The organism is Arthrobacter sp. 35W (assembly GCF_000482545.1).
In the GTDB taxonomy this organism is placed as follows: Bacteria; Actinomycetota; Actinomycetes; order Actinomycetales; family Micrococcaceae; genus Specibacter.
In genome coordinates this window covers 2,280,734-2,708,006 of record NZ_KI519454.1, presented here as the reverse complement: position 1 = coordinate 2,708,006, position 427,273 = coordinate 2,280,734, and the positions used below count along the sequence as shown (strand labels likewise).

Sequence of the window (427,273 nt, the reverse complement as noted above, 5' to 3'; positions counted from 1 at the left end):
TTCATCGGCCGTGGCACCGGTCAGGGCATACCCGACCGGCAGCCCGTGAACGGTGGCGACCAGATGTAGCCGCAGCCCCCAGAACCAGCGCGAGTGCGAGGCGCAGTACCCGTACTCGGCCCACCCCGCCAGCTCCGAGCGGCGGACCGTGTCCTTGGACCGGCCGCATTCGACCGGGGTCGAATCAACCACCCACACGTCATCGCAGCAGATGTCATTGCGCTCCCCGAGAACACCGATGAGCCAGTTCATGGCCGGGGCCAGCCGGCGCAGGCGCTTGTTGTACCCGGACTGGCCCGGCAGATACGGGAACATCGGGTGCAGGGACGCATGCGCGTACCGCAGCCACCTCGCCTCGGAGGTGAACCCCAGCAGGGCCTGCATCAGCGCCAGGGTCATGAGTTCGGCATCGGTGATCTTCGGGCTGATGCCGATCCTGGGCCTGTAGGGCATCCGTTCGGGATGGGCCTTCAACAGGTCATCGGCGTCGGCATAGAATGCCGTTGCAAGGGTGTCCAGGTCGGCGTCCACGTGAGCCTCCAAGTTCGACGTTGGGTAGATAACGCCGATTCTGGGCACCCCTGCACCACGGGTCAATGCATGCCGCTGCGCCGGGATCCCTTGGAATTACTCATCTAGCCGACCCGCCCAACTGAGTGACAGTTATCGCACGTTTTCGGCCCGAAAATGTGCGATAACTGTCACTCAGTTGGGCGGGGGATGACCACTTTGGTGGGGACGCCGTCGTCGTCGATGGAAATCTTGATGCCCTTCAACCCGTCCCCGGGGCTGGGGATGGGGGCGCGCGCCCGGCTCTGCTGTTCGATCTCCTCGCGGGCCGTCGCTGCAGCGGGATTGATGAGGGCCTCCATGCCGGTGATGGCTCCTGCCATGGCCCCCATGCCCTCGCGTCCGCCCGGCTTGTCCAGGCTGCGCTGCAGCAGGAAAACCGCGACGGCGCCGCCGGCCAGGATGCCGGCGATGCTGAGCACTGTCCACAGCCATTCCATGATGGAAGTCTAGCGACGGCGGAAATATCCCGGCAGGGGGAGCGGTTGGCGTTAATGACGGCCGCCACCGCGGCCCGGGAATTCTGCGTCGAAAGGCTCCACCCATGACTCTGCCGCTCTCCATCCTTGATCTGGCCCACGTGGGCGACGGCGGCCCGGCCGAAAGCTTCCGGGCGAGCGTGGAGCTGGCCCAGCATGCGGAGAAGTGGGGCTACAAGCGCATTTGGTTTGCCGAGCACCACAACATGCCCTCGATCGCCTCCTCGGCCACGAGCGTGCTGATCGCCCACGTGGCGGCCCACACCGAGACCATCCGCCTCGGCGCCGGCGGCATCATGCTGCCCAACCATTCGCCGCTGCAGATTGCCGAGCAGTTCGGCACCCTGGAGACGCTGCACCCGGGGCGCATCGACCTGGGCCTGGGACGGGCCCCGGGCAGCGACCAGAACACACTGCGCGCCCTGCGCCGGGACCCGATGGCGGCGGACACCTTCCCGCAGGATGTCCAGGAACTGCAGGCCTACTTTGCGGGCAGCACCCGCATCGCCGGCGTCAACGCCTACCCGGGCAAGGACACCAACGTGCCGCTGTACATCCTCGGCTCCTCGCTCTTCGGTGCCCGCCTGGCCGCGGCCCTGGGCCTGCCGTACTCCTTCGCCAGCCACTTCGCCCCGCAGGCGCTGGAGGATGCCGTGCGCATCTACCGCCGCGACTTCCAGCCCTCCGCGCAGCTGGCCGAGCCCTACGTCATCGCCGGCGTGAACGTGATTGCGGCCGACACGGACGAGGAGGCGCAGGCGCTCTTCCTGACCGCCAAGCGCCGCCGGATTGCGGCCCTGATTGCCGGTGGCCGCACGTTGACGGATGACGAGGCGGACCTGCTGCTGGACTCCGCGGCCGGCCAGCAGGTGCTGAACATGGTGCGCTACTCCGCCATCGGCACGCCGGACACCGTGCGCAGCTACCTTGCGGACTTTGCCGAAACGGCGCAGGCCGACGAGCTGATTGTGGCCTCGCAGGTCACCGACCGCACCGCGTGGCTGCGCAGCTTTGAGCTGCTCGCCGGGGCCATGGACCTGGCGGGCGCCGCGGCCTAGGCCGTCCGGGCTCCGGGTGCGTCCTGGAGCCCGGCCGCCACCTAGACCGGGAGGTGGTGGCGGTCGGAGCGGGACACCGTCACGGCGCTGAGCAGCACACCCAGAGCGACGCCCAGCAGGGTGTCCGCGACGCGGCTGAGGGCGGCGTCGGGCCCCAGCGGCGAGCCAATCCCCGTCATCAGCAGGGCCATGGGGGTCACCGCGATGGTGCACAGGATGTAGCTGCGGACCACCAGAAGTTCGGCCAGGATCTGGAAGAGGACCACCAGGGCCACCGTGGGCCAGAAGTCCAGGTGCAGCAGGATCAGCCCGGCAGCCAGCAACCCGCCCAGCACATTGCCGACCAGCCGCTGGATGCTGCGCTGGACGGTGGTGGCATGGTTGAGCCCCTGCATGGCTGCGATGGCACCCATCGAGGCCCACAGCGGATGGTCCAGACCGGCGGACGTGGCGGCCCAGCCGGCCAGCGCGGCAGCGCAGGCAATCCGGATCCCCTGGTGGACGACGGCGCGCTGGCGCAGGCCGGCCACCCCCGCGGCCAGGAAGCCGCCCGGGGCTGCAGGTGCGCCGCCGTCGTTTGAACGCTTCGCCGCAGCCGGCCTTCTTCCCAGTCGTGCAGCCAGCGCCGGCGACATGGCCACCAGCCAGCCGGTGGCGGCGCCGACCGCCACCGCTGCCGCGGCGAAGGCAAATTGCGCCGGATGGGTGGATCCGTAGCCCACACCGGCGGAGGCGGCAAAGACCAGAATGACGGCACCCGGGCCGGTGATGGCAAAGCCTGTGAGAGCCACTGCGCCGGCGCCGGCCAAGACGGCCAACACTGCAACTTGGCCCGCGGGCGGGAAGCCGGCCGCTCCCAACGCCGCCCCGATGAGGGTGGATGCCGTGAGCGCCGTGCCCACCAGACCCAACTGCCGCGCCAGCCTGGGGAAGGGTTGGTTCCTGCCAAAGGCGGAGGTTAATGCCCCCAGCGAGGCCAGGGCGGCGAGCTGGTGCTGCCCGGCCAATCCGCCCACCACCAGCATCAACGCTGCGGCCAGGCCCACCCGCAGCGCGACGCCCATGCCGCCGGCGGCCGGCCGCACACCGAAGGCGGACCGCCAGGCGGAGCCCGAGACGGCGTGGGAGAGCGCGTGGAACTGGTGGGTGCGGCGGGGCGCGGAGATGGTGGAGGTGGGCATGCTCCAAGACTACAATTTATTTCACTAGTAAAATAGATGTAAACGATGTGAGTGCAGTCTCTAGGATGGATCCATGAATGGTTCTCCAGCATCCGACGGCGACTTTGTGGACCGGGCACGCCGCGACTGGGCTTTGGTGTTCCCCGATGTGGATGTCTCACCCATTGAGGTGGTTGGGCGGATCTCACGGCTCGGGGCCCAAATCTTTGCCCGGGTGGAGCGCGACCTGGCGCCCGCAGGGGTCTCGCGCGCCGAGTTTGATGTGCTGTGCTCGCTGGCCCGCAGCGACAGGCCCCTGCGGGCCAGCGAGGTCACCGCCGCCACGATGCTCAGCGGCGCCTCCACCACCAAGCAGGCCGACAGGCTGGTCAAGGTGGGGTTGGTGGAGCGGCTGCCCTGGGAGCGCGACGGCCGCGTGGTGCTCCTGCAGCTCACCGATGGCGGCCGCGCCCTGGTGGAGCGCGAGTTTCCCCGTTTTCTGGCCCGCGACCAGGAATTGCTGGCGGGGCTGGACGAGGACGAGCGCGCCCTGGCGGCGAAACTGCTGCGCAAAATCTCGGCCCGGCTGGAGCCTTAATACCGCGTTGAGGCGTGAGCTGGTGACGTTTTGCTGGCGTCTAAACGTCACCAGCCCACGCCTCAACGGAGGCTAGGCCCGGGCCCGCCACCACTGCACGGTGGCCAGCGCCGCCTCGGTCAGGGTTGTCGGGGCCAGATCCAGCAGCTGCTGGCTGCGCGCCGAGTCCATCACAAACGGCCGCTCGAATTGGTAGAGCGTCTCGCCCAGTTCGCGGATGCCGGGGGAGAAGATGCCCGCCGCCCGCACAAACCAGGCGGGGATGGCGCCGATCTTCGGTGGTGCTACGCCCGCCGCAGTAGCGAAGGCTCCGGCGAGCTGCGCCTGGGTGACGGCCGGTCCGGTGGGGGCATGCAGCACGCTGTTCCACAGCTCCGGCATGGCCGCAGCCTTGATCATGGCCGCGGCCAGATCTGAGATGTAGGTGAAGGAATGCGGTGTCGAGGTGCTGGCGACCACGGAGATGCGCTTGCCCGCGAGGACGGCCGGAACCATCCGTTCGCCGGCATGGGCGTTGAGCACCTGGGGCCCGAAGAAATCCGAGGCCACGACGCTGATGGTGGGTGTGGCATGGGCCGCCCGCGCCGCCAGCATCTGCGTGCGGACGCCCCGCTTGCCGCCGGCGGCATCGCGCGGGCCATCCTCGAGCATGGGCGATTCCGGCCGGCTGTAGGAGTAGAGGCTTTCCGGAAAGACGACGACGGCGCCCGCGGCACCTGCCGCGTCCAGCACTGCGGCCTCGGCCTTCGGAAGCTCGCGCTGCCATGTGGCGGCGGAGTACGAGGAGCCGTGGATGCAGTGGAATACGGCGTCCGCGCCCTCGAGGAGGGGAGTGAGGTCCTGCGCACCCGAGGCGTCCGCCCGCACGCGCTCGATCAGCCCATGCTCCGGGCCGCTGCCGGAACGGGTCAGCACGCGGACCCGGTGCCCGGCCTCGGCCAGTTGGGTGGCAACCGTCCATCCGACAGGGCCTGCGCCGGTGACGATCTTCAGCTGTGCCATGGTGCCCTCGCTTGGTGGGATTGAAATGTGAGCGGCGCTCTCGTTTAACAATCACTCCCCACTTCCGACTTGTCAAGAGCAGTGCTCTCAAAAGTTGACTGTGCTCTCAAGTGGCGGCAGAGTGGGGGGCATGGCACAGACACCACGCGAACGGGCCCGGCTGCGGACGATGGAGGACATCACGCGGATTGGCCGCGAGCATCTGGCGCTCCATGGCGCGGCGGGGCTGTCGCTGCGGGCCGTGGCGCGCGATCTGGGCGTGGTGTCCAGTGCGGTCTACCGCTATGTGGGCAGCCGCGATGAGCTGCTGACCCTGCTGGTGGTGGACGGCTACAACGCGCTGGGCGACGCCGTCGATGCGGCGCTGGCGGAGGTTCCGGAGCAGGACTACGGCGCCAAGTTCCGCGCGCTGGGCCGGGCCGTGCGCGTGTGGGGGCTGGCCGAGCCGGCCCGCTACGGACTGCTTTTTGGCAGCCCCGTGCCGGGCTACAACGCCCCCGCCGAGCAGACCACGGCGCCGGGAACCCGCGTGGTCGGCAGACTGGTTGAGATCATCGACGGCGCATTTGGCGCAGCTGTGCTGGAACCGGTTCAGGCCGGTTCCCGGTCCACCGGATCCCTGATGGAGGACCTGTCCGCCATCAAGGCGCAACTTGGCCTGGCCGTGCCGGAGGCGCTGCTGGCCCGCGGAGTGCTGGTCTGGGCGGCGCTGTTCGGCGCCGTGAACTTCGAGGTCTTCGGCCAGTATGGTGCCGCCACCTTCGGCGACCCGGCGGCCCTGTTCGAATGCCATCTGGATGCCCTGGCCGGGCTGGTCGGCCTGCCCGGGTCCGGCTGAACCGCGTCTCGACGAGCTCGACCACCTGGGCAGGCTCGACCGCCGACCTACTCCTGGATTGGCAGGTGGGTCAGCAGTTCGCGGGCCGCGGCGGTGGGGTCTGCGGCGTCGGTGATGGCCCGGACCACGACGATGCGCTCGGCGCCGGCAGCCACCACGGAGTCCACATTGCCCAGATCGATGCCGCCGATGGCGAACCACGGCTTGTCCGTCGCCAGCGAGGCGGCGTACTCAACCATTTCCAGCCCGACGGCGGCCCGCCCCGGCTTGGTGGGTGTGGCCCAGAGCGGGCCGACGCAGAAGTAGTCGGTGTCGGGATGGGCGGCCGCCGCGGCCGCCTGCTCCGGGGTGTGGCTGGAGAGGCCGATGGCCACCGGGGTGCCCAGCAGGGTGCGGGCGGAGGCCACGGGGAGATCCTGCTGCCCGATGTGGAACACCGGTGCGCCGGACAACGAGGCCAGATCGCCGCGGTCGTTCACGGACCAGAGTTTGCCGTGTTCCTCGGCCACGGAACGCAGCACGCCCAGCAGTTCCAGCTCCTCACCGGCGGTGGTGTGCTTGTCCCGCAGCTGGATGATGTCCACGCCGCCGTCGTAGGCACGGTGCAGGAATTCGGCAAAGTCGCCGCGCTCGGTGCGGGCGTCGGTGCACAGGTAGAGGCGGGCGGCCGCAAGGGCCGCTGTCCGGGATGTGGGCACGGAAACAGCAGGATTGGTCATGTCTCATAGACTAGTTCAGTACCGCGGGAGCCAGGACAGCTGGCTGAGAGGGCGCCACCTGCTGGGTCTTGGCACAAGACACGGCGCGCGCCGACCGAACAGTCCTGCGCCAATGACGGCGTGGACGCGAACCTGATCCGGCCAATACCGGCGTAGGGAAGGAATGAGCATGACGCCTGCAGTGCCCCCACCCATCACCACGGACGTGGCCATCATCGGCGGCGGAATCGTGGGTCTGGGGATTGCCTGGGAGGCCCAGCGTGCCGGCCATTCAGTGACGCTCATCGACCCGAGCCCCGCCCAGGGCGCCACGTTTGCCGCCGCCGGCATGCTGGCCCCGGTCAGTGAACTGCACTACCAGGAGGAAGACCTTCTGGAGCTGACCCTCGCCTCGGCCGAGCTGTGGCCTGGCTTCGTGGCACCGCTGGTGGCCGCAGGCCACGCGGACACCGGCTTCCGGTCAACCCCCACGCTGGTGCTCGGTGCCGATCCGGCCGACAGGACGGCGTTGTCCGATCTGGCCCGCGTGCAGCTGGCCCATGGGCTGGGCGTGGAACAGCTGGGCATCCGCGAGGCGCGCACGATGGAGCCGATGGTTGGCCCGCAACTTTCCTGCGCCTTCCGGATCGCCGCCGACCACCAGGTGGATCCGCGCGGCGTGGCCACGGCCATCCGGGTGCAGCTGAACATCGTCGCCGCCGAGAACGGGCGGCTGCGCGAGGAGCAGACCTCGCTGCGGCGCACTGCCGTCGACCTCCTTCACGAGGAGCTGGACAACCCCTCCTCCCGGGTCACAGGTGTGCTGCTGGAGGACGGCCGCGAGGTCCACGCCCGGGAGGTCATTGTGGCCAACGGCCTGGGTGCCTCCTCGCTGGCCGGACTGCCGGAGGGGCTTGAGCTGCCGCTGCGCCCGGTCTATGGCGACATCCTGCGGCTGCGGGTGCCTGAGCACCTGCGGCCCCTGCTCACGGCCACCGTGCGCGGCCTGGTCCGCGGCGTGCCGGTCTACATCGTGCCGCGCAATGACGGCACGGTGGTCATCGGCGCCACCTCCCGGGAGGACGGCTCGGCCGGGGTGTCCGCCGGGGGAGTGTACCAATTGCTGCGCGACGCCCAGGTGCTGGTGCCCGCCGTCGCCGAGCTTGAACTGTTGGAGACCACTGCCCGCGCCCGCCCGGGGACGCCTGACAATGCGCCGCTGCTGGGCCGCGTCGCCGGCCGCGATGGCAGGGACATCCCCGGCCTGATCATCGCCACCGGCTTCTACCGGCACGGCGTCCTGCTGACCGCAGTGGCCGCGCAGGTGTGCCGCCAGCTTATCGACGGCGTCACGGACCTGGCCTGGGAGCGCTTCCGCCCGGACAGATTCTCCCCCCTCATCACCCCCAACCCGTGGGGCACGGCAACGCCGCCCGCACAAAAGGCTGCACAGCAGATCGCCCCGCAGACTGCCCAGCAGGCAGCCCCGCAGACTGCACAGCCTGCGGCACAAAATCGAAAGGCAGACGCATCATGAGCACGTTCACCCTCAATGGAGCGGCACATCCGCTGGCGGAACCGCGCACGGTGGCCGAGCTCGTTTCGGACGTCACGGGGCGCCGGATCGGTGCCAACGGCGTGCCGGAAGACGGCGGCCGGCTGGGTGTAGCGGTGGCCCGCAACGCCGACATCGTTCCGCGGAGCCAATGGAATGCCACGATCGTTGCCGCCGGCGACGACGTCGAAATCGTCACAGCGGTGCAGGGAGGCTGAGCAGCATGGACGCTCTTATGAAAACGGCAGCAGAAGAAACCAATCTCGTGGATCCGTTGGTGATCGACGGCGTGGCCCTGGGCTCGCGGCTGATCATGGGCACCGGAGGCGCGCCGAGTCTGGATGGGCTGGGCGCCGCCCTCCAAGCCTCCGGCACGGAACTGACCACCGTGGCGATGCGCCGCTACAGCACCGGATCGGGATCGGGTGCGGCGGGCGGGGGCACTAGCCTCTTTGAGCTGCTGGTGGAGCACGGCATCCGCGTGCTGCCCAATACGGCCGGCTGCTTCACGGCCCGCGAGGCCGTGATGACGGCGGAGCTGGCCCGCGAGGCGCTGGAGACGGACTGGGTGAAGCTGGAGGTGATCGCCGATGAGCACACGCTGCTGCCCGACGCCCTGGAACTCGCCGATGCCACCGAGCAGTTGGTCAACCGCGGCTTCAAGGTCTTCGCCTACACCAATGACGATCCGGTGCTCGCGCTGCGGCTGGAGCAGCTCGGCGCCGTCGCCGTCATGCCCCTGGGCGCGCCCATCGGCACCGGCCTGGGCATTTTGAACCCGCACAACATTGAACTGATCGTCTCCCGCGCCGGGGTTCCCGTGGTGCTTGACGCCGGCATCGGCACCGCCTCGGATGCGGCATTGGCCATGGAACTTGGCTGCGACGCCGTCCTGCTCGCCACGGCCGTGACCCGGGCCCAGGATCCGGTGCGGATGGCGCAGGCCTTCAAACATGCGGTGCTCGGTGGCAGACTGGCAGCACAGGCCGGCCGCATCCCCAAGCGCAGGCACGCACTGGCGTCCTCCGCCATGGAGGGCCGCCCGGACCTGTAGAGCCGGCAGTTGGACACCACACGGAGGCATCATGGGCGCCAAGGATGTATGGACCAGGGAAGCAATCGACGTCGAACTTGAGTCGCTGCCCCAGTGGCGGTACCGCCAAGGTGCCCTGACAGCGGCCCTGAAGGCGCCGTCGTCGCGCGCGGCCCTGGATCTGATGGCCCGCATCGGCGATCTGGCCGAGGCCGTCAACCACCACCCGGACGTGGACTGGCGCTACAACATGCTGTTCGTGACGCTGATTTCCCACGATGTGGGCGGCGAGGTGACCAGCAGGGACATCGCCCTGGCCAAGCAGATCTCGGCCGTGGCCCATGAACTGGGGGCCGTGGCGAAGCCTGCGCTGAACCGCAGCTACGAGATCGCCATCGACACCGACGACCCCTCTGCCGTGTCCGAGACGTGGCGGGTGGCGCTGGGCTACAAGGTGGGCCGCTATGGCGATCTGGTGGACCCCTATGGACGCGGCCCGGGGCTGTGGTTCCAAAAGACGTCCACCCCGAATCCGAACCGGATGCACGTGGATGTGCACGTGAGCATGACGGATGTGGGGGAGGCGCTCGACGCCGTGGCAGCCACCGAAGGCTCGTCACTGGACCACACGTTTGCACCGCGCTGGGTGGTGGTCACCGACGCCCAGGGGAACCGCGTGTGCCTGTGCACGGAAGAAGGGCACGGCCCGGACCTGTAGGTCCAGTCCGCGCCCTTCACCTGTGCATGTGTGGGCCCACGCCCGCCGGGTTCCCTGGCCGAGCTTGCGAGGCTAGGGGGCGGGTGGGGACTAGCGGATGCGCAGGATGGCGTTGCGCTCGGCAATGTCCAGAGCCGTGCGGCTGCGGCCCAGCACTGCGGAGAGTGTGAAGGCCGCGGCACCGCCCACCAGCAGCGACGCGATCCACGGCACCCACGCCAGGCCGGGCGTGTAGCCCAGCCCCACGGCCACCGTGATGATCCAGGTAATCAGTGCCGCCACCACGCCGACGGCGGCAGGCAGCAGGGCGCCATAGCTGAGGTGCCGTTTGTCCGTTGCCCAGGCAATGGCGCCGAGGGCACCGGCAATCAGGGCAATGACAATCAGATCAACCACACGGAACTCCTTGGTGTTTGGTGACTGGACAGAGTCTAGGGGACTGCTAGAGGGCGCCGAAGCCGACCTTGCGGGCCTCTTCGCCGCCCAGTTCAACGTAGCCAACGGCGTCGCCGGGGACAATCACGATACGGCCCTTGTCATCGGAGAGGCGCAGCTCCTCGCCCGTGGCGATGGCCTTGGAGACAGCCGCGGCCACTTCCTCCGCGGTCTGCGCAGAGTCGATCACAATCTCGCGGCCAATGTTCTGAATGCCGATCTTGATTTCCAACGCGGTGTCTCCTTGGTAAACGTCTGAGTGCATGGGCGGGACAGTGCCCCACCATCATGTTTAGTCTATGACTCCTTGGGGAAGCGAGAGATTCCGCGCCAAGCTAAACGGTAGACCAGCTCGCTGGCCACCTCCAGGTCAAGATCCCCATTGGTTTCGAGCCAGTAGCGGGCGCTGATCTGGGCCATGCCGGCCAGGGCCCGGCCCAGCAGGCGGGCCTCCACCTGGGCCAGCTTGGTGTCCTCGGCAATGACCTTGGCGATGGCATCGGCGTAGCCGGCATTGAACTTCTCCAGCCGGGAGGCGACGTCGGGATCGTTCACCAGATCCGATTCAAAGACCAGCCGGTGCGCCTGGTCGTCGGCGGCAATGAACTGGAAATAGACGCGCATCGTGGCCTGGACGCGCAGCTTGTTGTCCGTCGTGGAGCCCAGCGCGTCGAGCAGCTGCGCGGTCAGGGCCGCAAGGTGGCTGTCCAGCAGGGCCAGATAGAGCTCGCGCTTGCTGGGGAAGTGTTGGTAGAGCACCGGCTTGCTGACCTTGGCGGCCTCGGCAATCTCGTCCATGGCGGCACCGTGGTAGCCATTGGCGGCAAACACCTCGAGGGCCGCGGCAAGCAGCTGGCTTCGGCGTTCATCGCGCGGCAGCCTGCCCATGGTGGCCCGTCGAGCCGCCTTTTCGGAATCCTGGGTCATGGTGGTGCCTTTCTTCGGGCAACCCCAATGGATCGGCGGGCCGCGCGTACTTAGTCTACCCGGCAGTAATATGCCCGTTGGCATAGATTTGACATATGGTCCCAATATTGCGCGCCCCGGCCGCTGCCTCCGCCCCCACCCTCCCGCCGCTGGTGGAGCCCGGCGCCGAGCTCAGCCGTGAAGAGGTGGAACGTTATTCGCGCCATCTGATCATTCCGCAGATCGGCATCGACGGCCAGCGGCGGCTGAAGAACGCGCGCGTGCTGGTCATCGGGGCCGGTGGATTGGGCTCGCCCGCACTGCTCTACCTGGCCGCGGCCGGTGTGGGGACGCTGGGCATTGTGGACGACGACGTCGTCGACCTGAGCAATCTGCAGCGCCAGGTGGTCCACTCGGTGGCGGACATCGGACGGTCCAAGCTGGAATCCGCCCGCGACTCGATTGCTGCGCTGAATCCGCACGTCAACGTGGTGCTGCATCCTGTGCGGCTGGATGCCGGCAATGCCATGGGGATCTTCGCGGACTACGACCTGATCCTCGATGGGGCGGACAATTTCGCCACGCGCTACCTGGTGAACGACGCCGCGGCGCTCCAGGGCAAGCCGTATGTCTGGGGATCCATCCTGCGCTTCGACGGACAGGTGAGTGTTTTCTGGGAGAAGCACGGCCCCACGTACCGGGACCTGTATCCCGAGCCGCCGGCCGCGGGCACGGTGCCCTCCTGCGCCGAGGGCGGGGTCTTCGGGATGCTCTGCGCCGCCGTCGGATCCATGATGGTCATCGAAGCCGTCAAACTCATCACAGGTGTGGGGCAGACACTGCTGGGGAGGCTGTCGATCTTCGATGCCCTGGCCTCCAGCTGGCGGGAGATCCGCATCTCCAAGGACCCCGCCGCCGAGCCCATCACGGACTTGGTGGACTACGAAATCTTCTGCGGACTGCCGCCGGCCGGTCTATCCGCTCCGGGCGCCGGGGCTGCCACCTCGGCGGTGGGCAGGGCCCAGGAGATCACCGCCGTCGAACTTTCCGGCAGACTGGCGGCCCGGGACGCCGGAAGCGAAAACTTTGAACTGATCGATGTGCGCGAGCCGGGGGAGTACGCCATCGTCTCCATCCCGGGGGCCCGCCTGGTGCCGTTGGCGGGCATCCAGACCGGCAGCGCGCTGGCCACGCTGCCGCGCGATGTACCCCTGGTGCTGCACTGCAAGGCGGGCACCCGCTCGGCCCAGGCACTGGCGAGCCTGAAAGCGGCCGGCTACAACGACGTCGTGCATCTGCGCGGCGGCATCCTGTCCTGGGTGCGCGATGTGGAGCCGGAAAAGCCCGTCTACTAGGACCACTGACAGACGCCGTTCCAGGGGAGTACATTGCCGATTGGGTGTGCTTATTCCGAGCAGACCGGCAGGCATGGGGGCAGGTGGAAGGCGCAGGGGCATGGATGAGTACATCAGGACGCCGCAGCAACCGCTCGGATCGGGGTTTGGCCACGGCAGCACCGCCGCCGAAGTGCTGGCGGGCGTAGACCTGCACGGGAAGACGGCCATCGTCACGGGCGGCTACTCGGGGCTGGGCCTGGAGACGGTCCGGGCCCTCGTTGGAACCGGAGCCCATGTGGTGGTTCCGGCACGCCGGGTGGACCATGCCCGCGCGGTGCTGCATGGCATGGGCCTGCGCGAACCGGTGGTGGAGGTCGCTCCGCTGGATCTGGGCGACCAGCAAAGCGTCAGCGACTTTGCCACCTGGTATCTGCATTCGGGCCGCAGGCTGGACATCCTGATCAACAACGCCGCCATCATGGCCAGTCCGGAAATGCGGGTGGGGCCCGGGTGGGAGGCCCAATTCGCCACCAACCATCTGGGCCACTTCACGCTGGCCAATCTGCTCTGGCCGGCACTGGCCTCCGACGGCGGTGCGCGGGTGGTGTCGCTGTCCTCCACCGGGCACAAGATCACAGGCATCCACTTTGACGACCTTGGCCTTGACGATGGCTATGAAAAGTGGCGGGCCTATGGGCAGGCCAAGACGGCCAATGCGCTCTTTGCCGTCGAACTGGACAGGCTCGGTGCCGCGCATGGGGTGCGGGCCTTTGCCGTGCACCCCGGCGGAATCATGACGGAATTGCAGCGGCATCTGTCCCACGAGGAGATGGTGGCCGCCGGCTGGATGGATGAGGCGGGAAACCTTCGGGAGGGTTTCAAGACGCCTCCGCAGGGTGCCGCCACATCGTGCTGGGCCGCCACGTCCCGGCTGTTGGAAGGCAAGGGCGGCGTGTACTGCGAGGACTGCGACATCGCCGCACCCACCGATCCGGACTCGCCGCTGGCCCGCTTCATGGGCGTTGACCCCCACGCCGTCGACCCGGCCTCCGCCCACCGCCTCTGGGAGGTCTCGGCCACCATGACAGGAGTCAACGCCTTCGCTGGGTGATGCGCCCCGGCGGTGATTGAGCGGCCGGCGACGCACTACCCCTTTGACGACGCAGGACTGGACGCGTCCTGGAAGGGGAACTGCGTCATGAGTGCAGTTGTGCATCCCGAATGGGCATTGGGGCGCCAGAAGCTAGGCGGTGTGCTCCACGGGGCAGTCGGTGGCTGCGGGTGTGGGGGCTTCGGGGGTGGCTGCCACGGGTGCGTCCACGGTGATGCCGAAGAGGGCTTCAAGGCCGGCCAGGTAGGCGTCGCCGTCGCCGGCTGCGGCCAGTTCGCGGGCACGCACCGTGGGGGTGTGCAGCAGCGACTTCACCATGCGGCGCATGGCAAACTCCATCTCCTCGGCGGCGGCCGTGCAGCCGTGCTGGGAACGGACGCGCTCCAGCTCGGCCTCCAGCACGCCCATGGTGTGCCGGCGCAGGGCCACGATGGCGGCATCCATGGCCCTCGAGGACTGGGCCTTGGCAAAGTTGTGTGCCGCCGCCTCGACGATGTGGCTGGCGGCCGCGAGCGAGCTGGCCTGTTCCGCCGGGGCGGCCAGGCGCACGGATTCCAGCGTCAGCAGGTCCACATTGTCCAGATCGGCGACGGCGGGATCGAAGTCGTGCGTCAGGGCCAGGTCCAAAATGACGAGGTTTCCGGGCGAGGAGCTGCGCAGCCGTTCGATGTCTGCCGCCTCCACGCGGTTGTCGGAGCCGCTGCAGCCAATGAGGACATCGGCCTGGGCGATGGCGTCCGCCAGGGAGGCTTCATCCAGGGCCGTGCCGCTGCGGCTGGCCACGAAGGCCTCGGCGCGGCCCGAGGAGGAGAAGACGGAGATGTCGGTGCAGCCGCGCTCGGAGAGCTTGGCCATGGTGGCTCCGGCGTAGGCGCCGGTGCCGAAGATGACAGCCTTGGTGCCGGCGTAGCTGCCGGCGTGGGGCAGCTGGCTGCTGCCGGTGATTTCGGCTGCGAGGTCCAGTGCCACGGAGACGATGGAGAGTCCGCGGCTGCCGAGCGCCGTTTGCGCGCCGACATCCTTGGCGGTCTTGGAGGCGGCCTGGAACAGGCGGACCAGTGCCGGGCTGGCGCTGGCGTCCTGCTGGGCTCCGCTGAGGGCGCGGCGCACCTGGCCGGCAATTTCGCGCTCACCCACGACGGCGGAATCCAGGCCCGAGCTGACGGCAAACAGGTGGGAGGTGACGGCATTGCCGCTGCGGGTTTCAAAGGCTGTGGAGACGGTGTGCTCGGCCAGACCGCTGTGTTCGCTGATGGCGGTGACGATGGCGGACCGGGCGGCTTCGACGTCGTCCTCGCTGCGGGCCTCGGCGTAGATCTCATACCGGTTGCAGGTGGCGAGCGCGATGGCGCCAACGATTTCGGGGGTGCCGTTGACCACGTGGACAGGGACCTCGGAGGCGCCGGCGCTTAGGCGGGCTACGGTTTCGAGGTCGATATCGGCGTGCGAGGCAACGAGAGAAAAGAGAACCACAACGTGTTCATAGTAGCCTCCACAGGCCGGGTTTACACACACGTTGTCCCAAACCGTCACCAAAACGGGAGGTGATCCTGACGACACAGGGCACCCTCCGCGGCCCGTGGAGCAGGGCAGAACGCCCAGATTCTGTAGGTATGGTGGTCTCATGACTTCCAGCCCGCTCCCGACTTTGAGCCCCGCGCACCCCCTGATGGACGGCCGCACTGCCAATTCCCCGTTGATCACGGCCTACCGCGGCGGCAAGCCCAGCCGCCGTCCCGTGTGGTTCATGCGCCAGGCCGGGCGCTCCCTGCCGGAGTACCGCGAACTGCGCAAGGGCATTGCCATGCTGGACTCCTGCCTGAAGCCGGAGCTGGCCGCGGAGATCACCCTCCAGCCCGTGCGCCGCCACGACGTCGACGCCGGCATCTTCTTCTCCGACATCGTCATCCCGCTCAAGCTGGCCGGCGTGGGCGTGGACATCGTCCCCGGCGTTGGTCCGGTGCTGGAGAAGCCGATCCGCACGGCCGCCGACGTCGCAGCGCTGCCGACGCTCACGGAGGAGGCCCTGGAGCCCATCCGCGAGGCCGTCCGCCTGACGGTTGCCGAGCTGGGCTCCAAGCCGCTGATCGGCTTTGCCGGTGCACCCTTCACGCTGGCCGCCTACATGGTTGAGGGCAAGCCCTCCCGCGACCACCTCGGCCCGCGCACGATGATGCATGCGGACCCCGAAGCCTGGCAGGCCCTGGCGGCCTGGGCAGCGGACGCCTCGGGCATGTTCCTGCGCGCCCAGCTTGAAGCCGGCGCCAGTGCCGGCCAGCTCTTCGACTCCTGGGCCGGCTCGCTGGGTCTGGCCGACTACACCAGGCACGTGGCGCCGTCGTCGGCCCGCGCCCTGGACCACGTCCGCGGCCTCGGCGCGCCGCTGGTGCACTTCGGCACCGGAACGTCGGAACTCCTGGGCGCCATGTACGGCGTCGGCGTGGACGTGATGGGCGTGGACTACCGCCTGCCGCTGGATGAGGCCAACCGCCGCCTCGGCGGCACCGTGCCGCTGCAGGGCAACATCGACCCGGCCCTGCTCGAGGCCCCGTGGGCGGTGCTGGAGGCGCACGTCCGCGAGGTCATCGCTGCCGGTTCCGCCGCCCCCGGCCACGTCCTGAACCTGGGCCACGGCGTGCCGCCGGACACCGACCCCACCGTGCTGACCCGCGTGGTGGAGCTCATCCACTCGATCGAGCCGTAGCCACACCCTTTCCACGCAGCCACTCCTTACCCAAGCAACGGGGATCCCCATGAACGAGCGCAGCAGCCGCCACCACAAGCCCACCCCCGCCCCGACCGCCGTGGTGGTGGGCGGGGGCATCTCCGGCCTGGTTGCCGCACGCGACCTGGCCGCCGCCGGGCACCAGGTAGTGGTGCTGGAGGCTGGACGCTCCTTCGGCGGCTGCGTCGGTGTGCATGAGGTGGACGGCCTGTCCCTGGACAGCGGCGCTGAATCCTTCGCCACGCGCAGCACGGCCGTGGCCGATCTGGCCACGGAGCTGGGGCTTGCGGAGCGGATCACCGCTCCGGACCCCGCCGGCGCCTGGGTGCACCTGCCCTCCGGCGCCATCCCCCTGCCGCGCACCGGGGTGCTGGGCATCCCGGCGGACCCGTGGGCCCCGGAGGTCCGGGAGGCACTGGGCTTTGCCGGCTCGCTGCGGGCGAGCATGGATGCCCGGATGCCGGCCAGCGTGGGCACCACGGCCGAGGTGTGCAGCGTGGCCGAGCTGGTGCGCGCCCGGATGGGTGCCAAGGTGCTCGATCGGCTGGTCGCCCCCGTGGTGGGCGGCGTGCACTCGGCCGACCCGGAACTTTTGGATGTGGACATGGTGGCCCCCGGGCTGCGCGCCGGCATCCGCACCCACGGCTCGCTGGCTGCCGCCGTGGCCGCCCAGCGCGCCGCCGCACCGGCCGGTTCCGCCGTGGGCGGGCTCGTCGGCGGCATGTACACGCTGGTTGACGCCCTGGCGGCGCAGCTGCGCGAGGCCGGCGTTGAACTCCATGTGGGCCACGCCGTCACAGGCATCACCAGGACCGACGCCGGCTGGACGGTCGCCGCGGGCGACTGGACGGCCACCGTGGACCTGCTGGTGGTGGCCACGGACGGTCCCTCCGCCGTCGGGCTGCTGGCCCCGGCGGTTCCCGCGCTGGCCGATTTCGCACCCGCTGCCGGGCCCGATGTGCGGCTGGTGACGCTGGTGGTGGACCTGCCCGAGCTGGACCACGCCCCGCGCGGCACCGGGATCCTGGTGGCGCCGCAGACCCCCGGGATCCGGGCCAAGGCGCTCACCCACGCCACCGCCAAATGGCGCTGGCTGGCGGACGAGGCCGGCCCCGGCACCCATGTGCTCCGGCTGTCCTACGGCCGCTCCGAGGGCCAGATCGCCGCGGATGCGGTGCGTGCCGAGCCGCTCCCGGCCGAGACCGATGCCGAGCTGGTGGCCGCGGCTCTGGCGGATGCCACGGCCCTGCTGGGCGTCCCCGTCACGGCGGCCGATGTGACGGGCTCCGACGTCGTGCGCTGGCGCGGCGCCCTGCCGTTTGCCGCCGTCGGGCACCGCGCCCGGATGGCGCAGCTGCGTGCACTGGCGGCGGAGCAGCCCGGCCTGCTGCTGCTGGGCGGCTGGCTGGCCGGCAACGGACTGGCCGCCGTCGTCGCCGACGCCCGCGCCCAGGTGATGGCCGCCGTCGGCGCCAAGGTGTGATCTTCGCTACATAGGCGGGGTTTCTACGCGGCGTAGAGGCCGCCGGTTTCAAGATTCCGGCGGCCAGGGTGCACACTTGAAACCATGAGCCACACTTCTGCGGAATCTGTCACCAAAACTTCCCCGGCAGCCTCATCCGGCGACGCCACCGAGGTTCCCTACACTCTCTGGACCGTCTTCAAGCGCTCCGGCCTCCCCGTCGCCGGCAACGGCCTCAGCGTGGCCGGGTTTGAAGAACTGGTGGAGTCCTTCGCGGACACCAACGTCACGCTGCGCGGAGCCTACGATGTCTCAGCCATGCGTGCCGACGCCGACATCATGGTCTGGCTGACCGGCCCCACCGCCGAGGGCCTGCAGCAGGGCGTCCGCGACATCCGCCGCAGCGACCTCTTCGCCAACACCACCATTGCCTGGTCCGCCATGGGCCTGCACCGCGAGGCCGAGTTCGCCAAGAGCCACATCCCCGCCTACATGCGCGACACCGAGCCCAAGGGCTGGGTCTGCGTCTACCCGTTCGTCCGCTCCTACGAGTGGTACATCCTGCCCGCCGAGGAGCGTGGCAAGATGCTGCGCGACCACGGCATGCTGGGCCGCGAATTCCCGCAGGTGCTCTCCAACACCGTCTCCTCCTTCGCCCTGGGCGACTGGGAATGGATCCTGGGCCTGGAGGCCGACGACGTCGCCGATCTGGTCGATCTGATGCGCCACCTGCGCGCCACCGACGCCCGCATGCATGTCCGCGAGGAAATCCCCTTCTACACGGGCCGCCGCGTCACGGCCGCCGAGGTTGCCGAGGTTCTGCGTTGAGCCCCGCCACCCCCGCAATTTCCACCGAGTTGAATGCTGACACCGGGGCCGGCCGGATGGCCCCCGCCGAGTACGACGCCGTTCTGCTCGCCTCCTTCGGCGGACCGGAGGGCCAGGATGATGTCATCCCGTTCCTGCGCAACGTCACCCGTGGCCGCGGCATCCCCGATGAGCGCCTCGAAGAGGTCAGCCACCACTACCGCGCCAATGGCGGCATCAGCCCCATCAACGCCCAGAACCGCGCCCTCAAGGCCGCCCTCGAGGCCGAACTTGCCGCCCGCGGCATCGAGCTGCCGGTGCTGTGGGGCAACCGCAACTGGGATCCGTACATCCCCGAGACCCTGCAGAACGCCTACGACGCCGGCCACCGCCGCCTGCTGATGGTCACCACCAGCGCGTACTCCTGCTACTCCAGCTGCCGCCAGTACCGCGAGGACATTGGCATGGCCCTGACCGAAACCGGTCTGGATGGCAAGCTGGCCGTGGACAAGGTCCGCCAGTACTTCGACCACCCCGGATTCGTGGAGCCCTTCATTGAGGGCACCGCCGCCGGACTGGCCACGGTCAAGGCCGAACTGGCCGCCGCCGGCACCCCCGGTGCACCGGTGCACGTTCTGTTCGCCACGCATTCCATCCCCACCCGGGATGCCGAGGCTGCGGGGCGCTCCGCGGACGAGCCGCGCGAATTCGCCGAGCAGTCGGCCTATGTCGCCCAGCACCTGGCCGCGGCGGATGCCATCATCAAGGCCGTGGCACCGGAGGCCGATTGGTCGCTGGTCTACCAGTCGCGCTCCGGAGCCCCGCATGTGCCGTGGCTTGAACCAGACATCAACGACGCCATGGCCGAGCTGGCCGAGGCTGGGACCAAGGGCGTCGTCGTCGTACCGCTGGGCTTTGTCAGCGACCACATGGAGGTCGTCTGGGATCTGGACACCGAGGCGAAGGAAACGGCCGCCGAGCTTGGCCTGGCCTTTGACCGCGTGCCCACCCCGGGAACGCACCAGAAGTTTGTCACAGGACTGGTGGATCTGATCTGTGAACGGACCGCACGGAACACCATCGTGGACCGCCCCGCCATGACCAAGCTGGGCCCCTGGTACGACGTGTGCCGCCCCGGCTGCTGCGCCAATTTCCGCGGCGAGAAGCCCACCATTGCCGGCGCCGACACCACCGTGGGCAGCGCCCACGAGCCCAAGCCTGCCCAGAACGGAACGGTGGCCTGAGCCATGCAGAGTGTGAAAGTTGGCACCCGGGGCTCCAAGCTGGCCCTGACCCAGACCCAGCAGACGGCGGACAAGCTCTCCGCCGTGGGCGGCTTTGGCATCGAGCTGGTGGAAATCAAGACCGAGGGGGACATCCTCACCGGCCCGCTGTCCCAGATGGGCGGCACCGGGGTGTTCGCCACGGCGCTGCGCCAGGCCGTGCTGGACGAGCGCGTGGACATTGCCGTGCACTCGCTCAAGGACCTTCCCACCGCTGCTGCACCGGGACTGTCCATCGCGGCCATCCCGGCCCGCGAGGACGCCCGCGACGCGCTCTGCGCCCGCGACGGACTCTCCTTCGCGGACCTGCCGGCCGGATCGAGAGTGGGCACCGGTTCGCCGCGCCGCGCCGCGCAGCTGCTGGCCGCCCGCCCGGACCTGGTGATGGTGGACATCCGCGGCAACGTGGAGACCCGCCTGGCGCGCGTCGCCGGCCTGCCGGGCAACGCTGCGGCCGAGGTGGTTGCCGGCAAGACCGGGGACCTCGACGCCGTCGTGCTGGCCGCCGCCGGATTGGCCCGGATCGGCCGCTCGGGCGCCGTGAGCGAGTTTTTCGAGTCCTCCGTGATGCTGCCGGCCCCCGGGCAGGGTGCGCTGGCCGTGGAATGCCGCAGTCAGGACGCACCGAACAGCCTGCTGGGCGGCACACCCGGTGTGCTGGCCCAGGCACTGGCCGCGCTGGACGACGTCGACACGCGCCTGGCCGTGACGGCCGAGCGTGCGCTGTTGGCCCGCCTTGAAGCCGGCTGCAGCGCTCCCGTGGGTACGCTGGCCTACCGCAAGGGCAGCATGCTGTACCTGGAGTCCGTGGTCTGCTCGCTGGACGGCACCCAGACGCTGCGCAAGAAGAAGGCCACCGACGGGCTGACCGAAGTGGGGGCGACCCTGCTGGGCATCGACCTGGCCGAGGAACTCCTGGCCGACGGTGCCGGCGATCTGGCGGATTTGGCCGGCAGCGGCAAATGAGTATCGGCCCTGATGCGCCTCTGACCGGACTCCGGGTGGCGATTACGCGCAGCAGGGACCGGGCGGGGGCTTTGGCGGATGCCTTGGCCGCCGCCGGGGCCGAGCCGGTGCTGGTGCCGCTGATCGACTTCGAAACGGCGCCCGACGCCGGGGCCCTGGACGCCGCGCTGGCGCGTCTGGCTGCGGGGGAGTACCAGTGGCTGGTGGTCAGCTCCATCACCACCGTGCGCGCGCTGAAGCAGTGGTGCGCAGGGCATTCCACCACCCTGGCGGAACTGGTTCCCGCAGCCACCAAGGTCGCCACCATTGGTCCGTCTTCGCGGCGGATTCTGGAGGCCGAGGGCCTGGCCGTGGAGCTGGCACCCGTTGACGTGCAGTCGGCGGATGGGCTGGTGGCCCTGTGGCCCGCCGGCTCCGGACGCGTCCTGCTGCCGCACTCCAACCTCGCCGAGCCGGGTCTGGAATCAGGCATCGCCTCGGCGGGCTTCGATGTCGACGCCGTGGACGCCTACGTGACGGTGGACTATCCGGCTGCGGAGGGCCGCCGGCTGACGGCGGTGCTGGCTCCCAGCGCTGCCTGGACTGTGCAGCCGCAGAACGCGCCCCAGAGCGCCTCATCCGATCCGGCGGAGCATATCCTGATCACCCCGGCCGAAGCGGCAGCCGAGGTCCGCAGCGGCGCCATCAACGCCGTCGTCGCCGCGTCGTCCAGCGCGGCACAGCGGATCCACGCCCTGCTGGCCCCCTTGCCGGCCAGCTGCCAGCTCATTGTGATTGGCCAGCCCACCCGGGCCGAGTCGGTGCGGCTGGGCATGCACGTTGCCGAAACCGCCACGCACCCCACCCCGGCCGGCATCGTGGACGCCCTGGTCCGCGCCCGCCGCAACCCGTAGATCCACCTGGAATTCCCGAACCACCAAGGAGCCTCAGTGACCTTTCCCCACCACCGCCCCCGCCGCCTGCGCAGCACACCCGCGCTGCGCCGCCTGGTGGCCGAGCACCGTGTGAACGCCGCGGAGCTGATCCTCCCCATGTTCATCCGCGAGGACCTGACGGAGCCCAAGCCGATCACCTCGATGCCCGGCGTCGTCCAGCACACCAGCGAATCGCTGGTCGCGGCGGCCCTCGAGGCCCGCGATCTGGGCCTGGGCGGCATCATGCTCTTCGGCATCCCGGCCGTGCGCGACGCCGTCGGCTCCGCCTCGCTGGACCCCAACGGCGTGCTGAACAAGGCCATCCGCGACGTCCGGGCCGCCGTCGGCGACGATCTGGTGGTGATGAGCGATGTCTGCCTGGACGAGTTCACCGACCACGGGCACTGCGGTGTGCTGGCCGCCGACGGCTCCGTGGACAACGATGCCACGCTGGCCGTCTACGCCGAGATGGCCGTGGCCCAGGCCGAGGCCGGCGCCCACGTGCTCGGGCCCTCGGGCATGATGGACGGCCAGATCGCCGTGATCCGCCAGGCCCTGGACGCCGCCGGATTCCAGGACGTTGCGGTGCTGGCCTACGCCGCCAAGTACGCCTCCGCCTTCTACGGACCCTTCCGCGAGGCCGTGGACTCGCAGTTGAAGGGGGACCGCCGCACCTACCAGATGGATGCCGCCAACCGCCGCGAGGCGATGCTGGAGGTGGAGCTGGACCTCGAAGAGGGTGCCGACATGGTGATGGTGAAGCCGGCCATGAGCTACCTGGACGTGCTGGCCGACGTCGCCGCCATGTCGCCGGTGCCGGTGGCCGCCTACCAGATCTCCGGCGAGTACGCGATGATCGAGGCCGCCGCTGCGAACGGCTGGATCGACCGCCGCAAGGCCATCGAGGAGTCAGTGCTGGGCATCAAGCGCGCCGGCGCCAACATGATCCTCACCTACTGGGCGGCCGAGCTGGCCGGCTGGCTCCGCAACCCCTAACCCCTTTCCAAAATCGCGCCTGATCGTAAGAATCGCGCCGGATTACCACCCGCGATTCTTACGAAGGGGCGCGATTTTCGCAGCAATGATTTGAAAGAATGGACCTATGACCAGCTCCGAAGAACTTTTTGACCGCGCCAAGTCCCTGATGCCCGGCGGGGTGAACTCGCCCGTGCGCGCCTTTGGCTCCGTCGGCGGAACCCCGCGCTTCATGGTCAATGCCAAGGGCGCCTACCTGACCGATTCCGAGGGCAAGGACTACGCGGACCTGGTCTGCTCCTGGGGCCCCGCCCTGCTGGGCCACGCCCACCCGGACGTGCTGGCCGCCGTGCACGCCGCCGTCGACCACGGACTGAGCTTCGGCGCCTCCACCCCGGCCGAGGGCGACCTCGCCGCCCTGGTCCAGGCCCGTATCCCCGCCGTCGAGCGTCTGCGCATGGTCTCCACCGGCACCGAGGCGACCATGACGGCGGTGCGCCTGGCCCGCGGCTTCACCGGCCGCAACCTGATCATCAAGTTCGCCGGCTGCTACCACGGCCACCTGGACGGCCTGCTGGCCTCCGCAGGCTCCGGCCTGGCCACGCTGGCGCTGCCCGGCTCCGCCGGCGTCACCGCCGCCACCGCCGCCGAGACGCTCGTGCTGCCGTACAACGACCTCTCCGCCGTTGAGGCCGCCTTCTCCCAGCACGGGGACAACATCGCTGCGGTCATCACAGAGGCCGCCCCCGCCAACATGGGCGTTGTCACCCCGGGGGAGGGCTTCAACGCCGGCCTGTCCCGGATCACCACCGAGCACGGCGCGCTGCTGATCTTCGACGAGGTGCTCACCGGCTTCCGCGTGGGCCCGGCCGGCTACTGGGGCCTCACAGGCGCCCACGAGGGCTGGACCCCGGACCTGTTCACCTTTGGCAAGGTCATCGGCGGCGGACTGCCGACGGCGGCCCTGGGCGGCCGCCGCGACGTGATGGACTACCTGGCTCCGCTGGGCCCGGTCTACCAGGCCGGCACGCTGTCCGGAAACCCGGTGGCCATGGCCGCCGGTGTGGCCACGCTGACTGCCGCCACGGCCGAGGTCTACGCCACGGTGGATGCCCGCTCGCTGCAGCTCTCCGCCGCCCTGGCCGAGGCCCTGGACGCGGCAGGGGTGGACCACTCCATCCAGCGTGCGGGGAACCTGTTCTCCGTAGCGTTCGGCACCTCCGCCAAGGGCGTGCACAACTACGCGGATGCCCTGGCCCAGGAGTCCTTCCGCTACGCGCCGTTCTTCCACTCCATGCTGGACTCCGGCGTGTACCTGCCGCCGAGCGTCTTCGAGGCCTGGTTCCTCTCCGCCGCCCACGACGACGCCGCAATGGACCGCATCATCGGTGCCCTGCCCGCCGCCGCCAAGGCCGCCGCGGAGGCGACTGCGTAGCGTTGATGCACTGATGGAAACGGCGTCCCCGGTGGTTCATTCCACCGGGGACGCCGTTCCCCTTTCATGACGCGTCCACGGTTGCGTCATGAAAGGGAATCGGCGTCCTGGCTGCCGCAGCCAAACGTTAAACGCAAAGGACGACGGCGCAACGTGGGTTGCGCCGTCGTCCTTTGGGATGGGTCTACGGCTGCGGCAGGGCAGCATTTTCCGTAGGCGACGTCAAGGGGCACGTGGCCGCTTGCGGCCTGGTGCCACAGTCGCCGGGAAATTGCCGAACCTGCCGCCCGCCTGCCGCCCGATGCGGCTAGAGAACGTCCGAGAGGAAGTTCTGCAGACGTTCGGTCTTGGGAGCACCGAAGATCTGGTCCGGGTGTCCGCTTTCGACCACGACACCGCCGTCCATGAAGGTGACCGTGTCGGAGACGTTGCGGCTGAAGCCCATCTCGTGGGTCACCACCACCATGGTCATGCCGCCCTTGGCCAGATCGGTCATGAGGGCCAGGATGCCCTTGACCAGTTCAGGATCCAGTGCGGACGTGGCCTCGTCGAAGAACATGACCTCGGGCTTCATGGCCAGCGCGCGGGCGATGGCCACACGCTGCATCTGGCCACCGGAGAGGTTGGCCGGACGGGCGTCCGCCTTGTGCTTGAGCCCCACCAGATCCAGCTGCGCCAGGGCCTCGGCATTTGCCTGGTCCTTGGGCATCTTGCGGATCTTGCGCAGTGCCAGTGAAACGTTGTCCAGCACTGTCTTGTGCGGGAACAGGTTGAATTGCTGGAACACCATGCCGATGCGGCGGCGCAGCTCATCCGGATTGTCGTTCAGGACCGAGCGGCCGTCGAGCAGAATGTCGCCCTGCTCGGGCTCGATCAGCCGGTTCATCACGCGCAGCAGCGTCGACTTGCCGGAGCCCGAGGGGCCGATCACGGAGGCCGTGGTGCCCTGGGGGACGTGCAGGTCGATGCCGCGGAGGACGTGGTTGGACCCGAAGGAGAGGTGGATGTTCTTAGCGGTCAGGGTACCCGACGAAAATTCGCTCATGCCTTGGCGCCCTTTCCGATAATTGCTGCCGCCTCGTCCGGCTCAACCTTTTGCGTCTTGCCTTCACGCATGCGCTTGTCCATGTAGTTCACGACGTGCGTCAGCGGCACCGTCATCAGCAGGTACAGGACGCCGGCGGCGACCAGGGGCGAAAGGTTGCCGGAGTTGGCAGCCGCGTCGTTGCCGATGCGGAAGATCTCGCGCTGGCTGGTCAGCAGGCCGAGCATGTAGATCAGGGACGAGTCCTTGATCAAGTGGATCAGCTGGTTGACCAGTGCGGGCAGCACACGGCGGATGCCCTGGGGGATGACCACCAGGACCATGGCGGAGCTGTAGCTGAAGCCCAGAGCACGTGATGCTTCGAGCTGTCCCTTTTCCACACTCTGAATTCCGGACCGGAAGATTTCACCAATGTACGCCGTGGCCATCAAGGTCAAGGCCAGAATGCCCAGCGGGTACGGGTTGGTGCTGCCGGTCATGATGCGGAACACCGGGCCCATGCCAATGCCAATGACCAGGATGACCAGGATGGCCGGCAGGCCGCGGAGGACGTCCGTGTACACACGGGCGATCCAGCGGGCAACCCGGTTCCGGGAAATTCCCATCACGGCAAGGAGAAGGCCGAAAATGCAGCCCAGGATGCCCGATGAGACGGCAAGGATCAGCGTATTGGGCAGGCCGACCGTGAGGAGGTGGGGAACAACCTCTCCCATGGCCTTCCAGTCGAAGAATGTTTTAAGGAACTGCTCGAATGCATCCATGCGTCGGCCTTACGGTACCTTGACGGCCTTCGAGCCCGGCGACCACGTTGCGGGGGTCTCGCGGGTCGGGTACCACTCCTTGGTCAGCTTGGACCAGGTGCCATCGGCAATGACTGCGTCCAGGCCGGAGTTCAGGGCATCGACGAGTGCCTTGTTGTTCGAGTTCACGGCGTAGGCGGTGAAGTTCTGCGTGTTGACCACGGACTCGGCGATGACGGTGCCGTCGCCTTCCTTGACCTGGCCGGTTGCCTGCTGGGACGGAGCGACCCAGGCGTCGACCTGGCCGTTCTTCACGTTGGAGTATGCCGTGTTGTAGTCCGGGAAGCGGACGGCTTCCAGCTTCAGGGTGTTGGTGACGTAGTCATCCTGGACGGTGCCCTGGACGACGGCGATGCGGGTGTCCTTGGTCAGGTCCTTGAAACCCTTGACGGTTCCATCGGTCTTCGCCACAACGGCCATGTAGCCGAAGTCGTAGCCGTTGGTGAAGCCGACGTTCTCCCGGCGCTTGTCCGTGGTGGAGATCGAGGAGGATCCGACGTCGAACTGCTTGTTCTGGACCTGGGCCAGCAGAGCCGAGAAATCGGTGGACTTGAACTCCACCTTCAGGCCCAGCTTGTCGCCGATGGCGCGCAGCAGCTCGTTGTCGTAGCCCGTGAACTTGCCATCCTTGTCGATGAAGATGTTCGGCGGGGCGTCGGAGAGGGTGCCAACGGTGATGGTGCCCGGGACGATCAGGCCAAGTGCGGCCTTGTCGATCTTGTCCAGCGGGACGACATCTTTGGTGGTGTAGCGGTCCAGCGAGACCTGGTCGCTGCCGGCCAGGGCGTCGGTGGTGGTCGTGGAGCTGCTGTCAGCGCCGGTGCTGCCGCATGCGGCCAGGGAGAAGGCGAGGGCAACGGCCACGGGGGCCGCTGCGAGCCACTTCAGGGCTTTGTTTTTCATCAAACAATCACTTTCATAAAGGTCCCCGGTCCATGGTTTCCATGTGTGGGGTTCACGAGGCAGGGAGGCCTGAGCCAAGACGCGCGGCATTACCAGAACTCGACCTGTCGAACTAAATTATGTCATCCCGCCCGAATGGCCGTTTGGGATGAATCATTAACGTCAAAGACGCTGATTTGATGAAGAATGTGCAGCAAAATTGGCGCCCCGGCCCGGTTGCGCAGGTGAACATCGGTTTGCAGCGGAATGATCGGCGGCACCCCGGAGTGTCTGCGGCAGGCTAAAAGAATGTGACTTGGCTCTCATTCATTTGAATAAGTCGTCCGCCGGGCCCATTTTGGGGCCCGGCGCAGCGGTTGAACCCTAGGGCAGAACGGGCCAGTCGCCCTCGATCACGGCCTCCGGCTTGGTCCGGCGCAGGTAGCTTTGGAAGTCCGCGGCCTGGGCCTTGGCCCAGCCGATCTGCTGGTGGTGCAGGGTGGCGGCATCCACGGCAAGGACCGGGTACTTCGAGGCCAGCGCCTCGGCCAGGCGGATGGTGGCCAGGGCATCGGCCGCGGAGGTGTGGGCATCCTCCAGGGCGACGCCGTACTCCTGGCACAGGGCGCCGAGCGTGCGGCTGCCGCGGCGGTACTTGTCCACCTGCTTGTTGCAGATGTAGGGATCGATGACCAGCGAGGCATCCACGGCCGGGACGCCGTGGCGGGCGGACTCGGCGGACAGCACGGTGAAGTCGTAGCTGGCGTTGTAGGCAATGACGGGAATGCCCTGGGCAAAGAGATCCGCCAGGACGGCGCCGATCTCGGCCAGCACCCGGGCCACGGGAAGTCCATGCTCGACGGCGTGGGCCGTGCTGACGCCGTGGATGGCCGTCACTTCGGCCGGGATCTCGACGCCGGGGTTGGCAAGCCATTCGTGCTCGTCGGTGGTGCGGCCATCGCCGTCGACCACCACGATGGACGCCGTCACCAGCCGTGCCTGGCGGGGATCCCGCCCGGTGGTTTCGACGTCGAATGCTGCCCGTGCCCCTGTATTCCAATTGCTCATCCCATCACGGTACCGGCAGGGGCGGACATCGTGCGTGCGCTCAGTACTGTTGTACCCATGCGCACGGCCTATATTGATGCGGTTTTGTCCGTGGCGGACCTGATCCCCGCCGGGCATGTTCTGTCCTACGGGGACATTGCTGTGCTCTTGGAATCCGGCGGCCCGCGCCAGGTGGGCTCGGTGATGTCGCACTATGGCAGCGCCGTTGCGTGGTGGCGGGTGATCCGGGCCGGCGGCCAGCCGCCGGCGGGGCACGACGAGCGGGCGCTGGCCAGCTACCGGCTGGAGGGCACGCCGCTGCGTGGCAAGACCACGGGGGCGGATGCCTCCTGGCGCGTGGACATGCGCACGGCGCGGTGGAATCCCGCCGAGGAGGATTTCGCGGCCCTGGACGCGGTGGCCGATGCCATGCGGGCCGCCCTCGCCGCGGAGCCCGGCGAAACCGGTGCGGACGGCGCCGCAATGTCGGTCCCGCATGATGAAGTGGACTCATGAGTTCTGCACCCACGCTGGCCCTGTCCGCGCCGGCCGCCGTCGTTCTGCATGCGCCGGACCTCTCTGCGGACCAGCGCGCCGTCGTCGGACTGGCTCCGGGCAGCGGCCCGGCCCTCATTTGGGGCGCCCCGGGGACGGGCAAGTCCACCGTTCTTGTCGAGGCTGCCGTCAAGAGGATTGAGCACGACGGCGTGGACCCGGCCGGCGTGCTGCTGCTGGGTCCGTCCCGCCTTGCGGCCGCCCGGCTCCGCGACGCGCTCAGTGCCCGGCTGAACCGGTCGCTGAGCATCTCCCCGGCCCGCACCTGGGCCTCCTATGCCTTTGACGTGCTGCGCCGGGCCAAGGTGGAGGGCAGGCTGCCGCACGTTGAGCGGGCGCCGCGGCTGCTCAGCGGTCCGGAGCAGGATCTCATCATCAAGGAATTGCTGGACGGGCACCGGCTCGGGCTCGGCAAGGCGCCGGCCTGGCCCGCGGACCTGCACGATGCCCTGGGCACCCGCGGCTTCCGGCAGGAGGTGCGCCAGCTCTTCGACCGCGTGATCGAATACGGCCTGGACCCGGCGGAGCTGGCCCGGCTGGGCGTCGAGAACGCACGCCCGGACTGGGTGGCCGCGGCCTCGCTCTACGGCGAATACCGGGACGTGGTGGACTGGGGCAAATCCGGCTCCTTCGACCCGGCAGGCATCATCACCGCCGTCACCACCCTCTTCAGCCAGGACCCCGAATACCTGGCCTTGGAACGGGAGCGGCTGCAGCTGATCCTGGTGGATGACATCCAGGAGGCCAACCAGGCCGTCCACGACCTCCTGTCCCTGCTGGGGCGCGGCAAGGACGTGCTCGCCACCGCCAGCCCGGACACCGTGGTCCAGGGCTTCCGCGGCGCGCGCCCGGACCTGGCCGGCACGGTCCGGGACCACCTGGCCGATCCCGCCACCGGCACCACGGTGGGGGAGTTCGTGCTGCGGACCTCGCACCGGATGGATCCCGAACTGGCCGCGAGCTGGGGCGCCGTGGCGGCCAAGATCTCCCAGACCCGCGGCGGCCACAAGGCCCGCCAGCTGGTGTGGGAACCGGCGCCCAGCGCCTCGACCGCGGCAGTCGGAACGGATCCGGGAACGGTCGACGACGGCTCCCGGCCCGGCGGACCGGCCGCTGGCCTGGTGCCGGAGCAGGCAGAGCCGGACATGGCATCCGTGCCCGAAGGTGGCACCACGGCGGACGGTTCCGAGCCGGCGGGGCCGGTGCATCCCCACCCGCCCAAGGAGCCGACCGTCACCGTGCACCTGGTGGCCTCCGAGGTCCACGAGCTGCGCCTGGTGGCCGAGCGGATCCTGGACCTGCAGCATTGGCAGGGCTACGAACTGGGCCAGATCGCCGTCATCGTGCGCACGGGTGGGCATCTGGCCGCCCTGCAGCGCTACCTCAGCGGCCAGGGCATTCCGGTCAAGGTCCCGGTGGCGGAGAACCCCGTCCGCGATGAAGCGGCCGTGCGCCCGCTGCTTGACGCTTTCAAGGTGTCCCTGGACCCTTCACTGCTCGATGCGGAGATGGCGGTGTCCCTGCTGACCTCGCGGCTGGGCCGCTCCACCACCATCCACCTGCGCCGGCTCCGGCAGGCGCTGCGGCGGGCCGAGCTGGGCTCCGGCGGCGGACGCGAAAGCGATTCCCTGCTGGTCGACGCCCTGCTGGACCCCGCCAACCTGGCCCACTTGGGCTGGGAGGCCTCCAACGCCGCCCGCCTCGCGGCCATGCTGGCGGCCGGGCGCACCGCCGTCGCCGAGCCCGGCGCCAATGCCGAAACGGTGCTGTGGGCGCTGTGGAGCACGGCGGACTGCTCCGACACCTGGGCCGCGCAGGCCATCAAGGGCGGCCCCGCCGGCATCCGCGCGGACCGCGATCTGGATGCCATCATGGCGCTGTTCCAGACAGCCGAACGCTATGTGGACCAGCTCCCGGGCTCCAGCCCGCAGCAATTCCTGGAGTACCTGCTCAGCCAGGACCTCCCGATGGATACACTGGCCGCCCGGGCCCAGCGCAGCGACGCCGTGGAGATCCTGACCCCGGCCAGCGCCGCGGGCCGCGAGTGGCCCGTCGTCATCGTTGCCGGGCTGCAGGAGGGCGTGTGGCCCAACACCCGGCTGCGTGGGGAGCTGCTGGGCAGCCAATTGCTGGTGGATGTGGCCGAGCGCGGTGCCGCGGCGGCACGCCAGGTGGATGCCGCCGCCCGGCTGCGGGAGATCCGCTATGACGAGCTGCGCAGCTTCGCGGCGGCGATTTCGCGCGCCACGGAACGGCTCATCTGCACCGCCGCCTCCAGCCATGAGCTGCAGCCCTCGCAGTTCCTGGACCTGGTCTCGCCGTGGATCCCGTCCAACGGGCAGGAGAACCGCCCGGTGGAACAGGTCTCCCGCCCGATGACCCTGCGGTCGCTGGTGCCGGAGCTGCGCCAGGAGTCCGAGGCCAATGCGGACCCCGAGGCCGCACGCGTGCTGGCGGTGCTGGCGGCCGAGGGGATCCCCGGCGCCCATCCGGACTCCTGGTGGGGCGTGGCGCCATTGAGCAGCACGGACCCACTGGCAGCTGAGGGTGAGGCCGTCAACGTCTCGCCGTCCAAGGTGGAGGCGGTGCATAAGTCGCCGCTGAACTGGTTCATCAAGGCCGCGGGCGGCGAGGAGGCCACCGACTTTGCCCGGAGCCTGGGCACATTGATCCACGCCATCGCCCAGGATCTCCCCGAAGCGGCCGGGCATGAGTATCTGGAAGAACTGGCCCGGCGCTGGCCGCAGTTGGGCATGCCCGACACCTGGGAATCCCGGGCTGACTTTGCCCGGGCACAGGAGATGGTGCGCAAGATGGCCCTCTACGTGCTGGACATGCGCGCGCACGGGCGCTCGCTGCTGGCCGTCGAGGCGGATTTCAGCGTGGATCTGCCCGGGGGCAGCCACATTGCCCGGTTGAAGGGGCAGGTGGACCGCCTGGAATTGGACAGCCACGGAAACCTGGTGGTCATCGACCTGAAGACCGGCCGGAACAAGCCAGCCGCCAAGGAATTGGAACAGCACCCGCAGTTGGGCGCCTACCAGGCCGCCGTGAATGCGGGGGCCTTTACGGGGATCGACGGCGCCCCCGCCGGCGCGGTGTCGGGCGGCGCTGCGCTGGCGCCGCTGGGGGATTCGACCAAGGGCATGAAGACCCAGGACCAGGCCCCGCTGCAGGACGACGACGATTGGGCGCTGAAGCTGGTGCACGAGGCCGCGGAGCTCATGGCCGGCGCCGAGTTCGAGGCCCGCCACGATGCGGGGGCCTCGGGCTTTGGCGGCGGCTGCGCCGTGCCGGAAATCTGCCCACTGTGCACCGAAGGAAAGCAGGTCACCGAATGAGACAGGCCACCACCGATGCGCTCGACGGCGGCGCCGTCGCCGTCGGCGATTCCGGGACCGCGCCTGCCGGGGAGCGGCCTGTCCTCTCGCCGTACGACCTCGCCACGCTTTTGAACCAGCTGCCGCCCACCGAGGAACAGGCGGCCATCATCTCCTCGCCGCTGGAACCGCTGCTGGTGATTGCCGGCGCCGGGTCCGGAAAGACCACCACCATGGCAGACCGGGTGGTGTGGCTGGTGGCCAACGGCCTGGTGCTGCCGGAAGAGATCCTCGGCGTGACCTTCACCCGCAAGGCTGCCGGTGAATTGGCGGCGCGCATCAGGCGGCAGCTGGCCAAGCTGGCCGCGCTGGCCAAGACCGGTGCGGTGGAGCTGGCCCCGGCTGCCGCGGCCCAGGACGCCCTCGAGCCGAAGGTGTCCACCTACCACTCCTACGCCAGCGGCATTGTCACCGACTACGGGCTGCGGCTGGGCGTGGAGCGGGACGCCGTCGTGCTGGGCTCGGCCGAGGCCTGGCAGCTGGCCAGCACCGTCGTCCAAGGCTACGAGGGGGACCACGAGCACTTCACGGCCGCGAAATCCTCCCTGGTCAAGGGCGTCATGGCGATGGCGGGGGAGTGCGCCGAGCATCTGCAGGACCCCACAGCCGTGCACGCCATGGTGGATTCCCTGGCCGAGACGCTGGTGGGCATGCCGTATGTGGAGGGCACCACCAAGGCGCCCACCGCTGCCGCGCAGAAGCTGGCCAACGTCTTCCGCACGCGCGGCTCCGTGGCGGCCATGGTGGAGCGCTACGCCACGGCCAAGCGCAACCGCAATGCCCTGGACTTTGGCGACCTGGTGGCGCTCGCCGCCCGCATCGCCGATGAGGTTCCCCAGGCCGCGGCGCTGGAGCGGCAGCGCTACAAGGTGGTGCTGCTGGACGAATTCCAGGACACGTCCCACGCCCAGCTGGCGCTGTTTTCCAAGCTGTTTGGCGACGGCCACCCCGTCACGGCCGTGGGGGATCCGCACCAGTCGATCTACGGCTTCAGGGGCGCCTCCGCCGGGCAGCTGTTCCGCTTCCCGGAGATCTTCCTCAAGGCCGGCGGCGGCTACGCCTCCACGGCGCAGTTGACCATTGCCTGGCGCAATTCGGCGCGGATCCTGCGCACCGCCAATGTCATGTCCGGGCAGCTCAATGCCGCGGCGGCGCTGCGTGCCGCCGAGCGGCGCGAGGCCGGGCCCCGGATCACCGTCTCGCCGCTGGCCCAGCGGCCGCAGGCGCCCGACGGCGAGGTGGTGCTGGCGCGCTACGCCACGGTGGAGGATGAATGCGCCGCCGTGGCCGAGGACGTCCTTGCCCGCAAGAGGTTTGGCGTTGATTTGGTGGGCGGGGACCTGACGACGGTGGCGGTGCTCTGCCGCCGCCGTGCCCAGTTCGAGCCCCTGGCCGTGGCCTTCGAGGCGCGCGGCATCCCCTACGAGATCGTGGGCCTGGGCGGCCTGATGGCCACTCCGGAGATCGTGGACCTCGTGGCCACGCTGCGGGTGCTTGCGGATCCCGGCCGCTCCGATGCCCTGATGCGGCTGCTGACCGGCGCGCGTTGGCGGATCGGCCCCGCGGACCTCATGGCCTTTGCCGAGTGGTCGCGGCACCTGGCCAAGCGGCGGGCCTATGCCGTCCGCGACCGGGTGGTCTTCGACCCGCAGGCCGACGACGCCGATGGTGCCGATGGCGGCACGCCCGTTGAACAGGACATGGTGGACGGCTCCAGCCTGGTGGAGGCCCTGGACTACCTCAGCCCCGACCACTGGCCCGCCTCGCTGTCCCGCACGCTGACGCCGGTGGCCAGGAAGCGGCTCATTGCCCTGCGCGATGAACTGCGCATGCTCCGCGGGTTCGTCGGCGACGATCTCACCAACCTCCTGGGCGAGGTGGAGCGGACCATGCTGCTGGACATCGAGCTGGCCGCCAAACCGCACTTCACGATCCACCAGGCCCGCCGCAACCTCGACGCCTTCCAGGACGCCGCGGCCGGCTTCATGCAGGCCGCCGAGCGGGTTGACCTGCTGGCCTTCCTGGGCTGGCTGGAGACGGCCGAGGCCCAGGAGGGCGGCCTGGCCATGACTGCGCCGGAGCCCAATCCGGATGCCGTGCAATTGCTGACTGTCCACGCCTCCAAGGGGCTGGAGTGGGATGTTGTCTATGTGCCCGGCCTGAACCAGGGAGCGTTTCCGAGCGCGGCGGCGGACCGCTGGTCCACGGGGGCCGGCCAGCTGCCCTGGCCGCTGCGCGGGGACCGGGCCGATCTGCCGGCCTGGGACCTCAGCGGTGATGACCAGAAGAGCTGGGTGGACAGCGAGAAGCTCTTCGCGGAGGACGTCAAGGCCCACGCGGAAGAGGAGGAGCGCCGGCTGGCCTATGTGGCCTACACGCGCGCCAAGGATGCACTGCTGTGCTCCACCACCATTTGGAGTCCGGGCCGGGCCTCTTTCACCGAGGTTTCGCCGTTCCTGGCCTCCTTGCTGCCGCTGGCTTCGGAACCCGATGCTCCGGTCCGGATTGCCCAGTGGCTTGAGGACCCGGCGGAGGATGAGAAGAACCCGCTGAGCCTGGCGAACCAAAGCGCCCGCTGGCCCTACGATCCACTGGAGGGGCCGGAGATTGTGGGGCGCACCGCCGGGGCGCGGCATGCCGGCCGCCGTGCCAATGCGGACCGCTCCGCCGCCGCCGTGTTGGATGAACTGGCCGGGCTGGCGGACACCCCCGCTCCGGGATCGCAGACGTCGGCCGCGGACCACCATGACGCCGGTCTTGCCAAAGCCAATCCGAAGTGGGGCGCCGAGACGGCGTTGCTGCTCGCCCAGACGCGGCTGGACACCAGCACGGTGTCCGTTGAGCTGCCGCCGCACATCTCGGCCTCGATGCTGGTGGCCCTGCGGGACGATCCGGAGGCCGTGACCAAGAACCTGCGCCGGCCCGTGCCCCGCAAGCCCGGCATGGCGGCCCGCAAGGGCACCGCCTTCCACGCCTGGGTGGAGGAATACTTCGGCACCACCGGCCAGCTGGACCTGGATGAGCTGCCCGGGGCCGATGCCTACGTGGACGAGGCCTACGGACTGGAGCAACTGCGCGAGACGTTCAAGGCCTCGGCCTGGGCGGACCGGACCCCGGCGGCGCTGGAGGTTCCGGTGGAGACCCGGGTGGCCGACGTCGTCGTCCGCGGCCGGATCGATGCCGTCTTCCGCGACGACGACGGCGGCTGGGACCTGATCGACTGGAAGACGGGCGCTCCGCCCAGCAAGGCGCAGCTTGACGTCCGCGCCGTCCAGCTGGCCGTGTACCGGCTGGCCTGGGCGCGGTTGAAGGACGTGCCCCTGGACAGCGTCCGCGCCGCGTTCTACTTCGTCGGCCAGGACGCCCTCATCCGCCCCCACGACCTCGCCGGCGAAGCCGAACTCGAAGCCATCGTCACCGGCGCCTACAAGATCTAAGGGCCCGTCCCACCGGGTTTCGCTCCCCACCCGCTCCCAACGCTCGCAAGCTCGCGTCGGGGCCCTCGCGGGCGTGGCCCCAGGCTCAACCAGCAGCCGCGGTGCCTACTTGTGCAGGGGGATGACCGTCAGGGCTGTGGTGTCGAGGTTCTCGGGGCTGCCGGCCGGGGCCTTGGCAACGGGAGGATCCGACGGGGCCGGCTCCTCTGCTGCGGGCTCGGCAGAGTCCACGGCAGGCGTGCTGACCTCCGCCACCGGTGTGCTGCCGGCCGCGGGTGCCGGATTCGCTGGGGCGGCAGGCGCACGCTCCCCGGATGCGGATCCGGCCGCCTCGCCGTCGTCGGTCATCGACACGGGTGTCACGGCGGCGGAATGCGGCGGTGCCACCACGGGCGGCTCGGTGGCGATGGGCTGTCCGCCGTAGGTGGCGATGTCCGCCTCCAAGGCGCGCAGCATGGTTTCGGCCTCGGCCACCATGCCGGCGTTGTCGGCGGCCACGCCCTTGACCAGCCACTGGGCCAGGGCAAACTCGGCGCTCAGCGCGGCGCGGCGGAGCAGGTGCCGGTCCGGGGCGTCCTTGCGGGCGGCCGAGTAGGCCTCCTGCACGGCGTCCACAAAGGCATGGTCGTTCACGGCGACCAGCCAGGCGAAATCATCGGCAGGATCGCCCACGCGCAGATCGGTCCAGCCGATCACGGCCATGACCCGGCTGCCTTCGAGCAGGATGTTGTCCTCGTGCAGATCGCCGTGGACCACCGACGGGCTGAAGCGCCACAGGGCCACATCCTCCAGGGCGTGCTCCCAGCGGCGCAGCAGCGCGGCCGGGATCTTGCCGGTGGTGGCGGCCTGGTCCAGTTCATTGAGCTTGCGCTGGCGGAATTCGTTGGCCGTGTAGCTCGGCAGATCGGCATTGCTGACCAGGGCGGGCGGAAGGTCGTGGATGGCGGCCATCGCGCTGCCCAGTTCACGGGCGACGGCGGCGCCGCCGGCAGCCAGCGTCTCCACCGAGCGGGAGTGCCCGGCGAGATGGGAATAGACGAAGGTGGAGAGGGCGCCCTGGCGCACGGTCCCGGCCACGGTGGGCATCAGGAAGGGCAGTTCGGCGCGCACGGCGGGGGAGAAGGCGCGCAGCACGGCGAGCTCGGTTTCCAGACGCGTGCTGGCTTCGGCATGTTTGGGGGAGCGGACGCGCCAGCGCCGGCCCTCGGAATCATGCAACAGGGCCGATTCGAAGTCGGCGGCGTCGTCGGGCTCGGCGGCGCACGCCGTCAGGTTCAGTCCGGGAACAGCGGCACTGGCCACGGCGGCCAATTCGATAGGCGTCATTCTTCTCACCTTTCAACCGTAGGGCCGATGCCTAGGAACGCCGAGAGGCGGGGCGGCGAGTCGAAAGATGGGTTGCCAACAACACAACTGTGACGCACCCGATTGGAGGCCGCCGAGTGTGAATTGTCGGCGCAACTGCGTACGGTAGAAGCATGATTGACGCCCCCTTGCTGCCCTGGCCCGACGCCGTCCTGGAGCGGGCCACGGAGCGCCGGGCCGCCGCCGGATTCATGCCCGATCTTCTGGCCGGTGCACGCTACCTCGCCATGCTGCTCAGCGGCGGCAAAACACTGGTGAAGGATGGCCGGATCCTGTTCCTGGACCCCGCCGTGCTCCCTGCCGGCGACGAGGCCGGGCGCGGCACCGTCTTCCTGGGCTCCACCACCGATGCCGTGGCACCGATGGGCCCGGATATTGACCTGGTCCTGGTCCACGGCGTGGACGAGGCCGATGCCGCCGCCCTGGCCGAGTCCGAAGGGGCCGTACTGCTGGGCTACCGCGAGGCCGTGGCCACGCTGGATGCCGCCCATGCCGCCATCTTCATCGAGGCCAGCGCCATCGCGAACTGGCACCGGGGCCACACCCACTGCCCGCGCTGCGGCGCCGAAACGGTGCCCGAATCCGGCGGCTGGGTGCGCCGCTGCAGCAACGACGGCACCGAACACTTCCCCCGGACCGATCCGGCCATCATCGTGGCAGTGGTCGGCGCGGACGACCGCATTCTGCTGGGCGGCGGCACCAATTGGGAATCCAACCGCTACTCCACGCTGGCCGGTTTTGTTGAGCCCGGCGAATCGCTGGAGCAGGCAGTGGTCCGCGAAATCGCCGAGGAGGTGGGCGTGCGTCTGCATTCCCCCCGCTACCTGGGCTCGCAGTCCTGGCCGTTCCCGGCGTCGTTGATGCTGGGCTTCATCGCCTACACGGACGACGACGTCGCCACGCCCGACGGCGTCGAGGTCACCCGGGCGCGCTGGTTCAGCCGCGCCGAGCTGGCGGAGGCGGTGAGCAGCGGCGAGGTGGTCATCTCCGCCCGGCTGTCCATTGCCCGGTCCCTGATTGAACATTGGTACGGCGGCCGCATCGAGGATGCCCCCGCCTCAAACACCGCCAAGGAGGCCGTCGGTGGTTGAGCCGTCAAGGATCGGGGCGGCACCACTGAACCCGCCGCCCATGGACGAGCGCACCCTGGAGGAGCGCATCCTGGCCGGGCTGGACGAGGAACAGCGCGCCGTGGCGACCACCCTCAACGGGCCGCTCTGCGTGCTGGCCGGTGCCGGCACCGGCAAGACCCGTGCCATCACCCACCGCATTGCCTATGGCGTGCACAGCGGTGTGTACAACCCTTCGCGGCTGCTGGCCGTAACGTTCACCGCCCGGGCGGCGGCCGAGATGCGCACCCGCCTGCGCGACCTCGGCGTCGGCAGTGTCCAGGCCCGGACCTTCCACGCGGCGGCGCTGCGCCAGCTGCAGTACTTTTGGCCGCACGCCGTCGGCGGGCAGCTGCCGGGCCTGCTGGACCACAAGGCCGCGACCATCGCCGAGGCCGCCCGCCGGCTGCGGCTGCCCAGCGACCGCGCCTCCATCCGCGACCTCGCGGCGGAGATTGAGTGGGCCAAGGTGTCCATGCTGACGCCGGAGACGTATCTGGTGAAGGCCACGGACCGTGGCGAGCCGGGCGGCCTGGACCGCACCGCCGTCGCCCGTCTGTTCCAGTCCTATGAGGACGTCAAGACGGATCGGAACCTCATCGACTTTGAGGATGTCCTGCTGATCAACGTTGGCATTCTGCAGGAGGATCCGCGCGTGGCGGCCACCGTCCGGGACCAGTACCGCCACTTTGTGGTGGACGAGTACCAGGATGTCTCCCCGCTGCAGCAGCGGATGCTCGATTTGTGGCTGGGCGGCCGCGACGATCTGTGCGTGGTGGGCGATGCCAGCCAGACCATCTACTCCTTCACCGGCGCCACGCCGCGCCACCTGCTCGACTTCCCGGCCCGCTACCCGCAGGCCCAGGTGGTCAAGCTGATCCGCGACTACCGCTCCACGCCCCAGGTGGTGGGTCTGGCCAATTCGCTGCTGGCCGCCCGGCGCTCCGGCGATCTGGAGGCGGACGCCCTCTGGTCGCCGCCGCTGAACCTGGTGGCCCAGCGGCCCACCGGCCCTGCCCCCGAATTCCTGGAATGCAGCGACGACGAGGCCGAGGCCGCCGCTGTGGCCGCACGGATCAAGGCGCTGATCAACGCCGGCACGCTGGCCAGCGAGATTGCCGTGCTGTTCCGCACCAATGGCCAGTCGGAGGCCTATGAGCAGGCCCTGGCCTCCGCGGGCATCGGCTACCAGCTGCGCGGCGGTGAGCGATTCTTCGCCCGCAAGGAGGTCCGCGATGCGATCCTGCAGCTGCGCGCCGCCTCCCGTGCCGCCGAGGACGAGCCCGTGGGCCAGATGGTCCGCGACGTGCTGGGCAACCTGGGCTACCAGGACGAGGCGCCCAAGACCGGTGGCGCCGTGCGTGAACGCTGGGAGTCGCTGGCCGCGCTGGTGGCGTTGGCGGATGAACTCGTGGCCACCCGCGGCGGCGGTGAGGCCGGGTTCACGTTGGTGGACTTTGTTTCGGAGCTGCAGGAGCGGGCCACCGCCCAGCATGCGCCCACGGTCCAGGGCGTCACGCTGGCGTCGCTGCACTCCGCCAAGGGCTTGGAATGGGATGCGGTGTTCCTGGTCGGCATGAGCGAGGGGCTGATGCCGATCTCGTTCGCCGACACGCCCGCCTCAGTGGACGAGGAAAGGCGCCTGCTCTACGTGGGCATCACCCGTGCGCGCGAATTCCTGAACCTGTCCTGGTCCACGGCCCGCACCCCGGGCGGACGCGCCAACCGCAAGCCCTCGCGCTTCCTGGATGGGCTGCGCCCCAATTCCACCGCCAGCGTCCACGGGCCCGGCGATTCGGTGCGCAAGCAGCGCAAGACCACAGCGCCGACCACCTGCCGGGTGTGTGGGAAGATGCTCAGCTCCGGTGCGGAACGCAAGATGGGCCGCTGCGCCGACTGCCCGGCCGGCTACGACGAGGCACTCTTCGAGGCGCTGCGCCAGTGGCGGCTCGAGGCGGCCAAGGCGGCGGAGGTTCCGGCCTATGTGGTCTTCACCGATGCCACGCTGGTGGCCATCGCCGAGGCCGGGCCGGAGTCGCTGGACGATCTGGCCAAGCTGCCCGGTGTGGGACCGGCCAAGCTGGAGCGCTACGGCGAGGCGGTATTGGAGATCATGGCCAGCGCCTGACGCTGGAACTGGCATCCGCAGCCCGGGTGCGCGGTGTATTCCGTGCGGGACCAGGCGGCATCCGAGGCCCGCAGGGTGAGCACCGCCGAGAGGGCGGCCGGTGCATGGACCCCGTCCAGAAACACCAGCGCCGCCCGTGCCGCGGCGCCGGCCAGCGACAGGGCAGAAGGAGCGTCTTCGCCCGGTTCCTCGCCGCCGGCCAGGGAGGCGCAGACGCCCAGCCACTGCGGGTCGGCATCGGCCCGGTGCCGTTCCACGCATTCGGCGCAGGCCCCCACACCGGGCAGCACCAGCGGCCCCACCGTGCCGTCCTGCTCTCTGTGCAGCACCAGCAGATGCGGCTGGTCCCGGCGCATGAGCGCGGCCGATGTTGCCGCGTCCACCGTGTCGTGGCCGCAGTGCACCACCAGATCCAGCAGGTGGAAGTCCTCGCTGGCCGCGGAGCCGGCATGCACGATGTGCGGCTGGCAGGCGGGGTCCAGACTGAGCAGGGCCCGCCGCACGGCCGCACTGCGGGGCATGCCGATGTCCGCCATCCGGTAGCCGCCCGGCCCCACATCGGCCAGCCGCACCACGGCGTCGTCCTGCAGCAGCATGGTCCCCACCCCCGCCGCCACCAGTGCCTGGGCCAGTGCCGCGCCCGTCCGCCCGAGCCCGTTGATGCGCACGACGGCGTGTTCCCGGCGGCCCAGCAGGGTGTCCGCCGGGCGGTGGTGCAGGGCCGCGAGCCGCCGTTCCTCGGGGCGGAGCCGCTCGGACCGGATCCCGGTGGATCCTTCGCCGGCCTCCGTGGGAAAGAGGACGGGCTCCAGCGCCGCCAGCAGCTCCACGGCGCGGGCCTCGCCAATGCCCGCCCGCGCCGCCTCCTGGCGGGGGTCCGGTGCACCCCTGCCGGTGGCGAGCATGGCGATGAAGGCCTCCTCTCGCTCGTCCAGGCCCTCCACCACCAGGCCGCCCGGTCCCACGCCGATCTGGAGTGAACCCGCGCCGCGGTGGGCGATGCGCAGTCCGGGGTTGATGTGGGCCATGGCCGCCGCCTTCCGCCATGCGGTCGGGACGGGTTCGCGGCCGCGGGTTCTTCGATGGTGGCACGGCGGGAAATGGGTTGTGGCGTTATCCACAGAATGAATTTCCATGACGGGGGTACGGTGGGCGGGGCGGTAACGTCGAACCATGACGAAAGCCAAATCCGGACCCTCGGATCCAGCCCCCGCCTCCGGTGCCGTGCCGCTGCGGACCGCGTCCGGCGCGCCCGTGGTGGTGCGCCGCTCGGCCCGGCGCAAGCGGACGGTGTCGGCGAATTGGGAGGGTGGAACCGCCGTGGTGGCCATCCCCGCGCATTTCACCGCCGCGCAGGAGCTCCACTGGGTGGAGCGCATGCTGGCCAAGCTGGAGGCCCGGACGGTCCGCCAGGCCGGGCCGGGGCGGACGGCGCCCGGTGATGACGCCCTGATGGCGCGCGCGGCGGCCCTGTCCCAGCGCTATCTGGGCGGACGCGCGACGCCGCTGTCGGTGCGGTGGGTGTCCAACCAGCGCTCACGCTGGGGCTCCTGCACCCCGTCCCGACGGACGATCCGGCTCTCCAACCAGCTCCAGGGCATGCCGGAGTGGGTGGTGGACTACGTGATCCTGCACGAGCTGGCGCATCTGCTGGTCCCCTCGCACAGCCCGGCCTTCTGGGCGGAACTGGCAGGCTGTCCGCGGCAGGAGGAGGCAAAGGCCTTCCTGAACGGCGTCAGCTACGCCACCTCCCGCGGGCTCGATGCCGGAGCCAACGCCGGCACGGGAATGGACGACGACGTCGAGGAGTAGCGTGCGCCGGCTCCCGGTGAATTCCTTCTGGGACGCAGAATGCCGTTGGGGACGCAGTATCTACTGCGTCCCCAACGGCATTCTGCATCCCCGCTGCACCGAGGCGCTTGGGGGAGTGGTCCGTCTAGGCCTTGGGGGAGTCCCCGCCGTCGGATCCGGAGCCGTCCGCACCGGACTCATCCGGGCCGGGGCCGCCGTCGCCGGTGCTGTCTGCCTCGGTGCCGGAGGCGTCCGGAGCGTCGAACTCGCCGGCCAGCAGCTTCTCCAGCGCCGCGTCCACCTCGGAGTCGGAGGCCTCCAGCAGGGTGCGCCGGCCGGCAAAGCCTGCCGGGTCGTCCAGATCCTCGGTGGTGGGCAGCAGGTCGGGGTGCTTCCAGATGGCGTCGCGGCCGGCGATGCCGCGGGCCTCCTTCAGCGAGGCCCATAGGGCTGCGGCCTCACGGAGCCGGCGCGGGCGCAGATCCAGGCCCACCAGAGCACCGAAGGCGTGCTCGGCCGGGCCTCCCGTGGCACGGCGCCGGCGGATGGTCTCGCGCAAGGCAGCGGCGGAGGGCAGATTGGCGGCGGCTTCGAAGGTGAGTTCATCGACCCAGCCCTCCACCAGCGCCAAGGCGGTTTCCAGCTTGGCCAGGGCAGCTTCCTGTTCGGGGGTGCGTGCCGGCATGAAGACGCCCTCGGACAATGCGGCCTGCAGAGCCTCGGGGTTGCTCGGATCCAGATCGCGGGCCAGGTTTTCGATCCGGGACATATCGATGTGGATGCCGCGGGCATAGGACTCGATGGCGCCGAGCAGGTGGCCGCGCAGCCAGGGGACCTGGACGAAGAGGCGTGCGTGGGCGGCCTCGCGCAGGGCCAGGAACAGCCGCACCTCCTGCTCGGGGATGTCCAGCCCCTCGCCGAAGGCTTTGACGTTGGCCGGCAGCAGCGCCATCTGCAGGTCCGCCAAGGGGACGCCGATGTCGGTGGAGCCGAGGACCTCCTTGGCGAGGGCGCCGACGGCGGCACCGAGTTGCATGCCAAAGAGGGCACCGCCCATATTGGCCAGCATCGAGGAGGCTCCGCCCATCATGGACTTCATTTCCTCGGGCATCTGTTCGCCCATGGCGTTGGAGAGGGCGAAGGCGATGGAGTTGGCCACCGGCTCGGTCAGCCGCTTCCAGGTGCCCAGAGTCTCTTCGACCCATTCGGCGCGGGACCAGGCCTGGCCGATGATGCCCGTGCTGGGGAGGTCTGTGACGGGGTCCAGCCACAATTCGGCCAGCCGCAGCGCCTCATCGACCTCCCGGGACTGGGTGGGCGTAACGGAGGGATCGTTCCCGGCCGCTGCCTGCCGGGCATGGTCGTGCGCCAGATCCCAGTTGACGGCTCCGTCGCTGGAGGAGTTCATCATGGACTGCACCTGGGCAAAGATCGCCTGCAGGGCGTTGGGGTCGTCCGGCAGGCCGGCAGCCTTGGCCAGCGCCGCCGGGTCGAAGCCCTCCATGCCCTGGCCACCCATCAAATTCGCCAGCATCTCTGACAGCGGATCCTTGGGCGTATCGTCGTCGTCTCTGTTGGCTGGGTTCTGGGTCATCACTGGCCGATCGTTGGGAGGACTTGGCTATGCAAATCACGTTACCGCCGCCGCCAACGCATTGTCGCCCTCTCGGCGGCGTCGTTCGCTACAGGCAAAGCCCGCGGATTCACAGCCAGCTCGCGGGGAGAACTTGTAGGCTGGGCACCGGGACACATGAGCTGTGCCCCGTGTTGCAGCGCCGGCTGGCGCATGAGAGGACAGTTCTTTTGAGCGAGGAAACGCCCGCAGGGCCAGTGGTTCCCACGGCCGCCGCACGGCCGCGGGATGGCCGCTTTTCCACCATGGCCGTCTCAGGCGTCCTGGCCGCCGTGCTGGGTGCCGCGGCGCTGCTGATGCCCGTGCCCTATGTGGTGGAGTCCCCGGGCCCCACCTTCAACACCCTGGGCAAGGAAAACGGCACGCCGATCATCCAGATCTCCGGCGCGGACACCTACCCCGTCACCGGCAGCCTGGACATGGTCACCGTCCGCCAGGGCGGGGGTCTTCCGGGCAACTCGATCAACATCCTTGAGGCGCTCCAGGGCTGGGCGGATCCGGACAAGGCGGTCTTCCCGGCCGAATTGATCTACCCGCCCGGCACCACGGCCCAGGACGCCAACACCGCCGGAGCCGCGGCCATGACCTCCTCGCAGGACACCTCCACCGCGGCCGCGCTGAACCAGCTGGGCATCAAGTACACCACCGAGCTCACCGTGGCACAGATCCCGGCCGGCTCCGCGTCCGAGGGCAAACTCAAGGTGGGGGATGTAGTGCTGGCCGTCGACGGCGCCCCGGTGACGGATCTGTCCGTCATCCAGCAGGCGCTCGCGGACGGAGCCGGCAAGCCCGTGGCCGTGCGCGTCAAACGCGGCGGCGCCGAGCAGGACGTCTCGGTGGCACCCACGCTGGGGGACAATGGCAAATATCTGCTCGGGATTTCCCTCCAAACCGTCCCCACCTTCCCCTTTGAGGTGAAGTTTGGACTGCAGAACATCACCGGGCCGAGCGCCGGAATGATGTTCGCCCTGGCCATCATCGACACCCTCACTCCCTCCGACATCACCGGCGGCAAGCACTTCGCGGGCACCGGCACCATCGATCCGCAGGGCAATGTGGGCGCCATCGGCGGCATCGCGCAGAAGATGATCGGCGCCCGCAACAGCGGAGCCACGGTGTTCCTGGCCCCCGGTGCCAACTGCAACGACGTCGTTGGCCACGTGCCCGACGGGCTGCAGGTGGTCAAGGTGGACACCCTGACCGAGGCCTATGACGCGGTGAAGCTGATCGGCTCCGGGGCGGACGGCTCCACCCTTCCCACCTGCACGGCCGGCTGAGAGGATCAGCCATGGTCCAACGGTGCCGGGGTTCATCCACTTCATGGCGGAACTTAGCCACGGGCTCGTTCGTGGCTCCTAGTGAGGCGTGCTGTGGCATGCTTCGACCATCACACGCAACAGCACCACACCTTTGAGTTGAGGATCTAAGTGACTTCCCGTCCCGAGCCCCCGCACCGACCAATGCCCATCAGGCGCCGCCGCGGCGCATTGCTGCCCACCTTGATAGTGGTGGCGCTGCTGGTCATTGGCTTTGTCTTCTTCGCCAACGTCTACACGGATGTCCTCTGGTACAACCAGCTGGGCTTCCTGGACGTGTTCTGGCGGGAAAACGTGGCCAAGGGGTTGACCTTCCTGGCCGGCTTCCTGGTCATGGCGGCCGCCGTCTACGCCTCGCTGAAGGTGGCCTACCGCGCCCGCCCGGTCTACGCTCCGGACAGCGAGATTGCCGACAACCTCAACCGCTACCAGGCGCAGCTTGAGCCCGTCCGCAAGCTCGTCATGATCGGTGTTCCGGCCGTCTTCGGCCTCTTTGCCGGGACCGCCGCCGCAGCGCAGTGGCAGAAGGTGCTGCTGTTCTTCTTCCAGGAACCCTTCGGGCAGACCGATCCGCAGTTCAACCTGGACATCAGCTTCTACACGAACACGCTGCCGTTCCTGGGCTTCGCGGCGGGGCTGCTGATCAGCGCCGTCGTCGTTTCCTTCATTGCCGCGGTGCTGACCCACTACCTCTACGGGGCCATCCGCGTCAGCGAGCGGGGGCTGTACACGTCCCGCCCTGCGCAGATCCATCTGGCCGTGCTGGGTGCAGTCTTCCTGGTGCTGCTGGCCGCGAACTTCTGGCTTGACCGCTACTCGACGCTGCAGGACAGCTCCGGCTACCGCGCCGGCGCCATGTTCACCGACGTCAACGCCGTCATCCCCACCAAGGCCATCCTGGCCGTCGCCGCAGCCATTGTGGCTGTCATGTTCATCGTGGCCGCCGTGGTGGGCCGCTGGCGCCTGCCGATCATCGGCACCGCGATGCTGGTCATCACCTCCATCCTGGCTGGCGGCATCTACCCTTGGGCCGTCCAGCAGTTCCAGGTGGTGCCCTCCGAGGCCAACCTGGAATCGCAGTTCATCCAGCGCAACATCGACATGACGCGCAACGCCTACGGGCTCTCCGACATTGATGTCATCCCATACAGCGCGACGACGACGGCGACTGCCGGCGCGCTGCGCAAGGACGCCGAGACGGCGGCCAACATCCGCCTGCTGGATCCGAACCTGATCTCCTCCACCTTCGCCAACCTGGAACAGTACCGCCCGTACTACAAGTTCCCGGCCACGCTGAATGTTGACAGGTACACGATCGACGGCAAGGTCCAGGACACTGTCATCGCAGTCCGCGAGCTGAACCCGGATGGCATCAACCCCGGCCAGCAGACCTGGTACAACAAGCACCTGGTCTACACGCACGGCTATGGCGTGGTGGCTGCCTACGGCAACACGGCCACTGTGGACGGCAAGCCCGTCTTCATGCAGTCCGGTGTTCCCTCCAACGGCGTGCTGGGCACCGATTCCAGCTACCAGCCGCGCATCTACTTCGGCCAGTTCACCTCGGACTACTCCATCGTCGGCGCCCCGGAGGGTGCCAACCACGTGGAGCTGGACCGTCCGCAGAGCTCCGGCGGCGACGACACCAAGACCACCTTCTCCGGCAATGCCGGGCCGAGCGTGGGCAACTGGTTCAACCGCCTCCTGTACGCGCTGAAGTTCCAGTCCTCGGACCTGTTGCTGACCGACGGTGTGAACGAGAAGTCGCAGATCCTCTACGACCGCACGCCGGAGGAGCGCGTTGCCAAGGTGGCGCCGTACCTGACCATCGACGGCAACCCGTACCCGACGCTCGTGGACGGCCGCGTGAAGTGGATCGTGGACGGCTACACCACCAGTGCGAGCTACCCGTATTCGCAGCCGCAGCAGCTGGACTCCGCCACGACCGACTCGCTGACGCAGAAGAGCGGCACCGGCGCCCTGCCCAACAGCTCGGTGAACTACATCCGCAACTCGGTCAAGGCCACGGTGGATGCCTACGACGGCTCCGTGACCCTGTACGCCTGGGATGACACCGATCCGCTGCTAAAGGCCTGGCAGAAGGCCTTCCCGGCCACCATCAAGCCGTACTCGGAAATGTCCGGGGACGTCATGAGCCACGTGCGCTACCCGGAGGACCTGTTCAAGGTCCAGCGCGAGCTGCTGGGACGCTACCACGTGGACAACGCCGGCGACTTCTACAAGAACAACGACGCGTGGAGCGTGCCGGACGATCCCACCACCTCCACCACCGGTGTGAAGCAGCCCCCGTACTACCTCTCGCTGCAGATGCCCGGCCAGGACAAGACCTCGTTCTCGCTGACGTCCTCGTTCATTCCGCAGGCGGTGCCCGGCACCGAGCCGCGCAACGTGATGTACGGGTTCCTCGCCGCCAGCGCCGACGCTGGCAATGTCAAGGGCGTGAAGGACCCCGGCTACGGCAAGCTGAGGCTGTTGGCGCTGCCACCGGAGACGCAGGTCCCCGGTCCGGCGCAGGTGCAGAACACCTTCATTTCCGATCCGACGGTGTCCCAGCAGCTGAACGTGCTGAAGCTGGGCCAGTCCTCGGTGATCAACGGCAACCTGCTCACGCTGCCCGTGGGCGGGGGTCTGCTGTACGTCCAGCCGGTCTACGTGAAGTCCACCGGCGCGGCCTCCTATCCCACGCTGCAGCGTGTGCTGGTGGCCTTCGGTGACAAGATCGGCTACGCCGCGACCCTGAATGAGGCACTCGACCAGCTCTTCGGTGGCAACTCCGGCGCGCAGGCTGGGGACTCCAGCAAGGACGGAACGAACCCCGGCACCGGTGGGACGGGCGGCACCGGGGGAACCGGCGGCACGGGAGGCACCACCGATCCGGGCGCGCAGGCCCAGCTGGCGCAGGCCCTCCAGGACGCCAACCAGGCCATCAAGGACGGCCAGGCCGCGCTGGCCAAGGGTGACTTCGCCGCCTACGGCGCAGCGCAGACGAAGCTGAACGCGGCCATCGAGGCCGCTCTGGCCGCCGAGGCCAAGCTGGGGGCGGCCACGCCGACCGCGACCGCAACGCCGTCGGCCCCCGCCACCCCGTAGCCCAACTAGGTGACAGTTGCCGCACAAAAACTTCGGTTTTTTGTGCGGCAACTGTCACCTAGATGGGGGGAGACGGAGCTCACAGGCTGCGGATTTGGCCCGAAGGTGAACGCCGGGTAAAGTAGAGAACACGCCGCGGGGTGGAGCAGTTCGGTAGCTCGCTGGGCTCATAACCCAGAGGTCACAGGTTCAAATCCTGTCCCCGCAACCACGTAGAAGAAGGACCCGACCGGGAAACCGGGAGGGTCCTTTTTTCATGCCCAAACCCTGTCCCGCCTCTGCAAAGAATCCAGCGGTGACTGCCGTTGTTCTGCCGCCGAATCCGGCAAAAGATTCTCCGCCGACGGGCAATTCGGCCCCATGATGGGAAAATGCTGCACTAAACACCCCCTTGTCGGCAGGAATCTTGTTCTGGGCAAAGGCGGAAGCATGCGGCCTCGATAACGGCAATGGTGCTCCCATTGCTGCAATGAATGCAGCAATGGCCGGCGGCCGAATCTGGGGCGGTGGGGCGCAGAACCACCCTGGATGTAGGACGTTGTCCTTGTCGCTGCGGGCTGTTTTTGTGCATAGGATGATCCCACGGAGCGCCATTAGCGGCGCTGCATTACGGCCCGGCGGCGGTTATTGCTTTCGAGTCCACCGGGCATCACACGCATATTATTGAGGGGTATTGCCGTGAATTTCTGGGAAACACTGTGGTCGATTGTTGTCTTCTTCCTTTTCCTTTCCTATCTGATTCTGCTGTTCCAAATCATTGGGGATCTGTTCCGCGACCACACGCAGAAGGGGTGGGTCAAGGCCATCTGGATCTTCTTCCTGCTGGTGGCACCCATCATCACCGCGCTGGTCTACCTGATCGTCCGCGGCGGGGGCATGGCCCAGCGGGCTGCCGAGGCTGCCAAGGCCGCGCAGCGCGATGCTGAAACCTACATCCGCGAGGTGGCCCGGCCGCTGAGCCCGGCGGAGCAGATCAGCGCCGCGAAGAACCTGCTGGACGAGGGAACCATCACCGCGGAGGAGTACGCCACGCTGAAAGCCAAGGCGCTGGCCTAGCACCAACGCCGGATGGGCCGGGAGGGGCGCCATGGGCAGCACTACGCAGGACGACGGCACCGGGGGACACCCGGTGCCGGAGGAAGAACACCGCGGGACACAATCCAGCGCCACGTTGTTCCGCTCCTGACTGGTGCTCCCACGGCGCCCTTTGCCGCATCTGCTGCCATACGAGCCGCGCACCGAACAAACTTCGTCCCCGCCGGCTTCACGCCGGCACCGCCACCATCGTCGTGTTTCTGAACGAATCTGGTGCCGATGTTCCATGGGCACAGCTCGACATTGCCGGGACAATGAAAACGGACACCGATGATTCCAGGCGCTCCAAGGGTGCCACGGGCTGCGGTGCCCCGCTGCTGGCCGGATTGGCCTCGGGTTTCTGACCCATCGGCTGACCCGCCGGGCCCTGCATCGAGTCTGAACCCACCACAAGGAGTGCACGACATGGCATTTGGCAGAAGAAGAAACCGCCCGTCCCTGCTGGGCACGGCCGCCCGCACCGCCGTCGTCGCCGGAACAGCAACGGCGGCCAGCAACGCCGTCAACGCCCGCGCCGCCGAGCAGCAGGCTGCAGCGGCACAGGCGGCAGCAACGCAGGCGGCCGCCGCGCCGGCAGTCCCCGCTGCGGCGCCCCTCCCCACGGCGGCACCCACCGAGGACATTCTGGCCAGGCTGGAGCGGTTGGCCGCGCTGTACGAGAATGGCGCGTTGACCGAGGCGGAATTTGCCCAGTTGAAGTCCACCATCATCAACAACTAGTGCCGCAGGGGGCCTCCGCCGCTCTAGCATTCAACGCGGAAGCCGAAACACCCTTCAGCCCTGCCCAAGAGAAGCGGTCTCCGACATAGACATCGACACAGCGGCCCTGCTGCTCCTGGCCGCGCACGCGCTGCTGGGAACCACGGCCATCATCGTCATTTCCGCCAACAGGCGTCCATCAACGGCGATCGCCTGGCTGCTGGCGATCGTCTTCATCCCCTATCTGGGGGCGCTGGTGTTCTTCCTGCTGGGCAACAACCGCCTGCCCCGGCATCGTCGCGAGAAACAGCGCCGGGTCAACGAGCTCATTCTGGCGCGGACCCGCGGGCTGGACCAGCGCAGCCATTCAGAGGACTGGCCGTCCTGGCTCGCGTCGGCGGTGCGGCTGAACACGACTCTCGGCGCCCTGCCCATGGTCGGTGGCAACGCCGTCGAGCTGCTGCCCCACTACCAAGGCTCCCTTGACGCCATGGTGCGGGGGATCGACGCCGCGGAGCACACCGTGAATGTGGAGTTCTACATCTTCGTCCACGACTGGACCACCGCACCGTTCTTTGACGCGCTGGCCCGGGCGCAGGCCCGCGGCGTGGTGGTCCGGGTCCTCTTCGACCACCTGGCCAGCGTGATGAATCCGGGCCGGAAGGAAACCCTGGCCGCCCTGGAGTCTGCGGGCGTGCAGTGGCACCCGATGCTGCCGCTACGGCCGTGGCACGGACAGTGGCAGCGCCCGGACCTGCGCAACCACCGCAAGCTGCTCACCGTGGACGGCCGGGTGGGCTTCACCGGATCGCAGAACCTGGTCGATTCCAGCTACAACAAGCCCAAGAACATCAAGCGCGGCCTGCACTGGCATGAGCTGATGATCCGCCTCGAGGGGCCCGCCGTGCGCGAGCTGGACGCCGTCTTTGTCACGGACTGGTTCAGCGAAACCGAGGAGCTGCTGCCCCTGGACACGAGCGATGTGGTGCTGGGTTCCATCGATTCGCACCTGGATGTCCAGATCCTGCCCAGCGGGCCGAGCTTTGAGAACGACAACAACCTCAAGCTCTTCACCTCATTGATCCACAAGGCGGAGCGCCGCGTCAGCATCACCAGCCCGTACTTTGTGCCGGAGGAATCCACCCTGCTGGCCATCATCATTGCCGCCGGCCGCGGGTTGGAGGTGGAGCTGTTTGTCTCCGAGATCGGCGACCAGGCCATGGTCTACCACGCGCAGCGTTCCTACTATGAGGCGCTGCTGCGGGCCGGGGTGAAGATCCACCTCTACAAGGCGCCCGCTGTGCTCCATTCGAAGCATTTCACCATCGACGACGACGTCGCGGTGGTGGGGTCGAGCAATATGGACATCCGCTCCTTCTCACTCAACATGGAGGTCTCGGCGTTGATCCACGGCGGGGGCTTCGTCACGGCCCTGCGCGGGATCGAGGACGGCTACCGGGCCAACAGCATCGAGTTGGAACTTCAGGATTGGCTTCAGCGGCCGCTCGGGCAGCAGATCAGCGACAACCTCGCCCGGCTCACATCCTCCCTGCAATAAGCTCCTACGTGGTGTGCGCGTCGGCGGCAGCGCCGGGCGCCGTTCGGTGGCTTGCCCGGGCCGCGCCGGCGAGCCAACAGGCGACCGCCGTGGCCAGCCCCGCCGCGAAGGCCAGCCAAATGAGGTTTCCCAGAGGCGCCAGCACGGCGTCCAGGACGGCTTCGGCCGCCCCGGCCGAGATGGGGCCGTCGGCCGCCAGGTAGGCGCCACGGGCCAATCCGACAACCAGGTACAGGGCGGCCAGGGCCGCGGCCAGGGCGAGCCCCAGCGCCATCCCGGCCTGCCGCCGTCGTCCGCGCGGAGCCAGAACGACGGCGCCAACCGCCGCTGCGGCCCAGAGCCACGGCAGCACAGCCGCCAGCGAGTCCACCAGCCCCACGACGCTGCGGACCTGCCCCAGCGCCGGGAGCCGGGCCACCGTGATGGTCCGCTCCAGAACAGGGATGCGCTGGGCCAGGGCCGCATCGCGGCCCATCAGGTTTTCCTTGACCGCGGCAATGAGCGGTCCGGTGGAGATGTCCACGGTCCCGGCCCGGTCAACATCCACCGCGCCGCCCGGCGTCATGGCCTGGACAAAGAGGCCGTGCCCGGCCCGGTTGGCGGCCGCCCAGAGCCCGGCAAAGCGGTCCGATGACACCACCGACGACACAGTGGATTCCACCAGCCGTTCGGCGCGGTCGGCCAGCAGCGGCGCCAGGATGCCCGCCAACGGTGCCAGCCGGGAGTCCTCGCCGATCACTGCGGCCACGCTCTGCGCGGAGAGGGCCTGGACGTCGACGGCGTCGAGGATCTGCCGGGTGAGCTGCGTGGAGATTTCCTGCTGGATGGCGGGGTCCGAGGCCAGCGGGGCCGCGACGGCTGTATAGGCCTCGGTGTCGGAGGCCAGGGAGTGGACGTAGGAGGCGCAGAGGGTGCCCACGGCCAGCAGCGCGGCGAGAATGGCCAGTCCGACGGCGCCGGCCCAGCGGGCGCGGGTGCTCATGGGCCGTCCGGGGAGCCGGGTCCGATCGGGATGCCGGCCTTGGCCGCCCTGCGCCGGGCCTTGGACCGGCTGTAGTCCGCCTTTTCCATCTCCCTGGCCTGGCGGACGTCGCCGAGCACCGGTTGGAGCCAGTGGGACGACGGGAAGGCGTCCACCAGGAAGGCCCGCACCAGCAGGGTCAACGGGATGGCCAGCAGCGAGCCCAGGATGCCCAGCACGGTGGTCCAGAAGACCACGGACAGAAAGGTCAACGTCATGTTGAGGTTGACGGAGTTGCCCACAAAGCGCGGCTGCAGGATGGATTGGATGGCCGTGTTGATGACGCTGTAGAAGACCAGGACGACGATCAGTGCGGGCCAGCCGCCGGCCAGCAGCGCCATGACGGCAGCGGGGACCATGCTGATCCAGTAGCCGATGAACGGGATGAAGCCCGTGACAAAGGACAGCAGGGCCCACAGGAAGGCCCCGGGCACGCCGACAATCGTCAGCAGGATGCCATTCAGCACGGCCACGATGAAGCCGAAGACGCACGTCATGCCCATGAACCCACGCGTGAGCCGGGCAAATTGGCCCAGCGCGTCAACCAGATGCGGACGGTTCCGGCCGACCACCGAGAGGATCCGGGGGAAGTACATGGCGTCGATGCCCATGAAGTACAGCAGCAGGAGCAACAGCAGCAGCCCGGAGCCGATGTTCAGCACGCCGCCCACCACGGTGTAGGCGGCGCCGATGAGGGCATTGAAGTCCAGGGCCTGGACCACGAGTGCGATCTGGTCGGAGCCGACGCCCAGGGACAGCATCATCTGCCTCACGTCGGCGCGCAGTGCTGTGAGCTGTGGTTCGAACTGCGGGACCAGGGCGACGAACTGGACCAGCGAGACCCAGATGGCGGCGACGAGGCCCACCAGGATGCCGTAGATGGTCAGCACCAGAAGGGCCGTGGCGGCAACCGGGGGGATGCCCCTGCGCTGCAGCTTTGCCTTCAGCGGATGGACGCAGATGGTCAGCACCAGCGCCAGAAAGAGCGGGCCGATGATGCCCGAGAGCCTGTTGACGCCGAAAAGGACAATGATGGCCGCGGCCAGCGGCACCAGAAGTCCTCCCGCGCCGCCGCGGAACAGTGGCGGCGAAGCTGGTTGGCTGCCACCTGTTGGCTGGCCTGGATTGATTGTGCCCATGATGCCCCTCGATCCGGTCCCCACAGACGGCTCTAATGCTCCGATCCTACCCACCGGAGGCCTCGAATAGGTTCTGGGGACGAAGACATGTAGTGTTGGGGATGCGACGCGGGGTGGAGCAGTTCGGTAGCTCGCTGGGCTCATAACCCAGAGGTCACAGGTTCAAATCCTGTCCCCGCAACCACTGACAGTGCGTCACACAGCAGGCCCCGACCGGGAAACCGGACGGGGCCTGTGGTGTTTAATGCCCGGTGCAGGCCGGGGCCGACATCCGGGCCTACACCGGGAAGATCGCCACCTCGGCGGCCTTGACCACCAGGAAGACCTCCACGCCGGGCGCCAGCGCAAGATCGGCAGCCGCGGCGGGCGTGATGAACGCGGAGAGGTCCCCGGCCCGGACCCGGATCTGGTCGCCGTGCGGCTCAAGCTCCGTCACCACGCCGGCAAAGGTGTTGCGGGGGCTGCCATGCGGAGCCGCCAGGAACACGGAAACGGACGACGGCGGGAACACGGCCGCGCCCGGACCCGCCGGAACGCCGTCGGCGCCTTCAAACCGACCCGCCACCAGCTGTCCGCCGGCGGTGGACAGGCCGTCCGGCCCCAGCGTCCCGTGCAGCAGGTTGAGCCCGGCAAGCCCCGCGGCGAAGCGGCTGCGCGGGCGGGCCAGGACCTCCCGGGTGGGGCCGGCCTCGGCCACCCTGCCGCCGTCGAGCACCACCACGGCGTCGGAGAGCATCAGCGCATCCAGCACGCTGTGGGTGACGATGATGGCGCGGCGTCCGGCAAGGACACGGGTCAGCAGCCGGCGCAGCAGGGCCGCGGCGTGGACGTCCAGGGCGGACAATGGCTCATCCAGCAGCAGCAGCTCCGGATTGGCCGCCAGGGCGCGGGCTATCGCCACGCGCTGGGCCTGGCCGCCGGAGAGCTCCCCGGGGCGCCGTCCGGCCAACGCCGAAGCCTCCACCTCGGCAAGCCAGTGTCTGGCGGTCTCCCGTGCATGCCGCCGCGATGCCCCCGCCGCCAGCGGGCCGAACGCCACATTGTCCAGCACACTCAGGTGGGGGAAGAGCCGGGGCTCCTGGGCGAGCAGCACCGTGCCGCGCAGATGCGGAGGCACCCAGGTGCCGGCCGCGGCGTCGAACAACACCGTGCCGCCCAGCTGCGAGCTGCCTGCCTCGGGGCGGAGCAGTCCGGCGATCGCCGCGAGCAGGGTGGACTTCCCGGCGCCGTTGGCACCCAGCACGGCCACGGTCTGGCCCGGTGCCAGGGCCAGGGATACGTCAAAACCGCGGGCTGCCACCGTGGCCTCGAAGGTGAAGGTCATGGCCGGGCGCCTTCCGGTGCGGGTTCCCTGGGCGCGGCCGTTTCGCCGGGCGGACGGCGGTAGGTGGACGCCACCACGATGACGGCCACGGCCACCAGCACCAGCGAGAGTGCGACGGCGGCATCGGGGTCGGTTTCCCGCTGCAGATAGATCTCCAACGGCAGGGTGCGGGTGGTGCCCTGCAGGCTGCCCGCGAAGGTCAGCGTGGCGCCGAATTCGCCCAGGCTGCGGGCGAAGGCCAGCACCGCCCCGGAGGCCAGCCCGGGCAGCACCAGGGGGATCGTCACCCGGCGCAGCACGGTGGAGGGGCGGGCGCCGAGCGTGGCCGCCACCGCCTCGTAGCTGGTTCCCGCGGTGCGCAGGGTCCCCTCCAGGCTGAGCACCAGGAAGGGGAGCGCCACAAAGGTCTGGGCCAGCACGACGGCGGTGGTGGAGAACGCGATCTGGATGCCGGCCACCGTGAGCACCTGGCCCAGCAGCCCTTGGCGGCCGAAGGTGTACAGCAGCGCGATGCCGCCCACCACCGGAGGGAGGACCAGGGGCAGCAGCACGAGGGCGCGCAGCAGCCGTTGGCCGGCAAAGCGCCCCCGCGCCAGCACCAGGGCCAGCGGAACACCCAGCAGGATGCACAGCACGGTGCTGGCCGCGGAGGTGCGCAGGCTCAGGCCCAGTGCGGCGAGCGAGGACTCCGAGGTGACCAGGGCGCCGAAGCGCGGCCAATCGACCCGCAGGGCCATGGCCAGCAGCGGCAGCAGGATGAACGCGGCACCGATCGCCGCGGGCACCACAATCCACGCCGGGACGGCGGTGTACGCGGCCGGACGGCTACGGTGCGCCAAAGCCCGCATCACTAAGGACCTTCCGGCCGGCGTCGCCGGACACCAGCGCTGTGAAGGCGGCGGCCAGTTCCTTGTTCTTGCTGGCGGCCACGGTGGCGATCGGGTAGGTGGTGACGGCCTTGTCGGCGGCATCGAAGGGGATGCCCGTGACCTTGCCCGCTGCACCCTTGACGTCCGTGACATAGACCAGGCCGGCGTCGGCCTCGCCGGAGACCACCTTGCCCAGCACATCCGTCACGGAGGATTCCTCGCTGACAGGGGTGATGGACACGCCGGCGGCCTTCTCCGCCGTCACTGCGGCGGCGCCGCAGGGCACCTGGGGTGCGCACACGACCACCTTCACGCCGTCGCGCGCCAGATCGGACAATCCGGCGATGTTCGCCGGGTTCGACGGCGGCACCGCGATGGTGAGCCGGTTGGACGCAAAGTTGACGGCCGCCCCGTCCAGCAGCGAGGCATCGGCCAGCTTGGCCATGTTCTTCGTATCCGCGGAGGCAAAGACATCCGCCGGAGCGCCGGCGGTGATCTGCGTGACCAGATCCGAGGAGCCCGCAAAACTCAGCTGGATCTTGGTGCCGGGGTGCTGCGCCTCGAATTCCTTGGCCAGCTCGGTGAACGTGGCCTTCAGCGAAGCGGCGGCGAACACCGTCAGGGTGCCGGACAGGGCGGGTGTCGAGGCGCTCGTGCTGGCCGCTGCCGTCGTCGTAGAGCCCGCCGACGGCGTGCCTGCGCCGCAGCCGGCCAGCGCGCCGGCCGCCAGTACAGCGGTTGCCAGAAGGGTGGTTGTCTTCGTGATCATGCTTGGCTCCCTGTGGGTCCGGTTTCAACAATGACTGTGGTGGCCTTGACCACGGCGGTGGCCACGGATCCGGGTTCCAGACCCAGCTCGCGGACGGCCTCGCTGCTCATCAGCGAGACCACGCGGAAGGGGCCGCACTGCATCTCGACCTGCGCCATCACGGTATCGGCCTTGATGGCAGTGACCAGTCCGGTGAACCTGTTGCGGGCCGAGCTGCGGCCGCCGGTCGGATCCTCCGGAGTGCTGGCGAGGCGCCTGGCCTGGGTGGCAAGGTCCAGCCCGTCCACCACCAGGCGGCCGGAGGAGTCCTTGGACCCGGCAAGGGTCCCGGCCTCGATCCAGCGGCGGATGGTGTCGTCGCTGACGCCCAGGAGATTGGCGGCTTCGGAAACGCGGATAAGTGGCATGAGGCACAATCTACCCGCATCTGCGGATTAAATGCGTAGATTACGCCGGACTCACGGCCCGCAGCCCGGCCCAACTAGGTGACAGTTATCGCACGTTCTCGGGCCTGGAACGTGACATAGCTGTCACCTAGTTGGGTCAGGGGAGGAGGGTGAAGGGGATGGAGACGATTCTGTCGTCGCCCGGGGTGGGGGTGCCGCGGCCGTCGGTGTTGTTGGTCAGCAGCCAGAGCGTCCCGTCCGGGGCCGCCCATGCATCGCGGAGCCGGCCGTACTGCCCGGCGAGCACGGCATGCGGATCCGAGGCGCCGCCGCCATCCAGCGGCACCACCCAGAGGCGCTCGCCGCGCAGGGCCGCCATGTACAGGGTGTTTCCGACGACGGCGATGCCGCTGGGGCTGGCATCGGCGGTGGGCCAGACGAGCACCGGGTCGGTGAACTCCGCACCGCCGCCCATGCCCTCCACTACCGGCCACCCGTAGTTGGCGCCGGGGGTGATGACGTTGAGTTCGTCCCAGGCGTTCTGCCCAAACTCCGCCGCCCAGAGCCGGCCCGCCCCATCCCAGGCAAGCCCCTGCGGGTTGCGGTGCCCGAGGGAGTAGACAGGGCTGCCGGGGAACGGGTTGTCCGCCGGGATGCGGCCTTCGGGGGTGAGCCGGAGGATCTTGCCGTTCAACGAGCCCCGGTCCTGCGCCGATGCACGGTTCCCGGCGTCGCCGCTGGTGGCGTAGAGGTTGCCGTCCGGGCCAAAGGCGATGCGTCCGCCATTGTGGTTGCCGGCCTTGGCGATGCCGGTCAAGATCTCCTCGGGCGTCCCGAGTGAATAGGAGCCGGGACCGCCGGCCACCGGCATCCGCACAATCCTGTTGTCAGCGGCGGAGGTGAAGTAGGCATAGAGGAACAGGCAGCCGTCGGTTCCTGATGTTCCACAGCCGTTGTTGACCGCCAGCCCCAGCAGCCCGCCCTCGCCGCCGGGGTCCACACCGGGAACGGTGGCCGCCACGCGCGTTCCGCCGGAGGGCAGCAGCTCCAGGATCCGGGCGCTGTCGCGCTCGCTGACGAGCACCGTCCCATCGGGCAGGGCGGCCATGGACCAGGGCGCGTCGAGGTCCGTGGTGATGTCGACGGCGGTGGTCCTCGTTGGGATTCCCGCCGGGGGCGTAGCCGTTGAGGCCGTTGACGGCGACGGCGGCGGCGGGGTGCTGGGCGCGGGCCCGGGGCCGGGCGTGCAGGCGGCCAGCAGCAGTGCGGCCCCTGCCGCAGCCAGCCACCTCCTCGGATCGCGGGTCCGTGCGGCCATCATGGTGCGAGCCTATGCCCGGCGGCCGGCGCCGTCCACGGCCCGGGAGAGTACGCGGGCGGGGCGGGGGCCGCCGGATCACTAAACTGGAGCCATGACTGCAACACTCGTGGCCAAGGACCTTGCGGGCGGCCACGCCCACCGCACCCTCTTTTCCAATCTGAGCTTCACCGTGGCCCCCGGCGACGTCGTTGGCGTCGTCGGCGCGAACGGCGCCGGCAAGTCCACGCTGCTGCGCCTGCTGGCCGGCGTCGACAAGCCGCAAGCCGGCACCGTCTCCACCGCCCCGCAGGATGCCTTCATCGGGTGGCTGCCGCAGGAGCACGAGCGCGTTGCGGGGGAAACGCTGGGCGGCTACATCGCCCGGCGCACCGGCTGCACCGCCGCGACGGAGGCAATGGAGGCTGCCGCCGAGGCGCTGGCGGACGGCACCACCGAGTCCGCCGACATCTACGGCACGGCGCTGGACCACTGGCTGGCCTGCGGTGCCGCGGATCTGGAGGAGCGCATCCCCGCCACCCTGGCCGAACTGGGCCTGGAGCTGGACGCCGACGCCGAGATGACGGGCCTCTCCGGCGGCCAGGTGGCGCGCGCGGCATTGGCGGCGCTGTTGCTGAGCCGCTTCGACATCGTCCTGCTGGATGAGCCCACCAATGATCTGGATCTGGCCGGACTGGACCGGTTGGAGCAGTTTGTCCAGGGCCTGCGCGGCGGCGTCGTGCTGGTCTCCCACGACCGCGAGTTCCTGGCGCGCTGCGTGACCACCATCGTGGAGCTGGATCTGGCCCAGAACCAGGTGGCCGTGTACGACGGCGGCTATGACGCCTTCCTGGCCGAGCGCGCCGTCGCCCGCCGGCATGCCCGCGAGGCCTACGACGAGTTCGCCGACAAGAAGGCGGATCTGGTGTCCCGGGCCCGGACGCAGCGCGAGTGGAGCTCCCAGGGCGTGCGCAATGCGATGAAGAAGAACCCGGACAACGACAAGATCCGGCGCCGGGCCAGCAGCGAGTCCTCCGAGAAGCAGGCCCAGAAGGTGCGCCAGATGGAATCGCGGATTGCCCGGCTGGATGAGGTGGTGGAGCCGCGCAAGGAGTGGGCGCTGCAGTTCAGCATTGGCGCCGCCCCGCGCTCCAGCTCCGTGGTGGCCACCCTGAATGCGGCCACGGCCCGGCGCGGGGAGTTCACCCTCGGCCCGGTGTCCCTGCAGGTCAATGCCGGTGAGCGGATCGGCATCACCGGCCCCAACGGCGCCGGCAAGACCACGCTGCTGCGCCTGCTGCTGGGCCGGGACCTGCCCGACGACGGCGGCTGCGCCCTTGGTGCCAACGTTGCGGTGGGGGAGATCGACCAGGCCCGCGGCCAGCTGGCACCGGACAAGCCGCTGGGCGATGCCTTTGAGGACTGTGTTCCGGAAATGGCCAGCGCCGAGGTGCGCACCCTGCTGGCCAAGTTTGGGCTGAAGGCGGACCAGGTCAACAGCACCGTTGCCGCCCTGTCGCCGGGGGAGCGGACCCGTGCGGGGCTGGCCCTGCTGCAGGCCCGCGGGGTGAACCTGCTGGTGCTCGATGAGCCCACCAACCACCTGGACCTGCCGGCCATCGAGCAGCTTGAGGAGGCGCTGGAAAGCTACGACGGCGCGCTGCTGCTGGTCACGCACGACCGCCGCCTGCTGGAGAACGTCCGCCTGGACGCCCGCTGGCGCGTGGAGGACGGCACCGTCTCGGTCCTTTAACGCAGGTTGAGGTGTGAGGTGATGCCCTTTAGAGCGTCTCTAAAGGGCATCACCTCACACCTCAACGAGGTTTAAAGGCTAGAGGATGTCGAAGTCCGCCTCGTTGACCTTGGGGGTGCCGGCACCGGCCGAGGGTCCCGTCGAGATCGCGGCCGGGGCCGGAGTGCTGCCGGCCTTCAGTGCAGCCAGCCGGGCCTCCACCTCGGTCTGCTCGCCCAGATCCTCCAGGCTGTTGAACTGGGCGTCGAGGCTGGAGGCTGCCAGCTCGTTCTGGCCGCGGACCTTGGCCTCTTCGCGGCGGATCTTCTCCTCGAAACGGCTGACCTCGCTGGTGGGGTCCAGGATGTCGATGCTCTTGATGGCGTCGTGGACCTGGGACTGGGCCTCGGCCGTCTTGGAGCGGGCAATGAGTTCATTGCGCTTGGCGGAAAGCTCGCCCAGCTTGCCCTTCATCTGGTTCAGACCCTGCTTGAGCTTCTCCACCACATCGGTCTGGGCGGCAATGTTCGGCTCGGCGGTCTTGGCCTCGTTCTCCGAGGTGATCTGGCGCTGCAGGGCCACCTTGGCCAGGTTGTCGAACTTGGTGGCGTCGGCGGCATTGCCCGCGGCACGGAATTCATCGGCCTTGCGGCTGGCTGCCAGGGCCTTGTTGCCCCAGTCGGAAGCAGTCTTGACGTCCTGGTTGTAGTCGTCCTCGAGCATCCGCAGATTGCCGATGGTCTGGGCCACGGCCGACTCAGCCTCGGCAATGTTGTTGGTGTAGTCCCGGACCATCTGGTCAAGCATCTTCTGCGGGTCCTCGGCCTGATCCAGCAGCGCATTGATGTTGGCCTTGGCCAACTGTGCAATACGGCCGAAGATGGACTGCTTTGCCATGGTTCTACCTTTCGTTCAACTGCATGATGGGTACCGCCCAACCTGTCCCGCCCCAAGCTGGGAGCGCCGGCTGGTACTTCTGTGGGTAGCTTGCCAAACATCGCCTGACTTGGCTAGCAATGGGCCTCGTGTCGGACCGGTGCTGCGGGGCTAGAAGTTGCCGCCGTCGCCGCCGAATCCGCCGCCTCCTCCGCCGCCGCCAAAGCCGCCGCCGCCGTCGCTCCAGCCGCCGAAGCCGCCACCGCCCCAGCTGCTGTTGTGGCCACCGCCGCCGGAGAGCATGCCGCCGAGGATGCCGCCCAGTACGGCGCCGCCGAAGCCGCCGCCCAGACCGCCGCCGCCACCGCCGCGGCCGCCGAAGCCGCCGCTTCCACCGCCGAAACCGGAGACATCATTTTGTGCGTACTGGGCCGCCTGCTGGGCCAGGGCGTTGGCCTGCTGCGCGTAGGCCAGCGCCGAGACCGGGTCCGAGGAGGCGATGGAGAGGGCATAGTCCAGATTGCGCTGGGCCTCGGCGATGCGGGTGCGCGCCTCGGAGCCGACGCCGCCGCGGCGGGCCGCGATGAAATCTGAGGTGGCCGAAATCTGCGCCTGGGCCGTCGACAGCGCCTGGGAGAGGGCGGCCTGCGCCCGGGCCGCCTGCTGCTGCTGGTCGCGGATGCCGCTGAGCATCTCATCCAGCGCACCGTGGGCGCGCTCCACCTGGTCCAGCGTGGCAATGGGATCCAGCTTGCCGCCGGCGATGGCCGCGTTGGCCTGGTCCAGGATGGCCTGGGCGGAGGCGACGGTCGGGGCGAACTTCTCGTAGCCTGCCGTGGCGGCGAGGGACTTGGCCTGGGCCAGATCGCCCGTCGTATCGGCGACGGCGGCCCGCAGGTTTCCGTTGGCCTCGTCCAGATCGTGGGCCACCTTGGCGATGGCGTCCAGCAGCAGGTTGGCCTGGTACAGGCTTTCCTCGGCGGCGCGCACCGCGACGGCGGCCTGGGGTGTGTCCTGGGCTCCGATCCGGTCCTGGGCCTGGGCCGAGGCGGTGCGGACAAACTCCAGCCGCTCCGTGGCCTGGGTGATGTTGTCCGAGATGGGGGCCAGTGCGCTGTCGGCATAGCGGCCCGAGAGCGTGGTCAGAGTGGTCTGGGCGTCCGCCACGCGGGTGGCTGCCGCGGCGGCACCGTCGGCGACGGCGGCCAGGGCCTGCGGAGCATTCTTCTCCAACTCCCGCAGGGAATCGAAGTTGCTCTTCTCATGCGCCAGCGCTTCGTTGGCCGCCTCGGAGCGCCTGATGATTTCGCCGTACCAGGCCCGCTGCTCTTCGATGGTGTCGGGGATGGCGTCGTCGAGCTGCTGCTGGAGCTTGAAGGATTCGTTCAGATGCCCCTTGGCCTCTTCCAGCGCCTTTTGGAACGGCTTCACGGCCTCGTCACCGTAGGAGGCCTGGGCAAAGCCGATCTCCTGTTCGGAGGACTTGATGGCGTCGTCGGCGGCAATCAACAGGGATCCCGCGCGGGTGCGCAGCTCCGGGATGCTGACGCCGGCCAGCGGATCCAGCTTCTCCCCGCCGGGGCCGAAGCCGGCCTCGGTGTCGGCCTGCGCCTTCCTCCGGCGCCGGCTGCGCATCACCAGCACGGTGCCGACGCCTCCAGCGACGACGGCGCCGCCGATGCCCAGGGCCACCAGTCCGCCGGTGGCGTCGGGAACCGTTCCGGTGCCGCCTCCTGCGGCATCGCCGATGGCCGCGGCGCCGTCAATGGCAGCCTGGGCCCAGTTGCTCTGCGCAAGCTGGGGCTTGATCGCGTTCTGGGAGATGTTGTTGCCTTGCGCAGCGGTCAGGGCGCTCCCACCCTGGAAGCTGTACTGGCGGTCCTTGGTGGCCACGGCCAGCAGGGCCTCGGTCCGGCCCATGTTCTTGGACGCCACCACTGCCTTGGCCCAGACATCGCGGTCCATGCCGTCGAAGGAGTCCACGTAGACCACAAACAGGGTGAACCCATGGTCCTTGCTGAGCTTGGCAATGGCGTCCTTCACGTCCTGGGTTTTGGAGCCCAGCGCGTTGGCTTTGTCCACCACGTAGGTTCCTGCGGGGATGGTCACCGGAGGCTCCGCATTCGCTGCGGCAGCGGGCAGCAGGGCCAGCAGGGCGATTCCCGCCACCGCCAGCAGACGGGGGAACAGTGAGAACTTGGACCGCATGGAGTACCCTTCATTGGTCGATTCGCGTGCTCTGATTCTAGGGTTGTGCACCACAAGCGTCCATGAGCAACACTCTGCCGCCAGCGAAAGGTTGGTGGCGGAGGGGCGTTCACAGCAACCTTCCAGTGAACGTTCGTAAATGTCCCAGTGACAGCCCCCATCATGGATGTAAGAGCAAGAGCGATGACAAGGCACAGAGGAAGGAAGACCAATGACGGCGAACAACCACCCCGGCGCTGGCGACTACGAGCAGGAACCCCGTGAGAACGACACTGCCCGGCTGAACCAGAGCGACGCCGCAGGGTATGCAGCGCCCGAGGCTTCCGGGCAGGCCGCCGCGGCTACGGCCGAGGCCGGCGGGATGGTCTCCAACGAGACCGTCGCCAACCCCACCGTCGCCAACCCCACGGTCTCCAACGAAACGGTGTCCAACCCGACCGAGCCGATCGCAGCGCCCACCAACTCGACGCTGCCGCTGCACGAGTGGTGGAACCAGCGCCACGAGGCCGCTGCTGCCGGCACCACGCCCGAGGTTCCCACCCCGCCGTCGTACGTCCCCACCACTGCCCAGCCGCAGGTCGACACCACTGCCGCCGCACAGCAGCCGGTGGAGGAGTCCATCAGCGCCTCCGCGCCGTTCGCCGCACCGGTGACGACGCCGGTGGCCCAGCAGGAGCCGGCCGCGCCCCGGCCGCAGTACGGCCAGTACGCGCCGCAGCAGCCGGGGCACCCCTATCAGGGACAAGACGCCCAGTACGCCCAGTCCGGGCACGGCGCCCACGCCGCCCCGGCGCAGGAGCAGCAGCACACGGCCGCCTACCCCTACCAGGGCGCCCTGCCGGCGGCCGTGAACGCACCCAGCAAGAAGCGGATCGGCACTGGAGCACTCATTGCCACAGTGCTCGCCGCGGCCCTGGTGGGCGGTGGCGTGGGCGGTGGAGCCATGTACCTGCTCGATGGCCAGCGCACCTCCGCATCCTCAGCCCAGCAGCCCCTGAGCTCCCCAGTGATCGTGAACAACAAGGACTCCGTCAACGCCGTGACGGCGGCGGCCGCCAAGGCCTCGCCCAGCGTCGTGACCATCTCCGCCTCCTCCGGCAACTCCGGCGGCACGGGATCGGGCATCATCCTGGACACGGACGGCCACATCCTCACCAACACCCACGTGGTGACGCTCGACGGCGCCGCCGCCAATGCGGCCATCGAGGTCCAGTTGGCCAATGGCAAGGTCTACAAGGGAACCATCGTGGGCACCGACCCGCTCTCGGACCTGGCCGTCGTGAAGATCGATGCGCCTGACCTGGTCCCCGCCACCCTGGGGGACTCCTCCAAGACCAACGTCGGTGACACTGTGCTGGCCATCGGCGCCCCGCTGGGTCTGAGCGGGACCGTCACAGATGGCATTGTCTCGACTGCGAACCGCACCATCCAGGTGGCCTCCTCGGCCGTGCCGGACTCCGGCACCGACTCCGGCAGCAACGGCGACCAGGGCGGCAATGGCTTCAACTTTGCCCCGCCGAACGGCTCCAACGGCTCCTCGAACGCCGCCAAGGGCACCGTCAACCTGAATGTGATCCAGACCGATGCCGCGATCAACCCTGGCAACTCCGGCGGTGCACTGGTGAACCTGAATGGTGAAGTCATCGGCGTCAACGTGGCGATCGCCTCCGCCGGGTCCTCGTCCTCCACGGACCAGTCGGGCAACATCGGCGTCGGCTTCTCCATTCCGATCGACACCGCCAAGCGGATTGCCCAGGAAGTGATCGCCAACGGCAAGGCCACCCACGGCCAGCTGGGCGTCAGCGTCCAGGCCGCCGCGGCCAACGGCAATTCCAACGCCTTCTCCAACGGCGCCGTGCTGGCCACCGTTGACTCCGGCACCCCGGCTGCAGCCGCGGGGCTGAAGAAGGGCGACATCATCACCGGTCTCGCGAACCGCACCATCGCCGACGCCTCCGAGCTCACGGCGGCCGTCCGCGAGCAGGCCGGCGGCGCCACGGTGAAGGTGACGTTCATCCGCGACGGCAAGACCCAGACCGTCGACGTCACGCTGGGCTCGGCCACGAGCTGATCAAACATCCCGGGCATGGGCGCCCAGCATGAGATGCCGCAGGGGCGGCCCCGGAAATGGGGCCGCCCCTGCGGCATTGGTGGGCGTCGGCGGGACGCCGTTCAGCTCCGGTGCCCGGCGGCGAGCACCCGGACCAGCACCGGCGTCGTCGCCCTCAGCCCGGTCCACACCAGCCCGATGCCGCCGGCCAGCACCGCGGCAATCGTGGCCAGGGACAGCGGCGAGACGACCAGGGCGATGCCCGTCAGCGGGAAGACGACGACGGCGCCCACCACGGCCGAGCCGATGGACACCGTCCGCACGGGGGACATCACCGCCCGGCGGCGGGCGGCGTCCATGGCGGCCACGGGCATGCCGAGGCGGTCCAGGCTGGTGTAGAGGCCAGCCCGGTCCAGCACGGCCGCGGCCTGGTTGACCCCGGCCGAGCACGCGACCATCAGGAAGGACGCCACCACCGTGATGACGACGCCGGTGCGGATGTCGGCCACCAGCACGTCATCTGTGCCGGAGGACGCGGCACTGTCCATCAGGGCCAGCCCGGTGCCGGCCACCACCGCGACAAAGCTGGCCATGGCGAGTCCGCTGACCTGCCGCCAGGCCTCCTTGGGGGATTCCAGCACCGTGCGGGCCGCCAACAGGCGCTCCGGCGTGGCGGCACGGCGCAGATTTCGGCCGGCCACGGCCTTGAGGGCGAACGGCCCCAGCAGGTTGAGCACCGCGAGTCCGGCGGCAAAGGCCCCGGCGGCGACGGCGGCAATGGCCAGGAAGGAGCCGAGGGAGCCGAGCAGGCTCAGTGCCAGGACGATGCCCAGCACTGCGGCAGTGCCGAGGGCCAGCCGGAGCCAATGGGCGCCGGCCGGCTGCTGCCGGGTCCGCACGCCCAGTGGGGTCAGCACCACCCGCCGCAATCCGGCGGCGGCGCTGGCCGCGGCCAACAGGGCGACGCCGGCCACCGTGGCGAACACGGCAAGGGGGCTGAGCCAGAGGGCATCCAGTCCCAGCACAGCACCGCGGAAATGCAGCAGCGCCACGGCGGGGACGGCAGCGGCGTAGAGCACCACTCCGGCGACGGCGCCGGCCGCGGCCAGCAGCGTGGATTCAAGCACGGCCAGTGCGCCCACCTGGCCGGGCGTTGCCCCGAGCAGGCGCAGTGTGGAGAGCCGTTCGTCGCGGCGGCGGGCCGACAGCCGGGCCGCGGAACTTCCCAGGGTGGCCAGCGGGACAAGCATCAGCGCCAGCGCCAGGGAGGCAAGAACCTGGTAGAGGCCGGTGGATCCGTCCTCGGCCGGGGGAGCGGTGTAGAAGGTCATGGCGCCGGCCAGGACCACAAGCACCAGCGCCGTGACCAGGGCAAAGGCGGCCACCGGCAGAGCCACCAGGGCGGTGCTGCCGGCTCCCGGGCGCCACAGCAGGCGCAGGAGCCGCAGCGGGACGGGAATACGGGTCATCGCGCGCCGCCCATCGGATCCCACGCCGGCTGCAGCACTGCCCGCTGGACAAAACGCTGCTCCGGCTGCTGTGCCGCCGCCGGAGGAGGGGCGGCCGGCACGGCCGGAACCGACGTGGTCAGGGTGCGGGGCTCCCACGAGCCCGCGTTCAGCAGGGCGCCGTCGTGCAGGTGGATGGTGCGCCCGCAGCGGGCTGCCACACTCTCATCGTGGGTGACCAGCACCAGGGTGCGGCCCCGGCCACTGGTTGCGCCCAGCAATGCCGTCATGACCTCGGCGGATGTCTGCGAATCCAGGGCTCCGGTGGGCTCATCGGCAAACACCACGCTGGCCCCGCCCACCTGTGCCCGGGCGATCGCCACCCGCTGGGCCTGCCCGCCGGAGAGCTCGCCAATGCGGCGGTGCTCCATCCCCGCCAGCCCCAGAGCGGCCAGCCACTGGGCCGCCACCGGCTCCGCCGCCTTGCGCGGGGTGCCTTTGATCATCAGCGCCAGCGCCACATTCTCCACGGCGGTGAGCTCGGGAACCAGCAGTCCGGCCTGGAAGACAAAGCCAAATTCCCCGCGCCGCAGCCGGGACCGCGCACCCTCGCCCAGCGAGCCCACCTCCACCGGACCCGAGGGCCCCGCATAGGTGACGGTGCCGGCGTCGGGCCGGATGATCCCGGCCAGAATGTGCAGCAGGGTGGTCTTGCCCGAACCCGAGGCCCCCATGATGGCCACCGAGTCGCCGGGGGCAATGTCCAGGTCCACCCCGGCCAGGGCGGTGCTGGGGCCGTAGCTCTTGGACAGGTTGCGGGCGCGCAGAATCGGGATTGTCATGGTTCCAGCCTGCCCGGCGGCCCGGCACCCAGGCATCGGGCCGGGGCAGGAGATTGCCCGGGTCGGCTCATCCCGCAGGTGGAGATCCAGCCAGGGCCTGTAACGCGGCGACAAACGGGCTGGGTGCCCACGGCCCCAAGCTACTAAGCTCGAGGGGTATGCGCTCAAGAACCACGCAGGACGAAGGGCAACAGTGGAAAACACGGCACTGAACATCGCGGTACTGGTCAAATATGTACCGGACGCGCAGTTCGACCGGCACCTCACGGGAGCCGGCAATACCTTGGAGCGGGCGGAATCCATCCTCTCCGAACTGGATGAGTACGCCATCGAGGCTGCCCTGGCACTGTCCGAGGCCCGCGGCGGGGAAGCGGCCGGCAACAAGGTCACGGCCATCACCATGGGACCGGCCTCCGCCGTCGCCGCCGTGAAGAAGGCTCTGCAGATCGGCGCCACCGAGGGCGTGCACCTCAGCGATGAGGCGCTCGCCGGCTCCGACGCCGCCGCCACCTCCCTGGCCCTCGCCGCCGTCGTCCGCCACCTGGGTGGCGTCGATCTGGTGCTGACAGGCATGGCCTCCACCGACGGCGAAACCTCCCTGGTGCCCGCCCAGCTGGCCGCCCGCCTGGGCCTGCCGCAGATCACCTTCGCCTCCTCGCTGGAGGTGGATTCCAGCGGCGAGGCACATGTGGCCACCGCCCGGCGCGACGGCGACATCTACGCCGAGACCATCCAGGCCACGCTGCCGGCCGTCGTCTCCGTGACGGACCAGGCCAACTCGCCGCGCTACCCCAATTTCAAGGGCATCATGGCCGCGAAGAAGAAGACAGTCACGGCGCTGACCCTGGCCGAGATCGGCGTCGAGCCCGCCAGTGTGGGCCACGAGGGCTCGCTGACGGTGGTCAAGGCCGCCGAGGCCCGTGAACACCGCCCGGCCGGAACCATCATCACGGACAGCGGCGACGCCGGAATCCAGCTGGTGGATTTCCTCGCCGCCCAGAAGCTCCTCTAAGCGAAGAAGGCCTGAGTATGAGTGCAGTAGTAGTTTTCATCGACCAGACCGAGGTCTCCACCAGCCCCGGCCATCCGGTGCTGTCCAAGAGCAGCCAGGAGCTGTTGACCCTGGCCCGGCTTGCAGGCGAGCCCGTGGCAGCCGTTGCCGGCGAGGCCAGCGATGAGCTGGCAGCCGCCCTGGGCGGGGCCGGCGTGTCCCGCGTCTTCGCCTCCAGCCAGGACGAGCTGACCGGGTACCTCGTGGCCCCCAAGGCGGATTTCGTGGCGCAGGTTGCCACCGCCGCAGGCGCCGCGGCCGTGCTGGTGGGCAACAACTTTGAGGGCAAGGAAATCGCCGCCCGCGTGGGGATTGCCCTGAATGCCGGTGTCATCTCCGACGCCGTTGGCCTCACCGTGGCCGATGGGGCGATCACCGTGCAGAAGTCCGTGCTGGCCGGCTCCTACACCGTGGAGGCCTCCGCCACCTCGGCCGTGTCCGTCATTTCGGTGAAGTCCAACAGCGTGGACGCCGAGCCTGCCGCCGTTCCGGCCACAGCCGCCGTCGAGCAGTTCACCGCCGAGTTCGCCCCGGCGAGCCTGGGGGCCAAGATCATCGAGCGCACGCCCAAGCCCGCCAGCGGACGCCCGGACCTCTCCGACGCCCGCATCGTGGTGGCCGGCGGCCGCGGCGTTGACGGCAACTTCGGCCCTGTGGAGGAGCTGGCGGACGTGCTGGGGGCCGCCATCGGCGCCTCCCGCGCCGCCACGGATGCCGGCTGGATCGAGCATTCGGCGCAGGTGGGGCAGACCGGCAAGACTGTCGCCCCGCAGCTGTACATCTCCGTCGGCATCTCGGGAGCCATCCAGCAGAAGGCCGGCATGCAGACGTCCAAGGTGATTGTCGCCGTGAACAAGGATGCCGAGTCCCCGGTGTTCGAGATCGCCGACTTCGGCATCGTGGGCGACCTCTTCGACGTGCTGCCCCAGGCCACGGCCGAGATCAAGCGCCGCCGCGGCTAGCCGCACCGTCCGGGGACACGGTTCCCCGTTCATGACGCAATCGTGGACGCGTCCTGGGCGGGAAACCGTGTCCCCGTTGGAGTTGTGGCTCTGAGGGCCTGCCAGCCAGTGTCCGCCTACGTGAGGTTTTCCGCGGCGTAGACCTTCATCGCGTCGAGCATGTAGCCCACCGGCACCCCGGCGTCCTCATAGTTGGCCGCGAAGCGGGGATCATCGCGGTACATCTCGCCCAAGCCCACATAGGCCGCGGCCGTTGGCGTCCAGTGGAAGCAGATCCACCGGTAGTGGCGCCCGACGGCGGCCTGGACGGCGCCGTCGCCGGCTGGCAGCCCCGCTTGGTGGCACCGGGCCAGCTCGGCATTGACCGCCGCCGATTCATCCTTCATGGCCTGCTTCTGCCCGGGAGTGAGGGCGTTGTACTTGGCATTGCTGCGCGACACCGCCTCCTTGCCCCAGCGCGAGATGGCCTCTTCCTCGTACGGGTTCTCGTCGAAGCCCGTGAACAGCTCGTTGGCACTCATCGTTTCTCCTTGGATCAGGGCGTTGATGGTTGCTTCCACCGTCGCGGCCATGGCGGACATGCGCCCGCTCTCGGCCAGCAGCCACTCGCGGTGGACGGCCAGAGCGGCCACGGCATCGCGCTGGCCGGCCAGGACCTCGCCGATCCGTCCCAGCGGCAGGCCCAGTTCGCGCAGCAGCAGGATCCGCTGCAGCCGTTCCAGCTCGGCGCGCCCGTAGAAGCGGTAGCCATTGGCCGCCGTCCCGGCCGGGGGCAGCAGGCCGATCTGGTCATAGTGGCGCAGCGTCCGCGAGGTCACCTTGGCCATGTGGGCGACGTCGGCAATGCTCCACCGCTCCGCCGTCCCGGCCATGGGAAGCCCCTTCCATCAACTGTGTCAGGTCCGGTGTTCCGGACCTGTTTCCCACCGTAGAAGTTGACGCTGCGTCAAGGTCAAGTGCTGCCGCTGAAAAGATTCCTAGGGGCGGCGGCCGGTGCCGATCAGGGCGTCCGAGTTCATCTGGACCTGCGGGCCCACGGAGCGGACAAAATGCTTCCGCACCCGGGCGATGGCCTCCGGGTCGCGCGGCAGCAGGGTGCGCCAGCCGCTGCCCATCACCAGCGACCAGGCCATCTCATCATCCACCGTGAGCGTCTGCGGGCGCGGGGCCACCTCGACGTCGACGAGCCCGCGGGCTTCCAGCCACTCCTTCATTGCCGTGGCGGAGGAGATCTTGTCCATATTCTGGTTGGGCTCCGGGACGACGCCGGCCAGCCGGGGGCGCTCGGTGATGGCGGCCTCCAGGATGCGCCCGGCGAAGGGTTCCAGTGCGCCCTGGACCCAGGTGCTGGCGACCAGCCGGCCGCCGGGGCGCAGCATGCTCACCAGATGCTCCACGCCGGCCTCCATGGGGGAGAGGAAGAACATCGAGTAGGAGCACAGCACCGCGTCAAAGGTGCGGTGGCCGCGCCAGCGGGTCACATCCGCCTCTGTGAGGGTGGTGTTCAGGATTCCGTGCTCGGCCAGTTTGGCCGCGGCAAGCCGCAGCAGGCCGGTGGAGAGGTCCACCCCGTCCACGGTGCCGGTGGGGCCGACGGCGGTGGCGGCCGGGAGTGTGGCAGCTCCCGTGCCGCAGCAGGCGTCGAGCACCTTCTCGCCGGGCTGCAGGGCTGCGGCCTCGACGACGGCGGCGCCCATGGGGTCCCAGAGCGCCTCGGACCACGTTTCAAACTGCAGAGCACCGTCGGTGAAGGCCAGGCCGGGATCGCGTGCGGACATTGAGTTGCCTCCAGGGGTGGTGCGGACGGTGGAACGAGCGGTGGGCTAGAGCTGGGCGCCGGCGAAGCCGTGCTGGCGCCAGGCCTCGTAGACGGCGATCGACGCCGCGTTGGCCAGGTTGAGCGAGCGCAGCGAGGGCAGCATCGGCAGCCGGACGCGGGAGCTCACATGGGGATCGTTCTTGACGGACTCCGGGAGCCCCACGGATTCGGGGCCGAACAGCAGGACATCCCCGGGCTGGTAGGCGATGTCCGTGTAGGAGGCCTCGCCGTCGGAGGTGAAGGCGTAGACATTCTCCGGGGCCAGCGCCTCCCAGGCCGCCTCGAGCGTCGGGTGCACATGCAGCACGGCGAGGTCGTGGTAGTCCAGACCGGCGCGGCGCAGCTTGGAATCCTCCAGCTGGAAGCCCAGCGGCTCCACCAGGTGCAGCTCGGCACCGGTGATCGCCGCCAGGCGGATGGCGTTGCCGGTATTGCCGGGGATCTCGGGGGTGTAGAAAAGTATGCGGAACACCTGACCATCTTAGGCACGCGCCGCCGCAGGCAGCGGACCGGTCCGAACGGTGGGCACCCTCAGGCGCACGGCCGCAGGGCTAGTGCATGCCGCCCAGCAGCCTGGAGAGCACTTCGAGGTCCACCACATTGGGCGCCGGCCCGGCGGCCAGGAAGTGCCGCACCTCCCGCACCAGCCGGGCTCCGTTGGCCACATGGACCAGATCGGAGCCATCGGGCTCGCTGCCCCGGGCGTAGTCGATGACGGGCTGGTACAGGTTGGCGTCCGGGCTGTGGACGGCGATCCAGCCCGTCACATTGCATTCGGGGAAGAGCTCCTGCATCTTCCGCACGGCCGGCAGCATCCGCGGCGGCTCAATCACCTTGCTGCCGTGGACCAGTGTGCTGCCATTCCAGCGGTAGGCGCCCTCGGGCAGCATCATGGAACCCACCAGCACCAGCCGGTAGCCCACCAGCAGCGCGTGGTCGATGTAGCCGTTGTCCGCGGGGGAGACCAGCCCGTTCACCAGCCGGGCGGAGGGGATCTGGGCCAGCACCTGCTGCATCAGCAGCTGGATGGTCCTCGCCTCGCGGGCCAGCCGCGCCTGGGCGCCGAAGAGCCCGCGCTTGCGCGGCGCACCGTGCACGGGCTGGGCCGCACGCGCCGGGGCGATCAGCGGCACCGCGCCGTCGGGCAGGCTCTCATAGGCGGGGACGTAGACGGCAGGGTCCGACGCCGAGACCTTGGCCTCGCGCGGCCGGGCGTCGGTGCGGAAGGTGGCCGAGGGGCCCGGCGTTGCGGACCCGGGCCGGCTCCAGCCACCCTGGCGGGCCGACGCGCCGGCGGAGCCACGCCGGTTGGTGCCGTAGGACCTGTCGTAGGCGGCCCGGCGGAGGGGATCGATAAGGGTCTCGTAGGCCTCGTTGACCTGGCGGAAGTGGGCGGGATCGCCGCCGTGGTCCGGGTGGGATTTGCGCGCGGCCTTGCGGTAGGCCGCCTTGATTTCCTGCGCCGTGGCACCGGCCTCGATGCCCAGCACCTGGTAGTGCGTCGGCAGGGAACCGTTCACGGACGCACCTTCCATTGTCTTCTGCGGGGCATGGTCCATCCTAACGGCGCAGCCCCTGACATAATTGCGTACCGATGACTACACCCACGGCGACCGGGCCTTCCGGAGCAGGGCTGCGCATTGCCGTGGCCATCAACCCCCGCGCGGCCTTTGGCGCCTCCACCCACGCCGGTGAGACGGTGGTGGCGCGGCTGCGCGCCGCCGGGCACCAGGTGGCGGTGCTGCGGCGCGGCAGCTACGCCAAGCTGGCCGCCGCCGTGGAGACTGAGCTGGCGGCGGGCGCCCAGGCGGTGGTGGTGGTGGGCGGCGACGGCATGGTCCACCTCGGGGTAAATGCCGTGGCCGGGTCGGATGTCCCGCTGGGCATCATCCCGGCGGGCACAGGCAATGACACGGCCCGCGGACTGGGCATCTCCCTGAAGGGCATCGACGCGGCGGTGGACCAGTTCCTCGCCGCCACGGCCGCCGGGCCGCGCACCATCGACCTCGGCCTGCTGGAACGTGCCGGCGCGGAAACCGCCGGACCCGGCGGCGCCGGGGGATCGGCGCTGCCGTCCAGGATCTGGTTTGCCGGTGCGCTCTCCGCCGGCTTCGATGCGCTGGTGAACGAGCGCGCCAACCGCTGGCGCTTCCCGCGGGGCAAGGCCCGCTACAACCTGGCCATCCTGCGGGAGTTGGCCACGCTCAAACCCCTCCACTACCGCCTGGTGGTGGACGGCGTGCCGGAGGAACTGGACGCCGTGCTGATCTCCATTTCCAACGGCATCTCCATCGGCGGCGGCATGAAGATCACTCCCGACGCCCGCTACGATGACGGCATGCTTGACCTCTTCATCGTCTCGCCGCTGTCCAGGCTGACGTTCCTGGCGATCTTCCCGCGCGTCTTTGCCGGGCGCCACACCACGCATCCGGCGGTGCAGATCCGCCGGGTGCGTTCGGTGTCCATCGACGCCGACGCCGTGGTGGGCTACGCCGACGGTGAGCGGGTGGGGCCGCTGCCGGCCACGGTCACGGCGGCGCCCGGCGCGCTGAAGGTCTGGTGCTAGGCGTGCGCCGGCGCCTGGCCGCGGGCGGCGTGGTTGCGGTGGCTGCCCTGGCGTTGGCGGGGTGCACCATTTCGCTGCCCGCCCAGCAGGAGGTTCCGCCCACTGCCGCGGCACCCACCAGCTTCGCCGCTCCGGCCACCACGGCGGGACACGATGCCGCCGCCGTGGCCGCTGCTGACATGACCTTTGCCGCCGGGGCAACGTTGTCGCCCGGCGAGCCCCTCGCCTTTGCCGACTCCCTGGCCACGGCATCCTACGGCTCCGATGCCGCGGCACCCGAGTGGACGGCCGCGCCCAGTCCGGCCGCCGGATCGCAGAAGTACACCAATGCCGCCGGCTGCACGCTGGTGCATTGGACCACCGTCAACCAGGGGCCGCTGGCCACGTCCGGGGACGACCGCGCGGCCACGACGGAGCTGTTCCGGTACCTGATGCCGTCGGTGGTGGAATCCTCGCTCAAGCCCGCCGCCTGGTCGTGGAACAAGGAACCCGGCAAGGGCGGGCCGTCGATCGATTTCCTGTCCTACCGCAGCCGGGACGCCGCCTCCGGCTCGGCGGTGGCGGCCTGGGGCCGGATGGTGTCCGCCGCGGACATGGGTCTGTTCATTTCCCTGGCCTGCCCCACGGAGGCCGCGCTGGATCTGGCCACGGCCTCCGCGTCGGCCCGGCTGTCGGTGGTTCCGCCCAGCCGCTGACGGCTCCACGCGCAACACAACGAACAACTCCTCCAAGGTCGTAGACATCGGATGTTACGCATGCCAAACTGGCAGGGCGCCGCGCCGCTGATTGATATTTCCAGGCGCCTTGCGTTGCAAACAACCGACCAATGTTGCTCAGGAGTTGTTCATGACCGTCGCCCACCCCAACCGCCGCCAGATCCTCAAGCTTGGCGGTGCACTGGCCCTCACGCCTCTCGCCACCCAATTCCTCGCCTCCGCGGCCTCCGCGGCACCTGGACTCCGCCCCGCCGTCGGACTGGCTCCGCATCCGGCCCTGTCCGCCGACGCCCTCTGGTACCAGCTGCCCGCCACCGATTGGCAGTCCGGCGCCCTTCCCGTCGGCAATGGCAGGCTCGGGGCCATGTTCTTTGGCGATCCCTCCCGGGACAGGATCCAGTTCAATGAGCAGAGCCTGTGGGGCGGCGTCAACAACTACGACAACGCTCTGGCCGGCCAGCCGGACGGTGCCTACGACACATCCGTGACGGGCTTCGGCTCCTACCGGAACTTTGGCGACGTGGTGGTCACCTTTGCCGAGCAGCCCGCCGTCACCTCCCCGGGTGGTCCGTACAAGATCTGGGGTGCGGAGGGTGTGGACGCCTCCGTCGACAACAACTCCGCCACCAAGTGGTGCATCGACGGACCGCCGTCGACGGTCACGTGGCAGGTGAAGCTGCCAGCCGCCGTCGCGGTGTCCAAGTACACGCTGACCAGCGCCAACGATGTACCGGCCCGCGACCCCCAGCAGTGGACGCTGTCGGGATCCCAGAACGGGGAAAGCTGGACGGCGATCGACAGCCGCACGCTGCCGGCGCCCTTCGAGGCCCGGCGCCAGGCCAAGGACTTCACCGCCGCCAACCAGACCGCCTACCTGTTCTACAAGTTTGATTTCACGCCCAAGGCCGGTGTCAGCCACTTCCAGGTCTCCGAGATCGCCCTGGACGGGGTCCGGATGGGCGGCCAGTCCGCGCTGTACCTTTCCTCCCCGTCCGGCCAGGCCGACGGCGAGGGTGCGGGTGCGGACATCACGCGCACCGTGGACGGTTCCGCGGCGACGGCGTGGGTCGCACCCAATCTGGGATCCGGAGTTCTCTGGCAGGCGGATCTGGGCAAGGCCGTGGCCCTGACCTCCTACGCGCTGACCTCCGCCGCGGACAACGCCGGCGAGGATCCGACGTCGTGGGTGCTGGAAGGCTCCAGCGACCGGCGCACCTGGACCACCCTGGACACCAAGTCCCCGGGGGCGCCCTTCGCCACCCGCGGCCAGACCGTCACGACCACCCTGGCCGGTGCGGCCGCCTACAGCTCCTACCGGCTCACACTGCGCGGCGCTGCCAATGCCGCCCGCCTGCGCATCGCCGAGGTGGCGCTGCTGGGTTCCGGCTTCGATTCCCGCACGGCCAACGCCGTCGCCGAATACCGGCGGGCCCTTGACCCGACGGTGGGCATCCACGTCACCCAATTCGGCACCGCCGGCAACCGCGTCCTGCGCGAGGCGTTCGCCAGCCGGACCGCCGACGTTGTTGTGCTGCGCTACGAGACGGACCGCCCCGGCGGACTCACCGGTTCCATTGCCCTGGCATCCGGCCAGGACGGCGCCACCACGAGCGCCGATGCCTCGGCCAAGTCCCTGGGCTTCTCGAGCATGATGGCCAACCAGCTCAAGCACGCGGCCACCCTGCGCATCGTCGACACGGACGGAACGGTGTCCGCCGAGGGGGCGGGCCTGCGCATTGCCGGGGCCTCGGCCATGACGCTCATCCTCGACGCCCGCACCAACTACAAGCTCGACGCCGCGGCCGGCTGGCGCGGGGCGGACCCGGAGCCGGGCATCGCCGCAGCCATCGCCGCGGCAGCCAAACTGCCCTACGCCAAGCTGCGCGCCGACCACCAGGCGGAGCTGTCCCCGCTCATGTCCCGCGTGTCGGTCGATTGGGGCACGACGCCGGACGCCGTTGCCAAGGTGCCCACCGACGTCCGCCTGGCCGCCTACGGCGCCGGGCAGGACGATCCCAGCCTGGAACAGACCATGTTCACCTATGGGCGCTACCTGCTGCTGGGTTCCTCGCGCCCCGGCGGCCTGCCGGCCAATCTGCAGGGCCTGTGGAACGACAGCAACTCACCGGCATGGGCCTCTGACTACCACACCAACATCAACATCCAGATGAACTACTGGGGCGCCGAAACCACCAACCTCGCCGAAAGCCACGAGCCCCTGGTCGAGTTCATCAAGCAGGTGGCGATCCCCAGCCGGGTGGCCACCCGCAACGCCTTCGGCCAGAACACCCGCGGCTGGACGGCGCGGACCAGCCAGAGCATCTTCGGCGGCAACTCCTGGGAGTGGAACACCGTGGCCAGCGCCTGGTATGGGCAGCATGTCTACGAGCACTGGGCCTTCAGCCAAGACGGGAAATTCCTGCGGGAGACGGCGCTGCCGCTGCTGAAGGAGATCTGCCAGTTCTGGGAGGACCGCCTCATTGAGGACGCCGACGGCCGTCTGGTGGCCCCGGACGGCTGGTCGCCGGAACACGGCCCCCGCGAGAACGGCGTCATGTACGACCAGCAGATCATCTGGGACCTGTTCCAGAACTACATTGACTGCGAGGAGGCGGCCAAGGCCGACGCCGGCTACCAGGCGCGGGTGAAGGAGCTGCAGTCCAAGCTGGCGCCGAACAAGATCGGCAGCTGGGGCCAGCTGCAGGAATGGCAGACCGACCGGGACAGCCCCACGGACATCCACCGGCACACCTCGCACCTGTTTGCCGTCTACCCCGGACGCCAGATCAATGCTGCCGAGTCCCCGGAGCTGGCAGCGGCGGCCCTGGTCTCGCTGAAGGCCCGCTGCGGCGAGCGGGAGGGCGTGCCGTTCTCCGAAGGGACAGTGTCCGGTGACAGCCGGCGTTCCTGGACGTGGCCGTGGCGCGCGGCCCTGTTCGCGCGTCTGGGCGATGCGGAGCGTGCACGGTTCATGGTGCGTGGGCTGCTGCGCTTCAACACGCTGCCGAACCTGTTCTGCAACCATCCGCCGTTCCAGATGGACGGCAACTTCGGCATCACCGGCGCCGTGGCGGAAATGCTGATCCAGAGCCACACTGGCACGATCGTGCTGCTGCCCGCCCTGCCGGCGGGCTGGAAGGACGGCTCCTTCACCGGGCTGCGCGCCCGCGGCGGCTACCAGCTCGACTGCACCTGGAAGGACGGCAAGGTGACGGAAGTGACTGTCATCGGCGACAAGTCGCCCAACCAGGGCAACATCACCGTCCGGATGAACGGCAAGGACTACAAGGTCAAGCCCACCAAGCCCGGGCACAAGGAAAAGCCCTTCTCCCCGAGCTAGGGTTTCGGCCCGCAGGGCCCAGACGCAGAACGGCCGGTTCCGCCACATTGTGTGGCGGAACCGGCCGTTGTGCTTTTCGGTGCTGCCGTTTCAGTGCTCCGTTCAGCGTTTCGAGCGCAGGTAGCGCAGGAACAGCATGGAACCGCTGCGCAGCACATGTGCCAGCTCCATGGAGGCCAGGTCCGCCGCCGCCGGGCCGGCCGTGATCCGACCCGCCCCGGCCCCGGCCAGTGCCGGGGAGAGCGTCAGGCAGAGCTCGTCCACGCGCCCGGCGGCGGTGAAGCTGCCCAGTACATGCGGTCCGCCCTCGGAATGGATGCGCAGCAGGCCGCGCTCCGCCAGAACGGCGACGACGGCGTTGATGTCCAGGTCTGCATCCCCGGCGTCGACGACGTCGGCCACGGCGGACAGCGCCGCACGACGTGCGGCAGGAGCCGACGCCGTCGTGATGATGATCGGGCGCACGGGAGCCAGCGTGAAGAATTCGCCGGCCGGATCGAGGTCAAGGCTGCCGGAGACGACGGCGACGGCCGGGTGCGCGCTTTTGCCATTCTCCCGGCGCCACTGCTGGCCCGCGGCATTCAGCAGTTCGCCAGCGTAGCCCTCGGCGCGGATGGTCTGCGCACCCACCAGCACCACGTCGGCATGGCGGCGCAGCAGGGAGAAGATGCGCTGGTCCGCGGCATTGCCCAGCCCGCCCGAGCGCCCGTCCACCGTGGCGGCGCCGTCGAGGCTGGCGACGAAGTTGAAGCTGACCCAGGGCGTGCCGGGATCAACGCCGGCCGGCGCGGAATACCACTCCAGCAGCTGCGCATCGCCGGCTGCGGACGGATCAAGCACCGGGCCGGGGGCGGGGAACAGCCGCTCGATGGGGGCGCCCGTCACCGCTTGACCGGCTCGTTCACATCGCCCATATTGTGCTTCAGGTACGCCGGCGCCCGCCAGCCCAGGGTGGCCTCGGTGAAGCGGACGGCCGAGTGCGAGGCCGCCACATTGTGCATCCGCACGATCCGGGCTCCGCCGAGGATGCAGATCACCGCAGCCGCCAGCGATCCCTCCAGCCTGTCCACCTTGTCCTGGTTCAGCGTCTCGCCGATGAAGTCCTTGTTCGACACCGCCGCGAGGGCCGGGAAGCCCAGGGCAGCAATCTCATTGAAACGGCGCGTAATCTCCAGCGTGTGCAGTGTGTTCTTGTTCAGGTCGTGCCCTGGGTCGATGATGATCTTCTCGCCCGGAACGCCCAGCGAAAGTGCCAGCTCCGTCTTGCGGCGCAGGAAGTCCGCCACCTCCGCCACGACGTCGCCGTACTGCGGCCGGGGGTAGATGGTGCGCGGCTTGGCGAGCGAGTGGGTGATCACCAGGTGGGCCCCGCTGGAGGCCACCACCTCGGCCAGCTCGGGGTTGGCCAGGCCGGTGGTGTCGTTGATGACATGGGCGCCGGCGGCGATGCTGCGCGCGGCCACCTCGGGCAGAAAGGTGTCCACGGAGATGATGACGTCGCTGGCGGCCGCCACGGCCGCGATCACGGGGACCACGCGGTCCGCCTCCTCCTCGGCACTCAGCGCCGGACCCGGCGAAAACGGTACACCGCCGATGTCGATCCAGTCGGCGCCGTCGTCCACGGCCTTCAGCGACGCCGCCACGGCGGCATCCAGGGCAAAGGTGGCCCCGCCGTCGTAGAAGGAATCCGGAGTGCGGTTGATGATCGCCATCAGGGCCACCTGGCGGCTGAAATCCAGGGTCCGGGCGCCGAAATGGTGCACCGGATGCGCCAGCGGCGGTTCGTAGAAGGGGGAGGCCGTGCCGGGGCGGAAGGAGCTGGGGTCCTGGAGAATAGTCATCCCCTCCATCAAATCTCCTCCAGCGCCACAGCGGGGTCAGCGAGACGCCGCGTGTCGACGGTGCGCCCGGAATGGATGAGGTCCTTGATAGCGTCCTGCACGTCCCAGACGTTGACGTTCATGCCTGCCACCACCTTGCCGCCGCGCAGCCAGAAGGCGATGAACTCGTTGCTGTCCAGGCTGCCGCGGACCACCAGTTCGGCATCCTGGGCCAGCGCGCCGTAGCCGGAGTACTCCATGCCCAGATCGAATTGGTCGGTGTAGAAGTACGGGATGTCGTTGAGTACGGCGTTGTGGCCCAGCATGGACCGCGCCGCGACCTTGCCGCCGGCGATGGCGTTGGCCCAGTGCTCGCTGCGCGCGTGGGCTCCGGTGGCGGGGTGCAGCGCATTGGCGACATCGCCGGCGGCAAAGATGTCCGGCGCCGAGGTGGCCAGATGGGCGTTGACCTCGATGCCGTTGTTCAGGGTGAGGCCGGCGGCCTGGGCCAGGGCCGTATTGGGGACGACGCCGACGGCGACCACCACCAGATCCGCGGGGATCTCTTCGCCGGTGCTGGTGGTTACGCTGCCCACTTTCCCACCCGCGGTGCCGGTGGTGCCGGAGGCGGCGTTGATCGATGCGGCGGAGGCCGGCAGTCGGAACTGCACGCCGGCGGCCAGGTGGCGGTTCTGGAAGACCCTGCCCAGCTCCGGGCCGATGGCGGCGCTGAGCGGGACATCCTCCAGTCCCAGCAGCGTCACCTCGTTGCCCAGCTCCCGTGCCGTCGCTGCAATCTCCATGCCGATCCAGCCCGAGCCGATGAGCACCAGCGAGTGTCCGCCCTCGGAGAGCAGGGCCTTGAGGCGCTCGCTGTCACTCTTGGTGCGGAAGTAGTGCACACCCTCAAGATCGAGCCCGGGGATGGGGATCACCCGAGGGCTGGCGCCGGTGGCCAGCAGCAGTTTGGCGTAGTGCAGCGTGCGGCCGCTGGCCAGGGCCACCGTATGCGCCGCGGGATCGATGGCCGTGGCCGGATCCGCCGTCACCAGCTCCACGCTGTTCTCTTCGTACCACTGCGCCGGGTAGGGGTAGAGCGCGTCCTCGCCCTCCTTGCCGGCCAGGAAGCCCTTGGACAGGGGCGGGCGCTGGTAGGGGAGCTCGGCCTCCTGGGTGACGATGGTGATGGCCCCGGCAAAGCCGTCCACCCGCAGGGATGCCGCGGCCGTGGCACCGGCCAGCCCGCCCCCAATGATCACCATCGAGTGGTCAACGTGCACTGCATCTGCTGCTGCATTCATGGCGCTGCTCTTTTCTGCGGTGTTGATCGGTGCTGCGGTGTTGAACGGTGCTCTCTTGATTCTCCGCCGGAGTGCACCCAGTGTGAACGGCCGGAGGTCGAATGGCAGGTGGTCGTCAGGGGAACTCGCGGCGGAGCGGCCCGTCAGGTTCCAGCAGGCCGGTGAAGACGGCGGTGCGGGTGAGGGTGCCTGCGGACTGGACGCCGCGCAGTGACATGCACATGTGCTCCGCCTCCAGCACCACGCCAACCCCGCGTGGCGCCAGCGTCTCCTCCAGCCAGTCGGCCACCTGCTGGGTCAGCCGCTCCTGCACCTGCAGATCGCGGGCAAAGAGCTCCAGGCCGCGGGCCAGCTTGGACAGACCGACCAGGCGCTCGCCGGGCAGGTAGCCGATGTGGGCGATGCCGCGGAAGGGGAGCAGATGGTGCTGGCACAGGGAGTTGAAGGGGATGTCCTTCACGAGCACCAGGCCCTGGTAGCCCTCCTCGTTGGGGAAGGTGGTCCAGGACGTGGGCCGCGGCGTGAGCATCTCGGCAAAGGCATCGGCCACGCGGCGCGGAGTGTCGGCCAGATGGGCATCGCTGGTGTCCCGGCCCAGCGCCGTGAGGAAGTCCGAAATTGCCGCCCGGGCTGCCGGGAGGTCGATCCCTGGCCGCTCCGCCGGGCGTCCGTCGTCGTCGAACTCCTGGGCAAATTCCGCCAGTACGCCGCCGTCGTCGGACAGATGGCCCAGCTGTGTGCTGTGGATGGTCATCGCACTCCCTTTCTAAAGCTTGTATTTCTGACTTTAGAAGTGCAGACTCAAATGGTCAAGACATTGTGTCGCCGCATTGAGTCCACCGCCCCGAGGCGGCGAGAGCAGGAAGGAGCCCGCATGGCGCACGCGCATGAAGCAGACAGGCTGGCATCGGTGGCCGCCCTGGGCGATCCGGTGCGCCGTGCCCTGTTCACGCTGGTGCGTGCCAGCGGGGAGCCGCTCAGCCGGGAGGACTGCGCCGTCGCGCTGGATCTGCCGCGCAGCACGGCGCTGGCCCAGCTGGACCGGCTGGTGGAATCCGGCCTGCTCTCCGTGGAGTACCGCAAGCTGGGGCCGCGCACCGGCCCCGGGTCCGGCCGGCCGGCCAAGCTGTACAAGGCCGCAGTCACCGAGGTCTCCGCTTCCGTGCCCGAGCGCCACTACGACCTCGCCGCGGCCCTGCTGGCCCGGGCCGTGGAGCGCTCCATGGCCACGGGGGCCCCGGTGGCCGAGTCGCTGGGGGAGGTGGCGTACTTCGAGGGCGTGGAGCGCGGCGAGCGCGAGGGCAGCATGGAAGCCGTGCTGGATGCCACCGGCTATGCGCCGCAGGACGACGGCGACGGCGGCTTTGTGCTGGCCAACTGCCCCTTCCACCGTTTGGCCCGCGAACACACCGAGGTGGTCTGCTCGCTCAACGGCGCCCTGCTCACCGGCGCGCTCGCCGGCTGCGCCGATCCAGGCCTGAGGGTGGTCCCCGACCCCGATGGCCCCTACTGCTGCGCCCGCATCCAACGCACCTGACGCCCGGACGCCATGGGCACCTGCGACGCACCACCCCTCCAGGGACGCGTCCACGACCGCGTCTTCAGAGGGAAACTGCGTCGCCGGCAGGGGACGCGCCCGCCGCGCCGGGTTCGGGGCCCGCAGCCGCCGTCGGGGCCCTGGGAAACGGTGCCGTAGAATTGAGGGGTGCCCGTGTACCTAGACCACGCGGCGACCACGCCGCTTTCGGCCCCGGCCCTCGCCGCACTCACCCAAGAACTCAGCCGCAGTGCAAACCCCTCGTCACTGCACGGCTCCGGCCGTCGTGCCCGGGCCACGGTGGAGCAGTCCCGTGAGGTGATTGCCGCTGCAGCCGGCGCCCATTCCTCCGAGGTCATCTTCACCTCCGGCGGCACCGAGGCGGACAATCTGGCCGTCAAGGGCCTGTTCTGGCAGCGCCGCGACGCCGATCCCCGCCGCATCCGCATCCTGGCCGGCAGCACCGAACACGCCGCCGTCCAGGACACCGTTGAGTGGCTCGCCAAGCATGAGGGCGCCGAGGTTGTCTGGCTGCCGGTTGATGCCGAGGGGCGGATCCGGTTGGACGCGCTGGCCGCAGAGCTCGACGACGGTGGCGCGGACACCGTTGCGCTCATCACGGTGATGTGGGCCAACAACGAGGTCGGCACCATCGCGCCCATTGCCGGCGTCGTCGCCCTGGCCCAGCCGCACGGCATCCCCGTCCACTCCGATGCCGTGCAGGCCTTCGGCTCGGTGCCGGTGGATTTCAAGGCCTCCGGACTGTCCGCCATGAGCGTCAGCGCGCACAAGATCGGCGGCCCCGTGGGGATTGGCGCCCTGTTCCTGGGCCGCGACGTGAAGCTGGTGCCCGTGCTGCACGGCGGCGGCCAGGAGCGCAATGTCCGCTCCGGCACCTTGGACATGCCCTCCATCGCCGCCTTCGCCGCGGCCGCCCAGGATGCCGCTGCCCACCTGGCCGAGGAATCGCTGAGGATCTCAACCCTGCGCGACACTTTGATTGCCGGCGTCCACCAGGCCGTCCCCGAGGCGGTGCTCCGCGGCGTGGACCCCGGACAAAACCCGGCACATCGGCTGCCCGGCAACGCGCACTTCACCTTCCCGGGCTGCGAGGGGGATTCCCTGCTGTTCCTGCTGGACATGGCAGGCATCGAATCCTCCACAGGCTCCGCCTGCACCGCCGGTGTGCCCCGCCCCTCCCATGTGCTGTTGGCCATGGGGCTGGACGAGGACACCGCCCGCGGAGCGCAGCGCTTCACGCTCGGGCATACTTCCACGCCCGGCGACGTTGAGAAGTTTGTGGCCGCGCTGCCGGCTGCCCACGCCATGGCCAAACAGGCAGGCATGGCAGCCCACGTATCCACCATCCAGACAGCAAGCACCCGGGGCTGACCAAGCCGCTGGTCGAGCCGGCCGCTGGTCGAACCACAGTTATCGAAAGGCAAGTAATGCGAGTTTTGGCCGCCATGAGCGGGGGAGTGGACTCCGCCGTTGCCGCAGCGCGGGCCGTGGAGGCCGGGCACGACGTCGTCGGCGTCCACCTCGCGCTGTCCCGGATGCCGGGGACCCTGCGCACCGGCAGCCGCGGCTGCTGCACCATCGAGGACTCCAACGATGCGTGGCGGGCCTGTGAAAAGCTCGGCATTCCGTACTACGTCTGGGACTTCTCCGAGCGGTTCAAGGAGGATGTGGTCCAGGACTTCATCGACGAATACGCCGCCGGCCGCACCCCCAACCCCTGCATGCGCTGCAACGAACGCATCAAGTTCGCCGCGCTGCTGGAGAAGGCGCTGGCCCTGGGCTTCGACGCCGTCTGCACCGGCCACTACGCCAAGGTCACCACCGACGCCGAGGGCAACCCCGAGTTGCACCGCGCCGCCGACTGGGCCAAGGACCAGAGCTATGTGCTGGGTGTGCTGACCCACGAGCAGCTCAAGCACTCCATGTTCCCGCTGGCCGACACCCCCTCCAAGGCCGAGGTCCGCGCCGAGGCCGAGCGCCGCGGCCTGTCCGTGGCCAAGAAGCCGGACAGCCACGACATCTGCTTCATCTCCGACGGCGACACGGCCGGCTGGCTGGCCGAGAAGATCGAGATGACCACCGGTGACATCGTGGACGAGACTGGTGCCACGGTGGGCGAGCACAGCGGCGCCAACCAGTTCACCGTGGGCCAGCGCCGCGGCCTGAAGCTGGGCACCCCGGCCGCCGACGGCAAGCCGCGCTTCGTGCTGGAGATCCGCCCGAAGGAAAACAAGGTGGTGGTGGGGCCGCACGCCCTGCTGGCCATCGATGAGCTCCGCGGCATCAAGGTGTCCTGGGCCGGACTGCCGATCGAGGAGATCGCCACGGGTGCCGAATTCGACTGCTACGCCCAGGTCCGCGCGCACGGCGATCCCGTGCCCGCCCGTGCCTTTGTGGAGCAGGTTGCCGGCGACGACGGCGTGTCCCGGGCCCGTCTGACGGTCACCCTGGTGGAACCGCTGCGCGGCGTCGCCCCGGGCCAGACGGTGGTGCTCTACCAGAGCAGCCGAGTGCTGGGCCAGGCCACCATCGACTCGGCACGTTCGCTGGCGCGGCCGGAACTGTAGCACTCCACGGTGCCCGTTGTCAGTGGTTTCGAGGTTGCTACGGAGGCTGTGTGTCACACGGCCATGGGGGTCTCCGCTCTGGCGTAGACTGCCGTCATCGCTGTAGAGAGCCAGAGAAGGACGTGCCGCATGAGCCCCCAAACGGGTCCTAATCCACTGATCCTGCTTGACCGCGCATTGGAGCAGTGTGCCGATGTCATCGCCTCCATTGGCGCCAACCAGGCCCATCTGCCCACCCCGTGCCATGGCTGGGATGTGCAGACGCTTCTGCACCATCTGGTGGTCCAGGACCTGCACAATTTCACCGTGGCAGCCCGCGGGGAGAAGGTGGACTGGCAGGGCTCGGCCACGGTGGTCGGGGCCGACTGGTCCCACCGGTTCCGGGACAGCGCAGCGGTGCTCAAGCGCACCTGGGCCTCGGCTGATTTGAACCGCCTGATCGCCCTGCCCGGCGGCGGCGAGGCTCCGCTGCGCAGCCGTGCGAGCCAGCAGATTGCCGAGTTCACCGTCCACGCCTGGGACCTGGCGCAGGCCACAGGCCAGCGCGTCCAGCTGGATCCCGCCCTGGCGGAGCACTCGCTGCTCTGGAGCCAGCGCATGCTCCGGCCCGAGTTCCGCGGCCGCGACAAGACCTTTGGCATCGAGGTCCCGGTGCCCGAGGACGCCCCCGTCTACGACCGGCTCGTCGGATGGTTCGGCCGCGACCCGCACTGGACCCCGGCCTCCGCACACTAGCCCAACTGGGTGACAGTTATCGCACGTTCCGAGGCTCGGAACGTGCGATAACTGTCACCCAGTTGGGGTCCAAACATTAGGCTATGACCCATGAGCACTGATGCCCGCAAGAACGTCCTGGTCCTGACCCATGTGCCGTGGGAGGGCCCCGGCCTGATCGCCGCCGCGCTGGCCGAAGCGGGGGTGGGCCTTGATGAACGCAGCATCGTCCACCAGCACAATCCCCACCTTCCGGACGTCTCGGACATCGCGGGCCTGGTGCTGATGGGCGGGCCGATGAACGCCGCGGACATCGCGGGCCATCCGGGACTTGCCCATGAGGCCGCCCTGGTGCGCGCCGCCGTCGAACAATCCATCCCGGTGCTGGGCATCTGCCTGGGGCATCAGATCATCGCGCATGCGCTCGGCGCCCCGCTTGAAGCCAATGCCACCCACGAAGTGGGGCTGGGGCCCATTGACGCCGCCCCAGGCGGGGTGCTGGCGGGGCTGGACGCCGACGTCGTCCATTGGCACAGCGACAACGCCGGACTGCCCCAGGGCGCCACCCTGCTGGCCAGCACGCCGGGCTGCCCCAACCAGGCGTTCACCGTGGGAAGTGCCATGGGGCTGCAGTTCCACCTGGAGCTGGATGCCGCCCTGCTCGATGCATGGCTGCAGGAGGGCGGGATGGCCGAGGAGCTGCCGCCCGGGCTCGATGCGGACTCGTTGATGGAGCAGTTCAAGGCCACGGAAGCCGAACGATCGGCGGCTGCAATGGCGATCTTTGCCCCATTCGCTCGGGCCGCGGCGGCCAACGCAATATAAACATCTGGTCTCAACTTTGGGTGATCGGCCAAAACGGCCGGGGTCTCTGATAGAAACAGAGGCATCACGCATGTGTTTCAGGTCACAGGGCGCGCGATCCATGCGCCCCGTGCCGGGCACATGTCATTCGCCGACAGAAAGTTTGCAGATGGCTAAGAACAAGATGGGCCTGCGCTACATGGTTGCCTTCGCGGGAGTCTCCGCGATTGCCTTGACAGCGTGCACAGGCCCCAGTGGTGGGGGCACAGGCACGACGTCGGGAGGCGCCAGCGGCGCTCCGATCACCTTTGGCACCACGGACAAGGTCACCTTCCTTGATCCGGCCGGTTCCTATGACAATGGTTCCTTCATGGTGATGAACCAGATCTACCCCTTCGTGCTTAATTCCAAGCCAGGCAGCGCAGATCCGATGCCGGACATCGCCGAGTCGGCGTCGTTCACCTCGCCCACGGAGTACACCGTCAAGCTCAAGCCCGGCCTCAAGTGGGCCAACGGCACGGATCTGGACTCCAAGGACGTCAAGTTCAGCTTCGACCGCCAGATCAAGATCAACGACGCCAATGGACCGGCCACGCTGCTGGGCAACCTGGCCAGCGTTGCGGCCCCGGACGCCACCACCGTGGTGTTCACGCTGAAGGCCGGCAACGACCAGACCTTCCCGCAGGTGCTCACCAGCCCCGCCGGGCCGATTGTGGACGACTCGGTCTTCCCGGCCGACAAGGTGCTCGACGACGACGCGATCATCGCCGGCAAGTCCTTCGGCGGCCAGTACACCATCGAGTCCTATAAGAAGAACGAGCTCATCTCCTTCAAGGAGAACCCGGAGTACAAGGGTCTGCTCGGCAAGCCGGCCACCGCCAACGTGACGGTGAAGTACTACGCCGATTCCAACAACCTCAAGCTGGACGTGCAGAAGGGCGACATCGACGTCGCTTCCCGCTCCCTGACGGCGACCGACATCGACAGCCTCAAGGGCGACAGCAAGGTCAAGGTCGACATCGGCCCCGGCGGCGAGCTGCGCTACATCGTCTTCAACTTCGACACCATGCCCTTCGGTGCCAAGACCCCCGAGGCCGATCCGGCCAAGTCGCTGGCCGTGCGCCAGGCGATGGCCGATTCCGTGGACCGTGCCGCGATCGCGGAGCAGGTCTACAAGGGCACCTACCTGCCGGCCTACTCCTTCGTTCCGCAGGGCTTCACCGGCGCCACCGAACCGCTGAAGACCATGTACGGCGACGGCACCGGCAAGCCCAGCGTGGAGAAGGCCAAGGCCGCCCTGGCCGCGGCCGGCGTTGCCACCCCCGTGGTGCTGAACCTGCAGTACAACCCGGACCACTACGGCAAGTCCTCGGGCGATGAGTACGCAGCGGTGAAGGACCAGTTGGAAAAGACGGGGCTGTTCACCGTCAACCTGCAGTCCACGGAGTGGGTCACATACGCCAAGGACCGCACCACGGATGCCTACCCGATGTACCAGCTCGGCTGGTTCCCGGACTACTCCGACGCCGACAACTACCTGACGCCGTTCTTCTCCGCGAACAACTTCCTGAAGAACCACTACGACAACCCTGCGGTGCAGAAGATGATCGAAGACCAGGTGACCACCACGGATCCCGCGGCGCGCACCAAGCTCATCGAGGACATCCAGGCCGCCGTCGCCAAGGACCTCTCCACGCTGCCGCTGCTCCAGGGTGCCCAGGTGGCCGTGTCCGGCGCCGACGTCAAGGGCGTGAAGGACACGCTCGATGCGTCCTTCAAGTTCCGTCTGGGCGTGCTGTCCAAATAGGAACACCACACATTGGCTGAGGGAGGAGGCGGGGCGTCCAACAGGACCCCCGCCTCCGCCCGCACCCCGTGCCACCGGTCCGCGGACCGAGCCGGCACCGCAACGAACTTCTGCGCACCACATCCCGTTCAACGAAGAACAGAGCAGCAATGACAACGCTTATTGAGGCGCCGCCGGAAGACGGCGAACTCCTTCCCCTTAAGAAGAGCAAGTCCGGTGGGGGGCTGGGCAAGTACCTTCTGATCAGATTCCTGCTGATCTTTCCCACCATCTTCATCCTGGTCACCCTGGTGTTTTTCCTGATGCGGATCACCGGCGATCCCATCACGGCGGCCCTGGGTGACAGGCTTCCGCCGGACCAATTGGCCCAGCGCATCCACGAGGCCGGATACGACCGCCCCGTGCTGGTCCAGTACTTCGAATACCTGGGCCAGATCGCCACCGGCAACTTTGGCCGCACCATCTCCGACAATCTGCTGGTCACCGACATGCTGGCCACCTACGGCGCCGCCACCCTGGAGCTGGCCATCAACGCCCTCGTCGTGGCCCTGGTGGTCGGCATCCCGCTGGGCATGCTCGCCGCCTACAAGCGCGACAAGTGGCCCGACGCCGTGCTGCGCGTGGTGGCCATCCTCTTCTACGCGACACCGGTGTTCTTTGCCGGTCTCCTGCTGAAGCTGGTCTTTTCCGTCGGGCTGGGCTGGCTCCCCGTGGCCGGGCGGGCCAAGACCGCCAACGAGATAGCCCTGAACCAGCTGGCCTCGCCGACTGGCATCTACTGGCTGGATGCCCTGCGCAGCGGCAACATGGCCGCGCTGGGTGACGTCGCCCAGCACGCCGTGCTCCCGGCCATCGCACTGGGACTGCTCACCGGCGGCGTGTTCCTGCGGCTGGTCCGCACCAACGTCATCGGCACGCTGAACAAGGACTATGTGGAGGCGGGCCGCTCGCGCGGCGTCTCCGAGTACCGTCTGGTCACCAAGCACGCCTACAAGCCGGCCCTGATTCCGATCATCACCGTGATGGGCCTGCAGATCGCGCTGCTGCTCGGCGGCGCCGTCCTGACCGAAACGACCTTTGAGTGGAAGGGGCTGGGCTTCCAACTGGCCCACTACCTCACGGCCCGCGACTTTGTGGCGGTCCAGGGCATCGTCGCCCTGCTGGCCGTGATCGTGGCGCTGACCAACTTCATCGTGGACGTCGTTGCCGCGCTCATCGACCCGAGGGTGAGGTACTAGCCATGGCGCGCAAGGACCAACCGCTGATCCGCCGGCTGCCTGTCATCTCCCACCTGAACAAGAGCGTCGGGCTGCAGCGCGGCATGCTGGTCGCCGGCATCGTCATCACCGCGCTCTTCCTGATCACCGCGCTGTTCGCTCCGCTGATCGCCCCCTACGGATACAGCCAGCGCTTCCCGGTCAGCCAGGAACCGCCGTCGGGCGCCCACATCTGGGGCACGACGGCGGGCGGCTACGACGTCTTCTCCCGCACCATCTGGGGCGCCCAGACGGCCGTCTACGTCATCGTCGTCGCCGTGCTGCTGTCCATCTTCATCGGCGTGGCGCTGGGCCTGGTGTCCGGCTACCTCGGCGGCTGGCTGGACAGGATCCTGGTGGTGGTGGCCGACGCGATCTACGCCTTCCCCACCCTGCTGCTGGCGATCGTCATGTCCATTGCCATCAGCCGGGGCCAGTCGAGCATGTGGGGCGGCATCTTCTCCGCTGCCATCTCCATCACCGTGGTGTTCATTCCGCAGTACTTCCGGGTGATCCGCGCCGAGACCATCAGGTTGAAGGCGGAACCGTTTGTGGAGTCCGCCATGGTGGTGGGTGCCTCCTCGGTGCGCATCATGGCCCGGCACATCTACAAGAACGCCACCCGGACGCTGCCGCTGATCTTCACGCTGAACGCCTCCGAGGCCATCCTGACCCTGGCGGCCCTGGGCTTCCTGGGCTTCGGCATCGAGCCGTCCTCGGCCGCCGAATGGGGCTACGACCTCAACCACGCCCAGACCGATGCGACGGCGGGCATCTGGTGGACGGGTGTCTTCCCGGGCGCCGCCATCGTTCTCACCGTGCTGGGGCTGACCCTGCTGGGCGAGAGCATGAACGACCTCAACGACCCCCGGCTGCGCGGCCGCCGCCGCGCCGGGAAGGCTCCGCGCACCGCACCGACGGCCCCGGCCCCGCTGCCCGCAGACGCAGCACTGACAAAGGAAGTGGCATCATGAGCCGCCATGCAGCAGCCCCCGCCGATCCCACGGGAGAGCGGCCGGTGCTCAGCATTGAGCATCTGAAGGTCACCTTTGCCACCGACACCGGGGACGTCAAGGCCGTCGACGACGTCTCCTTCGCCGTCGCCCCCGGAGAGATCCTCGCCATTGTGGGCGAATCCGGCTCCGGCAAAACGGTGACAGCCAAGACCATCCTGGGGCTGCTGCCGGAGACGGCCATCAGCTCCGGAGCGGTGCTGATCAGCGGCAACAACGTCATCTCGGTGACGCCCGCCCACCTGCGCCAGATCCGCGGGCTTGAGGTCGCCATGGTGTTCCAGGAACCGTCGACGGCGCTGAACCCCGTGTTCACCGTGGGCTGGCAGATCGCCGAGGGGCTGCGCGCCCACGGAAATGTGTCCAAGAAGGAAGCCCGCACCCGCGCCATCGAGGCGTTGGGCAAGGTGGGCATTCCGGAACCGGAGAAGCGGGTGGACTACTACCCGCACCAGTTCTCCGGCGGGCAGAAGCAGCGCGTGGTGATTGCCGCCGCACTGGCGCTGAACCCCGGGCTGATCGTGGCCGACGAGCCCACCACCGCCCTGGACGTGACTGTCCAGGCGGAAATCCTCGAGCTCCTGCGCGAGCTCCGCGACGTCTACGGCACCTCCATTGTGCTGATCACGCACAATATGGGCGTGGTGGCGGACCTGGCTGACCGCGTGGTGGTCATGTACCAGGGCGACGTGGTGGAGGAGGCAACCTCCGAGGTGCTCTTCGACTCGCCGCAGGAGGCCTACACGCGCAAGCTGCTGGCCGCTGTGCCGCACCTGGGCCGCAATTCAGCCTCCGAGGGGTTCACGGAACGGGCGCACCAGGACACCGACGTGCTGGTCCGTGCGGAGCATCTGGTGATCGAGTACCCCGGCCGGCTGGGCACCCCCGCCTTCCGCGCCGTCGACGACGTCTCCTTCACCATTTCCGCCGGCGAGGTGTTTGGCCTGGTGGGGGAGTCAGGCTCCGGCAAGACCACCATCGGCCGCGCCATCGCCGGGTTGAACAAGACCACCGGTGGCTCGCTGAAGGTGCTGGGCTACGAGATGCTCAACTTCAAGGAGCGCTCCTTCCGGCCGCTGCGCAAGGACATCGGTTTCGTCTTCCAGGACCCGGCGGCCTCGTTCAATCCCCAGCTGACCATCGGCGAGTGCGTGGCCGAGCCCATCCTGATCCATGAGGACCGCACGGCGGCCGAGGTCACCAAGCGCGTGGAGGAGCTGCTGGAGGCGGTGCAGCTGCCGCGTTCCTATGCGGACAGATATCCGCATGAGCTCTCCGGCGGACAGCGCCAGCGCGCCTCGCTGGCCCGCGGCCTGGCGCTGAATCCGAAGCTGCTCATCGCTGACGAACCCACCTCGGCCCTGGACGTGTCGGTGCAGGCCAAGGTGCTGGAGCTGTTCAAGGAGATCCAGGCGGAGTTTGGCTTTGCCGCCCTTTTCATCAGCCACGATCTCGCCGTCGTCGACATGCTCAGCCACTGGGTGGGCGTGCTCTTCAAGGGCAAGCTGGTGGAGGAGGGGATCAGCTCGGTGGTGATGGGCAGTCCGCAGCACGACTACACCAAGCGGCTGATCGCCTCGCTGCCCGTGCCCGATCCCCGGGAGCAGGCCCTGCGCCGCGAGGCCAACCGGGCGCTGCTCTTCGGCTGACCCACCCGCACCTTCCGCGAACACGCAGTTGGGGACAATGTTTCCGCTTGGGACCGTCCCCAACTGAGTGTCCGTGGTTGGTTAAAAGGGTTGGTCAAAAGGGGTGCCTACTCGGTGGTGATCTTGATGTTGAACATGGCCGTCTTGGTGGAGCCCATCAGGCGCAGCCACAGCGGCAGGTACATCTCCATGGCGCGGGCGGCCTCCAGCGCACCCAGATCGCGGATGTGCCCTTCGGCCCAGCCCAGCTGGGACAGCAGGGTGCGCACCACGGCCTTGGCGCCGTCGTCGTTCCCGGCCAGGAAGACGTCGTGGTCCCCGCCGGCCACCGACGCCGGGGCCACCATCACCGGGGCGGCGACGGTGTTCAGCGACTTCACCACCAGGGCTTCGGGGAAGGTGCGCTGGATGGATTCGGCCAGGCTGTCGGTGTTCACCACCGCCAACGACGGCGGGAACCCGGCGGAAAAGTCCAGGGCGTTGGCCACATCCAGCAGCACCTTCGCCGCCAGATTCTCCCGGCCGGCAGCCTCCAGGGCCAGCAGCGAGTGCATGCCCGCCGTGGCATTGACCACCAGCTCCGCCCCGGCCGCGGCCCCGGCAAAGGAATCCGCCCGCGCGGTCCCTCCGGTGGCGGCGGCCCATGCCGCAGCGGATTCGTTGCCGGCGTCCCGGGACCCCATGGCCACCTCGTGGCCCGCCGCGGCGAAGGCCGACCCGAGGGTCTGCCCCACCGTTCCGGTGCCCAATACTGCAATCTTCATCGCGTGCTCCCTTGCTTGGCGGTCCCTCCACTACACGTGAGGGGGAATGCTGTGTCAATGGGTGGAACCGGTTGCTGGCGGCCGCGGCGGACAGCCTAAACTGGGAGCATGACTGAACCGACCGCCAGCCACCTGCCCGAGAACGATTTCGACCCCGCCGCCAGCTCGCTCGCCGGCCAGGTTGATCCCGCTGTCATGGCCGAGTTGCTGTCCGTGCGCTCCAGCATCGACAACATCGACGCCACGCTGGTGTACCTGCTGGCCGAGCGCTTCAAGGCCACCCAGCGCGTGGGCGTGCTGAAGGCCAAGCACCAGCTGCCGGCCGGGGACCCGGGCCGCGAGGCCGCCCAGATCGGCCGGCTCCGTGCCCTGGCCGAGTCGGCCCACCTGGACCCCGCCTTCGCGGAGAAGTTCCTGAATTTCATCATCAGCGAGGTCATCCGCCACCACCAGGCGATCTCGGAGAGCCACAGCGCCGCACTCAACGGCAGGGCCGCGAACAATGGCCAGGCCGCGAACAATGGCAAAGCCGCTGGGAACGGCACCGCGCCCGACGGCGGCCTGCCGTCCTAGTGGGCGCCGCCGAGAACACCCGCCCCACCGAGGTCACGGCCACGGCCCTGGGGCAGTGGCCCGGGACGGACGCCGTCGAGGCGGCCCGGATCACCCGCGGCGAGCTGGGCGATCCGCACCTGCCGTATCTGGTGCAGCTGCCGGAGCGCGGTGTAGGCTCCGACGACGTCGGCCGCACCGCCGCCCTGCTGGTTGAGCTTCCGGTGGATGTGCAGCCCTTTGGCTGGCGTCTGGTGGACAGGCCCGGCGCGGACCACCGCCGGGCCGTTTCCGCCTTGTCTTCCGATATCAACGTGCTGGCCGATGTGGCAGGTGCCGAGGAACGCCCCGCCCCGGCGATAAAGGTCCAGATCTGCGGGCCGTGGACCATGGCCGCCTCGCTGCACCTGCACTACGGCGAGCGGGTCCTGCTGGATTACGGGGCCCGCCGGGACATCGGCGAGTCGCTGGCCGCCGGACTGGGGGCGCACCTTGAACGGGTGGCTGCCGCCGTGCCCGGAGCCGCCATCACCGTGCAGATCGATGAGCCGGAAATTGCCCGCGTGCTGGCCGGCGCCATCCCCACCTCCAGCGGCTACCGCACCCTGCGCGCCATCGACGGCACCGAGGCCGTTGCCGGCTGGGAGACCATCGTGCGGGCAGCACGCAGCGCCGGTGCCGCCGACGTCGTCTTCAACCTGCCCGGGGCCGGCAAACCCGTGGCGCTGGCGCTGCGGGCGGCGGCCGACGGCGTCGCGCTTCCCCTGGCCCAGCTCGGCACCTCGGATTGGGAACAGCTCGCCGAGGCCATCGAGGGTGGGAAGAGCCTGTGGGCCGGCCTGCTGTCGGTGGACAACCCGGCGGCCACCCTGCCCCAGGTCTCGCGCCTGGTGGAGTCAGTCATGCGGCCCTGGCATGGGCTCGGCCTGGAGCCGAAGCAGCTGGCGGCCCTGCGCCTGGTCCCGGGCGGCAGCCTCGCCACCCATTCGCCCGACGGGGCCCGCGCCGTCCTCACCAAGCTGACCGACACCGCCCGCGCCCTCAACGACGTCATGGCCTCCTGACCCGTCCCAACTGAGTGACAGTTGTGACACGTTCCGGGCCCGAAAGTGTGCGATAAGTGTCACTCAGTTGGGACGCTAGAGGCGGCCGGCGGCCTTGAGCCGGATGTAGGCGTCGGCCAGCTGCGGCGGCAATTGGTGCGGATCGGCGTCGACCACTTCGGCACCGAGCTGCCGCAGCGCCGAGGCCACGGCACCGCGTTCCAGCAGGGCGTGCTCCGCTGCGGCCGCGCGGTAGGTTTCCACCACCGTTGAAACGCCGGCACGCATCTCCTCCAAGGCCGGGTCCCGCACCGAGGCGACGACGACGACGTGGCTGCCCACCAGCGCCGACACCAGGGGGATCAGTCCCTCCTCCGCGGATCCGGCATCCAGGGAGGTCAGCAGCACCACCAGGGCGCGGTGCGAGGACAGCGAACGGACCACGCCGGGGACAGCCGCGTAGTCCAGTTCAATCAATTGCGGCTGCAGGGGCGCCATCGAGCGCACCAGCGAGGAGAGCAGATTGCCCTTCGCCGCGGAGCTGACCCGGGCCCGCACCCGCCTGTCGAAGGCGGCGAAGTCCACCCGGTCCCCGCCGCGGTCCGCCAGCGCCGCCAGCAGCAGAGCGGCCTCGATGCCGGTGTCCAGCCGCGGCTCGTCCTCGATGCGCGCCGCCGAGGTCCGCGAGGTGTCCAGCACAATGACCACGCGCCTGTCGCGCTCCGGCCGCCAGGTCCGCACCACCACATCGCGGCGCCGCGCCGTCGCCCGCCAGTCGATGGAGCGGACGTCGTCCCCCTGCACATAGTCGCGCAGCGAATCGAACTCCGTGCCGGCACCGCGGATCTGCACGGCCGCCTTGCCGTCCAGTTCGCGCAGCAGCCGCAGCTTGCCGGGCAGATGCCGCTTGGAATTGAAGGGCGGCAGCACCCGCAGCACCCCCGGGAGCGGGAGGGTGGCCTGGCGCGCGGCGAGCCCCAGCGGCCCAAAGGAGCGGATGGTGGCATGCGGGCTGGCCACCTCGCCGCGCCGGATGGGGCGCAGGGCCACGATCAGCCGCCGCCGCTCATGGGCGCCAATGGTGGTCCGCTGGCGCGGATTCCGGGCCCCGGCCGAGGGCTGCCAGCCGTCGCGGACCAGGGCCCGCAGCGTCCGGTTGGAGGTGTTGGTGAGCAGCAGTTCGGCGTCGGTGTCCTGGCCCAGGCGCACGCCCTCGGGCACGATGCGCTGCAGTGCCACGGCGCGCGGGGAGGCGGCCAGAACCAGATCCAGGGTGCAGGAGGCCACCAGCAGGGCCACCCACAGCAGTACGGTGCCCGGCGACGGGAACGCAAGAATCGGCACCAGCCCCGCCAGGGCGAGCAGCACCAGCCGTCCTGTGACAGCCATGGCTCAGCGGGGGACTGGCACGGTGGCCATGATGGAGGACAGCACGTCATCCACCTGCACACCATCCATCTGCGCCTCCGGCCGCAGGCCAACGCGGTGCCGCAGGGCCGGCAGGACCAGCGCCTTCACATCGTCGGGAGTGACAAAGCTGCGTCCGGACAGCCAGGCCCAGGCGCGGGCCGTGTTCAGCAGGGCCGTGGCCCCGCGCGGAGAGACACCCAGCTGGAACGACGGCGCCGCCCGGGTGGCGCGGACCAGATCGACGATGTAGGCCATCACCTCGGGCGAGACGGCCAGCTGTCCGACGGCGGTGCGCGCCAGGGCCAGCTCCGCGGCTCCGGCGACGGGCCGGACGCCGGCCGCGGCCAGATCCTTCGGGTCGAAGCCCAGGCTGTGGCGGCGGACCACCTCGATCTCATCCTCACGCCCGGGCAGCGGCATGGTCAGCTTCAGCAGGAAGCGGTCCAGCTGGGCCTCCGGCAGCGGGTAGGTGCCCTCGTATTCCACCGGGTTCTGCGTGGCGGCCACCATGAACGGTGCCGGCAGGCGGCGCGAAACGCCGTCGACGGACACCTGGTGCTCCTCCATGGCCTCCAGCAGCGAGGCCTGGGTCTTCGGCGGGGTCCTGTTGATCTCATCGGCCAGCAGGATGTTGGTGAAGACCGGGCCCTCGCGGAAGCGGAATTCGGAGCTGTGGGCGTCGTAGATGAGCGAACCCGTGACGTCGCCGGGCATCAGGTCCGGGGTGAACTGGACCCGCTTGGTGTCCAGGGACAGGGAGGTGGACAGAGCGCGCACCAGCAGCGTCTTGGCCACGCCGGGCACCCCTTCCAGCAGCACGTGGCCCCGCGCCAGCAGGGCGATGAGCATCCCCGTCACGGTGGCATCCTGGCCGACAACGGCCTTGGCCACCTCGGCGCGCACGGCCAGCAGGGCGGCGCGGGCCGGATCGGCGGCCGGGGCAGGCACCGGTGCCGTTGCCGGTGCGTCGGTGGCCTGGGGGTAGTGTCCGTTCATCGTCCGGTGGCTTCTTTCTCTAGGGCTTCGAGGTCGCGGACCCAGCTGAGCAGGGCCTTTTCGGTGCTGGGTCTGAAGGTGAGGATCTCGTGCACCCGGGCGGGTGGCAGTGGGCTGTGGGCGGCGACGGCGGCGGCCACCTCGGCACCGGAGCTGCGGGCGTCCAGCCGCAGCTGGGCGGCGATCCGGAGCAGGGCACCGGAGCGCAGATTGTCCGCGGCCCGCTCGACGGCACCGGCACGCTGGTAGAGCCGGGCCCGGCCGGCCACGGTTTCGGCGGACTTCACCAGCACCGGAAGCGGCTCGGGAACGAGCGGCCCATCCCGGCGTCCACGCCAGAACATGGCCAGGGCCGCCACCAGCATCAGCCAGATCCCGGCGGGCAGCACCCAGCCGGGGGTCAGCGAGGCCAGCGTGGGCGGGGCATCGGGGATGGGCAGGTCCTTCAGCGACGGCGTGTACCACAGGAGCACCTCACGGGAGCCAAGGGTGCGCAGCACCAGCGCGGCATTCCCCGCCGTCGCGGCCTGCTCGTTGCTCAGCATCGCCGGGTTGCCCAGCACCACCACCGAGCCGTCCGCCGTTGTCGCGTACAGGCCCGCCTGCTGCGCGCCGGCGCCGGTGGCCGGATCCGTAAAGCAGGCGATGGGACCGCGGTAGAGCAGCGCCTCAAAGGAGGATCCGCCGCTGCTGGTGATGCTTTCGGCGGTGGCCGCATCGATCTGGGTGCACTGGGCGTCCACCGTGGACTGCCCGAACCCCGCCAGCCCGGCCGGGGTGATGTCCGGTGCCAAGGCCTTCAGTGACAACGGTCCCGGGGCCAGCGCCACCACCTTGGTGCCGGCGGCAGCCAGCCGGGCCAGCTGCCCGGGGGAAAGCAGGGTCGAGGGGTCGTGCAGCAGCACGGTGGTGTTCTCCGCCCCGGCGGACTCCAGAGCCTCAAGGGTGGCCTCGAGCGAGTCCGTGGCACGGACGTCCACACCATGGTGCCCCAGCACCTTGGCCACGGCCATGCCGCCGGCCGGGGCTGGGTTGTCCACGGCCAGCGTGCCCTGGCTCCGGGAACCGGCGAGGGAGAGGACAAAAAGGACAACAAGAACGACGGCGACGGCGCCGCCCACCAGCAGCCAGAAGCGGTGGGCCCGCAGCCACCGGCGCAGCTGGACGCCCGCGGGCTCGGGGGCGTTGAAGTAGACGGGCCCGGGGTCCGGGGCGGGCGTTTCCGGCGTCGTCGCAAGGGGGGCGCTCACCGCGGCACCGCCAGCGTGGAATCCTGGCCAGTGGCACCCGGGTGGCTGGCCGCCGTGGTGCCCTGCAGCCGCCCGTCCAGCCCGGCCAGCCACTGCCAATCGCTTCCGGCCACGGGGACGGAGCCATAGCGGACCATGTTGAAAAGCTCCGATGCCGAGTCCAGCTCGCCGGCCAGGGCAGGGAAGGAGACCCCGATCTGCGCGGCGGCCTCGTGCGCCGTCCGCCCCGGCTGCGGGTCGACAACCGTCCGCTCTTCGGCCGCCCGGACGATGGCCCTGAACTGCTCGGCAATGGCGGTGGAGATGTCCCCGCGCGCCGCGGCGGCCTCGGCCAATGCGCGGTGCCCGCGGGCATCCATCACCGTGGCCGCAGCGAAGACGTCCTCCTTCGCCGCCGTGCGGCGGTTCAGCCGGGGCCGAATGACCAGGACGGCGGCGACGATGACGACCGCGGCCAGAGAGGCAATCAGGATGAGCCCAAGGTTGGCATCCAGCGATGTAAACGAATTCAACAGATCAGTGATGAAATCCCTGATGGCCTGCAGGACCAGTTCGCCAAGACCTGGTTTGGCCTCCTGGTAGATCTGCTGCGCCAATTCCCGGGCCATCTCCGCCCGGGCCTCATCGGCATCTGGCAGGACGGGGACGTCGAAAGCCACTGTCGCCAGGGCCGCCACGGCGGGCAACGGCATCAGAGCGTCGGGGCCGGGCCGGGGAAGGGGCCCCCCGCAGCGCCGGGGGACACAGGCTGCCCCGAGGCGCCCGGGATGCCGGGGGTGTCCGGGCCCGTGGTCTCCATCTCGCGCATCAGCACCACATCGAAGCCCTCCTTGCGCATCCGCAGGTCAACGTAGATCAGGGCCAGCACGCCGGACTGGAAGGCGAGGGTGACGGCACCGATCAGGGTGGAGACGATCATCGAGATGCCCTGGGAGACCACCAGCTGCATGACGGCGTCGGCTTCGGTGGGATTGGGTGTGATCATCGCGGAAACAATGCCGGTGATGAACCCGACCGGAGTGGAGATCACGCCGGCAATGATGCCGGCAATCAGGGCCGCTACAAAATAGGTGCCGAAGGTGCGCCACCAATGGCCGGTGGTCAGCCGCCAGGAGCGGGCCAGTGCGGGGAACACACCGAGGTTCTCCACGATGACGGCTGCCGGCGCCAGCATGATCTTGGTGCCGAGCCAGACAAACAGGGCAAGCACGGCCAATGCCACGAGCACCGCCAGCACGGCCCCGCCGGGGCCCACAGCCGACACCATCAGCACTGCCACAGCGGCGACGACGGCGGTGGCCACCAACACGGCGCCGGTGGTGAGCAGCCCCACCAGGACCAGGGTGCCAATGCGGTGCCGAGCCATGGACCACATGGATTTGAAGCCGGTGTGCCGGTTCAGGATCGCCCGCAGGACGGGAACCACCAGGGCACCCTGGAGCACCATCTGGGCCATGGACCCCAACAACACTGTGACCAGCAGACCGCCGCCGAGGCCGACCACCATGGAACCGAGGGCATCCCTGGACGTGGTTCCGGCCATTAGCGAGGCCAGCGCCCCACCCGAAAGGAACACGGTGAGCAGGATGGCCGAGAGCAGGGCCGAGGCGGCCTGGACCAGCAGCGCCGAGCCGAACATCGCCTTGCCGTTGCGCCGCGCAGCCTGGAAGGCGCCGTCGAGCACTTCGCCGAGCCCCAGGGGCCGCAGCGGGATGACGCCCGGTTTGGGCGGTGCCACGTAGTGGCCGGGGCCGTTGGCGCCATTGGCCTGCCCGGGCACCGGGTAGCCAGTGGAAGGGGGGCCGTACTGGCCCCATTGCGGGGCCTGGCCCCACGCAGGCTGCTGCCCCCACTGCTGCTGGGCGGGCGGGGCGGCCGGCGGAACGTACTGGCCGTAGGGCGGCAGGACCGGCGGCAGGACCGGCGGCTGGACCGGTGGCTGCGTGGGCTGGCCCCACTGCTGCGGCGGGGCGTACTGCCCCCACTGCGGGGCGTACTGCCCCCACTGCGGGGCGGGCTGCGGTGCGGAGGCTGGGGGAGTTCCGGGGGCCTGCGGCACGGCGCCCCCGGGCACGGGTGGGGCCCCGGAAGCGCTGCGGCCCTCGGCCGGCTCTTCGAGAGGCGGTCCGGGTTGCTGTGTCATTTCTTCTCCCCAACGAAAGTCCCGGCAGCCGCGTCCAGCGTCTGCCACCGCGGTGCCAGCGGCTATGGTAGATCTACAAAATCACCCTAGCCGGTTCTTCCGGGCGCCACCATGAAGCGGCCCCGGGCATGGCGCGGGGGTGTTGGTGCATCGGATACGGACATTGCCGTGGGGATAGGCGAATATATAACTATGAAGGCACGCATTCTGGTCGTGGATGACGACGAAGCTTTGGCGGAGATGATTGGCATTGTCCTGCGCAATGACGGTTTTGACCCGGTATTCTGCCCCGATGGGGCGCAGGCCCTGGAAATCTTCCGGCAGAGCAAGCCGGATCTGGTGCTGCTGGATCTGATGCTGCCCGGATTGGACGGCATCGAGGTCTGCCGCCAGATCCGCGCCGAATCGGACACGCCCATTGTCATGCTGACCGCCAAGTCCGACACGTCCGACGTCGTCCGCGGGCTTGAGTCCGGTGCCGACGATTATGTGGCCAAGCCGTTCAAGCCGGCCGAGCTGGTGGCGCGCGTCCGCGCCCGGCTGCGTCCGGGCGACACCAAGGCACCGGAGACGCTCAGCATCGCCGACGTCACCATTGACGTGGCGGGCCACGCCGTGCGCCGGGCAGGGGAGCGCATTTCCCTCACGCCGCTCGAATTCGATCTGCTGGTGGCCCTGGCCCGCAAGCCGTGGCAGGTGTTCACCCGTGAACTGCTGCTGGAGCAGGTGTGGGGCTACCGCCATGCCGCGGACACCCGCCTGGTCAATGTCCATGTCCAGCGGCTGCGCTCCAAGATTGAGCGCGACCCCGAGGCGCCGGAAGTGGTGTTGACGGTTCGTGGTGTCGGCTACAAAGCAGGGTCATAGCCCCACGCCGGCCAGCCTGGCCGCCACTGCGGTGGCCGCGGCCCGCTGGCTGCTGGGCCGTGTACGCACCCTGTCGCTGCGTGTCCTTGCGGCCCTGCGGCGGCGGTGGCGCACCTCGCTGCAGTTCCGCACGGTCCTGGTGACCCTGGTGATTTCCTTCATCGCCGTCGTCGGCGTCGGCGCGTTCCTGTCCAACCAGATCGCCAACGGCCTGTTCCAGGAGCGGCTGCAGCAGTCCAAGCAGGAGTCCGCCCGCGGCGCCACCCAGGTGCAGGAGAGCTTCAACAACGCCCAGCTCTCCGACCTCCCGAGCGTTTCGACCTATGTCCGGGACACGCTGAAGCTGCTGGAGGTTGGCGGCTCCGACGACAACCGCAAGTACGTAATGGTGAAGATCCCGGGCCAGACGAACTCGCTGGCCGTGACCTCCTCGGATTCCGGCGGCATCACCAGCGCCATCATTCCCGATGCGCTGCGCAAGGCGGTCCAGAACAACGCCACCGGCCAGCTCTGGCAGTCCATCGGGCTGCCCAGCGGACCCTCCGCCGTCCATCCGGCCATCGTCATGGGCAGCCAGGTCTCCCTGCTGGGCACCAACTATGAGCTGTATCTGATCTACGATCTGCAGTCGGCCCAGAACACGCTGAACTACATCCAGTCCGTCATGTGGCTGGTGGGGGCCATGCTGCTGGTGCTCATCGGCGGCATCGTTTGGTACGTGACGCGGACCGTCGTCGCGCCAGTGCGCCAGGCGGCGGAGGTCTCCGAACAGCTGGCCGACGGCGAGCTCCAGGAGCGGATGGCCGTGCGGGGCGAGGACGAGATGGCCCGCCTGGCCGTCTCCTTCAACCGGATGGCCACCTCGCTGCAGGACCAGATCACCGCCCTGGGCACGTTGTCCCAAATGCAGCAGCGCTTTGTTTCGGATGTGTCGCACGAACTGCGCACGCCCCTGACCACCGTCCGGATGGCAGCCGAGGTGCTCTTCGACGCGCGCGATTCCTTCGACCCCATCAACAAGCGCTCGGCCGAACTGCTGTACCACCAGGTGGAGCGTTTCCAATCGCTGCTGGCGGATTTGTTGGAGATCTCCCGCTTTGACGCCGGCGCGGCCGTGCTGGATCTGGAATCGGCGGAGATGTTCTCCATCATCCACAACGTCATCGAGGGCGCGTCCCCGGTGGCGGACGCCACGGGTTCGGAACTGAGCGTCGTCTCCGGCCTTCCGGGCGGCTGCATCGCCGACGTCGACCCGCGCCGGATCGATCGGATCCTGCGGAATCTGGTGCTGAACGCCCTCGAGCACGGCGAGGGGCGGCCCGTGAAGGTGTTTGTCTCCGCCGACCGCCACGCCGTGGCCATCGCCGTGCGCGACTACGGCATCGGCATGTCCGAGGCCGCCATTGGCCGCGTGTTTGACAGGTTCTGGCGTGCCGATCCGGCGCGCGCCCGCACCACCGGCGGCAGCGGGCTGGGGCTCTCCATTGCCATGGAGGACACCCGGCTGCACGGCGGCTGGCTCGAGGCCTGGGGCCGCGAGGGCGAGGGCTCCTGCTTCCGGCTCACCCTGCCGCGGCACCGTGGCATGGTGCTGGCCCATTCGCCCATGCATCTTCCGCCCGACGGCGGCAGTGCAACAGCCGGCGCCGTGGCGCTGCACACGGCCCCCGTCACCACGGCGACGGGCTCCATCCGGGTGGTTGGAGCCCTGGGCACCATGGAACCGGCGCCGGGATCGGAGCCGCCCCTGGTGGACCACGGCGGCAAGGGGAGCGGATCATGAGTTCCACAGTGACTGCAGTGGCAAGGAACAGCCCGGCGGCGGGAGCCGCCGGGACCCCCTGGTGGCGCGCGGCCCGGGCCCTGCGGGCGGTGGCCGTGGCCGCCGTCGTGCTGCTGGCCACGGCCGGCTGCGCCACCATCCCCACCAGCGGACCCGTGGGCAAGAGCGATCCACTGCCCGTGCGCAACAACCCCGTCAACATCGACTTCCAGCAGCAGCCCCCGGTGCCCGGCGCGGGCCCCGAGGCCATAATCGAGGGGTTCGTCGCCGCCGGTACGGGTGTCGGCGACGACTTCCAGGTGGCCCGGCAATTCCTGGCTCCTGCGCTGGCCGGCACCTGGAAGGCGGACAGGCGCACGCTCGTCTACAACGACAACTTCAAGGTGGCCAAGAGCGCGGCCGCCGGTGAGTACACGGTGGACTTTGCCGTGGCCTCGGTGGTGGACGCCTCCGGAATCCTGGCCGCCGCGGCGGCGGGCGCCGTGGAAACCGTCCGGTTCACCCTGGGCCAGGTGGATGGCCAGTGGCGCATCACCTCCGTGCCCGACGGCGTCATGCTGCAGGCGGCCAACTTTGCCACCATCTACAGCCCCTACACCCTGTACTTCTACGATCCCGGCTTCACCTTTGGCGTCCCCGATGTCCGCTGGCTGGCCGGGCGGGCGTCCACCACTGCAACGTCCATCGTGCGGGCCATGCTGGACGGGCCGGCGCCGTACCTCAAGGGCGCCGTGGCGAGCGCCTTCCCCGACGGCATCCGGCTGGCCCGAGACTCGGTGCCGGTCAACAACGGCGTGGCGCAGGTGGACCTCACAGCGGAACCGTTGCTGGCCGCCTCGGTGGCCGCCCGCCAGCAGATGCAGGCCCAGCTGCTGGTGACCCTGCAGCGGAACCTGAACACCGTCACCTCCGTCACGCTGCGGGCCGATGCCCGCGACATCGACCTCGGTCCGGGCGGCAGCGGTGCTCCCGCCCTGGTCATCAACGACCCGGTGTCCACCACGCAGGTGGCTGTGGCCAAGGACGAGCTCGTCGCCTATGACGGCGGGCGGGTGTCGCCCATCGAGGGCCTGGGCTCGCTGGCCAAGTACCAGCCCAGCTTCCCGGCGGTGTCCTACGACCAGCATGCCTATGCCTTCCTCACCGGGGACCGCGGCCAGGTCTACGCCGTTGCGCCCGGCCAGCCGGAATACGCCGGAGCGGGCGGTGTGAATCTGACCCCGCCGTCGTATTCTCCGCTGGGCTGGGTGTGGACGGCGTCCGGGGATGGCAGCGGTCGTGTGCAGGCCTTCAAGCCCGCGGCGGGCCCCGATGGGCTCCGGGTCCCCACGGTGCAGCTGCGGGTGCAATGGCTGCTGGGCCGCACTGTCACGGCGCTGCGGATTTCCCGCGACGGCAGCCGGGTCCTGGTGGTCTCGGAGCTGAACGGCGTCAGCACCGTGCAGATCTCCGGCATCCTGCGCACCGGGGAGGTCCCCAAGGAGCTCACCACGCCCATCACGCTGCCCAGCACCGTGAATCCCAACCTCGGCGCCTGGGTCAGCGAGACCTCGGTGGTGGTCGGGCGCACTGCGGCCTCCGGGCCCGCGGCTCTGGAGGTCCTTGACCTGAAATCCAGTGCCACGCTGCTGGCGCCGCTGGACGGTGTCCAATGGCTCAGTGCCGGCTCGGGGGTGCTGGAGATCCACGCCCAAACGGCCCATGAGGTGTTTGTCCGCGTGGGCAATGCGTGGGGCATGCAATCCAAGGACGTCGGCCAGGCCTCGTTCTCCGGCTGATCGGTCTCTGACGGGCCCGCCGGGTCTCTGACGGGCCGCCGGGTCCTGGACGGGCCCGCCGGGTCCTGGACGGGCTCTGACGGGTCCTGCACCGGTGGTGCAGGCCGCCGGATCGTCCACCGCGGGCACCACCCAGCCCGCGGATGCCGGGCGCCGTGCCCAGACTGGGGCATGGAGAACACGCCCCGCGCGGGCCACCGGGCCGGCGCACGCCCGCTGTGGCTGCGCGCCTGGCTGTGGCTGGAGGCCGCCGGGGCCGAGGCCGTGGAACTGGTGTTTCCGTGCGAATGCCTGGGCTGTTCGCTGCCCGGCACCGCGCTGTGCCCCGGCTGCGCCCGCGACCTCAGGGCGGCATGGGCCCATCCCTTTGCCGCCGAGCACGGCGCCCCCGCGCTGGTGCAGCACGACGGCGCTGTGCTGCTGCCGGCCGTGGCAGGAGGCCACTACCGCGGCGTCCTGGCCAGAACCATTCTTGAGTTCAAGAACCACGGCAGCACCGAGATCGCCGGCCGGCTGGCCACCGGCCTCGGGCGGGCCGTCGAAGCCGCCGTCGGTGCCGCCGTCGACGGCAGCGCGGCAGGATCTGGACGCCGCAGTGGGCATGGCGACGCCGGGATCCTGCTGGTCCCCGTGCCTACCTCGGGGGCGGGGTTCCACCGCCGCGGCTTCGACCCGGTGGCCGAGCTGCTGCGGGTGCTGCGCCGCCGCCGGGCCCTCCCCGCAGGCGCCAGGGTGGTTCCCGCCGTCGTGCTGCGGGCCAGGGCGCCGTGGCACCGGCGCAGCCAGAAGGGGCTGGGGGCGGCCGCCCGGCGGAGCAATGTGCGCCACAGCATGCGTGTGCGGCGACACGCCGACGTGGCCGGGAGGCTGGTGTGGGTCGTCGACGACGTCCTGACCACCGGATCAACGGTGGCGGAGGCCGCCCGGGCCCTGCGCGCCGCGGGTGCAGTGGTCGCCGGCGCCGTCGTCCTGGCCGCCGCGGTGCGGCCCGGAGGAGACCCCTTTGGGGTGTCCGGCGCAGACTCGGGGAAAAAATAAATGGCCAAAAGATGAATAACTGGGGTGGTTGAACTAACGTGAGTGAACGGGTACCTCATAGAGGTTAACCACCCGTCGACAGCGCGGCACCAGCGTGAAGTCTGTTGCCGGCAGTCGTGTCACCGGAGTCATTTGGAGGGCACCATGGAGTTCATGATCAGCGGTCGCAACGTGACTGTATCGGACCGATTCCGCGAGTACGCAGGCGAGAAGATGTCCAAGATCGAGCAGCTCGGAGACAAGGTCCAGCGGATCGATGCGAAGGTCTCCCGACAGCCCAACTCTCGCGCCGCGGACGCCCAGCTCACCGTTGAGCTGACGGTTTCGGGACGGGGTCCCGTGATCAGGGCCGAGGCTACGGCCCCGGACAAGTTTGCCGCCTTCGACGTCGCCTACGGCAAGCTGCTGGAGAGGCTGCGCAGGGCCAAGGACCGCCGCAAGGTCCACCACGGACGCCACACACCACAGGCAGTGAGTACCGCCACCGGCGCCCTCACGCCGGTCAGCACCTCCGCTCCGATCTACGAGCAGGAGCTTGAGGGCGGCGCATCCGCACTCGCCGAGGCGCGGTCTCCCTATGAGATCGAAAACGACATCCCGGCCGGTGACTCTCCGGTGCTGATCCGCCGGAAGGTCTTCCCCGCAGCCTCGCTGTCCCTGGACGACGCCGTGGACAACATGGAACTCGTCGGCCACGATTTCTACCTGTTCATCGATGAATCGACGGGGGAGCCCTCGGTGGTCTACCGCCGGCGCGGATGGACCTACGGCGTCATCACCCTTGACGCCGACTGCAAGGATGAGGCCTCCGTTCCGGAGCAGGTGCTGGCCTACCGTTCCCCGGACGAGCCGGCCACCGTCTAACCATAGGAACCAACCACTAGGAGCAATTGCATGGGCGCCGCGCTGAGCCTGCCACAGGCCCGCCGGATCGCTCTGGCAGCACAGGGATTGTCCAAGGTGCGGCCCACGGGACCCGTCGATGCACGGGCCGTGGGCCGCACCTTTGCCCGTCTCCAGCTGGTCCAGATCGATTCCGTCAACGTGCTGGCGCGCAGCCACTATCTGCCGTTCTTCTCCCGGCTGGGTGGCTACGACCGCAGCATTCTGGAGCGTCTGTCGGCGCGCAGCCCGCGGAAGATGATGGAGTACTGGGCACACGAGGCCAGCTTCATCCGGCCGGAGCACTTTGCCGACCTGCGGCTGTGGCAGAACCGCACCTGGGTCGGCGCCTCCGCCATGGAACCGGCGCTGAAGGAGTCGCTGGCCGCCAGCATTCTGGACGTGCTCGACGGCGGTCCGCCGCGGACTGCCCGCCAGCTCACCGACGCCGTCGGGCACCAGGAAACCGGCGCCAAGGACCAATGGGGCTGGAACTGGAACGCCGTCAAGCGTGTCCTGGAGGACCTCTTCGAGCAGGGTGTGGTGTCGGCCGCCTCCAGAAGCGAGCAATTCGAGCGCCGCTACACCCTCACCGGGCGGGTGCTGCCGCCGGCGCTGCGGGCAGGCGAGGATCCGCTGGATGCAGGCCTGCAGGCCCCGGACGGCGCGGCGGCTCGTGAGGCCGGGCGGGGGGCCGCAATGCGCCGGTTGATCGAGGCCTCGGCACGGGCCCACGGCATCGGGACGGTGCGCTGCCTGGCGGACTACTTCCGCCTGCCCGTGCGCGCCGCCGCAACCGCCGTGGCCGAATTGGTGGATCAGCAGGTGCTGCTTCCCGTGGAGGTCCGCGGCTGGGACGGCCCCCACTATCTGCACCAGGCGGCGGCCATGCCCCGCAAGGCCGCCGGACGGGCGCTGCTGAGCCCCTTTGATTCCATGGTGTTCGAGCGCCGCCGCCTGGAGCGGTTGTTCGGCTTCCACTACCGGATCGAGATCTACACGCCGGAACCCAAGCGCCGCTTTGGCTACTATGTGCTGCCCTTCCTGCTGGGCGAGGACATGGTGGCCCGCGTGGACCTCAAGGCGGACCGTGCCGCCAAGGTGCTGCGGGTCAGGGGCGCCTACGCCGAGCCCGGCGCACCGGCGTCGACCGCTGCGGAATTGGCCGCCGAACTGGCCGAGATGGCGCTGTGGCTGGACCTCGACGCCGTCGTCGTCGATGACCGGGGCGACCTTGCGGCAGCCCTGCAGCGTGAGTCCGCCGCCATGGGTGCGGGCCGTTGATAGGAAGGAAATCCGGCGGCTGTTCCACACGGCTGTTCCATACATTGGGGTCCCAGTTATCTCACGTAGACTAAGCACGCCAGTTGAGGCAACCACAGATTGGGAGCTAGATCCGTGCCATCACTTCTTGAACGAGTCCTCCGTACCGGTGACCGCAAGACCTTGAAGCGTCTGAACGTCTACGCCGATGCCATCGATTCGCTGGAGGAGAGCTTCAAAACCTTCACGGATGCCGATCTGAAGGCCGAAACCGACAGGCTCAAGGCCCGCCATGCCGACGGCGAAACCCTGGAAGAGCTGCTGCCGGAGGCTTTTGCCACCGTCCGCGAAGCATCTGCACGAACCCTGGGCATGCGCCACTTCCGCGTCCAGCTCATGGGCGGCGCCGCCCTGCACCTGGGCAACATCGCCGAAATGAAAACCGGTGAAGGCAAGACGCTTGTCGCCACCGCGCCGGCCTACCTGAACGCGCTCACCGGCGGCGGCGTGCACGTTGTCACGGTGAACGACTACCTTGCCGAGTACCAGTCGGATCTGATGGGGCGCGTCTACCGCTTCCTGGGTCTGACCAGCGGCTGCATCCTCTCCAACCAGGATCCCACCGTGCGCCGCGAGCAGTACGCCGCGGACATCACCTACGGCACCAACAACGAATTCGGCTTCGACTACCTGCGGGACAACATGGCCTGGAGCCGGGACGAGCTCGTCCAGCGCGGCCACAACTTCGCCATCGTCGATGAGGTGGACTCCATCCTCATCGATGAGGCCCGCACGCCGCTGATCATCTCCGGCCCGGCCTCCGGCGACGCCAACCGCTGGTACGGCGAATTCGCCAAGGTGGTCCTGCGGCTTGACCCCGAGACCGACTACGAGGTGGACGAGAAGAAACGCACCGTCGGTGTGCTGGAGCCTGGCATCGAAAAGGTCGAGGACTACCTCGGCATCACCAATCTGTACGAGTCCGCCAACACCCCGCTGATCGGCTTCCTGAACAATGCCATCAAGGCCAAGGAACTCTTCAAGCGCGACAAGGACTACGTCATCCTCGACGGCGAGGTCCTCATTGTTGACGAGCACACCGGCCGCATCCTGGCCGGCCGCCGCTACAACGAGGGCATGCACCAGGCCATCGAAGCCAAGGAAGGGGTGGAAATCAAGGCGGAGAACCAGACGCTGGCCACCGTGACCTTGCAGAACTACTTCCGCCTCTACGGCAAGCTCGCCGGCATGACCGGCACGGCCGAGACCGAGGCCGCCGAGTTCATGGGCACCTACTCCCTGGGCGTGGTGCCGATCCCCACGAACAAGCCGATGCAGCGCGTGGACCAGTCGGACCTGGTCTACAAGAACGAAATCGTGAAGTTCGCCGCCGTGGTGGAGGACATCGCCGCCCGCCACGAAACCGGGCAGCCGGTGCTGGTGGGAACCACCAGCGTGGAGAAGAGCGAATACCTCTCCAAGCAGCTGGCAAAGAAGGGCATCAAGCACGAGGTTCTGAACGCCAAGAACCACGCCCGCGAGGCCGCCATTGTGGCCCAGGCCGGGCGCAGGGGCGCCGTCACGGTGGCCACCAACATGGCCGGCCGAGGCACCGACATCATGCTCGGCGGCAACGCCGAGTTCAACGCCGTCACCGCCCTGGCCGCCCGCGGCCTGGATCCGGAGGAGACCCCGGAGGAGTACGAGGCCGCCTGGGCCGAGGCCTTCAGCGACGCCAAGGAGGCCGTCAAGGCCGAGCACGACGCCGTGCTGGACGCCGGCGGCCTCTACGTGCTGGGCACCGAGCGCCACGAATCCCGCCGCATCGACAACCAGCTGCGTGGACGCTCCGGCCGCCAGGGGGACCCGGGCGAGTCCCGTTTCTACCTCTCGCTCACGGACGATCTCATGCGCCTGTTCAACTCCGGTGCCGCAGAACGCCTGATGTCCCGCTCGGTCATGCCCGACGACGTCGCTCTGGAATCCAAGCTTGTTTCCAAGGCCATCGCCTCCGCGCAGGGCCAGGTGGAGGGCCGCAACGCCGAGCAGCGCAAGAACGTCCTCAAGTACGACGATGTCCTCAACCGCCAGCGCGAGGCCATCTACGGCGACCGCCGCCACATCCTCGAGGGTGACGATCTGCACGAAAAGGTGCAGTACTTCCTCGAGGACACCATCAACGAGACCATCGAGGCCGCCACGGCCGAGGGCCACTCCGAGGACTGGGACTACGCGGTGCTGTGGAGCAATCTGCGCACGCTCTTCCCGGTCTCGGTGACCATCGAGGAAATCGCCGCCGAGGTGGGCGGCATCGACCGCGTCACCCCGGAAATCCTCAAGACCGAGCTGCTGTCCGACGCGCGGCTGGCCTACCAGGCCCGCGAGGAGTCGCTGGGATCTGACACCATGCGCGAGCTCGAACGCCGCGTTGTCCTCTCGGTGATTGGCCGCAAGTGGCAGGAACACCTCTACGAGATGGACTACCTCAAGGAGGGCATCGGGCTGCGGGCCATGGCCCAGCGCGACCCCCTGGTGGAGTACCAGCGCGAGGGCTTTGAGCTGTTCCAGGCCATGATGGGTGGCATCCGCGAGGAGAGCGTCGGCTTCCTGTTCAACCTCGAGGTCCAGGTGGAGCAGCCCGCTGCGGCAGCCGTCGGCCTCGTGGCCGAGCAGCCCGAGGCCCTGCTGGCCCGGGTGGCCGGCTCCGGCGCGGACGCCGAGCCCGCCCCCGCCGTCCACTTCACGGCCCCCGGTTTGGAGGCTCCGGAAAAGCCGGCCCAGCTGCAGTTCACGGCTCCGGATGCCTCCGGCGCCGCCGAGACGCATGTGGAACGACGCAGCTCGGCCGATGGCCTGCCGCCGTCGGCCCGCCGCACCACCTCCAACAAGAACAAGAAGAAGCGCCGGTAGCACCCGGCCCCGGACGCCCGGACGTGCCTGCGGCCCCACCAGCAATGGTGGGGCCGCAGGTGTTTAAGGCTGGGCTCAGCCGATCTCCAAAGCCGTCACCTTCCAGGCGCCCTTGAACTGTTCCAGCCGCATGGCCACGGCCCGGGCCCGGTGGTGCTCGGCGATGACCAGCGAGGATTCATAGACGCCCGGTGCCACCGGGCAGCAGTGCACGCTGCGGACCAGAGGATTGTGGTGCAGGACTGTGACGTTGTTGTGGGCGGCAGCGGCGTCGGCGGCGCGCTGCGCTGCCTGGACCAGGGTGGCCCGCACCAGCAGGGCATCAAAGGAGCGCGCATCGAGCCACCGGGCCAGCTGCTGGATCGGGCGGGTGCCGGCCAAGACCTCCACCGAGGCCTGGCCGATCTTTTTGGCCATCTCCCTCACCAGCACCGCCTCGGCCCGTGCCGGATCGAGGACGACGGCGGCCACTGAGGAGTACTGTGCGCCGGGGGCCGCTGTGGCGGGGCGGAGCCGCTGGGGCAGCGGGAGGACGGGAGCGAGCCCGCCGCCGTCGGCCACTGGCGCGGGACGGGTCCGGATGGGGGTGGCCGCGGCCGCGGGGGCTGTGGAAGCATTCATCTTCTTCTCCTTCGGTGGGGCGGATCGGTGCGGGTTCGGATGAGGTTTGCGGGGTCTGCGCTGTGCAGCTGGTTGGCTCGCTGGAGCCCCGGTGTCCGGCGCGGCCCGCTCAGCGCGGCGCGGCCAGCACCTGGCCGGGAAGAATGTGGTTGGGATCCTCGCCGATGACGTCCCGGTTGGCCTGGTGCCACTGTGGCCAGGCCCGGGCGATCTCGGCATCGCTGGCGAGGGGGCCAAGATGCCGGGCGGCGATGGTCCACAGCGAATCCCCTGCTGTCACCACCACCGTGGCGCCGGATCCTGGGCGGGCACCGGTGCTGCCATCGGAGCCGTCCGCCGGGCCGGCCGTGGAGCCGTTGCCGGGTTCCGTCTGGAGGTTGGACCGGCTGGGCTCCGATGCCAGCTGCCCCGGCGAGGCCACGGGCGCCCGCGGCCGCCACAGCGGGTCGACCGGTTCGACGGTCTGGGACGGCAGGTGCCCGGACCCCGGCCCCACCCACGGCGCCGACAAGGGAGCCGTCAGCGGTGCCGCGCCGGGAGCGGCCTGGGCCAGCGGTGCGCCCAGCAGGGATGCCCCCAGGACGGCGGCCGCCAAACGCCGCATGAAGGCGGGGCTGCAGCGGCCAACCGTTGTGGCGAGACGGCGGTGCCCGAGCCTGGCCAATAGTGCCGACGCCAGCGCTGCCAGCGCGCCGGCCACCCACCACAGCAGTGCGGCGGCCCCGGCCACAGCGGCGATCAGGCCGAGGGCGTCGTCCAGACCGAGGGACGAGGCCCCGGCCCCGCGGGCCAACCAGCGTGCCAGCAAGGTGAAGCCGGCCCACGATAGGGCGCCGGCGAGGATGAGCAGCGTTGCGGCCATTGCGGCATCGGCGGAGGTCTGTCGTTCCATCTCGGCTCCTTGGACTGTCAACGGTGCCGGGCGCTCGATGGCTCTGGAGCTTTTGGCATCGTTTAGCATCGTTTGATGGTAATTGATGATTTCTGAATCAGTTTGACCCCGCTTGAAGGCATTGTCCAGAGGCGGCGGGGTGCTGTGGAGGATGGGTTCTGGCCGCTGGCAGCGGAGAGGCTGCTCCGGCGGGGACCGTGGGGTGCCGCCAGGTTCCTTGACCGGCGCGTTGGTGACACCTACTGTGTGCCCATGCGATGGGACGCACTGTTTGGGGACATGGACAGCCAGCTGGCCGCAGCGGCCGCTCTGGATCTGGAAGCCGAAGTGGGCGAGCTGGTGCGCGCCGAATTTGCGCTGCTGGGCATGGCGGACCTGCTGCGCGGCGCAGTGGGGGCAGACATCGGCCTCACCCTGCGTGGCGGCAGCCACTGGCGCGGCACCGTCTCCGGCGCGGCGGACGACTGGGTGCTGTTGTCCTGCAACCTCAGGTCCGTGCTGGTTCCCCTTGCCGCCGTCGTGGCGGTTGATGGCGAGCTCCACCGCGCGGCAAAGCGGCCCGGCACCGTCCGCCACAGTCTTGCGTCAGTGCTGCGGGAGTTGGCCCGCAACCGTGTCGTGGCCACCGTGGCGCTGGACACGGTGGCGGACGATGGGCCGGGGCGGATCCGGCGCGGCGTGGTGGACTCGGTGGGGGCCGACTACCTGGTCCTGGCCCAAACGCTGGACGGGCCCGGGCGGCGGCACGGCAATTTCGCCGGGCACACCACCATCGCGCTTCGGGCGGTGGTGAGCCTCAGCTCGGAGTTCTGGAGTTCCGAATAGGAGCCGCCGGCGGGCGCCGGCACGTTCCTAGCGCTCGGTGCTGTGTCCCGCCGGGGTGGCCGCATCCTGGGGTGCGTCCTCCGCGCCGGGGCCGGCCTGCCCGCCCTCAAGGAGCCGGGCCGTGGCGGCGTAGCGGCGGTTGATGTATTCCTCGAACTTGGATTCCTCCACGCGCCACTGCCCGCGGCCGCCGATTTGGATGGCCTCCAACTCCCGGCTGCGGACCAGGGCATAGCTGGCCGCAGCGGAAATCTGCAGCTGTTCGGCAACATCGGCAAGGGTCAGGAAACGTGGCATGGTGCCATTCTCCCACCTTTGCCCACGTTTGACCCCGTTATGCACAATCCAACCGTCGAGCCATGCCGGGGCATGGCCGGATTGTCCACAATTTGGGTTCAATTCCCCGGCTCCTCTTTTCAAACCGCCGTGCCGTGTCTGAGACTGGGGTTCGCGGACGCACAAGGAGGCGGCCGCACTGAGCTGACTCCGGGGGAGGACCCATGAGCCTTGGTGCAGAGACGGCCGCCGCGCGGTTGAAGAAGCCATCATGGAAGGATCCCCGGCTGCTGGTGGGGATCCTTTTGGTGGCCGCTTCCGTTGCCTCGGTGGTGGCCCTGGTCGGCGGATCGGACAAGACCACCGAGGTCTATGCCGCACGCGACGGATTGAACGTGGGCCAACCGTTGACCGAAGCCGCGCTGGTGAAGGTCAAGGTCCGGCTGGGGGATCTGGAGGGATCATACTTCAGCGCGGACGAGGAACTGCCGGACCACCAGGTGGCCGTGCGGCTGGTGCCGGCCGGTGAACTCGTGTCCCGCTCGAGCGTGGGCCGCGTCGATGCCCTGGACCGCAAACCCGCAGCACTGTCCATCGATGAGGCACTGCCCAAGGAAGTGGTGGTTGGCTCCCGGGTGGACGTCTGGGTGGCCTTGCCCGATGCCAAGAATGGCTACGCGGAACCGCAGTTGATGCTCCCCGGTGTCGAGGTTGCCCAGCTGGCCCCCGGCTCCACGGCCCTCGGGGCGACCAAATCCACCCAATTGCATGTGCTCGTCTCACAGGCCCAGATGCCCAAGCTCATCGGCGCCCTGGCCAACAAGGCGAAGGTGGCAGTGGTCTGGAACCCGGCGGGTGCGCCGTGAGCAGCGTCGCGGTGGTCACGGTGGGCGATGGGCCCTCCGGCCTGGTCGAAGGATTGGAACGGCTGCATGGCCCGGTGACGGTGGTGCGGCGCTGCGCGGCCCTCTCCGAACTGCTGGCAGCCTGCCAGAGCGGTTTGGCCAGGGCCGCTGTCATCGCCGCCGATACCCAGGAGCTCACAGCCACCCTTGTCGACCGGCTCGCCGCCGTCGGTGTGGCAGTGGTGGCTCTTGCCCAGGAGCCTGGGGAGGTCGCGCGCCTGAGTGGCCTTGGCGTGGTGGTCGCCAGTCCGGCGGCTCCCGCGGAGGTTCTGGCTGCACGGATCTGTGCCGCGGCTGCGGCCGGGGTCCATGCCAGTCCCGGCGGCTATGCCCACGGTCCGGCGCCTTTGCCGGCGCAGGCCCCGGTGGGCGCCGTCGGCCATCCGGGCCCGGCCGACGGCGGGCGGGCGGCCGCGCTGGCGTTGGCCCAGGACCCCGCCGAGGACGGCCATCGGGCCGCGGCGGAGGGCTCCGGGCCCACGGTGGTGGCCGTCTGGGGCCCGACGGGAGCGCCGGGGCGCACCACAGTGGCCATGAACATGGCGGCGGAGCTTGCCGCATCGGGGCGGAGCGTGGTGCTTGTCGACGCCGACAGCTACGGCGCCAGCGTGGCGGCCAGTTTGGGATTGCTGGATGAATCCGCCTCGCTGGCGCATGCCTGCCGGCTGGCCGATGCCGGCTCGCTCACCGCGGCAACGCTGGAAAAGGTGGCCCAGCGGGTGGTCTTCGCCGGCGGCAGCCTCCGGCTGCTCAGCGGCCTGACGCGGGCGGACCGCTGGCCCGAACTCCGGCCGGCCGCCGTCGAGCGCGTCCTTGCCGTCTGCCGGGAGATTGCCCAGGTGACGGTGGTGGACTGCGGGTTCTCGCTGGAGAACGATGAGGAGCTCAGCTACGACACCCTGGTGCCGCGCCGCAACGGCGCCACACTGGCAGTGCTGGCTGCCGCGGACACCATCTTTGCCGTAGGCGCGGCCGATGCCGTGGGGATTCCGCGCCTGATCCGCGCGGTGGGCGATCTGGCGGCCGCCGGCACCACTGCCCAGACGGTGGTGCTGCTGAACAAGGTGCGGCGCTCGGCCTTCGGCGGCCAGGGGGAGCGGTCGCTGGTGGCGGCATGGGAGCGGTTTGGGCCGGAGCAGACCATTGGACATTTTCTGCCCTGGGATGGGGATGTTCTGGACAAGGCACTGCTTTCCGGGAGGCTGCTCATTGAAGCGGCACCCGATTCGGCACTGCGCAAATCGATTGCCGGCGTCGTTTGTGCACCCGTCCAGCGTTCGCGCCGAACCGCTGTGTCAAAGACCACAGCAAAGGCCAAGAATAAGGGCTAGGCTCGTTGATGGGACCGCAATGAGGCGGTCTTTTTTCATTTATGACGGAGGCGTTTGTACATGTCGTCAGGTTCCAACACTGTTGACTCCCCCCTGGCTCCCACAGCTATGGAGCAATTCATAGCCGACTACTACGAGCATCTGGCCGCCGAGGATGCCGCGGTCTACAGCCCGGAGGTCCTGGACGGCCGGGCCGCTGCCCACCTTGAACTGGCCGGCGACCGCGCGGCAGGTCTTGCCAAGGTCGAGATCCTCAATGAAGAGGACTGCTCCGTGGTGTACATTGCCACCGACGACATGCCCTTTCTGGTTGACTCCGTCAACGCCGAACTGGTCCGCCAGAATGCGGCCATCCACCTGGTCATCCACCCCATGTTCGTGGTGACCCGCAACCGTGAAACCCACCAGCTGGTCAAGGTCTCCCGAGTCCCCGCCCACGTTGGCATCGCCAGCGGCGACACGGCCGCCATGCCCTCGATCTCCCATCTGGTCGCCACGGGGGACAACGCCACCTACCTGGAGTCCTGGATCGCCGTCGAGATCGACCGCGTCGGCGACGATGCCGGTGCGGCGCTGGTCGAGGGGCTCTGCAAGATCCTCGGCGATGTCCGTGCCGCCGTCGAAGACTGGCCTGCCATGCGGGAGAAGGCGCTGAGCCGCGCCGAACTGCTGGGCAATGTACTCTCCGGCGAAACCATCACCAACCTGCGCGAGGCCGAAGACCTGCTGCACTGGATGGACGCCGGCAACTTCACCTTCCTGGGCTACCGCGAATACGATCTGGTCCGCGAAAACGGCGAGGACGTGCTGGTCAACCGCGAGGGCAGCGGGCTTGGCCTGCTGCGCGACGGCGCCAACCACGCCCAGATCCAGCACCTGACGACGCCCGGGCGGCTCAAGGCGCGCGAGAAGAGCGCCCTGGTCATCACCAAGGCCAACTCCCGCTCCACCGTCCACCGCGCCGCCTACCTGGACTATGTGGGCATCAAGTCCTTCGACGCCGCCGGCAATGTCAACGGTGAGCAGCGCTTCATTGGTCTGTTCGCCTCGGCCGTCTACACCGGCTCCGTCCGCAACATCCCCGTCGTGCGCGAAAAGATCGACGCCGTGCTGCGCCACTTCGGGTTCCCGCCGGACTCGCACTCCGGCAAGGACCTCTTTGCCGTGCTGGAGACCTACCCGCGCGACGAGCTGTTCCAGATCGACGTGCAGGATTTGATCGACACCGCAGACGGCATTCTGCGCCTGCAGGAGCGCCGCCGCACGCGCCTGTTCCTGCGCCCGGATGTGTATGGCCGGTTCATGTCCGCCCTCGTCTTCATCCCCCGAGACCGCTACACCACCGCCGTCCGCCACCGCATCGAGGAGGAGCTGACCCGCACCTTCGCGGCCGTGTCGATCGACTTCGAAGCCAGGATGAGCGAATCCGCGCTGGCCCGCCTCTTCTTCCGCATCCGGCTGCCCAAGGGCTCCGATGCGACAGCGGTGAGTGCAGCCGAGCTGGAGGAGCGCCTGGTCATGGCCGCACGCTCCTGGCCCGAGGGCATCGCCCAGGTCCTGCGCGCGGACCACAGCATGGAGCAGGCGGACAAGCTGGCGGCCAAGTGGGCCGAGGCATTCCCGCCCAGCTACCGGGTGATCTTCGAGGTCGAGGAGGCGCTGGAGGACATCCACCGCTTTGAGGACTTCGACGCCGCGTACAAGGCCGCCGTCGCTGTGGACGCCACCGCCGGCATCACCCGCTGCGCTCCGGGCATGCACGTCTACATCCCCGCCGCCGACGGCTCCGAAAGCGCCCCCACGGGCGAAGGCCAGGATGCGCGGGTAAAGCTCTACATGGCGCACCCGAAGAGCCTGAGCCAGATCCTGCCCTTCTTCCACAACTTGGGCATCGAGGTGCTGGACGAGCGCCCCTTCGAGATTGAAACCGCCGACAAGCGCGACTTCTTCCTCTATGACTTGGGTCTGAAGTACCCGGCCGGCGTGGACCCGATCGCCACGGCACCGCTGCTGACGGCCGCCTTTGGCGCAGCCATCACCGGCGCCAGCGAGTCGGATGCCTTTGACCGCCTGGTGCTGCGGGAGGGGATGCAGTGGCGCCAGATCGTCATCCTGCGCTCCTACGCCAAGTACCTGCGCCAGATGGGGAACACCAACTCCTACGGCTTCGTCTCGGACACCCTGCTGGCAAACGCCGACGTCACCCGCGCCCTCGTGGAGCTCTTCGAAGCCCGCTTCGACCCGGCGCTTGATGGGGAGACCCGCGCTGTGCGGACGGCCGATGTCCGGGCCCGCCTGGCGGCCGGACTCGAGCAGGTCCCCACCCTCGATGCGGACCGCGTGCTGCGCACCCTCGTCAACCTGGTCGAGGCGTCGCTGCGCACCAACTTCTTCCAGTTCAAGGACTACCTGTCCGTCAAGCTGAGTCCGGCGGACATCGAGGGGCTGCCCTTCCCGCGCCCGATGTTCGAGATCTGGGTCTACTCGCCGCGCGTCGAGGGCGTGCACCTGCGCTTCGGCAAGGTGGCCCGCGGCGGTCTGCGCTGGTCCGACCGCCGAGAGGACTTCCGCACTGAAATTCTGGGCCTGGTCAAGGCGCAGACGGTGAAGAACGCCGTCATCGTCCCGACCGGCGCCAAGGGTGGCTTCTTCGCCAAGAAGCTGCCGAACCCGGCCGTGGACCGCGCGGCCTGGATGGCCGAGGGCATCGAGAGCTACAAGACCTTCATCCGCGGCCTGCTGGACATCACGGACAACCTGGTCACCTCGGCCGAGGGCGAGCTGCTGGTGCCGCCGGCCGCCGTCGTCCGCCACGACGACGACGATTCCTACCTGGTGGTGGCCGCCGACAAGGGCACCGCGTCCTTCTCGGACATCGCCAACTCCATCTCCGCCGAATACGGCTTCTGGCTCGGCGACGCCTTTGCCTCCGGCGGCTCGGTGGGCTACGACCACAAGGCCATGGGCATCACCGCCCGCGGCGCCTGGGAGTCGGTCAAGCGCCACTTCAGCGAGTTCGACGTCGACACCCAGACCGAGGAATTCACCGCTGTCGGCGTGGGAGACATGTCCGGCGATGTCTTCGGCAACGGCATGCTGCTTTCCGAGCACGTGCGCCTGGTGGCGGCCTTCGACCACCGCGACATCTTCCTGGACCCCAACCCGGATGCGGCAGTCTCCTTCGCCGAGCGCCACCGGCTCTTTGAGCTGCCGCGTTCGTCCTGGCAGGACTACGACGCCTCGCTGATCAGTGCAGGCGGCGGCGTCTTCCCGCGCTCCGTGAAGTCCATCCCGATCACCGAACCCGTCCGCGCGGCCCTGGGGCTCCCCGAGGGCACCGTGAAGCTGAGCCCGCCGGAACTGCTGCGGGCCATCCTGCTGGCCCCGGCCGATCTGCTCTACAACGGCGGCATCGGCACCTACATCAAGGCCAGCACCGAAACGAACGCCGAGGTGGGCGACAAGGCCAACGATGGCATCCGCGTGGACGGCCGCGATCTGCGTGTCAAGGTGGTGGGCGAGGGCGGAAACCTGGGCATGACCCAGCGCGGCCGCATCGAGGCAGCCCTGCATGGCGTCATCCTCAACACCGACGCCATCGACAACTCCGCCGGCGTGGACTGTTCCGACCACGAGGTCAACATCAAGATCTTCGTGGACCGCATGGTGGCCGCCGGCAAGCTTGACCCGGCCGAACGGGCACAGTTCCTCGGCGACATGACCGAGGAAGTGGGCGCCCTGGTGCTGGCGGACAATGTGGAGCAGAACATCCTGCTGCTCAACGACCGCCAGCGCGTGGTGGAGTGGAGCCCCAGCTACGAGCGGTTCATGGACTGGCTGGAGGTCCGAGCCGATCTCAAGCGCGATCTGGAGGCATTGCCCACCACCGACACGCTGCATGCGCGCCTGCTCAGCGGCCAGGGCCTCACCTCCCCGGAACTGTCGGTGCTGGCGGCCTACGCCAAGATCGAACTGGCCAATGCCCTGCGCGATTCGGACCTGGCCGACGATCCGTGGTTTGCGGACACCCTGCGCAAGTACTTCCCGGCCCAGCTGGCCCAGCGCTTCGACGCCGAACTGGACACCCACCCGCTGCGCCGGGAGATCATCGCCACGGTGGTCGCCAATGACATGATCAACCTCGGCGGCATCACGTTCGCCTTCCGTGCCATGGAGGAGTCCTCGGCCACCGAGGCCGTCATCGCCCGGGCATTCGTGGCCCTGCGGGAGATCTTCGACCTGGACTCCATGTCCGAGGCCCTGTCGGCCCTGCCGCCGTCGTTCCCGACCGAGCACTGGTGCACCATCGCCCTGGACATGCGCCGGCTGCTGGACCGCGCGGTCCGCTGGCTGGTGACCCAGGGTACGGGGCAGCGCAGCATTGCCGAGGTCGTCGCCCAGTTCAAGCCCGTGGTCGCCAGCATGGGCGAGCACGTGGGTGGGCTCCTGCAGGGCGAGGACCTGGTGCGCGTCCAGGCGCTGCGGGCCAAGGCGGAGCAGTGGGAGGTTCCCGAGGAGCTGGGCGGCCGCTGGGCCGAACTCTTCGAGACCTTCGCCCTGCTGGATGTTGCCAAGACCGCGTCCCTCATCAACGAACCCGTCGGTGAAGTGGCAAGCGTCTACTACGCCCTGTACGCCCGCTACGGCGTCGACAACCTGCTCGAGCGCATCACGGCCCTGCCGCGCAACGACCGCTGGCAGTCGCTGGCCCGCGCGGCCCTGCGCGACGACCTCTATGCCACGGTTGCCGACATGACGGCCAGCGTGCTGGCGAACACCGAGGCCGGCGGCAGTGCCGCGGAGCGGATCGAGGCCTGGGAGTCGCAGAACGCCGAGCAGCTCGAACGGGCCCGGACGATGTTCGAAGAGGTCAACAACCTCGAAGAGGACGACATGGCGTCGTTGTCGGTAGCATTGAGGCTTCTGCGGTCCATCGTGCGCCGCTAAGCAGTGCAGATGCCCGCCCCGCTGAGGCGGGGCGGGCATCTGCCGGCCCAACAGGAGATATACGTGGCGATCTTTACCGACCCCATCCGGGACAGCGCCGAGCTGGGCCCGGGCGATGCCGAGTGGCTCCACCTTTTGGTGGGGGACTGGCAGATGGTGGCGGACCTGTCCTTCGCCGACCTGGCCCTCTGGTTCCCGCACCCGGAGACGGGGTACGTGGCGCTGGCCCATGTGCGTCCCTCCACCAGCCACACGCTGTTCCACGCCGACTTTGTCGGCGAGGGCATCCGCAGCGACCTGGCTCCGCTGGTGACCAGGGCCTGGAAGTCGCAGGCGATTGAACGCTCCAGCGAAACCAACATCTGGAATGTCGACATGGCCATGCGGGTGGAGGCCATCCCGATGGTCCGCAACGGCCGCACCCTGGCCGTCGTCACCAGCCACATGGACCTCTCCAGCTCACGGATGCCCTCGCGGCTCGAGCTGACCTACCGCCAGTGCGCCCACGATCTGCTGAAGATGGGCACGCTGGGGCTGTGGCCCGACTTTGCCTCGCCCACCGGCTCGCGCCGCGGCGCCCCACGCGTGGGCGATGGGCTGCTGCGCCTGGATGCCGAGGGCATCGTCCAGTACGCCAGCCCGAATGGCGTCTCCGCATTCCGCCGCCTCGGCGATGTCGAATCCCTTGAGGGACGCTCGCTGGCCGAGGTCACCACGGCCCTGCTCAAGGACCGCCGCATGGTGGATGAATCGCTGCCGCTGGTGGTCACCGGACGGATGCCGTGGCGCACCGAAATAGAATCCCGCGGTGTCAGCCTGTCCCTGCGGGCCATTCCACTGCGCGACGCCTCCGAGCGCTTCGGCTCCCTGGTGCTGTGCCGCGATGTCTCCGAGCTGCGCCGCCGCGAGCAGGAACTGGTCACCAAGGACGCCACCATCCGCGAAATCCACCACCGGGTGAAGAACAACCTGCAGACTGTGGCGGCCCTGCTGCGCATGCAGTCCCGCCGCATGACCAGCGACGAGGGGAAGCAGGGGCTGGAACAGGCGATGCGCCGCGTCTCCACCATCGCCCTAGTGCACGAGACACTGTCCCAGGGACTGGCGCAGAGCGTGGACTTTGACGAACTCATCGACCGGCAGTTCCGCCTTTCGGCGGAGGTCGCCTCGCCCTCGCAGCGCGTGCACACCGAGCGCACCGGCGTCTTCGGTGAGCTCCCCAGCGACTTTGCCACACCCCTGGCCCTGGTCATCAACGAGCTGGTGACCAACGCCGTCGAACACGGCCTCCAGGACCGCGAGGGGACGGTGTGGCTGCGGGCAGACCGCAGCGTGAGCGAGACCGGTGTGGAGGTGTTGACGGTGTCGATCTCCGACGACGGCGTGGGCCTTCCCGAGGGGCCCCACGCCGAGGGCCTGGGCCTGCAGATTGTGCGGACCCTTGTCACCAGCGAACTGGGCGGAACCCTGGCCTGGTCGCCGCGGCCCGGCGGCGGAACCACTGTGGAGATGGAAATGGCCCTGGTGAGCCGGGGCTCCTGATCTGCCGCGCTTAAATACAGTAGGCCGCGGCGGCACCGGAATTCCGGTGCCGCCGCGGCCTTTTGCTGTGGTGTGCCTAGCTGGCGCGGCGGGCGCGGGCGGCGCGGCGCTTCATGGCGCGGCGCTCGTCTTCGCTGAGGCCGCCCCAGACACCGGCGTCCTGGCCGGACTCGAGAGCCCAGGCGAGGCAGGTGTCGACAACCTGGCAGCGGCGGCAAACGCTCTTGGCTTCCTCGATTTGCAGCAGGGCCGGGCCGGTGTTTCCCACAGGGAAAAAGAGCTCCGGGTCTTTATCGAGGCAGGCCGCGCGACTACGCCAGTCCATGCTGATCACTCACTCCTTTAGAAATGCGAGTCCGTGGCCTTGTGAAAAAATTCACTTGCCGACTCATAAGAAAGGGGCCTTCGATCGGCCCCTGGGTCACTCCGTTAAGCGTGTCATGTTAACTCGGCGTAAACAAGGGGTATTAGCCGTCAGATTGGCCATTTTGGCTGAGCTATGCGTCACATTGACGCAGCGCCCCATGGATGTCTCCCGACTATGTCCGGTAGGGTGCCCTTGTGTCAATACCCCACAATCCCTCCTCCGCCGCGCCCGGCCCCATGGGCTCCACGCCGCCCTCCGGCACCCGACCGTGGGGTGTCGTGGTGGTCGCCCTGGTGGTGGCCCTTGAGGCGCTGGCCCTGGCTGCCGCGGCCATCTGGTTCATCGTGGGGATCCTGACCTCCACGCCGGCGTCGCTGCCCAGTGCCATTTTCATGATCGTCCTGCTGGCCGGCCTTGCCGCGGGCCTCGGCGCTGTGGCGGTGAATCATTTCCGTGGATACCGTTGGACGCGTTCTGCTGCATTTGTTTGGCAATTGCTGATGCTGACAATTGCCATTCCGACGCTATTGTCGGACCAAATTCTTCTGGGAATTGTCCTGCTCGTTCCGCCGCTGGCCGTTCTGGTGCTGCTGTTCACGCCCAAGGCCGTCGCCTTCACTCTGAGGACCGGTGGCGAGCCTCCTGTTCTCTAGCTGCTGAGGCGTCCGCTGCGCTGGAGTGGACCCCGGCGGCGGCCGCCGCCGGGGTGGGGGACTGGTACCAGTGCGCGGTGCCCGCTTCCACCAGGACGGCCCTGCCCGGCGGCTCCCCACCGAGGGTGTCCAGCCTGGCCCCGAACAACTCGCCGTCCTGCGGCCTCGAGGGGGCCAGAACGATGCCTCGTGCGGGCGTACGCAGGCCCGGCAGCGGCAGTGACATGATCCGCGAAATGTTGGGCGCCAGCGTGGCCACTACCATGGCGCCGGCATCGAGCTCCCGCTGCACGGCCTGCAGAAGCACCGGCGGACACCTGTCCAGATCGTCCGCCAGTACGACGGCGGGCCGCGGGCCGGACGCGCCGCCGGCACGATCCGCATCCAGTGGAACGGCTGGGGGTTGGAGCCGGGAGAAGTGCATATCCGGATTGAGCTGTTCCAGTGCCTCCAAGACGCTGCTCTTACCCGACCCCGGGGCACCCAGCACGGGCAATACGGTTCCAGGCTCCAGGGCCACGCGGATGGGGTCGCCGCCGTCGCCGCCCAGCCCCAGCAGCAACCTTTGCCGGGGCGGAAGTCCCTCCTTGCCGCCGCAAGCATCGAGAACCTCTGCGACGCCGACGACGCCGGGCAGCGCCGCGATCCGCAACGGCAGCTCCACAACGGCCCCCTCCTGCAGGCCGTCCTGCCCCGCCGGGCATGGGCCGGCGGTCCGCGTCCGGTGCACCAGCTGGGCGGCCAAGCCGGTGGATTCCCCTGCTCCGTGGCGGACGGCCAGGGGACCAAAGAGCGCGGCTCGCCCGGGGACCGGTTCCATCTCGGGCAGCCTGGGCCACATGGACATCGATTCCACACTGGCACCGGCGGGAAAGTACAGCCGATGGAGGATGGCGCCGAAGAACCTGGCCGAGTGGAGTTCGCGTCCACCGCTGGCCAGCACCACCACCCGCAGGGCCCGGCCCGGGGCGCACAACTCGCCAATGAGGTCCTCGCACCAGGGCCACGGACTGCCCCGCAGCGCCGCCGCCCATCGACCCCAGGCGGAGATGCACAGGACCAGTGTCTGTCCACCGGCCGCCGCTGTGGACTGCTCGGGCTCCACCGGAGGCCGGATGGTCGGCGGAGGCGCAGTGGCGGTGTCGTTGAGCCGCTGGAGGAGCCGTGCGGCAGCCCTCAGTTCACCGGGGCCAAGGTGCGCCCCCACCCGGGGGTGTCCGCGCAGAGCGGACAGCGAGCCGTCTCCATCGAGGCAGTAGAGGACCGCCCCGCCCGGAAGCCCCGCCACCGCCTGCGCCGTGGCGGCCAGCGCGGAGGCGCAGCCGCTTCCCGCCTGGCCCAAAAGCGCCAGATGCGAATCCACGCCCGGTGCCCAGCCCAACAGGTCCACCCGCTGCCGGGAGGGTGCGTCCAGCAGACCCAGGACCGCCGCGGGCCCGGGGCCGGCATGGACGCCGACGCCTGTGGCCAGGCCATCGCCGCCGCCTGCCACGGCTGCCGCCAGGGCGACGGCCAGTGACTGCGCATCCAGACGCTGCGGGAGTTCGGGGGCCACCACGGGCGCGGGCGGCCGGTGCCGGGCCAACCTCTGGGCGGCTGCAAGCAGCGCCGCCACCGCATCGACGTCGGATGCTGCGGACGCCGGACCCGGCCCGCGTGCCGGTCCAGCGAGCAGGGCGGCGGCAGCCTCGGACACCATTACCTGGGCCGCATGCTCCGGCGGGGGCACCGAGAGGGCAGCCGTCTGGAACTCCACCGGAGCCTCGCCGGAGCGCCGGAGAAAGGCCCGCCCTGGCAGGGCTGCTGAAACGGCCGCCGCTGCTGGGCCGTCGATCACATCCTGCGAATCATAGGTGGACTGCACCCGCAGACAGATGGCGGTGGAGACATTCGCCCGGATGTCCGCCGACACGGCACCCTGGGGCCGCTGGGTGGCCATCACCAGATGGATGCCCAGCGAGCGGCCGACTGCGGCGATGCGCATGAGTTCCTTCATGGCGTCGGGGAACTGGTCCACCAGAACCCTGAACTCGTCGATGATGACCACCAGATGGGCCAGTGGGGCAGTGGCAGGGCCGCCGCCGGCCGTGCGTCGGTACACATCCACGTCGGCGGCGCCTGCGCGGGCCAGCGTGGCCTCCCGCCGTCGGATCTCGGCGCGGAGCGAGGCGAGGGTCCGGCCCATCCCGGCCCCGGCCATGTCCGTGACCAGCGAGGAGGCATGCGGGAAACCGCAGAGCGGGCCCAACGCTGCGCCGCCCTTGAAATCGAGAAAGAGGAACGACAGGTCCGCCGGAGAATGGGCCAGGGCCAGGCCGGCCGCGAGTGTCCGCAGCAGTTCCGACTTTCCGGAGCCCGTGGTCCCGGCCACCAGCAGATGCGGTCCGTCAGCCCCGAGGTCCACCGTTTCGGCACCGGCAGCCGAGCGTCCAAGGGGAACCGGAGCCAATGGGCCATCGGAGGTTTCATGCCAACGTCGGACAACGGCCTCGGGGGTGGCGTTGGCGGGTTCGGGTAGTACACAGAAGTCCGGCACCCCGGTCCGGCCGCGTGCCGCGCCGGTGCCAATGGGTCCACCGGCACCTCCAGCCTGCCGCGCGTAGCGGTCAAAGACCTCTGCTCCCACCAAATCCGGGGCAAACTGCGCACCGGCCCAGGCGCCGCGCAGCAGGCCGCCGCTGAAGGAGAGCGCCACTGCCGCCGGGGCGCCGGCTGCTGCCGGCCCGGTTGGCAGGGCGCGGATGACGGCGGGGCCTGCACCCGAACGGGCCATGGCCTGCAGAACAGGGTCGAACTCCGCCTGCGGACCGGCCACCACGACGACGGCGGGCGGACAGCCGGCCACCTCTGCGGCGAGGCCGGCCGCCGAGGCCGTGGTCCGCAGGCAGCCCAGGAACCGGGCGGACAAGAGCAGCGGATCCGGGCTTCCGCAGAGCACCGTGGGGACGCCCTCCGCGGCCAGCTGCATGAGGACAAACCGCAGCATCCCCGCAACGGCGGGGCCCGGTCCGTGGATGTCCATCCCCTCGAGTGGCACGCTGCACACCAGTGGCATCCCGTCGAGGCTGGGCGCCGTGAAGCCGGGATCGGGCGGCTCGAGGGCAATGTTGGCCGGCAGCAGGCAGCTTCCCAGCCGAAGGCGGACGGGGCCGGTGCGGGCCGCGGTGCGGACACCAGCCCCGTCCACATTGGAGCCAAGTGCGAGCTCTGCCGCGGACCGCCACCTCCGCAGGCGCCGTGCCGCGTCGCGCCGCGCGGCGTCCGCCAGTTCTGCGCGGTGCCGCTGCCGCTGCCGCCGGCCCGCAGCCAGGGGAACGAGGGCGGTTGCAGCACCCATGCCGGCGAAGGCCAGGAACATCCACTGCCTCGTCAGCACGGCCAGCGCCAGCCCCACCCCCAGCGGCAGGGCCGCCATGGCCGCCGCCGTCCACTGGGTGCGGGCGTTCGATCCCGGATGGCGGAGGACCAGCGGAGCGTCGTCGTCGGGCCCGGCGGCCAGGGCTGCCTGCCCGGGGACCACGAGGCGGCAGCCGGATCCGCCCAGCTTCAGCTCCTGCCCAGTGTCGATCCGCAGGCGTGTGGCCCAGGCACCGTCCACGCTGAAGCCTGCCTGTGCGGTGGTGGCGGTGAGCACGATGCCCGCCGGTTCCACGGCCAGGGTGGCATGGTGGCGCGCAAGCTGGGGATCGGCAAGTGGAATGTCAACGGATCCCCGCCCGATGCTGTACGTCCCGCGCTTCAGCGGCGCACACCGGCCCGCATCGGGCCCTGTGTGCACCGCGAGCACCAGGGACGGCCCAGGTTCCGGCGGCGGAGCGCCGCCGGCCACCACCACCGCCCCATTCGTGAGCGGCGCCGTGCCGGCGGCCAAGTCGTCCAAGGGAAGCCCAGCGATGGTAAACACCGTGACGTCCGCCACGGCATCGACAGTGGAGCGGAGCGCCACCGCGAGCTGCGCCCCGGAGGCGCCGTCGGGCAGTTCAACACTGAGTTCGACGGCGTCGAACCAGGAAACTTCAGGTGCTGCCACCAGTGTCAGTTCCCATCGCATCCGCCGCTTCCTCCCTTTGTGGTGGTGCCAGCGTAGGAGCCAGGATGGTGCGCCGGGGGCCGGGCGGGCTTTGCTGTGCGTTGCCCGTGAATCCCACCCAGGTGTGGAGGGACGGAGCGCCTGAAGCGCATGTATTCCAGGCGTTCCGGGCCTCTGGAGGTGGGCGGCATCATGGCACACCGGGGAAGTTGTTCCATAACAGTCGGGTAACCTAGGAGCGTAGATGTTGGCACCGCTGTGCCCATTCGCCACCACACAGGAGAGTTTGTGAACGCTGACCTCGTCGTCGTCGGTTCGGGTTTCTTTGGCCTGACCATTGCAGAACGTGCCGCCACCGAGCTGGGATTGAAGGTAGCGGTTCTTGACCGCCGCCACCACATTGGTGGCAACGCCTACAGTGAGGCAGAAGCGCAGACCGGAATCGAGGTGCACCGTTATGGAGCGCACCTCTTCCACACCTCAAACGAGCGTGTCTGGGAGTACGTCAACCGCTTCACGCAGTTCACCAACTACCAGCACAAGGTGTACACCTCCCACAATGGCGAGGTGTACCAGATGCCCATCAACCTGGGCACGATCAACCAGTTCTTCCGTTCCTCGATGGGCCCCGCCGAGGCACGTGCGCTCATCCAGGAGCAGGCCGGCGAGCTCGCAGGCACCGACCCGCAGAACCTGAACGACAAGGGCATCCAGCTCATTGGCCGCCCGCTGTACGAGGCATTCATCAAGCACTACACCGGCAAGCAGTGGCAGACCGATCCCAAGGATCTGCCGGCCGAGATCATCTCGCGCCTGCCCGTGCGCTACAACTACGACAACCGCTACTTCAACGACACCTACGAGGGTCTGCCGGTCGACGGCTACACCGCGTGGATTGAGCGGATGGCGGACAACCCCAACATCGAGGTCGTGCTCAACACGGACTTCTTCGACGACGGCGAATTCGGCCGCTCCTCCGTGCAGGGGCAGGTTCCCGTCATCTACACAGGCCCGGTGGACCGCTACTTCGACTACGCCGAGGGCGACCTCTCCTGGCGCACCATCGACCTGGAGCAGGAAGTGCTTCCGATCGAGGACTTCCAGGGCTGCGCAGTCATGAACTACCCGGATGAGGAGCAGAAGTACACCCGCATCCACGAGTTCCGCCACTTCCACCCGGAGCGCGACTACACCAAGGACGCCACGGTCATCATGCGCGAGTTCTCGCGCTTCGCCGAGAAGGGCGACGAGCCGTACTACCCGGTCAACACCTCCGATGACCGCTCCAAGCTGCTCGCGTACCGCGACCTGGCCAAGGGTGAGAAGTCGGTGCTGTTCGGTGGACGCCTGGGCACCTACAAGTACCTCGACATGCACATGGCCATTGGCTCGGCCCTGAACATGTACGACAACAAGATCAAGCCGCACTTCACCGGTGGCGCAAAGCTGGAAAGCGGAGGAGTGGACGCGTGAGCGTAGCGGAGGCCGCTGCCGACTGGGCCGTCATTCAGCGGGTGGTCCTGCCCACGGGGTCCCAGGTGGACACCCTGCCGCTGTACGTTGACGCCGGGTCTGCCAGCGGCATCCGCCTGCGCGAGAACGATGAACTCGCGCGTTCCCCGAAGCTGCCCGAAGACAAGCTTCAAATGTTCAGCTCCGGTGGGCCAACGGTGCATTTTGATGACATCGACTCCCGCCGTTCCATGACGGTGCGCGCCGGCGAGCAGGTTTCGTTCGGCACGTACTTCAATGCGTTCCCGGCCAGCTACTGGCGCCGCTGGACCGACGTCCGGTCCATCCGGCTTGAGGTCACCACCCGCGGCGACGGCACCGTCATGGTGAACAAGTCCAATGCGCGCGGCTCCCTCCAGCGGGTGGAGAGCGTGCACGTCGAGGGTTCGGCGACGACGGTCTTCGACCTGACGTTGGCGCCGTTCGGCGACGGCGGCTGGTACTGGTTCGACCTCGCGGCCGGCCACGACGGGCTGGTGCTTGAAAGCGCGCAGTGGACCACTGCGGAGGCTCCCCGGAGCCACGGCCAGGTGACCCTTGAAATCACCACCATGAACAAACCGGACTTCTGCCTCAACAACGCACGGATCCTCGCTGCGAACCCGGAGGCCTTGGAGAACGTCAAAGAGATCCTGATCGTCGACCAGGGCACCCAAAAGGTCCGGGACGAAGACGGCTTTGCCGACGTCAGTGCCGCCCTGGGTTCCAAGCTGCGCATCATCGACCAGGGCAATCTGGGCGGTTCCGGCGGCTTTGCCCGCGGCATGTACGAAGCCGTGCAGAACGGCAGCGACTATGCGCTGCTGCTGGACGACGACGTCGTGGTTGAGCCCGAGAGCATCCTGCGGATGCTCGCGTTTGCCGACCGCTGCAAGAACCCGACCATCGTCGGCGGCCACATGTTCGACCTGCACAACCGCAGCGTGCTGCACACCTTCGGCGAGGTGGTGGACCCGTACCGCATCGTGCCGTCCACGCCGCATGCGGACATGGAAATGCGCCACGATTTCAGCATCGCCAACCTGCGACAGACCTCCTGGCTGCACCGCCGCGTGGATGTCGACTACAACGGCTGGTGGATGTGCATGATCCCCACCGCCGTAATCCGTGAGATCGGCCTGTCGCTGCCGCTGTTCATCAAGTGGGACGACGCCGAGTACGGCCTGCGCGCCCGCGAGGCCGGCTTCGCGACGGTGTCCCTGCCCGGAGCGGCTGTGTGGCACGTCTCCTGGTTGGACAAGGACGACATGGTGGGGTGGCAGTCCTACTACCACGAGCGCAACCGCCTGATCACGACATTGATCCACAGCCCCTACCCCAAGGGTGGAAGGGTTCTGCGTGAATCGGTGCAGGCCGACGTCAAGCACCTTGTATCGATGCAGTATTTCACCGAGCATGGCCGGCTTGAGGCGCTGAAGGACATCTTCAAGGGTCCCGAGCAGTTGCACGCCACCTTGGCCACGAAGCTGCCCGAAATCAATGCGCTTCGGGCCCAGTATGCCGACGCGCAGTTGAAGGAAAACGTCGACGACTTCCCGGCACCGAAGATCGGCCGCGGCCCGATGGGTGGAACCCCCATCGGCCTGCCCCGCAAGAAGGATCTGGTGTCCTGGGGCGTCAAGACTGTGGCCCGCCAGCTCGTTTCCTCCCCGGACCCGTCATCGGCGGAACGTCCGCAGACCGTGCTGGCACACCGGGACAGCCGCTGGTTCCGCCTGGCCCACTTCGACTCCGTCGTGGTGACCAATGCCGAAGGAACCGGCATGTCCTGGTACCGCAGGGACCCCAAACTGCTGAGGTCCATGCTGGCCGAGTCCGCCCGGCTGCACCTGCGCCTGGCACGCGAGTGGGACGAACTGGGGGAGCGCTACCGCGCCTCCGTGGCCGAGATCACGTCGATGGACGCCTGGAAGAAGACCTTCGAGCAGCATTCCCCGGATGGTCTCTAAATGGCGGCCGTCAACAATGATCTGGCCACGCCTGGCAGCGGGCGGGGGCTGCTGGATGTCTATTCCAACCGCTTCCTGCTGAAGCTGCTGGTCCGCAAGGAAATCAAGGTCCGCTACAGGGGATCGGTGCTGGGGCTGCTCTGGTCCTACGTCAAGCCCCTGATGCAGTTCCTGATCTACTTCGTGGCGCTGGGCATCTTCCTGAATCTTCAGAAGGCAACGCCCAATTACGCCATCTACCTGTTCTCGGGCATCGTACTGGTCAACTTCTTCACGGAAACCCTTGGCAATGCCACCCGGTCGATTGTGGACAACAGGGATCTGATCCGCAAGATCTACCTGCCACGCGAGCTGTTCCCCGTCTCCACCGTCTGGGTGTCGGCGGCGCATTTCCTGCCGCAGGTCCTCATTCTTGTGGGGGCCGGCCTGCTGGTCGGGTGGACGCCGTCGGTCCTCCAATTGCTCGCAGCATTGGCTGCCTTCATCATCGTCGCCATCCTCGGCACGGGGCTGGGGCTGCTATTCGGTGCCATCAACGTCTACTTCCGGGACTCGGAAAACATCGTCGACATGATCCTGATGGTCGTCACCTGGGCGTCTCCGGTGCTGTACCTGTGGACGATGGCCCGCGATGCCTTGGGAGGGTGGTTTGTGCTCTACCAGGCCAACCCGATGACAGTGGCGGTGGAGATCTTCCACTGGGCCTTCTGGTACCCAACGTTGAAGGCGGACCAACTGGGCATGGCCGAGATGCCGCCCAACCTGGTCGGCCTGTGGCTGCCCGTCTCGCTGCTCGTATCCCTGGCAGTCCTGTTCGCCGGCCAGCTGGTCTTCCGCCGTCTGGCCGTCCACTTTGCCCAGGAGCTTTAGCATGACCGCCTCCACTACAGTCGCCGACAACGTTGCCATCACCTGCCGCAATCTCCGCAAGATTTTTGTGCTGCGCCACACGCGGTCCATGAAGGAGTCCATTGTCTGGCTCCTCAAGGGCCGCAAGGGGGATTTGTCCAAGAAATTCGATGCGCTCAAGGATGTTTCCCTGGACGTGGTCCAGGGTGAGACGGTTGCCCTGCTCGGTTTGAACGGATCGGGCAAGTCGACGCTGCTGAAACTGATCTCGGGCGTGCTCCAGCCAGACGGCGGAACGGTCCAGACCCGCGGCCGCGTCGCAGGCCTGATTGAGGTGGGGGCCGGCTTCCACCACGATCTCAGCGGCCGCGACAACGTCTACTTGAACGGTGCCATTCTCGGGATGACCGAGAAGCAGATCGACACCATGTTCGACTCCATCGTCGAGTTCTCCGAAATTGGGGAGTTCATCGACACCGAGGTGAAGTTCTATTCCTCGGGCATGTATTTGAAACTGGCGTTTTCCATTGCGGTGCACACCGATCCCGAGGTGTTCCTGATCGATGAGATTCTTGCCGTTGGCGACGAGCCGTTCCAGCGCAAGTGCATCGTCAAGATCAAGGAGCTTGCCGCCGCTGGCAAAACGCTGTTTGTCGTCAGCCATGACCTGGATCTGGTGTCGACTGTCTGTGAACGCGGCGTCCTGCTCGAACACGGCAAAGTGGTGATGGACGGCGAGGTGCACAGCGTGGTCAAGGAATTGCGACGCCGGTCTGCCGAAGTCGTCTGACGCCGCCTTCGGGCTGCTGAACGCAAATAGAGGAGTTGAGTGACGTGCAGTGGCTAAGCACTGTACCGGCCATGGCGTGCGCCCTGGCGGTTCTGCTGGTGCCGGGCCTTGGGCTGGCCTGGTTCCTGCGCATGAGGGGTTTCGCCGTGGTGGCGGCCGCTCCCGTGCTGTCGGTGGCACTGATTGCCGTCGCAGCGACCATTGCACCCTTCCTGTCGATTCCTTGGTCGCTGCTGCCCGTGGCCGCCCTGACGGTGCTGGCATGCCTGGCTGCCCACTTCGCGGGAGTTGCCGCAAGCCGGACCACCCCGGGGTTTGTGCAGCCCCGGGCGATGGACAGGCGGTTTGCCGCCGCTGCGGCAGGTGTCCTGCTGGCCGCGGCCCTCATTGGTTCCCGCCTGCTCTACGCCTTTGGATCGATGGAGAACATCTCCCAGACGTACGACAACATCTTCCATCTGAACGCCATCCGCTACATCCTTGACACCGGGCAGGCATCCTCGTTCACAGTGGGCGGGTTGACAGGCATACCGTTCTATCCGGCCGGCTGGCACGCCGTGGTGTCCCTGACGGCTCAGCTTTCGGGAGCGGGGATCCCGGTTGCCGTCAACGCCACCAACCTCGTCATCGGTGCCGTGGTGTGGCCCTTGGGCAGCATTCTGCTCTGCCAGCAGGTGCTGGGCCAATCCCGCCTGGCCGCCGTGCTGGCCGGTGTCGTCTCTGCGGCCTTTGGCGCGTTCCCGCTGATGATGGTGGACTTCGGGGTCCTCTACCCCAATCTCCTGTCGATTTCGCTGCTGCCCGCCGCCCTGGCTCTGGGCATCCAGGTTTTGGGGCTTTCGGTGGTCCCGGACATGCCACCGCTGCTGAGGTGGCTGGCATTGGTCATCGCGCTCCCGGCCGTGGCACTGGCGCACCCCAGCACGTTGATGGCCTTCTTTGCGATCATGACGCCGGCCGTGCTGTTTGTTTTTGCCGCAGCGTGGCGTCGCTGGCGCCGGGACTGGCCTGCGGCGCGCCGTCGTGCACTGGTTTCCTCGGGTGGCCTGCTGGCTGGGATCCTCCTGCTTGGCGCCGTATGGCAGGCCGTCCGGCCGGAGGAAGGTGCAGCGTTTTGGCCGCCCATCCATTCTCCGCTGGGGTCGTTGTGGGAGCTGCTCACCAACTCCCTCATGAACCGTCCGCCGGCAGTGCTGCTTTCCGTTTTGGTGGTGGCCGGCGTTCTTGCGCTGTTGAGGCAGCGCCGGTTCTGGTGGGTGTTGGGGATGTTCGCAGTGGTGTGCCTGCTGTTCCTGGTGGTCTCCTCGTTCCGGCCGGGCCGGATCCGGGACTTCATCACGGCGATCTGGTACAACGACAGCTATCGGCTCGCTGCCCTTGTCCCGTCGGTGGCCGTCCTGGTGGCCACCGTTGGAGCCGTGTGGGCAGTCCGCTGGATTGCCGCCCGCATCGGGCAGCTGCGGCCCCGGACGGCTGGCCCGGGAGCGGCAGGCCTGGCTGGAAAAGCCCCGTGGAAGCCGGCGGCGGTTGCCTCGGTGGCTGCAGTGGTTGTGGTGTTGGTCCTGACCCAATTCGGCAATGTCCAGTACGCGACCCAGAGCGCCCACCGGAACTATGAACTCCGTGCGGATTCGCCGCTGCTGACCAGCGATGAAATGGCGGTGCTCAGGGATGTTGAGACCCTGGTGCCCCGGGACGCCGTCATCGCCTCCAGCGCCTGGAATGGGAGCGCGCTGGCCTACGCCATTGCCGGCAGGCGGACCATCCAGCCCCACGTCCTGAGCAGCAATTTCACGCTGAACGACAAGATCGTCCTGGACAGCCTGCGTGACTCGGCGACGAACCCGCTCGTCTGCCCGGCAGTCAGGGAACTGCACGTCGCCTACGTGCTGGACTTCGGCCATCAGGAAGTCAACGATGGTTCACACCCGGCGCCGGGGCTGGACAACCTGGCCGATTCCGGTGTGGCCACGCTGCTCTCCCGGCACGGCGACGCGCAACTCTTCAGGTTCACGGGCTGCCAATAGCTGCTGCGAACATGGCCATGTCGGCCGGGATTGCCCAACTGGGTAGAATGGGAAAGGTTTGCTGACGGCTTTTGGCGTGTCCGCCTTCGCTACCGGACGTCCGATGGATTTGGCACGTCGAGACAAAACATCGAACGAGAACGGAAGAGCAACGATGACTGAGAGCGGGCTTCCCGGCAAAAGGATGACCGGGCGGCGCCAGTTTCTGGCGGGTCTGGCAGTCCTTCCCTTCGGTCTGGCCGGGTGCAGCGTTGCCGGGGCTGGCGGCCCGACGCCGACCGTTTCGGCCGATCCCGGTGCCTTCCCCGCCACCATCCGCCACGCCTTTGGCGAGACAACCATTGCCAAGCAGCCCGTGCGCGTTGCCACGCTGGGCCTCGGTGCCAACGACAGCTGCCTTGCTTTGGGCGTGGTTCCTGTGGCCATGCCGCTTTCCAAAGCCAAGCCCAACGGATCAACTCCGTGGTTCGACCTGGCCCTGCTGGGCTTCGGCGTCGATGTGCCGATGCTTCTGGACGAAGACAAGGAGCTGCCTGTCGCAGCACTGGCGGATCTTGGTCCCGATGTGATCCTCGCCGTCAACTCCCGCCTGACGCGGGAGGAATACGAGCAGCTGTCCAAGATTGCACCCGTGGTGGCCTATCCAGCCGCGCCGCTGGACACCGACTGGCGCACCTCGCTGGACATGGTGGCACAGGCCCTTGGCCGTTCCGCAAAGGCCGCGGAAGTCCGCAAGGCCACGGAGGCCAGCATCACCGATCAATTGGGGAACTACCCGGACCTCAAGGGATCCAGCTTTGTGTTCGCCAAGGTCCGCTCCGCGCTTGGCGCCGCCTTTGAAGTGTTCGGGACCGAGTCCAACCCCGTGCGGATTCTGAAGGAATTCGGTGTCGCGGCAGCACCATCGATGGACCTCGTCCAGTCACAGGGCACGGCGCTGCACCCCGGCGGCACCGGTCCGCAGACCTACGAGTGGCCCCGCGGCCGGGCTCCGGAGTTGGCTGCCGATCTGGCGGTGTTCTCCATCGTCCACGAGGAGCGGGCCGGCGTCCTTGGCAGCGGAATCCTCAACGAGGTCCCGCCGTTCAAGAACAACAACTTCGTCCTCGTCGACTCCGCGGACAACGGGTTGGCCCTGGAGACTGCCTCGCCTCTCTCCGTCCAATGGGTGGCCAAGAACCTGCTCCCGCAGGTGGCGCAGGCCGCCTACGGTGCGAAGAATCCGAAATAGGCTTCCGCAGCCGCTGCGAAATGATGCGGGTCCGCTGATGCATTGCACACCAATGCCGACGCCGGGCCTCAATGACCATCAGTTGAGGAGACTGTGTGACTAATCTAGTCGCTGCCGAGACGCCCGTCCGGCGCCGCGATGCACCCCAAGAGGGTCCGCGCAAGGACATCCAGGCCCTGCGGGCCATCGCCGTTGGACTTGTGGTGCTGAACCACTTGTGGCCATTGCGCCTGCCGGGAGGCTATGTCGGCGTTGACGTCTTCTTCGTCATCTCGGGATTCCTGATCTCCAAACACCTGCTGGGTGAACTCGAGCGCACCGGCCGCATCAAGCTGGCGACCTTCTATGCACGCCGGATCAAGCGGCTGCTTCCGGCAGCCATGCTGGTGGCAGTGGTGTCGCTTGCCGCTGCCTGGATCCTGCTCCCGTTCTCCCGATGGCAGGCCATTGCCCAGGAAACGATGGCCTCGGTCTTCTATGTGGAGAATTGGCTGCTGGCCGCCAAATCGGTGGACTACTCGGCGCACAATGACGCTGCCTCCACCGTCCAGCACTACTGGTCATTGTCGGTGGAGGAACAGTTTTATCTGGTCTGGCCGCTGCTGCTGCTGGTTCTGTTTGTCCTGCCCTCCAAGTGGCGCCTTCGCCGCCGGTCGTTCATGGTGCTGGGCATCTCCATTGTCAGCGTCGCTGCATTCCTGTTCTGCATCTGGATCACGTTCGCGCACCGGAGCGAGGCGTACTTTGTAACCCCCGCGCGGGTGTGGGAGTTTGGCGCGGGGGCTCTGTTGGCCGTGGCGGGAGTGCGCTGGTTCCCCGGGTTCAGCACCGCTGTCCAGCGGTCCACAGCTGGCGCCGCCCAGTGGCTTGGCTATGGACTCATCGCGTACTCGGCCTTTACCTACAACGAGCAGACCTACTTCCCCGGCTTCGCCGCAGTGGTTCCGGTCCTGGGAACGCTGCTGGTCATTGCCTCCGGCCCCCGCGGCCCGCTCTTCTCGCCCAACACGCTGTTGGCCGTACGCCCCGTGCAGTTCCTGGGCGACGTTTCCTATTCGCTGTACCTGTGGCACTGGCCCCTGATCATTCTGGCCCCCGCCGTTCTCTCGCGCGTCCCGAACTCCCTGGACAAGGTGGCCATCCTGGTCCTGGCCATCGTGTTGGCCTACTTGTCCAAAAAGTTTGTCGAGGATCCGGGCCGCTCCAAGCTCTTCAAGGGTGCCCGGCCCAGGACGACATTCATCGCCATGGTCGTGTCCATGGGGCTCGTGGCAGCGCTCGGCGGCGGCATGCTGGTGGGCCTTGGCCAGGCCCAGCAGGCCGAGGCGGTCAAGATCCAGAACATGTCGGGGCAGCCCTGCTACGGCGCGCGCAGCATGGATCTGGCCAACAATTGCCAGAGCCCCTTTGGCGCACCGGAGGTGGCAAACGTTGGTGCCGACGAGGCGCCGTGGTTCGACGCACCCGAGTGCCAACCGGCGGCTGTTCCGATCGAGGCCAAGGGGCAGAAGCTGCTGACGAGCTGTGACTTCACCGGAGGCAGCGCCCCTGCGGCAACTGTGTGGCTGGTGGGGGACTCCCACGCGGAACAGTGGAAAACCGCTGTCTACGAAATGGCCAAGGCCAACAAGTGGGCGTTGAACGAGTCCCTGCTGGGCGGCTGCCCGTTCATGGGTGCCAAGCGGACGGCGTTCATGGGAACGCCCACACTGGACCCCGCCACCCAGGAGAAGTGCATTGACTGGGGAAGCCAGGTCACTGCACGCATCACGGCAGAGAAGCCGGACATGGTGTTCGTATCCTCATTTGGTGCCGGCGAGACGATCGATGACGGGACAGGCCGCCCGCAGAGCGAGCAGTACTTTGACGGTGCCAGCCGGGCCATGGCCGCCTGGACCGCCGCTGGAACAGATGTCTTCGTGTTCCGCGACTCGCCGCTGACACTGCACCACAGCAGCCCGGACTGCGTGGCGTTGAACCCGGCAGAGCCGCTGAACTGCGCCAACAACCGGGCCGAGGCACTCCAACCGGACCCCATTGCGGAGGCCGCCGTGCGGATGAACAACCCCAAGGTCCATGTGCTGGACTTTTCCGACCAGTTCTGTGATGAGCAGAAGTGCTACGCCGTCATTGGTGGGCTGCATGTCTATTTCGACACCGACCACGCATCACGGAGCTACATCAATTCGATGGTTCCGGTGATCACCCAGCGGTTTGAGGCCGCCAGGCGCTAGACGCGCCGGCCGTCAAGGCTGGGGGATGCGAAAAGACCTGCGGGTTGGGTGGGGCCAAACGACCTCCACCCAACCCGCAGGTCTTTTCGCATCGGCGAAGTCCTAGGAGCGCACCGGCTGCTGCCCAAACCCTGCGGATGGCGGGGGAGAGGCAGTTTCGGCTGCCTCGACAGCCTTGACCCTGCGCATGGCGGCGGAGACGGTCAGGGAGGCGAGCAGGATGAAGAACGGTATGTACATGTAGAGGTACCGCGACCGGGCTTCAAAGAGCAGCAGGAAGACCACCAGGGCCAGCAGCGTCAGCCGGACAACGGATGCCGCCGCACCGAACAGGCGTCTGTCCCGCAGCAGGAAAGGTGCCGCCACCAGGAGCAGCACCACCAGCCAGAAGGCCTGCCAGAACGAGCGCAGGAACTGGAAATCCGAGCCGGTGAAGTCGAAGTACTGCTGCAGGGAAACGCTGAGCGGATCTTTGGCTTCCAAATCGACAGGCTTCCGCGCCATCCCCTCGCCCCAGGCGAAGAACGAACCGTCGCCAAGGAATGACTTTCCCTTGTCGAAAAGGAAGTTGACGTAGCCCCACGGACCCATCTCACCCACACGCTCGGCATAGACGTCGATCCCATTTTGGAATCGTTCGGAGGGGTCCTCGATGGCCTTGGTTTCAATCACATCGTCGACATTGAACCCGCCGAGTCCCTGCGCCCCCATTTTCAGGAAGTGCGTGGCGGGGAATTCCTTGTCGTTGTCCTTCAGATTGAACGTCAACGCACCGGAGTTCGTCTCGGCGGTTTTGATGGCGGTGCTGCCGGCGAAGAAGGCTGCCAATGCCACCACCGTGGACAGGGCCGCAAAGGCGATGGGCCTGAAACCGTCGCGCTTGATGCTCTTGGTCAGGAAATTGACGGCGACGGCGGCAATCAGGACAAAGATGACGGTGGGTTTTACGAAGAATCCGACCACCGCCACCAGCCCCATGGCTGCCCAAAGGGCCAGCACCGCGGCGGGGCGGGTGGAACTGCGCGCCAGCAGGAACAGGTACACCAGCAGGATCGGAAAGATCATGCCCAGGGTGTCCGAATAGGGAACCGAAATCCAGGGGCTGATGCCAATGAAGACCGCGCAGGGAATCATGGCAAAGACCGCCACGGCATAGCCGGCCATGCGCCGGGCGACAAGGAACGTCAGGAGCACGGAGACAGTCATGACCACGGCGTTGGCAACGATCGCACTGAGGTACAGATCGGGAACCTGCAGTGCATGCATGACGGTGAGGTACTCCTTCAGGACCAAAGCCAGCATGATGTTGTTCGGGTACATGGAGTAGTAGTCTTCGTCCAACGTGCTGGCTTCACCCGTTGCCAGTGCCGCCGCGCTCTTGAAGATCATTCCAGCGTCCCAGTCGGTGACGAACTGCACCGAATGGCCAATGGCCGTTTGCACTGTCGCCAAGGCCACCATCAGGGCCCCGCCGATGCTCCATCGCAGCGCCCCGGGCAATCCCTGCAGCCACCGGCCGATGAATCCACTGGCCCGGTGGAACGTTGGAATCAGCAGGCAGATGGCAAGGGCCGACAGGGAAACGGCGAGCACGTTGTAGGCCCAGATCAGATCGATCGGCGAAAACAGAATGCCGACAAGGAATATGCCGATGATGGCGCAAAAGGCCAGTTGCGGAACACGCAGGAGCCATGATCCGCCAATGCGTTCGGTCAGCTCAAAGGATTTGATGCTGAACAGGCTCCGGTAGAAGCGGCGGATGTTTTTGGCATCCCAGACCAAGGTGCCAGCTGCAACCGTGGCAAGCAGTTGGAAGGCGCGGTTGGGAACCAGCCAGGGCGAGATGAAAAAGGCGAGCACGGCAACGGCGAACGTCACAAGGACCTGGCGGCGGTGGGTGCGCAACCCCGCCGCCATGGAAGGAAGGAACACCCTAGCCAACGCGGGCAGCCTTTTTCCCGCTGAAGACCCACACCCGCATAAGGAAAAACGTGCAGACCGCTACGGCGGCGATGGCGCCGAATTGGACGGGGATCTGCGGCAGGCCGTTGACATCGACCAGGAACCAGAGCAGGAAGTAGTTCAGGGAGTAGCCAACCACGTTGACACCGAGGAACCGGACCACTGCCGGGCCAATGCTGCCCTTGTGGGCGAACGTCCACTGCCTGTTGCCAAAGAAGCTGATGCCCATGCCCACGACGTAGGAAACAGTCATGGCCGGCAGTGCTCCGGCGCCGAGCAGTGACAGCAGGATGAAGATGCCGTAGCCGACGGCGTTGTTGGCCAGGCCGACCAGGATGAACTTCGCGGCCGGACCGGCCAGAAGGGTGCCAAGGGCGCCGCGTGCCAGGCCGGCGCTCATCGGAGCACATCCGAGACGGGCCGGCTGGAATAGACGGCGCGGACACCGTAGAGCGGCCGGTTTTGGACCTGGGTGTAGATCCGGCCAACGTAGCCGCCCAAAATGCCGAGCATCATGAGCTGGAGCCCGCCCATGAACAGCACCGAAATCACGATGAATGTCCACCCCTCGATCACGGCGGAGGGGACAAAGAGCTTCATGAACAGCGCATAGAGCACGCCCACGACGCTCAGGGCTGCCGCAGCAAAGCCAACCCGGGAGATCACTGTCAGGGGGAATGTTGAGAAGCCCAGGATGCCATCGGCGGCCAGTTTCATCATCTTGCGCAATGGATAGCCAGTGGAGCCTGCGAAGCGTTCGTCCCTGTCGAATTCGACGGCCACCTGGCTGAAGCCGACATAGGAGACCATGCCGCGGATGAACCTGTCGTGCTCACGGAACTTGTTGACTTCATCGACCACACGGCGGTCCAGCAGCCTGAAGTCGCCAGTGTTCGGGGGGATGTCGATTTCCGACACGCGTTGGAGCACTTTGTAGAACGCCGCGGCCGTTAGCTTTTTGAACGGCGTGTCCTTGCGGGTGCGGCGCTGGGCATAGACGACGTCGTGCCCGGCCTCCCACTGCTCGATGAGCTCAAGGGCGACGGCCGGGGGATCCTGGAGGTCGCTGTCCATGACGATCACGGCCTCGCCGGTGGCGGCGTCCAGTCCAGCGGTCACTGCCAACTGGTGGCCGTAGTTGCGTGCGAAGTCGATGATGGTGACCCGGCTGTCGGACTGCTGCAGGGCCCGCAGCAGCTCGAGCGAGTTGTCCGTGCTGCCGTCGTTGACGAACAAGAGCTCCACCGCATAGGGCAGGCCCCCGATGGTGTCGCAGACGCGTTCGTAGAGGTGCGGGATGTTTTCCGACTCATTGAAAATCGGGAAGATGAAGGAAATGCTGCTTCCGCGCATCTGGGTGCCGCCTGGCTGGCTGTCGTCGGTGGCGTGCTCTAGTCGCATGCACTCACCCGGTAGAGCTTGACGTCGCCAATGGTCTTGACGAGTTCCATGCCCGGGGCCGTACCGTCGGTGAGGGACCGGAGGCCGGTGAAGGGGGTGTCGCCGGGGACAACTTCGAAGTCGCCGAAGTCCAACGCCCAGTAGGCGTTGAGGTCGCGGATGATGGGGCAGACCTTGCTGTTGTAGGCGGCTTCATCCCAGTGGTCCAGAAGGTACTGCTCCTCGGGGGTCCTGTCGCCGAAGATGTGCGGGGCCAGGGTCTGGCGGTCCGACACTGCGTAGACCAGGGAGCCACCCGTGCGCGGGTTGGCCACGACGACGTCGCTGGCGGGGACCAGTTCGGGCACGGCGGCCAGCATCGCCGTCTCATCCGTGGTCAGCAGGTAGGAATTGCTGCTCGTGACGAAGATCGTGTTCAACCGCTGCTGGACGTTGGAGAGCGTGCCACCCTGGGCGGCGAGTCCTAGCACCAGGATCACCGCAATGGCTGCAGCAATGCCCGTGGACTGGGGAAGCCTGGCCGCGATGGGGCGGACGACGGGGGCCAGTGCCTTGGGATTTCCGCGGCCGCTGGCGACGACAAAGTCGCAGAGCGCCCGGATCCTGAAGATCAGCCACTCGCCACCCATGACGGCAACCGGCAGCGTCACGGTGGGCAGCAGAGCGGCCAGCCGGAAGCTGTCGTTGTACCAGACACCCGTCCAAAAGGTCCGGAAATCACCCAGGGCCCAGGACGAGACGATCACGTAGAGCGCGGCACCCACCAGGTACATGCCCAGCACCCACCAGAACTGGCGCAGACGCCTGGCGATGACATACAAACCAATCACTGTGCACAGCAGCATGACCCAGGCCGCCGTTGTGCCCATGGGGGCGCTGGCGAGGACTTCGCCGAGGGCGCGGGCATTGGACTGGAACGGCGTCCAGGGCGCCGCGGCAAGGCTGGGGCGCAGCACCGTCCAAATGACGGTGCCGACAATGAAATACACCACAGTGAACCCCAGCCACATGAGAACGGTCCGGCCGGATTCCGTTCCCTTGCGGAAGCTCTGCCAGCTGCGGATGAGCCTGGCCACCACGAGGGGGGCGCTGAAACCCACCAGTGCGACAACGGTGCTGGGGTGGGCCAGGGCCAGGCCCGGGCCGACGGCGGCCAAGGCAAGCAGCGGAGGCCAGAACGACGTCGGCTTGTTGCGGGACAGGCCCAAAAGTTCGATGACGAGACCCAGCGCGGCGGGAAGCAGCGCAATGGCGGCATGGTTCGGGTACAGGACGCCGAAGGCCACCATGAGGTACGGGAAGGCGCTGAAACCGGCGGAGAGGACGCCCGTCAGCAGGATCGCCACGGGGCGGTTTCCCACGATGCGGGTGGTCAGGAAGATGCAGGACAGCGGCCAGATGAGGGCGCCGATCACCACGGTGCCGATGTTGACGGCCTCCATGACTGTTGATCCGCCGGCCATGTAGACCAGGGCCATGAGGTCGTGCATGGCTGCCGGGTAGAAGCCGGCCGAGGCCTCCGTCAGATTGCCCAGACGGAGTGAGGACCCCATCTGGTGGTCGGCGATGAAACGTACAGCGTTGAGGTGGTAGACGTTGTCAAAGGTTTGGGACAGATTGTCAGGGTGGGCGAAGCCCCTCAAATACCTGTAGGTAATGACCAATGCGGGGAAGGCCACGGCGGCAATGACCACGAACGGGCCCGCCCAGCGGCGATGCGAGGCGAGGGGAAGACGGCCATTGGCGCCGAGGACCCCGTAGCCAGCGCCGGCGGTGCCCTTTCCTGCGCGGCGCACCAGCAGCGTCCGCAGCCCAAAGGCCACTGCAGCCAGCACGGCGCTGGCGGCGAAATACGTTCCGGGGTTGTACGGCACGCCGGCAAGGCCGAAGACGATGGCCAGCACTGCTGCAACGGTGAAGGAAACGGGTGCGGCAAGCGAAACGAGGTTCAGCCGGCGCACGCCTGCTGCTGCCAAGATGGCTATGCCTGGGGCAAAGAAGACCAGTAGCGTCAATAAGAACGTGGGGCCTGTTTGCAACCAGGTCATTAAGAAATCTCCTCAGAATACCAACTCAACCCTCCAAGTATGCCTTGTTTTCCTTGGGGCAATGGCATATTGGGGCACGCCGGGGGCAGCCTGTGGGGGACCTCATTCTTGGTATAGTGGAGCATCATGGGCAACTCTACGACTTCAGACGTCCTCATCATCATGCCTGCATGGAACGAGGCGGAGGCCATCGGGGACACCATCCGAGAAGTACGCCGAACCGTTTCCCACGATGTCCTCGTGGTGGATGACGGTTCCAAGGACGACACCGCCAAGGTAGCGCAGGCGGCTGGTGCCACGGTGCTCCGGCTGCCCTTCAACCTCGGTGTTGGTGGTGCCATGCGCACCGGTTTCAAGTACGCCATCCGCCACGGCTACAAGGCAGCCATCCAGGTTGATTCGGACGGCCAGCACGATCCCCTCGACATTGACCGGGTCCTGGCCGGGCTTGAAAACGCTGACATTTCCATCGGTGCCCGCTTCGCCGGTCGCGGCAACTACGATGCCAAGGGACCGCGCCGCTGGGCCATGTCCGTCTTGGCCAAGGTCATTTCCTGGGTTGCCCACACGGAACTGACGGATGTCACCAGCGGATTCCGGGCCGCCAACCAGCGCGCCCTGCACCAGTACATCGACCACTTTCCCGCCGAGTACCTTGGCGACACCATCGACTCGCTGGTCGTTGCGATCAAGTCGGGCTGCCGTGTAACGCAGGTTCCGGTGGAGATGAAGGTGCGCCAGGCGGGAACCCCGAGCACGAGCCCCCTTAAATCCACCATCTACCTTGCGCGGTCAGGGCTTGTCCTGTGCTTTGCACTTGCACGACGGCGCACACCGCCGGTGAATAGAACCCATGCGCCCGAACTCGGTGCCATGGCCGGCGAAAGCGGTATCGAATCATGAGCGTAGCCTCAACATTGGTGTTTGCCATTGTCATGGTCCTCGCCGTCCTCCAGATGCTCCGGCGCGGGAAGCTGCGCGAGAAGTACACGGTCCTCTGGCTTGTGGTCGGTGGACTCACCATCATCCTGGGCCTTTTCCCGCACTTGCTGGACTGGTCTGCCGCCCTCGTGGGCGTCCGTGTTCCCTCAAACCTGCTGTTCGCGCTGGCCATCGTGCTCCTTGTCGGCGTCGGCCTGCATGTTTCGCGCGAACTGACCATCCTCGAGGATGAAACCCGGATTCTGGCGGAGGAGGTTTCCATCCTGCGTTCAGGCCTGGAAGCCGTCCAGGCCAGGCAAAATGCTGCCGAGGCCGCATTCAAAAACGTTGACGACGAGGCCGTACGGCCTACCAACAAGGGAAGAAATTAATGACCATTGATGTAATGCTGCCGTACTACGGTGACGTAGCCATGATGAAGGCGGCCGTCGACTCGATCCTCACCCAGGAGGACCGCGACTTCCGTCTGACCATCGTCGACGACGGATACCCGGATGAGACGCTGCCGGCGTACTTCAAGTCCCTGACGGACAACGATGACCGCGTGCGCTACCTGCGCAACGAGAAGAACCTCGGCGCCAATGGCAACTACCGCAAGTGCCTGGGCCTGTTGGAGCACGACTACACCGTGATCATGGGTGCAGACGACATCATGCTGCCGAACTACATCGCCACCATCCGCAAGGCCTTCCTGAACCCCGAGGTGGACATCGTCCAGCCCGGCGTCGAGGTCATCGACGAGACCGGCGTTGTCTATGAACCGCTGGGTGACAAGGTCAAGGCCTACCTGCGCCGCCGCGCCGTCGGCGATGCTGCAGACGCTGTGATTGCGGGCGAGCCGATTGCCAAGAGTCTGATCACCGGCGACTGGCTGTACTTCCCCTCCGTGGCCTGGCGTTCCTCCGCCATCACCAAGCACAGCTTCCGCCAGCAGTACGATGTGGTCCAGGACCTGGCCCTAGCCATGGACATCATCATGGACGGTGGCAAGATGATGGTTTCCGACACCGTCTGCTTCCAGTACCGCCGCCACCGCGAATCCGATTCTTCGGTGCGGGCCTTGGACGGACGCCGCTTCGCCGAGGAGCGCGCCTTCTTCGATGAGTGCGTGCGCGACTTCCGCAAGCTGGGCTGGAACAGCGCAGCCAATGCGGCACAGGCCCACTTCTCCTCACGCCTGCACGCCCTGACCCTGGCCCCCAAGGTCATTCAGAAGCGGATGTGGCCGGGGCTGAAGAAGCTGGTCACCCACGCCGTCAAGCCCTAGCTGGCGGTGGTGAAGGACGACGCCGCGGCGAAGCCTGCCATTGCCGGATCCCGTTCAGCACTGCTCTACCTTGTAGGATCCCTCCTGCAGGGGCTGGGGCTGCTGCTCATCCAGCCGTTCGCCGTCCGTGTGCTGGACGGCACGCAATGGGGGCTGGTGTCCACGGCCGTCGTCACCATCCAGGTGGTGGTGGTCCTGCTCTCGGCAGGGCTGCCGCTGGCCATCACCCAGCGCTGGTTTGCCCCCGGCAACGGCCGGGACCGGTCGTTGGGAATGTACGGATTCATGGCGATCGCCTGTCTGGCCATTGGGCTGGCAGCGGCCGCTGTCGTGGCGTTCGCCACGGGTGCGGGCGGCACTGGCATTGCCTGGACCACCGTCCTGGCCATGGTCTGCATCGGCCTTCTGGGGCCGGTGCTCGGCTGCCAGGCAGTGCTTCGGGCCCAGGACCGGCCCATGGCCTTTGTGTTGCTGAGCATTGGATCCTCCGTCCTCGCGAACCTTGCCGGACTTGTGGCGATTGCTGTGGGAACCCCCACGGCTGCCAACTACCTGGGGGCATACACTGCTGCGGTGCTGGCCACGGCCCTGCTGGCCGTTGTCCTGGTCAGGCCCCGCGCGCCCTGGACCGTGAAGGGCGTCGTCGGCGAATCGGGGCGGATTGCCCTTCCTCTGCTGCCGCACACCGGTGCCCTGATGCTGCTGACCCAGGGCGCAGTCCTGCTGCTGGCTGCCGTCTCGGGGCCGGCAACCGCCGGCCAGTATGGGGCGGTGCTGATCTTTGCGACAGGACCGTTGACGGTGCTCAACGCCTTGAACAACTCCTGGTCCACACGGATCATGTCGGTGGGCAGGGACGAACTCGGACCCACGCTGCGCGCCGTGCTGGTGGAAGCGGCACTCAGCGCCGCCGCCGTCGGAATGCTCGCCTCTGCGGCAGCGTCGGTGGGCAGCGCAGTGCTGACGACGGATCCCACCCTGCTGGCACCGGTGGCGCAGGTGCTGCCCTTGATGTCAGTGGGCTATGCGGCCTTCCTGATCGCCGGCAATGTGGTCTATGTGCTCCACCGAACCACCATGATGGCCTACCTGACCCCTGCAGCGCTTCTGCTCTCCAGCGGGGCGGCGCTGGTCCCGGCGTTGGCGGGGGATCTGTTGGCCGTCGCGGCTGCGCATGCTGCAGGATTCACGGTTCTGGGCCTTGCCTATTGGCTGGCGGTCCGCGCGGCGACGCCGGGTGCCTGGCCCATGAAGGTCTTCGTGCTGGCCTTTGCCGCCCATGCGGCGCTGATTGTGGTGCTCTTGCTGGTGCCGGTCTCCCTGGCCACCGGTCTGGTCGAGGCCGGTGTGGTCGGTGCTGGTGCGGCAGCAGCGGCGTTGCTCGTGGTCAAGCGCCGGCGGATTGTGGAGCCGAGCCCGGCGAACTAGCCGGACATGCGAAAGGGGGCTGGAGACTCGTACGAGTCTCCAGCCCCCTTTCGCATGTCCGGCGTCTTGGCTAGCTGATCCACACTCCGCGGCTGGCATCCCAATTGAGCTTTCCGCCTTGGAAGGGCTGGCTGCACGTGGTTTGGCCGGTATTGCAGCTCTGCGGTCCCGTCGGATAGCCTAGGGAGCCGTTCTCAAATCCCCGTGCCTGCCAGGCCGAGCGGATCTGGCCGTTCAGGCTGAGCTGCGCTCCAGTGGCCGGGGACCAGATGATGGCACCTCCGGAGAAGTTCTGGTAGCAGCCGCCGCCCTTGAGGCCACAGACCACATCGGTGGTGGGGTACGCCAGCGGACCCGTTTCAAAGGCGCTTCGCTGCCACGCATCGCGAATGGCACCTGCGGGGCTCGATTGTGCCCCGGTGGCCGGGGACCAGATGATGGCGCCGCGTTGGTAGTTCTGGTAGCAGCCGCCGCCCTTGAGGCCGCAAACGACTCCCGTCGTTGGGTAGCCGTGGGTTCCACCTTGGAAACCCATGCGCTGCCACGCGTCGCGGATCGGCCCGTTGAGGCTGACCTGCCCGCCAGTGGCAGGTGTCCAGATGAGGTACCCGTTTTGGAACGATTGGTAGCAACCGCCGTCCTGCATGCCGCAGACAGGTGTGCCGGTCGGATAGGCCAGCGGCCCCGTTGCGCCTCCGGAAGCCAGCCACCCAGCGTTTATCCCACCGGTGACGTAGAGGGCGCCAACGGCGGCCGTCCAGGCAACTGTTCCGCCCTGGAACAGTTGGTAGCAGGACTGGTTGGTTGGCGTGCAAACCTGGGACCCTGTGGGGTAGCCCAGCGACCCGTTCTGGTACCCGGCGTCGCCCCATGCGGCCCGCAGTGGTCCGTTGAGGCTTGCCTGCGCACCGGTGGCGGGGGAGTAGAGCACGGCCCCGCCTTCAAAGGCCTGGTAGCAGCCGCCATTGGGTAAACCGCAGACGATTGAGCCCGTGGGGTAGCCCAGGCTCCCGGACTCAAACTGGGCCGCGCCCCAGGCCGTGCGGATGGGCCCGAACGGGCTCAACTGGGCACCGGTTGAGGGGGACCAGATGATGGCGCCGCCTTCATAGAGCTGGTAGCAGCCGTCCTTGGCAAGACCACAGGTTTCTGACCCGACAGGGTAGCCCATCGGCCCGTTCTCGGCTCCGGAATTGCGGTAGGCGGTGCGGATTTCACCTGCACGGCTGACTTGGGCGCCGCTGCCGGGGGACGAGAAGATCTCCCCGCCCAGATACGCCTGGAAGCATCCGCTCTTGGCGAGGCCGCAGAGGATTCCACTGCTTGGGTAGGAGAGCGCTCCGTTCTCAAATCCCTGGCCACCCCAAGCGTCGCGGATGGCGCCATAGGGGCTGACCTGGGCACCCGACGCCGGGCTCCACACGATGGCGCCGTTGGTGAACATCCTGAAGCACCCATTGTTGGCCAGTCCACAATTCACCTGGCCCTGGCCGGTTCCGATGGATGGATTGGCGGCCGCAGCGGCCTGGATCGCGGCCGCCTGGACCGAGAGGGCCCCGCCGGCAAAGGTCTTCAACTGATCCATTCCACCGTTGAAAACGTTGGAGTCGCCGACGAACGGCCCCGTGCTGCTGAACTGCCAAAAGGTGTACTGCGGCCAATTGCCAGGCATCCACACATCATTTGCAGCAGCACCATATGCGGCGATCCACAACGGATTGGCCTGGCTGAAGATGCTGCTCTTTCCCAGGCAGTCCTGCCAGAAGTAGTAGGCCGTGTAGATGACGGCATCCCGGCCGGTGAGGGCCTTGTAGGTGATGGTGAAGTCTTTGGTCCACGCCACCAGCTGGCTCGGCGTCATGCCGAAGCAGGTCCCGCTGCTGTCGCTGCCGTTGGCTTCCAAATCGAGAACGCCGGGAAGGGTCATGCCGTCAGCGGACCACCCGCCACCGCTGTCAACGAGGACAGCGGCCTGGTTCGCGCCGCTGGAGAGGTTGGGCCGGGCGAAGTGGTACGCACCGCGGAGCATGCCGACTCCGGCGGCTCCGTTGTACTGCTGGGCAAAGTAGTCATTGAGCGTCCACGGGCCTTCGGAGGCCTTGACGTAGGCAAACCGGGCACCACCGTTCCAGGCGGCCCGCCAATCCACGTTCTGCTGCCATCCGCTCACGTCCATGCCTGCCGGCATTCCCTCGGTTCCGGCCGGTTGCCCAGAAGCCTTGGGGGCGGCTTCGGACAGCGTCTGGCTTTGCGGTGCGGCGCCAAGCGCGGAGGGCGCAATGGCGCGGGGGGTGTTCTTGCCGGCAGCGCCCATGACAGCGCCCGCTCCGGTCGGCTTCGCCACCACTTCGCCATTGGGCAGCGTCACAGCAAGTTCAGCCGCGGCGGCCTCCGGTTGGGGCGGCGCGGGGGTTTCGGCCGAGGCGGCCATTGGTGCGAGCAGTGCAGCCAGCATGGCGAGGGCAGCTGCTGCCCCCGTGGCGAATCGAAGCCTGTGCTGTGTCCCTCTGGGTGGAAGCTGGGGCATAGTGGACCCTTTTCTGCGGTGTAGTGGTGTCCTGGCGCGGAGTGGATGCCGATTCTGCGCTGTTGCGGGTGTGCTGGACTGGCCGGCTGGCGGCATGTTTTGGGATGGGTAGACCGTCACACCATAACATTTGCGTTGAAAATGAGCTCAAAGTGGCTCCTGTGATTTTTGGGACTGCTGATGCAGCCCGCCAACGCGACTTCGCCCGCCGCAACCACGTTGCGGCGGGCGAAGTGGTGACGGGTGGTGGTTACTTGTAGCTGATCACCGTCCCGGTCGCAGCCGTCCACGTGATCCGACCACCCACGTAGTCCTGGTAGGTCACCCCACCCACGACATACTCATTGCTGATCGGATACCCCAGCCGGCCGTTCTCATACCCCTGGGAAGCCCACGCAGCACGGATCCCGCCCCGGGAGATCTGCGCCCCCGTCGCAGCCGACCAAATGACCGCCCCGCCCTGGTAGTTCTGGTACGTCCCGCCATTGACCAGACCCGTGACAATGTCCGTCGTCGGATACCGCAGCGCACCACCCTCATACCCCTGCGCAGCCCACGCCGTCCGGATCACACCCATCGACAGATGCGCCCCCGTGGCCGGCGACCACAGGATCGCCCCGTTCTGGAAGTTCTGGTACGCCCCACCGTTGACCAGACCCCCCACCTGGTCGCTCGTCGGGTAGCCCAACACACCATCCTGGAACCCGTACTGGCCCCACTTGTCACGCACCGCCCCATAGGAGACATGCGCGCCCGTCGTCGAGGAGGAAATCATCGCCCCGTTTTGGAACGTCTGGTAGTAGCCGCCCCCGACAAGACCGCCCACCGTGTCGCTGGTGGGATAGCCGAAGTAGCCGCGCTCATACCCATACGCAGCCCACAACGCCCGGATGTCGCCCATGGAGGTATGCGCCCCCGTGGACGGCGACCACAGAATCGCCCCATTCGTATACAACTGGTAGCAGCCGCCATTGACCAGCCCACACACCACCGGACCCGTCGCCGAACCAACCGCCGGCACCGCCGCAGCCTTCGCCGCAATCGCCCCCGCCGCAGCCGGCAGGGAAGTGCTGTCGTAGAGTTCGTAGTCGTCAGTGACCAGGGTGCCCACTGATTGCAGGTTCAGCCCGACGGAAATCGCATTTGCACCGGCAGGCACCGGCGGCGAGGTCCAGTAGGTCTGCGCCCAGTTGGCCGATGCAACAATCGTGGGGCTGGCGGTCCAGAACACCCAGGTACCCAGTCCCGTCCTGTAGTACAGCTCAAACTGCGTAGTCGTCGTGGACTTGTACCAGGCCGACATTTGGTAGGTCTTGCCCGGCGTGGCGCTGGGAGCACATTCGCCCAGATCCAAGGTGGGCAGCAGCTTGGCGTCACCACTGGTGTAGGCCGACATGACCAGCTGTTCGGCAACAGCGCCCGTGTGTCCAGGCGTGACGCTGCTGAAGACGTGGGTGTTGGTGCCGAACGTTCCAGCCGCCCAGCACTGCGGCAGTCCTGACGCGGCAGGGCCCGCCGTTTCCAAACCAGGATTCTTCAGCAGATTGCCAACTGTCACAGGAGGCGGAGCTGCAGGACCGGCAACGGTGGGCTTCACTGTCCCGCCGATGACCTGGTCCACCGTCTTGACCACAATCCGGCCGGCCGTTTGCTCGGCGGCCAGGAAATCAATGAGGCCATTGAAGTTGGCAGTGGTGATGTTCAGTGGATCGGAAGGAAAGTTGATGTGGTGGAAGGTGTACTGGATCCAGCCACCCGGCGCCGTTGCAGCAGCCGTTTCGGCCTTGGTGACCAAATCGGTGAGGTTCGTCGGGGTCCAGGTGCTATCCACCTCGTCCGGGGCCGCTGTGAGGAATGGGTCCGCCGGAGGCAGCGTCTCTGCTACCGGGAATCCTGCTGATCCCGGAATCTGGCTGGCGATGTCCCCAAGGCCGCGGGCGCTGTTGTAGCCGCAGTCCGCCACAGTCTGTTCGACAGCGGGCGTCAACGATGCGAACGGGTACGCGAAGCTCGTGATGCGGAAACCCATGTTGGTCAGATTCACGCGGTCATTGCAAACCTGGCGCTTGACCTCGTCGGCGCCCATCTGGGCCAGATCGGGGTGGGTGACGGTGTGACCAGCGATCTCATTCCCCGCCGTCTGAAGAGCCAAGGCCTGGGCTGTCGTCATATACGCGTCGGCATTGAGATAGCCGGACGGAACGAAGAACGTGCCCATCAGGCCCTTCGAATTCATATACTGCGCCGCTGCGACTTGGTCGACGTTGGCGTCATCGAACGTCAATGTCACTGTTACTGGAAGCGCTGCATGCGCTGGAGGGGCCAGAACGGCCGCGTTGAAGAGCGTGGCCAGCAGCAGAGCCGCCGCGCCCATGGCTGAGCCGGTGGCCCAATGAGATCGTTGATTTTGAAAGGGGTGGCCCCGCCCTAGGCGGGAGGCCACGGTCCACCTGTTTCGCATCGCAAGTCCGTTCGTCGCGCCCGCGGCCTGACTGGTGATGTGGGTGGAGTCCCTTCCTGCGCATTCCCCGTTGCGCGGATATCGAGTTACCAGTGCTGGTCGTTGGCATTCCTGTGTCGGCAACAAGCAGTGGTTGGGAAGGGTCCGTTGACCTTTGGATTGTCAACGTCCGCTTCCCAACTACTGCCAGTGAACGCGATGCTACGGCCCGCCCTAGGGGGTGTCAACAGATCCAACCCGCTGGCCGGATCTCGGTATCGGACCGTGTCCTACCGGAAGGTGACGGCAGCGCCGGACGCTGCGGTCCAGGTGATGCGCCCACCCTCGAAGTCCTGTGCCGTCGCACCCGCGCCGGCCGCGTATTCATTCGTGGTGGGATAGCCGAGCCGTCCGTCCTGGTACCCGTTCTCACCCCACGCCTGGCGGATGCCGCCGACGGAGACATGGCCTCCAGTGGCCGGGGACCAGACGATGGCCCCGCGCTGGTACATCTGGTAGACGCCGCCGCGGACCATGCCGCCGACCTCATCGGTGGTCGGGTATCCCAGGAAGCCATCCTGGTAGCCCTGCGCGGCCCACGCATCGCGGATGCCTCCCACTGAAACATGCGGCCCGGTTGCAGGGGACGACACGATGGCGCCGCGCTGGAACATTTGGTAGGACCCGGAATTGGCCAGACCGCCGATTTCGTCGGTGGTGGGGTAGCCGAAGGCTCCATTTTCGAAGCCATAACTGGCCCACAGCTGGCGGATGGCACCGGTTGACGTGCGCGCTCCCGAGGAAGGAGACCAGATGATGGCTCCGGTGGGGTACAGCTGGTAGCAGCCGCCGTTGGCGATGCCGCATACAACAGGTCCCAGCGGCGAGCCAATTCCTGGCGTCTGCGCTGCCTTGGCTGCAATGGCCGCGGCGCCCTGGGCAGATGGGAGAGGTGGCCGGGTGGCCGGGTATCCGGCGAGGTTGGAAACCACCAGATGCCAGCCCTTGTACGGCTCGGTTGTTGGCACCACGAATCCGATGCCGACGTCGCTGGCCTTGGGGTTGAGGATTGCCGCCCGGTGGGCGGGGGAGTTCATCCACCAATCGACAATGTTTTGCGCTGTGAAATTGAACCCAATGATCTCGCCATACCAGTCAAACCCCCGCGGAAGAAGGCTCCCCCCGGCGTCCGGGCGGTGGATGGTGCCGAAGTCCCAGTCCGGATTTCGAGTGGCCACACCCAACTGGTCGGCCCAGTCCTGGGAGACATCGGCGATCTTTTGGTTCCAGACCAGGTCTGGAAGTCCTGCGGCCCGGCGCTGGACATTCATCAGGTCGAACACCTGGCGCGCGTAGCTGTCGATGTCCTTGGACTGCGGCTCCATCCGGCTCTGGGCCATCGGCCCCGTCGCGGAGCCAACGAATCCAGCCGGGGGCACCTCGGGGATCAGCACCGAGCCAACCGGGGCCAGCGACGGCGTGGCGAACGGCGACGGTGCCACAGGCTGGGGGGCCACCTGCGACGGCGGCGGCGGACTGGTTGCCATGCTGCCATCAGTTGCTTGGGGCGAGGCGCTGGCGGTGCTGGACGCAGCATCCGGGAGGGCTGTTGCGCAGGCCGCGCCCATCAGGGAGAAGACGGTGGTGGCAGCGAGCACAGACGTGAGGGCCGCACGGATGGGCATAGTCGATTTCGACGGAAGTGTTTTTGGCTTCACGTTGGTGTATTTCCTTGGATAGAGACCGCACTGGCCAGCGCGTACCAATGGGGGGATGAGCCCCAGAACCGTGGCTCGCTGAAAGTTCCCTTGCATCCTACGCGAAGGGGGTGTCCAGACAAGGTTGGCGCGGCAGCGCAAACGGGCGGCCGGGGCGGACAATGGATCATGACGCAGCACCCTCCACCCGGATCGACAGCCCTTGCGGACTATCTGCACGCCCAGGCCGGCGAGCTGCGCCATTGCGCGCATTTGATGGCGGTTCAGGCAACGGAGGCCGTCCATGACATGCGCTCCACTGTCCGGCGGCTGCGCTCCGTCCTTGCCATGGTCCAGCACCTGCACCAGATGGACGTGGAGGAGGCCGCCCAGCTCCAGCTCCAGCTGCGCCGTCTGACCCGGCTGCTTGCTGAAGCGCGGGAAACCCAGGTCCTTCGGGCCCGCGTTGAGGAACTGTCCCAGGCCCACCCGGAATTGTGCGCCACGTTGTCCGTCTTGTCCCGGCAGGAGGTGCTCGCCGTCGCCCTGACCCGGGCCGCCGTCGAAGATGGCCGCTGCATGGCACTGGCTGCAGACATCGATTCCGCGGCATCTGCCATGGCGCCGGTGGCCCGCCCCCACCAGCGAGAGCAGTTGGCCGCACAGTGGAAGCGGCTGGGCAAGCTGCAGGCTGCCGCAGACCGCGTGCATTCTGAGGCGGTCGATTCCGCCCTCCACGCTGTCCGCAAGCAAGCCAGGCTCTTCCGCTATGCTGCGGAGGCCGCTTCGCCGGACCTTGGCAGGTTGTGGCTCGACCGGGGGGCAGCGGCGCGCCAGATCCAAGAGGTGCTGGGCGAGCACCAGGACGCCGTCTTGGCTGGACAGTTTTTCCGGGGTCTGGACGAGGCCCTTCTGCCGGCGGAGACCGCAGCCTTGCTGGGCACCGTCGAGGAGGCACGCCGTCGGAACGCACAGGAGAGGTTCAGCCGGCTGTGGCTGCGGCTCCAGCCAGCGCGCAAGAATCCTAGAAAGCATTAGAGGTGGGATCGCCAAAACCAAGTAGTGCGCACTACGAATTGGGGTGGCCGCGGCGGGAATTGAGTGCTCTCCACTCGTGACGTGATGCTGGGTGCGGCCTACCCTCCGAAATGGACCGCGTTGCCGTCAACCGGCGGCGGCGCCGGAACATGTCGAGACGAACGGGGCGATCGATGGGCGTCAGGGAGAAATTGCCAGGAACAGGGCCGCGGCATCGGGCGGCGCGCCCGCCGGACAACAGGTCCGGGAACAGACCCTGGCGGGCGTGGTGCACTGCGGCCTCCGTTCTGGCGCTGCTGGGAGCAGCCATCGTTGGCATCAGCGTCCCGGCCGCCACCGCCGCCCCCAAGACCATCGTCAGCCTCACCTTTGATGACGGAAACGACAACCAAATGGCTGCGGAGCAGGTCCTCAAGGCCCATGGTTTGGTAGGGACGTTCTTCATCACTACCAGCTGGATTGGCCAGCCATCGTGGTTGACCCGTGACCAGCTGAACACCATAGCCGCGGACGGCAATGAAATTGGCGGACACACCGTCACACATCCTTACTTGACCATGATCAGCGGCACTGCAGCCAAGGCGGAGATCTGTGATGGTCGCGCAACCCTGCAGAGTTGGGGTTTCAACCCCACCAACTTCGCCTACCCCTTTGCCGACGAAAACGCGTCGGTCCAAAACCTCGTCAAGGGTTGTGGGTATTCCAGCGCTCGCAGCTTGGGCGACATCAAATCACCGGCCAGCTGCGCCAACTGCCCCGTGGCGGAGACGCTTCCCCCGGGGAATCCATACGCCACCTTTGCCCCCGACGAGGTCGACAGCACTTGGACCCTGGCCACATTGCAGGGGCTGGTAACCAGCGCGGAGACAACCGGCGGCTGGCTCCAACTGACGTTCCACCACATTGCCGTTGGCACAGATCCGACGCTGACCATCAGTCCCACGATCTTTGGGCAGTTTATTGCGTGGTTGGCAGCGCGGACGGCAAATGGGACGACGTCGGTTCAGACGGTTGCCCAGGCGCTGGGGCAGAGCATCACGCCGACTCCAACGCCGACTCCAACGCCGACTCCAACCCCGACTCCGACCCCGACTCCGACGCCGACTCCAACCCCGACCCCGACCCCGACGCCCAGCCCCTCCCCGAACCCCGATCCGGGTCCTGCGGCGGGGGCGATTGCGGCGAAGGCTGCGGCGGTGCCGGCGGTTGGTTCGGCGACGGGTCCGGTGGTGTGTGGGCTGGTCAATGGCGGCTGCTACCAGTTGTATACGAATGGGGCGATTCTGTGGTCGCCGTCCACGGGGGCGCATACCTCCATGGGCGACATCCGGGCGTTGTGGGCTGCGTATGGGTATGAGCGCGGCTACTTCGGCTATCCCACCAGCGACACGGTGGGCGGTCTTGTCGGGGGCGGCTACTACCAGACGTTCCAAAACGGGGCGATGATTTCCTCCTCGACGACGGGCGCGCATGTCTCCTATGGGGCGGTGCGTGACAAGTGGGGCCAGTACGGGTTCCAGGATGGTGTGTTGGGCTACCCGACGAGCGACCAGGTGGGGGGTCTGGTCAACGGTGGGGCGTACCAGAACTTCCAGAACGGGGCGATCCTGTGGTCGCCGGCCACGGGGGCGCATCTGTCGATGGGTGTGATCCGGACGGCGTGGGCTGCGCAGGGGTATGAGGGTGGTGCGCTGCGGTATCCGACGACGGACATTGTCACGGGTCTGGTCAATGGCGGGACGTACCAGAACTACCAGGGCGGGGCGGTCATTTGGTCGGCTGCGACGGGGGCGCAGATCTCCCGGGGCGGGATCCGTGCTGCGTGGGCTTCCCAGGGGTATGAGAACGGCCGGCTGGGGTATCCGATCAGCAATGAGTATGTCGTGGGTGGGGTGACCTACCAGGACTACGTGGGTGGTCGGATCACGTGGACGGCTGCGACCGGGACGGTGATCAGCTACAAGTAACCACCACCTTCGAATCCTTTCCCGCCGTGGTGCGACTGCGGCGGGAAAAGCCATGCCCTGACGGCCCTGGGCGGTGCAATTGGGCGTTTTCCACAATTTCTCCGGACCCTCTTGATGCACGCCAAATGCAGCCCTTAGGCTCTCACCCAAAGCCCCGCCGAGGGGCCGGCGTCGAACCGACCAGACGACTGGGGGAGCCATGGAAGCACTGAGCCTGGTCGAAGACGAAGTCCGCGAGCTCATCCGGCGCCGGGGTCTGGACCCGCTGCAGCAGGTGCAGGAGGTCCGGCAGCTGGTGGACGCGGCCGTCACCGACTACGACGAGCGGGCCATGCTGGGCGCCGTGCCGCCTCTGGGCCCGACGGATGCCGCCCGCCGGAGCGTGTTTGACGCCGTCGCCGGCTTTGGTGCGCTGCAACCGCTGCTGGATGATCCTGCCATCGAAGAGATTTGGATCAATTCCCCCACGGAGGTCTACGTGGCCCGGCACGGGGAATCCGAACTCACTGCCCTGGCGTTCACCGACCAGCAGGTCCGTGATCTGGTGGAGCGGATGCTGAAGAGTTCCGGGCGGCGCCTGGACTTGAGCAGCCCCTTCGTGGATGCCGCATTGCCGGACGGATCCCGCCTCCACGTGGTGATCCCCGATGTCACACGCAGGCATTGGGCCGTGAACATCCGCAAATTCACGCTGAAGGCGAGCCGGCTGGACCATCTGGTGGAACTCGGTTCGCTGACCAGCGATGCTGCCAGGTTTCTCGGCGCCGCCGTCAGCAGTGGCCTGAACATTCTGGTTTCCGGCGCAACGCAGGCGGGCAAGACGACGATGCTCAACTGCCTGGGCGCCAGCATCGGATCCCGCGAACGGGTGGTCACGGTGGAGGAGATTTTCGAGCTCGCCCTGCCCCTGCGCGATGTCGTGGGGTTGCAATGCCGCCAGCCGAACCTTGAGGGCGAGGGGGAGATCCCGCTGCGCCGGCTGGTCAAGGAGGCCCTGCGCATGCGGCCGGACCGCCTCATTGTGGGCGAGGTCCGGGAGGCCGAAAGCCTGGACATGCTGATTGCGCTTAATAGTGGGCTTCCAGGGATGGGAAGCATCCACGCGAACTCCGCCCATGACGCCGTCGTCAAGATCTGCACACTGCCGCTGCTGGCCGGGACGAACATCAGCTCCTCCTTTGTGGTGCCCACTGTGGCCTCCTGCATCGACCTGGTGGTGCACTGCACCCGCCACGCGACGGGGCAGCGGCAGGTGGTGGAGATCCTCTCGCTGGGACGGCGGGTGGAGAACGGTGTGATCGAGTCCAGCATGGTCTTTGCCCTGGTGGAGGGGCGGCTGGCCGTCTCGGCATCCGCGATGCCCTCGCCGGAGAAGTTCGCCGCCGCCGGCTATGACGTGGCGGCCCTGCTGGGGGCACGCTGATGGCCGCCGCCGTCGGGCTGATGGGCGGGATGGGGCTGTTCCTCATCTGGTGGTCCTGCTGGCCCCGCACAGCGCAGGCGCGCCTGCACGCGCGGCCGGACCGGATCCAGGAACTGCTGCTGCGCGCCGGTGTGGAGAAGGTCAGCTCGAGTGGATTCCTTGCCAGCTGCCTGGCCGTGGGGGCGTTCACCGTCCTGGCGTTCTTTGCCATCACGCGTTCGCTGCCCATTGCCCTGTGCTTTGGCCTGTTCAGCGCCTACCTGCCGCTTGCCGCCGCGCGCTGGCGGGCCCGGCGGCGGAGCGCCCTGCTGCGTGAATTGTGGCCGGATGTGGTGGACCACCTCAGATCGGCCATCCGCGCCGGGCTGTCCCTGCCCGAGGGGTTGATCCAGCTGGGTGAGAAGGGTCCACCGGAACTGCGGAGCGTCTTCGCGGACTTTGGTGCCGACTACCGCTCCAGCGGGCAGTTTGACGCCTCGCTGGAGCGGCTCAAGGACCGTCTGGCGGATCCCGTGGCGGACAGGATTGTGGAGGCGCTGCGCCTCACCCGTGAGGTGGGCGGGTCAGATCTCGGCCGTCTGCTGGGAACGTTGAGCGAGTTTCTCCGCGACAACGCCCGCACCCGCAGTGAACTTGAGGCGCGGCAGTCGTGGACGGTCAATGCCGCCAAACTGGCCATTGCTTCACCCTGGCTGGTCCTGATGCTGCTGGCCACCCGTCCGGAGGCCATCGGGGCCTACAACTCGGCGGCGGGCTGGGTGGTGCTCATTGGCGGGCTGGTGGTCTCTGTCATCTGCTACCGGGTGATGCTGCGGATCGGGGCGCTGCCGGCGGACGAAAGGGTCCTGCGGTGAGCGGCGAATTGTTTGCCGCCGTCACAGCCGGGCTGGTCCTTGGCGCGGGGCTGTGGCTGGTGCTGGTGCGGCTGCCGTTCATGCGGCGTCCGACCTTTGCCGAGCGCATCGAGCCACAACTGCGCTCGGTGGCGCCGCAGTCCCGGCTTCTGGCGGAATCCGACGGGCCGACGGTCCTGTTTGGACCCCTCGAACGGCTGCTGCGGGCCATCCTGGCGGACGCGGCGGGCCAGCTGGGCAGATTCAACATTGGCACGACGGCGTTGACCCTGCGGCTTCAGCAGGCGGGACGGCGCCAGACGGCGTTGGAGTTCCGTGCCACGCAGCTGCTCTGGGCCGCCGGCGGCTTCGCCGTTGCCACGGTGGCCGTGTTGATGGCCGCTGCCGTGGGGCGGCTCAACGTCCCGCTGGCGGTCACCGGCGTCATCGGGTTGTCGGTGGGCGGCTACCTTTTCAAGGACTATCTGCTCAGCGCCGCCATCCGCCGCCGCCATGGGCGGATGCTCGCCGAGTTCCCCTCGCTGGCTGAACTCATGGCGTTGGCCGTCAGCGCGGGGGAGAGCGCCACGGGCGCCTTGGAGCGGGTCTGCCGGTCCTCGCGCGGGGATCTGTCGACCGAATTTGGCATGGTGCTGGCCCAGATGCGCTCAGGCACGCCGCTCATTGAGGCGCTGGAGCAGTTCTCGCACCGCAACCGGGTTCCGGCACTGATGCGCTTTGTGGACGGGATCAGCGTGGCCGTCCAGCGCGGAACGCCCTTGGCCGATGTTCTGCGGGCGCAGGCCCAGGACGTGCGGGACATGGCCAAACGCGAGCTGATGGAATCCGCCGGCAAGAAGGAAATCGGCATGATGGTGCCGCTGGTCTTTGGCATCCTGCCGCTGACAGTCGTCTTTGCCGTCTTTCCGGGGTTCGCGGCACTGTCGCTGGGGTTTTGAGATGGCACACGGATGGACGAACACGACATGCAGTCAGGGACAGGAACAATCAAGCAAAGGGGAAGGCAATGGAGGATTTCACGAAACCGACGGCGGAGCAGGGCCGGACGACGCCGGGCGATGCCGGGGCGAGGACGCTGCGGCCGTTCAGCGTGCCGCTGGTGCTCGGCACCATGGCCATCCTGATGGCGTTGGCCCAAGGCGGCAGGTCGTTGTGGGACAGAGCCGCGGGCAGGAACGACGACGGCGGCGAACGGGGCGACGTACCCGGGTGGGTAATGATCACTTTGATGTCCGCCGTCTTGGTGGCCGGATTGCTCGCCATCGCCGGGCCGGCATTGGAGGGACTCTTCAACCAGGCCATCAGCCAGGTCACCGCCAAACCGTAGCCGCGGCAGATGAGGCCGGCTCGGCGGTGGTGGACTTTGTTCTGGTCTCGGCGCTGTTGACGGTGCTCTTCCTGGCCGTGGTCCAGCTGGCCCTGGTGCTGCACGTCCGCAATACGGTGGTGGATGCCGCATCCTCCGGTGCCCGCTACGGGACGCTGGCGGACCGGAACTCCGGCGACGCCCAGGAACGGACGGCGATGCTGATCACCAACGCCTTGGGCCCGGGCTATGCGCGGGAGGTGTCAACGGCCGTGGAGATGATCGACGGCGTGCAGGTTCTGACGGTGACGGTGCAGTCGGCGCTGCCGGTGGTCGGGCTGCTGGGACCGGCCCAAACGATGACTGTGAGCGGCCATGCGGCGCTTGCTCCGTAGCCTGCGGAAGCGGCTCGCGGCCGATGGACAGGACGGTGCAGCCGAGCAGGGGAGCGCCGTGCTGGAATTTGTGTTCCTGGCCGTGCTGCTGATGATCCCTGTCGTGTACTTGGTGCTCACACTGGGCCAGCTCCAGGGCGGCGCCTACGCGGTGGTGGGCGCGGCGGACCAGGCTGCCAAGGTTTTTGCTGCCGAAGCCGATCCGGCCCGGGGGCGGGCGGCGGCCGAGGTCGCCGTGGCGCTGGCCCTTCGGGACCATGGATTCTCCCTGGACGATGCCCGGCTGGACATCGCCTGCTCGGCGGCGGGGTGTCTGGCGCCGGGGTCCACAGTGACGGCGACAGTCACGCTCAGGGTTCCACTGCCCGGAGTGCCCTCCCTGCCCGGTGCATCCCTGGACGCTGCCACGGTGGATTCCGTGGCCAGCCAGGTGGTCGGCAGGTTCCGGTGAGAATCCCAGAGCAAGAACCGGGGGAGGAGGAATCCGGGCAGCTGATGATCCTGCTCATCGGCTATGTGCTGCTCGCCCTGCTGCTGGCCACGGTGGTCGCGGCGGCGTCGAGCATCTACATCGAACACAAGAAACTGCTCTCGGCCGCAGACGGTGCCGCCGTGGCGGCGGCCGACAGCTTCACGCTGTCCGGCGTCGTCGGCGGCGACGGTCCTCCGGCCGCGCAGCTGTCCCAGGCCAGGATCAACGGTGCCGTGGCGGCCTACCTGCAGCTCAACAATTCCTACGAGCGCTTTGCCGCCCTCTCGGTGGACCCGGCCACCGGCAGCCCGGACGGGCACACGGCGGTGGTGACGTTGACCGCCGTCGTCCGCCCCGTTTTCATCAACTTTCTGGTGCCGGACGGCATCCCCATCACGGCCACCGGCACCGCGCGCTCGCAGCTGACACGTTGAGGGCCGGGCCGGTGGAGGGGGAGCGCGTGGCGTAGGCTAGATCATCATGGCTGAGATCGATTTTCCCGCAGAAATCAAGGCGCTGCGCGCCACCTACATCTCCATTGAGCGTGTGTCCGAGGTGGACAAGCTCAAGGAGGACATCGAGGACCTCTCCGACCAGGCCGGCGCCCCCAACCTCTGGGACGACCCCGCCGCCGCCCAGAAGGTGACGAGCCGGCTCAGCCATGCCCAGTCCAAGCTGGAGAAGCTGGAAAACCTTCTGGCCCGGATCGACGACCTCGAGGTGCTGGTGGAACTGGCCCAGGACGAGGGGGATGCCGATTCCCTGGCCGAGGCGGCCAAGGAGCTTCCGGCGCTGCAGAAGTCCCTGCAGGATCTGGAAATCACGACCCTGCTCTCGGGTGAGTACGACGAGCGCGAGGCCGTGATCACCATCCGTGCGGGTGCCGGTGGCGTGGATGCGGCGGACTTTGCCGAGATGCTGCTGCGCATGTACCTGCGCTGGGCCGAACGCCATGGCTACCCGACGGCGGTGCTGGACACCTCCTACGCCGAAGAGGCGGGGCTGAAGTCCGCCACCTTCGAGGTCAAGGCACCCTACGCCTTTGGCACGCTCAGCGTCGAGGCGGGCACCCACCGCCTGGTGCGGATCAGCCCCTTCGACAACCAGGGCCGCCGCCAGACGTCCTTCGCGGCAGTGGAGGTCATCCCGCTCATCGAGCAGACGGACAGCATCGAGGTCCCGGACAACGAGATCCGCGTGGACGTTTTCCGTTCCTCGGGCCCCGGCGGCCAGTCCGTGAACACCACCGACTCCGCCGTCCGTCTCACGCACATCCCCACCGGCACGGTGGTGTCGATGCAGAACGAGAAGTCGCAGCTGCAAAACCGCGCCGCTGCCATGCGTGTGCTCCAGTCCCGCCTGCTGCTGCTGAAAAAGGCAGAGGAGAACGCGGAAAAGAAGGCGCTGGCCGGCGATGTGAAGGCCTCCTGGGGCGACCAGATGCGCTCCTATGTCCTCAATCCGTACCAGATGGTCAAGGACCTGCGCACCCTGCACGAGGTGGGCAGCACTGCCGCCGTGCTGGATGGCGAGATTGACGACTTCATCGACGCGGGAATCCGCTGGCGCGCCGACAACCGCAACGCCGCCGCCGCGCAGTAGAACCGGCTGCCGCCGTCGGACACCATGGAGCCCTGAGCCCGTGGCGGCCGGCGGCGCCGAGCATATCCACAGCCTTTTATCTTCGGACACGCCTGCCGCATGCCCCGGATTGGCGGCACCGGATGTCTATAGTCGAGAAGCCGGTGGTTTCTTCCCCCCACCATGCCCGAGCACCGGCGTGCCAGCACCGTTCGCTGGAAGGGCGTCAGAAGAGTCATGATTCGTTTCGATAGTGTCACCAAGGTCTACGACAGGAAAACCCGCCCCGCGCTGGATTCCGTGTCTCTGGAAATCGACCGCGGCGAGTTCGTCTTCCTCGTCGGCTCCTCCGGTTCGGGCAAATCCACCTTCCTGCGCCTGGTGCTCAAGGAAGAACTTGCCACCCGTGGGGCCGTCTACGTGGCCGGGCAGAACGTCGCCAACATTTCCAGCTGGCGCGTGCCCAAGCTCCGCCGCGGCATCGGTGTGGTGTTCCAGGATTTCCGCCTGCTGCCCAACAAGACTGTGTTCGGCAACGTCGCCTTTGCCATGCAGGTGATCGGCAGGAGCCGCGGCATCATCAACGACCGCGTGCCCGAGGTGCTTAAGACGGTGGGTCTGGAAGGCAAGGAAAACCGCCTTCCCCATGAACTTTCCGGTGGTGAGCAGCAGCGTGTGGCCATCGCCCGCGCCGTCGTGAACAACCCCGGCATCCTGCTGGCCGATGAGCCGACGGGAAACCTTGACCCCACCACATCGCTGGGCATCATGAAGGTGCTGGACAAGATCAACCAGAACGGCACCACGGTGGTCATGGCCACGCACGATGACGACATCGTCAATGAGATGCGCAAGCGCGTGATCGAGCTGCGCAACGGTGTGATTCTGCGTGATGAAGCGAAGGCCCTGTACACCTCCATGCTGCCGGTGGTCCGCGCCAACGGCGACGACGGCGTGCCCACCGCCACCGGACGGATGCGTGCCGTTTCCGGTGAACGCGCCGACGCGCTGGCCAAGGAGGCCGGACTGTGAGACTGGCCTTCATCCTGGGCGAAATCGGCTCGGGCCTTCGCCGCAACCTGTCCATGGTCACCTCGGTGATCCTGGTGACGTTCGTTTCCCTGTTCTTTGTCGGCGCCGCGGGCATGATGCAGATGCAGATCAGCCAGATGAAGGGCTACTGGTACGACAAGGTCCAGGTGGCTGTCTTCCTCTGTGGCGACAACAATTCCCCAGCTGCGAGCTGCGCTTCCGGACCTGTGACGGCTGAGCAGCAGGCCACCATCACCACGATGCTGGAGTCCCCTGCCGTCAAGCCGTACATCGAATCCTGGACCTACGAGTCCCAGGAGGATGCGATGACGCACTTCCGCGAACAGTTCAAGAACTCACCCATTGTCGACGCCGTTTCGAGCGACCAACTGCCCTCATCTTTCCGCGTGAGCCTTGTCGACCCGGAAAAGTACAGGATCATTGCAGAAACTTTTTCGGCCGTCCCCGGTGTTGATTCGGTGATCGACCAACGTCAGCTGCTGGAGCCGATGTTCGAGATTATGAACAACGCCTCGGCGGTGGCATTGGTCCTGGCCGGTCTGATGATCATCTGTGCCATCCTGCTCATTGCCACCACCATCCGGCTCTCGGCCTTCAGCCGGCGCCGGGAGACAGGCATCATGCGTCTGGTGGGTGCCTCCAAGACAGTGATCCAACTGCCCTTCGTACTCGAGGGCGTGATCGCGGCGGTCATTGGTGCCGCGCTGGCGTCCGTGGCAGTCTGGGCTGTGGCCCAGTTCTTCATCGTGGGGTATCTGGCCGAGAGGTTCAGGGACGTAGCTTTCATCTCAGTAAGCCAGGCGCTGGTGCTGGTGCCGATATTGATTGTCTTGGGAATTGTGCTCGCCGGCATATCGTCGGCGATGACGCTGCGGAAATACCTGAAGGTTTAGCGGACCATGGGTCTGGGGAACGAGGAGACAACAGTGGGGACACAACCGAAGCGGATGGCGCGAGGCGGGGCAGTGCTGCGCCGCCGGTTGCTGGGAGCCGCAAGCGGTGCCGTCCTGGCGGCCCTGGTGGCCGGTTCGCTGCTGGCCTCCGGACCTGCCCGGGCCGATGATCTGGACGACAAGGCTGCGGCCCTGCAGGAGCAGGCCAACCAGGTCCAGTCCTCCTTGGAATTCGTTGACTCCTCGCTGGCCAAGGCCGCCGCCGATCTGACCCTGTTCCAGGGCCAGCTGCCCGGGGCCCAGCAGGCCCTCGCCGATGCGCAGACGCGGGTCGGCGCCGCCGCGGCCGAGGCCGAAGCCCTGGCCGCCCGGGTGGACCTCGCCCAGCAGAACAAGGACAAGATCACCGCTGCGATCGAGGCCGACAAGAAGAAGGCCGCCGATGCCAAGAAGGTGATTGGGCAGATCGCCGCCCAGACCTACAAGTCCGGTGGAGTGCCCACCAATCTGGGCCTGCTGCTGGGTTCCAGCGGCGGCTCGGACCTGGCCCGCACGATGGACATGGCGGATTCCGCCATGCGCAGCCAGAAGGCGACGCTGGACAAGCTGTCGGCCCAGAATGCGACCAACATCAACTCCCAGGCCCGCCTGGCCGCCGTCGAGGCGGAGATCGCGGACCTGAAGGCCAAGGCCGACGCCGCACTGGCTGCGGAGCAGGCCGCCCGCGACGAGGCCGCGGCCAAGAAGGCCGCCGTTGACAAGCTCATTGCCGACGCCGCAGCCCTGAACGCGGAGCTGACCGCCCGCAAGCCGGAGATCGAGGCCAAGCTGGCCGCCGTCGAGTCGGAGCGCAACAACGTGGCCGGCCAAATCGCCGAGCGCCAGCGGCAGGAGCGCGAGGCGGCCGAGAAGGCGGCCCGCGAGGCAGCCGCTGCCGCCGGCAATGGCAGCAACTACGTTCCGCCCGCCCCAGGGAATCCATCGGCCTTCGGCCTGCGCCACCCCTTCGCGGCAAACATCCCCATCACCTCCGGCTTCGGCTGGCGCGCCGTGCCCGAGGGCACCATGGACTTCAACGGCACCGGCTACTACCTGCACAGCGGCATCGATTTCGGTGCACCGTGTGGAACCCCCATCTATGCCCCGGCCGACGGCACAGTCGTGCTCGCCGGGCAGACCAACGTCGTCACCGGCGGTGGCAATGTCCTGTGGATCAGCCACGGCGTGGTGCAGGGCAACGCCCTGATGACCGTCTACTACCACAACAGCTCGGTGATCGTCTCTGCCGGACAGCGTGTGCAGAGCGGCCAGCTGGTGGGCTACTCCGGCAACACCGGCAACTCCACCGGCTGCCACGCCCACTTTGAAACCTGGCTCAACGGCAGCCCCGTTGACCCTCTGACCGTGTTGGGCGGCTAGCAGGCAGCGCTTGCTAGACTGTCCCTTTGCATCCATCTGCGTAAAGGAGTTCGACCGTGCCTAAGGAAAGTGGCCTGAAGGTAGTGGCCACCAATCGGAAGGCCCGGCACGACTACCACATCATGGACACCTATGAGGCCGGTCTGGTCCTCATGGGCACCGAGGTGAAATCGCTGCGCGAGGGCCGGGCGTCCCTGGTGGACGGTTTTGCCACCTTCTACAACGATGAGTTGTACTTGGAAGCTGCCTACATCCCCGAGTACCTCAACGGCAGCTGGACCAACCACACTGCGCGCCGCCGCCGCAAGCTGCTGCTGCACCGTGAAGAGCTGGAAAAGATTGCGCACAAGACGCGTGAATCCGGCTTCACGATCGTGCCACTGCAGCTGTACTTCCTCAACGGCCGCGCCAAGGTCGAAATCGCCATCGCCAAGGGCAAGAAGGACTACGACAAGCGCCAGACGCTGCGGGAAAAGCAGGACAACCGCGAGGCGCTGCGCGACATGCGAGAGAAAAACCGGGGCTGATGCCACCGCTGGGAGTGTTCTTTTCGGTGTGGAGCCTGGACCCGTGGGCCCTGGCACTCGTTCTTGCCGCTGGAACACTGTATGGCGTCGGGCTGGCCAAATCCGCCCGTGCGGGCACCACCTGGCCGCTCTGGCGCGTGCTGGCCTTCTATATTCTGGGCCTGGGCAGCTACGCCTGGGTCAGCTTCGGCTTCCTGGGCACCTACTCCGCCGAGCTGCGCTGGGCCTTCTCCATCCGGCTGGCACTGCTGCTCTTTGTGGTGCCGATGCTCATGGCCCTTGGACTTCCGCTGGGTGTGGCCAGGGCAGCCACCACCCATGCCTCCCTGCGGGCCCGGCTGTCCCGGCTGGCCACCTGGCCACTAAAATTCTTCGGCAACAGCACCGTGGCGCCCGTCATTGGGCTGGTCGCGTTCTCCGTTCTGCTGACTCCTTTGGCAGGCATTGCGCGGCTTGATCCCGTGGTTGAGGCGCTGCTGGGCGTCTGCATACCACTGCTGGGTCTGCTGCTGGTGCTGCCGGTGACGGAGGCCGGGACGCGGACCACCACGTCCCTGCTGATGCTGCAGTTCGTTTTCGCGTTCATTGAGTTGTTGGCCGATGCCATCCCCGGTGTTGCCCTTCGGCTGAACACCGCCATCCTTGACCACGCGGCCGCACCCACGTCACAGGTGCCGCCGTGGTTCCCCAACCCGTTGCGCGACCAGCAATTGGCCGGGGACTGGCTGTGGTTCATTTGCGAGGCCGCGGACCTGCCCATCATGATCTTGCTCTTTGTCCAGTTTTCCCGCACCGACAAGGGGGAGCGCAAGGTGCTTGACGCCATGAGCGATGAAGAGATGGATGCGCTCAATGCCGTCCACCTGCGGAACAGGGGATAGGGGCAACCCATGGTGAAGGCAACGCGTCGATGGTGGATCGCCGCTGCGGCGGTGGCCGTGCTCCTGCTCGTCGTGGTGCTGGGCGTCAACGGCTCCCTCTTCCAAGGGGGGTCTGCCGCCTCGGGATCCCCGTCCAGTGACCCCACGGCGTCCTCCGACCCGCCGAGCACAAGTGAGCCGACGACGCCGCCGCCCCCACCGCCGTCGGCCGCCCAGACGGCTCTGGCCAGGTTGTCCCTGGAACAGCGGGTGGGCCAGTTGTTCATGGTGAGCTCGCCCGTGGCCGGTCCGGACGCCAACACCTCTGCCGCGCTGGCGGATCTGAGCGTGGGCAATGTGTTCATGAAGGGCCGCACCGTCGACGGCGCCGCAGCCATGGCGGCGGTGGTGGCGGGGCTTCGCGGCCAGGTAGAGAGCGCGGTGCCCGGGGTGGCGCCCTTTGTGGCCACCGACCAGGAGGGCGGTCTGGTGCAGATCATGAAGGGGCCCGGATTCTCCATCATCCCCGCCGCGATCGAGCAGGGCGCCTTGGATCCGGCGCAGCTGCGCGCCGATGCCCAGCAGTGGGGGAGCGAGCTCGCCTCCGCCGGCATCAACGTCAATCTGGCGCCGGTGATGGACACAGTGCCCAGTGCGGCCTTTGCCCCCAGCAACGCACCCATCGGCTACTTTGGCCGGGAATACGGCTACACGCCCGAGGTTGTTGCCAGCCACGGCACGGCCTTTACGCTGGGCATGCAGGCTGCGGGCGTCCAGGCCACCGTCAAGCACTTCCCGGGGCTGGGCCGGGTGGAGGCCAACACGGACGTGTCCAGCGGCGTCACCGATGCCGTGACGGTCCGCAATGATCCCTACATCGCCCCGTTCCGCACAGCCGTGGACGCCGGCGCTGGCTGGCTGATGGTCTCCAATGCCAGCTATCCGGCGATCGACCCCACGGCCATGGCGCCCTTCTCGGCCACGATCGTGACGGACATGGTCCGCGGCGACCTCGGCTTCAAGGGGGTCATCGTCACGGACGACATCTGCGATGCCGTCCAGTTGTCGGTGGTGCCGCTGGCCGAGCGGGCCGCGGGATTCATCGCCGCCGGCGGGACCATGGCCCTGTGCACCAACCAATCGATGGTTGCCGCCATGTACCAGGGGGTGCTGGACCGTGCGGCGGCGGACCCCGCCTTTGCCGCGCTCGTGGACAAGGCTGCCTTGCTGGTGCTCGAGGCCAAGGACGCCAGGGGGCTCCTGGCCCGCTGACCGCGGCCCGCCGGGCGCACAGTTGGACGAGCCTTAAACACCAAGGGCCCCCTCATGATGAGGGGGCCCTTCGCTATGTGGAGATGGGGGGAATTGAACCCCCGTCCGATGTTGTGTTGCCAGGGCTTCTCCGGGCGCAGTTTGCGGCGGTTTTTCTCAGCCCCAACTATCTTGCAAACGAGTAGTTGCCAGGCTCAGTTACATAAGAGTCCCCTCAACCCCTGCAACGAGGGTTAAGAGCAGTGGCCTTCTAAATGACGCCAGGAACCGGGTCGAAGGCGTACCCGGGCTGACGGACTGTCTTACTGCTTAGGCAGCGAGAGCGAAGTCAGTGCGCTTAGAATCGGCACTTATTGGTTTACAGAGAGCGTTTACGAGATAACCCTGTATCCTCGGCCCGCTTCACCTGTCGCGACTAACATCGTCGAAACCGATCATCCCCATATGGTGTTGTCAATCCCACCTGCAGCAAACCGCACTGCCTGTGGACTATTAAGTCTAGCGCACCCGGTCCCGCTTTTGTTCCCGGTGCTGGAATCCATGCCCCGTTCCGGCGCCATGCGGGGCGCGGTGGAGTTGTCCTCCCGCTTCAAATGCCGATAATCTCCGAAAAGAATCCCCACCACACAGGAGGCACGCCGCCATGGCTGCACAGAAGAAGTCTGCACCGAAGAAGCCGGCCAAGGGCCAGGGCGCTCCCGGCGCGAACGGCACTCCCGGCGGAACCAGTGTTGGTGCCGTCCGGGCCAGGAACGCGCTGGCCGAGCTGACGCCCGCCTTCGTTGACTGGTTTGCCGCCAGTGGCGGTACGGCCGCTGTGGCAGTGGAGGTGTTTTCCGAGATCGAGGCGGTGGTGGGCGCCCACTTCCAAGCCGCCGCCGAGGCGCAGGAGACAGCATTCGGCCCGGAGTTCACCCAGGCCGTGGAGGCATTGATCGAGGCCGAGCCGGACGATGAGCTGGCAGCCGACATCCTCGACGCCGCACGCTTCTATGTCCAGTTCCTGGAAGAGTCCGGCCGCTGGACGGGCACCGGTGGACAGCTTGCCGAGGTACGGGAGGGACTCTACATGGCCGCCGATGCTCCACTGGGCGGTCTGGACTTCTTCGTCCCCGAGCTGAGCATCGAGGAGGAGCTGGCCGGCTGGGCAGCCACGCCGTTGATCCGCAGCGCCACCTCGATCCTCACCTGGTTGGGGGAGGGGCAGCCCGTTGAGGCCGGGGAAGCGCCGCTGCCGCGCGAACTTGACGGCTTTCTGGCTGCGGCAGCGAACCCGCACGCCCAGGCCATCTGGTTGGCATTGATGGACATGGAGCTGGTGTTGGTCAACGACGGTGTCGCGACGCCATCCGAGGAGGTGCCGGCCTTCTTGTCCGGCGCGCCCGAAGACCAGGTGGTGGAACACCGCGGCGTGGGGTCCATGGTGATGGCCGAGCTCGTGGAGGAATCGGCCTCCGAGGTGGGGGACCGTGAGATGGCCCAGACCATCGCCGTCGGCGTTCTGTCGCTGGCCACCGGAATCCAGCCGCTCACTGTCGAGCAGGTTTATGCGCAGCAGGAGGCCGGGGACGACGTCGATGAAGAGGTGGGGCGGTTTGTCACCGAGCGGCTTGACGCCTTGGCCGAACTTGGTCTGGTGACCCTGGACGGGCACGTGGTGGTCGAGCCCTTTGCCCGCCATGCGCTGTCCGAGGCCTTCGGCGGCGGGCTGTACTAGAGCCGGCCGGGCTGCGGGTGCATAGACGCCAACCGAAAGAACAATAGTTCTGGACAAATTAATTGTTCGGTGGCATGCTGGACCCATGTTGGACATTGCCGTGATTGAGGACCCCCAGGCCGCAGAGGCATCGCTGGACCCCATCAGGGCTGCGCTGCTGGCCGAATTGCGGGTTCCGGCGTCGGCCGCCGCATTGGCGGCGCGCGTCGGGCTGCCCCGGCAGAAGGTGAACTACCATCTCAAGTCGCTGGAGCGCCACGGCCTCGTGGAACTGGTCCAGGAGCGGCGCAAGGGCAACGTCACGGAGCGGGTCATGGCCGCCGTTGCCCAGTCCTTTGTCATCTCCCCGGCCGCTTCGCCACTGGTGGCGCCGGATCCGGAGCTGTCCCGGGATGCGCTCTCGGCCCGCTGGATGCTGGCCCTGGCCGCACGCCTGGTCCGCGATGTGGGCGCCCTGGTCAGGGGTGCGGCGGCGGCCAAGAAGCCGCTCGCCACCTTTGCCATTGATGGCGAGGTCACCTTTGCCACGGCCGCCGACAGGGCTGCCTTTGCCCGGGAACTGGGGCTGGCCGTGGCCGCCCTCGCTACCAAGTACGACGGCGGCTCCGTCCCGGGCGGGCGCCGGCACCGGATCGTCGTCGCGCTGCATCCAACCATCACCGCGCAGGCACCCGCCGCCGGCTCGATCGCAGCCTCCACCGCCGGGGCGCAGGCCGGCCGCAACCAAGGAGAATAAGCATGGGCAGGGAATTTGAGATTGTCGCCGAAACCGAGATCGACGGCACTCCGCAGCAGGTCTTTGACGCGGCCACGGCCGGGACGTCGGGCTGGTTGTGGCCCATGGAGATGGAACCAGGCCTCGGCGGCGCCGGTCCGTTTGGCAGTGTCGTCACCGCCTGGGAGCCGCCCCACCACTACGCAAACCATGTTGACGGCGAGAACGGGTTCTTCAACCACCTGGACTACCTGATCGAGGAGCGCGCGGGCGGCAGGTCTTGGCTGCGCTATGTGCACAGTGGCGTGATCTTCGACGATTGGGACAACCAGTACGACGGCGCCCGCAGGCACACCGAGTTCTACCAGCACACGCTGGGGGAGTACGTGAAGCATTTTTCCGGGCGGCAGGCAGCGTTCGCCGATGTCCAGGGTCCCGCCGCGTCGGGTTCGCCGGAGGCGTTTGAGACGCTGCGCAGCTCGCTGGGCGTGGACGGGGCTGTGCAGGGTGGCGCCGTGCGGGCGCTGGGTCCCGATGGTGCTGCGCTTGAAGCGGTTCTGGATTTCTCGAACGAGAACTTCATTGGACTGCGCACGGTCGATGCCATGTACCGGTTCTTTGGCCGCAATGCCTTTGGTTCGGTGGTCGGGATGACCATCCACTTGTTCGCCGACGGTGCCGACGCGGCCACCGAAGGTGCACGGTGGCAGCAATGGCTGGATGGGCTCTACGCATCGGCCTAGGCAGATTTGCCATTTGATGGCGTTAACAACTGAGTGGTGGCCGGCTGCTGCCGGCCACCACTCACCCCCCAAAGAGCGTGTGCCGCCCGAATCCCCTAGGGCGCATGTTCACACAATCATTATTATTGCAGGTTCTAATGATTTTGTGTACATCGGTGCCCCAAAGACTGCTATTGCGCTGCGGGCCGTTTGACTGGAGGGGCATGCGGGCGGCCGCGAAAGGATGCCCACACCAACGCCAGGCCTGCCGCAACACAGACGATGGACCCATAGGACATGACATCGATAAAGGGCTTCAAGGGCAGGGTCGAGATCTGCGCGAGGGTGGCGAGCACGACCATGATGAAGGCTAGGCAGAGCAGGGCGGCGGAGGCCCGATTGATGGCCCGCGCCGCGGTCCGGGCCGCGGCCGCCGTCGGCCCCACCAGGACTGCAGCGGCGTAGGCAGGGTACAGGCGGCCCGCAACCGCATAGCCCTGGACGGACCACTGTTCCGAGTAGCCCGCGAGCCCGGTGTTGGACACGGGCAGGTCGCTGATCACGAAAAACACCAATGTTGCCGCCGCAACCAGGCCCAGGGCCGCCAGTCCGACGGGCCCGCGGATCAACCACTGGCTGCGCCGGGAGCGGTGGGCCGCCGCCATCTTGGATGCCAGGATGAAGAAGATGGCATAGAGCGAGAAGCGGATCAGCAGATTGGCCACGTTCACCCCGCCCAGCCATCCGTCCACGGTGAGGTAGATGGCGGGGATGCTCAGCCCCACGGCCACTGTGAGCAGCACAAACATCCAAAACAAGGACGTATTGCGCCCCTTCACGGCAGCCGGGAGCCGCCAGCCGGCGCAGGCCAGAGACACGGCCAGAGCCATCCATTGCAAAACCGTACTCATCCGAGGTTCTCCCACAGCGCAGCAGCCTGCTCATTGTCTGCATCGAAGCGACGCAGGGTTCTCCCCAAGTTCTCCAGCCTACCCGCGGCAAGCGTGACAAGTGCAGCCGACGGCATTGCCTGCAGGGCCGCCGTCCGCGACCCGGGCATCCACCCCGCTTCGACACTGGTGATGGTTCCGGTGACAACCAGCCCGTTGGTCAGACCGACGCCGGCGATGCGCGCTGCAACGATGGCAAGGTCTGGGGCCAGCCGATTGGCGGAGATTTGGGAGGAGAGGTTCTGCGGGGCAATGGCTGCCTCTTTGGCGATCCTTTGGCGCAGGTCCACCGGCCCGACGGCGTCAATCCAACAGCGCACGGAGGTGCGGTGGGGCAGCGGCGCAAGCGCCCAATCCCGAGGAAAGGTTGATCCTGCAGGCGGCGGAGGGTTCTCGGTGCTGCCCTGCCGGCTGAGGATTTCGCGCAGCAGGTCCATATCGGAGACCTGGCTGATCAATTCAGCCGCGGTGGGCTGCGCTGCGCCGTCGGGCAGGTCCTGGTACTTCTCAAAACCGGCCAAGGCGCCCACAACATCGAGCCCAAGGGCGCGGGCAATGCTCACGATGGTGCTGATCGAAACCTTGCCGCGGACCATCTGCTGGGCCAGTGTGGAGCGTTTGATGCCCGCAATGCGGCAGACCTCGGCGCTGGACAGGCCGGGGGCGCAGCGGTGGAGCCATTGCTGGAAGGCTTTGGCAGGCACGGACATTCGGTGGCTTCCTTGGTGCGGTGGCGGTTGCTGGGAATCCTACGTCACGGCGCGGGAGGTGCGGGCCAGCAAGGTGGTGCCTGCCGGCTCAAGGGGCGCCAGCTGTACGCTGCAGGGCATGGACAGGCCTGCACACTGCAAAATTCCCCCATGGGAAAACAGCATACGACGCCGTGGTCGTTGCTGCGGGGATGCCGAAGGCTTCGGCTAGTCGTCCTCGGCCGGGGCGTCGACGAAGCCGCGGAACCGGCTGCCCACACCTTCCCATTCGCTGCGGCGCATGCCGCCAGCGGGGCGGGGGAGTTCGCCGTCTTCGTGGAAGTCGCACATGACGTAGGTGAAGTCCGGCCACCACTTCTTCGGGCGGGTGGTCTCGTGGAAGTCGCAGACGTAGCAGCGCAGCTCCGCCCACACCGGGCGTTTTCCGGTGCGGTTGGCCCGCGATTGCACCAGCCAGGCCGGAGGATTCTCCTGGATCCTGGCCAGATCGGCGCTGCTCAGCCGTGACGGAAGACCGTGGCGGGTGGCCATCTCCAGGGGGATGTCCAGAATCTGTGCGGCTTCTCGTCGGCTAACCATAGTGCTATCAAGGATAGTCGCCCACACCCGGCCTGTGGCCGGGGGCGGGCGAGACCTCACCCACAGGGGGAGCGGGCGGCGTCGCGTTGCTAGTGCTTTTTGATATGGGCGACCGGGTCGGAGCCGGCTTCCATGGTGTTCTTGGTGCGCTTGTCCGCGCGCTTTTCCTTGATGGTCTTCACTGGCTTCTTGGTCAGGTGCCGGTGCGGTGACTTGTCAGGCATGGCCTTCTCCTTGATTCCTGGGGCACTGCGGCCCCATGAAGTGAACGGTACGCCGGTTTTGTGCGCTTGTAACCAGCCCCGGGCCGCAATGGGCGCCCGGATCTGGCGGCCCCCGCAGCGACCGTGCAGACGACCGCCCGGGGCGTGATATGCAGCACAGGCTTCCGTTGTCCGGGGAGCCTGCGGGGCCAAAAGACACGGAATGGCGGGGGATTCCCCAGCCGCGGCCAGGGGCCAAAATACGCCTGCGGAAAACAATGGGAATTTAGAGGAGCATTTCCAACGTTGAGGGGCTAGTATGAGGCGCTGAAATACCCCGCCGAAACCACAAGAACCTCAGGAGTTTGAGAAACCGCATGGCAACGGATTACGATGCACCCCGCAACAAGGACGAAGACCACGGCACAGAGTCGCTGCAAGCTCTGCAGGTGCAGCGCGGCGGTGCCCAGACGGCACACATCGACGTAGAGGACTCGGACACCGCAGAGGGCATCGACCTTCCCGGCGCAGACCTCTCCGGTGAAGAGCTCATTGTCCAGGTCATCCCGGCCCAGGACGACGAGTTCACCTGCTCGTCGTGCTTCCTGGTCCGCCACCGCAGCCAGGTTGCCCGCGAAAAGGACGGCATGCTGTTCTGCAAGGACTGCGAAGGCTAAACCCTTCCACCACCGCATCGGACGGGCACCGCATCCAACGGGCGCTGCCCGGCCCGATTTCCGCCCAGGGATGTGCAATCCTTGGAGCGGAATCTGGTGGGCAACGCGGCGCGAGGGAGCAGGGCCATGGCAGAGCCGGAACGCATCCAGGACCTTCTGGACACCTTCGGCGCGTCCGACGCTTCTGCTGCCTTTCTGCTGTGTGACAGGCACCCCGCCTCGTCCATTGCCTTTACGGTGGTCCAGCCTGATCTGGGCCACACAGACATTACCTACGGCGAACTGCGCGAAAAATCGGCGCGGTTCGCCGTTGCATTGGCGGGCCTGGGCGTAGGCCCGGGCGACCGCGTGGCCACCCTGATGTCAAAATCGGCGGATTTGGTGGTGGCGCTGCTGGGCATCTGGCGCCGCGGCGCCATCGATGTTCCCCTTTTCACCGCCTTCGCCGGTGATGCCATAGCCTTCCGGCTTGCCTCCAGCGGTGCCAAGCTGGTCATTGCCGACGCCGACCAGCGCCGAAAGCTTGTTCCCAGCGGCGATGTGCCCATGGATGCCTCACCGTTGGTGGTGGTGGCCCGGGGCGAGGCCTTCGGCTACGACCTCGCCTTTGACGAACTGCTGGCAGGGCAGACTCCCGTTGTGGCCGGAACCGAAGCGCATGACCCCACTGCCACGGCCGTGGGCGGCGACGGCGTGCTGGCCCAGTTGTTCACCTCCGGCACCACCGGCGAGCCCAAGGCCGTGCCGATCCCGCTGCGCGCAGTGGCCTCCTTCGTGGGGTACCTCGAATTTGGCCTTGATGTCCGGCCCAGCGACGTCTACTGGAACGCCGCGGATCCGGGCTGGGCCTACGGACTCTACTTTGCCCTTCTCGCCCCGTTGGCCACCGGGACGCGCAGCATCCTGCTGGATGCCGGATTCTCGTCCGAGCTGGCCTGGGCCGTGATGGAGCGTTTTGGCGTCACGAACTTCGCCGCCGCCCCCACCGCCTACCGCGTCCTGCGGGCCGGTGCGCCCGTGGGCCACCAGCTGCGCCGGGCCTCCTCTGCCGGTGAACCCTTGACACCGGATGTCATCGACTGGAGCCGCGGGGCGCTCGGCGTCGAGGTCCACGACCACTATGGGCAGACCGAGCACGGCATGGTGGCCGGCAACGCCTGGGCCGAGGGGCTTCAGCAGCCGCTGCGGGCCGGCTCGATGGGCACCAGCCTGCCGGGGTGGCATGTGGAGGTTCTGGACCCGCTGGAGGATGTCCGCGCGGCCGACGGCGAGCCGGGCCGGGTGGCCATCGATGTTGCCGCCAGCCCGTTTCTGTGGTTCACCGGCTATGTGGGGGCGCCGGAGAAGACGGCCACCCGGTTCACCGCCGATGGCCGCTGGTACGTGACGGGCGACGCCGGCCGGCGCGACGGCGGCGGGTTCATCTACTTTTCCTCCCGCGATGACGATGTCATCATCATGGCCGGGTACCGGATCGGCCCCTTTGACGTCGAAAGCGTGCTGGCGGCCCACCCCGACGTGGACGAGGCCGCCGTGATCGGCGCCCCCGATGAGCTGCGCGGCGAGGTGTTGGAGGCCTTTGTGGTGCTGCGGGAGGGCGTTGCGGGCAGCGACGCGATGGCCGCCGGGCTGCAACAGCTGGTGAAGGAGAAGTTTGCGGCGCATGCCTACCCCCGCCGCATCCATTTTGTTGAGAGACTTCCCAAGACCCCCAGCGGCAAGGTGCAGCGCTTTGTGCTGCGCCGCCAGCGGGCCGCCATGGGAGCCAGTGAGAAGAACGAGAAGGAAGCAGGCAAGTGAGTCGACGACGTGCGGATGTTCCCGCAGTGGCGGTGTCTGGACCGGCAGTGGTGGCTGCCGCCGCGATGGCGGCGGGGTTTGTCCTGGAGGTGGCCATGCTGGCGGCGTTCTGTGCCTGGGGATTCCAACTGGCTGCGCCGTGGAACTTCGTGGCGGGGCTGGGCCTGCCCGCGGCCGTGATTGTCCTGTGGGGGTACTTCATGGCACCCAAGGCTGCACGCCGGCTGCCCTGGCCCCTGCTCCCAGCGGCCACGCTCGCGGCCTTTCTACTGGGAGCGGCTGCGCTGCTGGCCGCGGGCCTGCCCATTCTTGCCGCGGCCATGGCCGCAGTGTCGCTGGTCTACACGGCCACAGTCATGGTCCTGCACCGCACCCGGCCCGCCGCCGCGCCGCTTGAGCCTGCAGCGGAAGCCAAGGACGCCGTCGAGCCTTCCGGCCGCTGACCGCAGGGCCCTCAGTGGGCCAGCGTGCAGCCGTCGTGCTCGGAGGTGGTGGCCACCCACAGGGCATCGGCCACCTCATCGCTGAGGTCCAGCGTGGTGCCGCCCACCTGGACGATGAGCGCTCCGCCGAAGGGTTTGCGGCCCACCACCTCGACGGCGGCGTCCAATCCCACATGCTGCTCGTCCAGATACCGCAGCAGGTCCGGGTCGTGGTCGCTGATGCGGATGATCCGGCCCTGGTGTCCGGTGTCGAGCTCGCCCATGCGGAAGGCCTCGGGCATGTCCACGTGGCCGTCGGCGTCGGGAATGGGATCGCCGTGCGGATCGCGCTGGGGATTGCCCAGCTTGGCGCTCATCCGCTCGATGAACGTCTCCGAGACGGCGTGCTCGAGAAGTTCGGCCTCGTCGTGGACCTCGTCCCAGCTGTAGCCCAGTTCCTGGACCAGATAGGTTTCCAGCAGGCGGTGCCGGCGCACCATGGACAGCGCCAGTGTGAGCCCCTCGGGGGTGAGCCGGATGGCGCTGTAGGGCTTGTGGTTCACCAGGCCCTGGTCCTTGAGCTTGCGGACCATCTCCGAGACGGAGGAATTGGCAACGCCGAGGCGGGCGGCCAATTGCGAGGACGTGATGGGCTTGTCCTGCCACTCGGTGAAGGAATAGATGACCTTCACATAGTCCTCAACGCTGGATGAGGTGGGGGTCTGTTTCACATACTCCAGCCTACCTCGACGCCCGCACTGGACCTCTGCCCGGCGTCAGGATGATCCGGTGAGGGTCAGGAAGAGCAGCACCGCGTTCAGGGCCACCACGAGGGTGACGCTGGCCAGGGCTCCGATGCGCAGTGGGAGCCCGTCGCGGTGGACGCCCATCAGGGCCTTGTTGGAGGTCAGCCGCAGCAGGGGGATGAGGGCGAAGGGGATGCCGAAGCTGAGCACCACCTGGCTGATGACCAGGGCCCAGGTGGGGTCCACGCCAAAGCTGAGCATGGCCAGCGCCGGGACCAGACTGACCACGCGGCGGGTCAGCAGCGGCAGCTTGACCTTCAGCAGTCCGCCCATGATGGTGGCGCCGGCGTAGCAGCCCACCGAGGTGGAGGCCAGCCCGGAGGCCAGCAGCCCGACGGCGAACACGACGCCGATGACTGGCCCCAAGGTGGCGACGATGGCCGCATGGGCGCCCTCGATGCTGTCCGTCCCCTCGACGCCGCCCAGGGTGGAGGCGGCCAGCAGGAGCATGCCGATGTTGACGACGCCGGCCAGCAGCAGGGCCACCACCACGTCCACGCGGGTGGCCTTGATGGTGGCCAAGAGCTTCGCCGCGGATTCCCGCGCCGTGGTGTGGCGGTCGCGGGCCAGCGCGGAGTGCAGGTAGATGGCGTGCGGCATGACGGTGGCCCCGAGCATGCTGGCCGCCAGCATCACACTGTCCGATCCGTCGAAGCGCGGGAGCAGTCCCGAGACCACTCCGGACGGCGACGGCGGGCTGAGCAGCAGCCCGGCAAGGAATCCGATGGTGATGATGATGAGCAGGAAGATGATCATCGATTCAAAGGTGCGCTGGCCGCGGCGGTTCTGCACCGTCAGCATGGCCATGGACGCCACGCCCACGATCAGGCCGCCGAGGGGGAGCGGGACGTTGAACAGCAGATTCAGTGCGATGGCGCCGCCCACCACCTCTGCCAGATCGGTGGCCATGGCCACCAGCTCGGCCTGGAGCCAGAAGGCGCGGCGCCCGGTGGTGCTGAACCGTTCACCGAGCAGTTCCGGCAGGGACTTGCCTGTCACCACGCCCAGCTTCGCGGACTGGTACTGGATCAGCATGGCCATCACATTGGCTGCCACCAGAACCCAGACCAGCAGGTAGCCGTAGCGTGCGCCCGAGGTCAGATTGGCCGCCACATTCCCCGGATCCACGTACGCAATTGCCGCCACGAAGGCAGGACCCAGCATGAAGAGTGCAGCCGGCACCTGGGGGCGCCGGGCGGCACGGGTGGGAATTTTGGCGTCCAACACGGGGGCAATCTCCTTCGATCTGCCTAAGACAAAGATTTAGGCATACCGAAATCATAGGAGGTGCGGCTGGTCCTGTCGAGTGTTACGGGGCGCAGCCGGGCGGTCAGGCGGCCTTGACGGCGCGCCAGGTGTGGGTGAGATAGGGCAGTGCCAGCTGCTGTTCCGGGGTGTGGCCGAGGTGTTCGTAGAGGTACCAGTCAAGATTCGCCGTGACCTTGGCCCGCGTGGCCTCGTTGGCCTTGAGCCAGTAGCTGCGCGACTTCACGAGCTCCTTGATGTCCTCGCCGGTGAGCTCCTGCGACCAGTGGGTCCCATGGGATTCGACGGCGGTGAACTCGGCCCCGATGGCCGGCCGGAAGCCGGGCTTGTGGACATCGCCGGCGTGCATGATCCGGCTGAGCCGGTGCACCCACGGCACGGCGACGTCCAACTGGTTCCAGATGAGCCCCAGCATGCCGCCGGGGCGCAGGATCCGGGCAATCTCCGTGCTGGCTGCCACCGGGTCGCACCAGTGCCAGGCCTGGGCCACGGTCGCGGCGTCCTGGCTGCCGCTGGGCAGGCCGGTGGCCTCGGCGGTGCCGACGATGGTGTGGACCTCAGGGAATCGGAGCTCCAATTGGGCCAGCATGTCGGCCGAGGGGTCCAGGGCAACCACCCGGCGCCCTGGCAGCATCAGCCGCTCCGTGAACTTGCCGGTGCCCGCACCGATGTCGACGACGTCGAGCACGGGAGAGCGCGACCCTGCCGGTGCCTGGCCAAAGAGCCAGTCGACGGAGTCGGCGGGATAGCCGGGCCGCACCTTGTCGTAGTGCTCCCCGCCGTCCTGGAAGGCCGCAGCCATCTCCCGCCGCCGCCCGTCATCAAAGGCCGGTCCGCCAATGGCTGCCATGAACACTCCTGAAATCGACGGCAATAGTGCCCGTCAACTCTACCCCGGGCTAGTCGTCTTCGGGGTCGATGGTGCAGGGGGCGGCTCCCGCGGTGCCGGGGGTGTTCGGTGCCCAGGCCGGGTACTGCCGGGTGTCATTGGCCGGAACCCACCGGCCCGAATCCACCACATAGTCCCAGCCCAGGCCCGATTCCACCAGGGCCGCGATGCCATCGATGAGCCGCTGGGCGTCCTCGCGGCGCGATCCCACGCCGAAGCTGGCCCGCAGGGAGCCGGAGGGCAGGCCGAGGCGGCGCAGCAGCGGGTGGGCGCAGAACTTGCCGTCCCGCACGCCCACGCCATGCTCGGCCGACAAGTAGGCCGCCACCAGGCCGGCGTCGTAGCCCTGCACGGAGAAGTTGACGACGCCGATGGTGCCGCTGCCGGCGTAGTCGCCGGAATCGCTGAAGAGCTGGTGCACTGTCACAGATTCGATGCCGGAGAGACCCTGTACGAGGTGGTTCCGCAGGCCCTGCTCGTGGTCGTGCCACGCGGATTCATCCAGGCCGGCCAGCACCTCGGTGGCCTTGGCCAGGGTCGCTGCGCCCAGCACATTGGGGGAGCCGCCCTCATGGCGGGCAGGGCCCTCGGCCCAGGTCACGGAGTCCAGACGGGCTTCCTTGACGGCGCCGCCGCCGGCCAGGTGGGGCGTTCCGGCGTCGAGCCAGTCCGCCCTGCCCACGATCACACCCGCGCCGAAGGGGGCGTAGAGCTTGTGGCCGGAGAAGACCACGTAGTCGATGTCGTCTGCGGCGATGTCGATGCGGCGGTGCGGTGCCAGCTGGGCCGCATCCACCACGATGCGGGCGCCGTAGCGGTGCGCCAGGGCGGCAAGCTCGGCCACCGGCAGCACCTCACCGGTGACGTTGGAGGCACCCGTGACGGCCAGCAGCACCACGGACCCGGCGCGCAGCTGGGTCTCGATCCGAGCCAGCGTTGCAGCGAGGGAGCTGGCCGCGACCACACTGCGGTGCGGCAGGCGCTGCCACGGCAGCAGGTTGGCGTGGTGCTCGATGTCCAGGTACAGGACCTCGCCGGTGGGCCGGGAACCGTCGGCTGTGGCCAGCAGGGATTCCACGCAGCCGGCCAGCAGATTCAGCGAATCGGTGGTGTTGCGGGTGAAGATGACGGCGTCGTCGGCCCGGCCGCCCACGAAGCGGCGGACGGTGCCCCGGGCGTTCTCATAGACGGAGGTGCTGACCTGGGAGGCGAAGCCGGCGCCGCGGTGCACGCTGGCGTAGTAGGGGAGCACCTCGGCCAGGTGGTCGGCCACCTCCTGGACGGCGGGGGCCGAGGCGGCGTAGTCCAGGTTGGCGTAGCGGATGGTGCCGCCGGTGATCAGCGGTGCCGCCAAGTCCGCGCCCGTGACGGGCAGCAGCGGAGCCTCGGTGGCATCCGGCGACCCGGGGGAGACGGTGGACGTGGCTTTTTCAAGGGTTGCAGAACTCATGGAAGGACCTCACAGGAGGGACCCCGGCACAGCCGTGGCCCGCGCTTGCCATGACCGCTCCGGCCTGGCCAGGTCGTCACCCGGGGCACCCCGCCGCGGAAGGAGGGTTGCCGGCCAGCAAACCGGGGTTTAGCGCTGGCACTCGTGACCTATGCCAAAATGCTAGCCCGGCGCCCCCGTCCAGCGCATTTGTTACATCGGTTTTCGTCACACTGTGTCGCTCTGCAGACGACGGCGGAGCCTAGAGCAGGTCGTCGAGCCCCGGGTTGAGGCGGTTCAGGACCTCGGCGTGCAGGATGCCGTTGGTGGCCAGTGCGTTGCCGCCGAAGGGGCCGTCCTCGCCTTCCAGCGAGCTGAAGCGCCCGCCGGCCTCCACCACGATCGGGACCAGGGCAGCCATGTCGTAGAGGTTCAGTTCGGGTTCGCAGGCGATGTCCACTGCACCCTCCGCCACCAGGCAGTAGGACCAGAAATCGCCGTAGGCGCGGGTGCGCCAGACATCGTCCGTCAGGGCGATGAACTCGTCGCGGTTGCCGCGTTCCTTCCATCCCGTCAGCGAGGAGTACGAGAGCGAGGCATCGGAGAGCCTGGCCACGTTGGAGACGTGCAGCCGGCTGGCAGCGGCCAACGACTTGCCGGTGTAGGCGCCGGTGCCCTTGGCGGCCCACCAGCGCTTGCCCAGGGCCGGGGCGCTGACCAGACCCACCACGGGCTGGCCCTCGTCCACCAGCGCGATGAGCGTGGCCCAGACGGGCACTCCGCGGACAAAGTTCTTGGTGCCGTCGATGGGGTCGATGATCCAGCGCCGGGAGCCGTGTCCGGAACTGCCGAATTCCTCGCCCAGCACGGCGTCGCGCGGGCGGACCCGGGAGAGCTGGCTGCGGATGGATTCCTCGGCAGCCTTGTCGGCATCCGTGACGGGGGTCAGATCCGGCTTGGTCTCGACAGCCAGGTCCAGGGCCTTGAAGCGTGCCATGGTCAAAGAATCAACGGCGTCCGCCAATACATGGGCCAGGCGGAGATCGTCGTTGTAGCCTTGGGGTTCATGGGTCATGGGATCACGCTATCGCTAGTTGGAGCAGTGGTCGGGGATGCGGGCACGCTAGAGGATGGTGCCGAGTTCCTTGGCTTCGGCCCGGCCCTCGGTGCGGGTGGAGCTGCCCAGCAGGCGGCGCAGCGAGGCCAGACGCGCCGGACCGGGCTCGCCGGCGTGGCCCTCGGCCACCCACGGGTCCAGTCCGCACTTGACGGCGTCGTCGTTGTGCTTGCAGCCGCGTTCGCAGGCATCGGTGCCCGGCTCCAGGTCCGGGAAGGCGGCCAGGATCCGGTCCGGATCCACGTGGGCGAGCCCGAAGGAGCGGATGCCGGGGGTGTCGATGATCCAGCTGCCCGGCTGGGCATCGCTGAGCCGCAGGGCCAGCGCCGAGGAAGAGGTGTGCCGGCCGCGGCCGGTGACGGCGTTGACGCCGCCGGTGGCGCGCTGGGATCCGGTCAGGGCGTTGACCATCGTGGACTTCCCCACGCCGGAGTGGCCCACCATCACGGAGACCTTCCCGTCCAGGTGGTCCTTGAGCGCTTCGACGGCGCCGCCGGCCAGCAGGGCCGAATCGCCGTCGTCGCTGCGGGCATCGATGCCGGAGGCGGTGTCCGACGCCGTGCGGCTCACCACCACCGTCATGTCCAGGTATTCGTAGTTTGCGAGCAGCTCGGCGGGGTCCTTGACGTCCGCCTTGGTGATCAGCAACAGCGGGGCGATGCCCGAATCGTAGGCTGCCACCAGGGCGCGGTCGATGAAGCCGGTGCGGGGCTCCGGGTTGGCGGCCGCCACCACGATGACCAGCTGGTCCGCGTTCGCCACCACCACGCGCTCCACAGGATCGGTGTCATCGGCGCTGCGGCGCAGCAGGGTGCGGCGCTCCTCCACCCGGACCAGCCGGGCCAGGGTGTCGGGGGCTCCCGAGACATCGCCCACCAGGCCCACGAAGTCGCCGGCCACCACGGGGTTGCGGCGCAGTTCGCGGGCACGGGCGGCAATCAGGATGCGCTCGGTGGGCAGATCCTCATCCACAACTGCCGTGTAGCGGCCGCGGTCCACGGTGATGATCCGCCCGATGACGGCGTCATCGTGGCTGGGGCGGTCCTTGGTGCGGGGCCGGCTGCCCTTCTTGTTGGCCCGGACCCGGACGTCGGATTCGTCCCAGTTGCTGAAATCACGGGCCACGCTAGAGTGCTCCAGCATCGCTGGAAAGACCAGCGGAGGAAGCCGTGCCGGCCAGCATGTCCGCCCAGAGCTGCGGGAACTGGGGCATGGTCTTGGACGTGGTGCTGATGTCCTCCACCTCGACGCCGGGGACGGCCAGGCCGATGATGGCCCCGGCCGTGGCCATGCGGTGGTCCTCGTAGCTGTGGAACAACCCGCCGTGCAGTGGCGCGGGGTTGATGATCAGGCCGTCGGCCGTCTCCTCGGCGCTGCCGCCGAGCCGGTTGATCTCCGCCACCAGCGCGGCAAGCCGGTCGGTTTCATGTCCGCGCAGATGGGCGATGCCGCTCAGCCGGGACGGGCCGGTGGCCAGCGCGCACAGGGCAGCGACGGAGGGAGCCAGCTCGCTGGTGTCGGCCAGCTCGACGCCGTTGATGGTGGCGGGGCCGGTGACGGTCAGCATGCCGTCCGCCAGCTCGACGGTGGCGCCGAACCGCACCAGGATGTCGCGCCATTTGTCGCCCACCTGGGTGGTGCCCGCGGGCCAGTGCGGGATGCGGACGGTGCCGCCTGTGGCCAGGGCGGCGGCCAGGAACGGGCCGGCGTTGGAGAGGTCCTGCTCGATGGCCACGTCGAAGGCGGCGATCGGTCCGGGGGAGACGATCCAGTGGTTGGGCACCGAATCATCGACGGCCACGCCCAGGCTGCGCAGGATTTCCACCGTCATGCTGATGTGGTCCAGCGAGGGTACGGGCTTGCCGACGTGCTCCAAGTGGAGCCCCTCGGTGAAACGGGCGCCGGCCAGCAGCAGGGCGGAGACGAACTGGGAGGAGCCACTGGCATCGATCACCAGGTGGCCGCCGCGGACCTCGCCCGTGCCGTGGAGGGTGAACGGCAGGGCGCGGGCGCCGGCGTCGTCGATCCGGACACCCAGGCCCAGCAGGGCCTCGATGACCGGGCCCATCGGGCGCTTGCGGGCATGGGGGTCGCCGTCGAAGGACACATCTCCTGCGGCCAGGGCGGCCACCGGGGGCACAAAGCGCATGACGGTGCCGGCCAGGCCGCAGTCGACCGCCGTGCCGGCGGGAAGCTGGACGCCGGCGGGCATCGGCGTCACCAGCAGGTCCGGGCCGAAGTCGCCCTCGCCGTCGACCTCTTCGATGCCGGCACCCAGGGCACGCAATGCATCGATCATCAGTGCGGAGTCGCGCGAGTGCAGGGGCGCACGCAGCCGGCAGGGACCGTCGGCCATCGCGGCCAGGACGAGGTAGCGGTTGGTGAGCGACTTGGACGCGGGCACCGTCAGAGTTGCGTCGATCGGGGCCGCTGCCACGGGGGCGGGCCAGGGCATCATCGCGGGGGAAAGCGTCGTCATGTTCTCTATGCACCCGCCACGTTGTGGGCCAGCTCGCGGACCTTCTTGTCGGTGGCCTTGAGCTGGCGCGCGGTGGCCTTCTTGCCGGCGGCGGCCAGGTGCTCGGCGCGCCAGGCCAGGCCGGGGCGGCCGGAGGTGTCCACGGCGGCCAGCATGGCGCCTCCGGTGAGGGCGATGTTCTTCAACAGCGCACTGCGGCGGTGGGCCTTGCCGTCCTTCGTTTCGGTGTCCGCATTGCCAAACTCCACCACGGCATTCAGCGCCGAGGCGACGGTCAGGATCGTGCCGGCGAGGCGCGTCAGCTTGCCCGTTGCCAGCAGGATGCCCGCGCCCACCTGGGCGCCGCCGAGAACCTTGGCCAGTGTCTTCTCATCAACGTCCAGCGGCAGGGCCGCAGCGGCCTTGCCCAGGCCCGGGGACAGCTGGGTGGCCGTGGCCTCGGCATGGAGGAACCGGTCCAGACCGGAAATAATGAACGTTGAGGCGAGCATGGGACGAGCCAATACGCGGACTATGGACAACGGGGCCTCCTTGAAGTGCACACGGCAGATGCGACGGAACCACCCGTGGTGCGTCCACGGCGGTCCCGGTCTCCTCTAAGTCTCGCACTTTGGCCGCCGCTTTGCGGAATAACAGGGGTGCGGCCGCCGTTGACAAAAGCTAGACGACAACGGCGAAAGGCAGCAATGGGAACTCTGGTGGCGGAGCGTACTGCTCCGGCTCGTGCATTGGCCGGTACCGGGCGGGGCCGCGGACTGACAGTAGACTGGGCGCTAATGAACACCAGCGAGAATGCCCAGACAGAGGAGCCCGCGCCGCAGGCCGATGCCGAGGTGGATGTTGCCACGGAATCGCTCGAGGACCGGCGTGTCCGCTTTGAACGCGACGCCATGGTCTACGTCGACCAGCTCTACTCGGCGGCAATGCGGATGGCACGCAACCCCAGCGACGCCGAGGACCTGGTGCAGGAGGCCTACACCAAGGCGTTTTCGGCGTTCCACCAGTACAAGCCGGGGACCAACCTCAAGGCCTGGCTGTACCGGATCCTGACGAACACCTACATCAACCTGTACCGCAAGCGCCAGCGTGAACCCCAGCAGTCCAATGCGGACCAGGTGGAGGATTGGCAGCTGGCCAGGGCCGAGTCGCACACCTCCTCCGGGCTGCGGTCCGCCGAGGCGGAGGCGTTGGACCATCTGCCTGACTCGGATGTGAAGAGTGCGCTGCAGTCCATTCCGGAGGAGTTCCGGCTGGCTGTCTACTTCGCCGACGTCGAAGGCTTTGCGTACAAGGAAATATCGGACATTATGAACACCCCCATCGGCACGGTGATGTCGCGGCTGCACCGCGGACGCAAGATGCTGCGCGATCTTTTGGCGGACTACGCCATCGAACGCGGCATCCTCAAACCGACCGCCGAGGGAAGCATCGAAACGGAGAAAGCACCATGAGCGACTGCCAGAGCCTGGGAGATTGCGACGACGCGCGGGTGACGCGCATCTACGAATACCTTGACGGGGCCCTGTCGCGCGACGATCTGGCCGAGATCAAGGGCCACCTGGACACCTGCACCGACTGCAGCACCGAATACGACCTGGAGTGCGTGATCCGTTCCGTGGTCAAGCGCTCCTGTGCAGAGGCCGCACCGGCGAACCTGAAGGCGGCCATCCTGGACCGCTTGCACAATGGACGTCCGGCCGAGGTCTAGCCCGACCCCGGCCCTGCCACTGCAGACAAGAAACCCCCTGCACCGGGCCGGTGAGGGGGTTTCTTTGGCTTTAAGTTCAAGACTTAAGCGTTGGGGCGCTTACCGTGGTTAGCGCCGCCACGCTTCCGGTCACGACGCTTGCGTGCTCGCTTGGACATAGCTGCCTCCAATCTTTAGTTCGATCTGAAAAGATCCGCCCCCTAGTCTCCCACACGCCGGACCGGCTCGCCTAACCGGCGCGTCCCTTCGCTAGGATCGCAATACCACTGCCGACGAAGGAGCCGCCCGTGCGTGCCGTCTATGCTACGTCCACTTCTGCCACCGATCCCCTGTCCGCCCTGACCGTAGGGGAGCTCGACGACGGGCCGGGGCCGGCCGGCTGGGTGAAGGTCACGCTGCGGGCCTCGTCACTGAACCACCACGACCTCTTCTCCCTCAAGGGCGTGGGCCTGCCCGCCGAGCGGCTGCCGATGATCCTTGGCTGCGACGGTGCCGGCGTGGACGAGGCAGGGAACGAGGTGGTGGTCCATGCGGTGGTGGCCAGCCCCGGGTGGCGGGGTGACGAAACCCTGGATCCGCGGCGCACGCTGCTCTCCGAACTCCACCCCGGCACCATGGCGGACCATGTCTGGGTGCCTGCCGCGAACCTGGTGCCCAAACCCGCAGAGCTCAGCTGGGAGGAGGCCGCCTGCCTGCCCACGGCCTGGCTGACGGCCTACAAGATGCTCTTCTACGTCTCCGGCGCCGCGCCGGGCGCCACGATCCTCATCCAGGGCGCCGGCGGCGGGGTGTCGACGGCGCTCGTCGCCATGGCGGCGCGGGCCGGGTACCGGGTGTGGGTGATAGGCCGGACCGAGGCCAAGCGCGGCGCCGCCGTCGCCCTGGGCGCCCACGCGGCCTTTGAGTCCGGGGCCAGGCTGCCGGAGAAGGTGGACGTGGTGTTCGATTCCGTCGGCGATGCCACTTGGGCCCATTCGCTGCGGAGCCTGAAGCCCGGCGGAGCCGTGGTGACCTGCGGGGCCACCACGGGGTTCAATCCTCCCGCCGAACTGAACCGGGTGTTCTTCACCCAGTTGAGGGTGCTCGGATCCACCATGGGCAGCCGCGACCAGCTCGCCGGGCTGCTGCAGTTCCTCGCCGCCACGGGGGTCCGGCCGCGGATCGACAGCGTGCTGCCGCTAGAACGGGCCCGCGAGGGCTTCGCAAGGCTGCTTGCCGGGGAGGCCACGGGGAAGATCGTCTTCACCCACTAGATTTCCCGCGCGGGCGGAACGCTGCTACTTGAGGGTGTTCCTGACGGCGATCCGGGCCTGGTCCAGCACCGTGCGCACGGTTTCCAGGGTGACCTCGTCGATGGGCCGGGAGGCACTGTGCCGGCGCAGCTCCACCCGCATATCGTCGCGGAAGGCCTGGAGCATCATTTCGGCCTCCTTGAGCAGGCGCGGTCCGGTGCCCGGCGTGGCTGGCGAGGTCCGCCGTCGCGCGCCCGTCTTGGCGGCCTCGGCGCTGGCGGCCAGGTCCGCGCGGAGGCCGCGCATGCCCTCGCGCAGATCGGCCCGCAGCTCATCGGCCAGCCGGCGCACGGAGGCGGAGATGTCCGCCTCCACGCCCGCCAGCTCCTCGCGGCGGTCCTCAATCTCCGCCAGGCCGGCCGCGGTGATGTTGTAGATGGTCCGCCGCCCATCCGAGGACGTGGCAACCAACCCCTCCTCCTCCAGCTTCGCCAGCCGCGGGTAGACGGTGCCGGCGCTGGGGGAATAGGTGCCGCCAAAGCGCTCACCGAGGGCCTTGATGACCTCGTAGCCGTGTTTCGGGCCCTCCTCCAGCAGTGCCAGCAGGTACAGGCGCAGGGCGCCGTGGGCAAAGACGGGAGGCATCAGTGGTCCTTTTCGAGGTCCAGCGGTCCGCCCGCGCCCACGCCGCCGTCGTCCTCGGCACTGTGCACGATCGCCACATTGCCCGAGACGGAGCTGGTGCGCACGGTGACCCGCGGGCTGCCGGGCCCCGAGGAGGTGCGGATGTTCTGGGCCACGCCGGCGTAGCGGTCGTCGTCCAGCAGGATCGAGCCCGAGGTGGACTTGGCCCCCAGATCGACGCCGACGCCGTACGGCAGTCGGATGGTGATGTCGCCGGAGACGGACTTGGACGCGAAGTCCTCCGGGGCGCCGAGGACATCGAAGCTGAGGTTGCCCGAAACGGTGTTGGCCCGGATGCTGCTCAGTTCGCCCGAGGCGGTGATCTCCCCGGAGATGCTCTTGGCCACCAGCGGGCCGGTGTGCTGCCGGACGATGATCTCTCCGCTGACGGTCTCGGTGGTCAGGATCCCGGTGGTGGCATCGGCCAGCAGTGAGCCCGAGACGGTCTTCAGGTCCGTGCGGGGGCCGGTGCCGCTGACCATGCCGTCGCCGCTGACGGTTGCGGTGGTGACGGGGATGCCCACCGGAATGGCAATGCTCACCACGGCGCGGGCGCTGGAGTTGATGTTGACGATCTTCATCAGCCAATTGCCCGAGTCGAGATGTTCAATTTTGAGGGTGCCGTCGACCAGGCTGACGTTCAGCGGCGCGGCGGAGACCTCGCTGACCTCCACGGTGGTGCCGGGCCCGTCATGGGTGATGACGTCCACCCGGCCGCGCACAATGACGGTGCGCAATTCCCTCACGCCATCGATCTGCAGGGTCTGCGGTTCGGTGATGGTCCAGTTGTCCATGGCTGTGATTCCTCCAAAGTTGCGATATATCGCGTTGACGATTACACGATATATCGCGTTTGTGTCCACCGCAATCCCCTCCGCGAACAAACACTTGGGGACAGTTCCACGGCCCAACACTGTCCCCAAGTGCTTGTTCGCGGGGTGGAGTGAAGGTGGGGTTGTGGATAACCCGTTGGAGGGTCCGTGGCAGCGTGAAAATCGACTATGCGACGCAAAGACCTTCCGCCGGAATTGGCCGGCAGATCCTTCGCCCTCTCCTCCGCCGACGACGCCGGTGTGGCCCGGAGCCGGACGAAGGCCAGCGATTTGATCACCGTGTCGCGGGGGATTCGGATTCCGCGCGACGCCGACGCCGCTGGACCGGCCGCGCTGCGGGCCTACACGGAGATTGACGAGTCCAGTGTGCTGACGCACATTGCCGCGGCCCACGTGTGGGGGATGCCGCTGCCGGCGGTCCACGCCGGCGACTGGCGTGTTCACATAGCCCGGCCCCGCGGGCGGGCGAAGCCGCGGCGGGCCAATGTGGTGGGCCACCAGCTGACGCTGCTGCCCGGGGAAGTGGTGGAGGTCGACGGCGTCCGCACCACCTCGCCCGCGCGCACCTGGCTGGACCTGGCCCGGCTGGCCGGCTTCGGGCGGCTGGAGGAACTGGTGGCGGCCGGCGACAGCGTGGTGTGCGCCCATGGGCCGGACTTCCCCCAGCCGCGCGAGGCGCTGTGCAGCATTGACGATCTGCGCCGGATGGTCGCGGCGCACGCCGGAATGCGTGGCGTGCGGATGGCCCGGGAGGCAGTGGAACGGGTCCGGGTGGGCGCGGATTCCGCTCCGGAGACCTTTCTGCGGCTCGCACTGGTGGATGCCGGCCTGCCGGAGCCGGAACTGAACGTCATCCTGCGTTCGCCTCTGGGAAAGCCAGTGGTGTGGCCGGACGCGGCCTATCCGCAATGGCGCATCAGCCTGCAGTACGACGGGGAGCACCACGGCGGCAGCGACCAGCACCGCAGCGACATGCGGAGGGCCGACAGCACGGAGGCGGCCGGCTGGCTGGAGGTCCGGGTTGGGTGGGAGGACCTCACCGGCGGGCGCACCGCCGTCGTTCGCAAGGTCCGTACGGCACTGCTCAGCCGCGGCTGGTCCCCTGGCCCAACGCGAACAAGCACGTGGGGATAGTGTTTGCGCGAAACACTATCCCCACGTGCTTGTTCGGCGGAGGGGAGGAGGAGTGGTTAGACGGCCTCGGGGATGTTGAGCCACTGGTACCAGCCGCGGTGCAGGACAAGCCAGGCCATGAGGCCGTAGCCGGCCTGTCCAGGGGAGCCGGAGTTGGTGGCCAGGTCCGTGCGCCACTGCTCGTGGTTCTGCAGCGGCGAGAAGGTGTCAACATAGTGGTGCTTGCGCCGGGTGGTGACGTCGGCGAAGGCCGTGTTCAGCTCGGCCAGCTTCCGGTTCAACGCTGGATCAAGGCTGGGCGGCGGGCCGACAACAAACACCGGAATGTTCAGCTGCGTGGCGCCGTCGAGGATGTTGGCCAGATTCAACCGGCTGCGGGCCGTGGACAGGCCGAAGGCGATGTCCCGTCCGGACAGTCCGATGACGAGGCGGTTCTCATGGAAATCGTCAAAGCGGCGCCCAGCCTCCTGCAGCCACCGTGCGGCCAGCGCCTCGGTGCCTTCCTGCGGGTTGGCCAGTGTGTACGCCTCCACGGAGATGTTCTCCTGCGGCGTCCGGGCCAGGGCGCGCCCCAGCCAGCCTAGTGCGCGGGGATCCCCCACACCGGCCACCAGCTCGTCCCCCACCGCAGCAATGCGGACTTTGCGCTGCTCCACAATCACCCTTTCAACGTCGTAGCCAAAGTATTGCCCCCTGAGTCTTTCACAGCGGCGGGGCACAACGCTGCAAAACGTAGCCCGAAGACAAAGATGCCCAGCCTGTTTCCAGACTGGGCATCCTTGATGGGGGTGCTAGTTGCGCTCGAACGTCTGCTTGATCAGCAGGGTCTGCTCGACGGCGTGGCGCTTGGCCGAGCCCGTGGCGGTGGAGGCCGACGCCGGGCGGGAGACCCGGTTCAGCTTCCTGTCCAGCTCCGGAGCCAGGTTCAGGCCCATGTACGGCCACGGACCCTGGTTGGCGGGCTCGTCCTGGGCCCAGACAACATCCGCGTTCGGGTACTTGGCCAGTTCGGCCTTGATCTCCTCAAGCGGCAGCGGGTAGAGCTGCTCCACGCGGACAATGGCGGTGGCGGTGTCGCCGGCCTTGTCGCGGGCGGCCAGCAGGTCGTAGTACAACCGGCCGGAGACCAGCACCACGCGGGTGACGGCGTTGGCATCCTGGGCGGCGTGCTCACCGATGACCGGGCGGAAGCTGCCGGTGGTGAAGTCCGCAACGTCGGAGGCGGCGGCCTTCAGGCGCAGCAGCTGCTTAGGCGTGAAGATGATCAGCGGCTTGCGCGGCTTGGAGTAGGCCTGGCGGCGCAGCAGGTGGAAGTGCGACGCCGGCGTGGTCGGGTTGGCGACCACCATGTTCTCCTCGGCGCACATCTGCATGAAGCGCTCGATGCGTGCAGAGGAGTGGTCCGGGCCCTGGCCCTCGTAGCCGTGCGGCAGCATGAGCACGAGCGAGGAACGCTGGCCCCACTTCTGCTCGGCGGAGGAGATGAACTCATCCATGACCGTCTGGGCGCCGTTGACGAAGTCGCCGAACTGGGCCTCCCAAAGCACCAGGGCATCCGGACGCTCCACGGAGTAGCCGTATTCGAAGCCCATGGCTGCGTATTCGCTCAGCAGGGAATCGTAGATCCACAGCTTGGCCTGGTCGCCGCTGAGCTCGGTCAGTGGCGTCCACTCGTTGCCGTTGAGGCGGTCGTGGAACGTGGCGTGGCGCTGGACGAAGGTTCCGCGGCGGGAATCCTGTCCGGCCAGACGCACCGGCACACCTTCCATCAGCAGCGAACCAAAGGCAGCAATCTCGCCGAAGCCCCAGTCGATGCCGCCCTCGCGGGACATGGCCTCGCGCTTTTCCAGCAGCGGCTTGAGCTTCTGGTGGATCGTGAAGCCCTCGGGAACGGCCAGGTGGGCCGCACCGATCTTCGCCAAGGTGGCAGGCGTGATGGCCGTCGTCTTGGGCGTATTGGTGCCGGCATCGGCCTGCTGTGCGATCGGGCGCTCCAGATCGGACACCGCCTGGGCATCGGAGGTGATGATCGGGATCGGCGAGGTCTGTGCCGCGTGGGTCTCCGCGAACACGCGCTCCAGGCGCTCCTGGTAGTCGCGCAGCAGCTGCGTGGCCTCGTCCTCGGTGATGTCACCGCGGCCGATGAGGGCCTCGGTGTAGAGGCGGCGCACGGAACGCTTGGCCTCGATCAGGTTGTACATCAGCGGCTGGGTCATCGAGGGATCGTCACCCTCGTTGTGGCCACGGCGGCGGTAGCAGACCATGTCGATGACAACGTCCTTGCGGAAGCGCTGCTGGAACTGGTAGGCCAGCTGGGCCACGCGGACCACTGCCTCGGGGTCGTCACCGTTCACGTGAAACACCGGTGCCTGGATCATCTTCGCGACGTCCGTGGAGTACACGGAGGAACGCGAGGACGACGGCGCCGTGGTGAAGCCAACCTGGTTGTTGACGACGATGTGGATGGTTCCACCGGTGCGGTAGCCGCGCAGCTGCGAGAGGTTGAGCGTCTCGGCAACAACACCCTGGCCGGCAAACGCTGCGTCACCGTGGATCATGATGGGCAGCACAGGGAACTTCTCGCCCTGGTTCAGGCGGTCCTGCTTGGCGCGGACGATGCCTTCAAGCACGGCGTCGACGGCCTCAAGGTGGGACGGGTTGGCGGCGAGGTAGACCTTGGTCTCGTTGCCGTTGTCCGAGGTGAAGGTGCCCTCGGTGCCCAGGTGGTACTTCACGTCGCCGGAGCCTTGGACGCTGCGGGGATCCTGCGTGCCCTCGAATTCGCGGAAGACCTGTGCGTAGGTCTTGCCGGCGATGTTGGTGAGCACGTTCAGGCGGCCGCGGTGGGCCATGCCGATCGCAACCTCGTCCAGACCGTCGTCGGCGGCGTCGGAAATGATGGAGTCCAGCAGCGGAATCAGGGATTCGCCACCCTCCAGGGAGAAGCGCTTCTGGCCGACAAACTTGGTCTGCAGGAAGGTCTCGAAGGCCTCGGCAGCGTTGAGCTTGGAGACGACGCGCAGCTGCTCTTCGCGGCTGGGCTTGGAGTACGGGTGCTCCAGCTCATCCTGGAACCACTGGCGCTGCTCGGGGTCCTGGATGTGCATGTACTCGATGCCGGTGGTGCGGCAGTAGGCATCGCGCAGGACGCCGAGGATGTCGCGGAACTTCAGCATCGGCTTGCCGCCGAAGCCGCCCGTGGGCCACTCGCGGTCCAGATCCCACAGGGTCAGACCGTAGGTCAGCACGTCCAGGTCGGGGTGCTTGCGCTGGACGTATTCCAGCGGGTCGGTGTCGGCCATCAGGTGGCCGCGGACGCGGTAGGAGTGGATCAGCTGCTGGATGCGGGCAACCTTGTTGATCTCATCCGCCGGGTCCACCTGCAGGTCCGGGCTCCACCGCACGGGCTCGTAGGGGATGCGCAGGGATTCGAAGATCTCGTCGTAGAAGCCCTGGGCGCCCAGCAGGAGCTGGTGGACAACCTTGAGGAACTCGCCGGAACCGGCACCCTGGATGACCCGGTGGTCATAGGTGGAGGTCAGGGTGAGGATCTTGGAGATGGCATTCTGGGCAATGATCTTCTCGGACGAGCCCTGGAACTCGGCCGGGTAGTCCAGTGCGCCGACGCCGATGATGGCCGCCTGGCCCTTGGACAGACGCGGCACCGAGTGCACGGTGCCGATGCCGCCGGGGTTGGTCAGCGACACGGTGGTGCCCGAGTGGTCGTCCGCCGTCAGCTTGCCGGCGCGGGCGCGCTTGATCAGGTCTTCGTAGGTGTGCCAGAACTCCGAGAAGTTCAGCGTCTCGGCCTTCTTGATGTTCGGCACCATGAGCAGACGGGTGCCGTCCGGCTTGGGCATGTCGATGGCAATGCCGAAGTTCACGTGCGCCGGCTGGACGGCTACGGGCTTGCCGTCGATCTCGTCGTAGAAGACGTTCATGGAGGGGAACTGGCCCAGCGCCTTGATGACGGCGAAGCCGATCAGGTGCGTGAAGGAGACCTTGCCGCCGCGGGCACGGGCCAGATTGGAGTTGATGACCACACGGTTGTCGATGAGCAGCTTCGCCGGGATGGCGCGCACGCTCGTGGCCGTGGGGACCTCGAGACTGGTGACCATGTTGACGGCGATGGCCTTGGCCGGGCCGCGCAGCACGGTGGTGACATCGGCCTCGGGGGTGGAGGTGTCCTTGGCGGACTTGGGCAGCTGTGCCGGGATGGGCGTGGCGCCGGTGCGTGCAGCGTCCTTGGCCGGGGCCGGCGGACGGACGGGGGCAGGTGCGGCCGGGGCCGGTGCTGCAGGTGCAGCGGCCGGAGCCGGAGCCGCGGCGGCGGGTGCCGCAGCAGGTGCTGCCGGAGCAGCCGCGGGGGCGGCAGCGGCAGGTGCCGGAACAATGGGGATTTGGCGCGTCGCGGGATTGGGGTCGGCGGCGGTGTGGCGGCCGTTGACGGCAGCGTTGCCGTCAGCGTCGAAAGACTCGAAGAGGGGCCACCACTTTGTGTCCACCGAATTCTTGTCCGCCTGGTACCGCTCGTACAGCTCGTCGACGAGCCACTCGTTTCCGCCAAATTCCTCGGGTAGACGGTGGATGGATTGCTCTGGCACGTGAAATACGCCTCTTCCATGAGTTCTAGTTGCCCGCTGGCCGGCGCTTCGGGACGCAAAGATATTCCGTGGTGGATACCTGAGGCAGTGTGGTCCGTCAGCTTCAGCCGATTCTGGTCCGGGTTTTAGACCCAGCCCTCATTCCAGTCTAGTAACCATTTGAAGCTGGTTGCCAATCTGAGGGATATGTCACGCAGAATCTGGGATCACAGCCCACAAAGTGCCGGCTGGGCCCGGATTTCGGCCCCTTCCGCCGGGCTCAGACCCGCTGTGCGGGCGGCAGCGGCGCCGGACCGGTGGAGGCGCGGATGGTGAGGAAGGTCGGGAGCACCGCCTGGCGGCGGGCGGTGGCCGAGAACTGCGGGCTGATCTGCCCCAGCAGCATGGTCACGGCGGTGCGCCCGGCCTGCTCCACGGGCGCCGTCACGGTGGTCAGGGGCGGGCTGCAGAAGTCGGCGCCAAAGATGTCGTCGCAGCCCACGATGCTCATGTCCGCCGGGACGGCCACACCGCGTTCGCGCAGCCGCTGGAGCATGCCGATGGCGATCAGGTCGTTGAAGACGATGGCTGCCGTGGCGCCGCTGTGCACAGCGGCATCGGCCGCCGCGGCGCCGGAATGGGTCCGCGGGGCAAAGGGGCCCAGCTTCCTGACCTCCACATTGCGTTCCAGTGCTGCCGGTTCCAGGGCCTGCCAGCGGCGGTGGCTGGACATGGAGGCGTCGGGCCCGGCGATGTAGGCGATCTTGGTGTGCCCCAGGGAAATGAGGTGGTCCAGTGCCTGGTTGGTGGCGGTGGGGGTGTCAAGGATGACGGAGGGGATGCCATCCACCTCGCGGTTGATGGTCACGATGGGGAGTTTGGCCGAGGCCGCCAGCAGATCCTCATCGCTCAGGCGCGAGGCGGTGAGGATGACGCCGTCGGCGGTGCGCCGCAGCTGCTCCAGGGCTCCCGCCTCGACGTCCTCGGATTCCTCCGTATCGACCAGCAGCTGCGTGTAGCCGGCGGCCTTGAGCTGCAGCTGGGTGCCGCGGATGATGTCGAAATAGAACGGGTTGGTGATGTCCGCAACCAGCACGGCGACAGCACCCGTCCGGCCGGAGCTGAGCGCCTTCGCCTGCGAATTGGGGATGTAGTGCAATTGCGCCGCTGCCGCTTCAATCTTCACGCGGGTGCGGATGTTCACCCGCTCGGGGGTGGAAAGGGCGCGGGAGACCGTGGAGGCGGCGACGCCGCTGAGGGCTGCCACATCGTGGATGGTGGCGGGGCGGTCCGTTGAGGCGCCGAGGGGAAGGCTCATGGCTGATGCCTCATTCTTCGCTGGATGAGAGGAGACCCCGGCCGCATTATGTGAGCGGGGACACAGTGTGTAGAAGGCAACCATAGAGCCTTTGCCATGATTTGGCAATCGGTTGTCAACGAGTTGCTGAATGGCTAGGATCGAGGTCAATGCAATTGTGAAGCGAGTCACGATTGTCGACATTTGGAGGAGCGCAATGACGCAGACCGCAGCAGCCACCTGGACCCTGTCCGGATTCGGCGATGAGATTGACCCCGATCCCGCGGTCCAGGCGGCCGTTCTGCTGGCCCTCGGCGCGAGCCACATTGAGGTCCGCAGCGCCTGGGGCACCAATGTGGTGGATCTGGACGAGGTCCAGACCGCCAAGCTGAAGGACATCCTCGATGGCGCCGGCCTGAAGGTTTCGGCGGTGGCCAGCCCCATCGGCAAGGTGGACATTTCCCTGCCCGCGGCGGACGAGGTGGCCCGGCTCCGCCGCATCATTGAAGTCGCCAAGGCGCTGGACACCACGTACATCCGCATCTTCTCCTTCTTCCGCTCAGCCGGGCAGACGCCCGAGGAGATCCGTGACGCGGTGATGGAGCGCATGACGCTGCTTGCGGCCGAGGCCGAGCGTGCCGGCGTCGTGCTTCTGCACGAAAACGAAAAGGACATCTACGGCGACACCCCCGAGCGTGTCCTGGACCTGATGGAAACCGTCAACTCCCCGGCCCTGCGCGCCGCGTGGGACAACGCCAACTTCGTGCAGGTGGGCGTGAAGCCGTTCACCGATGCCTACGCACAGCTGCGCCCCTACCTGGAATACCTCCAGGTGAAGGACGCCATTGCCGGCAGCGGCGAAGTGGTGCCTGCCGGCCGCGGCGACGGCGAGCTGGAAGAGACGCTGACGGCCCTGCGCAACGATGGCTACACCGGCTTCGCCTCGCTGGAGCCGCACCTGGCCGCCCAGCACGAGCTTGGCGGGTTCTCCGGACCCCAGGCCTTCGGTGAGGCCGCGCGCGCCTTTGCCGAGCTCACCGGCCGCATCGGCGTTTCGCTGCGCTAGCCAGCGCGGTCCGGCCGGTTCCCCGGCTGCCAGCGTGGACAGTCCCATTTTGCAGTGTGTAGCCAATAAGGAGCAGTTATGCCAAAGGTGGCAGTAATTGGTTGTGGTGATGTATCGAGCGTGCACTTCGACGCCATCTCGGCACATCCCGATGCGGAGCTGGTGGCCGTCTGCGACCCGGACCCGGAGCGGTTGGCGAAAGCTGCGGCCGCCCATGGCGTGCCGGGATATGCGGACCACCGCGCTTTGCTTGCGGAGGCGGGCGCGGAGGTGGTCCACATCTGCACGCCGCACAATACCCATGTCGACCTGGCCGTCGATGCGCTGGCTGCCGGGGTGAATGTGATCCTGGAAAAGCCGTTGGCGCACACCCTGGCCGCGGGGGAGCGCCTGGTCGCGGCGGCTGCGGCCAGCACTGCCCGCATTGGCATCTGTTTCCAGAACCGCTACAACGCCCCCGTGCAGGAGATGCACCGGCTGCTCTCCTCCGGCGATTTGGGGCAGGTGCGCGGCGGGGCAGCCACCGTTCTGTGGAGCAGGACCGCAGAGTACTACCGCGACCGCCCCTGGCGTGGAACCTGGGCCGGTGGCGGCGGCGGGATGATGATGAACCAGGCCATCCACACCCTCGATCTGCTCCAGTGGCTCGTGGGCGGTGTCGACGAGGTGTCGGGCGAGGCTTCCACCCGGACCCTGGGGGATGCCATCGAGGTGGAGGACACCACCGATCTGGTGCTCCACCACAGCAATGGCGCCAGAAGCATCTTCTACGCGACGCTGTCCAACACCGTCAATGCACCGATCACCCTGGACATTGACACGGAGAAGGCTCAGCTGAGCCTGCGCGGCGCGCTGACTGTGACGTACGACGACGGCCGGGTGGAGGTGACGCCCGAGCGGTCCGCTGCAACCGGTGGCCGCGGGTATTGGGGGGCGTCACACGCCCTGCTGATCGAGGACTTCTACGGCCAGCTGGGCCAGCCAGGGCCCTTCTGGATCGACCCCGCGGAGGCGGCAAAGTCGCTGCGGATCATCAAGGAGCTGTACCGGCAGAGCTACCCTGGCGCGGGGTTTGACGTGTCCTAGCGGGCGCACAGCAGCACGGCTTCTGGCGAAGGGCTCCGGCGCATGCGCCGGAGCCCTTCGCTCGTTTTCGGGAGCCATTGCAGTGTTGCCAGGGATGGCAAGAGTGTCGAAATTTTGGGTGTTCGGGGCCGCTGGAGGGCCGCCCTTGGGGGCATTTCGAAATAAGTTTGACAATCGGTTGCCAAATGGTGGCAACGCCAGTAATCTTGAGCACACAGACCCGGAATGTGGCGTAGGCCACACGGGCTACCAGAAGGTCCCCTTCCCTCAGTCCTTGGATTCAAGGGCATCACTTGCAAGGAGCCAACAATGAAGTTTGGTCCAAAGGCCGCGTCCGTCGCGGCGATTGCGGCAATGACAATTGCCCTCTCCGCCTGTGGCGGAGGCGGCGGCACGCCGGCCGGCCCGGCCGCTGCCGGCACCACCAGCCTCACCTTGGCAAGTCTGCAGGATCTCAAATCCTTCGACACCTCGGTGGCACACATCGGCCACACGATGCCGATTTTCCAGACGGCCTACGACTCCCTGATCCAGCGCCTCCCGGACGGCAAGCTCGCCCCGATGCTGGCCACCAAGTGGGAATACAACGCGGACAACACCGTCCTGACGGTGAGCCTGCGCACGGGTGTCACCTTCAGTGATGGAGCCAAGTTCGACGCCGCCGCGGCCAAGGCCAACCTGGACTACTTCAAGAAGGCCAAGGGATCCGACGCCTACCAGGTTGCGTCCTTGGGCTCGGTTGACGTGGTGGACGACAGCACCATCAAGATCACCCTGGCCACACCGGATCCCGCCTTCGAGTACTACCTGACCCAGGCCGCCGGCCTGATGGGCAGCCCCAAGGCCCTGGGAACCCCGGAAATGGCAGCGGCGCCGGACGGCACCGGTCCCTACGTGATGGACAAGGCCAGCTCGGTGGTTGGCTCGCAGTACGTCTTCACCAAGCGCGAGGGCTACTGGAACGCTGACCTCCAGAAGTTTGCCAAGGTCACCATCAAGATCCTTCCGGACCTCACTGCCCGCACCAACGCCCTGGTGTCCGGCCAGATCGACGGCGCCCTCCTGGACCCCAAGACCGGCAAGCAGGCCGAAGCGGCGGGTATGAAGCTCAATTCCAGCCAGGTGGACTGGCAGGGGCTGCTGCTTTTTGACCGGGACGGCAAGATCAACCCGGAGCTGGCCAACGTCAAGGTCCGCCAGGCCATCAACTTCGCTTTCGACCGCAAGACCATCCTGGAACAGCAGTATCTGGGCCAGGGCACCGTGACCGACCAGGTCTTCGGCCCTGAATCGGGCGCCTACGTCGAGGGGCTCGAAAACAAGTACAACTACGATCCGGCGAAGGCCAAGTCGCTGCTGGCCGAGGCAGGCTACGCCAACGGATTCACGCTCAAGCTGCCCTCCTTCACCGGCTACGAGGCGATTGTTGCGGTCATCACCCAGCAGCTGGGCGACGTCGGCATCAAGGTTGAATCCGTACCCGTGCCGAATGCCAACGTGGTCTCCGACTTTGCTGCGGGCAAGTTTGCCGTAGCTCCGTTCCAGCTCTACCAGGGCGAGCCGTGGGTTGCCATCAACCAGATGATCTCCACCACCGCCCTGTACAACCCGTTCAAGGCCACCACGCCGGAACTGCAGGCAATGATTGATGCCGTCCACAATGGTGGCACCAACAGCGCTGAGCTGGCCAAGGACGTCAACACCTACGTGACGGACAACGCCTGGTTCGCCCCGCTGTACCGCCTCAACCAGATGTACTACACGTCCAAGGCGATCACTGTCACCCCGCAGCTCCAGCAGGCGGTCCCGTCCATCTACAACTACGCACCCGCCAAATAGCATGGCCGCCGGCGGGGAGGGCCAGCCCCTCGCCGCCGGCACCACACCCGCAGCCATCCCAAACGGAGCGCACAATGCTTACCTTTATTCTTCGCCGAGTTGCCGCGGGCATCGTGGTCCTCTGCGCCATCTCCTTCATCACCTATGTCCTCCTCTACTTCTCCAGCGCCAACATCGCGCGCAACATCCTCGGTGAATTCGCCAGCCAGGACCAGGTGGCGGCCAAGGAGGTTGCCCTCGGGCTGGACCAGCCCCTCATGACCCGGTTCTTCGCCTGGGCAGGACACGCCATCACCGGCGACTTCGGCACCTCGTGGTTCACCGCCGAGCCCGTGGTCCACGCACTGGAGAACCGGCTGCCGGTGACGCTGACGCTGGTCGTGGTCGCCATTGTGCTGATCGCCATCTGCGCCACCCTGCTGGGAATGGCCGCCGCGGTCAAGCGCGGCTGGATCGACCGCGTGGTCCAGACCGCCGCCGTCGTGGGCGACGCCATCCCCGGATTCGTCATTGCCATCGTCCTGGTGACGCTCTTCGCCATCCAGTTGAAGCTATTCCCCGCCACCAGCTCCATCGTCCCCGGTGCCGGTGCCGACGTATGGATCGCCTCGCTGGCCCTGCCCGTGATCGCCCTGCTGATCAACGGAGTGACGGGCGGTGCGCAGCAGATCCGCAGCGCCGTGATCAAGCAGCTGGAGAAGGACTACGTCCGCACGCTGCGCAGCCGCGGCATCAGCGAACGCGAAATCCTCTTCAAGCACGTCCTGCGCAGCGCCGCGCCGGCCGGGCTGACCGTCCTGAGCCTGCAGTTCATCGGCATGCTCGGTGGTGTGGTCATCCTCGAACAAATCTTTGCCCTGCCGGGCATGGGCGCCTTGGCCGTCCAGTCCACCACCATGGGAGACATCCCCCTGGTCATGGGTGTGGTGTTGTACACCGTTGTCATCGTCATTATTGTCAACCTGCTGGTGGATCTCATCAACGGTTGGCTCAACCCGAAGGTGCGTGTTTCATGAGCCAGCCTGCAGCCGCAAGTGGCCAGACCGGAACGGTGGTCCGTTCCCGCGTCATCACCCGGATCCTGAAGAATCCCCTGGGCATTACGGCCATCGCCATCCTGTCGTTGATGATCTTGATGGCGGTGCTGGCCAACGTGCTGGCCCCCTTCGACCCGAATTTTGCCAACATTGGCAAGACGCTGGCATCCCCCGATGCCTCCAACCTCCTGGGCACCGACAGTGTGGGCCGCGACGTCTGGAGCCGGCTGGTCTTCGGAGCCCGCACCACGCTGCTCTCGGCCCTGCTCTGTGCCACCGTTGCCATTGTCATCGGCCTGCCGACAGGCCTGATCGCCGGCTACTACGGCGGAAAGTTCGACGCGGTGGCCAACTGGGTGGTCAACATCCTCATGAGCCTGCCCGGCATCATCGTGCTGCTCACCGTCCGGGCCGCCTTCGGTCCGTCGGTGTGGATCTCCATGGTTGCCTTCGGCGTCCTGCTCAGCCCCGGGTACTTCCGGCTGACCCGCACCTCCGTCCAGGCGGTCCGCAACGAGCTCTACGTGGACGCGGCCCGGGTGGCCGGCCTCAGCGATGGAAGCATCATCGCCCGGCACATCTTTTCCGTGGTCCGTGCACCCATCATCATCCAGACGGCCATGGTGTGCGGCATTGCCATCGCCATCCAGTCCGGCCTGGAATTCCTGGGCCTGGGCGATCCCACAGTGGCCACCTGGGGCGTGATGCTCAGCGAGGGCTTCAAAAACGTCTACCTCAATCCGACCCTGCTGCTCTGGCCGGCCTTGGCCATTGGCCTGAGCATCGGCGGCCTGGTGCTGCTGGGCAACGCCGTCCGCGACGCCCTGGAAGACGGCGTCAAGATCAAGGCCCGCAAGGCCGCTCCGGCGCCTGCCGCTGGGGGTGCCGCGCCCGCCAGCCGTGCCGACCGCCGCAAGGTTGCCACCGTGGACGCCGGCACCGAGCACCACCTGGTGAAGGTCTCCCACCTCGGCGTGGGCTACCCGCAGGCCGACGGTTCCGTCAAGAAAGTCGTCGACGATGTCTCCTTCCACCTTGACCGGGGCGAAGTCCTGGGCATCGTGGGCGAGTCCGGCTCTGGCAAGTCGCAGACCGCCTTCTCCATCCTCGGCCTGCTCCCTGACAACGCCCGCATCGTGGCCGGCTGCATCCAGTTCGACGGCAACTACACCGTGGCCCCGGGCGACGATGTCGTCAGCCAGGGCCGGGTGTCCTCCCTGCGCGGTAAGCGGATCTCCTACATTCCGCAGGAACCGATGTCCAACCTGGACCCGGCCTTCACCATCGGCTACCAGCTGGTGACGCCGATGATGCGCGTCCTGGGCATCTCCAAGGCCGAGGCCACCTCACGGGCCATGAAGCTGCTGGCCGACGTCGGCATCGTCAGCCCGGAGCGGACCTTCAAGGCCTACCCGCACGAGGTCTCCGGCGGCATGGCCCAGCGCGTCCTGATCGCCGGCGCCATCAGCTGCGAGCCGGACCTGATCATTGCCGATGAGCCCACCACCGCCTTGGACGTCACCGTCCAGGCCGATGTTCTGGACCTGATCCGCGACCTGCAGAAGCGCCTCGGCGTGGGAGTGCTCCTGGTGACCCACAACTTCGGCGTGGTCTCGGACCTGTGCGACCGCGTGGTGGTCATGCAGAACGGCCGACTGGTCGAAGAGGGGCCGGTGCGCGAGATCCTGCGCAACCCGTCCGATCCGTATACACAGAAACTCCTGGGCTCCATGCTTGAGGGCAAGGAACCCATGACCATGCTGGTCCCGGCTGGAATGGAGGCATGAGAATGGCACAGGCAACAGCACCGCGCCACGCGCAGTCGGCAGGGGAGAACCTGCTGACGGTTGATTCGCTGGTGGTTGAATACCCCACGAAGCATTTCCGGGCCAAGCCGTTCCGGGCCCTGACGGACATCAACATCTCCATCAAGCCGGGCGAAACCCTGGGTCTAGTGGGGGAGTCCGGATCGGGCAAGACCACCCTCGGCCGGGCAGTGCTGGGGCTCGCCCCCGTCACGGCTGGCACCGTCACCTTCGAGGGCAACGACATCAGCCATGCCACGCGCAAGCAGCGCCGGGAGCTCAGTCGTGATCTGCAGGTGGTCTTCCAGGACCCGTACACCTCGCTGAACCCCTCGATGGAAATCGGCTCCATCCTCGCTGAGCCGCTGGGCGTCCAGGGGCAGTCGCCGGCGCAGGCCCGCGCCCGGGTGAAGGAACTGCTGGACCAGGTGGGCCTGCCCTCCGACGCCATCAACCGCCTGCCCCGCGAATTCAGCGGCGGCCAGCGCCAGCGCGTGGCCATTGCCCGGGCTCTGGCGCTGTCGCCGAAGCTGATTGTCTGTGATGAGCCCGTCAGTGCGCTGGATCTCACCACCCAGGCGGTGGTGTTGGACCTGTTCCTGCAGATCCAGCGTGACACAGGGGTCTCCTACCTCTTCGTCTCCCACGACCTGGACGTGGTGCGCCACATCAGCCACCGCGTCGCCGTCATGTACCACGGCGAGATCGTGGAGCAGGGGCCGGCCGACCAGGTGACAGTCGCCCCGGAACACCCCTACACCCAGCGTCTGCTGCTGGCCTCGCCAGTGCCGGACCCGGACCGGCAGGAGCAGCGCCGCGCCGACAGGCACCGGCTGCTGGAACTGCAGCGCCAAACCACTGAACAGGCCGGTGTGGCCGTCTGACCGAGTCGATCGACAGGCACGCACGAAACTACCGGAACGCAAGGTCCGGACAGCAACAACAGGAGGAAATGAACATGGCAAAAATCGGTGTGCAGGCAATGATGCTGCGGGAGAGCTTCGCGGAGGTTGGCGCCTTTGAAACCCTCCGCAAGGTCAATGCAATCGGCTACAACGCCGTCGAAATCTCGCAGATCGAGATGAACGGTGCCAACGTCGCCGAACTGGAGCAGGCCCGTGCGGAGCTCGGCATGGACATTGCTTCGCTCTCCGTCATGGTGGAGAAGCCGGTGGGCCGGCCCGGGGAATCCCTGCGCGATGACTTCGACAAGATCGTTGACGATGCCAAGCGTCTGGACGCCAAGCTGGTGCGCATCGGCATGCTGCCATTCGGTGCGATGTCCTCGATCGGCGCCGTCGTCGATTTCGCCAAGGAAGCCAACGGCTACGCCGAAAAGCTCGCCGAGCACGGCATCGGTTTGTACTACCACAACCACCACATCGAGTTCGCGAAGTTCGATGGCAAGTACATGCTGGACATCATCGTCGAGAACTCCCCGGCCATGGGCCTTGAACTGGACGTGCACTGGGTGCAGCGTGGCGGGCTTGACCCGGTGCGGACCATCGAAAAGTATGCCGACCGCACTGCCATGGTCCACCTGAAGGACTACCGCATCGGCGCCCTCGCTCCGGAGGCGTTCGGAAAGTTGGAAGCGGGCGACATCGCCGGCTTCATGGGGGACTTCAAGAACGTGGTGCAGTTTGCCGAGGTGGGCGAGGGCAACCTCGACTTCGCCTCGATCGTCCCTGCCGCACAGGCAGCTGGAGCGCAGTACATGCTGGTGGAGCAGGACGAGCTGTACGGGCGGACCGTCTGGGATGCGCTGCAGACCTCTTACGACAACCTCGTGGGCCTTGGCTTCAAGGACCTCTTCTAGATTTTTCACCGCCGCCGGCCGCATCAACGGCTGGCGGCATTGCACTATGAATGGAGCATCTCCCCATGAGCAACAAAGTACGCCTCGGCATTATCGGCCTGGGCCAGCAGGGCGGCATGTACGCCAAGTTCATCACGGACGGACAGGTCCCCAACATGGTCATCGGCGCCATCGCCGACACCGACCCGGCCAAGCGCGACGTGGCCGCTGCGGCTTATCCCGGCGTCCCGGTCTATGAGGACTACGTGGCCCTGCTGGAAAGCGGCGACGTTGACGCCATCGTCACCTGCGTGCCGCACTACCTGCACCCGGAAATGGGCATTGCGGCCCTGCAGCGCGACATCCACGCTCTGGTGGAGAAGCCGGCCGGCGTCTACACCAAGCAGGTCAAGGAGCTCAACGATTTCGCCGCCTCCAAGCCCGAGCTCTCCTTCGGGATCATGTTCAACCAGCGCAACAACCCGCTGTACAAGCGCCTGAAGGAGATTGTCGACAACGGCGAGATCGGCAACATCCTGCGCACCAACTGGGTCATCACCACCTGGTGGCGTCCGCAGGGCTACTACGATTCCAGCGCCTGGCGCGCCACCTGGGGTGGCGAGGGTGGCGGTGTCCTGGTCAACCAGGCGCCGCACCAGCTGGACCTGTGGCAGTGGATCTGCGGCGTGCCGAAGTCCGTCTTCTCGAAGGTCTCCTACGGTTTCCGCCGCGACATCGTCGTCGAAGACGAGGTCACGGCCGTCGTCGACTACGGCAACGGCGCCACCGGAACGTTTGTCACCGCGACGCACGACATGGTCGGCACGGACCGCTTCGAGATTCTCGGCGACGCCGGCAAGATCGTCGTCGAGGGTTCCAAGACCGCCACGGTGACCCGCCTGAAGAAGACGGAGCGAGAGATCAGCAGCTCCATGGACATGGGCGACGTCATGAAACTGTTCACCGGCCAGCTGAACATGGACGACTACCGGACCACCGAGGTCATCGAGTTTGACTCGCCGTGGGGTGCCCAGCATGCCGGCGTGCTGGAGAACTTCGCGGCCAACGTTCTGGATGGCACGCCGCTGCTGGCCCCCGGCTCCGACGGCATCAACGGCGTCCGTCTGGCCAACGCGATCCACCTCTCCAGCTGGAAGGGCGAGGAAGTGGGCCTGGACTTCGACGAGAACGAGTTCCTGGAACTGCTGAACAAGCGGATCCGCGAAGAGGGCAAGTTCCCCGAGCGCGGCTAGCGGTTGCCAGAAATCAGCTGCCATCGTGCCCTTCACGGGTACGATGGCAGCTGTGACCAATCTTGAGGACAGCAACAGTCCGGACACCGTGGCAGCAGCACCCCGGGCCGGCAAGTCGGCGCCGACCATCTACGACATTGCCGAGATGGCGGGCGTGAACCCCTCCACCGTGTCGCGGGCGCTGAGCAAGCCCGGCCGCGTGAGCGCCAAGACGCAGAAGCTGATTGAAGACGCCGCGGCAACACTGAACTACCGGGTGAACGTCTTTGCCCGCGCCCTGCCCACCGGGCGCACCCACACGGTGGGCCTGATCGTCTCCGACATCACCAACCCGGCATACTTCGACGTGATCCGCGGGGCCGAGGCCGCCGCCGCCGGCGAGGACTACACCTTGATGCTGGCCGAGTCCGCCGAATCCGCCGCCCAGGAGCTCACTACCGCGCAGCGGATGCTTGCCACAGTTGATGGCATCATCCTGGCCAGCCCGCGGCTCGCCGACCCCGAAATCCTCGCCCTGGCCAAGGAGAAGCCAGTGGCCGTCATCAACCGCCAGGTCGACGGCGTCCACTCGATCGTGGCCGACATCGACGCCGGCGTGGGGGAGGCCGTGCGCCACCTCGCGCTGATGGGCCACACCTCGCTGGCCTATGTGGCCGGCCCCGAGAAGTCGTGGATGTCGGCACGCCGTTGGGAGAGCCTGAAGGCGCGCTGCGCCTGGTCCGGGCTCGACGCCGTGCAGGTCGCCGCCGGTGCCCCCACGGTTGAAGGCGGCCGCCGAACCGCCGCGGCAGTGCGGGCCAGCGGAGCCACAGCCGTCTTCTGCTACAACGATCTGATGGCCATCGGGCTGATGCAGGAGCTTCAGCTGGCCGGCGTCGTGGTGCCGGACAAGATCAGCATCCTGGGCTTCGACAACATCTTTGGCTCCGATTTCACCACGCCGCCACTGTCCACCATCCGTTCGCCGCTGCGCGAGGCCGGTGCGGAGGCGCTGGCCCGCATCCTGGCGGATCTGAAGGGTGCAGGCTCTGACGGCGCCGCGGAGCCGCTGCCCACCGAACTGGTCCTGAGGGGCTCCACGGGGCGCGTTTCCTAACCCTTCCCAGCTGGCCAAAAACTCACTCGGCAACTTTTGGCAACCGGTTGACAAACGGCTTGCACTGCTTGACGATTGATCTATGTCACAATCACTCGCGGATGCCGCGCCCCTCGAATCAGCTGCTGTTGGCATGACGTCTTCCCTGGGTTCGGACCCGGACCGCCTGTTGCCTGCCGACCCCGGCACCAGGGCGATTGCCCGGGACCTGCTCGCCCAGGTGGAGGACCTGCCGATCATTTCCCCGCATGGCCACGTCGATGCGGCCATGATCTTCAACGACACCCCCTTCCCGGACCCGGCAACGCTGCTGGTGAGTCCGGACCACTACGTCACCCGCCTCATCCACGCCAATGGCGCCCCGCTGGAGCGCCTGCGCGTTGGCGGCACGACTGGGGTGGAGCCGCGCGAAACCTGGCGTGAATTCGCCAAGGCCTGGCCCTTGTTCGATGGCACCGCTTCCGGCTACTGGATCCGTGATGAGTTTGCCAACGTCTTCAAGCTTGATCTGGGGCCGCTGGACCGCGACCAGAGCCAGGAAACGGCCGATGCCCTCTACGACAAGCTCAATGCTCGCCTGCAGGAGCCCAGCTTCCGGCCGCGGCAGCTGTTCAAGGACTTCAATTTGGAGGTCATGGCCACCACGGATGATCCGCTGGATGATCTCAGCGCCCACGCGGCCCTGGCTGCCGATCCGACCTTTGCCGGCCGGGTGCTGCCTACCTTCCGCCCCGACGCCTACATCAAGTTCCACGCTGCCGGCTGGGCCGAGCGCGTGGAGCGTCTCATTGGCGAAGCGGGGGAGGGCGTGGTTGGCTACGCCGGCTACATCCGTGCCCTGGAGAACCGCCGCCAGTACTTTGTGCAGCACGGCGCCGTCTCGGCAGACCACGGCTCCCGCACCGCCCTGACCCTGAAGATCGACGCCGGTGCGGCGGAGGCGCTCTTTGAGAAGGCCCGCCGCAGCGAGGCGACGGCCGCCGATGCCGACGTCTTCGAAGCCCACATGATGTACGAAATGGCGCGGATGTCCGTGGCCGACGGCCTGGTCATGACGCTGCACCCGGGCGTCTTCCGCAACCACCACAGCAGCACGTTCGACCGCTTTGGCGCAGACACCGGCCACGACATTCCCTTTGCCGTGACCTACACCGAGGCCCTGCGGCCGCTCTTGGCGGACTTTGGCACGGAACCGGGCTTCCACTTCATCCCGTTCACCATCGACGAGACTGTGTTCTCCCGTGAAATCGCGCCGTTGGCCGGCTTCTACCCGGCTGTCTACATCGGTGCCCCGTGGTGGTTCCTGGACGCACCCGATGCCATGATGCGTTTCCGTGGAGCTGTCACCGAAACCGCCGGCTTCTCCCGTTCCTCGGGTTTCATCGACGACACGCGGGCCTTCTGCTCCATCCCCGCCCGGCACAACACCTCCCGCCGGGTGGAGGCCAGTTTCCTGGCCCGCCTGGTGGCCGAGCACCGGATCTCCGAAGACCGTGCCCGCTCCATCATCGTCGACATCGTCGACGCCGCACCCCGAAGGGCCTTCAAGCTATGACCGCTCCGCTGAACCGCAGCACCTTCCCCGCCCGTCCGGCCGCACCCGTGCGGATCGTCCACCTGGGGTTGGGTGCCTTCCACCGGGCCCACCAGGCCTGGTTCACCCAGCAGGCGGATCCGGCGGGGGAGTGGGGCATTGCCTCCTTCACCGGCCGCCGCCCCGACGCGGCGATCGCGCTGGCAGCCCAGGACGGGCTGTACACCCTGATCGAACGCTCCGGGGACGGCGATTCGTTCGAGGTCATCCAGAGCATCGTGGAGGCCAACGACGGCGCGGATGTCGCCCGGCTGTGTGAACTGCTGGTCGCCGGGTCAACCGCCATCGTCACCCTGACCATCACGGAGGCGGCCTACCGCCTCGCCGCTGACGGAACCCTTGATGCGGCACACCCCGATGTGGCCTCGGACATCGAGCTGCTCCGTGGTGTGGTGGCTGGCGGCAATGCCCCGGCCACCACACCCATTGGTCGTCTGGTCCAGGGCCTGGAGGCGCGGAGCCGCTCCGGTGCCGGCCCGATCGCCGTCGTATCCTGCGACAATCTGGCCAGCAACGGAGAGGCCGCCCGGGCGGCAGTGCTCGGGTTGGCCTCCATTGTTGATGCGGCGCTGGGGGCCTGGATCGACGCCAACGTCAGCTTCGTCTCCAGTTCGATTGACCGCATCACGCCGCGGACCACCGAGGCCGAGGTGGATCTGGTGGCCGGCGCCACAGGATTTGCCGACGCGTCCCCCGTGGTGACGGAACCGTTCCGCGACTGGATCCTCAGCGGTGCCTTCCCCGCGGGCCGGCCGGCTTGGGAGGCCGCCGGCGCTGTTCTGGTGGAGGAGATTGAACCCTTCGAAAACCGCAAGCTCTGGCTGCTCAACGGTGCTCACTCGCTGATGGCCTACGCCGGCCAGCTGCGCGGCCACACCACCGTGGCCCAGGCGCTGGCCGATCCGGTGTGCGCCGGCTGGGTGGAAGAGTTCTGGGATGAGGCGGAAGCCAACCTGCCGGCCAAGGGATTGAACATCCCCGCCTACCGGGCGGCGCTGCTGGAGCGCTTTGCCAATGCCCGCATTTCCCACCACCTGGCCCAGATCGCCATGGACGGCTCCGCCAAGCTGCGAATGCGCGCCGTACCAGTCCTCAAGGCGGAGCGCGCCCAGGGCCGCAGCGGCGACGCCGCTGCCAGGATGATTGCCGCCTGGGTGGCGTTCCTGCGCACGGCGCACACCGAGCATGCCGAGATCAAGGACCCGGCAGCTGCGCAGTTGTCCACGGCGCTGGAGCTGGGCCTTGGCGAGGACCTGGCGGCCTTGCTCACCCTGCTGGAACCCGCATGGGCCCAGGACGGGGATGTTGCCGCACAGGTGGCGGCACAGTTGGACCTCCTCGCTGCCGCGGTCCCCAGCCGCGCCTAACCGATCCGCCACGAGGCACCCATTGCGGCTGTTCCGCCCGGCGGCCGCGATGGGTGCCTTTGGCGCATCCGGGGACTGGCGGGGCGGGGTGGAAGGAAGTCGGGAGAAATTTGTGGCAAGCGGTTGCCAAACGTTGCCGAAAGTGATTTACTTTTCGTAACGCAGCTCACATGGACCGGGGCAGCAGCGAACACGCTGCACACGCTGGCCCAACCTCAACAATCAGCCACTGCCGCACTGGGGGAGGTGCCGGGTAAAGGAGCCCATGATGACCATGACCAAAGAACCACTCGCCGCCACGGCGGCCACTGCCGGAGGAGCCCACGAGGCCCCGGCCAAACTGCCCAAACTGTCCATTTTCGGCTATGGCGCCGGAGATGCGGCAAACAACCTGGCCTTCACCACGGCCACCATGTTCCTGCTGGTCTACTACACGGATGTCGCAGGCATCAGCGCCGCGGCCGCCGGCACCTTGCTGCTGGTGGTGCGCATCTTCGATGCCTTCTCCGATGTGCTGGCCGGCCGTGTCGTCGACAAGACCTACCACAAGAAGCTCGGGAAGTTCCGCCCGTTCATCATGTTTGGCTCCGTCCCCCTGCTGCTGCTCAGCGTGGCCACCTTCTCCATCCCGCAGATCGGCCAGAGCGGCATGCTGCTGTGGGCCTATGTCAGCTATGCACTTCTGGGCCTGGCCTACAGCTTCGTGAACATCCCCTACGGATCGCTGGCAGGGGCCATGACCCAGGTCTCCAGCGAGCGTGCCAAGCTCGCCAGCGCCCGCACCATCGGTGCCGTGGCCGTCGGATCCTTCCTGGGCATCTTCATCGCCCCATTGATGAAGGGCGGCGCCGATCTCCAGATGCTGTTCACGACGCTGACCATCGTGTTCGCCGTCGTCGGCACCGGACTGTACATGTTCACCGTGTTCACCACCCGGGAACGGGTGGTGCGCGAGGTCGCCAATGTCAGTGTCAAGCAGAGCCTGGCCACGCTCAAGGGCAACAAACCCCTGCTGCTGCTGTGCATCAGCTCCTTCCTGTTCCTGACCGGCCAGCTGGCTCTGAGCACCATCCAGATCTACTACTTCCGCGACGTCCTGCACTCCCTTCCGTTGTACGCTGTGATGTCCATCATCAACATCTTCCTGACTTTTGGCATAGCGGCCATCCTTCCCCGTCTGGTGGCATCCTTCGGCAAGAAGAAGCTGTACATTGTCGGCAGCTCGCTGATGGCAGCCGGTGGCCTGGTGGTCTTCTTCGCACCCGCAAACCTGGTGCCGGTCGCCTTCACCGGCGTGATGATCTGCCAGCTGGGTCTGGCAATGGCCAACATGCTCGTCTGGGCCTTGGAGGCCGACACCGTTGAATACGGTGAATGGAAGACGGGCATCCGCACAGAGGGCATCACCTACGCACTGTTCTCCTTCACCCGCAAGACCGGCCAGGCAGTCGGCGGCGCACTGGCCGCCTATGCCCTCGCCTGGGGCGGCTACGCCTCCGGCGGCGGAGAGCAGACGGAGCACGCCCTGCTGGGCATCCGCGCCGGCTCGGGACTGCTGCCGATGGCCTTCGCCATCCTCGCCCTGCTGGTCATGATCGCCTACCCCCTGACGGATGCCAAGCACAAGGAAATCGTCACTGCGATCACCGCCCGCCGCGCCGAGCGCCTGGCCGCGGCCCGCATTGCCGCCGCGGAAGGAACCGACAACGGTACGGCCGACGGCAGCCCCGCCGCGGGCACCACAAGCACCAAGCCTTAACACTCGTCCAACTAGCACTCAGCACCATCTACACCCGAATCCCGGAAGGACCACCGCCGTGAAAATCATTGCCGCCGAAGTCTTCGTCACCAGTCCCAGCCGCAACTTTGTGACCCTGCGGGTCACCACCGACGAGGGCGTTGTCGGCATCGGCGACGCGACCCTGAACGGGCGCGAGCTGGCCGTTGCCGCGTACCTGAAGGAGCACATCGCCCAGCTGCTGATCGGCAAGGATCCGCACCGGATCGAGGACACCTGGCAGTTCCTGTACCGCAGCTCGTACTGGCGCCGCGGCCCGGTCACGATGGCCGCGATCGCCGCCGTCGACATGGCCCTGTGGGACATCAAGGGCAAGATCGCCGGCATGCCCGTCTACCAGCTCCTGGGCGGCGCCTCCCGCAACGGCCTGCGCGCCTACGGCCACGCCTCCGGTGCGGACATCCCGCAGCTCTTCGACTCCGTCCGCGAGCACCTGGAGCTGGGCTACAAGTCCATCCGCATCCAGACAGCCATCCCGGGCATCAAGGCCGTCTACGGCGTCGCCGCCCAGGCCCAGGCCTCCGGTGAGCGCTACGACTACGAGCCCGCCGGCCGCGGCGCGTTCCCGCAGGAAGAGGACTGGGACACCCGCGCCTACCTGCGCCACCTGCCCACCGTGTTCGAGGCCGTGCGCAACGAGTTCGGTCCGGAGATCCCGCTGCTGCACGACGGCCACCACCGCATGACGCCGATCCAGGCCGCCAAGCTGGGCAAGTCGCTGGAACCGTACGATCTGTTCTGGCTGGAGGACTGCACCCCGGCCGAAAACCAGGAGGCGCTGCGCTGGGTCCGCCACCACACCACCACGCCGCTGGCCATCGGTGAAATCTTCAACACCGTCTACGACTACCAGACCATCATCAAGGAACAGCTGATCGACTACGTGCGGGCAGCGTCGACCCACTTTGGCGGCATCTCGCCGCTGAAGAAGGTCATGGACTTTGCCGCCCAGTACCAGATCAAGTCCGGCTTCCATGGCCCCACCGACATCTCCCCGGTTGGTTTCGCCGCGCAGCTGCACGTGGGCCTGGCCATCCACAACTACGGCATCCAGGAGTACATGCAGCACTCGGACAAGACCAACGAGGTGTTCCAGCAGTCCATGACCTTCAAGGACGGCTACCTGCACCCGGGCGATGAGCCCGGCATCGGCGTTGAGTTCAACGTCGAGGCCGCACTGGCCTTCCCGTACCAGCAGGCCTACCTGCCGTACAACCGCCTTGTTGACGGCACGGTGCACGACTGGTGAGCACCGCAACCACTTCCCCGGCCCGGATCGTCGTCATGGGCGTCTCCGGCTGCGGCAAGACCACCATTGGCGCCCTGATCGCCCACGAACTGGGCCTGGCATTCACCGATGCGGACTCCCTGCACCCGGTGGAGAACGTGGCCAAGATGGCCGCCGGCACTCCGCTGGATGACGCGGACCGCTGGCCCTGGCTGGCCATCGTCGGCGCGGCCCTGGCCGGTGCCGAAGGTCCCGGCCTGGTGTTGGCGTGTTCGGCGCTGAAGCGTTCCTACCGCGACGCGATCCGCGCCCAGGCGCCTGACACGGTGTTTGTGCACCTGGATGGCAGCCGCGAGGTGCTCGGTGCGCGGCTGGAGGGCCGCAGCGGCCACTTCATGCCCGCCGCCCTGCTGGATTCCCAGCTGGCAACGCTTGAGGCCCTGGCCGCCGATGAAGCCGGCACCGTCGTCGACATCGCCCTGCCCGTGGATGAGGTTGTCGCCGCGGCCCTGGCCTCACTGGCCGGGGCAGCCGTGCCGGCCGCCTCCGCCGCGGCGGGTCCCTTCCTGGTGGACATGGCGGCCGCGCCGTTCAACCTCGACGACGACGCCATTGCCTGGGTGGACTCGACCATCGCCTCGATGACGCTGGAAGAGAAGATCGGCCAGCTGTTCATCAACCACAACAACTCCTATGCCCCGGAGTACCTTGACGGGGTGCTGGAGAACTTCCATGTGGGTGGCATGCGCTACCGCCCGGGGCCCTCGGCCGCCGTGCAGGAGCACATCCGCCACGCCCAGTCCAAGACCAAGATCCCACTGCTCATTGCCTCCAACCCCGAAATGGGTGGAGCGGGCAGCTGCGACGACGGCACGTTTGTCTCCACCCACCTGCAGGCGGGCTCCCACCCGGACACGTCGATTGCCCGGAAGATGGGCCAGGTAGCCGGCGTCGAGACCGCGGCGCTGGGCTGCAACTGGGCCTTCGCGCCGATCGTGGACATCCACTACAACTGGCGCAACACCGTTGTCTCCACCCGGTCCTTCGGCAACACCCCCGAGGTGGTGGTGGAGCGGGCCAAGGAGTACTTCGACGGCATCAGCGAGTCGCCGACCGTCTGTGCCATGAAGCACTTCCCGGGCGACGGCATCGATGAGCGCGACCAGCACGTGGTTACGTCCTACAACACCTTCGGCTACGAGGAGTGGAACCGGACGTACGGCCACGTGTACAGGGAGATGATCGGCCACGGCGTGCAGTCCATCATGGTGGGCCACATCGGGGCACCCGAGGTCTCCCGGCACTTCCGCCCGGGGCTTGCCGACAAGGACGTGCTGCCGGCAACGCTGGCTCCGGAACTGCTGAAGGACCTGCTCCGCGGCGAGCTGGGCTTCAACGGCCTGGTGCTGACGGATGCCTCCCAGATGGTGGGCCTGACCCAGGCGATGAAGCGCAAGGACCTGGTCCCCGCCACCATCGCCGCGGGCTGCGACATGTTCCTCTTCTTCCGCAACCCGGAGGAGGACTTCGGCTACATGCTGGACGGCTGCAAGTCCGGCATCATCTCCGAGGAGCGCCTGCAGGATGCCCTGCGCCGGATCCTGGCGCTGAAGGCCTCCCTGGGCCTGCACCGCAAGGACGCCAGTTCCCTGGTGCCCGGCCCCGGGGCCCTGGCGGCCATCGGCAGCGAAGCGCACCGCGCCATCGCGGCGGAGATCGCTGACAAGACCGTCACTCTGGTCAAGGACACGGCCGCCAATCTGCCGATCACACCTGCGACGCACAAGCGGATCCGTCTGTACGGCATTTCGGGCGGCTCGGACTTCACTATGGGCGATCCCCTCGGATACCTGGATGTGGTGGAGGCGGAGCTGCAAAGGGCAGGTTTTGAGGTCCACACCTTCAAGACGGCCGCCCAGCGTACGGCCGCGGGGGAGGAGGGCGTGAACTTCATGTCCGTCATCTCCGAGGAGGCCACCGGGGACTACGCGGACAAGTACGACGCCGCCTTCGTCTTTGCCAACGTCAAGGGCTTTGCCCAGGAGGCAGCCATCCGGATCAAGTGGTCCACGCCCATGGGCGCGGAGATCCCTTGGTACGCCACCGAGGTGCCCACGGTGTTTGTCTCGCTCAACCAGCCCAACCACCTGATCGACGTGCCCATGGTCAAGACGGCCATCCACGCCCATGCCGGCACGGTGGAGGCCATCCGGGCCACGATCGAGAAGATCCAGGGCCAGTCGGAGTTCCAGGGAACGTTCAACGAGAACGTCTTCTGCGACTCCTTCGACACGCGCCTCTAGGCGCACATCAACAATGGCGGCCGTTCCCGGACAGGGAACGACCGCCATTGTTGATATACAGGAGGTATGGAATCCCCGGCCCAGGACAGCACCGCGGAACTGACGGTGGGGCAGCTCTCGGCGCGCAGCGGCGTGGCCGTCTCGGCGCTGCACTTCTATGAACGCAAGGGCCTGATCCGCAGCCACCGCACGGGAGGAAACCAGCGGCGCTACGACCGTTCCGAGCTGCGCCGCGTGGCCATCGTCCGTGCCGCCCAGCGGGCCGGCGTCTCGCTGGCCACCGTGGCGGAGGCCTTCGCGGAGCTGCCGGCCGACGGCGTGCCCGAGAAGGCGGATTGGCAGCGCCTCTCGGCGCGCTGGCGCAGCGAGCTCGACGCCCGGATCGAGGCCCTGCAGAAGCTGCGCGGCGATCTGGGCGGCTGCATCGGCTGCGGCTGCCTGTCGCTGGCCGATTGCGGCTTCGTCAATCCCAACGATGCCCAGGGGTCTGCCGGCCCCGGCGCCCGGGCGTTCGATGCGATGTGACTGGTTCGATTTGACCTCAACCAAAGTTCAGGTTCTACAGTCGTAGCTGGCCGGTGGAAGTCCTCCGCGGGCGGATACAGGCAGGAAACACCCATGACGGCGCAGCCACTTTTGGCCCCCACCTTGACCGAGGATTTCAAGGAGGCCTTTGGCAGCCACCCCGCCGGCGTGGCAGTGATTACGGCCGCCAGCGCCTCCGGCCCGGTCGGGCTGACGGCCTCCTCGGTGGCCTCCGTCTCCGCCGAGCCGCCCCTGCTGGCGTTCTCGTTGGCCTCGCGCGCCGGATCGGCCGCCGCCATCGCGGAGGCCGATACTTTTGTGGTGCACCTGCTGGGCAGCTCCGACGTCGCCCTGGCCCGGCTCTTTGCCACCGCTGGCAGCGAACGGTTCACGTCCGGCCTTCAGTGGCGCACGCTGCCCACGGGAGAGCCGCTGCTGGCACACGGCGGCCACACCCTGCGCTGCGAAATCCTCAGCCGGACCCCCGCGGGAGGCTCGGTGCTGATCGCCGCCCGCGTGGTGGAGGTGCTGCCCCGGGGCGGCGCCGAGGACGTCGGGGCGGGCCCGTTGGTCTACCACCGCCGCCGTTTCCACACCCTGGGCGAGGCCACGGCGCTGCCCTGAGCGCCGGCGCTGCCGGACCCGGACGCCGTCGGCGATTCCCAGGAAGCTGCAAACGTGCTCATGTAGACTGAAAATCCTATGGACAGCAACTCTAGGGGCCGGCGCCCGGGGTCGACCTGCGGTGCAAACCGCAGCGATTCGAACCCCGCCTCTGCCGGCAGACCCCGCACACGTGCCCACCGTACAACTACGCTTTCCCCGGCCGGCCCCAGCGCCGACCACCCCCCGCCGGCGCGGGCCACTGCCCGGCACCCCGCCGTGTTCTCCTTTCAGGGGAGGATGGCGCTGTAATGGAATGGCTCCTCCTGCTGGCAGGCATCCTGCTGATTCTGGGAACCGGCTTCTTTGTCGCCGTTGAATTCTCCCTGGTCGCTTTGGACCAGACCACTGTGCAGCGCGCCGTGGATGCCGGCGATCACGCCGCCAAGCCGCTGCTGCACTGCCTCAAGTCCCTCTCCACGCAGCTGTCCAGCTGCCAATTGGGCATCACCTTGACCACGCTCATGACCGGTTTCGTCATGGAGCCCTCCCTGGGCGCGCTGCTCGCGGGGCCGCTGGCCGGCGCCGGGCTTCCCGCCTCCGCCGTGCAGCCTGTCGCGCTGACCACCGCCATGATCCTGGCCACGCTGCTCTCGATGCTGATCGGCGAGCTGGTGCCCAAGAACATGGCCATCTCGAAGTCCTTTGAAATCGGCAAGGCCGTGGCCCGTCCGCAGCTGGTGTTCACCGCCATCTTCAAGCCCGCCATCGTGGTGCTCAACGGCTTTTCCAACAAGGTGCTCCACCTCTTCGGCCTCGAGGCCAAGGAGGAGATCTCCGGTGCGCGGTCGCCGGCGGAGCTCGCGTCCCTGGTCCGCCGCTCGGCGGCCATGGGAACCCTGGACCCCGGCACGGCGCGCTTTTTGGCACGGACGCTGAGCTTCTCCGAACGCAGCGCCGCCGACGTCATGACCCCGCGCATCCGCGTGGAAACCATCGACGCCGACGCCCCCGTGCAGGAGATCATCGACGCCGCACGGCGCACCGGCTACTCGCGCTTTCCCGTGATCGGCGAATCCTCCGATGACATCAGGGGAGTGGTGCATGTGAAGAAGGCAGTGGCCATCCCGGCGCACAAGCGCTCCGATGTGGAAGCCGGCGCGATCATGACCGAGGTGCTGCGCGTGCCCGAAACGATCCACCTCGACGCCCTGCTGCTGCAGCTGCGCGAAGGAAATCTGCAGCTGGCTGTGGTGATGGACGAATACGGTGGAACCGCCGGCGTCACCACGCTGGAGGATCTGGTGGAGGAAATCGTGGGCGAAGTCTCCGACGAGCACGACCGCTCCCGGCCCGGCGTCAAGCACAGTGACGACGACAGCTGGCATTTCCCCGGCCTGCTGCGCCCGGACGAAGCCTCCGAGCAGATCCCGGGCCTGAGCGTGCCCGATGAGGCCAGCTACGAAACCGTGGGCGGCTTCATGATGGCAGCGCTCGGCCGCATTCCGTTGCTGGGCGACACCGTCCCGGTGGACGGTGGAGTGCTGCAGGTGGAACGCCTGGAGCAGCGGCGCATCGACCGCATCAGGTTCGTCCCCAGCCCCGAGGCCGGGCCGGACTCCGATGAGGATGGCACCCGTGCCGGAAACGGCGGTGCCCGATGAGCGACTGGGTTGGAATCCTGTGGCTGGTGATCCTCCTGCTGGGCAACGCCTTCTTCGTGGCGGCCGAGTTCGCCATCATGTCGGCCCGGCGCAGCCAGATCGAGCCGTTGGCCGAGGCCGGGTCCGCCCGTGCCAAGACCACGCTGTACGCCATGGAGAATGTCTCCCTGATGCTGGCCTGCGCCCAATTGGGCATCACTGTCTGTTCGCTGCTGATCCTGAACGTGGCGGAGCCGGCCATCCACCACCTGTTGGCGGATCCGATGCATCTGCTGGGCATCCCCGACGAGGTGGCGGGACCGCTGTCCTTCGTCATCACCCTGCTGCTGGTGACGTTCCTGCACGTGACCTTTGGTGAGATGGTTCCCAAGAACATCTCCGTCTCCGTGGCGGACAAGGCGGCGCTGCTGCTGGCTCCGCCGCTGGTGCTGATCGGCCGCGGCGTCAAGCCCGTCATCGCGGCGCTGAACTGGTCCGCCAACCACATTGTGCGGCTGTTCGGCATCGAACCCAAGGACGAGGTCTCCTCCAGCTTCACCCTGGAGGAGGTGCAGAGCATCGTCCAGGAATCCACCCGCAGGGGGCTGGTCGATGACCAAACCGGGCTGATTTCCGGCGCCTTGGAATTCTCCGCCCAGACCGCCGGCTCCGTGATGGTTCCGGTGGCCGACCTCGTCGCTGTCGAACCGGCGGCAACGCCGTCGGACGTGGAAACGCTGGTGCGCCGCACGGGCTTCTCGCGCTTCGTGGTGCTGGACTCGGACGGGGCACCGGCCGGCTATCTGCATCTGAAGGATGTGCTGACCATCAGCCCCGAGGGCTACGAGCGGCCCATTTCCAAGGGGCGCGTGCGCAAGCTCGTGACCCTGGGCGAATCCACGGAGATCGAGGATGCGCTCTCCACCATGCAGCGCACCGGATCGCATCTGGCCCGGGTGGTGTCCGCCGAGGGTGCCACCACCGGCGTGCTGTTCCTGGAGGACGTGATCGAGCAGTTGGTGGGCGAGATCGACGACGCCACCCAGGCCGAGGTGTGGCGCCGCAGCAACGGTGCCGAGTCCGCCTAGCGGCTCAGCTCGCCCGCAGAGCGGGCATCCGTCCGCCGGTTGGAGTCCCGGACACCGGAGCGTACATCACCAGATGAAGCTCCGGTGCATCCGAGGGCACCAGCCGGTGCTGCTCGAAGACCAGTTCGCCGACGACGGGGTGCAGGAACACCCGCTGTCTGGAGGCAAAGCGCTCCACGCCGCGGTCGGCCCACAGCTGGGCAAATTCGGGGCTGGCTGAGCTGAGCCTTTCGATCAGCGCCGAGTGCGCCGCCGAGCCGATCCGGGCTCCGGCCTCCGCGCGGAACTCGGCCACAAAGTGGCGCGAGGTTTCCTTCCAATCGGGCAGCATCTCGCGCAGGTGCGGGTCCGTGAAGATCAGCCACAGCAGATTCCGATCGGCCGGGTCGACGGCGGAAATCCGTGAATAGAGCCCGGCGTAGGCGCGGTTCCAGCCGGCAATTCCCCAATCCGGAGCCACGGCAAAGGCCGGGAAGTCGAGGGCATCAAGCAGCCGCTGCAGGTGGGCGGGGGCCTGCTCGATCGTGGCGGCCTCCGTTGCCGGCATCGGGGCGTAGCCGCCCATGGCCAGCAGATACGATTTCTCGGCTGCGGTCAGTGAGAAGACCCGGGCGATGGCGTCCAGCACCTGGCGCGAGGCGTTGATCTCGCGGCCCTGTTCCAGCCAGGTGTACCAGGTGACGCTGACGGCGGCGAAGGAGGCAACCTCCTCGCGGCGCAGCCCCACGGTCCGGCTTCGGCCGATCGGCCCCAGGCCCAATTCCGCCCTGACCAGGCTCCCGCGCCTGTCGCGCAGGAACTGGCCCAGCTCCCGCCTGCGCTCATCACTCATTCCACTAAATCTAGCACTGCCACTACTAGTATCAGGAGCGTCTTCTTGATCCATCGGTTCTGATGATTGACTAGTGCCATGCCTGAACTACGCTCACGAACAGTCACCCACGGCCGCAACATGGTCGGCGCCCGCGCCCTGCTCCGCGCCGCCGGAGTCAAGGGCTCCGATTTCGGCAAGCCGATCATCGCCGTCGCGAACAGCTTCACCGAATTCGTCCCCGGCCACACCCACCTCCAGCCCGTCGGCCGCATTGTCTCCGACGCCATCATCGAAGCCGGTGGCATCCCCCGGGAATTCAACACCATCGCGGTCGACGATGGCATCGCGATGGGCCACGGCGGCATGCTCTACTCGCTGCCCTCCCGCGACCTCATTGCCGACTCGGTCGAGTACATGGTCAACGCCCACTGTGCCGATGCCCTGATCTGCATCTCCAACTGCGACAAGATCACGCCCGGCATGTTGATGGCTGCCCTGCGCTTGAACATCCCCACCGTCTTCGTCAGCGGCGGCCCGATGGAGGGCGGCACCGCCATCCTGGTCGACGGAACCGTGCGCAAGCGCCTGAACCTGATCTCCGCGATCGCCGACGCCGTGGACGAATCTGTCTCCGATGCGGATCTGCTCCGCCTGGAGGAGAATGCCTGCCCCACCTGTGGCTCCTGCTCGGGCATGTTCACTGCCAACTCCATGAACTGCCTCACCGAGGCCCTGGGCCTGTCCCTGCCGGGCAACGGCACCACGCTGGCCACGCACACGGCCCGCAAGGACCTCTACGAGGATGCTGGCAAGGCCATTGTCGACATCACCAAGGCCTACTACGACGACGACGACGCCTCCGTGCTGCCGCGGGCGATCGCCGACCGCGCCGCCTTCGAGAACGCCATGACCATGGACATTGCCATGGGCGGCTCCTCGAACACCATCCTGCACCTGCTGGCCGCAGCCCAGGAGGCCGAGCTCGACTTCACCCTCGAGGACATCGACGCCATTTCGCGCCGCACCCCGTGCCTGTCGAAGGTGGCGCCCAACGGCGTCTACCTGATCGAGGACGTCCACCGCGCCGGCGGCATCCCGGCGATCCTGGGCGAGCTGGACCGCGGCGGAATGCTCAACCACGACGTGCGCTCAGTGCACAGCAACGACCTGCGCACCTGGCTGGACGACTGGGACATCCGCGGCGGCAAGGCCACGGACACCGCGGTTGAGTTGTTCCATGCGGCCCCCGGCTGCGTCCGCTCCGCCACAGCCTTCTCCCAGTCCGAGCGCTGGGACACCCTGGACACCGACGGTGAGGATGGCTGCATCCGCTCCGTTGAGAACGCCCACACCGTCGAGGGCGGTCTGGCCGTGCTGCGCGGCAACATCTCCGTCGATGGCTGCGTGGTGAAGACCGCGGGCGTGGACGAATCAATCTTCAAGTTCTCCGGCCCGGCCGTGGTCTTTGAATCGCAGGACGACGCCGTCGAGGCCATCCTCAGCAAGCGGATCGTCGCCGGCGACGTCGTCGTCATCCGCTACGAGGGTCCGCGCGGCGGCCCGGGCATGCAGGAGATGCTCTACCCAACGTCATTCCTGAAGGGCCTGGGGCTGGGCGCGAAATGCGCCCTGATCACCGATGGCCGGTTCTCCGGCGGCACGTCGGGCCTCTCCATTGGCCATGTGTCCCCGGAGGCGGCAGCGGGCGGCAACATCGCCCTCGTGGAGGATGGCGACATCATTTCCATAGACATCCCCGCCCGGTCCATCACGGTGGAGGTGTCCGAGGACGAACTTGACCGCCGCCGCGCGGTGCTGGAGTCGACCATCGGATACCAGCCGCGGAACCGCGAGCGGGCCGTGTCCCCGGCGCTGCGGGCCTACGCGGCCTTCGCGCTGTCGGCGGACAAGGGCGCCGTGCGGCACGTGCCGCTGCAGCCGCTGACGATCGCCAGCCTGGTCTAGTACGCTGCCGTCCACCACCTGCGGGCCGGTCCTGCGGAACCACGAGTGCCGTGGATCCGCAGGACCGGCTGTTTTTGTGGCGGTGGCGGCCGCGCGCTTATGCGAATGATTCCCATTTGGGTTATGCTGGAACCAGTCTTATTGGTAAACGTTCTCATTAGCTGAACCGAGGTCCCATGCTGCACCGAATGAACCGCACCCGTTCCACCCTGCTGGCATCCCTTGCCCTGGTGGTGGCAGGATCGCTGGCCGCCTGCTCGGGCGGGGCAGCGGGGGGAGCGTCGTCGTCGCCGGCGGCGGAGGGGACCATCGAGGTCGTAGCCTCCACCGACGTCTACGGCAGCATTGCCGCGGCCATCGGCGGGGACAAGGTGAACGTGCACTCGATCATCTCCAAGCCCGGCCAGGACCCGCACTCCTACGAGGCCACGGCGCAGGACAAGCTGGCGGTGTCCAAGGCCGATCTCGGCATCGAAAACGGCGGCGGCTACGATGACTTCTTCGACAAGCTCGCCGCCGGCCAGCTGGACGCCGCGAAGACCGTGAACGTCGTGGAGCTGTCCGGCCTTGAGGTGGGGGAGGGCTTCAATGAGCACCTATGGTACAACCTGCCCACCATGGGGGCGCTGGCCGATGACCTCGCAACCCGCTTCGGCGCCCTCGACGGTGCCAACGCCGCGGCATTCACCGCCAATGCCACCGAGTTCAAGTCCACGTTGGCCGGGCTGGAAACCCGCCTTGCCGCGTTGAAGACGGCCGACGGCGGCGCCTCCGTGGCCGTGACGGAACCCGTTCCGCTCTACCTGCTCGAAGCGGCCGGCCTGTCCAACGCCATGCCCGCCGATTTCTCCCAAGCCATCGAAGAGGGAACCGACGTTCCGGCCGCCGTGCTGAAGGCCGCCACGGACCTGATGGGCGCGGGATCGGTGAAGTTCCTCGCCTACAACACGCAGACCGAGGGGCCTGCCACCATCCTGGTGAAGAAGGCCGCCGAGGCCGCCAAGGTGCCGGTGGTGGACTTCAGCGAGACCCTGCCCGCGGGCCAGCAGTACACGGGGTGGATGGACGCCAATGTGGCGGCCATTGAGTCGGCCCTGAACGGCTGACCAACCCCATAAGCTATAGGGGCGGAGGCTTCTCCGTGCCAGCTGCTTGCCAACGCCGCGCCAACAAAGAACGCTAGGAATTCCATGCCCGCACCAGTGGTCAGTCTGCGCAACGCCAGGCTTAGTTATGGCGAACGCACCCTCTGGGACGGGCTGGACCTGGACATCCAGGCCGGCGAGTTTTTCGCCGTCCTGGGGCCCAACGGCAGCGGCAAGACCAGCTTCCTGAAGGTCCTCCTCGGGCTGGCCCCGCTCAGCGGCGGCACCGTGATGGTGGGCGGCGAGGCCGCCAAGCGCGGCAGCAACCACATCGGGTATGTGCCCCAGCAAAAGGGCTTTGCCGCTGACACCCCGCTGCGCGCCCGCGATCTGGTGGGGATGGGCCTGGACGGGCACCGTTGGGGCATCCGGCTTGGCGGGCACCACCACAAGCGCAGGGTGGATGAACTGCTGGCCCAGGTCGGCGCCGAGGGCTACGCCAAGGTTCCCGTGGGCATGCTCTCCGGCGGCGAGCAGCAGCGCCTGCGCGTGGCACAGGCGCTGGCGACCTCCCCTGAGGTGCTGTTGTGCGATGAGCCCCTGCTCTCGCTGGACCTGCAGCACCAGAAGGCCGTCAGTGCGCTCGTCGGGAGGCAGGCCACGGAGCACAACACCGCCGTCGTCTTCGTCACGCACGAGATCAACCCCATCCTGGACCACGTGGACAGGGTGCTGTATCTGGCCGGCGGGCGGTTCCGTGTGGGCAGCCCGGCCGAGGTCATGACCACGGAGGTCCTTTCGGATCTGTACGGCACGCATGTCGAGGTGCTCCACACCAACGGCCGGATTGTGGTGGTGGGGCTGCCCGATGCCACCACGCACAGCCATGACCACGACACCTTCGAGGAGCACTGATGACCTTCAACGACTTCATGGAGGCCGTCTTCAATTTCAGCAACTACGGGGAACTGCTGCCGCTCTTCCGCGATTCCCTGCTGGCCGGCGCCGTCCTGGGCCTGGTGGGCGGGTTGATCGGCACCTTCGTCATGATGCGCGATCTGGCCTTCGCCGTGCACGGCATCGCTGAACTCTCCTTTGCCGGCGCGGCATTCGCACTGTTGATCGGCGCGGATGTGATCTTCGGGTCGCTGGCCGGCTCCGTGCTGGCAGCCCTGCTGCTGGGCGTGATGGGGGTCCGGGCGCGCGATAGGAACTCGGTGATCGGCGTCATCATGCCCTTTGGGCTGGGCCTGGGCATCCTGTTCCTCTCCCTGTACCAGGGCCGCGCGGCCAACAAGTTTGGCCTGCTCACGGGGCAGATCGTGGCCGTGGACACCGCCCAATTGTCGGTGCTGGCGGCGACGGCGCTCATTGTCGTGGCGGGGCTGGTGGCCATCTGGCGGCCGCTGACCTTTGCCAGCGCGGACCCCGAGATCGCCGCGGCCCGCGGCGTGCCCGTGCGCACGCTCTCGCTGGTATTCATGTTCCTGCTGGGCATTTCCGTGGCCCTGTCCATCCAGGTGGTGGGCGCCCTGCTGGTGCTGGCCCTGCTCATCACCCCCGCCGCCGCGGCGCTGCAGGTCACCGCTGCGCCCAAGGCCGTGGTGGCGCTCAGCGTCTCGTTCGCGATGGTGTCCACCGTGGGCGGCATCATGCTGGCCCTGGGCGGCAGCATCCCGATCAGCCCCTATGTCACCACCCTCTCGTTCCTCATCTATGTCGTCTGCCGGGGCATCGGCGCCTACCGCCGCCGGCATGGCTGGACCTCCCGCAAACTGCCCGGTGCCAACCAGGCGGCCCTCGCCAAGGCCTGACACCTGACCTCCTTGCCGGGGACCGGTCCCGGGCCTAGCGTTGAACTGTGCTGGATGCCTTGGATTCCAGCGGCTACGAGCTGGCGCGGCTGATCCTGCAGCGCGGCGTTGCAGGCGTGTACCTCGTTGCGTTCATTTCCAGCGCCGCGCAGTTCCCCGCCCTGCTGGGGGAGCGCGGGCTGCTGCCGGTGCCGCGGTACCTGGCCCGCATCCGCCGTCCGCCCGGCCCCACGCTGTTCAGCTGGCGCTATTCCGATGCCCTGCTGCGTCTGGTGTCGTTCACCGGCGCCGCCATTGCCGCCATCCTGGTGCTGGGGTTGCCGCAGCTGGGCCCGCCGTGGCTGCCAATGCTCGCGTTTGTGGCACTCTGGCTGCTGTACATGTCGATCGTCAATGTCGGCCAGGTCTTCTACGGCTTTGGCTGGGAGATTCTGCTGCTGGAGGCCGGGTTCATGGCCGCTTTCCTGGGGTCCGACGCCGTCCCAGCCCCGGTGGCCATCATCTGGCTGTTCCGCTGGCTGGTGTTCCGGCTCGAGTTTGGCGCCGGCATGATCAAGATGCGCGGCGATTCCTGCTGGCGGGATCTGACGGCGCTGTACTACCACCATGAAACCCAGCCCATGCCCAACCCGCTGAGCTGGTGGTTCCACCATCTGCCCCGGCCGCTGCACAAGGTGGAGGTGCTGGGCAACCACTTTGCACAGCTGGTGGTGCCCTTCTTCCTCTTCGCTCCGCAGCCGGTGGCCAGCGTCGCCGCCACCATCGTCATCACCACCCAACTGTGGCTGGTGCTCTCCGGCAACTTCGCCTGGCTCAACGTGCTCACCATCATCCTGGCCAGCTCGGCGCTTGCCGACGGGCCGGTGGCCGCCGTGCTTCCGGCGCTGGTGCCGGGCACAGGGCTGCGGGAGCCGACGCCGCTGTGGTTCACCGCCGTCGCCCTGGCGGCGGCCGTGCTGCTGCTGGTCCTCAGCTGGAAACCGCTGCGCAACCTCTTCTCGCACTACCAGCTCATGAACGCCAGCTTCAACAGATGGCGGCTGGGCAACGCCTACGGTGCCTTCGGCTCCATCACCCGCCGCCGGTACGAGGTGGCCGTGGAGGGGACGGACGACGCCGACCCGGACTCGGCCGTGTGGCTGGAGTATGGATTCCACGGCAAACCGGGGGAGCCGGGGCGGCTGCCGCGGCAGTACGCGCCGTACCATCTGCGGCTTGATTGGCTGATGTGGTTTCTGGCGCTGGGGTCTCCGGGGCTGGATTGGTTTGTGCCGCTGCTGAACAAGCTGCTGGCGGCGGACGCACCCACCCTGAAACTGCTGCGCCACGACCCCTTTGACGGCCGGCCGCCGCGGTGGATCCGGGCCCGCGTCTACCGCTACAGGTACACCAGCTGGGGCGAGTGGCGCCGCACCGGAGACTGGTGGGTGCGTGAGCCGCTGGGCCTGTTTGTGCCGGCTTTCAGCGCCCGGGACTAGCGCCGTCGTGCTCCATTGACCGCCCCTGAACGCCGGTCTAGCGTTGAATCCGGCGACGAAAACTTCGCCTGCCATGTTCATGGGAGGGCATGATGGCCATTGCAGTGGTCATGGATTTCACCGGGGGAACGGTTGAGCAGTACGACGAGGCCTGCCGCCGGCTGGGCTTCGAGCCGAAGGGTCCCGGCGCACCCGGCGGCCTCTTCCACTGGGCCGCATCAACGGAGGGCGGCCTGCGCATCACCGACGTCTGGCAGGACAAGGAAACGTGGGAGGCATTCACCGCCGACAAGCTGACCCCTGTCAGCACCGAGATCGGCATCCCGGCCCCCGAGGTGGCGTTCTACGAGGTCTACAACTACCAAACCCAGGGGCCCGCACTGTAGCGGGGATCCCGGCGATCCAGGCCTAGGCAAGGGAGGGCCCGCGGGATACCTGCGGGCCCTCCTTCGTAATGTGCAGTCACCCTTCCATACACGGCTATGCTCGATTTCGTCGTAGAGGAACCAACCTGCTTCGATGACTACACGCAGAAATCCATGTGGAAGAGGATGTCTCATCGTTAAAGCAAAGGCAGTCCGGCGCTGGGTGATTCTGGCCAGTGCAATTGTGGGTTTTTCGCTCCTAGTGACGTCGTGCGCCTCGCCTGAGCCATTGACCGTTGCCGGTACCGCTGGCCATTGGATGAGTGAGGGGCCGGACGGCCAACGGACTGTCATGAATCTCAAGGACGATGGCACCTTCACGGTCACTGGCGTTCCCAATGAAGTCTTCGAAGCCCTCTCCGACGTGATGTTCGTTTGGCAGCTTGACTGGACAACTACACAGGACCTGACAGGCACATGGGCACCAGATTGGAACAGCAGCAACAACCGCCCCTATGTGGTCATGGACATCCCTGGTGTCGTCATGAGATTCAGGCTAAGCGTCGACAACGCGAAAGACGCGATTGAACTCTATGCGTACCTAGGTGATCCGGACAACGATGAGAGGTTCTCTTTCATCAAGTCCTAGCAACTCTCATTGCCGCTCTATTCGGCCGCGGTGGGCATTCATGTCTAGCCACAGTGGTTGTGGGGCATGGGCACCCAGCACGACTCTGTCATGGTGGGCCGCCGCCGATTCCCTAGAACCAGAGGGACTGGACGATCCCTGCTGCGCCAATCAGCACCAGGCTGCCGAAGACGGACAGCGAAAACACGCTGGCGATCTTGGAGGTCCTCCCCAGCCGGCGCACGGCGTCGCCCTTCCGAAACGCGTACATGACGGACAACGCCGCGACCCCGGCCAGGACCGGCATCGAGAAGATCAGCAGGAGGAAATACTTCAGCTCATCCCATCCGCCGGCGGTTTGGGACAGGAACCACAGCGTTCCGCCGATGCCGAAGGGCACCCCCGCCAGAATGAGCGAGCGGTACCTGATCCACTCCCACATTTCCGGCCCCCTTGGAAAGCATTCAACGATCCACTGCAGCAACAGTGGATGGACTCTGCCCGCCACTGTGCCACGGATTGTGGCATCGGGGCCAGTATGGCTTGGAGTGCGCTGCGGTAGTTCTGCCGTACAGTCAGGACGCGTCGATTTGCAGTTCGCCCATGGCGACCTGTCTTCGGCCAGTGAGGCAGGCCGCTGCCGGCAACGATCCGGTGTCCATATGTGACGACACTGCCATCAGTGCTGATTGAAATATGAGGACTCTCTTCCTCTTTTGAGAAACCCATGATTACGTGGTGCTGATAGTGGACGCTGCTCTTTCCCCAGATGTGGAAATCCCATCGAAGTTGAGGATTCCTTTCAATTGCCACATCGCCTGGAAACAGTGCAATGTCATTGACGACGCTGTACCATTCTGGTGTCAAGCGACTGGAAAGTCTGAGTTTTCCTCAATGTTCTTGAAGAACCATTCGTTCAGTCGCTGGACTCCGGCGTCAGAGCTGTCAACATCTGTGGCGTCGAGAGCGACAAGATTCTTGAGTTGCTCGATGCGGAATGATTTCTCATTCATTCTTTTGTTATAGAGCGATCTCGCCTCCTGACGTGGCAGTTCCCCTGGCGGTGCAAAAGTGCCTGGATTGAATAGTTCGTAGTTGCCAAAATCCACTGTCATCGGGTTACCTTCGCGTCGATTGAAAGCGTTTCAATCGCCGAACGGCAGGATGAATGTTGGCGATCCAAGAACTAGTTGGACGTTGACGAGTGGCGCGTCCACAGCATGTGATTGCTCGGAAACGTAGTCGCAAGATCGCTGGCGACTCTGTTCAACCTATTATTCTCACGCGATTCAGATGTTCCTGAATCCGCCGCCTCAGCGCTTGGGCTTCCTCCAAGGTCCCGCCGATCCGCGGATGGAATTCCCATTCGTCGACCTGAGCGGCGGTTTCGCTGATGCAGTTACTGAGAATGGTGAGTTCAAATAGAGCAAGAGGCAGTTCCGTGATTTCGTTCTCGTCGATGTCCCGCGTTCCGGAGGGATTGCTCGCTGTCAGCCATGCATGGCGTTCCGGATACTGTCCTTCGAATTCATGTCGCGCGCCGAGGGCGGCTTCGATTTGTTTCACCTTGGGCCGGTAGTGGCGCCGGTTGGTCAGGGAGAGGCCTTTGAGCGCGGGCATCTCCAGCAGTGGTGTGAGACCGCCGTCTGCAATCACCGTGGACCCGTGCATGTCCAGAAGATGGAGCTTGGTGAGAGCCGCCAATGGTTTCAAGGATTCGAGGGTTCCGCAGTTCGACAAAGTGAGTTCCTGCAGGTTGGTGAGGAAGGCGATGTCGTCCACGGCATCGATGCGTCTGCAGTTGCTGAAGTCCAGCTCCCGCAGGACATGCCTCAAAGGCGCGTGGCGGAATGCGGTGATGTCGCCAAGTTTTGTGGCCGCGACGATCTGCAGTTTTTCCAGGTGGGCGAGCTCCTCGATACCGTCGATGCTGCGGACCTGCGGATGCTGCTTCATCCGCAGGCTCGCCAGGCCGCGGTTGGCGGCTATGGGAGCGAGATCCGCTTCCTTGTAGCTGCCAAGGTAGAGGCTGGTCAGGCCGGTCAGCGTATTGAATGTCGGTTCGACGATCGGCCAATCTGCAACCAGCGACCACAAATGCGGGAACTGTGCCAGGTCGATTCTTGCCTTCGTAACCGCCTGAATACTCAGCTCCTCAAGAGTGGCCCCCAACCGGTGGAGAGGCGTCAGATCTACGAGGCCATGCGCCAGCACAGAGATCTTCTTCAGCGGCCACTCACCGATGAAGTCCACGGAGGATTCTCTGAAGCCCCAGGCATAGTTGAGGCGGAGCTCATCGACGTGTCCGCTGGCCGCAATAGCGTCGGCATTGGCTGTCCATCCATCGGTGACCCTCATGACGGTCCAACCGGGCTGCCTCTCCAGTTCGAATCCATCGAAGTACACGATTTCAGTGTCGGGGGAGATCATGGATTCCGCCGATCCATAACAAGATACTGTGAGGGCCTACTAGGCTTCCGGAGTGACATCCCGAGGGGTTTCTCCATTAGGCTCACCGGCGATCGGTGACTATGTCGCTCATGGCAAGTATTCCGTGGTCCCACTCACGTGCAATTGGGAAATTGGCCATAAGTCTTTGGTGCCAGTAGGGGTCATCGTCCCGCCCGAGGAGCACGAACTCAACAAATTCGGGCCCGTCCTTCCACACATCGGCCACCCAATCAACCGCTTCAACGCTTTTCTGAACAGCGTCGTCCCAGGTCAACTCCGGCGTGCAGTAGCTCGACGAGTCAAGAATGTACTCGATCAAGGGGATCAGATGCTCGCCGTCTGTCCGATATCCATCCAGACCGAGGATCAGAGCGCCCATGTCTCCCGCGATTCGAGCGGCACCGCACATCGCGCCAACGCCTACAAATACGTCGGGGTGCGTTACGAGCAGCAAACCCGGTGGAACGGCGAGCAGCTTCTTTTTGAATTCGGCGTCGACCTCGTCGAGGTCCGGAGTGCAGGGGAGACCCTCTTCGTTCGCTTGCTGCACTTGGATCATTCCCCCGGCTAATTCCAGATTTGTCGACCAGAGCCTACCCCGACATTCGCAGGACCTGGCAATGTGTCGAAAACCGGACTGGGCCGAGAACTGGGGGCTTGGCCGATGCGCTGGCTCCTGGGGCCCTTATCATGGGCGCATGACCTATCGTTTGCTCAGCGCCAAAGAAGCACTTGTCGTGCGAGTACTGCTGGAGCGGGCGGACGACCAACGCTGGCACGGCCTGGGCCTTGAACTATTGAGGGTGAAGGACATGGACGACGGCGGAATGGGGAGCCTCAGCTTCCAACCAGCAACCCCGGATCCGCGCTTCGGAGCGATGCTGTCGGAAGGGTGGTTCAAGGATGCAGACGGTACGCCAGTCATCGTGAGCATCAACTTGGACCGGGATGACAACATCTTTGAATTGGACAGCTGGAAAGTCGACTACTCGCCGCTGTTGCGATTGCCTGCCAGCGCCGGTGACATCCTGAACTGTCCTGTCAGAATGCGCTGACCTGCCACGTCAGGTCCATACAAGGGAAGGCCCGCAGGAATCCTGCGGGCCTTCCGGTGCAATGGCATCGTGGGCCTAGACGGCGTCGATCTGCAGCTCGCCCATGGCATCCCAGCCGGAGCCGTCCACCTTGCGCGAGACGATGCGCGGCGTCGAGGTCAGTGCCGGACGGATGGACTCTAGCCCGGCCTTGAAGTGCGCGCTGCCCACATGGGCGGCAGCGGCGTCGTCGTCGGCGAAGGCCTCCAACAGCACGAACTCATTGGGGTCCTCGACGCTGCGGGTCCAGTCGAACCACAGGTTGCCGGGCTCGGCGCGGGTGCCCGCGGTGAAGGGGGTCACGAGCTCGATGAACTGCTCGGCGTAGTCGGGCTTGACGGGAAATCTCACAACGATGAAGTACATGCACCAAGCCTATAGGGCGGGCGGGGAGGCCTTCTTGAGCGCCGTGCACTCTGCGCACAGGCCGTAGATTTCCACAGTGTGCTGCACCTCGGTGAAGCCGTGTTCCTTCGCCGTGCGGGCCGCCCAGCTCTCCACGGCGGGGGCTTCGATTTCCACGGCCTTGCCACAGTTGCGGCAGAGCAGGTGGTGGTGGTGCGAGGCGACGGAGCAGCGACGGTAGACGGCCTCGCCCTCGCCATTGCGCAGGGTGTCCACCAGGCCTTCCTCAGCCATTGAGGCGAGGATGCGGTAGGTGGTGGCCAGCGAGACGCTGACGCCGTTCTGGTGCAGCAGCCGGTACAGCTCCTGGGTGCTGACAAAGTCGTCCAAGGTGTCCAAGGCCGCGCCGACGGCCAGGCGCTGCTTGGTGACGCGCTGCGCCGCTGGTGCCTGGGACATGGTGTTGGAGCCTTTCAGTACTGGGACTTTCCCGTATTCCAGCTTAACCCACAGGCCCCAACCGCAGCGCAGCACGGGGTCGGTCTGGGGTACTAGGCTGGCGCCATGAAGCTGACCAAATTCACGCATGCATGTGTCCGCCTCGAGAAGGACGGCAGGGTCCTCACCCTGGACCCGGGCATTTTCTCGGAGACCGGTCCGGCACTGGCCGGCGCCCACGCGGTGCTCATCACGCACGAGCACGGGGACCACCTGGACAAGGACGCCGTGGTGGCGGCGTTGGCCGCGGATGCCGCATTGGTGGTCCATGCCCCGGCCGGTGTGGCAGCGGCGCTGCGGGCCGCGGCCCCGGCGGCGGCCGAACGCATCCACGACGCCGTGCCGGAGACCTCCTTCGAGGTGGCGGGGTTTGCCATCCGCGCCTTTGGCGGCCAGCATGCGCTGATCCACCCGCACATCCCGGTGGTGGCCAATGTGGGGTACCTGGTGGACGCAAATGTGTACCACCCGGGCGACTCGCTGATTGTGCCGAACGGCGTCGCCGTCAAGACGCTGCTGGTGCCCATCCACGCCCCGTGGTCCAAGGTGGGGGAGGTGGTGGACTTCGTCACCTCGGTCCGAGCCCCGCGTGCCTTCCAGATCCACGACGCACTGCTCAACGAGAACGGGCTCTCGTTCACCGAGGGCCATGTGCAGCGCCTCGGAAGCCACTACGGCACCGATTTCCGCCACCTGGCGGCGGGGGAGTCCGTGGAGGTCTAGGCGGAAGCTCCCGGCCAGACGCCCGTGCTGAAGAATGATTCAAGGGTCTGCGCATGGACCCCGGGAGCCAGGCCCTTTTCGGCCAGCCAGGCCTCGTTGCCGTAGCTGCGGGCATAGCGCTCGCCGCCGTCGCACATCAGCGTGACGATGCTGCCGCGCTCGCCGCGGGCCACCATGTCCGCCACCAGCTGCCAGACACCCCACAGATTGGTGCCGGTGGAGGGCCCGGCGTTCAGCCCGGTGAGCCGGCCCAGATGTTCCATGGCCGCCACCGAGGCGGCGTCCGGGACCTGGATCATGGCGTCGATGACGGCCGGGACGAAGCTCGGTTCCATGCGGGGCCGCCCGATGCCCTCGATGCGCGAGGACATGCCGGTGGAATGGGTGGTGTCGCCGCTGAGCCAGGCGCCGTGGAAGGCGGAGTTCTCCGGGTCCACCACGGCCAGTTGGGTGGCGTGGCGGTGGTAGCGCAGGTAGCGCCCGATGGTGGCGCTGGTGCCGCCGGTGCCGGCACCCACCACAATCCAGCGCGGCACGGGGTGCTCCTCCAGGGACAACTGGTCAAAGATGGACTCGGCAATGTTGTTGTTGCCGCGCCAGTCGGTGGCCCGCTCGGCATAGGTGAACTGGTCCATGTAGTGGCCGCCGGTGCGCTGGGCCACGGCCGCGGCGGCCGCGTAGACCTCTTCGGCCCGGTCCACAAAGTGGCAGCTGCCACCGTACTGCTCAATGAGCGAGACCTTTTCGTGGCTGGTGCTGCGGGTCATGACGGCCACGAACGGCAGTCCGAGGAGTTGGGCAAAGTAGGCCTCGGACACCGCCGTGCTGCCGGAGGAGGCCTCCACGATGGTGGTGCCCTCGCTGATCCAGCCGTTGACCAGCCCAAAGAGGAACAATGAACGGGCCAGGCGGTGCTTGAGGCTGCCGGTGCGGTGGCGGGACTCGTCCTTCAGGTAGAGCTGGACACCCCATTCTTCGGGCAGCGGGATCGAGTACAGGTGGGTGTCGGCGGACCTGTTGTTCTCGGCCTCGATGGTGCGCAGCGCAGTGTGCGTCCACTGCCGTGCCGAGGTGTTGGGGAGCGTATCCATACGTCCAAGAGTAGTGGCCGAGGGGCCGGGCTCTAGAGTGGGTGGTGGACCGGCGCGGGCCGGAGCCCGCCGTGTAGTGACAGAGGAGCACCTGGTGGACATTTTGATGGACGTTGAAACCCTTTCCACCCGGCTGCAGGCCGGTGTGCGGACGGTTCTGCTGGACGTCCGGTGGGCGCTCGGGGATCCGCACGGCCGCGACCACTACCTCGCGGGGCACCTCCCGGGAGCCGTCTACGTGGATCTCGCGACCGAGCTCGCCGGGCACGGCGGGGCTGCCGATGGGCGCCACCCGCTCCCGGCCGAGGCGGACTTTGGCGCGTCCATGAGGCGCTGGGGCCTGAACGAGGGTGACACCGTGGTGGTGTACGACGACGGCGGCAGCACGGCCGCGGCCCGGGCCTGGTGGCTGCTGGGCCATGCCGGCTGGGGGCCGGTGCACCTGCTCGACGGCGGTCTTGGCGCCTGGCGTGCCGCGGGCCTGCCGCTGGAGTCCGGCGACGTCGTCGTCGATCCTGGCACAGCTGTGCCACGCTACGGCAGCAAGCCGGTGGCAGACATCGACCAGACGGCGGACTGGAGCAGCCACGGCGTGCTTCTGGATGCGCGTGCGGGGGAGCGCTACCGGGGCGAGGTGGAGCCGATCGACCCGCAGGCCGGCCATGTCCCCGGCGCGCTCAGCGCCCCCACCACCGAAAACCTCGCCGGGGACAAGCGGTTCCTCCCGGCTGCGGAGCTGCGTTCCCGTTTTGCGGCTCTGGGCATCGAGGACGGAACCGACGTGGCCGTCTACTGCGGCTCTGGAGTGACGGCCGCACACCAGATCGCCGCGCTGGAGATCGCCGGCTTCCGCGCCGCGCTGTTCCCCGGATCCTGGTCCGCCTGGTCCAATACGCCGGGACGGCCTGTGGCCACCGGAGCGGCGGATCCGGCCGGCACTGCCAGCGCAGTCCCAGAACGCGGGGATAGGGTGGATTCATGACGCAAGCCAACGCCTATGCCGCTACTTCCCCCGACGCCGGATTGGAGCCCATCACCATTGAGCGCCGCGATCCCGGCGCCCACGATGTCGAGATTGCCATTGAGTTCTGCGGACTCTGCCACTCGGACATCCACACCGTCCGCGAGGAATGGGGCGGCATCACGTTCCCGCTGGTGCCCGGACACGAAATTGTGGGCACGGTGTCCCACGTGGGGGCCGAGGTCACCCAGTTCGCCGTCGGCGATGCCGTGGGCGTGGGCTGCATGGTGGATTCCTGCCGCGAATGCGATTCCTGCCTTGAGGGTGAGGAGCAGTACTGCAGCCGGGGCAACACCGGCACCTACGGCGCCACCGATCCCCGCCACGACGGCGAGATGACCCAGGGCGGGTACTCCAGCTCCATCGTGGTGGATGAGAACTATGTGCTCAGCATCCCCGAGGGCATGGACCGTGCGGCCGCCGCGCCGCTGCTCTGCGCCGGCATCACCACCTACTCGCCGCTGCGCTACCTCGACGTCCAGGAGGGCGACGCCGTCGGCGTCATCGGTCTGGGCGGGCTGGGACACATGGCCGTCAAACTGGCCAAGGCCTTGGGCGCCACCGTCACCGTCTTCACCACCTCTGCCGGCAAGACCGCCGCCGCGCACGAGCTGGGGGCCGACGCCGTCGTGCTCTCCACCGACCCGGCGGCCATGGCCGCGGCCAAGGATTCGCTCAACGCCATCCTCGACACCGTTGCGGCCTCGCACGACATCAACCCCTACATGCGGACCCTGGCCCGCGATGGTGCGCTGATCCAGCTGGGCCTGCCCAGCGATGACATGCCGCCGGTGAACCCCGGACTGCTGATCCGCAAGCGGCTGGCCTATGGCGGATCGCTGATCGGCGGCATCGCCGAAACCCAGGAAATGCTGGACTTCTGCGCCGAGCACAACATCACCTCGGACATTGAAATTGTGCGGGCGGACGAGCTCAACGAGGCCTACGACCGCATGGTGGCAGGCGATGTTAAGTACCGCTTTGTCCTGGACAACTCCACCCTCTAATAAACGCACCCATCGGCATTAAGGAACGGCAGAAGTATGAGCTCGCTTTTCACCAAAATCATCAACGGCGACATCCCCGGCCGCTTTGTCTGGTCGGACCCGGACGTGGTCGCCTTCTTGACCATCGGTCCGCTAACGGACGGCCACACCCTGGTGGTGCCGCGCTTGGAGGTGGACCGCTGGACCGACGCGGACCCGGAGCTGCTGACCAAGCTGATGCTGGTGGCACAGACGATCGGCGCCGCCCAGGTTGAGGCCTTCGGCTCGGCACGGGCTGGGTTGACCGTGGTGGGCTTCGAGGTGGAGCACCTGCACGTACACGTCTGGCCGGTGAACTCCATGGCCGACTACGATTTCGGCACCGTTGACCACCATCCGGACCCGGCGGTGCTGGACGCCAATGCGGAAAAGATCCGTGGTGCCCTGCGCGCGGCCGGCCAGGGAGAGCACGTCCCCAGCGCGTAGTTTGGCGGGGGCTGCCGGGTCCCCACACCCGGCAGCCGGGCCCCGCCTACTTGGGCGCGAGGGCCTGGTTGAGGGCGGTGCGGATGCGCTTTTCGGAGACGGAGTAGGCGGTGCCGAGCTCGACGGCGAAGAGGCTGACGCGCAGTTCCTCGATCATCCATCGCACGGCCTCCAGCGCGCTGGAATGGCTCTTCCCCGGTGCCAGGGCTGCCACGGCGTCGTCATACTCGTCCTCCAGCCGCTGCACGATGGCCATGTTGGCACCGTCCCGGGCCACATTGCTGGGCAGCTTTTCCAGCCGCCGCTCAATGGCAGTGAGGTAGCGCGGCAGCTGGCTGAGCTGGGCAAACCCCGTCTTGGCGACGAAGCCCGGGTACACCAGCAGCTCCAGCTGGCCCTTGATGTCGTTCAGCGCGGAGATCAGTGACAGGCTGGTGGCCGCCTTGAGCTCCTTCTGGATGCGCCGGGCGCTGGAAAGGATGCGCTCGACGACGGCAGTGACGGCGAAGACCGTGTCGATCAGCTCGGCACGCACCTTGTCGAAGAGCGCATCGAACTCCGCCCGCGTCCACGGCAGCTCGGCCGGGACCAGCTTGTCGATGGCCGCGAGCGCGCAGTCGGCAATCAGGGATGTAACACTGCCGTGCGGGTTCTGGCTGAAGGTGAGCTTCTCGTTGTTGTTCAGATGCTCCAGCACATAGCGGTCCGGCGAGGGCACGCGCAGGGCCAGCAGGCGGATGACGCCGGCCCGCATGGACGCCAGTGCCGCGTCCTCCGTCTGGTAGACGCGCACACCGGCCGTTGACCCCTCGTCCACCAGGGCGGGGTAGCCCGTGACGGTGTGTCCGGCCACCAAACGCTTCACCTCACGCGGCAGCGTCCCCACGGTCCACTCCGTCAGCCCGCTCTGCTCCTGAATGCCGCCGGTGTCGGCCGTTGGTCTCGACGGGCTCGACCGGCGGTCCTCACGTTGGCCGGGCCCCGTTTTGCCCTTCACGGCCTGCGTGGTCTTCGGTGTCGCCCCAAGGGATTCGGCGATGGCCCGGCGGGTGGCACCGGCCAAGCGCTCCTGCAGCTGGGCCAGGTCCTGGCCCTCGTCCAGAATCTTTCCGTGGCGGTCCACCACCTGGAAGGTCATCCGCAGGTGCGCGGGCACGGCGTCCCAATTCCACGATCCCGGCGGAATGACATGGCCCTTGATCCGGCGCAGGGCCAGCTCAAGGGACGGTTCCAGGGCGTCAACTGCCGGGTCGAAGTCCGCCGCGAGCGCCGCCGTCGCCGAGCGTGCCACATCCGGGGCGGGCACAAAGTTCTTCCGCACCGCCTTGGGCAGGGACTTGATCAGCGCTGTGACCAGCTCCGCACGCAGTCCGGGGATCTGCCAGCGGAACGGTGCCTCGTGCAGCTGGTTGAGGAACAGCAGCGGCACCTGCACCGTCACGCCGTCGGACGGGTTGGGGGTGGCCCCGGGCGCGGTGGGGTGGAACTCGTAGGAGAGGGGCAGCTCAAAGCCGTCCTGGTGCCAGAGCTTGGGGAAGGCGGCCTCGTCCAATTGGGAGGCGTCCTCGGCCATGACCTGTTCCGGGTCGAAGTCCAGCAGCGTTGGGTTCTCCTGGCGGGCATCCTTCCACCACTTGTCGAAGTGGCGTTCGGAGACCACGCCGGCGCCCACCCGCGCGTCGTAGAAATCGAAAAGCGTCTCGTCGTCCACACGCAGGTCGCGGCGGCGCATGCGCGTCTCCAGCTCCTCCACCTCGGCCAGCAGGGCCTGGTTGCGGTGGAAGAACTTGTGGTGGGTGCGCCAGTCGCCCTCCACCAGGGCATGGCGGATGAACAGCTCGCGGCTGAGCTCGGGATCGATCCGGCCGTAGTTGATGCGGCGGTCCGGGACGATCGGCACCCCATAGAGGGTGACCTTCTCGTGGGCCATGACCGAGCCCATCTTCTTGGACCAGTGTGGCTCGCTGTAGCTGCGCTTCACCAGATCCGGTGCCACCTCCTCGGCCCAGAGCGGGTCGAATTTAGCGGCCACGCGGGCCCAGAGCCGGGAGGTCTCCACCAGCTCGGCGGCCATCACCCAGTCCGGGGACTTCTTGAACAGCGCCGAGCCGGGGAACACGGCAAAGCGGGTGCCGCGCGCGCCGGCGTACTCGCGCTTGCGCTGGTCGTAGAGGCCGATGTGGCTGAGCAGGCCCGAGAGCAGGCTCATGTGGATGGCCTGGTGTCCGCCCACGGGGTCGACGTCGCCCCCGGCCAGGGTGATGCCCAGCGGCTTGGCCAGCTGCTTGAGCTGGGAGAACAGATCCTGCCATTCGCGGATGCGCAGGAAGTTCAGGAACTCCGCCTTGCACAGGCGGCGGAAGGCCGAGGAGCCAAGTTCGGACTGCTTGTCGGTGACGTAGCGCCACATGTTCAAGAAACCGGTGAAGTCCGAGTTCTCATCCGCAAAGCGCTTGTGCTTCTCCGCGGCCAGCTGCTGCTTGCTGCTGCCGTCCCCCTGGGGGCGTTCGCGCGGGTCCTGGATGGTCAGCGCGGCGGCGAGGATCATGACCTCCTTGGCGCAGCCCCGCTTGCCGGCCTCGACGATCATCCGGCCCAGGCGCGGGTCCACCGGGAGCTGGGCCAGCTGGCGTCCGACGGCGGTGATGGCACCCTCGGCCGTGACGGCGCCGAGCTCGCGCAGCAGCGTGACGCCGTCGGTGATGGCCCGGGAATCCGGGGCCTCGACGAACGGGAAGTTCTCCACGTCCTTGGGGCCCTTCGCCACACCCATGGCGGACATCTGCAGGATGACGGCGGCGAGGTTGGTGCGCAGGATCTCCGGGTCCGTGAACTCGCGCCGGGCCTCGAAGTCGTCCTCCGCGTAGAGACGGATGGCAATGCCGTCGCTGACACGCCCGCAGCGGCCCGAGCGCTGGTTGGCGCTGGCCTGGGAGATCCGCTCGATGGGCAGGCGCTGGACCTTGGTGCGGTGCGAGTAGCGGGAGATGCGGGCTGTGCCGGTGTCGATCACGTACTTGATGCCCGGCACCGTCAGGGACGTCTCGGCCACATTGGTCGCCAGCACAATGCGCTTGCGCTTGCCCGGGGTGAAGACAGCATGCTGCTCGGCCAGGGACAGCCGGGCAAAGAGCGGCAGGATCTCCGCATCGCTCAGCCGGGGGTGGTGCTTGAAGCGGCCGCGCAGGGCCTCGGCGGCGTCGCGGATCTCGCGCTCGCCGGAGAAGAAGATCAGGACATCGCCCGGTGCCTCCTTGGAGAGCTCCTCGACGGCGTCGCACACGGCGTCCACCGGATCGCGGTCCTCCTCGGCGTTGCCGCCGTCGAGCTTGCGGTCCGCAATGCCGTCGTCCTCGCCGTCGGCGCCCCCGCTGAGCGGGCGGTAGCGGATCTCCACGGGGAAGGTGCGTCCGGAGACCTCGATGATGGGCGCCGGGCCCTCGGGCGAGGCGAAGTGCTCCGCAAAGCGCTCCGGATCGATGGTGGCGGAGGTGATGATGATCTTCAGATCCGGGCGCTTGGGCAGGATCTGGCGCAGGTAGCCGAGGATGAAGTCGATGTTCAGGCTGCGTTCGTGCGCCTCATCGATGATCAGCGTGGAGTATTTGCGCAGCAGCCTGTCGCGCTGGATCTCCGCCAGCAGGATGCCGTCCGTCATGAGCTTGATCTTCGTCTGCGGTCCGACGTGGCCGGTGAAGCGGACCTGGAAGCCCACCTCCTGGCCAATCTCGACGTCGAGCTCGCTGGCAATGCGCTCGGCCACAGTGCGCGCGGCCAGACGGCGCGGCTGGGTGTGCCCGATCAGGCCCTTTTCCGCCAGCCCCAGTTCCAGGCACATCTTGGGGATCTGCGTGGTCTTTCCGGACCCGGTTTCACCGGCGATGATGGTGACCTGGTTGGCGGCAATGGTGGCCATCAGGTCCTCGCGGCGCTCGGAGACCGGCAGGGCTGCGGGGTAGCTAATTGTCAAAGTCATTGTGCCCCCAGTTTATGCGTCTGCATGCCTGCCACCGCCAGTGGCCAGGCGGGGCGGGGCGCCGTCCAGTCCCGGACGGTTCTAGCCGGCCGCGTGGCCCAGCCGCTGGGCCATGGCCCGGGCGGCATCTCGCAGCGCGGCGGGTGCGACGATCTCGAAGTCCCAGCCGAAGGCTGCCAGCTCCGCCAGAGGATCATCCAAGGAATCCCAACCCATCCGCACCACCGTGGCGCCGCCGTCGCCGGAGAGCTGTGCGGTGCTGCTGCCGAGCCGCTCCGCCACCACCGGCAGCGGTGCGTGGATGCGCACCTGCAGGTCGTAGCGGTAGGGGGAGCGGGTGATGGCCTGCTGCACATAGCCGGCCAGATCGGCGGCCGGCAGCGGGCGGGGGACGAAGCGCTGGCGCTGGCGGGGGATGGACGTCAGCCGATCCACGCGGAAGGTCCGCCAGTCCGTGCGGCCCAGATCCCAGCAGACCACGTACCAGCGCGGCCCGGCATCCACCAGGCGGTACGGCTCTACGAAGCGGCGTGTGGCGGCGCCGTCGGAGGCTTGGTAGTCGAACTCCAGAACCCGGCGCGCGGCGATGCCGGTGGACAGGGCTGTCAGGGCTTCCGGGTCGACCTCCGACGCTGGACCCGCGATGGTGGAGATGGAGGTCTTGAGCGCGGCGAACTTGGGCCGCAGGCGCGCCGGGAGCACCTGTTCCAGCTTGGCCAGGGCGCGGACGGAGGCCTCGCCGATGCCCGCGACGGGTCCCACTGCCATGGTGGCCAGACCCAGGGCCACCGCGACGGCCTCGTTGTCGTCCAGCAGCAGCGGCGGCAGCGCGGCACCGGCGCCGAGTTGGTAGCCGCCTGCCACGCCGGGGGAGGCGTTGATGGGATAGCCCAGCGTGCGCAGTTTGCCGATGTCCCGGCGCACGGTGCGCTCGGTGACCTCCAGGCGCGCGGCGAGGTCCTGCCCCGTCCACTCGCGGCGGATCTGCAGCAGCGACAACAACTGCAAAAGCCTGGCTGAGGTTTCCACCATGGACGGAAATCTACACCCCATTTTTCTGTATTGCGGACCAAAGCTGTCCGCAATGGTTTCTAGGCTTGAATCATGCGATACATCACCAGCTACTACCCAGACCGGGACCGGCAGCCGCAGAATGATGCTGCGGGGTTGCAGCGGCTTCCTGCGGCCGTTGCCGTGCCGGTGCAGATCAGGGAAGCCGCGATGGAGGGATGGGGCCGTGACCGGAATTGACTGGACGACGGAGCTGGTGGACCAGCTGGACTGGCATTGGACGTACCAGGCGCGCGCCCGGCTAGAGGGTCTCAGCGACGCCGAGTATTTCTGGGAACCCGTCCCGGGCTGGAATGTCCGCCGGCGGACCCATGCCACACCCGCTGATGCGCCCGGCAGCGGCGCATTCACCATCGACTTCATCGTGCCGGAGCCGGATCCTGCCCCGTTGACCACCATCGCCTGGCGGCTGTCCCATCTGCAGGTCGGTGTCCTGGGGGCGCGGCTGGCCAGCCACTTCGGCGGCCCGCAGGTGGACTACCAGGGCTACGACTACCCCGGCACGGCCGCCGTCGCCCTCGACCGGCTGGACGGGGCCTATGCGGCGTGGATTGCCGGGGTGCGCTCCCTGGGGGAGGCAGGCCTGGCCCGTCCCTGCGGCCCGGCGGAGGGCCCCTATGCCAGCTCGCCCATGGCCACCTTGGTGCTGCACATCAACCGCGAGATGATCCACCACCTCGCCGAAGCCGCGCTCCTGCGGGACCTCTACGCCAACCAGCACTAGCCCTGCATTGACCGCGGCCGTTCTGCGCAACGTTCTCCGCTCCTTCTGCGCAGAGGGGTCCCAAGACAAAGGCCTCAGCTATGAAAACTCCAGCTGCGCAGTTGCGCAAAGTCGCAGTATTCAGCGCCGCACCCATCGCCCTACTGATGGCCGGCGGCATGGTTTGGCAGGGTTCACAGGCCGCTTTCTCGGCCAACACCCGCAACTCAGGCAGTTCGTGGAGCGCGGGCAATGTGGCATTGACCGACGATGGCCTGGGTGCCGCAGCGTTCACCGTGGAGAACATCGTGCCCGGGCAGACGGGCCAGAAATGCATCGTGGTCACGTCGCAGTCCAATGTTTCCGGGGAAGTGCGGGCCTACACGCAAAACCTCATCGCCGCCCGCGGGCTGGATAGCCGGATCTACTTTGATCTGGAGCAGGGCACCGGCGGTTCCTTCAATGACTGCACCGGCTTCACCCCGACGGCCAATGCAGTTTCGGAACTGCCACTGGCCACCCTGGCCGCCACCAACCGGGACTTCGCCACAGGTGGCTCCTCGTGGGACACCACGGGAACCCCCGGGGAAACGAAAAGCTACCGGTGCACCTGGCGGTTTGACACCACCGGTATGAGCCAGGACGAGATCAATGCGCTGCAGGGAGCGCGGGTGGGCCTCGATCTGGTCTGGGAACTCCAATCGGACGATTCCCCCGTCATTCCCTAGCCTGTGTCCAACCACCACGACCCGGGGAGGATGCCATTCCCCGCTTGGGACGCAATTGTGGACGCGTCCTGGACGGGGAAACGTGTCCCGGATGCCGTCGTCGAACGGGCGCGCCGTTCGGGTCCGCGGAGTTTGCGCCACATCGACGGCGGAGAGAACGGCCGGGCATGGAAAGACCCCGCCAGCTCAATGAACTGGCGGGGTCTCATTCCGTGCCCTCGATAGGATTCGAACCTACGGCCTTCTGCTCCGGAGGCAGACGCTCTATCCCCTGAGCTACGAGGGCGCGGCAACCGTGGTTGCCGATGGGAACGGAAACGAGCTTATCAGGTGTGGCGCGTGCAAAGTAAAACCGGGACCCTGGCGCGTTGACCGCGGGGTGCACAGCGTGTCCAAGATCATCGCAAATCCGCCTGCTGTGGCGGGGATTGCGGGGGTAACGTTGCTCAAATGGTGACACAAACGCGCAGACCCCAATGGCTCGTCGCGGCAGGAATCATTCTTGTCGCCCTGACTTTGCGGTCGGCGGTCACAGTGGTTCCGCCGCTGGTGTCCACCATTGATGCGCAGCTCCCCATGGATGCGGCCACCATTGGCCTGCTGGGGATGCTGCCCACCGCAGCCTTTGCGGTGTTTGGCTTCCTGACCCCCTATGTGATCCGCTGGGCGTCGCTGGAATGGCTTGCCGTCGGCGCCATGGTCGTCTCCACCGTGGGCCAGGTGCTGCGCGTCTTCGCCCCCACCACGGCACTGTTCCTGGTGCTCTCCGTCGTATCGCTGGCTGGACTGGGCGCGGGCAATGTCCTGCTGCCGCCGCTGGTCAAGAAATACTTCCCCACCAAGGTGGGCCTGATGACGGCCATCTACGTGACGGCGCTCAGCGTGGGCACAGCCCTGCCGGCCCAGCTGGCCGTCCCGGTGGCTGACGCCACGAGCTGGCAGCTGTCCCTGGTCCTCTGGGCTGGCGTGAGCACCGTTGCGCTGCTGCCCTGGCTGGGCGTGCTGGCCAGCGGAAGGACACCAGCGACGGCGGTGGCCAAGCCGGCCGCTGGTACCGGGCCCGCCGTCGTCGTCCACGGAGCCGGGGGCAGCAAGGCACCCGCGCCGAAGATGAACCTGTGGCGCTCGCCGGTGGCCTGGGGCCTGACCTTCATGTTCGGCTGCACCTCCTTGAACACCTATTCCATGTTTGCCTGGCTGCCGGAGATCCTTACCGAGGCCGGGCTGGACCGTGGCAGTGCCGGCAGCATGCTCGCACTCTTCGCCGCCCTGGGCCTGCCGATGAGCCTGCTGATCCCGCTGCTGGCTGCTAAGATGGCCAATCCCTTCCCCGTGGTGCTGGTGATGCTGGGCTGCTTTGTGGCCGGGTACCTGGGGCTGCTGCTGGCCCCGGCGACGCTGACCTGGCTCTGGGTGGTGCTGGCCGGACTTGGGCCCGGCACCTTCCCGCTGTCGCTGCTGCTGATCAACCACCGCACCCGCACGCACGTGGGCGCCGGTGCCCTCTCCGGCTTCAGCCAGGGGATGGGCTACGCGCTCGCCTGCTCCGGTCCGCTGCTCTTTGGCCTGCTGCACCAGGCCAGCGGCGGCTGGACGCTGCCGTTCGTCTTCCTCTTTGCCACCCTGGTGCTGCTGGGTGCCGGAGCCTTCATCATCTGCCGCCCGCGAATGCTGGAGGACGACTTCAAGCCGGCGGCGGCCGCCTAGGCCGGGGAGTTCCCCGCAGCACTTGCAACGAGCGGACCCTTGACCGCCTAAATGTTAGAGACTAACATTTTGGCCATGGGAAAAGCCGCAGCCACCAAAGCGCTCCTACAGGAACGGGCCATGGAGCTGTTCCTGTCGCAGGGATTCGACGAGACGACAGTCGCACAGATCGCCGAGGCTGCCCAGGTGTCGCAGATGACCTTCTTCAGGCACTTTCCCACGAAGGACTCTGTGGTCTTTGACGACCCCTATGATCCAGTGATCGCGGGCCTCGTGGCCGCCCAGGATTCCGCACTGCCGGCGATGGAGCGGGTCCGTCGGGGCCTGCTGGCCGCGTGGAGCGCAATGCCCGGGCCAGCCGACAGCGCCGTTCGGGACAAGATCGGACTCATAGCCGGCCACCCACGGCTCGCGGCCGGCATTTGGGAAAACAACCGCAGAACCGAGGACCTCTTGGTCAAAGCCCTAGTCGGAACGGGGGTTGCCCGGCTGGAAGCCCGGGTGGCCGCTGGTTCCTGCCTGGGTGGCGTGACGGCAGCCCTGTTGGACTGGGCGGCGGAGCCGGACGGGCAGGACCTTCGGGAACGGATGGGCGCGGCCCTGGCACTGATGGGCGCGCCGGGAGACCCCTGTGGACCTGGCGGGACGGTCCGGCGAGCCCGGTGACAGCGCCTGCAGCCATCACAGCAGAGCGGATCACTAAGGCTCTAGGCGGCCTTGGCGTCCTCGATGACGTGTCCCTGGACGTGGGACCGGCGGAAATCCACGCCATCGTCGGGCTGAACGGTGCCGGCAAGACGACGCTGATGCGGATCCTGCTGGGCATGCTCACCCCGGATGGGGGCTCGGCCCGCCTTTCCGGAGTCCAGGTGCCTGGGGCCGCACCGCAGCTCTGGTCGACGGTGGGGCAGATGCTCGAGACTCCCTTCGCATATCCGGAGCTGTCGGCAAAGGAAAACATCTACTCCTCGGCCCGGCTGCACGGCCTGGGCAGGGCGGCCGCCGCTTTGGCCGCAGACAAGGCGTTGTCCGATCTGGGACTGGATGCCTATGCCGACTTTCGCGCCGGGGCGCTGTCGCTGGGAAATCGGCAGCGCGTGGGTCTGGCCGCCGCACTGGTCCATACACCCACGGTGCTGGTCCTGGACGAACCGACCAATGCCCTGGACCCCCGCGGTGTCATAGTCCTCCGCCGGCTGCTCCAGGACGCGGCCAGGGAGCGGGGCGCCGCCGTCCTGGTCTCCAGCCACCACCTTGATGAGGTCTCGCGGATGGCCGACAGGATCAGCGTGCTCCACCGCGGCAGGATCATCGGCTCGCTGGCACCGGGAACGGTGGATCTGGAACGCAGGTTCTTTGACCTGGTGCTGCAGTCCGACGAGCAGGAGCTGGGATGAGCACCTTCGCACAGGCGCTGGAATTCGAGGCCCTGAAGTTCCGCCGGGCGCCCGTGGTGCGCACGGTTTCCGGCCTGGTTGGGGCGGGGCTGCCGGTGCTCGCAGCGGCCTTCATGGTTGCTGCGACCTCCGATGGGTCCAGCCAGATCGGCCATAAGGCCGCGGCCCTGCTGACGGGTTCGGGCTGGGCCGGGTACTTGGCGATGGTGGGGATGCTGCTGTCCGTGGGGGCGCTGATAGGCATCGGTTTTGTGGTGTGCTGGTGCTTCGGCCGCGAGTTCACCGACAAGACCCAGTCCTGCTTGTTTTCCCTGCCCGTCAGCCGTCGGCAGCTGGCCTGCGCAAAGTTTGCCGTGGTCCTGCTGTGGTCGCTGGCACTCTGCCTGGCCACCACGGCTGCGGCCTTCGTGGCCGGCACCGCCATTGGCCTGGGCATCCCCGGACCCGACGATCTGGCCGCGGCGGGCAAGGCCTGGTGCGCCGGCGCCCTGGCGGCCCTGCTGGCCTGCCCCCTTGCCGTCGTCGCCAGTGTGGCGCGCGGCTATCTTCCCGGTGTCGGGGCCCTGGTGCTGCTGGTGGTCGCCACCCAAGTGGTGACGGCCTTCGGCGCCGGGGCATGGTTTCCCTATGCGGCGCCGGGGCTGTGGATGGGCATGGGCGGAGCGGCGGCCGCCGAAACGGTCAGCCCGCTGCAGCTCTTCCTCTGCGTCCCGGTCGCCGCCCTCGGCATTACAGCAACATGCCAATGGTGGAAGACCATGGAGACGTCCTACGGTTGAGCAACGTCGCTTCCCACACCCGATTGGGGAGCGGTGGGGCGGCAAACGTACACTGGGACGGTGACTCCTGAAGAACTTTCCGCCGCCATTACCACCTGCCTCCACGACGCTGCCGCCGCCGGTGAACTCAACGTTCCCGCCGAGGCGCTGCCCAAGGAGGTGCGCGTGGAGCGACCGAAGAGCCGGGAGCACGGAGACTGGGCCACCAGCATCGCCCTGCAGCTGGCCAAGCCCGCCGGTGTGCCGCCGCGCACCATCGCCCAACTGCTCAGCACCCGTCTGGAGCAGATCGATGGCGTGGCCAAGGTGGAGATTGCCGGCCCCGGCTTCCTGAACATCATCCTCGACGCCGCCGCCGCCGGCGAGCTCGCCAAGTCCATCGTGGAATCCGGCGAGGCCTTCGGCACCAACGCCGCGATGGCCGGCACCAAGATCAACCTGGAGTTCGTCTCGGCCAACCCCACCGGCCCGATCCACCTCGGCGGCACCCGCTGGGCCGCCGTCGGCGATTCCCTGGCCCGCATCTTCCTGGCCCAGGGCGCGGATGTAACCCGTGAGTACTACTTCAACGACCACGGCAACCAGATCGACAAGTTTGCCCGCTCCCTGCTGGCCAGCGCCAAGGGTGAGCCGGCCCCGGAGGACGGCTACGGCGGCGAGTACATTGTGGACATCGCCCAGGCCGTGGTGAACGCGCACCCGGACATCCTCTCCGCCGAGGACCCGCAGGAAGAGTTCCGCGCCCACGGTGTGGAACTCATGTTCGCCTCCATCCGCGAATCGCTGCACGAGTTCGGCGTGGACTTTGACGTCTACTTCCACGAGAACTCGCTCTTCGAGGACGGTGCCGTGGAGAAGCTGCTCGAGCAGCTCAAGGGCTCCGGCCACATGTACCTCAAGGACGGCGCCTGGTGGCTGAACTCCACCGACTTTGGCGACGACAAGGACCGCGTGGTCATCAAGAGCGATGGCAACGCCGCCTACATCGCCGGCGACATCGCCTACTTCAAGAACAAGCGCGACCGCGGCTTCGACCTGTGCATCTACATGCTCGGCGCCGACCACCACGGCTATGTGGCCCGCCTGAAGGCCGCTGCCGCTGCCATGGGCGACGACGCCGACCGCGTGGAGGTGCTGATCGGCCAGATGGTGAACCTGGTCAAGGACGGCACCCCCGTGCGCATGTCCAAGCGCGCCGGCACAGTTGTCACGATGGAGGACCTGGTGGAGGTTGTCGGCACGGACGCCGCCCGCTACTCGCTGGCCCGCTTCTCCTCGGACTCCAATATCGACATCGATCTGGATGTGCTGACCAAGCGCTCCAACGAGAACCCGGTGTTCTACGTCCAGTACGCCCACGCCCGCACGTGCGCCGTGGGCCGCAACGCCGAGGCCGCCGGTGTGGACCGCAGCGCCTTCGACGCCGGTGCGCTCAGCCACGCCACCGAGTCCGAACTGCTGGCCGTCCTGGGCCAGTTCCCCGGCGTCGTGGCCCAGGCCGCCGCCTACCGCGAACCGCACCGCGTGGCCCGCCACCTGGAGGTCATCGCCGGTGCCTACCACCGCTGGTACGACGCCTGCCGCGTCACCCCGATGGGCGATGAGGCCATCACCGACGTCAACCGCACCCGCCTGTGGCTGAACGATGCCACCCGCCAGGTGCTGGCCAACGGCCTGGGTCTGCTGGGTGTTTCCGCTCCGGAGAGGATGTGATCGCCTTGGCGAAAGAGACCGCCCAAGATACAGCGCAGACCGGCATCAATACGGCTGCCGGGGCCGCGCTGGCGCCCGAGTGGCTGCCCGCCCCCGGTGATCTGAACGAGCTCACGCCGCTGATGTGGGCCCAGGATGTGTCCCGCAACGACGACGGCGTGGTGGGCGTCGACGGCGTCTCCGTCGCCGAGCTCAAGGCACAGTTCGGCACCCCGCTCTTCGTCGTCTCCGAGGCCGACTTCCGGGCGCGTGCCCGGGCGTTCAAGGATGCCTTCGACGCCGCCTTCGCGGACATCTGCGGCGGCGTGGACGTCTACTACGCCGGCAAGTCCTTCCTCTGCACGGAGATTGCCCGCTGGGTGGACAGCGAGGGCCTGCGCCTGGACACCTGCTCCGGCGGCGAACTGGCCGTGGCTGCCCGCGCCGGGCTGGCGGGGGAGAACCTGGGCCTGCATGGCAACAACAAGTCCGCCGCGGAGATCAACCGCGCCTTGGACATGAAGCTGGGCCGCATCGTGGTGGACAGCCTGGACGAGCTGGAACGCGTGGCGGCCATTGCGGTTTCCCGCGGCGAGCGTGCCAAGGTGATGCTCCGCCTGACCCCGGGCGTGCACGCGCACACCCATGAATTCATTGCCACGGCCCACGAGGACCAGAAGTTCGGCCTCTCCATGTTGGCCGACGGCGCCAGCGTGAGCCCGGCGGAGGCGGCGGTTGCCGCTGCGACGGCGTCCGAGGGCATCGAGCTGCTGGGCCTGCACTGCCACATCGGCTCGCAGATCTTCGAGCCGGAGGGCTTCGCGCTGGCCGCGGAGCGCCTGCTGACCTTCCTCGCGCAGATGCAGCACAGCTACGCCATCACGCTGCCCGAGCTGGACCTGGGCGGCGGCTACGGCATCGCCTACACCGCCGTGGACACCCCGCGCCCGCCGGCCGAGATCGCCGCGGCCATGGCCGCCGTCGTGCGCTCCACCTGCGCGGAACTGGGCATCACCGCCCCGCGGATCTCCATCGAGCCGGGACGGGCCATTGTCGGCAGCACCACCTTCACCCTGTACGAGACCGGCACGCTGAAAACTGTCAACGTCGAGGTGGACGGCGCCGCGGATGCTTCCGATGGAGGCTCCCCGGTTACGGCTCCGCGTCGTTATGTGTCGGTGGACGGCGGAATGAGCGACAACGCCCGTCCGGTGCTCTATGACGCGGATTATTCGGCCGTTTTGGCCAGCCGGACCTCCGCTGCCGCCCCCGCGCTGTCCCGAGTAGTGGGCAAACATTGCGAGAGCGGCGACATTGTTGTTAGAGATGTATATCTGCCCAACGACGTGGCGGCCGGCGACCTTCTTGCAGTCCCGGGCACGGGGGCGTACTGCTGGGCATTGGCCAGCAACTACAACTACGTGCCCAGGCCCCCTGTGGTCGCCGTCCGAAACGGGGCAGCCCGCCTCATTGTGCGGGGAGAAACCGAAGACGACTTGTTAGCACGCGATTTAGGGGCTTAACACCTTGACCGAGCGCACCACCGCAGCGGATCCCGCAGCACCCAATACGACCAAGACCCTCAAGGTGGCCCTGCTGGGCGCCGGCAACGTGGGATCGCAGGTGGCCCGCATTCTGCTTGAGGATGCCGACGCCCTGCAGGCCCGCACCGGTGCCCGCCTGGAACTGTCCGGTATTGCGGTGCGCAACATTGACGCGCCGCGCGAGGTGGAGCTCCCGCGGGAGCTCTTCACCACCGATGCCTCGGCACTGGTGCGTGGAGCGGACATCGTCATTGAGCTGATGGGCGGCCTGGAGCCGGCCCGCACGCTGATCCTGGAGGCCATTGAACACGGCGCCACGGTGGTCAGCGGCAACAAGGCGCTGCTGGCGGCCGACGGCCCCTCGCTGTACGAGAAGGCCGACGCCGCCGGCGTCCAGCTCTCCTACGAGGCCGCCGTGGCCGGTGCGATCCCGATCCTGCGCCCGATCCGTGATTCGCTCGCCGGGGACAAGATCACCCGCGTGCTGGGCATCGTCAACGGCACCACCAACTACATCCTGGACCAGATGGACACCACTGGTGCCCAGTTCGAGGATGCACTGGCCGACGCCCAGCGTCTGGGCTACGCCGAGGCCGATCCGACGGCCGACGTCGAGGGCCACGACGCCGCCGCCAAGGCAGCCATCCTGGCCTCGCTGTCCTTCCACACCCGCTTTGCCCTGGAAAATGTGCACTGCCAGGGCATCAGCTCCGTAACGGCTGCGGACATCGCCGCCGCCAAGGACGCCGGGTTTGTCATCAAGCTGCTGGCCATCGCCGAAAAGCTGACGTTGGTTTCCGACGATGGCGTCGAAAGCGAAGCGGTGTCCGTGCGCGTGCATCCCACCCTGCTGCCGCGCGAGCACCCGCTGGCCGCCGTGCACGGCGCCTTCAATGCCGTCTTCATTGAGGCCGAAAACGCCGGTGAACTGATGTTCTACGGCCGCGGCGCCGGTGGCACACCCACCGCCTCCGCCGTGCTGGGCGACGTCGTCTCCGCTGCCCGCCGCATGGTGCTGGGCGGCCCCGGCCGCACCGAAACCACCACCGGGCATGTGCCCGCGGTGGGCATCGAGGCCGTCTCCACGCGCTACTACATTGGCGTGGACGCAGCGGACCAGCCTGGCGTGCTGTCCAAGATTGCCGCCGTCTTCACCGACCATGGCGTGTCCATCGAGACCATGCGCCAGACCGTGCACCAAAACGGCGGCGCCAGCTCTGCAGAGCTGCGCTTCGTCACGCACGAAGCATCGGAGGCCGCACTGGCCGCCACCGTTGAGGCCATCAAGGGCCTCGATGTGATCAATTCCGTCACCAGCGTTCTGAGAGTAGAGGGAGTCTAATGGCTCACCAGTGGCGCGGCGTTGTCCGCGAATATGCCGAGCGTCTGCCTGTCACGGCCGACACCAAGATCATCACGCTGGGGGAGGGCGGCACCCCGCTGGTGCACGCCCAGAAGCTCTCCGAGCTGACCGGCTCCACCGTGTACCTGAAGGTGGAGGGTATGAACCCCACCGGCTCCTTCAAGGACCGCGGCATGACGATGGCCATGACGGCCGCCGTCGCCGCCGGCGCCAAGGCCGTGGTGTGCGCCTCCACCGGCAACACCTCCGCCTCCGCCGCGGCCTACGCCACCGCCGCAGGCCTCACCTGCGCCGTGCTGGTGCCCGAGGGCAAGATCTCCATGGGCAAGCTCAGCCAGGCCGTGGCCCACGGTGCCACGCTGCTGCAGGTCGATGGCAACTTCGACGACTGCCTGGACGTGGCCCGCAAGCTGGCCGAGTCCTACCCGGTGTTCCTGGTGAACTCGGTGAACCCCGCCCGCATCGAGGGCCAGAAGACCGGTGCCTTCGAAGTGGTGGATGCCCTGGGCGACGCTCCGGACTACCACGTGCTTCCTGTGGGCAACGCTGGCAACATCAGCGCCTACTGGAAGGGCTACAAGGAGTACGCTGCTCCCTACGAGTCCGCCACGGCGGGCACGCTGGACGCCGTCTCCACCAAGACGCCCATCATGTGGGGCTTCCAGGCCGCCGGTGCCGCGCCGTTCGTGGCCGGCCACCCCATCACGGAGCCTGACACCATCGCCACCGCCATCCGCATCGGCAACCCCGCGTCCTGGGATCTGGCCATCGCCGCCCGCGACGAGTCCGGCGGCCTGATCGATGCCGTGACGGACGAGGAAATCCTTGCCGCCCACCGCTGGCTCTCGGCCAAGGAGGGCGTGTTCGTGGAGCCCGCCTCCGCCGCCGGCGTCGCGGGCCTCTTGAAGAAGCATGCCGCGGGCGAGGTTCCCAGCGGCAAGACGATTGTCATCACCGTCACCGGCCACGGCCTGAAGGACCCGGACTGGGCCCTGAAGAACGTCGATGGCAGCTCCGTCGAGCCGCAGTCCGTGGCCTACGACGTCGTCACCGTCGCCTCCGCCCTTGGGCTGGAAGCTGTGAACGGCTAAATGCAGATGAGCACTCCGCCGCTGGTGGCGGGCACCGCAAAGGTGCCCGCCACCGGGCTTGCCGCCACCGTACGCGTGCCCGGAACCAGCGCCAATCTCGGCCCCGGCTTCGACAGCCTGGGGTTGGCCGTGGCCCTGTACGACACGTTGAGCGTTGAAACGCTCGACGACGACGGCCGCCTCGAGTTCGACCTCCGGGGCGAGGGCGCCGATGAGGTGCCCCGCGATGAGGGCCATCTGGCCGTCAAGGCGATGGACCTGGCCTTTGCCCGGCTGGGATACCGCCGCGGCGGGTTGAAGATCACGGCGGAGAACGTACTGCCCCACGGCCGAGGGCTGGGCTCCTCGGCATCGGTGATCGTTGCCGCAATCACGCTGGCCAATGCCCTGGTGGACCCTGCCGATGCGCAGGACCGCGCCTGGGTGCTGCAGCTTGCCTCCGAGATGGAGGGCCACCCGGACAATGTCGCCCCGGCGATCTTCGGTGCCATGGCCATTTCCTGGCAGGAGGGCGAGGACTTCCGCTCCGTCCGCGTTGCACCGGCCGAAGCCATCACCCCTGTGGTGGCCATCCCCGCCGTCGAGGTCAAGACGGAAATGGCCCGCGGCATGCTGCCGGCCACCGTTCCCCACGCGGACGCCGCCGCCAACGCCGGACGCACGGCCCTGCTGGTGCATGCGCTGGCGAACGACCCGTCGCTGCTGCTGGCCGGCACCCGGGACTATCTGCACCAGGACTACCGCGCCGAGGCGATGCCTGCCAGTGCCGCGCTGGTGGCCGATCTGCGCAGCCGCGGCTTTGCCGCCTTCATCTCCGGCGCGGGCCCCACGGTCATGACGTTGGCACAGAATCAGGCGGAGGCCGTCCGCGTGCAGGAGGCCATTGCAGAACATGCGCAGGCGCATGCGCCTGCGGACGGTGTGTTCTGGCGTGTTCTTGCGCTCACGGTGGACGTCGATGGTGCTAAGGTGGAAGTGCACCGGCGGTAAGGGCCGCATCTTTTGTTGTGGCGGGTGCCTTGCACACCGCCGCAGTGCCACCTTCACAGTCGTGCCACTGGTCCGCAGAGATGGTCTGCCGAGAAAACCCACGAAACCCAGATGTGGGTACGGCGGCAGTTTCTATAGTTCCATGGCCGGAAGGTGTATTACTTTCCGCCTGCGCAGCAAATCTAGCGGCGCAGTACGGGCCCTAAGGCCATTTTTCCCCGCGCTGCATACGGCGGTGTGGACCATGGTCAGGAACCAATCACCGCGATCTGAGAACAGATCGCCCTCGAGGGGGAAGGATCCTTCGTGACTGACACAGCAAATCTGACTTCAGATTTGAACGACACCGCCAAAACCACCACCGCACCTGCCAAGAGCAGCGGACTGGCTGGTTTGAAGCTGGCACAGCTGCAGGCACTTGCCGGCCAGCTGGGCATTACCGGCGGTTCCCGGATGCGCAAGGGCGATCTTGTCGCCGCGATTTCCGACCACCAGCGCGGCTCCTCCGTGGCCGACCGTCCCGTGCGCACTGAGACTGCACGGACCGAAAAGGCTGAGCCGGCAAAGACCGCCGAGCCCGCAGCCGCAGAGCCCGCCACCCGTGGCGGCCGTGGCCGTGGCCAGCGTTCCGCCGCCCCCGCCGCCGAAACAGCCGCCGCGTCCAACGGATCCGAGGCTCCCGCAGTCGAGGCGCCCGCGGCCGAAGAGCGCCCGGCCCGCAGCCGCCGCAGCCGCCGCGCCGTCAGCGATGGAGTAGTGGCCGGTGCCGCTGCGCCTGCCGCCGAAGCCGTTGCAGCCCCCGCCGAGTCCGCCCCCGCTGCTGAGCAGGGCGGCGAGTCCGGCACTGAGCAGGTCGAAGGTGGCAACCGCCGCCAGCCGCGCACCCGCAACCGCCGCAGTGGCGAGAACCGCGCCCAGGAGACCACCGAGGGCGCCGCCACCGAGCGTGCCGCAGAGACCACGGAGGCCCCGGCCGCCGAGTCCGCCGAGGGCGAGCGTTTCCAGCAGCGTGGTGCCCGCACCAACGAGCGCACGAACGAGCGCACCAACGCGGAACGCACCACCACGGAACGCACCACCACGGAACGCACGAATGAGCGTGCGACCGCGGAACGCACGACCAACGAGCGCACCGACCGCTCCGCCGGCCGTGGCGACAACCAGGGCAACGACCGCAACCAGCGCGGCAACGCCCGCCAGGACACCCGCGGCCAGCAGGACACGCGCGTCCAGGTTGAGGATGAGGATGGTTCGCGCAACAGCCGCAACCGCCGCAACCGCCGCGACCGCAACGCCGGCCCCGAGCTGAACCAGCGCAACGACCGCAACGATCGCAATGACCGCTTCCGCGACCGCAACGAGCGCCGCCGCGGCCGCAACCAGGCCCCGGACTTCGACGACGTCGAGGTGACCGAGGACGACGTCCTGCTGCCCGTTGCCGGCATCCTGGACGTGCTGGACAGCTACGCCTTCGTCCGCACCTCCGGCTACCTGCCCGGCTCCTCGGACGTCTACGTGTCCCTGGCCCAGGTCAAGAAGTACAACCTGCGCAAGGGCGACGCCGTCGTTGGCGCCATCCGCGCCCCCCGCGAGGGCGAAGACCGCAGCCAGGCCACGAGCACGCGTGCCAAGTTCAACGCCCTGGTGCGCGTCACCAGCGTGAACGGCAAGAACCCGGAAGAGCTCAAGGACCGCGTTGAGTTCAACAAGCTGGTTCCGCTGTACCCCTCCGAGCGTCTGCGCCTGGAGACGGACCCGAAGAAGATCGGCCCCCGTGTCATCGACCTCGTGGCTCCGATCGGCAAGGGCCAGCGTGGTCTGATCGTCTCCCCGCCGAAGGCCGGAAAGACGCTGATCCTGCAGGCCATCGCCAACGCGATCACCACCAACAATCCTGAGGTCCACCTCATGATGGTGCTCGTTGACGAACGCCCCGAAGAAGTCACGGACATGCAGCGCACCGTCAAGGGTGAGGTCATTGCCTCCACCTTCGACCGTCCGGCCGACGACCACACGCAGGTGGCCGAGCTCTCCATCGAGCGCGCCAAGCGTCTGGTGGAAATGGGCATGGATGTGGTGGTCCTGCTGGACTCCATGACCCGCCTGGGCCGTGCCTACAACAACTCCGCACCCTCCTCGGGCCGCATCCTCTCCGGTGGTGTGGACTCCGCAGCCTTGTACCCGCCGAAGCGTTTCTTCGGTGCTGCCCGCAACATCGAAAACGGCGGCTCGCTGACCATCCTGGCCACGGCTCTGGTGGAGACGGGCTCCAAGGCCGACGAGGTCATCTTCGAGGAGTTCAAGGGCACGGGCAACATGGAACTGCGTCTGTCCCGCCAGCTGGCGGACAAGCGCATCTTCCCGGCCGTTGATGTCAACGCCTCCGGTACGCGCCGTGAGGAGAACCTGCTTTCGCCCGACGAGGTCAAGATCATGTGGCGTCTGCGCCGCGTCCTCTCCGGTCTGGAAATGCAGCAGTCGCTTGAACTGCTGACCTCCAAGATCCGCGACACGCAGTCCAACGTCGAGTTCCTGATGCAGGTCCAGAAGACGACTCTGGGCGTCAAGGGCGAGAACGACAAGTAGTTAGACAGCGAACGACGACGATGGTCCGCCATGGTCGTCGTTCGCTCGCATGTGGCGGGGCTGCGCATTTTGTGCCGGCCCCGCCCCTTCGCGTTGCGGCGTCCGCACTGCGTGCGTCCGCCGCAACGCTCAGGCAGGCCCGATGCCACTCCCGGGCCGGCACAAAATGCGCAGCCGCGTCGGTACAGATGTGCCGGAGGCGGCGGTTTGCGTAGGCGCGCATCGCGGCCGGGCGTGGCGCAATGCTCGCTCAGCGAGCGAGCGACGCTCCCGGACCGTGTCTAAGCGCCGGCAAACCGCCGCCGCAGGCACTTACCGACACTGAACATTAGACTTGAGCAAGTCGAAAGAGGTTGTGAAATGTTTGAATCCATCCAGGGGCTTTTGGATGAGCATGCTGAGCTGCAGATGCGGCTCAGCGATCCCGCTGTGCATGCGGACCAGCCGTTGGCGCGCAAGCTGGGGCGCCGCTATGCGGAGCTCAGCGGCATCGTCGAGGGCCACCACCAGGTGGAGGTGCTGACGGATGATCTTGCGGCGGCCAAGGAAATGGCCTCCGAGGACCCGGAGTTCGCGGCAGAGGTTCCCGTGCTGAACGAGGCGCTGCTGGCCGCGCAGGAGAAGCTGCGCCGTCTGCTGATCCCGCGCGATCCCGATGACGCCCGCGATGTCATCCTGGAGGTCAAGGCCGGTGAAGGCGGCGACGAGGCCGCCTTGTTCGCAGCCGACCTGGTGCGCATGTACACCCGCTACGCCGAATCCCGTGGCTGGAAGACGGAGATCATCTCCGCCACCGAGTCCGATCTGGGTGGCTACAAGGACATCTCCATCGCCGTCAAGGGCCGTTCCAACGACCCGGCCGAGGGCGTTTTTGCCCGCCTGAAGTTTGAAGGCGGCGTGCACCGCGTGCAGCGCGTGCCGGCCACCGAGTCGCAGGGACGCATCCACACCTCGGCCGCCGGCGTGCTGGTGCTGCCCGAGGTTGACGAGCCCGAAGAGGTCGAGATCAACCAGAATGATCTCAAGATCGACGTCTACCGCTCCTCGGGCCCCGGTGGCCAGTCCGTGAACACCACCGACTCCGCCGTCCGCATCACCCACCTGCCCACGGGCATTGTCGTGGCCATGCAGAACGAGAAGTCGCAGCTGCAGAACCGCGAGGCCGGCATGCGCGTGCTGCGTGCCCGCATCCTGGCGCACCAGCAGGCCATCATCGACGCCGAGAACTCCGCGGTGCGCAAGTCGCAGATCCGCACCATGGACCGTTCCGAGCGCATCCGCACGTACAACTACCCGGAGAACCGCATTGCGGACCACCGCACCGGGTACAAGGCGTACAACCTGGACGCCGTCATGAACGGCGATCTGGAACCCGTGGTGCAGTCCGCCATTGAGATGGACGAGCAGGCACGCCTGGACGCGATCGGCGAGTAGTGGCTGAATCCTCTCCGCGTCCGCTTGAGGCGGCGCTGTCCGCGGCTGCCGCCGTGCTGGCGGAAGCCGGCGTGCCCTCGCCCCGGGTGGACGCGGAGCTGCTTGCCGCCCACCTGCTGGGTGTGGGGCGCGGTGAGCTGCGCGCCATGGCGATGGGCAGCAGCCTGGAGCCGGCGGGCTTTGACGCGCTCATCGGCCGGCGTGCCGGGCGCGAGCCGCTGCAGCACATCACCGGGACCGCGTACTTCCGCCACCTTGAGCTGGCCGTGGGCCCGGGCGTCTTTGTCCCGCGGCCCGAGACCGAGTCCGTGGTCCAGCTGGGGTTGGATTGGCTGTCGACCCACCGGGGCGCGGATTCTGCGCACGACGGCGGTGCCGCACCTGTTGTCGTGGATCTGGGCACCGGTTCCGGCGCCATTGCCGGCTCCGTGGCCCACGAGGTCCCGGGCGCGAGCGTCCACGCCGTCGAGCTCAGCCCCGAGGCCCATGTCTGGGCCGCGAGGAACCTGGCCGGCAGCGGCGTCGAGCTGGTGCTGGGCGATATGCGCACGGCCTTCCCTGAGCTGGACGGCACGGTGGATCTGGTGATCTCCAACCCGCCGTACATTCCCGCAGAGGCCATTCCGCGCGACCCCGAGGTGGCACGCTTCGATCCCCACATGGCCCTCTATGGCGGGGGAGCGGACGGGATGGAGACGCCTCGGGCGGCCGAGGCCACTGCGGCACGGCTGCTGAAGGCCGGCGGCTTCTTTGTGATGGAGCATGCCGAGGTCCAGGCGGAGCAGATGGCGGCCATGCTGCGCGGCACCGGCCACTGGTCCGAGGTGTCCTCGCACCGCGATCTGACCGGCCGCGACAGGGCAACGAGCGCTCTCCGCACGGGCCCTGCCACCAACGCCGCCATGTCCGCTGGCACGAGCGCTGTCACGAATACGTTAGATGCAGCACCCAATGAAAGAATGGTCCCGTGAGCACCACTTCGTACAATTGCACCGACGATAATCAGCGTTCCGAGGGTCTGGCCCACGCACAGAAGGCCATTGCTGCAAAGCAGGTCATCGTGATGCCGACGGACACCGTCTACGGCATTGCCGCGGACGCCTTTTCCCCGCAGGCCGTGGCCACTCTGCTGGCCGCCAAGGGCCGCGGCCGCAACATGCCCCCGCCCGTGCTGATCCCGCGCATCCAGACCATGGACGGGCTCGCCCTGGATGTCAGCGCCGATGCCCGCGCGCTGGCCGAGAAGTTCTGGCCGGGTGGGCTCACCCTGGTGCTGCACGCGCAGCCGTCGCTGACCTGGGATCTGGGGGAGACCAAGGGCACCGTGGCACTGCGCGTCCCCAACGATGCGCTGGCCCTGGATCTGCTTACCATCACCGGACCGTTGGCCGTCTCCTCCGCCAACCGCACCGGGCAGGCCGCCGCGCAGACCGCGTACGAGGCACGCGCCCAGCTGGCCGAGTCGGTTGAGGTGTACCTGGAGGGCGGCTTCCGCCCCGTGGACGGCATCGGCAACACCCCCTCCACCATTGTCGACGCCACCGGCGACCGCCTGAAGGTGGTCCGCGAGGGCGCCATCACCCTCGAAGAACTGCGCGCCGTGGTTCCCAGCGTGCTGGGCTTCGGCGAAGAGGTGGCGATGTGGGCCCCGCCCGCCGACGTCGACGCCGACGAGAAGTTTTCCAACCCGGAGGCTGCCGACGACGCCGCTGCCGGCGATGACGCTGTCGACGCAAGTGCAGCCGACGCGCCGCTCGTGCTCGAGAAGGCCGACACCACCGAGGCTGCCAGCAACGTTGACGCAGCCGAGGCTGTCGACGTTAGCGCTGGCGAAGCTCCGCTCGATGCTGCGACGCCTGCCGAAGCACCGTCAGAACCGACGGCTGCGGATGAAGCCCCTGCCGATCAGCCCACCCCGGCTGCTGGGACTGGCCAAACCACATAAGCTCGACCCGCCGGACGGCGCCGTGCAGGCGCCGTCCGAGCAGGCTGGACACGGTATAGCCGGCCTTCACCGCGACGCGGCAGAATCCGGCCGGAAGTTTGACGGGCGCCTTGCCGCCGGCGGCGGTGAGCACGGCCGTGACATCCAGGCCCTCCCAGGGCTGGAGCACGATGGCCGGCACCGGGCCGGAAAACAGGCCAGTCTCGGCAGTGAACCAGGCCAGCGCAGTGATCGAGCTGACGGGCGTGGGAGCAGTACCCGGGGCAGCAACGGTGGCCAGCGGCGAGGCGGCAAGCCGGGCCAGCGCCGCCGTCGTCGGGCGCGTGGGGCCCTGCACGGAGGTCGCCCTCAGAATGACAATCCGGCCGGCGTCGTCCTGCAGCAGCCCCAGGGCCTCTTCGCCCAGCGCCTTGGAGTGCGAGTAGCCGGAGAACGGCGTGCGGTCCGCGCTTTCATCCAATTCCGCGCGGTGCCCCTGGACGGCGGCGCTGCTCAAATGCACCAGGCGCGGCACCCCGGCATCGGCCGCGGCCAACGCCAGCACCACCGGCAGCAGGGCGTTGGCGCCGGTCAGGGCGGGGGACCCGGCATCGCCCGGCGTGGCCAGGCCCGCTGCATTGACCACCACCGCCGCGCCGGCAAACACCCTCGCCAGCATCGTCCGTGCCACATCGGCGTCGGAGCCGGCGGCGTTGGCCAGCGACAGCACGGCCTGGGCGCTGGTTGCCGGGGACACCAGCCGCGGTGCGGCCACCTCCCGCACGGGAATGCCGCGGCCGCGCAGCTCCGCCACCACGGCCGAGCCAACGAAGCCCGAGGCGCCGACAACAATCCACTCCACGCGGGTTCCCCTAATCCTTGTCCAACGGCGCCGGCATCGGCGCCCAATCAGCCTCGGCCAGAATGGTCCGCGATGCGCGCCAGCCGCGCCACAGGGCGCCGGCACCGCGCAGCGTGCGTTCCACGGCCAGCAGCCGCAGGAGTTCCTTGGCCGCCGTCAGCACAGTGCCCAGCGCAAAACCGGCCCGGTTGAAGACGCCGTGGACGCGCAGGTACTGCGCCACCAGGCCGCGGTTGCGCATCACGTAGAAGCGGCTCAGATCCGAGGAGTCGTTCAAATGCCGAATGCCCAGGTCGATCTGGCGCTGTTCGCGGGCCTTGCGGAGCACAAACTCATTGACGTAGACCACCGGGCGCTGGCGGGAGATCTGCCAGCCGTACATGGTGTCGTCCCAATTCAGGAAGAAGCGCGGATCCGGCAGGCCCACGCTGCGGACGGCGTCGGCGTGGACCAGCATGCCCTCGAAACAGCCCACATTGGTGGGGAATTCGTTGCTGTGCGCGAAGACGTCGCCGCGCACCGGCAGCGGGAAGCCAAGGAATGCGCTGAAATTGTTCTGCCAATAGAACGGGCGCCCGGCGCTGTCGTAGCGCCGGCCAACGAGGGCATCATATTTGGCCATCCACGGGTGGAAGGCACCGATGGCACCCGGCAGGGCCTCGACGTCGTCGTCCATGAGCCACATCCACTGCGCGCCCTCGGCCAGGGCGCGCTCGACACCGGCGGAAAAGCCGCCCGAGCCGCCCAGATTTTCCGCAAGCCGGTGGTGGACCACCGGGACGGCGGAGCGTGAGGCCGCGGCGGCAACGACGCCGGCCGTGTCATCGGTGCTGGCGTTGTCCACCACGACGACGGCGTCCGGCGCGGGGTCCAGGGCCGCCACCGTGTCCAAAAGCCGGGACAAATAGTCCGAGCGGTTGTAGGTGGTGATGACGATGTGGAAGCTGGCCAGCCGGGGATCGGTGCCGCCGGCGGAGGCTGCACTCACTTGAAGACCTGGTCCTTGGGCGGGCCGAACTTGGCACCGCGCACGCCGGCGGAGTAGGTGGAAGCCCAGCGGGCCAGGCCCTTGAAATCGCGGGCCTTCAGGAAGTACAGGGGATAGCCGACGGCGTCGGCCACAAAGGAGCGCAGGCGGCGGTGCTTGCGTGTGAGGAAGCCGCGGTTGCGGTAGTAGTAGAAGCGCTTGAAGGCAGTCTCGGGAACCAGCACATGCAGGCGGTCGCCCAGAACCTCCTTCACCTCGCCCCAGCCGGCGGGGTGGCTCAGGGCCACCGTGGTGACGGTGCCGAAGGGAATGCCCGCCTGGCGCAGCCGCAGCATGAAGTCCGTCTCATCGCCGCGGATGAACAGCCGGAGGTCCGGCAGGCCCACCTTGAAGAAGACATCGGCGCGGATCAGGGCGCCGTTGAAGAACTGACCCACATTGGGAATGAAGCCCAGCGGCTCCACATCCGAGCGCTCATGCGTCAGGTGGCCGTCCAAACGGAACAAGAAGGAGAGCTTCTCGGGCTGGCCGGGGGCCACCACGAGCGGCAGCACCACATCGAGCTGGCGCTCGTGTGCGGCGGCCAACAGCTTGGCCAGCACGGTGGGGTCCTCGGGATGGGCGTCGTCGTCCATGATCCACACCCACTGCGCCCCGGAGGCGATGGCGCTGAGGATCGCCAGGGAGAATCCTCCGGCGCCGCCCAGATTGGCCTCGGAGCGGATGTAGTTCACCGGCGCCGGCGCGGTGGCTGCGATCTGCGCCACGGGGCTGGTGCCGGAATCGACCAGGGCAATGGCGTGCGGAGCATGCGTCTGGGCGGCGAGTGCACCCAGCAGGATGCCCACATCGTCGGGACGGTCAAAGGTCACGGCCGCAACGGCCACGGTGTCCTGCAATGGAGGTCCTCTCGGGCCGTCGCACTAGCGCAGGCCCTGTGGGCGCGGCATCGGTGAGGGGTTCAACGGCGAAGTCTGGGATGAAAGTCTGGGAACGGCGAAGAGCGGCGGCCAATCGAAAGCGATTAGTATCTTCTGTAGCTTCCACTTTAGTACAGCCCGTTTCGGACGGGCATCGCCCGCCCTTTTGGCCGGGGCCCGGTGCCGAGTCCGGGGGCAGAATACGGAATTCGAGCAACGTTGACACTTTCCTCCAAGACATCGGCATCCACGGGTGCCAGCGACGCCAAACCACAGCTCTGGCTGTGGTCGCAGGCGGTGCTCGACTCGCTGGCCTGGGCTGTGGCCTTCCTGCTCGCCGTGCTGCTCCGCTACGAACTTGACGTCCATCTGATCAACTTCTGGGGACTGGGCGTAGTGGTGGCCATCGCCATCGTCACGCAGCTGGTGGCCGGCTGGTCGCTGGCGCTGTACCGCGGCAGATACACCTTTGGCAGTTTCCACGAGGCCAGGGTGCTGGTGGTGGTCACGCTGATTGTGGCAGCCGTGACGTTTGTCTTCCTCTATCTGCTGATCAACGAACTGCACATTGCCCGCAGCGTCAGTGCCATTGCCTTCCCCTTCGCCGCCCTGTTCATGGCCGCCGTCCGCTACGTCAAGCGCCTCTACGTGGAGGGCAAGCCGCGCTTCGGCGAGGGCGCCCAGAAGACCCTCGTCTACGGCGGCGGGTTTCTGGGCAGTTCGCTGCTCAACCGCATGCTGCAGGATCCCGAGTCGCCGTACTTCCCGGTGGGGCTGATCGATGACGACCCGGCCAAGAAGCACCTGCGCGTCAATTCCGTCTCCGTGCTGGGCCGCGGCGAGGACCTGCCCGAGGTGGTGCGCCGCACCAAGGCCACGGTGCTGGTCATCGCCTTCCCCCATGTCGAAGCCGCCAAGGTGCGGGAGATCTCCGACGCCGTGGCCGGCCTGCATGTAAAGGTGCTGGTGCTGCCGCCGCTGAAGGACATGCTCTCCAGCGAAGATTCCGGCTTCTCCGACTTCCGCGAAATCAACGTGGAGGACCTCATTGGGCGACGCCCGGTGGACATCGAGGTGGAGCGGATTGCCGGCTACGTCACGGGCAAGCGCGTGCTGGTCACGGGGGCCGGCGGATCCATCGGCTCCGAACTCTGCCGCCAGCTCCATGGCTTTGACCCCGAAGAGCTGATCATGCTGGACCGCGACGAATCCGGCCTCCAGCACACCCAGCTGTCCATCAGCGGGCACGGCCTGCTCAACGGCAAGGACACGGTGCTGGCGGACATCCGCGACGCCGAGTCGCTGAAGAAGATCTTTGCCGACCGCCGCCCGCAGGTGGTCTTCCACGCTGCCGCGCTCAAGCACGCCCCGCTGCTGCAGCAGTACCCCGAAGAAGCCTGGAAGACCAATGTCCTGGGCACCCTGAATGTGCTGCACGCCGCGCAGTCCGTGGACGTGGAAACCTTTGTCAACATCTCCACCGACAAGGCAGCCAGCCCGATCACCGCCCTGGGGCATTCGAAGCACGCTGCCGAGAAGCTCACCGCGTGGATGGGCCTGCAGACCGGCAAACGGTACGTCTCCGTCCGCTTCGGCAACGTCATTGGCAGCCGCGGCTCGATGCTGCCGCTGTTCTCCGAACAGATCAACAAGGGCGGCCCCGTCACCGTCACCCACCCCGACGTCACGCGCTTCTTCATGACCATCCCCGAGGCCTGCCAGCTGGTGATCCAGGCGGGCGCCATCGGCAGCGGGGGAGAGGTGCTGATCCTGGACATGGGGGATCCGGTGCGGATCCTGGACGTCGCACAGCGCATGATCGCGATGAGCGGCAAGGATGTGGAGATTGTCTTCACCGGGCTGCGGCCCAGTGAGAAGCTCCACGAGCAGCTGGTGGGCGTCGAAGAAGCCGATGCCAAGGCGCTGCACCCCAAGATTTCCCACACCACGTCCTGGCCGCTGGCGCCGGAGCAGCTCGATCTTGGCCAGTGGCTGCAGCACTGCCGCGACGTCTCGGTGGACCTCTCTGCCGAAATGGACGAGGACGACGACGAATTGGCCGGCACATGACGGCCAGCGCTGCGGTCCTGATGGTTGCCGCTGCGGCCCTGCTGGCCAGCCTGCTGCTGCCCTTTGCCGTGAAGCCGTGGCTGGTGCGCCTGGGTGTTCTGGACATGCCCAGCGCGCGGTCCTCGCACACCCAGCCCACCATCCGCGGCATGGGCATCACCGTGGCCGTGGCGTTGGTGGCTGCCATGGCCGTGGCCGTGGCAGCCTCCCCGCCGTCTGTCGCGGGCATCAACGGCCCCGTGGTGCTGGGGGCCTGCGCCCTGGTGATGGCCGTGGCGGCGTTGATCGGCTGGATCGAGGATTTCCGCGGGATCGCCATCAAGGTCCGCGCCGTGCTGCAGCTGGGCCTGGGTCTGCTGGGTTCGCTGGTGCTGGCCCTGGCCATTCCGGGCAACAATCTCTGGTGGGTTCCTGCCGGGGCCGTGGCCGTGGCGGCCTACATCAACGTCGCCAACTTCATGGACGGCATCAACGGCATCTCGGGCATGCACGGGCTGGTCGTGGGCGCGTTCTACGCCCTGGCCGGAGTACTCACCGGGCATACGTGGCTCGTTTTTGCGGGCGTGGGCATCGCCGCGGCCTTTGCCGGATTCCTGCCGTGGAACCTGGGCCGGGGCAATGTCTTCCTGGGGGACGTGGGCAGCTATCTGCTCGGTGCTGCCATTTCCATCACCGCCGTGGCGGCCTTCTTCGCCAAGGTTCCGGTGGAGTACATCTTCTCGCCGGTGCTCATCTATTTGGCCGACACCTTCATCACCCTGATCCGGCGCATTGCCTCGGGGGAGCGCTGGTACGCCGCGCACCGCCAGCATGCCTACCAGCGGCTCGTCATTGTCGGCCTCAGCCATGTGCAGGCCACGGCAGTGGTCAGCGCCGCCACTGTGGCAACCTCCGTGCTGGGCGTCGTGTCGGCCCAGGGTGGGGAGGGCGTCACCGTCGCCGCCGGGGTGGTGTGCGCCGGGGTCGTGCTGCTCTACCTGCGCACACCGACGATCTTCCAGCGGCTGATCCGGCGCCGCCGGGCTGCCGCGGGGCCCGCAGCCGGAATGTGACGGGTGAAGGTCCTACCTCGTTAACATCACAGTTCTATCTCATGTAGAATTGGAAGGTAGTCTTGACTATGGCGCAACCCGCCATGACGTTTCGCTGGCTTGACGGTAACAAGCCTTCTCACGATGGGGTTTCCATGAAGGACAATAGTGCCACTGGTGCTGTTCCGGAGCAGTTCGCTGCGTCCGGCCCCACTGCGTCCCCTTGGATGAACATTCTTCGCAATTGCGCCATTGCCAGCGGTGCCGCCGTCGTGCTGCTGGCCGGCGCAGCAGCCCTGGCTGCCGGCCCCGCCGCCGCCTTGAGCGTGGTGTTCGGTGCCGCCGTCGTCATGGCCTTCTTCGCCCTGAGTCTGCTGGTGGGCCACTACTACGGCCGGCGGAACCCCTCCGGAGCCGTGGGCGTTTTTCTGGTGACCTATCTGGTGAAGGTGGTCGGCTTTGCCGCACTGCTCTTCGCCATCGGGGCGCCGCAGTGGCTCGAACGCATGTGGTTCTTCGCCGCCGCCGTCGTCGTGGTGCTGCTCTGGCAGGCCACGGAGGTCTTCACCTTTGCACGCCAGCGCCACCAGATCTACGACGATCCTTCCAGCACTTCGGGGGAGGGTCGATGAGCGAGGACGGCACCCCCGAGCCCGAGCGCGTTTCCGTTGCCTCATCCGGCACCACCAACCCCGAAAGCACCGGCGGATACAACGCCGGGATGGCCATCTTCAGCTACGTCATTGGCGGCATCCTGGTCTGGAGTTTGATAGGGTGGGGACTGGATAATTTGCTGGGAACCCGGTGGTATGTCCTGGCAGGTGCCTTTGTCGGACTGGCCGGTGGTTTCTACCTATCCTTCGCCCGCCGCCTCCACAGAAAACGCATCGATGACGCTGCGCACCCATCGGAGGACGGTTCATGAGCAATCGTGGCGGATCCGCGGCGAGGATTAGCCGTCAAGCTGTGAAATCAAGACTTTTCAATATCGTTGGGGGCAACGGTGCAGTCAGCTGCCCAGTTCCCCATGTCATGCCCAATTATGGACACTGCAGAGAGGAAACGCGTTGATCGCGCTTACGCTCCCCGCCCAAGATGGTGGATCGTTTACCCCGCCCGGCGTATCTAGCCACTTGCCGGCGATTTTCACCATCGGAAGTTTTGAGTTCACCAAGCAGATGCTGCTGGTGCTGCTCTCCGTGGTGATCATCAGCTGGTTCTTCGTGGCCGCGGCCCGCAAGGGCAAGCTGGTCCCCGGCAAGCTCCAGTTCGCCGGCGAGATGGGCTACGGCTTCGTCCGCAACTCGGTGGCCAAGGACGTCATCGGTGGCAAGGACTTCATCAAGTTCGTCCCGCTGCTGTTTGCCCTGTTCTTCTTCATCCTGATCAACAACATCTACGGAGCCATTCCGTACATCCAGCTGCCGAGCTTCTCCCACGTGGGCGGCGCCTACGTGCTGGCGGCCCTGGTCTACGTGACCTGGATTGGTGTTGGCATCCAGCGCAACGGCCTGCGCTACTTCAAGCTCGCCGTTGTTCCGTCGGGTGTGCCGTGGTACATCCTGCCGCTGGTGGTCCCGATTGAGATCATCTCCAACTTCGTGGTCCGCCCCATGACCCACTCTCTGCGTCTGTTCGCCACCATGCTGGCCGGACACCTGATTGTGATGATTGCCGGATCCGGCATCGAATTCCTGCTGGCTCAGGAGAGCGTACTGCTCAAGGGCGCATCTGTACTGGTTCTGGCTGGTTCAGTTGCCATGTACATGCTCGAAGCTTTGATCATGGTTCTGCAGGCGTACGTCTTCGTCCTGCTGACCGCGATCTACATTGAGGGTGCTGTCCACGCGGACAGCCACTAAATAAACAAGCATTCCCCCCGGGGGATAAACCAAACAACCTGCCCATAACGGGCATCTTGAAAGGAATACACAATGACGGGTGAAATCAGCGGTTCTTTGAACCTCATCGGCTACGGTCTGTCCGCAATCGGTGGTGCTATTGGTGTGGGCCTCGTATTCGCGGCATACATCAACGGCGTTGCTCGCCAGCCGGAGGCCCAGCGCGTCCTGCAGCCCATCGCGTTCCTGGGTCTGGCCCTGACCGAAGCCCTCGCCATCCTGGGCCTCGTGTTTGCTTTCGTTCTCTAATACAGAGAAACGAACGAACAACAACACGAGTAGATAGGACGGGTGAAATATGAACAACCTCATGATTTTAGCCGCCAAGGAAGCGGGATCTGAAAGCCCTCTCACACCGAACGTGTGGGAAATGCTTGTGGTCGCCGTGGGCTTTGCGGTCCTGATGTTCATCGTGGTCAAGTTTGTTGTCCCGATGTTCGAAAAGACCTTTGCGGAGCGCACCGAAGCCATCGAAGGCGGCATTGCCAAGGCTGAGAAGGCCCAGGCCGAAGCCAGCGCCGCCCTCGAGGAATACAAGCAGCAGCTTGTTGACGCCCGTACCGAAGCCAACCGCATCCGCGAAGAAGCCCGCAACGAAGGCGCCCAGATTCTGGCCGACCTGAAGGAAAAGGCTGCAGCCGAGTCTGCCCGGATCACCGAGCAGGCACAGGTTGCCATCGCAGCCGAGCGCCAGGCCGCCGTCGTTTCTCTGCGTGCAGAGGTCGGCACCTTGGCGACGACGCTGGCTGGCCGCATTGTCGGCGAGGCCCTGAACGACGACGAGCGCTCCTCGCGTGTCGTCGACCGTTTCCTGGCCGACCTGGAATCGCAAAGCGAAGGTGCAGCACAGTAATGGCAGGCGTATCGAGCGAATCGCTGACCACAGCACTGTCCGACCTGGAGGCCCAGCTTCCGTTCGCGTCGCTGTCGTTGGCTCAGGAACTTTTCGGTGTTTTGACGCTGGTGGACAGTTCGGCCGGCCTGCGCCGTGCCCTGACTGACCCCTCGCGTTCCGCCGGGGAGAAGTCGGCACTGGTGGCCTCGCTGGTCAACGGCAAGGTGTCCGCATCCGCGGCTGCCATTGTCTCCAAGCTGGCCGCTTCGCGCTGGGCAGATGCACGTGACCTTGGCGATGCACTCGAGACCTTGGCCGCAACTGTGGTCATTGCCGTTGCAGAGAACCGCGCTGGATCTCCTGATTCAGGCACCGCTGCTTCCGGGATCACCTCTCTGGAGCACTTGGAGAACGATCTCTTCGCCTTCAACCGGGCCGTTTCTGCCAACCACGATGTCCAGCGGGCCCTCACGGCTCCGCAGGCCACCGAGGCGGCGAAGACGACTCTGGCACTGAAGCTGGTTCCCTCCGCAAGCGAGGAAGCCAAGACTTTGATCGGCCAGGCCGTTGCCCACCCGCGTGGGCTCAAGCTCACCAAGCTGGTGGAGAAGTTCGCCACGCTTGCAGCGGCACGCCAGCAGCGCTGGATTGCCGATGTCAGCGTCAGCCGTGAACTGGCTCCCGCCCAGGCCCAGCGCCTGGCGCGAGGCCTGAACAGCCTGTACGGGCGCGAACTGAAGGTCAACACCATTGTTGACCCGACATTGATTGGCGGGGTCCGCGTGCGGGTCGGGGACGAAGTAGTGGATGCTTCGGTCATTTCCCGGCTCAGCGAACTGCGCCGTCAGCTGGCCGGCTAGCCACTCGCTGGCACCGGAAGCAACACAGACATTTCTGACCGGCGGCACTGCTGCCGGACAGGTCAAAAGCTAGGTCATCGTGAACATGCGATGATCACGAATTAGGAGAGCAGGGACTGCAGATGGCCGAATTGACCATCAACGCCGACGACGTCCGTAATGCGTTGAACGAGTTCGCGGCGTCCTACGAGCCGGGCAACGCCGAGCGCGTTGAAGTTGGCCGCGTTACTTCCGCAGGTGACGGCATTGCCCGTGTGGAGGGTCTTCCCTCCGTCATGGCCAACGAGCTGCTTCGTTTCGAAGACGGCACCCTGGGCCTGGCCCAGAACCTCGACGTCCGCGAGATCGGTGTCATCATCCTCGGTGACTTCCAGGGCATCGAAGAAGGCCAGGAAGTTCACCGCACCGGTGAGATCCTGTCCGTTCCCGTCGGCGATGCATTCCTGGGTCGCGTAGTCGACCCGCTGGGTGCGCCCATCGACGACCTCGGCCCGATTGCTGCCGAGACCACCCGCGCACTGGAGCTCCAGGCTCCCGGCGTGACCGAGCGCAAGAGCGTTCACGAGCCGATGCAGACTGGCCTGAAGGCCATCGACGCAATGATCCCGATCGGCCGTGGCCAGCGTCAGCTGATCATTGGTGACCGCCAGACCGGTAAGACGGCCCTTGCTGTGGACACCATCATCAACCAGAAGGCCAACTGGGCTTCGGGAGATGTGACCAAGCAGGTTCGCTGCGTGTACGTGGCCATCGGCCAGAAGGCGTCCACGATTGCTGCCGTCCGCCAGACCCTGGAGGACAACGGCGCCCTGGAGTACACCACCATCGTGGCCTCCCCGGCATCCGACCCCGCCGGCTTCAAGTACCTGGCACCCTACGCAGGCTCGGCCATTGGCCAGCACTGGATGTACGGTGGCAAGCACGTTCTGATCGTCTTTGATGATCTGTCGAAGCAGGCCGAGGCCTACCGTGCCGTATCGCTGCTGCTGCGCCGCCCGCCGGGCCGCGAGGCATACCCCGGCGATGTGTTCTACTTGCACTCCCGTCTGCTGGAGCGTTGTGCCAAGCTGTCCGACGCCCTCGGCGCCGGCTCGATGACCGGTCTGCCGATCATCGAAACCAAGGCAAACGACGTTTCCGCCTACATTCCGACCAACGTGATCTCGATCACCGATGGCCAGATCTTCCTGCAGTCGGACCTCTTCAACGCCAACCAGCGCCCCGCCGTGGACGTCGGTGTGTCCGTCTCCCGCGTGGGTGGCGCCGCACAGGTGAAGTCCATGAAGAAGGTCTCCGGTACGTTGAAGCTGGACCTGGCCCAGTACCGCGACATGCAGGCATTTGCCATGTTTGCCTCGGACCTGGATGCCGCTTCCCGCCAGCAGCTCACCCGTGGTGCGCGTCTGATGGAACTGCTCAAGCAGGGCCAGTACGCACCGTTCCCGATTGAGGAGCAGGTTGTCTCCATCTGGGCCGGCACCAACGGCTACCTGGATGACGTCCCGGTTGAGGACATCGGACGCTTCGAGAGCGAGTTCCTGGAGCACCTGCGCCACGGCTCCTCCGTGCTGACCACGCTGGCCCAGACCAACGTGCTCGGCGACGACACTGTCGAAGCCCTGAAGACCGCGATTGTGGACTTCAAGGCTGGCTTCTTCGGCCAGGGCGACAACCACCTGGTTGGCGCCGGACACGAAGAGCACGATGCACTGGCCAATGCCGATGTTGACCAAGAGAAGATCGTCAAGCAGAAGCGCTAGTTTCGATGATTGAGCTTGCCGGAGTCCGTCAAGGGCTCCGGCAAGCTCAAACACCGAGATCATAGGAAAGGAAAAGTATGGGAGCCCAGATCCGGGTCTACCGTCAGAAGATCTCCTCGACGACGTCGATGCGCAAGATCTTCAAGGCGATGGAACTGATCGCTACCTCGCGCATTGGCAAGGCCCGTGCGCGCGTGGCAGCCTCACTGCCCTACGCGAACGCCATTACCCGTGCCGTTTCTGCTGTGGCATCACAGAGTGAAATCGACCACCCGCTGACCACTGAGCCGGAGCAGATCCGCCGGGCCGCCGTCGTCATTGTGGCCTCGGACCGAGGTCTCGCGGGTTCCTATTCCGCCAGTGTCCTCAAGCAGTCCGAGCAGCTTTCCGAGCTGCTGGCCGTGGAAGGCAAGGAAGTCAAGTACTTCCTCGTCGGCCGCAAGGCACAGGCGTACTTCGAGTTCCGCAACCGGAGCTACGAGCGCGTGTGGACCGGTGGCACTGATGCACCCGAGTTCTCCACGGCCCAGGAAATCGGCGCCGTCGTTCTCGAAGCGTTCGGCACTGACTTTGAAAAGGGCGGCGTGGACGAGATCCACATCGTGTCCACCCGCTTCCAGTCGATGGTTGTGCAGGTTCCGCAGGTTGTGCGTCTGCTTCCCCTGGAGGTTGTCGAAGAGACTGCCACCAGCGAAGCCGACCTTCTGCCGCTGTACGAGTTCGAGCCGGAAACCGAGCAGGTGCTTGATGCACTGCTTCCGCGCTACATCGAATCGCGCATCTTTGCAGCTCTGCTTCAGGCCGCAGCCAGCGAGCTCGCTGCCCGCCAGCGTGCCATGAAGTCTGCCGGCGACAACGCCACTGAGCTGATCAAGAAGTACACGCGACTGCGCAACACGGCCCGCCAGGCCGAAATTACCCAGGAACTGTCCGAGATTGTGGCAGGTGCCGACGCGCTCAACGCGTCCTAGGCACCTTCACTGCGGACAAGCTCCCAGGTACCAAAAAGCTAGACTTAACCCCACGCCATCTACTGATTGAAGTGAGAGAGATGACTGCCACCACTACAGAGCAGGTAGCCGCCACCGCCGGTGCTACCGGGCGCATCGCCCGGGTAATCGGCCCCGTTGTTGACGTTGAGTTCCCCGCGGACGCCATTCCCGGAATCTACAACGCACTCACCACCGAGGTAACCCTCGCCGGTGTAACCCGCACCATCACCTTTGAGACCGCCCTGCACCTGGGTGACAACCTCATCCGTGCCATCTCCCTGCAGGCCACCGACGGTCTGGTCCGCGGCACCACTGTGGTGGACACCGGCGCTCCGATCTCCGTTCCCGTCGGCGAGGGCGTCAAGGGCCACATCTTCAACGTCCTGGGCCAGCCCCTGGACATTGCAGAGTCCGAGCTCACCACCACTGAGCGTTGGCCCATCCACCGCAAGGCTCCGGCCTTCGCGACGCTTGAGGGCTCCACCGAGATGCTGGAGACCGGCATCAAGGTCATCGACCTTCTGACCCCCTACATCAAGGGTGGAAAGATTGGTCTGTTCGGTGGTGCCGGTGTCGGCAAGACCGTTCTGATCCAGGAAATGATCACCCGTGTTGCCCGCAACTTCGGTGGTACTTCCGTGTTCGCCGGTGTCGGCGAGCGTACCCGTGAGGGCAACGACCTCTGGGTCGAAATGGAAGAGGCCGGCGTTCTGAAGGACACCGCCCTTGTCTTCGGCCAGATGGATGAGCCGCCGGGAACGCGTCTGCGCGTGGCCCTGTCTGCGCTGACCATGGCGGAGTACTTCCGCGATGTGCAGAACCAGGACGTGCTGCTCTTCATCGACAACATCTTCCGCTTCACGCAGGCCGGTTCCGAGGTCTCCACGCTGCTGGGCCGCATGCCCTCCGCCGTGGGCTACCAGCCGAACCTGGCCGACGAGATGGGTCTGCTCCAGGAGCGCATCACCTCCACCAAGGGCCACTCCATCACGTCGATGCAGGCCATCTACGTGCCCGCCGATGACTACACCGACCCGGCTCCGGCAACGACGTTCGCCCACCTGGACGCCACCACCGAGCTCTCCCGTGAAATCGCTTCGCGTGGTCTGTACCCGGCCGTTGATCCGCTGACCTCCACGTCGCGCATCCTCGACCCGCAGTACATCGGCAAGGACCACTACAACACCGCTGTGCGTGTGAAGCAGATCCTGCAGAAGAACAAGGAACTCCAGGACATCATCGCCATCCTCGGTGTCGATGAGCTCTCCGAAGAGGACAAGATTGTGGTCAGCCGTGCGCGCCGCATCCAGCAGTTCCTCTCGCAGAACACCTACACCGCCAAGCAGTTCACCGGCGTTGAGGGCTCCACCGTGTCCATCAAGGACACCGTAGAGGGCTTCACGGCCATCTGCGACGGCGACGTCGACCACATTGCCGAGCAGGCGTTCTTCAACGTCGGTGGCATGGACGATGTTGAGCGCCAGTGGGCCAAGATCCAGGAATCGACCAAGTAAGATGGCGAACCTTGAGGTAGAAATCGTTGCAGCGGACCACGCCGTGTGGTCCGGGGCAGCGAAGATGGTCAAGGCGCGAACCAGCGACGGCGAGATCGGAATCCTGCCCGGACACTCTCCGCTGCTGGCCATCCTGGCCGAAGGTGAATTGGCCATTGAACCGCTGGACGGCGCCCGCATTGCGGTCACCGTCGATGGTGGCTTCTTCTCCGTGGACAGCGACCGCGTGGTGATCGTGGCTGACAATGCTCAGCTCCACGACGGCACCGGTGCAGCCAACGCTGGGGCTCGATAATCCAGCTTTGATGAACGATCCTCAATTTCCGTTCATCGCCCTGGCAGGACTGTTCCTGCTGGTAGTTTTGACACTGTGCCTTTTCGGGGTGCGCCGCCTGCAATTGCGGCGCACCCTGGGCACGGCTGACGCCTCCATTTGCACATCGGGAAACCGGTGGCGGATGGGGGTTTGTCGTTACCAGGCCATGGAGCTGGAGTGGTTTACGCTCCTGTCCCTGGCCCCGCGGCCGCGCTACCGGTTCCGCCGCAGCTCCCTGGAGCTGCTGGGCCGGCGCAAGCCGCACGACGGCGAGATCCCCAAGGTCGCGCCGGACGTCGTCATTGTCTCCCTGCGCCATGAGGGCCAGGAATTCAAGATGGCCATGAAGTTCGACGCCTATGCGGGCCTGTCCTCCTGGTTGGAGGCCGGACCGGTGGTGGGCATCGGCACCTGGCGGTAGCACCGCACCGACGCTTAAACAGAGTGGCCCCGCAGGCATCAGCCTGCGGGGCCACTCTGTTTAAGCGTCGGTATTAGATGACGGTCACGCCGGTGGCCTGCGGTCCCTTGGAGCCCTGGCCGACCTCGAAGGAGACGCGCTGGTTTTCATCCAGGGTCTTGAAGCCGCCGGACTGGATTTCGGAATAGTGGACGAAGACATCGGTGTCTGTGTCATCCGGGGTGATAAAGCCGAAGCCCTTTTCAGCGTTGAACCACTTAACAGTTCCCTGTGCCACTTGTTTCTCCTCATAAATGGAATGTGCAGATCCGCACACCGCGCGCGGATCCCTGGCAACTCCGCGGGAAGAAACTGGGGCACAGCAATGGTCCGTCCCCCAGGAGCTTCACGCTCGCACCACGTCTTGCGAGCATGAAAACCACGTACACAAAGACTGGTCCTAGCATTGCACGGGGCATATGCAAGGTCAACGAATTGGTGCCCAATGGTCATCATTGTTAACGAGTTTTGTTGACGAATTCAACCGGCATTAGTGCGACGTGATGTTACGGATGCCATCGGGTGCCCCGGCGGCAGGTCAGGCCCAGGGCTCGAGCCAGCTGCCGGCGCGCAGCACATGGGTGGTGCGCAGATCGCCGTCGACCACCACGGCGTCGGCCCGCAGGCCGCGGCGCAGGCTGCCCACCTCGTCCGAGAGCCCCAGCACGGCGGCCGGAACGGCGCTGGCGGACAGCACCGCGTCGGCCAGCGGAATGCCGGCGGCCACGGTGCGGCGCACCACGTCGATCAGCACCGCCGTGCCGCCGGCGATGGAGCCGGTGGCATCCAGCGTGGCCACACCGTCCGTGACAGTCACGGGGGAGGGGCCCAGCATGTACTGGCCATCGCGCAGCCCGGCCGCGGCCATGGAGTCAGTCACCAGCAGCACGTTGGCAGCGCCCACCAGGGAGAAGACGGTCAGCACGGTCTGCGGATCGAGGTGGGTGTTGTCGGCGATGAGCTCGACGGCGGCGTTGCCGGCCTGTGCTGCCCGCAGGCAGGCGGCAACCGGGCCCGGTGCGCGGTGGTGCATGGGCGGCATGCCATTGAACAGGTGCGTCACGGTGGGGCGGCCGCTGGTGCCATCGAAGCCCGTGGAGCTGAGGCCCTCGCGGGCCTGGGCCAGCGAGGAGGCGGCCGTGGCGGTGTCGCAGTCGGTGTGGCCCAGTGACGGGGTGACGCCGTGCTCGGTGAGCAGATCCACCAGCGCCGAGGCGCCGGGGAGCTCGGGAGCGTAGGTCATGGTGGTCAACCGGCCGCGGCCGGCCTCGATCAGTTCCGCGGCGAGGTCAAGATCCGGTTCCAGCAGGAAGGCGGGGTTCTGGGCGCCGCAGCGGGCGTGCGAGAGGAAGGGGCCCTCGAGGTGGATGCCGGCAAGCAGCCCCTCGTCCGTGAGATCGGCGTAGAGGGCAACACCCTTGAGAAGGTCCTCGGGGGAGGCGGTGACCATGCTGGCCAGCAGCGTGGTGGTGCCGCTGCGGTGCAGGAAGTCGATGGCCGTACGGGCCGAATCCTCCGCTCCGCCGGGGAAGTCGCCGCCAGCGCCGCCGTGGTTGTGGATGTCCACCAGACCGGGCAGGATCGCGTGGCCCGCGGGAAGCTCTGTGATGTCGGCAGCGTTGATGCCGGCGGTGTCGATGCCTGCATCGGCCAGGCCGCCGGCCTCGCCGGCGTAGAGGATGCGGTCACCCTCGGTGACGAGAACGCCGTCGTCCACCACCAGCCCATCACTGACCAGGGGCCCGCGCAGCAGCTTCATGGTGGCGGGGGTGGGCACGGGGGCGCTGGGGAGAGTCGACGTCATGCGCCAAGTCTAGTCAATCGCCCCCGCGGCGCGGCTAGAACAGGCGGGTCGAACTGTCATCTACGCCGCGCATGGCGTCGTAATCCAGGGTGAGGCATTCGATGCCCCGGTCGGTGGCCAGCACGCGGGCCTGCGGCTTGATCTGCTGGGCGGCAAACACGCCGCGAACCGGGGCCAGCAGCGGGTCCCGGTTGAGCAGTTCCAGGTAGCGGGTGAGCTGTTCGACGCCGTCGATGTCGCCGCGGCGCTTGAGTTCCACGGCCACGGTGGCGCCGTCCGCGTCGCGGGCCAGGAGGTCCACCGGTCCGATGGCGGTGAAGTATTCGCGGCGGATCAGGGTGAAGCCCTCGCCCAGGGTGTGGATCTGCTCGGCCAGCAGGCGCTGCAGATCGGCCTCGACGCCGTCTTTGATCAGGCCCGGGTCCACGCCCAGGTCGTGGCTGCTCTCGTGGAGCTGCTCATAGATGTTCACAATCAGCCGGTCGTCGGTCTTGGTCGACTGTACGATCCACTGCTCGCTGACGCCATCCTCCAGCTCGGTTTCGGCCGGAGTGGTGGTGCGGAAGGTGGCCGGGGGGCTCATCCAGTTCAGCGGCTTGTAGGAGCCGCCGTCGGAATGGACCAGCACCGAGCCGTCGGCCTTGACCAGCAGCAGGCGCACGGCCAGGGGGAGATGGGCTTTGAGTCGGCCGACGTAGTCAACCGAACATTTGGCAATCACTAAACGCACCCGGAGAACTTTACCGTGCCAAGCTGTGCGCCCGGTCCGCGGGGCTGGCCTTGGCGGTGGGCGCGAGGCAGCGGCGGAGGGTGGCAAAATGGTTCCATGCCCCGCTCCAACCGCCCCCGCCGCCGCACCGCAGCCCCAGGGAAGCATGCTGCGCCCGAGGAGTTGGACCTGGACCGCACCCGCCTGGGTGTTCCCACACGGGAATCAGCGCCCGACGGCGAATGGGCCGTGCGGTCCATCACGGCCCGCAATGCGGCCAAGACCTACACCTGCCCCGGCTGCCACCGCGAGGTGCCCCCGGGCATTGCACACCTGGTGGTCTGGGCCGAGGACAACATTTTTGGCGCCGACGCCGGGCTGCGCGAACGCCGCCACTGGCACACCAATTGCTGGCGCACCCGCACCTTCCGCTACAGGTAGGCCGCCGGTAGAGTGGCGCCCACCGGACCGCCCCCGCAGGAGGAACCCCATGACCCAGTACTTGATCTCGGTCGGCCACGACACCGACGATGCCCCCACGATGGCGACCATGGACCCGGCGGTGATCCAACCGATCATTGACGCGGTGGATGCGTTCAACGACAAGCTCCGCGCCGAGGGCGCCTGGGTGTTTGCCGGCGGCCTGGAGCCCATCCAGTCGGCCACCACTGTCGACAACACCGGCGAGGAGCCGGCGGTGACTGCCGGGCCGCATGTACTGCCCAAGGAATATCTGGGCGGTTTCTGGGTCATCGAGGCCGCCGGCATCGACGCCGCCCTGGAGTGGGCCAAGCAGGCCTCGAAGGCGTGTGCCGGCCGTGTGGAAGTCCGCGCCTTCCAGGAAGTGCCCGCCTAAGTCCCGGAACAATAGCGGATCTCCGGGGGATGCAATGAGGAGTGGACGGCAATGAATGCGGCAGTGCTTCTCGAAGGGCCGCGCGGGCGCCGGCTGTGTCTAGAGCTGGCCATGGAGCTGGATCCGCGCATCAGAGCGGCAGTCTTCGGGCTGGCGTACTCCCTTGATCCCGGCGCCGGGACATCCAGAGTCGTCCTGTCCGCCGTCGGCGGTGCCGCTCCCGAGCCACCCGCCGCCCCGCCACCGGAGCAGTTGGCAGCCGCGCTCGCGGCCCTCGAGGCCCCCCACCTCGACGAGGGGCAGATGCTGGCTGCGCTGAAGAGGTCTGTCGACACGGCGAGGTACTGGCAGGAGCCAGAAGGCGAGGACGTGCTTGCCGACCTGCCCAGCATCCGGGCGGCGCTCCACCCGCTGGCGGAGCGGATCATGTCAGCATCCACGATGCAGTGGCTCGCGGAGCCCAGCCAGGAGCGCCAGTGGTCCATTGACTGGCGTCCGGCGGCGGACCCGGCCCCGCTGCCGAAGGATGCGCGGACAACGCTGGCCCGGTGGGCCGACAAGGAACGTGCCGAGGAGGTGCGGGCGGCGCGTCAACGGCCGCGCGATCCGCGGGCCAACTTCTCGGGATCCTGGTGGTCGATCCCGCACGGCGTTCTCCAAAGCGTTGGCCGGATTCCCGCCGGGCTGGGCCTGGTGGAGGATTCTCTGGGGTGGGAGCAGGCCACCACGATTCCGGTCCGCGGGGCGGGGAGGATCTTCGAGATCCGTACGGCCGACGACTGGACGTTCCTGTGCCGCACCTATCCGTTGGAGGTCACAGCATCCCGGCGGCACGACTGGTTCCGCGCCACCGGACGTGACGGCCGCTGGGTGGTGCCGGATTGGGATCGGGTGGCGGGTGAGTGGGACGCCGCGCACCTCACAGGTCTGGGCTACCTCGGCTGTGCGGCCCGTGCACTCCCCGTGGACGCGGACACGGCATCGATCATCGCCGGGTGGAACCCGGACACCACCATCTGGTTCACGGATGCCGCACGCGAAGGGGGCGGCCCACGGCAGGGGTGGCACCGACCGCCCACGGAGGACAGCTGGATCCTCGAGTCCTAGCAGGGCCGCACGGCCCGGAGCGCTGGGGCTGGGACGGTGCCCTGCGATGTTGGCCTTACGCTTAATGGCATGGCTTTCGACCCCGCAGAGTATGTCTTCAGCACCCCCGCCCAGCCCGAGGCCATCCGTGCCGCCACAGTGCTGCCGGCGCACCGGGAGAACATCGAGCTGGTGACGGCCGACGGACTGACGCTCGTCGGCGAACTGGCCCTGCCGGCGTCGGGCCCCATCCGCGCCACGCTGATCACCCTGCACCCGCTGCCCACGCACGGCGGCTTCATGGACTCGCATGTGTTCCGCAAGGCCTCCTACCGCCTGCCCGCGCTGGCCGGCATTGCCGTGCTGCGCTTCAACACCCGGGGCACCTCCTCCCCGCGCGGCACCAGCGACGGGGCCTTCGCCGAGGGCATCGGCGAGCGGGCCGATGTGCTGGCGGCGGTGGAGTACGCCGTCGCCCGGGGCCTGCCGAACCGATGGCTGGTGGGCTGGTCCTTCGGCACCGAGCTGGTGCTGAAGTACGGCGCCCAGGCGCCGGTGGCGGGCGCCGTCGAGGGCGCCGTTCTGCTCAGCCCGCCGCTGCACCGGGCCACGGATGAGGACCTCGCCCGCTGGGGTGCCAGCGGCAAGCCGATGAGCGTGCTGGTCCCGGAATTCGACGACTATCTGCAGCCGGTGGCCGCCGCGCACCGTTTTGCCCTCGTGCCCCAGGCCAAGGTGGTGGGCGTCGACGGCGCCAAGCACCTGTGGGTGGGGGAGAAGTACGCCAGCCGCGCCCTGTCGGAGATCACCGCCACGGTGCTGGGCACCGCCGTCGAGCCCCTCGCGGCCGAATGGGCCGGCCCCGTCGCCGCCGCGCAGTAGGTTCCCCGCCCACCAAAAACTGAGGCGCAGCAACTGCATGAAATCCGTGGATTTCGTGCAGTTGCTGCGCCTCAGTTTTCGTTGGGGGCAATACCGCTAGTGCTTGTCCTGGCGGGAGATGAAGACTTCCTTGATCAGCAGCATGGCGGCGGCCGCCGTCGGAATGGCGATCAGTGCGCCCAGCACACCCAGCAGGCTTCCACCGGCGATCACGGAGATGACGGCCATGGCACCGGGCACTGCCACGGCCTTTTGCATGATGCGCGGGGAGACGAAGTAGGCCTCGAACTGCAGGTAGGCGAAGTAGAGGATCGCGTAGAGAACGGCGGTCTGCCAGCCGGCGGTGAGGCTGACGGCGATCACCAGCACGGCGGCGATCATGCCGCCCACCAGCGGGATGAAGGCCAGCAGGGCGACGACGAACGCCAGCAGCACGCTGAAGGGGATGTGCAGGATGGACATGATGATGAATGCGTAGGTTGCATTCAGCACGGCCACGCAGACCTGGCCGATCACGTAGTTGCCCACCGACTGGGTGATCTCCTCGCTGAGCGCCTCCACCCGGTGGCGGCGCGAGCGCGGGGCCAGGCGGTAGCTCCAGCTCTTGATGGCCGGCAGCGAGGAGAGGAAGTACAGGCTGAGGACCAGCACGATCAGCGTGCCGAAGAGGCCGTTGGCGATGGTGGTGCTGACGCCGATGACGCCGCCGAAGATGCCGCCCACGGCCTGCGTGTTGGCGAAGAACTTGGCCACTTCCTCGTTGATCCGCTCGATCACGTGATACTGGTTGTCGAGATTCTTAAAGAAATCGGAGTTGAGGAAGTCGCTGATCCACACCGGCGCCTTCTCCACCAGCTGCGTGGTCTGCTCCACCAGGGTGGGAATGAGAGTGGCGAAGAAGGCGGCCACCAGGCTCAGCAGGGCCAGCAGGACCAGCAGGATGCCCGCGGGGCGCGGCACCTTGCGCCGTTCCAGCCACCGCACCACGGGATCCAGCCCCAGTGCGATGAACAGGGCTGCGACAATCCACAGCAGCAGCTGGGTGGTGTTGGAGATCATGGCAAAGAGGAACAGGGCCAGTCCCACGCCCACGGTGCCCATGAAGCCCAGGTAGATGGGGTTCGCGATGGCAGGCATCCCGCTTCGGGGCGCGGCGGCGGCACCGGCCTCCGCGGCCTCGGGCTCGTCCGCTTCGGGCGGGAAGGAGAACCGCACCCGGGGCTGGGCCCCGGGGATGGGGCGGCGCAGGCCGGCCATCAGCTTGTGCACGATCCCGTCCTTCGCGTGGGTGGCCGGGCCCGGCCCCAACGTGTCCGGAACCTGCTCCTGCCGTTGCTCCTTCGGCGTCTCGGAAAGGGGGGATTCGTTGTTTTCGCTCACGTGGGTCCGTTGCTTTCACGTTAATGTTTGGAGGTGCCGAGCCCATGCCCGGCTGGGAGTCAAAGCCACACTACCAGCGCACTGAGTGAGCAATGCCTCACTCAGTGGTGGCTCCGCGTCGCGCCGTATGGCGCCACGCCGCGCGGGGCCGGGGATGCGGCGCCGTCGTGCGGGTGGCGCTTTCATGGGGCCCGCAGGGTTTCACGGGGCATTAAAGGCGGCTAAAACTCCGCCGAAAATGAGTGGCCGGTTACGCTTAAGTGAGCTTCAAGGTATTTTTCCGCCGAAGATAGGTGTGTTTTGTGCGTTCGAAAATAGCGATTGGACTGGCAATTCTTGGCTTGCTGCTGCTTGCCTTGGGGATTGGGCAGCGCACGATCTGGCTGCCCTCGGACACGGTGACTGCCACGCTGGCAGCCCCCACGCAAAGTGCACCCCTGACGGTGGTGGACCCTGCCCTGCTGAACTCCCACGGCGGCAACCTCACGCTGAGCATCAAGGCCGATGGGCCCATTGAACTTGCCGTGGGCCGCCCGGCCGACGTCGCCGGCTGGGTTGGCTCCGCAGCGCACCTGAACGTGACGGGTGCCAACGCGGACTTCACCTCCCTGGAGACGAAGCACTCCGACGGCGACGCCACTGTGCCCAGCCCGGTGGGCTCGGACCTGTGGGTGAGCCAGCGCAGCGGCACCGGGACCATGGACTACCAGTGGACCCCGCCGGCCGATGGCGACTGGGCCATCCTGCTCTCCTCCGGCGGCACTGCACCGGCCCCCACGGACATCTCCGTGACGGCGCCGAATGACACGAGCACTCCGTGGGCCGTGCCGCTCATGGTGCTGGGCGCCATTGCCCTGGCCGTTGCAGCGCTGGTGTTCCTTATCAAGCCCAAGCAGCGACGCCGCGCCGCCGGCCCGCGCCGTGCCGCCGGTGCCGAAGCCGCAGCGACGATCACCAATGCCACGGGCGCCCGGCCCGTCTCCGATTCCCGGGCCGGCTCCAGCACTGCCGCTGGCGCGAAGGACTCCGGCCCCCGTGCGGCGGATGCCAGTGTCGCGTGGCCCGTCGCCGGGACGCAGTCCATCCCCGTGCCATCCGATGCCGCCGGTTCCGGCGAGCCCGCTGCGGGCGCCGCCACTTCCGCCGATGCACCGGCTGCGCAGGCCATCGATGCGGCGTCGATTGCCGCGGCGTCCAAGGATGCCTCGCCCACCGACGGCAAGAAGGACACCGAGGACGACACGAAGGACGGCAGGCCCAAGGGCCCCGGCTCCACGGCCACGTCGACCGGCAAGAACACAGACAAGAACCCTGGCAAGAACACAAACAAGGCGCCTGGGACGTCTACGGACAACTCCACCGGCAAGCCGGGCGAGAAGGGCAAGGACAAGCGCATGACGCCGTTCTCCCGCAGCGCCCGCTGGGGTGCCGCCATTGCCACAGTGCTGGTGGCCGGATCCCTGGCTCCGGCCCAGGCCGATGACACCACCTCGCCCGCGCCGTCCGCCTCGCCGTCGGCCTCGGCGTCGTCCACTGCCGCGGCCACCAGCGCCTACCCGGCCCTGGTGGAAAACCAGTTCACCCGCATCCTCAATGACGTCGCCACCGTCGTCGCCACGGGCGACAACGCCAAGGACGCCAATGAGCTGGCCAGCCGCGTAGGAGGCTCGGCCCTGGAGATCCGGGCGGCCAACTACAAGATCCGCTCGCAGGTCTCCAGCTACGCTGCCGCGCTGCCCGTGGCCAGCTCCAAGCTGCTCTCGCGCGTGGTGACGAACTCCACCACCTGGCCGCGCACCATCATCGCCGTCACCCAGGGCGAGGGCAATGACGTGCCGCAGGTTCTGACCATGGTCCAGAGCACCGCGCGCGAAAACTACAAGCTGGTGGAATCCACCCCGCTGCTTCCCGGACAGACCTTCCCGACGCCGGCCAAGGAGGGCTCCGAGCAGCTGCCCGCCGACGCCGCCAGTGCACTGCTGATGAGCCCGAACGAGGCCCTGGCCGGCCTCAGCGACAGGCTGACCAAGGGTGACAGCGCGTGGAAGGACAAGTTCAACGACAGCGTCTACATCACCGACACCGAGACCTACCAGGCGCAGTTTGCCGAGAAGGCCAAGGACGCCAGCTACGCGTTCTCGCACAATCTTGTGGCCGACACGACGCGGGTGCTCCGCACGGCCGACGGCGGTGCCATGGTGGTGGCCAACTACCGTTTCCAGGTGGATGCCACGGCCAACCCCGAGGCAAAGCTGACCATTGCCGACGAGGCAGCGGTGTTTGCTGGTGGCAAGGAAACCACCACGGGCTATGTTCTGGCCTTCGGCGAACCGGTGGTGCTCTACATCCCGCCGGCCTCCGCCGGTGGAAAGATGACGCTGCTCTCCGCTACCCGCGAACTGGTGGATGCCAAGTTCAAGTAGCCCCCACCTGCCCAGATAGAGTGAATCCATGACCCAGCCTCCCGTGAACCCCGCCGTTGCCGCCAGCCTGAACCTCCGTGGTGCGGTGGATCTGTCAGCCCTGAAGAACACCCGGCCCGCCCCGGCGGCCACCGCCGCCGGGAACGGCGCCGATGGGGCGGGAGGCCAGTCGTACTCCGTGGACGTCACCGAGGCAAACTTCCAGGACCTGGTGCAGCTTTCCGCCCAGGTGCCGGTGGTGGTGTCGCTGGGGGCCGCCTGGTCCGCCCAGTCCGCCAATGTCCTTGCCGTGCTGGAATCCTTGGTGGCGGGATACGCTGGCAGGCTGCTGCTGGGCCGTGTGGACGCCGAGGTGAGCCCGCAGATTGCCCAGGCCTTTGGCGCGACAGCGGTCCCCACCATCGTGGCGCTGGTCAAGGGCCAGCCGGTGCCGCTCTTCGAGGGTGAGCTGCCGCACGACCAGATTGAGCGCTACCTTTCGGAGCTGGTGAAGGTGGCCGCGGCCAACGGCGTCGACGGCGCCCTGGGGGCAAACCGGGACGGCGCGGATGCCGCCGAGCCCGAGCCGCTGCCGCCGCTGCACCAGGCGGCCTTCGACGCGATCGAGGCGGGGGATCTGGCGGCCGCCGAGGCTGCCTACACCAAGGCCCTGGCCGAGATGCCGACTGACGGCGATGCCAAGATCGGCCTCGCCCAGGTGCACCTGATGCAGCGCACAGCGGTGTTGAACACCGAGCAGGCCGATGTCCTGCGGCGCCGGGCGGCCGACGCACCCGAGGACCTCGAGGCCCAGCTTGCCGTCGCGGACCTGGATGTCACGGGGGGCCACATCGAGGATGCCTTCGCCCGGATCGTGGGCTTCATCAAGAACAACTTCGGTGCCGAGCGCGAGAGTGCACGGGTCCGCCTGCTGGAACTGTTCGACGTCGTCGGCGTCTCGGACCCGCGCGTGGCCGCGGCCCGCCAGGCCCTGGCCCGGGCCCTCTTCTAGGCCCCGGACCATGGAGCAGACGGCGCGGCCCAGGATCAACCCATGAGCGCACCACTGCTCTTTTCACCCCTGCCGCTGCGCGGGCTCGAACTGGCCCACCGGGCCTGGGTGTCGCCCATGTGCCAGTACTCCTGCGACCCCGTCCTCGCTCCGGGTGTGCCCACCGCGTGGCACCTGGTGCATCTGGGGCAGTTCGCGGCCGGGGGAGCGGCGCTGGTCTTCACCGAGGCCACGGCCGTCAACGCCGCCGGGCGGATCAGCCCGCGGGACACCGGGATCTACAACGATGCCCAGGAATCCGCTTGGCGCGGCATCACCGATTTCATCCACACCCATTCCGAGGTGGGGGCAAAGGTGGGCATCCAGCTGGCCCATGCCGGGCGGAAGGCCTCGACCTGGTGGCCCTTTTCGGGCCAGTCCGGCAGCGTTCCCCCGGCGGACCATGGCTGGGCGACGGTGGGTGCCACGGCCGAGCCTTTCGATTCCTTTGCCGCGCCCCGCGCGATGACGGAGGCCGGCATTGCCACGGTGGTGGCCGATTTCGGTGCCGCGGCGGCGCGTGCGGTCCGTGCCGGCTTCGACATCGTGGAGATCCATGCGGCCCACGGCTACTTGCTGCACCAATTCCTCTCACCTCTGGTGAACACCCGCAGCGATGGCTGGGGCGGCAGCGAGTCCGGCCGGTTCCGGCTGGCGTTGGCCGTCATCGATGCCGTGCGGGCCAACGTCCCCGCGGTCATGCCCGTGTTCCTGCGCATCTCCGCCACGGACTGGAGCGACGGCGGCCTGGACGGGGCCAGTTCCGTGCGGCTGGCCCGGGCGGCCTCGGCGCGCGGCGTGGACCTCATCGACGTCTCCAGCGGCGGTGCCATCCCCGGGGCCAGGATCCCCGTGGGCCCGGGCTACCAGACCTCCTTTGCCGAGCAGATCCGCCGGGAGGCCGGTGTGCCCACGGCCGCCGTCGGACTGATCAGCTCCCCGGAACAGGCCGAGCACATTGTGGCCAGCGGCCAGGCCGACGCCGTGTTCCTGGCCCGGGAGCTGCTGCGCCACCCGCATTGGTGGCTCGACGCCGCACAGGTGCTGGGAGCGGACGTGCCCTGGGCTCCGCAATACCAGCGCGCGGCCCGCCGGCCAGGGTAGCGTGCCACCCAGTGCGGCCCAGCCGCCCGCCCCAGCCCAGCCGTTGGAGGCGGAGATCGCCGCCCTCCTGCGCTCTGCCGGCTGTGTCTTCGCCGAGGACGAGGCCCGGCTCCTCATCGACGCCGCCTCCACGCGCGCCCAGCTGGATGCCCTGGCGGCCCGCCGTGTTGCGGGGGAGCCGCTGGAGCAGATCCTGGGCTGGGCGCAGTTTGCCGGGCTGCGCATCTCCCTGGCCCCCGGCGTCTTTGTACCCAGGCTCCGCACCGAGTTTCTGGTGGAACAGGCCCTAGTGCTGCTGGCGGACGACGGCGGCGCCCACAGATCCGCCGGTGTGGCCCCGACGCGGCCCGTGGTGGTGCTGGACCTGTGCTGCGGCTCCGGCGCCCTGGGTGCCGCCGTCGCGACGGCCCTCGCCGCCACCGGGCAGCGGTCCGAGCTGTACGCCGTCGACATCCACCCTGCGGCGGTGGCCTGCGCCCGCGCCAATCTGGTTGCGGTAGATGGCCAGGTGTTCCAGGGCGATCTGTACGATGCGCTGCCGGCCCACCTCCGCGGCCGGGTGGACGTGCTGCTCGCCAACGCACCCTATGTCCCCACGGGGGAGATCCGGTTTATGCCGCCCGAGGCACGGCTGCACGAACCGCTGGTGACGCTGGACGGCGGTGCCGACGGCCTGGACATCCAGCGCCGCGTCGCCGCCGGTGCCCTGCAGTGGCTCGCACCGGGCGGACACCTCTTGGTGGAGACCAGCGCCCGCCAGGCGCCGGAGACGATGGCGCTGCTGGCCGGCGCCGGGCTGCTGGCCCGGGTGGCCACGTGCAGCGGCAAAGATGCGACGGTGGTCGTCGGCGCGGCTCCCTGAGCGCGGCGGAAATCATCCTTTGGGATGGGTAGGGCCCGCAAACCCGGCTGTTAGCGTGGCAGCATGAGTGATTCCACACACCCGCACACCCCACCCGTTGGCGCTCCGGCGCTGGCCATTCGAGGCCTGGTCAAGCGGTTCGGGGACAAGACCGCCGTCAACGGCATCAACCTCGACGTCCCCGCCGGGTCCTTCTTTGGACTCGTGGGCCCCAACGGGGCCGGAAAGACCACCTCGCTGTCCATGGCCACGGGGCTGCTGCGCCCCGACGCCGGAGACGCCTGGGTGCACGGCACGAGCGTGTGGGGCCAGCCGCTGGAGGCGAAGAAGCTGATGGGCATCCTGCCCGACGGCGTGCGGCTGTTTGACAGGCTCACCGGCGAGCAGTTGGTCACCTATGCGGGCCTGCTGCGCGGCATGGACGCTGACACCGTCCACGAGCGGACCAAGGATCTGCTGGCGGCGCTGGACCTGGCCAAGGACGCCGGGACGCTGGTGGTGGACTACTCCGCCGGCATGACCAAGAAGATCGCCCTGGCCTCGGCCCTGATCCATGCGCCCAAGGTGCTGGTGCTCGATGAGCCCTTTGAATCGGTGGACCCGGTGTCTGCGGCCAACATCCGCGACATCCTCACCGACTACGTGGGATCCGGCGGCACCGTGATTGTCTCCAGCCACGTAATGGACCTTGTCCAGCGCATGTGCGACCACGTGGCGGTCATTGCCGGTGGCAATGTGCTGGCCGCCGGCACCGTGGACGAGGTCCGCGGCTCCGAGTCCCTGGAAGACAGGTTTGTCCAGCTGGTGGGCGGCCGCAACACGAGTACGGGGCTGGCATGGTTGCGCACCTCCTAAGGCTCAAACTCGATCTGCTGCGCAACTCCCTCAAACGCAGCACCATGGCCGTGGTGGGGCTCGTGATCGGCGGCCTCTACGGGCTGGGCATGCTGGTGCTGGTCCTGGTGGGGCTGGTCCTGCTGGGCAGTGCAGACCTGGAGATCGCCTCCACCGTCATCGTGCTCGCCGGCTCCGCCGTCATCCTGGGCTGGCTGGTGATCCCCGTGTTGGCCGCCGGCGTGGACATGACGCTGGATCCGGCGCGCTTCACCACCTTTGCCATCCCCATGCGCACGCTGCTGACCGGGCTGGCTCTCTCCGGGCTGATCGGCATCCCCGGGGCGATCACTGCCCTGGCCGCCCTGGGCACCGTCGGCACCTGGTGGCGCCACCCGCTGGCGGCGGTTGCCGCCGTCGTGTGCGCCGCCCTGGCCGTGATGACCTGCATCGTGGCCTCCCGGGCCATGACGGCTGCGAGCTCCAATCTGGCCGCCTCGCGCCGGTTCAAGGATGTCAGCGGCCTGGTCCTGCTCATTCCGTTAATGCTGCTGGGGCCGATCATCGCCGGCACCTCGGACGTCCTGCGGAACTTTGCCGAGGTGCTGCCCGCGCTGGCCCGGACACTGTCCTGGACCCCCTTGGGTGCGGCATGGTCGGTGCCGGCCGATCTGGCCGGCGGCCACTATGGCGCCGCAGGGCTCAAGTTCCTCATTGCCGTGGGCACCCTGGCCGGGCTGCTCTGGCTGTGGAAGATCTTCCTGGCCCGCGCCCTCGTCACCCCGGCGCACAGCGGCGGTGCCCGCAAGACGGCCGGAAACATCGGCTTCTTCCGGTGGTTCCCGGCCACCCCCACGGGCGCCGTCGCCGCGCGGTCTTTGACGTACTGGTTCCGCGATCCGCGCTATGCGGCCGGGCTGGTCATCAGCCCCCTGCTGCCGCTGGTCTTTGTCCTGGTCGGCGTGCAGAGCGGGTCGATGTTCATGCTGCTCTTTGCCGGCGCCATCGCCACCTATTTGATGTGCTGGTTCATCTCCACCGACATCTCCTATGACAACACCGCCTTCGCCCTCCACGTGGCCACGGGCGTCAGCGGGGCCGCCGACAGGATGGGGCGGGCGCTGGCCTGCGCCGTCATTGCCGTGCCGCTGGGAATCGTCTACACGGTGGTGGGCGCGGCCCTGAACGATGCGTGGGCCTATCTGCCCGGCACGCTGGGGCTGACCCTGGCACTGGTGGGTGCCTCGCTGGGACTGGCCAGCGTGTTCTCCGCCCGCTTCACATACAACGTGCCGGCACCGGGGGAGAGCCCGCTCAAGTCCAAGCCCGGCAACAGCTTCTCCAGTGTGCTGGTCCAGATGGCTGGCGTCACAGGAGTGGCTGTCATGGTGCTGCCGGTGGCGGTATTGAGTATCGTGGGGGTATTGGCGCAGCAGGCACATTTGAGCTGGATCGCGCTGGCCGTAGCACTGGTGCTTGGAACCCTCTTCCTGGTGCTCGGCATCCGTTGGGGCGGGAGGATCTACGACAAGCGGGCCCCGGAACTTCTGCTGGCTGTGTCCAAAGACAGTTAAGATTCCCGAAGTTATAGGACATGGGATATCTTCGAATAGAGCATGCCCATTGTGCCGCCGGCACCGCGGGCGCAGCCCCCTGCGGGCAGCGCCGGGCGCAAACACGTGTCCTGCATTTGAAAGGTAGTGGTCCATGGAGGTTGTCATCCTCCCCAGCAGCAAAGAAATCGGCGCTCTCGCCGCGGACGCCATCGAGGCCCTGGTGCGGCGCAAGCCCAACGCCGTCCTCGGTCTTGCCACGGGATCGTCGCCGCTGCCCATCTACGATGAGCTGGCCCGCCGCCACGATGAAGACGGCCTGAGCTTCACCGAGGCCCATGGCTTTGCCCTGGATGAATACGTCGGCCTTCCGCTGGGACACTACGAGTCCTACCGCGAAGTGATCCGCCGCGAGTTCACCAACCGTGTGGACATCAAGCCGGAGAACGTCCACGGACCCGACGGCACCGCCACGGACATCCTGGCCGCCTGCGCGTCCTACGAGGCAGCCATCAAGGCCGCCGGCGGCGTGGACCTGCAGATCCTGGGCGTCGGCACCGACGGCCACATCGGCTTCAACGAGCCCGGCTCCTCGCTGGCCTCGCGCACGCGCATCAAGACGCTGCTGGAGCAGACCCGCCAGGACAACGCACGCTTCTTCTCCAGCATCAACGACGTCCCGCACCACGTGGTGACCCAGGGCCTGGGCACCATCATGGATGCCCGCCACGTGGTCCTGGTGGCCACGGGCATTGGCAAGGCCGCCGCCGTGCGCGACTTCGTCGAGGGCCCGGTGGCGGCCATCTGTGCCGCCTCAGTGCTGCAGCTGCACCCGCACGCCACTATCCTGGTGGACGAGGCCGCAGCGAGCGAGCTGAAGCTGGCCGACTACTACCGCCACACCTACGCCAACAAGCCGGACTGGCAGGGCATCTAGACGCAAGTGTGGGCGGTTTCACCGCCCGCAGCCGACGACGGCGTGTGCCCCGGGAAACCGGGGGACACGCCGTCGTTCTTTGCCGCCAAAACCCCCGCCGGCACGGCCCAAGGGGGCCCGCTGCGGCGGGTCACGGGGGCGGCGCGCCGGTGGGGGTGGCATAGAATGGGGAGCATGAGCATGCCAGCAGACCCTTTCGACAATGATCCGATGCGGGCCCCTGGAGGCCCGGGTGGATCCACCGCCACCATCGAGCGCGAGGAGCTGGCCCAGGAGGTCGAGCCCGGCGACCGTGAGCGGTTTTCGCACTATGTGCGCAAGGAAAAGATCATGGAATCCGCCCTCACCGGCGAGCCCGTGATTGCCCTCTGCGGCAAGGTCTGGACCCCCGGCCGCGACCCGCAGAAGTTCCCCGTCTGCCCCGATTGCAAGGCAATCTACGATGGGCTGCGCCCCGGCGGCGATGACTCGGGTTCCAAGAAGTAAGTGACTGCACCCACCGAGACACTGTTCGGCTCTCCCTCGCTTCCCCCCGCGTACCCGGAACGCGCCGCCTGGGGCACCGCCCCCAAGCTGCGTGCCTGGCAGGCGGCGGCGATGGAGAAATACTTCGCAGGCAATCCCCAGGACTTTCTGGCCGTGGCCACGCCCGGCGCCGGAAAGACCACCTTCGCCCTGCGGATCGCCACCGAGCTCATTGAGCGGGGGCAGGTCAGCCGCGTCACCATCGTCACGCCCACCGACCACCTCAAGCGCCAGTGGGCCGATGCCGCCGCGCGCGTGGGCATTGCCATCGACCCCAATTTCAAGAACGCGGACGGCAAGCACGGCCGTGCCTTCCGGGGTGTCGCCGTCACGTACGCCCAGGTGGCCAGCAAGCCCATGCTGCACCGCGCCAAGACCGAGGCCGAGCGCACGCTGGTGATCATGGATGAGATCCACCACGGCGGCGACGCGCTGTCCTGGGGTGATGGCATCCGCGAGGCCTTTGAACCGGCCACCCGCCGCCTGGCGCTGACCGGTACGCCGTTCCGCTCCGATACGGCGGCCATTCCGTTTGTGGACTATGTCGAGGACCACGAGGGCATCCGCCGCTCCAAGGCGGACTACACCTACGGCTACGGCGAGGCCCTGAAGGACCACGTGGTGCGTCCGGTGATGTTCATGGCCTACTCCGGCCAGATGCGCTGGCGCACCAGTGCCGGCGAGGAAATGGCTGCCACCTTGGGCGCCCCCGTCACCAAGGACATCACCTCCCAGGCCTGGCGCACGGCGCTGAACCCGGCCGGCGAGTGGATTCCCGCGGTGCTGGCCGCCGCGGACAAGCGCCTCACCGAGGTGCGCCGCGCCGTGCCCGACGCCGGTGCCCTGGTCATTGCCACGGACCACGAGGATGCGCGCGCCTACGCCGGGCAGCTGAAGAAGATCACGGGGCAGTCGCCCACGGTGATCCTCTCCGACGACGCCAAGGCCTCCAACAAGATCGAGGAATTCTCCGCCGGCGACCAGCGCTGGATGGTGGCGGTGCGCATGGTGTCCGAAGGCGTGGACGTGCCGCGGCTGGCCGTCGGCGTCTATGCGACCTCCACTGCCACGCCGCTGTTCTTCGCCCAGGCCGTGGGCCGCTTTGTGCGAGCCCGCAAGCGCGGCGAGACGGCATCCGTCTTCCTGCCGTCGGTGCCCAACCTGATGGGGCTGGCCAACCAGCTCGAACTGGAGCGAGACCACGCCCTGGACCGCCCCAAGCACGACGAGGACGGCTTCGCCACCGAGGACGCCGAGATGCTGGAGGCAAACCGCGAGGAGAAGGCCTCCGACACCCTGGAGAAGTTCAAATTCGAGGCCCTGGAATCCCAGGCGTCCTTCGACAGGGTGCTCTTTGACGGCGGCGAGTTCGGCACCGGCGGCGAGGTGGGCAGCGAGGACGAACAGGACTTCCTGGGCATTCCGGGCCTGCTGGACGCCGAACAGGTGGGCGTGCTGCTGCGCCAGCGCCAGGCGGACCAGGTGTCCCGCCGCAAGCGCCGCAATGCCGCCGCCGCCGAGCCGGAGCCCGCGGCACCCGCCGTGGTGGACCACCGCATGCTCACCGATCTGCGCAGCGAGCTGGCCAAGAACGTCTCCGCCTGGAGCGCCCGCAGCGGCATGCCCCACGGCGTCGTGCACAGCGAGCTGCGCCGCCTTTCCGGCGGCCCCGCCGTCGCGCAGGCCAACGAGGCACAGCTGCAGGTGCGGCTGAAGAAGCTCCAGGACTGGTTCCTGGGCAAGAAGTAGCCACCAAACACGTTGAGGCGTGAGGTGGTGCCCTTTAGAGAGGTTCTAAAGGGCATTACCTCACGCCTCAACGGCGTCTAAGCGGCCTTCTAGGCGACGTCGACGCCGGCGTCGGCCATCTCCTCGAGGGCCTCCTCGCTGGCGTCCCCATCCACACCCACCACGAAGTCCTTCAGAACCGTGGTGTTGTAGCCGGCCTGGATGGCGTCCAGGGCCGTGGCCTTCACGCAGTGGTCGGTGGCGATGCCCACAATGACAACCTCGTCGACGTCGTTCTCGCGCAGCCAGTCGTCCAGCGACACGGCATCGGCGTCCAGGGCGGGGTCCGCATCCTCATTGGCCTCGCGCTCGCCCACGCGGACCTCGTCCTCCGGGGCCAGCAGGGCGTCAAAGCCCGAGTATCCCTCGTCGAACATCCCCTTGCGGAAGAAGGCGTCGATGTTTTCCTGGTCCAGGTCCCTGTGCAGGGCCGCTCCCCGGGAGCTGGCCACACAGTGCTCGGGCCAGCTCTTCACGAAGTCCGGAGTCTCGGAGAAATGGCTGCCGGGCTCGACATGCCAGTCCTGGGTGGCGACAACGAAATCGAAGTCCGGCGTGGAATCGATCAGCTCGCTGATCTCCCCGGCGAGGGCCGCGCCTCCCTCCACGGCCAGCGAGCCGCCCTCGCAGAAATCGTTCTGCACGTCCACAATGATCAGTGCCTTGGCCATGATGTTCCTTCGCTTTCCAAACTGCCTAATGCCGTGTTGCTGATGGAGATGCTGAGTGCTGAGTGCGTTGCTATTGGGCTGCGGCGGCGCCCGCGGGGGCGTCGGCGGCCGTGTACTCGTATTCGGTGGGGATCACGGGCTCGCCGCGCTGCAGGCGCCTGGCCGCGCCGGGAAGCTCCGCCATGGAGGCGCGGTGCCGTTCCGTGGCCCGGGCCACGCCCTCGGCACCTGTCCAGCCCGGGGCCAGCACGCCGTCGACCATGAACGTCTCGACCAGGGCGCGGTCGTTGCCGTCGTCCAGCGGGCGGGAGCCGACGCCCACGATCTCAGCCGTGGCAATGCCGCGGGCATCCTTGCGGCGCATCGCATACTTGTGCCCGCCCACGGAGGCCTTGTTCTTGGCGGCCTTGGCCACGGAGACGTAGTTGCCGTCGTCGTCCTGGCGGCTGACCAGCTTGTAGACCATGCTGGCCGTCGGGGCCCCGGACCCCGTCACCAGCGAGGTGCCCACGCCGTAGGAATCCACCGGGGCCGAGGCAAGGGCGGCGATGGCGTATTCATCCAGATCGGAGGTGACGGTGATGCGCGTGTGCGTGTTGCCCAGCGAGTCCAGCAGGGTGCGGACCTCGCGGGCCTGGGCCACCAGGTCCCCGGAATCGAGCCGGACGCCGCCCAGTCCGGGGCCGGCCAGCTCGACGGCGGTGCGGACGGCCGTCTCGACGTCGTACGTGTCCACCAGCAGCGTGGTGTCCACGCCCAGGGACTCCAGCTGGGCCGCAAAGGCCTCGCGCTCGGTGTCGTGGAGCAGCGTGAAGGAATGGGCGGCGGTGCCTAGGGTGCGGATGCCATAGCGCAGCCCGGCCTCCAGATTGGAGGTGCTCATGAAGCCGGCGATGACGGCGGCGCGGGAAGCCGCGACGGCGGATTCCTCCTGCGTACGCCGCGACCCCATCTCGATGCAGGGGCGCCCGCCGGCGGCGCCGATCATGCGGGAGGCGGCCGAGGCGATGGCGGAATCGTGGTTGAGCACCGAGAGCACGTAGGTCTCCAGGATGCAGGCCTCGGCAAAGGTTGATTCGATGGTCAGGATGGGGGAGTTGGGGAAGTAGATTTCCCCCTCCGCGTAGCCGGTGACGGTGCCGGAGAACTTGAAGTCCGCCAGCCAGGCCAGGGTCTCCTCGTTGACCACCTTGTGCGCGGCGAGATAGTCCAGCTCGGTCTGGCCGAAGCGGAACTCCGACAGGCCCTCAAGGAGGCGCCCGGTGCCGGCGACGACGCCGTAGCGACGGCCGTCCGGCAGCCGCCGGGCAAAGGCCTCGAACACGCTGCGCCGGTGGGCTGCGCCCGAGTGCAGGGCGGCCTGGAGCATGGTCAGCTCGTAGTGGTCCGTGAAAAGGGAAGTGCGGGGTGGGACCCAACCAGGTGCAGTAGTCACGAAAATTACTCTAATGCGCGCCGCACTAGAATGGACACATGAGTGTCAGCACAGCCCCGGAAACTGCGCGGGGCACCGAAACCATGGAGCTGACTGCTCCCGACATCCCCTGGGTGCTGATCGTTTGGAACGATCCGGTCAACCTGATGAGCTACGTCAGCTACGTCTTTGAAAGCTACTTCGGCTATTCCCCGGCCAAGGCCGCGGAACTGATGCTGCAGGTCCACACCGAGGGCAAATCCGCCGTCGCCCACGGCTCCAAGGAAAAGATGGAAGCCCACGCGGTGGCCATGCACGGCTTCGGCCTGTGGGCCACAGTACAGAAGGACGGCAAGAGTGGCTAAGGCCTTCACCTCCACCCGCAAGGGCATCACCGCGCATCTTGAGACGGGCGAGCGGGACCTGCTGCGCAAGCTCTTTGCCGACATCATCGACATGCTGGAACCGGAAACCCCCGCCCACACGGATCCGCTGGCCGCCCTGATCGGGCTGGACATGGACGTGCAGGCCCCGCGGGATCCGGCCCTGCTGCGGCTGCTGCCGAATGTGGTCCGGGACGACGACGCCGCCGCGCTGGAATTCCGCCAGCTCACCGAGCGCTCGCTGCGCGAGACTAAGATCGGCGCCCTGCGCGCAGCATCGCTGGCCTTGGAATCGGAAAAGGTGGTGCTGGACGCCGATGCCGCCAGGCTGTTTGCCATGGCGTTGAACGATGTCCGGCTGGTGCTGGCCGAACGTCTGGAAATCCGCGATGAGGAGGATGCCGACCGCATCCACCAAGTCCAGGACTGGTCCAAGGCCGAGGATGTGGATTCCTATCTGGCGCTCGTCTACAACTTTGTCTCCTGGCTCCAGGAAGGCCTGGTCCAGGCCATGCTCTCGGGAGTCCGGGCGTCGAACTAGCTGCCCCGGGTGGTGGTGCCGGGCGGTCCGCGCACCCCACCGGGGCACCCTTGTGACGAACCAGACGGGGTGAAAAGTTCATCCCGGCTCCGCCAAGGACCTATCCTAGGACGATCATGAGCCATGCATCGAGGGGACCCCAGCACAGCGGGGCCGACGGCCGCCCGGGACGCCGGGAAATGGCCGAGCGGCCCATCGGCATCTTCGATTCCGGCGTCGGCGGACTCACCGTGGCCCGCGCCGTCATCGACCAGCTGCCCAATGAATCCATCCTCTACGTGGGGGACACGGCCAACGGCCCCTACGGCCCACTGCCCATCGCCGAAGTGCGGGCCAACGCCCTGGGCGTGATGGACGAGCTGGTGGATTCGGGCGTGAAGCTGCTGGTGATCGCCTGCAACTCCGCCTCCGCCGCGGTGCTCCGCGATGCCCGCGAACGCTACACGGCGCGCTACGGCATCCCCGTGATCGAGGTCATCCAGCCGGCCGTGCGCCGCGCCGTGGCCGCCACCCGCACCGGACATGTGGGCGTGATCGGCACCTCCGCCACGGTTGGCTCGCGCGCCTACGACGACACCTTTGCCGCCGCCCCGGACCTGCAGATCACCTCCGTGGCCTGCCCGGACTTCGTCCGCTTCGTGGAATCCGGCATCACCGCCGGCCCGGAACTCCTTTCCACCGCCCAGACCTACCTGGCGCCCCTGAAGGACGCCGGCGTGGACACCCTGGTGCTGGGCTGCACGCACTACCCACTGCTGACAGGTGTCATCGCCTATGTGATGGGCGATTCCGTCACGCTGGTTTCCAGCGCTGAGGAGACGGCCAAGGATGTCTACAAGGCTCTGGTCAGCCACGATCTGGAGCGCGTGGGCGACACACCGCCGCACCACAACTTCCTGTCCACCGGGGACGCCGGCCAGTTTGGCGTGCTGGCGCGCCGCTTCCTGGGGCCGGAGGTGCTGAGCGTAGAGCAGGTGACACATGTCTCCGCCCACTACCCGACCGGGTCCATGGCCCGGATCACCCCGGACATGATCGCCGCGGCCAAGCTGGAGCGCCCGCGGATCTCAAATTTTGTATTGAACGAGCCTGGGGAGCACGGATGAAACTGACCATAGTGGGCTGCAGCGGGTCCTTTCCCGGACCGCAGTCGCCGGCCTCGTGCTACCTTCTGACGGCGCACGACGGCGAACGCCCGTGGCGCATCCTGCTGGATCTGGGCAGCGGTGCCCTGGGCGCCGTGCAGAAGTACATGGACCTTGAGGACATCGACGCGATCTTCCTCACCCACCTGCACCCGGACCACTGCATGGACCTGTGCGGGCTGCACGTTGCCGTGCGGTGGAACCCGGAGGGCTGGGGCCCGGGCCGCATCCCCGTATGGGGGCCGGCGGCGACGGCGGACCGGCTGGCCACCGCCTACGGCCTGCCACTGGATCCGGGCATGCGCGAGGAGTTCGATTTCAAGCTCTGGACGGAGCGCGAGCCCGTGAAGCTGGGTCCGTTCACCATCACGCCCTACGCCGTGAACCACCCGATCGAGGAGTCCTACGCGCTGCGCGTGGACGTGGAGGAATTCGACGGTACAGGCGTGCCGCGCAGCGTGACCCTGGCCTACTCCGGCGACACGGATTCCTGCCAAGGGCTTGAGGATGCGGCCAAGGATGCCAACTTCTTCCTCTGCGAGGCGGCCTTCCAGGAGGGCCGCGACGACGGCATCAAGGATGTGCACCTGACCGGCAAGCGCGCCGCCGAGGCCGCGACCCGTGCCAACGCCCGCCGCCTGCTGCTCACCCACCTGCCGGTCTGGACCGACCCGGGCATCGTCGTCGCCGAGGCCCGCGCCGCATTCGAGGGCGATGTCGCAGTCGCCGTCGCCGGCGTCCACTACACGATCTGACCCTGGCCCGCCGAACAAACAGCTGCGGACAGTGTTGGGCGGTGTGACTGTCCCCAAGTGCTGGTTCGGTAGGCTTGGGGCATGACTTCGCCTGAAACCACAGTTCTGCGCGCCGACGGCCGCACCCCCGACCAGCTCCGCGACATCAGCATCACCCGCGGCTGGTCCAAGCAGGCCGAAGGCTCAGCCCTCATCGAGTTCGGCAACACCCGCGTGCTGTGCACCGCTTCCCTCACGGCCGGCGTGCCGCGCTGGCTCAAGGGCGAGGGCCGCGGCTGGGTCACCGCCGAATACGCCATGCTGCCCCGTGCCACCAACACCCGTTCGGACCGCGAGTCCGTCAAGGGCAAGATCGGCGGCCGCACCCACGAGATCTCCCGCCTGATCGGCCGCTCGCTGCGTTCCATCATCGACACCAAGGCCTTGGGCGAGAACACCATCGTGCTGGACTGCGATGTTCTGCAGGCCGACGGCGGCACCCGCACCGCCGCGATCACCGGCGCCTACGTGGCCCTGGCCGATGCCATCCACTATGCCCGAGAGAACAAGCTGATCGCCAAGAACGCCCAGCCGCTGATCGACACCGTGGCCGCCGTCTCCGTGGGCATCATCGACGGCATCCCGATGCTGGACCTGCCCTACGTCGAGGACGTCCGCGCCGAGACCGATATGAACGTTGTCGTCACCGGATCCGGCAAGTTCGTGGAGGTGCAGGGCACCGCCGAGGGCGCGCCCTTCGACCGCGACGAGCTGAACAACCTGCTGGACCTGGCCCTGCTGGGCACCTCGCAGCTGGCCCAGATCCAGCGCGACACCCTGGGTCTGTAGCAGTGGCCGCAACTCCGCGCCTGGTGCTGGCCACCCACAATCAGGGCAAATTGCGCGAACTCCGCGAGCTCCTGCGTGGACAAGTCCCCGGCCTGGACGTCGACACACAGGTGGTCGACGCCGGTGCCGTGGGTGCGCCGGATGTGAAGGAAACGGGCACCACCTTTGCCGAGAACTCGCTGCTGAAGGCTCGCGAGGTGGCCCGCCACACCGGGCTGCTGGCCATTGCAGACGACTCCGGCCTGGCAGTCGATGTGCTGGGCGGGGCTCCAGGCATCTTCTCGGCCCGCTGGTCCGGGACGCACGGGAACGACGGCGCCAATCTGGCGCTGCTGCTGGCCCAGCTGTCCGACATCGATGCCGACCACCGGGGCGCGGGCTTTGTCTGCGCCGCGGCACTGGCCAGCCCTGACGGCTCTCTTGAGGTTGTGGAGCACGGCGAGCTGCGCGGTACGCTGCTGGCCGCCCCGCGCGGCGAGGGCGGGTTCGGCTACGATCCCATCCTGCAGCCGCTGGGCATGGACCGCAGCTGCGCCGAGCTGGCCCCGGCGGAGAAGAACGCCATCAGCCACCGCGGCCAGGCCTTCCGGGCCCTGCTGCCGCACATCATTTCAGCACTGGCGTAGCCCACGCGCAGGCCTGGTCCCGCGTCGGTCTGGTCCCGCGCCGGCCTGGTCCAGTGCGGCACGCATGAAAAAGGCACCCGCCGTTGGGCGGGTGCCTTTTTCATGCCTGCTGCGAAGATCAGCTCTTGGCGGCCTTGCGGCGGTTGAAGAATGCCTTGGCAACCTCGATGATGATCGGCAGCACGGAGACCAGCACGATCAGGATGAAGATGATGTCCAGATTCTTCTGGACCCAGGGGAAACGGTCGCCGAGGATGTAGCCCAGCAGCGTCACGCCGCCGGCCCAGAGGACGGCGCCGATGGCGTTGAAGACGACGAAGTGGCGCATGTCCATGCGGGCCACACCGACGATGACCGGCACGAAGGTGCGCACGATCGGGACGAAGCGGGCCAGGATCAGGGCCTTGCCACCGTGCTTCTCAAAGAAGGCGTGGGCGTTCTCCACGTGCTCCTTCTTGAACAGCTTGGAATCGGGCTTGCTGAAGATGGCGGGGCCGGCCTTGACTCCGATCGCGTAGCCCACCTGGTTGCCCACGAAGGCACACACGATCAGCATGGCCATCAGCAGCCAGATGTTCACGGGCATCGTGCCGGTGCTGACCAGCAGGCCGGCGGTGAACAGCAGGGAGTCGCCCGGCAGGAAGAAGCCCACCAGCAGGCCTGTCTCGGCGAAGATGATGCCGCAGGCAATGATCACCACCCAGAAGCCCATGGCCGGGTTGTTCAGGATGGTCATCGGATCCAGCCAGTCGGGCAGGAAGCCCAGCGCAGGGGCGGGTCCGTGGCCGATCAACGCGGGCGCGGCAAAGTCACTGAGGGCAGAAAGTATCACCCTTCAAGGGTACGGGACCAAGCTGGACGCCGGCCTCCACCCCCGGGTGGACATTCCCACGCCAGAATCCCCTTGACAGCCCATTCCTAGGTTGTATGGTTAGTTACATGAGTAATGAACCGGCGAAGCGAGGAGGCTGCACACGTGATTGACGACAGCAAGCCGATCTTTCTGCAGATCGCCGAGATGATCGAGAACGACATCGTGGACGGCGTCCTGGCCGAGGAAAGCCAGGTCCCCTCCACCAACGAGTTTGCCGCGTTCCACCGGATCAATCCGGCGACGGCGGCCAAGGGCGTCAACCTGCTGGTGGACGACGGAATTCTGTACAAGCGGCGGGGGATAGGAATGTTTGTGGCAACGGGGGCAAGGGACAAGCTGGTGGGGCGGCGCCGGGACGAGTTCTTCGTCCAGTACGTCAAGCCGTTGGCGCGGGAGGCGCGGAAGCTGGGCATCAGCTCAGGCCAATTGGCCGAGATGCTCGGCAAGGAAATCGACACGGACGGGGCGCCTGGCCCCACGGAACGGGTGGTGGCATTGTGAGTGCGGAAATCATTCGGGTGGACGGCCTGACGAAGCACTACCGTGGCAGCGGGGACGGGGCACCGGCGCTGGACGGGGTCAGCTTCAGCATCGAGGCGGACAAGATCTATGGTCTGCTGGGCCGCAACGGCGCCGGCAAGACCACCATCATGTCCATCCTCACGGCGCAGGGCTTTGCCACCGCCGGCTCCGTGCGGGTCTTCGGACAGAACCCCTATGAGAACGAAAGGGTCCTCAACCGCATCTGCTTCATCCGCGAATCGCAGAAGTACCCTGACGATTTCAACGCCAACCACGCGTTCAAGGCAGCAGCGCTGTTTTTCGACAATTGGGACCAGAGCCTGGCGATGCGTCTGGCCAAGGACTTCCAGCTGCCCCTGAAGCGGCGGATCAAGAAGCTCTCGCGCGGCCAGCTTTCCGCCGTCGGCGTGGTGATTGGCCTGGCCAGCCGGGCCGAGCTGACCTTCTTCGACGAGCCCTACCTGGGCCTGGACGCCGTCGCCCGCCAGCTCTTCTACGACAGGCTGGTGGAGGACTACACCGAGTATCCGCGCACCATTGTGCTCTCCTCGCACCTGATCGATGAGGTGGCCAATCTGCTGGAGCACGTGATCGTGATCGACCAGGGCCGCATCATCATGGACGACGACGCCGAGAGCCTGCGCGGTTCCGCCGTCGCCGTGGCAGGGCAGGCCGCACGCGTGGAGGTGTTCACCGCCGGGCGGACGGTGATCCACCGGGAGGGCTTCGGCGCACTGGCATCGGTGACCATCGACGGCGTGCTGAGCGCCGGCGAACGGGCCGAGGCGGCGGAGCTGGGGCTGGAGCTGGCGCCCGTCTCGCTGCAGCAGCTGGTGGTCCGGCGGACCATCAAGGGCGCAGTCGACGATGGCAGCGCGGATGGCGCAGCACGGCAGGGCACCAAACAGGGGGATACAGCACGAATGGAGGCAACGCGATGAGCTGGGCAGTGGACAACAGGGCCGTGAAGGTTGCACGGATGCAGCTGATCAACAAGTGGACGTTTCTGGGGATCCCAGCGATCATTCTGACCGGATCATTCCTCCTGAGCCTGGCGGTCTTTGCCGTCATCCCGGTGCCCGATGCACCCAAGTACTCCGGCGCCGGCCAGGCGGTGATGTGGTACTTCTTCGCCCTCGGCATCCAAAGCCTGACCCTGACCTTCCCGTTCTCCCAGGGGATGAGCGTCTCCCGGCGCTCGTTCTTCCTGGGCACGGTGGGCCTGTTCGCCGTCGTCGCCCTGGTGGTTTCCGGGCTCTACGTCCTGCTGGGCATGGCCGAGGTCGCGACCAAGGGCTGGGGGATGAACGGGCGGATGTTCGCCCTGCAATGGATTGCTGATTCCGGTGTGGGTGTGCAGTTCCTCTTCTACTTCGCCCTGATGATGCTGCTGTTCATCCTCGGCTTCTGGTTCGCCACCGTCTACAAGCGCTGGGGTGCCACGGGCATGCTGGTGCTGTGGCTCGCCGTGGGTGTCCTGCTGGTGGGTCTGGTGGCGCTGGTCACCTGGCAGGACTGGTGGGCTCCCGTCGGCACGTGGCTGGCGGCCCAGGGGCCGCTGGGCATCACCGGCTGGTCCCTGTTGTTCACCGCACTGTTGGGCGGGGGAGCGTACCTGACCCTGCGCCGGGCCACCCCCTAGGAGTTGCCCGCAGGCTGCACCGGGCCGGGTCCCGCGGAGCGAGTCCGCGGGACCCGGCCCGCTGTTGTGCGGGAGCGGGTAGCCTTGATAGGTGCCTTTGGACTTCACCGCAATAGACTTCGAAACCGCTAACGGATTCCGGGGCTCGCCATGCTCCGTTGGATTGGTCAAGGTCCGCAACGGCGTGCTGGTGGAGGAAGCCTACTGGTTGATGCGCCCGCCCGCGGGGCATGACTACTTCGACCCCCGCAATGTGCAGATCCACGGCATCACAGCACCCCAGGTGGCCGGCGAACCCCGCTTCGGCGAGCTGTACGGCCAGATCCAGGACTTCATCGGCGCCGACGCGGTGGTGGCCCACAACGCCGCCTTCGACGTCGGCGTGATCCGTTCGGCGCTGGAGGTCTCCGGGCTTGCGGGCCCGGCGTTCGACTATGCCTGCACGGTGGTGCTCTCCCGCAAGAGCTACGCGCTGCCCTCCTATTCGCTGCCGTTCGTGGCCGAAGCGGCGGGGGTGCCGCTGCTCAAGCACCACGACGCCGTCGAGGACGCCCGCGCCTGTGCCGGCATTCTGGTGGACATTGCCCGCCGCCGCGAGGCTGACAGTGTGGCGGGCGTCTTTGCCTCCCTGAATCTGTCGGTCCCGCACCAGGGCGGCTACGACCCCGAGCGGGACGAGCTGTCCAAGCCGACCCGCGCCGCCATGGCCCGGGCTGAATCGGGGGAGGTCCCGGCTCCGGCGTTTTCGGGGTGGCCCGCCGAGGGACCCAACCCACCGGCCAACCTCGCAGCCGATCCGGCCCATCCACTGTTCGGCCAGACGGTGGTCTTCACCGGCAACCTCTCCCTGCCGCGCGGCACCGCCAAGGAACGGGCCGCCGAGCTGGGCGCCCAACCCGCCAGCGGCGTGACCCGCAAGACCACCGTGCTGGTGGTGGGCGGCGGCTTCGCCGCGGCGGATCTGCGCACCGGCCGCGTCACCTCCAAGGCCCGCCGTGTACTGGAACTGCAGCAGCGCGGACAGGGGATTGAGGTCCTCTCCGAGGGCGAATTCATGCAAATGATTGGCTAGCATGGCCCCATGCCCCACCCGCAGATGTACGACGACGACGATCCGCAGCTGGGACGGCTGCGGGCCATCGCGCTCGCCTTTCCCGAGGCCGTGGAGAAGATGGCCTTTGGCCGCCCCACCTTCCGGGCCGGGAAGATCTTCGCCTACTACGGACAGGGCCAGACGGGGCATCCGCGGCCCGAATCCATCCAGATTCTGCCGGACGAGGCCGAACGCCCCGCGCTGCTGGCCGATCCGAGGTTCTACATTCCCTCCTACATCGGCCCGTACGGCTGGCTGGGCCTGGACCTGAGCATGGGGGAGCCGGACTGGCAGGAGATCGCCGAGCTCATCGATTCCTCCTACCGGCGCATCGCTCCGGCGCGGTTGATCGCCCTGCTCGAGGCGGCAGGCTCCCCGGCCGGCGTCACCCGAAGCAATAATCATCCGCGGGACGGCCGGTAAATCTACGCTGGGGCTATGTCCGAGTCGATCAAGCAGTTCCCCGCAGCAACCGGCCTCACCCAGACAGCCCTCGAGCAGTCGCTGGGGGATGCGGTGGCCGGCCCGGCGCCGTCACGCTTGAAGCGCTTCTTTGCGTTCCCCAACCCGGTCAACGAGTATGCCGCCCGCTGCACCGCCGCCATTGTGGTGGCGCTGTCGCTGGCCGCGCTGATCAGCTCGCAGGGGTGGCTGCTGGTGGTCATCGCGGCGGGCTTCGTCCTGCGGGTGGCATTCGGCCCGCGCATCTCCCCGGCGGCACTGCTCTCGGTCAAGGTGCTGGCACCGCTCATCGGGGCGCCGAAGCTGGTGCCCGGCCCGCCCAAGCGCTTTGCCCAGGGCATCGGCGCCGTCCTGTCACTGGCCGCCGTCGTGCTGTTCTACACGGGCGTTCCGCTCGCGGCATGGGCCCTGGTGGGCCTGCTGGTGGTCGCTGCCTCGCTGGAGGCCTTTGCCGGCCTATGCCTGGGCTGCATGATCTTTGGCGCCCTGCAGCGGGCCGGCGTGATCCCGGCCAGCATTTGCGAGGCCTGCGCCGACGTCAGTCTGCTGCGCCCGTAACCCGCAGCAGTTCGGCGCCGATGGCCCGCACGAGCGCAGGCTCTTCGGCCAGGGCCAGCCAAGCCTGGGGCAGTGCGTCCTCGCCGTAATAGGCACCCAGAATGTTCCCGGCGATGGATCCGGTGGAATCGCTGTCGCCGCTGTGGTTGACGGCCACGCGGATGGCGGCCAGGAAATGCTCCACCGGCGAGATGTCCCCGGCGGTGGTGGCCAGTACGGCGTAGATGCCGATGGCCAGCGCCTCCTCCGCCACCCAGCCCTCGCCCAGGGCTGCGGTCAACGCCTCGGGCTCCAGCACGGGGCCTTCGGCCAGGTCCAGCGCCGCATCCAGACGGCGGAGCAGATCGGCATCCGCATTCGGCTCGGCGGCGGCCCGCTCCTTGGCAGCGGCGGCGGCGGCGCTCAGATCCAGCCCCAGCACCGCGATGGCATGGACCAGGGTGCTGAAGGCACCGGAGCTCTGCCGGGCCGAGGGGTGCCCGTGCGTCAGGGACGCGGCATCGGAGCTCAATTTGTAGACGGCCTCCGCGGGGATGTGCGGCACCAGACCGAAGGGGGCCGAACGCATCACGGTGCCGCAGCCCTTGGAATCGGGGTTGACGGGCCGCGCCTGGGTCCCCATGTTGCCGCTGGCGAGTCCGGACAGGCAGGCGGCCCCGGGGTGGCGGCGGTGGTGCAGCGTTTCCTGGGCGTCGATCCAGCGCGGCTGGGGGGTGGGGGCGTGCGACGGCGTTGGCTCGCCCTGGGTGGCCAGCCAGCGCAGGTAGGCCAGCCACAGGCAGGCATTGGCATCGGCGCCGATGCCCTGGTTGGCCCAGTCCAGCGCCTCCACGAGGGCATCCACCGTGTACAGGGTCATCTGCGTGTCATCGGAAAAATGCACGGGGCCGGCGGCCTGGGACAGGTCCACCAGCCCGGCCTCGCCGAAGCGCTCCCGGATGGTGTCGACGTCGTCGAACTCCACCAGATACCCCAGCGAGTCGCCCAGGGCGCCGCCCATCAACGAGCCCTGCACACGCGAGGCAAAGGAGGCGGGGTAGGGGTGCGTGGCGGGGGAATCAGTGACCATGCATCAAATCTACCGGCAGCACCGCCCGCTCGGCCCACTGCGCCCTGCGTGGGGACGCCCGGGCACTAGCGCCGCATGTGTGGTCGGCTGATGGCAGCCAAAGCGGAATGCTCGCATGTGACCTGGGAATGTGGCCGGCGTTTAGGTACGGTTCGGGGCGAGCTTGCCGGCCTCGTTCTTGGCCGTCTGAATGATGGCACGGAACCGTTCGTGTTCAAGGTAGTCCTCTCCCGGCCTGCGGATGACCCTGCCAAGGTAGGGATCCCGCTGCTCCAGCATCTTGTTTCCATGTCGTTGGGTGGTGTATCCGGCCAAGGTCTCCTCCAGTTCCTTAATTCCAACCCATCCGATGAGTATGGCGAGGGGCACAGTGGCAACAAGCATGGTGGCTAGGAGTACATATGCGAGCCACTATTGGGGTAGGCCGGAAACAGGCATCAAGAAGAAGGAGATACCAGCCAGCAGAACCACCGTTGTGTTCCTGTTTCGCCACCGCGCGAGCGTGAACGCGGAGGGTCCCGCCATAAGGTGGCGGTCAGGGGCGTTGTTGGCCATTCAGTAGCTCCATATCAAAAGCAAGTAAGGGTTCGCCGACAACGGTTGCCCGTATCCCATGCCCGCATGCAAATGACCGGCGGGCCCGAACCGGGGTTGAGAATGAAATGCCATCGAGTATCTGGCGGCTCATAGCCAGTGCGCTCCTGCAACCTTCACCAAGGGAGTGAATACAGAACGCGCAGAACATCAGCCAACCATGGACTCTAAGCCTGGGGCACGGGAATATTGTTTGTCCCCTGCGTGGCAACCCGTCGGTGATGGTAGGGCTGAATAGACCAGAATGTGGACGACCGTCCGTCAATACGTTTCGAAGATTGGTGGCCTTTGGCGACTCTCAGTGACTTCTACGACAGACTCTTGGCCAACCCACCTGGTCAGCTGCTAGTGGATGGCGCCACTGTCTATGTCGGTATTTCAGCGGTGTATGAGGCTGCAAAGATTGCCGGAGACATGGGCTTCTTGATACTCGGCGTCGATGGAGTTCAAACGAACGGCGCGCACGTGTTTCTCATGATCGACTACATAGCGGACTTGTCGGGTTCGAACGACGACCGCCCATGGAGTGAGAAGGCTTCGGCGACAGTGGAATTCTTTAAGGATATTCCGCAGGAATGGCTTGGCGGACCCCAATTTGTTGAGTTTGTCCTTCTTGGCGAGGACGAAGCCCGCCCGAGCTGGCCCTAGATGGTCCCGCGGGCCCTAGACCCGTCGCACCCTCCCGCACCCTCGCTGCGCTCGGGCGGGGCCCCGCGGGCACTAGCGCCGTCGTGCCCTCCCGCACCCTCGCTGCGCTCGGGCGGGGCCCCGCGGGCACTAGCGCCGTCGCACCCTCCCGCACCCTCGCTGCGCTCGGGCGGGGCCCCGCGGGCACTAGCGCCGTCGTGCCCTCCCGCACCCTCGCTGCGCTCGGGCGGGGCCCCGCGGGCACTAGCGCCGTCGTGCCCTCCCGCACCCTCGCTGCGCTCGGGCGGGGCCCCGCGGGCACTAGGCTTAGCGCGAGAACTTGTAACCATCCACCGCTTGAGGAGACCCATGCGCGAGCCTGCGTGGCGCCGCACCGGCAGCACCCCCGACTACCGATTCTCGCTGGCCAATGAGCGCACCTTCCTGGCCTGGATCCGCACGGCGCTGGCCCTGCTGGCCGGCGCCGTCGCCCTGGACCAGCTGGCCCCGGAGTTCGCCCCCGGCGTGCTGCGTGTGCTGCTGTGCATGGCGTTGGCCGGAATCGGCGCCGTGCTGGCGATTGTCAGCTACCGCCGGTGGAGCGCCCAGGAGCAGGCCATGCGCCACAACCGCGAGCTGCCGCACTCGTGGATGATGATGGGCATGAGCGTGGTGGTCTCCGCCGCCGCCCTGGTGTTCGCCGTCCTGATCCTCCTGCGGCCGTGAGCAGCGCCGTCGATCCTGCGCCCATCGACCGCGATCCCGGCCTGCAGCCCGAGCGCACGGCCCTGGCCTGGCGGCGCACCCTGTTGGCCGCCGTCGTCACCGATCTGTTGATCTGGCGCGGCTGGCTGGTCTCGCTGAACCGGGACCACAAGGCCGCCACTGGTCTGGTGGACCTGGACTTCTCGGCCCACAGCATCGGCCTGGGTATCTGTGCCGCGATGGCCTGCGTCGTCACGCTGGTGCTGGTCGCCGCGGCCGCCCTGCGGATCCGGCTGCTGCACAGCAGCCATGAACGGCACGGTGACGATCTGGCCTCTCCGGCCTGGCTGCCGGCCCTCTGCGCCGGTTCGGTGGTGGCGCTGGCTGCCACCGCCATGGCCGCCATCGTCCTGGGGCTGCCGGCGGGTTTGTGACGGTTGCCCGGAGCGTCACAGCTTTTCTTCATACTCGTGCAGTATCTTGTGTAGCGCGCCCACCACGGCACCAGTGCGCCGATATTGGGGCGGGCTTTACATTTTCCCGATCGACACCAACCTTTCGAAGGATTCACTACCCATGACAACACCCAGTACAGTTGCGGACCAGGGCACGGCCGTTGGCGCTTCGGCCCCGGCCGGTGGCTTCCCGTTGGCCGGACGGCTTGCCGCCGAGGGCCTTGGCACCTTCCTGCTGGTCTTTGCCGGCCTCGGAATCGCCCTGTTCAACGGCGCCTCCAGCAACTTCCCCGTGGGCATTGCCTTTGGTTTGGCCCTGGTTGCCGGCCTGATCGCCTTCGGCCACATCTCCGGTGGGCACTTCAACCCCGCTGTGACCCTGGGTTCGGCCCTCAGCGGGGCGACCAAGTGGATCGAAGCCCTTTGGTACGTGCTGGTCCAGGTGGTGTCCGCCACGCTGGCCACACTGGTGCTGTTCGCCCTGCTGAAGGTCTTCCCGGCCATCACCGGCGGCAACGGCCAGCTGACCACCCAGACGCTGTTCAACACACTGGCCAACGGCTACGGCGACCACTCGCCCAACCAGGTGCCGCTGATCGGTGCACTGCTCATTGAGGTCGTCGCGACCGGCATCTTCGTGGCCGTCATCCTCGGCGCCACGTCTGCGCGTGCCAACAAGGCTCTCGCTCCCGTGGGCATCGGTCTGGCCCTGGCCGTGTTGCTGACCGTGACCCTGCCGCTGACCAACGGTTCGCTGAACCCGGCCCGCTCCACCGCCGTCGTCTTCTTCGCCGATGGCTGGGCCTCCGAGCAGCTGTGGCTGTTCTGGGTTGCTCCGCTGCTGGGTGCCGCCCTGGCCGGTCTGTTCTTCCGCGCCTTCGCCGCCTCCACCCCGGCCGCCGTCGTGGCCGTTCACCTGTCCGACGCCGTTGCCGACGCCGACGTTATCGATGACGCCGCCGTCGAGGCGACGCCCGAGGAGACCACCATCGTGCTCCCGCAGCCGGTTCCGGCCTCCAACGACGCCCAGGACTTCTTCGACAAGCCGGAGAAGCCGCGCGCCTAGTCCCCACCCGCTCCCGAATCTCGCTCCGCTCGGTTCGGGTCCCTCGCGGGCGTGGGCCCACCACCCGTGGGCCCACCCACCCGTGGGCCACACGCCCGTGGCACCCCTAACGGCTCCTCCCGGCAATTGCTGTCGGTGGGAGCCGTTAGCGTTAGGGTATGCGTTTACTTCACACCTCGGACTGGCATTTGGGACGCTCCTTCCACGGCGTGGGCATGCTGGCCGCGCAGCAGCGCTTTGCCGCCCAGCTGCTGGAGACGGTGGCCCGCGAGCAGGTGGACGTGGTGCTGGTGTCCGGCGACGTCTACGACCGTGCCCTGCCGGGGGTGGATGTGGTGTCACTCCTCGATTCCCTGCTGGCGGACCTGAGCGCCGCCGGTGTGGCAGTGGTCCTCACCAGCGGAAACCACGATTCCGCCACCCGGCTGGGCTTTGCCGGCCGGGTGATGTCCGCCGCTGGGATCCACCTGCGCACGAGGATCGCGGATCTGGCCGATCCCGTGCTTTTCGAGCTCGACGGCGGCCGGCTGGCCGTCTACGGGCTGCCGTTCCTGGAGCCGCGGCTGGCCGCCGGGCCCCTGGAGGCCGCGGATTCCACACATTTCGCTGTGACGGAGGCGGCCCTGGCCCGGGTCCGGGCCGATCTTGCCACACGCCCCGAGGGGACCCAGGTCGTGGTGATGTCCCACACCTTTGCCAGCGGCGGCATCACGAGCGCCAGCGAAAGGGAACTGAGCATCGGCGGCCTCGGCGCCGTGCCCCTGGACCTGTTCGACGGTTTCGCCTACACGGCCTTGGGCCACCTGCACGGGCGCCAGATTCTGGCCCCGAATGTGCGCTACAGCGGCTCCCCGCTGCCGTATTCCTTCTCCGAGGCCAACCATTCCAAGGGTGCCTGGCTGGTGGACATCGACGCCTCCGGCGTCCAGGCCGTCACACCTGTGGAGTGGGCCGCCGACCGCCGGCTGGCCGTGCTGCGCGGACCCCTGGAGGAGCTGCTGGCGGACGAGGGCCTCGCCTGGGCCGAAGGCGCCTATTGCCAAATTAAGTTGACCGACAACGACCGCCCCGCCCAGGCGATGGAGCGGCTGCGGGAACGCTTCCCGGATACATTGGTGCTGGGCTTCGAGCCGGAAAATGCCCAGGCCAGGGAACGGCAGAGCTACAGCTCCCGGGTGGCCAGTGCGGGCAATGAAATCGAACTGTGCTGCGGGTTCCTTGACCACGTCCGGTCCCGCCCCGCTTCGCCCGGCGAAGAGGCTGCCCTGGCCCGCGCCGTCGAATCCGCCCGCATGATGGAGGCTGCCCTGTGAGAATCCACCGGCTGGAAATCCAGGCCTTCGGACCGTTTGCCCAGCGCCAGGTGGTGGACTTCGACAGGCTCGGTGCCGAGGGGCTGTTCCTGCTCAATGGAGCCACCGGCGCGGGCAAGTCCAGCGTGCTCGATGCCATCTGCTACGCCCTGTACGGCTCGCTGCCCGGGGCCCGTGCGGATGCCAGGAACCTGCGCAGCCACCACGCACCCGAGGGGTTGGAGCCGCAGGTGGTGTGCGAGTTCAGCGCCCGCGGCCGCCACCTGGAGGTCACGCGCAGCCCCGCGTGGCTGCGGCCCACCAAGCGCGGATCCGGAACCACCACCCAACAGGCCCAGACCCAGCTGCGCGAGCTTTCCGCCGCGGGCTGGGAGGCAAAGTCCGCCCGCAACGACGAGGCTTCCACCGAAGTGCTGGACCTGCTGGGGATGTCCAAGGAGCAGTTCACCAAGGTGGTGCTGCTGGCCCAGGGGGACTTTGCCGCGTTCCTGCGCGCCTCAGCCAAGGACCGCCAGGAGCTGCTGCAGAAGCTCTTCGGCACCGACATCTATGAGACGGTCCAGGAGCGCGTGCTGGCCGATGCGAAGGCCGCCGCGGAGGATGTGAAGGGCAGCGAGGATGCGCTGCTGGGCGCCGAACGCCTGGCCCGCAGCCAGGTGTCGGGCGTGCTGGGCACGGCGGCCGATGCTGCTGCCGATCCGCTTGACCTGGAACAGCTGCACGGGGCGGCGCTGTTCGACGCCCTCACCGGTGCCGTGGATTCCGAGCTGGCCGTTGCACGCGGGAATGCAGAGGCCCTGGCCAATGATGCGCTGGCGGCTTCGGTGGCTCTTCAGGAGGCACAGGCCCGGCAGGAGCGGCAGGCCAAGCTGGCCGCCGCCACGGCCGAACGGGACAGGCTGGCCGCGATTGAGCCGGAAACAACCGTCTGGAAGGCCGCACTGGAGCAGCACGGTGCCGCGGCCCTGCTGGCACCCCACCTCGGAGCGGTGGACGCGGCCGATGCGGCAGTGGCCAAGGCCGCCGCCGCGCTCGGTGCTGCAGAGGCTGCCGCAGCCGGGGCCTCCGGCGAGGCCCGGTCCCTGATGGGGCCCGACGCATTGGAGCCCGACGGCGGCGCGGCGGTTCCGGCCGGATTGAGTGTTGAGCAGTTGGACGGCCTCCACAGCCAGCTGACAGGAACGCTGGCCATTGTGGAATCCGCACTGCCCCAGGAACAGCTACTGCTCACGCTGCGGGCACAGGCCGCGGCCACGGCGCGGGCCTTGGACGCCGCCCTGGCCGCGGCCGAGGCGCACGAATCAGCCGCCCACACGGCCCGGCAGTCCCACACGGACAGCGCCGCCGCTCTGTCCGCCCTCGCCGAATCGGCAGGCCGGGCGCCGGCACTGGCGAAAGCGGCAGAGGAGGCAGCGGCGCTCGTAGCGGCTGTCGTGGCCCACACGGCGCAGCAGAAACGTGTTGCCGGGCTGGCACAGGTGGACCTGTCCCGGCGCGAAGATGCCGTGGCCGCAAAGACGGCATGGCTGGACGCGGTGGATCTGCGCCTGTCGCTGGCCGCCGGCGAGCTGGCAGCCAAACTCGTCGATGGCGAGCCCTGCCAGGTCTGCGGCAGCAAGGAGCACCCCGAGCCGTCTCCGCTGGCGGCCACGGGTGCCCAGGCCGCGGGGGAGGAGGCCGCGGCCAAGGAGGCGGCGGAAGCCGCAGAGGCTGCCGCGGCCCTCGCAGGCACAGCGCTGGCCGCAGCCCGCCAGGAGCTCTCGCTCTTGGCCGGGCGCGGCGGCGACGCCGATGCCATCGCTGTCCAGGAGGCGGCGGAGGCAGCACGCACCGCCGCAGCCACCGCGGCGGCCGCAGTCGTCGACCTGGCATCCCTGCGCGCCACCCTTGATGCGCTGGCCGCCACCACGGAGGCGGAGTCTGCGCTGGCCACGGACGCCCGCACCACGGCAGCGGCCCACGCGGCCACGGCCGCGGCGCAGCAGGAGTCCATCGCGGCGGCCGCATCCGCCCTTGACCATGCCCGGGCCGGGTTCGCCACGTTGGCCCAGCGGCTGGCCCCACTCACCGAAGCCAGGGATCTCGTGGCAGGCAGGCTGGCCGCAGTGCGCGGCCGGGACACGGCCGCCGCGGCGCACGCGGCGGCAGTCCAGAACTTGGCGGCCGCCTTGGATCTGTCACCCTTTGCCGACGCCGCGGCCGTCACGGCGGCGCTGCTGGCAACTGCCCAGTCCGAGGACCTGTCCGAACGCCTCACCGCGTTTGCGGGGGACCGCATCCGCAACGAGGCCGTCCTGGCCTCCGACGATGTCCGGCAGGCACTCGCCGACGGGTCCACTCCGCAGGACGATGAATCGGTCGCGGCATTGCGCGAAGCCCATCTGGCGGTGCAGCAGGAATCCAAGGATGCCGCGGTCCGTGCCGGGCTGGTTGCCAATGCTGCAGCGGCCCTGGCCGCGACGGCGGCCCGGCATGCCGAGCTGGACGGCGGCGCCGCGCCCCAGCGGGAGAGGGCGCGGCTGCTGGGCGATCTCGCCGAAACCCTGCGGGGGAATGGCGAGAACGCCTACAAGATGACCCTCACCAGCTATGTCCTGGCCGCCCGGCTGGAGCAGGTGGCGCTCGCCGCCTCCGAACGCCTGGCCACCATGAGCGATGGCCGCTACACGCTCAGCCATTCGGATGCGCTGGCCGGCCGCGGAGCCAAGTCCGGGCTGGGCCTGGCAGTGGTGGATGAATGGACGGGCATCCGCCGCGACACCACCTCGCTGTCCGGCGGGGAATCCTTCATGGCCTCGTTGTCCCTGGCCCTGGGCCTGGCGGATGTGGTCCAGCAGGAGGCCGGCGGCCTGGACATCGAGACGCTCTTTGTCGACGAGGGCTTCGGCTCCCTGGACGAGGCCTCGCTGGAACAGGTCATGGACGCCCTGGAAGGTCTGCGGGACAGTGGGCGCGTGGTGGGTTTGGTCAGCCACGTGGCCGATCTGAAACTGCGGGTCCCCGCACAGCTCCACGTCCACAAGGGCCGCACCGGTTCCACGCTGGCCATGGGAGGACTGGCCGCCGCCGCGGTATAATCGCACTGTTATCCGGGTTGTGCGCATCGGGAGGGGGGACGATGCGCTTTTTGAGCGAACCGGAAATACTGTGAACCCCCAAGTTTCCACCCCCATCCACGCCCCCACCCGGTCCACCGGCCGCTATGCCAAGCTGCCGCAGCTGGCCGGCCGCGGCTACATTCCGCTGGGGCTCTTTGCCCGCATTCCGCTGGCCATGCTGATTGTCGGCACGCTGACGCTTGTCACGGCCGCCAGCGGCTCCTACGCCATCGGCGGTTTCGCAGCCGGTGCCGTGGGCATCGGATCTGCCATCGGTGCACCACTGCTCGGCTTCCTCGCGGACAAGCTTGGCCAGCGCCGCGTGCTGCTGGCCTCCGCCGTGCTCAACGCCCTGGCAGTTGCCGCCGTCGTGCTGTTGACCTACCTGGCCGGGTCCTTCGATACCGGCCACACCGTCATCGTGCTGGCCACAGCCCTGGTTGCCGGCTCCACATCCCCGCAGGTGGGCCCCATGTCCCGCGTGCGCTGGATGGCGCTGAGCAAGAAGCTGCCGGCCGCAGAACGAGGGCCGCTGGTGGACACCGCCCTGTCCCTGGAGGGCACCGCGGATGAGATCACCTTTGTGCTGGGCCCGGCACTGGTGGGTGTGCTCGCCTCACTGGTGGCACCCTGGCTGCCGCTGGCCCTGGCCGCCGTCATGACGCTGGTCCTCGTATCCCTCTTCGCCGTCCACCCCACGGAGAAGGCCGTCACGGCGCACCGCGCGCCCGGATCGGTCAACGGCACCACGCCCGCCCCGAGCGAATCCATCAGCTGGCTCAAAGTCGGCATCCCGGTGGCAGCCATGCTCTGCATGGGCATGTTCTTTGGCTCCTCGCAGACGGCGATCAGTGCCTTCATGGGTGTGTTTGCCTCCGTCGACCAGACGGGCCTGATCTACGCCGTCATGGGCTTCAGTTCCGCATTCACGGCATTGTCCGTGGCCTATTGGCCAGCCTCGATCAGCCACCCGGTGCGCTGGGTGGCTGTGTCCGCGCTGATGGTCCTGGGCGCCGCAGGCCTGCTGCTGGCGGACTCCGTGCCCATGATGATCGTGATGCTGCTCTTCCTCGGCCTCTCTGTGGGGCCCACCATGGTCACCATCTTCAGCATCGGCGGCATGGTGGCCCCGGCGCGTTGGATGGGCACCGTGATGACGGCGCTGGCAAGCGGCATCGTGGCCGGCACGGCACTTGGTGCGGCCATTGCCGGCTCCGTGGCGCAGGATTCGGGCTACCACAGCGCCCTGCTCGTTCCTGTGGCTGCGGCCGGCCTGCTGTTCATCCTGGGCGCCGTGACGACGCTGGTGCTGCGCAGGCGCTGACGGGGCGGTTGGGGCTCTTCGACGGCTAGACTCGCAGCAACTGCCGTGGCATGTGCGGCGCGTTGAATCTTTGGGGGAGTCAATGAAGCCTATTGTCCTTGTTGCTGCGGCATGGCTGGCCACGGCGTTGACAGCCGTACTTGGTGTCGCTGCGGCCGGAACCATCTGGTTCTACATGGAGCCCGTGGTGGATCTGGTGGATGATCCCGCCAGCTACTACGTCGCCGTCGTTTCAGGGTTCGCCGCGCTGGGGCTGAGCTTTGCCGTCAGCCTGGGGCTGACGATCCACGTGCTCCGCTGCTCTGCCCGGACCGCCGAGGCTTAGAGCAGCCTGGCCCTGACGCAGAAGGCCCCCGGCACGGAATCGTCCGTGCCGGGGGCCTTCTGCATGCGATCCGGTTGACGCCGGGTCAGTCCTGCGGCGCCGCCGTCGAACTCCCGGGGTGCGGGTGGCCCAGCGTGGTGGACCCCGACACGGGGGTCAGCCCGAGCCGGCGGACCACCTCGGCGGCCTCCTCGGCGGGGGTGCGTCCGACGTCGATCACGATGCTGTTCTCCTCCGGTCCCGGGGGCTCCAGCGTGGAGATCTGCGAATCCAGGAGCGTTGGCGGCATGAAATGGTCCAGGCGCGCCGTGAGCCGGCGCGAGATCTGGTCCTTGGAACCGGAGAGAAGCACGAAGACTACGTTCTTCTCCCGCAGCCGGTCCCGGTAGACCTTTTTCAAGGCGGAGCAGGTGATGACGCCGGGGATGCCGGCCATGGTGTGCTCAATGATCCACGAGGAAATGGTGTCCAGCCACGGCCACCTGTCCTCGTCGGTGAGCGGGTGTCCAGCGGCCATCTTCTCCACGTTTTCCGCGGGGTGGAGATCGTCGCCCTCCTCCAGGTCCCAGCCGAGCTGGCCGGCCAGGATCCCTGCCACCGTCGATTTGCCGGAGCCGGAGACTCCCATGATCACGAGAACGGGCTGCTGCCCGGAGCTGTCGACAACGGCCACCTAGATCACCACCGAAAGCAACATGACGAAACCGAAGCCGACCACCGAGATGGCCGTTTCCATCACGGACCACGTCTTGAAGGTCTGCCCGACGGTCAACCCGAAGAGCTCCTTGACGAGCCAGAAGCCGGCGTCGTTGACGTGCGAGAGGAACAGTGAGCCGGCACCGACGGCCAGCGCGAGCAGGGCCAGATGGGTCGGCGGGAGGCCCAATGCCAGCGGAGCCACAATGCCCGCGGCGGTGATGGTGGCCACCGTGGCAGAGCCCGTGGCCAAGCGCAGGGCGACGGCGATCAGGTAGCCCAGCAGCAGCACGGAGAGGTTGGCGCCGGTGGCCCATTTGGCCACGGCATCTCCCACGCCGGCGCCGATCAGCGTCTGCTTGAAGCCTCCGCCGGCTCCCACGATGAGGATGACGGCGGCAATCGGGCCCACGCTGTCACCAATCTTGGTGCTGAGCTTGTAGCCCCTCAGCCCGACGGCGTAGCCGAAGGTGACGAGGGCCAGCAGCACGGCCAGGGTCATGGCGACCAGCGGCTGGCCGATGAAGTCAAAGAAGACGCGGACGGCGGGCGGGTTTGCCGCATCGGGGTAGATGATGTCCACCAGCGCCTTGGTGAGCATGAGCACCACCGGGAAGATGATGGTCAGCACTGTCACCAGGAACGAGGGCTGGCGCTTGACGTCCGGATCGGCACCTGTGTGGGTGGTGTCCACACCCCCGGCGAGCTTGGGGGCGCCCACGGGCACCCACTTGGCGGCCAGGATGGAGAACAGCGGTCCACAGATGATGACGGTGGGCACGGCAACCAGCAGGCCCAGGGCCAGGGTGATGCCGAGATCGGCGTTCAGCGCCGAGATGGCAATCAAGGGTCCGGGGTGCGGGGGTACGAGGCCGTGCAGGACGGACAATCCGGCCAGTGCAGGGATGGCGATGCGCATCAGCTTGGTGCCGGAACGCTGTGCGACCAGGACGATCACCGGCAGCAGCAGCACCAGGCCGATTTCAAAGAACATCGGGAGCCCGATGATCACGGCAACCAGGGCCATGGCCCAAGGGACGGCAGCGCCGGACACCTTGGCGAGCAAGGTGTCCACCACGCGGTTCGCGCCGCCGGAATCCGCCAGCAGCTTGCCCAGCATGGCGCCCAGGGCGATGAGCAGGCCGACTTCCTGCAGCACCGAGCCGACGCCGGTTTCAAAGTTCTTGACGACTTTGCCGAGCTCAACACCGGAGGCGATGCCCACAAAGGCCGACCCGAGGATGAGTGACAGGAACGGGTGCATCTTTGCCTTGACGATCAGCAGGACAATCAGGGCGATGCCGATGGCTGCCACGACCACCAATTGGGTGTCATGGGTTGACCACGGCTCCGACGCCGCAGTCAACGTATCGAATGGTTTCACGAATGGATCCTTAGCTGGTCTGGAGCCAGAGAGATGGCTCGGAGCGTCCGGCCACGTTGGCAGACTGCTCCGTAAAGACTTGTGTGGGCAAGATTACGGAGTAAATATGATTTATTCAAGCAATGTGACGAGTAAGGCCTATTTATGGCCTGGATCACAGGGAAGTCATCGGATGAAGTCCGGTCCGGCGATAGGATGGGGGCCTTGAACAGCGATCCGGTGCAGCGCCGGGAAAGGGTGGCCATGGCAACGATGCCGGCAAAGGTGCACAGCCGCCACAACAGATTTGTCGAGATGATGGGGCAGCAGATCACCGCGGGGGAGCTGCCTGAGGGAGAGGTGCTCAAATCCGAGGAATTGGAGGAGCGGTTTGCCAGCTCCCGCTCGGTGGTGCGCGAGGGGCTCCGCGTGCTGGAAACGCTGGGCATGGTTGCCTCGCGCCGCAATGTGGGGGTTTCCATCCTGGGGTCCTCGAGCTGGAATGTCTTTGATCCGCAGCTGATCCGCTGGCGGCTGGCGGGCGCCAACCGCCAGGCGCAATTGCAGTCCCTGACCCAGCTCCGCTCCGCCGTCGAACCGCTGGCGGCAGGGTTGGCGGCCCGGGCGATTTCCGTGGCCGACGGCAGGCGGCTGATGAAGATCGCCGGTGAGCTCGTCGCCACCGGCAACGCCGGAGATCTGGAGGCATTCCTTGCGCTGGACATCGAGTTCCATTCCCTGATCCTGCAGGCCTCGGGCAATGAGATGCTCTCGCATCTGGACTCCGCCGTCGCCGAGGTGCTGGCCGGCAGGACGCACCACGGGCTGATGCCCGACAAGCCCCGGCAGGAGGCCCGGCACCTGCACTACGTGGTGGCGGACGCCATCCAGCGCGGCATGGCCGCTGAGGCCGAGGCCGCGATGCGTGGCATTGTCACGCAGGCCGGGGACGAGATGGCCACGGCGATGGTCGGTAGTGCAGAGCCCGGGGGAGCGCCCGGCGCGTGAGCGCATCCTTCTTTGCCCCGTACCAGCCAGGTTCCTCCTCCGCGGCCCTGCCGCCCGGCGTCGTCCTCCGTCCCGCAGATCTGGATGACACCGGTGCCCTGGCCGGCATTGAGGCTGCCGTCCGCGGGGGAAACATGGACTTGTGGCGGACGGCCATGGAACAGGCGCTGCTGAGGCCGCGGTCCGCAGTCTTCGTCGCCTGCGCCGATGCAGTTCCCGTGGCGTACGCCAAAGCGTCGTGGTTGGCGAAGGTCGATGACGGCGTCTCCCCGGAGGGCTTCTACCTGGCCGGATGCACAGTCCTGCCGGCCCACCGCCGGATGTCGCTGGGCCGGGCCCTGACGGCCCACCGGCTCGAATGGATCGCCGCACAATCCGACGGCCGGCCCGGCGGCCCGGGAACCGCCGTCGACGCCTGGTACTTCGTGAATGCCGCCAACCAGGCCTCGCTGGCCCTGCATGCAGAATTCGGGTTCGTTGAGGTGGCCCGCGGGCCGCGCTTCCACGGCGTGGAGTTCACCGGGGGAGAAGGCGTGCTGCTGCGCTCATCTTTCGTGGTGTGACGGGCATTATGGCCGCAATCCGGCCGTCTTGGTAAATTCCAAAGGACGGTTGGTAGATAGGTGGTGGTGGACGTGCAGACGATGATGGGGCATGTCCGAAGCCTGAACAGCATCAGCCCGCTGGCGGGGGACCACCGCCCCGCGTTCCGCGTCGCCCTGGGCATCGCTGTCCCGTCCATGGTGCTGGTGGCCCTCGGGCACCCCGAGCTGGTCATCTACGCCGTGCTCGGTGCCTTCACCGGCATGTACGGCCGCACCGAACCCCACCAGCTGCGCCTGCCGCACCAGATCCAGGCTGGCTTGTTCCTGCTGGCCGCCGTCACCATTGGCAGCACCCTCTCCGTCCTGCACCTTGGCCCGTGGTGGCTTGTTGCCGTCCAAACGGCCTTCGCCACGCTGGGCTCGCTCTTCTGCGACAAGGTCCAGCTGCGCCCCAACGGGCCGTTCTTTGGGATCCTGGCCCTCGGGGCCTGCGCCTCGGTTCCGGTCACCATCCCCCTGTACCAGGTGGTGCTGATCTGCGCCGGATCGGCCGCCTTCTCCGTGCTGGTCGGTTTCAGCGGCTGGCTGCGCTCGCGGGCCTGGTCGCCGGGCGCCGTCCGCGTCCGGGTGCCGTGGACCGAGGGGATGCGGCGCGACGCCATGGTCCATGCCGGACGGCATCTGGCGGCGGTGGGCGTGGCAGGGGTCGTCGCCGTGCTGAGCGGCATCGGACACCCGCATTGGGCCATGGCTGCTGCGGCCGTTCCACTCGCCGGGGCCGATATGCCCAGCAGCGTGCACCGCGGCATCCACCGCATCGTGGGGACGTTCCTGGGCCTGGCGGTGGTGGCCCTCATCTTGTTCCCGGGGCCGCTGTCACCCATGCAATACTTCCCGGGCCGCGAGGCGCTGGTGCTCGCCGCCATCGTCGTGTTGTGCCAGTTCCCCACCGAGATGTTCATGCTGCGCCACTACGGGCTGGCCATGGTCTTCTTTACGCCTGTGATTCTGTTGATGGCGCAGCTGGCGATGCCCGTCGACCCCGTGCGGCTGGTGGTGGACCGCGGGGCGGAGACCGTCATCGGCGCCGTGGTGGGCATTGCCGCCGTCGTCCTGGTCCGGCGGCAGAGGCGGCGGCCTCAGGCACCCAGCAGCGCCAGCACCTCGGCGTCGGACGTTTGGCCAAAGTCCCTGTAGAAGCTGCCGACGGCGTTGAACCGGGGCGGCACCAGCGGGCAGACCACCTTGTCCGCCAGCGTCCGGACCTCCTCGATGGCGTCCCAGGACCCGACGGGGGCGGCAGCCACGATGGTGGCAGGATGGGCGCCGCGGATCGCCAGAACAGCGGCGCACATGGTGGCTCCCGTGGCGAGTCCGTCGTCGGCGAGGATCAGCGTGGCCGGCGCGGGCGGCAGCACCGGGGCCGGATACCGGGCCGCCCGGGCCAGCAGCTCCGCCCGCTCCCGCACCGCGACGGCGTCGAGCTCGGCAGCCGTGCAGCCACCGCTCAGCAGCCGTTGCTCAAAGGGTTTGTTGAGCCAGGTGGCGACGGTCCCATCCAGAATGGCCAAGGCACCGAAGGCCGTCTCCCCATGTCCGGGGACGCCAAGCTTGCGCACTACCAACGCCCCGTAGGGAAGTCCCAGGCGCCGGGCCAGCACAGCGGCCACGGGGACTCCGCCGCGGGCCAGGCCCAGAACCATGGTGCCGGGCATCCGCGTGTACCCGCCCAGAGGGCGGGCCAATGCCCGTGCCGCGTCCGTCCGGTCCGCATAGATGCGCGTCGTCATGGAAAATCCCGTGCATCCAGCCTACGCCCGGGAGGCCGGCGGAGCTTGCCATCGACCAGGGCGATGTAGAACTGCAGGTGCCTGATGTGGAAGAAGGTCAGACCGAGGTAGAAGTCGTCGCCGCCGTCGAAGTGCACCTGCCGGCCCGCGACGGCAAACCCGGGTCCGGGCTCGCGCAGGGTCTCGACGATGCGGTCCATGAAGGAGTGCTCCAGGCCGCGTTCGGCGGCTTCGCCTGAGTGGCCGGGGAAGTCAAAGGTGCGGGGGTCCTTCGCGAGCTGTTGGGCGGGCACGGAATCTGGTGCACCACGCTGGTGCACAAAGTTCGACGGCGCGGCGCCGCTGCGCTCCGGCCTGGACGATGAGGGACATTCTGAACAGAACCCAGCCCGACCGCCTCCGCTGGGCTTGTGGGCTGGCCTGGCATTGAAAATGCGGTCGGCCGCTGATGGAAGCCCGCATCAAGCAGAAAAACCCCCGGTGTTCCCGCCCACAGGGGGAGGGAACACCGGAGGCCTGCTGGGTTGTGGCCTCACTCGCCACTCGGGACCGAACTACTCAGCGAACGATCGGACGTCCGAGGGGCAGCCCACGCCCGCCGCTCTGACTCCACATCACGTCGACATAGAAATAGATGGCCACGGCAACAAAAGCGAAGGTAAACCAACCTCCAAGGTTGATCATGCCCGAGTCGCCTTGTACGGTGCCGATCAGGAGCAGGACGAGGGCGATGTCGACGAACACGAGCATAAGGGCGTTGCCCCAGGGCAGACGCAGTGTCACAAGAGTGAGCATCACGAAAATGAACAGCCAACAAGTCAGCCAGAGTGTTTGAGCGTTTACCACCTGGTCAGCGGGAATGCCCAACCACCCATTGATGAGTCCGAGTGACAGCGCGCCATAGGTGGCAAAAAAACCGAAGAACAACACGAAGATGCCAGCTGCCACATTCTGGCCGAGCGCACAGGCCCAGACAGCTGCCACCAGCAGACCAATGGCAGACGCCGCGATGACGGTGGGTAGGGCGGCGGCAGCTGCGCTGGCGGGTACGAACCCGGTGTTGACCAGACCCAGACCGAACGCCCCGGCGATGGCCATGGGGAGTCCGACTATGCCCGGCGCCCCTGCCATCGGACCGATGAGCGGAGCGGATGGGGCTGGGGGAGCTTGGGGGGCAACGGCAAGGGCCGGGTTGTCAATAACAGAAGTGCTAGACATGGCAGAGGACTCCAAAGGCTGAAGGAAGGGTGGAGGAAAAGCGGTCGTGCTTAACACGTGGATTGGGGTCGGGGCGGAGATTGACCCTTGGTCAAGGGTGCGGGCGCCACCGTCAATCGGGGACTAGACGATGGCGCCGCGGAGCAGCTTGGCTGCCAGGGCCGGGTCCTCTGCACCGTAGATGGCGCCGCCGGCGACAGCTACATCGGCACCGGCGTGCTGGACGGCGGCAATGGTCTTGATGCTCACGCCACCGGCGACGGAGAACGGAACGCGGGCCTCTGCACCGGCACGGAGCAGCCCGGTCAGGTCGAAGCCGGGCTTGGCCTGCTCGTCCAGACCGGCGTGCATCTCGACGAACTTCGCACCCAGGGCGCGGACTTCCTTGGCACGGGTGACCTTGTCTTCCACACCGATGAGGTCGACGACGACGCCCTTGTTGTGGGCCTTGGCTGCCTTGACGGCACCGGCAATGGTGGAATCGTCGGCGGCACCGAGCACGGTGACCAGGTCGGCGCCGGCCTTGAAGGCGATGTCGGCTTCGAGCTCTCCGGCATCCATGGTCTTCAGGTCAGCAAAGACAATCTTGTCGGGGTGGGCGGCCTTGATGGCGGTAATGACTGACAGCCCTTCGCTCTTGATCAGCGGGGTGCCCAGTTCGATGATGTCGACGTATTCGGCAACCTGGCCGGCCAGTTCGAGGGCGGCTTCGGTGGTGAGCAGGTCGATAGCAACTTGGAGCTTCATGATGATTCTTCTTTCTATAGGGAACTGCAGTGGGTTGGAAAATGCGGGTATGGAAAGGTGTGGCCCCGGTTATTCGAGGTTGGCGTGCCGGAGCCAGAGCTCCTCGGCCGCTACATCGGTGTTGTCCCACAAAGACTGGAAGATGGCCTCGGTGGCCAGGAACAGCACCTGCTCAAAGAGGGACCCGGAGTACTGGCGGGACACATTGGAGCCGTGGTCGGTCTTCTGTGCGGCGGGGATGATCACCAGTGCGTCGGCGAGCCGGGCCAGCGGCGAGTCAGCGTTGGTGGTGAACGCGGCAATGCGTGCACCGGCCTTCATAGCTGTTTCCGCCGACTTGACCACTCCGGAGGTCGTTCCCGATCCGGAGGCCACCAGCAGCAGGTCCCCGGAGCTGATGGCCGGAGTGGTGGTGTCACCGGCGATGTGGACGGTCAGGCCCAGGTGCATCAGCCGCATAGCGGCCATGCGCAGGACCAGACCGCTGCGGCCCGCTCCGGCGACGAACACCCGGCTGTTCGGGCCCAGGAGGCCTGCCAGTGTGGCGATCTCGTGTTCGTCGATCTTGGCAGCCGTGTCCGCGATCTCATCCCTGACGAGGGACAGGTTGCGGACAATGTCATCTGTGGTGCTGTAGACCCGTTCGGTCGTATTTGCTGTCGGATTCACGATTTGTCCCTTTCGCTTGGATTACTGACCCTGCTTCGATCGGGCGATGGCCAATGGCTTTCATCCATACGTGCGCGCCGGATCAAAAGGCAGGAGCAACTTCATTTCTGACCGCGCCCCTACCATCTCGACGAGGTTGGAAGCAGGTGAACGCGATCCGCAGCACCGGAGTGGGCGATACCCTGGCCGGCTGGCCAAGTGGGCTCACGCACTAGCTCGAGGTCGCGGTTCGTCGGCTAAGCGGTCGATGACGGACCACCCGACAGTTATCAGGCGGACATGTGAAAAAGTCAGGCTGCCGGACGGGCGGGAACGGGGCTAAGAGCCATTGGCCGCCCTACGATTCCACGTACGAATCCCGGGGGACATCCTGCGCAAGCTTCTTTTCGTGTCATATCGACCGATCTTTCTCGCTAGGTAGTGAACTGCGGGGAGGGATAGCCACCGGCAGGGTGCTGGCCATGAACCTGGAGTGTCCATTCAGAGGGAGGATCTAGGCGGCCGCCGGCTCATCGCCAGCCAGCGCGGATCCAACAGTTTCAGATTCAGGATCTACAACACTTCCCCCTCAGTGTGGAATGCGTCACAGGCACCGTGTATCCGTGGTCATTACGGATTTATCTACGGAAGCCAGCACGGATTGACCTGCGGGCGCACAACCGCAATTCTGTTGGGATGCCTCACTCCCAAGCTGAGGCGCTTCAGAGCAAGGAGACGTCCAACCGGACGATCTGGCCCTGCGGCCTTGGTGGGCTGCAACGGGATCGGCAATACCAACACCTACAGGAAAGTCCAGTCATGACTCCGATTCAGACCCGCCCCCGGCCCGCTGTAGGACAAACCGCCCAACGGTCACGCACGATCACGGACGGCGACATCGTGCTATTCACCGAAATCAGCGGTGACCACAATCCCCTCCACTATGATCTGCAAGCGGCAAAGGCCTCCCGGTTTGGGGAAATAGTGGTTCAAGGCGGAGTCACCAGCGCCATCTTGAACGCCGTTGTGGCGGAGGATCTGCCCGGTCCCGGTACGGTGTTCCTGAATGTCAACTGGAACTTCAAGGCACCTGTCCGTCCTGGGGACGTCATTACCGGCCACGTGGAAGTCACGGAAGTGCGCGATGACAAGCCGATTACCAGGCTTAGGACGTGGGTTGTCCGCGACGACGGGACTGTCGTCCTTGAAGGCACGGCTGTCTGTTACACGATGGACCTTTGCGATAAGGACAAGTGATCCTGTCAGCACCGCACTTGTCCCGGTCTTAACTGCCGGCACAATGGTGGGCAAATTCAACGGCGCGCTACTAGGGTTGAACGCCGCGAATTGTGTCCAGCCACCATGAAAGAGCGCTGGGACGGGCTTGTTCCGAACCGAGTTTTCTTCAGCGACCTGATCAAGACCGGAAACTGTCAGAACCCGGCTCGAAGTGCAGCGGTGAGGGGCACCCCGACGCCGCGCCACTAATCTCTGGCCTCGACAGCCAGACTGAGGGTGCCGAGGCCATGAACAGCGACGGCCGCGCTGACCAGGGACAAGGGTGGGATAGTTGCCGGCCATCCGCCTTTCGTTCGTTGCACACTCCTCGCCAAGCAGCCGGGTTCATTGGCAAACCCCACGAGCCAGAAAGAGCACGCGAGGAAAGGATGCTCACCCAGTTCCAGGCCGTTAATGCCACTCTCCGTTCGATAGCGCAGCACAAGGCCGTCGTCTGTCTGAACTTCTTCTTCCGGCCGCGCGACTGTGCCGAGCATGTGCTGGTCGCAGAAGGGAGAAAGCCGGCCTTTGGCATGACTAGCAACGCAGCGTCTGTTTGACCTCCGATATAGGTCTGCGTGAAGGAGCCAGCCCTCCAGCCGAACCCCTCGCGCGCCATCTCTTCACGCAACCGCTCACGGCGATGCTCCCACTTCCTCGTGCCTCTGGATTATCCCTGGTTTCGAACCGCCCGGATCCCGCTGTTGAAGGCAAGCTGCATCATCACCCGGGAGTGGGTGGAGCACTGTGCGCCGCCGCGCATCTCCCAACGGCCCAAGTCCTCGTCATCGAAGTGTCTCTCGAGGAAATCCATGAATTCGCGCTGAAGAGCCCAGGAGAAATGGTCTTCTTCACCCCCGCCATGCGCAGTCTTTCCAACGCCACCACTACCTCGCTGACAACACCTGTCTGGAACTGCGAGGCGCCGGCATTTCCAATGCGAACAGGCTTGGAATTCGCCTTGCCAGGGAGATCGGTCAGCTCGCCGTAAAGGAGTTCCCGGCAACCTCTCCTACCCGTGCAGGATTTGCATTTGCTCGTGATCTCCAGCCCGTGCCCGAAAGGGCCAGTTGTGCCGCCTGAATTGCCTCGGGTTGATGGCCGCGGCCGCTGCCACAATGCCGCCCGTCTCAAAATGCGTGGGGGACTGCCTTGCAGCTGGGTTCTTGAACGCACCGTGGCTTGGATCGCCGCCACCGACGGTGCGTCAGCGGCTACGACGGGCGCCGAAGTCCCCGTAGCCATGGTCCGCGGGACCAGGATCAGAACCGCCGGCAAACAACCAGGAACAGGCTCTGAGGTGTGTCTGATGGTGGACTCCAGCCTGGGTAGGGGTGAATGACCGTAGTGAAATCAGTGTTGAGCACGGATGTAGGGCAGTGCATGTCGAACATAAGTTGGGAAATGTGATCGGCGTCATAGTGGCGCTGAAGTTGATGGAGGCAGATCATGTCGAGTTCAGTTGGGTTGCTAGTGACCCTTGCAGCGAAGCCGGGCAAGGAGAAGGAGCTAGCAGAGTTCCTCAAGGCGGCTCAGGACCTTGTTGGTCGAGAGCCTGATACATCCACCTGGTATGCCTTCCGGATCAATGCCAGCCAGTTCGGAATCTATGACACGTTTCCCCATGAGGAAGGCCGTAAGGCACATCTCGCAGGAAACGTTGCCAAAGCCCTTGGAGCGAAGGCGGATGAGCTTCTTGCCTCCCCGGCGGAGATTCAGCCGGTGGAGATCCTGGCCTTCAAATAGATCTCCGGATCTTGAAATCGTTCTTCAGCACATTCCCCCTTACGTAATAGTCAAAGGATGCAATCATGACCAATGAGCAGAACCCCAAGAAGCGCATGATCCTCAATGCTTTCGACATGAACTGTGTGGTGCACCAGAATCCTGGGATGTGGGCACATCCTGACGACCAGGCCTACCGGCGCACGGACCTCGACTACTGGATCAACCTTGCGAAGACCCTTGAGCGCGGGGGGTTTGACTGCCTCTTCCTGGCAGATGTTCTTGGCTTCTATGACGTTTATGGCGGCTCGCGTGAGTCTGCACTGCGCAATGCAGCTCAGGCGCCTGTGGGGGATCCGATGATCCCGGTGTCAGCGATGGCAGCTGTTACAGAAAGGCTGGGGTTCGGAGTCACGTCTTCGCTGACTTATGAACTTCCGTATTCTTTCGCAAAGACGATGTCGACTCTGGACCACCTCACGAAGGGCCGAGTCGCTTGGAATATCGTGACGTCGTACCAGGCCAGTGCAGCCGTGAACCTGGGGCTCGATGCCCAGATCTCACATGACGAGCGGTACGACAGGGCAGACGAGTTCATGGAGGTCTGCTACAAGCTTTGGGAAGGGTCCTGGGAGGATGACGCAGTGGTTCTCGACAAGGAGAACCGCATCTTCACCGATCCATCCAAGGTCCACGACATCAACCACGAGGGCTTGAACTATAAAGTTCCGGGGGCTCACCTCGAGCAGCCGAGTCCTCAGCGCACCCCTTTCCTGTTCCAGGCGGGCGCATCCTCCCGAGGCATGGAGTTTGCTGGGAAGCATGCCGAGGCCGTCTTCGTCATCGGCACGAGCCCGGAAGAGCTCCGGCCAACCGTTGACAAGATCCGCGCTCAGGCCGCCAAGGAAGGGAGAGACCCCCAGAGCGTGAAGGTCATCGTGATGTTGACCCCGATCACGGCACCGACGGATGAAGAGGCCCAGGCAAAGCTCACCGACTACTACAAGTACGCAAGCTCCGAGGCAGGACTCACCCTCTTTGGTGGATGGACGGGTATCGATCTGTCTTCAGCCCCGGACGACCAGCCCCTGGAGAATGTCGAGAGTGATGCCATCCGGGCAATGCTTGACATGCTGACCCGTGTCGACAGCGAGGTTGTCTGGACGAAGGAACGCCTTGGAAAATGGCTGTCCATCGGCGGATTCAGCTCGTCCGTCGTTGGATCTCCGACAACCATCGCCAACGAGTTGGAGCGATGGATGGAGATTGCAGATGTCGACGGATTCAACTTCGGCAGGGTTGTTGCACCAGGGACAATGGAGGACTTCGTCGATTTGGTCGTTCCCGAACTCCGCAAGCGGGGACATGTTCCGCAGGAAGCGCTCGAACCGATGACTCTGCGTGAACGTTTCACCGGCGATGCTCGACTCCCTGAAGAACACAGCGGCGCCCAGTACAGGCTGGGTGCTACGGCGTCGGTTTCCCGCTAACGTCAGCACACCATTGAGGCGAACCCACGTTCCAAGGACGTCCAGCCAACCCTAGGGTAGGTCGGCTTGTGTGCCACTTTGAGGTGCAAACCTCAAAGTGGCGCAGGCTCACCTCGAGGAAGAAATCCTGGATCGGCTGGAAAAGGTTACTCCAGATTTCCTGATTACGCCCTCAACGTATGTCAGGTGGATTGGCTCGCTGTGAAACGCGAAGGTCGACTGTCACAGGTTTCTTGGGGACGACAAGCTGTGGCGGCCATCGATTTGAGGATCGGTGGCCGCCACGCTTTCCCGGGCCAGTGTACAACGACGTAACTCAAGACCTGCCAGCCCCAGAGAGAGTAGAGTCTAGGGCCAGAGCAACGAGGGCAACTCGGCTTCAAACCAAACATGCATACGGTTCGCCAGCGGCGTGCTTCCAAACACCGGCCGGAACGTGCATGTCACAACAGGCTTAGTGTCTTGGCGACTGCTCGTCGGTCGCTCTGCATGAACCTAGACCAGTCCGATCAGTTCGGAAGACGCATAAGACCGGTTGGGGTCCGGTTGGTTGCAAAATTGAACTGGCACACCCCGGGGGTTCAGAGAGGAATCCATCCAATGCCAGCAGGTTCTACGCAACTGATGCTTGGGTCGCTCCGTGACAGAGGTGTCACCGCCAGGGAGTGGGAGGTGCTCCAGGCAGTTCTTGACCGTCTGACAAACGCGGACATCGCTGCGTCCTTGGGGATCAGCATACGCACCGTGGAGAGTCATGTCTCAAATCTCTTGACGAAGTTCGAGGTCTCTGACCGTTCGCGGTTGGTCGCTGCTGTGCGTGCCCACGAGGACGCGGGTCCGGTGCGAATTGAGGCCCCTCCTTCATTGCTCCGCATGGCCAACGCCGGTGAATTTGTGGGACGCGTTCCGGAGCTCGGACAGCTACACAATGAGTGGGAGGCGGTAAGGGAGGGAGCACAGCGTCTTGTGCTGGTATCGGGCGATGCTGGCATAGGAAAGAGCAGACTGGTTGCAGAGTTCGCCCGGCAGATAGTAGTCAATGACGGCCCATTGGTGCTGCACGGACGTTGCGATGAAGATGTGGCCGGCCCTTTTGAGGCTCTCGGCCAGGCACTCGCACCTTATCTCCGAGCCTGTGATCCGGGACGTTTAGCGGCGGAACTTGGTGATCTGGTTGAAGAATTGAGCAGGATCGTTCCAAATTCCGGCCTTCGTTTACCAAGGACGCCCCTTGATGCGATGAGCTCAGATCCTCACTTTATCCGTTCGCGGCTGTTCGATGCCGTCACTCGCGTTCTCCGTCAAGCATCGACGTCATCTCCGTTGATGCTCGCCGTCGATGATTTGCACTGGGCTCCGGAGCCAACACTCCTTCTGCTCAGGCATCTTATACAAAATGGCCTGCTTGAGCAGACATTAATAGTCTGCACTCTTCGCCAGGGATTTTTTTCAGATGCCTTAATCGACTTCTTGGGTGAGCTGGGCCGCAATGCAATGCCAGTCCAAATTAAGCTGGGTGGATTGCATCGGCTCGAGGTAGCACAGCTGTTGGGTACAGATGTTGGGTCGCCCTTGTCACGGGATGACATCTTCTCTGAACGTCTGGCCTATGACATCTTCTCTGAAACACGGGGAAATCCACTGTACGCCGGAGAACTGATCCGCAGTCTTGGGGAGGATAGCGGACCGAGATCAGCGGGTAATGCAGATGTACCCCACGGAGTAAAGGACATCGTTGCGGCACGCGTTCGGCGGCTTAGGCCAGAGACGCAGACCATGTTGGGGATGGCCGCTGTTTTAGGCCAGGCATTTGAACTAAGCGTGCTGCAACGCCTCGCTGAGGTAGACGATCGGACTCTCCTGGAGGGAGTGGAAGAAGCAACGCAGGCGCAGCTTTTGTATGATGTCACGGGGATTTCTCCGGGCGCTGTTGAAAGCTATGAGTTTGTGCATGCCATCGTGCGCAAGGCAATAATTGAGAGCGTATCGCCAGCCCGGGTGCGTCGGATCCACGCCGCAGCGGCTGCCGCTCTAGAGCAGTTGTTTCCCCACTCCTTGGAAGTGCGGGCAGATGAGATCGCACGGCACTTGGTTCAATCGGGCCCGATTTCAGATAGACAGAATATTGTGCGGTACCTCACGATGGCCGGCAGGGCCGCTCTGGGCAGTTCCGCGGCAGAAGAAGGGCTTCGCTATCTGAATCAGGCGATGGCAATTATGGATACGGCCGACGCCTCAGACCGTGCGGAATTATGGTTTCAGCGCGGTCTGGCGTTGCGGATGATAGGTCGTTGGCCGGACTCGGTAGCCTCGCTGCGCACCGCCCTGAACATCTATGCGGAAATGGGCGATCTCAATGCCATTTCCCGCACGAGTTGCGAAGCCACCCACACTATGTTTTGGTTTTTCCGGATGCAAGAAGCCCGCGATTTGGCAGCTTATGGACTCGAGAGGCTTGGCAGTCACGAGGGCGCAGAACGAGGAAGGCTGCTGGGGGCGTTGTCTTTTGCCCAGGCTTGGAGCGGTGAGTACGACTCCAGTGTGGATAATATCCGTGAAGAGTTGGAAATTGCGTCCCGGCTCGAGGATACGGAGCTTCGCGGGCACGGCTTGGCTATGCGAGCTATGCAGCTTCCTGCATTCCTTGAGCACACGGAGGCGGTCTCAGCCGGATACGAGGCTTTGGAGATATTACGCCACTCCGGTGATGTCTGGACATTGACAAGCATGCTGGGCTTCTTGAACTACACCCTCGTTGGTTTAGGTCGTCTAGATGATGCCCTCGCAGTAGGAGCAGAACTTGCCCCAATCGCGGTTCGGGTAGGCAACTACGCCGCCCAGCAACAGCACACACGTATGAACGCTATGGTCGAGTTCTTTCAGAACGGAAGTCCAGCCGCCCTTGAAAAATTTGCGCGCAAGGACCTCGCCTTCTGTCATGCCGTTGGACTTGCAACGCCTGAGCATTCGCTTGCGTGGCTTGGATTAGCCAAATTTCTCGCCGGCGAATGGGAGGAGGCCAAGGATGCATACTCAGCTGCTCTTGAGACAGAAGCGGAGACGGGCATGGTCGGGTGGGGATGGTCTGCCCTGTTTGAGTTGCTCGCCTATATGGGAGATTCTCAGGCTGCGATGAGTTTGCTTGAGGAGAATCGAAGCACCTTTCCGCAGCTAGGTGGGGCCAACACATGCGGCTCATGGGTGGCGGCGCTTACAGCCGTAGAAGGTTTAGTAGTTTTGGGAGAGTTGGAGCAGGCCGCCGATTTGCTCCCTGCTATCGAACAATGTATTTGGCGTACCGGGGTCGTGTGCATTGAATTCCGAGGCGGTCGCTTGGTTAAGCGTTCAGCCGCAATTGCCGCCGCGGCTGCTGGTGATTGGACTCGCGCAGAACGGTACTTTCGTGAGGCTCTTCACGATGCTGAGAACATCCCCCATGTCGTGGAGCGTGCTCATACATTGAGATTTCACGGGAAAATGCTTCTTCAGACTGGTGATGAAGCATCATCCGATCGGGCAAAGTCTTATCTGCAAGATGCGCGTGCTGCATACGTGAAACTCAAAATGCCTCGTCATGTTGCGATCTGTGATCTAGACATGGAGTCGGCCCATACTGCGAGTAAAAGGACGGGGTCCGCTGATACTGGCCTCTTTGGCTTTCTAACCAATCTGATGTATGGCGAGTAAGAGTAGAGCGAGATCCAGAATGCATGGGAAAGGCTCTTCAGTCTCGCCAGGGGAGCAGGCACCGCACTATTGGGTGTGATGTTCCAAGGAACCTGCACTCCAAGGGGTGTGGCAGGAGTTGTTTATGCACAGCATCGCCAGCCACCTTTATGTCGTCGATCTAACACTTAGTCATTAGTCTAGGAGTTTCAAGTGAAAAAGGAATCAACGAAATGGAATGCTACCTCGCGTCCTCCACGGTCCCCACGGCATCAAAACGGCGGCTATTTCCAGATCACTGGCGTGGTTGAACATGGAGACCAGCGTGGGCGGCTGCTGGGCTTTCCCACGGCCAATATCGCCATACCGCAAGGTGGTGTGAACGATGGCGTCTGGGCCGGCACGGTTCATCTGGGCTCTCAATTTCGCCGCTCGATCTATGTTGCTGCCGTATCGGTCGGCGACCGGCCGACCTACTATTCCAGGGGGCAGAGCTTGCTGGAAGCGAACCTTTTGGACTACAGCGGCGACCTATACGGGCAGACCGTTGTGGTGACACTGCGGACCCTTATCCGTCCACAACGGAAGTTCGCTGGTACGCCTGAGCTCGTGGACAAGATCCAGGAGGACGTTGCCCGTGTTCGCAGCTGGGCTGTGGGAGAAGGCCTGGGTGGCTATCTCCGTGAAGAAGAAGGGACCAGTAATTCCCTTTCGAACCCGTCAGGTGCCGGGCGCCCCTTCCTCTGAGCCATTGGGCATCACGCCCCGCTTAAGGCGCTGGTTGCGCCGATGAGATCCGTGGTAGCTGGGCCGTCCACCGCTTTGACGTCATCACTGTCGCAAGGGAGCGAACCGGGGATCTCAGACCCATGAGGCGTTGGCGACAGAGACAGGAATATCTGTTGGCCTCCTCCCAGGGGAATACCTAACAACCTGGCCGCCGCCCTGTAGGCGGCCACCGGCCACATCGCGTAGGGCCAGCTACGGATACTGTGCATCGCGTTCCCGATTCTTCCGGGGGACCGCACCTGGTCTGCAGCCCGGACGGCATGCGGGTCAGCTGGGCCTAGACCCGAAGATCGGTGGACCCGAGGCCACCGATTTGCCCTGTTGGCTGGTGAGCGCCACCTCCTCGCGGCCGGGCAGGTCATCATTGCCGACAAGGGCTTCGCCGATCGGGACTTCGAAGCATTCGCCACCGGGGGCCCCGGAGCGCACCAGCTGCGCCCCGACCACAAGGAATGCGGGCTCTCCGTGGTTCGTGCTGAAATCTGGTTTCGGGTCCTTGAACAGAGGTGGCTCGTAGCCCTGTTGTGATGGATGTTCTGACGCATTCATCTTTTGACAGGACTACGAGCCTTGAACGAGCCTACTTTGGTGCCCCCTGATGCTGCCACCACGATCTTCAATCTGGACGATTACCGTGTCATGGCAACCCAGACATTGAGTTTTGGCCAGCGCAGAATCCATATTGAGAGCGTTGTTGAATCCGGCTGCCCGGGGTGCGGTGTCATTGGCACCCGTCGCCATTCTGGCCGGCAGCAGCGCGTCCGCTACATCCCCGTGGCTGGGCCGGTGGAAGTCGTCTGGGCCAAGCGGCGGCTGTTCTGCGACGAGACATTTTGCCCGCGTAAAACCTTCTCTGAAGCCACGATCGAAGTCCCTGCCAGAGCACGGACCACGAGCCGGCTCCGCAGCGCTCTCGTGCGAGCTGTCATTGACTCGGTCCGTGCTGCGACAGAAACCGCCACCGCCCACGGCGTCTCCTGGTGGCTGGTGCAAAAGGCGTTGACCATGGCGGCAACGAAACTGCCCAATATTGATCTCTTACGGCCAAGGATGCTCGGCATCGATGAATGGCGGATAGCCCTATTTGGTACTGGTGGTTCACGTAGTGGGTGTGCAACCTCGTCACTTCGTAGACACGGGATCTCGTCTCTTCGGTGACACCGGAGCTCATGAGTTTGTACACAACTACCACCGAGCCACGGTGTCACGGCAGGAACCCTTAGAGGCCGTCGAATGCTGCAGGGAGTTGTTCCTACCGCTGTGCAAACTGGTCCTGATATTCGGCAAGTTTTCGTTCCCAGTGTTTGGTCGGGTTCGATAGCTTGGCACCCTGGATGGCGTAGGAGGCCACGTATCGTCCCCGCACCTGCAGGGCGATCGGCAGCAGGCCGCGGTTGGCCAGGTCGTAGACAGCTGGCATCAATTTCTTGCGGGCGAGGTCGCCGGTGACGCCGAAAAGCACCAACGACGAGGGGTCCGCCACCCGGGACAGCCGGCGGTCGCGGCCGTCCCGCAGCGGATTGCGCCTGGACTTCAAATCCGCATCAACGTACGTTACAGACATTTTGGCCTTCTATTGTGAGACCGGTGACAGTGCGGCAGTGCGGGCGCCGGCCGACGGCCACGAGAGTTTCTGCTCCCAGGTCTCCCCGAAGGGAACCGTGTCGCTGAGCGCGAGCGTGTACCGGGCATGACTATGCCGGGTGACCAGGATGCCGGAAGACTGCTGGCACATCGCCGCCTGGCGGAGCACTGCCTCTGCATCGTCGAGCAACTCGTAGAGTCGGCCAGGCTTGGTAACAACAACTTCCAAATACTCGGGGGCTTGACTATGCATGATGAACAGCTTCCTTCCCAAAATTCTGATTCCCGCTGTGCAAATCTCTCATTGCTGGTTTTTCCGGTCTCGCGAAATGGCCAGTCGCATCGCAACAATTCCCACGACGGGACCAATGACCAAGGAGATCAGTGCCGCGTTCCACGAAACGTGGGCCACCAGGGTCGGCACAAGCCAAAGCGTTGCCATGGTTGTCAGGTATCCGAAGGCGAGTTGCAGGGACAATGCGCCCCCGACGTAGATTGGATCCGCGCGTTCAGTCACCAGCGCTGAGAATTGGGCAGAGTCGGCAATGACCCAGAACCCCCAGACTGCACAAAGGACAATCACGACTGGAGTAGCGAGCATGTTGTAGAACAGCCCCAGAAAGAGAACGGTTCCCCCTGAGAAAACCAAACAGATTAAGGCAGATTTTGCTCTGCCAAGCCTGTCGCCCAACACGCCACCGACCAGGCACCCGAGGGCTCCGACTCCGATGCAAACAAATGCCAAGCCTGAGGAAAGGGCTTCTGATGAGATCGACGGCAGGCTGGCGATGAACGCACCCACGAAGGCCCACATCGCGTAGAGCTCCCACATGTGGCCCATATATCCCAGATTCGCCAGAACGACGTCGCGGTTGCGTAATGAGTTGAATGCGACAGAGAAGCGGAAAGGTCGGCGTGCAAACGAGTATGCCCCTTTGCCCTTGACCAGGAGAATCAGCAGACCCCCGACGGCGGTCATCACGCTTGTTATGACGATGACCTGTTCCCATTGCATTTGCCCGAAAATGCCCACCGCGTGGGGCAGAGCAGATCCCAAGGTGAGAGCACCGATCATGACCCCGAGGGCTTGTCCCCTGCCTCGCATGAACCAGGTCGATACTTCTTTCATCGCCGCTGGATACACTGCGGCCAAGAAGACGCCGGTGAGGAATCGAAGCGGTAGAGCCAGTTCGAATCCCGAGGCAAGGAGAAGGGCCACATTGGCCGCGGATGCACCGATAGCGCCGCAGCAGATGAGTGTCCTGTTTGGCACTCTATCTGACAGTCCGCTGGCAGCTGAGGCAACAGCACCAAGGACGAATCCCAACTGCACTGCGATTGTGAGCATTGAGGTTTGGCCTGAGCTGAGTCCCCACTCACTATTTAGCTGCGAGACAATGAATGTTGCTGAAAACCAGACACTCATTGAAAACAGGGTGCTGACTGAGAGAACAACCAATGCGAACATTGGGCGCGATCTGACCGAAAGGTTACTGGCAGTTATCGTGGGGACTTCCACGCGCACCGTGGTTTTCACAATTGCCCGCTGACGTTGGCCAGGGCTCGGACCGTCTCCGGCGGCTCACCAAACACTCTTGCAGCCACCGAAACGGCTGCTTTCGATGTCTGTGAATTGGGTTTCAGATTATCTATCAAAACGCCACGCATGGTCATCGGAATCCCTCTCTCAGGTGTCTCAACGGCTTGTACTGTCTGTAGCGGCGTCGACGGACTTGAAGCGACGGCCTCCAATATCGGAACGAGCCAGTCAACGCCACCGTCGAATCGTCCGATCTTCGGTCCCTTGGCCCACCTATGCATCGAGTACCCGGGTCCAAGCGCCAACCGCCGGTGGTTGGTTTCGACCACATAGACGGAGTGCACAGTGGATTGCGAACCATAGGGCAACTCGACGGTGGGGCCGGGTTGAATCGTGAGGATGTCACGAACGGTCAGGCCGGTCCCTTGATGGAGCAGTTGTATGCATTGCAGCAGTCCATCATCCAAGGCGGAATAGCTGCCCTCCTGGGCCACTGAAAGAAGCTGCCACGGCATGCTTCCAGATGAACTACGCCCGGACTTCTTGAAGAGCCCGACCCGGCCCCTCCACGTGAGCAGAATGTCCAGTTGCCTCACGCTCGTATTCGAGTGACCGGCTCCCGTCGCCGGCTGGCCGGCAGGCTTTGCGCGTCGGACCTGGCCAGACGCTATGGCTTGGGCGGTCATCACATTCGAGGCTTTGACGACAGCGGCCGGACGTTCGAAGGATGGGCCGCGCTTTTCGAAAAACCTGCCATGAGGGTGACTGTGGTTTCGTCCAACTTTAACCCATGATCATCCATGGAGGACTTGAGGAAGCGAGAGTTGTGCATGGTCGTAGTACCTCTCATCGTTCTTGCTCGTCGACGCTAAAGGTAGTCCAAACGGCTCATGGACGAACGGTGGAGGACCAGGGGCATGTGCGAACTGTGTGCCTCGAAATCTTCAATCTGCAGCAGAATGAGAATGTGGTCGCCGGCATCGACTTCCTGGAAAATCGAGCAAGTAAGCCACAGGGGAGACCCGGAGATGTAGAGGTCATCTCGCTCGCCGGAAACAGTCTCCACGCCGTTGAAACGCTTTGCCTTGTCACGCGACGCGAGCTGGCGGCAGACGGGATTGTGGTCCTCACCCATGACCGACACGCCAATCAGGGGAGCTTCCTTGATCATGGGCCAGGTGGAGGAAGACTTCTGGACGGAGAACAAAACCAGCGACGGCTCATATGAGACTCCGACAGAGAATGAGGAGGCGACCATAACCTGCCGCTCACCATTGACCGTCGCCGAGAGGGCCACCACACCCGCAGGAAAGTGGGAAAGGGCGTCCTGGAGGAGGAGGCTGTCGTGAGCAACTTGTGCAGTCATGATTCTTTCCTTTCAATGGATGGATATAGACGGGGCCCGTATATACCCATTGATCGCTTGATGGGCAACTAGCCCGCCAGTAGTGCTGTAAAAGTTGCCGCCAACTGCGGCAATGCCAGACGCAATACAACTCAGGACTGAATGAAGTCCACGAATATCCAGGGTTGCGACATTCACAAAAGCTTCCGGCAGTTTCAAATTCAGGATCTACAACACTTCCCTCTCAGTGTGGGTTGGGTCACAGGCGCTATGCATCAGTGGTCATCACGGATTTCTCCACGGGAGCCAGCACGGATTGACCCGCAGGCGTTCAACCGGAAGTCTGTGGGGACACCTCACTCCCAATCTGAATCGCTTCAGAGTCAAGGAGACGTTCAAGCGGACGATCTGGCCTTGGCCGCCATCGTCCAGCACGATGGCAACCGCGCGGCGGCCTGCACCTCCCAGGTTCGGGCCGCCGCCTCACGACCATTGAGGAGATATCCACGACGATGCCACCGCACGGAAGGACGCCTGAACCACATGACGACTCTTAGCTACGAGGCCACGGGCGCCGCCCGCCGGACCCGCGAACAGCACCTGCCTGCCCTGCTTGAGGACAAGGTCGCGACCCGGATATTCGCCAGGGACGCCACGTTGTGGGGACTGGAAGCGGAGGCTGAAGCTGCCGTCCGGCTCGGCTGGGTGGAGGCGGGCGCGGTGTCCAGGCCGCTCGTGGCTGAAATCCTTGCCCTGCGCGATGCGCTGCGCGACGAGGGTGTTACCCGGATCGTGCTTTGCGGCATGGGCGGGTCGTCCCTGGCCCCGGAGGTCATCGCCGGGACCGCCGGGGTGGAAATGGCGGTGCTGGACAGTACTGATCCGGACCAGGTCGCCGCGGTTCTGGCGGATCGGCTGGCCGAGACGGCCATCGTCGTGTCGTCCAAGTCCGGCTCCACGCTGGAAACCGATTCGCAGCGGCGGATCTTCGAGCACGCGTTCACGCAGGCCGGCATCGATGCGAAGAGCCGAATCATCGTCGTCACCGATCCGGGGTCGCCACTAGACAAGGCGTCCCGCGACGCCGGATACCGGACCGTCTTTAATGCCGACCCGAATGTGGGCGGGCGCTTTTCGGCTCTGACGGCGTTCGGGCTGGTCCCGTGTGGGCTGGCCGGGGTGGACATCCAGGCCCTGCTGGACGAAGCCGAGGAGGCGGCCAAGATCCTCAACGATGACTCCGGAGAGAACATCGGGCTTGCCCTGGGCGCCGTTCTGGGCGGCACCAACCCGCTGCGGAACAAGATCGTGATCGTCGACGAAGGATCGGGCATCGTTGGCTTTGCCGACTGGGCCGAGCAGCTCATCGCGGAATCCACCGGCAAACTGGGTACCGGCGTGCTCCCGGTCGTTGCCGAGCCTAGCTCCCTCGAGGTTGCCTCGGGTGCCCAGGACGTGCTGGTCATCCGGCTCGTCGCGGCGGACGCCGACATCGAACTCGGACAGAACGAGGTCGCGATCGGCGGCGGTCTGGGTGTGCAGATGATGGTGTGGGAATTCGCCACGGCCGTTGCCGGCCGTCTGCTGGGCATCAATCCCTTTGACCAGCCCGATGTAGAGGCCGCCAAGATGGCTGCCCGCGGCCTGTTGGACGTGCAGCAGGAACCGGTGCCGACGAACTTCACCGACGGCCCCATCGAGGTCCGCGGCGGGGCCTGGCTCGGCAGCGCAGGCACCGCTGCGGAGGCGGTCAGCGCCCTGCTCGCCGAACTCGGGCCCGACGGCTATCTGAGCATCCAGGCCTACTTCGACCGCCTCGCATACGCCCCGTTTGAAGGAGTGCGGGATTCACTGGCCGTCATCGCCGGCCGTCCCGTCACGTTCGGCTGGGGCCCGCGCTTCCTGCACTCCACCGGCCAGTTCCACAAGGGCGGACCGGCCATCGGGGTCTTCCTGCAGGTGACCGCCGCGGCGGTGACGGATCTGCCGATCCCGGACCGGCCATTCACCTTCGGTGAGCTCATCGCCGCGCAGGCCGCCGGGGATGCCCAGGTCCTGTCCGACCACGGCCGGCCCGTCCTGCGGCTGCACCTTACGGACCGTGCGGCCGGTGTGAAGGCACTGCAGGAACTTCTCACATCACTCGCCAGCCAGGCAGCCCTGTCCCGCGAAAGTTAAGGCACGCACCACACCATGCCAGAAACCTCAAACGCCTGCTGGCTGCCGGGCTGGGGCGCAATCCGCTGCGGGATGGCCGTGACTGGCGGCCGTCCCGGGTCCGTGCCAGCTGGACACCCTCGGTGCCGAACCACGCTTGGTCCGCACAAAATGGCGGTCCAGAGGACTTGCGACATCCAGTGCAGCCAGCTTCTGAAAATGACATCGGGCGAATAGTTTTCCTAGTTGGCCACCACGGGCCGCAAACCTGCATTCCTGCCCACAGGAATGCCGAATGGGTCTGGCATCGGGACCCTCGCATGCCGACGACCCTTTCAGCGACGCTGCCAAAGCCGAATTGGGGCATGCCCGGGCGGCACGTCCCCACGGTGCCGGCGGGCCCCGGTCCGGGCTGCCTCGTGGTAGTTCCCTTGGCGACGGTCATCGAGGGACGGCCAGCGAGAGGATGGGTCAGGGACCGGCGAGGAAGTCGATGGCGGCGGTCTTGAAATCGCGCGAGGTGACGGTGTTGGCGTGGTTGCGCCCCGGCACCAGGTGGGTGCTGGCGGATCCACTCAGGGCCGCCAGGGCCTCGAACCCGGCGGCGCGCTCATCGGCATCGCCGGCCACCAGCAGGATGGGCATCCGCGGCACGGCCTCGGCCGGGTCGAAGGGCTCGGTCTTGATGGCCTGGACCAGGGTGAGCAGGGCAAAGATGTTGTTCGACGGCGTGAGTTGGGCCATCTTCAACAGTGCGGCCGTGGAGGCGTCTTCGATGGGCGTGCCGTCGGCCAGATATCGCTGGGCGGCCACCAGGTCGAAGGCCGCCAGGGGATCGGCCGCGCTGAGGCCGCCGAGCACCATCCGGTGCACCAGCTCGCCCTGGGTGGCGCCGAACTCCCAGGCCAGCCGGGAACCGAGGGAATAGCCGATCACATCAAGGCCGCTGCCGGCGTCGCCTGCCACCAGCGGGCGGGCGCCAAGGTCCACGACAATCTGCAGCAGGTCCGCGCGGATCCGGCTGGGCGTGTAGGAGTCCACGTCCTCGGGGGCGGCGCTGCCGCCGTGGCCGGGAAGGTCGACGGCGATGACCCGGCGGCCGGCTGCGCGCAGGGCCGTGACCCAGCCCGAGGCCTCCCAGTTCAGGGCGGTGGAGGAGGCGAAGCCATGGACCAGCAGCACGGGCCGGGCCGGCGCCCCCGCTGGGGCGTCCTCGGCCGGGGCGAACGAGGCGACCGACAGATGCGGGTCGGTGCCCTCCACGGTGTGCATATGCAGTGGTGCCGAGTGTCTGCCTGTGGCTTCCATGGTGCCGCTCCTCCTCCAGTGCCCGCTGCCGGGCTCTCTACGATGACGCTAGTGGCTTCCCAAGTGCTGCGCAATCTCCGCTAGCGGCGGTCCGAGGCGCCACTATCGCCGTCGTCCCCGCTGGCGGCCGCGAGTGCCCGGGCGGTGCGGATGCGCAGCCCCACATTGGTGGCGATGGCGATGCCGGCGATCAGGGCGAAGGTGCCGTAGAGCTGCACGCGGCTGTCCTCGCCGATGAAGCCGACGACGAAGACCATGCCCAGCAGCACCAGGCCCAGAATGGTCAGTGCCGGGAAGCCCTTCATGCGCAGCGGCAGCACCGTGCCCTCGGCGTCGGCCCGGCGGCGCAGGATCAACTGGGAGAGCAGGGCCATGCCCCACACCACCAGACAGGTGGAGCCCACCAGGTTCAGCAGTGCCGGGAGGACCTTCTCGGGGAAGAACAGCTCCAGTACGACGGCGGCAAAGCCGAAGGCCACCGAGACTGCCACGGCAACCACCGGCACGTGCCGGGCATTGACCTTCGTGACCACGGCCGGAGCCTCGCCGCGCTCGCCGAGGGAGTAGATCATCCTCGAGGCCCCGTAGAGGTTGGCGTTCAGGGCCGAGAGCAGCGCCGCGACGGCCACCAGCGTGATGGCGGTGCCGGCCCATTCAATGCCGGCGGCGTTCAGCACGCCGGCAAAGGGGGAGGCCAGCGCATCGGAGGTCCAGGGCAGCACCGTGGCGATGATGAAGATGGAACCGATGTAGAAGACCAGGATGCGCCAGACCACCGTGCGGATCGCCACGGCAACGCTCCGGGCGGGATCGGCGGTTTCGGCGGCGGCGATGGAGACGATCTCCGTGCCGCCGAAGGCGAAGGCGACAACGAAGAGCGCCGTGGCGATGCCGGTGAGCCCGTTGGGGGCAAAGCCGCCGTGGTCCACCAGATTGCCCAGACCCGGCGAGGCGGCGCCCGGAATCCAGCCCAGCAGCAGGGCCGCACCGAAGGCCAGGAACAGCACGATGGCGCCAACCTTCAGGATGGCGAACCAGAACTCAAACTCGCCGTAGTTCTTCACCGAGGCCAGGTTGATGGCCGTGAAGACGCTCATGAACACCAGTGTCAGCACCCAGACAGGGACCACGGGCCAGATGCTGAACAGCAGGCCCGCCGCGCCCAGGGCCTCGGCGGCGATGACCACAATCATCTGCAGCCACCACAGCCAGCCCACGGTGGCGCCCGCCGTCGGACCCATGGCCTTTTGGGCGTAGACGGAGAAGGCGCCGGAGTTGGGGTTGGCCGCGGCCATTTCCCCCAGCGCCCACATCACCAGGATGACCAGCGTCCCGGCCACGAGGTAGGAGATGAGGACGGCCGGTCCGGCGGCGGCAATGCCCTGCCCGGAGCCGAGGAACAGCCCGGCGCCAATGGCGCTGCCCAGGCCCATCATGGTCAATTGCCGCGTCTTGAGGCTGTGCCCCAGTCCGCTGGCCGGGCCGCCGGCGGCGGGGAAGGGCGGGTGCTTCGAAGCGGAGGTGGGTAAGGCAGGCATATCCAGGTGCTCTCGTCCATGGTGGCTGCGGCCGATCCAGCTCCGCCGCAGGGTGTCAGTAGATGATTATCCCTCGTCCCGGCGGGCTTTCCGGACCGAACGGTCGCTCGGGTGAGAGGAAGGCCACATTTTGTTTGGAGTGGGTGCGGGCGTACGATTAGTTTCAGTCAATTTGACTCTAACTAACGACGGTGGCCCGCACGCGGGGCACGCAGGATCCAGGAAGGGGGTGAGGGCAGGTGTTCCCCACCTACGCAAATGTCAGCGAACGCATGGCGGCGCCCCCGGCGCTCGCCATTTCCACGGTGATCTTCGCCCTGCGCCCCTCGGCCGTCTCGGGGCGCCCCACCCTGTGGCTGCCGCTGGTCAAGCGCATCCGCGAACCCTTCGAGGGGATGTGGGCGCTGCCCGGCGGCCCCATGACGCAGGCCGAGTCCCTGCAGGATGCCGCGGCGCGGAACCTGCGTGAAACCACCGGGCTGGCCCCGGCCTATCTGGAGCAGCTCTACGCCTTTGGCGGCCTGCACCGTTCGCCGAGCGAGCGCGTGGTGTCGATCGTGTACTGGGCGCTCGTCCAGCCCACCGAGGCGGCCATGGCCCAGGAGTCGGCCAATGTGAAGTGGGTCCGCGCCGATGCCACGGGCCCGCTGGCCTTCGACCACAACGAGATTGTGGAGTACGCCCTGTGGCGGCTGCGCAACAAGATGACCTACGGCTCCATCGCGTACCACTTCCTGGGCGAGAAGTTCACCCTCGCAGCCGTCCGAGAGGTCTACGAGGCGGTGCTGAACCGCAGCGTGGATCCGGCCAACTTCCGCCGCCAGCTCATGACCGCCCCGCAGATCGAGGCGACGGATGAATACCTCCAGGGCGGCAAGCACCGCCCGCCGCGCCTGTACCGCTACACAGGAGTGGAGGCGGGCGGTCCGCCCGGCTTCCACCAGCTCAGCTGAACTGATCCCCTTCCTTCTCCCCTCCTTCTCCCCAGTCCCACCGCCAGATACAACGGAGCACACCATGACAAGTGTCAACACGGCCATCCAGCTCATCACCCGCGATGAAGCCGAGAGCCGCAACTCCTCCATCCTTGAACCGGGTGCCCCCGGGCGTGCGCAGAGCAGCTGCAGCACTGAACTGGCCAAGGGGCCGTGGGAGTTCGACCTCGCCGAGGCGCTCGCCGGCACCCCCGGCTACGGCCCCGGCGCCTCCGTGGCCGACGTCGCCCCTCCCGCCACCCCGCGCCAGGGCCAGCTGCCGCAGGAGTACAAGGACGCCAGCGATGAGGAGCTCGCCGGCCGGATCCTTGCCGCCAAGGCAACCCTGGGGGAGAAGGTGGTCGTCCTGGGCCACTTCTACCAGCGCGACGAGGTGCTGGAGTACGCGGACTTCGTGGGCGATTCCTTCCAGCTGGCCAATGCCGCCAAGACCCGCCCCGAGGCGGAGGCGATCGTCTTCTGCGGCGTGCACTTCATGGCGGAGACGGCCGACATGCTCTCCGGCCCCGAGCAGGCCGTGATCCTGCCCAACCTCGCCGCCGGCTGCTCCATGGCCGACATGGCGGACGAGGCTTCGGTGCAGGCCTGCTGGGAGCAGCTGACCGAGCTGTACGGCAGCGAGACGGACGAATCCGGCCGCGTCCCCGTCATCCCGGTGACCTACATGAACTCCTCCGCGGCGCTGAAGGCGTTCTGCGGCAAGAACGGCGGCATCGTCTGCACCTCCTCCAACGCCGCCACGGTGCTGGAATGGGCCTTCGAGCGCGGCCAGCGCGTGCTGTTCTTCCCCGACCAGCACTTGGGCCGCAACACCGCCAAGGCCATGGGCATCCCCGTGGAGCAGATGCCCATGTGGAGCCCCCGCAAGCCCTGGGGCGGCACCGATGAGCAGACGCTGGCGGACGCCAAGGTGATCCTGTGGCATGGCTTCTGCTCCGTGCACAAACGCTTTAATGTGCGCCAGATCGAGCAGGCCCGGGCCGACTTCCCCGACGTGCGCGTGATTGTGCACCCCGAGTGCCCGGCACCCGTGGTGGATGCCGCCGATGAGTACGGTTCCACCGACTACATCCTCAAGGCCATCCAGGCCGCGCCTGCCGGCAGCACCTTTGCCATCGGCACGGAGATCAACATGGTCAACCGGCTGGCTGCCCAGTACCCGCAGCACACCATCTTCTGCCTGGACCCGGTGATCTGCCCCTGCTCCACCATGTACCGCATCCACCCCGGCTACCTTGCCTGGGTGCTGGAGGGCCTGGTGGCCGGCGAGGTCCGCAACCAGATCACGGTGTCCGAGGACACGGCCGTGGCCGCGCGGGTGGCCCTCGAGCGGATGCTGGCGGCCCGGCCGTGACCAGCCGGCCCCTGAACCCGGACTGTGGCGCCGTGGACGGCACCGATGCTCCGCGGCTGGTGGTGGTGGGCAGCGGCATTGCCGGGCTCTACTCCGTGCTGCTGGCCGCCGAGGCCGGCGCCGACGTCGTGCTCCTCTCCAAGGGGGCGCTGGCGCAGTCCAATACGCATCTGGCCCAGGGCGGCATCTGCGCCGTGCTGGCGCCGGGCGAGGCAGCCCCCGGGGACAGCGTGGAGGCGCACATTGCCGACACCCTGGCCGCCGGTGCCGGCCAGTGCGACCCGGAGGCCGTGCGGATCCTGTGCTCCGAGGCTGTCGGTGACATCGCCGCGCTGGAACGCTTTGGCGTGGTGTTCGACGCCGATCCCGCCACCGGGGAGCGCGCGCTGGGTCTGGAGGCCGCACACTCGGCGGCCCGGATCCTGCACGCGGGCGGCGACGCCACCGGTGCCGGCATTGCCGATGCGCTGATCAAGGCCGTGCGCGCCCTGGCCGACGCCGGCCGGATCACCGTGCACGAGCACACCCGGGTGACGGATCTGACGACCACGCCCTCGCGCACCACCGGGGTGGCCATCGCCTCCACCTCCGCTGACGGCACCGTCCGCTCGGGCACCATCGCTGCCGACGCCGTGCTGCTCGCCAGCGGGGGAGCGGGCCAGCTCTTCGACTTCACCACCAACCCCGCCGTGGCCACCGCCGACGGCGTGGCGATCGCCTGGCGCGCGGGCGCCGTCGTCGCCGACCTTGAGTACTTCCAGTTCCACCCCACGGCGCTGGCCGTGGGCGGGAATTTCCTGATCTCCGAGGCCGTCCGCGGTGCCGGTGCCGTGCTGCGCGACGCAGCTGGGCACAGGTTCATGCTGGACTTCTCCCCGCAGGGCGAGCTGGCCCCCCGCGACGTCGTCTCCCGCTCCATCGCCGCCCACCTGGCCGCGACAGGTGCGGGGCCCGGCGCCACGGTGTTCCTTGACGCCACCGGCGTGGTGGCCGAGCACGGCGAGGGCTACCTGGCCCGCCGCTTCCCCACCATCGACGCGCAGACCCGCGCACTGGGCTTCGACTGGCGCCGCGACTGGCTGCCGGTGGTGCCCGCAGCCCACTATTGGATGGGCGGGGTGGCCACAGATGTGCACGGCCGCACCTCCGTCCCTGGCCTCTACGCCGCCGGCGAGGTCGCCTGCACGGGTGTGCACGGCGCCAACCGGCTCGCCTCCAACTCCCTGCTGGAGGGGCTGGTGTTCGGCCGCCGCGCCGTGGCAGCCTTCCTGGGCGAATCCGGACGGGCAGCCGCTACGGCCGACCAGTCCGACGACGGCGGTGCCGGAGTGGGCTGGCCGGTGGCCTTTGCCGCCGCACCCGTCCAGCTGCCCGTTCCAAACGACGCCCCGCCCCGGCCGTCCGGCACCCCGCTGGACCGCCCGGCCCTGCAGCGCCTGATGGGCGCCAACGCCGGGGTGGTCCGCACTGCGGAGCAGCTCGCGGAAGCCGCCGCCCAGCTGGCCGCCTGGGCGCCCGCACCCGCACCCGCACTCGGTGCCGGGCCGGATGCCCCGGAGCATGCCGAACCCGGTCTGGAAAACCTCCGGCTCGCCGCGGCCCTGCTGGTCCACGCAGCCACCGAACGCCGCAACTCCGCGGGCGCCCACGTCCGCAGCGACTTCCCGGACGCGCCGCGGGGCACCGGCAGGCGCTCGCAGTACTTCGTGGCCGCCGCCACCGAATCCCTGGACCGCGCCCTGGTGGGTGCGGCCTCCGCCACTTCCTCCGAAAGCGAGAGCGCATGAACGCCGTCGAACCCACCACCCTGGCCCCGGCGCTGCTCCCGGTGCTTCCCTCGCTGCCGACCGACGCCGTCGCCCGCATCCTGGCCACCGCCTTCGCCGAGGACGCCCCGTACGGTGACATCACCTCGGCCACGCTGCTGCCTGCCACCGCCACGGCCGAGGCCTGGCTGGTGGCGCGCGAGAGCGGCATCTTCTCCGGCGGCGCGGTGTTTGCCGCGGCGATGACCACCCAGGATCCCGCCGCCCAGGTGGAGCTGCTGGTGGCCGACGGCGCGCCCTTCGCCGCCGGCCAGCGGCTGGCCCGGGTCTCGGGGCTGGCCCGCGCCGTCCTCACCGGCGAGCGGGTGGGGTTGAACCTGGTCCAGCGGATGAGCGCCATCGCCACGACGACGGCTCTGTACGCCGCGCAGCTGGCCGGCACCAAGGCCCGTGTGACGGACACGCGCAAGACCACCCCCGGCCTGCGGGTGCTGGAACGCTACGCCGTGCGCTGCGGCGGCGGACACAACCACCGCTTCTCGCTCTCGGACGCGGTCCTGGCCAAGGACAACCACCTGGCCGTGCTGACCGGCGGCGATCCGGCCAAGCTCACCGCCGCCCTGGCCGGGGTGCGTGCCCAGCTGGGCCACACCGTGCACTTCGAGGTGGAGGTGGACAGTGCCGCGCAGATCGAGCCCGTGCTCGACGCCGGCGTGGACACCATCATGCTGGACAACTTCACCCTGGAGGAGCTGCGCGCCGGCGTCGCCCAGGTCGCAGGCCGCGCCCTCGTGGAGGCCAGCGGCAATGTGAACCTCTCCACCATCGCCGGCATCGCCGCCACCGGTGTGGACATCATTTCCGTTGGTGCCCTCACGCACAGCGTCCGCGCCCTGGACCTGGGCCTGGACATCGCCATCGAGGCCTGAGCACAGTGATCTTTCTTGACGCCGCAGCCACCACGCCGGTCCGCCGCGAGGCCATCGAGGCGATGTGGCCGCTGCTGACCAACCAGTTTGGCAACCCCTCCAGCCACTACGGGCTGGGGGAGGAAGCCGCGCAGGCGCTGGCCGGCGCGCGGGAGCGGGTCGCTGGCGTACTCGGCTGCCTGCCCGGGGAGATCGTCTTCACCGCCGGCGGCACCGAGGCTGACAATCTGGCGGTAAAGGGGCTGGCCCTGGCCCGCCGGGCAGAGGACCCCCGGCGCACCACGGTGCTCATCAGCGCCGTCGAACACCCCGCCGTGGCGGAATCGGCCGAGTATCTGGGCCGCGTCCACGGTTTTGTCATCGAGCTGGTCCCGGTGGATGCCGACGGACGGGTGGACCCGGACGTCTTTGCCGCCCTGCTGGGGCCGGAGGTTGCTGTGGCCTCGGTGATGTATGCGAACAATGAGATCGGCACGGTGCAGCCCATCGCCGCCCTGGCCGCCGCCGCCCGCGCCGCCGGAGTGCCGTTCCACACCGATGCCGTCCAGGCCGCCGGCTGGCTGGAGCTGGATGTTGCGGCCCTGGGCGTGGACGCGCTGAGCATCTCCGGCCACAAGCTGGGCGCTCCCAAGGGTGTCGGCGCGCTCTATCTGCGCAGCCGCTTTACGGCCGAGCCGTTGGTGCACGGCGGGGGGCAGGAGCATGGCGTCCGCTCAGGCACCGAGAACGTCGCCTTCGCCGCGGCGCTGGCCGCGGCCCTGACGCTGTCCGAGGGGGAGCGGCCCGAGGCGGCGGCCCGGGTCTCGGCACTGCGGGAAGGGTTCATTGCCAAGGTCCTGGAGCTGGTTCCCGGAGCGCAGCTGACAGGGCACCGCAGCGAGCGGCTGCCCTCGGTGGCGTCCTTTGTCTTCCCCGGCACCAGCGGGGAATCCGTCCTCCTGGAGCTGGAGCGCGCCTCGGTGCTGTGCTCCTCGGGATCGGCCTGCGCCGCGGGCAGCGACGAGCCCTCGCCGGTGCTGCTGGCCTGCGGGGTGGAGCCCGAGGTGGCCCAGACGGCGCTGCGGTTCAGCTTTGGAGCGTCCATCACGGCGGCCGAGTTGGACACCGCAGTGGAGAAGCTGGAGAGGGCGCTGGCTACAGTGCGCGGGCGCGGCGCACCCGGCGGAAGATCCAATACCGCAGCAGCAGGAATCGCGTAACAGCTGCCACTACATTGGCCGCGGTGATCACCACCAGCTCGGTCAGCATGCTGGAATCCGGGGCCAGGTCGTGGAGCAGCCAGAGGCTGCCGCTGCTCAGACCGAGCGCCAGCAGCATCACCCACAGGCCGCGGCGGTGGTCCTTGACCCAGCGCTTGGGGGAGGTGATGCCAAAGCTCATGCGCCGGTTCAGCTCGGTGTTGAGCACCGAGCAGAGCACCAGCGAAATGCCGTTGGCCCACTGCACGCCCGTGGCCGGGCGGAGGGCGGCAAAGATGGCCACCGACGTTCCCGTGCAGATGACGGCCACCAGCAGAAACGACTTGATCTGGTGCCGGAGGGTGGCAAAGCGGCCCGGATCCCCCGCGGCTGCGCCCGTGCGGCCAAGGGCCGGCGCAGGGGTCCCCAAGGAAACGGCCCCGGATGCCGGGGCCGTTTCGTTCTGTTCAGCCGTGGTTGCCATACTCCCTAGATTCTGCCACGCGCCGGTGCCCCCGCCCTGCAGGGGCTGGGAACCGGCTGTGCAAAGTGGCCGGGCTCTGGGGGACGGTTAGAGGGCGACGACGGGGTTGGACAGCTCGCCAATCCCCTCGACGCGGCACACCACCGTGTCGCCGGGGGTGATCTGGCGGCATTCGGCCGGGAAGCCGGTCAGCACCACGTCGCCCGGGTGCAGGGTCATGAAGGAGGTCAGGTAGACAAGGATTTCCTCCACGCCCCAGCCCAGGTCCTTGCTGCTGGCGGCGGCCAACTCGGTGCCGTTGTGCACGATCGAGATCGCCTTGTCGGCGTCGTCGAGTCCGACGACGATCCACGGGCCGAGCGGGGTGAAGGTGTCCTGGCTCTTGGCGCTGATCCACAGCTCGTCGGACTTCTGCAGATCGCGCGCGGAGACGTCGTTGCCGATGGTGAAGCCCAGGATCGCCTCGCGGGCGTTCTCCAGGGTCAGGTCGCGGCAGGCTGTGCCGATGACGACGGTCAGCTCGGCCTCCGGGTCCACGTAGCCCACGGTGGGGCTCAGGACGATGGCCTCGCCCGGTCCCACCACGGAGGTGGCAGCCTTGTGGAAGGCCTGCGGGGGCAGGGCGCGGCCCGGAGCGCCGGTGTTGTGTGCCATGCCGAAGATGTTGGCCGGGGTGCACGGCGCGAGGAAGGTGAACTGGTCCTCGGAGACGGTGTTGCCGATGGTCCAGGCGCCACGGGCGGGGCTGGACTGGTTGGCCCAGCCGGCCGGGAACGGCGTGGGGACGACCTCCCACTGGCGGCCTTCGGCGGAGTCGAAGTCTGAAGCCGCATTGCGGACGAAGAACTGCTCATCCACTCCCTCGGCAGTGGCGGAATCCGACGGACGGACGCGGGCAAGGCGGTACACGGGGGCAGTCATGAGGACATCCTACCTCCAACACGGCCTGCTATTCGTCAAGATTTCGGCCGATGACCTCCAGTGCGAGGGCCTTTGCCGCGGCGGCCCGCGGGCCCAGCTCCTCCGCAACGGCCGCCACCAGCCCCTCCACCAGGATGGTCTGCGGGATCCTGGTGGCCACCGTGACCTCGGCCCGGAAGCTGAGATCACCCATGCCCACCACCAGCACCGACGTGGCCATGGCCGCCAGCGGGGAGCGGGCGAACGCCGTGACCACCAGCAGGGTGGCTCCGGCGTCCACGGCGGCCTGGGCCACGCGGACCGTGGATGAGTTGGCGCCGCTGCCGGAGATGATCAGCAGCACATCCCCGGGTTCCAGCAGCGCCGCGGCAATCTGCTGGCCGATGGCATCCATGGGTGCCTCGGCGGGCCGGCCGATGCCGCCCAGCCGCGCCGCCGCATCCTGGGCCAGCGGCGCGGACAGTCCGTTCCCCACCACCAGCATCCGCCGGGCCGCAGCGATGGCGCGCACGGCGTCGGCGACGGCGGCCGGGTCCAGCAGCGCTGTCATGGACGAAACGGCGGAGGCCACCTGGGCAAAGGTGTCGGCCACGGTCCCGGCGGGCCCGACGGCGGCCGGCGGGCGGGCGGCGGGGGCATAGCCGGCGTCGCGGGCCAGCAGCACGCGCAGCTGCTGGTAACCGGTGAAGCCAAGGCTTTGGCAGGTGCGCACCACAGTGGCCCGGGATGCGCCGGCGAGCTCGGCCACCTGGGCGGAGGAGAGCTCCACCATCCGGTCCGTGTGCTCGAGGAACACCGCCGCCACGGCCTGTTCGGCGGGCAGCAGGGATGGCTGCAGGGATCGGATCCGGGCGACAACTTCACCGGGGGCGTGCTGGGTCATGGGGAGGCTCCTTCTTTAGGGGCTGTGGACGGCGGCGGCGCGCTCGGCGGGTGTGGCGGCAATCCGGGCGGCGATGTCCGCCACGGCGTCCGGGGAAAGGTCGAAATGGGCTGGACCGGGCGGCGGGGGCACGGGGAGGATGCGCAGCCTGGCTCCGCCGCGGACGGCCGGAGCCAGAGGGTGGAGCTCCAGCAGCACGGCACCGCCGCCGTCGGCGGCCCGCTCATGGCCGGGCGGCGCCAGCAGATCGTTGTGGTTGACGATGCCCGCGGCCACCACCACGGGGACCTGCCGGCCGCCGGCGTCGAACGAGTCCACCAGATGGTGGTGGTAGTGGCCGCTGAGGACCACGGCGGCATCCGTGCCGGCCAGCGCGGCGGCCAGTGCCCCGGGGTTCAACAGCCCAATGCCTTGGTGCAGGGGTGTGGCCGGCGGCACCGGGGGATGGTGGACAACGACGACGGTGCCGTGCGGGGCATCCACTGCCAACATGGCGCGCAGCCAGTCCAGCTGGGCGGCGTCGAGGTGCCCGTGGGTGCGGCCGGGCACGGAACTGTCCAGCGTCACCACCCGCCATCCCCTGACCACGGAGATGCCGGCGATGGCCCCGGGGGATCCGCCGGATGCGTACGGCTGTGCCCTCTCCGGGTGGCCGCAGCCCAGCACCGCCCGGAATCCTTCGGGTTCATCGTGGTTGCCCATCGCATAGACGGCCACGGCGCCGTGCCGGCCCGCAAAGGCCTCCGTGAGGCCCCGCACCGTGCGGTAGGAGGACTCGCTGCCGTCGTCGGACACGTCCCCGGAGACCACTACCAGGTCCAGCGGCCCAATGGCGTCGAACCGGGCCAGGGCCCCGGCATAGGCGGACACGGTGTCCACCACGCCGCTGTGCCGGCCGCCGCCGCCCAACAGGTGTGTATCGCTCAGGTGCAGGATGCGCAGCGCGTCCACCGGAATCATCGCCTTGGCCTGTTTCTTCCCCGGGACCGAGGAGGGCGCCAGCTGCCGTTGACCAGCCGGTTCCGCACGGCGCCGGAGAGTTGGTCGATGATCATGGTCACCACAATAACCACCAGCAGCAGCATGCCCACGGCGTCCCAATTGCGGAACTGGACATTGTCCGTGAGCATCTTGCCGATGCCGCCCGCACCGATCAGGCCCAGAATGGCTGAGGCGCGGACATTGATCTCGAAGCGGTAGAGCCAGAAGGAGAGCACTTCGGGGGCCGCACTGGGCCAGATGCCCCAGCGGATCAGGGCCAGGGTTCCGCCGCCGGTGGAGCGGACCGCCTCCTTGGGCCCGGGATCCACACCCTCGAAGGACTCGTAGCCCCATTTGCCCAGGGTGCCCACGGACCCCACGGCCAGGGCCAGCGCGCCGGTGAACGGAGTCAGACCCGTCACGGAGAGGATCAGAATGGCTATCACCACCTCTGGCACGGCGCGGATCACGGCGAAGAGCACCCGCAGCGGCCAGTTGACGGCGCGCGGGGCCAGGCCGCGCGCGGCCAGGAAGCTCAGCGGGAAGGAGATGAGGATGCCCAGCACTGTGCCGATCCAGGCCATCTGGACGGAGAGCACGACGGCGGAAAACGCCTCGCCAAACTTGCTCCAATCCGGCGGCCCGAACATCAGCCCGAGATACTTCACCAGCTGGGGCCCGAAGTCCGCCAGGGCGGACCATTTGATCTTCACGGACCAGAAGGCGGCCACCACGATGAGGCTGACCAGCAGCCAGAGCGCCTTCCGGCCCCAATGGGCCGGCCTGGCAGGGCGCTGGTGGAGCCTGCCGGGGCCCGGAGGTGCCGCCGGGGCGGGCTTGGACGTTGCTGTTTCCACGCTCATCACACCAGCCTTTTGCGCAGGGCCGAAGACAAGGCCTCCAGCACGAGGACCATCACCAGGATCTCCAGAATGATCAGCGAGAGTTCGTGGTAGCGGAAGAAGCTGCGGACGTTGTCGATCAGGATGCCCAGCCCGCCGGCACCCACCAGGCCGATGACGGTGGAGGCGCGGATGTTGATTTCAAAGGTGTACAGCACCTGGGAGGCCAGGCTGGGCAGAATCTGGGGGAGCATTGCCGACCGGTTGGCGCCCGTCCAGGTGGCACCGGCGGCCAGCGCCGCCTCCTGCGCGCCGAGGTCCTCGGCGTCGAGGGCCTCGGAAACCAGCTTGACGATGATGCCCACATTGAAGAGCACCAGCGCCATGATGCCGGACAACGCCCCCACACCGACCACCGCCACCAGGATGGCGGCGTAGAGGATGTCCGGAACGGAGCGGATGAGGTTCATGCCAAACCGGACGGCGCCCAACAGCGGGGCGTTGGGGTTGGTGGCGCGCGAGGCCAGAAACGCCAGCGGCACCGACAACAGCGAGCCGATGAACGTGGCAATCACTGCCATGTTCAGGGTCTCCAGCAGCGCCGGAATGGTTTTCGGGAAGAAGGCGTAGTCGGGCTGGAGCAACTGGGTGGTGTTGACGACGGCGTTCTGCCAGTTCCGGCCGATGGCCGCCAGATCCACGCCAACCCCCAGTCCCGCCCAGACGGTGATGGCGGCCAGGACGACGACCGCGGCCGCCGTGGGGCGGCCACGGCGGGGTTTGCTGGGACGCTGGCCCATGTAGGGTGCGGACGGTGCAGCGGCCTGGCTCACAGTTCCGCCCTAGCTTCGAGCACGTCCTCGGCGGTCAGCGACCGGCCGTAGATGCTTTCAAACACGGCCTCGTCCGCCTCGGCACCCGTGCCGTCGAAGACGATCTCCCCGGCGCGCATGCCGATCAGCCGCTCGCTGTAGGTGCGGGCCAGGTCCAGGAAGTGCAGGTTGACCACCACCGTGATGCCCAGCTCCGCATTGATGCGGGCGAGGTCGCGCATCACCACATGGCTGGTGGGCGGATCGAGGGAGGCCACGGGCTCATCGGCCAGGATCACCTGCGGACGCTGGGCCAGGGCGCGGGCAATGGCCACGCGCTGCTGCTGCCCGCCGGAGAGGCTGGCGGCCGGCTCGTAGGCCTTGCCCACAATCTCCACCCGCTCCAGGGCACGCATGGCCAGCTCGACGTCGTCGTTCTTCCACGCCCCCAGCAGCGTGCGCCAGGCGGGGGAGTGGTAGAGCCGGCCCATGAGCACGTTGTTGATCACAGTGGTGCGCTTGGCCAGGTTGAAGCTCTGGAACACCATGCCCACATTCGAGCGCAGCTCGCGCAGCTCCCTGCCGCGCAGCTGTGTGCCTCCCCGGCCGGTGAGGGTGTGGCCGCCGACGGCGATGCTGCCCGCACTGAGCGGAACCAGGCCGTTGATGGTGCGCACCAGGGTGGACTTCCCGGCGCCGGAAAGCCCCACCACACCCACCATCTGCCCCGCAGGGATGTCCAGGGTGATCCCCTTCAACCCGGCGTGGCCGTTGGGGTAGGTGACTGTGGCATTCTCAAAGCGGATGTCCGCCCCGGTGCGTTCCATGTTTGCGTCCTTGTTAGTTCCGTGGATCTGGGCCTGCGGCGGGGATTGGTCAGCCCAGGCCGATGGAGCGTGCGGCGTCCTGGGTCTGCTTCAGGGTGGCCACATCCGCGGGCTTCATGCCGGTGATCTGGTAGATGGCTGTCAGTGCCTTGACGCCCTCGTCAGTGGAGGAGAAGTCCAGCATGGCGGCATTGACCTTTGCCTGCCAGTCGGAGCTGAGCTTGCCGGAGAGGGACATGCCGTCATTGGGCACCTCGTTGGTGAGGGCGAAGACGACGACCTTGGACCCGACGTCGGGGTTGTCCTTCTTGACCACCTCGCGGGCGTCCCAGTAGCTGAAGCCCACCTCGGCGTCGCCCTTGTAGACGGCCAGCACGGAGGCGTCATTCGCTGTGACCTTGATGGGGGAGACATCCTCCACGGCCACGCCGGCGGTCTTCATGGCGGCCACCGGGAAGATGTAGCCGGCCGGGGAGGCGGGGGAGAGCATGGCCACGGTGGAACCCTTGACCTTGGCGACGGCGTCCAGACCGGCGGGGCCGTTGCCGGAGCCCGTGCCGTTGCAGTACAGCATGCCGTTGGGGCCCGGCGCGGGGGTGTCCGAGCAGTACTTCTCGGGGTTGTTGGTGAACATCTGGGCCGCGTAGGAGCTCTTGCCCTTGCGCAGGGTCTGCAGGGCCGGCTTGGCACCGTACTTGTCGCACGCCTGGCTCATCTGCAGCGAGGGGAGCATGCCGATCTGGGCCTGGTTGGAGCCGATGGCCTCCACGGCGGCCTGGTAGTCGGCGGTGATCACGCCGTGGACGGGGATGCCGAGGCGGTCCGAGAGCGCGGTTTCGAGCGGCTTGACCGTTTCCACCAGCTTCTTGGCATCGCCGGAGGGCACCAGGGCCAGGGTCAGTTCGGTGGGGGCAGCGGCGGAATTGTCGCTGGTGCCGGCGCAGGCGGCGGCCTGGGCCGTGCCGGTGCCGCCGGCGGAGGCTGCGGGTGCATCCTGGCTGACGCCGCAGGCGGACAGCGCCAGGGTGCCGGCGAAGGCGAGGGCTCCGAGGGCCGCGAGCTTGGAACGGTTGGTCATCACAGTTGTGCCTTTTCTTGTAAGGATTCGGTGGGACTGGGATGGCTCAGCGCAAAGGCCGCGGGATCAGCGGCCCAGGCAGTGATGCCGGGATAGAGCAGTTCAAAGCGGGGTGCGTGCAGGCTGGCCGGGCCGGTGCGGTGGTCGAAACGATCGATGAAGGCGGTGGCACAGCCGTGCCGCCAGGGCAGGAAGATGTCATTGGCCCAGACATCCCCCACGCTGAGCAGCTCCCGCGGCGGCCGGTTCTTCAGCAGCCGCGGGAGCAGCTCCACCAGGCCGGACGGTTTATTGGCGTCCGGAATGATGTCATCCACGGCACCGCCCAGCCCCAGAACATCCAGGGTCTGCGCAATGCCGGTGGCTGGCGCGTTGGTCAGCAGGACGCGGTGCACAGCGCCGGCCAAACCGGTGAGAAAATCCGCCAACCCCTCGGGTGCACTGACGTCCACCGCTCCGCTGGCCAGCAGCGTGCGGCTGTGGGCGTAGGCGGCGTTCAGTTCGGCGGCAGACAACAGGGGTCCGGCCATGGCGGCCACTGCGGCGTACCCGTCCTTGTGGGCGGGTGCCGAAGCATCGTTGGCCAGGAACAGTGCCAGATCGTGGTGCAGCTGTTCCGCGGCCGTGGCTGGCAGGAGTCGGGCCACCGCGTCGGCATAGGCCAGTACGGGACCGTCCCCCAAACAGACGGTTCCGTCGAAGTCCAAGACCAGGACGGGCTGCAGCGAGGCGGGGCGCTCGGGGAGGGAAGTTGTTCTCACCTGTTCAGGCTAGGGCCCCATGAACGAAGTGTCCACAGATTCTGACTCTATGAAACAAGTGTTCACGCAACGTTTACCCAACGGGCCGCGGTGTGCAACGCCGGCCCGGCGCGCCCGGCGCCTGCGGAGCGTTCGGGTGCCAGCGGAGGTCTAGGATGGCGCGTACCGGAGCAGCCAGCCTGCGGCCGCACAGCCAGGTCCACCAGCCAGGAGGCCCCTCATGGTCCACCCATCCAGCCCCGCCACCGCGCCGCGGCCCGTAGAAGGTCCGGGTGCAGCATCTTTGCAGGAGGGATCTTCGCGGCCGCCGTCCCGGCGCCCGGCCGTCCGCTGCTCCAACGTCCGGCAGGCGGGAGCGCCCCGCAGGGGAGCGGCGGCGGTTCTGCTGTCCTTCGCGCTCGCCGCCTCCCTGTCCCTGGCTGGATGCACGCCGGCCCCGGAGCCCGACGACGGCGCCGACCCGCCGTCGTCGTCGAGCAGCGCCACCGGAACGGGGCTGCCCACAACCATCCCCACCGGCACGGGGATCGGCACGCTGCCCGGCGCCGAGGCGACGGCAGCGCAATGGAAGACGTTTAGGGATGCCGCCGGGCGGATTGCCTTTGAGCTGCCGGCCGACTGGACGGCGCAGGAGGAGCCTCCGGGCACCTCGGACCCCGCCGGAGCCCTCTCGGTGGTGGTGCGCAACGCGGCCGGCACGGTCATGGCCACCTTTGGGGCGAGCAACATCGTGATGGGCGGCTCGTGCGCCGATGCCGGGGCCCGCGACTACACGGTGCTGGCCAGCGTGCCGATGGACATCCCCTCAACCAGTGACGACCCCGGCTCCATTTCGCCACGGTTTGTGTACCGGCTGATGCATGGGGACACCGTCTACACGGCCTCGTACGGCATCGTCGACCATGCCGCGGGCGCCGATGGCAGGGCCTGCCTGTTCTACAACGTGGTCACGGCCCAGCCGCTGGGGGTCTACTGGTTTGGCGATGTCCGCCAGTTCAGCGCCCTCCCGGGCGGCGCCGAGGGCCTGCGCACGTTTACCACGCTGGCCGAGGCGCAGGCGTACATGCTCACGGGCGAGTTCCAGAACATCGCCCGGATGATCACCTCGTTGAAGGTCGCCTAGTCCCCTGCGGGCGGCAGATCGGGGAAGTGCACCTTTGTGAGGTCCTCGCTGACCTCCCACAGGCGGCGGGCCACCAGATGGTCGGCCACCCTGGCCGCCGGTGCCTCGATGGACACCTCGCCGGCCTGCCCGTAGAGCCCCTTGGGGCCGTAGAAGTCCCCGCCGCGCACATCGGGGGCGGTGGCGGCGTAGAGTACGGGCCGCACTGCCACTGTGTCCGGCTGGGCAGCGAGCCGCATGAAGGCACTGGTCAGCAGGGCCGCCGGATCCTTGCCCATGCTGGCCGGCAGATTGGTGTTCGCCAGGCCGGGGTGGGCGGCGGCCACCACGATGTCCTCCCCGCGCGCATCCAGACGGCGGGCAAACTCCATGACGAAGTACAGATTGGCGATCTTGCTCTGGCTGTACGCACGCCAGCGGCGGTAGCGGCTTTGGCTCATCAGATCATCAAAGTCGATCCGGCCGCGGCGGTGGGCGATGCTGGAAACCACCACCACGCGCGCCGAGGGAGCCAGGCGCAGGGCCGGCAGCAGCAGGCCGCTGAGGGCGAAGTGGCCCAGGTGGTTGATGCCCAGCTGCTGCTCAAAGCCGTCGAGGGTGGTGGAGCGGGGCGGGGCCATCAACCCGGCGTTGTTGACCAGCACGTCCAGCGGCCCCTCCCACCCGGCGGCAAAGTGCCGGATGGAGTCCAGACTGGCCAAATCCAGCTCGCGGAGGGTGGCCGTGGTGCTGCCGGTGGCGGACTGCAGCCGGTCAAGGGCCTGCGCGCCGCGCTCCATGTTTCGGCAGGCGAGCGTGACGGCGGCACCTTTGGCGGCAAAGGCAACAGCGGCCTGGAAGCCCAGGCCGCTGTTGGCGCCGGTGACCAGCACCGACCTGCCCGTCTGGTCCGCCATGAAATCCGCGCGGATTTCCTCCATGGACGCCTCCTGCCTCAGGCAGCCGCGGCGGCGCTGAAGGCCGGTGCAAGGAAAGCTGCTGGCTCCAGCATAGAGCGCCGTCTGCTACCGGGCTGACGCCTGTTCGGCCACGGAGGTGCGCAGCTTGGTGGTCAGTGCCAGCAGGGTGCGCATCTCCTCCTCGTCCAATCCGGCGCCGAGCAGTTCGGCGATGTGCTTCACATGCTCCCTGCCCACCTCCTTTTGGGCGGCGGCACCGGCTTCGGTGAGGCCGATCAGCACGCCCCGGCGGTCGTCGTCGGCGGTCCTGCGCTGGATCAGGCCGCGCTTTTCCATCCGCTCCACCATCCTGGAGATGCTGGGCTGGGAGATGAGCACCTTGTCGTTGAACTCGTTCAGCCGCAGCCAGCCGCTCTTGCACTGGGTCAGCGTGTAGAGGATGTCGTACTCACCGGCGCCCAGCTTCTTCAAGGACGGTTCCTTGCCCAGTTGGCGCATCACCGTGACCTGGGCCCGGAAGAGGGACTCCCAGGCTTGGGTGGCGAGCCGCCGGTGCGAGGAGCTGCTGCTCATCAGAGCCCTGCCGATGCACTGACGCCGGCGGCATCGGATGCCTTGGAGGCCTTCTCGGCAAGGGCGGCCTTGCGGTTGGCGAACGTGGGGGCATCCGGGATGGTGGCCGGGCGGCGTGCGGCGAACTCGGCCCGCAGCGTCGGCAGCACCTCGGAACCGAACAGGTCCAGCTGCTCCAGCACCGTCTTCAGCGGCAGGCCGGCGTGGTCCACCAGGAAGAGCTGGCGCTGGTAGTCGCCAAAGTAGTCGGCGAAGGAGAGCGTCTTCTCGATCATCTCCGCCGGGCTGCCCACCGTCAGCGGGGTCTGCGAGGTGAAGTCCTCCATGGACGGGCCGTGGCCGTAGACCGGGGCGTTGTCGAAGTAGGGGCGGAATTCCTTGACCGCGTCCTGGGAGTTGGGGCGGATGAAGAACTGGCCGCCCAGGCCCACGATGGCCTGCTCCGGGGTGCCGTGGCCGTAGTGGGCGTAGCGCTCGCGGTAGAGGTTGATGAGCTGCTGGTAGTGCTCCTTGGGCCAGAAGATGTTGTTGGCGAAGAAGCCGTCGCCGTAGTAGGCGGCGATCTCGGCGATCTGGGGCGTGCGGATGGCGCCGTGCCAGACAAAGGGGGCCACGCCGTCGAGCGGGCGCGGAGTGGCGGTGAAGCCGTGCAGTGGCGTGCGGTGCTTGCCCTCCCAATTCACCACGTCCTCGTCCCAGAGCTTGCGCAGCAGGCTGTAGTTCTCGATGGTCAGCTCCAGGGAGTCCTGCATGTTCTTGCCAAACCACGGGTAGACCGGGCCGGTGTTGCCGCGGCCCAGCACCAGGTCCACGCGGCCGTCTGCCAGATGCTGCAGGGTGGCGAAGTCTTCAGCGATCTTCACGGGATCATTGGTGGTGATCAGTGTGGTGGTGGTGGAGAGGATGATCTTCTCCGTCTGGGCGGCGATGTAGCCCAGCAGTGTGGTGGGGGAGCTGGGGTAGAACGGCGGGTTGTGGTGCTCGCCGGTGGCAAACACATCCATGCCCACCTCCTCGGCGTGCTTGGCGATGGTGGTGATCGCCTTGATGCGCTCATGCTCCGTGGGCGTCGCTCCGGTGGTGGGGTCCATGGTGACGTCCCCGACGCTGAAGATTCCGAACTGCATTTTTCTTCTCCTCCGACCCCGGGCGGCGGCCCGGATATATGCGTTTGCATCTAATATACGGTTCAACCGGAGTGGGGGTCAAAATGTTCCAGTGATCCCCACCACTGTGCTCCGGCAGCGTTTAGGATGCAATCAGTCCGGCACCCTCCGAGCCGGACGGCGGAGAGGGAGCCATGGCACTGAAGAGCGGCGTGGCCGTTGGACCCACGGCGGCCGTGGTGGTTGGCTTCCTGGTGCTGGTGGAACTGACCAGCGGCATTCTGCAGGGCTACTATACGCCGCTGCTGACGGACATAGCCCGCTCCCTGGGCATCCACGACGCCGACGTCAACTGGCTGGAAGCGGCGCAGCTGATGGTCAGCGCCCTGGTGGTGCCGGTGCTGGCCAAGCTGGGCGACATGATCGGCCACCGCAAGGTGCTGCTCATCTCCACGGCCCTCACCGCCGCGGCCTCGTGGGGCGTGGCCTTCGCCCCCACCTTCTGGTTGTTCCTGCCGGCGTGGGCGCTTCAGGGCTTCTACGTTGTCTGGCTGCCGCTGGAGATCGCCCTGATCTTCTCCCGCTCCCACCACCGCCCCGACGGCCCGGCCCTGACCCGCAAGGCCGCCGGCATTCTGGTGGCGGGGCTGGAATTCGGTGTGATCGCCGGCGCGCTCGCCGGCGGGTTCCTGGGGGCGGCGCTGCCGGGCCAGTTGTGGCTGGTGCTCTGCATCCCTGCGGTGGCCGTGACCGGCTGCTTCTTCGTGATCCTCTTCGGCGTACCCGAATCGGCCGGGCGCACCGGCGGGCGGATCGACACCATCGGCCTGGCGATCCTCAGCCTGGGCCTGCTGCTGATCACGGCCGGCCTGACGTTCATGCGGCTCAACGGGCCCGGCACCTGGTGGGCCTGGGCCGCCGTCATGCTGGGCATCGCGGCCATGGTGCCCTTTGCCCGCCACGAACTGGGCCATAAGGATCCGCTGGTGGACATCCGTCTGCTGCGGGCCCCGAGCATGTGGCCGGTGCAGCTGACGGCCTTGCTCTTCGGCGTCTCGATCCTGGGCGCCCAGGTGCCGCTGTCCACCTTTGCCCGCACGGATCCCGCCGTCGTCGGCTACGGCCTGGGCGTTGGCTCGGGGATGGTGTCGGTATTGATCGGGGTGTATGTGCTCGCCCTGTTGGTCGGCGCCCTGCTCTATCCCGTGGTGACGCGGTGGGCCACACCGCGGACCACGCTGATGGGCGCGGCGGCAGTGGTGGGCATCGGCTACCTGATGTTCCTGCCGCTGCACGGATCCATCGGGCAGGTGCTGGTGAACATGGCCATCGCCGGGCTCGGGTCCGGCGCGCTGGTGGCCGCCCTGCCCTCCGCCGCCGCGGCCGCCGCGCCGTTGACTCAGACGGGCATGGCCACCGGGCTGACCAACGCCACCAAGACGATTGGCGGCTCCTTCGCCGCGTGCGTCTTCGGCATCGCGCTGGCCGGGCAGCTCCTCGGCGGTGCGGGCAGCTGCTCGGCGCCGGTGCGGGTGACGGCTCTGGCGGGGCGGCGTCCACGGCGGCTCCGCTGGCCGGCTACCTTCTGGTGTGGACCATCTGCGGCGTTACGGCCCTGGCCGCCGCCGTCGCCCTTTACTTCGTCCCCAAACTCGCCTTCGGCCCCACCCTCCCAACTGGGGCGCGCTAACTGCATGAAATCCGAGGGATTCGGACAGTTAGCGCGCCTCAGTTGCTGCGGGCCTACCCGGTGGGCCGCCAGCCTGCCCGCCGCAGGGCGGCACGGACCTTGGCGACGGCGGCATGAGCCTCATGGTCCATGTGCCGGTTGGAGATCCGCACCTGCTGCCAGCCGCCCCGCTGGTAGTCCTCTTCGCGGCTGATGTCACGGTCCACCTGAGCCGGGTCCGCATGGACCCGGCCTTCGTACTCAACGGCAACCTTGTACACCGGAAAAGACAGGTCTGGGGAGCGTTCGACTCCGTTTCCAAGGTCGACGGGGGTGTTGAGGTCTGCCTCGGGGAGCCGGGCTCTGGCCAGCGCCAGCCTGAGCCGCGTCTCTGGTGCGGAGTCCGAGCCGACCCGGGCCTGGCCCAGTGCGAGACGGGCCTTCCGAATGCCCGGCGTCCCCTTGTGCCGATCCAGGATGAGGTCGAGGTCGCTGATGCTGGCATAGGGCTCGGAACGGCCCTCGAATTTCGGCCGGGGCACCCGCAGCAGATGGTCTGCCACTACAGTCAGTTCATCCTCCGACATGCGCCGGGAGCAGTCCAGCCAGGTCCGCACCCTCGTGGTGATCCACAGCCCGTCGACGAAGGCCACCTCGTCATCGAAGAACTGGGTCTTGTGCCCCACGACGCCCGGCCGGCGGGGTGTGGTGTGCGGAGACTGACGAGCAATGTGGATCCCGCTGCCAGTGGACGGCAGGAACCCCGGGAAGCCCCAGATGTGAAATGCCGTCTCGTGCGATACGGCAGAGTATCCGGTGGCCAGACTGTAGGGGCGCGCCAGCAGCGCCAGCGGTGTGCCGTCGTCGTCCGCCTCAGCCAGCGTGCGGATGCCGCGGCCCAATCGGCGGATGCGGGCGTGGCGTAATTGGCCATCCGTCAGCCCCAAGGCGCGGGCCTCGGTGACGGTGAATGGGCCGAGAACCAATGGGGGAGGCAGGCGGTCGGGATTGAACATGCCCCCATGATCGCAATACCGGCCGGTCGCTGCAGAAGTTGTCCACAGCCCGCCCCTGGATGGCCCAGAAAACCAAACTGGGGCGCACCAACTGCAGGAAAGAAGCGAATTCTGTGCAGTTAGCGCGCCCCAGTTGGGACGGAGGAGGGGTTACTCGTTGGCGGCGCGGCGGCCGCGGACCTTGGGGATGGCTCCGGTGGTCCAGTCCTGGGAGGCCGGCACCGCTACGGTGGAGGAGGACAGGACGCCCGCGGGTGACTTGCCATTGCCCGAGGGACCGGCGGGGTTGTCGGAATCCGTGGACGCCGCAGGGGAGGGCGACGTGCGGCCGGCGGGCACGGGCTGCACCTGCTGGAGCGCCTTGAGCAGCTGCCTGCGTTCGCGGCGGCCCTCCACCAGCCGGTAGAGCACCGGCACCAGGATCAGGGTCAATGCCGTGGAGGAGACCAGACCGCCGACGACGACGATGGCCAGCGGCTGCGATATGAACCCGCCGCCGCCCGTCACGCCCAGGGCCATCGGGGTCAGCGCAAAGATGGTGGCCAGCGCCGTCATCAGGATGGGGCGCAGACGCTGCCGGGCGCCGTGCTCGATGGCGTCGGCCACGGTCATGGCCGGGCGGTCCCCGGAGGGCCGGCGGTACTGGTTGATGAGGTCGATCAACACGATGGCGTTGGTGACCACAATGCCCACCAGCATCAGCATGCCGATCAGCGAGGGCAGCCCCAGCGGAACCTGGGACACCAGCAGCAGGGCGATCGCCCCAGTGGCGGCGAACGGGATGGACACCAGCAGGATCAGCGGCTGGATGAGCGACTTGAACGTGGCCACCATGATCACATAGACGATGGCGATGGCGGCCAGCATGGCCAGGCCCAGCTGGCTGAAGGATTCGGCCTGCTGCGTGCTGGCCCCGCCCAGGGTTGCCGTGGCGCCGGCCGGCAGCTCGGCGGTGGTCATGCGCTTGGCCACCTCGGTGCTGAGCGAGCCCAGGTTGCTGCCCGACGGCGAGATGGAGACCGTGGCGGTCCGCTGGCCGTTCGCGGAGGTGATGGAGAGCGGGGTGTTGACCTGCTCCACCGTGGCAACGCTGGAGAGGGCCACCAGACCGGTGGCGGTCGGGATCTTGGCGTCCTTGAGGGCGTCCACGCTGGTGAACTGGGTGCCGGTGCCGATCAGCACGCGGTAGTCGGTGGTGTCGATGCGCACGGAACCGCCGGGCACGGGGCTCACGGTGGCCGCCAGCAGACCGGTGATCTGCTGCTCGGTCAGCCCGGCCGCAACGGCCTTGGTCCGATCCACGCTCACCTGCACCACGGGCTGGGCTGCAGAGAGGTTGCTGGTGACGCTGGCCGCGCCCTCAATGCCGTCCATGGCCTTGACCATGGCGTCCGCGGCGTTCTGCAGATCCGCGCCGGTGGGGGCCGTGACCGTGACATCAACGCTGTTGGAGGTGCCGAACCCGCCGCCGGAGGAGCCCACGGTGATGGTGCCGGCGCCGGCGACGGTCTTCAACTCGTCACGGACGGTGGCGGCCAGTTTGGTCTGGTCCGCCTTCTCATCCGTCACCACCTGGAAGGAGGCGCTGGATGAGCCGGCGGAGAGCAGGGCGGAGAAGCCGCCCGAGGCATTGCCGATGGTCACCTGGACATCCTTGATGCCCGGGATGTCCTTGAGCTTGGCCTCCACCTTGGTGGCGGCCTCCGACGTGGTCGCCAGGGACGTGCCCGGGGGCAGCGCCTGCTTGACGGAGAGGCTGTTCTCCCCGGAGTTGCCCAGCAGGTTGGTGGGCAGCAGCGGCGTCATGGCCAGGGTGGCCACGAGGATCAGGGCGCCGGCCACCAGGGTGATGACGGGGTGCTTCTGCGTCTTGGCCAGGATCGGCAGGTAGCCGCGCTGGAGCCAGCTGCTGCGCTCCTTGGCCTCCACGGCCTCCAGCAGGGCCTTGCCGGCCAGCGGCTGGGCGTCGGCCCCCGAAACTGCCGGGGATTTGAGGAACCAGTAGGCCAGCACCGGCACGATGGTCAGCGACACCGCGAGGGAGGCCACCAGGGCGATGGTGACGGTCAGTGCGAAGGGGCGGAAGAGCTCGCCGGCCAGGGAGCCCACAAAGGCGATGGGCAGGAACACGGCCACGGTGGTGAGGGTGGACGCCGTGACGGCGCCTGCCACCTCGCGGATGGCCGAGAGGATGGCTGTGCGCTTGTCCTCGCCGTAGCTGAGGTGCCGCTTGATGTTCTCGATCACCACAATGGAGTCGTCCACCACGCGGCCAATGGCGATGGTGAGCGCACCGAGGGTGAGGATGTTCAGCGAGTAGTTGGTGGCCCACAGCCCGATGAAGGTGATCAGCAGGGACAGCGGGATGGAAATCGCTGTGACCAGGGTGGAGCGCGCGGACATCAGGAAGATCAGGATGACGACGACGGCGAAGCCCAGGCCCAGCAGGCCCTCGGTGGTGAGGTCCTTGATGGACTTCTCAATGAACGGGGCCTGGTCCAGCACCGTGGTGAACTTCGTGTTCGAGCCCAGCTCCGAGGCCAGCTGCGGCAGCTCGGCCTGGACCGCACGGGACAGGGACACGGTGTCGGCGTCGGGCTTCTTGGTCACGGACAGCGCCAGCGTGGGCACGCCGTTGGTGCGGGTGATGGAGGTGGTGGTGTCGTCCGCCATCTCCACGGTGGCGACGTCGGCAATGGTGGTGGGTCCGCCGCCCGCGGCAGGCTTGGCGCCGGACAGCGGCAGGCCCTTGACGGCGTCGAGGGAATCCACCGGGCTTCCGGCCTGTACGGACAGGGTCTTGCCGTCCTGGCTCATGCTGCCGATGGGCACCAGCGAGCCATTGTTGCCCAGGGCGGAGGTGATGGCGGAGATGTTGGTGCCGGCCGCGGCCATCTTGCCGGCATCGGGCAGGATCGCGATGTGCGTGCCGTTGGCGCCTGTGACGTCGGCGCTGCGCACGCCGTCGATCTGCAGCAGCCGGGGCACGGCGAGGCGCTGCAGCTCCGTGTTCAGCTCGCCCAGGCTCTTGTCCGAGGAGACGGCCAGGAACACGATGGGGAAGTCAGCAATGGAACCGGCAATGGCCGCCGGCTCGACGCCGTCGGGCAGCCGCGGGCGGGCGTTGGAGATGGCCCGATCGATCTGGTTCCGCGCCCGGTCCATATTGGTGCCGTAGGCCAAGGCGAGGTTGATCGTGGAGAGCCCGCTGCGCGAGGTGGCGGTGCTGGATTCCAGACCCTCGACGGCGCCGAGGGCGGCATTGAGCGGTTCGCTGACCTGCTTGTCCACCACCTCGGGGGAGGCCCCGGGCATCGCGGACACCACGGTGATCTGCGGGAACTCAATGGATGGAATGAGCTCCTGCTTGAGCGAACCGAGCGTGATCACGCCGAACACCACCGCAAAGACGGTGATGAGCGCAATCAGCGCCCGGTTGCCGAGGGACATAGAAGCTAGGCGGAACATAAGTACACTCCCAAAGTGCTGGCCTGTCCCGCCATGCTATCCGCTGGCGCGGTCCGATCCCTATGGATCGGACCTTTAGACGGTGTCGGTGTTGAGCCCCAGGACCACGGCGGTCTTGGCCAGGGTCTCGGCGGCGAGGTCCGGATTGTCGTTGAGCTTGGTTCCGAAGGTCGGCATCATGTCGCGCAGCGAATCCTGCCACTCCAGCTTGAACTTGCGGGGGAAGCAGCGCTGGAGCAGTTCCAGCATGATCGGCACGGCCGTGGACGCGCCCGGGGACGCACCCAGCAGGGCGCTGATGGAACCATCCGAGGACGTGATGACCTCGGTGCCGAACTGCAGCACGCCGCCCTTCTTCGGATCCTTCTTGATGATCTGTACACGCTGGCCGGCGGTGATCAGTTCCCAATCGTCGCCATTGGCTTCGGGGAAGTACTCGTGAAGGGCGTCAACCTTGGCGCCGCGGGTCTTCATGACCTCCGAGACCAGGTACTTCACCAGGCCCAGGTTGTCCTTGCCCACGGCCAGCATGGGGACGATGTTGCCGGGGCGGATGGAGCCGGGAAGGTCCATGTAGCTGCCGGTCTTGAGGTACTTGGTGGAGAAGCCGCCGTACGGGCCAAAGAGCAGTGAGCGCTGGCCGTCGACAAAGCGGGTGTCCAGGTGCGGGACGGACATGGGCGGGGCGCCCACGGAGGCCTGGCCGTAGACCTTGGCGCTGTGCTGGGCGGCGATTTCCTCGTTGGTGCAGCGGAAGAACTGGCCGGAAACCGGGAAGCCGCCGAAGCCGTTGCCCTGGGGGATGCCGGAGCGCTGGAGCAGGTGCAGGGCACCGCCACCGCCGCCAATGAAGACAAACTTGGCCTTGATCCGGCCGTGTTCGCCGGAGGCGGGGTGCTTGAGGGACACGTCCCAGCGGCCGTCGGCGTCGCGCTGGACGTCTGTGACATCCGTGCCGTAGTTGACCTCGACGTCGTTGGCACCCATGTAGTGCACCAGCTCGCGGGTCAGCGCGCCGAAGTCGACGTCGGTGCCCTCGGCGGAGCGGGTGGCGGCAATCTGCTGCGAGCCGGAGCGGCCCTTCATGACCAGCGGAGCCCACTGGGCGATCTGGTCGTGGTCCTCGCTGTACTCCATGGAGGAGAAGAGCGCGTTGGGCTTCAGTGCCTCAAAGCGCGTGCGCAGGAACTTGGCGTGGTCCGCGCCGGTGACAAAGCTCATGTGCGGAACGGTGTTGATGAAGTTCTTCGGCGAACCGATCATCGAGTTCGACACCAGGTGGGCCCAGAACTGCCGCGAGAGGTGGAACTGCTCGTTGATGCTGATGGCCTTGGCCGGATCAACGGATCCGTCCTTGGCGGCGGGGGAGTAGTTGAGCTCGCAGAGCGCCGCGTGGCCGGTGCCGGCGTTGTTCCACGGGCTGGAGCTCTCCAGACCAACCTCGTCGAGGCGCTCGAAGAGCACAATCTTCCAGCTCGGTTCCAGCTGCTTGAGCATGGCACCGAGGGTGCTGCTCATGATGCCGCCTCCGATGAGAACGACGTCGGCGTCTTTGGTGTCTGAAATGAAGGTCACGATCCAACTCCGTTAGCGGCTTTTCCTAGCGCTAGAAGAGTATCGCTTCACAGAGGTGTTCCCTAAATCAAGCGACGTCCATCACTCGGCATCCGCTCAGTGCCCGCTGAGCTTGACCTTGTTGAAGACTTCGTTCAGCACAGGGCTCACCGGGTAGCTCTCCACCCGGGAGGAGAGGGCGACGGCGGAGATCGGGAAGGCGATGGGAATGGCCGGCACCGTCTTGGCGATCTGTTCGCTGATGGACTGGTAGGCCTCGTTGCGCTCCGTGCCCACGGGCAGGGAGCGGGCGCGCAGGATCTTGCTGACCAGCTGGGGGTCGTTGAGCCCCAACTCGGCGTTGGGTGCGCCGAAGAGCGTGCCCACAAAGTTGTCCGGATCGGCGTAGAGGCCGTTCCAGCCCATCAGATGCAGGGCGTGGTCGCCGGGGCTGGTGACCTTGCCCACGTAGTCATCGGCCCAATCCACCGGCACCGGCACAATGTTGAAGCCGACGGCGGTGAGCTCGCGGGCGATCTCCGCGTAGACCTTTTCCGGCGTGGGCAGATAGGCGCGTGTGGCGTTGGTGGGGTAGTAGAACTTCAGCGGCTCCCCCTTGTAGCTGGAGGCCGCCAGTGCCTTCTTGGCCTTTTCCACGTCGAAGGGCTGGCCCGTGACCGACTTGTTGAAGCCGCTCAGCTTCGGCGGGATGAACTGCGCCGTGGGGCTGGTGCCGTCGATGAAGAAATCGCGGATCAGCGTTTCCTTGTCGATCGCCATGGCCAGGGCGGTGCGGACCTTTTCATCCGCCAGCAGCGGGTTGGCCTGGTTGATCCCCAGGTACACGACGGAGAAGGGGTCGCGCTGCAGGATCTGGGTGCCGTTGCGGACCAAGGCATCGAAGTTGCCCGGCGTCACCGGATCGAATCCGTCGATCAAGCCGTCCTTGAGCGCCTGCAGCCGGGTCTCGGGCTGGTCGTAGGTGATGAAGTTCAGCACGGAGATCTGGCCCTTGTCGCCCCAGTAGGTGGGGTTGGCGTTCAGCGTGACACGGCCATCCTTCCAGGATCCGAAGGAGAACGGCCCGGTGCCCACGGGATGCAGGCCGAAGGCCGAGACCTTGTGGCCTGCCACCGAGGCCGAGAGGTTGTTGGCATCCCCGGCGGCCAGGGCGGCGGGGGAGGAGATGGCGAAGGCCGGCTGCGTCATCGCCTGGAGGAAACCGGTCAGGCGTGTGCCCAGCTCGATGCGCACATGGGAGGCATCCACAGCGGTGCAGGATTTGTAGCTGGAGTTTGCGGCGTCACCGGAGAAGGCGCCAAAGATCTGCTTGAACGTCACAGAGGCGGCATCGCCGCGGGTGGCGGCCGGCAGCGAGTACCAGCGGGTGAAGTTGGCGCACACTGCCGCCGCATCGAAGACGGTGCCGTCCTGGAACTGCACGCCGTCGCGCAGTGTGAACGCGTAGGCCAGCCCGTCCTCCTCCTCGTCCCAGCTGGTGGCTAGGCTGGGGGCCGGATCGCCCGTGGTGGGATCCACCGTCACCAGACCCTCCAGGATCTGCCGGGTGACGCGGTAGGACTCGGAGTCCTTGACGAGTGCAGGGTCCAGTCCGGCCGGTTCGGCACCGGTGCCGAAGCTGAATACAGCCGGTTCGGCCGAGGCGCTGGTTCCCGGCGTTGGCGCCGGCGTGGGGGTGGGTGTGCATGCGGCCAACGCCACCAGCAGGAGCGCGCCAAAGCCCGCTACCAGCCCTCTACCGGCCTTTGAACCCACTGCAGACACCACTCCCTGACGACCTTGCCTTGCGGCGTGCCCGTCGATATAGACGCAAATTGCCGGAACCGCCCATTCTAATGGTGGCCCATGACGGTCCGCTGGACGGCGGCTGTGAACCACCTTAACGAAAAATGCCCCTGTTTCCAGGGGCATTTCTTGTGCGCGAGGCGGGACTTGAACCCGCACATCCGAAGATACAGGAACCTAAATCCTGCGTGTCTGCCAATTTCACCACTCGCGCGTGGGCCGTGCACCATTGCAGGGCGGCCGCTGTTGGACCTCAACCATCCTACCCGCCGCCCGCACCGGGCCCGAATCCATTTCTGGATCCCATCCGGGCCGGCGGTGCGTGGCGGCGGCGGCCGGCCGCTAGGCGGCGGCGGTGGTCTTTTCGGCCAGCTTGAGATCGCGCAGCAGCTTGGCCACATGGCCCTTGGCGCGGATGTTGTACTGGGCCACGGCCACCGTGCCATCCCTGTCGACGACGATGGTTGAACGGATCAGCCCGGTGTAGGTCTTGCCGTAGTTCTTCTTCTCGCCCCAGACGCCGTAGGCCTCGGCGACGGCGTGGTCCTCGTCGGCGAGCAGCGGGAACGTCAGCTCCTCCTTGTCGGAGAACTTGGCCAGCTTCGCCACCGGATCGGGGGAGATGCCCAGGACGTCGTAGCCGGCGCTCTGCAGGATGGCCAGGTTGTCGCGGAAGTCGCAGGCCTGTGCGGCGCAGGCCGGGGTCGAGGCGGCGGGGTAGAAGTACACCACCACCTTCCGGCCGGCGTAGTCGGCAAGCGTGTGCAGCTTGCCCGTGGCGTCGGAGAGGGTGAATGCGGGGGCGGTGTCGCCGGCGGCCAGTCGCGTGGTCATGGGGCTCCTGAAAATGGATCTCTGTGGCACCAAGAATCCAAGACTCCGATGCGGGTTTCTCCCTCCAGTTTAGGGTTAGACGACGGCGCCGAGGGACCGGCGGGCGGTGTGGACGGCGGCTGCGGCCTCGGCTGCCAACCGGGCATCCGTTCCGAAATGTCCACCGCCGTCGGCCGATCCTAGGGGCAGCACGGCTCGGTGCGCCGGAGCCATGACGGCCTTCGCCGACAGATGCACAGCGTCAACCCCCACGCTGGCTGCCAACAGGTCGATGTCCTCGACGCGGACGCCGCCGCCGGCCATGATCTCAAGCCGGCCGTCGGCCAGTGCCACCATGTGCCGCAAGACGGCTGAACCTTCGTGGGCGGTGGCCGCCTGGCCCGATGTCAGGACCCGGTGTACACCGAGCCCAATCAGGTCGGAGATGGCGGCGTCCACGTCGCGGGCCTGGTCGATGGCACGGTGGAAGGTTATGCACAGCCCCGGGTCCACTTCCCACGCGGCGGCCATCAAGCGGGTGGTGGCGGCCGTGTTGATGGCGCCGCTGGCATCCAGCGCCCCGATGACCACGCCGGCCACACCCTGGGCGGCAATGGACCGCAACTCAAGCGTGTAGGTCCGCAGCTCTTCGTCCGAGTAGCAGAAGCCGCCGGCCCGCGGCCGGACCAGCACATGTACGGGCAGTGTTCCGCCCGTGGACTCTGCGGCGGCCGCAATGAGCCCCTGGGACGGTGTCACGCCGCCGAGTTCGAGGGCGGTACACAGCTCCACCCGGTCGGCTCCAACGCGCTGGGCCGTGTGTGCGCCGGCGGCACTGGTGACGGCAATCTCCAGAGCCAGCCGTGGTGTGGATGTCTCCATGGATCACGCCTCCACGGATGCGACGGCGTTGGCCGCGGGCACCAGGCGAGCGTGGAGATCGGGGGTGGCCATGGCGGGGTTGAACGGGTACATCGGCCGGGTGATGCGGTGGTGGCCCAGTCTGGGCAGGTCCTGGTCCACGCCGCCGGGGGTGAGCGCAAGCATCCAGTCCGAGGACATCTCAAAGAGCTCCGGTTCGAGGTAGCCGATCTTGACGATGACGACGTCGGTTCCGCGCGGATCCAGTCCGTTCCGGGTGAAGTCGACCTCCAGGTGGTAGGGCTTGCGGACCTCTGTCAGCAGCACGGCGAGGCCGCCGGCACGCACCACTACCTCGCGAAGCGCGTCGGGGTCCCCCTCGTGGAGGTGCTCCACCCTGCCACGAAGCCGCACCGGCCCCGACGGTCCGGCGTCGACAATGGCACCGACCAGCAGATCCACGTCCGCGCCCACACCCGCCTGCCAGCAGGCCTCGACGGCCGCCGGGTCAGGGATGGAGGCGTAGATGCCAGTGGTTTCCCCCGACGCAAATTCTTCGCGCTTGAGGAGTTCGGCCAGGGACCAGGTGACGTCGCCGGCGCCGCCGGCTGTGGGGTTGTCGCCGGAATCGGAAATGAAGTACGGGCGCGCAGCACTGGCCATGGCGCTGTCCAGACACTCCTCCAAGGTCCCGGTGGGTGCCACGAAGCTGAACTCATGGCGCCGCTCCCAGAACGCAGAGGCAATCCTCTCGGCACCGGCCACGATGGTGGCCTCATCGTCGCCGGTCACCATGACGACGGCCATGTTGCGAGGCTCATCGGCCCAGGCATAGCCAATCCAGATGGCAGCGTCCAACACGCCGTCCTGGGCCTCAACCTCCGGCACCATGGCGTACAGGCTCTTGGCCGGCTCGATGCGCGTGCTGGTCTTCTCTCCGGGCAGCAGCACGGGGATGGGGATCCACGCCTTGAGCGGCCGGGGCCGCCCGGGCATGGCGAGACGCTGGAGCAGATTCCGCACCGCCCGTTCCTTGGTGTCCAGGGCGTCCTCGTGGGGTGCCATCCGGTAGCAGGTCAACAGGTCCAAGGCCTCGGCCAGCCGCCAGGAGACATTGCCGTGCAGGTCCATCCCGGTGCTGATGATGACGTCCGGTCCCACCACCTCGCGGACGGCCACGGCCAGATCCCCCTCGGCGTCGTCCATGCCCAGCACGCTCATGGCTCCGTGCAGATCCAAAATCATGCCGTCCAAGGGGCCGGCCGCGGCGAGCCCGGCCAGGATCTCCGCCTTCAGGGCCAGATAGTCATCCAGTGGGACAGGCCCGCCGGGGACGCCACGGCCCTGCAGCACTGGGAACCATGTGGCGGCACCGCGCAATTCGGTGCCGGGGCGCAGGAACTCATATCTGTCCAGCACATCGGTTCCGCGGCGTGGGTGCAGGTCTGCTGCCGTGGTGATGGCAGGGGAATAGGTGCTTGCCTCAAGGCTGAGCCCAGCCATGGCGATGCGGGGCAGGGGAGCGGGGACGGTCTCGTTCATGGTTCCTCCGGGACGTGGAATGGACATGCTAGGACATCTGGGTGTGCGGGTTTTCGAAGGCCTGCTGGAGGGCCAGCCTGCCGGTGCCAACCAGGCCGGCATCCTCGCCCAGCGAGGAGGCGGCTATGGTGAGCTCCTTGGTGACCAGCGGATGGCAGCCTTCATAGAGCTGGCTGCGGAAGGCGGCCACGAAGGGCTCCAAGGTGGAAAGCACGCCGTTTAGAAGCACGGCGGTGGGATTGAAGAAGTTCACGATGGCTGAGACGACGCCGCCCAGGTGCCGGCCGGCGTCGCGTACGAGCCCCGTGGCATCGGGATCGGCGTCCTCCACCAGCCGGATGACATCGGCAGTGGTCGAGACGTCGAGCCCGCGGGCCCGCAACAGCGACACCACGGCGGCACCTGAGGCGATGGTCTCCAAGCATCCGCGGTTGCCGCAGGAACACAGCGCATCGCCCGCGGCAGGAGTGCGCACATGGGTGATGTCGCCGGCGGCCCCGGTGGCACCGTGGTAGACCTTGCCGTCGATGATGAACCCGGCTCCGATGGCCGTTCCAGCCTTGATGACAATCATCTGGCCCGACCGCGGGGACCGTTCCGAATATTCGCCCAACGCCATGGCATTGGCGTCGTTTTCGACGGCAACACCTGTGCCAAAGCGCGCCGCCAGGGTCGCGCCCACGGGGTATCGGTGCCAACCGGGCATGCGGGAGGGGGAATCGACACAACCGGCAGCCACATCGACCGGGCCGGGGAGGGCTACGCCGATTCCCAGCAGGCGCCGGCCGGGGCGTTCGGCCATCAGGGAATCGAAGGCCGCCCCGAGGACCCGGAGGCCTTCGTCGGGGCCGGTGGTGACATCGAAATCGATGCTCCGTGATTCCTGCAGGCTCCCGTCCAGGCCCATGACGCCGATCTTGGCATGGCGGCCGCCCATGTCGGCGCAGAGCACGTAGCTGGACTCCCCGCTCACGGCCAGGATCCGCGGGCGGCGTCCTCCAGTGGAGGGCCCCTGCCCGGATTCGGTGATCCAGCCCTTCGTCACCAATGTCTGGACCACCAGCGAGATGGACGACGGCGCCATGGCCAGAGCCTCGCCCAGCTCGCTGCGTGAGCGTACGCGGCCGGCAGCGATCAGCGCCAGTGCCTCGCTGTGGACATCCCGGCCGCGCCGCGGCGCCGCAGCGCCCTCCTTTGACGCGTTAGACGCGAGAATACTTTTTTCATTCATGAAAGAAGTTTCCTTACTTAATTCGACCCTCTCGAAATACTTTGTGGCAAGTCTAGCCACACGATTCCGCGCAGGGCATGTCACGGCCAAGAAATCTGGCTTCCGGCCGGTACGCAACGCCGGTGCCGAGAATGACGGGAAGGCGGAATATTCCGCTAGTTTCCAGTGGATTGGAGCGATTCCTGGATCTGTCGGCCGCTCACTGGAATTGCGTGGACGTAATGATTTGGGCGGTATTACTTTTGCCAAGAATGCAAAAAGATCTTATTTCAGAAACAATTGACTTATTTCGAAACATGCGTGTTTACTGATTTCAGGTGGTCCACGTCACAGGGACTGCGAAGCACATAGTGCAGGGCCGGTTGATCTGCTGAGCCCCCAAAAAACACCGTCTGAAAGAAGTCACATATGTTTTCTTCTCTGTCGACCGGCGCCCGCCGCCGTCTTGGATTGGCCGCAGGCGCCGGCGTCGTCGCCACGGCCGCCCTCCTCAGTGGCTGCGGGGCAGGTTCTTCCGCGGGACCCTCCGCATCGGCCAAAGATTCCGTCAGCTACGCGTGGCCGGTGTCGCAGACGCCCAACTGGATCCTTCCCCTGGGCACCAAGGGCCACACGTCCACCATCAACGCCTCCATCATCAATGCCTTGTGGACGCCGATGTTTGTCTACAACACCTCCGGCGGTTCCATGGGTCTGGACAAGCAGGCGAGCATGGCCAAGGACGCCACCTTCTCTGCCGACGGCAAGACCGTCACCGTCACCATGAACAAGACCAGCTGGAGCGATGGCACGCCCGTCACCAGCCGTGATGTCGAGTTTTGGTACAACCTGGTGAAGAACAACAAGGACCAGTGGGCCAACACGGCCGCCGGCAAGATGCCGGACTCCATCACGGCTTTCAAAGCGGTGGACGACTCGACTTTCAGCATGACCTTTGATGCTGCCTACAACCACGAATGGTTGACCTCCACGCAGCTGGCGCTGATCAGGGTGATGCCCGCCCACGCCTGGAACAAGACGAGCGATGATGGCGCCGTTTCGGATCTGGACCGCACGCCCGAGGGCGCCAAGGCGGTGTTCGCCTACTTGGTGAAGGCCGCCGAGGACATGGGCAGCTACTCCACCAACCCGCTGTGGAAGACCACCAACGGTCCCTATCAGTTGGCCTCCTTCGATGCCTCCGGCAAGGTGGTATTGGCCAAGAGCGACAAGTACAACGGCGCCGACCCCGCCTCCATCAAGACTGTGAACCTCCTGCCGTTCACCAGTGCCAGTGCCGAAGAAAACGCCCTGCGCAGCAAGACCCTGGACTATGGATACATCTCGGCAGCGTCGATGCCGCAGAAGTCCCAGTTCGAGGGCAAGGGCTACACGGTGACGCCCAAGCCGGGCTGGTCAGTGACCTACATGCCGTACAACTTCAACAATCCCACCATGGGCAAGGTCTTCTCCCAGCTGTACGCCCGCCAGGCGATCCAAAAGTCGATCGACCAGGAGAGCATCTCCAAGGTGGTCTGGAACGACACCGCGCAGCCGGGATATGGTCCAGTGCCCCAGGGCAACGACTCCGAGTACCTGTCCAAGGACCAAAAGGACAACCCCTACCCGTTCAGCACCGCCGATGCGCAGAAGCTGCTGACCAGCCATGGTTGGACCATCGGGTCCGATGGCATCGCCTCCTGCACCAGCCCCGGAACCGGTGCCACCGATTGCGGTGATGGCATCGCGAAGGACACCAAATTTGAGATGACGGTGCTCTCGCAGAGCGGTTCCACCGAGACGGACAACATGATGAATGAGATCCGTTCGTCGCTGTCCAAGACGGGCATCTCCTTCAAAGTCCAGCCGGCACCGGTGAACTCCGTGCTGGCGCAGTCCCAGGCCTGCCAGAGCACGGATGAGGCCTGCAAGTGGCAGTTGTCCTTCTTCGGCACCTCCGGCAGCTGGTACTTCTCCGCCTATCCGACGGGCGAGAAGATCTTCGGCTCCACGGGCAAAGCGAACTTTGGCCAGTATTCCAATGCGGAGGTCGACAAGCTCACCGATGCCGCTGTGAAGTCCGATGACACCTCGGCAATGCAGAACTACTCCAGCCTGCTTGCCAAGGACCTCCCCGTCGTGTGGATGCCCAACCCTGTCTACCAGGTGGCTGTTACGGCCACAGGACTCAAGGGCACCGGTCCGGACGTTGACCTGATCTACCCGCAGCGGTGGACCTGGTAGCCCGGCAACCGTAATCAACTACAAGCACTGATGGGACCGTTGTGGAAATCTTAAGGTTCATGGTGAAACGCGCGGGGCAGGCCGTCATCGTTGTCTTCATTGTCACGATCATCGTCTTCTTGCTGCTGCATTCACTGCCCGGCGGGCCGGCCCGCGGGGTGCTGGGCATCCAGGCAACACCGGAACAGCTGGAGCTGTTCAACAAGGAACAGGGGCTGGACCGCCCACTCGTCATCCAGTACCTGGACTATCTGGGCCGGCTGCTGCAGGGCAACCTGGGGGAGTCGTTCGTCCTGAACGCCTCCGTGTCCGACCTCTTGAGCCAACGGGTGCCCAAGACGCTTGTCCTCTCAGTGCTGTCCGCCGTCGTCGCGCTGTCCATTGCCATCCCCGTGGGATTGTGGCAGGCAGCGCGGCGCAACCGGCCGGCCGACTATGCCCTCACGGCGCTGTCGTTCGTGGCCTATGCCACGCCCGTCTTCTTCCTGGGCCTGGTAATGATCATTGTCTTCACCCAATGGTTTCCCTGGCTGCCGTCCCAGGCGCCCCAGGCCGATACCGTGTGGGGGATCTTCGCCGAACCCGCTGCGCTGGTTCTGCCGGTTGTGACAGGTGCGCTGGGCATGATCGCCGTGTTCAGCCGCTATATGCGCTCGTCCACGCTGGACAACCTCTCGGAGGACTACGTCCGTACGGCGCTGGCCAAGGGCACCTCTCGGAAGGTGGTGTTGCGCCGGCATGTTTTCCGCAACTCGCTGACCTCGGTGGTGACCATGTTGGGCTACTACATCCCCGTGCTCTTTGGCGGTGCGCTGGTGGTCGAACAGTTGTTCAACTACCCGGGCATGGGGCTGTTGTTCTGGAACGCCGCACAGACTCCGGATTTCCCGGTGCTGCTGGGCTGCGTCCTCATCATCTCGATTGCCACAGTCATCGGTTCCCTGTTGGCCGATCTGACCCAGGTCCTCATTGATCCACGTGTAAGGGAGTCCCAGTGAGCCACACAGCGCTCCAGCCCACGGCAACCATCGAGAATGATCTGCCGGCCCCGGTCAGCAACCGGGCACTCATGATCCGACGTCTGCTGCGCAACAAGCTGGCAGTGGCAGGCATCGCCGTGGTGCTCTTTGCCTTCGTCTTTTCCTTTCTCGGGCCGCTGCTGTACCCCACCGACCAGATGCACGTGGATCTTGGCTCCGCCGGTCTGGCACCGGGGGACGGCCACCCGCTGGGCACCGACGCCGTCGGCTTTGACCAACTCGGCCGGATGATGGTGGGCGGCCAGGTGTCGCTGGTCATCGGTCTGGCGGCCGGAATCCTTGCTACCATGATCGGCTCCGTCTGGGGTTCCGTGGCCGGCTATGCCGGCGGCTGGATCGACGCGGTCATGATGCGCATCGTGGACAGCGGAATTGCCATCCCGGCGCTGTTCATCCTGCTGGTCATTTCCGCCATCACCTCGCCCAACAGCCTGACCATGATTGTGGTCATCGCGGCACTGTCCTGGCTGGTGCCGTCCAGGCTGGTCCGCGCCGAAACGCTTTCGCTCAAGCAGCGCGACTATGTGCTGACCCTGCGCGGCATCGGCGGATCGCACTGGCGCGTGGTCGGCCGGCACATTGTCCCCAATACCGTGAGCACGCTTGTCGTCAATGCCACGTTCCAGGTGGCCGATGCGATCCTGCTCGTGGCCTATGTCAGCTACCTCGGCATGGGTGTCCAGGCTCCCTCCACCGACTGGGGCGGCATGCTCAGCGCGGGTCTGAACGCTGCCTACAGCGGTCAATGGTGGCTGATTCTGCCGCCGGGCATTGCCATTATTCTCGTCGTCTGCGCCTTCAACGCCATTGGCGATGGACTGCGGGACATGTTTGATGTGAAAGGCCAGCAATGAGTAAAACAGTAGAGGGCTCCGTCCCCGCACTCTCCGTCCACGACCTTGAAGTGGTCTTCTCCACGGAGACCGGCCCCGTGTCCGCCGTCCGCGGAGTGTCCTTGGTCGTCCATCCGGGCGAGGTGCTGGCCCTGGTGGGTGAATCGGGCTCCGGCAAGAGCACCGTGGCGCTGTCCGTCATGGGGCTGCTGCCCGGCAATGCCACGACGAGCGGGATCATCAAGGTTGCCGGCGGCACCATCGCCGTGGCTGACGAGGCCGCCATGTGCGATGCCCGTGGGCGCGTCATGGGCATGGTCTTCCAGGAACCCTCCACGGCCTTGAACCCCTTGCTGACCATTGGTCTGCAGATTGCCGAGGTGGTGCGCAACCACGACAAAAGCGCCACCCGTGCCACCGCGCGCCAGAAGGCCATCGATCTGCTCACCGCCGTCGGAATTCCGCGTCCGGAGGAGCGGGTGGACCACTATCCATCCCAGCTCTCCGGCGGCCAGCGCCAGCGCGTGGTCATAGCCATCGCCATTGCCAACCGCCCGCAGCTGCTCATTGCCGATGAGCCCACCACGGCGCTGGATGTCACGGTCCAGGCCAACATCCTTGATCTGCTGCGCACGCTGGCCAAGGAAATGAATACTGCCGTACTGCTGGTCACCCACAACATGGGAGTGGTTGCGGACTTTGCCGAGCGGGTTGCGGTGATGTTCCGCGGCGAATTGGTGGAGATCGGCGCTGTGGAGGACGTTCTGCTGCGGCCCCAGCACCCCTACACCCAGCGTCTGCTGGATGCCGTGCCGCGGCTGGCGATTGCCGGGAGCAGAAGGGAACCCCAGGATCCGCCGTCGCATCTAGCGGTGCCTGTGCTTGAACTGGACAATGTGGACGTGGTCTACGGTTCCGGCCGCCGTTCCTTCAAGGCGCTCGACGGCGTGACTCTCTCCCTTGCCCACGGGGAAACCCTGGGGCTGGTGGGCGAGTCCGGCTCCGGCAAATCAACGGCCGGACGAACGGCCATCGGGCTGCTCAAACCAACCGCCGGCGCAGTGAGGCTCTTCGGCAAGGATCTGGGCACGGTGCGGGGGCGGGAGCGCAAGGCCCTGCTGTCGCAGTTGGGCATCGTCCTTCAGGACCCGGTGGCGTCCCTGGATCCACGCATGAGTGTTGCCGACTGCATTGCCGAGCCCATGCTGGTGCACCTGAAGTCCTCAGCCGCCGAACGGCGCAAAAGGGTGGGGGAGCTGCTCGATGCCGTCCACCTGCCTGCAGCCGTCATTGGCCGCTACCCGCACGAACTTTCCGGCGGCCAGCGCCAACGCGTCAGCATTGCCCGGGCGTTGATCCTTGAGCCCCGGCTGCTCATCGCCGACGAGGCGACCAGTGCGCTGGACGTCTCAGTCCAGGCCAGCGTGCTCTCGGTGCTGAAGGAATTGCAGGACCGCCTTGGCTTTGCCTGCCTGTTCATCAGCCACGATCTGGCGGTCGTGCAGGAGATGGCGGCCCGGGTGGCCGTCATGCGCTCGGGCCGGGTGGTCGAATCCGGGCCGACGGAAACCACCCTTATCGCCCCGCGCGACGAGTACACCAGGGATCTGCTCGCGGCCGTCCCCGTACCCGACCCCATCGTCCAGCGCCGGCGGCGTGAGGAACGTCTAGCTGGCATGAATCAAGACAGGAGCCTGGTCGGAGCACCGTGAAGGATCTGGTGATTGGAATAGATATCGGGGGAACCAAAACCCGGGCCGTGCTGTGTGATGCGCGGCTGAACGTCCTGGGGCGGACCACTAGGCCCACTCCCGCCCGGGCCGGCAACGGCGCCATGGTGGATACGGCCGCGGATCTGGCACGCGAGCTCATGGCCGGGGCCGACGGCGCCCTGCGCGGGGTGGGCGTCGGCGCGGCAGGGGTGGTTGACCACCGGGAGGGGACCATCCTGGTGGCCAGCGATTCCTTTGTGGATTGGGCGGGCACCCCGGTGGGACGCATCCTGGGGCACAATCTGGGGGTTCCGGTCTCGGTGGAGAACGATGTCAATGCCTTTCTGGCCGGCGAGGTGGCCGCAGGTGCGGCGCGCGGGCGGCCGAATGTCCTGGGCATCACCCTCGGCACTGGAGTCGGCGGGGCGGTTCATCTGGACGGCAGGCTGGTCCGCGGCGCCCACGGTGCAGCGGGGGAGATCGGCCACGTGCCCGGATTCGGCGATGCACTGTGCACATGCGGACGGCGCGGACATCTGGAGACACTGGCGTCCGGGCGGTCCATCGCCACGCGCTACAGGGAACGCACCGGGAGCGTCGCGGACGCGGCCCAGATAGCCCAGGCGGCGAGGACAGGGGACGCGGATGCGCTGGCGGTCTTCGCCGACGCGGGCATGGCGGTGGGGCGCGCCATCATCATGGTGAGTGGGATGGCGGACCCGGACGCTGTTGTCATCGGGGGCGGCGTGGCACAGGCGTGGGACGTGCTTGAACCGTCCATCACCAGGGCCCTGGTGGAAGAGCCTCCAGTGGGCGGCCACCCGATCTCCATTGCCAGATCGGGGCTGGACAGCGATGCCGTTGCCATCGGGGCATGTGCCAATGCCCTTCAGCTGAGTGGAGTCCTCCAGCCGGTGGACGCGCTTCAACTGCACTAGGGCGGCCGACTGGGTGTGGTGGATTTCCTTGGGGGATCCACCACACCTGAGCCGGTGAAGAAGATGCCGGCGAAGTTCACGACAAAAAGAAAACCGTCCAACCCGGCCGAGGCCTTGGTTGAACGGTTTTTCTTTGCAGTGCACCCCCCGGGACTTGAACCCGGAACCCATTGATTAAGAGTCAATTGCTCTGCCAATTGAGCTAGGAGTGCTTGGCGCATCTAAAACTATACACGATGTTTCGGGGCTCAAAGTCTATGCCTGCCCCGTTGGGGTGTTGGCTGCGTCACGTGCCGGCGAAATCCGGATGTCGGGCACCGTCCTTTCCGTCCAGTGTCGGGACGGGGCGGGGGTAAGTACAGCGGAAAAGGGCAAAAAGAAAACCGCCCCATTCAAGCGTGAACTCGAATGGGGCGGCTTTCATTTGCAGTGCACCCCCCGGGACTTGAACCCGGAACCCATTGATTAAGAGTCAATTGCTCTGCCAATTGAGCTAGGAGTGCTTGGCATGTTTTGAGGATTTCTTCCCGGGTTGTTTCCCCGTTCCGTACCTCGCAACGACATGAAACTATACATGGATTTTGCGGACATGTGAAATCGGCTTCGGATCGACTCCTCGAGGCCGTCCCGGAGGTCGCTCCGAAGCCGCCTCCGGGGCGGTGCCGCGACCCCTTCCCGGTGGCCGGTTTGGACGGCCGCGCAGTGGTCATTGGCGGGCCGCGGTGGCAAATTCAATCGTCATGCAGGCGCGCACCTGCGTAATAGAGGGCGATTCCGTCCCCATACACAACCAATCGCCCAAGAGGTTGACCCCGTCTCCAGCGCCGGTCTTAGACTCATCCCATGAGTGGACAGACGAGTTCAAATACGCCCAAGGTGTTCACCGCCGACGGCAAGCCAGATATCAAGCCGCGCAGCCGCGTGGTCACGGACGGCATTCATGCCGCCCCTTCGCGCGGCATGTTCCGCGCCGTTGGCATGGGCGACGACGACTTCGCCAAGCCGCAGATCGGTGTGGCGAGCTCGTGGAACGAGATCACCCCCTGCAACCTTTCGCTCAACCGCCTGGCCCAGGGTGCCAAGGAAGGCGTCCACGCCGGCGGTGGCTTCCCGATGCAGTTCGGCACCATCTCCGTCTCCGACGGCATTTCCATGGGGCATGAGGGCATGCACTTCTCCCTCGTCTCCCGCGAAGTCATTGCCGACTCCGTGGAGACTGTCATGATGGCCGAACGCATCGACGGTTCCGTACTGCTGGCCGGCTGCGACAAGTCGCTGCCGGGCATGCTGATGGCCGCGGCCCGACTGGATCTGGCCAGCGTGTTCCTCTACGCCGGCTCGATCATGCCGGGCTGGGTCAAACTGGAGGATGGCTCCGAGAAGGAAGTCACCCTGATCGACGCCTTCGAAGCCGTGGGCGCCTGCGCCGCCGGCAAGATGAGCTTGGGAGACCTGGAGCGCATCGAAAAGGCCATCTGTCCCGGCGAGGGTGCCTGCGGCGGCATGTACACCGCCAACACCATGGCGTGCATCGGCGAGGCATTGGGCATGTCCCTGCCCGGCTCCGCCGCTCCGCCCAGCGCGGACCGCCGCCGCGACGATTTCGCCCGCAGGTCCGGCGAGGCCGTCGTCAACCTGCTCCGTCTGGGCATCACCGCCCGCGACATTATGACCAAGAAGGCGTTTGAGAACGCCATCGCCGTCACCATGGCTTTCGGTGGTTCCACCAACGCCGTGCTGCACCTTTTGGCCATCGCCCGCGAGGCCAACGTGGACCTGACTCTGGCGGACTTCAACCGCATCGGCGACAAGATCCCGCATCTGGGGGACCTGAAGCCCTTCGGCCGCTACGTCATGACCGATGTCGACAAGATCGGCGGCGTGCCGGTCATCATGAAGGCCCTGCTCGACGCCGGCCTGCTGCACGGCGACTGCCTCACCGTCACCGGCAAGACCGTGGCGGAGAACCTGGCCATCATCAATCCGCCGGACGTCGACGGCAAGATCCTGCGTGCCATGGACAACCCGATCCACAAGACCGGTGGCATCACCATCCTGCACGGCACCATGGCTCCGGAAGGCGCCGTCGTGAAGTCGGCCGGCTTCGACGCCGATGTCTTCGAGGGCACCGCCCGCGTCTTCGAGCGCGAGCAGGGTGCGCTTGAGGCCCTGGACAACGGCCTGATCAAGGCCGGCGACGTCGTCGTCATCCGCTACGAGGGCCCCAAGGGCGGGCCGGGCATGCGCGAGATGCTCGCCATCACGGGCGCCATCAAGGGTGCCGGCCTGGGCAAGGATGTTCTGCTGCTGACCGACGGCCGCTTCTCCGGCGGCACCACGGGCCTGTGCATTGGACATGTGGCACCGGAGGCCGTCGACGGCGGACCGATCGCCTTCGTGAAGGACGGCGACAAGATCCGCGTCGACATCGCCGCCCGCTCCTTCGACCTTCTGGTCGATGAGGCCGAGCTCGAGGAGCGCAAGATCGGCTGGAAGCCGCTGCCGGCGAAGTTCACCACCGGTGTTCTGGCCAAGTACGCCAAGCTGGTCAACAGCGCGTCCACGGGCGCCTACTGCGGCTAGCCGCACCAACGCTGGTCGAGCCTGTCGAGACCCCTTGGGGTCCGGCGGGCTCGACTGGGGTGACCACGTTGTGGACATTGCTGTCCAATATGTGAGACGGAGGCTCGGCCGTTTGACACTGCCGAGACCCAAAAGGAAAACTACAGATATGCAACTGAAACTCGTAGTCGTCATTAGCTAGCGCGTGACGTAAGGTAATCCACAAGATTACGTCTCTCTGGCACAAACCAGACCGAACTACGCTCACGCGCAACCCCTCCGGATGCCTCACCGGCTGAGGGGTTTTTTTGTTTCCAACACCAGCGGCAACTCACTTGCACTTGAACCCTGAACGACGACGTCACTGAACTTGAACGAGCCCCGAACTTAAAGAACACAAACTAATACGTGAACCTGAGTTCCACTAAGGAAGAATCCGATGAGTAAAGGATCGCCCGCCAGCCCCTCGCTGCTGGCAGCTAAGTCTCCTGGCCATGCCAGCCCCGCTGCCGGCAGTGCCGCAGCAACTGGCGCCACCGCTGTTGTTGGTCCCAATAATGTAGTAGCCCCGATCCAGATGACTGGGTCCGAGGCCATTGTCCGCTCGCTTGAAGAGCTCGGTGTCAAGGACATCTTCGGCCTTCCCGGTGGCGCAATCCTGCCCACCTACGACCCGCTGATGGCCTCCAGCATGAACCACATCCTGGTCCGCCACGAGCAGGGCGCCGGCCACGCCGCCCAGGGCTACGCCCAGGTCACCGGTCTGGTGGGCGTCTGCATCGCCACCTCCGGCCCCGGCGCCACCAACCTGGTCACCCCGATCATGGACGCCCACATGGACTCCGTCCCCCTGGTCGCCATCACCGGACAGGTCTCCAGCGGCGTCATCGGCACCGATGCCTTCCAGGAAGCCGACATCGTGGGCATCACCATGCCCATCACCAAGCACTCCTTCCTGGTGACGGACCCCAACGATATTCCGCACGTCATGGCGGAGGCCTTCTACCTGGCCTCCACCGGCCGCCCCGGCCCCGTGCTGGTGGACGTCGCCAAGGATGCCCAGCAGGGCCAGATGACGTTCTCCTGGCCGCCGGTCATCGACCTGCCCGGCTACCGCCCGGTGTTCCGCGGCCACTCCAAGCAGCTCCGCGAGGCGGCCCGGCTCATCGCCGAGGCCAAGAAGCCGGTGCTGTACGTGGGCGGCGGCGTCAGCAAGGCCCATGCCTCCAAGGAACTGATGGCACTGGCCGAGTTGACCGGTGCCCCGGTCACTACCACGCTGATGGCCCGCGGTGTCTTCCCGGACTCGCACCCGCAGCACGTGGGCATGCCCGGCATGCACGGTTCAGTCTCCGCCGTCACCGCGCTGCAGCAGGCGGATCTGCTGATCACCCTGGGCGCCCGCTTCGACGACCGCGTCACCGGTGTGCTGTCCACCTTTGCCCCGAACGCCAAGGTCATCCACGCGGACATCGATCCGGCCGAGATCTCCAAGAACCGCATCGCGGACGTGCCGATCGTTGGCTCGGTCAAGGAAATCATTCCTGACCTGACCGCCGCCGTGAAGGCCGAGTTCGAGGCCAAGGGCACCCCCGACCTGGGCGACTGGTGGGCCTTCCTGAACAACCTTAAGGAAACCTACCCGCTGGGTTGGACAGAGCCCGAAGACGGCCTGATGTCCCCGCAGCGCGTGATCTCCCGCATCGGTGCCCTGACAGGCCCCGAGGGCGTCTACGTTGCCGGCGTGGGCCAGCACCAGATGTGGGCTGCGCAGTTTGTGAAGTACGAGCGCCCCCACGCCTGGCTGAACTCCGGCGGTGCCGGCACCATGGGGTACTCGGTGCCCGCAGCCATGGGTGCCAAGGTGGGCAACCCGGACCGCGTGGTCTGGGCCATCGACGGCGACGGCTGCTTCCAGATGACCAACCAGGAACTGGCCACCTGCGCCTTGAACAACATTCCGATCAAGGTTGCCATCATCAACAACTCCTCCCTGGGCATGGTCCGCCAGTGGCAGACCCTCTTCTACGAGGGCCGCTACTCCAACACGGACCTGAACACCGGCCATGACACCGTCCGCATTCCGGACTTCGTCAAGATGGCCGACGCGTACGGCTGCGTCGGTCTGCGCTGCGAGCGTGCCGAGGACCTGGACGCGACCATTGAGGCCGCCCTGGCCATCAATGACCGCCCCGTGGTGATCGACTTCGTCGTCAGCCCCGACTCGATGGTGTGGCCGATGGTGCCCGCCGGTGTGAGCAATGACCAGATTCAGGTAGCCCGGAACATGACTCCGGTGTGGGACGAGGAGGACTAGACATGACGCGGCATACACTTTCCGTTCTGGTTGAAGACAAGCCCGGTGTGCTGACCCGTGTGGCCAGCCTCTTTGCCCGCCGCGCCTTCAACATTAATTCTTTGGCCGTTGGCCCCACCGAGGTCCCCGGGATTTCCCGGATGACCGTGGTGGTCGACGCCGAGGGCGACCTGATCGAACAGGTCACCAAACAGCTCAACAAGTTGATCAATGTGATCAAGATTGTTGAACTGGTCTCAGAAAATTCCGTGCAACGGGACCACATCCTGGTCAAGGTACGTGCGGACGCCGCAACAAGGCTGCAGGTCACCCAAGCCGCAGACCTGTTCCGTGCTTCGGTTGTCGACGTGTCCACAGACTCGTTGACCATTGAAGCCACCGGCCACCCGGAGAAGCTCACAGCACTGCTCAATGTGCTGGAGCCGTTCGGCGTTCGTGAGATTGTGCAATCCGGCACCTTGGCCATTGGACGGGGATCCCGTTCCATGAGCGACCGGGCACTTCGCGCTTCCTAAGCGCTTTCCCGCAGTATCCACGGCCCGTGCGGTGGGTGGGAAAACTAAATGCAAAAACTTAGCAGTACAAACCATTTAATGAGGAGTTACAAGTGACCGACATGTTTTACGACGACGATGCCGACCTGTCCATCATCCAGGGTCGCAAGGTCGCCGTTATCGGCTACGGCAGCCAGGGCCACGCCCACGCGCTGAACCTGCGCGATTCCGGCGTCGACGTCCGCGTCGGCCTGAAGGAAGGCTCCAAGTCCCGCGCCAAGGCCGAGGCCGAGGGCCTGCGCGTCCTCAGCGTTGCCGAGGCTACGGCCGAAGCCGACCTGATCATGATCCTGACCCCGGACCAGGTCCAGCGCTTCGTCTACGCCGAGGACATCGCCCCGAACCTGAAGTCGGGCGACGCCCTGTTCTTCGGCCACGGCTTCAACATCCGCTTCGGCTACATCACCCCGCCGGCCGACGTCGACGTCGCCCTGGTTGCCCCGAAGGCTCCGGGCCACACCGTGCGCCGCGAATTCGAAGCCGGCCGAGGCATCCCGGACCTGATCGCCATCGAGCAGGACTTCACCGGCGGCGCCAAGGAACTGGCACTGGCCTACGCCAAGGCCATCGGCGGCACCCGTGCCGGCGTCATCGAGACCACCTTCACCGAAGAGACCGAGACCGACCTGTTCGGCGAGCAGGCTGTGCTCTGCGGCGGCGCTTCGCAGCTGGTCCAGTACGGCTTCGAGACCCTGACCGAAGCCGGCTACAAGCCGGAGATCGCCTACTTCGAGGTCCTGCACGAGCTCAAGCTCATCGTTGACCTGATGTGGGAGGGCGGCATTGCCAAGCAGCGCTGGAGCGTCTCCGACACCGCTGAGTACGGCGACTACGTCTCCGGCCCGCGCGTCATCACCCCGGACGTCAAGGAGAACATGAAGGCTGTTCTCGCCGACATCCAGAGTGGTGCCTTCGCCAAGCGCTTCATCGACGACCAGGATGCCGGAGCCCCCGAGTTCCTGGCCCTGCGCGCCAAGGGCGAAGCCCACCCGATCGAGGCCACCGGCCGCGAACTGCGCAAGCTGTTCTCCTGGATCAGCAACAGCGACGACTACACCGAAGGCTCCGTCGCCCGCTAATCCCCACTTGCCGGCCCGGAAAATCGCTGGCGCGATTTTTCGGGAACCTGGCAAGCGTGGGCCCAGCGTTGACGGCACTTGGGGGCGCCGTCGTCGTAGGTCTTCTTTTACGGCGGGGAAGCCGGACTCCACTAGGCTGGAGTCCGGCTTTTCTGTCGAAAACCATTCACCAAAATCCCCACCAGAATTAAACGAGAGCTAAAGAGGTCACCGGTGACAACCGCCAAGCCAGTTGTACTCCTTGCAGAGGAACTTTCCCCCGCCACGATCGAGGCCCTCGGCCCCGATTTTGAGATCCGCAATTGCGACGGAGCGGACCGATCCCAGCTGCTCTCCGCCATCGTGGACGTCGACGCCATCCTCGTGCGCTCCGCCACGCAGGTCGACGCCGAGGCCATTGCCGCCGCCAAGAACCTGAAGGTCATTGCTCGTGCAGGCGTTGGCCTGGACAACGTTGACATCAAGGCCGCCACGCAGGCCGGCGTCATGGTGGTCAACGCCCCGACGTCCAACATTGTCTCCGCCGCCGAACTCACCGTCGGCCACATCCTCTCCCTGGCCCGCCACATCCCGGCCGCCAGCACCGCCCTGAAGCACGGCGAGTGGAAGCGCTCCAAGTACACCGGCACCGAACTGCTGGAGAAGAAGCTTGGCATCATCGGCCTGGGCCGCATCGGCGCCCTGATCGCCGCCCGCGCCCAGGGCTTCGAAATGGAAATCCTGGCGTACGACCCCTACGTAACATCCGCGCGCGCAGCGCAATTGGGCGTGAAGTTGGTCACCCTGGACGAGCTGCTGGAGCAGAGCGACTTCATCACCATCCACATGCCCAAGACCCCCGAGACGGTCGGCATGATCGGCACCGAGGCCTTCAAGAAGATGAAGTCCTCCGCCTACATCATCAACGTTGCCCGTGGTGGCCTGGTGGACGAGGATGCGCTGTACACGGCCCTGACCACCGGTGAGATCGCTGGCGCCGGCATCGACGTCTTCGTCAAGGAGCCGGCGAAGGATGTTGCCTTCCTGGCCCTGGACAACGTTGTTGCCACCCCGCACCTGGGTGCCTCCACCGACGAGGCCCAGGAAAAGGCCGGCGTCTCCGTCGCCAAGTCCGTGCGTCTGGCCCTGGCCGGCGAGCTGGTCCCCGACGCCGTGAACGTTGCCGGCGGCGTCATCGCCACCGACGTCCGCCCGGGCATCCCGCTGATCGAGAAGCTGGGCCGGATCTTCACCGCGCTGACCCACGACTCCGTCACCCAGATCGACGTCGAGGTTGCCGGCGAGATTGCCGCCCTGGACGTCAAGGCCCTGGAGCTCTCCGCCCTGAAGGGTGTCTTCAAGGACGTTGTCTCCGAGCAGGTCTCCTACGTCAACGCGCCGATCCTGGCCGAGCAGCGCGGCATCAACACCCGCCTGATCAAGACCACCGAGTCTGCCGACTACCGCAACGTGCTCACCGTGCGCGGCGCCCTGTCCGATGGCTCGACGGTGTCCGTCTCCGGTACGTTGACCGGCCCGAAGCAGATCCAGAAGATTGTGGCCGTCAATGGCTACGACCTCGAGATCCCCGTCAGCGACCACCTGCTGGTCATCTCCTACGCGGACCGTCCCGGCGTCATCGGTACGCTCGGCCGCCTGCTGGGCGAGAACGGCATCAACATCGCCGGCATGCAGGTTGCCCGCAACACCGTCGGCGGCCAGGCACTGTCCCTGCTGACCGTGGACAGCTCCGTGCCGCAGGCCGTGCTGGATGCCATCAAGGCCGAAATCGGCGCCACCATGGCCCGCGAGGTCGACCTGGAGGACTAACCCTTCAGTCTTGGAACGACGACGGCGACCCCGCCACAACGGGGCCGTCGTCGTCGTTTAACCACTGAAATGCGCGTTTGTGGCGCGGACGGGGTAATTTCTTAAGGTGACATCTTCTGCAGGCAAGACGCCTTTCTACATCACCACGGCCATCACCTACCCCAACGGCGTGCCCCACATCGGCCACGCCTACGAGTACATTGCCACCGACGCAATGGCCCGCTTCATGCGGTTGGACGGGCACGACGTGATGTTCTTGACCGGCACGGACGAGCACGGCATGAAAATTGCCCAGACGGCCGAGAAGGAAGGCATCACGCCCAAGGAGCTCGTGGACCGCAACGCGGAGGTCTACAAGGCCGCCCACGCCGCCCTGGACATCTCCTACGACCGCTTCATCCGCACCACCGACGCCGACCACTACGCCGCCTCGAAGGCCATCTGGACCAAGATGGAAGAGGCCGGCGACATCTACCTCGGCAAGTACGAGGGCTGGTACTCCGTCCGCGACGAGGCCTTCTATGGCGAGGATGAGACCGAGGAGCGCGCGGACGGCAAGCGCTACTCCAAGGTCACCGACACCGAGCTGACCTGGACGGAGGAGGAGAGCTACTTCTTCCGCCTCTCCAACTACCAGGACAAGCTGCTGGCGCTCTACGAGGAGCACCCGGACTTCGGCGCGCCGCGCAGCCGCTTCAACGAGGTCATCAGCTTCGTCAAGGGCGGCCTCGAGGACCTCTCCATCTCCCGCACCACCTTCGACTGGGGCGTTCCGGTCCCTGGCAACGACAAGCACGTCATGTACGTGTGGGTCGATGCCCTGACCAACTACCTCACCGGCGTGGGCTACCCGGACACCGAGGCCGCGAGCTTCAAGAAGTTCTGGCCGGCCGACGTCCACGTGATCGGCAAGGACATCTCCCGCTTCCACGCCGTGTACTGGCCCGCATTCCTCATGTCCGCCGGGCTGGAACTGCCCAAGCGTGTGATGATCCACGGCTTCCTGCACAACAACGGCGTCAAGATGTCCAAGTCCCTGGGCAATGTCGTCGCCCCTGCCGACTGGGTTGCGCAGTACGGCCTGGACCAGGTGCGTTTCTTCCTGTTGCGCGAGGTGCCCTTCGGTGCCGACGGCTCCTACAACCACGACGCCGTCGTCGGCCGGATGAACTCCGACCTGGCCAACAACCTGGGCAACCTGGCCCAGCGGTCGCTGTCCATGGTGGCCAAGAACTGCGGCGCTGCTGTGCCCACTCCGGGTGAGCTGACGGTGGCGGACAAGACGATCCTTGAGGCCGCCGGCGCGCTGCTGGAGCTCTCACGGACCGCATACGCCAAGCAGGACTTCCACCGCTCGCTGGAGCAGATCTGGACAGTGCTGGGCGACACCAACGCCTACTTCGCCGACCAGGCGCCGTGGGTGCTGCGCAAGACGGACCTGGCCCGCATGGAGACCGTGCTGTACGTGACCCTCGAGGTGCTGCGCATGGTGTCCCTGCTGGTGCAGCCGGTGATGCCCGGTGCCGCCGCGAAGCTGCTGGATGTGCTCGGCCAGGATGCCGGCACCCGCCAGTTCACCGACTTCGGCACCGCCCTGGTTCCGGGCACGGCGCTGCCCGCTCCGACGCCGATCTTCCCCAAGTACGAGGAGCCCGCCGAGGCCTAGGCCCCGGGAGTTTCGCTGTCCCCTGGATCGACCCAGCAGCAGTGGCGGCTTCGCTTGAACTGAAGCCGCCACTGCTGCTGGGTCGATTTTTTGCATCCTGTGGACAACGTCTGCAGCCCAAGCCGGAACGGTCCACAATGGCAGCATGCCCAGGACTTCGCCCCTTCCGGAACCGATCAACGGGAGATCGTTCACCGTTGAGCAGGCCCGCCTGTTGGGCGTGCGGCGCAGCCGGATCCGGGCCCGGGATCTTCGATCGCCAAGCCGCGCGATACGCGTTCCGGCGGGGGTGGAGCAGACGATGGCCGACAGGGTGCGGCCCTACACCCAATTGGGCACCGACGTCGTCGCCAGCCACACCACTGCGGCACTGCTGCACGGGATTCCCCTTCCGGGCTGGGCCCGGCGGACCGCGCAGCTCCATCTGACCCCCGCTGACAACGGACCTCAGCCCCGGCGGCGCGGCGTTGCCGGGCACCAGGCTTCTCTGGACCAGGAGGATAGGACGCTGGTGGGCGGGGTCCCTGCCACGGCACTGGCCAGAACGTGGTTGGATCTTGCACCATGGCTGGCATTGGACGACCTGGTTGCGGCGGCGGACCATCTGGTGTGTGAGCATCGGCACGGTGACAGAACGGACCGGGAGGCTCGGCTGCCGCTGCCCGAGCTTCGGGACTATGTTGCCAGTGCCCGCGGCGTGCGGGGATTGGCCAAGGCCCGGACGGCATTGGAGCTGGTGCGCGTGGGCGTTGACTCGGTTCCAGAGACCAAGATGCGCCTCATCCTCGCTCGTGCAGGCCTGCCCGAGTTTGTTCCCGACTTTCCCGTGATGGCTGAATCCGGTGGAGACACAGTCTGGGCGGACCTGGGCTGCAGCAAATACAGAGTGTGTGGTGAATATGAAGGCGGCCATCACGCAACGCCCAAGCAGCAAGCGTTCGATCGGCGGCGGGATGCCCTGACGGCCGAGCGAGGCTGGCTGCAAGTCAAAATCTTCAACGCGGACATGCGTCTTGGTGAGCAGTGGGTGGCCGGGCATTTCATCCAAGCGCTCTCCTCCCGCGGCTGGCCAGGGTGATGCCACCGCCCACAAGAATCGACCCAGCAGTTGTGGCGGCTTGGGTTGAACTGAAGCCGCCACAACTGCTGGGTCGATTCGAGGGACGGGGGGATTTGAACCCCCGGTCCCTACTCCGCGGCCAGGCCGGCCACGGGGGAGAGGCGTGCGGCGCGGTGTGCGGGCACCACCGAGGCCAGCAGGCCGGCCACTGCGGCAACCCCTACCACCAGGCCGATCTGGGCCCACGGGATGGTGGCCGTGACGGCGGCGAAGGAGCCCAGGGCGGACTGCGCACCCACCCAGCCGTAGACCACGCCCAGGACGGAGCCCAGAATGGCTGCCACGGCGGCGATCAGCACCGCCTCCAGGGCCAGCATTCCCCGCAGCTGGCCGCGGGTCAGGCCGAGGGCCCGCAGCAGCGAATTCTCCCGGGTCCGCTCCAGCACCGACAGCGAGAGCGTGTTGGCCACGCCGATCAGTGCGATCAGCACCGCGATGGCCAGCAGGCCAGTGACCACCATGAGAAGTACATCGATCACCTGGTTGAACGTGGCCTTTTCAATGGCGCCGCCCTGCACCTGGTATTCATTCACACCCAGGGCCGAGGAAATCTGCTGGCGCAGGCCAAGAAGATCGCCCTGGCTGATGTCGGGGTTTAGGCCAACCCACAGGGTGGGGGCGTCGGCAACCTCGGAGGAGGTGCTGCCGGGGGCCAAAGCGGGCAGCGTGTCCAATGACACCAGGGCCGGGAACTCGCCGCTGGTGGCCGTCGCCACGGGCAGCGTGGTTGTGGCGGAGCCGGCGGAGACGCCCAGGGAGGTTGCCTTGGTGCCCTTGGGCATCAGGAGCGTTCCGTGCGTGGGCCGGTTCCCGGCGTTCACCAGCAGGGCCGCGGCATCGGCGTCGGAGATCCCATAGACGGTCTGCGGGTAGCCGGACTGCTCCACCGAGCCCACTACCGACAGTTGGCCCACCGCGCGGACTCCGCCCAGGGCTCGCACGGCGTCCAGCTGGGCCGGCGTGAACCCGGCGGCGCCGTCGGGCCCTGGATTGGCCGTGACCGCCACGTCCACCGGGTACCTGCCGTCCAGGGAGGAATCGAAGGCCGTGCGCGCCGTGGCTGCACCGGTCATCATCATGGTCACCAGCGTGACGCCGATCAGCAGGGCCGACGCCGTGGCGGTGGTCCGGCCGGGGTTGCGCACAGCATTGACGGCGGCCAGCCTGCCGGGGACGCCGGCGGGTGAGGCCAGCTTTCCGGCCGCTGCCACCACCCGGGGGATGAACAGGCTGGCTGCCATCAGGAAGCCGACGAACGATGCCGCGCCGGAGGGAAGTGCCACCAGCAGCTGCGAGGTGAGGCCACCCACCACCAGCCCCACCGTGCCCAGCAGCATGAGGACGACGCCGCAGACCAGGCGGACCTGGCCGCGGGAGTTCTTCAGCGAGGCGTCGTCGGCCGGACGCAGGGCGGCCAGAGGGGCGACGGCGGTGGCGGCGCGGGCGGGGGCCAGCGCGGCCAGCACCGTCAGGGCGATGCCCACCAGCAGGCCGGTGAGAACCGCCGCCGGCGGCACGGCCAGCGTGGCGAAGCCATAGGCGGGGTTCTGGGCGAGCACGGCGATCAGGATGGACATGCCACCGGCGGCAAGAGCCACACCGGCAATCGAGGCCACAGTGCCCACCACAAGAGCCTCCAGCAGCACCGATCGGTGGATCTGGCGGCGGTCAGCGCCCACGCAGCGCAGCAGTGCCAGTTCGCGGGTCCGCTGGGCCACCAGCACGGAAAAGGTGTTGGAGACCACCAGGGCGGACACCAGCAGGGCGATGGCGGCAAAGGCCAGCAGCACGATCGTCAAATGGTCCGAGCCGCCGGTGAAGCTGCTCACCAGCTCTTTGGTCCGCTCATCGGCGGTCAGCACGGAGGCCGTGGTGGTGCCGGCGGCCGCAAGCGCTGTGGTGATGGCGGTCTTGGCTGCTGCCACATCCGTGCCGTGGGCCAGGTCGACGGTGATCCGGTTGAAGGCGGCGGGGCCTCCGGCCAGCTGCGCAACCATGTCCGCCGGGGCGAGGAATTGTGACTGGCTGGACATCATCGGGTCGCTCGTGGCGGCCAGCAGGCCGCTGACGACGGCGGACACGGCCGGGGTCTGCCCGGCCCCGGGCGCTCCAGCGGCGCGCAGCGAGATGGTGCTGCCCACGGCGAGCTTGTTGCGGGCGGCCGTGGCGGAGTCGACGGCGATCTGCCCGGCCGCCGTGGGCCAGGCGCCTGATTCGAGCTTGTCGCTCTGCAGGGCGTCGCTGGCGGGCATGTTGCGCACGAGACCGGAGACGACGGCGCTTCCCGTGCCGGCCTGGACGTACGCCAACTCCTGGGCGTAGGTGCCCTGGACGCCGGCGGCACCGGCAACCGCGTCGGCCGCCCTGCGGTCCAGCGGGCTGCCATCGGTGGGGGAGACCACCAGGTCTGCCGTGCCAAAGGACTGGCCGATGCTGGCCCGCAGCGAGGCCTGCGCCGAGGCGTTGACGGTGAGGGTGGCGGTCAGGAAGGCCACGGCCAAAATGACGGCCAGCGCGATGGCGATGAACCGCCGGGAATGGGTTTTGAGCTGCCCCAGGGCTACTGTCAGCACGGCTACGCCCCCAGCTTGGACAGGGCGGCCAGCACCGAATCGGCGGTGGGGTTGTCCAGCTCGCCCACCAGTTCGCCGTCACTCATCAACACCACGCGGTCCGCATAGGAGGCGGCCACGGGATCGTGGGTGACCATGATGATGCTCTGGCCCATTTCCTGGGTGCTGCGGCGCAGCATGCCCAGAACCTCCGCGCCGGAGCGCGAGTCCAGATTGCCGGTGGGCTCATCGCCGAAGATCACCTGCGGGCGCGTCAGCAGGGCGCGGGCCACTGCCACACGCTGCTGCTGGCCGCCGGAGAGCTCGTGCGGCTTGTGGGCCAGCCGGTCCGTCAGGCCCAGGGTGGTGGTGATGAAATCGAACCACTCCTTGTCCACGGTGCCCGCGGCGAGCTGGACGGGCAGAGTGATGTTGGCCCCGGCCGTCAGCGTGGGGACCAGATTGAAGGCCTGGAAAACGAAACCGATCTGATCGCGGCGCAGCTGGGTGAGCGCCTTGTCATTGAGCGTGGTGATCTCGGTGCCGCCGATGTGGATGGTGCCGGCGGTGGCCGTGTCCAGCCCGGCCAGGCAGTGCATGAGGGTGGATTTGCCCGAGCCGGACGGACCCATGATGGCCGTGAATTTTCCGGCGGGGAAGGAAATGTCGATGCCCTTCAGGGCAGCCACCTCCGTCTCGCCCTTTCCATAGGTCTTGCGAAGCCCCCGGGCTGTAACCGCGTCCTGGGTCTGGATTCTCGAAGTGTGCGTAGTGGAAGTGATCATGGTTCCACGCTATGTGCGCACTCCGGTCCGGCGGATCGGCTCAGGGGTGGATTCAACGGTGCTGCCGGGCGGCGGATCTCCTACCTGGGGATGAGCCGGGCCTCAGCCCAGTCCCTCAGCTGGGGCTGACGACGCCGGTCTCGTAGGCGATGACCACCACCTGGACCCTGTCGCGGGCGCCGAGTTTGGCCAGAATGTGGCCCACATGCGTCTTCACGGTGGCCTCGGAGACAAAGAGCGCCGCGGCGATCTCCGGGTTGGACAGGCCCTGGGCAATCAGGCCGAAGACCTCGCGCTCGCGGGCGGTCAGGCTCTCCACAGCTGCGGCGTGGGCGTCCTTGGCGGGGCTGGGCGCCGTGAGCAGCGGCGCCACATGGTCCAGCAGCCGCCGCGTGGTGGAGGGGGCGATGACGGCGTCGCCGCGGTGCACGGTGCGGATGGCCTCCAGCAGCTCCTCCGGCGGGGCATCCTTGAGCAGGAAGCCGCTGGCACCGGCCTGGATGGCTGCCAGGGCGTACTCATCCAGATCAAAGGTGGTGAGCACCACGATCTTCAGCTCCGCCAGCCAGGATCCGGGGACGGCACTGCGCGTGCGTTCCATCAGCCGGCGCGTGGTTTCGATGCCGTCCATGCCAGGCATCCGCACGTCCATGAGCACCACATCGGCGGCCGTGCCGGCGAGCGCGGCCAGCGCCTCGATGCCGTTGCCGGCCTGCGCCACCACCGACAGGTCGCTCTGGCTGTTGATGAGCATGCTGAAGCCGTGGCGGACCAGTTGCTGGTCGTCCACGAGTGCCACGCGGATGGGCTGGACGGGGTCGGTGCTGGGGGAAAGGCTCATCTCAGGCTTCCGAGTAGGGAATGAAGGCGGCGACGGCGAACCCGCCGCCGGCGCGTGGTTTGGCGTGCAGTTCACCATCGTAGAGCTTGACGCGTTCGCTCATGCCGCGCAGGCCGTTGCCGCCGCCGGGCACGGGTTTGCTGTCCAGTGGGTAGGCCGCGGCGCCGCGGCCGTCGTCCTCGACAGACACGCGCAGCCCGCGGCCGTTCCAGTCCAGGGCCACGCTGGCGGTGGCGTTCGGTCCGGCATGTTTGAGCACATTGGTCAGCCCCTCCTGGACCACCCGGTAGACGGTCAGTTCGGCACCGGCCGGCAGCCGCCGTCGTGCCGCACCTCCCACCGCGTACGCCACGTCCAAGCCCAGGGCGCGGACGCTCAGCAACAGCTCGTCGATGTCGCCCAGTCCCGGCAGTGGGCGGGTGGAGGCCTCGTCGGCACCGCGCAGCACGCCCAGCAGCCGGCGCATCTCCTGCAGCGAGCTGCGCCCGGTGTCGGAGATGGTCTTCAGCGTGGTGATGGCGACCTCGGGATCGGCGGCGGCGGCGTAGCGGGCGCCGTCGGCCTGGGTGATGATGACGGACAGTGAGTGGGCCACGATGTCGTGCATTTCCCGGGCAATGTGGGCGCGTTCATCGGAGGCGGCCAGGGCGCGCTCCTGCTGCTGCTCGATCTCCAGCCGGTGCGCCCGTCCCTCCAGCGCCTCCTCGCGCAGCCGCCGGGTGCGGGTCAGATCGCCCAGCGTCCAGGCAAAGAGGACCAGGAACCACAGCATCACCACCAGCAGCGCGGCGTAGGGCAGGCTGGCGATCGTCTCCATGGTCATGTCGGTGTAGAAGCGGGTGACCAGCAGGATGGCCCCAAGCAGCGCCAGCGCAAGCCCGCCGATGCTGGCCCAGCGCGGACCGTAGGCGGCCAGGGCGTAGACCACCAGCACGACGGCGACATCGGCTGGCAGCGGCTGGATCCCCGTGCCCCACTGGAACAGGGCGACGGCGGCGATGATGATCCCGGCCATGGTCGGCCGGGTGCGCCGCCACGCCAGCGGAACCACCAGCAGCGTGCCCACGACGCCGGCAACGACGTCGCCGCTGGCCAGGGCAAAGCCGGCGGCCAGCAGCCAGAGCACGGACATGGCCGCGAAGTCCACGGCGAAGCGGTGCCGCCGGAACCATTCGTAGAGGGAATGCATCACCATTCCAACGACTCTATGCCGGATTCACCCTCCGGCGGATCGGCCCGTGGGTGGAGATCAGCGCTTGCGTCCGGCCAGCACGGGGGAGAGCAGGAGCACCATCACGCCGGCCAGTGGAACCACCAGCAGTCCGGTCTGCAGGTTGGTGGCATCGGCCACGGCGCCCACGATCGGCGGGGAGAGCAGGAAGCCCAGGCGCATCAGCCAGCTCACTACGGTCAGACCCGTACCCGGCTTGAGGCCGGGCAGTTCATCGGCGGCGTGCATGGCCGCGGGGACCAGCGTGGCCACGCCCAGCCCGGCCGCGCCGAAGCCGATGATGGTCGCGGGAATGCTGGGCATCAGCAGCGCAGTGCCCATGCCCAGCACCACCAGGATGCCGCCGGCCTGGGCGACGGCGCGCTGGCCGAAGCGGTCCACCAGCCTGTCGCCCACCAGGCGGCCGGCGAACTGGGCTCCGGTCAGGGCCACGAACCCCAGGGCTGCGACGGACGCCGTGGCGCCGAGGGTCGTGGAGAGGTAGACGGCGGACCAGGAGCTGCCCGCATCCTCGACCAGGGCGCCGGAGGCGGCCAGCAGCACCAGGGCGGCCAGCACGGCCCAGCGGGTGGCGGAGCCCAGCGTGCGCGCCGGCTGCAGGACGCCGTGGGCCGCTTGGCCCTCGACCGTTCCAGGTATTTCGACGGCGGCACCGGCATTCCCCTGCGGGGCATCCGACCCGGGGAGCAGGAACCGGTAGGCCACCAGCGCGACGGCGGCGAACAGGGCCGCAGCAATCCCCATATGTACACCCCGGGACAGATCCAGGCCGGCTGCTGCGGCGCCCATGAGGCCTCCGAGCACGGCACCGATGCTCCAGATGGCGTGGAAGGAATTGAGGATGGAGCGCCTGTAGAGGCGTTGGACGCGCAGCGCGTGGGAGTTCTGGGCGACGTCGGTCAGCGCGTCCATGGCACCGGCCAGGAACAGCGCCGCAGCCAGCAGGGCCCAGCTGGGCGCCAGCCCCGCGGCCAGCAGCCCCAGGCTGGTGAGCAGCGTGCCGGCCACTGCCACCACGGCGGAGCGGAAGCGGCGGATCAGCACGCCCGCGGCCAATCCGGCCAGCAAGGCGCCCAGCGGGAAGGCCGCCACGGCCAGGCCAAACTCGGCGTTGGACAGGGCCAGCCCCTCCTTGATCGCCGGGTAGCGGGGGAGCAGGTTGGCAAAGAGCGCGCCATTGGTCAGGAACAGCAGGGCCACGCCGAGGCGCGCACGGCGCAGTGTGTCCGGGACTGCCGGGGTGGATGCGGGCGCGGGCGCGTTGCCGGTCGTCAGGGGGCTGCTCATGGGATGGTCGCGATTCTCTTCACGGCCTCGACGACCGTTTGCGTGGACAGGGGATTGAGGGCAAGCGAGCGGTGGATGGTGAGGCCTTCGATGAGGGCATCGACCATGGTGGCCGTCTCCGGATCGAAGTGGCGCTGCAGGGCGTCGCGGCTGCGGGCCATCCACGCATCGGTGACCCGGCGCATGTCGGGGCGCCGGGCGGCCAGGGAGTACAGCTCGTGGGTGAGCACCACCGCACGGTCGTTGCCCAGCATCTCGGAGGTGATGAGTCCGACGACGGCGTCCACGGCCTCCTCACGGGTGGCGGCGGCGGACAGGGCAGCTTCAAAACCGTCAGCCGTCTGGTTGGCCAGAAGAGTGAAGGCCGCGGCCAGCAAGTCCTCGATGCCCTTGAAGTGGTAGGTCATGGACCCCAGCGGGACGTCTGCCGCCTGGGCCACCCTGCGGTGCGTGGTGCCGGCGATGCCGTGTTCGGCGATGACATCCAGCGCGACGGCGATGATCCGTTCCCTGCGGTCCGGGTCGCTGCGGCGGGCCCTGGACTGTCCCGGTGCCGCGTCCTTGGCCGTCACAGCGTGCGGATGACGCGGGCCGGATTGCCCACCGCGACGACGTTGGCCGGCAGATCCCTGGTGACCACGGCACCGGCGCCGACGACGGTGTTCTCGCCAATGCTGACGCCGGGCAGCACGATGACCCCGCCGCCGAGCCACACATTGTTCCCAATGCTGATGGGTTCCGCGGCCTCCAGCTTGTCCCGGCGTGGCCCAGGTTCGACCGGGTGCGTGGGGGTGAGCAGCTGCACGCCCGGGCCGATCTGGACATCGTCGCCGATGGTGATGGGGGCGACGTCCAGGGCGGTGAAGTTGAAGTTGATGAACGTGCGGTCACCGATGCTCAGATAGCTGCCGTAGTCCACATACAGGGGCGGGCGGATTTCAGAGTCCTCGCCAAGGGAGCCCAGCAGCTCCGCCAGCACCTGGACGGCGGCCGGGCGGTCCGTGGCCCAGCTGCTGTTGTACCGTTCCGCAAGCTCCATCGCCCGGGCACTGTCCGCCGCCAGCTCGGCGTCGTCGGCGATGTACAGCGCGCCGGCGAGCATGCGCTCGCGCATCGACCGGTCATCGCCGGCAAAGTAGTCTTCCACGAAATCTCCATCCATCGGGCTATGCGTACAAATGTACACATAAACGGTGTCCGGCGGCAGGGGTGGATGCCGGCACCTATGGAAGGGTCCGCATTTTGAGATGATTTGCCCATCATGTGGATACCTTGGCTAGGCTGAAATGCATGAGCGCATCCATCGATATTGCAGTTATTCCCGGCGACGGCATTGGCCCCGAGGTCATCGCGGAGGCCGTCAAGGTTCTGCGCAAGGCCACAGCAGAGCAGAACGTTGAGCTGAAGCTCACCGACTACGCCCTTGGTGCCGAGCACTGGCTGGCCACCGGGGAGACGCTGCCGGAGTCCACGCTGGCTGCCCTGCGCGGCCACGACGCCATCCTCTTCGGTGCCGTCGGCGCCGCACCGGGGGACACCCGCATCCCCTCCGGGCTGATCGAACGCGAGATGCTGCTCAAGCTGCGCTTCAGCCTGGACCACTATGTGAACCTGCGTCCGTCCCGCCTGTACGACGGCGTTGCCAGCCCGCTGGCCAACCCGGGCAGCATCGATTTTGTGGTGGTCCGCGAGGGCACCGAGGGTCCGTACGTCGGCAACGGCGGCGTGCTGCGCAAGGGCACGCCCCACGAGATCGCCACCGAGGTCTCCGTCAACACGGCCTTCGGTGTGGAGCGCCTGGTCCGCGACGGCTTCCGCCGCGCCGCCGCCCGCCCCCGCAAGAAGCTCACCTACGTGCACAAGCACAATGTGCTGGTGCACGCCGGCCACCTGTGGAAGCGCACCGTCGAGGCCGTCTCCGCGGAGTTCCCCGACGTCGCCGTGGACTATCTGCACGTCGATGCCGCCATGATCTTCCTGGTGACGGACCCCGCGCGCTTTGACGTGATCGTCACCGACAACCTGTTCGGCGACATCATCACCGACCTGGCCGCCGCCGTCACCGGTGGCATCGGCCTGGCCGCGTCGGGCAACATCAACATGGACCGCACGGCGCCGTCCATGTTCGAACCGGTCCACGGCTCGGCCCCGGACATCGCGGGCCAGCAGAAGGCAGATCCGACGGCGGCCATCCTCTCCGCTGCCCTCCTGCTGGACCACCTCGGCTACGGTGAGGCGGCAGCGCGCATTGACGCCGCCGTCGTCGCCGATATTGCCACCCGCAGCGCCGACGCACCGCGCACCACCAGCGAAATCGGCAACGCAATCACAGCAGCCCTCTAGTCCGCCCGCCGCCCGCGCTGGGCGGCGGCTGGGCAGGAGTACGCTGATCCTAATAGAGTGAGTGCACCGTAACTGAAACGGGCACAACAATGTGGAGGAACCATGACCCAGAGCGCAACTGAACTGGCGTTTGCGCAGCAGCTTTCGGCCCACCCCAAGACTGAGGCCGAGCGGGCCGCCATTCTGGCCAACCCGGGCTTTGGGGACCACTTCACCGACCACACCGCAGTGGTGGACTACGTGGTGGATGCCGAGGGCAACGGCGGCTGGCAGAATGCCCGCATCGAGCCCTACGGCCCCATCTCCCTGGACCCGGCGGCCAGCGTGCTGCACTACGGCCAGGAGATCTTCGAGGGTCTGAAGGCCTACCGCCACGCAGATGGCTCGGTCTGGACGTTCCGCCCCGAGGCCAACGCCGCCCGGTTGAACAAGTCCGCGGCCCGTCTGGCGCTGCCGCAGCTGCCGGAGCAGGTCTTCCTGGATGCCGTCAAGGGCCTTGTCGAGGTGGACGCCAACTGGGTTCCCTCCGGCGACGGCGAGAGCCTGTACCTGCGTCCGTTCATGATCGCCACCGAGGCGTTCCTGGGTGTGCGGGCGGCCCGCGAGGTCTCCTTCCGCGTGATCGCCTCCCCGGCCGGCAACTACTTCGGCGGCGAGCTCAAGCCCGTGTCCATCTGGATCTCGCACGAGTACGCCCGCGCAGGCCGCGGCGGCACCGGCTCCGCCAAATGCGGCGGCAACTACGCCGCCTCGCTGGTTCCGCAGCTGGAGGCCGAGGCCAACGGCTGCAAGCAGGTGCTGTTCCTGGATCCGTTCAATGACAACGCCGTGGAAGAGCTCGGCGGCATGAACGTCTTCTTCGTCTTCAAGGACGGCACCGTTGTCACCCCGGCACTCAGCGGCACCATCCTGGAGGGCGTCACGCGCTCCTCGATCATCGCGCTGGCGAAGGACCGCGGCCTGACGGTCCAGGAACGCAAGATCACCCTGGACGAGTGGCGCGACGGCATTGCCTCCGGCGACATCGCCGAGGTCTTCGCCTGCGGCACCGCCGCCGTGATCACCCCGATCGGCATGCTCAAGGACGCCAACGAGCAGATCGGCTCCGCGGACGCCAAGCCGGGCCCCGTCACGATGAGCATCCGCGAGCAGCTGCTGGGCATCCAGACCGGAACGGTCGAGGACACCCACGGCTGGCTGACCCGACTGGTCTAGCCACCGCACCTCAAACCGCTCCACACCCGCTTGGCGGGTGTGGAGCGGTTTTTTGGTGGGGCCTCGACGAAATACGGGCGTAAAGGTCGCCGCTGCTTTAAGGGCTGTAGTGGCATTCCCGCTAGAGTGGCAGGCATGCGTATTGCCCGATTTGTAGTCGATTCTGATCCCATGTACGGCGTCGTAGAGGGGGAGTCCGGCAGTGAAGTCATTACTGTCATCAAGGGTGACCCGTTCTTCAATGGCGTAGAACGTACCTCCATCAAGTTCAACCTCGAGGATGTCCGCCTGGTGGCGCCGATCATCCCGCGCAGCAAGATCATCGGCGTCGGCCGCAACTTTGCCGAGCACGCCCGTGAGCTGGGCAACGAGGTGCCCGAAGCACCGCTGCTGTTCCTCAAGCCCAACACCTCCGTGATCGGCCCGGGCGAGCCCATTGTGCTCCCCGAGTTCTCCGAGGAGGTCTCCTACGAGGCCGAGCTGTGTGTGGTCATCGGCCGCATCTGCAAGGACGTTCCCGAGGACCGCGTCCACGAGGTCATCTTCGGCTACACCTGTGGCAACGACCTCACCGCCCGAGACGTGCAGGAGAAGGACCAGCAGTGGGCCCGTGCCAAGGGCTTTGACACCGCGGCTCCGCTGGGTCCGTGGATCGAAACGGACCTTGACCCCGAAGACCTCTCGATCAAGGGCTGGCTCAACGGTGAGCTGCGCCAGGACGGCACCACAGCGCAGATGGTCCGCGGGGTCCCGGAGCTGGTCTCCCTCATCTCGCGCGCCTTCACCCTGCTGCCCGGCGACGTCATCATGACCGGCACGCCCGCCGGTGTGGACATCCTCGCCGACGGCGACCGGTACGAGGTCGAGGTCGAGGGGATCGGGCGCCTGTCCAACCCCGTGGTCCGCCGCTAACAGCGGGTTTCTGCAGGAACCTTGACGGGCGGGCGCTGCCAACTTCGGTTGGCGGCGCCCGCCCGTTCCCGTTTCCCCGCCGTCGTTCAGTGCCCTATTGGGCGCAGGTGGTGGCTAAACTGGAAAGCATCATGACTACTGCTGCCGCAATCCCCACTGTCAACGACGAGACGCCGGTCCGCGTCCGTTTCTGCCCCTCGCCCACCGGAACCCCGCACGTCGGGTTGATCCGCACGGCCCTGTTCAACTGGGCCTACGCCCGGCACACCGGCGGAAAGATGGTGTTCCGCATTGAGGACACCGACGCCGCCCGTGACAGCGAGGAGAGCTACCACCAGCTGCTTGACGCCCTGAAGTGGCTCGGCCTGGACTGGGACGAGGGTGTGGAGGTGGGTGGCCCGCATGAGCCGTACCGCCAGTCCCAGCGTTCAGACATCTACCAGGGCGTCATCGCCAAGCTGGTGGAGGGTGGATTCGCCTACGAGTCCTACTCGTCCCCCGAAGAAGTGGAGGCCCGCCACAAGGCCGCCGGCCGCGACGTCAAGCTCGGCTACGACAACTTCGACCGCGACCTGTCCGCGGAGCAGATTGCCGGGTTCAAGGCCGAGGGCCGCCAGCCTGCCCTGCGCCTGCGCATGCCGGACGAGGACATCACCTTCACCGACCTGGTTCGGGGCGAGATCACCTTCAAGGCAGGATCAGTCCCGGATTACGCGATCGTCCGCCCCAACGGCGCCCCGCTGTACACACTGGTCAACCCGGTCGACGACGCCCTGATGGGCATCACGCACGTTCTCCGCGGCGAAGACCTGCTCAGCTCCACGCCGCGCCAGGTGGCCCTGTACCAGGCGCTCATCGCCGTCGGCGTGGCCGAGTACATGCCGCTCTTCGGCCACCTGCCCTACGTGATGGGGGCCGGCAACAAGAAGCTGTCCAAGCGCGATCCGGAATCGAACCTGTTCCTGCACCGGGACCGCGGCTTCATCCCCGAGGGCCTGCTGAACTACCTCTCCCTGCTGGGCTGGTCGATGTCCGCCGACGAGGACATCTTCACGGTGGAGCAGCTCATCGCCAGCTTCGACATCCACAACGTGCTGGGCAACCCGGCCCGCTTCGACGTCAAGAAGGCCGAGGCCATCAACGGCACGCACGTGCGCATGCTTGAGGCCACCGACTTCCGCAACCGCCTGGTGCCGTACCTGCAGGCCGCCGGTGTGCTGCCGGCCGAGCCCACGGCCCGCCAGGAGGAAATCCTGACCGAGGCCGCCCCGCTGGTCCAGGAGCGCATCACGCTGCTGGGCGAGGCCCCGGAGATGATCAGCTTCCTGTTCAAGGCGGACGACGCCGTGGACGTGGCCGACGACGCCCGCAAGGGCCTGCCGGAGAACCTCACCGAGGTGCTGGATGCCGCTCTGGCCGCCCTGGAGTCCGTGGCCGAGTGGACCGCCGAGAACCTCCAGGCCGCGCTGAAGCAGGCGCTGGTGGAGGATCTGGGCATCAAGCCGCGCCTGGCCTTCGGTCCGGTCCGCACGGCCATCTCCGGCCGCCGCATCTCCCCGCCGCTGTTCGAGTCCATGGTGATCCTGGGCAAGGATTCCTCGCTGACGCGCCTGAAGGCCTTCCGCGGCTAATCCCCAAACGCTCCCCAAACTCGCAAGTCCCCTGTCGCTCCCGTTGTTCGCACGCTCGCAACGGGCCCCTCGCGACAGGGGGCCCACGGTCGGGGGCCCTCGCGTTTGTGGGCCCACCACCGCAACTGTCCCGCACTAAACGCCCACTTGGAGCTCCAAGCAAGCGTTGTCTGCGGGACAGTTGGCGTTTAAGCGCGACGGCGGGAGGCCGGCGATGCGGGAGGGTGGGTGTTCTGCGCCACATCGCCCGGGGCGGAGTGCCCAGCAGAGTGGAGCCGGGCTGCGCTGAGGGGCTGTAGGCCGTGGAATTCCGGGGATTTTGGCCGGTGCGGGGGGCGGTGTCCGGCCGATTTTGTTGTTCGGCCGTTCCTCATGTATAGTTTTATCCCGGCGCAAGGGCCGCTAACGGAACAGGGAAAACCTGAACGGAAGCGTCCATTTAGTGCCATTGGGATATGGTGTAATTGGCAACACTACGGTTTCTGGTACCGTCATTCTAGGTTCGAGTCCTGGTATCCCAGCGCTTGTAAAAGCATGCTTGCAAAAGCAAATGTATTAGGGCCCCATCGTATAGCGGCCTAGTACGCTGCCCTCTCACGGCGGTAACGCGGGTTCGAATCCCGCTGGGGTCACAAAGAAAGCCTCCGGAATCAATTGATTCCGGAGGCTTTTCCCGTTCCCGGACAATTGCCCCGCTCCGGGCCGTGCCGCATTCCTGCAAGGCCCTCTGGCATCGACCGAGGCACCGCCCGGCCGGGGGAGTGGCGGACAACACACCGCGCCGGGCGGCTTTTGGCGAGCGGGCCCGGAAAATTTCGTGTAAAGTATTTCGAGCTGGCCGAACGAAAGATTGGCCAGCAGGTATTAGGGCCCCATCGTATAGCGGCCTAGTACGCTGCCCTCTCACGGCGGTAACGCGGGTTCGAATCCCGCTGGGGTCACCAAAGAAACCTCCGGAACCACATTGGTTCCGGAGGTTTTGTCGTTAACGCCCCGAAATTCCACCGCGCACAAATGCCGACGGCTTCGCCATCCGTGCTGGCATGATGATGCTGTGAGCCCCCAACCAGACTCCACCACCGCCGGCGGTGCACCGGCGCCCCCGGCCGCCGTCGTGCTTCTTGAAGCCGTCCGGAGCGAGCTGGCCGCCCTGGACCTGCCGCTGGCGCTTCCCGGCGCCCAGGAAGCCCGTGAGGCCGTCCGGGCCGCGCTGGGGCAGCTGCAGGACTACATCCTGCCGCGCTACCGCAGTCTGGACGCGCCGCTGCTGGCCGTGGTGGGTGGATCCACGGGCGCGGGGAAGTCCACACTCGTCAATGCCCTGGTGGGGCACCCTGTGACCCGCTCCGGCGCCATCCGGCCCACCACGCGGCAGCCCATTCTGCTGCACCACCCCGGGGACGGCGCCTGGTTCGCCTCCGATCGGGTGCTGCCCACGCTCTCCCGTGTCCACGCCGGCACCACAGCGCCCAACGTCCCTGCCTCTGCGGCCGGCGTGGCACCGGACCCGGCGGCCATGGGCCAGCTGGTGCTGCTGCCCGATGCCGCCATTCCGGCCGGGATTGCGCTGCTGGATGCGCCGGATGTGGATTCCGTCTCCGACGACAACCGCGCGCTGGCGGGCCAATTGCTGGCCGCGGCGGATCTGTGGATCTTTGTCACCACGGCCAACCGCTATGCAGACGCCGTGCCGTGGAAGCTGCTGCTCGACGCCGCGTCCCGGGACATTCTGGTGGCAGTGGTCCTGGACCGCGTCCCCGCCGGCGCCGAGGCCGAAGTGTCGGCGGATTTGTCCCAGATGCTCCAACGCGAGGGCCTGGGCGGCGCCGCGCTCTTCGTCGTTCCCGAATCCGGCCTGGACGCCCTGGGCATGCTCCCGGCGCAGTCCGTTGATCCGATCAGGGCCTGGCTGGCGGCCATTGCCGCCGATGCCGCCGGCCGGGCGGAAATTGCCCGGCGCACGCTCAATGGCACAGTGCGTGCGCTGGCCGGCCGCGTGGAGACGGTGGCCCGCGCCGCGCTGGAGCAGGATGAGGCCGCCGGCCAGTTGGCCGACGACGTGGCCGCCGCCTACCGCGACGCCCTGGAGACGATCAGGGCGGCCAGCACCGACGGCACCCTGCTCCGGGGGGAGGTGCTGGCACGCTGGCAGGATTTTGTGGGCACGGGGGAGTTCTTCCGGGCCCTGGAGAGCGGCATCGGCCGGCTGCGGGACAGGATTGGGGCCTTCTTCCGAGGCCAGCCGCAGCCCGCGGTGAAGGTGGAGACGGCCATCGAATCGGGTTTGCAGGCGGTGGTGGTGGACCAGGCCGCCCGGGCAGCGGAGGACGCCGACCAGCGCTGGCGCTCGGATCCGGCCGGCCGCGCGCTGCTGGGAGGGGAGGACCTCTCTGGAACGAGCGAGGGGTTTTCCGCCGCCGTGGCGGAGCAGATCCGCGCGTGGCAGGGCGATGTGCTGACCCTGATCCGCACGGAGGGCGCGGACAAGCGCTCCCAGGCCCGCTGGCTGTCCTTCGGCGTCAATGGGCTGGGCGTCATCCTGATGGTGGTGGTGTTCTCCTTCACCGGCGGCCTCACGGGCGTCGAGGTGGGCATCGCCGGCGGCACCACCGTCGTCGGCCAGAAGCTTTTGGAAGCAATCTTCGGCGAGGACGCCGTCCGGCGGCTGGCGCAGGAGGCCCGCGCCGGGCTGGACCGCCGCTGCAAGGGCTTGCTGGAGGCGGAGTCCCGCCGTTTCCTGGACCGGCTGCCCGGGCAGAGCAGAACTGTCGACGGCGCCTCGCTGGTGGAAACCTTGGAACGCCGGGCGCAGGAACTGGCCCGGTTGGGGGAGGCTGCATGAGCCGGCATCGGACGGCCAAGGAGGCCTCGGCGCTGACGGCGCGCCTGGAGGCCCTGGACAGCGCCCGTTCACTGGCCGAGGGGCGGCTGGAGGATTCCGTGCTGCAGGAGGTCTACGAGGTCCTGGAGCGGGCCAGCTCCCGGCGCTCCCTCAGCGCCGAGCACACGGTGGTGGGGTTTTTCGGGGCCACCGGCAGTGGAAAGTCCTCGCTCTTCAACGCGGTGGCGGCGACGGATGCCGCCCGGGTGGCGGTCCGCCGGCCGACCACCAGCGCACCCTTGGCCAGCGTCTGGGGGCCGCCGGGCAGCGGCCCGCTGCTGGACTGGCTGGGGGTCGACCAGCGCCACGAGGGCACCCCCGTGCCCGGGCTGGCCGGCTCCGCCGCGGACCCGGGGCTGATCCTGCTGGATCTGCCGGACTTTGATTCAACCCACCTGGCCAACCGCGGGATTGTCGAACGGCTGGCCGGCCAGGTGGACGTGCTGGTGTGGGTGGTGGATCCGCAGAAGTACGCCGACGCCGCGATCCACCACGATTTCATCAGCCGGTTCTCCTCCTACGGTGCCGTGACGCTGGTGGTGCTCAACCAGGTGGACACGCTGGCGCCGGCCGCCGTGCGGCCGGTGGTGGAATCGCTGCGCTCCCTGCTGGCCCAGGACGGCCTCGGCAAGGTCCGCATCCTGCCGGTGTCGGCGCTGACGGGGGCGGGCATCGCGGAGCTGCGCACGGCCATTGGCTCGGTGGTGTCCGACAGGGCGGCTGGCTCCGCGCGCCTTGCCGCCGATGTCCAGCAGGCGGCCGCACGGCTGCGGGCGGCCTCGGGCGGCGGCGAGCCGGCCGGCGTGCACCAGCAGGACAGGCGCGAGCTGGCCGAGCACTTGGCGGCCGCGGCGCAGGTGGAGGTGGTGGTCGACGCCGTCCGCCGCTCGTACCAGCTTGAGGCCACGCGCCACACGGGATGGCCCGTCACCCGGTGGATCTCCCGGCTGAGGCGCGATCCGCTGCGCCGGCTCAGCCTGCGCCGCTCCGGGCCCGCCGAGGTGAACCGCACCTCGCTGCCGGAGGCCGGCGCAACGGGGGCAGCCCGGCTGGATACGGCCGTGCGGACGTTCTCCGACGCCGCCAGTGCCGGCGCACCCGGACCGTGGCGGGCGTCCATCCGGGCCGCCGCCCGCAGCCGGAACGCCACACTGGGCGACACCTTGGACGCGGCGGTGTCCGGCACGGATCTGCTGGCCAACAAGGGGGCCTGGTGGTGGCCGCTGTTCTCAGTGCTGCAGTGGATTGGCCTGCTGGCCGCCCTGGCTGGCCTGGGCTGGCTGGCCGGCCTGGCGCTGCTGGGCTACTTCCAGCTCCCCGTTCCGCCGGCCCCGCAGGTGGAAGGCTGGCCCGTGCCAACGCTGCTGGTGGCCGCCGGGGCACTGCTCGGCGTGGTGCTGGCACTGGCGAGCAAGGCCATTGCCGGGGCAGGGGCGCGCGGACGCGCGGCCGGAGCACGACGGCGGCTGCGGGCCTCCGTGGCCGAGGTGTCCGAGGCCGAGGTGGTGGATCCGACCGAGGAGGAGATCGAGCGGTTCAGGGAGTTCTCCCGGGCCCTCCACGCCGCGGGGTAGGTGCAGCTAGGCCAGGGCCTCGCGGACCTTCACCAGGGTGCGGACGTTGCGCGTCGTCGTCGTGCTCTTGTATTTGGCCTTGGCGGTGAGCTTGCTGAAGGGCGAGTCCAGCGTGCCGCCCACCGGTGCCTGCCAGGCCAGTGCGAGCGGCGCGACGCGCGCCAGTTCCGTGCCGTCCAGCGCGCGGCCGAGCGATTCAAGCTCGTCCAGTGCGCCCGTCTCGGAGCTCAGCGTCACATAGCTGTGCAGCTCGGGTGAATCCGCCGGGTACGGGAAGCCGTCCAGAATCGACTCCAGCTGGCCCAGGCTGAACACCACCACCCAGGCGTCATAGCCGAAGCGTTCCCGCAGCAGCGACTCCATCATGGCCTTCAGCTCCGGCGCGGAGGCATCGGCCGTGCAGACGATGTTCCCACTGGCGAGCAGCGTGGAGAAGGAGCCGAGCGGCAGCGTTGTCAACGCCTCGCGCAGCTCCGCCATCTTGATGTTGATGCCGCCGACGTTCACACCGCGCAGGAAGACGCCGTAGCGCCCGGGCGCGGGGGTGGGGGAGTTCGCCATGGCTGCAGCCTACCGTGCCGTCTATTCCGTGCCGATTACTCGGCGGTCTTGCGCAGCGCCTCGGAGAGGATGCGGGCGGCGTTGCAGACGATTTCCGCGTGCAGGCGGCCCGGCTGGCGGGTCAGGCGTTCGATCGGTCCGGAGATGGAGACGGCGGCAATGACGCGGCCGGAGGGGCCGCGCACCGGAGCGGAGACACTGGCCACGCCCGGCTCGCGCTCGCCCAGGCTCTGGCCCCAGCCGCGGCGGCGGACGCCGGCCAGTACGGTGGGGGTGAAGCGGGCATTGTGCAGCCCTTCCAGCAGGCGCTCGTGGTCCTCCCAGGCCAGCAGCACCTGGGCGGCGGAGCCGGCCTTCATGGTCAGCTGGGTGCCCACGGGGATGGTGTCGCGCAGGCCGATGGGCCGCTCGGCGGATGCCACGCAGACGCGGGAATCGCCCTGACGGCGGAAGATCTGAGCGCTTTCGCCCGTGCTGTCGCGCAATTGCAGCAGCACCGGGCCCGCCGCGGCAATCAGCCGGTCTTCGCCGGCGGCGGAGGCCAGCTCCACCAGGCGGCTGCCCAGGACAAACCTGCCCTGGATGTCCCGGCTGACCAGCCGGTGGTGCACCAGGGCCAGGGCCAGCCGGTGCACTGTGGGCCGCGCCAAACCGGTGGCAGCCACCAGCTGTGCCAGGGTGGTGGGCCCTGCCTCCAGTGCATCCAGAACCCTGGCCGCTTTATCGATCACGCCTACGCCGCTAGAATTGTCCATGTAATGATATTGACGTCTCATTATGTGAGATGCAAATTGTCCAGCTGGCGCCCTGCGCGCCGCGGCTGGTTCAGTGGACGTAGACAGAGACCATAGGGCACTCTCACCACGCGGATACAGAACTCCGTGGGTGGCCCAACAGATGAAGGGAGCTGGCCGTGACCGAGGCAACCACACCCCGTGTGAACGACTCAGCTGTGATCGATTCAGCAAAGACGCTGGCGGAAAAGGTGTGGCGCGACCACATCGTGCGCAAGGGTGAGGGTGAAGGCGACGCGGCCCAGCCTGATCTGCTCTACATCGACCTTCACCTGATCCACGAGGTCACCTCCCCGCAGGCCTTTGAGGGTCTGCGCCTGGCCGGCCGCCCGCTGCGCCGCCCGGACCTGACGATCGCCACCGAGGACCACAACACGCCCACGCTGGCCATCGACAAGCCGATTGCCGACCTCACCAGCCGCACGCAGATCCAGACCCTGCGCAACAACTGCAAGGAGTTCGGCGTCCGCCTGCACTCCCTCGGCGACGCCGAGCAGGGCATTGTGCACGTCGTCGGCCCGCAGCTGGGCCTGACCCAGCCGGGCATGACGGTGGTCTGCGGCGACTCGCACACCTCCACCCACGGCGCCGTCGGCGCACTGGCCTTCGGTATCGGCACCTCCGAGGTGGAGCATGTCATGGCCACCCAGACGCTGCCCCTGAAGCCGTTCAAGACCATGGCGATCAACGTTGAGGGCACGCTGCGCCCGGGCGTGACGAGCAAGGACATCATCCTGGCCGTCATCGCCAAGATCGGCACCGGCGGCGGCCAGGGCTACGTCCTGGAGTACCGCGGCTCCGCGATCCGCGCCCTGAGCATGGATGCCCGCATGACGGTCTGCAACATGTCCATCGAGGCCGGCGCCCGCGCCGGCATGATCGCTCCGGACGAGACCACCTTCGCCTTCCTGAAGGACCGCCCGCACGCGCCGCAGGGCGAGGACTGGGACGCCGCCGTCGAGTACTGGAAGACCCTCGTCACCGAGGACGACGCCGTGTTCGACGCCTCGGTGGACCTGGACGCCGACACCCTGGAGCCCTTTGTCACCTGGGGCACCAACCCGGGCCAGGGCGTCTCGCTCAACGACGTCGTCCCCTCGCCGGAGGACTTCGGCGATGAGAACTCCAAGGCCGCCGCCGAGCGGGCCCTGGCGTACATGGACCTCGCCGCCGGTACGCCGATGAAGGACATCCGGGTGGACACCGTCTTCCTGGGCTCCTGCACCAACTCCCGCATCGAGGACCTGCGCGCCGCGGCGGACATCATCCGCGGCCGCGAAAAGGACCCCGCCATCCGCATGCTGGTGGTGCCCGGTTCCGCCCGCGTCCGCCTGGAGGCCGAAGCCGAGGGGCTGGACAAGGTCTTCACCGACTTCGGTGCGGAGTGGCGCTTTGCCGGCTGCTCGATGTGCCTGGGCATGAACCCGGACCAGCTGGCCCCGGGCGAGCGCTGCGCCTCCACCTCGAACCGCAACTTCGAGGGACGCCAGGGCAAGGGTGGGCGCACCCACCTGGTCTCACCCGTCGTCGCCGCTGCCACGGCCGTCCGCGGCACGCTCAGCTCCCCGTCCGATCTGGCCCCGCTGGCCGCCACCACCGCAGCGTAGGAGAAACCATGGAAAAGTTCACCACCCACACCGGCATTGGTGTCCCGCTGCGCCAGAGCAATGTGGATACGGACCAGATCATCCCCGCCGTGTACCTGAAGCGGATCACCCGCACCGGCTTCGAGGACGCCCTATTCTCCAGCTGGCGCAAGAACCCGGAATTCATCCTGAACCAGGAGCCCTTCAGCCGCGGCTCCGTGCTGGTGGCCGGCGCGGACTTCGGCACCGGGTCCTCCCGCGAGCACGCCGTCTGGGCCCTGAAGGACTACGGCTTCAAGGCCGTGCTGTCCTCCCGCTTTGCCGACATCTTCCGCGGCAACTCCGGCAAGCAGGGCCTGCTGGCTGCCCAGGTTGCGCAGGATGACATCGAACTGATCTGGAAGGTGCTCGAAGAGGCACCCGGCACCGAGATCAGCGTCGACCTGAACACCAAGATGGTCACCGCCGGCTCCGTGGTGGCGCCGTTCGACATCGACGACTACACCCGCTGGCGCCTGCTGGAGGGTTTGGACGACATCGGCCTGACGCTCCGCCACGAAGAGGACATCACCGCCTTCGAGGCCACGCGCCCCGCCTTCAAGCCGACCACGCTCCCGGCCAAGGTCTAACCGGCCCCTCCGCCGAAAAAGCACGTACGGACAGTGTTGCCCCGCAACACTGTCCGTACGTGCTTTTTCGTGCACCAGCGCGCGCGGCGGAGGGGTCCTGTTTCGGCATCGCGACACGAGAAACTATGCTTAGCTGAGGTCTTTGCCGCCTCCCGGGCGGTGAACGCACAAGGAATTAGGTTTTGATGAGCAGTGTTCTGAGCGTCCGTGGAGGTGTGCCCCTGGCCGGCCGTGTGCAGGTCCGGGGTGCCAAGAATCTGGTCCCCAAGGCCATGGTGGCGGCGCTGCTCGGCAGTGAACCCTCGGTGCTGCGCAATGTGCCCGAGATCAAGGACGTTGAGGTTGTCACGTCCCTGCTGCAGCTGCACGGCGTCACGGTGGTCAAGGATCCGGTGACGGGGGATCTGACCCTGGACCCGAAGGATGCCAAGACGGCACCCAGCACGGCCATCGACGCCCACGCCGGGGATTCGCGCATTCCGATCCTGTTCTGCGGCCCGCTGATCCACGCGATCGGCGAGGCCTTCATCCCCGATCTGGGCGGCTGCAAGATCGGCGACCGCCCCATCGACTACCACCTGAACGTGCTGCGCCAGTTTGGCGCCGTCGTCGAGAAGCGCCCCGGCGGCATCCACATCTCGGCCCCGAAGGGCCTGCACGGCACCAAGATCTCTCTGCCGTACCCCAGCGTCGGGGCCACGGAGCAGGTGCTGCTCTCCGCCACGCGTGCCGAGGGCATCACCGAGCTGTCCGGTGCCGCCACCGAGCCGGAGATCGTGGACCTGATTGCCGTCCTGCAGAAGATGGGCGCCATCATCTCCATCCAGACGGACCGCACCATCCGCATCGAGGGGGTCAAGGAGCTGCGCGGCTACGTGCACCGGGCGCTGCCCGACCGCAATGAATCCGCCTCCTGGGCTTCGGCCGCCCTGGTCACGCGCGGCGACATCTACGTCCAGGGCGCCAACCAGCGGGACATGATGACCTTCCTGAACACCTACCGCAAGGTGGGCGGCGGGATGGACATCGACGACGACGGCATCCGGTTCTACCACCAGGGCGGCAAGTTGAGCCCGCTGGTGCTGGAGACGGACGTGCACCCCGGCTTCATGACCGACTGGCAGCAGCCGCTGGTGGTGGCCCTGACCCAGGCCGAGGGTGTGTCGATTGTGCACGAGACCGTGTACGAGAACCGCTTTGGCTTCACCGATGCCCTGATCCGCATGGGTGCCGGCATCCAGCTGCACCGTGAATGCCTGGGCTCCGTGCCGTGCCGCTTTGGCCAGCGCAACTTCCTGCACTCCGCCGTCATCTCCGGCCCCACGCAGCTCAAGGGCACCGAGATCGACATCCCGGACCTGCGCGGCGGGTTCAGCCACCTCATCGCCGCCCTGGCCGCCACCGGCACCTCGCGCGTGACCGGCATCGACATCATCAACCGCGGCTACGAGCGGTTCACCTCCAAACTGGAAGCCCTCGGCGCGGACTTCGACATCGTCGCAAAGACCAAGGGCTAGGGGAGTCCATGGCCTTGTCCAAGAAGACACGTGTGTACTTTGCCCTGGTGGCGGGTGTGGCCCGTCCGGCCATCAACCTGTTGATGGGCAAGACCTGGGAGGGCCTTGAGAAGCTGCCCGCTGGGAAGGGTTTCATCGTCTGCCCCAACCACTGCACCGAAATCGACCCCATCGTGGTGGGGCACATGCTCTACAACCAGAAGCGCATGCCGCACTTCCTGGCCAAGGACGGGCTCTTCCGCACCCCCATCGTCGGGGCCGCCCTGCGCGGAGCCAAGCAGATCCCCGTGGAGCGGGCCGGTGCCGGTGCCGGCCGTTCGCTGGAGGTGGCCCGGGAGGTGATCGACGACGGCGGCGCCGTCGTCGTCTACCCGGAGGGCACGCTCACCCGCGACCCCGAGCTGTGGCCGATGAAGGGCCGCACGGGCGCCGCACGCCTGGCCCTGGCCACCGGCGCGCCCGTGATCCCCGTGGCACACTGGGGCGCCCAGGAGGTCTTCCCCCGCTACGCGAAGTCAGTGAAGATCTTCCCGCGCAAGAAGGTCCGCGTCCTGGTGGGCGATCCGGTGGATCTGGACCGCTTTGCCGGCCGTTCACCTGACAAGGCCACACTGGATGAGATGACGGCCGCCATCATGGCCGACATCACCAAGCTGCTGGCCCAGCTGCGCGGCGAGGAGCCGCCGGCAACCCTGTGGGACCCCTCGGCGCACAACCAGGCCCAACATGGACGCTTCATGGAACGCGGCGGAGAGGCGGAGCCCAAGTGAGCACGACGACGGAGCGCCCGGCGCCTGCCAAGGTCGCCATTCTGGGTGCCGGCAGCTGGGGCACCACCTTTGCCAAGATTGTCGGCGAAGCGGCCCTCGGGACCGAGCGCTCGGTGATGGTCTGGGGCCGCCGCGAGGCAGTGGTGGAGCAGATCAACACCCTGCACCGCAATGACACATACCTGGCGGACATTGACTTGCCCGCCAACATCTCCGCGTCCACCGATGTGGCCGAAGTGCTGGCCGGTGCCACACTGGTGGTGCTGGCCGTGCCGGCGCAGTCGCTGCGCCCGCAGCTGCATGCCTGGGCGGCGCACCTGGACCCGGACGCCGTCGTCGTCTCTCTGATGAAGGGGCTGGAACTGGGTACCGATGCCCGGATGAGCCAGGTCATCGCCGAGGAATTGGGGCTGTCCGAGGACCGGATCGCCGTGATCTCCGGGCCCAATCTGGCCATGGAGATCGCCCGCCGCGAGCCCACCGCCTCCGTGGTGGCCTGCGCCGATGAAACTGTCGCCGCCTGGGTGGCCTCCGTGTGCACCCCGCCGTACTTCCGCCCGTACACCAACACCGATGTGGTGGGCGTGGAGATCGGCGGCATCGTGAAGAACGTGATTGCGCTGGCCGTGGGCATCTGCGAGGGCAAGCGCATGGGGGACAACACCAAGGCCTCCGTCATCACGCGCGGCCTGGCCGAGACCACCCGGCTGGCGCTGGCCTTGGGTGGCTCCACCGAGACCATGGCAGGACTGGCCGGACTGGGCGACCTGGTGGCCACCTGCTCCTCGCCGCTGAGCCGCAACCACACCGCCGGCCGGCTGCTGGGCGAGGGTTTCACCCTGGATGAGGTCAACGCCAAGATGACGCAGACGGCCGAGGGCATCAAGTCCGGGCGGGCCGTGGCCGATCTGGCCCGCAAGCTCGGCGTGGAAATGCCCATCACGGACGCCGTTGTGGCCGTGTTGGATGGCAAATTGAGGGTTGATGACTTGGGGCGCGTCCTGCTGTCCCGCGACTTGAAGGCTGAAGGCGAATACTGAGCGTGAGCATCGAAGAAACCACCGCACCCACCCCTGCCCCCGGCACCGGAGCCTCCGGAGCCGCTGCCAACGGCCGGCGGCCGCGCGTCGCCGTCCTCTTTGGCGGGCGCTCCAGTGAGCACGCCGTCAGCTGCGTCACCGCAGCCGGCGTCCTGGGCCACATCGACAGGGAGCGCTACGACGTGGTGCCCATCGGCATCACCAAGGCCGGCCAGTGGGTGCAGGCCTCTGCGGACCCCTCCGCATGGTCGCTGAGCGCGGGCACGCTGCCCGAGGTCGAGCCGTCCGAGGCAACAGTGATGCTGGCCGAGACGGGGGAGGGCCACCAGTTGATGGTGGGCGCCCCCAACGAGGTTCCCGTGGAATTGGGTGCCGTGGACGTGGTCTTTCCGCTGCTGCACGGACCGTTCGGCGAGGACGGCACCGTCCAGGGCCTGCTGGAGCTCTCCGACACCCGCTATGTGGGCGCCGGGGTGCTGGCCTCCGCCGTGGGCATGGACAAGCACTTTATGAAGGTGGTCTTCGAGGCCGCAGGGCTCTCGGTGGGGCCGTATGTGGCGGTTACCGACAGGCAGTGGAGCACCGATCCGCAGGCCGTGCGGGACCGCGTGGCGGCCCTGGGCTTCCCGGTGTTCGTCAAGCCGGCCCGGGCTGGATCGTCCATGGGCATCACCAAGGTGGACGGCCCTGTGGGGCTCGACGCCGCCATCGCCGAGGCGCGCAGCCATGACCTGAAGCTGGTGATCGAGGCCGGGATTGTGGGGCGGGAGATCGAGTGCGCCGTCCTGCAGGGCCGCGGCACGGATGCGCCGCGCACCTCAATGCCGGGCGAGATCGCGATGGCCGATGCGAGCCACGACTTCTACGACTTCACCGCCAAGTACGTCCAGGGCGACGCCGTGAACCTCAGCTGCCCGGCGGACATTCCGGCCGAGGCCGCCGAGCGGATCCGCGAGCTGGCGGCCGTGGCGTTCGACGCCGTGGGCGCCGAGGGGCTTTCCCGCGTTGACTTCTTCTACACCGCGGACGGCGACATCCTCATCAACGAGATCAACACGATGCCCGGCTTCACGCCGTCGTCCATGTACCCGCAGATGTGGGCCGCCTCGGGCATCGGCTATGCCGAGCTGATTGACGAGCTCCTCCAGCTGGCCCTCAACCGCAAGACCGGGCTGCGCTGACCGCACGCGGTCTCGACGGGCTCGACCAGCGAGACCCAGGACGCACAACTGCATTCATGACGCCGAAACCCTTCGGGGACATGACTACTACTGCGTCCTGGGCGGGGTTCGGCGTCAGCTGCATGGGACCCGGTGGGTACCATCGCTATTGCACCGGTGGACGACTAAAATTGTCTGGGGATGAACGGCTGCTGGATGGCCGTTGGACATCCTCGGCGGCGCACAAGCACCACCAATCTGTTCCACAAATGAAACCAGAGTGATCAGAATGGCCTGGGAACTAGCGGGCGAGTATCTGGAAAACTGCAATTGTGATGTGCTCTGCCCGTGCGTTACATCGTCCTTGCAGGGATCCGCGGACAATGAGCGGTGCTTTGTCCCGCTCGCAATGAACATCACCAGCGGCCACAACGACGGCGTACGCCTGGACGGCCTGGGCGCCGTCATGGTGGTGGACTCACCGGCCGTCATGGGTTCCGGCGGCTGGCGGGTGGCCGTCTATCTGGACGAGCGGGCCGACGATGGGCAGCGGCAGGCCCTGGGCGAGATCCTCTCCGGAGCGCTCGGCGGACCGCCTGCGATGCTGGCGGGGCTGGTCTCCGAGCAGCTTGGCGTCAAGTTCGTCCCGATTTCCTTCGACTCCCATGAGGACACACGGCGGGTGACGGTGCCGGGCATCATGGACTTCGAGGTGACAGGGATCCGTGCTCCCGGTGCGAACGCAGTGATGCGGCTGTTCCACATCTTCCATCCGATGGGCGGCGACCTTGCCCTTGCGCAAAGCAGCATTGGCACCTTCAACGACCCGGACTACGGCCTGTCCTTCGACAACGCGGGAAAGAACGGACATTACAGGGACTTCGCCTGGGCGGCCTAGCGCGGTGCTCCGGGGCCGGGCGCCGCGCCCTAGGACGTGGGGACCTTCACAGCGTCCTCGGGGCTGACGCAGCCCCTGGTGGCCGGGATCTTCGCTGCCGCATTGGCAATTTCGGCCAGCACGGTGCTTGAGGCAATCTTGTTCGGGTCGAAGACCAGTTCCGTGGCCGGCGTGCGTCCGTAGGTGGTGAGCGTCCAGGTCGGATCGCCCTCCTTGAGGACCCAGTCCACGCCATTGACGCCAACGCAGCGGTCCGTCGTCGGGCCCGGGACGTTGACGCCGCAGCGCAGGATCACCAGCGAGGGATCCCCCCAGGCGGCCGTGCCCTGGCTGGTGGTGGAGCGCTTTGCGGCGTCCCCCAGAGTGTCCGGCAGCGCCACCATCATCGGGGCGCAGGCGGGATCCGCCGAGCCCGTGGCGGCGCTGATCTCCACCGAGGGGGAGCAGCCGGCGGCGGTGAGCACGACGGCGGCACCGGCCAGGGCTGTCGCCGCGGCTTTTGCGAGCCGGCGGGTGGTGGATGGGTGGCTGGTTGTGGAGCTCAGACGCATCCATCCAGCCTAGCCGCTCAGCCTGTGCAGGATTCCCGGTTGGCGGGGAGGAAGGCTGGGTGCGGGGTGGAGTGCTGCCATGTCCGGGCCCGGTGACCACATTGTCCGGCCCGCCCGATACGGTTGTTCCATGACATTGACTGTGGCCGACCTCTCCGAATCAGCTCTGCTGGCCCGCATCTTCCCCCGGCTGAGCCGCAGCACTTCGGTGCTGCTGGGCCCAGGCGATGACGCCGCCGTGGTTGCCGCTCCGGACGGCCGCACCGTGGTGTCCATCGACACCCAGGTGCAGGACAAGGATTTTCGGCTGCAGTGGCCCAACGGCTACCGCACCACCGGCTACGACGTGGGCTTCAAGGCCGCCGCGCAGAACCTCAGCGACATCAACGCCATGGGGGCGGTGGCCACCTCCATGGTTGTCTCGCTGACGCTTCCCAGCACCACGGACGTTGCCTGGGTGGAGGGGCTGGCCGAGGGCCTGAATGCCGCCATCACCGAACTGGGTGCCGAGGACTGCTCCGTGGCCGGCGGCGACCTGTCCGGCGGCTCGGAGATTGTGGTGACGGTGGCCGTTCTGGGCTCGCTGGAGGGCCGGGACCCGGTCCTGCGTTCCGGCGCCCGCCCGGGGGATGTGCTGGCGCTGGCCGGTTCCGCCGGCACGGCGGCCGCGGGGTGGGCATTGCTGGAAGGCAGCACGCCGTCGTCGGAGTTCACCGTGGAGATGGCCGAGGCCGTCCGCCTGTTCTGCCGGCCGCAGCCCCCTCTCGCAGCGGGCCCCGTGGCCGCCCGCGCCGGAGCCACCGCCATGATGGACGTCTCCGACGGCATCCTGCGCGACGCCGGCCGGATTGCCGCAGCCAGCGGCGTACGCGTGGATCTGGAGCCGGCAGCTCTGGTACCGTTCGTGGACAAGCTGGCGCCGATTGCCGCCGCCGTCGGCGCCGATCCGCTGGCCTGGGTGCTCACGGGCGGCGAAGACCATTCACTGTTGTGCACCTTCCCCGACGTGGCATCGGTGCCCGCGGGGTTCGCTGCGATAGGCTCAATCATGCCCGGCGGCGGCACTCTGCCACCGGTTACAGTAGGCGGCGGCGAGGCCGCACGCCTTGCAGTCACCACCGTGGGATGGGATCACTTTGCAGTCTAAGATCGCCGCCAATGCCCCGGCGCTGAGGCGCTGGCTGGCCAAGGCCGAGGAAACCTTGGGCAACCACAGTGACCGCCTCAATGCCATCAACATCTTCCCCGTCGCCGACGGCGACACCGGAACCAATCTGTACCTCACCGTCCGTGAAGCGTCGGCCGCCGCGCACGCCACCGAGGGGAACGACGTCGGCGCCGTCCTGTCCGCAGCCGGCCGCGCCGCCATGGAGGCCGCACGGGGCAATTCCGGCACCCTCTTTTCCGTCTTCCTCTCGGCCTTTGCCGAGCCGCTGGCCGGGCTGCAGCGCCTCAGCGGGCCCCTGTTCGCCGCGGCCCTGCAGCGCGGCGCCATCCGTGCGTGGTCTGCGCTGAGCGAGCCGATGCCCGGCACCATGCTATCCGTGCTGGAGGCCAGTGCGCGCGCAGCGTCCATGGCTGAGGCGGCCCAGAACGGCGACGACAGCAACCAGGGCCTGGCCGTGGCGCTGGACGCCGCCGTGGACGCGGCCCGCGAGGCAGTGGTCCTCACCGAAAGCCAGCTTGGGCAGCTGACGGCCGCACATGTGGTGGACGCCGGCGGCGTCGGTCTGCTGCTGGTGCTGGACTGCCTGCGCTCGGTGGTGCTGGGCCAGGAGCTGCAGGAATCACTGCTGGATTCCCTCTCCGGCTACGACGTCCAGGATCCGCACATTGCCGAGACCATGCCGCCGGACAGCGGCGTGGAGGTCATGTGCACCATCTCCCTGACCCCGTTGGCCGCTGCCGGGCTGCGGATCCAGCTCGATGAGCTGGGCGACTCGGTGATCATGAGCGCCGTCTCCGAGGAACAGGAGCCCACCGGCGGCTACCCGTGGCGCGTGCACGTCCACGTTTCCGAGCCCGAGGTGGCCATGGAGGTGATTCGCGCGGCCGGGGACCCCAGCAGCGTCAGCATCACAGCCCTGAGTCCGGCCGCGGCAGATTCGCATGAGCACCGCTAAGGGGCCCCTGCCGGGGGATTTTGATCTTCCCCTGGGTCGGATGCTCGGCGCGCCCACGGCCACCAAGCTGGAGAAGCACTTGGGCCTGCGCACGGTGGGGGAGCTGCTGAACTACTTCCCGCGCCGATACATCAACCGCGGCGAGCTCACCGAGCTGGGCAAGCTGCCCATGGATGAAGACGTCACGGTGCTGGGCCGGGTCACCTCGAACACCACGCGGCAGATGCGCACCCGCAAGGGCTCCATCACCGAGGTGGTGATCACCGATGATTCCGCCCAGGGCTCCACGCTGAGCATGAGCTTCTTCAACGGGTGGAACGCCAAGACCCAGCTGGCCGTGGGCAAGCTCGCCCTGTTTTCCGGCCGGGTGAACAGCTACCAGGGTTCGGCTACGCTGACCAACCCCAGCTTCGAATTCCTGCCCGATGACGAGCTCGCTCCGCAGGAGGCCGAGTTCATGGCCAGCCGGCCCATCGCCGTCTATCCGGCCACGGCCAAGCTGACGAGCTTTGCCATCGCAAAGTCCGTCGAGGCGCTGCTGGCCGTGGTGGATCTGGCGGCCATCGGTGATCCGATCCCCGGCGCCGTCGCGGCCCGGGAGAAGTTCCTGTCGCTGGAGCACGCCTACCGGCAGATCCATTCGCCGAACACCGAGCGCGAGTGGCAGCTGGCCCGGCGCCGGTTCCGCTACCAGGAGGCCCTGGTGCTGCAGGCCGCCCTGGCCCGGCGCCGGGCGCAGACCGAGGCGCTGCCGGCCACCGCCCGCACCGGGGTCGACGGCGTCCTGCTGGCCGCGTTCGACGCCCGCCTGCCGTTCCAGCTGACCGCCGGGCAGCAGCAGATTGGCGCCCTGGTGGCCGGGGAACTGGCCGCCAGCCACCCGATGCACCGGCTGCTCCAGGGCGAGGTGGGCTCCGGCAAGACCGTCGTGGCCCTGCGCGCCATGCTCCAGGTGGTCGATTCCGGCGGACAGGCAGCGCTGCTGGCGCCCACGGAGGTCCTCGCGGCCCAGCACTTTGCCTCCATCAGCAAAATGATGGGCCCCCTCGCCGAGGGTGGCATGCTGGGCGGAGCCGACGGCGGCACCCAGGTAACGCTGTTGACCGGTTCGATGCCCGCGGCCGCCCGGAAGCGTGCCCTGCTGGATGCCGCCTCGGGCAGCGCCGGCATCGTGATCGGCACCCACGCCCTGCTCTCCGACAACGTCCAGTTCGCGGACTTGGGCTTGATAGTGGTGGACGAGCAGCACCGATTCGGCGTCGAACAGCGCGATGCCCTGCGCGCCAAGGCCGCCAAGCCGCCGCATGTGCTGGTCATGACGGCCACGCCCATTCCGCGCACCGTGGCCATGACCATCTTTGGCGACCTGGAGGTTTCCGAGCTCACCGAGCTTCCGGCCGGGCGCGCCCCGATTGCCACGCATGTGGTGGGCCTGGCCGAGCACCCGGGCTGGGTGGCGCGGCTGTGGTCCCGCTCGCGGGAGGAGATCAACGCCGGCCACCAGGTGTTTGTGGTCTGCCCCAAGATCGGTACGGACGACGACGGGGACGGCAGCGAGCCGCCGCCCGAGGACAATGACAAACGCCCGCTGGCCGACGTCAACGCCATCGCGGAACTGCTGGGCGCCGAGCCGGTGCTGGACGGCACGCGGATGGGCGTGCTGCACGGCAAGCTGGACCCGCTCGTCAAGGGGGCCACCATGGAGTCCTTTGCCGCGGGGGAGCTGGACCTGATTGTCTCCACCACGGTGATCGAGGTGGGCGTGGATGTCCCCAACGCAACGCTGATGGTGGTGCTGGACGCGGACCGCTTCGGCATCTCCCAGCTGCACCAGCTGCGCGGGCGTGTGGGGCGTGGCGGGCTGCCCGGCACCTGCCTGTTGGTCACCACCCTGGAGCCCGAGCATCCCAGTCGCCGGCGTTTGGACGCCGTGGCCTCCACCACCGATGGATTTGTCCTGGCCCAGGAGGATCTCGCGATGCGGCGCGAGGGCGATATTCTGGGAGCATCGCAGTCCGGCGGCCGATCGACCCTGCGCTTCCTGCGTGTCACGCACGACGAGGCCACCATCACCACCGCCCGCCGGGATGCCTGGGAGATTGTCTCCCAGGACCCGACGCTGGAGCGGCATGGGGCGCTGCTGGATGCGATGGAAGCCTATTTGAACCCCGAGAAGGAGGCGTTCCTTGAACGCGGATAGTGCACAGCGGTGCGGAGTGCTCCGATGAGCCGCATCATTGCCGGTGTTTCCGGCGGAACGCCGCTGGTCTCCGTGCCAGGCAGCGCCACCCGTCCCACCACCGACCGCGTGAAGGAGGCACTGTTCTCCCGGCTGGAGTCCCTTGGCGCCCTGCTCGACGCGCGGGTGCTGGATCTGTACGCGGGCTCCGGCGCGCTGGGCGTGGAGAGCGCCAGCCGCGGCGCAGCCTCGGTGGAATTGGTCGAGTTTGATGCCAAGGCCGCCGCGGTGTGCCAGCGCAATGCCGAGTCGGTGAACGATGCCCTGCGCCGGCGCGTGGTGTCGGTGCAGCGCTCCAAGGTGGAGTCGTTCCTGCAGCGGGTCGACACGGCAGGTGTGGACCGCTGGGACCTGGTGTTCCTGGATCCGCCGTACCCGCTGGATGAGGAATCCCTGGCCACGGTGCTGGGTCTGCTGGCTCCGGCGCTGAAGCCCGAGGCCGTGGTGGTCATTGAGCGCTCTTCGCGTTCCCCCGAACCCACCTGGCCGGAGACCATGGAACTGTTTGCCGATCGAAAGTACGGCGAAACCAAGATCTGGTTCGCCCAGCCCGCAGGGGAGTAGCCCCGCGCTGGGAATCTGGACCTCACGGGTGGAGCATCCATCCATGACGCAGCACCCCGCCCGGGACGCATCCACCACTGCGTCCCGGGCGGGGTGCTGCGTCGTCCGCCACGGACGCTCCCGCTGCGCCGGGACCTAGGCGGTGAGCTGGTCCAGATCGACGCCGCTGATGACGGTGGCGGGATGGGGGCCGCGGGTCAGGAGCGCGGCGGTCCACTCGGCGGGCCAGGGCGCCGCTGTGGCGGCCAGGATGATGTTCCCGGGGTACCTTTTGGTGAACAGCGACGTCTCCCCGCTGGCGGCCACGCCGGGCAGCACACGGCGCAGCGCCGTGGTCTGGCTGCGGACCAGGGTGAAGCCGGGCTCGTCGCCCACATTGACCAGCAGCACGCCGTCGTCGGCCAACAACGCCGCAGCCTCGCGGTAGAACTCCTCGCTGGCGATGTGCTCCGGCGCTTCGGGCCCGGAGAAGATGTCCAGGATGATGACGTCGAACGGCTTCCCCCCGACGAATCCGGCCAGTGCGTCGCGGGCATCGCCGATGTGCGGAGTCAGCACGGAGCCCTCCGGCATGGGCAGCTGCGCCAGGACAAAGTCCAGCAGCTCGCGTTCCAGCTCCACCGCATGCTGGACGGACCCCGGGCGGGTGGCCTGGATGTAGCGGGCCAGGGTCAGCGCCCCCGCACCCAGATGCAGGGCGCGGATCGGTGCGCCCGCCGGGGCCGCGAGGTCCACCACATTGGCGATCCGGCGCAGATACTCGTAGAAGACCTCTTGGGGCTCCTGAAGGTTCACATGGGACTGCTCGGCGCCGTCGATGCTGAGCACCCACGCCCCGCTGCGCCACTGGTCCGCCTCGATGGTGGCGTGGACGCCGCTGGTGCGCAGATAGCGCGAGGACTGGGCCACCGCTAGAGCCTGTCCCGCAGGGTGGCCAGCTGCGCGGCGGCCTGCTGGAGCAGCGGGACCTTTTTGCAGAAGGCGAAGCGCAGCAGGGACTTGGTGCGTTCGGCGCCCTCGGGGTGGCAGAACACCGAGACCGGAATGGCCGCGACGCCCACCAATTCGGGGAGCCGGCGCGCCAGATCGACGGCGTCGGTGATGCCCAGCGGCGAGGTGTCGGCGTTGACGAAGTAGGTCCCCTGCGGAGTGTAGACGTCCAGCCCGGCGGCGCGCAGGCCCTCGCTGAGGATGTCCCGCTTGTGGGCCAGGGTGGCGCCGATCTCCGTGTAGAAGTCATCGCCCAGGCGCAGGCCGGCTGCGATGGCACCCTGGAACGGTGTGCCGGAGCTGTAGGTCAGGAACTGCTTGACGGTGCGCACGGCGGCCACCAGCCCGGCGGGGCCGCTGAGCCAGCCGATCTTCCAGCCGGTGAAGGAGAACGTCTTGCCGGCCGAGGAGATGGTCAGGGTCCGCTCGGCCGCACCCGGCAGCGTCGCCACGGGAATGTGTGCAACGCCGAAGGTGAGGTGCTCGTAGACCTCATCGGTGACGATGACGGCGTCGTACTTGCGGGCGAGCCGGACGATCTCCGACAGCACAGCTGTGCCAAAGACGGCGCCGGCGGGGTTGTGCGGGTTGTTCACCAGCACCACCTTGGTCCGCTCGGTGAAGGAAGCCTCCAGCGCGGCGAGGTCCGGTTGGAAGTCCGGGGCCAGCAGCGGGGCTGTGGTGTGGGTGGCACCGGCCAGGGCGATGATGGCGCCGTAGGAATCGTAGAAGGGCTCAAAGGTCAGCACCTCATCGCCGGGGCCTACCAGCGCGAGCAGAGTGGCAGCGATGGCCTCCGTGGCGCCGGTGGTGATGATGATCTCCGTGTCGGGATCCGGTGTCAGGCCGTAGAAGCGTTCCTGGTGCTCGGCGACGGCGAGGCGCAGATCCGGCAGGCCCTTGCCGGGCGCGTACTGGTTGGCGCCGGCGGCGATGGCGGCCTGGGCGGCCTCGCGGATGACGGCGGGGCCGTCCTCGTCCGGGAAGCCCTGGCCGAGGTTGATGGCACCGTGGGTCTGGGCCAGCGTGGTCATTTCCTCAAAAATGGTCACCCCGAGGGTGCCGTCGGTGCCCAGAAGATTGGCTCCGCGGGCGCTGCGCTGCCAGGGGGTGGTCATGGATGTGCTCCTACGATGGACGGTTCCGTAATGGCTGGCGGAGAAGCAGAAGCCCTCCGCCTTTGATTCTCCCAGAACCTGCGCCCACTACCGTTGCGGAGCCGGGTTCGCGGGCCCGGGTGCATTAGATTCTGTTCTATGCGACGCGCAGTATGCCCAGGCTCCTTCGACCCGATCCACAACGGCCATCTGGAGGTGATTGCGCGTGCCGCGGGCCTCTTTGACGAGGTGATTGTGGCGGTGTCCACCAATTACTCCAAGACCTACCGCTTCACGCTGGCCGAGCGTCTGGAGATGGTGCGGTCCACGTTCTCGGCCATCAGCGGCGTTCTCATCGAGCCCATGGGCGAGGGGCTGTTGTCGGACTACTGCCACGACCGCGGGGCCTCGGCCATCGTGAAGGGGCTGCGCTCGTCGTCGGACTTCGACTACGAACTGCCCATGGCCACCATGAACCGCCAGCTCAGCGGCGTCGAAACCGTCTTCCTGCCGGGGGAGAGCCGCTACCTGCACCTGTCCTCCACGCTCATCAAGGAAGTGCACCAATTGGGCGGAGACGTGTCCGATTTTGTGCCCCGCGCGGTATTGCGCAACCTTAACTCGGGCGCGGCGTCGCCGGAACGGGCTCCAGGGCACTAAGCTAGGGGAGGCGTTCCAGCCCTCCCCACCCACGACGTTTTGTTGATGGCGGGTTTCTCGGGCTAAGATGGTACGTCGGTCATATGTTCTACAGGAGTTCTCATTAGCGCAACCACGTTGGGCAATCGTTCCAACCCGGACTCACCCTTGGTCGTAGGTGTCAAAGACCTCGGTCGGAGCCCCGGAAACATGCGGACTCTGCACGAGCATGTGCCTGCACCAAAGGATTTTGGTGTCGCAATCATCGGCGTTCAAGAAGGATCCGACATGGATCTGGACTTGAGGTTCGAGGCCGTACACGAAGGAATTTTGGTTTCCGGAAGCGTACTCGTGGATGTCACGGGTGAGTGCTCCAGATGCCTGGATCCCCTTGCGTATGACCTTGAAGTTGATGTGCAAGAGCTTTTCTTCTACGAGGAGGCACCGAAAGGTGCAGTCGAAGTAGGAGAGGACGAAGAAGAGCAACGTTGGGTCGAGCGCGATTTCATCGATCTTGAACCGGTGTTGCGGGACGCAGTGGTAACCGCCCTGCCGTTCCAGCCGGTGTGCCGGGAAGACTGCCAGGGTCTGTGCTCCGAATGTGGAGTGCACCTGGCGGATGAGCCGGGGCACCACCACGAGATCCTGGATCCTCGGTGGGCCGCCCTGCAGGGCTTAACCGGCAAAGACAACTAGCAAAGAGCTGAAGTTAGAGCTCGGGTAACTTGCCCGGGGTCATCGAGAGAGAAAAGAGTTAGCCGTGGCTGTTCCCAAGCGGAAGATGTCCCGTGCCAATACGCGCGCACGCCGTTCCCAGTGGAAGGCCACCGCGCCCGCCCTGGTCAAGACCATCGTAAACGGTGAGGTTGTCTACAGCCTGCCGCACCAGGCCAAGGTCGTCACCGACTCCGCCGGTACCGCACTGTTCCTTGAATACAAGGGCCGCAAGGTAGCTGACGTCTAAAGACGTCCGCATTCAGTAACTACTGGATTGAATATTTCTGCAGGAGATGCGACTGTGCCCCAGATGACGGACCAACCGAAGTCCGGGGACAAGCATCAACTGCTGTTGAAGCGTCTCGGCGTCACTATTGATGCCGGGACGCTTCGTCTTGCCCTCACACACCGGTCCTACGCCTACGAAAACGGCGGAATCCCCACCAATGAGCGCCTTGAATTCCTGGGTGATTCCATTCTGGGCTTCTCCGTCACGGACGCCCTGTACCGGGACAACCCCCTGCTGCCGGAAGGCGAGCTGGCCAAGCGCCGCTCCGCCGTCGTCAGCACCCGCGCCCTGGCCGGCATTGCCCGCAGCCTCGGCGTCGGAGAGTTCATCTACCTGGGCCAGGGCGAACGCCTGACCCACGGCAAGAACAAATCCTCCATCTTGGCTGACACCATGGAAGCGCTCATTGGAGCCACCTACCTCAGCAACGACATCTTCACCGCCCGCGACCTCGTGATGCGCCTGGTGGGTCCGCTGCTTTCCGATGCTTCAGCGCTCGGGGCCGGCACCGACTGGAAGACCAACATCCAGGAAATCTCCGCCGGAGAAAACCTCGGCACCGTCCAGTACGTCGTCGAAGGCGCCGGCCCGGACCACGCCCGCACCTTCACCGCTTCGCTGCTGATCGGCGGCACCCAGTGGGGCACCGGCAGCGGACACTCCAAGAAGGAAGCGGAGCAGGAAGCCGCCGCGGACGCCTGGAAGGCCCTGGAGGCCCGCAACGGCGCTGCCGCGGAGTCCTCGGTAGTATCTTCGCCGGCAGGCGATGCCTGAGCTGCCCGAAGTTGAGGTGGTCCGGCGCGGATTGGCACGCTGGGTTGCCGGCCGCACCATTGACGGCGTCGACGTCGTTGACCCCCGCTCCATCCGCCGGCACGCGCTGGGCTCCGAGGACTTCAGCGGCAATCTGATGGGCGCCACCGTGCTGGACGTGCTGCGCCGGGGCAAGTTCCTCTGGATGCCGCTGTCTGACACCGACCACAACACCGGCGACACTTCCGGCGACGGCGCGTCTGCCGCTCCGCCACACACCGCCCTGGTGGCGCACCTGGGCATGAGCGGCCAGCTGCTCATGGAGGACGGCCACCAGCCCGACGAAAAGCACCTCAAGGTCCGCCTCCGCCTCTCACCCCGCAGCGGTGAGCCGGAGCAGCTGCGCTTTGTCGACCAGCGCATCTTTGGCGGGCTCTTCGTGACGTCCCTGGTGCCCACCGAGGATGGACTGCCGGGCGGCGCCGGCACCAGCGATTGGCCGCTGATCCCGGACGAGGCGGCGCACATCGCCCGCGACCCGCTGGACCCGGCCTTCTCCGTGGCGGCGCTCCACGCACGTCTGCGGGCGCGCAAGACAGGCTTGAAGCGGGCGCTGCTGGACCAGGGCGTGGTCTCCGGCATTGGCAACATCTACGCCGACGAGGCGCTCTGGGCGGCCCGGCTGCACTATGCGCGGCCCACCGACACGCTCAAGCGGAGCGAGACCGAACGGGTGCTTGAGGCCAGCCGGGATGTGATGCTCCGTGCCCTGGACGCCGGCGGCACCAGTTTCGATTCCCTGTACGTCAACGTCAACGGTGCCTCCGGCTACTTCGCGCGGTCGCTGAACGCCTACGGCCGCGAGGGCGAGCCCTGCCCGCGCTGTGCGGCGTTGGGGCTGGAGACAAAAATCCGGCGCGATTCCTTCATGAACCGCTCCTCCTACAGCTGCCCCGTCTGCCAGCCCCGGCCCCGCAACGGACGCTGGTAGGCACCTCCCGCCGTCGTCGGCCCCCAAACACAACTGTGCGACAGTAAACGCTGCCAAATTCGCATTTGGCAGCGTTTACTGTCGCACAGTTGCAGGGGGAGGGCTACGCGGCTACGTAGTTCTCCTCGGCGTCGACATCCTTGCCGGTGGGATCCCACTTGATCAGCACCACGGCCAGGGTGCCCAGCAGCGGAGCCATCGCGATGATCCAGAAGACGTTGGTGCCCATGGAGGTGGCCAGCACGGGGAAGGCGATCAGCGAGACGATGCTGAAGGAGCGCTGCACGGCCTGGTTGAAGCCCACGCCCACGCCACGCAGCGACGTCGGGTAGCTCAGCGTGGAGTAGGCCATCAGCTGCGCGCCCGGGCCCATGGCCTGGAAGAAGATGAACGTTGCCAGCATCAGGACGGCGAAGATGACCAGGATGCCGCTGGGGATCCCGAGGATGGCGAGGATGAGCAGCGACGCCGTCTGGACCGCGAAGCCGATCATGGCCAGCTTGCGGGCGCCCTGGCGGGACACCAGCGCCACGCCCAGCAGACCGCCGCCGACGCCGAAGCCGAAGTTGATGACCAGCGAGGACAGGATGGTCACCAGCGGGCCCTGTTTGAACATGGTGGAGATGATCAGCGGGGTGCCATAGGCGACGGCGTTGTAGCCGAAGGTGGAGAACACGCTGACGCAGATGGCCGCGATGGTGCGCAGCCGGTACTGCGGG

At 67.3% G+C, this 427,273-nt stretch carries 378 protein-coding genes, 9 tRNA genes, 1 other RNA gene, 4 pseudogenes and 1 riboswitch (1 of these 393 only partly in view); of the genes and pseudogenes, 246 read left to right on the top strand and 146 right to left on the bottom strand.

Annotated elements, in window-relative coordinates:
• Both K254_RS0112095 and K254_RS0112090 read right to left on the bottom strand, forming a co-directional pair.
• Window positions 1-531 (bottom strand): annotated as a pseudogene (locus K254_RS0112095) (IS982 family transposase); the annotation flags it as partial.
• Between the two features lie 170 nt (window positions 532-701).
• Window positions 702-1,010, bottom strand: coding sequence for a hypothetical protein (locus tag K254_RS0112090; RefSeq protein ID WP_155848522.1), 309 nt, complete (start codon window positions 1,008-1,010; stop codon window positions 702-704).
• 104 nt (window positions 1,011-1,114) lie between these two features.
• Between K254_RS0112090 and K254_RS0112085 the strand changes: the two genes are divergently transcribed.
• Entirely contained in the window at window positions 1,115-2,107 is a 993-nt protein-coding gene (locus K254_RS0112085) for an LLM class flavin-dependent oxidoreductase (protein WP_026555583.1), read from the top strand.
• A gap of 41 nt (window positions 2,108-2,148) precedes the next feature.
• Here the strand turns inward: K254_RS0112085 and K254_RS0112080 are convergent, their stop codons facing one another.
• A complete protein-coding gene (locus tag K254_RS0112080; protein ID WP_026555582.1) occupies window positions 2,149-3,288 on the bottom strand; it encodes an FUSC family protein in 1,140 nt (379 codons plus the stop codon).
• A 73-nt stretch (window positions 3,289-3,361) separates the two neighbouring features.
• Here K254_RS0112080 and K254_RS0112075 point away from each other — a divergent pair, with 73 nt between their 5' ends.
• Window positions 3,362-3,865 (top strand): MarR family winged helix-turn-helix transcriptional regulator, encoded by a 504-nt coding sequence (locus K254_RS0112075; protein ID WP_026555581.1) that lies wholly within the window; start codon window positions 3,362-3,364, stop codon window positions 3,863-3,865.
• Window positions 3,866-3,937: 72 nt separating this feature from the next.
• Here K254_RS0112075 and K254_RS0112070 read toward each other — a convergent pair whose 3' ends face one another.
• Entirely contained in the window at window positions 3,938-4,867 is a 930-nt protein-coding gene (locus K254_RS0112070) for an NAD-dependent epimerase/dehydratase family protein (RefSeq protein WP_026555580.1), read from the bottom strand.
• 130 nt (window positions 4,868-4,997) lie between these two features.
• Here K254_RS0112070 and K254_RS0112065 point away from each other — a divergent pair, with 130 nt between their 5' ends.
• Window positions 4,998-5,705 carry a TetR/AcrR family transcriptional regulator gene (locus tag K254_RS0112065; RefSeq protein WP_026555579.1) on the top strand — a complete coding sequence of 236 codons (708 nt, stop codon included), beginning with the start codon at window positions 4,998-5,000 and terminating at the stop codon, window positions 5,703-5,705.
• Window positions 5,706-5,752: 47 nt separating this feature from the next.
• Here K254_RS0112065 and thiE read toward each other — a convergent pair whose 3' ends face one another.
• Window positions 5,753-6,424: a thiamine phosphate synthase gene (gene thiE, locus K254_RS0112060; RefSeq protein WP_035749291.1), complete on the bottom strand. Its 672-nt coding sequence runs from the start codon at window positions 6,422-6,424 to the stop codon at window positions 5,753-5,755.
• A gap of 163 nt (window positions 6,425-6,587) precedes the next feature.
• Between thiE and thiO the strand changes: the two genes are divergently transcribed.
• Genes thiO through K254_RS0112040 form a run of 4 tightly spaced genes read left to right on the top strand, consistent with a single transcriptional unit; the run spans window position 6,588 to window position 9,709 of the window.
• Window positions 6,588-7,940 carry a glycine oxidase ThiO gene (thiO, locus tag K254_RS23045; protein ID WP_081710034.1) on the top strand — a complete coding sequence of 451 codons (1,353 nt, stop codon included), beginning with the start codon at window positions 6,588-6,590 and terminating at the stop codon, window positions 7,938-7,940.
• Window positions 7,937-8,176 carry a sulfur carrier protein ThiS gene (thiS, locus tag K254_RS0112050; protein WP_026555577.1) on the top strand — a complete coding sequence of 80 codons (240 nt, stop codon included), beginning with the start codon at window positions 7,937-7,939 and terminating at the stop codon, window positions 8,174-8,176. Before thiO ends, thiS begins: the two co-directional genes overlap by 4 nt.
• A 17-nt stretch (window positions 8,177-8,193) precedes the next feature.
• Window positions 8,194-9,012, top strand: a complete 819-nt coding sequence (locus K254_RS0112045; protein ID WP_026555576.1) for a thiazole synthase — start codon at window positions 8,194-8,196, stop codon at window positions 9,010-9,012.
• Between the two features lie 31 nt (window positions 9,013-9,043).
• Window positions 9,044-9,709: a 4a-hydroxytetrahydrobiopterin dehydratase gene (locus K254_RS0112040; protein WP_026555575.1), complete on the top strand. Its 666-nt coding sequence runs from the start codon at window positions 9,044-9,046 to the stop codon at window positions 9,707-9,709.
• A gap of 90 nt (window positions 9,710-9,799) precedes the next feature.
• Here K254_RS0112040 and K254_RS0112035 read toward each other — a convergent pair whose 3' ends face one another.
• From K254_RS0112035 to K254_RS0112025, 3 genes are all read right to left on the bottom strand, one after another.
• A complete protein-coding gene (locus tag K254_RS0112035) occupies window positions 9,800-10,105 on the bottom strand; it encodes a hypothetical protein (RefSeq protein ID WP_026555574.1) in 306 nt (101 codons plus the stop codon).
• A 46-nt stretch (window positions 10,106-10,151) separates the two neighbouring features.
• The gene (locus K254_RS0112030; protein ID WP_026555573.1) at window positions 10,152-10,376 is read right to left on the bottom strand and encodes a DUF3107 domain-containing protein; all 225 of its coding nucleotides are present in this window, start codon (window positions 10,374-10,376) and stop codon (window positions 10,152-10,154) included.
• A 65-nt stretch (window positions 10,377-10,441) separates the two neighbouring features.
• Entirely contained in the window at window positions 10,442-11,071 is a 630-nt protein-coding gene (locus tag K254_RS0112025; protein ID WP_051389099.1) for a TetR/AcrR family transcriptional regulator, read from the bottom strand.
• 95 nt (window positions 11,072-11,166) lie between these two features.
• Here K254_RS0112025 and moeB point away from each other — a divergent pair, with 95 nt between their 5' ends.
• Window positions 11,167-12,405, top strand: coding sequence for a molybdopterin-synthase adenylyltransferase MoeB (moeB, locus tag K254_RS0112020; RefSeq protein WP_051389098.1), 1,239 nt, complete (start codon window positions 11,167-11,169; stop codon window positions 12,403-12,405).
• A 100-nt stretch (window positions 12,406-12,505) separates the two neighbouring features.
• Complete coding sequence (locus K254_RS0112015; RefSeq protein ID WP_035749288.1) at window positions 12,506-13,498, top strand: SDR family NAD(P)-dependent oxidoreductase; 993 nt, start codon at window positions 12,506-12,508, stop codon at window positions 13,496-13,498.
• Between the two features lie 132 nt (window positions 13,499-13,630).
• On the opposite strand, the gene K254_RS0112010 is transcribed toward K254_RS0112015, so the two are convergent.
• Window positions 13,631-14,971, bottom strand: coding sequence for a glutamyl-tRNA reductase (locus K254_RS0112010; protein ID WP_026555569.1), 1,341 nt, complete (start codon window positions 14,969-14,971; stop codon window positions 13,631-13,633).
• A gap of 151 nt (window positions 14,972-15,122) precedes the next feature.
• Between K254_RS0112010 and hemE the strand changes: the two genes are divergently transcribed.
• The 8 genes from hemE (at window position 15,123) to hemL (ending at window position 24,065) form a co-directional block, all read left to right on the top strand.
• On the top strand, window positions 15,123-16,202 hold the full coding sequence (gene hemE / locus K254_RS0112005; protein WP_026555568.1) for a uroporphyrinogen decarboxylase: 1,080 nt from the start codon (window positions 15,123-15,125) through the stop codon (window positions 16,200-16,202).
• Between the two features lie 49 nt (window positions 16,203-16,251).
• Window positions 16,252-17,706: a protoporphyrinogen oxidase gene (gene hemG, locus K254_RS23040; protein ID WP_051389097.1), complete on the top strand. Its 1,455-nt coding sequence runs from the start codon at window positions 16,252-16,254 to the stop codon at window positions 17,704-17,706.
• An 84-nt stretch (window positions 17,707-17,790) separates the two neighbouring features.
• Window positions 17,791-18,513 (top strand): hydrogen peroxide-dependent heme synthase, encoded by a 723-nt coding sequence (hemQ, locus tag K254_RS0111995; protein WP_026555567.1) that lies wholly within the window; start codon window positions 17,791-17,793, stop codon window positions 18,511-18,513.
• 56 nt (window positions 18,514-18,569) lie between these two features.
• Window positions 18,570-19,736: a ferrochelatase gene (locus K254_RS0111990; RefSeq protein WP_051389096.1), complete on the top strand. Its 1,167-nt coding sequence runs from the start codon at window positions 18,570-18,572 to the stop codon at window positions 19,734-19,736.
• Window positions 19,737-19,739: 3 nt separating this feature from the next.
• Window positions 19,740-20,741, top strand: coding sequence for a hydroxymethylbilane synthase (gene hemC, locus K254_RS0111985; protein ID WP_035749286.1), 1,002 nt, complete (start codon window positions 19,740-19,742; stop codon window positions 20,739-20,741).
• Entirely contained in the window at window positions 20,738-21,634 is an 897-nt protein-coding gene (locus K254_RS0111980; protein WP_026555564.1) for a uroporphyrinogen-III synthase, read from the top strand. Before hemC ends, K254_RS0111980 begins: the two co-directional genes overlap by 4 nt.
• A 36-nt stretch (window positions 21,635-21,670) precedes the next feature.
• Window positions 21,671-22,651 (top strand): porphobilinogen synthase, encoded by a 981-nt coding sequence (gene hemB, locus K254_RS0111975; RefSeq protein ID WP_026555563.1) that lies wholly within the window; start codon window positions 21,671-21,673, stop codon window positions 22,649-22,651.
• A 106-nt stretch (window positions 22,652-22,757) separates the two neighbouring features.
• Window positions 22,758-24,065 (top strand): glutamate-1-semialdehyde 2,1-aminomutase, encoded by a 1,308-nt coding sequence (gene hemL / locus K254_RS0111970; protein WP_026555562.1) that lies wholly within the window; start codon window positions 22,758-22,760, stop codon window positions 24,063-24,065.
• Between the two features lie 307 nt (window positions 24,066-24,372).
• Here the strand turns inward: hemL and K254_RS0111965 are convergent, their stop codons facing one another.
• The 4 genes from K254_RS0111965 to K254_RS0111950 all read right to left on the bottom strand — a co-directional run bounded on the left by K254_RS0111965 (window position 24,373) and on the right by K254_RS0111950 (window position 27,860).
• The gene (locus K254_RS0111965; protein WP_026555561.1) at window positions 24,373-25,110 is read right to left on the bottom strand and encodes an amino acid ABC transporter ATP-binding protein; all 738 of its coding nucleotides are present in this window, start codon (window positions 25,108-25,110) and stop codon (window positions 24,373-24,375) included.
• On the bottom strand, window positions 25,107-25,871 hold the full coding sequence (locus K254_RS0111960; RefSeq protein ID WP_026555560.1) for an amino acid ABC transporter permease: 765 nt from the start codon (window positions 25,869-25,871) through the stop codon (window positions 25,107-25,109). Before K254_RS0111960 ends, K254_RS0111965 begins: the two co-directional genes overlap by 4 nt.
• Window positions 25,872-25,880: 9 nt before the next feature.
• Window positions 25,881-26,813, bottom strand: a complete 933-nt coding sequence (locus tag K254_RS0111955; protein ID WP_026555559.1) for an ABC transporter substrate-binding protein — start codon at window positions 26,811-26,813, stop codon at window positions 25,881-25,883.
• Window positions 26,814-27,176: 363 nt separating this feature from the next.
• Window positions 27,177-27,860 (bottom strand): 3'-5' exonuclease, encoded by a 684-nt coding sequence (locus K254_RS0111950; protein WP_026555558.1) that lies wholly within the window; start codon window positions 27,858-27,860, stop codon window positions 27,177-27,179.
• A 57-nt stretch (window positions 27,861-27,917) separates the two neighbouring features.
• Between K254_RS0111950 and K254_RS0111945 the strand changes: the two genes are divergently transcribed.
• The 3 genes from K254_RS0111945 to K254_RS0111935 are packed head-to-tail and all read left to right on the top strand — an operon-like array spanning window position 27,918 to window position 35,211.
• Complete coding sequence (locus K254_RS0111945; RefSeq protein WP_026555557.1) at window positions 27,918-28,355, top strand: MGMT family protein; 438 nt, start codon at window positions 27,918-27,920, stop codon at window positions 28,353-28,355.
• Window positions 28,352-31,735, top strand: coding sequence for an ATP-dependent helicase (locus tag K254_RS0111940; RefSeq protein ID WP_026555556.1), 3,384 nt, complete (start codon window positions 28,352-28,354; stop codon window positions 31,733-31,735). Before K254_RS0111945 ends, K254_RS0111940 begins: the two co-directional genes overlap by 4 nt.
• Window positions 31,732-35,211 (top strand): ATP-dependent helicase, encoded by a 3,480-nt coding sequence (locus K254_RS0111935; protein ID WP_026555555.1) that lies wholly within the window; start codon window positions 31,732-31,734, stop codon window positions 35,209-35,211. Before K254_RS0111940 ends, K254_RS0111935 begins: the two co-directional genes overlap by 4 nt.
• A gap of 105 nt (window positions 35,212-35,316) precedes the next feature.
• Here the strand turns inward: K254_RS0111935 and K254_RS0111930 are convergent, their stop codons facing one another.
• Entirely contained in the window at window positions 35,317-36,537 is a 1,221-nt protein-coding gene (locus tag K254_RS0111930; protein ID WP_035749282.1) for a macrolide 2'-phosphotransferase, read from the bottom strand.
• A 152-nt stretch (window positions 36,538-36,689) separates the two neighbouring features.
• Here K254_RS0111930 and nudC point away from each other — a divergent pair, with 152 nt between their 5' ends.
• Window positions 36,690-37,667 (top strand): NAD(+) diphosphatase, encoded by a 978-nt coding sequence (nudC, locus tag K254_RS0111925; protein WP_026555553.1) that lies wholly within the window; start codon window positions 36,690-36,692, stop codon window positions 37,665-37,667.
• Window positions 37,668-37,707: 40 nt separating this feature from the next.
• Window positions 37,708-39,813, top strand: coding sequence for an ATP-dependent DNA helicase UvrD2 (locus K254_RS0111920; RefSeq protein WP_035749279.1), 2,106 nt, complete (start codon window positions 37,708-37,710; stop codon window positions 39,811-39,813).
• On the opposite strand, the gene K254_RS24845 is transcribed toward K254_RS0111920, so the two are convergent.
• Window positions 39,774-40,841 (bottom strand): ThiF family adenylyltransferase, encoded by a 1,068-nt coding sequence (locus tag K254_RS24845; RefSeq protein ID WP_051389095.1) that lies wholly within the window; start codon window positions 40,839-40,841, stop codon window positions 39,774-39,776. The two genes, K254_RS0111920 and K254_RS24845, sit on opposite strands and share 40 nt — an antisense overlap.
• Window positions 40,842-40,986: 145 nt before the next feature.
• Between K254_RS24845 and K254_RS0111910 the strand changes: the two genes are divergently transcribed.
• Window positions 40,987-41,625 (top strand): M48 metallopeptidase family protein, encoded by a 639-nt coding sequence (locus K254_RS0111910; protein WP_026555551.1) that lies wholly within the window; start codon window positions 40,987-40,989, stop codon window positions 41,623-41,625.
• 124 nt (window positions 41,626-41,749) lie between these two features.
• Here K254_RS0111910 and K254_RS0111905 read toward each other — a convergent pair whose 3' ends face one another.
• On the bottom strand, window positions 41,750-43,198 hold the full coding sequence (locus tag K254_RS0111905; RefSeq protein ID WP_026555550.1) for a zinc-dependent metalloprotease: 1,449 nt from the start codon (window positions 43,196-43,198) through the stop codon (window positions 41,750-41,752).
• Between the two features lie 209 nt (window positions 43,199-43,407).
• On the opposite strand from K254_RS0111905, the gene K254_RS0111900 reads away from it, so the two are divergent.
• From K254_RS0111900 to cls, 6 genes are all read left to right on the top strand, one after another.
• Complete coding sequence (locus K254_RS0111900) at window positions 43,408-44,514, top strand: YlbL family protein (RefSeq protein WP_035749276.1); 1,107 nt, start codon at window positions 43,408-43,410, stop codon at window positions 44,512-44,514.
• Window positions 44,515-44,697: 183 nt separating this feature from the next.
• On the top strand, window positions 44,698-47,664 hold the full coding sequence (locus tag K254_RS0111895; protein WP_026555548.1) for a UPF0182 family membrane protein: 2,967 nt from the start codon (window positions 44,698-44,700) through the stop codon (window positions 47,662-47,664).
• Window positions 47,665-47,798: 134 nt separating this feature from the next.
• A tRNA-Met gene (locus K254_RS0111890) sits at window positions 47,799-47,875 on the top strand.
• A gap of 467 nt (window positions 47,876-48,342) precedes the next feature.
• Window positions 48,343-48,720, top strand: a complete 378-nt coding sequence (locus K254_RS0111885; RefSeq protein ID WP_026555547.1) for an SHOCT domain-containing protein — start codon at window positions 48,343-48,345, stop codon at window positions 48,718-48,720.
• A 444-nt stretch (window positions 48,721-49,164) separates the two neighbouring features.
• Entirely contained in the window at window positions 49,165-49,479 is a 315-nt protein-coding gene (locus tag K254_RS0111875) for an SHOCT domain-containing protein (protein WP_026555546.1), read from the top strand.
• A gap of 85 nt (window positions 49,480-49,564) precedes the next feature.
• Window positions 49,565-51,016: a cardiolipin synthase gene (gene cls, locus K254_RS0111865; protein ID WP_051389094.1), complete on the top strand. Its 1,452-nt coding sequence runs from the start codon at window positions 49,565-49,567 to the stop codon at window positions 51,014-51,016.
• Between the two features lie 4 nt (window positions 51,017-51,020).
• Here cls and K254_RS0111860 read toward each other — a convergent pair whose 3' ends face one another.
• Entirely contained in the window at window positions 51,021-51,998 is a 978-nt protein-coding gene (locus tag K254_RS0111860) for a hypothetical protein (protein WP_026555544.1), read from the bottom strand.
• Window positions 51,995-53,176 carry an AI-2E family transporter gene (locus K254_RS23030; protein ID WP_196810913.1) on the bottom strand — a complete coding sequence of 394 codons (1,182 nt, stop codon included), beginning with the start codon at window positions 53,174-53,176 and terminating at the stop codon, window positions 51,995-51,997. The genes K254_RS0111860 and K254_RS23030 overlap by 4 nt, the downstream gene beginning before the upstream one ends.
• Before the next feature lie 107 nt (window positions 53,177-53,283).
• Here K254_RS23030 and K254_RS0111850 point away from each other — a divergent pair.
• Window positions 53,284-53,360 (top strand) — tRNA-Met (locus K254_RS0111850).
• Window positions 53,361-53,453: 93 nt separating this feature from the next.
• Here the strand turns inward: K254_RS0111850 and K254_RS0111845 are convergent.
• The 5 genes from K254_RS0111845 to K254_RS0111825 form a co-directional block, all read right to left on the bottom strand.
• On the bottom strand, window positions 53,454-54,500 hold the full coding sequence (locus K254_RS0111845; protein ID WP_026555543.1) for a sulfate/molybdate ABC transporter ATP-binding protein: 1,047 nt from the start codon (window positions 54,498-54,500) through the stop codon (window positions 53,454-53,456).
• A complete protein-coding gene (locus tag K254_RS23025; RefSeq protein ID WP_035749260.1) occupies window positions 54,497-55,348 on the bottom strand; it encodes an ABC transporter permease in 852 nt (283 codons plus the stop codon). Before K254_RS23025 ends, K254_RS0111845 begins: the two co-directional genes overlap by 4 nt.
• Window positions 55,326-56,138: a molybdate ABC transporter substrate-binding protein gene (modA, locus tag K254_RS0111835; RefSeq protein ID WP_035749258.1), complete on the bottom strand. Its 813-nt coding sequence runs from the start codon at window positions 56,136-56,138 to the stop codon at window positions 55,326-55,328. The genes K254_RS23025 and modA overlap by 23 nt, the downstream gene beginning before the upstream one ends.
• The gene (locus tag K254_RS0111830; RefSeq protein ID WP_026555541.1) at window positions 56,135-56,545 is read right to left on the bottom strand and encodes a TOBE domain-containing protein; all 411 of its coding nucleotides are present in this window, start codon (window positions 56,543-56,545) and stop codon (window positions 56,135-56,137) included. The genes modA and K254_RS0111830 overlap by 4 nt, the downstream gene beginning before the upstream one ends.
• A gap of 136 nt (window positions 56,546-56,681) precedes the next feature.
• Window positions 56,682-57,845 carry a PQQ-dependent sugar dehydrogenase gene (locus K254_RS0111825; protein ID WP_196810912.1) on the bottom strand — a complete coding sequence of 388 codons (1,164 nt, stop codon included), beginning with the start codon at window positions 57,843-57,845 and terminating at the stop codon, window positions 56,682-56,684.
• Window positions 57,846-57,936: 91 nt separating this feature from the next.
• Between K254_RS0111825 and abc-f the strand changes: the two genes are divergently transcribed.
• Window positions 57,937-59,574, top strand: a complete 1,638-nt coding sequence (abc-f, locus tag K254_RS0111820; RefSeq protein WP_026555539.1) for a ribosomal protection-like ABC-F family protein — start codon at window positions 57,937-57,939, stop codon at window positions 59,572-59,574.
• Between the two features lie 78 nt (window positions 59,575-59,652).
• Here the strand turns inward: abc-f and K254_RS0111815 are convergent, their stop codons facing one another.
• Both K254_RS0111815 and K254_RS0111810 read right to left on the bottom strand, forming a co-directional pair.
• Entirely contained in the window at window positions 59,653-60,450 is a 798-nt protein-coding gene (locus tag K254_RS0111815; protein ID WP_026555538.1) for a PspA/IM30 family protein, read from the bottom strand.
• A 150-nt stretch (window positions 60,451-60,600) separates the two neighbouring features.
• Window positions 60,601-62,637, bottom strand: a complete 2,037-nt coding sequence (locus K254_RS0111810; RefSeq protein ID WP_026555537.1) for a TPM domain-containing protein — start codon at window positions 62,635-62,637, stop codon at window positions 60,601-60,603.
• A 211-nt stretch (window positions 62,638-62,848) separates the two neighbouring features.
• On the opposite strand from K254_RS0111810, the gene K254_RS23020 reads away from it, so the two are divergent.
• Window positions 62,849-64,708 (top strand): S1C family serine protease, encoded by a 1,860-nt coding sequence (locus K254_RS23020; protein ID WP_231391823.1) that lies wholly within the window; start codon window positions 62,849-62,851, stop codon window positions 64,706-64,708.
• 101 nt (window positions 64,709-64,809) lie between these two features.
• Here the strand turns inward: K254_RS23020 and K254_RS0111800 are convergent, their stop codons facing one another.
• Window positions 64,810-66,156 (bottom strand): FtsX-like permease family protein, encoded by a 1,347-nt coding sequence (locus K254_RS0111800; protein ID WP_051389092.1) that lies wholly within the window; start codon window positions 66,154-66,156, stop codon window positions 64,810-64,812.
• Window positions 66,153-66,977, bottom strand: coding sequence for an ABC transporter ATP-binding protein (locus tag K254_RS23015; protein ID WP_081710030.1), 825 nt, complete (start codon window positions 66,975-66,977; stop codon window positions 66,153-66,155). The genes K254_RS0111800 and K254_RS23015 overlap by 4 nt, the downstream gene beginning before the upstream one ends.
• Window positions 66,978-67,170: 193 nt before the next feature.
• Here K254_RS23015 and K254_RS0111790 point away from each other — a divergent pair, with 193 nt between their 5' ends.
• Window positions 67,171-67,989, top strand: a complete 819-nt coding sequence (locus tag K254_RS0111790; RefSeq protein WP_026555535.1) for an electron transfer flavoprotein subunit beta/FixA family protein — start codon at window positions 67,171-67,173, stop codon at window positions 67,987-67,989.
• Window positions 67,990-68,006: 17 nt separating this feature from the next.
• A complete protein-coding gene (locus tag K254_RS0111785; RefSeq protein ID WP_026555534.1) occupies window positions 68,007-68,990 on the top strand; it encodes an electron transfer flavoprotein subunit alpha/FixB family protein in 984 nt (327 codons plus the stop codon).
• A gap of 116 nt (window positions 68,991-69,106) precedes the next feature.
• Here K254_RS0111785 and K254_RS0111780 read toward each other — a convergent pair whose 3' ends face one another.
• The 4 genes from K254_RS0111780 to K254_RS0111765 all read right to left on the bottom strand — a co-directional run bounded on the left by K254_RS0111780 (window position 69,107) and on the right by K254_RS0111765 (window position 72,329).
• Window positions 69,107-69,862: a MerR family transcriptional regulator gene (locus K254_RS0111780; RefSeq protein WP_026555533.1), complete on the bottom strand. Its 756-nt coding sequence runs from the start codon at window positions 69,860-69,862 to the stop codon at window positions 69,107-69,109.
• A gap of 105 nt (window positions 69,863-69,967) precedes the next feature.
• On the bottom strand, window positions 69,968-70,768 hold the full coding sequence (locus K254_RS23010; protein WP_035749254.1) for a class I SAM-dependent methyltransferase: 801 nt from the start codon (window positions 70,766-70,768) through the stop codon (window positions 69,968-69,970).
• Between the two features lie 45 nt (window positions 70,769-70,813).
• Complete coding sequence (locus K254_RS0111770) at window positions 70,814-71,281, bottom strand: tRNA (cytidine(34)-2'-O)-methyltransferase (RefSeq protein WP_026555532.1); 468 nt, start codon at window positions 71,279-71,281, stop codon at window positions 70,814-70,816.
• Between the two features lie 79 nt (window positions 71,282-71,360).
• Complete coding sequence (locus tag K254_RS0111765; protein WP_231391822.1) at window positions 71,361-72,329, bottom strand: J domain-containing protein; 969 nt, start codon at window positions 72,327-72,329, stop codon at window positions 71,361-71,363.
• A gap of 74 nt (window positions 72,330-72,403) precedes the next feature.
• Here K254_RS0111765 and K254_RS0111760 point away from each other — a divergent pair, with 74 nt between their 5' ends.
• The 3 genes from K254_RS0111760 to K254_RS0111750 all read left to right on the top strand — a co-directional run bounded on the left by K254_RS0111760 (window position 72,404) and on the right by K254_RS0111750 (window position 77,431).
• On the top strand, window positions 72,404-73,375 hold the full coding sequence (locus tag K254_RS0111760) for a diacylglycerol kinase family protein (protein WP_051389091.1): 972 nt from the start codon (window positions 72,404-72,406) through the stop codon (window positions 73,373-73,375).
• Window positions 73,376-73,377: 2 nt separating this feature from the next.
• Window positions 73,378-74,070: a hypothetical protein gene (locus tag K254_RS0111755; protein WP_051389090.1), complete on the top strand. Its 693-nt coding sequence runs from the start codon at window positions 73,378-73,380 to the stop codon at window positions 74,068-74,070.
• A 151-nt stretch (window positions 74,071-74,221) separates the two neighbouring features.
• On the top strand, window positions 74,222-77,431 hold the full coding sequence (locus K254_RS0111750) for a glycosyl hydrolase family 95 catalytic domain-containing protein (RefSeq protein ID WP_026555528.1): 3,210 nt from the start codon (window positions 74,222-74,224) through the stop codon (window positions 77,429-77,431).
• Window positions 77,432-77,533: 102 nt separating this feature from the next.
• Here the strand turns inward: K254_RS0111750 and K254_RS0111745 are convergent, their stop codons facing one another.
• The 4 genes from K254_RS0111745 to folE form a co-directional block, all read right to left on the bottom strand.
• Window positions 77,534-78,316 carry a pyrimidine reductase family protein gene (locus K254_RS0111745; protein WP_155848520.1) on the bottom strand — a complete coding sequence of 261 codons (783 nt, stop codon included), beginning with the start codon at window positions 78,314-78,316 and terminating at the stop codon, window positions 77,534-77,536.
• On the bottom strand, window positions 78,313-79,272 hold the full coding sequence (gene folP / locus K254_RS0111740) for a dihydropteroate synthase (protein WP_035750077.1): 960 nt from the start codon (window positions 79,270-79,272) through the stop codon (window positions 78,313-78,315). Before folP ends, K254_RS0111745 begins: the two co-directional genes overlap by 4 nt.
• Window positions 79,273-79,280: 8 nt before the next feature.
• On the bottom strand, window positions 79,281-80,552 hold the full coding sequence (locus tag K254_RS0111735) for an NAD(P)/FAD-dependent oxidoreductase (protein ID WP_231391821.1): 1,272 nt from the start codon (window positions 80,550-80,552) through the stop codon (window positions 79,281-79,283).
• A gap of 115 nt (window positions 80,553-80,667) precedes the next feature.
• On the bottom strand, window positions 80,668-81,306 hold the full coding sequence (folE, locus tag K254_RS0111730) for a GTP cyclohydrolase I (RefSeq protein ID WP_081710029.1): 639 nt from the start codon (window positions 81,304-81,306) through the stop codon (window positions 80,668-80,670).
• Between the two features lie 120 nt (window positions 81,307-81,426).
• On the opposite strand from folE, the gene K254_RS0111725 reads away from it, so the two are divergent.
• The 9 genes from K254_RS0111725 to K254_RS0111685 all read left to right on the top strand — a co-directional run bounded on the left by K254_RS0111725 (window position 81,427) and on the right by K254_RS0111685 (window position 91,920).
• Window positions 81,427-82,089, top strand: coding sequence for a helix-turn-helix transcriptional regulator (locus K254_RS0111725; RefSeq protein WP_026555523.1), 663 nt, complete (start codon window positions 81,427-81,429; stop codon window positions 82,087-82,089).
• A gap of 168 nt (window positions 82,090-82,257) precedes the next feature.
• A complete protein-coding gene (locus K254_RS0111720) occupies window positions 82,258-83,481 on the top strand; it encodes a cysteine desulfurase family protein (protein ID WP_026555522.1) in 1,224 nt (407 codons plus the stop codon).
• A gap of 56 nt (window positions 83,482-83,537) precedes the next feature.
• Entirely contained in the window at window positions 83,538-84,677 is a 1,140-nt protein-coding gene (gene mnmA / locus K254_RS0111715; protein WP_026555521.1) for a tRNA 2-thiouridine(34) synthase MnmA, read from the top strand.
• 129 nt (window positions 84,678-84,806) lie between these two features.
• Complete coding sequence (locus tag K254_RS0111710; protein ID WP_026555520.1) at window positions 84,807-85,412, top strand: TIGR03086 family metal-binding protein; 606 nt, start codon at window positions 84,807-84,809, stop codon at window positions 85,410-85,412.
• Window positions 85,413-85,502: 90 nt separating this feature from the next.
• Window positions 85,503-86,216, top strand: coding sequence for a type 1 glutamine amidotransferase (locus tag K254_RS23005; protein ID WP_051389089.1), 714 nt, complete (start codon window positions 85,503-85,505; stop codon window positions 86,214-86,216).
• 148 nt (window positions 86,217-86,364) lie between these two features.
• Window positions 86,365-88,002: an ABC transporter substrate-binding protein gene (locus K254_RS0111700; RefSeq protein ID WP_026555519.1), complete on the top strand. Its 1,638-nt coding sequence runs from the start codon at window positions 86,365-86,367 to the stop codon at window positions 88,000-88,002.
• Window positions 88,003-88,151: 149 nt separating this feature from the next.
• Window positions 88,152-89,240 carry an ABC transporter permease gene (locus tag K254_RS0111695; RefSeq protein WP_026555518.1) on the top strand — a complete coding sequence of 363 codons (1,089 nt, stop codon included), beginning with the start codon at window positions 88,152-88,154 and terminating at the stop codon, window positions 89,238-89,240.
• A 2-nt stretch (window positions 89,241-89,242) separates the two neighbouring features.
• On the top strand, window positions 89,243-90,232 hold the full coding sequence (locus tag K254_RS0111690) for an ABC transporter permease (protein ID WP_026555517.1): 990 nt from the start codon (window positions 89,243-89,245) through the stop codon (window positions 90,230-90,232).
• Window positions 90,229-91,920, top strand: a complete 1,692-nt coding sequence (locus tag K254_RS0111685; RefSeq protein ID WP_026555516.1) for an ABC transporter ATP-binding protein — start codon at window positions 90,229-90,231, stop codon at window positions 91,918-91,920. The genes K254_RS0111690 and K254_RS0111685 overlap by 4 nt, the downstream gene beginning before the upstream one ends.
• 107 nt (window positions 91,921-92,027) lie before the next feature.
• Here K254_RS0111685 and K254_RS0111680 read toward each other — a convergent pair whose 3' ends face one another.
• On the bottom strand, window positions 92,028-92,684 hold the full coding sequence (locus K254_RS0111680; RefSeq protein WP_026555515.1) for an NADPH-dependent F420 reductase: 657 nt from the start codon (window positions 92,682-92,684) through the stop codon (window positions 92,028-92,030).
• Window positions 92,685-92,792: 108 nt separating this feature from the next.
• Here K254_RS0111680 and K254_RS23000 point away from each other — a divergent pair, with 108 nt between their 5' ends.
• Window positions 92,793-93,257, top strand: a complete 465-nt coding sequence (locus K254_RS23000; protein WP_051389088.1) for a chorismate mutase — start codon at window positions 92,793-92,795, stop codon at window positions 93,255-93,257.
• Window positions 93,257-94,300, top strand: a complete 1,044-nt coding sequence (locus K254_RS0111670) for a hypothetical protein (protein WP_026555514.1) — start codon at window positions 93,257-93,259, stop codon at window positions 94,298-94,300. Before K254_RS23000 ends, K254_RS0111670 begins: the two co-directional genes overlap by 1 nt.
• A 75-nt stretch (window positions 94,301-94,375) precedes the next feature.
• On the opposite strand, the gene K254_RS0111665 is transcribed toward K254_RS0111670, so the two are convergent.
• The 5 genes from K254_RS0111665 to K254_RS22995 are packed head-to-tail and all read right to left on the bottom strand — an operon-like array spanning window position 94,376 to window position 100,078.
• The gene (locus K254_RS0111665) at window positions 94,376-95,668 is read right to left on the bottom strand and encodes a DUF58 domain-containing protein (RefSeq protein ID WP_026555513.1); all 1,293 of its coding nucleotides are present in this window, start codon (window positions 95,666-95,668) and stop codon (window positions 94,376-94,378) included.
• A gap of 3 nt (window positions 95,669-95,671) precedes the next feature.
• Complete coding sequence (locus tag K254_RS0111660) at window positions 95,672-96,685, bottom strand: AAA family ATPase (protein WP_081710028.1); 1,014 nt, start codon at window positions 96,683-96,685, stop codon at window positions 95,672-95,674.
• On the bottom strand, window positions 96,682-97,935 hold the full coding sequence (locus tag K254_RS0111655) for a DUF4350 domain-containing protein (RefSeq protein ID WP_026555511.1): 1,254 nt from the start codon (window positions 97,933-97,935) through the stop codon (window positions 96,682-96,684). Before K254_RS0111655 ends, K254_RS0111660 begins: the two co-directional genes overlap by 4 nt.
• Window positions 97,932-98,627 carry a DUF4129 domain-containing protein gene (locus K254_RS0111650; protein WP_081710027.1) on the bottom strand — a complete coding sequence of 232 codons (696 nt, stop codon included), beginning with the start codon at window positions 98,625-98,627 and terminating at the stop codon, window positions 97,932-97,934. Before K254_RS0111650 ends, K254_RS0111655 begins: the two co-directional genes overlap by 4 nt.
• Entirely contained in the window at window positions 98,627-100,078 is a 1,452-nt protein-coding gene (locus K254_RS22995; RefSeq protein ID WP_155848519.1) for a glycerophosphoryl diester phosphodiesterase membrane domain-containing protein, read from the bottom strand. Before K254_RS22995 ends, K254_RS0111650 begins: the two co-directional genes overlap by 1 nt.
• Before the next feature lie 192 nt (window positions 100,079-100,270).
• Between K254_RS22995 and mtrA the strand changes: the two genes are divergently transcribed.
• The 7 genes from mtrA to secA all read left to right on the top strand — a co-directional run bounded on the left by mtrA (window position 100,271) and on the right by secA (window position 110,599).
• Window positions 100,271-100,945, top strand: a complete 675-nt coding sequence (gene mtrA / locus K254_RS0111640; protein WP_026555509.1) for an MtrAB system response regulator MtrA — start codon at window positions 100,271-100,273, stop codon at window positions 100,943-100,945.
• Window positions 100,917-102,728, top strand: coding sequence for an MtrAB system histidine kinase MtrB (gene mtrB / locus K254_RS22990; RefSeq protein ID WP_442853048.1), 1,812 nt, complete (start codon window positions 100,917-100,919; stop codon window positions 102,726-102,728). Before mtrA ends, mtrB begins: the two co-directional genes overlap by 29 nt.
• Complete coding sequence (locus K254_RS0111630) at window positions 102,725-104,506, top strand: LpqB family beta-propeller domain-containing protein (protein WP_051389084.1); 1,782 nt, start codon at window positions 102,725-102,727, stop codon at window positions 104,504-104,506. The genes mtrB and K254_RS0111630 overlap by 4 nt, the downstream gene beginning before the upstream one ends.
• Before the next feature lie 171 nt (window positions 104,507-104,677).
• Window positions 104,678-105,544: a ComF family protein gene (locus tag K254_RS22985; RefSeq protein ID WP_051389083.1), complete on the top strand. Its 867-nt coding sequence runs from the start codon at window positions 104,678-104,680 to the stop codon at window positions 105,542-105,544.
• 144 nt (window positions 105,545-105,688) lie between these two features.
• A complete protein-coding gene (gene hpf, locus K254_RS0111620) occupies window positions 105,689-106,408 on the top strand; it encodes a ribosome hibernation-promoting factor, HPF/YfiA family (protein ID WP_026555507.1) in 720 nt (239 codons plus the stop codon).
• Window positions 106,409-106,438: 30 nt separating this feature from the next.
• Window positions 106,439-107,710 carry a winged helix-turn-helix domain-containing protein gene (locus tag K254_RS0111615; protein ID WP_026555506.1) on the top strand — a complete coding sequence of 424 codons (1,272 nt, stop codon included), beginning with the start codon at window positions 106,439-106,441 and terminating at the stop codon, window positions 107,708-107,710.
• 114 nt (window positions 107,711-107,824) lie between these two features.
• On the top strand, window positions 107,825-110,599 hold the full coding sequence (secA, locus tag K254_RS0111610; protein WP_026555505.1) for a preprotein translocase subunit SecA: 2,775 nt from the start codon (window positions 107,825-107,827) through the stop codon (window positions 110,597-110,599).
• Between the two features lie 75 nt (window positions 110,600-110,674).
• Here the strand turns inward: secA and K254_RS26175 are convergent, their stop codons facing one another.
• Window positions 110,675-111,220, bottom strand: coding sequence for an Rv3235 family protein (locus K254_RS26175; RefSeq protein WP_026555504.1), 546 nt, complete (start codon window positions 111,218-111,220; stop codon window positions 110,675-110,677).
• 109 nt (window positions 111,221-111,329) lie between these two features.
• Window positions 111,330-112,112 carry a LysM peptidoglycan-binding domain-containing protein gene (locus K254_RS22975; protein ID WP_051389082.1) on the bottom strand — a complete coding sequence of 261 codons (783 nt, stop codon included), beginning with the start codon at window positions 112,110-112,112 and terminating at the stop codon, window positions 111,330-111,332.
• A gap of 252 nt (window positions 112,113-112,364) precedes the next feature.
• Here K254_RS22975 and K254_RS22970 point away from each other — a divergent pair, with 252 nt between their 5' ends.
• Window positions 112,365-112,937, top strand: a complete 573-nt coding sequence (locus tag K254_RS22970; protein ID WP_155848518.1) for a hypothetical protein — start codon at window positions 112,365-112,367, stop codon at window positions 112,935-112,937.
• A gap of 27 nt (window positions 112,938-112,964) precedes the next feature.
• Here the strand turns inward: K254_RS22970 and K254_RS22965 are convergent, their stop codons facing one another.
• On the bottom strand, window positions 112,965-113,234 hold the full coding sequence (locus tag K254_RS22965) for a helix-turn-helix domain-containing protein (RefSeq protein WP_051389080.1): 270 nt from the start codon (window positions 113,232-113,234) through the stop codon (window positions 112,965-112,967).
• Window positions 113,235-113,437: 203 nt separating this feature from the next.
• On the opposite strand from K254_RS22965, the gene K254_RS0111585 reads away from it, so the two are divergent.
• From K254_RS0111585 to K254_RS0111570, 4 genes are all read left to right on the top strand, one after another.
• On the top strand, window positions 113,438-114,079 hold the full coding sequence (locus K254_RS0111585; protein WP_026555503.1) for a hypothetical protein: 642 nt from the start codon (window positions 113,438-113,440) through the stop codon (window positions 114,077-114,079).
• Window positions 114,076-115,449: an AAA family ATPase gene (locus K254_RS0111580; protein WP_155848517.1), complete on the top strand. Its 1,374-nt coding sequence runs from the start codon at window positions 114,076-114,078 to the stop codon at window positions 115,447-115,449. The genes K254_RS0111585 and K254_RS0111580 overlap by 4 nt, the downstream gene beginning before the upstream one ends.
• A 60-nt stretch (window positions 115,450-115,509) precedes the next feature.
• Window positions 115,510-120,396, top strand: a complete 4,887-nt coding sequence (locus tag K254_RS0111575; RefSeq protein WP_026555501.1) for an NAD-glutamate dehydrogenase — start codon at window positions 115,510-115,512, stop codon at window positions 120,394-120,396.
• A 63-nt stretch (window positions 120,397-120,459) separates the two neighbouring features.
• Window positions 120,460-121,938, top strand: a complete 1,479-nt coding sequence (locus tag K254_RS0111570; protein WP_026555500.1) for a sensor histidine kinase — start codon at window positions 120,460-120,462, stop codon at window positions 121,936-121,938.
• A 76-nt stretch (window positions 121,939-122,014) separates the two neighbouring features.
• Here K254_RS0111570 and K254_RS0111565 read toward each other — a convergent pair whose 3' ends face one another.
• On the bottom strand, window positions 122,015-122,263 hold the full coding sequence (locus tag K254_RS0111565; protein ID WP_026555499.1) for a WhiB family transcriptional regulator: 249 nt from the start codon (window positions 122,261-122,263) through the stop codon (window positions 122,015-122,017).
• Between the two features lie 236 nt (window positions 122,264-122,499).
• Here K254_RS0111565 and K254_RS0111560 point away from each other — a divergent pair, with 236 nt between their 5' ends.
• Complete coding sequence (locus K254_RS0111560) at window positions 122,500-122,958, top strand: hypothetical protein (RefSeq protein WP_035749251.1); 459 nt, start codon at window positions 122,500-122,502, stop codon at window positions 122,956-122,958.
• Here the strand turns inward: K254_RS0111560 and K254_RS22960 are convergent.
• Window positions 122,921-127,009, bottom strand: coding sequence for an FtsK/SpoIIIE domain-containing protein (locus K254_RS22960; protein WP_035749248.1), 4,089 nt, complete (start codon window positions 127,007-127,009; stop codon window positions 122,921-122,923). The two genes, K254_RS0111560 and K254_RS22960, sit on opposite strands and share 38 nt — an antisense overlap.
• Before the next feature lie 267 nt (window positions 127,010-127,276).
• On the opposite strand from K254_RS22960, the gene glf reads away from it, so the two are divergent.
• The 7 genes from glf to K254_RS22955 all read left to right on the top strand — a co-directional run bounded on the left by glf (window position 127,277) and on the right by K254_RS22955 (window position 137,580).
• A complete protein-coding gene (glf, locus tag K254_RS0111550; RefSeq protein ID WP_026555497.1) occupies window positions 127,277-128,461 on the top strand; it encodes a UDP-galactopyranose mutase in 1,185 nt (394 codons plus the stop codon).
• Window positions 128,458-130,449: a glycosyltransferase gene (locus K254_RS0111545; protein ID WP_035749246.1), complete on the top strand. Its 1,992-nt coding sequence runs from the start codon at window positions 128,458-128,460 to the stop codon at window positions 130,447-130,449. Before glf ends, K254_RS0111545 begins: the two co-directional genes overlap by 4 nt.
• Entirely contained in the window at window positions 130,450-131,319 is an 870-nt protein-coding gene (locus tag K254_RS0111540) for an ABC transporter permease (protein ID WP_026555495.1), read from the top strand.
• 1 nt (window position 131,320) lies between these two features.
• Complete coding sequence (locus tag K254_RS0111535) at window positions 131,321-132,088, top strand: ABC transporter ATP-binding protein (protein WP_035749244.1); 768 nt, start codon at window positions 131,321-131,323, stop codon at window positions 132,086-132,088.
• A 44-nt stretch (window positions 132,089-132,132) separates the two neighbouring features.
• A complete protein-coding gene (locus K254_RS0111530; protein WP_035749242.1) occupies window positions 132,133-134,115 on the top strand; it encodes a DUF6541 family protein in 1,983 nt (660 codons plus the stop codon).
• 154 nt (window positions 134,116-134,269) lie between these two features.
• Window positions 134,270-135,346: an ABC transporter substrate-binding protein gene (locus K254_RS0111525; protein ID WP_155848515.1), complete on the top strand. Its 1,077-nt coding sequence runs from the start codon at window positions 134,270-134,272 to the stop codon at window positions 135,344-135,346.
• Window positions 135,347-135,441: 95 nt separating this feature from the next.
• Window positions 135,442-137,580, top strand: a complete 2,139-nt coding sequence (locus tag K254_RS22955; RefSeq protein ID WP_051389079.1) for an acyltransferase family protein — start codon at window positions 135,442-135,444, stop codon at window positions 137,578-137,580.
• A gap of 102 nt (window positions 137,581-137,682) precedes the next feature.
• On the opposite strand, the gene K254_RS0111515 is transcribed toward K254_RS22955, so the two are convergent.
• The 4 genes from K254_RS0111515 to K254_RS0111500 are packed head-to-tail and all read right to left on the bottom strand — an operon-like array spanning window position 137,683 to window position 142,919.
• Window positions 137,683-139,485, bottom strand: coding sequence for a glycosyltransferase family 39 protein (locus K254_RS0111515; protein ID WP_026555491.1), 1,803 nt, complete (start codon window positions 139,483-139,485; stop codon window positions 137,683-137,685).
• A gap of 28 nt (window positions 139,486-139,513) precedes the next feature.
• Window positions 139,514-139,942: a GtrA family protein gene (locus K254_RS0111510; RefSeq protein WP_051389078.1), complete on the bottom strand. Its 429-nt coding sequence runs from the start codon at window positions 139,940-139,942 to the stop codon at window positions 139,514-139,516.
• Window positions 139,939-140,943 (bottom strand): glycosyltransferase family 2 protein, encoded by a 1,005-nt coding sequence (locus tag K254_RS0111505; RefSeq protein WP_081710025.1) that lies wholly within the window; start codon window positions 140,941-140,943, stop codon window positions 139,939-139,941. The genes K254_RS0111510 and K254_RS0111505 overlap by 4 nt, the downstream gene beginning before the upstream one ends.
• Window positions 140,934-142,919, bottom strand: a complete 1,986-nt coding sequence (locus K254_RS0111500; RefSeq protein ID WP_155848513.1) for a DUF6541 family protein — start codon at window positions 142,917-142,919, stop codon at window positions 140,934-140,936. The genes K254_RS0111505 and K254_RS0111500 overlap by 10 nt, the downstream gene beginning before the upstream one ends.
• 198 nt (window positions 142,920-143,117) lie before the next feature.
• Here K254_RS0111500 and K254_RS0111495 point away from each other — a divergent pair, with 198 nt between their 5' ends.
• The 4 genes from K254_RS0111495 to K254_RS0111480 are packed head-to-tail and all read left to right on the top strand — an operon-like array spanning window position 143,118 to window position 146,628.
• Window positions 143,118-143,894 carry a glycosyltransferase family 2 protein gene (locus K254_RS0111495; protein WP_026555487.1) on the top strand — a complete coding sequence of 259 codons (777 nt, stop codon included), beginning with the start codon at window positions 143,118-143,120 and terminating at the stop codon, window positions 143,892-143,894.
• A complete protein-coding gene (locus K254_RS0111490) occupies window positions 143,891-144,304 on the top strand; it encodes a DUF2304 domain-containing protein (protein WP_026555486.1) in 414 nt (137 codons plus the stop codon). Before K254_RS0111495 ends, K254_RS0111490 begins: the two co-directional genes overlap by 4 nt.
• Window positions 144,304-145,200 carry a glycosyltransferase family 2 protein gene (locus K254_RS0111485; protein WP_026555485.1) on the top strand — a complete coding sequence of 299 codons (897 nt, stop codon included), beginning with the start codon at window positions 144,304-144,306 and terminating at the stop codon, window positions 145,198-145,200. Before K254_RS0111490 ends, K254_RS0111485 begins: the two co-directional genes overlap by 1 nt.
• Before the next feature lie 9 nt (window positions 145,201-145,209).
• Window positions 145,210-146,628: a lipopolysaccharide biosynthesis protein gene (locus K254_RS0111480; RefSeq protein WP_196810911.1), complete on the top strand. Its 1,419-nt coding sequence runs from the start codon at window positions 145,210-145,212 to the stop codon at window positions 146,626-146,628.
• Window positions 146,629-146,698: 70 nt separating this feature from the next.
• Here K254_RS0111480 and K254_RS22950 read toward each other — a convergent pair whose 3' ends face one another.
• The 3 genes from K254_RS22950 to K254_RS24835 all read right to left on the bottom strand — a co-directional run bounded on the left by K254_RS22950 (window position 146,699) and on the right by K254_RS24835 (window position 153,280).
• Entirely contained in the window at window positions 146,699-149,155 is a 2,457-nt protein-coding gene (locus tag K254_RS22950; protein WP_081710024.1) for a GH25 family lysozyme, read from the bottom strand.
• Window positions 149,156-149,405: 250 nt separating this feature from the next.
• Window positions 149,406-151,529 carry a polysaccharide deacetylase family protein gene (locus K254_RS24840; protein WP_051389076.1) on the bottom strand — a complete coding sequence of 708 codons (2,124 nt, stop codon included), beginning with the start codon at window positions 151,527-151,529 and terminating at the stop codon, window positions 149,406-149,408.
• 356 nt (window positions 151,530-151,885) lie between these two features.
• Entirely contained in the window at window positions 151,886-153,280 is a 1,395-nt protein-coding gene (locus tag K254_RS24835) for a CAP domain-containing protein (protein ID WP_051389075.1), read from the bottom strand.
• A gap of 201 nt (window positions 153,281-153,481) precedes the next feature.
• On the opposite strand from K254_RS24835, the gene K254_RS0111455 reads away from it, so the two are divergent.
• The 16 genes from K254_RS0111455 to K254_RS0111375 all read left to right on the top strand — a co-directional run bounded on the left by K254_RS0111455 (window position 153,482) and on the right by K254_RS0111375 (window position 168,352).
• Window positions 153,482-154,330 carry a CHAD domain-containing protein gene (locus tag K254_RS0111455; protein WP_026555483.1) on the top strand — a complete coding sequence of 283 codons (849 nt, stop codon included), beginning with the start codon at window positions 153,482-153,484 and terminating at the stop codon, window positions 154,328-154,330.
• Window positions 154,331-154,521: 191 nt separating this feature from the next.
• A complete protein-coding gene (locus K254_RS24830; protein WP_196810910.1) occupies window positions 154,522-156,297 on the top strand; it encodes a polysaccharide deacetylase family protein in 1,776 nt (591 codons plus the stop codon).
• Window positions 156,298-156,496: 199 nt separating this feature from the next.
• Entirely contained in the window at window positions 156,497-157,720 is a 1,224-nt protein-coding gene (locus tag K254_RS0111440; protein ID WP_026555482.1) for a CpaF family protein, read from the top strand.
• Window positions 157,720-158,574 (top strand): type II secretion system F family protein, encoded by an 855-nt coding sequence (locus tag K254_RS0111435; protein ID WP_026555481.1) that lies wholly within the window; start codon window positions 157,720-157,722, stop codon window positions 158,572-158,574. The genes K254_RS0111440 and K254_RS0111435 overlap by 1 nt, the downstream gene beginning before the upstream one ends.
• The gene (locus tag K254_RS0111430) at window positions 158,571-159,512 is read left to right on the top strand and encodes a type II secretion system F family protein (protein WP_026555480.1); all 942 of its coding nucleotides are present in this window, start codon (window positions 158,571-158,573) and stop codon (window positions 159,510-159,512) included. The genes K254_RS0111435 and K254_RS0111430 overlap by 4 nt, the downstream gene beginning before the upstream one ends.
• Before the next feature lie 185 nt (window positions 159,513-159,697).
• Window positions 159,698-159,901: a hypothetical protein gene (locus tag K254_RS26170; RefSeq protein WP_051389189.1), complete on the top strand. Its 204-nt coding sequence runs from the start codon at window positions 159,698-159,700 to the stop codon at window positions 159,899-159,901.
• Window positions 159,902-159,927: 26 nt separating this feature from the next.
• Window positions 159,928-160,275: a TadE family protein gene (locus K254_RS26165; protein WP_035749234.1), complete on the top strand. Its 348-nt coding sequence runs from the start codon at window positions 159,928-159,930 to the stop codon at window positions 160,273-160,275.
• Window positions 160,276-160,333: 58 nt separating this feature from the next.
• Window positions 160,334-160,726 carry a hypothetical protein gene (locus K254_RS0111415; RefSeq protein ID WP_155848564.1) on the top strand — a complete coding sequence of 131 codons (393 nt, stop codon included), beginning with the start codon at window positions 160,334-160,336 and terminating at the stop codon, window positions 160,724-160,726.
• Complete coding sequence (locus K254_RS0111410; RefSeq protein ID WP_231391820.1) at window positions 160,723-161,181, top strand: pilus assembly protein TadG-related protein; 459 nt, start codon at window positions 160,723-160,725, stop codon at window positions 161,179-161,181. The genes K254_RS0111415 and K254_RS0111410 overlap by 4 nt, the downstream gene beginning before the upstream one ends.
• 46 nt (window positions 161,182-161,227) lie before the next feature.
• A complete protein-coding gene (gene prfB / locus K254_RS0111405) occupies window positions 161,228-162,349 on the top strand; it encodes a peptide chain release factor 2 (protein ID WP_026555475.1) in 1,122 nt (373 codons plus the stop codon).
• A 216-nt stretch (window positions 162,350-162,565) separates the two neighbouring features.
• Window positions 162,566-163,360, top strand: a complete 795-nt coding sequence (gene ftsE / locus K254_RS0111400; RefSeq protein ID WP_026555474.1) for a cell division ATP-binding protein FtsE — start codon at window positions 162,566-162,568, stop codon at window positions 163,358-163,360.
• Entirely contained in the window at window positions 163,357-164,274 is a 918-nt protein-coding gene (ftsX, locus tag K254_RS0111395) for a permease-like cell division protein FtsX (protein WP_026555473.1), read from the top strand. The genes ftsE and ftsX overlap by 4 nt, the downstream gene beginning before the upstream one ends.
• A 54-nt stretch (window positions 164,275-164,328) precedes the next feature.
• Window positions 164,329-165,693: a peptidoglycan DD-metalloendopeptidase family protein gene (locus tag K254_RS0111390; RefSeq protein WP_026555472.1), complete on the top strand. Its 1,365-nt coding sequence runs from the start codon at window positions 164,329-164,331 to the stop codon at window positions 165,691-165,693.
• A 56-nt stretch (window positions 165,694-165,749) separates the two neighbouring features.
• Window positions 165,750-166,220, top strand: a complete 471-nt coding sequence (gene smpB, locus K254_RS0111385) for an SsrA-binding protein SmpB (protein WP_026555471.1) — start codon at window positions 165,750-165,752, stop codon at window positions 166,218-166,220.
• On the top strand, window positions 166,220-167,101 hold the full coding sequence (locus K254_RS0111380; RefSeq protein WP_051389072.1) for a cytochrome c oxidase assembly protein: 882 nt from the start codon (window positions 166,220-166,222) through the stop codon (window positions 167,099-167,101). The genes smpB and K254_RS0111380 overlap by 1 nt, the downstream gene beginning before the upstream one ends.
• A gap of 9 nt (window positions 167,102-167,110) precedes the next feature.
• Window positions 167,111-168,352, top strand: a complete 1,242-nt coding sequence (locus tag K254_RS0111375; protein ID WP_081710018.1) for a glycoside hydrolase family 3 N-terminal domain-containing protein — start codon at window positions 167,111-167,113, stop codon at window positions 168,350-168,352.
• Window positions 168,353-168,427: 75 nt separating this feature from the next.
• Here the strand turns inward: K254_RS0111375 and ssrA are convergent.
• Window positions 168,428-168,794: a transfer-messenger RNA gene (gene ssrA, locus K254_RS25335) on the bottom strand.
• Window positions 168,795-168,995: 201 nt separating this feature from the next.
• Here ssrA and K254_RS0111370 point away from each other — a divergent pair.
• The 3 genes from K254_RS0111370 (at window position 168,996) to K254_RS0111360 (ending at window position 171,527) form a co-directional block, all read left to right on the top strand.
• Window positions 168,996-170,069: a hypothetical protein gene (locus K254_RS0111370; RefSeq protein WP_026555468.1), complete on the top strand. Its 1,074-nt coding sequence runs from the start codon at window positions 168,996-168,998 to the stop codon at window positions 170,067-170,069.
• A gap of 85 nt (window positions 170,070-170,154) precedes the next feature.
• On the top strand, window positions 170,155-170,805 hold the full coding sequence (locus tag K254_RS22920) for a winged helix-turn-helix domain-containing protein (RefSeq protein ID WP_081710017.1): 651 nt from the start codon (window positions 170,155-170,157) through the stop codon (window positions 170,803-170,805).
• 2 nt (window positions 170,806-170,807) lie between these two features.
• Entirely contained in the window at window positions 170,808-171,527 is a 720-nt protein-coding gene (locus K254_RS0111360) for an ATPase (RefSeq protein WP_026555467.1), read from the top strand.
• Between the two features lie 170 nt (window positions 171,528-171,697).
• On the opposite strand, the gene K254_RS0111355 is transcribed toward K254_RS0111360, so the two are convergent.
• From K254_RS0111355 to K254_RS26320, 4 genes are all read right to left on the bottom strand, one after another.
• A complete protein-coding gene (locus K254_RS0111355; RefSeq protein ID WP_035749229.1) occupies window positions 171,698-172,417 on the bottom strand; it encodes a hypothetical protein in 720 nt (239 codons plus the stop codon).
• Window positions 172,414-173,166: a helix-turn-helix domain-containing protein gene (locus K254_RS0111350; RefSeq protein ID WP_026555465.1), complete on the bottom strand. Its 753-nt coding sequence runs from the start codon at window positions 173,164-173,166 to the stop codon at window positions 172,414-172,416. Before K254_RS0111350 ends, K254_RS0111355 begins: the two co-directional genes overlap by 4 nt.
• 207 nt (window positions 173,167-173,373) lie before the next feature.
• Window positions 173,374-173,745, bottom strand: coding sequence for a hypothetical protein (locus tag K254_RS0111345; protein WP_026555464.1), 372 nt, complete (start codon window positions 173,743-173,745; stop codon window positions 173,374-173,376).
• 89 nt (window positions 173,746-173,834) lie between these two features.
• On the bottom strand, window positions 173,835-173,969 hold the full coding sequence (locus tag K254_RS26320; protein ID WP_269209019.1) for a hypothetical protein: 135 nt from the start codon (window positions 173,967-173,969) through the stop codon (window positions 173,835-173,837).
• Between the two features lie 356 nt (window positions 173,970-174,325).
• Between K254_RS26320 and K254_RS0111335 the strand changes: the two genes are divergently transcribed.
• The 3 genes from K254_RS0111335 (at window position 174,326) to K254_RS24825 (ending at window position 176,868) form a co-directional block, all read left to right on the top strand.
• Window positions 174,326-174,625: a DUF4193 domain-containing protein gene (locus K254_RS0111335; protein ID WP_026555463.1), complete on the top strand. Its 300-nt coding sequence runs from the start codon at window positions 174,326-174,328 to the stop codon at window positions 174,623-174,625.
• A 126-nt stretch (window positions 174,626-174,751) separates the two neighbouring features.
• Entirely contained in the window at window positions 174,752-176,425 is a 1,674-nt protein-coding gene (locus K254_RS22915) for an AMP-binding protein (protein ID WP_051389071.1), read from the top strand.
• Complete coding sequence (locus tag K254_RS24825) at window positions 176,422-176,868, top strand: YrdB family protein (protein WP_155848510.1); 447 nt, start codon at window positions 176,422-176,424, stop codon at window positions 176,866-176,868. The genes K254_RS22915 and K254_RS24825 overlap by 4 nt, the downstream gene beginning before the upstream one ends.
• Before the next feature lie 11 nt (window positions 176,869-176,879).
• Here K254_RS24825 and K254_RS0111320 read toward each other — a convergent pair whose 3' ends face one another.
• The 8 genes from K254_RS0111320 to K254_RS0111285 form a co-directional block, all read right to left on the bottom strand.
• Window positions 176,880-177,578 carry a metal-dependent transcriptional regulator gene (locus K254_RS0111320; RefSeq protein WP_026555462.1) on the bottom strand — a complete coding sequence of 233 codons (699 nt, stop codon included), beginning with the start codon at window positions 177,576-177,578 and terminating at the stop codon, window positions 176,880-176,882.
• A gap of 45 nt (window positions 177,579-177,623) precedes the next feature.
• Window positions 177,624-178,880, bottom strand: coding sequence for an Nramp family divalent metal transporter (locus K254_RS0111315; RefSeq protein WP_051389069.1), 1,257 nt, complete (start codon window positions 178,878-178,880; stop codon window positions 177,624-177,626).
• Between the two features lie 103 nt (window positions 178,881-178,983).
• Window positions 178,984-179,769, bottom strand: coding sequence for a class I SAM-dependent methyltransferase (locus K254_RS0111310; protein ID WP_035749227.1), 786 nt, complete (start codon window positions 179,767-179,769; stop codon window positions 178,984-178,986).
• Between the two features lie 49 nt (window positions 179,770-179,818).
• Entirely contained in the window at window positions 179,819-181,258 is a 1,440-nt protein-coding gene (locus K254_RS0111305; RefSeq protein WP_026555459.1) for an aminotransferase class V-fold PLP-dependent enzyme, read from the bottom strand.
• 36 nt (window positions 181,259-181,294) lie between these two features.
• Window positions 181,295-181,408, bottom strand: a riboswitch (SAM riboswitch).
• Window positions 181,409-181,499: 91 nt separating this feature from the next.
• Window positions 181,500-182,312, bottom strand: coding sequence for a histidinol-phosphatase (gene hisN / locus K254_RS0111300; RefSeq protein ID WP_026555458.1), 813 nt, complete (start codon window positions 182,310-182,312; stop codon window positions 181,500-181,502).
• A 48-nt stretch (window positions 182,313-182,360) separates the two neighbouring features.
• The gene (rsgA, locus tag K254_RS0111295) at window positions 182,361-183,479 is read right to left on the bottom strand and encodes a ribosome small subunit-dependent GTPase A (RefSeq protein WP_026555457.1); all 1,119 of its coding nucleotides are present in this window, start codon (window positions 183,477-183,479) and stop codon (window positions 182,361-182,363) included.
• A gap of 1 nt (window position 183,480) precedes the next feature.
• Window positions 183,481-184,833: a 3-phosphoshikimate 1-carboxyvinyltransferase gene (aroA, locus tag K254_RS0111290; RefSeq protein ID WP_026555456.1), complete on the bottom strand. Its 1,353-nt coding sequence runs from the start codon at window positions 184,831-184,833 to the stop codon at window positions 183,481-183,483.
• A 5-nt stretch (window positions 184,834-184,838) separates the two neighbouring features.
• A complete protein-coding gene (locus tag K254_RS0111285; protein ID WP_026555455.1) occupies window positions 184,839-185,354 on the bottom strand; it encodes a DoxX family protein in 516 nt (171 codons plus the stop codon).
• A 165-nt stretch (window positions 185,355-185,519) separates the two neighbouring features.
• Between K254_RS0111285 and K254_RS22900 the strand changes: the two genes are divergently transcribed.
• Together K254_RS22900 and rsrA are read left to right on the top strand one after the other, a co-directional pair.
• Entirely contained in the window at window positions 185,520-186,284 is a 765-nt protein-coding gene (locus tag K254_RS22900) for a sigma-70 family RNA polymerase sigma factor (protein WP_155848509.1), read from the top strand.
• On the top strand, window positions 186,281-186,541 hold the full coding sequence (rsrA, locus tag K254_RS0111275; RefSeq protein WP_026555454.1) for a mycothiol system anti-sigma-R factor: 261 nt from the start codon (window positions 186,281-186,283) through the stop codon (window positions 186,539-186,541). Before K254_RS22900 ends, rsrA begins: the two co-directional genes overlap by 4 nt.
• 83 nt (window positions 186,542-186,624) lie before the next feature.
• Here rsrA and K254_RS26465 read toward each other — a convergent pair whose 3' ends face one another.
• Complete coding sequence (locus K254_RS26465; protein ID WP_104061284.1) at window positions 186,625-186,699, bottom strand: 50S ribosomal protein bL37; 75 nt, start codon at window positions 186,697-186,699, stop codon at window positions 186,625-186,627.
• A 129-nt stretch (window positions 186,700-186,828) separates the two neighbouring features.
• Between K254_RS26465 and K254_RS0111270 the strand changes: the two genes are divergently transcribed.
• A complete protein-coding gene (locus K254_RS0111270; RefSeq protein ID WP_026555453.1) occupies window positions 186,829-187,794 on the top strand; it encodes a zinc-binding dehydrogenase in 966 nt (321 codons plus the stop codon).
• 24 nt (window positions 187,795-187,818) lie between these two features.
• Here the strand turns inward: K254_RS0111270 and K254_RS0111265 are convergent, their stop codons facing one another.
• Both K254_RS0111265 and K254_RS22895 read right to left on the bottom strand, forming a co-directional pair.
• On the bottom strand, window positions 187,819-188,418 hold the full coding sequence (locus K254_RS0111265; RefSeq protein ID WP_026555452.1) for a PadR family transcriptional regulator: 600 nt from the start codon (window positions 188,416-188,418) through the stop codon (window positions 187,819-187,821).
• Window positions 188,418-189,251: a DUF4097 family beta strand repeat-containing protein gene (locus K254_RS22895; RefSeq protein ID WP_051389068.1), complete on the bottom strand. Its 834-nt coding sequence runs from the start codon at window positions 189,249-189,251 to the stop codon at window positions 188,418-188,420. The genes K254_RS0111265 and K254_RS22895 overlap by 1 nt, the downstream gene beginning before the upstream one ends.
• A gap of 207 nt (window positions 189,252-189,458) precedes the next feature.
• On the opposite strand from K254_RS22895, the gene K254_RS0111255 reads away from it, so the two are divergent.
• Window positions 189,459-190,424 carry a hypothetical protein gene (locus K254_RS0111255; RefSeq protein ID WP_026555451.1) on the top strand — a complete coding sequence of 322 codons (966 nt, stop codon included), beginning with the start codon at window positions 189,459-189,461 and terminating at the stop codon, window positions 190,422-190,424.
• 56 nt (window positions 190,425-190,480) lie between these two features.
• Here the strand turns inward: K254_RS0111255 and K254_RS0111250 are convergent, their stop codons facing one another.
• The 3 genes from K254_RS0111250 to K254_RS0111240 form a co-directional block, all read right to left on the bottom strand.
• On the bottom strand, window positions 190,481-191,080 hold the full coding sequence (locus tag K254_RS0111250) for a GDSL-type esterase/lipase family protein (RefSeq protein WP_026555450.1): 600 nt from the start codon (window positions 191,078-191,080) through the stop codon (window positions 190,481-190,483).
• Between the two features lie 135 nt (window positions 191,081-191,215).
• On the bottom strand, window positions 191,216-195,028 hold the full coding sequence (locus K254_RS0111245; protein ID WP_026555449.1) for a multifunctional oxoglutarate decarboxylase/oxoglutarate dehydrogenase thiamine pyrophosphate-binding subunit/dihydrolipoyllysine-residue succinyltransferase subunit: 3,813 nt from the start codon (window positions 195,026-195,028) through the stop codon (window positions 191,216-191,218).
• A gap of 259 nt (window positions 195,029-195,287) precedes the next feature.
• Complete coding sequence (locus K254_RS0111240) at window positions 195,288-196,325, bottom strand: LacI family DNA-binding transcriptional regulator (protein WP_026555448.1); 1,038 nt, start codon at window positions 196,323-196,325, stop codon at window positions 195,288-195,290.
• A 196-nt stretch (window positions 196,326-196,521) separates the two neighbouring features.
• Here K254_RS0111240 and K254_RS0111235 point away from each other — a divergent pair, with 196 nt between their 5' ends.
• The 18 genes from K254_RS0111235 to K254_RS0111150 all read left to right on the top strand — a co-directional run bounded on the left by K254_RS0111235 (window position 196,522) and on the right by K254_RS0111150 (window position 219,433).
• Entirely contained in the window at window positions 196,522-197,370 is an 849-nt protein-coding gene (locus K254_RS0111235; protein ID WP_026555447.1) for a sugar phosphate isomerase/epimerase family protein, read from the top strand.
• Window positions 197,371-197,448: 78 nt separating this feature from the next.
• A complete protein-coding gene (locus tag K254_RS0111230; RefSeq protein WP_026555446.1) occupies window positions 197,449-198,456 on the top strand; it encodes a Gfo/Idh/MocA family protein in 1,008 nt (335 codons plus the stop codon).
• A 309-nt stretch (window positions 198,457-198,765) separates the two neighbouring features.
• Entirely contained in the window at window positions 198,766-200,295 is a 1,530-nt protein-coding gene (locus K254_RS0111225) for an ABC transporter substrate-binding protein (protein ID WP_026555445.1), read from the top strand.
• Window positions 200,296-200,369: 74 nt separating this feature from the next.
• Window positions 200,370-201,311 carry an ABC transporter permease gene (locus tag K254_RS0111220; RefSeq protein ID WP_026555444.1) on the top strand — a complete coding sequence of 314 codons (942 nt, stop codon included), beginning with the start codon at window positions 200,370-200,372 and terminating at the stop codon, window positions 201,309-201,311.
• On the top strand, window positions 201,308-203,119 hold the full coding sequence (locus tag K254_RS0111215) for a dipeptide/oligopeptide/nickel ABC transporter permease/ATP-binding protein (protein ID WP_051389067.1): 1,812 nt from the start codon (window positions 201,308-201,310) through the stop codon (window positions 203,117-203,119). Before K254_RS0111220 ends, K254_RS0111215 begins: the two co-directional genes overlap by 4 nt.
• A 2-nt stretch (window positions 203,120-203,121) precedes the next feature.
• Complete coding sequence (locus tag K254_RS0111210; RefSeq protein ID WP_026555442.1) at window positions 203,122-204,021, top strand: ATP-binding cassette domain-containing protein; 900 nt, start codon at window positions 203,122-203,124, stop codon at window positions 204,019-204,021.
• A 74-nt stretch (window positions 204,022-204,095) separates the two neighbouring features.
• Window positions 204,096-204,956 carry a sugar phosphate isomerase/epimerase family protein gene (locus tag K254_RS0111205; RefSeq protein WP_231391818.1) on the top strand — a complete coding sequence of 287 codons (861 nt, stop codon included), beginning with the start codon at window positions 204,096-204,098 and terminating at the stop codon, window positions 204,954-204,956.
• Between the two features lie 65 nt (window positions 204,957-205,021).
• Window positions 205,022-206,188: a Gfo/Idh/MocA family protein gene (locus tag K254_RS0111200; protein ID WP_026555440.1), complete on the top strand. Its 1,167-nt coding sequence runs from the start codon at window positions 205,022-205,024 to the stop codon at window positions 206,186-206,188.
• A gap of 52 nt (window positions 206,189-206,240) precedes the next feature.
• The gene (locus K254_RS0111195; RefSeq protein ID WP_231391817.1) at window positions 206,241-207,284 is read left to right on the top strand and encodes a LacI family DNA-binding transcriptional regulator; all 1,044 of its coding nucleotides are present in this window, start codon (window positions 206,241-206,243) and stop codon (window positions 207,282-207,284) included.
• Window positions 207,285-207,417: 133 nt separating this feature from the next.
• On the top strand, window positions 207,418-208,839 hold the full coding sequence (gene uxaC / locus K254_RS0111190; RefSeq protein ID WP_026555438.1) for a glucuronate isomerase: 1,422 nt from the start codon (window positions 207,418-207,420) through the stop codon (window positions 208,837-208,839).
• On the top strand, window positions 208,836-210,245 hold the full coding sequence (locus K254_RS0111185) for a mannitol dehydrogenase family protein (RefSeq protein ID WP_026555437.1): 1,410 nt from the start codon (window positions 208,836-208,838) through the stop codon (window positions 210,243-210,245). Before uxaC ends, K254_RS0111185 begins: the two co-directional genes overlap by 4 nt.
• Window positions 210,246-210,519: 274 nt before the next feature.
• Window positions 210,520-212,004 carry a glucuronide transporter gene (gene uidB / locus K254_RS22890; protein WP_081710110.1) on the top strand — a complete coding sequence of 495 codons (1,485 nt, stop codon included), beginning with the start codon at window positions 210,520-210,522 and terminating at the stop codon, window positions 212,002-212,004.
• A gap of 58 nt (window positions 212,005-212,062) precedes the next feature.
• Window positions 212,063-213,292 carry a D-mannonate dehydratase ManD gene (gene manD / locus K254_RS0111175; protein WP_026555436.1) on the top strand — a complete coding sequence of 410 codons (1,230 nt, stop codon included), beginning with the start codon at window positions 212,063-212,065 and terminating at the stop codon, window positions 213,290-213,292.
• 35 nt (window positions 213,293-213,327) lie between these two features.
• Window positions 213,328-215,574: a gluconokinase, GntK/IdnK-type gene (locus tag K254_RS22885; protein ID WP_051389187.1), complete on the top strand. Its 2,247-nt coding sequence runs from the start codon at window positions 213,328-213,330 to the stop codon at window positions 215,572-215,574.
• Between the two features lie 66 nt (window positions 215,575-215,640).
• The gene (soxR, locus tag K254_RS0111165; protein WP_026555434.1) at window positions 215,641-216,099 is read left to right on the top strand and encodes a redox-sensitive transcriptional activator SoxR; all 459 of its coding nucleotides are present in this window, start codon (window positions 215,641-215,643) and stop codon (window positions 216,097-216,099) included.
• A gap of 93 nt (window positions 216,100-216,192) precedes the next feature.
• Window positions 216,193-216,723, top strand: coding sequence for a flavin reductase family protein (locus K254_RS0111160; RefSeq protein ID WP_026555433.1), 531 nt, complete (start codon window positions 216,193-216,195; stop codon window positions 216,721-216,723).
• Window positions 216,724-217,013: 290 nt separating this feature from the next.
• Window positions 217,014-218,366 (top strand): hemolysin family protein, encoded by a 1,353-nt coding sequence (locus K254_RS0111155; protein ID WP_026555432.1) that lies wholly within the window; start codon window positions 217,014-217,016, stop codon window positions 218,364-218,366.
• Complete coding sequence (locus K254_RS0111150) at window positions 218,363-219,433, top strand: hemolysin family protein (protein ID WP_026555431.1); 1,071 nt, start codon at window positions 218,363-218,365, stop codon at window positions 219,431-219,433. The genes K254_RS0111155 and K254_RS0111150 overlap by 4 nt, the downstream gene beginning before the upstream one ends.
• Before the next feature lie 4 nt (window positions 219,434-219,437).
• On the opposite strand, the gene K254_RS0111145 is transcribed toward K254_RS0111150, so the two are convergent.
• The gene (locus tag K254_RS0111145; RefSeq protein ID WP_026555430.1) at window positions 219,438-220,265 is read right to left on the bottom strand and encodes a helix-turn-helix transcriptional regulator; all 828 of its coding nucleotides are present in this window, start codon (window positions 220,263-220,265) and stop codon (window positions 219,438-219,440) included.
• Between the two features lie 78 nt (window positions 220,266-220,343).
• On the opposite strand from K254_RS0111145, the gene ilvD (K254_RS0111140) reads away from it, so the two are divergent.
• From ilvD (K254_RS0111140) to K254_RS0111110, 7 genes are all read left to right on the top strand, one after another.
• Entirely contained in the window at window positions 220,344-222,212 is a 1,869-nt protein-coding gene (gene ilvD / locus K254_RS0111140) for a dihydroxy-acid dehydratase (RefSeq protein ID WP_035749224.1), read from the top strand.
• A gap of 188 nt (window positions 222,213-222,400) precedes the next feature.
• Window positions 222,401-223,318 (top strand): metal ABC transporter solute-binding protein, Zn/Mn family, encoded by a 918-nt coding sequence (locus K254_RS0111135; protein ID WP_081710015.1) that lies wholly within the window; start codon window positions 222,401-222,403, stop codon window positions 223,316-223,318.
• 84 nt (window positions 223,319-223,402) lie between these two features.
• Entirely contained in the window at window positions 223,403-224,212 is an 810-nt protein-coding gene (locus K254_RS0111130; protein ID WP_035749223.1) for a metal ABC transporter ATP-binding protein, read from the top strand.
• The gene (locus K254_RS22880; protein WP_051389065.1) at window positions 224,212-225,111 is read left to right on the top strand and encodes a metal ABC transporter permease; all 900 of its coding nucleotides are present in this window, start codon (window positions 224,212-224,214) and stop codon (window positions 225,109-225,111) included. Before K254_RS0111130 ends, K254_RS22880 begins: the two co-directional genes overlap by 1 nt.
• Window positions 225,112-225,161: 50 nt before the next feature.
• Window positions 225,162-226,589: a lipase maturation factor family protein gene (locus tag K254_RS0111120; protein WP_026555426.1), complete on the top strand. Its 1,428-nt coding sequence runs from the start codon at window positions 225,162-225,164 to the stop codon at window positions 226,587-226,589.
• Window positions 226,590-226,678: 89 nt separating this feature from the next.
• Window positions 226,679-226,975: a hypothetical protein gene (locus K254_RS0111115; RefSeq protein ID WP_051389064.1), complete on the top strand. Its 297-nt coding sequence runs from the start codon at window positions 226,679-226,681 to the stop codon at window positions 226,973-226,975.
• A 331-nt stretch (window positions 226,976-227,306) separates the two neighbouring features.
• Window positions 227,307-227,603 carry a hypothetical protein gene (locus tag K254_RS0111110; protein WP_155848508.1) on the top strand — a complete coding sequence of 99 codons (297 nt, stop codon included), beginning with the start codon at window positions 227,307-227,309 and terminating at the stop codon, window positions 227,601-227,603.
• 112 nt (window positions 227,604-227,715) lie between these two features.
• Here the strand turns inward: K254_RS0111110 and K254_RS0111105 are convergent, their stop codons facing one another.
• The 4 genes from K254_RS0111105 to K254_RS0111090 form a co-directional block, all read right to left on the bottom strand.
• Window positions 227,716-228,024, bottom strand: coding sequence for a hypothetical protein (locus K254_RS0111105; RefSeq protein ID WP_026555423.1), 309 nt, complete (start codon window positions 228,022-228,024; stop codon window positions 227,716-227,718).
• Window positions 228,025-228,445: 421 nt separating this feature from the next.
• Complete coding sequence (locus K254_RS25695; RefSeq protein ID WP_155848507.1) at window positions 228,446-228,697, bottom strand: hypothetical protein; 252 nt, start codon at window positions 228,695-228,697, stop codon at window positions 228,446-228,448.
• Between the two features lie 151 nt (window positions 228,698-228,848).
• Window positions 228,849-230,012 carry a hypothetical protein gene (locus K254_RS0111095; protein WP_026555422.1) on the bottom strand — a complete coding sequence of 388 codons (1,164 nt, stop codon included), beginning with the start codon at window positions 230,010-230,012 and terminating at the stop codon, window positions 228,849-228,851.
• Window positions 230,013-230,094: 82 nt separating this feature from the next.
• Window positions 230,095-230,592: a hypothetical protein gene (locus K254_RS0111090; protein WP_026555421.1), complete on the bottom strand. Its 498-nt coding sequence runs from the start codon at window positions 230,590-230,592 to the stop codon at window positions 230,095-230,097.
• A gap of 139 nt (window positions 230,593-230,731) precedes the next feature.
• Here K254_RS0111090 and K254_RS0111085 point away from each other — a divergent pair, with 139 nt between their 5' ends.
• Entirely contained in the window at window positions 230,732-231,088 is a 357-nt protein-coding gene (locus K254_RS0111085) for a DUF6984 family protein (RefSeq protein WP_026555420.1), read from the top strand.
• Window positions 231,089-231,163: 75 nt separating this feature from the next.
• Here the strand turns inward: K254_RS0111085 and K254_RS0111080 are convergent, their stop codons facing one another.
• The gene (locus tag K254_RS0111080) at window positions 231,164-231,493 is read right to left on the bottom strand and encodes a putative quinol monooxygenase (protein WP_026555419.1); all 330 of its coding nucleotides are present in this window, start codon (window positions 231,491-231,493) and stop codon (window positions 231,164-231,166) included.
• 9 nt (window positions 231,494-231,502) lie between these two features.
• On the bottom strand, window positions 231,503-231,931 hold the full coding sequence (locus K254_RS0111075; RefSeq protein ID WP_026555418.1) for a Fur family transcriptional regulator: 429 nt from the start codon (window positions 231,929-231,931) through the stop codon (window positions 231,503-231,505).
• Window positions 231,932-232,036: 105 nt separating this feature from the next.
• On the opposite strand from K254_RS0111075, the gene K254_RS0111070 reads away from it, so the two are divergent.
• Window positions 232,037-232,693, top strand: coding sequence for an MBL fold metallo-hydrolase (locus K254_RS0111070; protein WP_026555417.1), 657 nt, complete (start codon window positions 232,037-232,039; stop codon window positions 232,691-232,693).
• On the opposite strand, the gene K254_RS0111065 is transcribed toward K254_RS0111070, so the two are convergent.
• Window positions 232,690-233,784, bottom strand: coding sequence for a PLP-dependent cysteine synthase family protein (locus K254_RS0111065; RefSeq protein WP_026555416.1), 1,095 nt, complete (start codon window positions 233,782-233,784; stop codon window positions 232,690-232,692). The genes K254_RS0111070 and K254_RS0111065 overlap by 4 nt on opposite strands.
• 94 nt (window positions 233,785-233,878) lie before the next feature.
• On the opposite strand from K254_RS0111065, the gene K254_RS0111060 reads away from it, so the two are divergent.
• Genes K254_RS0111060 through K254_RS0111050 form a run of 3 tightly spaced genes read left to right on the top strand, consistent with a single transcriptional unit; the run spans window position 233,879 to window position 236,277 of the window.
• Window positions 233,879-234,766, top strand: coding sequence for a sulfurtransferase (locus K254_RS0111060; protein WP_026555415.1), 888 nt, complete (start codon window positions 233,879-233,881; stop codon window positions 234,764-234,766).
• On the top strand, window positions 234,763-235,812 hold the full coding sequence (locus K254_RS0111055) for an NAD(P)-dependent alcohol dehydrogenase (RefSeq protein ID WP_026555414.1): 1,050 nt from the start codon (window positions 234,763-234,765) through the stop codon (window positions 235,810-235,812). The genes K254_RS0111060 and K254_RS0111055 overlap by 4 nt, the downstream gene beginning before the upstream one ends.
• Window positions 235,813-235,848: 36 nt before the next feature.
• A complete protein-coding gene (locus K254_RS0111050; protein ID WP_026555413.1) occupies window positions 235,849-236,277 on the top strand; it encodes an HIT family protein in 429 nt (142 codons plus the stop codon).
• Between the two features lie 46 nt (window positions 236,278-236,323).
• On the opposite strand, the gene hrpA is transcribed toward K254_RS0111050, so the two are convergent.
• Complete coding sequence (gene hrpA / locus K254_RS0111045) at window positions 236,324-240,253, bottom strand: ATP-dependent RNA helicase HrpA (protein ID WP_026555412.1); 3,930 nt, start codon at window positions 240,251-240,253, stop codon at window positions 236,324-236,326.
• Between the two features lie 81 nt (window positions 240,254-240,334).
• A complete protein-coding gene (locus tag K254_RS0111040) occupies window positions 240,335-241,285 on the bottom strand; it encodes a helix-turn-helix transcriptional regulator (RefSeq protein ID WP_026555411.1) in 951 nt (316 codons plus the stop codon).
• Between the two features lie 72 nt (window positions 241,286-241,357).
• Here K254_RS0111040 and K254_RS26160 point away from each other — a divergent pair, with 72 nt between their 5' ends.
• The 3 genes from K254_RS26160 to K254_RS22875 all read left to right on the top strand — a co-directional run bounded on the left by K254_RS26160 (window position 241,358) and on the right by K254_RS22875 (window position 242,755).
• Window positions 241,358-241,504 (top strand): hypothetical protein, encoded by a 147-nt coding sequence (locus tag K254_RS26160; protein WP_155848506.1) that lies wholly within the window; start codon window positions 241,358-241,360, stop codon window positions 241,502-241,504.
• Window positions 241,491-242,048 carry a DinB family protein gene (locus K254_RS0111035; RefSeq protein ID WP_231391816.1) on the top strand — a complete coding sequence of 186 codons (558 nt, stop codon included), beginning with the start codon at window positions 241,491-241,493 and terminating at the stop codon, window positions 242,046-242,048. Before K254_RS26160 ends, K254_RS0111035 begins: the two co-directional genes overlap by 14 nt.
• 80 nt (window positions 242,049-242,128) lie before the next feature.
• The gene (locus K254_RS22875; protein WP_155848505.1) at window positions 242,129-242,755 is read left to right on the top strand and encodes a hypothetical protein; all 627 of its coding nucleotides are present in this window, start codon (window positions 242,129-242,131) and stop codon (window positions 242,753-242,755) included.
• Window positions 242,756-242,968: 213 nt separating this feature from the next.
• On the opposite strand, the gene K254_RS0111025 is transcribed toward K254_RS22875, so the two are convergent.
• Window positions 242,969-243,041: transfer RNA gene (locus K254_RS0111025), tRNA-Arg, on the bottom strand.
• Window positions 243,042-243,205: 164 nt separating this feature from the next.
• Between K254_RS0111025 and K254_RS22870 the strand changes: the two genes are divergently transcribed.
• The 13 genes from K254_RS22870 to K254_RS22855 all read left to right on the top strand — a co-directional run bounded on the left by K254_RS22870 (window position 243,206) and on the right by K254_RS22855 (window position 259,283).
• The gene (locus K254_RS22870) at window positions 243,206-244,462 is read left to right on the top strand and encodes an MFS transporter (RefSeq protein ID WP_035749222.1); all 1,257 of its coding nucleotides are present in this window, start codon (window positions 243,206-243,208) and stop codon (window positions 244,460-244,462) included.
• Between the two features lie 75 nt (window positions 244,463-244,537).
• A complete protein-coding gene (locus tag K254_RS22865; protein WP_081710109.1) occupies window positions 244,538-245,128 on the top strand; it encodes a TetR family transcriptional regulator in 591 nt (196 codons plus the stop codon).
• Window positions 245,125-245,859, top strand: coding sequence for an ABC transporter ATP-binding protein (locus K254_RS0111010; protein ID WP_026555409.1), 735 nt, complete (start codon window positions 245,125-245,127; stop codon window positions 245,857-245,859). Before K254_RS22865 ends, K254_RS0111010 begins: the two co-directional genes overlap by 4 nt.
• Window positions 245,856-246,638: an ABC transporter permease gene (locus K254_RS0111005; RefSeq protein ID WP_026555408.1), complete on the top strand. Its 783-nt coding sequence runs from the start codon at window positions 245,856-245,858 to the stop codon at window positions 246,636-246,638. Before K254_RS0111010 ends, K254_RS0111005 begins: the two co-directional genes overlap by 4 nt.
• A gap of 60 nt (window positions 246,639-246,698) precedes the next feature.
• Window positions 246,699-248,351, top strand: coding sequence for an arginine--tRNA ligase (gene argS, locus K254_RS0111000; RefSeq protein WP_026555407.1), 1,653 nt, complete (start codon window positions 246,699-246,701; stop codon window positions 248,349-248,351).
• Window positions 248,352-248,395: 44 nt separating this feature from the next.
• Entirely contained in the window at window positions 248,396-249,853 is a 1,458-nt protein-coding gene (gene lysA, locus K254_RS0110995) for a diaminopimelate decarboxylase (protein ID WP_026555406.1), read from the top strand.
• Window positions 249,854-249,857: 4 nt separating this feature from the next.
• On the top strand, window positions 249,858-251,216 hold the full coding sequence (locus tag K254_RS0110990; protein WP_051389060.1) for a homoserine dehydrogenase: 1,359 nt from the start codon (window positions 249,858-249,860) through the stop codon (window positions 251,214-251,216).
• Window positions 251,216-252,328 (top strand): threonine synthase, encoded by a 1,113-nt coding sequence (thrC, locus tag K254_RS0110985; RefSeq protein ID WP_026555404.1) that lies wholly within the window; start codon window positions 251,216-251,218, stop codon window positions 252,326-252,328. The genes K254_RS0110990 and thrC overlap by 1 nt, the downstream gene beginning before the upstream one ends.
• Before the next feature lie 6 nt (window positions 252,329-252,334).
• The gene (gene thrB / locus K254_RS0110980; RefSeq protein ID WP_051389186.1) at window positions 252,335-253,318 is read left to right on the top strand and encodes a homoserine kinase; all 984 of its coding nucleotides are present in this window, start codon (window positions 252,335-252,337) and stop codon (window positions 253,316-253,318) included.
• Window positions 253,319-253,624: 306 nt separating this feature from the next.
• The gene (rho, locus tag K254_RS0110975; protein WP_026555402.1) at window positions 253,625-255,904 is read left to right on the top strand and encodes a transcription termination factor Rho; all 2,280 of its coding nucleotides are present in this window, start codon (window positions 253,625-253,627) and stop codon (window positions 255,902-255,904) included.
• A gap of 360 nt (window positions 255,905-256,264) precedes the next feature.
• Window positions 256,265-257,338, top strand: a complete 1,074-nt coding sequence (gene prfA / locus K254_RS0110970) for a peptide chain release factor 1 (RefSeq protein WP_026555401.1) — start codon at window positions 256,265-256,267, stop codon at window positions 257,336-257,338.
• Window positions 257,338-258,309 (top strand): peptide chain release factor N(5)-glutamine methyltransferase, encoded by a 972-nt coding sequence (gene prmC / locus K254_RS22860; RefSeq protein ID WP_081710014.1) that lies wholly within the window; start codon window positions 257,338-257,340, stop codon window positions 258,307-258,309. Before prfA ends, prmC begins: the two co-directional genes overlap by 1 nt.
• The gene (locus K254_RS22855; RefSeq protein ID WP_231391815.1) at window positions 258,306-259,283 is read left to right on the top strand and encodes an L-threonylcarbamoyladenylate synthase; all 978 of its coding nucleotides are present in this window, start codon (window positions 258,306-258,308) and stop codon (window positions 259,281-259,283) included. The genes prmC and K254_RS22855 overlap by 4 nt, the downstream gene beginning before the upstream one ends.
• 232 nt (window positions 259,284-259,515) lie before the next feature.
• Here K254_RS22855 and K254_RS26155 read toward each other — a convergent pair.
• The 3 genes and pseudogenes from K254_RS26155 to K254_RS0110945 form a co-directional block, all read right to left on the bottom strand.
• Window positions 259,516-260,124: pseudogene (locus tag K254_RS26155) on the bottom strand (NAD-dependent epimerase/dehydratase family protein); the annotation flags it as partial.
• A 10-nt stretch (window positions 260,125-260,134) separates the two neighbouring features.
• Window positions 260,135-261,112 (bottom strand): glycosyltransferase, encoded by a 978-nt coding sequence (locus K254_RS0110950; protein ID WP_026555399.1) that lies wholly within the window; start codon window positions 261,110-261,112, stop codon window positions 260,135-260,137.
• A complete protein-coding gene (locus K254_RS0110945) occupies window positions 261,109-262,011 on the bottom strand; it encodes a glycosyltransferase (protein WP_026555398.1) in 903 nt (300 codons plus the stop codon). Before K254_RS0110945 ends, K254_RS0110950 begins: the two co-directional genes overlap by 4 nt.
• Window positions 262,012-262,251: 240 nt before the next feature.
• Here K254_RS0110945 and K254_RS0110940 point away from each other — a divergent pair, with 240 nt between their 5' ends.
• The 13 genes from K254_RS0110940 (at window position 262,252) to K254_RS0110880 (ending at window position 273,732) form a co-directional block, all read left to right on the top strand.
• Window positions 262,252-264,102, top strand: coding sequence for a polysaccharide biosynthesis protein (locus K254_RS0110940; protein ID WP_026555397.1), 1,851 nt, complete (start codon window positions 262,252-262,254; stop codon window positions 264,100-264,102).
• Window positions 264,099-265,154: an MraY family glycosyltransferase gene (locus K254_RS0110935; RefSeq protein WP_026555396.1), complete on the top strand. Its 1,056-nt coding sequence runs from the start codon at window positions 264,099-264,101 to the stop codon at window positions 265,152-265,154. Before K254_RS0110940 ends, K254_RS0110935 begins: the two co-directional genes overlap by 4 nt.
• Before the next feature lie 134 nt (window positions 265,155-265,288).
• Window positions 265,289-265,765 carry a hypothetical protein gene (locus K254_RS0110930; RefSeq protein WP_026555395.1) on the top strand — a complete coding sequence of 159 codons (477 nt, stop codon included), beginning with the start codon at window positions 265,289-265,291 and terminating at the stop codon, window positions 265,763-265,765.
• Window positions 265,762-266,058 (top strand): AtpZ/AtpI family protein, encoded by a 297-nt coding sequence (locus tag K254_RS0110925; protein WP_026555394.1) that lies wholly within the window; start codon window positions 265,762-265,764, stop codon window positions 266,056-266,058. Before K254_RS0110930 ends, K254_RS0110925 begins: the two co-directional genes overlap by 4 nt.
• 142 nt (window positions 266,059-266,200) lie before the next feature.
• Window positions 266,201-266,995 (top strand): F0F1 ATP synthase subunit A, encoded by a 795-nt coding sequence (gene atpB / locus K254_RS0110920; protein WP_026555393.1) that lies wholly within the window; start codon window positions 266,201-266,203, stop codon window positions 266,993-266,995.
• Window positions 266,996-267,067: 72 nt separating this feature from the next.
• Window positions 267,068-267,283, top strand: coding sequence for an ATP synthase F0 subunit C (atpE, locus tag K254_RS0110915; protein ID WP_026555392.1), 216 nt, complete (start codon window positions 267,068-267,070; stop codon window positions 267,281-267,283).
• A gap of 49 nt (window positions 267,284-267,332) precedes the next feature.
• Entirely contained in the window at window positions 267,333-267,887 is a 555-nt protein-coding gene (locus K254_RS0110910; RefSeq protein WP_026555391.1) for a F0F1 ATP synthase subunit B, read from the top strand.
• A complete protein-coding gene (locus tag K254_RS0110905) occupies window positions 267,887-268,729 on the top strand; it encodes a F0F1 ATP synthase subunit delta (protein ID WP_026555390.1) in 843 nt (280 codons plus the stop codon). The genes K254_RS0110910 and K254_RS0110905 overlap by 1 nt, the downstream gene beginning before the upstream one ends.
• Window positions 268,730-268,851: 122 nt before the next feature.
• On the top strand, window positions 268,852-270,489 hold the full coding sequence (gene atpA / locus K254_RS0110900; protein ID WP_026555389.1) for a F0F1 ATP synthase subunit alpha: 1,638 nt from the start codon (window positions 268,852-268,854) through the stop codon (window positions 270,487-270,489).
• Between the two features lie 77 nt (window positions 270,490-270,566).
• The gene (locus tag K254_RS0110895) at window positions 270,567-271,460 is read left to right on the top strand and encodes a F0F1 ATP synthase subunit gamma (protein WP_026555388.1); all 894 of its coding nucleotides are present in this window, start codon (window positions 270,567-270,569) and stop codon (window positions 271,458-271,460) included.
• Between the two features lie 80 nt (window positions 271,461-271,540).
• A complete protein-coding gene (atpD, locus tag K254_RS0110890; protein WP_026555387.1) occupies window positions 271,541-272,995 on the top strand; it encodes a F0F1 ATP synthase subunit beta in 1,455 nt (484 codons plus the stop codon).
• A 1-nt stretch (window position 272,996) separates the two neighbouring features.
• Window positions 272,997-273,290 carry a F0F1 ATP synthase subunit epsilon gene (locus K254_RS0110885; protein WP_026555386.1) on the top strand — a complete coding sequence of 98 codons (294 nt, stop codon included), beginning with the start codon at window positions 272,997-272,999 and terminating at the stop codon, window positions 273,288-273,290.
• A gap of 10 nt (window positions 273,291-273,300) precedes the next feature.
• Window positions 273,301-273,732 (top strand): DUF2550 domain-containing protein, encoded by a 432-nt coding sequence (locus tag K254_RS0110880; protein ID WP_026555385.1) that lies wholly within the window; start codon window positions 273,301-273,303, stop codon window positions 273,730-273,732.
• A 73-nt stretch (window positions 273,733-273,805) separates the two neighbouring features.
• On the opposite strand, the gene K254_RS0110875 is transcribed toward K254_RS0110880, so the two are convergent.
• The 3 genes from K254_RS0110875 to nucS form a co-directional block, all read right to left on the bottom strand.
• A complete protein-coding gene (locus tag K254_RS0110875) occupies window positions 273,806-274,009 on the bottom strand; it encodes a cold-shock protein (protein ID WP_026555384.1) in 204 nt (67 codons plus the stop codon).
• Window positions 274,010-274,309: 300 nt separating this feature from the next.
• Window positions 274,310-275,575: an N-acetylglucosamine-6-phosphate deacetylase gene (locus K254_RS0110870; RefSeq protein WP_026555383.1), complete on the bottom strand. Its 1,266-nt coding sequence runs from the start codon at window positions 275,573-275,575 to the stop codon at window positions 274,310-274,312.
• Between the two features lie 34 nt (window positions 275,576-275,609).
• Window positions 275,610-276,305: an endonuclease NucS gene (gene nucS, locus K254_RS0110865; RefSeq protein ID WP_026555382.1), complete on the bottom strand. Its 696-nt coding sequence runs from the start codon at window positions 276,303-276,305 to the stop codon at window positions 275,610-275,612.
• A gap of 96 nt (window positions 276,306-276,401) precedes the next feature.
• Here nucS and K254_RS0110860 point away from each other — a divergent pair, with 96 nt between their 5' ends.
• The 4 genes from K254_RS0110860 (at window position 276,402) to K254_RS0110845 (ending at window position 279,108) form a co-directional block, all read left to right on the top strand.
• A complete protein-coding gene (locus tag K254_RS0110860) occupies window positions 276,402-276,725 on the top strand; it encodes a hypothetical protein (RefSeq protein ID WP_026555381.1) in 324 nt (107 codons plus the stop codon).
• A gap of 49 nt (window positions 276,726-276,774) precedes the next feature.
• On the top strand, window positions 276,775-277,140 hold the full coding sequence (locus tag K254_RS0110855) for a YciI family protein (RefSeq protein WP_026555380.1): 366 nt from the start codon (window positions 276,775-276,777) through the stop codon (window positions 277,138-277,140).
• A 51-nt stretch (window positions 277,141-277,191) separates the two neighbouring features.
• Window positions 277,192-278,247: a hypothetical protein gene (locus K254_RS0110850; RefSeq protein WP_026555379.1), complete on the top strand. Its 1,056-nt coding sequence runs from the start codon at window positions 277,192-277,194 to the stop codon at window positions 278,245-278,247.
• 69 nt (window positions 278,248-278,316) lie between these two features.
• Window positions 278,317-279,108, top strand: a complete 792-nt coding sequence (locus tag K254_RS0110845) for an alpha/beta hydrolase (protein WP_026555378.1) — start codon at window positions 278,317-278,319, stop codon at window positions 279,106-279,108.
• Window positions 279,109-279,204: 96 nt separating this feature from the next.
• Here K254_RS0110845 and K254_RS0110840 read toward each other — a convergent pair whose 3' ends face one another.
• A complete protein-coding gene (locus tag K254_RS0110840; protein WP_026555377.1) occupies window positions 279,205-280,488 on the bottom strand; it encodes an AI-2E family transporter in 1,284 nt (427 codons plus the stop codon).
• A gap of 302 nt (window positions 280,489-280,790) precedes the next feature.
• Here K254_RS0110840 and K254_RS0110835 point away from each other — a divergent pair, with 302 nt between their 5' ends.
• The 9 genes from K254_RS0110835 (at window position 280,791) to K254_RS0110795 (ending at window position 291,505) form a co-directional block, all read left to right on the top strand.
• Entirely contained in the window at window positions 280,791-282,911 is a 2,121-nt protein-coding gene (locus K254_RS0110835) for a hypothetical protein (RefSeq protein WP_026555376.1), read from the top strand.
• A gap of 28 nt (window positions 282,912-282,939) precedes the next feature.
• Window positions 282,940-283,902 carry a tetratricopeptide repeat protein gene (locus K254_RS0110830; RefSeq protein WP_026555375.1) on the top strand — a complete coding sequence of 321 codons (963 nt, stop codon included), beginning with the start codon at window positions 282,940-282,942 and terminating at the stop codon, window positions 283,900-283,902.
• Window positions 283,903-283,944: 42 nt separating this feature from the next.
• Window positions 283,945-285,045 (top strand): NADH:flavin oxidoreductase/NADH oxidase, encoded by a 1,101-nt coding sequence (locus K254_RS0110825; RefSeq protein ID WP_026555374.1) that lies wholly within the window; start codon window positions 283,945-283,947, stop codon window positions 285,043-285,045.
• 1 nt (window position 285,046) lies between these two features.
• On the top strand, window positions 285,047-285,907 hold the full coding sequence (locus K254_RS0110820) for a putative protein N(5)-glutamine methyltransferase (protein WP_196810909.1): 861 nt from the start codon (window positions 285,047-285,049) through the stop codon (window positions 285,905-285,907).
• A gap of 63 nt (window positions 285,908-285,970) precedes the next feature.
• Entirely contained in the window at window positions 285,971-286,762 is a 792-nt protein-coding gene (locus tag K254_RS0110815) for an ABC transporter ATP-binding protein (protein WP_026555372.1), read from the top strand.
• Window positions 286,744-288,315, top strand: coding sequence for a hypothetical protein (locus K254_RS0110810; RefSeq protein ID WP_026555371.1), 1,572 nt, complete (start codon window positions 286,744-286,746; stop codon window positions 288,313-288,315). The genes K254_RS0110815 and K254_RS0110810 overlap by 19 nt, the downstream gene beginning before the upstream one ends.
• A 133-nt stretch (window positions 288,316-288,448) precedes the next feature.
• Window positions 288,449-289,231 (top strand): glucosamine-6-phosphate deaminase, encoded by a 783-nt coding sequence (nagB, locus tag K254_RS0110805; protein ID WP_026555370.1) that lies wholly within the window; start codon window positions 288,449-288,451, stop codon window positions 289,229-289,231.
• 174 nt (window positions 289,232-289,405) lie between these two features.
• Complete coding sequence (locus K254_RS0110800; protein WP_081710013.1) at window positions 289,406-289,717, top strand: DUF3039 domain-containing protein; 312 nt, start codon at window positions 289,406-289,408, stop codon at window positions 289,715-289,717.
• Window positions 289,718-291,505 (top strand): DEAD/DEAH box helicase, encoded by a 1,788-nt coding sequence (locus tag K254_RS0110795; protein WP_026555368.1) that lies wholly within the window; start codon window positions 289,718-289,720, stop codon window positions 291,503-291,505. It begins immediately after the preceding gene.
• An 89-nt stretch (window positions 291,506-291,594) separates the two neighbouring features.
• Here K254_RS0110795 and K254_RS0110790 read toward each other — a convergent pair whose 3' ends face one another.
• Together K254_RS0110790 and K254_RS22850 are read right to left on the bottom strand one after the other, a co-directional pair.
• A complete protein-coding gene (locus K254_RS0110790; protein WP_026555367.1) occupies window positions 291,595-292,215 on the bottom strand; it encodes an isochorismatase family protein in 621 nt (206 codons plus the stop codon).
• Window positions 292,216-292,285: 70 nt separating this feature from the next.
• On the bottom strand, window positions 292,286-293,650 hold the full coding sequence (locus tag K254_RS22850; protein WP_051389058.1) for a nicotinate phosphoribosyltransferase: 1,365 nt from the start codon (window positions 293,648-293,650) through the stop codon (window positions 292,286-292,288).
• A gap of 38 nt (window positions 293,651-293,688) precedes the next feature.
• Here K254_RS22850 and clpS point away from each other — a divergent pair, with 38 nt between their 5' ends.
• From clpS to rdgB, 6 genes are all read left to right on the top strand, one after another.
• Window positions 293,689-293,994, top strand: coding sequence for an ATP-dependent Clp protease adapter ClpS (clpS, locus tag K254_RS0110780; protein WP_026555366.1), 306 nt, complete (start codon window positions 293,689-293,691; stop codon window positions 293,992-293,994).
• Window positions 293,987-294,553, top strand: coding sequence for a DUF2017 domain-containing protein (locus K254_RS0110775; RefSeq protein WP_026555365.1), 567 nt, complete (start codon window positions 293,987-293,989; stop codon window positions 294,551-294,553). Before clpS ends, K254_RS0110775 begins: the two co-directional genes overlap by 8 nt.
• A gap of 179 nt (window positions 294,554-294,732) precedes the next feature.
• Window positions 294,733-295,659 (top strand): glutamate racemase, encoded by a 927-nt coding sequence (gene murI, locus K254_RS0110770; RefSeq protein ID WP_051389057.1) that lies wholly within the window; start codon window positions 294,733-294,735, stop codon window positions 295,657-295,659.
• A complete protein-coding gene (locus K254_RS0110765) occupies window positions 295,656-296,453 on the top strand; it encodes an MBL fold metallo-hydrolase (RefSeq protein WP_026555363.1) in 798 nt (265 codons plus the stop codon). The genes murI and K254_RS0110765 overlap by 4 nt, the downstream gene beginning before the upstream one ends.
• An 81-nt stretch (window positions 296,454-296,534) precedes the next feature.
• Window positions 296,535-297,281, top strand: coding sequence for a ribonuclease PH (gene rph / locus K254_RS0110760; RefSeq protein WP_026555362.1), 747 nt, complete (start codon window positions 296,535-296,537; stop codon window positions 297,279-297,281).
• A 2-nt stretch (window positions 297,282-297,283) separates the two neighbouring features.
• Window positions 297,284-297,907, top strand: coding sequence for an RdgB/HAM1 family non-canonical purine NTP pyrophosphatase (gene rdgB / locus K254_RS0110755; protein ID WP_026555361.1), 624 nt, complete (start codon window positions 297,284-297,286; stop codon window positions 297,905-297,907).
• Between the two features lie 118 nt (window positions 297,908-298,025).
• Here the strand turns inward: rdgB and K254_RS22845 are convergent, their stop codons facing one another.
• Window positions 298,026-298,739: a VTT domain-containing protein gene (locus K254_RS22845; RefSeq protein ID WP_442853047.1), complete on the bottom strand. Its 714-nt coding sequence runs from the start codon at window positions 298,737-298,739 to the stop codon at window positions 298,026-298,028.
• A gap of 144 nt (window positions 298,740-298,883) precedes the next feature.
• Between K254_RS22845 and K254_RS0110745 the strand changes: the two genes are divergently transcribed.
• The 6 genes from K254_RS0110745 to K254_RS0110720 all read left to right on the top strand — a co-directional run bounded on the left by K254_RS0110745 (window position 298,884) and on the right by K254_RS0110720 (window position 303,058).
• Window positions 298,884-299,282 carry a GntR family transcriptional regulator gene (locus K254_RS0110745; RefSeq protein WP_026555360.1) on the top strand — a complete coding sequence of 133 codons (399 nt, stop codon included), beginning with the start codon at window positions 298,884-298,886 and terminating at the stop codon, window positions 299,280-299,282.
• Window positions 299,279-300,244 carry an ABC transporter ATP-binding protein gene (locus K254_RS0110740; RefSeq protein ID WP_035749214.1) on the top strand — a complete coding sequence of 322 codons (966 nt, stop codon included), beginning with the start codon at window positions 299,279-299,281 and terminating at the stop codon, window positions 300,242-300,244. The genes K254_RS0110745 and K254_RS0110740 overlap by 4 nt, the downstream gene beginning before the upstream one ends.
• Entirely contained in the window at window positions 300,241-300,945 is a 705-nt protein-coding gene (locus K254_RS0110735; RefSeq protein ID WP_231391814.1) for a hypothetical protein, read from the top strand. The genes K254_RS0110740 and K254_RS0110735 overlap by 4 nt, the downstream gene beginning before the upstream one ends.
• Before the next feature lie 91 nt (window positions 300,946-301,036).
• Window positions 301,037-302,017, top strand: a complete 981-nt coding sequence (locus tag K254_RS0110730) for an exonuclease domain-containing protein (protein WP_026555357.1) — start codon at window positions 301,037-301,039, stop codon at window positions 302,015-302,017.
• 9 nt (window positions 302,018-302,026) lie between these two features.
• Complete coding sequence (locus K254_RS0110725; protein WP_026555356.1) at window positions 302,027-302,461, top strand: MmcQ/YjbR family DNA-binding protein; 435 nt, start codon at window positions 302,027-302,029, stop codon at window positions 302,459-302,461.
• 15 nt (window positions 302,462-302,476) lie between these two features.
• Complete coding sequence (locus K254_RS0110720; protein ID WP_026555355.1) at window positions 302,477-303,058, top strand: DUF4395 domain-containing protein; 582 nt, start codon at window positions 302,477-302,479, stop codon at window positions 303,056-303,058.
• On the opposite strand, the gene K254_RS0110715 is transcribed toward K254_RS0110720, so the two are convergent.
• The gene (locus K254_RS0110715) at window positions 303,039-304,127 is read right to left on the bottom strand and encodes an ADP-ribosylglycohydrolase family protein (RefSeq protein ID WP_026555354.1); all 1,089 of its coding nucleotides are present in this window, start codon (window positions 304,125-304,127) and stop codon (window positions 303,039-303,041) included. The two genes, K254_RS0110720 and K254_RS0110715, sit on opposite strands and share 20 nt — an antisense overlap.
• A gap of 141 nt (window positions 304,128-304,268) precedes the next feature.
• Window positions 304,269-304,511, bottom strand: a complete 243-nt coding sequence (locus tag K254_RS25685; RefSeq protein WP_155848504.1) for a hypothetical protein — start codon at window positions 304,509-304,511, stop codon at window positions 304,269-304,271.
• 456 nt (window positions 304,512-304,967) lie between these two features.
• Between K254_RS25685 and K254_RS0110705 the strand changes: the two genes are divergently transcribed.
• The 8 genes from K254_RS0110705 to K254_RS0110670 all read left to right on the top strand — a co-directional run bounded on the left by K254_RS0110705 (window position 304,968) and on the right by K254_RS0110670 (window position 313,634).
• Complete coding sequence (locus tag K254_RS0110705; RefSeq protein ID WP_155848503.1) at window positions 304,968-305,369, top strand: hypothetical protein; 402 nt, start codon at window positions 304,968-304,970, stop codon at window positions 305,367-305,369.
• Window positions 305,370-305,717: 348 nt separating this feature from the next.
• Window positions 305,718-306,074 (top strand): YidH family protein, encoded by a 357-nt coding sequence (locus K254_RS0110700; protein WP_051389056.1) that lies wholly within the window; start codon window positions 305,718-305,720, stop codon window positions 306,072-306,074.
• Window positions 306,071-306,487: a DUF202 domain-containing protein gene (locus K254_RS0110695; protein WP_026555351.1), complete on the top strand. Its 417-nt coding sequence runs from the start codon at window positions 306,071-306,073 to the stop codon at window positions 306,485-306,487. Before K254_RS0110700 ends, K254_RS0110695 begins: the two co-directional genes overlap by 4 nt.
• 142 nt (window positions 306,488-306,629) lie before the next feature.
• Window positions 306,630-307,574, top strand: coding sequence for an aquaporin (locus tag K254_RS22840; RefSeq protein WP_035749207.1), 945 nt, complete (start codon window positions 306,630-306,632; stop codon window positions 307,572-307,574).
• A 158-nt stretch (window positions 307,575-307,732) separates the two neighbouring features.
• Complete coding sequence (locus K254_RS0110685) at window positions 307,733-308,887, top strand: exonuclease SbcCD subunit D (protein ID WP_026555350.1); 1,155 nt, start codon at window positions 307,733-307,735, stop codon at window positions 308,885-308,887.
• On the top strand, window positions 308,884-311,964 hold the full coding sequence (locus K254_RS0110680) for an AAA family ATPase (protein ID WP_026555349.1): 3,081 nt from the start codon (window positions 308,884-308,886) through the stop codon (window positions 311,962-311,964). The genes K254_RS0110685 and K254_RS0110680 overlap by 4 nt, the downstream gene beginning before the upstream one ends.
• Before the next feature lie 70 nt (window positions 311,965-312,034).
• On the top strand, window positions 312,035-313,309 hold the full coding sequence (locus K254_RS0110675; protein WP_026555348.1) for an MFS transporter: 1,275 nt from the start codon (window positions 312,035-312,037) through the stop codon (window positions 313,307-313,309).
• Between the two features lie 82 nt (window positions 313,310-313,391).
• Window positions 313,392-313,634, top strand: a complete 243-nt coding sequence (locus K254_RS0110670; RefSeq protein ID WP_026555347.1) for a hypothetical protein — start codon at window positions 313,392-313,394, stop codon at window positions 313,632-313,634.
• Between the two features lie 85 nt (window positions 313,635-313,719).
• Here the strand turns inward: K254_RS0110670 and K254_RS22835 are convergent, their stop codons facing one another.
• Both K254_RS22835 and K254_RS0110660 read right to left on the bottom strand, forming a co-directional pair.
• Window positions 313,720-314,262, bottom strand: a complete 543-nt coding sequence (locus K254_RS22835) for a gluconokinase (RefSeq protein WP_051389183.1) — start codon at window positions 314,260-314,262, stop codon at window positions 313,720-313,722.
• Between the two features lie 45 nt (window positions 314,263-314,307).
• The gene (locus K254_RS0110660; RefSeq protein ID WP_026555346.1) at window positions 314,308-315,714 is read right to left on the bottom strand and encodes a GntT/GntP/DsdX family permease; all 1,407 of its coding nucleotides are present in this window, start codon (window positions 315,712-315,714) and stop codon (window positions 314,308-314,310) included.
• Window positions 315,715-315,918: 204 nt separating this feature from the next.
• Between K254_RS0110660 and K254_RS22830 the strand changes: the two genes are divergently transcribed.
• The 3 genes from K254_RS22830 (at window position 315,919) to K254_RS0110645 (ending at window position 318,443) form a co-directional block, all read left to right on the top strand.
• Window positions 315,919-316,701 (top strand): FadR/GntR family transcriptional regulator, encoded by a 783-nt coding sequence (locus tag K254_RS22830; RefSeq protein ID WP_231391813.1) that lies wholly within the window; start codon window positions 315,919-315,921, stop codon window positions 316,699-316,701.
• Window positions 316,698-317,264 (top strand): GNAT family N-acetyltransferase, encoded by a 567-nt coding sequence (locus tag K254_RS22825; protein ID WP_051389055.1) that lies wholly within the window; start codon window positions 316,698-316,700, stop codon window positions 317,262-317,264. The genes K254_RS22830 and K254_RS22825 overlap by 4 nt, the downstream gene beginning before the upstream one ends.
• A 72-nt stretch (window positions 317,265-317,336) precedes the next feature.
• On the top strand, window positions 317,337-318,443 hold the full coding sequence (locus tag K254_RS0110645; RefSeq protein ID WP_026555345.1) for an FUSC family protein: 1,107 nt from the start codon (window positions 317,337-317,339) through the stop codon (window positions 318,441-318,443).
• Here K254_RS0110645 and K254_RS0110640 read toward each other — a convergent pair.
• The 5 genes from K254_RS0110640 to hxlB all read right to left on the bottom strand — a co-directional run bounded on the left by K254_RS0110640 (window position 318,386) and on the right by hxlB (window position 321,670).
• On the bottom strand, window positions 318,386-319,036 hold the full coding sequence (locus tag K254_RS0110640; RefSeq protein ID WP_026555344.1) for a phosphoribosyltransferase: 651 nt from the start codon (window positions 319,034-319,036) through the stop codon (window positions 318,386-318,388). The genes K254_RS0110645 and K254_RS0110640 overlap by 58 nt on opposite strands.
• The gene (locus tag K254_RS22820; protein WP_026555343.1) at window positions 319,033-319,329 is read right to left on the bottom strand and encodes a PDDEXK nuclease domain-containing protein; all 297 of its coding nucleotides are present in this window, start codon (window positions 319,327-319,329) and stop codon (window positions 319,033-319,035) included. The genes K254_RS0110640 and K254_RS22820 overlap by 4 nt, the downstream gene beginning before the upstream one ends.
• Before the next feature lie 265 nt (window positions 319,330-319,594).
• Window positions 319,595-320,167, bottom strand: coding sequence for a GPR1/FUN34/YaaH family transporter (locus K254_RS0110630; RefSeq protein WP_269209030.1), 573 nt, complete (start codon window positions 320,165-320,167; stop codon window positions 319,595-319,597).
• A 210-nt stretch (window positions 320,168-320,377) separates the two neighbouring features.
• A complete protein-coding gene (gene hxlA, locus K254_RS0110625; protein ID WP_026555341.1) occupies window positions 320,378-321,001 on the bottom strand; it encodes a 3-hexulose-6-phosphate synthase in 624 nt (207 codons plus the stop codon).
• Window positions 321,002-321,070: 69 nt separating this feature from the next.
• Window positions 321,071-321,670 (bottom strand): 6-phospho-3-hexuloisomerase, encoded by a 600-nt coding sequence (hxlB, locus tag K254_RS0110620; protein ID WP_026555340.1) that lies wholly within the window; start codon window positions 321,668-321,670, stop codon window positions 321,071-321,073.
• 798 nt (window positions 321,671-322,468) lie between these two features.
• On the opposite strand from hxlB, the gene K254_RS0110615 reads away from it, so the two are divergent.
• On the top strand, window positions 322,469-322,906 hold the full coding sequence (locus tag K254_RS0110615) for a MaoC family dehydratase (RefSeq protein WP_026555339.1): 438 nt from the start codon (window positions 322,469-322,471) through the stop codon (window positions 322,904-322,906).
• Between the two features lie 691 nt (window positions 322,907-323,597).
• Here the strand turns inward: K254_RS0110615 and K254_RS26460 are convergent.
• On the bottom strand, window positions 323,598-323,741 hold the full coding sequence (locus K254_RS26460; protein ID WP_155848502.1) for a glycoside hydrolase family 15 protein: 144 nt from the start codon (window positions 323,739-323,741) through the stop codon (window positions 323,598-323,600).
• Between the two features lie 635 nt (window positions 323,742-324,376).
• On the opposite strand from K254_RS26460, the gene K254_RS0110600 reads away from it, so the two are divergent.
• From K254_RS0110600 to K254_RS25325, 6 genes are all read left to right on the top strand, one after another.
• On the top strand, window positions 324,377-324,673 hold the full coding sequence (locus K254_RS0110600; RefSeq protein ID WP_026555338.1) for a putative quinol monooxygenase: 297 nt from the start codon (window positions 324,377-324,379) through the stop codon (window positions 324,671-324,673).
• 65 nt (window positions 324,674-324,738) lie between these two features.
• Window positions 324,739-326,142 carry an LLM class flavin-dependent oxidoreductase gene (locus K254_RS0110595; RefSeq protein ID WP_026555337.1) on the top strand — a complete coding sequence of 468 codons (1,404 nt, stop codon included), beginning with the start codon at window positions 324,739-324,741 and terminating at the stop codon, window positions 326,140-326,142.
• 390 nt (window positions 326,143-326,532) lie between these two features.
• On the top strand, window positions 326,533-329,829 hold the full coding sequence (locus K254_RS25330; protein WP_081710010.1) for an ATP-binding protein: 3,297 nt from the start codon (window positions 326,533-326,535) through the stop codon (window positions 329,827-329,829).
• Between the two features lie 192 nt (window positions 329,830-330,021).
• Window positions 330,022-330,555, top strand: coding sequence for a riboflavin kinase (locus tag K254_RS22810; protein ID WP_081710009.1), 534 nt, complete (start codon window positions 330,022-330,024; stop codon window positions 330,553-330,555).
• A gap of 363 nt (window positions 330,556-330,918) precedes the next feature.
• A complete protein-coding gene (locus K254_RS26455) occupies window positions 330,919-331,125 on the top strand; it encodes a hypothetical protein (RefSeq protein ID WP_026555335.1) in 207 nt (68 codons plus the stop codon).
• A 42-nt stretch (window positions 331,126-331,167) separates the two neighbouring features.
• Window positions 331,168-331,755: a transposase family protein gene (locus tag K254_RS25325; RefSeq protein WP_155848500.1), complete on the top strand. Its 588-nt coding sequence runs from the start codon at window positions 331,168-331,170 to the stop codon at window positions 331,753-331,755.
• Window positions 331,756-331,954: 199 nt separating this feature from the next.
• Here the strand turns inward: K254_RS25325 and K254_RS26315 are convergent.
• The 5 genes and pseudogenes from K254_RS26315 to K254_RS0110550 form a co-directional block, all read right to left on the bottom strand.
• Window positions 331,955-332,161: pseudogene (locus tag K254_RS26315) on the bottom strand (glucose-6-phosphate dehydrogenase); the annotation flags it as partial.
• Between the two features lie 9 nt (window positions 332,162-332,170).
• Window positions 332,171-332,434 carry a hypothetical protein gene (locus K254_RS22805; protein WP_035749200.1) on the bottom strand — a complete coding sequence of 88 codons (264 nt, stop codon included), beginning with the start codon at window positions 332,432-332,434 and terminating at the stop codon, window positions 332,171-332,173.
• Window positions 332,435-332,482: 48 nt separating this feature from the next.
• Window positions 332,483-333,649: an MFS transporter gene (locus K254_RS22800; RefSeq protein ID WP_035749198.1), complete on the bottom strand. Its 1,167-nt coding sequence runs from the start codon at window positions 333,647-333,649 to the stop codon at window positions 332,483-332,485.
• A gap of 65 nt (window positions 333,650-333,714) precedes the next feature.
• A complete protein-coding gene (locus K254_RS25675) occupies window positions 333,715-334,236 on the bottom strand; it encodes a hypothetical protein (RefSeq protein WP_155848499.1) in 522 nt (173 codons plus the stop codon).
• Between the two features lie 353 nt (window positions 334,237-334,589).
• The gene (locus tag K254_RS0110550) at window positions 334,590-335,087 is read right to left on the bottom strand and encodes a flavin reductase family protein (protein WP_026555332.1); all 498 of its coding nucleotides are present in this window, start codon (window positions 335,085-335,087) and stop codon (window positions 334,590-334,592) included.
• 522 nt (window positions 335,088-335,609) lie between these two features.
• On the opposite strand from K254_RS0110550, the gene K254_RS0110545 reads away from it, so the two are divergent.
• Complete coding sequence (locus tag K254_RS0110545; protein ID WP_026555331.1) at window positions 335,610-337,244, top strand: glucose-6-phosphate isomerase; 1,635 nt, start codon at window positions 335,610-335,612, stop codon at window positions 337,242-337,244.
• Window positions 337,245-337,694: 450 nt separating this feature from the next.
• Here K254_RS0110545 and K254_RS0110540 read toward each other — a convergent pair whose 3' ends face one another.
• Window positions 337,695-338,531 carry an alpha/beta fold hydrolase gene (locus tag K254_RS0110540; protein ID WP_035749197.1) on the bottom strand — a complete coding sequence of 279 codons (837 nt, stop codon included), beginning with the start codon at window positions 338,529-338,531 and terminating at the stop codon, window positions 337,695-337,697.
• A gap of 80 nt (window positions 338,532-338,611) precedes the next feature.
• Window positions 338,612-340,069: an amino acid permease gene (locus K254_RS22795; RefSeq protein WP_051389051.1), complete on the bottom strand. Its 1,458-nt coding sequence runs from the start codon at window positions 340,067-340,069 to the stop codon at window positions 338,612-338,614.
• Window positions 340,070-340,341: 272 nt separating this feature from the next.
• Here K254_RS22795 and K254_RS22790 point away from each other — a divergent pair, with 272 nt between their 5' ends.
• The 5 genes from K254_RS22790 (at window position 340,342) to K254_RS0110510 (ending at window position 346,312) form a co-directional block, all read left to right on the top strand.
• On the top strand, window positions 340,342-341,022 hold the full coding sequence (locus K254_RS22790) for an NrtR DNA-binding winged helix domain-containing protein (RefSeq protein WP_051389181.1): 681 nt from the start codon (window positions 340,342-340,344) through the stop codon (window positions 341,020-341,022).
• 64 nt (window positions 341,023-341,086) lie between these two features.
• A complete protein-coding gene (gene nadA, locus K254_RS0110525) occupies window positions 341,087-342,418 on the top strand; it encodes a quinolinate synthase NadA (RefSeq protein ID WP_026555329.1) in 1,332 nt (443 codons plus the stop codon).
• Entirely contained in the window at window positions 342,415-344,205 is a 1,791-nt protein-coding gene (locus K254_RS22785; RefSeq protein ID WP_231391811.1) for an L-aspartate oxidase, read from the top strand. Before nadA ends, K254_RS22785 begins: the two co-directional genes overlap by 4 nt.
• Entirely contained in the window at window positions 344,202-345,113 is a 912-nt protein-coding gene (nadC, locus tag K254_RS0110515; RefSeq protein ID WP_051389050.1) for a carboxylating nicotinate-nucleotide diphosphorylase, read from the top strand. Before K254_RS22785 ends, nadC begins: the two co-directional genes overlap by 4 nt.
• A 5-nt stretch (window positions 345,114-345,118) precedes the next feature.
• Window positions 345,119-346,312 (top strand): cysteine desulfurase family protein, encoded by a 1,194-nt coding sequence (locus K254_RS0110510; RefSeq protein WP_026555327.1) that lies wholly within the window; start codon window positions 345,119-345,121, stop codon window positions 346,310-346,312.
• On the opposite strand, the gene K254_RS22780 is transcribed toward K254_RS0110510, so the two are convergent.
• From K254_RS22780 to K254_RS22765, 9 genes are all read right to left on the bottom strand, one after another.
• Window positions 346,248-346,775, bottom strand: a complete 528-nt coding sequence (locus K254_RS22780) for a GtrA family protein (protein WP_051389049.1) — start codon at window positions 346,773-346,775, stop codon at window positions 346,248-346,250. The two genes, K254_RS0110510 and K254_RS22780, sit on opposite strands and share 65 nt — an antisense overlap.
• Window positions 346,776-346,862: 87 nt before the next feature.
• Complete coding sequence (locus K254_RS0110500; RefSeq protein WP_026555326.1) at window positions 346,863-347,696, bottom strand: fumarylacetoacetate hydrolase family protein; 834 nt, start codon at window positions 347,694-347,696, stop codon at window positions 346,863-346,865.
• 28 nt (window positions 347,697-347,724) lie between these two features.
• Window positions 347,725-348,579, bottom strand: a complete 855-nt coding sequence (locus tag K254_RS0110495) for a MurR/RpiR family transcriptional regulator (protein ID WP_026555325.1) — start codon at window positions 348,577-348,579, stop codon at window positions 347,725-347,727.
• Between the two features lie 15 nt (window positions 348,580-348,594).
• Window positions 348,595-349,539 carry a metallophosphoesterase gene (locus K254_RS22775; RefSeq protein WP_051389048.1) on the bottom strand — a complete coding sequence of 315 codons (945 nt, stop codon included), beginning with the start codon at window positions 349,537-349,539 and terminating at the stop codon, window positions 348,595-348,597.
• Window positions 349,536-350,423, bottom strand: coding sequence for a phosphonate ABC transporter, permease protein PhnE (gene phnE / locus K254_RS22770; protein WP_081710007.1), 888 nt, complete (start codon window positions 350,421-350,423; stop codon window positions 349,536-349,538). The genes K254_RS22775 and phnE (K254_RS22770) overlap by 4 nt, the downstream gene beginning before the upstream one ends.
• A complete protein-coding gene (gene phnE, locus K254_RS0110480) occupies window positions 350,423-351,235 on the bottom strand; it encodes a phosphonate ABC transporter, permease protein PhnE (protein ID WP_231391810.1) in 813 nt (270 codons plus the stop codon). Before phnE (K254_RS0110480) ends, phnE (K254_RS22770) begins: the two co-directional genes overlap by 1 nt.
• Window positions 351,232-352,041 carry a phosphonate ABC transporter ATP-binding protein gene (phnC, locus tag K254_RS0110475; RefSeq protein ID WP_026555323.1) on the bottom strand — a complete coding sequence of 270 codons (810 nt, stop codon included), beginning with the start codon at window positions 352,039-352,041 and terminating at the stop codon, window positions 351,232-351,234. The genes phnE (K254_RS0110480) and phnC overlap by 4 nt, the downstream gene beginning before the upstream one ends.
• A 49-nt stretch (window positions 352,042-352,090) precedes the next feature.
• Window positions 352,091-353,119 (bottom strand): phosphate/phosphite/phosphonate ABC transporter substrate-binding protein, encoded by a 1,029-nt coding sequence (gene phnD, locus K254_RS0110470; protein WP_035749193.1) that lies wholly within the window; start codon window positions 353,117-353,119, stop codon window positions 352,091-352,093.
• Window positions 353,119-353,880 carry an HAD family hydrolase gene (locus K254_RS22765; RefSeq protein WP_051389047.1) on the bottom strand — a complete coding sequence of 254 codons (762 nt, stop codon included), beginning with the start codon at window positions 353,878-353,880 and terminating at the stop codon, window positions 353,119-353,121. Before K254_RS22765 ends, phnD begins: the two co-directional genes overlap by 1 nt.
• A gap of 220 nt (window positions 353,881-354,100) precedes the next feature.
• On the opposite strand from K254_RS22765, the gene K254_RS0110460 reads away from it, so the two are divergent.
• Window positions 354,101-355,003, top strand: a complete 903-nt coding sequence (locus tag K254_RS0110460; protein ID WP_155848498.1) for a hypothetical protein — start codon at window positions 354,101-354,103, stop codon at window positions 355,001-355,003.
• Here the strand turns inward: K254_RS0110460 and K254_RS0110455 are convergent.
• From K254_RS0110455 to K254_RS0110445, 3 genes are all read right to left on the bottom strand, one after another.
• Window positions 355,000-355,923 (bottom strand): oxidoreductase, encoded by a 924-nt coding sequence (locus K254_RS0110455; protein ID WP_026555320.1) that lies wholly within the window; start codon window positions 355,921-355,923, stop codon window positions 355,000-355,002. The genes K254_RS0110460 and K254_RS0110455 overlap by 4 nt on opposite strands.
• Window positions 355,924-356,007: 84 nt before the next feature.
• Window positions 356,008-356,475 carry a MarR family winged helix-turn-helix transcriptional regulator gene (locus K254_RS0110450; RefSeq protein WP_026555319.1) on the bottom strand — a complete coding sequence of 156 codons (468 nt, stop codon included), beginning with the start codon at window positions 356,473-356,475 and terminating at the stop codon, window positions 356,008-356,010.
• Complete coding sequence (locus K254_RS0110445) at window positions 356,475-357,602, bottom strand: LLM class flavin-dependent oxidoreductase (RefSeq protein WP_026555318.1); 1,128 nt, start codon at window positions 357,600-357,602, stop codon at window positions 356,475-356,477. The genes K254_RS0110450 and K254_RS0110445 overlap by 1 nt, the downstream gene beginning before the upstream one ends.
• 173 nt (window positions 357,603-357,775) lie before the next feature.
• On the opposite strand from K254_RS0110445, the pseudogene K254_RS22760 reads away from it, so the two are divergent.
• A pseudogene (locus tag K254_RS22760) lies at window positions 357,776-358,981 on the top strand (MFS transporter); the annotation flags it as partial.
• Window positions 358,982-359,324: 343 nt separating this feature from the next.
• Here the strand turns inward: K254_RS22760 and K254_RS0110435 are convergent.
• From K254_RS0110435 to K254_RS0110395, 9 genes are all read right to left on the bottom strand, one after another.
• Entirely contained in the window at window positions 359,325-360,266 is a 942-nt protein-coding gene (locus K254_RS0110435; RefSeq protein ID WP_026555317.1) for a hypothetical protein, read from the bottom strand.
• A 150-nt stretch (window positions 360,267-360,416) separates the two neighbouring features.
• Entirely contained in the window at window positions 360,417-363,734 is a 3,318-nt protein-coding gene (locus K254_RS0110430) for an efflux RND transporter permease subunit (RefSeq protein WP_026555316.1), read from the bottom strand.
• Window positions 363,735-363,809: 75 nt separating this feature from the next.
• The gene (locus K254_RS0110425) at window positions 363,810-365,309 is read right to left on the bottom strand and encodes a malate:quinone oxidoreductase (protein WP_026555315.1); all 1,500 of its coding nucleotides are present in this window, start codon (window positions 365,307-365,309) and stop codon (window positions 363,810-363,812) included.
• A 96-nt stretch (window positions 365,310-365,405) separates the two neighbouring features.
• Window positions 365,406-367,064: an ABC transporter substrate-binding protein gene (locus tag K254_RS0110420; RefSeq protein ID WP_231391809.1), complete on the bottom strand. Its 1,659-nt coding sequence runs from the start codon at window positions 367,062-367,064 to the stop codon at window positions 365,406-365,408.
• A 162-nt stretch (window positions 367,065-367,226) separates the two neighbouring features.
• Window positions 367,227-367,308, bottom strand: a tRNA-Leu gene (locus tag K254_RS0110415).
• A 128-nt stretch (window positions 367,309-367,436) separates the two neighbouring features.
• Window positions 367,437-367,928 (bottom strand): thioredoxin-dependent thiol peroxidase, encoded by a 492-nt coding sequence (bcp, locus tag K254_RS0110410; RefSeq protein ID WP_026555313.1) that lies wholly within the window; start codon window positions 367,926-367,928, stop codon window positions 367,437-367,439.
• A 75-nt stretch (window positions 367,929-368,003) separates the two neighbouring features.
• On the bottom strand, window positions 368,004-368,789 hold the full coding sequence (locus K254_RS0110405) for a copper homeostasis protein CutC (RefSeq protein WP_026555312.1): 786 nt from the start codon (window positions 368,787-368,789) through the stop codon (window positions 368,004-368,006).
• 3 nt (window positions 368,790-368,792) lie between these two features.
• Window positions 368,793-370,310, bottom strand: a complete 1,518-nt coding sequence (locus tag K254_RS0110400) for a M81 family metallopeptidase (protein ID WP_026555311.1) — start codon at window positions 370,308-370,310, stop codon at window positions 368,793-368,795.
• 28 nt (window positions 370,311-370,338) lie between these two features.
• A complete protein-coding gene (locus K254_RS0110395; RefSeq protein ID WP_026555310.1) occupies window positions 370,339-371,541 on the bottom strand; it encodes an ROK family protein in 1,203 nt (400 codons plus the stop codon).
• Between K254_RS0110395 and K254_RS25670 the strand changes: the two genes are divergently transcribed.
• From K254_RS25670 to K254_RS0110370, 6 genes are all read left to right on the top strand, one after another.
• Window positions 371,540-371,824: a hypothetical protein gene (locus tag K254_RS25670; RefSeq protein WP_155848497.1), complete on the top strand. Its 285-nt coding sequence runs from the start codon at window positions 371,540-371,542 to the stop codon at window positions 371,822-371,824. The genes K254_RS0110395 and K254_RS25670 overlap by 2 nt on opposite strands.
• Before the next feature lie 125 nt (window positions 371,825-371,949).
• Window positions 371,950-373,764 carry a peptide ABC transporter substrate-binding protein gene (locus K254_RS0110390; protein ID WP_026555309.1) on the top strand — a complete coding sequence of 605 codons (1,815 nt, stop codon included), beginning with the start codon at window positions 371,950-371,952 and terminating at the stop codon, window positions 373,762-373,764.
• Window positions 373,765-373,823: 59 nt separating this feature from the next.
• A complete protein-coding gene (locus K254_RS0110385) occupies window positions 373,824-374,762 on the top strand; it encodes an ABC transporter permease (RefSeq protein ID WP_035749191.1) in 939 nt (312 codons plus the stop codon).
• Window positions 374,759-375,658, top strand: a complete 900-nt coding sequence (locus K254_RS0110380; RefSeq protein WP_231391808.1) for an ABC transporter permease — start codon at window positions 374,759-374,761, stop codon at window positions 375,656-375,658. Before K254_RS0110385 ends, K254_RS0110380 begins: the two co-directional genes overlap by 4 nt.
• Complete coding sequence (locus K254_RS0110375; RefSeq protein WP_026555306.1) at window positions 375,655-377,349, top strand: dipeptide ABC transporter ATP-binding protein; 1,695 nt, start codon at window positions 375,655-375,657, stop codon at window positions 377,347-377,349. Before K254_RS0110380 ends, K254_RS0110375 begins: the two co-directional genes overlap by 4 nt.
• Window positions 377,350-377,357: 8 nt before the next feature.
• Window positions 377,358-378,287, top strand: coding sequence for an ROK family protein (locus K254_RS0110370; protein ID WP_231391807.1), 930 nt, complete (start codon window positions 377,358-377,360; stop codon window positions 378,285-378,287).
• A gap of 139 nt (window positions 378,288-378,426) precedes the next feature.
• Here K254_RS0110370 and K254_RS0110365 read toward each other — a convergent pair.
• Together K254_RS0110365 and K254_RS0110360 are read right to left on the bottom strand one after the other, a co-directional pair.
• Window positions 378,427-378,499, bottom strand: a tRNA-Lys gene (locus K254_RS0110365).
• Between the two features lie 218 nt (window positions 378,500-378,717).
• A tRNA-Lys gene (locus tag K254_RS0110360) sits at window positions 378,718-378,790 on the bottom strand.
• 340 nt (window positions 378,791-379,130) lie between these two features.
• Here K254_RS0110360 and ilvD (K254_RS0110355) point away from each other — a divergent pair.
• The 7 genes from ilvD (K254_RS0110355) to K254_RS24820 all read left to right on the top strand — a co-directional run bounded on the left by ilvD (K254_RS0110355) (window position 379,131) and on the right by K254_RS24820 (window position 389,352).
• Window positions 379,131-380,870 (top strand): dihydroxy-acid dehydratase, encoded by a 1,740-nt coding sequence (gene ilvD, locus K254_RS0110355; RefSeq protein WP_026555304.1) that lies wholly within the window; start codon window positions 379,131-379,133, stop codon window positions 380,868-380,870.
• A 418-nt stretch (window positions 380,871-381,288) separates the two neighbouring features.
• Window positions 381,289-383,166 (top strand): acetolactate synthase large subunit, encoded by a 1,878-nt coding sequence (locus K254_RS0110350; RefSeq protein WP_026555303.1) that lies wholly within the window; start codon window positions 381,289-381,291, stop codon window positions 383,164-383,166.
• Window positions 383,167-383,168: 2 nt separating this feature from the next.
• Window positions 383,169-383,681, top strand: a complete 513-nt coding sequence (ilvN, locus tag K254_RS0110345; protein ID WP_026555302.1) for an acetolactate synthase small subunit — start codon at window positions 383,169-383,171, stop codon at window positions 383,679-383,681.
• A gap of 92 nt (window positions 383,682-383,773) precedes the next feature.
• On the top strand, window positions 383,774-384,799 hold the full coding sequence (gene ilvC, locus K254_RS0110340) for a ketol-acid reductoisomerase (RefSeq protein ID WP_026555301.1): 1,026 nt from the start codon (window positions 383,774-383,776) through the stop codon (window positions 384,797-384,799).
• A gap of 213 nt (window positions 384,800-385,012) precedes the next feature.
• Window positions 385,013-386,608: a phosphoglycerate dehydrogenase gene (gene serA, locus K254_RS0110335; RefSeq protein WP_026555300.1), complete on the top strand. Its 1,596-nt coding sequence runs from the start codon at window positions 385,013-385,015 to the stop codon at window positions 386,606-386,608.
• Window positions 386,609-386,714: 106 nt separating this feature from the next.
• Window positions 386,715-388,274, top strand: a complete 1,560-nt coding sequence (gene metG, locus K254_RS0110330) for a methionine--tRNA ligase (protein ID WP_026555299.1) — start codon at window positions 386,715-386,717, stop codon at window positions 388,272-388,274.
• Window positions 388,275-388,419: 145 nt separating this feature from the next.
• A complete protein-coding gene (locus tag K254_RS24820) occupies window positions 388,420-389,352 on the top strand; it encodes a hypothetical protein (RefSeq protein WP_026555298.1) in 933 nt (310 codons plus the stop codon).
• A 110-nt stretch (window positions 389,353-389,462) separates the two neighbouring features.
• Here the strand turns inward: K254_RS24820 and K254_RS0110320 are convergent, their stop codons facing one another.
• The 7 genes from K254_RS0110320 to K254_RS0110290 all read right to left on the bottom strand — a co-directional run bounded on the left by K254_RS0110320 (window position 389,463) and on the right by K254_RS0110290 (window position 397,204).
• On the bottom strand, window positions 389,463-391,967 hold the full coding sequence (locus tag K254_RS0110320; RefSeq protein WP_026555297.1) for an ABC transporter permease: 2,505 nt from the start codon (window positions 391,965-391,967) through the stop codon (window positions 389,463-389,465).
• A 2-nt stretch (window positions 391,968-391,969) separates the two neighbouring features.
• Window positions 391,970-392,731 carry an ABC transporter ATP-binding protein gene (locus tag K254_RS0110315; protein WP_026555296.1) on the bottom strand — a complete coding sequence of 254 codons (762 nt, stop codon included), beginning with the start codon at window positions 392,729-392,731 and terminating at the stop codon, window positions 391,970-391,972.
• A 115-nt stretch (window positions 392,732-392,846) separates the two neighbouring features.
• Window positions 392,847-393,572 (bottom strand): response regulator, encoded by a 726-nt coding sequence (locus K254_RS0110310; RefSeq protein ID WP_026555295.1) that lies wholly within the window; start codon window positions 393,570-393,572, stop codon window positions 392,847-392,849.
• Between the two features lies 1 nt (window position 393,573).
• Window positions 393,574-394,767 (bottom strand): sensor histidine kinase, encoded by a 1,194-nt coding sequence (locus K254_RS0110305; protein WP_442853046.1) that lies wholly within the window; start codon window positions 394,765-394,767, stop codon window positions 393,574-393,576.
• 54 nt (window positions 394,768-394,821) lie between these two features.
• Entirely contained in the window at window positions 394,822-396,090 is a 1,269-nt protein-coding gene (locus K254_RS0110300) for an MFS transporter (RefSeq protein ID WP_051389046.1), read from the bottom strand.
• Window positions 396,087-396,662 carry a TetR/AcrR family transcriptional regulator gene (locus tag K254_RS0110295; protein WP_026555292.1) on the bottom strand — a complete coding sequence of 192 codons (576 nt, stop codon included), beginning with the start codon at window positions 396,660-396,662 and terminating at the stop codon, window positions 396,087-396,089. Before K254_RS0110295 ends, K254_RS0110300 begins: the two co-directional genes overlap by 4 nt.
• Entirely contained in the window at window positions 396,659-397,204 is a 546-nt protein-coding gene (locus K254_RS0110290; protein ID WP_231391858.1) for a sugar O-acetyltransferase, read from the bottom strand. The genes K254_RS0110295 and K254_RS0110290 overlap by 4 nt, the downstream gene beginning before the upstream one ends.
• Window positions 397,205-397,380: 176 nt before the next feature.
• Here K254_RS0110290 and K254_RS0110285 point away from each other — a divergent pair, with 176 nt between their 5' ends.
• The 9 genes from K254_RS0110285 (at window position 397,381) to K254_RS0110245 (ending at window position 406,646) form a co-directional block, all read left to right on the top strand.
• Window positions 397,381-398,433: a 3-isopropylmalate dehydrogenase gene (locus tag K254_RS0110285; protein WP_026555290.1), complete on the top strand. Its 1,053-nt coding sequence runs from the start codon at window positions 397,381-397,383 to the stop codon at window positions 398,431-398,433.
• 102 nt (window positions 398,434-398,535) lie between these two features.
• The gene (locus tag K254_RS0110280; RefSeq protein ID WP_026555289.1) at window positions 398,536-399,648 is read left to right on the top strand and encodes a branched-chain amino acid aminotransferase; all 1,113 of its coding nucleotides are present in this window, start codon (window positions 398,536-398,538) and stop codon (window positions 399,646-399,648) included.
• A gap of 135 nt (window positions 399,649-399,783) precedes the next feature.
• Window positions 399,784-400,560 (top strand): fumarylacetoacetate hydrolase family protein, encoded by a 777-nt coding sequence (locus tag K254_RS0110275; RefSeq protein ID WP_026555288.1) that lies wholly within the window; start codon window positions 399,784-399,786, stop codon window positions 400,558-400,560.
• Window positions 400,561-400,691: 131 nt separating this feature from the next.
• The gene (gene gltX, locus K254_RS0110270) at window positions 400,692-402,191 is read left to right on the top strand and encodes a glutamate--tRNA ligase (RefSeq protein ID WP_026555287.1); all 1,500 of its coding nucleotides are present in this window, start codon (window positions 400,692-400,694) and stop codon (window positions 402,189-402,191) included.
• Window positions 402,192-402,640: 449 nt separating this feature from the next.
• A tRNA-Gln gene (locus K254_RS0110265) sits at window positions 402,641-402,712 on the top strand.
• A gap of 38 nt (window positions 402,713-402,750) precedes the next feature.
• Window positions 402,751-402,823 (top strand) — tRNA-Glu (locus K254_RS0110260).
• 236 nt (window positions 402,824-403,059) lie between these two features.
• A tRNA-Glu gene (locus K254_RS0110255) sits at window positions 403,060-403,135 on the top strand.
• 110 nt (window positions 403,136-403,245) lie between these two features.
• A complete protein-coding gene (locus tag K254_RS22755; protein WP_051389045.1) occupies window positions 403,246-405,033 on the top strand; it encodes a dynamin family protein in 1,788 nt (595 codons plus the stop codon).
• The gene (locus tag K254_RS0110245; RefSeq protein ID WP_026555286.1) at window positions 405,030-406,646 is read left to right on the top strand and encodes a GTPase; all 1,617 of its coding nucleotides are present in this window, start codon (window positions 405,030-405,032) and stop codon (window positions 406,644-406,646) included. Before K254_RS22755 ends, K254_RS0110245 begins: the two co-directional genes overlap by 4 nt.
• Window positions 406,647-406,652: 6 nt before the next feature.
• On the opposite strand, the gene K254_RS0110240 is transcribed toward K254_RS0110245, so the two are convergent.
• A complete protein-coding gene (locus K254_RS0110240) occupies window positions 406,653-407,207 on the bottom strand; it encodes a DUF1697 domain-containing protein (RefSeq protein ID WP_026555285.1) in 555 nt (184 codons plus the stop codon).
• A gap of 35 nt (window positions 407,208-407,242) precedes the next feature.
• Window positions 407,243-407,962, bottom strand: a complete 720-nt coding sequence (locus K254_RS0110235) for an IclR family transcriptional regulator (protein ID WP_026555284.1) — start codon at window positions 407,960-407,962, stop codon at window positions 407,243-407,245.
• A gap of 200 nt (window positions 407,963-408,162) precedes the next feature.
• On the opposite strand from K254_RS0110235, the gene leuC reads away from it, so the two are divergent.
• The 7 genes from leuC (at window position 408,163) to K254_RS0110200 (ending at window position 415,601) form a co-directional block, all read left to right on the top strand.
• A complete protein-coding gene (gene leuC, locus K254_RS0110230) occupies window positions 408,163-409,608 on the top strand; it encodes a 3-isopropylmalate dehydratase large subunit (protein WP_035749954.1) in 1,446 nt (481 codons plus the stop codon).
• 8 nt (window positions 409,609-409,616) lie between these two features.
• Window positions 409,617-410,216: a 3-isopropylmalate dehydratase small subunit gene (leuD, locus tag K254_RS0110225; RefSeq protein ID WP_026555282.1), complete on the top strand. Its 600-nt coding sequence runs from the start codon at window positions 409,617-409,619 to the stop codon at window positions 410,214-410,216.
• 185 nt (window positions 410,217-410,401) lie between these two features.
• The gene (gene murA / locus K254_RS0110220) at window positions 410,402-411,733 is read left to right on the top strand and encodes a UDP-N-acetylglucosamine 1-carboxyvinyltransferase (protein ID WP_026555281.1); all 1,332 of its coding nucleotides are present in this window, start codon (window positions 410,402-410,404) and stop codon (window positions 411,731-411,733) included.
• An 8-nt stretch (window positions 411,734-411,741) separates the two neighbouring features.
• Window positions 411,742-412,503: a lysophospholipid acyltransferase family protein gene (locus K254_RS0110215; protein ID WP_026555280.1), complete on the top strand. Its 762-nt coding sequence runs from the start codon at window positions 411,742-411,744 to the stop codon at window positions 412,501-412,503.
• Window positions 412,500-413,543, top strand: coding sequence for an NAD(P)H-dependent glycerol-3-phosphate dehydrogenase (locus K254_RS0110210; protein ID WP_026555279.1), 1,044 nt, complete (start codon window positions 412,500-412,502; stop codon window positions 413,541-413,543). Before K254_RS0110215 ends, K254_RS0110210 begins: the two co-directional genes overlap by 4 nt.
• Window positions 413,544-413,545: 2 nt before the next feature.
• Window positions 413,546-414,724 carry a D-alanine--D-alanine ligase family protein gene (locus K254_RS22750; RefSeq protein WP_231391806.1) on the top strand — a complete coding sequence of 393 codons (1,179 nt, stop codon included), beginning with the start codon at window positions 413,546-413,548 and terminating at the stop codon, window positions 414,722-414,724.
• Between the two features lie 268 nt (window positions 414,725-414,992).
• Complete coding sequence (locus tag K254_RS0110200; RefSeq protein WP_026555278.1) at window positions 414,993-415,601, top strand: DUF1326 domain-containing protein; 609 nt, start codon at window positions 414,993-414,995, stop codon at window positions 415,599-415,601.
• 29 nt (window positions 415,602-415,630) lie between these two features.
• Here K254_RS0110200 and K254_RS0110195 read toward each other — a convergent pair whose 3' ends face one another.
• Complete coding sequence (locus K254_RS0110195) at window positions 415,631-416,152, bottom strand: DUF3515 family protein (RefSeq protein WP_035749189.1); 522 nt, start codon at window positions 416,150-416,152, stop codon at window positions 415,631-415,633.
• 130 nt (window positions 416,153-416,282) lie between these two features.
• Between K254_RS0110195 and K254_RS0110190 the strand changes: the two genes are divergently transcribed.
• From K254_RS0110190 to rsmD, 4 genes are read left to right on the top strand one after another with little or no spacing between them, the layout of a single operon-like run.
• The gene (locus K254_RS0110190) at window positions 416,283-417,299 is read left to right on the top strand and encodes a thiamine-phosphate kinase (RefSeq protein WP_026555276.1); all 1,017 of its coding nucleotides are present in this window, start codon (window positions 416,283-416,285) and stop codon (window positions 417,297-417,299) included.
• Window positions 417,289-418,275 carry a DAK2 domain-containing protein gene (locus K254_RS0110185; protein ID WP_442853045.1) on the top strand — a complete coding sequence of 329 codons (987 nt, stop codon included), beginning with the start codon at window positions 417,289-417,291 and terminating at the stop codon, window positions 418,273-418,275. Before K254_RS0110190 ends, K254_RS0110185 begins: the two co-directional genes overlap by 11 nt.
• Window positions 418,262-420,475, top strand: coding sequence for an ATP-dependent DNA helicase RecG (locus K254_RS0110180; RefSeq protein WP_026555274.1), 2,214 nt, complete (start codon window positions 418,262-418,264; stop codon window positions 420,473-420,475). The genes K254_RS0110185 and K254_RS0110180 overlap by 14 nt, the downstream gene beginning before the upstream one ends.
• 24 nt (window positions 420,476-420,499) lie before the next feature.
• Window positions 420,500-421,078, top strand: a complete 579-nt coding sequence (gene rsmD, locus K254_RS0110175) for a 16S rRNA (guanine(966)-N(2))-methyltransferase RsmD (protein WP_026555273.1) — start codon at window positions 420,500-420,502, stop codon at window positions 421,076-421,078.
• 135 nt (window positions 421,079-421,213) lie between these two features.
• Here rsmD and K254_RS0110170 read toward each other — a convergent pair whose 3' ends face one another.
• Window positions 421,214-421,987, bottom strand: a complete 774-nt coding sequence (locus K254_RS0110170; RefSeq protein ID WP_026555272.1) for a spermidine synthase — start codon at window positions 421,985-421,987, stop codon at window positions 421,214-421,216.
• 2 nt (window positions 421,988-421,989) lie between these two features.
• Complete coding sequence (locus tag K254_RS0110165) at window positions 421,990-423,186, bottom strand: aminotransferase class I/II-fold pyridoxal phosphate-dependent enzyme (RefSeq protein ID WP_026555271.1); 1,197 nt, start codon at window positions 423,184-423,186, stop codon at window positions 421,990-421,992.
• A 138-nt stretch (window positions 423,187-423,324) separates the two neighbouring features.
• Between K254_RS0110165 and coaD the strand changes: the two genes are divergently transcribed.
• The 5 genes from coaD (at window position 423,325) to mutM (ending at window position 426,554) form a co-directional block, all read left to right on the top strand.
• Window positions 423,325-423,825, top strand: coding sequence for a pantetheine-phosphate adenylyltransferase (coaD, locus tag K254_RS0110160; protein ID WP_026555270.1), 501 nt, complete (start codon window positions 423,325-423,327; stop codon window positions 423,823-423,825).
• 147 nt (window positions 423,826-423,972) lie between these two features.
• Window positions 423,973-424,500: a YceD family protein gene (locus K254_RS25315; RefSeq protein ID WP_155848555.1), complete on the top strand. Its 528-nt coding sequence runs from the start codon at window positions 423,973-423,975 to the stop codon at window positions 424,498-424,500.
• A 64-nt stretch (window positions 424,501-424,564) separates the two neighbouring features.
• Window positions 424,565-424,768, top strand: coding sequence for a 50S ribosomal protein L32 (gene rpmF, locus K254_RS0110145; RefSeq protein ID WP_026555269.1), 204 nt, complete (start codon window positions 424,565-424,567; stop codon window positions 424,766-424,768).
• 63 nt (window positions 424,769-424,831) lie between these two features.
• Entirely contained in the window at window positions 424,832-425,584 is a 753-nt protein-coding gene (gene rnc / locus K254_RS0110140) for a ribonuclease III (protein ID WP_026555268.1), read from the top strand.
• A complete protein-coding gene (mutM, locus tag K254_RS0110135; RefSeq protein WP_026555267.1) occupies window positions 425,577-426,554 on the top strand; it encodes a bifunctional DNA-formamidopyrimidine glycosylase/DNA-(apurinic or apyrimidinic site) lyase in 978 nt (325 codons plus the stop codon). Before rnc ends, mutM begins: the two co-directional genes overlap by 8 nt.
• A gap of 103 nt (window positions 426,555-426,657) precedes the next feature.
• On the opposite strand, the gene K254_RS0110130 is transcribed toward mutM, so the two are convergent.
• A protein-coding gene (locus K254_RS0110130; RefSeq protein ID WP_051389043.1) for an MFS transporter crosses the window boundary here: on the bottom strand, window positions 426,658-427,273 show its end. 845 nt of this gene lie beyond the right edge of the window; only the last 616 of its 1,461 coding nucleotides appear in the window; its start codon lies beyond the right edge, outside the window; it ends in the stop codon at window positions 426,658-426,660.

Coding starts and splice junctions, on each gene's coding strand:
- K254_RS0112090 (WP_155848522.1), bottom strand. CDS start 1,010: ATGGAATGGCTGTGGACAGTGCTCAGCATCGCCGGCATCCTGGCCGGC.
- K254_RS0112085 (WP_026555583.1), top strand. CDS start 1,115: ATGACTCTGCCGCTCTCCATCCTTGATCTGGCCCACGTGGGCGACGGC.
- K254_RS0112080 (WP_026555582.1), bottom strand. CDS start 3,288: ATGCCCACCTCCACCATCTCCGCGCCCCGCCGCACCCACCAGTTCCAC.
- K254_RS0112075 (WP_026555581.1), top strand. CDS start 3,362: ATGAATGGTTCTCCAGCATCCGACGGCGACTTTGTGGACCGGGCACGC.
- K254_RS0112070 (WP_026555580.1), bottom strand. CDS start 4,867: ATGGCACAGCTGAAGATCGTCACCGGCGCAGGCCCTGTCGGATGGACG.
- K254_RS0112065 (WP_026555579.1), top strand. CDS start 4,998: ATGGCACAGACACCACGCGAACGGGCCCGGCTGCGGACGATGGAGGAC.
- thiE (WP_035749291.1), bottom strand. CDS start 6,424: ATGACCAATCCTGCTGTTTCCGTGCCCACATCCCGGACAGCGGCCCTT.
- thiO (WP_081710034.1), top strand. CDS start 6,588: ATGAGCATGACGCCTGCAGTGCCCCCACCCATCACCACGGACGTGGCC.
- thiS (WP_026555577.1), top strand. CDS start 7,937: ATGAGCACGTTCACCCTCAATGGAGCGGCACATCCGCTGGCGGAACCG.
- K254_RS0112045 (WP_026555576.1), top strand. CDS start 8,194: ATGAAAACGGCAGCAGAAGAAACCAATCTCGTGGATCCGTTGGTGATC.
- K254_RS0112040 (WP_026555575.1), top strand. CDS start 9,044: ATGGGCGCCAAGGATGTATGGACCAGGGAAGCAATCGACGTCGAACTT.
- K254_RS0112025 (WP_051389099.1), bottom strand. CDS start 11,071: ATGACCCAGGATTCCGAAAAGGCGGCTCGACGGGCCACCATGGGCAGG.
- moeB (WP_051389098.1), top strand. CDS start 11,167: ATGGTCCCAATATTGCGCGCCCCGGCCGCTGCCTCCGCCCCCACCCTC.
- K254_RS0112015 (WP_035749288.1), top strand. CDS start 12,506: ATGGATGAGTACATCAGGACGCCGCAGCAACCGCTCGGATCGGGGTTT.
- hemE (WP_026555568.1), top strand. CDS start 15,123: ATGACTTCCAGCCCGCTCCCGACTTTGAGCCCCGCGCACCCCCTGATG.
- hemG (WP_051389097.1), top strand. CDS start 16,252: ATGAACGAGCGCAGCAGCCGCCACCACAAGCCCACCCCCGCCCCGACC.
- hemQ (WP_026555567.1), top strand. CDS start 17,791: ATGAGCCACACTTCTGCGGAATCTGTCACCAAAACTTCCCCGGCAGCC.
- K254_RS0111990 (WP_051389096.1), top strand. CDS start 18,570: ATGGCCCCCGCCGAGTACGACGCCGTTCTGCTCGCCTCCTTCGGCGGA.
- hemC (WP_035749286.1), top strand. CDS start 19,740: ATGCAGAGTGTGAAAGTTGGCACCCGGGGCTCCAAGCTGGCCCTGACC.
- K254_RS0111980 (WP_026555564.1), top strand. CDS start 20,738: ATGAGTATCGGCCCTGATGCGCCTCTGACCGGACTCCGGGTGGCGATT.
- hemL (WP_026555562.1), top strand. CDS start 22,758: ATGACCAGCTCCGAAGAACTTTTTGACCGCGCCAAGTCCCTGATGCCC.
- K254_RS0111965 (WP_026555561.1), bottom strand. CDS start 25,110: ATGAGCGAATTTTCGTCGGGTACCCTGACCGCTAAGAACATCCACCTC.
- K254_RS0111960 (WP_026555560.1), bottom strand. CDS start 25,871: ATGGATGCATTCGAGCAGTTCCTTAAAACATTCTTCGACTGGAAGGCC.
- K254_RS0111955 (WP_026555559.1), bottom strand. CDS start 26,813: ATGAAAAACAAAGCCCTGAAGTGGCTCGCAGCGGCCCCCGTGGCCGTT.
- K254_RS0111950 (WP_026555558.1), bottom strand. CDS start 27,860: ATGAGCAATTGGAATACAGGGGCACGGGCAGCATTCGACGTCGAAACC.
- K254_RS0111945 (WP_026555557.1), top strand. CDS start 27,918: ATGCGCACGGCCTATATTGATGCGGTTTTGTCCGTGGCGGACCTGATC.
- K254_RS0111940 (WP_026555556.1), top strand. CDS start 28,352: ATGAGTTCTGCACCCACGCTGGCCCTGTCCGCGCCGGCCGCCGTCGTT.
- K254_RS0111935 (WP_026555555.1), top strand. CDS start 31,732: ATGAGACAGGCCACCACCGATGCGCTCGACGGCGGCGCCGTCGCCGTC.
- K254_RS0111930 (WP_035749282.1), bottom strand. CDS start 36,537: ATGACGCCTATCGAATTGGCCGCCGTGGCCAGTGCCGCTGTTCCCGGA.
- nudC (WP_026555553.1), top strand. CDS start 36,690: ATGATTGACGCCCCCTTGCTGCCCTGGCCCGACGCCGTCCTGGAGCGG.
- K254_RS0111920 (WP_035749279.1), top strand. CDS start 37,708: ATGGACGAGCGCACCCTGGAGGAGCGCATCCTGGCCGGGCTGGACGAG.
- K254_RS24845 (WP_051389095.1), bottom strand. CDS start 40,841: ATGGCCCACATCAACCCCGGACTGCGCATCGCCCACCGCGGCGCGGGT.
- K254_RS0111910 (WP_026555551.1), top strand. CDS start 40,987: ATGACGAAAGCCAAATCCGGACCCTCGGATCCAGCCCCCGCCTCCGGT.
- K254_RS0111905 (WP_026555550.1), bottom strand. CDS start 43,198: ATGACCCAGAACCCAGCCAACAGAGACGACGACGATACGCCCAAGGAT.
- K254_RS0111895 (WP_026555548.1), top strand. CDS start 44,698: ATGCCCATCAGGCGCCGCCGCGGCGCATTGCTGCCCACCTTGATAGTG.
- K254_RS0111875 (WP_026555546.1), top strand. CDS start 49,165: ATGGCATTTGGCAGAAGAAGAAACCGCCCGTCCCTGCTGGGCACGGCC.
- K254_RS0111860 (WP_026555544.1), bottom strand. CDS start 51,998: ATGAGCACCCGCGCCCGCTGGGCCGGCGCCGTCGGACTGGCCATTCTC.
- K254_RS23030 (WP_196810913.1), bottom strand. CDS start 53,176: ATGGGCACAATCAATCCAGGCCAGCCAACAGGTGGCAGCCAACCAGCT.
- K254_RS0111845 (WP_026555543.1), bottom strand. CDS start 54,500: ATGACCTTCACCTTCGAGGCCACGGTGGCAGCCCGCGGTTTTGACGTA.
- K254_RS23025 (WP_035749260.1), bottom strand. CDS start 55,348: ATGCGGGCTTTGGCGCACCGTAGCCGTCCGGCCGCGTACACCGCCGTC.
- modA (WP_035749258.1), bottom strand. CDS start 56,138: ATGATCACGAAGACAACCACCCTTCTGGCAACCGCTGTACTGGCGGCC.
- K254_RS0111830 (WP_026555541.1), bottom strand. CDS start 56,545: ATGCCACTTATCCGCGTTTCCGAAGCCGCCAATCTCCTGGGCGTCAGC.
- K254_RS0111825 (WP_196810912.1), bottom strand. CDS start 57,845: ATGATGGCCGCACGGACCCGCGATCCGAGGAGGTGGCTGGCTGCGGCA.
- abc-f (WP_026555539.1), top strand. CDS start 57,937: ATGACTGCAACACTCGTGGCCAAGGACCTTGCGGGCGGCCACGCCCAC.
- K254_RS0111815 (WP_026555538.1), bottom strand. CDS start 60,450: ATGGCAAAGCAGTCCATCTTCGGCCGTATTGCACAGTTGGCCAAGGCC.
- K254_RS0111810 (WP_026555537.1), bottom strand. CDS start 62,637: ATGCGGTCCAAGTTCTCACTGTTCCCCCGTCTGCTGGCGGTGGCGGGA.
- K254_RS23020 (WP_231391823.1), top strand. CDS start 62,849: ATGACGGCGAACAACCACCCCGGCGCTGGCGACTACGAGCAGGAACCC.
- K254_RS0111800 (WP_051389092.1), bottom strand. CDS start 66,156: ATGACCCGTATTCCCGTCCCGCTGCGGCTCCTGCGCCTGCTGTGGCGC.
- K254_RS23015 (WP_081710030.1), bottom strand. CDS start 66,977: ATGACAATCCCGATTCTGCGCGCCCGCAACCTGTCCAAGAGCTACGGC.
- K254_RS0111785 (WP_026555534.1), top strand. CDS start 68,007: ATGAGTGCAGTAGTAGTTTTCATCGACCAGACCGAGGTCTCCACCAGC.
- K254_RS0111780 (WP_026555533.1), bottom strand. CDS start 69,862: ATGGCCGGGACGGCGGAGCGGTGGAGCATTGCCGACGTCGCCCACATG.
- K254_RS23010 (WP_035749254.1), bottom strand. CDS start 70,768: ATGTCCGCACGCGATCCCGGCCTGGCCTTCACCGACGGTGCTCTGCAG.
- K254_RS0111760 (WP_051389091.1), top strand. CDS start 72,404: ATGACTACACCCACGGCGACCGGGCCTTCCGGAGCAGGGCTGCGCATT.
- K254_RS0111750 (WP_026555528.1), top strand. CDS start 74,222: ATGACCGTCGCCCACCCCAACCGCCGCCAGATCCTCAAGCTTGGCGGT.
- folP (WP_035750077.1), bottom strand. CDS start 79,272: ATGACTATTCTCCAGGACCCCAGCTCCTTCCGCCCCGGCACGGCCTCC.
- K254_RS0111735 (WP_231391821.1), bottom strand. CDS start 80,552: ATGAATGCAGCAGCAGATGCAGTGCACGTTGACCACTCGATGGTGATC.
- folE (WP_081710029.1), bottom strand. CDS start 81,306: ATGACCATCCACAGCACACAGCTGGGCCATCTGTCCGACGACGGCGGC.
- K254_RS0111725 (WP_026555523.1), top strand. CDS start 81,427: ATGGCGCACGCGCATGAAGCAGACAGGCTGGCATCGGTGGCCGCCCTG.
- mnmA (WP_026555521.1), top strand. CDS start 83,538: ATGCGAGTTTTGGCCGCCATGAGCGGGGGAGTGGACTCCGCCGTTGCC.
- K254_RS0111710 (WP_026555520.1), top strand. CDS start 84,807: ATGAGCCCCCAAACGGGTCCTAATCCACTGATCCTGCTTGACCGCGCA.
- K254_RS23005 (WP_051389089.1), top strand. CDS start 85,503: ATGAGCACTGATGCCCGCAAGAACGTCCTGGTCCTGACCCATGTGCCG.
- K254_RS0111700 (WP_026555519.1), top strand. CDS start 86,365: ATGGCTAAGAACAAGATGGGCCTGCGCTACATGGTTGCCTTCGCGGGA.
- K254_RS0111695 (WP_026555518.1), top strand. CDS start 88,152: ATGACAACGCTTATTGAGGCGCCGCCGGAAGACGGCGAACTCCTTCCC.
- K254_RS0111690 (WP_026555517.1), top strand. CDS start 89,243: ATGGCGCGCAAGGACCAACCGCTGATCCGCCGGCTGCCTGTCATCTCC.
- K254_RS0111685 (WP_026555516.1), top strand. CDS start 90,229: ATGAGCCGCCATGCAGCAGCCCCCGCCGATCCCACGGGAGAGCGGCCG.
- K254_RS0111680 (WP_026555515.1), bottom strand. CDS start 92,684: ATGAAGATTGCAGTATTGGGCACCGGAACGGTGGGGCAGACCCTCGGG.
- K254_RS23000 (WP_051389088.1), top strand. CDS start 92,793: ATGACTGAACCGACCGCCAGCCACCTGCCCGAGAACGATTTCGACCCC.
- K254_RS0111665 (WP_026555513.1), bottom strand. CDS start 95,668: ATGGCTGTCACAGGACGGCTGGTGCTGCTCGCCCTGGCGGGGCTGGTG.
- K254_RS0111660 (WP_081710028.1), bottom strand. CDS start 96,685: ATGAACGGACACTACCCCCAGGCCACCGACGCACCGGCAACGGCACCG.
- K254_RS0111650 (WP_081710027.1), bottom strand. CDS start 98,627: ATGCCGTTGCCCGCCGTGGCGGCCCTGGCGACAGTGGCTTTCGACGTC.
- K254_RS22995 (WP_155848519.1), bottom strand. CDS start 100,078: ATGACACAGCAACCCGGACCGCCTCTCGAAGAGCCGGCCGAGGGCCGC.
- mtrA (WP_026555509.1), top strand. CDS start 100,271: ATGAAGGCACGCATTCTGGTCGTGGATGACGACGAAGCTTTGGCGGAG.
- K254_RS0111630 (WP_051389084.1), top strand. CDS start 102,725: ATGAGTTCCACAGTGACTGCAGTGGCAAGGAACAGCCCGGCGGCGGGA.
- K254_RS22985 (WP_051389083.1), top strand. CDS start 104,678: ATGGAGAACACGCCCCGCGCGGGCCACCGGGCCGGCGCACGCCCGCTG.
- hpf (WP_026555507.1), top strand. CDS start 105,689: ATGGAGTTCATGATCAGCGGTCGCAACGTGACTGTATCGGACCGATTC.
- K254_RS0111615 (WP_026555506.1), top strand. CDS start 106,439: ATGGGCGCCGCGCTGAGCCTGCCACAGGCCCGCCGGATCGCTCTGGCA.
- K254_RS26175 (WP_026555504.1), bottom strand. CDS start 111,220: ATGAATGCTTCCACAGCCCCCGCGGCCGCGGCCACCCCCATCCGGACC.
- K254_RS22975 (WP_051389082.1), bottom strand. CDS start 112,112: ATGGAACGACAGACCTCCGCCGATGCCGCAATGGCCGCAACGCTGCTC.
- K254_RS22970 (WP_155848518.1), top strand. CDS start 112,365: ATGCGATGGGACGCACTGTTTGGGGACATGGACAGCCAGCTGGCCGCA.
- K254_RS22965 (WP_051389080.1), bottom strand. CDS start 113,234: ATGCCACGTTTCCTGACCCTTGCCGATGTTGCCGAACAGCTGCAGATT.
- K254_RS0111585 (WP_026555503.1), top strand. CDS start 113,438: ATGAGCCTTGGTGCAGAGACGGCCGCCGCGCGGTTGAAGAAGCCATCA.
- K254_RS0111575 (WP_026555501.1), top strand. CDS start 115,510: ATGTCGTCAGGTTCCAACACTGTTGACTCCCCCCTGGCTCCCACAGCT.
- K254_RS0111565 (WP_026555499.1), bottom strand. CDS start 122,263: ATGGACTGGCGTAGTCGCGCGGCCTGCCTCGATAAAGACCCGGAGCTC.
- K254_RS22960 (WP_035749248.1), bottom strand. CDS start 127,009: ATGCGATGGGAACTGACACTGGTGGCAGCACCTGAAGTTTCCTGGTTC.
- K254_RS0111540 (WP_026555495.1), top strand. CDS start 130,450: ATGGCGGCCGTCAACAATGATCTGGCCACGCCTGGCAGCGGGCGGGGG.
- K254_RS0111535 (WP_035749244.1), top strand. CDS start 131,321: ATGACCGCCTCCACTACAGTCGCCGACAACGTTGCCATCACCTGCCGC.
- K254_RS0111525 (WP_155848515.1), top strand. CDS start 134,270: ATGACTGAGAGCGGGCTTCCCGGCAAAAGGATGACCGGGCGGCGCCAG.
- K254_RS0111510 (WP_051389078.1), bottom strand. CDS start 139,942: ATGAGCGCCGGCCTGGCACGCGGCGCCCTTGGCACCCTTCTGGCCGGT.
- K254_RS0111505 (WP_081710025.1), bottom strand. CDS start 140,943: ATGCGACTAGAGCACGCCACCGACGACAGCCAGCCAGGCGGCACCCAG.
- K254_RS0111495 (WP_026555487.1), top strand. CDS start 143,118: ATGGGCAACTCTACGACTTCAGACGTCCTCATCATCATGCCTGCATGG.
- K254_RS0111490 (WP_026555486.1), top strand. CDS start 143,891: ATGAGCGTAGCCTCAACATTGGTGTTTGCCATTGTCATGGTCCTCGCC.
- K254_RS0111485 (WP_026555485.1), top strand. CDS start 144,304: ATGACCATTGATGTAATGCTGCCGTACTACGGTGACGTAGCCATGATG.
- K254_RS22950 (WP_081710024.1), bottom strand. CDS start 149,155: ATGCCCCAGCTTCCACCCAGAGGGACACAGCACAGGCTTCGATTCGCC.
- K254_RS24840 (WP_051389076.1), bottom strand. CDS start 151,529: ATGGGCGCGGCGGCTCTGCTGCTGGCCACGCTCTTCAACGCGGCCGTT.
- K254_RS24835 (WP_051389075.1), bottom strand. CDS start 153,280: ATGCCCATCCGTGCGGCCCTCACGTCTGTGCTCGCTGCCACCACCGTC.
- K254_RS0111455 (WP_026555483.1), top strand. CDS start 153,482: ATGACGCAGCACCCTCCACCCGGATCGACAGCCCTTGCGGACTATCTG.
- K254_RS0111440 (WP_026555482.1), top strand. CDS start 156,497: ATGGAAGCACTGAGCCTGGTCGAAGACGAAGTCCGCGAGCTCATCCGG.
- K254_RS0111435 (WP_026555481.1), top strand. CDS start 157,720: ATGGCCGCCGCCGTCGGGCTGATGGGCGGGATGGGGCTGTTCCTCATC.
- K254_RS26170 (WP_051389189.1), top strand. CDS start 159,698: ATGGCGTTGGCCCAAGGCGGCAGGTCGTTGTGGGACAGAGCCGCGGGC.
- prfB (WP_026555475.1), top strand. CDS start 161,228: ATGGCTGAGATCGATTTTCCCGCAGAAATCAAGGCGCTGCGCGCCACC.
- ftsE (WP_026555474.1), top strand. CDS start 162,566: ATGATTCGTTTCGATAGTGTCACCAAGGTCTACGACAGGAAAACCCGC.
- K254_RS0111390 (WP_026555472.1), top strand. CDS start 164,329: ATGGCGCGAGGCGGGGCAGTGCTGCGCCGCCGGTTGCTGGGAGCCGCA.
- K254_RS0111380 (WP_051389072.1), top strand. CDS start 166,220: ATGCCACCGCTGGGAGTGTTCTTTTCGGTGTGGAGCCTGGACCCGTGG.
- K254_RS0111375 (WP_081710018.1), top strand. CDS start 167,111: ATGGTGAAGGCAACGCGTCGATGGTGGATCGCCGCTGCGGCGGTGGCC.
- K254_RS0111370 (WP_026555468.1), top strand. CDS start 168,996: ATGGCTGCACAGAAGAAGTCTGCACCGAAGAAGCCGGCCAAGGGCCAG.
- K254_RS22920 (WP_081710017.1), top strand. CDS start 170,155: ATGTTGGACATTGCCGTGATTGAGGACCCCCAGGCCGCAGAGGCATCG.
- K254_RS0111360 (WP_026555467.1), top strand. CDS start 170,808: ATGGGCAGGGAATTTGAGATTGTCGCCGAAACCGAGATCGACGGCACT.
- K254_RS0111355 (WP_035749229.1), bottom strand. CDS start 172,417: ATGAGTACGGTTTTGCAATGGATGGCTCTGGCCGTGTCTCTGGCCTGC.
- K254_RS0111350 (WP_026555465.1), bottom strand. CDS start 173,166: ATGTCCGTGCCTGCCAAAGCCTTCCAGCAATGGCTCCACCGCTGCGCC.
- K254_RS0111345 (WP_026555464.1), bottom strand. CDS start 173,745: ATGGTTAGCCGACGAGAAGCCGCACAGATTCTGGACATCCCCCTGGAG.
- K254_RS26320 (WP_269209019.1), bottom strand. CDS start 173,969: ATGCCTGACAAGTCACCGCACCGGCACCTGACCAAGAAGCCAGTGAAG.
- K254_RS0111335 (WP_026555463.1), top strand. CDS start 174,326: ATGGCAACGGATTACGATGCACCCCGCAACAAGGACGAAGACCACGGC.
- K254_RS22915 (WP_051389071.1), top strand. CDS start 174,752: ATGGCAGAGCCGGAACGCATCCAGGACCTTCTGGACACCTTCGGCGCG.
- K254_RS0111310 (WP_035749227.1), bottom strand. CDS start 179,769: ATGGCAGCCATTGGCGGACCGGCCTTTGATGACGGGCGGCGGCGGGAG.
- K254_RS0111305 (WP_026555459.1), bottom strand. CDS start 181,258: ATGAGTTCTGCAACCCTTGAAAAAGCCACGTCCACCGTCTCCCCCGGG.
- hisN (WP_026555458.1), bottom strand. CDS start 182,312: ATGACCCATGAACCCCAAGGCTACAACGACGATCTCCGCCTGGCCCAT.
- aroA (WP_026555456.1), bottom strand. CDS start 184,833: ATGACGACGCTTTCCCCCGCGATGATGCCCTGGCCCGCCCCCGTGGCA.
- K254_RS22900 (WP_155848509.1), top strand. CDS start 185,520: ATGGGAACTCTGGTGGCGGAGCGTACTGCTCCGGCTCGTGCATTGGCC.
- rsrA (WP_026555454.1), top strand. CDS start 186,281: ATGAGCGACTGCCAGAGCCTGGGAGATTGCGACGACGCGCGGGTGACG.
- K254_RS0111265 (WP_026555452.1), bottom strand. CDS start 188,418: ATGCCTCCCGTCTTTGCCCACGGCGCCCTGCGCCTGTACCTGCTGGCA.
- K254_RS22895 (WP_051389068.1), bottom strand. CDS start 189,251: ATGGACAACTGGACCATCACCGAACCGCAGACCCTGCAGATCGATGGC.
- K254_RS0111255 (WP_026555451.1), top strand. CDS start 189,459: ATGCGACGCAAAGACCTTCCGCCGGAATTGGCCGGCAGATCCTTCGCC.
- K254_RS0111240 (WP_026555448.1), bottom strand. CDS start 196,325: ATGAGCCTTCCCCTCGGCGCCTCAACGGACCGCCCCGCCACCATCCAC.
- K254_RS0111235 (WP_026555447.1), top strand. CDS start 196,522: ATGACGCAGACCGCAGCAGCCACCTGGACCCTGTCCGGATTCGGCGAT.
- K254_RS0111230 (WP_026555446.1), top strand. CDS start 197,449: ATGCCAAAGGTGGCAGTAATTGGTTGTGGTGATGTATCGAGCGTGCAC.
- K254_RS0111225 (WP_026555445.1), top strand. CDS start 198,766: ATGAAGTTTGGTCCAAAGGCCGCGTCCGTCGCGGCGATTGCGGCAATG.
- K254_RS0111220 (WP_026555444.1), top strand. CDS start 200,370: ATGCTTACCTTTATTCTTCGCCGAGTTGCCGCGGGCATCGTGGTCCTC.
- K254_RS0111215 (WP_051389067.1), top strand. CDS start 201,308: ATGAGCCAGCCTGCAGCCGCAAGTGGCCAGACCGGAACGGTGGTCCGT.
- K254_RS0111210 (WP_026555442.1), top strand. CDS start 203,122: ATGGCACAGGCAACAGCACCGCGCCACGCGCAGTCGGCAGGGGAGAAC.
- K254_RS0111205 (WP_231391818.1), top strand. CDS start 204,096: ATGGCAAAAATCGGTGTGCAGGCAATGATGCTGCGGGAGAGCTTCGCG.
- K254_RS0111200 (WP_026555440.1), top strand. CDS start 205,022: ATGAGCAACAAAGTACGCCTCGGCATTATCGGCCTGGGCCAGCAGGGC.
- uxaC (WP_026555438.1), top strand. CDS start 207,418: ATGACGTCTTCCCTGGGTTCGGACCCGGACCGCCTGTTGCCTGCCGAC.
- K254_RS0111185 (WP_026555437.1), top strand. CDS start 208,836: ATGACCGCTCCGCTGAACCGCAGCACCTTCCCCGCCCGTCCGGCCGCA.
- uidB (WP_081710110.1), top strand. CDS start 210,520: ATGACCAAAGAACCACTCGCCGCCACGGCGGCCACTGCCGGAGGAGCC.
- K254_RS22885 (WP_051389187.1), top strand. CDS start 213,328: ATGGGCGTCTCCGGCTGCGGCAAGACCACCATTGGCGCCCTGATCGCC.
- soxR (WP_026555434.1), top strand. CDS start 215,641: ATGGAATCCCCGGCCCAGGACAGCACCGCGGAACTGACGGTGGGGCAG.
- K254_RS0111160 (WP_026555433.1), top strand. CDS start 216,193: ATGACGGCGCAGCCACTTTTGGCCCCCACCTTGACCGAGGATTTCAAG.
- K254_RS0111155 (WP_026555432.1), top strand. CDS start 217,014: ATGGAATGGCTCCTCCTGCTGGCAGGCATCCTGCTGATTCTGGGAACC.
- K254_RS0111150 (WP_026555431.1), top strand. CDS start 218,363: ATGAGCGACTGGGTTGGAATCCTGTGGCTGGTGATCCTCCTGCTGGGC.
- K254_RS0111145 (WP_026555430.1), bottom strand. CDS start 220,265: ATGAGTGATGAGCGCAGGCGGGAGCTGGGCCAGTTCCTGCGCGACAGG.
- ilvD (WP_035749224.1), top strand. CDS start 220,344: ATGCCTGAACTACGCTCACGAACAGTCACCCACGGCCGCAACATGGTC.
- K254_RS0111135 (WP_081710015.1), top strand. CDS start 222,401: ATGAACCGCACCCGTTCCACCCTGCTGGCATCCCTTGCCCTGGTGGTG.
- K254_RS0111130 (WP_035749223.1), top strand. CDS start 223,403: ATGCCCGCACCAGTGGTCAGTCTGCGCAACGCCAGGCTTAGTTATGGC.
- K254_RS22880 (WP_051389065.1), top strand. CDS start 224,212: ATGACCTTCAACGACTTCATGGAGGCCGTCTTCAATTTCAGCAACTAC.
- K254_RS0111115 (WP_051389064.1), top strand. CDS start 226,679: ATGATGGCCATTGCAGTGGTCATGGATTTCACCGGGGGAACGGTTGAG.
- K254_RS0111110 (WP_155848508.1), top strand. CDS start 227,307: ATGAATCTCAAGGACGATGGCACCTTCACGGTCACTGGCGTTCCCAAT.
- K254_RS0111105 (WP_026555423.1), bottom strand. CDS start 228,024: ATGTGGGAGTGGATCAGGTACCGCTCGCTCATTCTGGCGGGGGTGCCC.
- K254_RS25695 (WP_155848507.1), bottom strand. CDS start 228,697: ATGACAGTGGATTTTGGCAACTACGAACTATTCAATCCAGGCACTTTT.
- K254_RS0111095 (WP_026555422.1), bottom strand. CDS start 230,012: ATGATCTCCCCCGACACTGAAATCGTGTACTTCGATGGATTCGAACTG.
- K254_RS0111090 (WP_026555421.1), bottom strand. CDS start 230,592: ATGATCCAAGTGCAGCAAGCGAACGAAGAGGGTCTCCCCTGCACTCCG.
- K254_RS0111085 (WP_026555420.1), top strand. CDS start 230,732: ATGACCTATCGTTTGCTCAGCGCCAAAGAAGCACTTGTCGTGCGAGTA.
- K254_RS0111080 (WP_026555419.1), bottom strand. CDS start 231,493: ATGTACTTCATCGTTGTGAGATTTCCCGTCAAGCCCGACTACGCCGAG.
- K254_RS0111075 (WP_026555418.1), bottom strand. CDS start 231,931: ATGTCCCAGGCACCAGCGGCGCAGCGCGTCACCAAGCAGCGCCTGGCC.
- K254_RS0111070 (WP_026555417.1), top strand. CDS start 232,037: ATGAAGCTGACCAAATTCACGCATGCATGTGTCCGCCTCGAGAAGGAC.
- K254_RS0111065 (WP_026555416.1), bottom strand. CDS start 233,784: ATGGATACGCTCCCCAACACCTCGGCACGGCAGTGGACGCACACTGCG.
- K254_RS0111055 (WP_026555414.1), top strand. CDS start 234,763: ATGACGCAAGCCAACGCCTATGCCGCTACTTCCCCCGACGCCGGATTG.
- K254_RS0111050 (WP_026555413.1), top strand. CDS start 235,849: ATGAGCTCGCTTTTCACCAAAATCATCAACGGCGACATCCCCGGCCGC.
- hrpA (WP_026555412.1), bottom strand. CDS start 240,253: ATGACTTTGACAATTAGCTACCCCGCAGCCCTGCCGGTCTCCGAGCGC.
- K254_RS0111040 (WP_026555411.1), bottom strand. CDS start 241,285: ATGGTGGAAACCTCAGCCAGGCTTTTGCAGTTGTTGTCGCTGCTGCAG.
- K254_RS26160 (WP_155848506.1), top strand. CDS start 241,358: ATGCGATACATCACCAGCTACTACCCAGACCGGGACCGGCAGCCGCAG.
- K254_RS22875 (WP_155848505.1), top strand. CDS start 242,129: ATGAAAACTCCAGCTGCGCAGTTGCGCAAAGTCGCAGTATTCAGCGCC.
- K254_RS22870 (WP_035749222.1), top strand. CDS start 243,206: ATGGTGACACAAACGCGCAGACCCCAATGGCTCGTCGCGGCAGGAATC.
- K254_RS22865 (WP_081710109.1), top strand. CDS start 244,538: ATGGGAAAAGCCGCAGCCACCAAAGCGCTCCTACAGGAACGGGCCATG.
- K254_RS0111005 (WP_026555408.1), top strand. CDS start 245,856: ATGAGCACCTTCGCACAGGCGCTGGAATTCGAGGCCCTGAAGTTCCGC.
- thrC (WP_026555404.1), top strand. CDS start 251,216: ATGGCTCACCAGTGGCGCGGCGTTGTCCGCGAATATGCCGAGCGTCTG.
- thrB (WP_051389186.1), top strand. CDS start 252,335: ATGAGCACTCCGCCGCTGGTGGCGGGCACCGCAAAGGTGCCCGCCACC.
- prfA (WP_026555401.1), top strand. CDS start 256,265: ATGTTTGAATCCATCCAGGGGCTTTTGGATGAGCATGCTGAGCTGCAG.
- K254_RS0110935 (WP_026555396.1), top strand. CDS start 264,099: ATGACGGCCAGCGCTGCGGTCCTGATGGTTGCCGCTGCGGCCCTGCTG.
- K254_RS0110930 (WP_026555395.1), top strand. CDS start 265,289: ATGAAGGACAATAGTGCCACTGGTGCTGTTCCGGAGCAGTTCGCTGCG.
- K254_RS0110925 (WP_026555394.1), top strand. CDS start 265,762: ATGAGCGAGGACGGCACCCCCGAGCCCGAGCGCGTTTCCGTTGCCTCA.
- atpE (WP_026555392.1), top strand. CDS start 267,068: ATGACGGGTGAAATCAGCGGTTCTTTGAACCTCATCGGCTACGGTCTG.
- K254_RS0110910 (WP_026555391.1), top strand. CDS start 267,333: ATGAACAACCTCATGATTTTAGCCGCCAAGGAAGCGGGATCTGAAAGC.
- K254_RS0110905 (WP_026555390.1), top strand. CDS start 267,887: ATGGCAGGCGTATCGAGCGAATCGCTGACCACAGCACTGTCCGACCTG.
- atpA (WP_026555389.1), top strand. CDS start 268,852: ATGGCCGAATTGACCATCAACGCCGACGACGTCCGTAATGCGTTGAAC.
- K254_RS0110895 (WP_026555388.1), top strand. CDS start 270,567: ATGGGAGCCCAGATCCGGGTCTACCGTCAGAAGATCTCCTCGACGACG.
- atpD (WP_026555387.1), top strand. CDS start 271,541: ATGACTGCCACCACTACAGAGCAGGTAGCCGCCACCGCCGGTGCTACC.
- K254_RS0110885 (WP_026555386.1), top strand. CDS start 272,997: ATGGCGAACCTTGAGGTAGAAATCGTTGCAGCGGACCACGCCGTGTGG.
- K254_RS0110880 (WP_026555385.1), top strand. CDS start 273,301: ATGAACGATCCTCAATTTCCGTTCATCGCCCTGGCAGGACTGTTCCTG.
- K254_RS0110870 (WP_026555383.1), bottom strand. CDS start 275,575: ATGACGTCGACTCTCCCCAGCGCCCCCGTGCCCACCCCCGCCACCATG.
- K254_RS0110860 (WP_026555381.1), top strand. CDS start 276,402: ATGCCCCGCTCCAACCGCCCCCGCCGCCGCACCGCAGCCCCAGGGAAG.
- K254_RS0110855 (WP_026555380.1), top strand. CDS start 276,775: ATGACCCAGTACTTGATCTCGGTCGGCCACGACACCGACGATGCCCCC.
- K254_RS0110850 (WP_026555379.1), top strand. CDS start 277,192: ATGAATGCGGCAGTGCTTCTCGAAGGGCCGCGCGGGCGCCGGCTGTGT.
- K254_RS0110845 (WP_026555378.1), top strand. CDS start 278,317: ATGGCTTTCGACCCCGCAGAGTATGTCTTCAGCACCCCCGCCCAGCCC.
- K254_RS0110830 (WP_026555375.1), top strand. CDS start 282,940: ATGACCCAGCCTCCCGTGAACCCCGCCGTTGCCGCCAGCCTGAACCTC.
- K254_RS0110825 (WP_026555374.1), top strand. CDS start 283,945: ATGAGCGCACCACTGCTCTTTTCACCCCTGCCGCTGCGCGGGCTCGAA.
- K254_RS0110815 (WP_026555372.1), top strand. CDS start 285,971: ATGAGTGATTCCACACACCCGCACACCCCACCCGTTGGCGCTCCGGCG.
- K254_RS0110810 (WP_026555371.1), top strand. CDS start 286,744: ATGGTTGCGCACCTCCTAAGGCTCAAACTCGATCTGCTGCGCAACTCC.
- nagB (WP_026555370.1), top strand. CDS start 288,449: ATGGAGGTTGTCATCCTCCCCAGCAGCAAAGAAATCGGCGCTCTCGCC.
- K254_RS0110800 (WP_081710013.1), top strand. CDS start 289,406: ATGAGCATGCCAGCAGACCCTTTCGACAATGATCCGATGCGGGCCCCT.
- K254_RS0110790 (WP_026555367.1), bottom strand. CDS start 292,215: ATGGCCAAGGCACTGATCATTGTGGACGTGCAGAACGATTTCTGCGAG.
- clpS (WP_026555366.1), top strand. CDS start 293,689: ATGAGTGTCAGCACAGCCCCGGAAACTGCGCGGGGCACCGAAACCATG.
- murI (WP_051389057.1), top strand. CDS start 294,733: ATGGCCGAGCGGCCCATCGGCATCTTCGATTCCGGCGTCGGCGGACTC.
- K254_RS0110765 (WP_026555363.1), top strand. CDS start 295,656: ATGAAACTGACCATAGTGGGCTGCAGCGGGTCCTTTCCCGGACCGCAG.
- rph (WP_026555362.1), top strand. CDS start 296,535: ATGACTTCGCCTGAAACCACAGTTCTGCGCGCCGACGGCCGCACCCCC.
- K254_RS0110735 (WP_231391814.1), top strand. CDS start 300,241: ATGAGCTGGGCAGTGGACAACAGGGCCGTGAAGGTTGCACGGATGCAG.
- K254_RS0110725 (WP_026555356.1), top strand. CDS start 302,027: ATGCCCCACCCGCAGATGTACGACGACGACGATCCGCAGCTGGGACGG.
- K254_RS0110720 (WP_026555355.1), top strand. CDS start 302,477: ATGTCCGAGTCGATCAAGCAGTTCCCCGCAGCAACCGGCCTCACCCAG.
- K254_RS0110715 (WP_026555354.1), bottom strand. CDS start 304,127: ATGGTCACTGATTCCCCCGCCACGCACCCCTACCCCGCCTCCTTTGCC.
- K254_RS25685 (WP_155848504.1), bottom strand. CDS start 304,511: ATGCTTGTTGCCACTGTGCCCCTCGCCATACTCATCGGATGGGTTGGA.
- K254_RS0110700 (WP_051389056.1), top strand. CDS start 305,718: ATGCGCGAGCCTGCGTGGCGCCGCACCGGCAGCACCCCCGACTACCGA.
- K254_RS22840 (WP_035749207.1), top strand. CDS start 306,630: ATGACAACACCCAGTACAGTTGCGGACCAGGGCACGGCCGTTGGCGCT.
- K254_RS0110685 (WP_026555350.1), top strand. CDS start 307,733: ATGCGTTTACTTCACACCTCGGACTGGCATTTGGGACGCTCCTTCCAC.
- K254_RS0110670 (WP_026555347.1), top strand. CDS start 313,392: ATGAAGCCTATTGTCCTTGTTGCTGCGGCATGGCTGGCCACGGCGTTG.
- K254_RS22835 (WP_051389183.1), bottom strand. CDS start 314,262: ATGGGAGTCTCCGGCTCCGGCAAATCGACGGTGGCAGGGATCCTGGCC.
- K254_RS0110640 (WP_026555344.1), bottom strand. CDS start 319,036: ATGACGACGCGCATCTATGCGGACCGGACGGACGCGGCACGGGCATTG.
- K254_RS0110630 (WP_269209030.1), bottom strand. CDS start 320,167: ATGGCAGGGGCGCCGGGCATAGTCGGACTCCCCATGGCCATCGCCGGG.
- hxlA (WP_026555341.1), bottom strand. CDS start 321,001: ATGAAGCTCCAAGTTGCTATCGACCTGCTCACCACCGAAGCCGCCCTC.
- K254_RS0110615 (WP_026555339.1), top strand. CDS start 322,469: ATGACTCCGATTCAGACCCGCCCCCGGCCCGCTGTAGGACAAACCGCC.
- K254_RS26460 (WP_155848502.1), bottom strand. CDS start 323,741: ATGGATTTCCTCGAGAGACACTTCGATGACGAGGACTTGGGCCGTTGG.
- K254_RS0110600 (WP_026555338.1), top strand. CDS start 324,377: ATGTCGAGTTCAGTTGGGTTGCTAGTGACCCTTGCAGCGAAGCCGGGC.
- K254_RS0110595 (WP_026555337.1), top strand. CDS start 324,739: ATGACCAATGAGCAGAACCCCAAGAAGCGCATGATCCTCAATGCTTTC.
- K254_RS25330 (WP_081710010.1), top strand. CDS start 326,533: ATGCATACGGTTCGCCAGCGGCGTGCTTCCAAACACCGGCCGGAACGT.
- K254_RS22805 (WP_035749200.1), bottom strand. CDS start 332,434: ATGCATAGTCAAGCCCCCGAGTATTTGGAAGTTGTTGTTACCAAGCCT.
- K254_RS22800 (WP_035749198.1), bottom strand. CDS start 333,649: ATGTTCGCATTGGTTGTTCTCTCAGTCAGCACCCTGTTTTCAATGAGT.
- K254_RS25675 (WP_155848499.1), bottom strand. CDS start 334,236: ATGCCGTGGCAGCTTCTTTCAGTGGCCCAGGAGGGCAGCTATTCCGCC.
- K254_RS0110550 (WP_026555332.1), bottom strand. CDS start 335,087: ATGACTGCACAAGTTGCTCACGACAGCCTCCTCCTCCAGGACGCCCTT.
- K254_RS0110545 (WP_026555331.1), top strand. CDS start 335,610: ATGACGACTCTTAGCTACGAGGCCACGGGCGCCGCCCGCCGGACCCGC.
- K254_RS0110540 (WP_035749197.1), bottom strand. CDS start 338,531: ATGGAAGCCACAGGCAGACACTCGGCACCACTGCATATGCACACCGTG.
- K254_RS22795 (WP_051389051.1), bottom strand. CDS start 340,069: ATGCCTGCCTTACCCACCTCCGCTTCGAAGCACCCGCCCTTCCCCGCC.
- K254_RS22790 (WP_051389181.1), top strand. CDS start 340,342: ATGGCGGCGCCCCCGGCGCTCGCCATTTCCACGGTGATCTTCGCCCTG.
- nadA (WP_026555329.1), top strand. CDS start 341,087: ATGACAAGTGTCAACACGGCCATCCAGCTCATCACCCGCGATGAAGCC.
- nadC (WP_051389050.1), top strand. CDS start 344,202: ATGAACGCCGTCGAACCCACCACCCTGGCCCCGGCGCTGCTCCCGGTG.
- K254_RS22780 (WP_051389049.1), bottom strand. CDS start 346,775: ATGGCAACCACGGCTGAACAGAACGAAACGGCCCCGGCATCCGGGGCC.
- K254_RS0110500 (WP_026555326.1), bottom strand. CDS start 347,696: ATGACTGCCCCCGTGTACCGCCTTGCCCGCGTCCGTCCGTCGGATTCC.
- K254_RS0110495 (WP_026555325.1), bottom strand. CDS start 348,579: ATGACCCAGCACGCCCCCGGTGAAGTTGTCGCCCGGATCCGATCCCTG.
- K254_RS22775 (WP_051389048.1), bottom strand. CDS start 349,539: ATGATTCCGGTGGACGCGCTGCGCATCCTGCACCTGAGCGATACACAC.
- phnE (WP_081710007.1), bottom strand. CDS start 350,423: ATGAGCGTGGAAACAGCAACGTCCAAGCCCGCCCCGGCGGCACCTCCG.
- phnC (WP_026555323.1), bottom strand. CDS start 352,041: ATGGAACGCACCGGGGCGGACATCCGCTTTGAGAATGCCACAGTCACC.
- phnD (WP_035749193.1), bottom strand. CDS start 353,119: ATGACCAACCGTTCCAAGCTCGCGGCCCTCGGAGCCCTCGCCTTCGCC.
- K254_RS0110460 (WP_155848498.1), top strand. CDS start 354,101: ATGGTCCACCCATCCAGCCCCGCCACCGCGCCGCGGCCCGTAGAAGGT.
- K254_RS0110455 (WP_026555320.1), bottom strand. CDS start 355,923: ATGGAGGAAATCCGCGCGGATTTCATGGCGGACCAGACGGGCAGGTCG.
- K254_RS0110450 (WP_026555319.1), bottom strand. CDS start 356,475: ATGAGCAGCAGCTCCTCGCACCGGCGGCTCGCCACCCAAGCCTGGGAG.
- K254_RS0110445 (WP_026555318.1), bottom strand. CDS start 357,602: ATGCAGTTCGGAATCTTCAGCGTCGGGGACGTCACCATGGACCCCACC.
- K254_RS0110435 (WP_026555317.1), bottom strand. CDS start 360,266: ATGTTCAATCCCGACCGCCTGCCTCCCCCATTGGTTCTCGGCCCATTC.
- K254_RS0110430 (WP_026555316.1), bottom strand. CDS start 363,734: ATGTTCCGCCTAGCTTCTATGTCCCTCGGCAACCGGGCGCTGATTGCG.
- bcp (WP_026555313.1), bottom strand. CDS start 367,928: ATGACCACGCGACTGGCCGCCGGCGACACCGCCCCCGCATTCACCCTC.
- K254_RS0110405 (WP_026555312.1), bottom strand. CDS start 368,789: ATGGAGACATCCACACCACGGCTGGCTCTGGAGATTGCCGTCACCAGT.
- K254_RS0110400 (WP_026555311.1), bottom strand. CDS start 370,310: ATGAACGAGACCGTCCCCGCTCCCCTGCCCCGCATCGCCATGGCTGGG.
- K254_RS25670 (WP_155848497.1), top strand. CDS start 371,540: ATGAAAGAAGTTTCCTTACTTAATTCGACCCTCTCGAAATACTTTGTG.
- K254_RS0110395 (WP_026555310.1), bottom strand. CDS start 371,541: ATGAATGAAAAAAGTATTCTCGCGTCTAACGCGTCAAAGGAGGGCGCT.
- K254_RS0110390 (WP_026555309.1), top strand. CDS start 371,950: ATGTTTTCTTCTCTGTCGACCGGCGCCCGCCGCCGTCTTGGATTGGCC.
- K254_RS0110385 (WP_035749191.1), top strand. CDS start 373,824: ATGGTGAAACGCGCGGGGCAGGCCGTCATCGTTGTCTTCATTGTCACG.
- K254_RS0110375 (WP_026555306.1), top strand. CDS start 375,655: ATGAGTAAAACAGTAGAGGGCTCCGTCCCCGCACTCTCCGTCCACGAC.
- ilvD (WP_026555304.1), top strand. CDS start 379,131: ATGAGTGGACAGACGAGTTCAAATACGCCCAAGGTGTTCACCGCCGAC.
- K254_RS0110350 (WP_026555303.1), top strand. CDS start 381,289: ATGAGTAAAGGATCGCCCGCCAGCCCCTCGCTGCTGGCAGCTAAGTCT.
- ilvN (WP_026555302.1), top strand. CDS start 383,169: ATGACGCGGCATACACTTTCCGTTCTGGTTGAAGACAAGCCCGGTGTG.
- K254_RS24820 (WP_026555298.1), top strand. CDS start 388,420: ATGCCCAGGACTTCGCCCCTTCCGGAACCGATCAACGGGAGATCGTTC.
- K254_RS0110315 (WP_026555296.1), bottom strand. CDS start 392,731: ATGATCACTTCCACTACGCACACTTCGAGAATCCAGACCCAGGACGCG.
- K254_RS0110310 (WP_026555295.1), bottom strand. CDS start 393,572: ATGAGCCTTTCCCCCAGCACCGACCCCGTCCAGCCCATCCGCGTGGCA.
- K254_RS0110305 (WP_442853046.1), bottom strand. CDS start 394,767: ATGGTGATGCATTCCCTCTACGAATGGTTCCGGCGGCACCGCTTCGCC.
- K254_RS0110300 (WP_051389046.1), bottom strand. CDS start 396,090: ATGAGCAGCCCCCTGACGACCGGCAACGCGCCCGCGCCCGCATCCACC.
- K254_RS0110290 (WP_231391858.1), bottom strand. CDS start 397,204: ATGCGCGAGCGCATGCTCGCCGGCGCGCTGTACATCGCCGACGACGCC.
- K254_RS0110285 (WP_026555290.1), top strand. CDS start 397,381: ATGAGCGCATCCATCGATATTGCAGTTATTCCCGGCGACGGCATTGGC.
- K254_RS0110280 (WP_026555289.1), top strand. CDS start 398,536: ATGACCCAGAGCGCAACTGAACTGGCGTTTGCGCAGCAGCTTTCGGCC.
- K254_RS0110275 (WP_026555288.1), top strand. CDS start 399,784: ATGCGTATTGCCCGATTTGTAGTCGATTCTGATCCCATGTACGGCGTC.
- gltX (WP_026555287.1), top strand. CDS start 400,692: ATGACTACTGCTGCCGCAATCCCCACTGTCAACGACGAGACGCCGGTC.
- K254_RS0110245 (WP_026555286.1), top strand. CDS start 405,030: ATGAGCCGGCATCGGACGGCCAAGGAGGCCTCGGCGCTGACGGCGCGC.
- K254_RS0110240 (WP_026555285.1), bottom strand. CDS start 407,207: ATGGCGAACTCCCCCACCCCCGCGCCCGGGCGCTACGGCGTCTTCCTG.
- K254_RS0110235 (WP_026555284.1), bottom strand. CDS start 407,962: ATGGACAATTCTAGCGGCGTAGGCGTGATCGATAAAGCGGCCAGGGTT.
- leuD (WP_026555282.1), top strand. CDS start 409,617: ATGGAAAAGTTCACCACCCACACCGGCATTGGTGTCCCGCTGCGCCAG.
- murA (WP_026555281.1), top strand. CDS start 410,402: ATGAGCAGTGTTCTGAGCGTCCGTGGAGGTGTGCCCCTGGCCGGCCGT.
- K254_RS0110215 (WP_026555280.1), top strand. CDS start 411,742: ATGGCCTTGTCCAAGAAGACACGTGTGTACTTTGCCCTGGTGGCGGGT.
- K254_RS0110200 (WP_026555278.1), top strand. CDS start 414,993: ATGGCCTGGGAACTAGCGGGCGAGTATCTGGAAAACTGCAATTGTGAT.
- K254_RS0110195 (WP_035749189.1), bottom strand. CDS start 416,152: ATGCGTCTGAGCTCCACAACCAGCCACCCATCCACCACCCGCCGGCTC.
- K254_RS0110190 (WP_026555276.1), top strand. CDS start 416,283: ATGACATTGACTGTGGCCGACCTCTCCGAATCAGCTCTGCTGGCCCGC.
- K254_RS0110180 (WP_026555274.1), top strand. CDS start 418,262: ATGAGCACCGCTAAGGGGCCCCTGCCGGGGGATTTTGATCTTCCCCTG.
- rsmD (WP_026555273.1), top strand. CDS start 420,500: ATGAGCCGCATCATTGCCGGTGTTTCCGGCGGAACGCCGCTGGTCTCC.
- K254_RS0110165 (WP_026555271.1), bottom strand. CDS start 423,186: ATGACCACCCCCTGGCAGCGCAGCGCCCGCGGAGCCAATCTTCTGGGC.
- coaD (WP_026555270.1), top strand. CDS start 423,325: ATGCGACGCGCAGTATGCCCAGGCTCCTTCGACCCGATCCACAACGGC.
- rnc (WP_026555268.1), top strand. CDS start 424,832: ATGACGGACCAACCGAAGTCCGGGGACAAGCATCAACTGCTGTTGAAG.
- mutM (WP_026555267.1), top strand. CDS start 425,577: ATGCCTGAGCTGCCCGAAGTTGAGGTGGTCCGGCGCGGATTGGCACGC.